Here is a 461,373-nt window from a genome sequence, read left to right on the forward strand (position 1 = left end):
ACCGCTTGTGTTTCTAGATCATTTATCTTACGTTCCAATACATCCTTAAAATGATTTTCAACATGTTGGATAAACTTTTGAACTCTTTTAATAAATGGATAGTATGAGTACCCCTCATATATTTTGACAAGATCCGAAACCTGTAAAAATTCATCAAAAATAGTAAGATTTCTAAAGCGAGCTTCAAACTGTGTTTGAAGCTGATCAAGAAAAATATCAATAATTCTAAGAAAATCTTCCGACCCTTTAAATTCCGTGATCTTCTTTTCCTTTTTAGTAACACTTGAAAATAAAACATCTTCAAAATAATCCTTAATAGATAATTTTTGTTTACTTGGAAGGAAAGGCTTTAGATGCTCATACACAAGATTATGAAAAGTTGATTGTCGTATACCTTCTAAATTCAAGTCAGGTAAAAGCCCTTCAAATGAACTAATAAATAACTCTGAAGGTCCAAGAATTAATAGATCGCTAGGTTTCAAATGCTTATTATTAAATAAAAGATAGGAAAGTCGATGAAGAGCAATGGATGATTTTCCAGAACCAGCCACTCCTTGAATGACAACATTATAATCGAGTGGTTGGCGAATTGCTTGGTCTTGTTCTTTTTGAATTGTTGCAATAATTTCTTTTAGATACCCAGTAGTTTCACTATTTTCAATAATATCTCTTAAAAAATCATCTGTAACTGTAAGTTCTTCCCCTTTTTCCGTCATTGTAACGTTTAAGTTACTGTTGCTTTCTGCAGCATGTTGCAGAAATTTAATGATCTTTTTATCTCTAATAGTATATTCTCTTTTCATTTGGACATCTACTTCGTAAGAATACTTTGTCCTATTTTTCTCGTCCATGACAGTATATTTTTGTCTGGACTTTCCAGGCATAAAATTGTAGTAAACTGAGGCTATCGGCATTCTCCAGTCAACGACAATAATATCCTCATTTTTATCTCTGACACCTTGTTTTCCAATATAAAAAGTCTCACTTACACCATCTTCAACCATAGTAATACGACCAAAATAGGGCTCAGCTTTTGCTCTTTTTAGTTTTTCTTGGTCACTTTTCCCAAGTTTATAACTTAACGTATCCCCTATTGAATCTGAATGAGATTTAATCAGCTGTTGTTTCTTGTCCAACAACTCCCATATATAATAGGTTTGATCTTCTATTCTTTTTATCGTTTCATCTAAGTTCTTTTGTTCCTTTATCATTTCATTCTTGTTCACTATCAATCACCCCAGCCCATTTGCAGTTTCTTGTGATGTATAAGTCTATTTTACTAGTATATTAAACTCTGTTACATATTGTAAATATTTCTATTTTTCCAGTTTAGTACCAGGCATGTTTTAAAGGTATCTTTTTAATTTTTTCTTAGTCAGCCATTTATGCTATCACAACTAAGTAGAGAGACATAATAAAACTTGATTTTAGACTAGCAGTATGTGCTGTAATCGTATACCTTCTCTTTCTACTAAAGTTCCTTAATATACATTCAATAAAGAAAAAACGAACTCCTCTATTCGGAATCCGTTCTTAAATCATTATGCTAACTGTAACCAGCAACCCGCTTAACAATTAAATAAGTTGATGAATTAGATAACAGGTATGAGGGAACATAAAGAGTTATCTATTTTTGTATTGGTTGGAAGGAACAAATCAACTATTTTTTATCCATGTTTGAATCTTACTTTCTATTAACGTTGCATCCAGACTTCCATCTAATCCATCTTCTGTGATTATCAAATTTCCAAGAGATTCTGAAATTCCTACACTTTCATAATTTGCTCTTTTCTCGTCCCAATGTTTTTTGTAAGATTTATTAATTAGCATTCCAAGATGCTCTAAATAACCAGTTTTACCTTGGTAGCGAAGAGTAAAATCAGGAATATAGGTTTTACCATTAACATCTAATAGTTCTTCATAGGAATACTCAATTTTCATCTTATCTAGTATATTAGCCACAATTACTTCAGACTTTGATCTTACCATTTCACCACGAACCGTTTTATGGATTAATTTTTCTTCAAAGTATCGTTTTTGATTATTAGACTCGATTTCAATGATGTTTGGAATTTCGAATAAGTCCGTATATCGTTGTTTGGTATCCGAATACCAGTCATTCGAATGCTGAACTAACTCTTGAATTGGTAAATCACTTAATATATTTAGTTTTTCTTTTTGACGAGAAAATGCAGTATACAAAAGTTCTTTTGTAACAAGTGAACTTTTACCATCTATGACTACTATGGTTTTACCAAAACCAGAACCCTGTGACTTATGAACAGTAAGAGCATATGCAAGTTCTAATTTAGAGTCACTACTTTCTCCACCAAAATCCGATTTTGTATACGAAAATAATTTTCCTTCAAATGAGCCAAAACGGAATTTATACCAACTAGTATTTTTATCGTTTTTACCATAATGGCTTGGGTAATCCGCCATAATACCAATTTCACCATTTGCAATATACGCTTTCCCTGATGAACCATCCCAGTATTCCTTCTCACCATTTACATTAGATATAACTTTATCTCCATATACGATATTTTGAACAGATTGAGGATTGTTCTTTGACCATGGGTATTTAGTCCATTTTTCAACAGTGTCTTGACGATATTTTTGGTGAAGTTGATTGTTCAAATAATAGCTTCCTGCTCCAATAAATTTAGTAGGAGACAGAACTTGCCAATCTTCTATATGTTTACTAGTTGGATAATTTGTATAGTTGTCTACAGTAGCTCCCAAACTTTTATTGAATCCATCAATATCATCTTCATTTGTCATGCTTGTGACATTTACCAATTCCTCAAAGAACATTTTTTCTAACTCTTCTAAGTCGGTGTATTGAATATATTTAAGACGTTGATCTGTTTGATTGTTTTGAATACGGTAAACTACATCTTTATCGACTGAATCTGAATTAGAGAATATTTGAGCAAATGATAAATCATCACCACCTGAACCCTGTCTCATCTCTGTTTTCAACGTTGCGATCTTATCAGGATAAGCACTCTCTAAATAATTAATCAAATCGACAAATGGACGCCCTGCTCCTATTGGAGGTAATTGATTTGGATCTCCTATAAAGATAATTCTCTCTGCATGAGAATCAACAAGCTTTAGTATGCCAGCAAACATATCTTCAGTCAGCATTGAACTTTCATCGATAATAACTGTTTTGGCAATACTCGAACTAGGTTGGCTTGGCACCTTATAAGTCATTGTGTTCCTATTGAAACCTTTTGAACGAATTAAAAATTGTGCCACAGTCATAAACTCAGCTTCAACATTATTCTTCTTAAATGAATTCTCGAGCTGAACTCTTGCTTTTCCAGTAGGGGTCAATGCTAATACTCCACCAGCTTTAATTTCTTTTGAAGAAGCAAAAATCCCCAATGCTGATGTTTTACCCGTCCCAGCTCTTCCCAATAAGACTGATAATCTAGATGATTCAAGGATTTTTAACGCTGTAGCCTTTTCAACACGAGCGAGTTGATCTTTTTCTTCATTATTTACTTCAAGTTGTCCAAATTGGTCATTAATAATTTCTTTCCAGTCTTGTTCACTCGATAAACTAGTTTCTAAACGGTTATTTACTACATCGACTACCAATTCTTTATAATCTTGATATTCTTTCAGTTTTATGTAAGCATTTTCAACATCAACGTACAATTCACCTTCCTGCAAGAACTCAAGAACACCTTCAATCTTTTCAGTTTGAAAATCCGTTTTTTGATCTAATGGTAATTTATTAATTTCTTCAACAATTTGATCATAGCTGAGTAAAGTATGGCCTTGATTTGCTGCTTGATCTAAAACAAATATCATCATCGCTCTAAATCGACGCTTATCACCTTCCGTTCTCATTTTGGTTGGTTTAGTAAGAAGATACTTATTTTCCACCAACGGATTCACAAACATTGCATTGTCGATTTGAGTAATAGTAACTCGGTGTTCGTCCTTTTCATTTCTTGTAAGTTCGAATAATAGGTATGGGTTTGCAACAATTGCAGCTGCATCATTTTTCAGGTTACCCCAAGCAAAAACAGCTTGTTCAACAGAAAGATTCAATCGAGACAAAAGTTCGAAGTATAGAGTTTTATTTTCATTTCTTAGTAAGCCAGAAAACTCGTCCTCTTTGTCAGCTAAGCTGTCATCCAATTTCTCGTTGCCCGTTTCTTTGTCCCCTGAGAAATATAACTTCAATTCAGAAATCAAGTCGTTTTCAGAAGTATCCACATGATGAGCAACATCGAAACCATATCTAACACCGAAAGCGGATAAGATCGAACCTAATCCTGGGAAAATACCACGTTGGTTCCATACGCTTTTTAATTGATTTTCAATATATTCAAGTTGAACATTAACCCATTCATGATTGGCTACTTTAAGATTGAGTTTAGCTATATTTTTTAATGCCGTTTTCGCTTGATTTAGCACGTCAATAGCCGCATCGTAGCTAACCCATTCAGCTGCATATGAAAATTCCGATCTAAATCCTGCTGGTTCAAATAAAGTCACACTAGACACATCAAAATCAGGATGTTTTTTTACATACTCGGAAATTTCAAGATAAGGCATTAAAAAGCCATCTTTGCCATCAATTCTTATTGAATGAGCTGCATTTGTTTCCCAAATATAATTTTTTTCGTTACTGCTTCCATCAGACTCATACTCATGAATTTCTACATTTGAGACTATATTTCCTATTCCTGCAATTACACGCCGATTATCTTCGACAAATGGAACTTGTTTGTAATATGGAAATATCAATGAGTTATGCGGATTAATTCCGGAAAAGAAGTAATCGAAAATCCCTTTTTGAGATTCTCCATGCGATACCCACGAACTTGACCAGTTCAGCATTTGTTCTGTTTTTTCTAAGTCAAAATGAAAATTGTAATAGTTTTGTTTCTTATTGGCATTATCCTTTAGTGTCCATGAAAAGGGGCGCAATAAGAATGAATAGGGGTCCATCTCAAAAGTTGTTTCTTCGAAATGCTTGAACTTAGCATTTCCCTTTTTATATGGGTGGTTCATTTTAAGTTCCAGCTTGGTATCACTCATGAACGCAGCGTTCTCTGTAATCCAGCTTTGCATTCTTACTGACCCTACTTGTTCGTAACTTTTACCTTTATTCGTTTCCTCAAAATCCAAGTCCCGTGTCGATGCTATGTTAGGGATTACTTGAGCAGCAACATTATACCTTGGGTTATTGTCAATTCGCCCAGTATAATCGTTATCCTTCCACGGAATTCTGGTTGAAAAGTGTTGTACATAGTTTGTTTGTGGTTTAACTTTCTTTTCTTTATCAATCATTTGCCATCTCCTCCTAAACGTCTATCAATAGTACATGCAATTATCGTAAATCGGTCCCCAGAAAAAATCATATGTACCTTTTAAACTCTTTCTCTTTCAGAAAGTGGTGCCTGCCCTCCAGTGCATTTACTATAGTTACTGTCAACACTCTAAAAAAGAAGGAAAGAAAACCGATACTACTACTCTATTTTTAAATTGATGCCATTTTTTAAAATATGTATATGCGCGTTACTTCGAGGTTTTTTATTATGACATGCCAATATCGCTTCAAGTTCCGTCATCAATTTTTTACTTTTTTCCGAATCTTTAGAAAGTTTAACAAACCATATTTTCAACTCTTTTTCAGTGTCTACTCCAGTTTTACTCCTCCCTCTGTTATATCTAGAAGTATTCATATTCTTATAACCGATATATTTGCTTGGTCCGAATAAATTGATTTGAGGAATAAAATACCAGTGCTTAAATTGTGATAATTGCGAAATGACATCGAGTTCTTCACTTAAATCTGTATTGAATTGCTTTATATTAAGGATTACTTCATCTAGAGATGTAACTAATTCATAATCCATATTACTTGCCCCCTAATTTCTAATTGAAATCCCTTTCCTTAATAAACCTTTAAGCTCCTCAATGCTTAAAACATTCTCACGTTTCCTGTGCAACATTCGATGACAGTTTGAACAAACAGGAACTAAGTCTTTTTCCGGGTCAATTTCAATCACCTCGTCTAATGTACTCAAAGGTTTAATATGATGAATTTCAATAAAATTTTTACCATGCTCCCCATAAAATTGCTCAAAATTAAATTCACATACGACACAAGATGTTCCATGAATTTCGATGGCCCGAAGTCTATTTATCGCTTTTCTTTCATAGCGGTTACCAAAGTATTGTTTTACTTCTCCATCTTTATAGAATGAAGCATTTTGCGACCTTTCTGCTTGTAAATCTTGCTTGATAATATATGACAATCTCTTCACGTTTAATTTATCAAAAACGGTCTTTAAACTCTGGCTTGGTTCCTTTTCCCATGAATCAGCCTTTAACCTATCTTCCTTATAATGAACCATGCTTATATCTTCCAACCTCACTAGTGGATTTCTAGAAAATAAAAGCTCCATTCCTTTATGCTTCGTAGGAGTTAATAATTGTTTTGAAGTATCGTCTTTAACCGTTGCTTTATACACTATTTTGTGGTCCTCTAATAATATAACCTCATAAATAAATGGGCCCTTATCATAATGATCAAGGAACTTCTTCACTGTTATAATATAAAATGGAGTCTCTTTTCCTTTCACATACGTTTTATTAGTTAGTTCACGATTGAACTTTTCTTGATCAAAGCCTACACTGCTAGAGTTACTACCCATAAGTTTTTCATTCCACAATTTGTTTAAGATTATCGCTTGTTCCTTACTTATTAAATAGTTTGTCTGATTAGACATTCGAAGGATTAATAAATTGTATAATGTAGAATGTTCTAATAATTCTTGTCGATTAATAAATACATCATCCAATAATCGATTTTCTATTTGTATCGGCACTCTTATTTTCATTTCTTGCCCATCTGTATTATTCCAATATGGGCTTGGATCGTCATTCATAACAGGTGTTCCAGTAACCGCTCCTTTTGCGATAATGCCTCCTGTTCCTCTTTGACCACCATCAGAACGCCATATGTAAACTGTATCACCTATATTAATTACATTTTGAAAATGCTCTTGGTTTAGAGACCACATAATGCTTGTATTGTCTCTCAGATAGTCATTTATTCGAAACTGTCTTGGATTTCCTTGAAAAATCCATGTATTATTCTGTACATCTCTTTTCGTCATTGGTAATTTATTACCTTGATTATGTTGATAATTGGACAAAAATTCATCCCACTGATCAAATTCAAATACTTTTTCTAATTGTTCTTCAAAGAAACTCTCCCATTCAGATCCAGGTAAGTTTGCATACCCCATTTTAGTAGCAACCCAAGTAAAGAAACCTTCCCCTGGTCTTTAAGTATCATGATTAACAACAAGAACAGATAAGGGTGGAAAACCATTTTTAATACACCTCAATGAAATTTCCCCTAATGGTTCATTAAGTTTAATAGGAGAAATAGCACCGCGTAACTCTTTGCTAATTTTACCGTACTCAATTAGACTATTTTTCTTAGCACAATCTACTAAAATTTCCTTTATTCTAAATAATAGTTTTTCGTTCAAATCACCCACACCCTTAATTCGTTTTTGACTTAATTCCAACAGCCCTAAATAAATGTTTCCACTCTAAAAAGGCATAAACGTATCTATTTCCATTTAATTTCCTTTAAGTCTATTCAGTGTATTTAGATTTCGTCCTTTATTTATAGCCTTGATTAATTTTCCATATTATTAAGAATTAAAGTTTCTATTAAATTAACTCCATCCATATTTTCCTATATTTTAATATTACCGCAATTTAGATAATTTTTACTACCTTTAAATTACATCGCACTAGTTAATTGGTCTGGTCTTAAGACTTTTATCTCTTGATAGAACCCCTCCCTCAATTTGGCTAATAACCTTTCGTCTATTAATCTCAATTTATACAGGTTGAATTACTTTATTGGCCAATAAGTATTCTTATTAACATTACTCCAGCCTGTAATGCATTAAACTGTGAATTCACTTTTTTCTAGAGGAGTAAAAATTTAATAGAGAAAAGAGGAATAGCAATGCCATTAACTACAGAGCAACTAGATGAAATAAGAGCTAAATCGTTTTTAAACCATATTGATAAGCTTTGGATCAAAGAAAACTACAATGTTTCTGTCAGAACTGCCGACCGAATAATAAAACGTCTCGGACTAACACATGCAAAAGAAAGGACGATCAATGTGCTTAAAGGGTATATTTCTGGTGAGCCTACTCGTAACTTGGCTCAGAATTATAATATGAGTGCCCAAAACGTTAGACAGCTTTTGCGGGTGCGTGGAATTAAACGAAGAAATACGAGTAATATGTACCGTGCCAATTTTAATTACTTCTCTGAGATAGATACAGAAGAAAAGGCGTACCTACTTGGTTTCGTTGTCGCCGATGGTTGCCTTACTAAGAAAGGGACTTTAACGATTACACTTGCCAAAAAAGACAAAGATATAATTTTAAAATTTAAGGAAGCTATGGAGGCAGAGCATCCAATTCGTGAACATATTGCCAAAACACATCACGGAGATTTCGAGGTGGTTTCTCTAGATATTACTTCTCCTAAATTAGCACTAGATTTAATGAAATTTGGTGTTGTTCCTAGAAAAACTCATAAAATTATATTTCCGGAAAATCTAGATAGAAAGTTTTATAGAGATTTTATCAGGGGCTACGTTGACGGAGACGGGACCTTCTGCCTTGCTAGGAATGACCAATATGCGATGGATATCGAAGGCACACAAGAATTTCTAGAAAGCATTCGTAAAATACTACAATCCGAATTAGCTGTACCGGCAAGTGCGAAACTTTATGCACAAAACAAAAGCAACAACATTAGAAGACTCCAATTAAGAGGAAAAAAACAAGTTATGACGGTATTAAATTGGCTATATGAAGATTCAAAGATCCATTCAGATAGAAAATATACTAAAGAAGCACAGGGACGGTTCTTGAGCTTCCTTCGCTTAGTGAAACGAAAGAAGCAAGAGATCCGTCCCCCTTGCTCCAATCACCATACGGTCCTAAATTAACTTGTTCCTTTTATATTTATGGTTCGATAACTCAGCTTGTTGTACTGGTAAACCTTAGACGGAGAACAATATATCTACATAATCTCCGCCTTAATATCAGTAATTTGATAGCCACATAATGGCGTCATATCCTGAGGACAAGCTGATATCCCAATAATTAAATCAGTTAAAGATTTAAAAACAACATAATCCCCCGCCTTTGATTCGGGTTCTGTAAAATTGGCAAATGTTCCATCTGCATTCAGAGGGGAATTTTGAAATAAATTAAGTGGGTCTGGTATGAAACCATAGTCTAAGTTATATTCCTCTAGGGCTTGAGCAAAATTGTCACGGCAGTTTCGGTGATTTTCTACGCCAAAATCTAGTTTATACCGCATTGGATCACAGCATGGATACAGCGTATCGTGAACACCAACCGTATCTTCAAGAATTTCTAACAGGGGATGGCGATAATTGCTGTATAACTGGTCCCCTTTCATCACGGTCAATCGACTGTTCATTGTACGCGTATGGGCCGTTGATAAATATTCATCTTTTTTATGAAAGGAAATGGCAATAAAATCAGCAACCTGTTTCCCCTCAACATCAGTCACTTTTAATAATTCACCCGATTTCAGCAGAAAACTCCGGGCTTCTCCTCCAGGTATATGAATGATATTTGGCAAACTGTATCCCTCCTTTAACCTTTTACACCTTCACCTACACCTGCAACTTCTGCAATTTGTTCTCGTTTTTTTGTAATAAAGCCCATGAAATCAAGGATTAGTCTGGAGGCAGTTTGACCTGTCATACCAGTTGGGTCATATTGAGGAGCAACTTCAACGAAATCAAAGGCAACGACATCACCGTGATTGGCTATGGCTTCTAGCAAATCATTTGCTTCATCATAAGAGAATCCCCCTGGAGATGGAGTACCTGTTCCCGGTGCGATAGAAGGATCAAGACCATCGACGTCAAATGTTACGAAATAACGTGCTCCTTTTGGTATGTGTTTTAAAACCCCGTCGATACCAATTTTCCGAGTTTGTTTTGGACTTAGGATCACGCTGCCGTAATCTCTCGCAGCATCGAAATCACCTTTCATGCTGCTGCCAATTCCACGAATCCCAACCTGAGCCATTTCGTTAAAATGATCCATTTCTGCTATACGGCGCATCGGGCTTCCATGACCAAATCTCTGGCCGGATCTCTCATCAGCCCAGTCAAGATGAGCGTCAATTTGAATGGCAACTAAAGGTCCAAGTGTATCCAATGCTTGTGCAACTGGAATCGTAATTGAATGATCTCCACCTAACACAACTGGCATGGCTCCTTTGGATATAATTTTACGAACAGCATCCTCAATATTTTCAAAGCTTTGCTGTAGATCTCCGTGAACCATATCGACATCGCCACAGTCAACAATTTTTAGTGGGGGAGCAAGAAACATCGTGTCACGCTCTGGATCATATGAGCCATTTAAGCCGAAGCTATATAATGTAGAACCATCGCGAATACTGCGTGGACCAAATCGTGTTCCGGAACGCCATTGTGTTCCCATGTCATATGGTACTCCTATGATGGCAATGTCAGCATCTAACTCATCTAAATTAGTACATATAGGATATTTCCCAAAGCTACAGATTCCTGTGAATGGTAAATTTAATGTTTGCTTTTCAAAAGATTGTTTTGGTTTATACATCTCTAATTCCTCCCTAATTTTTAAAAATTACTTTAGAACAGTATTTAAAAATTGACGTAGCCGCTTACTCTTTGGTGTCGTAAAAATTTCAGCAGGCGGTCCTTCCTCTACGACGATTCCTTGGTCCATAAAAATAATTTGGTCAGCGACTTCACGTGCAAAGCCCATTTCATGTGTGACGACGACCATTGTCATTCCCTCAGACGCGAGGTCCTTCATGACTTTTAACACCTCATTTACAAGCTCGGGATCAAGTGCTGACGTTGGTTCATCAAATAGCATTATTTTCGGATCCATTGTTAAGGCTCTCGCAATCGCAACACGCTGCTGCTGGCCACCGGATAAACTAGACGGATAGGCATCCTTTTTTTCGGTTAAGCCCACTTTCGACAACAATTCTAATGCTTTAGAAGTAGCTAGTTTTTTCTCCAACTTTTGAACAAGTAAAGGTGCTTCGATAAGGTTGTTGAGTACAGTTTTATGTGGCCAAAGATTGTATTGCTGAAAGACCATTCCCAGACTAGAGCGCATACGGCGTAGATGTGCCTCATTCTTTTTGTTCTGTGGGAATAGTACCTCATTATCAATCGTTATGGTTCCACCGGAAGGAGTTTCGAGCAGGTTCAGACATCGTAATAATGTACTTTTTCCTGAGCCACTTGGACCAATGATACAAACGACTTCCCCATTCTTAATCTTTAGATCAATACCAGTTAAGATTTCATTCTCGTCAAAGGATTTTTGCAAGCCTTCCACCTGAATTACTTCTGTTTTGACAGCTATTTGGGTCATTTTACCCCTCCTCCTTTAAAACTCTTGTTTTTTAAAAAATATGAATCTCTTTGGAGGAGATTCTTTTTTTCTTAAGTGGCTTGTTGCGGAAACTTCCAATCTACCAAACAGGAATGATAGTGAGCTGACAAACGCCCAGTATAATATCGCAACCATCGTATAAACTTCGACGTAATTATAGGTTTCGCTTATCGCCCTTTGGCCAACAAAGGTTAACTCTGTCACTGTGATGACAGACAATATCGCGGATTCTTTTACTATTGTAATTATCTGGTTTGCTAATGGTGCAATAATAAGACCAAGCATTTGGGGGATCACAATTCGAAATAAAATCGCAGTTTCGCTAATTCCCAATGCTTGGGCTGCTTCAATCTGCCCTTTTGGAATCGATAGAATACCAGATCGATAGATTTCTGCAAAATACGCTCCACCGTATAGACTGAGGCCAATAATTCCAGCGGCCATCGCACTCAGTTCAAGGCCAAACACTGGACCAACATAATAGAGAAGAAAGACTTGGATTAAAAAGGGAGTTCCACGGAAAAATTCAATATACATATTGGCGATGATCGAACACCAGCCTGGGAACTTCATTTTAATCCAACATGTAATAGCACCTATTATGAGTCCAAGAACAAGACCAATGAAACAAATAAACATTGTATTCAAAAGGCCTTCAAACAATACCCCGCCATATCGGGTGAACATACTAAAATCAAATGACATTCGAGCACCTCCTTTTAACGGTAAATGGCCGTTTTGCGCTCTAATAATTTAGATCCCTGTGAAATGGTTAGATTCATAAGAAGATAGAGGAGCGCGACTGCTAAATAAATTTCAGCTGGGCTATAGGTTGTACTGACAATTTGCTGTCCAACCCGAGTCAAGTCAACAACAGCAATGACTGAAACAAGTGATGAATTTTTCAATAATGTAATCAACTCGTTTGTAATAGATGGCAAGATCTTCACAAACACTTGTGGAATGATGATGCGCGTCATTGATTGTAACTTTGAAATCCCTAGTGCTGTCGCAGCTTCATTTTGTCCTTTTGGTATTGACTCAATTCCAGCACGAATAATTTCTGCTTGGAAGGCCGCCGTATTAAGAGACATTGCAAGCACTCCACTCGCAAACGCTGGAATCTCAAAACCAAAACTCGAAAAGCTATAATAGACAATTAAAATCTGAATGATAAAAGGAATACCACGAATAAGATTAATAAACACACGCGTCGGGATCACAAGGATTTTCTTGCGGCTTAAAAGGAAGATTGCTAGAATTAAGCCGCATAGTGTTCCAAAGACAATTCCTAATACAGACATTTGTAGGGTAACCCATGCACCTTTTAACAAAACAGGCAAACTACTGATCAATAAATCAAACTTAAAATCCATCGCTACCCTCTCCTATCCCTTATTTTGGCAGGTAGCCGGAATCTGGTGTGTCCATCGTAAAGCCGAACCATTCCTCCTGCATTTTTGCTAATTCTCCTAAATTACGAAGTTCTAAAATCTGTTTGTTTAAATAGTCAAGCAAGTCTTGATCACCTTTGCGAACCGCCCACGAGATCCAAACTGGGTCACCAAATGTATCAACAATTTCAAACGTATCTGGATTTTGTTTTAATATTCCTGATAGGTTGGCTTTTGTATTAATAACAGCATCTATTCGTCCTGTTGCTAACTCTTGATACGCTTCTGGAAAGCCTACGTATTCTTTAATTTCCTTAACTCCTCCTCCGTTTGCCGTTAACTCTTCATTATACTTTTCCAGAGATTGTAATTGCCCAGAGCCAAGCTGTGTCCCTACGACTTTTCCAGCAATATCTTCAGGATTTTTGATAGAGGAATCGTCTTTTCGTTTCAGGACAGCCATCGTTCCATCGGCAATTGGTATTGTAAAGTCATACTTTTCTGCACGTTCAGGCGTAATCGTTACAGATGTTGCAACAAAATCAAATTTCTTCGCGTCAAGCCCTGGTAAAATTCCTTGCCATGGAAGATCCAGTTGCTCTAACTCGACATCAAGGTCTTCAACGACGACATCTAAAATATCTTTTCCATAGCCAACGATTTTGCCATCCTTAACAAATTCAAACGGTTCAAACGCTGCTTCCGTCCCAACTGTTAACTTCCCACTGCTTTTGATTTGTTCAAACGTCGTACCTGTTCCATCACTCTCAGCAGGTGCTTCACTAATAGTTGACCCACTTTCAGATGAACCACAAGCACTTAATAATAAAGTACTGAGAACTCCTATCGTTCCAACGCGGATTAATTTTTTAAACATTTATACCCCTCCTATTATTATAAAATTACGATTATTCTGACTTTTTAAAGCGTACCTTACACGCTTTTTATAAAAATAATTCATATCATCTGATGAATTAACTAAAAATTTATCTTATCATCTGATGTTTTTGAGTTGAAAAATCCAGACATCTGATCTTTTTATATTAAGGCGTGTTTCTTAGTTTAATATTGACCTCTGCCCACATTTTCGCTTCTTCCGGATTTTGTTTGATAATCGCTTGATAAAGATTTTTATGAACATCATTATTTTCTTTGTAATAATCCTTTTCATCTTGGATCAACACATCAAGCATTTGATTAAATAGCTGATGAATAGACGTATACATGTCAATTAGCACCGAATTATGACTTGCTTCACAAATCGCATAATGAAAATCTAAATCCGATTGAAGATATTTGGGTATATTGCCTTCGGTTAAATACTGATTCCGTTTTTCCAAGTGACGAGAAATTTTTTCTAGATCTTCTTCTGTTCTTCGCTGGGCTGCTAAGCCGGAAATTTGAATATCTAGAATTTGTATCACTTCATTCATTTCTTGCCCATCTGCTTTTAATAGTTTCGCCTCAAAGGGATCGCCGGTTAACTGATATGAGCGGATATACGTACCATCTCCTTGCCGGACCTCTACTAATCCCATATAGACGAGCGTCTTAATTGCCTCTCGAATCGTCGATCTTCCAACATCTAACAATTTCATCAACTCAGTTTCCGATGGTAGCTTATCACCTAGACTGTATGTTTCAGATTGAATCATATTTTGTAATTGTACGAGAACTTGATCCACCAGATTTTGTTTACTGACTTTGTTCATACTCCATCAATCACCTCCTTCTTTATCTAAATCAATTAACTTGAGTTTAAATTATCAAATGCTTTGGAGGAGTACTACTAAACTGTTAGGAAATATAACATAGAAATTTTAATTATTAATAAGAATGCTTTTAAAACTAAAGACTAATGTTTTACCTAATTAGCTCAAGAGATAAAAACAAGAGGACAGTTCTCATGTTACTTCGTTTTGAGAAACGAAAGAAACATGAGAATCGTCCCGATGATTGCTAATAACGCTATTGCCGAAAGAGTTTGGACGTCATAATAGGAGGTATGGGTATAGGGATTTAGGAGCCTAACAAGATGAACCGTGGTGGACTTACACAAAAAAGATAACCGGAAAAGGAATAGGTTATCTTAAGGTAAGGATTTTTCATATTATATTTTAGTTAAAAATTTATAAAAAATAAATTAGTTTCCCTCTACTAATCAATCTACTTTAATATCAATACTTGAAACATCCATTTGAATTGAGCTAACATTACTATCAATTGTCTGTACATCCAATTTAATTGAGTGTACATATGAATCAATGGAATTCACATTATTATCAATTGTCGCAACATCTAGTTTTATTGAGTGAACATTGTTATCGATCATATTTACATTTGTATCTATTGAATTTAGACTGCTTTCTAGAGAATCCACCCTACTATTGAGTTCCCTAATTTCTAATAAAATATCACCTAATACATCTACAACATCTTGTAAATCAGCCAAAATTAATCCCTCCTAATTTTACTTCTTCCTCATTTTAAACTAATTGATAAAATACTGGAATATTAATCCATTATTTTTCAATAAATATTTTTATTCTATATCCTACTTACAATTGTTCAAATCTCTTCAATTTTGTACTTGTATTCATCCACCAATCACGACTCCACACATGATTAATTTCCCACCCTTTTGTTATGGTAATCTTTGTCGATAGCCTTCTCTTTCTATTACTGCCGGTGCAATCCAATTGATTCTTGACTGCTTTTGAATTTAAACTTCAGTTCCTTGCCTAGACCATTCAGATCAAATGTGCAAAAACATCTTTTCCTTATCATTTCATATATGTTTAAACACGCAAAAATTAGACACTAAATTTTTCATCAATATATGCTAGTTCATTTTCGTGACCTTCTTCAAAATAAAATTTCAGAAACAAAGAGCAGCATCTGCTACTCTTTGTTTCTTTTGGCTTGCGGGGACTCGCCTCGGTAATCTACCCAGGAGCTTGCTCCGCCGTTTTGGTGTCCGCAAATAAAGCGGTTTGCTTGGGAGATGTTGTTAAATTCGGTGTCCTCATTGAAGATGTATACATCTCCATTTTTTTTGAGCACTTTTTCCCTCAGCAGTTTTTCCTTTAGTTCTTGCATTTCTGGCTCACTTGAAATGATTTGAGCCTGGGACCCAGCCAGCACCAAGAAATTTTTGCAGCCATTGGAATACCTTGCTTTTGCTTCATAGTTACGATGGGTAAATTCGTAAATCATATCGAATTCTTCTATGCCTAAAATATCTTTTTGAGCAATGTGCAGTAGTGAACGAAATTCACTCATTTGGTCGAAAATAGACTTTTTATCTCTTTTTTCAATAGGATTCAAGGAAATTGTATTGTTATTCATAGATTCGCACGTTTCTGCTTGTTGTATCGCTTTATTCGTTAAATATTCGTAAGCTTTGAGAAAATTTAAATCCATGTCATTGTATTTGGAAGTCCAGAAGATGACTTCGGTGAAGAAGTCTTTTGAAAAGTCATTTTCGTGGCTGTATGACCGCGTCTTCCCATTTAATGAATGCCCTGTATAAGCCCCCATAATTTCTTTATTAATTAATTCACCTAACAGAACATAAACCCCTGATTTGTTTAAAAACAGCTTTGTATCGTGATGGGTTAGAAAATTTCGGTCAAAGCAATACAATTCGCTGCTGCGGGTATGAAAGTAATATTTACGTATAAAACCATCACCCAAAAGTTCAATGTTTGCCGATAAGTTTAACCTTTCCGTGGACTCTATTACGTGAATGTCCTTAATATATTCAGTAGATCGTCCGCTCATGAAATTTCCTCCTTTTTATTTTGTTTGTTTATTTAACTCTTGCTCGTAAAGTTTGATTTGCCGATGAATATCCATTTTGTCGCGTTCCAGCTGCCAATGCTTCGAGAACCTTTGGGCACCAGACTTTCCTGTCGGTTCGTCTAGTTGGTCCCAAAACCAAATTCGTTCAATGTTTTGATTGTCTTTCCAACCTTTCATACTTGCTTACCCCCTTTTCAGACAACAAAAAAGAGCATGACATAGTTCAGCCGCTGTACGGATCAGCCGCTAAAAACTTATATCATGCTCCTATCTAATAAAAACCTACTAGCCATCCTAAATGATAGCCTATTATCATCTTTGCTTTCGCTTATTTATTAAAATGCTCACTTTTGAGCTTATTTTTCCCTGTCTATTATTCAGTTTTTTCGTTACAAATGGTTCTATATCACCTCCTCTTAATGATACTTTATGACTTATTCAAAACTTTAGAACTATTTCTTTCATTTTATTTCAATAAATTGTCTAATATTTTATCAATTATTTTTTATAGCTGCTTCCTCCGTGCAATCTACAGCTGTACTTGTTAAACAATTCGTTGATTTCAAAGACTTGGAATTAGATAAGTCACTTCCGATATTTGTTTCACTGTTAACTTTACGTTACCAGCGTCTGTCGTGCTGATTAAGTATGTTAGGTAAAACGAAATATAATGACCATCCTTCAAGTTGATTTGTTTCTGACAATATCGGGGACATGACAGTCAGGATGGTTCTAAAAAAGATTCTAAAAGAAGTGACTCTTAATATAAATTTACTAATGTAATTTTATATTAGGGGTGATTAGATGACGTTAGCACTTAATTTTAAAGGTAAGGATTTTATTGTTATGGCGATAGATGGAAGGGAAACACATTATATTGGTGGGGAATTTGCATTCTATGAGGATAATAATAATAAAATTTTTATTCTTCCTAATAATTATGTGATTTCTTTTAGTGGGAGATTAGCAACTTCTTGTTCATTAGATAAAAACAAGAATGTTATATATAGAGGAAAAGATGTTCGAGACCTTGTTTATAGTTTAATGCATAATGACTATTGTAAAAAAATGAATAGACATAACTTAGAGGAATATATAATTAGCAAGTTTGGATTCTACTTTTCAGATTTTGATATAAATACATTTGTACATATTGGCGGTATTGATAAGGAAGGTTTATTCCTAAAACAGCTCATTTTTTGTAACGGAAAGCTTATCGAAATAAGAAATCCTGTGTATAGTTATTTGTTTGACGGTCCTGATTATGGTCAGATTGAAGATAACATGACTAGAACAGCAGAATACGGAGATGAGATAACCCCTCAAGATTTTGAAGGCAATTTTATTCTCAAAAAAAGTAAGGGGGAATTGATTCGATATGCTGAAAGAGTGATGCATAATGTTATTCGGGAAAACACAAACAAGAGTATCGAGCAACAAAGCATCGGAGCACATATAGATATTGCGTTAATCACAAGTCAGAAAACTGACTGGATAAGTAAAAATGGAAAACAGTTTTATTTTCGCAATAATCACAATGTAATTTACGGACTACGCAAAAAAATATCAAGTATTGTTAAGCAGCCTCCACAAAACAAAACTCAAAATAAATAACTATCACTCTTTATAGAGTCTCACCTCCTAGGACTGAGGCTTTTTTATTTTAATTTGTTCAACCTCTCCGATTGATGAGCCATGATATTCCGCTAACGCATGGACAATTTCTAAAAGATCTGCTAATTCTTCAAGAGAGCTGGCCTTGTCGTTTGCTTCCACATACTCCTGTAATTCTTCAAACCCTTTTTCCTGTAGCTTTTTTATGTATTCTTCATGAGATAAGATAGAAGTTTTATAAGCTTTTCCAGTTTTCTCAATAATTTCTGGAATTCTGTCTCTAACAAGCTTGTTATACACTGGCATATTGCTTTTCTCCCTTTTAGTAAATTCTTTTATCTGGAATAACTCCCCTTACTCCACCACGTGGCTCTTCCATGTCTCCTTTATATCTCGGAATAAGATGAACATGGACATGAAAAATGGTTTGCCCTGCTACTTCACCATTGTTGATTCCGATGTTGTATCCTTCTGGGTTGTGTTCTTTATCTAATAATGCTTTTCCTTCAAATAATAAGGAATCGATTGCTCTTCTTTCTTCTATTGTTAAATCAAAATATTGCTCCACATGTCGTTTAGGTATGACTAGTAAGTGTCCTTTGTTTACTGGGTATATATCGTAAAAGGCAATGGATAAGTCATTTTCTAATACGGGCTCTACATTTGAACAAAATGGACAGTTCAGATTTATCCCCCCTTGTCTATTCATTTCAGGTTCTTGTGCAATAACTTAATTTTACCTCATTCGACAATAATTGTTAATTTTACTTCATCATACGTTTTTAATTATTTGTTTATAAAGCTAGGCTTTTTCCTTAAATATCGACTAAAACTCATTAATTTGAGTTTATTATTCAAAAGACTAATAAAATAAGATGACCCCTGTTTAAAACAGAGATCATCTTATTAAAACTTAATAATTAAACTAAATAGTCTGTTACATCCCTTCTTCTTACTGTATAAAGAAATGTTACTTTTCACTTTATTTTCCAATCACATCAACTAACTCACTCTGAATAATATACCTATGTGGGGCTTTTCCTATAAATTCAAACGGGTAGCAGGTTGAGATGGTGAGGAGTGGCTTTTCTTTTTTTACAATGACGGTTCGATCTTCTTTGTTTGTGATAAAGATTTTTCTGATTTGATAAACGTAAGTACTACCTTCAAACTCAATGGATAATGCATCCCCGATTTTGAGTTCACCCATTTCTTCAAATACAGTATCTCGATGCCCAGATAATAGGATGTGCCCATTTTCATTTGGGAGTACTGTCCATTTGCTTTTATGCATTCCTACACCTGACTTTAGGGTTTCGCTATCCGTTCCTAAGAAGATTGGATACTTATTCTTAATCGTTGGTATATGTAATTCGCCAATTTCTTCACCCATTTGTAAGTGAGGCTTCCCATTACTTTCACTAGTTTTATTAATTTGTATTCCTTCATGATATGTATCCTTGTATCCAAGGTATTGATTCAATTCTTCATCGCTCATTTGATGTATTGCTTGTCTTTGCTGCCACCAATCAACTCCAAAATAAACAAATTGAGCGAATCCTAGAAAGATCATGACTAAACCAATTTTTCTTTGCATGTTATCACCTTCAGTCAAGTAAAGGTAGGCGTTTAGCCTACCTTTCAAACATTTAAGTCGTTATTTATTAGTCGAACTGTTTTTTTCGTAAAAGAAACAATGCACCAATAGCAACAGTCATGATACCTAGTGCCATCATGATTGGATTATTTGTTGCTGTTTCTGGAAGTGTTCCTCCTCCTTGCAGTCCCTCGCCAATTTGAGCTTCACCTTCATTTGTTTCAGTGGCACCTTCATTAGCTTGTTGATCTGCTACGTATTCGTCGTAATCAGCTTGTGATACTTCACATGGTAAACCATCATTGTCTCTGTCAAGATCATGTGGGTCATTTGTTGCACTATAACCGTTACCATACCAAAATTCTATTACCTCTTGCGAATTTGCAAAATCTCCACAGTTCATATCCTGTGCATGTGTTACTTGGAATCCACTAAAAAGAATACCGAAAGATAGAACAGTTAGTGTAATAAATTTTTTAAGCAATTTTTCTTCCTCCTAAACTTTATAATATATGTATTGTCTAGAGACAACCAAAAATAGCTTTTGTAAAAATCTGTATTATATGCACTGTTTTTTCAAACAGAATTTGAAGGCATTACTTGCTTACTTAAAAGGAAAGAATCAAAACATGAGAACGTTCCGATGATTTCCATGAGAGTCAGGCGTACTGAAGCTACTCCTTCTGCTTTTTTCTAGTTTTTAATAGTAATAACAGGAATATGAATTCAAAGGGAGAATGATATAAATGTAATAGGTGAATTTAATCTAGGTGCAACGATTGATGCAATAGAATCGGCAACTGGAATACAAGAGCAAATATTGAAGGCCCCTGCTATATAAGACATAAGTACATTGATTATCAAAGGAATAAATTGAATTGGTAAGGAGGATAAAAAACGTTGGTAAAAATAGTAGCACTACTAGGAGACTATTGGCACGATGCTGATGAGGCCAAGGCTGGTCTAGAAGCAGCAATAGAATGCTTAGGAAACAAGAACGTAACTCTTTACTACATTACGCATGAAGAAGTATCTAAGGTCCTCGATGAAAAGCCAGACTTATTCATCAACGCTAAAATGGATCAATTAAACCCTAAAGATGAACGCGTGTACACTTGGCTAACGGATGAATTGGATAAAAAGATTGTCCATTATGTGGAAGATGGCGGGAATGTTTTAGCATGGCATGCTGGTTCAGCAGGATATGATCCTAATAGCAACTACATACAAATGCTACGCGGATATTTTGACTATCACCCACCAGGACTTCAGGATGTTACATACATGCTAAAGGAAAATGAAAAAAGTGGGGAAAATACTTTTTCCTTTTCCGATGAGCAGTATTTTGTAAAGTGTGATACAGCAAATACAGAAGTTGACCTGTGGAGTACAGGTGTAGATGGCGATTCGATCGCAGGCTGGAAGCATTTCTATGGAAAAGGAAGGGTATGCAGTTTTACTCCAGCTCATACGAAAGATGGGATGTTGAATGAAAACGTCTCAAGATTACTAGCAGAAAAAATTCATTGGATGATATCTAAGATTGATAGGTAAAATTGCGTATCTTAACTTGAACTTGAAGTGCTTTATACTCTTACACAGGAATACAAATGTAATAGATATAGGATTTTTTAAAGATAATAATCTTTGTAGAATGAGTATGATTGTATCTAAAGAAACAGAGGAGCTGCTAAATAATTGCAGCTCCTCTATTAATAGTCTGTTATATTGTAGCTTCTTTATGTATAACTGATTTAATACTCCACTCCAATGGTGAATAGTTCCCATTTGGACGGTTTATGTTGATTCTTTCAGTTAGTGGAGTAGTCCGATTACACATGAAACGAGGAACGCCTGAATGGTTCTGTGAGGCAGCATGATATAAAAACGGGTGGCATAAAATCACATCTCCAGGGTTTCCGGTGGTTTCAATCACCTTAAGCTTGATCCCATTTTCATCAACATACGGATTTTCCATAAATTCCTCGATCCGATTTTTTTCATCATTCGTTGTGTTGTCCTTTTTATTAGAGGCAGTTAGTTCGGAAAACCACGGGTGCTGTTTATTCAGAGTACGGATGCCGTCTTCAAGCTCAATTCCGTCAGGTTGCTTGGAAAGAAATTTGGCTATTACTTTATGTGAACCTTCTGCAACAAGTGTGCCTCCGCCTTGTTTTCCTATTTCAGAGAATAAATTTAAGCAAAGTAGGCCTTGTTCGGGACTGTCAAGATAATGGCGAAAATGAATACCATCCCAATGCCATCCTGTAGTCGGTACATTCCATGGTTTGAGAGCACCTTGAGAAAAATTAACTGGCCACCATCCATAGCCAACCTTCTTATCACTCTCTCCATATACTGTCCTGTCCGCCCAACGCCCCTCCCCGACAAGATCCTCAATGGCATCTGCTAATCTTTTTGTATTACATTTCTGGAATTCATCATGTTCATAGGTTTCATTTAATTGGACCATTTCTTCCGTCCAGGTTGAACGATCATTCCTTTTAATTCCTCGTTTTTCAACATTCTCCCATACAATTTTTTGAGCCTCTAACGCCACTTCTTTAGGAAATGCTTGTTCAACCTTTACCCAACCTAACTCAATGAATTGATTGACTTGCTCTTGATTTAACACCTTATAATTCGTCATAGTACTTCCTCCTTTAAATATGGACAGACCATAAAGAATATATGAAATAACAATAATAAGTTTATCTTTTCTGGCTATTACTTATCTTCCTCCCACTAGTGCGAGGCTTTGACTTTAACAGCTTTACATGGTTGAAGAGCAATCACTAAGGTGTTTCATCCCTCCTTTCAAAATAGATATCGTAAGAAAGGGCTTTCATTCCTTGATGCTAAGATCATGCTGCTTGTTTACTATTTATATATTATAATAGATTTCACTTAGTTTGTCTGTCAAATAAAGTAAGTGTTTTTTTATGATTTTACTCGGTCCGTCCACTAGCTTATTTATTTTTTCAAGAGTGTATAAAACAATCTGATCAGTTATTAACTTAACTTTACTCCTCTTCAACCTCAATCAGGTAGTTTTTTCTCTAAAACCACCGCGTTCTACTTCTTTCTTAGCTCTAATTGATCATAAAATATTTCTTTAACTCTACGTTCGAATATCCACATCCATTTTGAACACAAAATTCAACAATTTCTTTGATATCTTTTTTTATCATTTTGTATCTGAATTTCTGCTTAAGGATAATACTTTATACTTTAAGATCTTTTTGGAGTTTTTTTTCTTTATTGTCCCCCTATCCTAGAACGGGTCGTCAACTAAGTAGATATACTCTCCTTCAGTTCCTCCACTTCCTTTCCATTATATAAATGGTTTGTAAATCACTAATAATCATCTTCCACAATTTGATTTTCCACATATGAGATCAGATGTATCCTCCTCATCCTGTGGCTGAGACAAAGTTATAATAATAATAGGGAAATCATAAACTAAAAAAGACTGTTCGGTGCTCGAACACCAAACAGTCCATACAATAGTTAGGTTCCCATCAAGGGGATCAGCGAATAACTCATCTATCGCCGGGAAAGCTCAAGGGTTGGTTATTTTTTGTCTCTAAAAGATATGATCGACAACACCAAACTTACAAATGCTATCATTAGCATTAACGTTTGAAATACTGTCAACATAAGCATCACCATTAATTATTCGTTGTTAACTCTCTTTTTTAATTCTTCTATTTCTTCAAGTAATGCACAAATCATTTTATCACTTTTTTCAAGTTCCGCATGAAGTGCATTAATTGTTTCTTCTTCCCATTCAAAAGGATTTCCGTTTTTGGGAGTAATGGGTAAATCTTTATATTCATCCCCATCTTCCGTTTCATTTGGCTCGAAATAAATTGCGACTTCGCAACCAGAATGACCTAAAGCTATTCTCTTTCGCAAGCTAACTTTTCCGTACCCAAACCTTCTAGCAGCTATTCCCCCAAAGACACTTGATGTCATATTGCAAAGGTGTGGTGCATCCTGTACAACCTCACCAAATGGACATCCAGTAGCTTTTACAACAACATGGTCAGGGTGTACTTCTGAAATAGTAAAATGACCTCCGATAGAGTTTTTAAGATCAACAATTATCTCAGCATACTGATCGGGAGACCAGCTTAATCCGTTGTTCTCATCATAAAAAGTTTCTATCCATTCCCCTGTACGAATTCCAATTTGACGAATGTATTCTTGCGCAGACTTTCCTATTGTTCTTGAATGTAATTGAGCATATTGTGTAATCAATTTAGATAAAAAAATCACGCCCGTTAATTTAGTTTCCTTGGTCATTTGTACCCCCGGTAAAATAAAATATTGATGTCATAGCAAAGTCAGTTTTACTACTTTTCTTAATCTACATGTAAGGAATGCTTAGTAATTTTTGCTAGGTTGATAATTGCTATTTTATCATATCCTAGCTAACTATTGTTTTGATTCCAAGACAAATGCAACTGTGAATGCTGAAAAAGTAGTATATGCAGCTATCATTGTTTCAGGAAGTACTGGAGGGCAATGGGAATATTTGTATTTTAAACGGTCTATACATCCGGTTTACCTTAATTCTATGAACATATTTTAATTATACATTGTTTCCTTTTTCTGTATTTTAAGGCGAATCAATACAACAGTCTCACTATTTATAATTGCAATGACTTGAATTCCTTTTCAAACATTCATTCATTGGTTATAATAATACTAGATTAATCATAAACTAAAAAAGACTATTCGGTGCTGTAACACCGAACAGTCATACAATAGCAGGTTCCCTTCAAGGGAGTCAGCGCTATAAGGTAAATGACTCACCCTATTGCACTCCAACGCTCAAGGGTGGGTTATTTTTTGTCTCTAAAAGATATGATCGACAACACCAAACTTGCAAATGTAATCATTAGCATTAACGTTTGAAATACTGTCAACATAAGCATCACCCCCTTCCTACCGGGGTAACGCTGACCACCCTTGAGTTGCCTTTCTATTGCCATTATATTATACTATAAAAGGAACATTCGTTCGATAGTGGTGGCTGATTTTTTAAAGTGTGTAATCCTCCTCCCTTTTTTAAGTGTCCTCTACCTAAAACTCCATTATTTCAGCCACAAGTTGGTGGGAGTAGAGTCGGGCGTTGTGGTCATAGATCATTGTGCTGACCATTATCTCATCTGCCTTCGTCTCATCTAAGAAAGATTGCAGCTTTTTCTTTACGTTGTTAGGACTCCCAATGATCGTGGAGCTTAATTGTTTTTCTAGAATTGCCTTTTCATATGGGCTCATGAGCTCATCCAAATTCTCTACTGGTGGTTGTAACTGTGATGGTGTGTTCCTTATCATGTTTAGGAAGCTCTGTTTGATGGAAGTGGCTAGCAATTCGGCTTCCTCATCCGTATCTGCCGCTATCACGTTTACTGCTACCATTGCGTAAGGCTCTTTATAATCCTCCGACGGTTGGAAGTTCTCGTAATACAAATCTAAGGCTGGTAGTGTGTTTTCAGGTGAAAAATGACTGGCGAAAGCGAACGGCATCCCGAGTTGTGCTGATAGTCTTGCACTAAACCCACTAGAGCCTAACAACCAAATAGGAATTTTTGCTCCTTCACCAGGGATTGCTCGTACAGGTCCAGAGCCTTGAAAATAGGCTTGTAGTTGTTCTAATTGTTCTGGGAAATCATCTCCATTGGTGTAGTTTGCTCCACGAAGGGCATGGGCTGTTATTTGGTCCGTTCCCGGCGCACGCCCTAATCCTAAATCAATTCGGCCTGGAAACATCGCTTCGAGGGTTCCAAATTGCTCCGCTACTACCAGTGGCGAATGGTTGGGAAGCATGATTCCACCGGATCCTACCCGTATAGTAGAAGTATGTGCTGCTACATGGCCGATCACCACAGATGTTGCAGAACTTGCTATGCCAGGCATATTATGGTGCTCCGCTAACCAGTACCGTTTATAGCCTAGCTTTTCTGCTAACTGTGCTAACTCTACCGAATGTTGAAAGGATTGGCCAGGCGTCCCCCCTTGCACAATGGATGCAAGATCAAGGACGGAAAAGGATATGTCGTTGATCGATCTTGTCGGTCTCTTTATTGGCATGGAATAACATCTTCTTTCTTTTTAATATACTAGTTGGAATGGCTTGGATGTGTTTTTCTAGTGTAGTATTTATTTATGCGCTTTTGATATAGTAATTCACACCAGGAGTAAAAAGCAACTTATAAGTAACTCAACATAAAAATGCTTACCAAAATCAGTTCCCTTTTATACGATTGGAATCGACAGAAAATAGGCTACTAATATAAGCGGAGAAATTCCTCTTAATAAGGAAATATCACGAAAAATAGATGAAATAGAAGGAAAGATTCCGCTTATTTCATCGAAAAAGAAGAAAATGGTCCATCTTACTTTGCTTAACCGGAAATACTCCGCTTATATCCCAAAAATTGAGTTCCTTTCTACGGTTAACCGGAAAAAATCCGATTATTTAAACGATCGGTTACTACTCAATTAATGGAATTATTTATCCACATCTTAGACATCAACTCTCACCCTCTGGTAGTTTAATATCGTATTAGCACACCAATTGGAATAAAAATGAGCAAGTCAATTTTTCATGCTGTCAAAACTTTTGTCACCATATTAAAAGGGGTTTAATAGACGTTTAGTTACTTCCTTTTTTAAATCATAAAGAAGTTAAACCATTACATGTTAAACTATATAAAAATTGCTAGAATAAAACCAATTCTTTCTATTCATTTCTTTTCAAACATTTATACCTTGGTTATAATAGTAGTAGAGAAAACATAAAATAAAAAAGACTGTTCGGTGCTGTAACACCAAACAGTCCATACAATAGCTAGGTTCCCATCAAGGGGATCAGCGATGTTTGGAAAATAACTCACCTATCGCCTGGAAAGCTCAAGGGTGGGTTATTTTTTGTCTCTAAAAGATATGATCGACAACACCAAACCTGCAAATGCAATCATTAGCATTAATGTTTGAAATACTGTCAACATAAGCATCACCCCCTTTCCATACGGGGTAACGCTGACCACCCTTGAGTTACCTATCTATTGCCATTCTATTATACTATAAAAAAGAACGCGTGTTCGATGTGTATCTTATATTTAAAGCAATGGCTTAGTTTTTTTAGTATGTAGGCCTCATAGTAATCTGCACTCCTTTATCAAATTTGGTTTATACTTTAATTCGAAACTAAGACTAAAAGGAATTTTACAAGTAAGACAGCAAAGAAAATTACATAGACACATGTACCACAATCAGTTGCCGTATAAGCGATTTCCAAATCTTCAAGAATCGCCAGAAATAAGCTACTAAAATAACCGGAAGAATTCCTTTTAATAAGAAAATATTACAAAAAATAGATGAAATAGAAGGAAAGATTCCGCTTATTTCACCGAAAAAGAAGAAAATGGACCATTTTACACTGCTTAACCGGAAAAAATCCGCTTATATCCCCCAAATCGAATTCAATTCTTCGTTTAAACGGAAAAACTCCGTTTAAACGATCCGTTACTCAATTAATTGGTAAGGAATCAAATTCCCCATAAAAAAAGAAGCATGAAATAAAATTCACACGCCTCTTTCTTATAAAACATATACAGACATACTTAACAACGCTTTCAAACAACGATAAATTGTTCAATCTATTAAACTAAACCTTCCAATCACTTAATTTCCCAACAAGCTCCACCAACGCACAATCCGTCATCGAAGATAGCCGATAATCAACCTCAGGAAATGTTAAATGCATCGTGGTGTCATTTGGAACAATGACACATGTTAAGCCTGCTCGTTTTGCGGCGAGAGAGCCGTTAGCGGAATCTTCGAAAGCAATGCAAACTTCAGGTTCAACACCCAGCTTTTTAGCTGCTAACAAGTAAAGCTCTGGATGGGGCTTCACTTCAGCCACATCGTCAGACGTCATGATACATTCAAAATAATGTAGTAAGCCTAACCGATCTAAATGGCTCGAAACCCATTTATAATCAGAGCTGGATGCAAGACCGATTTTTAAGTTCATGGCTTGTGCTTCCTTCAGGAAATCCTCAACACCCGGTCGTACCTTTAATGTATTCAACCTTGCTTCCAGCTTTTCTTTATTCATTTTTTTAAGTTGTTCTCGATCAATTTGTTCGATTTTCTTTTCTAAAAGATCGTATATCGAGACATTAGATTTTGTTCCAATATTTTGTATCCATGTCATAAATGGAAATTCTACGTTATGTGACTCAAACATTTCTTTATAAATCGTTGTATGAACTGATTCGGTATCAAAAATCAACCCATCAAAGTCAAAAACAACTGCTTTATACATGGAATCATTTCCTCTACGTATATTTTTACCCCATTTAGTAATCTGTTTCTAGTCGTAGCTTCACCCGATCTGCGATTAAATGGTAGTTTGAGTAATGAACAGGGATTGATTTTTCATTATAAATGATTTTATCTACTAAAATGATGGGGGTCATTCTATTAACCTCTAAATGCTTTTGAACCTCTTCTGTTGGATGAACAAATTCAAGATCCTTACAAACCTTACTAAAATTTATTCCATACTCATCGTTTATAATCCTAAAAGTTGAACTTTCTGCTGTAATTTTGGTTTCTATTTCAGGATAAAGTTCTGTTGGAAAGTAGGCATAATCCAAGCTTAATATTTGATTATTTCGATAAACTTTTCTTACTAGTTCAATGTACTCGTCAAACTGATTATTAAATTTATTATTTATATGGGGTGTACCCTTTATTTTCTCCATTGAAAGTATATCTTTTGTAATAAATTCACTTTTTGTTGTCAAGCCTTCGGTGTATCCTTGAAAATGTAAAAGGTGAATTTCTTTACGAAATGTATTCACAAATGTACCTTTTCCTCGAATAATCTGAAGAACACCTTCGTCTACTAATTCTTTTATGGCACGACGGATCGATATTCTACTAGCTTGAAAAATTTCACATAATTCAGCTTCAGTAGGAATTTGGTCTCCCTGATTTAGTCGATTATTTTCTATAAATTGTTTAATTCCCGTCATGATTTCTTCATATAAATAATTCTGAATTGAATCGCGGTTACTCATTAAGCTCGCTCCTATATGTTTAACGTTACCATTCATTATACAATAACCTTTAAGTACGTTAAACTTTTTGCATTTCTTTCGGGTAACCGAATCCACCGTATTCCTGACAAGTTCTTTCTGCGGATCTTGTTCCTTTCTCGATGGCAGCTTCTATGTGATCACCATTCATATAAGCAGTTAAAAAGCCTGCGATCAAGCTATCACCTGCACCCATTGTGTCCACCACATCAATTTTCTTCAACTTTTGCTCATACATCTCGCCGTTTTTAATAAAAATTGCTGGTTTACCCCCTCTCGTCAAACCAATGATCTCAAACTGAAAAGAACGTAAATCGCTTATAAAGCGCTCAAAATTTTCTTCTGAGAGCTCAGCAGCTGAGAAAAAAGCATACGAAATATACGGAGCAATCGATTCAATATATGGTAGGTCCTTTCTATTAGAAAAATCATACGACACTTTTGATACTTGCGATAATTTAGCTAATTCACTTTCCATGGAGGAATAGCAGCTCACATGGCTTAAATCAAAGGTTTTGATATAATCCAGCTCTTCTTGAATGAGCTGAATTTTAAATTTATGCTGTACGGTATTTTTAGGTCCTCCTACAAATACACGGTCATTGTCTTCTGTTAATGTCACTTGCGGCTGTCCAGTTATACCAATGACGTCGCGTGAATATAGATAATCAATCCCTTCTTGACTAAGTACATTCTTGATATGACAAGCTTGTTCATCGTTCCCAAAGATCCCAATATACGAAACTTCATTCGCTCCATTACGCTTGGCATTTACTGCTACATTGACACAATTACCTCCAGGATAATAGTTCTTTTGATCCAAATAGCAGTCCACTACGTTATCACCAATTGTGATTAATTTCATCAAGCATCATCCTTTCACAGAGCCTTCTGCAAGACCTCTAACCAAGTATTTTTGTAAAAATATAAGTAAAATAATCATTGGTACTGTTGCGATGACCATTCCTGATAGCAATACTCCCCAGTCTGTCCGAAGAGCATCTCGAAAGACCATTAAACCTGATGGAATCGTTTTTAATTCACTTGAATTAATGAAAACGGTTGCAAATAAGAATTCATTCCAAGCGAAATAGGCGGTTAAAATAACAGATGTAACGACTATAGGTAGTGAAATCGGCAAATAAATACGCCAAAAAATGCCGAATTCCGTACAGCCATCCATCAACGCAGATTCCGATAACTCTTTAGGTACAGTTAAAAAGAAAGCACGAATTAAGATAATCGTTAAAGGTAATCGATAAGCTACATAGGTCAAAATAAGTGCCCAATGTGTATCAATCAAGTTTGTGATTGTTAAAATTTCAAATAAAGGAATTAAAGCAACCTGTGGATTCATCATTAACCCACCAATTGTAAAAAGGAGTGCTGCGTCAATCCAGCGATTTTTATACCGTGATAAGACGAACGCAGCCATTGCTCCTACTAGGACGGTAAGAATAATCGTAGATGCTGTGACATATACACTATTGAAAAAATAGCTTGAAATGCCTTTGGACCAGGCAAGGGAATAGTTTTCAAATTTCCATTCCGTTGGCAAAGCCCAAACATTACTGTAAATTTCCTGATAGCTTTTAAATGATGAAATAAACATCCAAAATAGTGGATATAGAATGATAATAGCAAAGCTTAACAAACCGAGAAAGACGATATTTTTGGTGATGAGTGTTTGAACTGGAATTTTTGTTTTATTTGTAGGAACGGCACTAGGGATTGTGGACTTCTTCATATTCGTTTTGATCATGTGTTTCAATCCTCCTTCCCTGTTTTCGATACTTTGATTTGAATAAGCGCAAATATTGCTGATAATAAGAAGATTAGTGATGCTAATGCTGATGCATAGCCCATGTCATCTTTAAAGAAGCCTGTTTGATACATGTGAACGGCTAATGTCATGGAACTGTTTCCTGGACCACCATTTGTGAGAATATAAGGTTCGTTAAATACTAGAATAGAACCAGTCACAGTAACTAATAAGTTAACAAAAGTAGCTTCCTTCACCTGTGGAACTGTTACACTAAAGAATCTTCGTATTTTTCCAGCACCATCGATCTCTGCAGCTTCATATAGATCCTTGGGAATTTTCTGAATGGAAACGATAAACAACATCGTAATGAGCCCAATACTTTGCCATTGAGACATAGCGATCACACTATAGATGGCCGTTGTTGAATTACCTAACCAAGGCTTGGCCAACTGCTCTAATCCTATAAGCTCAAGGAAACTATTTAATAATCCAATTTGCGGATTATAGACAAATCCAAATAATAAGGCAATAACTGAGATTGAAATCATAACTGGCATAAAATAAATCACTCGGAAGACGTGCGCAAATCGTCTAAACAACTTATCCTCTAAAATAGCGGCTAGCACCAATGCAAAGAACACTTGAAGTAACACGGAAATGATGGCATATTTAACATTATTGACCAATGCAATGATAGCTACTTCATCAACAAATAATTGTTTGAATTTAGTCAAACCAACAAACTCTTTTGATTGAGAAAAGACACTAAACTCAAAAAAACTATTATAGAAGTTTTGAATAAGTGGTATGTAAATAAACAGTCCTAAAAATAAAAGTGTTGGTAACATGAATAAGATTGGAGTTATTTTTACCTTTTTTACCTTCATTACAATCCCCCACCTTTCTTTTGAAGAATTGCCCTAACTTTTGCTTTCTTAGTTAGGGCAATTCTACTTTTTATTGGTTACGTAATGTAGCGGCTGCTTCCTGTACTTTTGTCATAATCTCTTCTGGTGTTGTTTGATTCGTTGCTAATTCTTGACCACCTCGCATGAAAATATCAGCAATTGTGATATCAACCGCATTATCAAACCAAGGAGTCGCATCTGATGCGTCTAGTATAACTTGATAGGCTTCTAGACTTGTTGGGTTTGATGTTTCTTCTGTAACGCCACCTTTAATAGCGTTCAACTGACCATCTGCTTTCGTAAATTCCTTAGCCGTTTCCTCTGATGTTAGGAATTTCAAGAACTCTACGGCTTCAGGTGGAGCATTTTTACTTAACATCCAGCCTTCTGGTGCACCTGTAAGTGATTTTGGTCTTCCATCTCCATCTTCAATTTCCGGAAAATTAAAGAACCCAAACTCCACATCACCAGCATCTTGTACATATCCAACCTCGGCAAATTGCATATATAATACTGGGACCTCACCAGCAGCAAACATATTTCGAGCTGCTTCATGATCAATAGCCGTTGACACATCACCCATGTAAGTGGTTAACTCTTTAAAGATTTCTAGACCACGAATATATCCTGGATCTGTATATTCACCAGTCTCCACATTATAATCTTTAAGAAGAACATCATTAGCTATGACTCTATCAAAAATAGTGCCCATGTAATGAGAAATGGCCCAACCATTTGTTAACCCTTCTACTAATGGAGTTTCATAGCCAGCTTCCTTCAGTTGATCTAACGCATTGATCAGTTCATCATATGACCCTGGTACCTCTATATTATTTTCTTCAAAAATTTGTTTGTTATAAAAGAAAGCTTTACCGTCAACTGTAAACGGTATTCCATACGTCACATCATCAAACGTAAATCCAGCATATTGAGACTCGATAATATTACCTGACCATTCTGTATCCTCCGCGATCATATCATTTAGCTCCATAATACGTCCGGAGCTTACTAGATTTGCAGCAAACGTGTCTGACCATGAGGTGAAAACATCGGGAAGATCATCATTTGAGACTAGGACTTTAATTTTTTCTTTATAAGAATCATTTAAAACAGAATCAACATTAATTTTTACATTAGGATGCTGCTTTTCAAATTCTGCAATTTTTTCATCATAAAATGATTTTCTAGGTTCATTTGGCCATCTATGAAAGAAATCAATTACTACTGAATCACCATCAGATGTTTCGCCATTGCTTTCATTGGAGGAAGAACATGCTGCTAAAAACATAGAACTGGCTAAAATAATAACTAAAAAGCATAGGTACTTTTTCATTACATTATTTCCCCCTTGTAACCAATTTTCAGACTATTAATATTCCATTTTCCACATATATCTTCTTACTGATAAAGGATGTCCAGTATGTTCAGCTAATCCATCAGCGTATAAGCGTAAAACAGGACCCGCTAGTGCTGAACCAAAATACTCTTTCAGGTCTTCGTCCACTCCACTATAATCAAACTCTTTCACATTCACGACTTCAACTTTTTCGCTATATTTCGTTACAAAATCAAGAGCACGTTGATCAAGCGGTGTGCTTGGTCCCTCTCCAACTACGACTAAAAATGGGACATCAAAATCAGTTACTTCAAATGGTCCATGGAAATATTCTCCTGAATGAATAGCATTTGAATGAATCCACAGCATTTCCATTAACAAGCAGCTTGTGAAGGAATAAGCATGATGGATATATGCTCCACTTGCCATTGTGTAAATCACCTTATCACGCTTATATTTCTTGCCAAATGCATCTGCTACATCCTTATATTTTGCTTGGTTGCTTTCGATTAACTCTCCTAGCTTAGATAATTGTTCCTCACCACGGAGAAACTTCTCTTCCCCAGTAAATTGATTTAGTAATTTAAAGAGTAATGTGTAGTATACTCCAATCTCACCATCAATCGCATCAGAGCCATCTTTATAATTGTAATGAACTGTATATTCTGCTTCTTGACAAAGAGGAGATTCAACATCCATTGAAATCGCAACAGTTAAGGCACCCTTTTCTCTTGCATATGTAGCAGCTTTGACTGTTTCAGGAGTTGTACCGGAATGAGATCTTACTATCACAAGACTGTTTTCACCCAATGCTTTCGGTGCACGATGAATAAATTCATTTGAAGTATAAACAAAGCTTGGCATGTCAGTATCCTTGGTCACAAAATAATCCCCTAGAGAAAGCGCTGCCATTGAACCGCCACATGCAACAAAGAAAATGTTTTTAATATCCTTTCCTTTTACAGCCTCGATCACGTTTTGAATTTGTACCACATGTTCTTGTTTCATAAATTTACCTCTCCCCTCAAATTTTAACTTAGGTAGGTAGTGAATGAATTACTTATCATTTAACCTCTAAGTTTTTGTTATGATGTCATATAACATCATCTATAAGGTTATAGTACATCATATGATGTCATAGGTCAACACTCTATTTTAAATTTTCTAATAATTAATAGAGAAAACCCTTCCTTAACCATTTAGGTGCTTTGCCCACAACTCTTCACCACCAGATTTAAATGTAAATAATCCAGATTTAACCTAAATTTAAACTATGTCATGTAACATTGAATTTAATAACTTATGTTTTATTTAGACAAAACAAGAAAGTTGAGGAGAAAAAATGACATTATTAAAAAACGGCATTTCGCTTATAGCAGTCATTTCTTTTACTGTTTTCATTTCAGGATGTGGAAAAGGTGAGCCTATAGATAACGCGGAAGAATATATTTCAACAGTAGATACAATGGACATTCCAGATGACGTGGAAGTCATTGGATTAGGAGAAGCAACACATGGGAATGTTGAATTTCAGGAGTTAAAGCAACAGGTTTTTGAAACTGTGGTGAAAAGGGAAAATGTTCGCGTCTTTGTTCTAGAAGGTGATTTCGGAGGAGGTCAGCAGATTAACAATTATATTTTAAATGGAGAAGGTTCTGCAGAAGCTGCTGTTAACAGCCTTGATTATAGTATTTATAAAACAGAACAAATGGTTGATCTTGTTGAGTGGATGCATGAATATAACAAATCGGTTAATGACGATGAGAAAATTCGTTTTTATGGAAATGATATGCAGCGCTATGACTTAAGTAAAAAGGGACTTCTAGATTATTTTGCTGTTGTAGATAAGGAAGCTGCTAATCAATATAGTGATCAACTGAAACATGTATCAAACGAAACGATGCGCGATTTAACAACAGAACAGTTAGAAAAAGTAGATGAAACGATTGATGACATTCTTCAGGATTTACAATCGAATGAAGCTAAATACTTGGAACATTCGTCTTCTGACGAGTTTGCGTTTGCTACTGCATATGCACAAAATATGAAGCAACGTACACAGCTGTTTTTAACTGAAGAAAACTACACACACCTTCGCGATCAATATTTAGCTGAAAATTTACAATGGATTATGGGATATGAAAAGGAACGAGGAAATGAAAAAGTATTCTTCTCAGGACATAATGGCCATGTTGAGAAAACGTCTGCCTCACCTGCTGGCTATAAATCTATGGGGAATTATCTAGATGAGGTATTTGGAACAAAGTATTTTGCAATAGGCACTGACTTTATCAACAGCAAATTTCAGGCAAAGAACGGTGGTTCTGGCAACCGTAAAATGTTCACCGTAAAAAATCATAATGATTTAGTTGACGCATTTAGTGAAATTGAGCAAAATAATTTTTACGTTGATTTTGATAAGAGTCTAGAATCGGATGAATTGTCGGAGATTATTTCAAGTGAGCAAAAAATGGCCAATATTGGTGATGACTTTCAGACATGGTATAAGGTTTTAAAGATGTTTTATACGATTGAAATGGTGCCGGATCAGGCTTACGATGGTGTGATCATTGTAAAGGACGCATCACCAACTGAAGTGATGGAATGAAACTGAAAAACAGAGGGACGGTTCTTATGTATTAAACATAAAATCGTCCCCTGTCTTTATATCTTGCGTATCCGCCAAAAAGTTACTTTACTATTTGCATAAAATCTACGTCCAACAAACTAGAACTTTCTGACAGTCCTATTGTGTGTACCCCTTTTTCAAGCTTTACTGTTGTAAAGGCGGTACCCCAGGAATTTTTACTTGTTGGCGAATAGGTTAACTCTGAAACTTGTTTGCCATCCATTACTATCTTTTGAGTAGCTGCTACGTTTGCTTGATGTTGATAGATTACCTTTAATTGATATGTTCCTGCTTCTTTAATATCGATTCGGTACTCAATTGCGCTATTTTCGCGATCAAATGTAACTTTTTGCTTATTAGCAGCATCTAATGTGTTTTTTACTGTTACGTTACGAAGCGCTGCAAGCTCTGCCTCATATCGATATTCTGGCTGTTTCGGTACGAGTTCTATGAAATCTAATTCAGTGAATGAAATGCCTTTTGACATTCTTATTTTATTTTGTTGTTGAGTTAGCTTTATTTCTTTTTCAGTAAAATACCAAGTATCCCACCCATAACTGTTGTAAACAACTTCACCAGCATTTTCCCCATTCACGGACACATAGTGTGAGGTCTGCTGGCCCATGCCATTTGCATATCTTATTTTTAATGTATAGTCTCCAGTTGGAACATCTACGTCAAATTCTACAAAGCTATCTTGAAAATCAATATAACCAACCTTTTTACCATTAGAGGCTGATGTATTATTTACGATTCTTGCACGGTTAACCGTTGCATCCTCTGCTTCAAACTTATAAGCTACTGGAAGCGCAGGTGTTAATGTTCCTGCTTGTTCACCAGCTGGCACCGCTTGCCATGCTCCGGTTGCGACAGGAGTTCCAAAATTTGGTGTTCCGTCCTTATTCCATGAAAATTTTTGCATTCTTACATTTCGATTCCAACCAGAACCCTCGAATTTCGCTGCATGATAGATGATCCAATCTTCTGTACCATCTGGTGATGTAAAGAAGCCATTATGTCCTGGTCCAAACACACCTACATGAGGATCTTTTACAAATATTGGTTCAGGATTCTTTTCCCATGCATCGGGGTCAAGTGGGTCTGAACCTGTTAGAGTCAACAATCCTAGCTTATAATCGTCTGTCCAGCTACCACTGGCAGAATAAATCAAAAATAGCTGTCCAGTAGGATTTCTTATAAATTGTGGTCCTTCGTTCACGTGTGGTTCTCCAATTTTTTCCCATTTATATTCAGGGCGTGAGAGTTCGACTCTTTCTCCACTTACGGTCCAAGGATTTGTCATTGGGGCAATATAAAGATCTTGACGAACATTTACATCTCCTTCCCATCCTGACCATGAAAAATAGTACTGTCCATTATGCTGTAGGATTGTTCCATCAATTGCCCACTTGTCTGACGGTGTCGTGATTTTCCCATAAGTTTTACCTTCAGGATAGGAATATTCACTTAAGGGATCAGCCGTTTCTGATTGAATCACATGCATGCGTTGTTTTCCCATGTCTCCATCAGATGCTGCAAAGTAGATATACCATTTGCCTTCTATGAAATGCATCTCAGGTGCCCAGATGTGTGAATCATTCGGTGTATCAGGCTCTGGGATCCAAACGACCTTACTTTCTGCGTTTTGCAAACCAGAAACTGTCTTTGATTTCCAAACCGTAATGTTATTTCCAGTTGTATGTGTGTAGTAATAATACCCGTCTGTATGCCTTACAATCCATGGATCTGCCCCATTTCCTATTACAGGGTTTTCAAAAACTTGTGTTGCTACTTCTTCATAGTAGAACGTAATATGACCAATGTCTGGTTGTTTTCCACCGCCATTTTTTGGTGCATGCAAGCCGTTATCCATTGTATCCTCCTGATTATACTGATAGAGATTTCCATTTTTTCCACCTTTAACAAATACATATTTAATGCCAAGATTAGATTGCCAGTTGAATGTTTTAGAATCACTAAAATTGATTGTTATTTTTCCATTATGATAGGAACCGCTTTTCGCTTTGTTATTATCTAACTCAAGCTTAAAATGCTTTAGTTGCTTTATATTCTCTGGAAGGGCTTTGTCATTCCCCTCCATAGTGATAGGTTCTGAGGAAGCGAGAACGCTAGGTTCTTTCACAGGATTTACAAAGGTAATAACTAGTAAGCCAATAATGAACCAAGAGCATATTTTCTTCAAGGGCATATTCCTCCTTGGATTTTGGTCAATAGTGACGAAGAGATTGATCGTTTTCTTAGAAAATACTTCATTCTTTGTTTTTTCTGCGTTAACATCTAGAAACTAGAGTTCATTACCAGTCCATGACGTAACATTCTGGTTGTAGGTTTTCTTTAAATGACTTTGGGAACTCTCTATTTGTTTAACTGTTATGATTTTAATAAAGTAAGTAATGATAATTAATAGAGTTATTGTAAAAAGTAGTCCCTTCCACGGACCAATGATCACCATTTCGAGCACATTGGCTAATGAGAAAATAAAAATGTTGCTTATTAAGAGATAGAAAAGGACATTTTCACCCATTATTCTGAGGATACCTACCCCACTTCCCCATTTGACCAACAATTTCGTCATTACATAATAGACATAGAGAAAGAAGCTTGGACCCATAATCCAAAATACACTTGGTGGAAATCTTCCGGGTAGCGCTCCTCCGTTAACAACTAAATAATAGACAAATAAACATGTTCCTAGTGTTGCGATAAAGAAATGTTTCCACTTAAACCTGATCTGATACCTAGCGAAATACATTCCGATTAAGTAATATGGCAAATATTGAATGACTGGAAATACTGGAAAACGATCCGTACCAATTAACAACCCTAAATAAGGTGAAGACACTTGATGATAATCAATCCAGGTTGTTGCTAGAAGCAAGATCGAAGTGCCCCAAATGATGATTGGCTGATTCGCTATCCACGAGAAGAAAGGAAATAAAACAAGCCCGATGATGATGATAAGTGTAAAGGATACTAAAAACTCCGACCAGCCTGGTATCACTTTTAACAAGATAATTGGCATGATCGTTTCTGTGCTTAGCGGTAGATTTCCAACATATAGTTGAAAAGCCACACCAGATACATAAAACGCAATAAGCGTTTTTAATCCTGTTATCAGCATTTTTTTATACGACATGCTAAACGATTTGCTGTAATAAGCAAGTTGATTAACGTATCCAAAACATAAAACAAATCCTGAAAAGGTGATTAAATTAAAAAACTGGGTTATGAAATGGATAGATGGAAAAATGGAAGCATCGCTAAAAAACTGTAAAACATGTGTATAGATCATGCCAATAACTAGTAACCCCTTAAAATAGTCAATTGAGTGGTCCCTGATCTTCCTTATTTCCATCACTTCCCTATTCTAAATGATACTTTTCTAGCTTAGATATTGATTTATTTTTTGCTAATGCCAAAAATCCTGCTGATAAGAACATGATTGATCCTAAAATATCCATTACAAAATAAGAGGCTAACCCTAGAAGAATAAACCAAATAGGCTTTTTCATTTCAATTTGATCATCTCTTAATGTTTTTGATAACCAGATATTAAGAATTCCTAAAACAACAAACATCATTCCAAACGTAACAGAGAACATATATAAGCTACCAAAAACTGATTCTAATGCTTCTAGCTTTGCAACTGAATTATATGAAGCTTTTAGGCCCTCACTTTTTATATAAGATGCATAAAGAAAAATGGTAAGAAGACCTGAAATGATTTGCCATATCGCACCGATCAAGATCAACCTTCTTTCTAGCTTTCTATTCATCATATAACCTCCAAAAAAGAAAAACTTCTTTCATTACCCTTTGACCCCAGATGATAAGGAGAGTGATTCCATAAAGTATTTTTGTGTAAATAAATAAAGGATAAATGTAGGTACGATTGCAATAAGTGCGCCAGTTAAAGAATGAGCAACCTCAAGTGCGTACATTCCCTGAAGCAATTGTAATCCAGGGGTAATTGGCATCATTTCCACATCATTAAACACAATAGAGGGCCATAGGAAGTCATTCCATGCTCCTGTAAATGTAAACAGAGCAACAACCGTTAATACTGGTCTAATAAGGGGTAATATTAGCTTAATGAAAATTTGAAAATCAGACGCACCATCAACGCGTGCGGATTCATCAAAGTCTATTGGAATTCCTAACATGAACTGTCTTACAAGGAAGATATTAAATACCCCTGCTGCACCTGGAACAATTGCAGCAAAATAGGTATTTACCCAGCCTAGTGTATCAACTATTTTATATAGGGGGATTAAATTCACAACCGCCGGAAACATCATCGTCGCCATTAAAAAGAGAAAGATCGCATCTCTTCCCTTGAATTTCATTCTTGCATATCCATAACCTGCTAATGAAACGAGCACTAATACTAAAATCGTTTGTGAAATGGAGATAATGAGTGAATTCATAAACCACTTAGCTACAGGAGCACTTGTATTGGCAAAAAGAACATCCTGATAGTTACCAATAACCCAATTAATAGGCAATATCGTAAATGCGTTTGATTGGATATCAGCTTCACTTTTGAATGTAGAGAAAAGTGTGTACCCTAGAGGTACAATCCATATAAAAGCCATAACAAACAAAAAGAGTAATGAGATAGATTTAGAAAGCTTTTTTTTCTCCATCGAAAAGCACCTCCTAGTCACGTTGTCTTAAAAAGAAAAATTGAATGGCCGAAACAATCATAATACAAATTCCTAATATAACAGCCATTGCTGACCCAATACCTGCTATTGAGATTCCAGATCCAAATGCGTTTTCTTGAATATACATTAATAGAACGGTTGTGGAGCTTGTTGGTCCACCTTTTGTAAGCATGAGTGGCTGTCCATATACATTAAATTGTGCAATCGTCGTAATAACAACTGTATATAATAACTGGGCCCTAATACTAGGAAGTGTGATTCTAAAAAACTTTTGAACACTATTTGCCCCATCAATTGACGCAGCTTCATATAAATCCTTTGAGATACCATTTAGTGCAGCTTGATAGATAATCATATTTGCCCCAATTGTCCACCAAACAGTTACCGTTACTAAAGTCATCCAGGCATAAGGCTGTGTTGCGAGTAAGTTTGTATCTATTTTTAGATAATGATTGATTGGTCCAAATGAAGCACTATACAACATAGAAAAAATGATCATAACTGCCGAAACTGAAAATAATGTTGGCATGTAAAATAATGCTTGAAAGAACTTTAATCCTTTAGGTTTGGTATTAAGACCCGCAGCTAAAAGCAACGGAACAATAATACAAGCTGGTACTGTAAAGAGAACAAATTTAAATGTATTTCCTAAGCCTATGCGTAGCTGTTCATAAAAGGTTGATTCCGTATTAAGTAAGATTTCCTGATAGTTTGCCAAGCCAATAAATTCTGGCTCACCGATGAGATCCCAATTGGTAAAGGAAATGTAGATACCGTATATGGTTGGAAATAAGAAAAAAACGGCGAATAATAGAAGATGTGGGCCAATATACAGAAATGGAGATAAATTTACTCTTCTTTTATTCGATTTACTCCCTATATTAGGAGACAGATTTACATCATTGTTTGTACCTGTTTTTATCATAGTATTAACTCCTATTCTTTCGTTATCGAATAGAGTGAGAATTCCTTAAAGCTTCTTAAGGAATTCTCATTGGTTTATTGGAAAAACATGAAAGAGAGTTATTTTTTATTATTGGCTGATATTTTATCCTCCACTGCCTTTTGCGCTTTTTGTAGTCCTTCTTCAATCTCTAATTTACCAAATATAGCATCACCAACTAATTTATCAACCTCTTCGGCTACAAAACCGTTATATTTGTAATCAAAGATTTTAAGAGACTCTTGTAGCTCAGGATCCTGTACAAGGAAGGAATGTGGTAATTCCTTGAACTCTGGATTTTCTAGAGTCGATAGTGCAGCTGGATTTTGCCCTGCCTTAGCCCAAGGAAGTGAATTTTCTCTAATATAATTAAGGAAATCGATCATACCTTTTGTCTTTTCTTCAGGTCGTTTTTCGTCCTGGAACATGACAAATTGGTGGGAAGACGTCCAGTTCACAATTTTGTCAGGTGATATTTGAGGGAAGCTTGTTAATCCCCAATCTAATGTTGTTACTTCATTTAAACTATTTTGCATCCATATACCCTCTGGATAGAAAATAGCTTTATTTGATTTAAATAATTGACCAGGATCTTCTCCATCTTTGTTTGTGATCTTATCATCAACTAAGCCTTTTAATAAATCTAGTGCTTCTTTAGCTTCTGGAGTATTTAAAGTCGGTGCTTCACCATCACTAGTAATATCTCCTCCAAGCTGATTGTAAATGGATAAGAACATAGGTCGAGTCCATGTAATTCCCATCCCTACAACGCCGTCTTTCGAAGAAACCTTTGCCGCTTCTCTAATTTCATCAAATGTAACAACACCATCATCAAGTACATTTGGTGCATACTTTTCAAGTAACTCTTTGTTATAGTACATAACAAAGCTATGAACATCTAAAGGAATACTATATCGACTACCATCAATATTCCCAATATCCCAGCCCGCAGGTACATAATTCGCTTCACTTATATCTGGATAATCAGCTAATAGATCATCATAGGTTGCTAGCATATCATTATCAACAAATTGCTTAATTCTCTCGGCATGCACGATTGTTAGATCAGGAATACCTTTACCAGAGTTTACAACAGTTGGGATTTTTGCATACATATCATCCGCAGTGATGGACACATTCTTAACCTTAAAATCTGGATTTGTTTTGTTATATTCGTTCACAATTTTTTGCATATCTTCACCGTCTGGACCAGTAAATGGATTCCAAAAAACAATTTCATTTTTCGCTGAACCAGAGCTTGAGGAACTACTACAACCAGATAATGCCATAACAAATACTAAAAGTATTGAAAACATTAACGCTGCTTTTTTCTTCATTTTTTCTCCCCCTGAACATATAGTTTAAATTACTATAAACAAAACGATTTCGTTGCCTCCTTTCCAGATAAAGCGTTTACATTTCTGTTTTCACGACCATTCTTAGAAGGGTATATATAAATCCCTTAACTGAAATCAAGTAAGTTTCAATCAAAAGAGATTTAACAAATTGTTACTTTACAACATGTACATGCCACTTCTCATTGATTCTACGAATCTCTTTTAAATCACATTTTGGCTTTCGATCGTATGTTAGAATTCCATTAATCTCCTGCTCCACATCTGTTAACTGTGTGTAGCAATATCCGTGTAAGGATTCAGATTCATAGACTGCTTTCATGACTCGTTCATAATCTGCGACATAATCTTCCACATTATTGACAGAGGTATAACCCCAACCATTATCTTCTCCAACTTTAAACCCAATTCCCCCAAATTCGGTTAACAGAATGGGCTCACCACTATGTTTATATCCTTGAGTGTAAATACTTTTTCCATTTGGTTTTGAATGAAGCAAATTTTCGGTATTAAGGATGGAATGACGAAATTCATTATATTTTTCCTTTTCGTCTTTTTGACCATGATTGTAGTTGTGAATCGCACATATGTCTGTTTTGGTCATTTCCCATCCATCATTTGAAATGACTAATCTTGTTTTATCAAGTGAATGGATCAGATGGTACATGGCTATCGAATGATGTTTTTCCTGATCATTATGATCGATAAAAGGAACGCCCCAGCTTTCATTAATTGGGACCCAAGTAACAATACACGGATGATTGTAGTCTCGGTCAATAATCTCAATCCATTCCTTTGTTAACCGAGCAACAGCATTCTCGCTGAAAGTTGGTGAGGCGGCACATTCTCCCCATACTAAAAAGCCTAATTGATCGGCCCAATATAGAAAACGAGGGTCTTCTACCTTTTGGTGCTTTCTACAACCGTTAAATCCCATTTCTTTTGCTAGTTCGATATCTTTCTTTAAATCTAGGTCTGTTGGCGCCGTTAATAAGCCTTCTGGCCAATATCCTTGGTCAAGAACAAGCTTTTGATAATAAGGTCGATTATTAAGAAAGACCATCCCATTTTCAGTATGTATTTTTCTCATACCGAAATAGGAGGAAATTTCATCAAATACGGTATCTCTTTCTTTTAATCGAACGGTTATATCAAATAAATTTGGATTTTCCGGTGACCAATTCCACCCAACATGATGGAAGCCTGTTCGTAATATCTTCCGATTATATAGATTAATAGATGTTCTAACTAAACCCTCGTGAACTCTTACCAACTCACTTGCTACCGATTCATTCTTAAAGCTAATATCAATTTCAAGCTGTTTTTTTACAAAGTCACCTAAAAGCTCAAAATCGATGATAACCTCGCCATTGTCTATATCAGGTGTAAATCTCACATTATGAATCCGCGTTTTATTCACTGCCTCTAACCACACTGTTTGCCAAATTCCTGTTGTCCTTGTGTACCAAATTCCAGCTGATTTCTCAACCCAATATTGTTTACCACGAGGAATCGTTTCATCCTCTGATGGATCTTCTACTCTAACAACAATTGATTGCTTCCCTTCAACTAAATCGTTTGTAATATCGAAGGAAAAGGGAGTATTTCCTCCTTCGTGTGTACCTACTAAATTCCCGTTTATGAAAACCATTGCTCGATAATCTACAGCACCAAAATGTAGAAGGATCTGCTTATGAAGCATCGATTCTGGGATATCAAATTCTTGTTGGTACCACACCCAATCATGGAAGCTAGGATCATTTATACCACTTCGTTTTGTTTGATAAGCAAATGGAACATTGATCTTTTTAGTAAATTCGGAGTGTTTGAGATACCATTTTTCTTCTAAACCTATATTTTCATCATCAAACTCAAAATTCCATTCTCCATTTAAATTAAGCCAATTATTTCTTACAAATTGCGGTCTCGGGTATTCATTTCGACTCATGGTTAGATTCCCCTTTAAAAACGGTTATTATTTACTATTAATCTCTTGGATTTTACGTAAATCCACCTTTGGATTTCTCTCTTCATCTAATAGACCATTCACCTCTTGTTGAACATCGGTGATTTGTGTATAGCAAAATCCACTAATGTATGGAGTATCTTTAATTGCCTGTGTAATCGATTCATAACGCGATAAAAACTCCTCATCACTTTTCACCTGATTTCCATAGCCCCAACCTTTTTCCGTATCAAATGCAATTCCACCATACTCACTGATAATAATTGGCTGTCCTTGATAGTGATATCCTTTTGCCATCGCATGTTTATGCTTATTAAACGCGATTTTGTTCGTAACAACCTTTTCTTTATCATGGTAGCGACTCTCGAATTCTTCGCCATATTCTACATAATCATGTAATGTAATGATGTCTGATACAGTATGCTCCCAACCATCATTCACAATAACAGGTCTCATACTGTCAATTGCTTTTGTAAGATGATAGATTCCCTCTGTAAATTTTTGTTGTTTCTGATTTGTGAAGATATTTTTCACACCCCACGATTCATTGAATGGTGTCCATGTGATGATACTTGGGTGGTTATATTGCTGCTTTACAACTTCGATCCATTCCTCTGTGAAGTTTTGAATCGCCTCATCTGAAAATTCATAGGTTGCTGCCATTTCCGACCATACTAGTAGGCCTTTCTTATCCGCCCAATAAAGGAAACGTTGATCTTCTACCTTCATATGTTTTCTTACACCGTTAAAGCCCATTTCTAGGGTTTTATCAATATCTTCTATAATCGCTTCCTCAGAAGGTGGAGTTAAATGGGATTCTTTCCAATATCCCTGATCTAGGATGAGTTTTTGATAGAGTGGGGTATGATTAAGCAATATATTTCCATTTTCTATTGAAATTTTCCTCATCCCAAAATACGATGTTACTTTGTCTATGAGTTCACCATTTTTATATAAAGTGAACTCTACATCATATAGATGAGGAGATTGTGGTGTCCAATGAAAAACACGCCATTGATGAAATTCACTTGAAATGTTTGTGAGGATCGTTAGACTTGATCGGCTTACTGTTTGGTCAAATGACTTGATTGGCTGCCCATCATAAGAAATAGATGTTCTTAGTATTAATTCTGAATCCATGTTTCCTGAAACTTCATAAACAAACTCAACAGATTCTCGATCAATATCAGGAGTCATCTTAACTGATTGAATATGTGTTTCATTTAGAAACTCCAGCCACACTGTTTGCCAAATTCCTGTTGTCTGAACATACCAGCAACCAAAATTTTCATCGATCCATCGCTGTTTTCCTCTTGGCTGAAAACAGCTTTGACTATCCTCATTTTTAACGACAATATCCAGTTCATTATTTTCATTTAAGTAGTTTGAGATGTTAAAAGAAAATGCGATTTGTCCACCTTTTCTTTCTCCTACAAAACGACCATTTACCCATAATTTTGTTAGATAGTCAGCAGCCTGAAAATGCAAGGCTATCTTTTTTTCTTGGAACTCATTTGGTATTGTGATCGTTTTTTGATACCAAATATTTGGACAGAATTCTTCTTTACCAATTCCGCTTGCTTTTGTTTCATATGTAAAAGGAACAATGATTTTTTCGTCAAAAACTCCTTTATTTTTATACCATTTTTCTTTCTCTCCTATATTCTTTTGGTCGAATTTAAAATTCCATTCACCATTTAAGTTGATCCATTCTGTTCTTTCATATTGTGGTCGTGGATATTCCTTTCTTGGTATATTTATATTTTGTATATTTATATTTTGCATATTTAGTTAACCCCTTTTACTTAGAATTTTTAAAACAGAAACGAAAATAGATTCATTACTTCGTTTTCTTTTGTTACAGATTTTCTGTTTAATTACAAAATATCTGTAATTAAGTATAGAATACGCTTACATTACTCGAGAGTCAACTGTTTTTAACAAAAATTTCAGAAAACTTTTTTGAATACAAACAAAAAAATCCACCAAAAAATAAATTGGTGGATGTACAATTCATTACTATTTTTGATTACAAGTTATTTTTAATTTAATATCTTGCGGATGATCCCCAAATTCTCTGCCAAATAGATTGAAGCCACCTTTATGAACGGAATCGTCCTTGATGCCTATCCGAAACGTTAAAAATTGATGATCTAATAAATTTAAATCGTTTATCTTAATATCAGATAAATGAATATCATCTATCGTTGTTTTATGATGTGTTACCTTCCACGTTTTTAATACCCCATACTGTGTACTAGTCGTTTCACTCCAAGCCAACGAATTGAGTTTACCAGGTCGATCACCATAATCTCCTGGACTTGTCCAAGTACCAATATCAACGCCATTCAACCACACAGTTATATCTGAAGGCCAATTATGGTCATAATTAGGTGCTTCCGAGCAAATTTCTAATGATATTTGCAATTCATTAATCTTTGTTTCTTCTGGAATCGCAATTGGAAATTTGTACTCAAAGTAACCCTTTCTCGTCCAGATTAATTGAGCATTTGCACGGACAGGACTATAGAAATGAACGGGTTCATCCTCTGGAATGATCAGTCCATCATGATTAGCTATTCCACAAGTAGGAGCCACAAAAAAGTCAACATATTGTCCAATCGGCATCTCTAGTTCATAATATTTATTATCCTTTGCTTGATCCTTTATGGCATTTAACTGAATATGAATATCATCAAAATTACGGGCACAAACCTTCATTGCACCTCTGGTTGCAGGTCTCAACTCTGTTAGGATTAACCCAGAATCCTCTAACACCTTTACATGAGCAGCTATTGTTGAAACAGGCTTATCTAAGTTTTCTGATAGCTCATGAATATTCATGGTTCCTTTATTTAGTAAGTAGATAATTTTCAAGCGAACTTCTGATGATAATGCATGTGCAACCTTCTGTAGATTACTAGGATTATTAATCGATAATTCTAAAATAGCGGTTCACCCCAAACCTAATTAACATGATTTTAGTTACTTACATTAAATATAAACGATTTTTCTGTATAAATACAGTTTTTATATTTTTTATATTCATTTCATTAGGTTTTTCTAAGAAAAAAGAGGGGTTGATCTTTAAAACAGAGGTAAAAGAAAAAGGTGGTTCTTATGTTTTTTCAAGAACGTGAAAAACGTCCCTTTTTTTCTAGTAAACACCGAGTTCATCTCTACTAAAAGACCCAGCTATCGCAGGAAATCTTGAAAATTCCTTTTTCATATCTCGGAATGAAATGATATCATTTCCAATATAAAAATGATGATCTAGCGTGGATTCAATACAGTTTAAGGGAGCATGAAAATATGTTTCCTTATAGTGTTGAATGGCATCTTTCTTGCTCCGGGCAAAAATGAAGACAAAATCATTCTTGTTCTGCTTCAATGAATAAATTCGAACCTTTCGAAAACTTAAAAGATTTTTTTGTATCATTTCCGCTACGATCTGATGATTTGCCTGGTTTAAATCTATTTTTGATACGTCGTCATTTGAAGAAATTTTCTTCTCTTTTACTAAATGAAAAAGATAATGGGCCAATGTAGATTCTTCTAATCTTACAACTTCCTCGAAATATTCTTTTACTTTCATGTGATCACACCTCAATTTTTATATTTAAGAACGAAATCCTATTCTTATTGCTCCACAATTTTTACTATGTATTCGTTATTGTTCGCGACAATGATGTCTAAGGGGCTTTTCTATTTAGAGAAAATAATTTCAAGGGGTTGGATCTTTATCTTCAGTCCTCCCCCATCAATCATTCTTATTAAGACTAATATTTTAAAGTTATATGAAGTTCCTCTAATTCAGCTTGATCGAACCCTCTTATCAGCTGCTTAGTCTTCATCATGAAAATATTCTCCCTCGTTTTTAACATGAATTTCACATGTTTCAGGGTTGTAGTTAATCAATTTATAATGCTCAGTGAAACTGCGGATCAATGCTTGAACATTGTCGATCGAAAGACGAGTTTTCTCTGCTAATTGTTCTATTGAAATTTCATAGATTCCGTCTTGAGTTGCTTGCGGATTCGTGAGTAAGTAAAGATAAAAATACTTTTCCTCCCATGTCATCTCCTTTATAACCGGGTCTCTCCAAAAATCTGTATTAACCTTTTTACATTCTGCCATTTTTCAACACTTTCCTTTCTCCTATTAATTTCCTTTTCACACTATATATATAGAAAAACTGACGAAGAGTAGCGTGTGTTTTTTAAAAAATCTATTTTTTTACAGGGTTTAGATTCTTTATCAAGTATGACAATGTTTAGAGTCTCTTCAATCCTCACCCGCTGTAAGATCAAGCACGAACTCACCCGGAATCGGTCTTCCAGCTCCAATAGAAGTTGACTGCTTGGATTTTTGTTTAGAAGACTGGTTGTCATGATAAGAATCAATTTCTTCAATGGTTAATAAAGACTCATTTTTCCAGTTTTTAAGAATTCCAACAATATAGTTTAGCCTTCGCTTGTTATTAGCACAGGCAATACCCATTGCTTTTAGTACGACATCTTTAGGGTGTAAAAAGCAGGAATTCTCTAACCAGGATAACAGCTGGTGTTTGGCATTTATGTTTGATAAGCCAAATCCATTGCTGTCCCAGAACTCTACGATTTCGTTTATATCTTTTGATTTTTGACTTTGTTGGTCATCATCACTATTTGAATTCTCTTCAGAGGATTGTTTTTCTTCCCCAGTTTCCGTAACACAAGGGCGAGAGATTTCTTCAATTTGATCATGTTCAGTTGCATTGATTGTATGTTCTTCACCCTTATGGCTCATTTCTTTCTCTACTTCTTTATTACAATAAGAATCATATAAGCGAACGATTTCCTCTCTTTCAATTCCTTCGCAAACATACGAAATAAGCGAGGTATCCTTGACCTCTTTTAATTCTTTTGTCATACAATCCATGATTGGTTTTCCGCCCCTATGAAGGTTATTTTTCCCCCAGTTTTTTATGGCGATTTCACATGTTTCTGGATTGTACCGAATTAATTTGTGATGTGTACAAAAACGTTCTATTAATGATTCCACCTGTTCAATCGTATAATCTAATTCGAGTGCCATTTCTTTTGTTGTTATTTCATAGATTCCAATTTGCGTCGTTTTTTCATTTGTCAGTAAATACATGTAAAATAATTTATCATCCGAAGACATCTTCTCTAAATTAAATGAAGATCGCCAAAATCCAGTTAACACCATACGAAATTTTGCCATCTTTTCATCACTACCCTTTTATAAATTAAATGTTCTTTCACCTCTTATATAGAAAAAAAGAAGATTACAGTAGCGGTTTGAAATGTAAATTTTTTGTGAAGATAAAACTGGTGTGATGATTACGATTTTGATAAGGGTTTAAATTTTGTGTTAGAAAATAAAAAACGCTCCTTTACGGCTTGTAAGGAACGTTGATCTTTTCTATTGAGTTTGTTTTAGAAGATAAACTACCACTACAACAAAGTTTTCAATTTTGAGAATGGCAGCTCTTTCTAGATTATCCTCTATACTAGGGTTGTAAGCTTTTTTGTTGTTGTTTTTCTTTTTATTATTCTTCTTTTTCTTTTTTGGCCACGTATCGTAAAAAAAGATTTCTCACCTAAATTTTATATCTACTATTTAAAGCATCTACGGAAATAAATATGTTCAAATTTAAGATGTTGAAATACAGATTAACTCAATGACTTACATATAGATAAATGGTTTAACATATTTTTAAACATTTGGTTCTGTTAAAATTTAATGTTGATAATTCCATACTATTAAGGGGAACCCATTATTTATGGATTCCCCTTTAGTTCAATAGGTGAAACTACTGTTGAGTATTGCCTTATAATATTTATTACAAGATCTCTTTGGAGTGAAAGATTTTTTTAGTTATCATTCCAATGATATATTATTTGCACAACGCCAGAGGAAAATGTTCTTGTATTAACCATTTTTAAATTTATCCTCTGTTTTAAATCAATAAACAACGGTTTTCCTTCTCCCAAAACAACAGGGTGAATAGATAATCTAAATTCATCAACAAGCCCCAAATTTATAAAAGTTGTAATGAGACTCGCTCCACCATAAAGCCAGATGTCTTTACCAGACTTTTTCTTCAATTTATTTACTTCTTCAAGAAGATTATCATTTATAAATATTGCTTGATTATGTATCTCATTTTGTGTTCTGGAAAAAACATATTTCTTTTTACTATGAACCAATTTCCAAATTTCCTTTTCGGTATCAGGGTCTTCATTTTTTGGAATATATTGTCCCCATAAATCATAGCTTTTTCTACCATATAAAATAGTATCAATTTGATTTAAGAAATCAGTAAACCCCATATCAGGGTCCATAATGCACCAATCAACTTCTCCATTTTTCCCTTCAATAAAACCATCTAAAGTAACTGCTAAATCTAAAATTATTCTTCTCTGTTTTACGTTATTTGTCATAACTATTCATCCTTTTACCATTCAGATTTGATCCTTCTGTCCCGTTGACCTTGTCAACCTTAACGAACATTTGTTCTAATGTTAATTATATCAAGAATTCGGATAGGTATCAAATATCAACCTTTACCTTTAACAGAGCCAATCATTTATAAACGTGCAGTAAATCGTAGAAAAGTACTACTAATTATGTTCATAAAAAACTCTTCTTCTTAGTAAGTTTACCTGTAAGCGTTTTATTTTATAGAGAGAGGATGTATATCTTGGTTTTATTATAAATGAAGGAGGTAATATTTATGTTAAAAAGCTTAAGAATTTTCATGCTTGTTATTTTAACATCTGTACTATTATGTTCCTTTAGTCTTGGTGCATTTGCAAAGGGAGAAAAAGCAGACACATCCTATCGAAGTGTAATTGAGATACATGATTGGGGTGCAGCTATTACTAAACTGATTTTGAAAATTGGTAAACCTGTGCCTAAAGAATCTATTACAACTGATACATTTAAGGTACATGTTACAAGAAGCGATGATAGACTAGCATCACCACAATTAGAGGAAGGTTTTAGAGAGGTAACAAATGCCTATGTTGCTGATCAAAATGGAAACCCTGCAGTAAGAGGTAAATATGTGGTTTTAGAAATGAAGATTGGACCTACTGTTTCACTAGGTTCCCCTCTCAACTATTATGCTGGGTTTAATGATTGGATACAATCAGATTATACTATTACTCAAGAAAAAGACATAAAAATGAATGCTGGTAAATTCGGCACAATTTCTGGATTAGTGATTGATACCTTTGCAGGAGAAACGAGAGAAATAGTTGATGAATTCTCAGCTGGTCAGGCAACATACAAGGACATTACATTAACGTATGCAGATTATGCACCAGCAAAAGATAAGAGGAAAAATCCTTTAATCATCTGGTTGCATGGCGGTGGTGAAGGTGGTACCGATCCAACTATTCCATTATCCGCTAATAAAGCTACTTCCTTTGCAACGGCAAACATTCAATCTTATTTTAACGGTGCTTATGTATTAGTTCCACAAACACCTACGAGATGGATGGAGGGCATTTCAGGAGGAGCTGATGGAACTTCTATTTACCAAGAAGCTCTTATTTCATTAATTAAGGATTATGTCGCTACTAATCCTGATATCGATCCTAATAGAATCTACATTGGCGGTGCCTCAAACGGTGGATACATGACAATGTTAATGGTTCGGGACTATCCAGGATATTTTGCAGCAGCATTTCCAGTTTGTGAAGGTTTAAATAATCCTTTAGTTTCTGATGGAGATATTTTAAATATGTCTCAAACACCAATTTGGTTTGTTCATGCAAAAAATGATCGAACTTTACCTCCAGAAAGCAATGCAATTCCAACCTATAATCGTTTACTAGAAGCTGGAGCTAAGAATGTTCATTTAACACTTTTTGATAATGTTCAAGATACTTCAGGTTTATATAAAAATGCTGACGGTACACCATATGAATACAATGGTCACTGGTCGTGGATTTATGTTTATAATAACGAAGTAAAAACAACCATTAATGGTGAAACAACTACTCTAATGGAGTGGATGGCTGCACAGTCTCGTTAAGATTTTGTAATGTGTAATTGATAGCATTACATCAAATCGTAAAGCATCTTCTATATTCCTAAATAGTGTTTGTTTTAAGGAATGTATGCAAAAAAATTACATTTTAGCAAAAAACCAAAGGTATAAAAAAATAAGCGTTTTCTCCTTCACCCGAGAAACCGCTTATTTTCGTTTATTTGTCTTCGAAACTATCAAATGGATTCCTACTTTTTTAAAGACTGCTCCGCTAGCCATTCCATTAAGGTTGTTGTTTTTCCATTAATGGTGTTTGTTACCTCATTGTTGTATACATAAATCCATGACCAATGTCCATCATATTCGTACGGAGTACCGTCACTGTTTTTATAGAGACCTGAAGTGTCAATTACATGATCGAATAGAGATAGATGAACATCTTTTGCACCCGCTTCAATTAATCTGTTATAGGTTGGAACTGTATATAGATTCGGATCAACTACCGTGTCGGTTTTGGCAGCAATAAACCAGATAGGAAGATTCTTCATTTTTTGTATTTCTTCATTCTTAATCAATGAATCTTTTAGCGCTTCACAGGTTGGGAAGGCAGCTGCGAAATACTCCGGATAGTCCCGTATCATCAGCATGGTCATATAGCCACCATTAGAATCTCCACCAATATAAATTCTACTCTGATCAATATTCTTATTCTGTGAAACATAATCTTCAATTAATGCCATTAGTGCTTTTTGATATTTCGAGGTACCATCTCCAAATTCAGTGTAACCATCCATCCAAAAACTAGGTGTTTGAGGAGCTAATATATAGGCACCATCAAAATAGGCTTGGATTTCTTCAGATGCAAAGTTTGCGGCTTTGTTCCCGGCGATGGCTATGGTTGGGTCTGTACCTCCTTCTCCAGCTCCATGTAACCAAATGACTAGTGGATTTTCCCCATTATTTTTTGCTGGAGAATAATCAGCATAGGTTAAAGTAACATTGTCATATGTTGCTTTGCCGGTTCTGAAATCATCGACAAGCTCTCTCGTTCCACCTATGTATGTATCTATAACTAACCCTGAAATCGTTCCATCACTGGTTTGGATATTCTTTTGTTGTGTAATCGTGTATTTATTATCGGTCCAATCGTTAAAACCAGTCCCCGCCCAATCGTAGTTGATTGCAGAAGAAAGTGATAAGGTTGGGGAAATCTCCATTTCTAAAACAGCATATTGCCCCATCTTCACGGCTGGTTTCCCAAGCTTATCTGATACATAAGCATTCTTTACTATTCGATTACCTTCTTGTAAGAATGGATGTGCTAATCTATGATCATATCTTTCTACATGAACATGAAAGGTCTCTTTCGTAACCGAATCTGCTGGAACAGGTTTTCCTAAATAAACGATTACTTTTGTCATGGCTGCTCCCCAATCCTCAATTTTTGTAACCGTTTGATAAGAAGGTTGTGTTTTTACTTCTGGTTTAAAAGTATGATTCGTTACGTCTGCTGAACCTAATTGCGTTAGAGATTTCTCCGATCTATTCTTCTTATTCTCCATTATGATTTACCTCCCTTTTTTGAATGCGTTTGCATTGGATTCTTGATTTTAGACAAACGTACTACTAAATGTACAATTTTGTTATTTAACTCGCCTTAATAGATCCTCTAACTAGTCAACACTTTTGACAATATAGGTAGGAATTGAATTACTTGATTCTTCAAATGAAGCATTTCCATAAGTTACTCCTAAAGAGTCAATACCAGTATTACTTGCCTTGCCCCAATAATATCATGGTTTCTGTTACCAATCATAATAAAATTATCTAGTGTTTGTTCACTGTACTTTCTAAAGCTTTAGTAGCAATATAGCCTCTTATTTCCCCCGACTCTCCAATTATAGGTATCTTATATAGTTCATAATTCAGTCTTCATACAGAAGATGATGACTAAACTTTGTATAAAGATAGAGAGCAATGGTCTTCATTCAGGGGATGAAGACCAAAATTCTATTATAACACAATAAAGAACAAACGTTCCTACAAAATCCCCAAATACTCCTCCAACACCCGAATCATCTCCACCTGATGTTCCTTCGCCAATTCATCATTCCAACTCTCATTTTCATAAATTAAAGCCATCTTCAATGAATCTAGCTTTTCTCGATTATTATTAATAAACCGTTGACGTTTTTCGTTAAACGGTAAATTACTATATTCTGAATTAACACTTCTGGAAACTAAGGCAAGGTTTCCGAATTTGTTTAATTGCTCTTGAGATACTGTGTTTGTATCGGTCATTTTCTGATTTTGTGGGGAAATATGTTCCACAGAGTTTTTGGCTGTTACTTTAAATTCTCTCCACTTGTTTCCCTTGTTTGCGTATTTCTCCCAAAGAACATACTCCAGCTTGTAAAACCAGTAATGAGGAAATTCTGTTCCAAGCTCCTCGTGTAAAATCTTTGTACTTAGTGTTGTTTTATAATCATGTTTTTCTAGAAAATGTCTAGTTCGCTCGATTAAGGTTTCGTCATCTTTAACCGCACATAGCAAGTGATTGTCTAGGTGCTTTAAATATGTATAGCTATCCTTCCCGTTGTTCTCTATTAAATAATGTAAATAAGGAGTTAACCAATAGTGTGTAGTAATTTGTTGGGAGTGATATAACACGCTTTGCAAAAGAGCCTCTCCCCGAGCTGTTGGTTCTCCTCTTTGCAATGAGTAATAAATATTTCTTCCATTTTTATTAGCATTTTTATATGTTCTTCGAATTGAATGGATTTCATGATCCTTAGGGCCAACCCATTTAATCACATGTTTATCAAAATAATAGCGAACTTTCCACAATAGCTCGATAAATTCCTTAATATCTTCATCTTTAACTGATTTTGTTAAAAAGTTCTCCGAAAAGATTATCAATATTTCTTTATCCGAAATTTTCGGGATATCATTTTGCTTTTTCTTTGCTAAATATATTCGTAATGTATGCTGCAGAAGCATGGGAAACGTCATAATGCTCCTTACGTCTTCACTATCATATTCGTCTTCATCATGTTTCTCCTCATCATTAAAGCTAGCACGAACATCCTCAGACTCTAATATATCTAACAAAGTCATAGACTCGTTGTTTTCTTCCTCATTCTCGTCGATTGCTGCTAACACTTTGGTCGCATCAGCCAATTGTTCCTCGCCAACCTTGGCAGCTTCCTGGTCAAATAAAGGAGTCGTTTTGATATGAGTTAGATCTTTAATATTTTTCTCAATATATTGATTCATATTTGCGCAAGCATCCCATAAGTTGCTGTACTTCATGCGGTCTTTTGCCTGAAGTTTATCTAGAAATCTAGCTTTCAAAATTTCATGATGCTGCAATTGAATGCCACGGTTGTTAATCACTTCAAACAATTTATTTAAATCGGTTTGCTCTGGTACCTCGGTAAAAACCAATTGAACCTTCTCATATATAAACTTAGCTATCTTGGCTGCATTCCCAGGTTTAACCCCCTCAAATTCAGAGTGAAATCGTCTAATTAATGCTAGTGCGTCATCAATATTGGCCGTTATATCTACGTTTTTAGTTCCGTTAATTAATAACTGAAATTTCTCATTGATTACCTCACGAATCGCAAAGTTTATTCGATTCTCTTCCTCATTTTCAATAAACGATTTTAGAGCACCAGCAAATACGATCGAAATCATCCAAAGTGTTGTAAATCGTTGCTGCCCATCGATTAAATCATATACCTTTCTTTGTTGGGTAGAAACGCATGAATTTTCAACAACGAGAACACCACCTAAGTAAAATAGCTCTTTTTCGTCATTAAAAGCAGCTTCTATATCTTCTAATAACGTCTTCACTTGTCCTTCTTGCCAAACATATAATCTCTGATAAATCGGGATATTAAAAAGAAATTGTTTTTCTACTAAACTCTTTAATGTGACTAAATTAGACTGTATTTCCATTTTCAATCTCCTTAACAAATGTATCCATCCAGCTTACTTTAAAATCGAAATTGTTTTTACCGTAAAAGGTCAAAATCCTCTCTATATAATAACCTCGCACACCCTTAACATGTTCAATACTTACTTTCGTGTAAGTATCGACTTTTTCTGAACAACGTAATAAAAACGTAAACACTTCTTCTGGTGTAAACGCATGACTAATCACATCAAGCAGGTTATTTTCGCTATCCTTTAAAAAATTCATCGGTGCTTGCTTCACTACATTTTGTTTTTCTAATCGAATTGCTCCAAGCAAATGATCTAGCCATAGCGAAAAACGAAACAACTGCTGTTCACCGAATTTGTCATAATACATCAGATTCGCCAGAATGAACAATTCCTTCAAGTAAACTAAACGGATAAATGTTTCCAGACATTATCATAAAAATCTCTAAACCTCTTTATTTCCTTACTAGTAACATTTTGATCTGTAAAAAGTAAGGTAATCACTTCTGCGTATCTTTTCGAAAAAAGAAAATAACCCAGTCCCTTACTAATCGGTTGTCTTAATGTAAAAGGAAGAGAGCTAGCATCGTGGCTATTTTCATTCACTTGTACTTCATAGTCTCCGTTATCTTTTACATAAAGTTTAGCTCCATAGGTATTGTGAAAATTAGGAAACAATTCGATTGTTGTGTCATCATCATTTTGTTTCGTGTTTCGCATAAATTCGGTTAACATGTCCTCATCATTTACTAGACTGATTTGTTTTTGTCCACGCCAAGTACGAGCACGAGAAAGATATTTTGTAAATAATTCTAACGTAAAATCTCCTTTTTTATGAAGAATCGGCTTGATGTTTTGGATGTTTTCCCAATCCTTCGCACAACGCTCCTGGATGGTTATATTATTTATTGCTCTAAGATGATAAGCCTTTAGTAAATCAGTAGGCTCCAGCTTTACTCCTCGATCATTTTGCGTATCAAAAAAGGTAAAAGCCAAATCCTCTGAAGGAGTTGTGATAAATGTGAATTGGATATTAGGAAACAATAAAGAAACCTTTTCTTTCCATGCTTTATTCTCATCATGGTGAAAGAACCTTTGAATGTTTTTAATATTTTTGATGGATTCTGGTGAGTTAAATTCCATCGCAATTTTGCCTTCTATTAATCTTCTATGTAATAGATAATACAGAATACTTAACGTAGTCATACGCTGCTGACCATCGATAATGAACAGCTTTTCTTTTTCATCATTTTTATGTAACAAGATGCTTCCCATATAATAAGGAACATTAGGCTGTGTTTCGAGGTGTTCTAGTAAGTCATTCAACAGCTCTTTTACCTTATTCACATTCCATACATATGGTCGTTGATAGGTATCGATTGCGATTGGATAAACTGCCTTTTCTTTAAAAAATTGCTCGAACGTACCAACCTCTACTTTTACATCATTCATTTTACTGGTTGTGGCGTATGTCATCCTTGCTCAGCTCCGTTTGTGTAGGTTTGATTCTGTTTTTTTGTAGTCTACTACTACTCTGCTAATTCCTTAGTACTAGAGTAGTTAATAGCTTAATTTTACCTCATTCGACATTTTTTGTTAATTTAACTATTAAGAATGAATGAAAAAAGCCTTCTAGAGTTAAGAAGACTAGTTCTTTCATTAAATATTTAGGTAGAAATATTAATTTCTTGATCTTTTATGATAATCACGTTCAATATCTTCTTTCCAGCTTCGATCAATTTTCTTCCCACTTCGCAGCTTTACTACGGCCTCGCTGACAGATTCATAATTTAATTGTGTTCCAATGTTGTCTGCGTGATAGTCAACGGCAAAGTCCTCTTCTATACCAAATTTTGCAGCAGTTGAAATGGCATCAATATTCGCACCTAGGAAGATGAAGTCCCATCCATATTTCTCTTTTTGGAGTGATATCATGTTCTTTATTTTGTCAGGAGTATATTCACGACTGCTATTTTCCATTCCATCTGTTGTGATGACGAATAGCACCTTGTCCGCTCGTTCTTCTTCACTTGTGTGTTTTTGTACATTTACGATTTTTTGGATAGACATCCCGATTGCATCTAATAATGCAGTAGTTCCTCCTACCTCATAATCCTCTTCAGATAATGGAGATATACCTTTTACATTGATTCGATCGTGTAAAAGTTCATATTGATGGTTGAATAGAGCTGTTGTGACGAAAGCTTCTCCTTCAGCTTTTTTTTGCTTGCTTAGCATTGAATTAAAGCCACCAATTGTGTCTGATTCAAGTCCTGCCATTGAACCACTTTTGTCTAAGATAAATACGATTTCTGTTATATTCTTTTTCATTTCTTGTCATCCTCCGTCATTAATTTATTTATAAATCAAGGATAACAAGATTTGAAAAAGTATCGGTCGCTTTCAAAGCGACATTTTATTAACCTTTGCTTTTTGTCTAGTTCTTTATTATTTATCATTAAACTTTCTTTTTGAACCTATCTCCGGTATTGGAATAAACCAATGCAAAAATAATAAGTGATAAAAATAAAATAAGACCAATCATAAATATAGCTTGGTTTTCTAACAGCTCACTCAATCCAAATAATAAGATGCTAAAGCTAATTCCATACATAATATTCCCCATAAACTTACACAAAGCTACTTCATCGTATTGAGCTTTTTCACTGTCAGGCATTGTATTGTAACCTGCAAGTAATGATGCTCCTTTTCCTTTTGAAAGCATAATACCAAAAATGAAGAACGGGATTGAAATAATAAGGCTGGCTACTCCCAAACAAGTTACCTCCTTTCCTTTTCCTATCAATTATCTGTTGATTAAACAATCGAGCGTTTAAAATTAATACGTTCTTAATAAGTCATATGTTTCATTAATTGAATATAGTCAGCAACCTATATTCGTTCAAACGCCTTCATTACTATCTTTTTTAACAAATAGAGAAATTTTAGACTTTTTTCATAGGTGTTAATCATTAATTAATAGTTCATTTATCCTATAAAATCTATTATTTTTTATAAAAATATTATAGAATAGTAAAAACAAATAAGCTTTAAATAAAGGAGAGCATATGGACCTCATTAAATACCTATCAACCCTTACAACATATGAACCGCAGCTTCGATTACTGATAGACTTAATTCCTGAGTTTATTGTGCTAAAAGATGGTAAAGGCAGATGGCTTGTCACGAATAAACTAGTGCTTAATTCCTATGGATTTAAAGAGGATTTTCCCTACCATGGAAAAACAGATTTGGAGTTAGCAGAGATTTTACCAAGTCAACGACATAACTTTATGTATAATATGGAAACAGATGAAATGGCATGGGGAAATGGAAAAGAGATCCAAATTGAAAAATCTTTCCAAACTCCTGATGGTATAGCTAGAACTTGGGAAGTAATTAAAACACCAATATTTGATAAAAACGGTAATAGAAGTCACTTAGTAATTGTTAGTAGAGAAATAACAAAACGAAAAAACGCGGAAGATGCATTGAAAATAAGTGAAACTAACTTTCGTTTTATCGCTGAAAATATGAGAGATATTCTTATAACAATTGATTGTAAAGGAATGATTACGTATTTATCCCCATCCTTTGAAAAAGTAACAGGCTACTCAATCATAGAATATATAAATCGTGAAGCCTTTGAATTAATGAATTACATCCATCCAAACAAATACAACGCTTTTAGACAGGTTTACCGAGAGTTACTAACTAACAGAACTAATTTTAATAAAAATTTTGAATTCCAATTTCTTAAAAAAGATGGCCAATATATTTGGCTTGAGGCAAATGTAAATACCACTTATAACGAAAATGGGGGCTTTGATAAATTAGTTTTAGTCGCTCGAGATATTATTGAACGTAAACATTACCAAACTCAATTAGAAACATATGCATATTATGACCATTTAACAAATATTCCAAATCGCCGTTTTTTCATGGACAAGCTATCAGAAGAAATTTCGAGAGCAAAAAACTCTGTTCATTTCTTAGCATTAATGTATTTAGATATTGATCACTTTAAAAGAATAAATGATACAATGGGTCATGAAATTGGTGATCAGTTGCTTGTCATGCTTACAAGGAGAATTCAGAACATTCTTCGAAACACAGATGTACTGGCTCGATTAGGAGGAGATGAATTTGCTATTATATTACCAGATTTATCAAGTACAGATGAAGCAAAAATAATTGGGGAGCGAATTGTCAATAAATTAAAGGAACCCTGGCATATTAAGGGGCATACTTTCCAGACAACTTCATCAATTGGAATAGCGTTCTATTTAAATGATGGAACTAGTCCTCAATCATTGGTTTGTAACGCTGATAAAGCCTTATATAAAGCAAAGGTAAATGGACGAGCGCATGTAAGTTTTTATAGTAATTGATATTTTACAATTCTGTAGGAAACCACATATAATTAGGTTTCCTATTTTTTTATCTTATCTTTTAAATGTCATTTTTATAAGCCTTTTATTTAGCATTTTTGCTTGCTTAGCATTGAAGTAAAGCTATCAATTCTCATTTAAGCACCTAATAAAGGCTGATCAAAAGCAAATAAGGCTTCATTAATTTCGTGAATATCATAGTTGTTTTGCTGGATAAAGAATTCAACAATCACATCAAATTTACTACTGCGTGACAATGTATATCCTGCTGCTGACAGCAGATCGTTTGTTTCGACTTCATTAAGTTGTAATGCTATAGCAAAGGCTATCGCTGTTTTCTTTTTAGGTAAATATTCCGATGCATTACGTATTTTTGAAAACAAGCGACGATCAATATTTGCTCTTTTATAAGTCTCAACATCAGTCATTCCTCTTTCATCAATTAAGCGCAGCAGACGTTCTGAAAATGACTCATCAAGATCTTCTATTAGATCTGCTAAACTATTTTCTAAGATGGGCTCGCTTTGTTTTTCATAAAGCTCTTCTGGTATAGCCTCCATATTAAATCGGCGGCTAAACGTGCTCTCTATTTCCTCAACATAATGCTCATCAATATATTCATTGATCGATTTAAACAGCTTCTGACTTAAACCAAATGATGCTTTATCAAAGACTACTAGATATACCAGCATGTCATGATACAGTAAAAAGGTACTAATGGTAGAAACGGCAATTTGTAATGCATCTTCTTTTGGGTAGCCGTAAATCCCAGTTGAGATGAGTGGAAAAGCAACTGACTCACATTCGTATTTTTTTGCTAGCTCTAAAGAATGTTCATACGAGCTTTTCAACAGAGCTGCTTCTTGATGGGAGCCACCCTTCCAAATAGGTCCTGGTGTATGAATAATATATTTAGCAGGTAACTGAAATCCATCAGTGATGACAGCTTCTCCAACAGAACAGGCTCCTATTTCATTACATGCATGCCTCAACTCATGAACACCAGCAGCTTGAAAAATAGCTCCACAAACACCTCCACCCATTTTCAAATCTGTATTTGCAGCATTTACAATCGCATCTACCTTCATATTGGTAAGGTTATTACGTACAATTTCTAATGGCATGAAGATCGTCTCCCTTTTTTCATTCCTTTTCTATGAAAAATTCGAACGTTTATTAAATGAGCTAGCTACTTTATTCCATACTTTCATTCTACCACGGGCTTTATTTTATGTTTTAATCGCTACGAAAAAATAAGAAATTAATTATATTTGTTGCTAACCTTGAATTACTTTTCAATTTTCTAGTCTTTGGTTATAATAATACTAGAGAAATCATAAACTAAAAAAGACTGTTCGGTGCTAGAACACCAAACAGTCATACAATAGCTAGGTTCCCACTAAGGGGATCAGCGATTTTGTAAGATAACTCACCTGTCGCCGGCTAAGCTCAAGGGTGGGTTATTTTTTGTCTCTAAAAGATATGATGGACAACACCAAACCTGCAAATGCCATCATAAGCATTAACGTTTGAAATACTGTCAACATACGCATCACCCCCTTTCCATACGGGGTAATGCTGACCACCCATGAGTTTACCTAGCTATTGCATTTCTATTATATCACAATCCAGAACATTCGTTCCGATAATCTGCTATTAATTATCTATCTACACATAGAATAACTAAACTAACTTCTACCCCAACGATTCACTAATCTAACTCTTCTACACTATGTACTTCTTTATCTAAAATATAAACACCATAAAAAATGAAACCTTCCATTATACTTAACCGTATTAAGTATATAACCAATCAAATAACTCACATCGAAAGGAGAACATCATGGTAAACATTCTTATCTTTTCTCTTATTATTGGATTATTAGCAGCCGTTATCATAATTCCTTTTACGAAACAAAAGCAGTCAAATAAAGATAACAAAACACCTAAAAATAAGCCAAGTATAAGAGTACTTAGCATTTTTTCGGTCATCATTATGATCACAATGTTTGCAGTTTACTATTTTACAAATTTAGATCGTAATATCTCTTCATTATGGATCTTTATCATCATTGTTTCAGCATTAGGTATGATCATTGCCACAGGAAAGGAAAAACTGGTAAAGGGGCTACTCTTCTTAGGAAGTCTTGTATTTGGAATTTATCTACTTGTAGCACCGGTTTTTAATGCTGACGAAAAATTTAAACTTGTAGAGATGGAAGAATTAGTTGAAATTAAAGCGTTTGATGAAAACAAAACCCCTGCAAGTGTTCCACCTCAGTTTGCTAGAAATAAAATGAAAAAGTCGTTCGGTCAAGTTCCTAATACAAGTTATTATGAACTTGGAAATCTGCAGGTTCAAAAAGTAAATGGAGAATACGTTTATATTGCACCAGTTGAGTTCTCTGGATTTTTCAAATGGTTGAATGGCGATGAAACACCAGGCTACTTCACTTTAAGTGCCACAGATTCTTCTGATAATCCAAAATTTATAAAATCGGAAATGATCTTTACACCATCCTCTTATCTTAATAAAAATGTTGAACGTCATATAAGAATGAATTATCCTAAGCATATTTTTTATGGTGATGTTCAATTAGAGATTGACGAAGATGGTAAGCCATATTATATCCGTACCTATGGTCAATTTGTTTCAGCTCGTAATGGATTTGAGGCTATAGGAATTGTTATGGTTGATCCTAAGAGTGGGAATACAAAGGATTATAAGCTAGCAGAAGTACCTTCATTTATTGATGGAGCTGTTTCGCCTGAAGCTGTGAGCTTACAGAACAGCTATTATGGAAATTATATACATGGATTTTGGAACAGTATTTTTGGTAAATCTGATGTGAAGCTACCTTCTGATGAAGGAACCGAAGCAAACGTAAGTCCAATCTTTAATGAAGATGGTGACATGTATTATTTCACTGATTTTACTAGTCCTAAAGAAGGCGTAGATTCTATGCTAGGATATTCGCTTACGAATTCTAGAACAGGAAAGGCAACCTATTATACAGGAAATTTAGAAGAATCGTACATGGATTCCCAAGGCGCTCTTCAAATTATCGAAAAGAAATTTATTGAGAAAAAATGGCATGGTGAAATGCCAGTTTTATATAATTTTTATGGAGAAGCTAGCTGGTTAACACCTGTTTTGGACTCAAACGGTTTCTTACAAAACTACTTTATTGTTTCTGCCGCCAATCCAGAAATATCCGTATATGCCGCTTCACCTAATCAAGCACTTAAACAATACAAAATAGCCCTGCAAAAAGGTGGAAGTTCAGTAGATGGTACTTCTAAAGCTGAAGAAAAAACATTATCAGGCAAAGTCGTACGTGTTTACAAAGAAAAATCTGGGGATTTCACGATGGTGTCATTTTTGTTAGATAGTGGAAATAATTTCGTGATATCATCAGAAAATTCTCCATTGGCTATTTATTTACAAGAGAATGATCAAGTGAAGATTACCTATCTTGATACAGGAGAAAGCTTCTTGCCAGTTAAGGAGATGAGAATTGAAGGGTTGGAATAATGAATAAAAGCTTTTTAATACTATAAAATTGTCAACTTTCATTTCTTTTTAAAACCTTATCCTTTGATAATATAAAAAAGACTGTTCGGTGCGCGAAAACCAAACAGTCATCCAATAGCTAGGTTCCTGTCAAGAGGATCAGCGAGGTTTGAAGATAACTCACCTTTCCCGGTTAAGGTTCAGGTGGGTTATTTCTTGTCTCTAAAAGAGATACAACGGACTACACCAAACTTGCAAATACAATCATTAATATTTTTTCACAAAGAAATCTAATAGCTCCTTGGCACTATGTACTTCTTCATCCGGTTTATAGGCAGCATTAGCAGGTATATCTTTCTTACGATGATTCATCCAGATTGCCTGCCAGCCTGCTTGCTTTGCTCCAATTATATCCTTTTCATAATTGTCCCCGATATAAACCGTTTTGGCTTGATCAAGATCCATTTTCTGTTCAATAAATTCAAACACTTCTCTTTTCGGTTTTGCATGGCCAATACTTCCAGAAATAAACGTCTTTTCTGCAGGAATCCAACGGTCAAGACCGAGCTGCTCTATTTTCATGGCTTGATGTTTTTCTTCACCATTTGTAAGAATCCCAAGTTGATTCTCATCTTTGTAAAGAAGATTCAGTAGCTCCTCCACTTCCGGAAACAATGTAATATTGTTTTGTTCAGCTACGTATGTTTCATGAAAAATAGCCGCCTTTTCCGTATCAATCGGAATATTAAAGTCATTACAAGCAGAAATTATTCGGCCGGTTTGCCATTCAAATTGAGATATTTCACCAGCTTCACTTTTATCAAATAAGATCTCACTATACTTTCGACTAGCTTTATATAATTGGTCAATTTCCTCATCTGATAAAGCTACTTGAAACAGCTGCCTTACCGTTTTATGAAAAGATTGTGCTTGGTCGTAAAGTGTATCATCGACGTCAAAAATATATGTATTCATATTTACAGCGCTCCTCTTGATATGACAATCATACTGATTATGAGAAATAAAAAACGAAGGGCAATATTTCCCATCGTTTTTATGTTCTATTTAAATTATTTATTATTTTTAGTTTTTAGAAAATAAATTTCCTTCTCTAGTTTATTAACTTTGTCAGCAATAAATTCAAATTCATTTATCCTTTGCTCGTTTGTTAATTCGACTGACTACCAACACCATCAAGTTTTGCATCAATCTTGTCAAAACGATCGTGCATTTCATCTTTAAATTCTGTCATATCTATTTTTAAGCTCTTTAAATCTTTGTTCACTTCAGTTTTAAGTTCTGTCATTTCTAATTTCATATTCTTTAAATCTTTGTTCATTTCAGTGAGTAGGTTAAGAATTTTTTCATCCATTATATCACCTCTACCTGATATTATAATATAAATTTGTCAGCTTTTGTTTACTACTTCAGATTAAATAGATCATTACATAAGCATCATACTCCTTTTATGCTGGGTAATGATTACCACCCCTGATTATATCTATATTTTACCACAAAACAGGAACACCTGTTCTTATTTGTGTAAAAATTTATCAAAAATTCATTTTCAAAACCTTTTTAAATAAAATTTGAAATGCTATGATACTCTAGTAAATCCATTATTTGGAGGCCATCATGAAAAAAACGGTTAAAGTAGTTGCTGCCATTATAGAAAATGATCTAAACGAAATACTTTGTGCTTTAAGATCACCGGAAATGGCTATGCCTAATATGTGGGAATTCCCTGGAGGAAAAGTTGAAAAAGACGAAGACATTTATTCTGCTTTAGTGAGAGAGATTAAAGAAGAGCTAAATTGTAAGATTGAAACAGTAGAATTGTTTCATAACAATATACATGAGTATGAGACCTTTATAATAAATTTAATTGCAGTTAAATGTAAAATAGTTGATGGAACACCAACACCTAGTGAGCATTCTACTCTCATATGGTTGAAAAGAGAAAATCTTGAGTCTTTGAAATGGGCGCCGGCTGATGTTCCGGCAGTTGAGGAACTGATGAGTGAAATCTAACTTCATTCTTAACTTTATGTATGGAATAGTCATTCTCTACTCGGAACAATACAGATCTTTAATTAATATAAAATAATAAATAAAAAACTGTTCGGTGCTGAGACACCAAACAGTTTTACAAATTAACCTCTAAGCTCTTTCATTAAGTTCAGTATCATGTCTGCCAGTTTTTGAGATTAAATAGTCAATGTCAACTTTCATACCCTTCATCTCATCAGAAACATCTTGTTTTAAATCTGTCATATCTACTCTTATGTCTTTAATCTCTGAAAGAATTTGCACTTCTTCCATTAAAATCAACTCCATCAGTATTTATTCTATCATATCAAACTGATTGTAGTTATCCTGTTAATATTTGGTAATTCATAAGCCGATTTTAAGTAAATCGATCGTTCAACATGCAACTAAAAATCTCAGGTGGGCTCATAATTACATCAAACACCACAATCACAGACCTATATTCCGCCATATCGTCTTTTTCTTTGTCCGTATTCTTTTAAAGCATGTAAAAAGTCAGTCTCAGAGAAATCCGGCCAAAGGACATCGGTAAACCAGAACTCTGTGTAGGCTAGCTGCCAAAGAAGAAAATTACTTAGGCGCATTTCCCCTCCTGTACGAATAAGAAGATCGGGGTCTTTCATACCAGTTGTATAAAGGTATCCTGAAAACTGCTGTTCATCTAGTTCATTAAGTGACAATTTTTCATCATTTAGATCCTTGAACATCTTTTTCATCGCTTTTAGAATCTCATGTCTACTACCATAATTGAGTGCAATATTCAGCTGAAGCCCATCATTTCCCTTGGTACGGTCAATCGCATACTGAACGGCTTCACGTGTATGTGCTGGAAGATTATCCATATCACCGATTGCCTCAATGCGTACATTATTAGCTATAAGCTCTGGTAAATATATAGACAGAAACTCCTTTGGAAGCCTCAAAATAGAGTCTACCTCTGACTTCGGACGTTTCCAGTTTTCCGTGGAAAAGGTATAAAGCGTTAGAACCTTAACCCTGGATTTGACTGCTATCTTGACAATTTTAACGACAGTTGATACCCCTTCTTTATGACCAGCAACTCTTGGCATACCACGATTTCTAGCCCACCGTCCGTTTCCGTCCATAATGATCGCAACATGGTCTGGTGTATGAAAATCTGATGTATCTTCTTCTGGATTATGAAAGGGTTCTTCTAATTGTTTACTATTAAGAAAAGGAATTTTCATTGAAATTTTCCGCCTCCTGTTATATTCCTAATTATCCTCGCCACTTTTGTATTCTAAAATATCACCAGGCTGACATTCTAATGCCTTACAAATGGCATCTAAAGTTGATAATCGAATCGCTTTTGCCTTTCCGTTTTTCAATATAGAAAGATTCGCCATTGTCATTCCTACCCTCTCCGATAGTTCCGTGACACTCATCTTTCTTTTCGCTAACATCACATCGATATTTATAATAATTGCCATTGTTTTCACCACCTCAGACCGTTAAATCATTTTCTGATTTTATATGAATAGCCTCTTGTAAAAGTCTTTGGAGTACGGCAGCAAAGACTGCAATAACCATTGATGCACCAATAATGACCATACCGATTAAGATGAGGCCTGGTGCGTCGTCCCACTCGGCTATGATATAGACAAATGGTAGGTTTACCACATAAAAACCACTTATGGCAATGGCACATTTTTTTATCTTCTTAAGAGCTATTACAGATAAATCTGAGAAAGCTTGGTTTTGATCAATATAACTCAATAGCCTTAAAGCTTGATACAACGCAAAGTAAAACGGGATCGCTGATATATACATTAAAAATAAAATACTAAATACAATATAAGCCAACTCAGAACCCATTTTTACTTGCTCAATTGCTTCAGTTGCTATCTGAGGTAATAAAAAGATACACAATGCAAGAACAGGAATCCCCCTAAAAATAACAGCCGTTTTTAAGAGGAATGTTGATCCGCGTTTCATAAAAAGCACCTCACTGTTTTGTTATCATTTTGAAATTTAACACACTTTTTATCGTTTTACAATAAATATTTATCAGAATGTATGTAATTTTTACTGATAAACCTTATGTAATAGCAGAAAGCATTATTTATAAAGGGTAATGCCTGGATTTAGATACAATTACTATTCAAGGGGTCTTAAAAGATGTGAAAGGGAAACTTTTATGAGGGATATCATGAAAAAAGCGGTTAAAGTTGTTGCTGCAATTAGTGGAAATGACCAAAACAAAATTCTTTGTGGTTTAAGATCGCCGCAAATGGCCATGCCAAATATGTGGGTTAGGTACTACTTTCAATTATTAAAGTAGTAATTTGTTGGTAATTATTAATTGATTAGATTGATAATTTTTCCTCGATCAGCATTTTCCCCTTTATTTTACATATTTCTATAGAAGGCTTGTCTCGTGGTAAATGTTCTATCCATACATAATATGTGCTAATTATGTCAGTGCAAAATAGTAATCAATCAGGTTATTGGTTGGTAGATAAGAAAAGGTAAAAATATTAATCTTCACAGTCATCTCCTCTACAACTAGATCAATCTAATATCAAAAACCCCCACAAACGTTGATTTAACAACATTCATGAGGGCTTAACATAGTTTAAAACGGAACCTTCTTATAATACCTTCTCGTTGTAAGTGGATGATTTCGCTCTTTCTCAAGGTGGCAGCTTACTCGTTCCAGTAGAGTGGCGAGTATAATTGGAGAAAGTAGTCGTCTTAGTTCAGGAGAGATTCCTTTTAGTTCGTAGTCCTTTGTATCAAATACAGTGAGTTCCTTAGAATAATGCTCCGCAAAGCGTTGAACTCGTTCGGTAAGCGTTCGAGATTTGTCTTCTCCTTTTAAAAGGATGATACTTGTATCTTGTTCTACTAATTCTAGTGTGCCATGGAAAAAATCAGATGCATGAACTGGTCGTGTTTTAATCCATTGCATTTCTTCTAAAATACACATGCCATAATAATAGGCTTGACCCCAATCTACTCCGGTTCCGGAAAGTATGTGGTAAGGTGTTTCTCTATGTTTACTCGCAAAAACTTCAGCACGGTTTTCAGTAGCTTCCTTTACCTTCAATAAAGCAGCTGGTAGTTGCATCATCTCTTCAACAAATTGATGATACTCAGGTAATTCATTACGTTTATACATTAACCTGAAGGCTAGGAGATAGGATTGAATATAAAAAGATTCACAGGATGTATCGTCTTCGGCAAAATTAACAAAAGTGTAATCGGTCATTGTAGCTAACGGAGTATTTGCATGACCAACTAAGCTAATGCTTGTTGCGCCCTTTTCCTTACAAAAGCTTGCCGCTTCAATTGTTTCTTTTGTTGTACCAGATAACGAAGGTAGAATGACTAATGATTTTTCACTCAAATGCTTGTGATCCATATACATTAATTCTGAAGAAATTTCTGTATAAACGGGCAAAGTTGAGTTATTTTTCAGGTTATATTCGGCAGCGAACATTAAAATAGCTGCTCCACCTGTACCAACGAAAAAAACATTTTCAATTCCTTGCTCGACAATTTCGTCAATGGCTTGATTCATCTCATCCTTTAACGACAGTGCACCGTTTTGTATGTTCAAAAATCTTTCTACATCAAAATTGAACATCCATGCTCCTCCTTAATAGTCCATTTTACGGTAGTATCTTCTGATATCTAACGAATGATCTCTTTCTCGCTCAAGATATACACTAATTCGACCTGTTAGAGCCCAGTTTACATTGATTGCTACATGCTTTCGGAATTCTTCACTAATTCCTGGTAGTGCATAATCCTTCGTATCAAGAATGAAGAGTTCCTTCGTAATTTTTTCTGCAAAACGTTCGACTCTTTCAGCTAATGGCCGTGTTTCATCTTCTCCTTTAAAAATGATCATACTTGTATCTTCTTCTACCAGCTCAAGTGTGCCATGGAAAAATTCAGCCGCATGAATAGATTTTGATTTAATCCACTGCATTTCTTCTAATATGCACATGGCATAAGAATACGTATTACCCCAAAGATTCCCTGCTCCTACTAGCATATGATATTTAGTATTTTTGTGGCGGATCGCAAATTGCTCAGCTCTTGAATCAAATTCCTCCATTGCCTGAGCCATCGCTTCTGGTAAGGCAGCCAATTCATTTGCAAACTTATCATATTGTGGAAACTCATTTTGATTGTGAATAAAACGGAATGTTACTAGCTGTAGGTGAAGAAAGAATGTGTCAAACGAATGTTTTTCATGACCAGTAGAAATGCGATAATCTACGACTTCCCCTAGTGGTGTATCTGGTAAGGCAACTAACCCAATTGTTGTAGCTCCTTTTTCTTTACAAAACTCTGCCGCAGCTACTGTTTCCTTTGTTGTGCCTGTTACAGAAGCGAAGATACAGACAGAATCTTTTGTAAGATGACGATTATTCATAACAAGAAGCTCAGCCGCGATTTCTGCATGCACATCAATGGTTGAATTTGATTTAAAAATATATTCATAAGGAAGCATCATCGCAATCGTACCGCCAGAGCCAATTAAAAAGATGTTTTTAAACCCTTTATTTGAGATCTCATCTACAATATTCTCAATCTCTTCTCTTTTAGAAAGTCCAACTTTACCTACTAATTCGACAAACTGTTCTTTATCAAATTTCAACATTATGATTCCTCCATATCTATTTGTTTTTTAATGATATTGCCTTTTATATAATGAAGCCTTTGATATGTTACAAAACATATCAATGCAAATCCACCTATACCTACGCATGATAAGAGAAAGACAGTTGGACCAAAGGAATCAAATACGATTCCACCAAACAAGGGGCCAATGGTACGCCCAACATTTGCTGATCCGTTCACAATACCTTGATACATCCCTTTTTTACCCTGCGGAGCTAAATAATCGGCAATCGCAGGAACCAATGGAAAAATGAGAATTTCTCCTATAGTCATAATCACCATCGAGATAAGAAAGATATGATAAGCACTGCTTTGTGAAAGTAGCGTGAAGGCGATCATGTAGAAAATCACACCAACAACTAATTGCCACATCCACGCAATGTTTTTACGTAACATATACCATTGAATAACCGGCTGAAGCGAGATAATGACTATGCCATTTATTGTCCAAATCAAACTATAGGATGCTAAGTTAAAGCCGATTTGAAGCATATAACTGGATATCGTCGTTTGCCATTGATTATAGATAATCCAGCAGAACATAAATCCTAAGCACAAGAGAATTAGTGATGAAAGATTATTATGTTTATAAAATTTGATGGGCTGTTGGTATCCGGATTGCTTTTCATTAGTAGATTGGCTGTCACGATTTGGTTCATCAAGCAGAGTCAAGACAATCAAAAGAAAAATGATATAGGTGAAAGCATTTACCCAAAAAACATAACGAAAGGCAAACCCTGCTACAATTCCCCCTAATGCGGTACCTACTGCAACACCAATATTTAAAATTAGGTAGATAAGATGAAAACTTTTACTTCCCCCTTCTTCCCAGACATTGCCTGCAAGTGCATAAATAGGGGGAAAGATCGAACCTATGCTAACTCCTAAGAAAATCATTGAGATGATATACCATGGCCACGATAAACCTATCGAAATAAACAGTAGTAGAATGACGGAAGATATCCCTCCGTAAAGAAGAGTTCTCTTGCCGCGGATACGATCATATAAATAGCCACCTAGAAAACTACCAACAATTTCAGCTGCAGAATGGAGCATTAAGACAAATCCTGCTTCAGATAATGTCCGATTCATACCGTGTGTGATATAAATCGTGTGTAAGGGCCAAAGAAATGCCATACCTGTTGAATTAATCAACATGGCAACTAATAAAACCTTCAGATTTCTTGGATAAGACCTCCAAAATGCCATAAAATGAACCCTCTTTTTTAGGTAGCAGGCTAGCCTATTTAAGGTATGGATCTAGTAAATTCTCAATGGCAGTATTTGCGTACTGTAAACAATGTGGTGCAGCTCCCAAAAGCTCAATTTTTTGAAACTGGTATTTTTCCATTGCATCTAAAAAATACTCAAACGGATAGTGTAAATAGTGAAAGTTCATCCCGGTAATTTGCGATCTTTTGATTTTCGTCATAACATCCCTCCTTCTAATGCACATAGTTTAGAGTATTAACCCCCAATTTGGTATATACCATTTGATGTGATACTTTTTCAGCTATTTTCTAACAAATAGAAGAGGAGTAATAAATACTCCCTTTCTATCATCCCTTGACCCCACCTGCTGAAATACCTCTTACAAATTGCTTTTGAAACAAAATATAAGCAATAATCATTGGCAACGCAGATATTGCCAAGCCAGCTAACTGTATACCAAAGTTTGTATTTAATTGACTTCGCAAATTCATCAATCCTACAGGAATTGTACGAAGACTTGAATCCTCGATAAAAACAAGTGCAAACATAAATTCATTCCAGACGAACATCCCTGTTAAAAGAGCAGCTGATGCGATGATGGGCTTCCCCATTGGAAGAATAATATGCCAGAATACCTTCCAGCTATTGCAGCCATCAATGATCGCTGATTCCTCCAACTCATTTGGGATTGAGAGGAAATAGGACCTCATGAGAAAAATCGCAAATGGTAGCTGAAACGCTACATATGGGAGAATTAATGCTCCATACGTATTATATAGACCAATTGCTTGGAGTAACTTATAAAGTGGTAGTAAGCTTACCTGTGGAGCAAGCATTAATCCACTAAGAATCATAACAAGTAAAATGTTTTGGCCTTTAAAATGAAAACGGCTTAATCCATAAGCAGCCATCGCTCCCAAAAGTAAGATGATAAGAACTGATACAACTGTCACAAAAACACTATTAAAGAAAAAATCCCCTACCCCTGCATCCCAAGCAGCTTTGTAGTTTCCCCAAAGCCATTCCTCTGGAAGTGACCATGTATTTAAAAAGAAATCTCTATTTGATTTTAGACCACTTAAGCAAAGCCAGATAAGGGGAAAGATAATAACTAATGAGAAAATCCCAAACCATACGATAACAGCTAGTTGAAAGATTCGATTTTTAATTGTCATTATTGTTATTACACCTCCTTGCCTGTTTTCCCAAGTTTCATTTGTATCAGTGATAAGGTTAACGTAATAACAAATATAACTGTACCAATCGTAGAGGCATAACCCATCTCGTCATTTCGAAAAGCCGATCTGTAAAGCATTGTTCCTAGCACCTCAGTTGAACGCCCTGGTCCACCGGAGGTCATAACATATACTTCATCAAACACCTTAAATGCTCCAATGACGGTAATCACACTACCAACAAGGATCATTTCTTTTATTTGAGGCAAGGTGATGTGAAAGAATGATTTCATTCTCGAGGCCCCATCGATCATCGCTGCTTCATAATACTCATCTGGAATTTTTTGCATCGCAATTAAGAAAAGCATGGTGATATAACCGATATATTGCCATTGAGAAACAGCAACAACTGCATAGATGGCGGTTTTACTATCTCCTAACCATGAGTGAGTCCATTCTGAAAGACCAATTGCCTCTAGTGTTCCATTTACAAGCCCAACCTCTGGATTGTAGATAAGCTGCCATAGCAATCCTACTACTGCTATCGAGATAACAGAAGGGATAAAAAAGACGGTTCGGAAAAATGGTTGAAATCTACGAATTAACTTGTCTTCTAAAATAGCGGCAATGATAACCCCTAAGCCTACTTGAAAAATGAGAGATATAATCGCATATAGAGCATTATTTTTTAAAGCCGTATAAAACACAGGATCTTTAAAAAGTCTGATATAGTAATCAAAACCAACAAAAATCTTTTCTGTACCAAATGAATTCCATCGAAAAAAGCTATTGTATAGATTCAAAACAATCGGTAAAAACACCATACATACGACGATCAGCAAGGCAGGTAAAATGTATAATAACGCTGTTCGACTACTTCGATAATTTTTCATCACGTCCCCTCCAGGAGGGGGTAAACAGTAGGTGATACTGCCTACCCTTTTTAGCTTTTATTCCACTTCACTTTGAACTTCTTTCGCGACAGCCTGAACTTCTTTAATAATTTCTTCAGGTGATTTGGATCCATCCAATAACAATTGGATATTGGCTAAGTACACATCTGCAACCTTCGCGTGGACATCTGTATCAAGCCATTCAGCCATTCCTTCTGCCTGTTTCATCGTATCAACACCCTCTACTACTTGTTGTAGGGCAGTATCAGGGTTGGTTGCTCCATCAATTGGACTAGGCCAACCAATTTGTTCTGCTAGCTTAACCGCATTTTCTTTACTAGTTAAAAATTTTAAGAACTTAATAGCTTCCTCTGGATGTTCCGTTTTAGACGAAACAATAAATCCATCTGGTGCGCCCGTTATATAGTTTTGATTACCTTTTCCGTCTGAAATGGAAGGCATTTGGAAGAATCCCCAATTACCAGACAAGTTATCTTCAACATTCTGAAATTCTTCTAACTCCATATACATCATGGCTCCTTCTCCTGTAAAGAAAACCTGTTTTGCCATATCATGTGAGCTAGAGTTCACATTGTCCATTAGATAACCATTTTGATTAAGTTCTGCAAACATTTCCATCGCTTTTACATAACCTAGATCCGTAAATTCTCCTGAGCGAGGATTGTAATCATTCATTCTTACATCCTGGGGAACCATTTTCTGATTAAGACCAGTTAAATAGTGAATGGCTGCCCAAGGACTTTCATTACCTAAAATAATTGGAGTTTCTCCACCTTGTTTGAGTGTTTCAAGGACATTCATAAATTCATCCCATGTCTGAGGTGTTTGTAGATTGTATTTATCGAAGATTTCCTTGTTGTATACAAAGAACTTTCCGTTGAATCGAAGAGGTATACCATAATTTTTGTCGTCAGATGAAAATGGTTGAAGTGAAGCTGGAATAAAGCTATCTTTCCATTCAGTGTCTTCCTCTAAATAAGGAGTTAAGTCTAAGGCTGCTCCGGCACGTACAAATTTTCTAGCAAACTCGCCTGACCATGAAAACATAATATCAGGTACTTCATTACCACCTAAAACAACCCTTAGTTTATCTTTAATAGGTTCGTCTGCGATCGCTTCCATTTCAATTTTAATATCAGGATTTTGCGCCTCAAATTCCTTGACTACTTCTTCAAAGTATGGAGCATATTCAGGTTGTGGCCATTTGTGTAAAAACTTCAAGACTGTTTTCCCTTCTGCATCACTCGAGGAAGAATTAGAACACCCCGTAAGCAAAAGGACAAAAATTAGCATTGCCATTCCTAACGTCTTTGTCATTTTTCTCATATATTGACCCTCCTTATTATTGTGCTTTATCGACCGACAACTACATCATTTCAACAACCACCTCCTATAGAATGAAACTTTTTATTTTTCCTCTCAAAAGGAGAGGTTTTAATAAGAAAGTCCATGTCCAAATGCTCCATCTACTAAACATGTTTTTGCTGCAAATTCTGCACCTTTTTCAAGACTTCTTATGATAAGTTCAGCTTGAGAATCACTCTCTTTTTTACCTTTTAAATAATGCAAGATAAATGCCGTAAAAAACGAATCTCCAGCACCTAACGTATCTACTGGTTTGACAAAATGAGGCTTCTGCTTATAAAAGTTTTCCCCATCATATACCATTGAGCCTCGCGAACCCATCGTACCTATACTTAAAGTACTTCCGTAAGAATGGGTCCTTTTCAGAAGCGCTTCAATCTCTTCATCGGGTAATTGTCCACATGACAACAAACTAATATCAACATCTTTACAGACCGTTATTAATGTCTGATCCGTATATTCATTGGAAAAATCATAGGATAATAGAACACCAGCTTCTTTAATTTTATGTAATTCGGCATCCATATCGCTATATACACTACTATGTGCAATGTCAAACGTTTTGATATATTCAATGTCGTCTTTCATAAGAACTAAAGGATGATCTTTTTGAATTCCACCTTCATTACCACCGATAAAAACTCGATCACCGTCTACTAAATCAACTGCCGCATAACCATTCTCTCCTATATGCTGTCGACAATGAGATAGATCAATCTCTAAGCTGTTAAGAGTTTTAATAATATGATCTGCTGCAGGATCATCACCAAACACGCCAAGATAAGCTGCATCAACTCCTAATTGCTTTGCATAAACACTAAAGTTCAATGCATTACCACCAGGATACATGGTTCGCTTGTAAACATATTTATCTACTACATTATCACCAACACCGATCACTCGCATTGTATAGCCCCCCTGACACATTAAATGGTATATACCATTTAATGTAAGATAATACCTAAAATGGGATCATTTTAGGTTTAATTCTGAGTAAAATTTAACGATATCACTTCTTGTTAATGATGTGGAGAATTCAATTTCCTTGTCGTTTCGATCAAAGGCAACAGCTTCTCGGAAAATACATGGACTTTCAGAACGAATTTTCAAGAGCTTACTCCCATTTTCATCTGAAAACGTAACTCTCATAAATTCTTTTGCCTTTACGAGTTTAATTCCAAATTCATTCTCTAACACATTATATAAAGAAATATCATTAGTAATAAAGTCTTTAATATTTTGACAGTACTTTTCTGGAATAAATGATTCCTCTATCGCAATTGGCCGGTCGTTTACTAAGCGAAGGCGTTTTACAGTAAACAACTCTTCTCCTTCTGATAGCTGCAGCTTCTCAGCTAAAAATGGTGTTGCTTTCATATGTCCTATTGATAGCACTTGTGTACTAGGGGTTAACCCTTTTCCTAGCATATCGTTTGTAAAACTATTGAACGTAATAAAATCCATTTGAATTTTATTATTTGAAACAAAGCTACCTGCCCCAACTCGACGCTCAACAAGTCCTTCTCTTTCTAATGCCGACAATGTATGTCTCGCGGTCATTCTACTTATTCCGTATTGAGCAGCCAGATCACGCTCTGAAGGTAACTTATCACCATGTTTTAACTTCCCTATTTCTATATCTTCGATGATCTTTTCTTTAAGTTGTTTATAGAATGGGACAGATTCCTCGTTTCCTATAAATTTTTTCATAAGACATTTCCTACTTCCTCCAAGTAATAATCAATAACATTATATATGATATTGAATTACTTCATGCAAATAAAGACTTGAGTCATAATGGTATATACCATTTGTTGTAAATTTTTAAGTACATCGAGATTTATCCTATGGTGAAGTTAGTAGGATATAACACTACTCTTATTTAAGCGCTTACAAAACACATAAAAAATTATTTTTATTTTGCTTTTGTTATTATTAGAATAGTCTAAATCTTTTCACCTGTCAATTATATCAAAGGTAAAACAATTCCTCTTTTTACGACATCATTCTCTTTTTTTCAGAATTAAGAGAGTTCTCATTCCTCATCTTCTATCTCCATCTTTTTAAGGCAATTGTTAATTATACTTTCATTAATGCCATTTACTAGCTGGTACTTTTCTTTATAAATGGTTGTGATGGCTTTTTTTATTTCATCCTTACTTAGTTTATTAATGTCTAGATTTTTAATAAAAAGATCTAGTGGTATATCTCCCACTTCATCATGTAAGGCTGGTTGTAGATATAGTATTTCATCACATTTTTCATAGCCATTTCTAGAAAAAAATTGATATCTTTTAAAACAATCTTGTTTTTCTTCTTCGGTATGGACCATTTCTGGTGTTTCGGTTTCTAAGAAAATCGCTTTAATTGTTGAGTTTCCTGCTTCAATGGCATCTTTATTTAATAATTCCTCTATTTTCAATAAAGTTTTTGAACCTAGTCCTTTATTTCGGATGGCAGGATTCGTCACAATATACACAATGAATCCTCCATTTATTTCAGAAAAATAATGTCCTGTTGCAAAAGAAACCAATTGATTACCTTCTAGCCCTACTAAGAAATGATAATTACTTGGTCTTTTTGTATATTGTAAACTTCTAAAAAAGGTTTGATGTGGTTCTCGCACTTCAATTGGAAACGACTGATCGTATAACTTCATAGCAGATTCATAGTGATCTAAATTTTCTTCTGTTATTTCAACCCATTTTATTGTCATAATGTAAAGTACTCCTCTCCATACGTTTATTTAGAATAATCCATTTTTCCCCTAAAGTTTAGATATTTATTTCAATAGAAGTAACCTAAATTCCTTCATAAAGTTTTATCCATTTCATGATAAGAAGCGATTGGGATCTATTGTTCAAAAAATATGAAAAAGACCGCAGTAGCGATGCTATCGTTATCTGCAATTAACAGATACAAGTTTTTCGTTTCACCCCAATTTTATTACGCTCTTCTACTTTATTAATATAGGTAACAGCGACTGGTACTTTACACGCTGTATTGCCCATATTAACATGAACTTTACCGATTGCTTCAGCAACCCTAATAGCATCATCATGTAAAGCTTTTACATAGGCACCTGCACTAATCACAAAGCCGTTCATACAATAGCGAACCCGGTTTTTTTCTTGATGAATTGATTCTTCAACTCTATGAAGTAGAGTAAGGATTTCATCTGTATCCAGCTTTTCATCAGGAGAAATCGATAAATAGTTGGCATAAGTACTCCATCCGGCAACTGCTATCATTTCTTCATCTGACTCGATCCATTCACGTGCAAGTTCTAAAGCATACGGACTTTCAGCAGCCACACCTGCAACTGTATATTCCGCAAGCATATACCAGTCTGCTTTTTCTACCCAATTTTGAAGAGTTCCCTTTGACATAAATTTCGGATTAACAGACAGTCCCGCTAAATACATCGCATCAAAATTCTCAGTTTCATATAATGCCAAGGCCAACTCCTGATCCTTTTTCACATGTTTAACAAGCTTTTTTAAATCACCAATTTTAACTCCAAAAAGGTTTCCACTCGCTCCATGATTCATAAATGTCTTTTTTGTTTGCTCTGAACCCAGTTCTTCAAGCTTCCCCATTATTTCTACAACGTTCATTTATTACCTCCATATAATGGTATTATTTTCACTTTAACATAATCTTTAATCCTTGTTGCTGATCATCCTGGCCCAAAAAATTAGAATCCTTGGTTTTCATAGGTTTTACATTGCCTTAGGATTTTCCAAGATGCAGAAGTTACCAACTATTATTACCATATTTATACTTTACAATAAAGAACGTGCGTTCGTCAACAAATACAAAATTGAAAACCAATAATTTTAGATTTTATATAATCTCTTTATCATGATAAGGAGTTGAGCTATTATAAAAACAGATGGGAAGAAAAACCAAAGATATATGACATTGGGGACTTTGCCTTTGGACATGTTTTTAGTTATTGTCTCATTTGTATTTGTAGAATAATATCTAAGTATATGATTAGTTAAAAGGAGTTTATCCATGAACAAAAATAATAAGACATTCCGAATGGTTATATTAGGAATGCTTTCTGCCATTATCATTATTCAAACTTCTATCCCGTTTTTAGGATATATCCCTATAGGTCCGCTTAGTTTGACGATTATTCAAGTAACGGTCATTATCGCAGCGATCATCCTCGGTACGAAGGAAGCAGCCATTGTAGGCGGCATATGGGGAATGATCACGTTCATCAGGGCATTTGTTGCTCCGACAAGCGTAATTGCACCAATTGTTTTTACGAATCCGCTTGTGTCCGTTTTGCCAAGGATTTTAATTGGTGTAGTTGCTGGATATGTTTTCCACAGAATGCTCAGCGAGAAGCTCAATGAAACAGTAAGAATGAGTGTTGCAGGTGTGTTGGGATCATTAACAAATACTTTTTTAGTGCTTGGATTCATTTATTTACTTTATCGGGAACCATACGCGAACTTTTTGAAGTTGGACATGGAGCAGCTCTTGCCTGCACTGATGACAATTGTCGCCACTAATGGAATTACTGAAGCGATTCTATCAGGTGTATTGACGCCGATTATTTCAAAACCTTTATTAAAATTGATGAAAAAATAGCTCCCTTAACGGCTAAAGACATCCGGCAAACTTATGTGTTTTAAGTTTGTCGGATGTCTTTTATTTTGGTTGGTTCAGGATGAAAATGGGACAGTTAACCTGTCCCTATCTACGGAACGTTTGTTGTCACTGTTCATATAAATCTCTAAGATGAAAATAGAGCAGGAGGAGAAAATGATGGATAATAGTAAAGTTGGTAAGTTAATTTTTCATTTACGGAAGGAAAAAGGACTAACACAGAAGCAATTAGCAGATTCAATGAACATTTCTGATCGAACGATTTCTAAATGGGAGCGTGGATATGGGTGTCCAGATGTCACTCTTTTACCAAGTTTGTCTTCCGTATTAGGAGTAAATATTGAAAATATTTTAGAAGGTGAATTATCGCCGAATGATTTTGTGGGAGGAAATATGAAAAAATCGAATTATTTTGTTTGTCCCTTATGTCATAATATTGTATTAGCAACTGGGGATATAGCCATATCTTGCTGTGGGAGGAAGGTAGAACAATTAGAAGCAAAAAAAGCAACAGACGAAGAAAAATTATCAATAACAGAAATTGATTCAGAGTGGTATATTTCAAGTGATCATCCAATGACAAAGGATCATTATATATCATTTCTTGCTTTTGCTACTGGTGATTCAGTACAGATTATGAAACAATATCCTGAATGGAGTTTGCAAACACGCATACCAAAACATAAACATGGTAAACTGCTATGGTTTGATACACAGTTTGGTTTATATTATCAACATATCTAAGTTAGTATTTTAATTATTCTTTCATAATTATATTTTTATCTTCACCTTTTGACTGATGTTCCATAAAGAAGTCCACACGGCCAACGACTTTACTTCATATACTTGGCATATTTGCATGCGTAGTTCCAAGTTTTTAAAATGACAGTCGTTGGTCAAACTTTTAGTATCCTTGTTCAAGAAAGGCACTACATTTTTCTATTTTATTTTAATACTTCACACCAGAATGTGTAGTTCATTAATGAAACATCTTTTTTAAATTTGTGTATACTTTTTAACGTAGTTAATGTTTTTACTACTTCTCTTAAAATTTCCTCGGATGTTTGAGACTTACAATCTTTCATCTGTTTTCTTGCAAATAAAATTAAATGTTTTGTATCGATTCTATTTATTTTTCTAATATTCGTGTAAATAGTTAAATAGATTAGAAAACTCTCAATTCTCTTTAATGCTTGTTTTTTATTAGGGTAATCGCTTGAGTCAAGTAGAAATATGTATTGATTATATAATGATTTATAACGTATTGAATCTTTTGTAATAATAAAAAGGTCATTTTGTTGAATATCCATTTAATCCTCCCTTCTTTATGTTTGAGATAAATTTGCTGCGAAGTTTATTAGGAAAAAGTGCATCTTAAACAAATATTTTAAATATTACTTTAATCTATCCATTTGTTTTATGCAACACTTTTGTGGAAGAAATTGGTCGTTGATTTTTCATTATTAAAAAACAGGCACGAACTCGTTAAGCTTGTGCCTGTCATATTCATTTTCGGATTTCTAAGTCTCTACTTCTTATTTAGCATCTTCTAAGATGAGTAAGGAGTAATTTTTTTTATATAATTTACACTCGTCTGTTCATATGCTTTGATTAATTTCGCTCTGAGACAAATCACCGCATGACACTACCACCTGATATTTTAATTGATTCCCCCACGATATTTCGCGCTGCATCTGTTAATAAGAATGCAATGGTATTTCCAACTTCATCAGGCTGCGTAATTCGTTCAGAGGGGATACTTGTTTCAATCTGTTTATATTGGTCTTCGTATGACAAGCCATTTTGTTTAGCTTTCCGCATAATGACATCTCTTCCCATGCTTGTATCGACAAACCCAGGGCAAACAGCGTTAACTCTTATATTGGACTTGATTGCTTCAACAGCCATACATTGGGTAAATCCAATTAATGCAAACTTACTTGAAGAATACGCTGTGTTACCATAAGTTCCTCTTAGTCCAGAGAGTGATGAAACATTGACGATCACACCGCTAGCCTCCTCCTGCATCCTTTTATAAACTATTTGAGTAAGCATAACAGTAGAGATGTAATTAATATTCATCATTCTTATAAGGAAATCTTCTTTCAGATTTTCCACAGTTTCACCTCCAGCGATGGCTGCTGCGTTGACTAATCCAGAGATAAACCCCATTTGTCTCTCTGATTCTTGGACTAGTGATTTTCTATCTTCTTCTTCAGCTATATCTGCCACTTTAAGAAAAATTTTCTCTTTATTTGTAGTTTCTAGTAACTCAACTTGTAATTGTGAAAGTACCTCTTCGTTTCTTCCAGTGATTGTAACTGAAGCACCCATATTTGCCACTATTTTGGCTGTTACATAGCCAATCCCACCAGATGCTCCAGTTATAAGAATATGCTTGCCGTTTAAACTTGTATGAAAGTAAGACATAGCTTCTCCCCTATTTTTATTATTGATAAAAAGGCTATAGCTACAATATTTAGTAGCTATAACCTTAGTTAACTTTTAAAATTCTGTTTTTAATGATGGTGAAAATCGATCTGGACTTAACGATTTCAAATCAAAAGGTGTTGAATCATGAATTAGAATGTCACTTGCTATTTTTCCCAATGCAGGGGCCATTTTAAATCCATGTCCAGAGAAGCCTCCCATTACTACAACATTAGGGTAGCCAGGTACTCTACCAATCATGGAATGTCCGTCATCTGTGTAAGCATCCATATAGGCATTCACTCGAACCGGGTCTGTGTACAGTCCATTGAAAAATTTAGATACCACTTCCATGCTTTCTTTAAATTCGCTTAATTCTACCGTTCGATTCAGATAATTAACATCTTCTACTACATCACCAGGGGTGCTCACACCAACCTTCACCATACTCCCCTCCACAGTTGGAGCCCCAAATAAGCGGTGACCGCTGCTTCTTCTCGTAAAGATAGGAAAGCGGCTAGGTTGATAATCTTCTACATTTTTTGCAGGAAACCATGATAGAATGATTTTTTTTACATTTACAACGGGTTTAAACTGTGGAAGCATTTCCCCAATCCAAGGCCCTGCAGTAATTAATAGCTGCTTCACTTTATACTCATGACCATCTGATTTAATTACTATTCCATCATCATTTGCTTCAAACGATTCAACTTTAGCATGACTTCGTATTTCTGCTCCAAGTTGTTCAGCACGTTTAACGGCAGACACAACAGCTAATTCTGGACGAAGAAATCCAGCATCTTTATCTAAAACCATGATCTCATCTGGTCCTAAGATATGTTGTGGATATCGGCGTTTTGCATCCATATAATCAAGAATCTCGTGATCTAGATTAAAATCCTTCACACTTTTTAAGACATTTTGCATAAACTCATCTTCAATTGGACCAATATTTAATCCACCATTAAGATGTAGTAACTTATTACCTGACTGATCCTCTAGTTGCTTCCATAAATGCTTTGACTCCTTTAAGAGCGGTACATATTCAGCACCTTCTTTATAGGCTGTTCGAAATAATCTTGTCTCTCCACCAACTGCTGACCGATCGTGTCCGATGCCAAATTGTTCAAAGCCTATTACTGAAGTCCCTCGTTGTGCTAGCTGCCAAGCAGCCATACTTCCCATCGCACCTAAACCAATAATACCGACATCCCATGCCATTTTATAACCCTCCTGAATATCTAATAAACTTTAACATCCTTAAGCACTTATATTCGATTTTTTCTCGACTAAGGTGGTTTTAACCCATTTATTTGCTCTTGCAAAAAGATATAAAACAACCGCCCCACCTAGGGTAAGCAAGATAAATAACCATGATTGGCCTGACACAATCATGAATGGAGCAAATGTCACGACGGCAATTTCAACCGGGGCCATTGGAATATAAGCTAAGCCAAAGTCCTCTAATGTTGTGCTCTCTGTATCTGGATCAGCAATTCTTAGAAGGGCAATTCCCATTGCCATTGTTCCTGTTGCCCATCCCCAAGTAAATAAACCTTTTTCAAACCATGTATCTTTAAAGAAGTGCTTAGCAAGTAATCTGCAACTGAAAAATGCATATAATAATCCAAAAATAAATAAAATACTAAGCGGCAAGAAATAGTCGATGACGACAGGTAAACTTATAGATGAGATACCGAATGCCACAAGAAAGTCTGTTGCTCCACCGCTAATTCGATTTAACATATCTTTACTTACGTATTGGTCTGTTTTTGTTTTCGTTAAAATCAGTTTAAGAACTAAACCTATTAGAAATGCCAATGAAAATGTCGGAATGGCCACACTTGGAAAAAGACCTCCGATGAATTGACTGAGATAATACCCAGCAAGTGCTATAATGGACACTAGTGCTAAATGAAAAACTAACGGATCAATGGATATTGGAGATACTGTATCAATATAACTCGGCTTTCTAGATGATGTTGGAATCAAACCATTTCTCAGCTCAGGTGAAAGGTCCTTAAAAGATGTAAGATGATTTGTTTCTCCTTTCATCGTTGCTAATTTGATAAAAATTAATCCCCCAATAATTGAGCTGATAATCCCTACAGTTGCAGAGGTCATAGCTAATGAAGTTGCATTTTCCCACCCGTGTGATTGAAATGCCGCCCCAATTGCCGCGGCTGTTCCATGTCCTCCGCTAAAGCCGGCTGCTAACAAAAGTCCGAATCCTGAGTGAAGATCTCCCCAAATATTATTTAATACAAGTAATGAAAATAAGAGTCCACCGCCCCACATACAAATCATCACAATTTGAGAATAAGACCACATACTACCAACTCGTTTGGAAATGACCTTCCAATTAACGGCAGGAGAGATGAGTGGTAAGGCACCAAATATGACGGCAATAAGAATACCCGGGTAGCTTCCTATTTGTGAAGAAAAAGGTATGAAGCCTACACCATTTGGTCCTAACAAAAGACCTAGCAAACCAGCTATAATACCTGCTGGCAGGAAAAGCTTCTGTATGAACTTTACTTTTGACCTTAGAATGACCCCAATTAAAAACAGTATTGAAACAAAACCAAGATCAACAAAAATACTCCAAGCGTTAAACTCCATATTATTCCTCCTTTTTGATTATTCACTTATTTAAATGCAATCTTTATGCCAAGTTCCAATGTTTAAATTTTCTGTCATTTTTAGCCTTATGGGATTGAAAATTTCTCGAATTGAGAAAAAACTTTCTCAAAATGATAAAAATTATCAAAACGAGAAAGTTTATACGTTATATTGCTTTAATTTTCTATAAAGAGTAGCTTGACTAATGTTCATTTTTTTCGCTACTTGCTGTTTTCCAGTTGTAGATTTTCCGTATATTTCTAATAAATGCCTGATTATTTCTTCTTCATAGTTATTAAGATTTATTTTTATAATATCTTGATGAGAACTTGGAGGTGTTGAAGCATTCGTAAAATAAAAGGATTGTAAGTATGCTGGTAAGTGGTTTACACCAATATATTCGGTGTTTGCTGGTATGCTGTTCATAGCATACTCCATCACATTTTCTAATTCCCGGATATTTCCTGGCCAGTTATGAGACATTAGTATTTCCATTGCTTCGGCAGTTAGATCTCCTGCACTTTTTGAGAGTAATTCGTTAAATTTCATAATAAAACCATTAGTAAGCAAAGATAGATCATCTTTTCGTTCTCTTAAAGGAGGGAGGTGTAGAGGAATAACATGTAACCGATAATATAAGTCTCTTCTAAATTTCCCCTGCTCAACTAAACTAAAAAGGTTCTCATTCGTTGCCGCAATAATTCTCACGTCAAGCTTCGTTGATTCTGAGCCTCCGATTCGATCGATTTCCCGATTTTGTATGACCCGTAAAAGTCTTGTTTGCAAATGTAATGGCATCGTTCCAATCTCATCCAAGAAAATAGTTCCGTTATTTGCAAGTTCAAATTTGCCTTTTTTGCCGATTGTACTTGCACCGGTAAATGCACCTTTTTCATAACCAAAAAGTTCACTTTCAATTAAGTTTTCTGGTAAAGCACCACAGTTAATAATGACAAAAGGGCTTTTATTCCTCAAACTTTCTTGATGAATCGCTTCAGCAAACAAATCTTTACCTGTTCCATTTTCTCCTGTAATTAAAATAGTCGAGTCAGTCTTGGCAAATTTTATAGCATTTAACTTAAGTTCTTGTATGACGGCACTTTGACCTTTTATGTCATTTATCCTGATTCTCTGGCTATCTTTGTTTCGTGAATTTGTTTCAGATAAAAAACATTTGAATGTGATAATAACACCTAAAAAATAACCTTCTTTAATAATCCGCTTATATTCAGCTAATATTGTTTTGTCATTCGCTTTATTTTTTAGGACGATTTCACTCTCATCTAAATCATGATGAGAGTAATAGATTTCCTTTGGCAAATCAATAAATAACTCGAACAAATTCATCCCTGTTAAGTCGAGTTCCTTTTCGTTTAGCATTGAAAAAGCTAAGTTGTTTCCATATTTGATAGAACCAACTTCATCAGTTATTAACACTCCGTATGGATTAATGTTTGCAATAACCTTTAGCTCTTCTAAAAATGTTAATTTTTGTTCCAAATACTCTTCTTCTTTAAGCTTTGCTTCTATTAAAGATGACATTTTCTCACTAAAATTAATAATGCCATTGCGGGCATTATTAATAGTATCCATTTTCTCTTGATCGTAGGCAACCAAATTAATTGTTCCGATTACAACGCCCTCATAAAAGATTGGCGATACAATACCACCAACATATGTACACTCACCTAGACCAGGACAAACTTGGCATACCTCATGTTTCATTGATTGAATGACAATTGGCTGACCTTTAGCAATGACCTCTGTGCTAGCTGTTCCGTACAACATTTTCTGACCAACTCGATTTCTTGCAAAACCTGTTGCTGCGACCCTATTTATCCTTCGGTCAACAATCTCAACATCAATCTCAAATGCTGCCTTAATGGCTTCTGCAATATCTTGGGTTAACTTGCTTATCTTTGCTAAGTCCATTGCTGTCCTCCCACCTGATTAATTAGTAGAAAATTTAGTCCATTATAACATCTAATTAATCTTTGTGAGAAATGTGTTGTTAGGTGAGGTTTTATTTAATTTCAACAGGTATCTCTCTTCTATTGCATCCAAAGAACTCAAGTAAATTCTGTCATGTTTTTATTTGTGTTATGCCTTAGTCCATTTGCTACTCTTAAGAAAATCTTCAGACGATTTCTTTTAAAAAAGGGACAGATTACCTGTCCCTTTCAGGTTGTAGACAAAAGGGGTTTGGAATGGTCACATTCCAAACCCTTTTTGTCTTTGATTCGGCTTTTTTATTAAAAAAGGCACCCGGGCTAGACTGTTTTTATGCTTTAACCGGCCCCCCCCAGATTAAGTCCGTATAATTGTGTAAAAAGAAAAAGGGTTCATTTTATTCACTCTTGGCTACAATGTTTTCAGCTACGATAAACATGAAAAGAGGAATAAGATGACCCAGTTACAGTTTAACCTAGATTTGGAAGTTTTAAAAGATTCTGTATTAAATTCTGATATTGATGCAGTAGTTAAATCAGCAATTGTTTTGGTCTTAAATGAGTTTATGGAAAAAGAGAGAGATGATTATCTACATGCTGCTTCTTATGAACGCTCTGCAGCCCGTCGTGACTATCGCAACGGCTACTATGAACGTGAATTAATTATGAGTATCGGCAAGATACAACTCAAGGTGCCGAGAACTCGTGATGGTGAGTTTTCGACTACAGTTTTTGAAAAATATGCTAGATGTGATCAAGCTTTAGTGATCTCCATGTTGGAAATGGTTATTAATGGGGTCTCAACACGCAAGGTAACACAAATAGTTGAACAGCTATGTGGTAAATCTGTCTCAAAATCGTTTGTTTCTTCATTGACCTTGAAATTAGATCCAATCGTAAATGATTGGGCAAAGCGTCCTTTAAACGTCAAATATTATCCCTATCTTTTTGTAGATGCCATGTATATCAAAGTGAGAGAACACCATAAGGTGGTCTCAAAGGCTGTTTATATTGCCACAGCTATTACAGATAAGGGCCAGCGTGAAATACTTGGTCTAAGTATTGATCATGCAGAGAATTACGAGAGTTGGAGTCGCTTCCTTCAACAGCTAAAATCACGAGGACTTCAGTCTCCGAAACTAGTGATATCAGATGCTCACCAAGGCTTACAAAAAGCCATACAACGTGAATTTTTAGGTACTAGCTGGCAAAGGTGTAATGTTCATTTTAAAAGGAACATTATTGAAAAGTTGCCCAAAAAGGATTCAGCTGATATTCGTATGATGATCAAGCGTGTGTTTGAGGCAATCACTGTTGAAAATATCAGAACCTTTAAGAATGAACTGATGACTCAATTTGGAAATAATTCAAAGTACGAAAAGGCTCTTACTATTTTCGATGAAGGGTTCGAAGATACCATTCAATATATGAATTATCCAGTGAATATGCGCCCTCATATACGAAGTACGAACTCTCTTGAACGATTAAATCAAGAAGTACGAAGAAGAGAAAGAGTTATTCGTATCTTCCCAAACACACAATCTGCTTTTCGTTTAGTAGGAGCTGTTTTAATGGAATACCAAGAATCTGTTTACTCTACAAAATCTATAAGAAGATGCTAATTTTTTCGTAGCTTCCATTATGGAATGATCACATATCCAGGGAAGGCCCATGGAATTTACGCAAAAAAAAATGTAGGGGATAATACACATATCCAAATGTAGTAGTTGAAAACATTGTATTAAATTTACACAATATTCTGGACTTGACTCCCCCCCATGTCCAGTTGGCTATCTTTTTAAGATTTAAGGCAGCGAAAGTAAGCATCGCCTGCATGGACAATTTTTTAAGCCCTCGGAGGGTTGTCCAGCGCATGCCATGCTTTTCTTTTGCATCTGCGAATACTCGCTCGATGGTTTCCTTTCGCTTTGAATAAATCTCTTTGACCTCTGGTGTATGCCTGAGGTGGTCTGCTTCTTCGAGGTACTCTTGCCAGACATGACGAGTGACCACCTTTTGATGATCCTTGCTTTCCGTACATTGAGATAAAAACGGGCAGTTTGCGCAAACCTGCTTTGATGATTTATATTCGCGGTATCCTTCTTTGTTGGTGGTCGAATACTTCAGGACCTCTCCAGCAGGACATAGGTAACAGTCGTAATACTCATCATAAACATATTCATGTTTTCGGAAGAATCCTTCCTTGGTCCGTGGTCTTGTATATGGCAAGACAGGTGTTATCTCGTTTTCAAACAAATATTTTGTAATGGCAGGGGTCTTATAGGCGGCATCAGCTGCGACGGCTTTAGGTTTTCCTACGGTCTTGGACACTTGCTTTACCAAAGGTTCCAGAATGAGGCTGTCATGGGTATTGCCAGGAGTCACAATGGTTCCTAGGACAAACCCTTTTCGGTCCGATGCCGCATGAAAGGAATAAGCAAACTGTTTCGTCCGTTCGTCCTTCACATAGTAACCACTCTCCGGATCCGTGGTACTTTCCTTGATTTCCTTCATTTCTTTCTTTTCGAACTTCTCTTCTATAATCAGCTTTTTCCCATGATACTCCCGATCCTGGTTGATTTCTTTCTGAAGTTGATTCTGGTAAGCGCGTGTTTCCTTCACAACCATTTTCTTTTCAAATTTATGTTTATTAGCACTAGCTTTTACGTGTGTAGAATCAATGAAGATGTGGTCGGCACTGATCAACTTCTTTTTAATCGCTGTTTCCAAAATTTCGATGAAGATCTCCTCGAACAATTCACTCTCTGCAAAACGACGTTCGTAATTCTTCCCGAAGGTGGAGAAGTGAGGAACAGATTCATGGAAGCCCAATCCCAAGAACCAACGATATGCCATATTGGTCTGGGTTTCCTTAATTGTCTGACGCATAGAGCGAATACCAAAGATATATTGGATGAATGGGAGCTTGATTAACAGAACTACATCAATGCTTGGGCGACCCACTTCCGAATAGAGATCCTTAACTCGATCATAGATGAAAGAGAAGTCTATGGCAGCTTCCAGCTTACGGACCAAATGATCTTGAGGAACAAGCTGATCTACGGTAACCATCTCTAATTGATCTCGTGCGTTTGAACTCTTCTTTGATAACATCTTCATCACCTCATGCGCTATATAAGTCCATTTTATATTATGTTTTATTACTGCTGCACGTAAAGTTTAAAGTTTCTGTTGATTGTAGTGGAAGGCGCGCAGACTCCTGCGGGAGCAGCTGGACAGGTGAGACCCCGCAGACGCTTGCGTCGAGGAGGCTCACCGCCAGCCCCGCGGAAAGCGAAGCGCCTGCAACGGAAATCAACAGCCCTCTTTCACCTCAAGCCAAAATAAAAAGACTGTAGGCAAGCCCGATTTTTATCGAGTTTGTCTACAGTCTGAAAGGGACAGATTACCTGTCCCTTTGTCCCATTTTAAAGAACTTTATTTTATCTCTCATTTCATTTGTCATCTCACCTAAGTTAACTGCTGAGGCACTGACTTCTTCTATTGAAGCAGACATTTCCTCTGCTGATGCTGAAATTTCCTCTGCAGATGCAGCTACATCTTCTGCTATTGCCCCGGTTTGATCTAGTTCTTCTAGTATGATGTCTTTTTCTTTTTGAATCTTGACTGATAATTCTTTCGTTTCTTTTATTTTAGGTGAAATACTTTCAACTGCTTTTATAATTTCCTCAAAGGATTGTATCGTCGCATTCAACTGCTCTCTTTGTAATAAAAGTTCATTATTTACATCTTCTGTCGATAAAACCATTTTACCTGTGTCTTTAGAAACTCCTTTAATGATCGAATCAATTTTTCCAGAGGACTCTCTACTTTTTTCTGCTAAGTTTCTTATTTCATTTGCAACAACAGCAAAACCTTTGCCTGATTCACCAGCTCTAGCTGCTTCAATGGCTGCATTTAATGCTAATAAGTTCGTTTGATCTGAAATGGAATTAATAATTTCTGTCATCTCATTCACATTGCGAATATTTACTTCAACTGATTTTACTCGTTCAATCAATTCCATAAATGTATTATTGAGTGACTCAAAAGATTTAGTCATCATTGTCATTTCTTGATTACTCTCATTGGCCATCATTAAGATGGAAGTAGTTGAGGAATCTACATCGTTAACGGAGTGATTCATAAAATCCAAGCTTGTTCCAAATTGATTAATTCTTGTATTTATCCTTTTTAATTTTTCATGTTGCTCAGTTGCTCCTTCAGCAACTGTAGTTATAGCTGTTGCAACGTTCTCAGAAGTAGCACTCATTTGTTGAGAAAATGAAGAAAGGTTCTGAGCATGATCATCAATACTTAAAGCGTTGACCTGAAAGTTTTTAATCACATCTGTTAAATTATTTTGCATAGTGTAAAGAGATCTTCCAATATCACCAAGCTCGTCTTTTCTTTTTAATTCCTTTTCCTCAAATTCGTTAACTAATCCACCTTCAGCTACAATTTCTGCAATACCACTATATTTTTTAGCTGTTTTCCCCATTCTTCTGGAATAAACAACGATAACTGTTGTGACAATTACAATCGAAACGAAACTAGATACCACAAAAATACTTAACAAATCATTTAAGCTTGTAAATGTCAAGCTAACGATGTACAACTTTGATCGTTTAAGAATGTACAAAATTAATCATCATCTTCTTTTGCTAAGTGATCTTTAATTCTGTAAGAAGGACCAACAATATTTACGACTGTTGCGTGGTGTAAAACACGATCTAATATTGCATTTGCTAATTTAGTATCCTGGAACACCGCATCCCATTCTTTAAAGCCTATATTTGTTGTTAAAATTGTACTTTTCTTTTCGTATCTTAAATCAATCAGCTGAAAAAATAGTTTGGCATCTTCTTTGTCAATTGGAAGGTAACCAATTTCATCAATAATTAATAATTTATACTTCCCATAGTGCTTTAATCGAGATTCTAATCGGTTTTCTAGCTTTGCCTTTTTTAAGTTCAAGATAAGTTCATTACATTTAATAAAATAGGTACTTGTTCGTTTTTTAGCTGCAGCGATTCCTATGGAAGTAGCTAAGTGGGTTTTACCGACACCACTCGTTCCCATGAAGATAATATTTTGTTTATCTTCGATAAACCGCAGAGAAATAAAATCAAGAATCTGTTGTTTATTTATTGCTGGTTGAAAATTAAAATTAAACTCATTTATCTCTTTGCGGTGGGGAAAAGCCCCCACCTTAACCATCGAATTAATCATTGTCTTCTCACGCACATCAATTTCATAGTTCGTTAACTTCATCAATGTATCAACGAAAGATAATTCATTCTTGGTACTAAAATCAATGGTATCGTGAAGATGATTTATCATCTGTTTTAAGTTTAAATATTCCAAATTACTTACTAATTGTTGATAACTACTATTCAATTTTATACACCTCATCCATAGTCAGTAGATTATTTTTAGCTAGCTCGTCAATATCAGGATAATCTGGCATCCCCCGTGACAACACGTCTAGATAATGTTCTTCCTTGTAATTTAATACCTTTTTACTGACTCGATGTTGTGCGATCAAATCCATGTTATAATAAACATGTATGTGGTCGTCATAGACTTGTAAACCTACGGTTTTCCCTTTGTATTCAGCTGGTACTGAATACTGGTTTGATTTGTATGTAATCATACTTGCAGGGTTTACTTTTACGAGCCTGTGTTTGATTTTATAAGAGTCTCTTATTTCTTTCCTTGGTAAGGGGAGTAAGTGACTCTTTTCTTGTTTTAAGGCAAGTATCGGAATTTTCCTATTACCTTGATTAAAACTTTGATTATGGCGTTCACAAAGCATTTGTACAAATTGATGAAGACCTTCAAAAGTGAACTTCCCCTGATACGCATGAATTTCATCTAAAAGCTTCATAATACTCTCTACTTTCCCTTTTGTCCTTGGTCTTCCTGCAATACAGGGTTTAATTTCAAATCCACTATCATTGGCAAATTGTTCAAAACGTTCATTAACCACTCCTCCTGAATATTCTGTTCTATGTTCATCCATTACTGTTTTCATATTGTCTGTTAATATGGTCTTTGGAACCCCTCCGATTGCTTCAAAGCTCTCCATCAAAAATGACATCAATACACTTTGTGACTTTGACAGGGTCAAACCATAAGACTTGTATCTCGAATTTCCTAACAGAAAGACTCCTACATTGACCTTTAAAATTTCTCCCTCAGACGTTACGTATTTTATGTTCTCCTTCCAGTCGAATTGTGCTTGTTCCCCTGGAGGGGTTTCAAACCGAATAACTGATTGATTGGCTTGAGTCTTCTGGCCATCGGTAAAGTATGCTTGGAACTCAGGTTTGTTCGATATGTATCTTCGGAAAGAAGACTGGGAACAATCCAAACCGTGGTTGTCCTTTAGGTACTCCCAGAGAACCCTCTTGTAGTAAAAAGTTTGTATTGATTCTTTTGAGAGTAATTCAGAGATCACATCATATAACTCATCTATTCTAGACTTTCTATTACGAGTTTTATTTGATCCCATGCCCTTTAAATACCGATCCACTGTCCTCCTATCTACACCCATTTCACGCCCAACCTTACTTTTATTTATTTTCATATTTAAGCTCTCCATAAGAAATTTTAACTGTGGTAAATCTTCTAGGCTTTTAATTTCTATTTCTGTCTGTAAATCTAGCTGTACATGCATTCTCTCCACCTCAAAGTAATTATGCATGCATATTGCAGAACTGTACATTCTTATATGATCATCTTTGTACATTATTAAATTAGCATTTATATAAAAGAATCTTTTCTAAATTTAATTAAATAATCTCTATGTTTTTTTAGGTCGATTGGTAAGAATCTCATTTATTCACCACCTTTTTATAAATAAGATTTCTCCAAGTCTAACCTATTACCTTCAGCAAAAAACAAAAAATACTTCAAGTGGGTATTGATAAAATTTCCAGAATTAAAATACAAAGCGTCATTTTTGATGAAACAAGAATGGCGCTTTGTTCGTAATATAAGTTTAACCAGATTTTACTGGTTGAACTTTTTTTATTTAGTTTTATTATAGCGGTAGTCGGAGTAGAACGAAGCGCTTGTGGGACATGGATCCCGTCAGCAAAACTGTTCACTCCCTACTTGTATAATCATGTTTCAGGCTGGTTGGGACATGGATCCCGTTTAACAAGCGAACCTATGACAGTACAAGCAGCTCTAGGGACAACCGACTAATCTTAAATTCTAAGGAGGAGATGATTGATGAATCCAGTAATAGGTCTGGATGTTTCGAAAGGAGAAAGTCAGGTACAAGCATTCTTGGATAAGGGACAACCTTTTCGTAAAAGCTTTAGTGTAAAACATACAGTGGATGGTTTCGAGGGTCTATTAGTATTCTTAAAAGAGGTTGAAAAAGTAGCTGCTGGTAAACAACCTTCGGTTATCTTAGAATCGACAGGACATTATCAATCTCCAGTCATTCAATTTTTGGAGGAACATCAATATATTTATATTATTGTGAATCCCCTAATCTCTTTTATTCTATAAAGAAGAAATTGAACCGTATAAGAAAAGAGGTATCCAACTCTTAAACCTTCGTAATCTTACAAGGCAACAAGAGACCATTTCAAGTATCTCTTCTCAAACCAAGATACAGCTTCTAACAGTACTAGATCAGGTATTTCCTGAGTATAGAGGGGTCTTTGGTGATTTATATTCGAAAGTATCTTTACAGACTCTTTCCTTGTTCCCTACTTCTGAACATGTACTAAAAACTACAGAATCTGTTTTAACCGAAAAGATTGTATCGTTATGTACAAGACGTTCTGAAAAGTGGGCAAAAGAAAAAGCACAAAAGCTTATTGAGGCAGCATTACGAAATCCATTTCAAAGCAACTTGTATGAAAGCCTTATTTTTAACTTAAAGATGTTAATTACCATTGTTCTTCAATACCAAGAGCACCTATCACAACTTGAAGCAGAAATAGATGCCCTCGCTAAAGAAATGGAAGAATATAAGATTATCCAGTCTATCCCTGGTATCGGAGGAAAGATTGCGGCAACAATCATATCCGAAATTGGAGAAATAGATCGGTTTAATCACCCTAAAAAATTAGTTGCCTTTGCAGGAGTTGATCCAAGCGTTTACTCTTCTGGACGATTTACGGCAACCCAAAATCGGATAACGAAAAGAGGATCCAGAAGGCTAAGGCAAGCATTATTTATGGCTGTATACTGTGGAATTCGAGATGCCCGAAAGCAAAAGACGAGTGACACTGTTATTCCTAGGAATAGAAAATTAAGAGAGTTTTACGATAAAAAACGCAATGAAGGTAAACCCTATAGAGTAGCAATTATCGCTTGTGTTAATAAGCTTTTACACTTGATTTACGCACTTTTAAAGAACAAAACTACTTTCCAAGAATTAGCTTAGAGACTATATTTATCAAAATAAAACAAAACCTTCCAAATACTAAGATAAGGAAGGCTATTTAGCATACTCATTTTTAGTATATCATCATTATTTTAATTTTTTTATTGAAAAATGTTGACAACTATTAGCTGGTTTTGATGAAGATTACTTCTACACTATTTCGTTGTACTGCGAAGCAAAACTCTGTAGTTTATCGGCTTGTCTTAAACATACCTCTGTATAACACAATAAATCAGCACTTATAATTCAATTTGCTTAATTATTTTGGCAGGATTTCCACCAACTACAACATTAGCAGGTACATCTTTCGTCACTACTGCACCTGATGCAATCACAACATTATCACCTATTGTAATCCCAGGGTTTATGATAGCACCACCACCAATCCATACATTGTCACCAAAAGTAATTGGTTTTGCATATTCTCTTCCAGAATTACGCTCCGTAGGATGAAGTGGATGTGTTGCCGTGTAGATTTGCACACCAGGAGCAAGCATACAATTATCACCAAATCGCACTTCACACACGTCTAAAATTGTACAGTCGAAGTTTGCAAAAAAGTTTTCGCCTACATGCGTGTTATAGCCATAATCAAAACGGATATTTGGCTCCATATATACATTTTCACCTGTGGAACCTAGTAAATCTTTTAATAATTCCGTCCGTTTTTCTACTTCTGTTTCGAGTGACTGGTTATAAATCCTAACTTTTCGTCTTGCTTCTTCTCGATCCTTTAATAATTCCCGATCAGCAGGGTTGTACATTTCTCCAGCTAACATGATTTCCTTTTCTGTTCTCATAAAATAAACAATCTCCTTTATCCTTTTTCTTTAATAATCTTGACTTTCACCGGCTACAACAAAACGGATTCCCTGCTTTTTCATTTTTTATATTGTTAGAAAACCTTTAACGGTCATTAACCAACAGTAGAGCTCGTACTATCCTTTTATTTGTAGTAAAAAAAGGGGCTGTTCGATGTACTCTGAACAACCCCTATTTTTTACTCTTGTTAAATTTGCTGTAGTCGACAAACTAGCAAAGATATTCAGTTTTCTAAGAAGGATGTAATATTCTCTGTAGAAATTGCTTTGTTCTTTCTTCTTTTGGAGCTTTAAGCACTTCATTTGGTGTTCCTTGTTCAACGATGTAACCGCCATCCATAAATAAAACTTTATTTGAAACTTCACTTGCAAATTGGATCTCATGGGTTACAATGATCATCGTCCAGTTTTCCTTTGCTAAGTCCTTCATAACACTTAACACTTCACCAATTAATTCTGGATCGAGCGCAGATGTTGGCTCATCAAATAGCATTAGTTCAGGCTTAAGCGCTAACGCTCTTGCAATTCCTACCCGTTGTTGTTGACCTCCAGATAATTGATGCGGATAAAAATCCAGCTTATCTTTTAACCCAACCTTTTCCAACAGGATCTTTGCTTCTTCTATGACCTCAGCCTTTTTTCGTTTTTGAACAATTATTGGACCTTCTATTACGTTTTCAAGTGCAGTTTTGTGTGGAAAAAGGTTATATGATTGAAAGACCATTCCTGATTTTCTACTAAGGTTGACCATATCTTTTTTATCTAATTTTTTTTCAAAATCGAGTGTTAGACCATCATTAAAAGTATATTTCCCTTTATCAGGTTGCTCAAGACCATTAAAACAGCGAAGCAATGTTGTTTTACCTGAACCAGAAGGTCCAATAATCGATACCACTTCTCCCTTTTGCACATCAACATCAACATTTTTTAATACATGGTTTTCGCCAAATGATTTTGCCAAACCCTTTATTGATAAATACATGGTTTTCCCCCTTTCTATCTAGCGACATATCGATCAAGACGTTTTTCTATCACAACTTGAACTAAAGATAATACAAAACAGATCACCCAATAGATAAGGGCCGCTTCTACATATAAAAGTAAAAAGTCATACGTTCTGGCAGCGATTTCTTGGGCTTTTCGAAATAATTCTGCCACTAATACTAGGGATGCTAAAGAAGTGTCCTTTACCAAACTTATGAATGAATTTGATAATGGTGGAACTGAGACTCTTGCTGCCTGAGGAAGAATAATTCTCCTTAGTGCTGTCCATCTTGGCATACCAATTGTATGAGCAGCCTCCCATTGACCTTTTGGGATTGACAGAATAGAAGCACGAATTATTTCTGAACCATATGCACCAACGTTTAAAATAAATGCGATAACAGCGCTTATAAAAGGATCAAGATTTACTCCAATGTTTGGTAGTCCATAAAAAATGATGAATAATTGCACGAGTAAGGGTGTGCCTCTAATGGCTGACACAAAGATAATCGAAGGAAGTTGTATAGCGCGCGATTTGGATAAGCGCATCATGGCCAAAAGCAAAGCTAAAATTAATCCCCCTACAAATGAAATTAAGGTAAGCGGAATTGTATATTGGATCGCCCCAGAAAGCATTGGGAGAAGAGAGTTCATAAATAACTCCCATCCTCCCATTTCTGCTGTTATGGTATTATTTTGTAGAAACATCTTCACCAAACCATTCTTGTGATATTTTCGCTAATGTTCCGTCTTCTTTCATTGCAGCTAGCTGTTCATTCACTGCCTTAACTAATTCTTCGTTTCCTTTATTAAACGTAAAAGCCATCTCGGACACATCGTCTGATTCAGCAACAATTTTTACATCTTTATCATTTTGATTTTTCATATAATCAAGTACAGCCAATTTATCATTTACTGTTACATCGGCTCTTCCTTGCTTAATTAGTTGAATCGATTGTGCAAGGCCTTCAACCCCGATAAGCTCTGCTCCATTTTCTTCAGCAATCGCACCATAATTACTTGTTAATGATTGAGCAGATTTTTTCCCTTCTAAATCTTCAAATGAAGTAATATCATCTGTTTTGGTAGGTGTAACAATAACGGAAGATGAATAGGTGTATGGTGTTGAAAAATCATAGTTTGCTAAACGATCTTCATTAATCCCGACTTGGTTCGCAATAAGATCAAATCGGTTTGAATTTAGTCCTGCAAACATCGAATCCCATTGTGTTTCCATAAATTCTACTTCTACTCCCATACGTTTCGCAACTTCTTTCATCACTTCAACATCGTAACCAGTTAGTTCTCCTTCTTCATTATGGAAAGTAAATGGAGCATATGTACCTTCTGTTCCAACAGTTAGTTTTTCAATTTTTGCGCTATCTTGTTCTTGTTCTGTTGCATTTTCATTGCTTTCTTCTTGATTTGCACCGCAAGCAGTGATCATCAAAACGAATATAAACATCATTAAACTTTGTGCTAGTTTCTTCATAAGAAACCCTCCTAATAATCTATTTGCTGTTTGGTTGTTGTTTAAGGTATATTCTTTCCATTTATTCATCTTACCAACATATAAAGAGAAATTATTTCTTGTCCTAAGCATTTATTTACAATGCCACAACATTTTTCGCAAATCAAGACAGGGGGACAAGACAGGGGGACAGGTTCTTTGTCCCAATGGTACAAAGAACCTGTCCCCCTGTCTTTCTTTCAATCATTCACAGCCATGCGACCAAGTGGTCCGCTTTCATCGATAAGATCTTGGATGTCGTATACAGAAATCGGAAACATTGGAAAGCCGTAAACATATGGAGTTATTTCATATAATTGAAAATAAATGACTAGAGCTTTATCAGCTATATAGAAGTCTTGAGTAGGTTTGATCGTAGTGAAGTCGTTCAATAAAGGAAGGTCACGTTGTTTGATTTGCAGACTAATGATGTCTGAGAGCCTTTTGACATAATCTGCACCTGGTTTGAATAAGTCTTTGAGCTGGCACTGTTTCCCTTTTTCTAAGTCAAAGGTCAAAGATTTTAAATAGGTCATACCGTGAGCAGCATGGTAGTGATACGTATAATTAGAAAGTGATAAACTCAGAACTTGTCGTTGATTATTCTTTATTTCATAGTAACCTAGCATTTCTTCTACTGTTGTTGGCATATTCCCAACTTGCTTGTTAATGAGCTTTTGCGTTTCAGCAACAATCGTGTGATTAATTTGCCTTTGTAGTTGTTGATTTGTCATATTGAACACTCTTGGATAATAAACGGTTTGTTTCGGTCCTGTACTGGCTGTTAACGTTTTAATACTAACAGGTAACGTAAAAGGCATTGTTATCCATCCTCCTTTACTCAATGAGACGGGGGGACAGGTTCGTTGTCCCAATGGGACAACGAACCTGTCCCCCAAAAGCTCCTATTCTAATTAAAAGGAGTCTGAGTCTATATAAATATATTCGGTGCTTCTAGGTTATATAACGATACAATTGTTTACTCAGTAATGGCTGTTTGGATGGTTTTTATTTCTGAACCGAAGACTAATGTTAAGTTCAACATTCCATTCCCTTGATAGCGGCGACTGTAGTTTAATGAACGTGTTCTTTTTATAAGTTGAGCGTAAATTTCAGCCTCAGTTAGAGGACGGTCAAACTCTTTTTCACATTGCTCAATAATGAGGGCAACAGCACCTGACACATGTGGGGTCGCCATAGAAGTTCCTGATAAGACGGCGAATTCGTTATTAAGATAGGTTGATAGAATTTCTTCACCAGGGGCAACAAGATCGATCGCCTTATTCGTATTACTAAATTCGGAAATTTCCTTTTGCAAATTCACCGAACCAACTTGTACAACTTCAGGATAAGCTCCTGGATAGGCAAACTCATCTGTTTCATAACTTCCATCCCCTTCATTTCCAGCAGCACAAACGACTAGAATTTCTTGGTTAATTGCCTCCTGAATAGCTTTATAAAGCTCCTGATCATCGTCTCTTCCTCCCAATGACATGCTAATGACTCTTACACGCTCTCCATTAGGTCCACGCCATTTTGTCGCATAACGAATGCCTTCGGTCACCCATTTTGTTTCTCCATAACCTTGACCGGAGAGCACCTTCAATACAAGGAGCTTTGCTTTTGGTGCTACACCAACAACACCTCTATCATTTTCTTCAGCACAAATTGTTCCACACACATGGGTACCATGTCCGTTATAATCTTTTATGTTTTTCGGGTCTCCCTGATCATCAGTTGTAAAATTATAACCATCAATAATTTGATTTTGAAGCTCGAAATGACTGGAATCACATCCTGTATCAAGAACAGCTATTACATTTCCATGACCAAAATAACCTTGCTCCCAAGCAGTAGGAGCACCGACTAATTCAATACCAGGTGGAATAATTTTTGTATCTTTTAATACAGTTTGTATGGTGAAAGGGATTAATCCAACTTTACTCATTGTGATTCCTCCTTTATATTAAGGTGACATCATTCCATACTTCCTTTCATCTCCAAGGAAACATCTGTTTCTATTTATTTTTTCCGTACCTTTTGTTATGATTTGTATTATAATTTAGTTGTAAGCAGTTTTTATTGACGTCTTCCTTACAGGAAGCGTCTTTTCTTTTTTGATTTCTTTTTTAAGTCATCTAAATTTTTCAACCCTAGTGTGATGGAAGAGAAAAGTGTGGCAGCAGCAACTAACAATTTGAGAAGCAGCTCTAACCACTCCAACACGATTACCACCTCCTTTTTACAAAAATAGCCCTACACAGTAACAAGATGACTGGTAAGGCTGGTTTTCAAAACGGAAGAAACTCCCCCTTGGAAAATTAGGATAAATATGGAATGTATGTCAATTCTCATTGTATCATGACCAAGCTTATCGAGCATCAATATTATGAATTTTCATACAATTATACTGCATACTTGTCAGATCCCCTCTTACTTAATACCTACAATCAAAATAAAGTGATGAGAAAATATAACGAGTTCCGTTTACTACTTTGAGTTTACACTGTAAAGTGCAAAGCTTATTGAATCGATTTATACTGTTCAATTTTATGAATTGGACCATTACTTGTATGAAACATAGATACTAGTAAAAACATACGTAAAAAAGATTGCGTATGCTTTTAAACAATCAGCCACTATCATACCATTCGCAAAATCCAATAAGTGGTAAAAACAATATAGAGATCAACAAAATTTACTATAACGTCACTCATCTGTATCGTTTATAAGTTAAAAAGCATAAAAATTGAGTGTAAAACCCTCCATATAAACAAAAAAACCATCAAAACATAGTGCACTTTGATGGTCATTTCGTGTTACATTTTAAAGGATCTAATAGGTTTAAGAGTATTTCATCATCTTAATAAAATAAACTAACCAAATCCGCCTTTTCTATATTTCCAAAGTATTTTTTAACATCAATATTCTCAAACACTGTTTCAATGGCTTCTTTTTCATAACGTGCACCAACAAGAGCATTCTCTACTTCTTCAACATCTCCTGCGCCGAAAAAGTCTCCATAGATTTTACAATTCTTCACGATGCCCTTTTGTACTTCAAGGCGTAAGTCGATTTGACCGACTGGAAATCTGTGTGAGTGCTGGTAGTTAAATTTCGGCGATTTTCCATAATTCCAATCCCAGTTTTGATAACGCTCTTTTGAGATTTCATTGATCTTTTTCCAGTCATTTTCATTGAGATCATAGGTTGGTATTGAATCAGTACCGTCAAATATATAGCGAAGCAAGAGCTCTCTAAATTGTTCAATTGTAATTGGTTCGTTTAGATATTCGCTAATATTTACTACTCGACTTCTAATTGATTTAATTCCCTTTGACTCGATTTTATCTTTCCTAACTTTTAATGCAGCAACGACGCTATCGATTTCTGAGTCAAATAACAATGTACCATGTGAAAACATTCTTCCTTTTGTTGAAAATTGAGCATTTCCGGAAATTTTACGCCCATCACTAGCAATGATATCGTTTCTTCCGCTCAATTCTGCTTTTACTCCTAATTTTTCAAGGGCTTGTACTACAGGCTCGGTGAATTTTTTGAAGTTGTGGAAACTTTCTCCATCATCCTTCGTAATAAAGCTAAAATTCAAGTTCCCTTCGTCATGGTAAACAGCTCCACCACCTGACAGTCTTCTTACTACATGAATATTATTTTCTTCAACATAAGAAGTATTAATTTCCTCGATTGTATTTTGATTTTTACCGATAATGATCGATGGTTCATTTATGTAAAATAATAAATAAGTTTCGTTTGGATTTAAATGTTTTACTGCATACTCCTCAATGGCTAAATTAATTCTTGGATCCGTCATTCCTTTGTTATCAATAAAAAGCATGTTAGTTCCTCCCTAGCTTCGTTTCCTTTTCCTAATAGTATCGTATATTTTGACATTAGGATGCAAATCTGAAAACATCATAAAACCTCTTCGATAATAGACTCTCCCTCACTCTGGTCAGAATCAGTCCACTTCCACTTCTCATGTAACCTAATTCTACCATCAGGCAAAACCTCTGGCGTTGACTTACATTGACCGCCTCTTAGTTCATGATTAATGTTTACGTGGTTGTACCTAAATTCTAAGCTCCCGTCCTCATTTACTATACCAATAAGTGTTCCTTTGACAATTTCTCCTCCTTGATAGGAAGCTGAAATGATCTTTCCGTCTTGTTTATAGTCAAAAAAAGTATTTGAAGACACCTCACCATTTGCAGAATTATTAACGGAAACAAATGTTCTACCATGATAATTGATCAATTTATTCCACTCCTTGCCATTTTATTTTCTATGATTATACTAGCACATTTAAACTGGAGTTTTTTTGATACTTGAAAAATATAATAAAATCTAGTAAACTCTTCAAAGTAGTTTATGAACTAAATATTTATGACTGTATAACCTCAAGGATATGGCTTGAGGGTCTCTACCAGGAACCTTAAAATCCTGATTACAGAAAAATGAATTTTTTCGTTTTCTGTAATCAGGATTTTTTTATTTTTCTGAAACTAACTCAAATTAGGAAAGGACGGTCTATAAACTATGAATTTCAGAGTTTTCATCCTTGCTTTATCAACGATTGCAGTAGGTTTAGTTGAATTGATTGTAGGTGGAATTTTACCAACAATCGCAAACGATTTTAACATTTCGTTAAGTAGTGCCGGGCAACTAATAACCGTTTTTGCCCTCATTTATGCTGTTTCGGGTCCGGTTTTACTTGTGATAACGAGTAAAATGGAGCGAAAAAAGCTATATATCATCTCTCTATTTGTTTTCTTCATAGGTAATATTATGACCTATTTTAGCTACAGTTTTACTTTTATGATGGTAGCACGAGTCCTGACTGCCATGAGTACAGCGCTGATTGTTGTGCTTTCCTTAACAATTGCTGCTAAAATTGTAGCACCAACACACCGTGCAAAAGCTCTAGGACTGATTTATATGGGGATTAGTTCATCACTTGTCATGGGTGTGCCACTGGGAATTATGATATCCAATTCATTGGGATGGCGTTTTATTTTCCTAGCTATCGCTGTTTTATCGATTGGATCGATACTTCTTATTTCAATCTTTTTAGAGCGCGTTCCTGGCGAAAACAGCATTCCATTATCACAACAATTAAAAGCAGTAGCTAGCATGAAAATAGGTAGTGCACATCTTGCCACCATGTTTATGTTAGCAGGACACTATACTCTTTATGCCTATTTCACACCATTTTTAGAAACAGAGCTTCATCTGAATTATGGTTGGATTAGTATTTGTTATTTATTATTTGGTATTGCAGCTGTAAGTGGTGGAGCATTCGGAGGAATTCTTTCGGATTCAATTGGAGCTAGCAAAAGCATCATCGTTGTGATTAGCTCATTTGCCATTATTTTATTTGTACTACCTTTTACTACATTTTCACTTATCCTTTTCATACCAGTTATGATGATATGGGCAGCTTTAAGCTGGAGTTTAGCACCACCACAACAAAGCTACTTGATTCAAACAGACCCTGCGACATCTGACATACAGCAAAGCTTTAATAATTCTGCATTGCAGGTCGGTATTTCACTTGGTTCAGCATTTGGTGGAGCTGTGTTAAGTCATTCTGGAACTGTCGCTCATACTGCATGGTTTGGTGGCGGTATAGTGTTGATTTCCTTACTTTGTGCGGTCTTTTCTTTAACAAGAATCACGATAAAAAGAGAGCATTCTATGGCTATGTCTACTGCTCAAAAGTAATTTTATTATCAGCATGGGTGCATAATTCTTTCTGAAGAAATGCACCCATGCTTTAAAAAAACTAAACTCCCACTCCCATAATCCTCCTAGATTCTTCTTCCTTCGAAATGTTGCACCATTCACATCTATGGTCTGATCCTTGCACTAGGATTAATGTTCATTCCTCTACCAATCACAATCAAACACTGAACCTCTTCCCTATAAGTGGTAGCCATTTGTTGAGCAAGATATTTTGCATGCCTTGTATATACTGTTACATAACTCTTACATTTTGCTCCATTATATAGAGGGTGTTTTTTTAATACGGTCAAAAATTTGTGCAGCTATTCTGCCACCGGCTTTTTGTTTTTGGTTGATGATGAAGAAATACATTTATGCACCCCTCGTTAAAGGTGAATTTTTTCGTCCTCACAATTATGTTATTCTAAATTTCTGACCAAAGTTTACCTCTTCCTTACATGAAATAAAGGAAAAAAGTAGATACTACAATATGTCGTTAACACATGTGGGAGGGTATTTTGATGAAACAGCGTTACATAGTGTTTTACATTTCACTAATCATTCTTTCTTTGGTTGTTATTGCAGGCGTTATTATTCCTAATCAATTAGAAGAGATAACGGCAAATATTCAAGCATTTTTTTCTGATGCATTTGGATGGTATTATCTAATACTAGTCACGATCGTTCTTGTTATCTGTCTATATTTTCTTATTTCACCAGTGGGAAGAATTAAGCTTGGTAACCAAGATGAAAAACCTGAATTCTCTACTCCCACTTGGATTGCCATGTTGTTTAGTGCCGGTATGGGGATCGGGCTTGTGTTTTATGGAACATCAGAACCGATTAGCCATTATGCGATAAGTTCTCCTACGGGTGAAATTGGGACTAATCAAGCAATCAAAGATGCTCTTCGTTTTACTTTTTTTCATTGGGGAATTCATGCCTGGAGCATTTATGCCATAGTTGCTCTATCCATTGCTTATTTTCATTTTAGACACAAGAAATTAAGTTTAATAAGTGCTACTTTAGAGCCCATTTTTGGTAATAAGGTAAACGGTAAAAAGGAAAAGCTATTGACATCTTTGCTGTCTTGGCAACTGTTCTTGGTGTTGCGGCCTCACTAGGATTTGGAGCGGTACAAATTAATGGTGGATTGGCTTATCTTTTTCAAGTACCTAAAACGATTGGGGTACAATTTTTAATTATTGCTATTGTGACTGTTCTCTTTTTAATATCTGCAATGACTGGTTTAGGAAAAGGAATCAAAATATTAAGTAATACAAATATGGTTTTAGCTGCTGCTCTTTTGCTACTAATGTTTATCTTCGGTCCAACGTTATTTATTTTGAATTTGCTTACCGATACGATTGGGACATATATACAAACATTACCACAAATGAGCTTTAGAATTGCCCCACTAAACGAAGATATTCGTGGGTGGATTAATGGGTGGACCATTTTTTATTGGGCCTGGTGGATTGCATGGTCACCTTTTGTAGGAGTCTTTATTGCGCGAGTTTCAAGAGGACGAAGTATTAGGGAATTTATTTTCTATGTACTACTAGTCCCTACAATTATTGTTTTTGTTTGGTTCTCTGCATTTGGAGGATCAGCTATTGCCCTTGAACATAATGGAATGGCACAAATATCGAATTTATCTGCCGAAGAATCGTTATTTGGTGTTTTTGCTAATTATCCATTTTCACTCGTTACATCCATTACAGCTATGGTGCTTATTGCGTCATTTTTCATAACTTCTGCCGATTCCGGAACTTATGTACTCGGGATGATGACAACAAATGGATCACACTCACCTGGGAATAAGGTAAAATTCACATGGGGAATATTACTTTCTGCCATTGCACTCGCACTATTATATACCGGGGGTCTTCAAGCATTACAAAATATGATGATTATCGCTGCTTTACCATTTTCAATTATTATCGCTTTGATGGCCATCAGCTTATTGAAGGCTTTAAGTGAAGAAGCGAAACAACTTGGTATAGGTAAGATAAAAAAGAGAAAAACATAAATAATAAACGACATAGTATCCGCTACTATGTCGTTTATTTTTTTGATTCGATAGGTATATTTGGTTCTTCTAATAAATTAATTCCTTTTTATTAATAACATTGAATTAGCGTTTGACATAAATTCATATGAAACGTTCACTTCTTCAACACGACAACCACTGTTCATTAGATATTCTTTTATCTGTTCTAAATGCTCATACCTTTTCCCTTCTAAATCAACTAAAGGAAAAATACGAACTTCCTCTTTTGATACTCTTAATAACTCATTTAGTGTTTCGATGTGAAACTGGTACTCTAAGCGATCTCCATACATAAATAAAAAATGTGCAGAAAGAGTCATATCAAATTCATCAGAATGAAACGGTAACGTTGGCAATGCTGCAGGAATATATCTACCCTCAGATTCACTCATATGAGAAGCGCAATCTTGTAGAGCTCTTATACGATGGTTTCTAAGGTGATCGATATTCTTAAAATAATTCCATTTAAACTTGTTTTTGGCTTTTTCAATATTTTCCATAGCGTGTTCGATATCTTGTAGGCCTTTATTTTTTAGTTTTTCAAACGAATGATCATAAGCAATATCACAGGCTGTTACGTCTACACCAGATTTGTTACCTACTGCAGTAAATGAACAAGCCCCCGCTGGACAATCAAGTAGCTTCTTCCCCCTTACCTCTTCTATTGAAAGGGAGAACATATCCAGATACTCTTCAAAGGTTCTTCCAATAAAAATAATACGGTCTAAATCTAACTTTGTACTCTGCTCAACTCTACTCAACTACACTCACCTCTTGTCAAAGATTAGTGTTATATTAACATGATCAATTGGAAATGTTAACCTTTTTTTAAAATTTCAAAAGTACTCGCATTTGTTTGCCACAGTTTTCTATTCATTTACATATTTTTAAAAATTCAATTGTATATCATTTTAAATCATACTACTGTAAAAATGTACCAAAAAATACAAATAACGAGGGGAAGAAATAATTTATGAAATGCAAAATCGAAACAATTCCAGCATATCGTGTGGCTTATATTCGACGAGTTGGACCATATGGATCTATTATGAAATGCATATTTTTTTTCTTGATTCTAAATTATTTTGTGTATATCCGCTTTTGAAAATGCAAAATATGAAAATAGTAATCTACTAATCTTCTTCGTCCTTTTAAGACATCTTTATTCATAAAGAACTTTTATTATCTTTAGGATATTTTTTACTTCCCATCGTTTGAAAGCACTATTTACCATACCCGTATAGTCTGATCTTGAGAAGATTTCTACATGAATTATGTTTAGAAGTTAAAATTCAGGGTATTTATACCATATATCGTAAATTGACAAAGGATCCATCTTTTGGATGTGCCTTAAAACTACCAAGTTATATACGTAGAAAAACATGAACTTTTCATCAAATCAATAATCTATGTCACATTTTTATAGGAAGATACAATTGAAATTAGGATCTAAAGTAATTTATAAAAGTGAAATTTATTACTTTTTTTATGATCATGGTAACGGACTTTGTGAAGTTCAGCATTCAAAAACTTATGAAATAACTTTAGCAAAAATGGAGGATTTAATATTTGTTATTTAGTAAGTGTAGAAAGTAGAATTAGCGAATTTGCCAGATTGTAAATGAAAAAACAAGCACTGAACTCCTTAATAGCTATTGGGCAGATACTTAGGACTAGCCCATATTTGCTTATATGTTGGGTTTTAGGTGAACAGCTACTTTGTCGTTCATACACCTTATGAGCGACACTACTCTCTGTTTCTCGGTTACTTTTGTCGCTTATCCCAACATGCATCAACAAAAAATGGAATGTATATACAGTGTGGGATAAAGCATTTTTCCTTAAGGTTTATACATTAAACTTTTTTTAGACCCATTCCGATCCATATTGACGGATAAATTCAATATCCTTTTCATAATGATCAAGATGCCCTTCATCGATCATCTTTTGAAAAACGGAGTCACCTTCACTCGCTTTTCTTTTCATGTAGATGCATAATCCTTCTAATCGTAGTAAAACCATTTCTAAATACCCTTCTTCGATAGCATCACCGTAGGATTCAAAAAACACTTTAACTCTTTGTTTAATACGATCTGCATGCTGTGACGAGTTATAATGAACGATCTCAGCTGTTTCGGTTTGATAAACTCTACTTAATGGTACACAAGTGTAAAGCGTATAAGCTATATCCCAAAGTCTTGGGCCTGGTGCAGCAACATCAAAATCAATGATACCCACTGGTTTTCTATCATTAAAAACAAGATTGTACATGGCAAAATCATTATGACATATAACCTCAAATGGTTCAGGTGTATTATCAATCGGCTGACAGCTTTCTTCTAGAGGAAAATCAGATACAGAATCATGATAAAAGCGGAGCATCTTCGCAATTTCACTTAAAACATCATCAGACCACATATATTGTTTTAATGGGTAATTGCCAGCTTCACCTTCAATAAATGATAAAATCTCTCTATTTTTTTCATCAATGCCCAAAAACTTAGGTGCAAAGTGGAAACCTTTTCTTTCTAAGTGCTTTAATAGTTTATGAATTTTCGTGCTCTCTGGCTTTACCTCTCGTAGAACAGTATTTCCAGAACGATATACGTTTGAAACATTTCCTCCGGTTAGCCTTTTTTCATGATCATATTGACTCATTATAAATTCCCCCATCACTCGAGACATTGCGCTCAATTTTACTTACCTAGAACACTTACACTCTAATTATTTGAGTATCATGTGCAAACTCAACATTTATACCAGAATCTTGTAACTGCTCTTCTAATTCTTTAAAATCACTAAAACTTAATCCATTAGGCTCTTCAATATGTGTTAATAACACCTTTTTAGCATTAAGGATCTTGATTACTTCTAACGTCTCTGTAAAAGTTGCTTCTTCCTTAAAAACAGGATGTTCCTCAGTCATTAGCCTTTCACCGGTTAATGGATGAAATTCGAATATCCCCACTGGCAATATGGCAAGATCAGCATCTAATACCTCTTTTTCTGGTTTCCAATTATTTAACTCATCCATAGCAATAAGGACTTTCTTATCTTCACTTTCAAGTATAAAAGCATATACATAATCCTCTGCCAAGCGAAACGGAGAAATTTTTGTACCATTTAACGTAAAGCTTTCACCATCTCTCAATTTCTTTAAATCAGCAAATCCTTGAAATGCAAAGAAATTTAAATGGTCTCCACTACCAAGAAATGTTTTGAAATCTTTTTCTACCTGATCGGGAAGATAAATATCAATTTTGTTGTGTTGCGGAGGATAATTCGTCCAATCTGCACTTAAGGATTCGATAATTCTCCTTCCCATTACGTGATCTGGGTGCCAATGCGAATAAATAATTCCACTAACCTCATTAATTGTTGAGCGATTTATTTGATGATAAATATCTTCTGGTGTATCAATTAACAGATTAGGGCCATGAATAAAAATACTCGGCCCCATTCTACTATAAGGTACTCCTTTTTCTCTAGCTTCTGAACAAACATGACAATTGCATAATGGTCTTGGTATTGTGATTGCACCACCAGTTCCAAGAAATTCAATTTTCATTTTGCAATCCCCCTTTATTAAATGTCAGCGGACGTTTTATCCAACCTAATGTTTTCTAATGATTTTTCAGAAATTCATTCATAATAGAATAAGCTTTTCTTGAGGATTCCAAATGATAATTTACTGAAAACGGATCGCAAAACCCATGTAATCCATTAAATTTATAAGTATTTATACTCTTTTCATCTAGTTTTCTTATCAATGAATCAACATCAAATGATTTTTCTTCTTGAGGGAAGAATAATATTGTCGGGCAAGTCGGCACAAGGTCTAAGTAGTCTCTAATACGGGAACCATAATATCCAACAACTCCGTTAATAGATTCATGATTACTGCACAACCAGGCAATAGTTGCTCCAACGCTAAAACCGACAATGAAAACTTTTGAATAACTGTTTTTAACTTCCAAGATTAAAGAATTAATAATTTCTGTAGCTTTATCAAAGCCAATCTTGTTTATATAATGACGATAAGCAATATCTTCTTCTAAATATGTAAATGGCTCCTCTTGCTCTATTAAATTAGGACAAATCACATGATATCCATATTGAAATAAGGATTCACACACTCCCTTTATATGGTCATTTATCCCATAAATTTCATGAATAACGATAATAACTGTTTTCGAATTTTTGTGCTTTACAATCACGTTTAACCTCACAGATCCTTTTTGTATATTTTACAGGATACACCAAAGAAGCACACCTCTTTTAATAAAATGTGCTTAAGAAATTCTGTGTGATAAATAATATTTCATCATTACTTCTTGCAATTATTAGATGAATATTATCTACCATTATGTAAAACCTAATCACAATAAATGTTTCTTGGAGTGATTATATTGATTACCAATATTTTCAGGATAGCCACCCCAATTGTCATGTGGGGTATAGTCTTACTCTTTCTACCTAAACAATCTTTAAAAAGATATCTGCCTGTTTCACTTTTTTGCTCTTGCCTATTGTTAATAGAAACCCTCTTAAGCATTATTTTTGAATGGTGGAAAGTAAAAGGAGGCACCAAAAATTTAGTTTTTGATGCATTAACTTTTATTTTTGGTCTTTTTTTCACAACTAATTTGTGGATATTTCATTTTACATATGGAAAATTCCTTTTATATGCTCTATGTAATTTATTAATGGATCTTATTTTTGCTTATCCTTTGAATATACTTTTTCAAAAAATTGGACATTACAAGCTAAAAAAGTTCAATTCAACCACTCTTTTTATTACTTCCTATGCACTAGCTCTTTTAAATTATGGTTTTCAAACATTCATGGAAAAGCAAAACACTCAGAAGACGAATTACAATACTCCTACAAAAGACCTTACATAGGTCTTTTGTAGCTTGAAACGAAAATTTTCTATCATCAATAAGTAAGACTATCTTACCTCATTTGCATATTTCTTTTGCAAGTCTACATAAGCACCTACGATACGGTTAGCTATTTTTTTATTAACAGGATATTTCTCGGTTCCTGCCCATGGAACAACGACACTAAATGCAATTTCTGGCTTATTAGCTGGATAGTAACCAACAAAGTTTAGATTATTCGTTTTTCGTCCCCAATAAGTTCGCTTAGGACCATAGTAAAGAGTTTGAGATGTTCCTGTTTTTCCAGCAACATCATAATCAAACATATTCTTAGCTGTACCTGAAGTTACCACTAGTTTAAATCCTCTTTGAACTCGATTAATGTCTTCCTCAGAGTTATTTACTTTATTTAGAATTTCAGGATTTTTATCGATTGCCACCGGTCCTATCCTTTTTCTTCTATAGGGCTATGAATACTTGTAACAACTCTTGGCTGTACACGGTAACCACCATTAGCGATAGCAGAAACATATTGTGCTAATTGCAGTGGTGTATATGTGTCAAATTGTCCTATGGCAATATCAAGTAATTTACCTGCATTATCTGGATTATTTATAAGACCCGACGACTCTTGTGGTAAATCAATTTCTGTTGAGACACCTAAGCCGAATTGAGCAAAATAATTTCTTAGTTTTTGAAAATCTTCACTAGAAGCATTAAATGGTCCATTTTCTACATATGTAATATCCGCTATTCTCATTGCAACATAAAACATGTAGACATTTGAAGAGCGTCGTAAGGCATCTAAATCATTTACATAGTTTAGTTGACTATATGATCCTTTAGGTGGGGTTCCTTTAAAGTATAAAGTTTTATCAAAATACCCTTTTCCATGAGACATTCCATCTTGATATCCGGCTAAAACTGTTGCTCCTTTTACTGTTGAGCCAGCTTCATATTGTGTAGAGAATGTTCCGTATGCAAAGTCCAACATCTCTCCAGTATTTTCAGGATCAATTTGTTTTCCAGCCATTGCTAAAACATCTCCCTGATAAGGATCCATCATAACCACAAAGGCTCTATCCATTAAGAAATTTGCAGATGATCTTCTAGCAACACGTAACTCTTCTTCTACTATTTCTTCTACCTTCTGCTGAAGTTCAATATCAAAAGATAGCTTTAAATCATAACCACCGCTTCCTTCTTGAACAACTTCTTCTGTAATAACGTTTCCATTTTTATCTGATATGTACTCAATTTTGGCTTTTTTAGAATTTAGATAATCTTCATACTGATATTCAAGATAACTTTTTCCAACACGTTCATTTTTAGCATAATCTCGTGCATTATAGTAATCTTCACGAGATTGTAAAATGCCTTCTTCTGGTGATGATACTTTACCAAAGATTGTTTTTAAAGATTCATAAGGGTACTCTCGGGCCCAATCTGTAATTACATCTACACCAGGTAATTCTTCCAGGTGCTCAGCAACTCTAGCTAATTCTTTTTCTGTTAAATTCAAAGACTTAACGACCTGTGGTTCATATTGATATCCAGACGAGAAACGAGTGTATATATATGCGAGTTCTTTTTCTTCCAAGTTTTCTTCGATTGCTCTTATTTCCTCTATAGGTACTCGGTCAATTTGTAGTTTGTAAGTTTGGGATGGTTCTAATTCTAACTCTTCTTTTTTTAGCAGTTTCTTTGCCTCTTTAGGATGAGAAGCTAACCAGTAATCACGTATATCACGCTCTTTAAGCTCTTTCTTTAAGTAATCAGGGTCATAATGAATATATGTTGATAATTTAAGAGCAGTTGAGATTTTGTCAGAAGTTTTGGTTGTTTTGTCCACTGTATATGTAATCGCTGGTACACTTTTATTATCTACAACAATACGATTATGCCGATCATACATTTTTCCACGAGGAGCTGGCAAACTTGCATAATCAGATTCAGTACGAGATACCTCTTTTGAAAAAGTCTCTCCTTGTACAATTTGCACCACTCCAAGACGTACAATTAATGCGACAAACATCATAAAAATAACAAAAAAGAAAACGTTCGTTCTTATGTATCTCGACCTTTTTAGCTTTCTATTATCTTCAGAAATCGTTTTTTCCTTTTTCAATATTAACCCAACCTTTTATTTCTAGTATTCAAGATTCACAGAAGAGTCACCCAATTATTTACAATGTTAAATTATACCATAATTTCAACAGTAGATATTAAAAAATTTAGATGTACTCTCATAAATTAATCTAGTCAGTTAAAGGTTAAAAACACACTCTAGTACATTGATGTTTTTTAGTTGAATTGTTAAGGTAGATTTTCTGAAACAAATGAAGCCTGAAAATGAACTTGTATTTATGTTAATCGGTGTCATCCTCAGATATAGTAACTAAGAACAATAAATTTGTAGAATTTTGTTGAGGATGAAAGTTTATAGAATCCTATATATAGTTGTTAAAGGCAAACTTATTGAAAAGTAAGGACGTAAAGCTACGAGTCTAAAGTCTTAGACTATGACAGTCGAGTTGCCAAATGTGATCCAAATATTCTTGAAGTGTAACTTGTTGCAAAATAAGCGGAGAAATTCCTCTTATTGAAGAAATAGCGCAAAAAATAGATGATATAGACGGAAAGATTCCGCCTATTTCATCAAAAAAGAAGATAATGGACCATTTTACTTTGTTTAACCGGAAAAACTCCGCTTATATACCCCAAACCAAGTTCCATTCTTCAGTTTAACCGGAAATAATCCGCTTATTTTAACTATTGGTTTCTCAATTAATGATAAGCAAGAAGGTCTTCTTTATTTATCCACCCTCTAATCTTGGTATACTTTTTGAACTCCATATTTAAATCCACAATACTGATAATTTTGTTTTTTGTACATTTCTCTCGGAGTGTCTTCTCCATCAGCAATTAAGATTACCGTTTTTTGAGGAAATGTTTCCATTACATAGTTTTGAAGTTTACTTCCTATTCCTTTGTTTCGGTATTTCTCTTCAACACTCAAATTATCAATTTCTGCCGTTTCATTGGAGATAATAATATCAACATAGCCTGCTGGATTCCCTTTATAATAAGCCAAAATCTGAAGAATATTTGGATCTTCGAATTGACGTTTTATGAGGTCTTTTTTCTGGTTTGCAAACTCACTACCATACTCTAAATCATGCTGATACTGTAGATGAAGACATGTTTCTACATTTTCTTCTGTCACTTCTTTTATTTCTATATCAGGGTTATTGACCAACTTTGGAAAGTGTTTTGGTTGAATAGCATATAATTCTATAAATCCTATCTCATATCCCCTATCTTCTAGGTAAGCATTAAGTTCTGTTGTTGGTTTTTTATTAGCAGGAAAATAAAACTTCACATGTTTTTGACCATTTTTCTGATGATATTCTCTTAAGTACTTTTCAACTGGTTTAAATTCAGGTAATGACGGTAGTTCCTTAAACTCTATAAAATTACTATCATACCTAACTAACATCTCAGGATAGTGAAATTGTTTATATACGTTATTTTCAGCCACTACTTTTCCAAGTGTATAAATATCTTCAAATGATATTTGCTTCATTGTCATACTCCTAATTTTAAAGTCTTTCCTCTATTTTATCATCAAACGTCCCATACCATTTCACTTTTCGAAAAGCACGGTTATTAGCTACATTCTAAGTACTTATGACCATATTTTTACGACGATAGACACTTAATACAATTCCTATTAAAACAGCATTGAATAGAGTCGGCATTAATCCATAGCTTATAAACGGCAGTGACATTGTAGTCAAAGGGAAGATTCCTATTACCATTCCGATATTACTGAACAATTGAACTGCATAAAGTGTTACTGCACCTACAAGAAGAAGCTTGCCATATGAATCATTTATTTGATGAAAAACAACAATAATTCTAGCTACAAATAGCGAGAGAATGACAACAAGAATCATGGCAAAAACCCAGCCGTAATAATAGGTAAAGGTGACAAAAACGAAATTAGTATGAGCCTGAGGAATAAATTCATTTCCTATTGAGTTTCCAAACCAACCTGCATTATAAATGAACTCTTTTGAATATAAGTATGGATACCCTGCACCAGTTGCATATTTTTCAGGGTTTAAAAATCCCAATAATCTATCCTTTTGATATAGTGGCATATAATACCATGCTAATACTCCTATAATCATAAATAAACTAATCATACTTCCCCAAATACTGAAGAGCGTTTTCCGATTAAATTTGCTCCATCCTAGCATTGAGATGACCATGACAACATATATGTAGGTTGTAGCTATGCTATTTGCGATAAAGAATAAATTTGTAGAAATAAAAAATAATAGAACAAAATGCCACACCTTTAACTTTCCACTATGAAAAAAACTAGCCCAAGCAAAGAAAAACAAAGGTACTGCCATCAAGCTTTCTATTGTAATTGGTCCCACTCTCAAAACAGGAAGACCACCAATTGTTGTGTTTGAGAAAACACAAATTGATAAAAGCAGCAATATACCTAGTGTGTAAAAGAACCACCCTAGATTAATAAACTTTTTATAATCCAGTAACATAAGCCCTATAGCTATTACACTTCCGAGAAAAGTAAAAATAATCTTATATGTCATAAAATGAGTTTCATCCATATAACCTAGCGGCAATAATGGCAGAAAACCTAAACATAAAATCGCTACTAGCAAAATAATACTAAACCAATCTACTCTTGGTCGATGAATTTTATCAAAATGTCTACCAAGATCGATCGGACTTCCCATCTGCTCAATTGCCTTTTCTTCAGCATTTGATTCATCAAAGCCCTTTTCTATCCATTCTTTCTTTCCATGTGTTAAATGAAAATCAAGTTCTTTGGAAACATATTCCCTTGCTTCTTTTGACTTAATATGAGTGGTGACTTCATTTAGGAAGATGCTTCGTTTATTCTTCATATTTCCTCACCCCTCTAATAATTCTCTTAACACAACATGTTTTTTCACATTGTTTTTTTCTGCCTTATGTAATAGTTTTCTGCCTCTATTATTTAGTTGATAATGCTTTCCTTCCGATTCATCCCATCTTGCTAGTAAACAATTATTCTGCTCTAATCGATGAAGAAGAGTATAGATAAAGCCTTCATTGTCCTCAAATTTAAGAATACCTCGCCCTCGTAAATGCTTCGTTAAATCATACCCTGTTTTTTCATGAACAAGTAGCTGCATGACAGCTAAGAATACTTCTTCATCACTAATAGTAAGTTTGTTGATTTTATTTTGAACATTTTGTTGATGTTGATCAGTAAAATTCAACTGTTTAAACGTTGTTTTCTCCATCGACTTTCGAAGACGCTTTAAACGATCTTCCATTTCTATTCCTCCAAACTGTCTTTTAAAAGTTCTTTAGCTCTTTTAAGACGTGTTTTAACAGTGCTTTCCTTTTTCTCTATTAATAAAGCAATTTCTTTAATCAATAACTCTTCATAATAATAGAGATAAATCACTTCTCGATATTTTATTGGGAGGTTCATTACAGCAGATACAAGTCTATGATCCTCGTCTTTTTGTATAAGTGTCTGCTCAATAGTTTCCCCATTGGTCGAAGTATTGGTTGATTCCTCTTCTGTAACAATTACATTTTTGTTGTACCAACTTTTTAGATAATCTTTACAATGATTAATGGCGATTCTCCAAACCCATGTTCTTAGCTTTGATTTTTTATTAAATGTTGGATAAGCCTTATAACACTTAATAAAGATCTCCTGAGTTAGATCCTCTGCTACTGCTTTATTTTTTACATAGGAATAAACGAGGTGTAATATTTCCTGGCCGTACCTTTTCATAATCTCATCCATTACTTCTTCAATATTCTCGTTTCCAATTATATCTATTGTTATTTCCTGCACATCTGTCCCCCCTACTTACTTCTTAGACGAAGATCATCTAAATAAAGTTTGTTTTTATTAAGAATTTATTAAATTTATTCGCCACATAATAGCTATACAATAATTTTAGTATGAAAAAAAGATTCCTCACAACCCTATCATGTATATTTTATAAGGATTACGGAGAAATTAAGAATATGAAATCAAATAAAGTAAATGACTATAAAGCAAGTACACAAGGAATTATGAAATTTATGTTAGGGATTTATTTTCTTACATTTTCGGTAGGAATTATGACCTTTTATTTAAGAGGTGAATTAACGCAAGGGAACTTCTATTTTTTTACGAAGACAAGTTTAATCTATCTTGTAATTTGTTTTATTTTATACTGTGCAATTAAAAGTCAAAGGTTAATACTTAAAGAAGAATATTTAATTCTTACCATTTTTGGATGGAATCGATATAAGATATCTATTTATGATATCGAGAAGTGTGAATTTGGAAAAGTTAATGGTGAAAGAGTAATTCATATCACGTTAAACAAAAAAATAAAATGCGCTTTTCCATATTATCCATTTCAAAATGCTTGGGAAGAAATAAGTTATACAATAAAAGAAAAAAACAAAAGCATTCAATTACATCTATAATTAAAGCCTTTGAATAAGCTTGTTTTCCATCGAGCAGCTAATTTTCAGCAATCTGGCGCCATTCTTACAATAAGAATTGGCGCTTTTTATCATTTTAAAGGAAACAATAAGGGTAAATAATCAGAATAGATATTTTTTTCTGAATCCCTTATAATATGTAAAGGCTTATTGTAATATTTCATCTTAAAAGGAGGTAGATAAGAATGGCCATATTTAAGGAAATTACAGTAGAAACATCCGTTCAAGCACCAGTTGAAAAGGTGTGGGAATTTTGGACAGAACCAACGCATATTACAAAATGGAACTTCGCTTCAGACGATTGGCACTCTCCTTTTGCTGAGAATGATTTAAGAGAGGGTGGAAAATTCACATCAAGAATGGAAGCAAAAGATGGTAGCTTTGGCTTTGATTTTGGCGGAGTTTATGATGAAATAAAATTACATGAGGTCATAGCTTATACTATGGAGGATGGCAGAAAAGTAAGAATTTCTTTTAACGACAGAGCAGGAGAAACTGAAATTATTGAAACTTTTGATGCAGAAACTAGTAATTCCATTGACCTACAACAACAAGGATGGCAAGCGATTTTAAATAATTTTAAAAAATACATTGATTCAACAAACAATTAAAATTATCTCTATTCAATCCTTTTAATATGCTTCAAAATTAAGGTGGGGTATCTGTTATTAAGTATAGATCTACAGACACCTCCATTTTCTCACTTACCTTATCCTTGATATGCAGGATAATCTCAAGTAATCTTACTTCTAAGATAACCCTCGAATGTAATTCTGCCCATTTTTCGAGAAAAATTGGTATTCTCTCCATTAGAAAAAGCCTTAAAAAGTTTTCCTGGTAGAGATATGCTTAAAACTTTATTATTCTCGTTATTTATTTTGATTTTTAAGTCAGCCATTTCTTTTAATGTTCCAATATCAGGACCACCAAAATCCTCTATTTTACCTTGAGGCCCTTTATCCACAATACCTAATAGATGATTTGCAAATTCATTTACATCCACGCTTTGACATTTAAAGTTTCCAGGAACAAAGTATCTGTTAAGAACGGCTCTTGATAGAAATAAGTCATCGATGAAATGGTGAAACTGAGTAGAACGTACAATTGTATGTGGGATTGAACTATTTTTCAACAGAATTTCTGCTTCAAGTTTATGCTTATAATATTTAATTGGTATTTTATCTATTCCAACAATTGAAGGATAAATAAAATGTTTTATGTGTTGCGCTCTTTTTAAGAAAACGTTAAAACCTGTAACCTCAACAACTTTTGAATGTTTATTTGGACTTGTAGCTGAGTGAATAATAACATCCACATCTTTTGCTGCTTCTTCTAAACCTTCACCAGAAAATAAATCGCTATAAATCCACTCAAAATGCTCAATTCCTTTAGGCTTTTTTCTAGAAGTTATTTTAACTTCATTTTTAGAACCTTTTAGTTGATTAAGCAAAGCAGAACCGAGATGACCTGTTGAACCAGTAACAAGTATCCTCAACTACAACACTCCTACTCTCATAGTGTTTCACTCATATAAGTATAGTTATTCCCTCTCTCTTGCTCGTTGTGTATCTCTAATATTTTTTTGTACTGTAATCGCAGCAAACAAAGAAAGTGCAAAGGCCATAGCATAAAAACCCTTTTCACTAAGTGTAATACTACTTGCATTGTATAGTCCAATAGCAATTAACGATATTGCAATAACCAATGCTAACCAACTAATACCATAATAAATATTTGTAACAGGTATTCCTTCATCTTTATCTCTTACTGCCTTTTGCAAGGATATAGCAGCATATAATCCAAATACTAAAATGGCAAAATAATAACCTTTTTCGTTCAATTGCATGGTTGCATTGAATAGGCCAATTAAATAGGCGGTTACTCCAATTAATAACGCTGACCAAGATGCCCCTTTGAAGGCAGCTGTTGGCTCTCCCTCCACTCTTTTCATTTCAATTTTAAGTTCTTCCTGTTCATTTTTTTCTAACGAGCCTTCATTATTGTTTGACAATGTAATCCCTCCCTTATACGATTATAAAAACCAAAACACTCTTAAATAAATATATTTTAAAGTTATATATTCTGAACCTAAATTGACATAAGAATTTGTAAACAATCCATATCATAGTCGTATCCAGCGACAAATAACCTTTCGAAAATCCCCCTCATTAAATCACTCTTTTTTACATACAAAGACCATTATTATGTTAAAAAATGTTTAAGCTTATTTTTTATAAGTTCTAAATATAAAGCAGCTAACCATCAAACTGACTTCAACATATTAATTATCGAAATTATAAAATATCACAAAAAACACACCACTATCTTTATCGGTGTGTTTATTTTATATAAAAAATCTAGAATATTCTGATATATTTATTTCGTTTTCAAATGAAGTATTATACATATTTCTTTATTTGTGACTACTTGCAATGACGATGTTTTTATTAGTTAATGAGCCTCGATGTGTAAAGACAAAAGATAAAAAATCGTTTTTCATTTCCTCTTACCTTTAAACTTTAAAAGAATATAATATATAATAAGCCCAACTGATAGACCTGGAACTAAAAAAAGAATGGGGAGAATCACGGGCCCAAATAGCACTCCCATTATTTTTAGTTTTGTGGAATAAATTAAACCAATTGTTACAAAAAAAGCACCAAATACAAAGGGTAGATACGAATATGAATTAGTTTCTCCTTCCGCTTCTCTATACGCATCCCACATGGCAAACATATATAAACAAGGATAGAACATAAGCCATTGAAAATTTGTAACATCAATGGCTTTCTGTATTTCTCCTGTAAATGAATAGATAAATGCTAAGTTAAAGTTAGCGAATACATTCACAAGAAATTCTAAAAGAATAAATATACTTCCCTTATAATATCTTCTATTTAAGAACTGACCAAACCCTGGTAATGCAATACTCCATAATAAAGCCTCATGTTTTTTAGGTTTCTTATAATTGCTCACCATTATCACTCAATTCATCTTTTGTTTCCGATCCTCCATTTGAGGTGGCTCTTCCATCCAACCATTTTTGATCATGATTTTTGCACCATTGTGAGCATATTCAAAAATATCTTTTATAAATATTGCATTTTTTGCAGACAAATCATTTCGTAAGCTAAAAGCAGTTCCAAGAGAATTGCTTCCCATGGAAAAACTACAAAATAGACTTGTGCAATACATCATGAGCTTATCCGAAAATGGTGCTACTGTTGAACGGGTAGCATTCCCACCTGGACTTTGAGGAATTGGAAGGTTTGTTTGAATAAAGACTTCGCTCAATTCTTTTATAATACCTTTAGCAAGTTCTGCCCCTTCATTAAAAAATTGCCTAACCTCTCGATCATCTGCACATTGTGCAAATCCTAAAATCAATTGTAAGCCTGTAAGATTTGATTCAATAGCTTTATGTATGTGAGAAATTTCTACTGTATTCAATGGTCTTTTTTTGCTCAATGGATTAAGAGCTATTCCACCTAAATATTTATTATCTTTTACAAATTCAACTGATTTTGGCATCGAAACATATGGTGATCTAACTAGTAACCCCTTTTCAAGCAAATATTGTGTGCAGATTCTGAAATACTTTTGGGTAAGAGCGGTGAGGCCTTCAAACAAGAAATTTATATCTTCTCTAAACGTCATTGTTAAATTTAATGAATGTAATCCCATGCTTATCTCTTTTAAAAGCCGCACCAACATAATGTCAAAACCATTATCATAGAGCTTTGGGACATCTTTATTTACATCCTGTGCTGTATAGCCAACGGGTATAACTGCCCCTTCCTCTTCATATATCTTAACTATTTTTCCAACATATATCTCAAGGTCTTCATGCAAATTAGTCATAATATCCTTGGCTTTGTCGTCATCTGCTTTTTCTATAAAATATTCTAACATTCGCAGAATCATTGTCTTTTCCTGATATGTAAGCCATAACGTTCCTAATTCCGATGATGTAATAGCTGCTTTATCTGGCATACAACTTCCCTCCCTATATGATTCATTTTAGGTTGCCTAAATTATGGTAATTTCATTCCAATTTCTTTGTGATTGCTTAATAATTTAATGTTTAAATCATCTACACCTTTAAATAAAAAGAGCGCCTATTCTTGTTTAAGAACGACGCTACGTACGTTATATTATAATATTTACCTTTATTTAAAAATGAATGATGAAACAAAATTATGTTAGAATAGGAAATATTTCACTCCTGGCACATCGATTGTCATTCCTATTAGTTATCAAATGTACTCCAAAACTCTTTAACTCGAATCCTTATTCGTTCTATTTTATGCTCTTCATTTAAGTTAGCTTGCCCATTTAAGAAACCAGATTCTGTTTTTTCAATCTTAAGATAGGCTAGCAACGCTTTAATTCATAAAAAAAAGTGCTTCAAAGATCTGTACCTTTGAAACACCTTCTCAACTACAATCATTCTATATTACAAATCCACTTATAATAGTTTAGCAAAATGAGGATAAGAATTGGGACTACAATCAGATCATACCATATGTGCCACCAACCTAAATGGAAAAATCCCCAAGGTTCAGGGAGTAAGCTAACTGATTCGTAAACAATAATCCCTAATGTGCAAGCAATAATATAAATAGACTGCTTATAGTGATTAGTGTTGAATGGGTAAAAGCTCAATAGCATTACATTGACTGGTGGGATTAAAACAGTATGAGCAAGTAGTCCTAACCAATCAACTCCTTTATTAAAATACCAATAGCCATTCAACTTAAACTCAATTATTAAGTCAAATAATAACTGAAATGAAATAGTAAAAGTCCATATACTTACAACTCGGCTTTTAACTGGAATTTTGTTAAGTTTTAATGCAATTAAATTAAAGATGATAATTGAAAGAAATAGTAATATCATAAATAATTCCTTTTTACTTTCATTATGTCCTATGCTATATGGATAATTCGTGATTTACCTACATATTTAAATACAAAAACCTAGTTAATCAAGGAACACATAGTATGCTTAAAACTGAAAATAATACCTGTGAGGCGGTCTTATTTCGTTCTAACTAACACAAAATACTTGTAGAACTTTTATGCAATTTCCTATTAGAGCTTGAAGTTAGTCTCCTATTCCAACATTTAAATGACAAGTACGTGTAAGTCTGTTGTTGAGAACATGAAGGATCTCTAACTGTATAAGGAGATGAAATAATGAAAGATGTTGCCAACACTGTTCATATAGGTGAATTAATAGCTGTCTCTAAAGTTTTCCATCTTAATCCTTTCAAAATGGTCACATTACTAGAAAAAGATTTAATGGAAGTATTTGAAAATAAGGAAGATTTTTTGGATAAATACGGAAATAAGAAATCTTATGACGAATTAGAAGATTGGTGTGAGTTAAATAATGGAAAAATTTTTACGAAGCCAAAATAGAAAGGAAATAGAAAACTTTCCAATAGTGGTTAATTTTAAATTAATCTGATTATTACCAATTAGAAGACAAAGAGACGCTGCGTCACTTTGAACGTAGCGTCTCTTGCTGAAATATTAATGTAGGATAGATCCCGTTACTTCACGTATTTGTTTTGCAGCCTTAACCATATTTTTTAATGCGGCAACTGTTTCAGACTCTTGACGAGTTTTCAACCCACAATCCGGATTAATCCAAAATTGTTCAATTGATATAACCTGTAAGCTTTCTTCTAAAATCCCCATAATTTCGGATACTACAGGTACACGTGGACTGTGAATATCATAAACTCCTAGCCCAATCCCCAATTCATAAGCATTCTTTTTAAGTGAGGAGATTAGTTCACCATGACTTCTTGATGTTTCTAATGAAATCACATCAGCATCTAATTCACGGATTGGATCAATAAAATCATTAAATTCGCAATAACACATATGTGTATGAATTTGTGTCTCAATTTTCACACTTGATGTCGCTAATTTAAATGCCTTAACTGCCCAATTTACATATTCGGACCAATTTTCTTGACGGAGTGGTAACCCTTCACGAAGTGCTGGTTCATCCACTTGAATGATCGCGATACCTGCCTCTTCTAGCGCTCTAATCTCTTGACGTAAAGCTATAGCAATTTGATTTGCAACGACTTCTCTAGGAATATCATTTCTAACGAATGACCAATTCAAGATCGTTACCGGTCCTGTTAACATCCCTTTTACATACTTATTTGTTAACTTTTGGGCATCTATTACTTCTTTTACCGTCATTGGATTTGTCCATTCTACATCTCCATATATAATAGGAGGTTTCACACATCTAGAACCGTATGAGACAACCCAAGCATTTGTTGTGAAAGCAAACCCTGATAGTTTTTCTCCAAAAAACTCTACCATATCGGTACGCTCAAATTCCCCATGTACGAATACATCAAGCCCAATGTCTTCCTGAATCTCCACCCAACGCGCGGTTTCTTTTTTAATAAATGCTGCATATTCGTTATCAGTCATTTGATTTTTACGCCAGGCAGCGCGTGTTTTTTTCACTTCTGCCGACTGAGGAAAACTACCAATTGTTGTTGTTGGGAAATCAGGTAATTGCAGCACCTGTTTTTGAATCGTTCTGCGCTCTTCATAAGGAAGGGCTCTTGAAAAATCTGTTTCCGTTATCGATTGTAACGAAGCATGAATGTTTTTGTTATGTCTTGCTGAATGTGTTGAAAGTGCTTCAATTGCTAACATACTTTTAGAAACGACTTTTTCCTCTAACCAATGTTGGCTGCTAATATAGGTACTAACATGAACGATCTCTTTAATTTTTTCATCTGCAAATGCTAGAGCGTTTAATAGAACTGGATCTAACTGTTTCTCACTAATAGTTGTAACAGGTACATGTTGTAAGCTACAAGATGATTCTATCCATACAGACTGAGCACCACTTAATGATAGAACACTTTGTATATCAGACACGACTTCTGCTAAATTGGCAGACCAAATATCCCGGCCATTTATACAGCCTATCCCAATAAATTTTTCACTTGGAAAACCGTATTTACGTATAGAATCCATGTTTTCTTTTTTACCATGAACAAAATCTAACCCAATTCCCGCTACTGGTAATTGCGATAATCTTTCATAAGAAGTTAAAGCTTCAAAATAGGTTTGCAGCATAATTTTAGCTGCTGGAACACTCTCAGACAATTGCTTATACATTTCCTCAACAAGTCGAACCTCATCTTCTGGCAAAGATTTAGTTAATGAAGGCTCCTCTAGCTGTATCCATTCAGCACCAGCATCCACTAATTGTTGAATAACATCTGCATAAAGTGGTAGCAATTGAAAAATGAAGGTAGCACGTGATTTTTGATCATAGCCTTTTGTTAAATCTATAAACGTATAGGGACCAATTAATGTTGGTTTGGTGATAATATTAAGTTCGTTTTTTGCTTCTAAAAAATAGTCTACTATTTTATTATGAGTTAGCTTTAATCTAGTTCCTTCATACTCTGGGACAATGTAGTGGTAGTTGGTATTAAACCATTTAGTCATTTCACATGCTACAACATTTTTTGCACCACGTGCCATAGCATAATAACGGGTAAATTCCGTTTCATTTACCAATGATTGATATCGTTCAGGAACAAGACCGAACATAAACGCTAAATCTAACATGCGATCATATAAGGTAAAATCACCAACAGTTATGTAGTCAATCCCTAACTCATGTTGACGTTGAATATTTTTTAATCGCTGTTCTTTTAGATCTTTCTGAAACTGTTCCTCTGAAAGATTGCCTTTCCAAAATTTTTCTACAGTTCTTTTCCATTGACGGTTCTCACCAATATAGGGATAACCAATGACAGTACTAATTACTTCCATCTCGATAAGCCTCCTTTTTTTACATAACCCAAATAAAAAAGCTATTTCTGAATTCAGAAATAGCTTTGGACTTATCTATGCATATTTAATAAGCGTAAAAAATTTACTTTTTACGTTCTTTTCGCACAGAGCACCACCTATTTCCACGTAGGTATTTGGTGTGTACTAGAATTAGGCAGGTCTCCTGACTTTTCATCAACGCTCATCAATGCCTTCCCATTATTACAGTGGCCAATTTTGACTTGCTCCGAGTTTACAGTTGCGGGACAGTGTTGGATTCTCACCAAGCTTCCCTTTTAAGCTTATTCTCATAAGCACCTATTCATACACGTTATGTAATTAAGTTTATTATAACCTTATTATCAAGAGATTTAAATATTCAAAATATAAATATTTATTTTATTTTTCTAAAAAACTGATATTTTCCTTTTTCAGGATACTTTCTTCCTATGAATAAGACCTCTATTGCATACAATATGCAAATAGAGGCCTTATTCATAGTTAGTTATATATGTACGTTAATTTTGTCCTTTAGTATAGATCTGAAAGTTTACACCAAATTTATCTGTGACACTTCCGTAAGCTGGACTAAAGAAGGTTTCTTGCAATGGCATTGTTACAACACCATCGTTGCTTAATTCTTCAAACATCTCTCTAGAATTCTGTGGATTATCAGTTGAGATACAAATCGTCACTTGATTTCCACTTTGATGAGGTTGACCTGGAAATGTGTCTGAAAGCATAACTTCAGTTTCGCCAACCTGCATTGTTGCGTGTGAAATTCGTTTTTTAGCTTCTTCTGGTAGAGGAAACTCTGGATTTTCGGGCATTTCATCAAAAGATTGAGAAAAAAGTAGCTGTGCATTCAAAGCCTTTTGATAAAACTCAATAGCTTCAGCTGCATTTCCATTCATCACTAAATACGGAATTAACCTAACTGACATAAAAATCGCTCCCTTATTCATTATTTTCTTTCATAATTTCAATTTCTAAAATAATTATATCGAAACGAACAAGTGTTCGCAACTCTTTTTTAGATCTTTTGGTGATAATTACTATAAAAGAAATCAGCTTGGATTATTACAATATTATTGCTTTTCATACTCACCACGTTTACTCGTCTTCACTTTCTTCTCTTCTTCCTTCTGTATATCAGCTATTTTTTTAATCGTTGTTCCTGGATAATAATGATCGATGATCTCTCTGTAAGTGTATCCCTTATCGCCCATTATACTTGCGCCCCATTGACTCATTCCAACACCATGACCAAAACCTCTACCTCTTATAACATAGTAACGATCGTGTTCTTCGAATGTATCAATTAGGTAGCTTTTAAAGGAAGATCCTCCAATAAGAGGTCTTATTTTATCTATGTCGGTATCGTTGAGCTCAACAACTTCATACAGAATGGTTCCTTCTATTAATTGTCTTAAGAATTCTATTTTGATTGACCCTTTTTTTGCACGATTTGATTCATTTTGTTCTGGTGATATATCTAGCTGTGATATGGATAAGATTTTTATATCCCCATCATATCCTTGTTTTTTTAACCTTTGTTTCATAGGTTCTGTTATTGAAGCCTCTTTTTCTTTTAACTTGTCCCACCAACCTAACCTAGAAGCGTCTATCTTTTCTAAAAAAAGCTGTTCCTTCTGTAAAGTGAGTGTCCATGGCTGAATAGGATCGTAAGGGTCTTTCTTTACCGGAAAGTATGCTTTTGCTGTTTCCCCCCAAACATTCTTATTGTTTTCAGTTACTCCCCCGTTACTTGCCGAATAATAAGCATTGATGGGCTTATTTTCAAATGTAATGATTTTTCACCTTTTGTTTCATCAACCGCTTTTGAAGCTTGTTCAAACCATTCATATCCACCATAAACTTGAAATTGAATGGTATCATCCATTTCCTTGTCCATATGTGTCATCGTGTAGGTCCTAGCAGCAAGTGCTTGTGCCTTTAAGGTTTCTAGTTTCCACGAAGGATATACTTCAAAAGGAACAACACCTTTTAAATAATCCTCAATAGGGATTTGATTGACAGGTCTGATGTATTTACCATCCTCTATGATAAATTCCATTGCGCCAAGGTACTTTTTGTCATTCACAGTGATCACATGCTCTTCATCATATACATCTGGTATTAAGACTAAGGAATCATTAAACATCGTTTTGTCGTTTTGATTCGTAAGTAAAATCGAACCTTTTTTGACGGTTAAAATGTGTTCAACTCCCTCACTTATCACTTCAATTCCATTTATTGTTGTAAATCTACCTTTAACCTGTATGGTGAGCTCCTCTTTATCTCCTATGTAATTTTTTAACTTTACCTTTAATATTTCACTCGCATTGACATTTACATGATTTGAAAATATAGATACAAATAGTAACAGTAAGATTAAACGTTTCATAGGTTTTAGTATTCTTAAATTTAGCTATTCGTATTCTTTTTATCATTTCGTAGTGGAATATATATAACCTACATTTAATACCCTCTTTATTTAGTAAGTTCTTTTTATAACTAGAGAAGGTCGATCAATTTATAGTAAGTTAAATGTATTGTATGTGAAAAATAAAATAAATAATATGACTTATTGAGCAAAGCCTTTTAAATAAAAAACGCAAATGTTATTACACATTCGCGTTTTTTAAATATAGAGGTTACATTGGGATTAATAATTTAAAAAGTTAAAAAACAACTTACTCTCGGCAATATTCAGCTATTTGATTTGTACATAAATTGTAAATATCACAATTTTTATAGGTTTTATACCACTGAACTGTTTTTTCAACGGTTTCATTAATACTCCATTTTGGAGACCAGTTTAATTGATGTTTCGCTTTACTTATATCTAAACTTAAAAGTTTTGCTTCATGAACATCTGCTTGTTGATTTATATCCCACGTTCCTTCTCCCCAAATATCCACTAATAGGGGTAGCGTCAGGGAAATGCGGATTTACAACGGTAAGCATTTGATACAAGTCTTATGAGACAGTCAGAAGTCATTTAAAACGCTAATTTCATTATGTCTCAATAAACTCTACTCTATTGGAATTGTGAAGTGATACACTTAAACTAACGTACGCAGGTTTGTTGAATAAGGACTTCAAAAAATACCCTTAATTAAGCTAAAAAGTCCTTCTCTTTATTAAGAAGGACTTTTTTATGTGTTATTCCATTGTCTCATTCATTGTAATAGTTTCGCTTGCTTCATGACCAGATTCTCCATGTCCTGGTCCAAACAAATTCAATATTACAACTCCTACAAGAATCAGTGTTATTCCTGCAATGCTAGCCATGTTAAGTTTTTCCTTCCAAACTAAAACTGAAATTACTGTAGTCAAAACAAGTCCTAAACCTGCCCATAATGCATATGCAGTGTTTAAGGGGATTGTTTTTAGCGACAAGGATAAAAAGAAAAAACAACCAACGAAAGCTATTATTACCCCTATTGTAGGATAGAGTTTTGAAAAGCCTTCAGATGCTTTTAATAGGGAAGAGCCAATAATCTCCCCCACTATTGCAAGTGCTAAATATAGATATGACATTATTCGTCCTCCTGAATCATGTTTATTAGTTCATCAAAAACTTGTGTTTTTAGTTCTTCATTTAATGGTGCCATTCCAAATATTTCTGAAAACCAAAGACCATCTATGGATAATCTTGTAATTGTTATTTTGACAGGATCAATTCCATCAGTTATTAACTTTGTATGCAAAATATCGTATCTCTGCCGGAATTCATCTAATAAATCTGGATTAATAAACATAGCAGCCATTAGTGCGGAATTTAGATTATTGTTTTCTAAATCGGAAAATGTAGATTTAAGATAAGCCCTATTCCATTTTCCTATTGCGTTATCATCGTCGTTATTAACTAACGTATTAATGCATTCGAAATAATTATTTGTCCAATCTTCCACCATTCCTTTAATTAATGCTTCCTTGCTAGGAAAATGGTATAATAATCCACCTTTACTCACGCCAGCTCTTTGGGCGACTGCCTCTAATGTGAGTTTGACAACTCCTTCTTCTTTTACAATTTCAGATGCAGCAATCAATATATTTTTTTTCTTATTAGCATGCTTTGAAATAGACATAATAACCTCCATAACTTAGATACATATAATATACCGTCTGGACGGTTTTTTTGTCAATCGAATTAAAGCTCTTATTTAATATCACTCTTTCACATAAAAATAATCCAATAAATTAATCTAAAGATTGTGAAGAAATGTACTTAAAGTAAAGGGAGCTTTAGTTCAACAGTCGATTTCTTAAAATCGGCTTTATTTATGGGTGAAAATTACATTACCGTTGTAAATCCGCATTTTCAGGACTCTACCCCTAATAAGCTTACAAGATTTTCTACCGAAACATTTCCTTCTTCTCCTGGACCAAAGTTCCAAGCTCCAGAAAAAGCCGGGCCATGTGTAAGAATTTGTGATGTTAATAAAAGATATCCGCTCAATGGTTCTAACACATGCTGCCAAGGACGAATTGATTTTGGTGATCGAATGGAAATCGGTTTCCCTTTTTCTATTGCACGTACACTGTCTGGTATAATTCGATCTTCTGCCCAATCTCCTCCTCCAATTACATTGCCTGCCCTAACTGTTGAAATGACCTTTCCATGCTCACTAAATTGATTCTCATTAAAATAAGAGTTTCGATAGGAAGCTACTAATAGTTCACAACAAGCTTTACTGGAACTATACGGATCGTACCCACCTGCTGGATCAATTTCTCGATAGCCCCAAACCCATTCTTTATTTTCATAACATTTGTCTGTTGTAATAAAGATACCTATTTTTGTTTCTTCCGTTTTTCTTATTGCCTCTAAGATATTCATAGTCCCCATTACATTTACGTCGTACGTTTCTTTAGGGTGACTATAAGAATATTTCACTAAAGGCTGCGCCGCTAAATGGAAAACAATTTCTGGTCGATATTGCTGAAAGACATTATCTATTGCATTTTGATCTCTTATGTCACCTCTTATATCAATTATCTTATTTTCTATACCCGATAGAACAAATAAGTCATTATTTGTTATTGGATCTAAAGAATAACCAATTACTTTAGCACCTAACATGTTTAACCATATCGTTAGCCATGTGCCCTTAAAGCCTGTGTGACCTGTCACAAGAACTGTCCTATCCTTAAATGAGTCCGCAAAATTAATTGTCATTGATCAATCCCCCTCCTTTTCCATTTTCATTTTGTTTATACCAATTTATTGTGCGGATAATTCCTTCTTCTAACGAAATGTTAGGTTGCCAATTAAGGAGATCTTTAACTTTAGAGATATTAGGTTGTGGTGTCATTCGTTCATTTTCTCTATATTTCAATGCCCCATACTGTGGTTGTAAGTCTGTATTCATATGAGAAAAAATGGCATCAACGAAATATTTAATTGGATATACTTCACCACTTCCAATATTAAAAATCTCATTCTTAATTTTGGATTTACTACAGCCAGCAAAAATGCATCAATTACATTTTGAATATAACAATAATCCCTTAGTTGTTCACATGGTGTTAACAAGACTTCATTGTTCTGTAAGATTTGTTGGATGACATAACTAAATAACTTATGTGATTCCTCTGATTCTCCAAACAAATTAAATGGCCTAAATGTAATAAGATTTATTCCTAACTGAGACGCTAACTGATGGGCAATTAAAGTGGCTGATGCTTTTGTACTACCATATAAATCTAATGGTTTTAACATCATTTCCTCATGAATAGCTTCATTAGATTCACCATACTCTGAGCTAGAACCAATATTTATAACTTTTTCAAGATTTTTACTGTATTGTGCTGAAAAAATGAGATTGGCAGTTCCTTGTATATTTACTTGAATAGCTTCTAGATAATTGTCTTTCCTACTGTTAACCCCATATGCAGCGAAATGAAAAATAACATGTGGTTGAAATTGTTTCATTGTATTCTCTATATCAGAATAATTAGATATATCACCTGTAAATTGATGAATTTGAGATAAACCATTTTTTAGTCGCCATGGATTGGAGTTTTTTCTCGTGAAAACGGCAACCTCACAATCTTTATAAAGTCTAGTTATAAGGTGAGAACCAATAAAACCGTATCCTCCTGTTACAAGAATTTTTTTATTGGTAAGTGTGTTTTGATTCATAACTAGACCTCATGATAATGACTAACATGTAATGGGTTCTTTGCAGAATAGTTTGAAGAAACTGGAGTGCAGAAAGGTGAGATATCATAAATTCCTATTATATCTCTAAAATTTCTCGTAATATTTATTAAATGGTGAATATAAGGTATATAGATATAATTTAAGACTTCTTCAGAAAAGGATAACTTCTCAAGCTTCCAAAGATCATAATGTTCCTCATTTATCATGATCATACTGCCAAAATGATAGGAAACTAATAGATTTCCGTCTATTGTTAATGTACTATTCTCTTTAGAAACAGTATGTTCATTTTTCATGACTAAGTTCCATGGAGCAACATTAATGCCCATATGATCAATGATTTTAATATTGGAAAAAAGCTTAGGTATTGACTCTAAATATTTCTGATCCCCCCAACTATCATACTGGGGATTATATTCATTCGAACAATGATCCATACACTTCTCTTTCCACCAATCGAGAATTGTAAGAGACATATCATCGCGTTTAAATCCAATCAATCCGGCTTGATACTGTCCATGAATATTCTCTAATTCCGTTGTACCATTTTGTTTACTTAAGAAAATGGAGTAACTTCCCCATTCATTCATTAATTCTAAAGGGTTATTAAAAAAGTAGTTATCACTATCACAATAGATAATGTGATCTATTTCTTTCACTTTATTTAAGACATACTGACATAACGGGGCCTTTAAAGTCCAACAATATTCATTTATCGCACGTTCTTTTTTCACTTTCAGTAGTCTTTCATCTTCTATCTCTTCTAGTCGAATGAGAGATACATGCTGTAGGTTCATTTCAGTTAATATTTGGTGTGTTGTTTTGTCTATTGTTAATATCCACATGTGAAAATTTCGCATCTTTTGATGAATTGAACCATATAATGCCAACCCTTTTATTAAATATTCCTCACTCATAATCACTGTGAAATTCATAAAGTTATCCCACTGATCTATTTCGCGACTTAATTTAGAATATTTATAGTAAGTCTTTGCATTAGATGGGTTTTCTTTCTGTAATCCCTGTTCTAAAATATGCTTATCGATTTGTGAAATTTTATTGATACTTTTACGAATCGCTTCTAGATAAGGAACATACACGTTATTAATAATCTTACGGTCTATTTTTAAAGTATTTAATGACCATAAATCAAATTCTGAAAAATTGTAAATGGAAAGACAGGCAAAATGAAAAACAATTAATGGGTCGTTCTCAATATAAAGTCTGTTTTCATTTGTAGTTAATTTATAATTATTATTGTAGATTGTATTCCAAGGAGCTGCATCAATCCCTAAATGTGATGATATTTTAACTCTAGGAAAAAATCTTGTTAGATCATCTAAATACTTTTGATCACCGAATCTATTATTAGAAGATTCTTTATAGCACCACTCTATACATTTTTCCTTCCACCACTTAAGTGCCTCACGACCGTAGTGATCATTTTTAAACCCTACTAGACCTGCTTGAAATTTACCGTACTTTTCCTCAACCCAATCTAAATCTCTTTGTGGACATAAATAGATTGATTTTTCTTCCCACTCATTGAAAATAGGTTTAGGATTTGAGAAAAAATATAAATCTCCATCTACATATACGATTGAAGCTAAATTGTAGTTTTCTAGTAAATATTCCATTAGCGGTGCCTTTAAAGTCCAACAATATTCATTCGTTTGTCTTGTTTTTTTAACTTTTCTTAGTCTGTTGTCTTCCAAATCTTCAACTTTAACTAAAATCATATTTTCTAAAGTTAGTTTTGAAAAAATTGAATAGGTCAGCTCATCGATACAACAAACAAATAAATGAAATTCATCCGTATATTTCTTGATTGATTCGTATAAGGCAAGCACTTTAAAAATATATTCTTTTCCAGATATAACACAGAAGTTATATGGTTTATTTACTATAGTTGGTTCTTCTACAATCTCTTGTGTTTTAGATAGTTGATCATACCTGTTTTCATTTACTGGTTCTAAAGAATCCTTTACATGGTGACTAGTTAGAATCATAGGTTCTTCTAGTTCATCATAATTATTGATACTGTTACTTGAAACAACGTCGATTACCTTTTCTTCACTTTCGTTGTTCCACCATAACTTAAAATTATTTACTAATTTTCCAATATAATCACTCATTTTGAATATTTTCCCTCCTTTCTATGATTTCCATATTTTATTTGCTTCAACTAGATCTTTCGGTGTATCAATCGACATCCATAATCCATCATGCTCGTAGATTGCTAGTTCTTCATCTTTGATCAAATTCTTTAATGGATTCTCTTCAAGAACACATTGTGGATCATCACTTAAATAACGAAAAAAGTCTCGATTACATACGAAGAATCCTCCATTAATGATTGAGTTCATCTCAGGTTTTTCTACAAATTTTGTTGCAATCCCGTTTTCTAATTCTAGAATACCGTATTGACTTTGTTTTCTTATTCCTGTAAGAGTAACTGTTTTCCCTTTTTCCTTATGAAACTGAATCAATTTATCAATATTAATATCTGATAGTCCATCCCCATAAGTGAGTAAAAAGATATCATCATCTACATATTTCTCAATATTTTTTATTCTAGCGCCAGTCATAGTTTCTAAACCGGTATCTGCAAATGTGATGGACCAATCTTCTATGTTATTTAGTGGAATAGGGTTGTTCTCGTTCAATACTAGCTCTAAATCACTTTCCTTCCACTTGTATTCAATGAAGTATTCTTTAATTTTTTCTCCTTGATATCCAAGTGGCAAAATAAATTCATTATATCCATATTGACTATATAATTTCATAATATGCCAAATAATAGGTTTACCATTTACCCGTGCTAGTGCCTTTGGTATATTTTCTTCCAATCCTCTCATTCTAAGTCCCTTTCCACCGCACAAAATAACAACTTTCACTGTCATCTTCCTTTCTATCAATTTATTGGATATGTTATTCCATTTTTTGCTTATTGTATGAGGTATATATACTGCAAGGGAGAAAAACCATACTAAAAAACTAGTATTTATAGGTGATTGATATATAATGTTATTTACAAATAGGAAATATTACCCTTTTTTATTATTGATACCATACTTAATTTCTAAGACTTATAGAATACACCATTACTTTTGTGTCATTCGGATATCCCAACCTAATGCAGTGAGAAGCATCTGCTTTAGAAATAAAAAGAAAATTTTTAACTTTTTCACTTTATAGCGTTTCGTGCTCATACCTTTAACAAGACTGAGGCCTTCTTTAAGACGGTTCGTTTTTATAAGTCGATCAGCATAGTCCAGTTCTAATTTAGCCAAATATTCCCTCAATTCATTTGAGGCCTCTACCTCTTTACTTCTTAAACTATTTTTTATCGTTTCAATTATTGGATAGGGTTGTGATGTATGGAGGATTGTACACATACTATTTGGAAGTCCACGATAGTAAGTAACTTGATTTGTATGACTATATGCAATTTGATCATGAACACTAATTCTAAACCACATATCTTGGTCTTCCCCATGGTGATGATTAATCGCAAAAAGGCCTACTTTTTCAAACGTCTTCTTTGGAATAACGACTGCTGAAGAGATAATGGGAAGATCCCTAAGAACACTCTTACAATATTGATCGATTAGACCCTCCCATGGTATTGGAGGAATAGATTCAATTTTTGGTGTAATTTTTCGACCGTTTTGTAAAATGATTTGATATGCCGTAGCATATGCTCCTGCTTCTGGATATTTCTCGATTAAATGAAAGACAGTCTCAAGAAATGTAGGTTTCCATTCATCATCCGCATCTAAAAATGCGATTAGACTAGTTTTTGCTTCCTCTATCCCTCTGTTTCTAGCCGCAGAAGCTCCTGCATTGTTTTGTTGAATTACTCGAATACGCGGATCTCTAATTTCCGCCACAATATTATAGCTGTTATCTGTTGATCCATCATCAATAATCACAATTTCAAATGTTTGAACAGTCTGGCTCAAAACAGATTGTACTGCTCTTTTTATATAGTTTTCCTTGTTGTAAAGTGGTATGACTACTGTGACACCGAGCATAGTGCTCCCTCCCAATTTTTCATTGCAAGTTTTTGGGCATTTGGAAGGGGTAAAATTGGTGGAATGTACTTATCGTGCAAAATATTCATAATAGATGAATACAACTGCTCCTCTTCAAACTGAGTTGAATCAATTGTAAAACCGGTGTTTGCCTGAATTTCCTTTGCCCAACCCATGCATTTTGGATGGTAGGATAAGATCACTGTAGGAGTTTCCGTCATATAACCAAAAATACAACTATGAAGTCTCATCCCCACAATCCCTCTACATCTTGAAATTAGGTTTAATACTACAGCTGGATTATGCTGATAGGGAATTCGTGTGACTGGAATTTCTGTGTTAAGCTTTTTTATGATTTCGCTGTGAATATCAAAATCTCCTAATACTCGGTGACCGTTAAAGTCAATAAAAATTAGTTCTTCAACATCTTCTAATGTTAGACGATTTAACACATTTAAGATTTTTTCGAATCTTCTTTTCTCGACATCAGTATTTAAGCCAATATATCTTTCATAATGACATAATGAAATAGCTAGTCCTCTTCTTTTTGATGAACTATTATTTAGGTTGTTACCTTGTTGTGAAAATGGAAAAAGTGGAGCTAGATCAAACGTTTTCTCAATGTTTAGATCTGGTGCTAAACTTTTTACAATATTGAAGCTATCTTCATCACGTACGCCAATATAGGAAAGCTTATTTATAAATTTCTTACATGCTTGTTCTGCTCCACTATCTCTAAATGGACCAAAGGAAACACCTAATGCAATCGCAGCTTCTCCTCTACTTAAATCAATTAAGTCTGCGTCTCGCGTCAATTTATCCGTTGAATGAAAGACAGATCCTCCCCCAAAAACAATCATATTAGATGTTAATGCATGGTAATATAATCTCACTAAATTTTCACTCTTACTTTTTTCTCTCTCCACATACAAGGGTAATACAGGTAGTTCTTTTTCAAAGCTAGGGATACGAACTGAAGTTGCCAGTATTTTATTAGATTGAAGAAATTGGTTGCATCCCCAAGATGCTGATGCTAATAGCACATCATCACCAGTGTTGTACTCACCGTAATAACCAGATAATAGAATTTTCCTCATATTATCTCTCCCTATTTTTTAAATTAATGTACGTAAACAAATATACTAGTGTTCTGGACTTAGAAGTAATTAATGAATCTGTCTCGTTCCGATAAATATACAAATTCATATGTTATTAATGTATGTTTCTTCTATTTATTAGTAAAAGGAGGGATAAGTTCTGTTATTTAAAAAGTTAAAGCTACTATTTATTACGAAGGATTGGTCAAGTGGAATCGAACGAAATAATTACTATCTCTCCCAATCGTTAAGAAAGCTGACGAAATTAACTATTTGGGAAGAACCAGGTAATATTCATGAAATACTATCTACTCTTGATTTTATTCCTGATTTTATTTTATTAAACGATTTACGCCCATCAAGATGTCCCGAGATAAAAGGATTGGATACATGTGATATTCCTATAGGGATGATTATGCATGATTTGCAGTACAAAACGAGCTATCGAAGGCAATTTATTGAAGAAAACAATATACTGTATCTATTTACACATTATCGGGATAGGTTTTTAGAGTGGTTTCCAGAATATGAGGATAGAATGATTTGGTTCCCTCATTTTGTTCATACAGATGTTTTCAAAGATTATAAACAAGAAAAAGAAATGGACTTTCTATTAATGGGCTCAACGTACCCCCCAATCTATCCACTACGAGCAGCTATTCTAGATGGGATGAAGGATCTTCCAAATTTCACTCTTCACGAACACCCAGGATATGATAAAGGAAACTATCACGAAGAGGATTATTTTGTAGGCCGCAGGTATGCAAAAGAAATCAATAGAGCCAAAATTTTTTTTACCTGTGATTCCATATATCAATACCCCGTTATGAAATATTATGAAGTACTTGCTAGTAATACTCTTCTATTAGCATCCCATTCAAAAGAACTGGAAGACCTTGGGTTTATACCTGACATTCACTTTGTGGAGGTCAATAAAGAAAACTATTATGAAAAAGCTATGTATTACCTAGAAAACTACGAAAGTATTGGAAAAGATATCGCTAAAAATGGGTACAATATGGTTCGCAAAAAACATTCTGTCCGCACAAGAGCGAAATTTTTAGTTAAAACAATAAAAAAAATCGTAAAAGATAAAAAGTATAGGAAGGAAGGGAGATGAATTTCAAGTTGAAGTTGTTATATATCGGTTATTTAGGTTTTAATAATGTCGGAGACGAAGTATGCTATGAATCTTTTATCCAATCGATCAACAGATGGTCAAACTCTGTAGAGAAAGTTATTGCGTATGATATTAAGGAAAATAAAGGCATAAAGGATATACAAAGCAAAGAATCGATTGACGCTGTAATCTTAGGTGGAGGTTCACTTTTTCAAGGTGATATCTTTTTAACACTTGCTGAAGAAGCAATCGAGTTGGAATTACCCTTGTATAGCTATGGTACTGGAATCGATTATTTAACCGAGGAAACTTTATCTAAATATATAAATGGAGAGTCTTTTGAACCACCATCTTTTTTTGATAATCGAAAAATTAATGCACATCGGATTAAAAAAGTAATTGAGTCTATAACATATACTGGAATAAGAGGTCCTTTAACCCTTCATTTTATAAAAAGCTTAACACCAATTAAATCATCTATTGAGATAATCGGGGATTCGGGCTTTATTTATAGTCCAGATTCTGATCACTATATAATGAATCATTATTTATTTCCTATTCAAGGTCCACTAATTGCCATTAACTGGGGGACAACATTTAATAAACTTTTCGGATATAATGAAGCTTTAGTAGAGGATCAGTTGGTTGAAAGCTGTTACTACTTGATATCTAAAGGGTATCATATCGTAATTTATCCAATGTGGGACCAAGATATTGAATCATGTAGAAATCTTTACCACCGTCTTAATAACAAAGATCGAGTTACATTCATTCCTGAGGTATGTAGCTCATCACAAATATTCTCATTTCTAGGCAAATGTCACTTTTCAATTAATTTAAAACTGCACGCAAATATTTTATCTGCTGCGGCCTTTACTCCATTCATTCAGTTAGCTTACCGTTCAAAAGGTTTTGATTTTGCTTTATCTGTAAATCAAGTAGAAACCACATTATATACCCATTCCTCAAACTTACTTGAATCGATTAAAGAGAAAGAGGAAAATTTTACCCATTATCGTGAAAATTACATTGATACATTAAAAGCGGAAAAACAAAAATACACTGAAAAGCATAAAAGGTTTATAGAAAGCTATTTTTAGTTGCGATAAATTCTGCACCTTCTGATAACTAACTGCATAAATCATTTACTAAGTGAATTTTTTAATTTGGAGGTAACTATGAACGAATCTCAACATATCTCCCCCTTTTTAGAACCAACCATGAACAAGTACCTGCTGGTAAGTCGTATTTTAGGTGAAAACTCTGCTAAAGCCCAAAGACTCATGGCAATAAGTATTGAATTAGTTTTTCTATATTTTGATTCTTAGATCAGCATATTAAGTATAGAAATATTTTCACATATCCTCTCTTTTCAATTAAACTAATAAAAAAGCGCAATTGTCATTATATTAAACAAGGCGCTTCTTTATTAGTTGTCTTCTTTTGGACTTCAATTGCTACCAATCAATATTACATTTCCGAATGCATTTGGTACAAAGAAATTACTTGAATTGTTTACTCTATTCCTTCATCATGTTAACATAAGTGGTAAGTCAAAAAATGGGAAGGTACATATGGAATTAGGTACCAAAGTAATCTTTAATAGTGGAATTCATTTCATTTTTTTCGACCACGGAAACGGACTTTGTGAAATTCAAAGCAGGAAATCTAACGCAATATCACTAGCAAGAACAAGCGATTTAATTTATGTGATTAAATAAGCCAACATATCGTTGGCTTTTTTTGTTTTACATTAGTCAAAAATTTCAAAATTTCATCTCAGTTTGTTATATAATATTGAAATAAGTTTATTTGAAGGATGGTAACAATATGGTAGATTCCACACAGAATATAATAAAGCCTAGTTCTGAAGAAGAAAGATTTCGTATTTTAGTAGAACAGGTTAGTGATTGGATATGGGAAGTCGATCAATATGGTATATACACATATGCAAGTCCAAAAATATATGATATTTTAGGTTATTTACCTTCTGAAGTAATTGGTAAGACTCCTTTTGATTTAATGGAACCAGAGGAAGCGAATCGTATAGCACCGATATTTGAATATCATGTTGCAAATAAGCTTCCCATTTCAAGCTTAGAAAATATTAATCTACATCGCGATGGACATGAAGTTGTATTAGAAACTAGCGGTTCCCCTATTATTGATGATAATGGAAATTGCGTAGGTTATAGAGGAATGGATCGTGATATTACATTAAGAAAACAAAATGAACGCAAACAACAGCAGCTTTTAGAAATTATAGAAGCGAGCCCCGACTTCATTGCCACTTTTGATGTGAATGGTAAAAGTTTGTACTATAATCCAGCAGCACGTAAAATGCTTGGTATTAATGAAGAAGATCATAATAGTCATACCGTAACGGACAGATGGCTTACTAACTTACCAAAGACAGAAGGTATTCCTACCGCAATTAAAATGGGTCATTGGAAAGGTGAAACATCGATTAGTAAAGAGGATGGATCAGAAATACCCGTTTCACAAATTATTGTGGCACATAAATCGGAAAATGGGACTGTTGAGTTTTTATCAACCATCGCACACGATATTACGGAAAGAAAAGAGCTTGAAAAGGTTGTTTAAACACAAGCACATTATGATGCTCTAACTAATTTACCTAATAGACGATATTTGCATAAAAAATTGACAGAATTAATGGAACCTATCTGTAAAAAAAGATTTGCTATTATCTTTATGGACTTGGATAACTTTAAAGATATAAATGATAGCCTCGGACATGATGGTGGAGATCACTTATTAAAAATGATCGCAATTAAATTAGAGGCTTCTGTTGAGGAAAATGATTTTGTTTGCCGTTATGGAGGAGATGAATTTATAATACTGCTAGAAAATACTCATCATAATTTTAAGATCAAAAAAATAGAAGAACAGATCATAAAGTTGTTTCAGCAACCATTTTTAATCGGAGGAAATACAATAAAGGTAACTGGAAGTATGGGGATTAGCATCTTTCCAGATGACGGAACAGATTTGGATCTACTCCTAAAAAAGGCAGATACTGCTATGTATAACATAAAAAATGATGGGAAGAAAAAGCATTATTAAATGATGTTTATATTAAAGTAATCTACTTCTAAAAAAAAATGAACCTATTTAAATAGGCTCATTTTTTTTGAAATGTTGCCAGATTCATATCTAGCAGCATAAATAAAATTAATCATCATCATGTTCATCTGTTTCAATTTCCATAACAATTACCTTACCGGTATAAGCATCTATCTCAATATTCGCTTTTCTATTTGTGTTTACAACTTCTATTTCATAGATATGGTGACTGTCTTCATTATCTAATTCCAATTCTACAATGGTTCCCTCAAAATTATTTAAAGCAAACTTTTTCGCCTTTGCACTGCTTATGACAGTTTGATTGGGAGTTACACTCTTATTGGGATCAACATCTTCTGCTGCATTCTCATCCTGATCATCGTCACTATTGTTTACCTCTGTTTCTTCCGTTTTCTGGTCAGTTGCGACATTTTTATTTTCTTCTATTACCTTTTGGGAAACAGCCTTTTCTTCAAGGTTTAGTACTTCACCTGTGTCTACATGAATCTTTTGTTCATTCATATCATTTTGGTGTGTGACATTAGAATCTGTTCACATTCCTAAAGTTTCTCTTATAATATTTTCCAGATATAGAGAGTTTGTTATTTTTTTATTACATTCACCACTGTCTTTACAAATAAGATTGCCGATAGACCTAAAATAATCCGGATTGTTAGACTTTTTCGCTTTTGTTACAGCAGAAAAATAGGAAACCTCTCCAGTACATTTGCATAAGGAACAAATATTTTTTTTAGGGGTCGAAGAGACTTTACATTCAATGCCCACCAATTCTCCATCAAGATCATATATAATATACTTTCTATTAGATCTTAGATCGTTCCAACTTAAATAGGTCAACTGGCTATGGTCAACTTTTAATAAATCCGGTAGCTTTAACTTTTTATTCTTTGGAAACATCTTTTTCAGTTTTTGTTCGGTGATTTCTGGAAATGGTAACAAAAACTCGTTAAGATGTTGAATATATTGTTGGTATTCCTCATCAGTTTTCAGTACGGATAGATCCAATATTTTTTGCTGTTCTAATGAAACATTAGGAATTAAGTCTAAGATTTTGGCGTTACTTAAGTCTTTTAATGAAGTTAAAACTGAAGTAGGTAAATTCTTCTTAGAACTATCCTTTATGAAAAGCACCTGCTTTTTAATAAAATTATAGTGTTCATTTTTTAAAAATTTGTCAGCCATCACATGACACTCCTATCAATTCGCTTATATCCTTAAGAAATATTTTAAGAAGTGCAAGTAACTAATAAAAGGTGGAAAATGATTTAGAAATGTTTTTTACATAAGAAATCACTGATGAAAATGATTCACCAGTGACTTTTTTACTTTCTATGTGAATAAACAATTTTTTTAATTGATTCAACTGAAAGATAATATTCCTCAGAAAGTTGTTGAATGCTATTGCCACTATTAAAAGAATTTCTAATAGCTGAATTACGCAAATCAAGCAGCTGTCGCCCACCACTTGAAGTTCCCCATTTCTGATATTCCGTTTCAGGCTTAGGAATATAAATGGTTTCCCCTTGGACATATTTCTGGATTTCCACAATTAGCTTTTCAGGTAAAACTTTAATTGCATTCAAATATTTCACTTTTGCTCGCTCCTTATTTATATTTTCGAAAAATAAGGTGCAAAGCCAATTTAGTAGAAAAGCTTATTCAGCGATTTTTAAATCATTCGCCCCATGCAAAGTATCGCCTTTCCAATTATAGGCTTTGCATGAGTGGAAGAAGTACCAGACAATCTTATGTGATTCTCCATAATGTAAGCACCCCCTTTAATTTAACATTATATCTAAAATTTTTATTAAGTGAACTTAAGCACTCGTTTATTAAATTAGTCCCCTAAACACTATATTTAAATCATTTATTCTAGTTTAAAATTCAACATACTTCTTCCTAATAGTTTATTTTCTTCTTTCCATAGAAACTCTACCGCATACTGGGAGCCAATCTTTTTTTCATCAATTTTAATATCTAACGGAGTATTGTCAATGTTTAAACTTTCCTTTTTGATCACTTCAAAATTCTCTGTATCTATTTGAAGTAAGTTTATGTCAGTAGGCTGTGGTTTCATATTATACCAATCAATATGTATTTCATCACCGATTTCAACGTCACCAGAGTGAATGTCAGGGTAATTATATTTGTTATTTTCACTACAATTATTCCAACATACTTCCTCATAACTATAATCAAATAACATACTATCTGTTTCTGCTGAGTTGATCTTTTTAATCGAAGGTATTTCCATAAGTGTAAACACTGGAAGTTTTCCATCAGTTATTTTAGTTTGCTCGTTTGTTTCTTCAATTACAATATTGCCTACATATTGAGCCTTGTTATCTGGATCAATAAATTCAACTACTAATACATAATGACCTTCGTTGGTTGGAAATTGAAATTCTCTATTATCCTTCAAATCCAGATTGATTTGTTCTTCTCCATCTTTCCAAAGTTCAGCTGTTATCTTTGGGTTTCTCCAAATATCTCCACCGTTATCTTCGTTCTCTTTAAATTCTAAAAAAGCTTTTTGGTTTGGAGAAACACTAATTAAATCTTGTGATAACCCAAATTCTTCGATATTATCTATTGTTTCTTCTACATCTACACTGGATGAACTCCAACTAATATTTGCTTCTTTCAATTGTGTTTCTACATCTTGCATACCAATTTCGACGTGTAAATGAGCCGTAGGTACACCAACATCATAATCCTCACCAAAGCACCCTGTTAGAGCAAAAATAAAAAGCATTCCTACGAGTAATTTCAAGAGTTTTTCCATAATAAGTCACCCCCTGGTTATTGCTTACACCTAACAAACATAAGTCCGTACAAGGATCTTCAAGAAGTAAGTAAGCAACCAAACCGCTTTAAGTTATGTGTCATTAATTACTCCAAAGAAACTTTCTATTTATTCACATTTATAGCCATCAATATTTTAACATATAGATTCAAAATATGTTTTTACTTATCGATATCAACTGCATTATTAGTTAATTGGAACCTTTATAAGTTTTTATTCTGGAATATCCAAATTTTGTAATGCATCTAACAATCTATTTTGTATCTTTTCATCATCACTTACATAAAAGACCAATATATTACTTAATTCATATGCTTTGTGTTCTACCAATTCTGCTGCTGCTGTTGTCTCTTCAAACACTTGAACTCCCTTTTCTCGATCATTTGACGAAGGAAAAACATAAACAGATAAAGTATTATTTTCTAAAATATATACTTCAGGAGTGATATCATTTAATTCTTGAATAAAGAAGTTCTCACTTGATAAATCTTCTTTTTGTAATTCAAAACCTTGTTCTGTTATGACAGTTTTTACATCTTCTAAAGTAAGATTGATTGTGTTAGAAGACTTTTCTTCTACTTCTCGTTGGCTGCAAGCACCTAAAATTAATATAGTTAGTATGTAAATTAATAATTTATTAATCATCTAATTAACTCCTATGGTTTGATGAAGTTACTACTATTGACTTCAAAATATATACATTATTAAAATAAGCGTTTCCGGCTTTTGTGGAAACGCTGTTTTATTTGAATGAATCTACTTTTTCTTAATAGTTAAAATGACTATAAGGTTTATCAAGACACCAAACATTAGAGAAATAGAGAAATAAACACTTATAATCCCAATACTAAAGCCCCCTTTAATTACATTAAAAGATGCAAAAAGTAAAGGTATTAAAAAAACGGAGATTGCCAAAATTATAAGCGTAATAGTTGGTAGAAACTTTTTTGAGTAAGAAACTTTCATCGTCCAATAGGCAGACATTAAAATTATGTCTCTTCACCATTTTCTGTGATAAACACCTATCCCAGAAATAAGTTAGCTTGATTGTGTCGCAATCAAACTATCTCCTTCTTCAGCTTGTAGACTACTTAGTTAGTAACTTGGATGCGGTCAAGTGCTTTCCTTGACGGCATCCAAGTTACTAACTACCATACTGATAGCTGAAGAATAAAAGAGAGTTATGCTACTTGTTTTTTATAAGTGTTTCCTGTACATTCCAGAAATACACGTAATCTAAACCGTTCTAAATTTCTATAACCATAGGCTCTTCTTTTAATGTTTTTAACCTTATGGTTAGTACCTTCGGTCCTTCCGTTTGTATATCTTGACAAGAAATATTGAAGAATTTCAGCTTTCCAATTTTCAAGGGTTTTAGCTACCTCATGAAAAGAAGGATATGGACTACTCCATGCAAGTTGAATCCATTCTTCAAACGATTCTTCTGCATCATTATAATTATCAAGTTTATACATTTCTCTGAAGGTTTCCTTAAGGTAATAAGCTGAAGCAAGTAAAGGATATTCTTCTAATAACTCATCTAATCGGACTTTTTGTTGTTCAGATAACTTTTCATACCCTTTTAACAATAGGAATCTGGCTTTCTTTAACTTAGGGTATTTCTTTCTGACTTTATCTAGAGCTTGTGTAACTTTTTGAACAACATGATACTTATCAATCACTATCGAAGCCAAAGGAAATAAAGATTTAATTGCTTTGTGAAACGGATCCCACATATCAACTACAACCGTTTTTACAGCTTGAGATGATGAAATGTAATTTGTTAACAACTGAGAGGTAGACTCATAACTACGTTGATGAATCATACCTAGAATGCATCCTAGCTTTGCATCAAGAAGTACCGTTTCATATCGATGACCCTTTCTAACGGCTACCTCATCTAGGCTTAAGACAAGGTCATCTTTGTCAGTAGCGTGTGTAATTGCCTCTTTGTGAATAAGTGCTTTTTCATGAGCCACTGAGTAATAGATCCTTTCTAAAGTGGTATATGGAATATGGTATTTCTCACTAACATGTTTAATGGTTGTATCTTGGCAAAGTTGATACAGGTGTTCACGGAGACGATTAGTTTGATGTTTACCAGGTTCTATTGAATCGTAACACTCTGAAAATACTTCAGAGCAATTTAAACATCTATACCGTTTTACCTTAATAAGCAGATATACTTGCTTATTTAATATATCAAGATCTCTTACTTTTCTTGTCCTTCTATCATGGACAAAAGAAGAAAGAAAACCACAAAAAGAACAACGTTCTTTTACTGAATTCTTTTGAACAACAACAACATAACTGGAAGTCAAATCTTCCTGTTTAACAACTTCAAATTCTGGCAAATCTAGTGATACGGAAAGCACTTTTGGATCCTCCTAATGTGTAGTTTGGTCGCTAACATTATTGCCAGGATTTCAAAAGTGTTTTCTTATTTTTTTCTTATCACAAAATTTGGTGATGAATCAAAATTATTAATAAAGGTAATAAGAATGCGATAAGAATATTTTCCATTGATGTATCCAATAACATCACTCCATTGTGCACTTTCATGCATTTCTTTTCCACCAGTACCTTTAAAGGATTTCAAAAACACCTATTACTTTCTTCTAATACTAATATTAGGAGTATAAATTTACTGAGAACCTGCATTATCCTCCGTTGCTAGATTACTTAATGTTTCAGCCAAATAGGCAAACGTAAAGTTCTCACCACAGATACGCTTTACCCTTTCTTTCCAGGAGAAACGTTGATTCGGTTTAATGTATTTTTCAATTAGTTCATGAAAAACCTCTTGATTTTTATATAGACTTTTTATTTTAAAATTCCTCCGAATCATATCTCTAATTGCTAACGCGAAGATGTAATCCTGAAAAAAAGCTGGATTCTCAATATAAAACATCTCACTAGCAGGGTGAAAGGTTTCACCTTCATATCCAAATACAACTTTATAGCATCCGTCTGCTATGTCCTGGTAGCTTCTTTCTTGATTTTTATATAACTCATATTCAACTAGGCTATAATAGTAATTAATTTGAACCATTTTAAAATCAGTTAACATATTCACTTCTTTTATTTGTGCTAATACCTCATCTGTTAGTTTAAAGTTCCTTTTTAAAAACTCTTCATCCGTAATAATTGTTTGAAATAACTCAGCTACAGATTCTGCAGCGATGCTTGAATAAAAACGGTAGAGTTCTGGATACTCAAAGGAACTATAGTGGCCGTCTAATGTGTGACCCATTTCATGAACACCAGACAAAAACGCAGAAAAAGTGTTACGTTTATTTACTACTAATTTAAGATCATCTGGGTTTATGTTGATGGCAAAACCACCATAAGGAATTTCCAAACAATCAATTGAAACAGGAATGTTCTGTATTTGTACTCCCAGACTACTTACAGCATCGCTTAGCACTTCTTTTAGTCGCTCAGACGAAAAGATACTACCTCTTATACTATGAAAATTAAAAGTTGTAAAATAATGATCATAAAAATGTATTTTCTCCCAACCAAACTTTTTATTGATCTGATTAGTCCAGTAGGTTGAAGACTTCTCTACATTCTCTAGTAAGGCATTCATCTCCTCTATATATCTGTCTATATCAATTTCTTTTAAGCTGCATCTAAATTTATAATAGTTGTCATATCCGTAATCCTGAGCAAGTTTATTTCTTTTTCGGATAAGTTTTCTGTATAATTCTTCGTTTTCTCGACCTATTCTTTTAGATTCAAGAAAAAGCTCTTTTCGAAGGTTTCGATCTGGATTGTCCATTATATTTGAGTGAACAGTGCCCAAGTTATACTCTTCACCTTCAACTTTAAACGTACTTTCCAACAGTTTTTTTTGCAATGCTTGTTGTATTGCTACCACTTCTGGATGACTATCAAGTGATTCTTGCTTCATCTTTGATAAAAATACTTCAATTCTCCTTAACCAAATCGGATCTTCACTTAATATTTCTTTCCATTTTGTAAAGGTATGTATAAGCTCTTTATTTGTCATTAATTCGTGTTTAATCTTTTGAATTTCCTTGATTCTTTTACTATTATGTTCTTTTGAATACATAAGATAATAAATATACTCTTCTTCTTGGTATAATTTATCCAGGTTTTCAATTGCAGTTTTGTAAGTTGATTTCCATTCGTTAACGTCTGTAATATGAGTTAATCGTTCAAAACCTAAACCCATTACTTAACCTCCTTTATAATGGGGAGAATTCGTAAATGCTGAAATATGTACAAAACGTACAACCCTATAGTTTAAATTCCTTAATACTTGTTCTCATTCCTTCCGCCGCATTAGCACAAGAAGAAAATACTCTTTTTAAGAATCGAGAAATTTACTATACTAGTAAAATAAAGTTCACTCTTTATCAAGTACTATATCAATTACTGAATCCCATGCTGTTGAGGAAGGATCAATAATTTTGAAATGTTCAACATCAGGAAGAACAGCTAAGTTTACATGACATCCTTTTTCTATTGCTTTTAAATAGTAATCTTTACTCAATTCTACTGGTACATGTCGATCAAGCTCACCATGAACTAGGACGTGGTTTATTTCGATTGGTATCAGCTCTATTGGAGAAGCGACTTTATATCGTTCACTAACCTCTTTTGGTGTTCCATCCATAAGTGCAGCTACAAGACTATTAATGCCTTTTTCTTCATGATGCTCCCACATTTTATTTAAGTCTGTTACTCCTGCCAAGCTAATCACTTTTTTAATAGGTACATTTAATTTGTTAAAGGTAAGCTCTGAATTAAAAGGGGTTGTCCTAGAAGCAGCCCAAAGTGCTAAATGTCCTCCTGCCGAATGTCCAACAATAACTAGATTAGTTAAATCTAAATTGTATGCTTCCTTCAACTGATTCAGATAATTAATGGCGTCGATAACATCATTAAAAGTACCTGTCCAACCTCCACCTTCTTCCCCTACTCTTCTATACTCGATATTCCAAGTGGCATATCCCCTACTTGTTAAGTCCTCTGCAATAGGGTTATTTTCTTCGAGATCATATTTAGACTGCCAAAACCCTCCATGAATGAGGACAATTACTCGAGATGGTTTATTGTTTTCAGGCATTCTTAATACACCGAATTGTGAACAATGTTCTCCATAAGATAGTTTAATAGTACGTGTCATTGTTTCCTCCTAAAAAAATCAAAAAAAGAAATTGGTGATCCCTATAAATTTACGAATAAAGTAGTTTTATAGAATTATTTCTAAGCTCTTCCACTCAATAGAAATTTAGCCCAGTCTTTCCGATTATTTTGATTTGCCATTTCAGCTGCTCTTTCCCAATCATATGGCACATTAATTTGTTCAATAAACCAATGATTTGCTTCTTTTTGCATAATAGTATAATTTGCATATGGTGATCCAGATTCCATTTTATGAGGGATGGGAAAATCATCATTATAGGCTGGAAGACCTACACTCCCTGGGTTAACGACCAACTTTCCATTAGGTAAATATACAGTTCTAGGAATATGACTATGCCCACATAATATCACGCTTTGTTCAACGTTATGTAGACTTTTCATTATGTCTGATGAACTCCTTAAGATTCCTCCCGCTTCCGTCATTTCTTCTAAAAGATAAACTTCGTCAGAATCAGGTGTACCATGGCATAAGAGAATATCATCGATTACTACCGTAGAAGGAAGTTGCTTAATCCAATCAAGATGTTCTTCATTCAAAATTTGATTCATTTCATGTAAGGTGGAATGAGATGAATCGTTTACAGGTTCAAGTAACATACGATCGCAATTCCCCATGATATGAAGCATTTTATGTTCAATTAATTGTGTAAACGTCCCTAAAGGATCTAAAGGACCAAATAAACTATCTCCTAGGTTAATGATGTTATCAATACCACGACGTGTAATATCTTGTAGTACAGCCTTTAATGCTAAACTATTGCCATGTATATCTGAAATAACTGCTATTTTTTGTTCCAAAAGATACACCCTCGATTCACCAGAAATTGAGATATAGCTAATATGAATAAACTAGTCTATCAGTATCATTCACCATAAATCACTGTTATCCTTCATTTAGCATTATAATTAATAAATAGGGCTATTTTATTTTAGAGCGGCCCATTGATTACTACAAATTGTTATAACACAAAAGCTATCCATTCATATGATTGTTAGATTTTCTTACACTATTATTGAAAGGCAAGCGGAATAAAATTTATATTTAATTTGGAGGTTGTTTTTATGAAAATTTTAAAAGATGATTTAACTGGAGACAAAGTAGCTGAATTGATTAGAGAGCATCTTCATGCCATGACTTTGAATTCACCACCTGAAAGCATCCATGCTTTAAATTTAGAGAAGCTAAGACAATCAAACATTACCTTTTGGACTGCATGGGAAGACAATGAATTAGCCGGAATGGGAGCCTTAAAAGAACTCGACAACTCTCATGGTGAAATAAAATCAATGAGAACTTCATCATCACACCTAAGAAAGGGTGTTGCTAGAAGAATGCTCCAGCACATCCTTGACGAAGCCATAAAGCGAGGTTATAAGCAACTAAGTTTAGAGACGGGATCAATGATTGAATTTGATCCAGCAAGAAAGCTATATGAAAAATTTGGCTTTGAATATTGTGAGCCCTTTGCAGACTATACTGAAGACCCAAATAGTGTTTTTATGACAAAGAAACTTGGATAAGTTCTGTGAACTTATCCTTTTTCTTCAAATGATAGAATAGTAACTTTTAGTGAGATATTGGGTTCAAAATAAGATCGATAGCCATTCCTAAACTATATACAAATAAAAGAATTAGAGTAACATAGAATACCTTACTCCACATTTTCCCTTTTGCATATATATTCACTAAAAAGAAAAAGAACAAAGCACTTGCAAAAATAAATTGTAGGAATTCCTTTACCTTATATGTTTCTAAGATTAACTCTTTATTATAATACAGTTGCAACTTCTCATTTATTGAAATTGGGATCGTGAAAATAGATAATATCAATGCAATTACAGTAAAAAGTCCATATATATTTAGCACTCTTCTTGTACTAAATTTCTTTTTAATAACTATTTCAATTTTTTTGGATGTTTGCGGTTGTATTTGCATCATTATGCCCTCCCAAATATTTCTCTCTCTATATACGAACAGATCTAAAGAAAGGTTTCACCTGCGTACTCCACCATGTTGTGATTCAGATAATCCACGGTTAACAAAGCTCATTTTTCATAAAAGGAAACAAATCCCTGTTTAGATGGTAAAGTAATTCCTTTAATAAAACTTCGTATTTATGGTAATTACCAATGAATTACTGCCCTTTTCGAAAAGCAGTATTGAATATAATACTTTAAATTTGTTTAGTACATGGATATTAGGTAAAAATATTTAGTATGAAACTTTTTGTGAGGTATTAACATCTTATGGTTTTCTTACTCTTCTCTGTTGTTGTTTTTATATTAGTTGCTTTATTAGTCCGAAAGAAGTTACCTAGACATGAGTTATACCCCATTGCACTTTTTTCTATTGTGTTAGGTTTAGTTACAGATGTAACATTAGACCTAAAATATAATCTTTATGGATACTTTGCACCAGGTGTAGATTACGGCGGTTTTTTACCAATTTTGTTCATATTCCCTTCATCAGGTGTATTATTTATGAACTTTTTCCCTTTCGAAAAATCAATTTGGAATAAAATCACCTATATATTCGGTTGGACTATATTCAGCCTAACCTATGAGTATTTATCCATTTTTTCTGGATATTTTTATCATAATGGTTGGAACTATTGGTTATCTGCTTTGACTTATCCTTTTTTATTATTACTTCATCTACTTCATCTCAAAATATTTAGGTTATATAACAAATGATTAGCGAAATAAATAAATCATTAATTGTCTGACTCCTACTTAATTTTGTCTTCTTGTAAATAAGGAAATTATCTGAAACTCAAGCAAAGACGCCATATTCATATACGGCGTCTTTGTTTGCAGATCCAGTAGATTTATTTCGGAAGATTAAGTTGCCATGAAACACCGTACCGGTCATTTAGCCATCCAAACTTCTTACTGAAACCATAGTCACCTAAAGTCATAAGTTCTTGCCCATCTGTTTTTAGTTTTTCATATAGATAGTCAAGCTCCTCTTCACTATCACATGTAACAAAAATCGAGAATGAAGGTGTAAAGGAAAACTGATGTTTCACATTACTATCAATACACATAAATTCTTGGCCTTTTAAGGAAAAGGTAGCCTGCATTACAGTTCCTTCGTCTCCAGATTCATTCGCACCATAGCGAATAATACTTGTTATTTCTGAATCGTGAATGATTGATATGTAATAATTCATCGCTTCTTCTGCCTTACCATCTTGAAACATTAAAAATGGTGTAACCTTTTCCATAAAATCGTCTCCTATCCTACTTTTCTTAAGTTTATCACACACATAAAAGATACAAAGAAAGTTTCTTAAGGTTCGAGAAGTTGATATATAATATTGTCTAAAACATATTTAAAAACCACTGAAAAAGATCATTCACCTTCATCAGTGGTTATTTTCTTGCTCTGAACTAAATGATTTCATCAATGATGCCATACTCTTTTGCAGCTTCGGCACTCATAAAATAATCACGGTCCGTATCTTGTGCAACTTTTTCAATCGGTTGGCCTGTTCGTTCTGCGATAATTTGATTTATGTGCTCGCGCAAACTGATGATTCGTTTGGCGGATATTTCAATATCTGTTGCCTGCCCTCTCGCTCCACCTAACGGCTGGTGAATCATAATCTCACTGTTTGGCAGGGCATACCGTTTACCTTTTGTACCAGCAAGCAACAGGTTTGCCCCAAAGGAAGCCGCCATCCCCATGCAAATCGTCCTAATATCTGGTTTGATATATTGCATCGTATCAAATATCGCAAAGCCAGCAGTTACTGACCCACCAGGACTATTGATATACATTGAAATATCCTTGACAGGGTCTTCTGCTGCTAGGAACAACAGCTGCGCCACAACACTATTAGCAAGCCCGTCATTAATTTCATCCCCGACCATAATAATTCGATCTTTTAACAACCGAGAGTAAATATCATACGATCTTTCCCCTCGACTGGATTGCTCAATCACATATGGTGTTACATTCATTTCGCTTCCTCCTTCTTTTAGGCGAAAAACAATTATGCCGCCATTAAGACAGTGCGTGAAGGACGAGAGTGAGCGAGTGTGCGCTGCATAGATTTTGCAGGATGGTAATCTTTCACCAGTGAACGCAGCAACGGTATGGACTTGATCAGAATATATGGATCCTGTCTTTTAAATGAGATGTGAAGGAGATGTTCCACTTGCTCACGTTCTTCTTGCACCCAATAAAGGTCAATGAGCGGATTGCCTTCTTGATCCATCTGCTTCGTTAAGCGTTGTTTGGCTCGATGAATAGTTGATTTTACTGATGTCTCAGTTGTCGAAAAGATGTCCGCAATTTCAGTGAGTTGATAGCGAAACCCTTCTTTTAATACAAGCATAACCACTTGCTTTGGAGTTAATTGATTCATCAATCGTTGTATGACCTCAAAGCGAGTCGCAATTTTGCTAGTCGTATCGTCCGAATCCAGTGCTTCAAGATCTGCTTCTAAGCTCTCTTTATTATGCTTACGAATCGTATCAACCCATTGATTGTGTGCCATCTTTTTTACCAAAGCTGCTGGAATAGAAGACTGGTCCCCGTAATGGAGCCAAAGCTTCATTAAAGCATTCTGCACTAGTTCCTCGCCATCCCATTGATTCTTCGCTAATCCCTGACAATATCGTCGCAGCTTTGGATAAATCTCTTGTAAGCCTTCCTCTGATAATAAATCCTTTGCACCGCGCGCACGGTTTCTCTGCATTACAATCACTCCTTCAGCACGTCTCTACTTTATAAACGGATTACTTAAACGAAAAGATACGGGGGGAGAAACTTTTTTGTGAGTTTTAAATGACACCTTGATCCTTTTTAATAAATATTAGCGAAGCATCAATAAATAGCATTCCTTTTATAATATTTCTTTAAAATAGATAACTAGTTAATAAACCTACTGATATTAGAATACTAAAGTATGTATTTGTCATCGCAGTTGATTTCATGGCTATACGCATAAATTGGGGTTCCTTAGCTCCTTTTTTGAATCCACGAATGGCTGCAATTGGCTTATTCAATCCTAAGAACATTACTAGTGTCCATGCACTAACATATCCCATACAAACTATTGCAACAATCCATAAGTATGAAATGAGAAAGGCCGATGCTAAAACGATTACTGCCCTTTCTCTTCCTAAGAGTATAGCCAGCGTTTTTCTTCCACCTTTAACATCTTCATCTATATCTCTAATGTTATTGGACATGTTGATTGCACCTACTAAAATTCCAATAGGAACAGAGATTAATATGCTTTCAACACTTAAAGAATTGCTTTGGATAAAGAAAGAAATAAGGACGAAAAAATTCCCCATCAACAAACCAGAAACTAACTCTCCAAACGGCGTATAGGCTATCGGTTTAGGTCCACCTGTGTATAGGTAGCCTGCCATCATCCCAATTAATCCAATAGGAGCCAGCCACCAACTGCTATACATACATATATACACGCCAATCAATGCTGCTACGATATACAATATAATTGCTGCTGTTAACACATTTTTTGGCTTCAATCCATGTCGGACAATACCCCCGCCAATCCCTACAGAGTCAACAGTGTCTAATCCTCGTTTAAAATCATAGTACTCATTAAATAGGTTTGTTGCAATTTGCAAAGCTAAACAAGCAATCATCATAGCAACAAACATGAGCCAGTTAATTTCTGTTTCATAAAGCGAAGCGACTGTCCCTAATATTACAGGTGCAAACGTCGCTGTTAAAGTATGTGGGCGAGTCATCTTCCACATAAGTCTTGTTGAACTTACTTCTTCTTGATTTTTCATAATAAAAGACCCCCGATGTTCACTACTTATTACCTTCTATAGAGTTGTTAATCATTTTTGATATCAAATTTTGCATATCAACTAATTTTTCTTCAGGTATTCCATTAATAACCGTATTATTGGTTTTTCTAAGAACTGGTACAACTAAACTCTCAAGGTGCTTCCCCTCTTTTGTTAAATAAACTTTAAAGGTTCTTTTGTCTGAAGGATCATCTTCTCTTATGATGTATCCTTTCTTTTCTAAACTAACAATCATTCGTGCAATGTTAGCTTTGTCTTTATTAAGTTCTGTAGATAATTCGTTTGGATAAATTCCATTTTTCTTCCACAGCATCATCATGATTAAAGTTTGTTCTGGTGCGAGATTAAATGGTTCTAACTGTTTCTTTACATAACTTGAAATGCTTAAATGTGCATTGCGCACAAAAATCCCAATATGGTCATCTAAATTCAAAAAGCTTTTTCCTCCTTCAAATAAGTTGATAATACAACGTTGATATATCAACGTTAGAATAATTCATTAGCCTTGTCAAATAGAAAATTGAAGTGATTTTAATTTTCCCCTCAAACAATCACACTATAGCGAGTGCTATTCATCAATTTGGCCTTTTTCTTAAAAAGTACTCATATGTAAAAAGGGGCTGACCCAAAAGTCTAGATTTTAGACCTTTGGGTTAGCCTTTTTTAAAAAGTGTTTTTTAAATAAAGTTAACTATAAAAACTGGTTCGTTCCATTGCGCTCCAGACACTTGCTTTCCGCGGGGAGGAAGCTGAGCCTCCTCGCCTTCGCCTGCGGGGTCTCAGCCTTTCCTCTACCTCCCGCAGGAGTCAAGTGTCTTCCGCTCCATTCCACTATCCTTTTAAAATAATATTTATTTGCAACAATCTACGAAAACAACCTTTTAAAAGACAAAATTAAAAACAAAAAAATCGCCCGATTCTGTATAATGAAGTTACCACACCACTTTATACAAGAAAGGAACGATTTTTTTATGAAATATGATCATATTTCTTTCGTTAATTATAACATGAATCAGTTAGTTCTTCCATTAGACCTTGAAATTCTCATCCCTCAAAATCATTTATCTATCATTGTTCATGAAGCTGTAGAAAAGCTAGACGATACTTTGTTGGTTCAACCTTACAAAGGTGGTGGACGCCCATCATATCATCCAAAAATGTTACTTAAAGTCATCATTTATGCTTATACACAAAAAGTTTACTCAGGAAGACAAATAGAGAAATTACTAACCGAAAATATCTACTTTATGTGGTTAAGTGGTAGTCAAACTCCTGATTTTCGTACGATTAATCGTTTTCGATCGGAGCGAATGAAAGACATAATCTATCAAGTTTTCTTTTCAATTGTAGAGTTACTACGTGAAAAAGGATTAGTCAAGCTGGAGCACTATTTTGTAGATGGGACTAAGATCGAAGCAAATGCAAATCAGTATACTTTTGTTTGGAGAAAAGCGACAGAGAAATATGAAAAAAGTTTAGATGATAAATATCGTCAACTCGCTTTACAAATTGAGCATATCCTTGAAAAAGAGGAAAAGACCGCCACTTCCATGGGGCTAGAAGAAAAGTTAAAAGAAACTCCGATTACCTCGGAACAGATTGAACAAAGTATTAAAAAGTTAGAAAAGCATTTAGAGACAGAACCCAAAAATAAAGAGGCGAAAAAAGCTGTTCGATTATTAAAGAAAGACTACCTTCCTCGAAAAGTGAAATATGAAGAACAAAATCAACTTTTCAATGGAAGAAACAGTTTCTCGAAAACAGATAATGATGCGACCTTTATGAGAATGAAGGAAGATCATATGCGAAATGGGCAGTTAAAACCAGGATATAATGTACAAACAGGAACAGAAGGTCAATTTATTACAGGTTTCTCTCTACATCAAAGAGCAGGTGATCCAGGCTGCTTAATCCCTCATCTTCAACACCTGGAGGAGCACGGAGTGAAACCAGAAAAAATAGTTGCCGATTCTGGTTATGGTAGTGAGGAAAACTATGACTTTTTAGAAAGAGAAGGACGAACAGCGTACATAAAATATAATACATTTGATCAGGAACAAAAAAGAAACTGGAAAAATAAAATCGAACGTGTAGAAAATATGGAGTACGATGAGGAACTAGATGAGTTTATATGTGCAAACAAGCAACGCCTTGTATTCCAGTATGAAACCTCAAAAACTTCTGATAATGAATATGTTTCAATTAAAAGAAAGTATTCATGTTTTGAATGTGCCGGCTGCCCTTTCCAAAAAACTTGTGCCAAAGGAAAAGAACAAAAAACAATTACAATATCACTAGAAAATCAAAGGCAACGAAAAGAGATTCGTGAACGTCTTCAGAGTGAAGAAGGACGAAAATTATATAGCCAACGAAAATGTGATGTGGAAAGTGTATTTGGACAAATAAAACATAATCAGCAGTTCAGACGCTTTTCAATGCGTGGCCTCCAAAAAAATACGATTGAATGGGGGCCTCTTTGCGTTGCACATAACTGTAAAAAAATGCAGAAGGCAATAAAAAGAAATAAAGCAAAAGAGGATATTGGATGCCAATAAGGGGGAGGAATACCCCTTTTTCATTAAAAAAATCCTACTTATTTGGTTTCTATACCAAAAATAAAGAAAGGGTGCTCAAAAGGTCGTTATTTAACAACCTTTTGAGTCACCCTCTAATTCATATCTCAACTTTTGCATACATTTGTTAACGTAGTAACTTTTCGTTTACTCTCAATTTTTCATAATATATTGCTGATATTGTCTGTGTTACTAAAAACACAGGGAAAGAATATGAAAGTTGATAACCTTTTTGAAATGTTATTATTTCTGTTTTCATAAACATCCATTGAAAAATAATTCCTAGTATAGCCCACCCTAGTATGTATATGATTACGGTTCTCTTATTTATTTTTAAACCTTCATAGAAATAAAAAAACAAATATCCAAATGGAGCATAAAGTAGATAATAAATTACATCAAATACTTCGTATCTATTTGAATCACTTACTCTATAGTAGTCAAACAAGCCCCCACCAATGCTAAAGTCAAACATCATACCTAAGGTTAAACCCCAGAAAAGGCTTAATAACGTTGCCGTTTTAGTAAATTTTTTAGGTAATAAAAGGACAACTAGAATAGCAAGTAGATTGAATATAAGTAAAAAGATTTCATTTTTACCAAAACTTTCCCACAATATCATTAATTTATCACCTCTTTGTGTTCCATTGCGTTCACACCTATTAAAATTAAATATCCAAAGATGTTTAATAAGAGGAAATAAATGATATCAAAAGCAAAATTCCAATTCATATATTTTGTCACATTAAAGTACATCCCACCTAAAGCTAATAAAGATAAAAATGAAGTGGATAATACTAAAACGACTATAGACCTTCTAAAAGACTTGGATATCTTAAGTAAATTCATCGTAATGACTATAGTTAATGGGATAACAATACTTCTATTGATTATAAATGCAGTATAGTCCATCACCTCTGTTGAAAGCTTAATAAATTTTAATTCCTCATATATAATCCAAGACCAATTGATACTAATCATTAAAATAAGGAGAAAAACAAAAGAGTTTTGCATGAATGAAAGCTTTTTAGGCATAATCACGAAAATGAACGTTATTAACCATGAAACAAAAAAATAGAAAGCAAAAGCCATATTTATCATCCTTTAACTTATATTGTTACGCTCAAAACTTACTAAGAAATTAGCATCTTAGGATTAGATTCTCCTATTTATTTGTGTACTATTGTTAACAAACTATACTTACTGCCATGATTAAAATTAAAAGTAAAAATTAGTTTTCGCATAATAGTGTGGGAAATATGTCTAACTTTTTGCAGGTGGTTTTATTGGAGAATCATAAATAAAAATTATGAGAATGAGTAGTAACTTTTATATTAAGGTGGATGAATTTACTCATAATTTCACATAATAAATTAGAGGTGGTTTTATTTGACTTTTGATTATTTTATTTTGATCTTTTTATGGATTATATTTCCCTTTATCCTTTATAGGATGATCCCAAAAAATCGTCTACGAGAAGCCATCGCTACCTTTTTGTTTTTTCATATGTTAACTTGGTTGTTTAGTATTGGGCTATCGTATACTAATACAATTGAATCTCCAATTAGATTCTTTAATTATGCTACAAAAATAAGCTTCACCATGGAATATTTAGTATATCCTACATTAGCTGTAGGGTTTCAATTAAAGTTTCCTAATACATCAAATTACCCGAGAAGATTACTTCACTATTTGATATGGGTTGGGATTATTGTGTCTTTTATGTTTTTAATAGGGATGTTCACAGACATAATGAATATGAAGAAAAGTCATCTATTAATGAGCTTCTTTAATTTTATTATTGAGCTTTGGTTGTGCCGCCAATTTGTCTTATGGATACTAAATAAAAACAATATGAAGAGTGAACAAATAATATGAAGATTGAGCACACTATCTTATATGTGATTTATGCCTGTGCATTTATTTCGTTCGCTTTTATACCAAAAAACAAATGGAGACAAGCAAGTATTATTTTTTTGTTTCAACAGTTTATTACCTGGTTTTTAGGACTACTTGTAGTCGAATTGCACCTAATTGAATATCCAATTAGGGAACTTTCAAGTGTAAGTAAATCAAGCTTTCTTTTTGAGTTCTTAATATTCCCTATAATTAGTATTTTCTTTTGTTTATACTATCCAGACACAAGGAGCTTATGGATAAAGTTTTTATATTCTAGTGCCTATTGTACAGGAATAACCATCCCTGAAACCATATTTGAGAGGTATACGCAGCTCATTAATTATTTAAAATGGGATTGGTATTTCACATGGTTATCCATTTACGCTACTTTATTATTATCTTGGTATTTTTATAAATGGTATTTTAAACTTAACAAGTAATAATCCTAAAGCACTGACAAAATATGAAATTCTATGTTTACCTTTTTAATTTTAGGTGAAAACTGATGAAAAAATTAAAGAGGTTATACTTAAATGTATTTATTATTAGTTGTTTGTTTTTGTCAATATTAATTTGAGCCAGAGTGATCACTTCAAAAGTGAGCCACTTTATCATTTCTAGCCCCCATTACTGGGAGGGATTGGGTGTTTGGAGGTCTTGCCCCGAGGAGGGGCAAGACCTCCAAACACCTCGCGTTCACTCCTGGTTATGCTTTAGTTTCTCCATTTTGTTTCATACTTTGTCTAAATCGATAGGATTCTCCGTTCAGTAAGTGGATGTGTGATCGATGGGTGAGTCGATCGAGAAGGGCAGCTGTCATTTTTTCATCTCCGAAAAGACTAGTCCACTCCGTAAATTCAAGATTGGTAGTAATAATAACGCTTGCACGTTCATACCTACTTGAGAAAAATTGAAATAGGAGCTCTGATCCAATTTTTGAAAAAGGTACATACCCTAGCTCATCTACGATGATCACATCAAATTTGAGCCACTTCTTTTCTAAAGCACCGAGTTTATGCTCGTCATTCGCCATCAGTAATTCTTCTACTAATTTAGACGCTGTAATGAACTTGGTTTTATAACCATTCTTTATCATCTCAATACCGAGTCCTGTAGCTAGATGGGTCTTTCCAGTACCACTATTTCCGAGAAAGAGAATGTTTTCCTTTTTCTCAACGAATTCACCTTTAGCTAGTGTTAAAAAACGATTTCGATTTAGACTAGGCATTAAACTGAAATCATAGGTATCCAAGGTTTTCTGGACTGGAAAGTTTGCTTGTTTTAGTCGCCTCTGTTTTTGATTTTCATCTCTCATTTCTATCTCTACTTCAAGTAAGGCTAACAAATACTCTTCATAGCTAAGGTTACGTTCTTCAGCTTCTCTTGCGAGAGAGCGATACTGTTTGTGAATGGTAGGCATTCTAAGCTGCTTGGTTAAATGATCCACTAGTAATTCTGTTGTCATCTTACTGACCTCCTGTTAATTGTCCATATTGAGCTACATTCGATTTTTTAACTTTATAATCTACTAGATTAGTAGGCGTTTTCTCTTTCGAAAGGTCATGGATTTTGACGTTTGCGTTTGTCAGTTTTTGAATTATTTCATGAACCACTTCATACCTAAATATCTGCGTTTGTTCCGCCTGTTGTAAAGCTTGCGTGAGTTTCTCCATTCCTATCTCCCGATGGAGAAGGAGTAGACGAATAAACTTTCGATCTCCTGCAGCACCTTCTTGTTCACGCATCTTTTGATGGAAACGCCTGAACACTTCTGGTACTTTAGAAGATTGAAAGGCACGGGCATCTCTGACAGCACGTGGTTTCTTTAATAGAGCTTCTAGATAATGATCTAAAACGGTAACCATTTGATTTCTCTCATAGGAACGAGAATGTTCCGCGATCACTTGATTTTGAGCCACAACGATCACACGATCCACAAAAATTTTTGCCCACACAGCTTGACCGACATAGCTACATGGAACAGAGTATTGGTTGGTATCAACGGTTATTAAAGATGTTTTATTTACTTGGCATGAAACAAGCCTACACGCCTCAAAACGGTTCTCTGGCAATGGGTGAAGCTGTTGTTTCTCCTTTTCCCACATAGCTAAAACTGTTTCTTTTGAGTAAGGTACCATTCGTCTATCAGCCTCTTGTAGGCACCATTCTGAAAGGTATTCATTTAATTCCTCTAACGATTGGACTTCTGGTTTAGGTACAAGGGCATTTCTTCTTATATAACCTACTGTCCCTTCAATGCGTCCTTTTTCGTTTCCAGATCGTACATTACAAAATTCTGCTTTGAATAAATAATGAGCCTGGAGAGCGATAAAAGATTCTTGTTCGAGGCGATCACGCCCCTGAAGAATTTTAAGTACAGCTGTTTTTAAATTATCGAAGAGTCCTTCAGTTGGAACGCCTCCAAAAAACTCAAACGCATGAACAAAACCATCTAAGAAAGCTTCTTGTTTTTCATTTAGATAAGCTCTTACAAATCGTAGGCGGCTTGCCGAAAGCTGAATGCAAAAGAGGTAAACACGTTGCGTTCGACCCTGTAGAATAATGTCCGCCTCTCCCCAGTCGAATTGGAATTGGTGGCCGAGTTGAAAATCAAGTGGAATGAAGACTTCCTGTAGTTTCTTTTTACGTTTGGCAACGATTTTTCGAATATTGGATGCGGAACCTTTGAAATCATACTCGTCTTCTAGTCGATTGAAGATTCTCGCAGCTGTATGTTTTTGTTTTCCCCAGCTCTTTAGATCTTCCTCAAGCCATTGATCGATAATCGGCAATACTCGCTTTGTTTCATCAGAATACTGCTTTGTACCATAGACCTTTTGGCGTTGAATGGTTGTAGGAGCTACATTTTGTTTTAAGTATTTACTAACGGTGTTTCTTGAAATACCAAGTTTTTCTGCAATTTGTCTTTGTGATAATCCTTCAACCTCTTTTAAAAATTTGATACGATGAAATTGAGCCATATTGATCATCCTTTTGTTCCTCTTCTCTGATTGATAGTTTGGTCACTTACAATCATAAAAGAGGTTAATTAAATTGGAAATCGTGTGGCTCATTTTTTATGTGATCAAACTATTGAAAAGTGGCTCAAATCTAATTTATCAAATACATTGTTGTTGTATATATCATATTTGCTTATTTCTTTGTTGATTGGAAGAACTGGAGAAAGTATTATTCAACAATTCAATTCTTTATTATTTGTAATTTGTTATATAATTTCATTTTTTATAACCATACCCTATGGAGATACCATGCCGTAACTGTTGACTGGTTAAATCACACTCTTATCGATATTACTTTTTCTTTTTTTATCGTACCAGTCGTTATTATTATTTACTTAAGATATTACCCTAAAGGAAAAAAGCAATACTTATATATAGGGATATGGATCGCTTACTTTACAATCATAGAATTTCTTTTCTATAAAAAAGGACTTTTTATTTACGAAAATAATTGGAACCTTTTCTGGTCCGGTGTTTTTAATTTAATACTTTTTACGATGGTCAGAATGCATTATAAACGCCCTCTTACAGCTTTAATCGTATCAATACCTATAATTGCAATCCTATTAATTTTATTCCATCCTTCTCTAAATGATTTGAAATAATTGATGGTGATTTTATGGCAATTGACCAAATATCAACACCTATTTTTTTACTTTTATTGTCCACAATATATATTTTGATGTGGATTTATCTTTTTAGAAATAAAGATTGATTTTCGGTTAATATTTTCTAAGTGGTTTACGAACTAATTACATATTTTTCTCACTTATGTATAACCTAAAATTATTCTTGTAAAAAAGTAGGATTGAGATTCATCTATCAATTGCTTCGATACAAACAAGTGACTAAAAAATGTCACAGAGCTAGTTTAATTTGGGCTTACATTACTTCTGTACATAAAAGTGAGGCTAGAATAATGAAACAGCGGTTTGAAAAAAACACTCTGAGGTTTTTAATGGTCTTGGGTTTGATTATGTTCGTAAATTTAATAAGAAAGCCTCCTACTAAGGATTGGATGTTAATTTTTCTGTTCAAAGGCTATATCTCTTCTATCCTCGATAAGTTAGCGGTGACTAAAAATAAAATAGTGTATCCAGTAAACTTATTTAAATGGTTTGATATTAGCTTTATTTTTGACTATTTACTTTTTCCTGTTGTATGTGTTTACTATAACCAAATTACAAAGTCGTCGAATCTTTTTTGGACAATCGCTAAAACCTTCTATTTCAGTATTCCAATGACATTAATAGAGCACTTTTTTGAAAAGCGTACAAGTCTTATTAAATTTAAAAATGGTTGGAATATTTATTGGAGTTTAATAACACTTTCTTTGACTTTTCTCATATCTCGTACTTATATTGCGTTAGTTAGAAAAGCTGATAATACTCCTGTTCCAAAGAACAGCTAAGGGGTTTATCAGTATTTATTTGTCATTTTACAGATCAATCAATAAGGGTGGAAACAAGTATTTTCCTGTCTACTTGTTAGTTGAATATATTTTCTTAATTAAGATCGATGTCTCCTTTTAAGAGTGAGTACATAAATAAATCATCAAATTTACCACAAGTATATTCATAATGCCTTAGCAAACCCTCTCTTGTAAATCCTTGCTTTTCTACTAATTTTTGTGACGAGAGATTTGCTGGTTCAATTAAAGCTTCAATTCTTTCTAATTGATAGTGATGGTATCCGAATTTAACAACTGCTTCTAATGCTTCACTAGCTATTCCTGTCCCCCAGTAATCTTTACTTAATTCAAATCCAACTTCAGCTCGATGATGTTTGGTAACCATATTAAGAAAGCCACAACTTCCAATAATTTTCCCAACATCTTTTAGTGTAATTCCCCATCTAATGCCAGTGCCATCTTTAACAATAGATTTATACCAATTAATCTCATCCCAAACAGCTTTAACTGTTTGGAAAGGCGCTAACCCCATATGCTTCACAACATCTTTATCAGATAAATATTTAAACATATCACTTGCATCATCGATTGTTACCTCTCTTAAAATTAATCTTTCAGTTTCAATTATCGGAAATTCTTTATTCATTCATTTTCCTTCTTTCGTTTCACTGTTATTAAATAAGTTTGTTTGCTTGCTATCTACTGCAGTTGAGCCAGCTTGGAGGATCGTCTGTTATCCACATTGTCCCATTTTTCTTAATAAACACTTGCAGAGGCTATTACTGCAATGCTCCACATAATAAGTGAAAAAGAAATTGTAAGCCATACAGTATTAACCGTTGTTTTTTCTTCATTCTTTACCTTTTTTAATATCGTTACTAAATTCAAACAAAATATAATACAAAATAAAGGCATTAAAAACCATCCCATATATAGAAATGCAACAATCATTCCCTTCCCTCCCTTTAGTTTAACAACCCTTCTATGTCAGATAAATATCACAATAAATAACTTCACCAAAAAGCACGTAAATCCCTTTTTGGATTCACGCGCTTTGAAGTAATCGTTATCATTTATGGAAATAACTTTAGATGGACTAAGGTAATTCATCTTGATTTTTCACTACAATTTCGTCCTTATTTTCCATAAGTTCTTTTAATGTTTCTTTCTTTTTCTCTCTTTTGTCTGAAAGATGAGACATCAGAATAGCGAAAAGAGCATAACCTCCAATGATAAGCGCAATGATAAAAACAATCGGAGTAGCCCCACTTAAATCAAGTTGTTGCATATTTCCACATCCAATCGATTATAGAAGTATATTTTGAATTAATGAATTATTTTATTCATAAAGATGAATATTTTAAAAGAAATGCATCTAATTATCACCATTGTCCAGTTCAAACATGAACATATCGAATATAATACTAATGCAGGAGCAACTCCTGCTATCATCTTCAGTACATGTGATTAGTAACCTTGGATAAGTTGCTCATCACACAAGCATTTTCTCCTTCAGGCTATTACCCGTTCGTTGGGTAATAGTTTTTTATGTTATATCTAGGTAATAAAGCCGCCTGGCGGTATTTGGACTTGTTATATGAGAAAAATACAATACATTTGCCACAGGTGGTCAATTATAGAAGTTCCTTCTACATTTTCTTCATTATAAAATTAAACTTTAACCAATGAACAATGAGTGTGATTTTCTCCAATGTAGCATTATTAATAAAGTCGCAACAATTCATAAGAAATCACTACTTTACCTATACTACGTCAAACTTATATCATTTTGACTTATATGATATAGAACATGTTTTTTTAATAAACTCTTCTCATTAACTCTCGGGTGAACAAAAGCTTTTACAAAGTTCATACCGATTTTTCTCATAACGTTTTTTGATTGCTTATTAACATCTGCTGTAAAGCTATAAATATCACTAAAATCCAATTCGGTAAATCCATATTGTAAACAGGCTGTCGCTCCCTCAGTAGCATATCCTTTTCCCCATGCCTCTTTTTTAAGTCGCCAACCAATTTCAATACACGGTGTAAAATCAGACTCGAATATTGCCCTATGAAATCCTATAAACCCAATAAACTCTTTATTTACCTTTTCTTCCACCGCATAAAGTCCAAATCCACATTCTTTAATCTCGGATATAATTGATTTATAGAATGTAATTGTTTCTTCAGAAGATAAAGGTTTAGGAAAATACATCATAACTTTTTCATCCGAATTTAATCGAATAAATGGATCTAAGTCTGTTTCTCTCCAATCTCGTAATTGCAATCTCGATGTTTCTAAATATATCATTTCACACCTTGCGAAAATGTATGATTGGAAATTCACTAATTAATATGCAACTTTTTTGGTTTGAAAATATATCAACAACAAGGGATTCATGCCCAAAAGATATAGTATTAAATAAATATAGGAGCTACTACGTGGATCATTACATCCGCAATAAAATGGGCAATCATTGCAAACTCTAATCCTCGAAATAAAAATAGTACTCCAAAAGTAATTCCGCCAATTCCGTTTATCAGAAGCATTCCTAAAAATAGCCCCAGTGTCATCTCATAGGTAGATGCAGCAACACCATAATGTAAAAGCCCAAAAATTAAAGAAGCAATTATAATTGCTGTCCAATTTGCAGAATTAGTTAGGTTCTTCCTCTTACGAAACCTGGAAAATAACCACAATACAAAGGTAACTAAAAAGAGTCTAAATATCGTTTCTTCTGTAATACCTGCTCCTAAGGAACCTAATATCCCTAACCACCAAACTGGTTCATTTATTGAAGAATTATCAATTCCAAGTGCATTTGATATATTATAGCTTACAATCATTATAAAAATTGAAGTAATCACTCCATAAATTATGGCGAATCCTGAATTCTTTACATCTTGTTCTTGGATCTTTTCCTTACAAATAAACGAAGTTATAATAGGTAATTTCACTCCGATTTTCTTACCCATTAATAATGAAAGAAAGATTAAGACAGCACCTTCTACCAACATCTGGCCTGAGAAAATCAGAGTAAAAAGCCATTGTGAAACTCCCATTTCTTCATGAAATCCCTCTCTAGCTATAGCGTAGGGAGCCATCGCTATAGCTCCTATAACATTTAAAATTAATAAGACAAAATAAATTTTCCAATTAATAATGGATTGCTTTTCTTTTGCTAATATTTTCTTGTTGTCTTGTTTACTCTCGTTACTACATTCATAATCATTCATTTTTTCTTCAAGAGTAGCTGCTAGTCTATCAGAATCTTGAATATAAACCAACACTTTGTTCACCTGTTTTTTAAGTCCAAAATATCCAGTATAGGAAATCGGTTTATTGAAGATAATCTCATGCCTCAATTCATCAGTTATTCCAAATATTCTAGTTAGTAATCTAGGAAAAGAAGTGGCATGAAAAACTCCTTTTTCGTGAATGATTCCACCTTTATCGGTATATGTAAGTTGTGCCTTTTGAACTGAGTCAATGTCAGATATATGAAATGATAGCTCTCTTCTTGCTCCTATTTTTATTTCGACTTTATTATTGATTATTCGTATTGGCGTATTTCGTACCCAATTGTAATCCCCAATCATGTAAATAATGCTATAAATATGAAGAGCTGACATTATATTTGCATATGATGGATCTACTTTTTTTAAGTATATATGAAATACAATCATTTCTATTACTTGTTCATGCAAAAGTGCAATGAACAGCCAAAAATAATTAGAATTCTTATGTAGCGAATACTCTTTATTATTGTCCTTTATTCTCCAACGAAAAAAAGCATAGAATAATATTTTCCACTCTTTTAAAAAAATTGTGATGAACGGATTTTTTTCAATCTTACCTTGCTTATATCTTATAAATAAATAAACAATAAATATTTCTAATGTAGTAAGTAATAGTATGAGGGATATCATCATTTGTATATCCACTATTCGTTATTCCTCCCTTCTATTTATGTTTTTTATGCTCAAGCCAAAACAATACATATTGTACAATCGCCATACCTGTTAAAAGAATAACAGGAAAATATGGTATGTGATTAAGATATGCTGTAAGCGCTATTGCAATCGGGAGAAAAGATGCAAAGAAAATATAAACCTTACGAGTTGCCTTATATGTAATCCACTGAAGTCCCTCATCTTCTTCTTTAAACTCCATAGGAATTAAAGAAGGCTTTACCTTATTTTTAGGATTTTTCATATTATTTATGGGGATAGCTAAAATAAGTATTAAAATTGGAACACCCAGTACTAGAGGATCAATTTTCAACAAACTTGGAACATCGTCTGAATAGTGATTACCCAGCATAATAATCCCCAAGCCAAGTACAAGTAAAGCATTAAATATCGGGGACTGAAAAATTCGTTTTAACATGGATCATTCTCCTTCTAGATAAAATATTTGTTCAACAGGGACTTGGAATATTTTTGCCATTTTTAATGCAAGAGTAATAGATGGAGCATAGTCTCCTTTTTCAATTAACCCAATTGTTTGCCTTGATACTTCGATCCTTTCAGCTAATTCAGTTTGAGTTAATCGATATCTTGCCCGCAATTCGCGCACAGAATTATTCAACATGGTTTCACTCAGTCTCCTTTTATATTCTCATTATCATCGTAAAGTATCTATGACATAATGTAAACTATAGTTGTCATTTTGTCATAAATAATTAACATTCTTTTTTGTAAAAAAACTTAAGTTTCTCCTATAGAATATGATCTGAAGAAAATAAAAAAAGTCAATTTGGTCATCTTAAATAATGACCAAATTGACTTTTTTTCATATTATAATTTTAGACCTCTTACTTTTTAGTTTGATAGATTAGCCACACTAGTTTTTACTTCGTTTGAAGAATTGCTACCTTGCTTCCTCCAGAACAATGTCATTACTATTCCTAGAAATAGAATCACAGTCGCAAAGTAGTATGGATAGTTAATATTTACATCAAATAATATCCCCCCAATAATTGGACCACTAATGTTCGCCAGACTCGTAAACATGGAGTTCATTCCACCAACGAAACCCTGTTCTTCCCCTGCAATATTTGAAAGGTAGGAAGTAACTGCTGGTCTGAATAAATCGAATCCTACAAAAACAATAAATGTAACAAGTAAAATAGAAAAATACGAAGATACAACAGTCATTAAAAAGACTAGTAATCCCGACAATATTAAACTATAACGAATCAGTTTAATTTCTCCCCAAACTCGTGTAAGCCGATCGAACAATAAGACTTGTGAAATAGCACCAAAAATGGCCCCACCGGTAATAACAATCGCTATATCAGATGGTGTAAATTGAAATTTATGATCCACAAATAAACTAAAGAATGATTCAAATGCAGCTAGACCAAATGAGGCAATAAAAATTAACATAAAAGCGAAGAAATATTTTGGCTCAATCATACGACTGAACCCATTCTTTCCCCCTTGGGTTTGTTCGTTTATTTTCATTGCACGATTAGGCTCAGATATAAACATAATAGTTAGTATTGCAGCGATTGTACCTAGAGCACCTGCAAAGAAGAATGGAATACGTGTACCGAATTCCGCTAAAAATCCACCGATACCAGGTCCAATAATGAACCCTGTACTAATCGCAGCCGACATATATCCCAGTGCTTTAGGACGAGTTTCTAAGTTTGTGATATCAGCAATAAAAGCTGTAACACCTGGCATAATAAATGCTGCGCTGACTCCACCTAAAATCCGGGAAATAAATAACACTTCTATTTCTTTTCCTAGTCCAAATAATAACTCTGATAAGCCGAAAATAAATAAGCCAAGTACAATCATAATTTTTCTTCCAAATTTATCTACTGCTTTCCCTGCAAATGGCGAAACAATCAATTGTGCAATTGCGAAAGCAGCTGTTAGATAGCCAACTATCTTACCATTTATCCCTAATTCATTCATCAGTGTAGGTAAAACGGGAATAACAAGACCGATTCCCATAAAGGCTATAAATAAATTCAATAATAATAACCCTAAAGTAATTTTATCATTCTTCATTTCGTATTTTCTCCTTCACGATTGACCTAAAACCAAACGAATTCACTTGATTTCTTTACTGTTTTTATCCTAATCTATATAGTAACTATATAGTCAAGGGTGTTGATGAGAAAGTGAATAAAAAAAATACGAAATACTTAACTACTGGTGAATTTGCAAAGCTTTGCAAAGTTAATAAACAAACACTTTTTTACTACGATCAAATTGGTCTTCTCTCTCCCATATTTAAAAATGAAAAAGGTTATCGTTTTTATTCAATGAACCAAATTGAGTTATTCTTTGTTATCGATTTATTAAAAGAGCTTGGTATGTCGCTAAATGATATTCAACAATATACGCAGCATAAATCTCCTGAAAGTTTTTTAACTTTAATGTATCAAAAGAGAGAAGAGATTGTGAAAAAGCGGCAGGAAATTGAAATGAAGGAAAAACTAATTGAAACTAAAATCGCATTGATGGAAGAAGCCTCTCAACTTGACTTTCATCAAATTAAACTTGAACATTTGCCAGAAGCAACACTTTATTTAAGTAGAAAAATCAAAAATAATACCGATGAGGAATTTGTAGAGGTTATTTCTGATTTTATTGATGAATTAAATGAGCTACAGCTTGATACAGGATATCCTATAGGTGTTATAACAAATCGGGAGCAAGTTTTACAGGGAGAATTCTCAAAATATAGCTATCTATACATCGAGCAACCACAACCTAAAGAAGGATATTCATATTTCCAGGCTGTAAAGGGTCATTTTCTCGTTGGCTATCATATTGGAGATGAACAAACAATTCATAAAACCTATAAAAGGCTTTTTGAAGAAATGGAACGTTTAGAATTAACATTAGGAGATTATGTATTTGAAGAGTATGTTTATGATACAGTAGTAAAAAACCAAAAGGAACATTACGTCACCAAAATCATGGTTCAGGTAATTACCGATCATGTGTAAGAGAATATGAATAAATGTAAAACTGCTTAAAAAATCAACAATAAATTATCTGTTATTCATCTCTTGTACGACTGAGTTTATTCCTCTACTCTTTATTAAAACCTCTAATTTAACTTTACACCTGTTATTTCTGTAATTGCTGCTTTAATACTTATTGGGATATTGATAATCAGCGGAATATTTTGACGGACCTTTTAGAATAAATCACCTATACTTATAATGATGCCGATCATTGAGAAGGAGAGTATGATTAATACTAAAAACAATATTGTAGGTGCTACCTTCTTCAGAAATCCATCTTCTTTATTTTTAAAACTTAGTGAAGTAAAAAATAAACTTAAGATTCCCGACAAAATAGAAGTGAAGAACAATGCTCTTAATATAATGATCATTATACCTTTAGGCTGGTCAGGAGCAATTGTATAAGATGCGAATAAAGTTATTGCACAAACCACACCCAACAGTGCAGCACCTTTACTATATTTCTTATTCAAAGGATTATAACTCCTTCCTACAAAAAGCTACATATAAATATGGCAAGAGAAAACACTTTAGACCGCATGACTTTTTAAAGACCATTTTCTTGATCTGTCTATTAGAAATGAAAGTTAATCGATAAACTACCACCATTTCATTTTGTCGATCTTCGTTACATTGGCATTTATTTTGATCATTGTAATTTTTAACAAATACATATCTTGGTGTCGTATGCTTTAATAAGCCTCTCCATTGCTTCTATACAAAAAACATCCAAGAAATTTGTCGGTTAGAACGACGACTACAATTCTAAAAATCTCACATAGGTATATATCCTTTTGTTAAGTAAACATAAATCATCACTGGGATAAAACTAAATAACATAGCTAAATTTATTAATGCTAGAAGTCTATTCTTTGCTATGTAACCTAAATAAAAACCTAATGGATTAAGGATGAATGTTAGCATTCCATACGGTTTTTGTATGTTAAGAACTAGATAAGGAACCCATGAAATAACACCCAAAAGAAAAAGAGTTAAAGAAAGATAATAAAATATTTTTATTCGTAGAGTTAATTTATTCATTCATTTAAATCTCCAATATTAAATTAATAGTTCTTGAATTAATCAATTCATTTAAGTGGTTAGTTTCACAATCTTTTTACATTTTAACATATATATCCAATTCAAAGAAGATGTTAAATTCCTGATTTCATGATTTCTGAAATAAGCACATTGCCTTGTTCAGAAAATCCTTTGTTCGAAGTTACACCAATTTCAATAATTTCTAAAAGGTGAACTACACTTGTATCCAATATAAAAGAATATCTCTCTAATTAAAAATGGAGTTTTACTTTTAAAAGACTTATACATTGTGGTTGTGGTAGGTGAAGAATATGCTACCATCCCAATATCATTTGCTATCATGATTGCTCGTTTCATATGTAATGGGTCGCTTACAATAGTAAATGTTTTCAAGTTGTTCATTGTTGCAATTTCAAATGCGTTAATCAGGTTTTCTTCTGTGATTTTTGACTTTGTTTCTATCAAAATATCTTCTTCATCTACACCATTATCCATTGCATAATCCCTAGCAACTTCTGATTCAGTATAATCATCTTCATTTCCTTTACCACCAGTAAATATAACTTTTTTAACGTATCCATTCTTATAAAGCCATATAGAATGATTGATTCTCTCTCTTAATACAGGTGATGGTTGATCTCCCCACACAGCTGCACCAAGTACAATAGCTGCATCTGACTGAACCAATTGATCCTTTTGACTAAAAGACCATATACTATATGTTGAATAAGTAATGAGCATGAAAAACAATAATATTACTAGTAAACAGAATATACGTAACTTTTTTATTCTCATTCAACACACCTAGTCCCTTTCTTCATTTTTTATCGCTATACGTTGGTATTCCTCGTGATGATAAAGGATAATCCCACCCCGATTCAGTCTATTCAAAATAACTATAAATTCAACATTCCTTCCTAATTTTAACATGATTTGCATAATTGTTTTTCAACAATATCGCGCTTGGAAAATGATAAAGAGCTCAAATGCTTCCTCTCTAAGTTGTGTTCGTCTCGATTTTCTTTCTCAATATTGCACCTAACATAACAATAGTTTATTGTTGTATTCAGCAATATGGTTTATCAACTTAAACCATTAATCCAATTGCTGGAGGTATATTACTGATGAATAAACAGGACCAACTTAATTTGATCAAGGAGGATTTCACTAATTGTCAAAAAGTATTATTGGCAATTGGTGATGAAACACGTCAATCGATCTTATTAGTTCTAATGGGGACGGATTGTCAAACAGGATTAAGAGTAGGTGAAATTACTGAACAAACACATCTTTCTCGACCTGCTGTGTCCCATCATCTTAAGGTTTTACGTGATGCAGGTGTTATTTTAATGCGTAAAGAAGGGACAAAAAACTTTTATTATATTAATGTCAGTACAGAATTAGGTTTATTAAGAAGGCTTATGCTGGATATTGATCAGTTCATGCAGAACTTTTATTAGAATAATGGAAGATGAAACACAAATTATTTGGAGGTAAAGACTATGAAAGCAATGGTTATAGATAGGTATGGGAAAGTTCCAATGCGTTTGGCAGAATTGACCATACCCGAAATTGGTGAATATGAGGTACTAGCAGAAATTCATGCAGCTAGTATTAATCCTATTGATTTTAAGATACGTGATGGGAAAGTGAAATTGTTAGTTAAATATAAAATGCCTCTTACCTTAGGGAATGACTTTTCTGGTGTCGTTGCAAAGGTTGGCTCAAAGGTAACTCGTTTTAAAGTTGGTGACGAAATATATGCACGTCCGCGTAAGAGTAAAATAGGTACTTTTGCTGAATATATCGCTATTCATGAAGATGATATTGCCTTAAAACCTAAAAATTTGAGCTTTGAAGAAGCGGCCTCGATTCCACTGGTTGGGCTAACCACCTATCAAGCCCTAATAGACATTTTGCAATTACAAAAGGGACAAAAGATTTTAATTCAAGCTGGGGCTGGTGGTGTTGGTACATTTGCTATTCAGCTGGCTAAATTAATGGGTGCCACTGTTGCAACAACTGCCAGTGATGCTGGTGAGAATTTAGTGAAATCTCTTGGTGCAGATAAAATGATAAATTACAAGACAGAAAAATTTGAAGTGGTACTAAAAAACTATGATGCCGTTTTTGATACACTTGGGGGTGAGATACTCGAAAAGTCATTCGAAGTGTTAAAAAGCGGAGGAAAAATTGTTTCCGTTTCGGGATTACCGAATGCTCGTTTTGGTAAAGAATATGGCTCAGGATTTTTTAAAACGTTGTTGTTTTCAGCAGCAAGTCATAAACTTAGTGCGCTTGAAAAGAAACATAATGTTCAATACACCTTTCTGTTTATGAAACCAAGTGGAGAGCAATTACGTATAATCGCAAACTTTATTGAGTCTGGAAACATCAAACCTATTATTGATAGAGTTTTTCCATTTGAAGATGCTCAAAAAGCGATGGAATATGCGGAGTCAGGAAGAGCAAAAGGAAAGATAATACTAAAAATCAGATAAATTTGTCAAACAAAGCAACTTAATCCCTCTTTCCTTTTACTTTTTTAAATGGTGTGACATTTGTATTGATTTTATATATGGTGTAAAGATAACTTTTTTCAATAATTACTTATCCTAATATCAAACAAATTCACCGTTTTTATAATTAATAAACAAAATGTTACACATAAATATTTGCATTTAGGCAAAAATTATAGAAACAAGCAAATTGGAGACCAACATATATGATTTTTCTTGCTCTTTTGTTAATGCTAGGTGGATTAGTTACAATTAATGCCATATATGCTTATCACACGAAGCACATTGATACTCATTTTCTATCTACTTTATGGTATTACATAAAACTTTTCCCTTTTTTTCTATCTTCGAGTATGATGATTGGTTACGGTGTAAAATTTCTAGCAAAAGTTGTAGATAACTTAACCTTCTCTCTTATTGTTTCTAAGGGATTGGAGATCCTGGTAAGTGTGGCAATTGGTTTTATATTTCTAAAGGAAGTTCCTAGTTGGCGTACTGCAATTGGTATCATAATTATATTAATAGGTTTCTGGATATTAAAGGGTGAATAATCCTTAATTAATCGTCTCAAGTATTTAACATACGAATTTATCTATTACATAATTCTTATGCTTCTTTTCTATTTATTTTAGTTTGTTTTTTGCCAATCTCTTTCCATCTTCATCCAACCGAATAAAGTGAATACCATACTTAGCGACAAACAAATAATCCAAACGATCAATAACTCAATAATTGTTACCTCAAGTCTAAATGAGTTAAGTAGGAATTTAAGAATAAGATAGTCAAATACAAATGGTATTGATAAGATTAGACTATACAACAAGACAAATCTTTGCTTTCCTCTTTTTCTAATAAGTCCCCAGTCTATACTGATAGACCTCCAATCAAGATCCGTTTTTGGTTTAAACGTTTATTGATCTGTATACAACACTTGTGACACATTAAAGAATTAAAAGTCATGTTACCTATATTTCAAAGAATATGTTAGAGCTATACAAATATATAATGTTGTATGATCCAAAACACTTTAAAACTGCAATGCTTTTTAAAAGGTACAATAGAACTAACAAAATTTTGGATCTCATTATAGACAATTTGGTAATATCTAGGAAGTTTTTTGTCTGGAAAAGATGGCTCTCCATTCTTACTAGTTTCACTTAATCTTTACCATACTGTTAAGTTTGCTCTCGAATCATTCTTGTCAGTAATGTATTGGAGATGATCAAAACCTTTATTTTTTGCATTTTCATACAATCTTTTTAGGCTTTCATTGTCTTTACAATAGATTGTGACATAAGCAGAATCAACAATTAATAATACAAGTTGACATTCACTTTTCAAGTAATCCTCATAGGTTTTAATATTATCAAGTTGTTTATTTTTTGGGTAAGCTTTTAAATCCGTAAAAATTAGGTAATAGTTGTTTTCTTCTATAAGTTTTTTAAAGTGCCTACCTTCCAGCCAATTTATCTCATCTTTAAAAAGTAGCTCCCCTAATTCATCACCTTTTAGCAAATATGACTCCTCGCCCCCAGTTCTCCAGATGAATTTAGCCGTTTCAAAAGGCATTAAAATCTCTCCAAGTAAACTTCCATATTTGTTTGGGATTTCAAAGCTGATTCCACGTTCCAATTTTATCTCCTACCTTTAACATGCCGTTTACTAGAATTTTAAAAATTATAGAAGAAATTATATTCCCCATTAATTTTTTTCTCTTTTGGAATTCAAAAATCGTTTCCAAATATCTCCTTTATTTATAGGAAGCCTACCATTTTCATCTATCATGGGACCGAATTGTAACCCTTCACAGTCTAATTTTTTGAATATCTCAATTTATAAAATGTCTTGCAAGGTCTTATCAAGAGTTCCAAAGGTAAACGTGTAACCTTCACGTTCTAACCGTTCTGGTAGAACCCAGCGACTTTTTAATACCAATTCTGTTTCGGTTTTGATTAGAAAAGAGCCAATCTCCAACATCCATTTGGGAGATGGTATTCCGAATGGTACATTCATAGTTTTTCTTAGTTCTTGCATCAATTTACGATTACTTACAGGTTGTGGGGAAGAGCAATTAAAAACACCACTTAAACTTTCTTTATCTTTCAAAAAAAGAACGATTTGAAATAAATCCTCTACATGTATCCAACTAAACTTTTGGTTTCCCGTTCCCTGATTTCCTCCAAGTCCAAATTTCACTAAATTTCGATAAGGTATAATGACTCCGCCGTTCTTACCTAATACAATAGCAATGCGTAATGCGATTTGTCTCGTTTTAGGTAGATCAAAGGAAAAGAATGTTTTCTCCCAAGTTGTTGCAACATTAACGGAGAATCCAGAACCAATCTCTCCATTTTCCTCTGTCATCGGACGATCTTCTGCATGTCGATAAATGGTTGCCGTACTGGAATTCATCCAAATCTTAGGTGGATTATTACAGGCCTGTATAGACTCTCCAAGAATAGTAGTGGTCCTAATCCTTGAATTCATTATTTCATTCTTATTAGCTTCATTGTATCTACAATTGACTGATTTTCCAGCAAGATTAATAAGAAGTTCACTATCCTCTAATGCCTCTATAATCCCTTTTTGATCTTCCCAAGAAATATGTTGTATTTGCCTTGATATGATATATACCTCATATCCTAATTCCTTAAATTTTTCATAAAAAAATTCACCGATGAAGCCTGTACCCCCTGCTAAAACTACTTTTTTCATAAAAAAACTCCAATCTACTTATTCTTATAATCCCTACTTGAATAAACGCGCTTTGTTTTCCTGAAAATAAAACTAAAAGATTTCCTATTTAGTGATCACCATTCAGTTTATATGCACTGTTAAATAGGTAAATAAGTTCCGCTTCTCCTTTTTTATGACATTTAATTTTACCATATCACAATTCCATAAAACTGGATATAACTTACCTAGTTAAGAACTTACTCACACTAAAAAAAGGGCTAATCTTCTATACTTGATTAGCCCTTTCATATTATTGATTTCCTTTTTTCACCCATTCAGCTACTGTAACAGTACGCTTTGCTTGATGTTTAACTGCAGCTTGAACGTCTTCAATCATTTTTCCATCTTGACCAACTGTTACACTAGTTCCGTACGGGTTGCCACCAGCAGCGAATGTAACTGGATCAGTATAACCAGGAGAAGCAACAAGAGCCCCCCAATGATGCATTGTTGTATAGAGTGATAGAAGTGTTGCTTCTTGGCCACCATGTGGATTTTGTGCTGAAGTCATTGCACTAACAACCTTATTAACAAGTTTTCCATTAAACCAAAGGCCACCAGTTGTATCTAAGAATTGCTTCATTTGCGCTGGCATATTTCCAAAGCGAGTAGGTATGCTGAAAATTATAGCATCAGCCCATTCTAAATCTTCTAATTTTACCTCTGGTACGTCTTTTGTTGCTTCTACATGTGCTTTCCATGCTGGATTAGAATCAATTGCTGCTTGTGGAGCTGTTTCAGGAACTTTTAATACTTTTACTTCAGCCCCATTTTCTTTTGCACCTTGCTCTGCCCATTGAGCTAACTCGTAATTTGTACCTGTTGAACTGTAATAAATAACTGCTAATTTTACATTTGACATATTATTCGTCTCCTTTACTGTAGAACTTCCGAATAATTTACTTAAAATACCCATTGTCAAAACACCACCTATTCATTTTTACCTTTTTTCCTCAGCTATAAAACCACCCCTTCCAAGAATCCTTACAGATCTTTTCCAAAAATAGAATGGAAGATAGGTAAAGGCTCTAAATGGAAATTAAGTTAATTTAATCTTACTGAGTTTTCTTCAATTGATAAATCTCAATTTAAAATATTTTTAATTCGAGATAAATTATATAACAATTAGTTTTCAAAGTCCACCAATCAAGTTTTCATGATCTTAATTTTAAAATATTAAATAGATTGTCCATATTCGCTACCACTGTTCCACAGCTGTTAGAGATAGCTCACAATCTCTAACGCCGATTCCACTAGTCATTTCACTATTTGAATTTCTAAATGACAATAGTGGATTCATGAGAGCGGTGTTAGGTCCAAAAGGAGATTTATCTTTCCAGAAAAAACTAAAGGATTTTATGAGTGAACATGTACTTGAAAATAATCAAAACAAATTAGTTAAAGAAGAAAATCTACTTGTTCCAATAGAATATTTATCTTCCTATGTTGCATCTGCACATATAGGAGTCATTCAACAGTGGTTGAATAGCGGTAGGAAGGAATCACCTCATGAAATGGCACGAATCCTTTCAACCATTACAGTTAATGGTCCCCTTTTTGCAGCTGGTATTAAAAAATAAATCTTAAATAAAGAGAGGGATTGCTTGATAAAAGTAGATTCCATCCCTCTTTTCTATTAACTAGTTTCACATTTCTAGAACGTTAGCCTTAGTAGATTCTCTGTGATATTTCTAAACACAGTATATTGTTTAGTAACCCATTAATTAACTCACCAGTTTAATGAATAACTAAAGATAATTCATTTGATGTTTGCGAACAACTTCTAAGCGCGAGGTTCCCCTTACAATAGAACAAGCGAACAGCCTTAGCCGGTCGCTCTTTTACAAACATGATAAAGAGCGCACATCCTTATTCAAGAATGGCGCTTAGATTGCTAAGATCTTTATTTTTTTGTTCACTTCACGCTAACCTAGTTCAATAAAAACATTTCATTTTGAGGTCATCTTTCTGTTGGAAAATGCCGGTTCTTTTTTTGTTTCTTGGACCTTTTGGGTACTAAGGACAAAACTAATGATTGCTGTAATGCTGCAAACATACGGAAGATAAGGGTATCCCCAATTAGATATAACATAACCACCAATCATGGAACCAATGGTAATACCAATATACAGAGCCGTATTATTCCACGCCATAACAATTCCTCGTTGCTTTGGATATTCAACTGCTAATCTTGCTTGGTATGATGTAAATCCTGCATAACCGACCAAAGCCCATATGAACAGAAAGAAATAAATCCAATCGCCAGATGAAAAGAATATACCTAAACAAACGAGTATTACAGTCAAAAATATTAGCGTAGCTTTCGAAATCTTCTTTACTCCAAACCTATCTGTAAATTGTCCACTTATAAGACTTCCTAATACCGCTCCAATACCATAAAAACTAACAGCTAATGCAATTTCTGATGAAGAGAATCTATTTTCGGAATAAAGAGCGGCACCTAAGTAAACATATAGTGCATACATTGAAATCGCCCAAATGGTGGTAACACTTACCGAACCAAGTATTCTTAGTAGATTTCCTTCTAATTGATTCCTTGTAAAATCACTTTTAGAAATATGTTTCCACGTTTTGAAATTTATTACTGCCAATATAGTCCCTATAATAGCCATGATAACAAATACTGAACGCCAACTAAGAAAATGCTCTAGTAACGTACCGACTGGTGCCCCTGCCCAAAGAGCTGTTAAATGTCCTGAAACAACAATTGATAGCCATGTTCCCCTCCGATTTGATGGTGCAATATCCCCGATAATGGCATAAATCAATGGGGTAATCGCTGCAACCGACAAACCAGCTAAAATACGACTAATAATTAACCAGGTAAAAGAAGGTGAAAAAGCAGTTAAGATATTAGAGAAGGAAAATAACAATAACCCCAGCGTAATAAAAATCCCTCTTCCATTCTTATCTGAAGCCCAACCAAAGAAAGGTGCTGCAAGAGCATATGTTAAAGCAAAAACAGTTACCATCCATCCTGTCATCGATGAACTAACATTATACACTTCCGAAATGAACGGTAGTAACGGAGACACTACAAATAAATCAGTACCCATTAGAAACAAGGTTATCCAACCAACACTTAAACTTACACTCCCATGCGAGTTCATTACATCCCCCATTTACACTTATTGTATATGTATATTCTTTAGAGTCAAAAAAGACCTTCTTGGTCAGTAAACTCCGTTAGTGGAACAACAAATAGGGCTGCCGTAGCAACCCCTGAATCTTCAACTCAAGCGTCCAGTTAGTTGATGAGGGTATGCCTTGTTTTTTTTGACAATTAGTTTGAGATGGTTCAATCCATATTAAAAAATGTCCTACTCAATTGGTTTGGTTTGCTAATTTTCTTTCCAATATCACATTTATTGAAATGACTTTATTGAGATAATGCTTAAATTCATTTTAAAGCTTGGAGAGGAACACTTTCTTAATGACTTCGTGCATAAAGAAAGTGCCATTTATGGGAAGAATAGATATATTTATTAAAAGACAAGGAGACTATAAATGGATTTCTTAATTCGACAAGAACTCACTACAGAATATAAGACGACTGAAGATATAATTAAAAAAGCCTTTTTAAATGAAGAATTTAGCGACAAGAGAGAACATTTACTTGTAAATAGGATTAGAAAATCAGAAGCATTCATTCCTGAACTTTCATTAGTTGCATTAAATCAAACCAAAGATGTGATAGGTCATATTCTTCTCTCTAAAGTAGAAATTGTAGATGGTAATAATGCAGTAGATTCTTTGGCACTTGCTCCAGTTTCTGTTACTCCTGAGCACCAGAAAAAAGGAATTGGGAGTCAATTAATTTACGCTGCATTAAAAAACGCAAAAGAACTTGGTTATCATTCCGTCATTGTTTTATGACATAAAGACTATTATCCTAAGTTTGGATTTAAACCCGCTAGCTTATGGAACATACAAGCACCATTTGAAGTGCCTGATGAAGTGTTTATGGCTCTTGAGCTTACACATAATTCTCTTAAAAATGTGCAAGGTGTCGTTCATTATTCAAAAGCCTTTTCAGAGTAAAAGCTAGATAAATGATAAATTTTTCAAAATAGAGGCTGTTACGAAATTTGTTTTAAAACATGTTCTATGGACTGCCTCTTTTTTATGTCTGTATTACCTGTTCCGTCATCAGATTCTTTATTGCGAACTTCGCAACACTTCCATGATCAACTAGTGAATCATTCTTTTATAAAAAAGTTTGCTTACTTTCTACTTGTGCTCTCCTTCAATCAGGCCCAAAACATGAAAAAGCACTTACCTTTCATTCAAGATAAGCACCTAGTTTAAACGAACAAGAACGTAATTAGCATTAACCTGTAAATTAGGAAATTGGAACATGAAAATAAATAACAAAAAAGAAAACAATCGGAATTGAGGCTAGTAATGCAATAATTGGGTATCTATAATGTAGCCATAGCATAGGAAAAATAATAGTATTAAATAAGACTGACCATCCTATTATCCAACCATTATGATGTGTAATTAATTCTAAATATCGCAAATTTATATATTCTATTATCGAAAATAAAAATACCCAAAATAATACCCATAAAACAATTTTAATTTTCCCCATTGGGAATCTTCCAAGATACAATAAGACACTTGATGGATAAGCAACAAACATGATTAACAATGAAATAACAGTATGATTTGGTAGCAAATCAACCCCGAATATATTTTCCTTATATTCCCACATTTTGTAGTCATGACAAAGAAAATTATAAAGCAAATCACCAAACCATAAGAACAATATCGTGGAATGATATTTCCTCCAATTTCTCCAGTCACCCCATATTATTCCTGCAATAAAAAATAAACCGTTAAAAATTAAATGCATGTTATCAGCTCCGAATTTTTCTGTTACACATTATTCCCTAAATATGTAAGTTGTATTAAACGGACTGACACTTTAAATCCTCTCTTTCACTAAAGCGCTTTTTTTACTGAAGAATACAATTATCTATTCTTTAACTGATCCTACGACAATACGAGTGATAAAATACTTCTGTAAAAGTGGATAAATTAATAATAATGGAATAGTTGAGATTACAATTTTAGAATTTGCTTGATCCATTTTTCTGACGATACAATAAGTAATTATTTTTTATTTTTTAGGTCTAAAAGTATAGGTGCTATATTTAGTAAGATCGAAACAATTGTTAAAAACCATAATGCCTTTTCCATAGTAGGTACAACATCCAATAATGCAGCCCAATCTTCAGCTTTTACCCAATTAGATACAAGGCTTTGCTCTCCACAGAGTGTCAATGCTGTAAATGATAATCCCATTGCCATCGCAAATTTATAATCTTTTCCTGTTTTATACATATAAAGATTTATAAAAGTTGCTACTATGGCAATAAGCCCTAAAATTAACCACATAATTATCCTCCAATCTCATACTTAAACACTTCACTTCCTAATTTTAGCATTTTTCTCATTCTAGTTGTTGAACAATCTGATGTTCTCTTTTATATTATGGTAAGATATAACAATCGTTATAATATCATTTGACCTATTAATCATTAGATAATTTCAAAAGTTCCTAATTACCGGGGCGGAAATAGTTAAAGGAAGTTTTGCTAGAAAGGGATGTTTATGAATGAAAAAACTTAATAGAATTCTTTTTTTCAATACTACTCTGCTATTGGCAGGTCTCCTACTCAGTGGTTGTTCTGATGAGAAGGACACAGTATCAAATACAGATCCTACAGACAAGGAATCTACTGTAGAAACAAACTCCTTATCAGAGTCGGAAAACTCTCATACTGAAGTAAAATATAATGAAACATCATCTGAAATTACGAAAAATGAAAACTCTAAAGCCGATTCTGTAAATGAAGAAGATGAATTAAACAAAGAAAATGAGAGTACTGTTTCTGATGTAAAAGAAAGTCATGAAGAAACAAAGCCTAACGAAAATGGAGATCAAGAAAAAGAAAACAACACAAGTACACAAAGTGAAAATCAGCAAATTCATGATTCTGCAACAGCTGACGAGAAACAAAAGGCTGTTTCTTTAGTAAAAAGTTATTTACGTGATAGAGGTGAATTAGAGGAAGATGAAAATCACTTTGTAGAATATGATGGAATGATTAACGAATACATAATTGTAAGGTATTCTACCTTATTATCAGGTCATTCTTCAACTAACGGACGCTATGCAGTAGATTTAACTAAGGGTGAAGTTGAATCGGCTACACTTAACTAGACAGAAAAATTAAGGTCAAGTAGACTACAGATAATATTATCGAGGAGAATCTACAATGACTAAAAGAGAACGCCGAACATTTACTGAGGAATTTAAACAACAGATTGTGCAGCTTTACAACAGCGGCAAACCTAGAAAAGAGATTATTCAAGAATATGATCTTACTCCTTCGTCTTTAGATAAATGGGTGAGTCAGAATCAAACTTCTGGTTCTTTCAAGGAAAAAGACAATTTAACACCGGAACAAAAGGAACTAGCTGAGCTTAGAAAGCGAAATAAGCAATTAGAAATGGAGAATGACATTTTAAAGCAAGCCGCGCTGATACTAGGACGAAAGTAAATGTGATTAAGAATAACCAGCACAAATACTCGATATCAGCAATGTGCAAGGTCCTACAAATACCTAGAAGTACTTATTATTATGAAGCAAAAGAACGTCAGGCTGAAGACGACATCACTTCAGATATTATTGAGATTTTTCATGAGAGTTTCCAAAATTACGGGACTCGTAAAATCAAAAAGGAACTAGCTAAGCGTGGAAAGGTTGTGTCTAGACGTCGAATCGGACGAATAATGAAAGAACAAGGCCTGGTGTCTTCATATACTCTAGCGCAATTCAAGCCACATGCCAGTGGGACAAACGAATCGGAACAGAAAAATGAGCTTGATCGTCAGTTTACACAAGACGAAGCATTATCAGTCGTAGTAAGTGATTTAACATATGTGAGAGTCAATAAAAAATGGCAATACATATGTATATTTGTTGATCTTTTTAACCGTGAAATTATTGGATATAGTATCGGTCGTCATAAAAATGCTTTATTAGTTTATCGTGCGTTAGCGTCAATCAAAACAGATTTACGTAAGATTAAGCTGTTTCATACAGATCGAGGAAGTGAGTTTAAGAATAAGCTCATTGACGAGGCATTAGCGACTTTTAATATCCAGCGATCGCTAAGCATGAAAGGATGCCCATATGATAATGCAGTAGCAGAAGCTACATTTAAAATCATTAAAACTGAGTTTGTCAAGGGACGTCATTTTGATAGTCTTGAAGAATTAGAGAACGAACTACAACAGTATATCCATTGGTTTAATCACAAGCGAATCCATGGAACATTAGGCTATCTTAGCCCAATTGAATTTAAACTTGGACACCTTAAAAATGTTGTCTAGTTTAGTGTTGACTATCCAATTGTTCTTTATATAACACTTCCCCCCTTTAAGTTGAAAAAGATTTTTAATACTTTTTGTTTTTAGTAGTCATATTAATAAGTAATCATCTCTTACCTTTTAATTCTAAAATTATAGGTGCTATATTAAGTATGATAGAAACAATTGTCAAAAACCATAATGCCCTTTCCATACCAGGTACTACATCCCCTAAAGCTGACCAATCTTCCACTCTTACCCACCGAGATACAAGGCTATATTCTGAACAAAGTGTTAATGCAGTAAATGATAGTCCTATTCCCATAGCAAGTTTATAATCCTTTCCTACTTTATACATATAAAGATTTATAAAAGTTGCTATTATTGCAATAACCCCAAATATCATAAATAACATCACTAACCTCCATATATTTTTGTCGTGTAAGAATACCAACGTGCGTCATCTAAGTTTTTTGTATTACTTATTAGACATTAATACTTCAAATCTTATCTTATAGTAGATGCTCTGAACAAACCTGCCTGGTGTTTAAGTGTAAATCTTCGATATGAATTTCATTCTAATTGATCTTCTCCAATCTGACCTAAACTGAAAATAAGCGCCTTTCATTGTTCAAGAAAAGCGCTTCGTTTTTGAAGATCTTATGGTCCTAAAATCAATGTTCCCCAAATCATATAAAATGGTGGAAAAAATATTATAACCATAAATAAACTTCCAATAAAACCCATTTTATTCATAAATATTACTAGAGTGCTTTCACTTTCAAATCTCAGCCGACGACCAATAAGATTCGAAAGTAAACTCAAAACACTTAGTGAATAAAAAGCTATATATTCTGAGCCAAATATATTAATCTCAACAAAGTAGACAATAATTGAGAGGACTAAAAATAGAACAGAAATCCATATACAACTATTCCGGAACATTGAACCCCTTTCTAAATAAATTCGATCAACTTTAGCCAAAATCATCCTCTAGTATCAATTAATCAAACCCTTTACATAAAGAGAGACTACCGTTATTACGTATTTGCGCTTTGTTCGTAATATAAGTTTAACCAGATTTTACTGGTTGAACTTTTTTTATTTAGTTTTATTATAGCGGTAGTCGGAGTAGAACGAAGCGCTTGTGGGACATGGATCCCGTCAGCAAAACTGTTCACTCCCTACTTGTATAATCATGTTTCAGGCTGGTTGGGACATGGATCCCGTTTAACAAGCGAACCTATGACAGTACAAGCAGCTCTAGGGACAACCGACTAATCTTAAATTCTAAGGAGGAGATGATTGATGAATCCAGTAATAGGTCTGGATGTTTCGAAAGGAGAAAGTCAGGTACAAGCATTCTTGGATAAGGGACAACCTTTTCGTAAAAGCTTTAGTGTAAAACATACAGTGGATGGTTTCGAGGGTCTATTAGTATTCTTAAAAGAGGTTGAAAAAGTAGCTGCTGGTAAACAACCTTCGGTTATCTTAGAATCGACAGGACATTATCAATCTCCAGTCATTCAATTTTTGGAGGAACATCAATATATTTATATTATTGTGAATCCCCTAATCTCTTATCGAGCAAGGAGTGCAAGTTTAAGAAAGGTTAAAACAGACGCTGTCGATGCCTATCTTTTATGTGAATTATTCTATAAAGAAGAAATTGAACCGTATAAGAAAAGAGGTATCCAACTCTTAAACCTTCGTAATCTTACAAGGCAACAAGAGACCATTTCAAGTATCTCTTCTCAAACCAAGATACAGCTTCTAACAGTACTAGATCAGGTATTTCCTGAGTATAGAGGGGTCTTTGGTGATTTATATTCGAAAGTATCTTTACAGACTCTTTCCTTGTTCCCTACTTCTGAACATGTACTAAAAACTACAGAATCTGTTTTAACCGAAAAGATTGTATCGTTATGTACAAGACGTTCTGAAAAGTGGGCAAAAGAAAAAGCACAAAAGCTTATTGAGGCAGCATTACGAAATCCATTTCAAAGCAACTTGTATGAAAGCCTTATTTTTAACTTAAAGATGTTAATTACCATTGTTCTTCAATACCAAGAGCACCTATCACAACTTGAAGCAGAAATAGATGCCCTCGCTAAAGAAATGGAAGAATATAAGATTATCCAGTCTATCCCTGGTATCGGAGGAAAGATTGCGGCAACAATCATATCCGAAATTGGAGAAATAGATCGGTTTAATCACCCTAAAAAATTAGTTGCCTTTGCAGGAGTTGATCCAAGCGTTTACTCTTCTGGACGATTTACGGCAACCCAAAATCGGATAACGAAAAGAGGATCCAGAAGGCTAAGGCAAGCATTATTTATGGCTGTATACTGTGGAATTCGAGATGCCCGAAAGCAAAAGACGAGTGACACTGTTATTCCTAGGAATAGAAAATTAAGAGAGTTTTACGATAAAAAACGCAATGAAGGTAAACCCTATAGAGTAGCAATTATCGCTTGTGTTAATAAGCTTTTACACTTGATTTACGCACTTTTAAAGAACAAAACTACTTTCCAAGAATTAGCTTAGAGACTATATTTATCAAAATAAAACAAAACCTTCCAAATACTAAGATAAGGAAGGCTATTTAGCATACTCATTTTTAGTATATCATCATTATTTTAATTTTTTTATTGAAAAATGTTGACAACTATTAGCTGGTTTTGTAAAAAATGATTATCGAAATATGGCACCCCTTGGTTAAATTATTTATTACACGAAGAAAATATTTTTTGAGACAGAAAGTAAGCCAATGTTGCGACTAATAAAGTTCCCAAAAATGGAATTATTGTAGTCTGTCCAAACACCACCTCTTGAACTGCTGGATCCTCAACTATTACACCCATTAGTTGATTTAGAAATGGTATTTATTTAGCTATAGTCACTATTTTTCGGTGGTATCATCATTATTATTGCTAGTTGTCTTTGTACCATCGCGAATTTTAACACCTTTACTTTTGTAGGGTTTGGCACTCTTTGCCTTTTTTGCACTAGCTTGCCAACGGTTCCAACCTTTCTTACCTGTTCCTCTGCCTGTTCCGCCTTTACCCTTAGCTTTACTCATAGAATCAACTCCATTATTCTTGTACGATAAGGTAGCTTTAGTCATTGTTCCTTAACTACTTCCGATAGACCTTTAAACATACTTTTTAATTACACAAATAAAAAGAAAACTTCATTAATTAAACAAAGTCGCTCGATTGTTGAAGTTCATTCCAATACTTTTTTCTTAAAGTAAGCATCCTTTTTTTAAAATAATTGTTTTCTTATTAGATCTTCTATTTCTTCAGTAGGTAATGGTTTACTAAAAAAGTACCCTTGCCCTAAGTGACAATTATTTTCTTGTAAAAAGTTTATTTGATGTTCATATTCTACACCTTCAGCTATCACCTTAAAACCTAAACTATTTCCTAGTTCAATTATTGTTCTCACGATTACTTCTCCATTGAAATGTTTATTAATTTCATCTATAAAAGACTTATCTATTTTTAATTTATCTATAGGAAAATGTCTTAAATAATTTAATGAAGAGTAACCCGTACCAAAATCATCAATTGAAAGTTGAACACCCAGTGCCTTTAATTCCTGCATGATTTGGATTGATTCCTCTACTTGATGCGTGACACTTTCTGTAATTTCAAGATCCAAGTAATATGAATCTAGATTTGTATCCTGTAAGATTTGATTAACTGTCTTCACAAATTTCTTGTCTCGAAACTGTAATGATGAAACATTAACTGAAATACTAGGTATTGTTAAACCTATATCGATCCAATGTTTACACTGCTTACAAGCTGTTTCAAGGACCCAATTACCAATTAAGATGATAAGTCCAGTTTCTTCTGCAACAGAGATAAATTCAGCAGGAGAAATAAATCCATATTCCGGGTGTTCCCAACGAATCAACGCTTCTAATCCAATGATTTTCTTTGTTTCTAGGTCAATTTGTGGTTGATAATATAATGTGAATTCATTGTTTTTTATCGCTTTTCTTATGCCTATTTCTATTTCCATTTTACGATTATTAATAACATTTAATGAATTTGTATAATATTGATAATTATTTTTACCATTTTCTTTGGCATAGTACATTGCTATATCCGCGTTTTGGATTAGATTCTCAACACAATCTCCATCTTTTGGATATAGACTTATCCCTATGCTTGTTGAAATAAAAGTCTGTCTCTCCTGAATAAAAAATGGAGTAGACAATGTATCTCTAAGGTTTTCTGCAATCTGTGATACTTTACTAGGTTCAGGATAGGCCAATACAATAACATATTCATCTCCCCCATAACGGAAGAGTCTTCCATCTTCTCCTAAGCATTCACTAAGCCTGGTGGATACTTGTTGCAATAATTGATCACCAAAACTATGCCCATACGTATCATTTATCATTTTAAATCGATCTAAATCTAAAAACATAACAGCAATCATTTGAGCTTTTTCTTGGTTATTTGCAACAACTTCATCAAGGTATTCATATAATAGATTACGGTTTGGTATACCTGTTAAAGAATCATAATACGCCAAAAAATTGACTTGCTCCTCAGCTCTTTTCCTTTCAGTAACGTCTCTAACAACAACTTGTACTGCATCTTTTCCTTGGTAAGTTGTTAAAAATCCCAAGAGTTCACCATATATTTGTGTCCCATCCAACCGTAAGATTTTATACTCGCTTATTTCAGAGATTCCTACTTGTACTTTTTGCATTCGTTTTTTTGCATACTCCCAGTAGTCTGGTGAAACAAAATCAAATATATTTTTACCAATTATTTGACTAATATGATCAGCACCAACTAACTTTAATCCTGCATTATAAACATATACAATTTTCCCATCTACATGAATAAGTATCGTTTCGGGTGAGAACTCTACAAGCTTTCGATAACGCTCTTCACTTTCCTTAAGCTGTTTTTCTGCATTTTTCTGTTCTGTTATATCGCGAGAAAAGAAGATGATATGTTCAACTTCCCCGGTTTCACTTATTGTAGGTACTCCTCTACCTTCTACTAAAACAAAATGACCATCTCTATGCATTAAATTAAATTCAGCTGGAATTCTTTTTTTTGAGTTTTTACATTCTGTAAGCTTTCTTTTAATTTAGAGATTTCTTCTTCTTTTACATATTCGAAAACAGATTTTCCTATTAATTCCTCTTGAGTAAAACCAAAAATTGTTTGATGAGAAGGAGATATGTACTCAAACTTTCCATTCAAGTTAATTATAGAGATTAAATCTGATACATTCTCAACAATAAGACGATATTTGGCTTCAGATTTTAAAGTCGCTTTAACCCCTTTCTGAATCAATTGATAAAAAATTAAACCACTAATCAGTATAAACACACAACCTTTTGTAATATCTATCCATTCTGATCTAAAGAAAAAGTAATTTTTCATTAGATAGTCAGAAATAACAATCCATATAATACTACTAAAAATATAAATAAGTACTATTCTTGATGCAGTTTTTTGAGCAACATTTCTCCGCATTCTTTGCTACCAATTCCTTTCATTCAATCATATGTCTCCGAATTATTTTTACTATTATTTGTAACTTTTCATTAAACATACTTGTTCGGTTTTCCTTGAAAGTTTAGATTTACCATAAAAAATCCATTTTTCATGAAATACACCTCACTTTTAAATTCATAGAAAAATAATAAAAAACCACAAAGTTTAGAAGATAATTCGCTAGAGAAAACCTCTTAATACTTCGCTTTTTTCATCTGGGTTATATGACCTTATAAATAAAAAGCAGCTGTCCTTTAATTCAAGAACAGCGCTTTTATTGTGGAAGATTGCACCCACTAGTGAATTCTTTTAATTAAAGGTCTCATTGTAAATCTTTATCCATTTCTTTCGTTTTAAAAATAAAGTTGTAATTAAGACAGCTTCACCTACAACTAATAAACCGATTCCTAATAGTAATCCTCCAAAGAATAGAAATTCATTTACGCCCCAAGTAAAGGTAAATGTGACCGTCAAGTAGAATGACACAATTTTTGCTCATTAATTTGAAACACTTTGTTCCCCAAATATGGTAGAACGATGCTTCATACGATAACTATCTTCATTTAAATGAATAATCTCTACTCGATGCAGAATTCTATCTAGAATAGCTGTTGTTATAGCTTGATCTCCTAATAATTCTCCCCATTCTTTTGGAGCCTTGTTAGAAGTTAGAATAATGGACGATTGGTTATATAAATCGTTTATTAAATGGAAAAACATATTTGCTTCTTGTTGATCCATTGCCATGAACATCAAGTCATCTATGATAACTAAATCTGCTTCTCTAATTCTCTTCATTCTTGCTTTAGATTTGCGCGTGAATTCTTCCGTTTTCAGATTATGAACTAGGTCTCCCATTGAAGTAAAAATAGCTTTGTATCCTTGGTTTATTGCCTCTATACCTAGCCCGACCGCCAGGTGCGTTTTGCCTACACCAGGCGGTCCTAGTAATATTAAATTGTATAACTGTTCAACCCAAGTTAAGTCTCTTAATCTATTTAATTGTTTATTACTTAAAGACTTCTGTTCTTTCAAATTGAATTCCTCGAGTGTTTTACTAAAAGGAAAGGTAGCCCACTTTAAGCGATTATTTAATTGCTTTTCCTCTCTTCGAGCTTGCTCATAGGTTGTTACATCTAATAAAAATTGAGTGAATGATTGGTCCTTTTGCTCAGCTTCTCTGATCAAATGGGGTAGGTGTTTGGCAGTTTCAACGAGTCTTAATGCTTTCATTATGTCTTGTATTTGTTGAAGTTGACTCATCTTATTTTACCTCCATTAACACCGTGTAAGAATCTACTTTTCTTTTGTGTGCATCTGTTTCTAAAACCCATTCAGACAGCTTGTTCAAAGGTTTGATTTCTATTTTGTTTTCTATAACTGTTTCATTTATCTGGCGTTGACGTTTCACATATGCAACGATATCGCTAAAATCTGTTGCACTAAATAGTTTCCTTTTTACGCACTCTGCTAACGCCTTGGTTAGTACTTCGCTATTGCTTTCTTTTGCTTCACGCAAGATAATTTGCAGTTGGTCTTTAATGTAACGAGGATTTTTCTCTCTAACCTTCTCTAAATATTGATAGGCTCGTTCTTTATCTTCAAATTCCTCGGCCACTGTGCTAATATATGCTTCGACTCCTTTTGTACGGTCTCTACTATGTTTTCTATCTTTTACTAATTGGCCTTTGCCATTTGGAATCATATGTTTTGCAATGATTTCGCCAGTATCAGGGATATAAATAATCAGTTCTTTATTCTCCGTTTCCTTGATACATACTTTATCCAATTTGTTGTATGTGCCAAGTGGAAGAGAGTACCGATTTGAACCGAAACGAATTGTATTGTCCTTATGGACACACCTTGCTATACTTGTATCATAGTTATTTTGAATATCTATTTTTTTGGAGACCGGCTTTAAGTGTTGCTTTTCGAGGAGAAACACTTCAAACGGTCTTTTTTTTGTTGTGTTGTGTACCTTAAAGTTCCCAGTTCTGTTTAGCCATTCCCAACCTTGTTCGTTCCAGGAATCAATGTTATGGAATACTCTATGTTTGGCAAAGTTTTGTTTTATGAATCCTACAACATTTTCTATTCTTCCTTTACTTTCTGGGTCAGCTTTGCGACAAACACGAAGGTTCAAACCCCTAGATTCCCTATAATTTTGAAACTCTTTTGTTAAAATTAAATCTCCACCATTTTCACTAACTACAATTAAACTATCTTGATCATACACAATCTCATTGGTCATTCCACCGTACCACTTGAATGCATTCTCATGCGCTCTAATTACATCCTGTGTTGTAAAAGGTCTATCCAACCACTCTTTATATTTTTGTCTAGAGTGGGAGAGGACAAAGGCTATAAAGGTTAGCTTAATCTCCTTATTATCAGCTGTCTGTTGCCTTGTATGTCCGAAGTCTACCTGCATTTGTTCGCCCATCGGGGGATCGGGGATTGCCTCATACATTCGAGGAGACGTTTCTTTTTTTATCTGGTATTCTTCTCTAAGATCCTTTACATAACTTCTAACTGTACTCTCCCCAATATTTATATCTTCATATTTCTCCAGAAGCCAATCATACACTTGTGCAGCTGACATATCCGGATGCATCCTCAACCAAGATAGTATCAGCTCTTTATTGGGATCTAGTATTCTCTTTTTATTCTTAAGAGATTCTACCCAATCAGCCATCTCCGAAGGTGATTTCTTCAAATGTCTGTAAACTGTTGACCTTGAAATCCCTAACTTTTCAGCTATTTTAGTTTGACTAAATCCTTGTTTTAATAATTGTCTTATTTCCATGTACATTTCCCACTTATCCACCTTTTCTGACCCCCACTGTAAGTAATGAAACTATTATTCATTTTACAGGGGAGGAGTAATATTCATTGCTGGTATATTTGGGTAAATAAGTGTTTCATCAAATCAAGCAAAACTTGTATACTTTATTCTAGCAGTCACAGTAAACCATCCCATTATTGCAAGTACACCTAATGCCAGGTTGATTGTTCCTGAAATTAAGGCCTGCGGTATAAACAATCCCGTTTTCCTAATCATAAACGATCCATATTTAAAACTTACAAAAGTCGCTACTATCATAAAAATAATATATAGAGTCATCACAATATCTATCTTACTCATAATCCCACCCCTTTATATAAAGTCGTATTGTCAAAACTTCTATAAGAAATAGGTTATAAAATATCTCCATAGAGGGCTTTATAGGCAAAAAAATTGCCACCCCCTAAATTCTTTGGATAATTGAGGTTACCACACACCCAACAACCAAGAATGGAAGTGACAATTTGTACCCTCAAATTATAACCTATTTATTAACTTTTATAAACTATCAAGAACAACTCATTCGAACATTGCTTACTTTATTGATTGGTAAAAGCATGTTCGATAAACCTACTGAACAGCCCGTAAATAAACCTTATCGAAAACTTCAAGTGGATGACCTTCCGGTCATTGAAGTTCTAGAACAGCTTGATTATCGAGTTCTTCTTAGTGAATATCTAGAGAAGAACGGGAAAGCTCTCAAACCTGTTCAAAGGCGTAAGAATGCAAAAGTTTCCGTACCTAAAGCCATGAACTGTCCAAAGTGTGGTGCTCCATCGGATTATCTTTATGCCAACAATGGAGATAAAGGTCAGTATCAATGCAAGGTGTGTACAGAACTTTTCAGTGAAAAGAACCGTTACTCTAAGGAGGCCATCCTGAAGTGTCCTCATTGTTCCAAGACTCTCGAGAAAATAAAAGAAAGAAAAGATTTTCACGTGTTTAAGTGCAAGAACAATGACTGTTCTTATTATCAAAAGAAGCTCAATGGGATGACTTCAAAAGAAAAGAAAAGGTTCAAAAAGGACCCTCAAGCATTTAAATTGAGATACATTTTCCGTCAGTTTTATATCGATTTCCAGCCGTTATCTAAGGAATCACCAGAACTGCCGGCCGTGGACTTATCAAAGATTTATGCATCCCCACATACATTAGGATTGATCCTAACCTATCATGTAAACTATGGCCTTTCGGCCCGTAAAACAGCTGCGATTATGCAGGACGTACACGGAGTGATGATTTCACATCAGACTGTATTGAACTACGAAAATAGCGTAGCTTTATTACTTAAACCTTATGTGGATCACTATCCCTATGAACTTTCAGACCAATTCTGCGGTGATGAAACGTATATCAGAGTAAACGGTCGATGGCATTATTTATTTTTCTTTTTTGACGCCGTGAAAAAGATTATTCTTTCGTATCCGGTGTCGCCTAATCGAGACACAGCAACAGCCATTCGAGCAATTGATGAGGTCTTAATCAAGATGAAAGAGATTCCAGAAAATCTGACCTTTGTGGTAGACGGGAATCCAATCTATCTTTTAGCCCAACATTTCTTCGCTCAACATGAGATTTTATTCGATGTGAAGCAGGTCATTGGATTAACCAATGAGGACCCTGTTTCAACCGAATATAGACCAATGAAACAAATAATTGAGAGACTTAACCGCACCTTTAAGGGCAATTATCGCTCCACTCATGGATTCGGCTCTGAACATGGTTCCATTTCATACGTCACCTTATTTACGGCCTACTTTAACTTTTTGCGTCCGCATGCCGCCTTAGAAGGAAAAGTGCCCGTAGTGAATCCAGAACTCAAGGGGCTTCCAACAATGCCAGCACGTTGGACAAAGCTCATTGGATTAGCACAACAATGGATAGTAGAACAAAGACAAGCCTAACTTTTTGTTTAGCTGAGCCCTTAAGCTAATTCAGCAATCGGCGGAGCGAACTCTTGACAAACCGAACTTGCCAATGGTTTAAAATGGAAACAACCAAGGGCTTATTTGGTATGCCTTCTTTTGTTCCCTTCGCCCTTGTTAAACAATCCACAAACCATTGGCGTGTTTGTCAAGAGAGATTGCGGCGCATCTCCATCCAGTAAATAGGAGAGAAGCTAACCCTTTAGGTAGTTTTCATAAATCTTTTGACACTACCTATAAAGTTTAAAATATATATCCATAATCCCTATTAAAGATTACTACGGGGCAACTTAAATAAAATACATAAATATAGCTCAATCCATCCACTATCAAAGCCCTCATATAAATACAAACCTTCACATACTTATAATCAATAAGTAAACCTTCAAACATATCAACTTTAGCTTTTGGATTACCTTTAACAACCATATCAAGTTTAACCCTAACAATCTCATTTTCATTTTAATTGCTCTTCTCAATCTTTCCTTAGACTGAAATAAACACTTTCCTTGTCTCTGAAAGGCACTTCTTTAATTGAAGATCGTTCTGGTACATCCATTTTCCAGAAAAGCCCCAATTAATAACATCTATAATATGAGTGTTGATATATAAAGTGCCATAAATGCAAGAGGTACTTGTATAATAAAACCTAACACTAAATAGTTTAAAAGTCTCTTTTTAGTTATTACTCTTTCAGTTATAAGAAATTTAGCAGTAAAAAATGAATAAGGATACAATATAATAAATGATGTAACTATGCCTGGAACATAATCTTTAAAGAAAATGAATTGCAAGAGATGACCGATTCCATTTGCCAAAAGAATTCCAGGTACTAAAAATGCGAGGAAACTAGTTGGTTTCATGCCAATAAACCTTTTACCAATAAATGCTCTAAAACAACCTATTGAAGCTAAAATCCATAGTAAAGTAAAAGCAAATGAAAACTCTAAAGCTGTTACGTTAAATGGTATAATATTTGAATTTTCTTCAAGAAACTTCTCAACTGTTATGATTTCTTCAATATCATGAATTAAATATAACGGAGGAAAAAGTAATAAAATCCTTTTAAACTTTGATTCATCATATTCTTTAACTGTTTCCATGCTTTCCCCCTTTTGAAGAACCCTTCTAATTTACTTTTTATTCCACTAAACTGCCCCTTTAACTTAATAACAATTATTTCAAATTTCAAACATTTCCACAATACATTACTCCAGAATATGGCCTTCAAGCTTAGGCTATAGAATAAGATTTCTCAAATCCCTGATATTAATGAGAAAGAGCACAGTAATTTGTGCTCTTTTTCATTAAGGTTTTTAATGTCTTCCTTTTTCAACCAGATACTCTTTCAATATTTCCGTATCACCAAAACATCTCATCAGCACATCTTTTTAATAACACTAAATGTTGCAGCTACTAAAGTTATTAATAAAAATAAATAGTATACTGCCCAAAACCATGAAGGCTTCTATAGACCATGCTTTCATTGAATTCTTTTTCCTAATTTTAACATATCATTGCTAATGTTGGTCTTATTGTTTTATTTATTTTCAGCAATGATTCTCTTACAAATCTTTGTGATAATATAATTAAACAAATGTATATTTTAAAAGGATGTGTAAGAGCAATGGTTGTACCAATTTTTCGTATTTTTGACTTAGAAAAAGCAAAGGAATTTTATATTAATTTTTTAGGCTTTAAACTTGATTGGACACATCAATATGAAGAAGACATGCCTATCTATTGCCAAGTATCTTTAAACAATATAGTTTTACATCTTTCCGAGCATCATGGAGACTCATCTCCAGGTAGTACTATAAGAATTAAAATAACCAATATAAAAAAATATCACTCTAAATTACAAGAAATGAAGTATCATTATTCAAACCCTTGTTTAGAGAAATCACCCTGGAATACGGTTGAATTAACAGTTATTGATCCTTTTTTTAACAGAATTACTTTTTATGAGGAAATTCTGTGATCAAAGCCCTTTTTCGGACCTTTTACTTCACTACATACGTTAATACCAAAACAAAAACGCCTCTCTTTATTAGGCTCTGTTAAAGTTTAATGTTGATATTACTTATAAAAACGGAACTCCTAAATTTGTGGAAGTTCCGTTACTATAATATTTGCTTGTTAAACTAACGCACCCGTTCGTAGAACGTATCTGCTTTCAACTCGTCTGTTCTAACCCAACGTTCATTGAAGTATCTTTATTTTTGTTCCACTTCCTTCTTGCAGTGATTCTCTATTTTCTGCATCCAAAATTACATATTTATATTTAAGTGTTTTTTTACTATCCCATATTGAACAATATCTTTTGAAATTTCCTGTTGTTTTTGCCAATATCAGTTGAACTTCTATTTCATCTTCAACCATTTTAATTTTCTCTAAAATTTTTTCAGCATCTTTCTCTCTTTTAATATTTTTACTTGTTTTCCATTAAATTTGATAAGAACAGTATTATTTTTGGTAACTTGGTAGCTAAATGGAAGTTCGTTTAATCGATTTCTTTTATCGATATTGTCCACTTATAACCCCCCAATCAGGATTTCTATCTATATTTTATTTAATTCTATTTCCCTCCCGAAAACCCCTGCTTTAACTCAACAATCCGGCTTCGATTGTAGAAGATAAATATTCTATAGAATAGTATCCTTGTACTGTGAAATAGACATTTATAATTTCACATAAAAGTTTAGATTTTTGCCAACCTATACTCATGGAGGTAAAATACTTATGAAAAATAAATTAGATAAAACAATTGAATTATCAGCATGGATCATAACGTCGATATTATTAATTAAATATGTTCCTAAAAACAGAATACGGGAAGCCCATATATCCTTTTTGTTTAAACAAGTCATTACATGGCTTTTCGGTTTACTTGTAGTTGTGTAAACGAGCACATTAGTTCAGCACTCCGTTTTCAAATTACTTCGGGAGTTTATCTGAAATAATGTGCTTATTTTTTCACTTTAATCCTGAGTTTGAAAAAATTTGATCAAATAACTTCAGTTCTTAAACAAAAAAGAAGACCCTAAATCGGGTCTGAAACCTTTATAAAGTTCTCTAGTTCAACTCTAACTTTATAGACTTCATTTATATGCAACACAAGTTTGACCTCATCCACTAACGTAATAAACCAATCTAAGTCTTTCTCAAGAAAGGCTTGAAAATATTGATTTCTTATCAATAGTTCAAAAGAATATCCTTGTTGTATCCAGTAGTCACAGTGACCCACCCACAATTTCCACTCTTTTTCTTCTCGATCGAATATAATAATACCTTCTGTTTTCATATCCCACTATCTTCGATAGCTAAGCGCACAACTTCATCATCAATTTGTTCTTTTTTTAATTGTGCTCCAAATAGTAAACTATTGGTTGTCAGTCTGTTGATTACACGGGGCCAGCCTTGAGAACGCAGGGCAATGGCTTCAATTGCGGTTTCCGTAAAAATTGGTATTTTTGAACCGGCTAGTTTCATGTGATGGTCGATATACTCTGTAACTTCTTCTTTATCCAAGGGCTGAATTTCATATTTCATAATTAAACGCTGGGAGAGTGGCCGGTGATGGTTAATAGATAATCGTGTCTTTAAATGCGGTAATCCAGCTAATATCAAGATAAAAGGATTACTTGAATCCATTTGAAAGTTAAATAAAATGGCTAAATCCTGCAGAAATGCATCTTTTGCCATATGCATTTCATCTAGAATAAAAACAGGAGTAACCTTTCGCTCGTTTGCCATTCGTTCGATCCCTTCTTGTATTTGTCGGAATAAATCAACCTTACGGAATTTTGGTTCTTCTCCAAGTCCATAGACTAATCCACGATAAAAATCCATTACTCCTCCTGTAGAAAGAGGAAAATAAACAACGTGGTAAAGGGAAGGATTCAATGATTCTTTAAATGATCGTAACGTAAATGTTTTTCCAGCGCCTGGATCTCCAATAAGAAGCCCCATTCCTCTTGACTTCTTTAGGTAATCAAGTGCTCCAAGAGCCCCTTGATAATCGCTCGACCGAAAAGCATCGGTTGATCGCAAATCTTTTGAAAATGGAGTTTGAGCCAAGGAATAGAATGTCTTATACATGGTTTATTCCCTCCGTATCTTCCGATAAGTTAAATGGAGAACGCACTCTCTTTGAATGTGCATTATCTGTCATAGATACAGGAACAGCCTCAGCGACCTTTTGGTCGTTTTCAAACACAAAAATACCTGTCTCATCAAATCGAACATCAATCGAGTGACCTATAAAACGTGGAGGTACTTCATAGAGTTGTTTATTTAACGTAATCGTACTATCGGCCTTCACTTTACGATATTCTCTCTTCAAAAAGATTGTATCTAGGATTTTCGTATTCTCTAAGAAGGTTACACTCTCTACTTGAGATTGATAGACTTCATGTGGAGTCTTCCCATCTAAAGAGGCGTGAATACGACGATGATAGTCTTCTTCAAGCCACCTCCAAAAACGCTCGTTTAGCTCCTCCAACGAATCAACTGGTTTTGCTTGTAGTAAAGGATAAAACCTTGTTTGAATGGTTTTAAAAAGTCTTTCGATTTTTCCTTTCGCACGTGGATCATATGGTTGAGTGTGAGCCAGTGTTATACCTAACTGAGCACATGCATATTGGAGCGTCTCAGAACGATAAATCTTGCCGTTATCTGCATAGATCACGGTTGGTTTTCCTCTCCGAAGGAGTGCTTCCTTCGTCACAACTCTTACACCTTCAAACTTCTCTGACGAGAAAAACTGGCCGAACGGAACAAGCCGAGAACAATCGTCAATGTAAGCAATTAAAAACGTCTTTCTCTTCTTACCATCAATCGGAATGTAAGGCCCATGAGACAAATCCCCCTGCCATAGATGATTTATTCGATCATGGGCAAATCTTTTCCTTTCAGGTATTGCGATTATTTTCTTACCTACAAGGTTGTGTTTTTTTAATAAACGATTTATAGTTGAATAAGATATTTTGTTTTTTTGTATTTCTCCTAGGTCAATGAGATGTTCGTAGAAAACACTCACTGGCATATGGAGAAATTTTTTTCTTATATGAAGAATTTGATCCTGATCTTCTGCAGTGAGTCTCCTAGAATTCCCCTTATCAGTCCGTTTCTTCGGCTTTAATGCATCAAATCCACTTCGGCGATAATGAAGCAGCCATTCCTTGATTGTTTTCTCTGCCACTGTTCGCTCCCCATAATAAGGAATAGAGTGAACCTTTCCTGCCAACTCTCCAAAGTACTCTTTGACATCTACCTGTTCATTTAATAGTGGGGCAATTAGACCATACCGAAATAAGGCCACTTGTTCACGTTCTTTTTCATTCATGGAATCTTCCTCCTTTTTAGTAGAAGGACGACCGGTCATCCATGATTATTATTCTACTTTTTTCAATTTTTTCTGACTATGAAAAAAGTATGTGGGACGAATAATATTTTTATCTTTCTAAAAATATGGTAGAATTAATGTGCCATAAAGTAGGATGAACTATGCCCCCATGACCTTCGTAAGAAGGTGGATTCGCCAAAATCTTGGAGCTTTTTCATATATTTTATGGCTTCTTTTTTTATATCTTTTGAAAATCCACTTGCTTGTCCCAAAGCGACAAAAAAAGAATGAATCCATTTGATACTCTTGTAGTACCTCGTAAGATGGAACCTTAATAATTGTCGACTTCCATTAGCCTTCTTATCCTCTAGAATCCGATATAGCCTATGCAGAATGGTTTCAATTGTGTGTTGAAAGTAAGGGATAAAGAAATCCGGAAGGATAGAAAAGCTAACCTTGCATTGTAAACATTTCATCCTGCAAATAGGCACTCTCAATGACACTTCCTCAGTCAGTCCAAAACGCCAGTAATAACCATTTCTATGTAAGTTTCCCGAAGAATGACATTTACAGTTTGGACATTGATCAAATAATGGAAACTCATTATTAATTCCCTTTTTGGCATATTCTACTAAACTTAAACCAAAATCATAAGAAATGATCATAATAAAAAACTCCCCCCTAATAATATGCAAAAAATTTAGCACATTGTCATGGAGAAGTATAGATAGTGAACTGTGAGTATTTGAAAATAATGAATGGTTTTTGGATGAGATATAGTGCTCGTTTACAGTAGTTGAAAAAAATCTAATTTCTTATCCTAATCGTCTATTCTTTAAAAAAGCAATCAGATCTAGCTTTACATTTGAATACTTTGTTTATCCTGCGTTATGCTCATTATTCAATTTATATTATCCAGAAAAGAGTAATAAAGTTGTAAAATTAACTTATTACTTTATCCATACATCCATAATTTCATTTTTTGAAATAATTGCTGTTAAATACACTAACCTAATTAAGTATAACAATTGGACATGGTATTGGAGCTTTATTACAATTTGGTTAACTTATTACGTATCACGCATTTACCACAGATGGTTTTATAAAAGTAGATCTATTAACAATAGAATTTTCTAAAATATTTTTAAATAATCGAAAGAGTAGGCATAAATTTCACAAAACATCCTACTCTTTTTTGTTGCACAATATCAGTCTACTACGTAATAAAAGAGTCATTGCAAAAATCTGTCCTTAAACTGATATAAGCACCTTCCTTGTTTCAGAAAAGCCTTTTATTGTTGAAGATTACTCCTACACTATTTCCTTGTACTGTGCAGCAATCTAATTCACACCTCCTTATCTTATGGGAATAATCTCATTCTATTTTGTAAACGATATATACATTAATAGTAATAGTGAGGTTATAATATGAATAACACTCAAAATGTAATAAATATAATTGATGAGAATATTAACCAAATAGAAAAGCTTATACAGCAAAAGGTTGATATATGGATTGAATATGTTATCTTCTCACCACTTTGGTGGTTTGGAGTTGGTTTATCAATCATTCCATGGATTATTTGGTATTTTTTTCATAAGAAGGAAAGTAGAGATCGTCTTCTATACTCAGGTTTCATAGTCATGGTTATAGCAATAGTCCTTGACGTTCTAGGTGATCAATTGGCTTTGTGGCATTATAGGTTTAATGTCATACCAGTACTACCAACTTATATACCATGGGACTTAACTTTAATGCCTATAACAATAATGGTTTTATTACAAATCAAACCTAATACTAGACCAATAATAAAAGCTATCCTTTTTGCTCTAATTACTTCTTATATAGCTGAGCCTTTCTTTCAATGGTTAAAGCTTTACCAACCTACAAACTGACGATATACATATTCAGTACCAATTCAGATAATTATTTTCTTAATTGCGCATTACATGAGCAATAGAAAAAATTTTTCAGATTTAAACTAAGCTTAATTTCGAAAAACTAAATCCTTATTTTTCAATTCAAACGGAAATATTGATCTTTGAAAATAAGATTGCTTTAATACGCTAAATCAGTCTACTACGTAACAAAAGAGTCATTGCAAAAATCTGTCCTTAAACTGAAATAAGCACCTTCCTTGTTTCAGAAAGGCACCACATAACTTAATTAGAAGTTGTTTAATACCCTTCCCACCCCTTGTTCTTAGGGTACTTATTCTCTCCATTCCAGTAATGATTGGTTTTGCACGCTTTATTAAAGTTTGTGTAGCTTCAAGAGCTAGAGATGCTTGATGGGCATTTTCATTACTCCACACCTCATAAACATAAACAGAATTTTGTTCTTCTTCCGAAATATTTACAAGATATATCTCGCATTCATCAAGATTCTTCATTGATTCTGCTGCTTCCAATAAAATATCTACCATTGTGTCACGTTCACCTTCTTGTACCACAAACTTACCAAACAAACTGAATTTACTCATTTATAATCCTCCCTAATTTTGTGACCTGTGTTAATTGTTTCTACATCTCACCTCCGTTTTCCTGTTATTTCCATTTAAAAACCAATAGAGGTTCTAGCTTTCCTGCTATTAGCTTAAAAACATTACAAAAAAGGCAGTTAATCCTTCTTGAACCAACGCACCCATTAAAAAACAATTATATTTTCACCATAAAATTTAGTGATATAACCACTAACTTCAGTTGTTCCTGTACAGATACCCATTCGTAAATTTTGACAAATTGTTCAATATGAATGGGGGTTTACTCACCTACTACATCGTTATTATCATTATCGAGCATATAGGTGTATAACTAATGGTCACTCTCTGTATAGTCCTTAAAATATAGGTGAAATAGTTTTAAACCTTTTGATTATTGGATTGTAGTTTTGCCCATTTAAACTAGGGCAAAACTAATTCATTATTAGTGTATAAAGATAATAAAATTATATAATTTTAAGTTAAAAAGATAATAGCCTTACTACAACTACAAATAGGTTGTGGTAAGGCTTATTAAAGGGTGTTTTAAATTCTATTCATCTGCTTAAATAATCCTTGAATAATGACTAATAAAGTTGTTTGCTTCTTGTTTAACTAACGCACCCTTTAGTTAAAATAAGAAAAGGGACCCTTAATGTAAAATGTACCCTATAGAGTAGACACTTAAAAAAAGTGCTCTCTCTATAGGGTGCTTTTTTGTATAATGTAAGCATCACAACTACAGACATAACTTGGAGACGGAGAATCATGAGTAAAAAGCTATTTACAGAAAAAGAAATCAAACTATTATCTAAAAACCCATATGTGAAATCGGTCAGTTCAAAGGGAATTACTTACTCGGATGAGTTTAAACAACATTTTGTATCTGAATTCAGTAAGGGGAAGCTTTCAAGACAAATCTTTGAAGAAGCTGGATTTGATGTTGAAATTATTGGCATGCAAAGAATTAAATCTTCTTCAGAGCGTTGGAGAAACACTTATAAAACTGAAGGCTTGTTGGGGCTTAAAGACACTAGGAAAAATAATTCTGGAAGACCGCGAGTAAAAGAACTGTCCCTTGAGGAGAAGTATGCAAGATTAGAAGCTAAGATGAATCTTGTAAAGGCAGAAAATGAACTCCTAAAAAAGATTCGTATGTTAGAAAGGGGGCTGAAGAAGTAAGGCTTCCTTCTAGTCAGAGGTACATTCTTATTCGTGAGGTTATTGAAAAATACAACCTAAAACACATGGTGAAATTCCTTTGTGACGTTGCCGGGGTGTCACGAAGTGGTTACTATAATTATTTCTCAGCTAAGTCCGAAGAACAAAGGAAACGTCAGGAAGTGAGGGATGAAGAAGCTAAAGCATTAATTTTAAAAGCCTTCCACTTTAAAGGTCGAAAGAAAGGGGCACGCCAAATTAAGATGACATTGGCGGGTCAATTTCAGTGTGTCTTTAATTTGAAACGTGTTCGCAGAATTATGAAGAAATACAATATTTTCTGTCCTATTAGAAAAGCTAACCCATATAAAAGAATGATGAAGGCAACCCAAGAACATCGCGTTGTGCCAAACATATTAAACCGCCAATTTAAGCAAGGGATTCCATATAACGTACTTCTTACTGACATCACTTATATGCATTACCATAATGGCCAAAGAGCTTATTTATCAGTAATTAAAGATGGATCAACAGGTGAAATTCTAGCTTATCATCTATCGGATCGTATCACCATGGAGTTAGCTACAAACACCTTGCACAAGTTAAAGAAGAACCGAAACTATAAGAAAGCTAAAGACGCTCTCATTCATTCAGATCAAGGAACTCACTACACCCATCCAGGATTCCAAAAGCTTGTGAAGAAAATGGGATTACGGCAATCTATGTCTAGACGGGGAAACTGTTGGGATAACGCACCAATAGAATCATTCTTTGGCCACCTTAAAGACGAAGCAAATATTAAGCCATGTAAAACTTTGGACGAACTAAAACGCGAAATAGACAAATACATCACTTACTATAACCATCATAGATATCAATGGAACCTAAAAAAGATGACCCCTGTAAAATACAGAGATCATCTTCTTCAGGCTGCTTAATGCCTTTTTTTAAAACTGTCCTTTACAAAGGGTACATTTTAATGAACAATCGCGCTTTTTAATATGGAATAACTACAGGCTATATTGTGGCATATATTTACCTTGTACCTAGAACAGGTGCAAGATTTAATCAAAAAGGAAAAATGCTCTAATTATCATCCCTAATAATTGAATGTTAATATTTCCTTGCGTAATAAACCATATTTAAAAATACCACTGATATATAAAGTGATCCAATCAAACTTAACAGATGATATGCAGAAATATTTAATACACCTAAATATGGATTTATAATTAATAATAAGAAGAATAGTATTCCTAACATCCAAAAATAACTTACGTAAACTCCACGTTCTCTTATTTTTTGAGCACGTTCATCTTTTGCAGCAAAATGATCTGATAAGTATGCTAAACAAAAGCTCATAATTGTAATTGATATCAACATTAGACTTTCTGGAAATTTCCCACTTGAAATGTAAGCCCAGTTAACAAATAGAGCGTTCAAAAGCATAATGACACCTAAAATTTCCAGCTCCGATGATAAGAATACTTTTTTTCAGCATATCTCCTCATTCCCTATACTTAGCATATACTCTGTTCATTGCTTATAGAAAAGTTCTCATTAAAATAACCATGAAGTCATAAATATTAATGCTAAGAATAAGCACAGAGGAGTGTAAAGTTTCGTATCGTACTTTGAGAAATTAGTATTTTTAATTCTCTTAGTGAAACCAATATACTTGAAGTCTCCAATTGCTCTAAGGAAAAAAATGAAGGTAAGTATGATACTTGACCATTTCGTAAAGGAATTCGGTGTAAAAAATGAAATTAAGTTATTCTGTGCTAATAATATAAAAGCCACACCAATCAATCCAACTGCAACAATTAAAGTTTCAATCAATCTCGGAGTAAATACAGATCCACCCTCAACTTTTTCTGGTATGGAGGCTCGGATTCCGCATGTGCCACCAAATACCCAATAAAAATGTAACACGCTTACTAAACTTAGGATTATAACCGACAAGTAAATTAATAGTTGTTCCATCTCAATCCCTCCCATTTAATTTAGGTCTTGTTCAATACCTTCCCAAACCACTTATATTGCTTTTCGAAAATAGAGACAATATGCACACTCTCATCTTGACTTACAGACCAACTAATTAGGGAGTTAAAATAGATTCCTACAAGAACAGAGGCAATCGTATTGGAATCAAAACGAGTATTTATTTTTTTATTTGTTTTTGCTTCTTCAATCAGTGCAGTCATGGTTTCATTAAATAAATTTATGTTTCTTGATTCTTCCTTTAGAGCAGAGCGAATGGTTTCTGACAATGTAAGCTTTAAGAGATCAGAATTTTCCAAGTATATAGTTAAGAGTTCCTTAAAAATGAGTAAAATTCTTTGTTTAATTTTTACATCCTTATATTTTTGTGCGACCTCTTGAAGGTATTCATTTTGTGAACTCCCTAAATACAGTAATACGTGTTCCTTCTTTGGAAAATAATTAAAGAAGGTTCCTTTAGCAATTCCACAAGATGATGCAATTTTTTCAACAGTAACATTGTCATACCCATACTCCTTAAATAGCTCGATTGATTTGAAAAATATTTGTTTTTTTAATTCTTTTTTCCTTTCTTCACGTAACATCGAATTTCTACTCCCCCCAATCAATATGACCTTGGTCATATTATGACTAATGTCACATTAACACCAAAACCATATTTTAACAATTAGTATTATGAAATGTTTTTTCTAAGCAAAAAAAGCATTCCCTAATAAAGAGTTGTTCGCATTCTAAGCCTCTGTATAAGTTAGCCAGCATACCTTTTTTTAAAAATGTTTTACTTCAAAAAGCTGGCTGCTGATACGATCTATACAGCGCAGTAGGTGTCAAATATAAAAAAAGATCACTTCAAAAGTGATCGGGTTAACATACATATTTATTGACTAATATTCTTGTACTGTGCAGCAAAATAACCTTTAGTCCATATACTTTCTTCAAACTAAAAACGAGTTATCAATAAAAAAGAAAGTAATCCTTTCGAATTCAAAGTTAAAAGAGATAAGGAGATCACCTACAATTCTTATAAGTTAAACTATTTGCTGTAGCAATCTATTATTGAAGACGCCACCCGTTCGTAAAACAAAAATGAAGTATTAAACTATCCTCTTAACAAACAACACCCTATCTTGATTAGGTCCATCATAATCAGAAAATACTGGTACTCCATCCACTTCTTTGTCACTATTTTGAATAGCAAATCCCATCTTGAGATGATAAGCGATTGAAACCTTATTTACCGGAGAAGTTACAGCTCGAACAACATTTCTATTATTCTTTTTCACCACCTTGAAGAATTCATTATAAAGTTGTTTTCCAATATGTTTTTTACGATAATCAGGATTAACACCAACAAAATGGATATATGCAGTATCTGTATTAGATTGAGATAAAAAACCGATTAAAAAGCCAATAATTTGACCATCATTTTCAGCGATAAAACTAGTATTATTAAAATGGTCAAAGAACATTTTAGGCAACATATCGGACATTTGCCTACCACCCCACCATTCATTAATCAAAGGTGAGATTATGTAATAATCAGAACTTTTCACATTTCGTATTTCCATGACAGACATCCTTTCTTATGTGTATAAGCCAATATTAACATAAGTAAAACATCGTTCTTCATGTTTATTGCATTAACCTGAATCGTATTTTAAAAGTATTTATTCGCAATCTTCAAGAATCATAAGACTAAAATTCACAAATGTTATAACACAATATGGCTTTTAACAAAAATAAGCACCTTTCCTTGTTTAAGAAAGGCGCCTTGATTGCTGAATATCGAAATCGACCTTTAAGTGAAAGACTCCTTTGTTACTTTGGGCTGTTCTGAATCGGCTACACTTAACTAGACAGAAAAATTAAGGTCAAGTAGACTACAGATAATATTATCGAGGAGAATCTACAATGACTAAAAGAGAACGCCGAACATTTACTGAGGAATTTAAACAACAGATTGTGCAGCTTTACAACAGCGGCAAACCTAGAAAAGAGATTATTCAAGAATATGATCTTACTCCTTCGTCTTTAGATAAATGGGTGAGTCAGAATCAAACTTCTGGTTCTTTCAAGGAAAAAGACAATTTAACACCGGAACAAAAGGAACTAGCTGAGCTTAGAAAGCGAAATAAGCAATTAGAAATGGAGAATGACATTTTAAAGCAAGCCGCGCTGATACTAGGACGAAAGTAAATGTGATTAAGAATAACCAGCACAAATACTCGATATCAGCAATGTGCAAGGTCCTACAAATACCTAGAAGTACTTATTATTATGAAGCAAAAGAACGTCAGGCTGAAGACGACATCACTTCAGATATTATTGAGATTTTTCATGAGAGTTTCCAAAATTACGGGACTCGTAAAATCAAAAAGGAACTAGCTAAGCGTGGAAAGGTTGTGTCTAGACGTCGAATCGGACGAATAATGAAAGAACAAGGCCTGGTGTCTTCATATACTCTAGCGCAATTCAAGCCACATGCCAGTGGGACAAACGAATCGGAACAGAAAAATGAGCTTGATCGTCAGTTTACACAAGACGAAGCATTATCAGTCGTAGTAAGTGATTTAACATATGTGAGAGTCAATAAAAAATGGCAATACATATGTATATTTGTTGATCTTTTTAACCGTGAAATTATTGGATATAGTATCGGTCGTCATAAAAATGCTTTATTAGTTTATCGTGCGTTAGCGTCAATCAAAACAGATTTACGTAAGATTAAGCTGTTTCATACAGATCGAGGAAGTGAGTTTAAGAATAAGCTCATTGACGAGGCATTAGCGACTTTTAATATCCAGCGATCGCTAAGCATGAAAGGATGCCCATATGATAATGCAGTAGCAGAAGCTACATTTAAAATCATTAAAACTGAGTTTGTCAAGGGACGTCATTTTGATAGTCTTGAAGAATTAGAGAACGAACTACAACAGTATATCCATTGGTTTAATCACAAACGAATCCATGGAACATTAGGCTATCTTAGCCCAATTGAATTTAAACTTGGACACCTTAAAAATGTTGTCTAGTTTAGTGTTGACTATCCATTCCCACTCTTCTCTTAATAGTCCCATTCTGATAGAGTCATAATATTCTCCATTATAGTAACGACATTTTCTAAGTCTAGCTTCCAATTTCATTCCTAGCTTTTCTCCTACTTTCACCATTCTATAATTGCCCGACCATGTGGTGAATCCTACTCTTACTAAAGGTAAAGTGTAAAATAAATGATTAATCCATAACTTAAAGGCTCTAGTTCCATATCCTCCACTCCAATATTTTGGAGCATATATGCCTATACCCATTTCAAGCCAATTTGAAGGTTTATGTTCCCAATAATAACTAACTGTCCCGATAATGTTACCCTTAACTTCTATAATCCAGTAATCATCTTGATTAACAAGGTTATCTTGATTAGTTAAATACTTCTCATAGGTTATTGCCTTATGTTCAAAATAAGGAGCATCCCACTTCTTCCATTCAGGTGACTCTTCTTTATAGGTTAACTCCCAAAGAACATATAAATCATTTGTCGTTACAGGTCTTATCATTAAATCTAAATCACTATACATATAAACATACCTCTCTTTCACTATACACTAAAACACATTCTCTCATTACCAGGAAAGCACTTCTTTATATATATCCCTTCTTCTACTATCCTGCTTCATTAGTTTAAGTGTAACATTTCACAAATAGGTTTTAATCAGGATGTTTACTCTTACTTATTCCTAGAAAATCTGGCCTTATAAAATGATAAAGAGCGACATCCTTATTCAAGAATAGCGCTTCTTTTGTGGAAGATAGTTATTTTTCTCATCATTCTTTAAAATTCTTATAAAAGTCTTGCAGAATAGGTTCAATATTTGGCTCTGTAAAGTAATATGTATCATTAATTTGATTAGATGAAAATGAATAAGTTTCATTTCCTTGAAAGAGAGAGACATTATATAAATAACCTGTCCTATCCTCTTGGTTCTCATCTGGAATGAACTTTATTTCTTTTATTTGATATAAAAGATCATCTATAATCTGTTTATCATTTACAACTTTTTTATCTCCAGTGCTTCCATCAATAATTTCTATTTTTGTAACATCTTCAATATCTCTCTGGTAAAAATCATATAAAGTTAATGGTTCTGACTCACATGCTGCTATAAAACAAACAGAGGTAATAATATATATAAACCTTTTCAAAGTATCCTCCCCTTTCATATATTAATTTTACCATAATAATCCATACCCACCTGTTACACTATATTTTTTTCAGCACAAAAAATAAGATCACCTAGATGATCTTATTTTTAACTATTGCACTTATATTGTGGAAGATCACTCCTTCACTATTTAAGGGAACTGCGAATTAAAGCTTTTTTAAATGATATGAATAATAAAGCTATTCCTTTTTCATAATAGACAAGAGTATTATTTTAGGGATTGGTGAAAATTGTGAGTAAAAAACCAATGATGTCCATAATTTCATTAGTTTTATCCCCTTTTTCTTTATTAATTTTAGGGTTGATTATTCCATGGGAACCGTTAATGGATGTTCATACTTATTTTGGTGATATTTCAATGTTTGCAGCCTTAATTGGTACGATATTGGGAATATGGGCAATGTTTAAAAAGGAACAGAAAAGCCTTGCACTATTAGGTTTAATTTTGAATGGTGTTCCCTTAGCTCTTTTTATCTTAATTATGATAATGATGTTTCTCTCTTTTGTTGTAGGAATTTAAACTTTTCTTTATTTCGCTTTTTAGGTCAATACCACAACAAAAAGACGCCGTATATTTATATTAAACAAAGGCGTTTTGTTTGTTGAAGATCACTTTATTGTCTAAATTTATTTATCACCAATAACTAACATATCATTCTCATCAAATTCCCAATTATCTCCATAAGCAACTTCCCAATAGTATCCATTTGGGTCTTGAAAATAGCCACTATAACCACCCCAAAATACAGTTTCTGGCTCCTTCATAACTTTAGCTCCAGCTTTTTTTGCTAAAGTAAATATCTCATCAACTTCTTCTTTTGACTTTCCGTTATAAGCAAGCGTGATTCCTCCAAATCCCCTCCCTAATTCTAGTGGCCTTTCTGTACTAATATCTTTTACTAACCTATCGATTGGAAACAATGAGATTTTTGTTCCTGAATTCTTAAAGAAAATAACGTCAGGATTTGATTCATCTCCATATACTAAGACTTCAAATCCTAGTCCTTCACGGTAAAAATGAAGTGATTCTATCATATCCTTTACACCCAATGTAATTAAATTTAAACGATTCATCTCTTTTACTCCTTTAGTTAATTATTATCAATTTCTAATCTTAAAATTCTTAATAATGATTTCTACATTTCTAAAGAAATACCTTCCATTTATTTTTTTGATTTTCCATTAAAAGTAAATAAGCACCTTGCTTTGTTCCAGAAAAGCACTTCTATTGTAGAAGATCATTCTTATCAATTATGTGAAGTGTTCACTACCTAAACATTTTCATTTTGTACACATCTAATTGAGCTACAAAGCTTTTTTCTGTAGCATAGGTCCAGCCGTCTTCTTTTTGGAATACTACTTCTTAAAAGGTTGAGATAAATGGTTCTATCCCTTTTCAAGAACAACGCATTGATTGTTGAAGATAATTATTAAACTTAATAGCAAATGAAAACACCGCCAGAATAATGGTTGTGTTTATAAAATTGTTAACCGATTTTCTTTGCAAAACAAACACTATTTTCACAATCTACATACTCCCCAAAAGTAGTAATCTCATTATAGCCATTCTTCCTATAGGGGTAGCGTCATGAAAATGCGGATTTACAACGATAAGAAAATTCCAAATTTAAAAGCCCAACTTCTCCGCAAAACAAAATAGAGAAAGTGAGCTTTTAAGTTACTTCGTTATTTTTATTTGAACTAATATAAAACTGCTAAGTTGGTTTTTTAGCTCAGCTATTTATTGAATTCATTAACTGGTAGAAGTATTCAGGTTTATGAGTCTTATTTAGGTTATACCATGAATGTAATGTATCTGGTGCAAATACATCTAATTTTTTCAGTACTTCCATCGTAAATTCCAGAGGAGCTATTCCTGATGCAGTAACTAAATTCGCATCAGTTACCGCAGATCCCACCTCATAGAACTTTTCTCCTTTATAGTTAGGACATACCATTTTAGTGTATTCTAAATTATTACTTGTATGCTTTCTAGTATCTAAGTATCCCATATTCGCAAGAGCCTCAGTTGCACCACAAATTGCAGCAACAATAGTGCCAAGCTTTAAAGCTTGGCCAATTCTTTCCAAGATAGGTTGATGAATTTCTTCATTCCAAGTAGTCCCTCCTGGTAAAATTAAAAGATCTTTACTCTCAAGAGTACACTCATCAAGGGAAATATCTGGTTTTATGCTCAGTCCCCCCATCGTAGTAATCATTTCCTTATTAGCTCCTACTGTAACTACTTTTAAAGGTTCTATATCTTTTTTAAAATATCTTCCTGTGTCTAGTTCAGCAATTAAATATCCATATTCCCAGTCCGACATTGTATTAAATACATATAGAAAAACTTTTTTTGTTTGCATCCAATAGCACTCCAATCACAATTGATATAGCTATTATAATAAAACTTCCCTGACAGTTAACGTCAGGGAAGTTATCATACTTGATGAAATTTTATTAATTCCGACAGAACTTCAATAAGTCTTTTCTTTAGACTTATTGGCTCAATAACTTTAATAGATTTATTGTACGGTAAAAGTAAATAAGGAACATATGTATGTATCATATCTTTTTCAAGAAGAAAAACTGCTTGATTTGAAGTCCGTTCTTGTAAATAATGTCCTAAAAACCAATGTTGGCAAACATCATTCAGCGTACTTTCATTTCCATTAATAATTAATGAAGTAATCCCTTCCTTATCTTCTAAAGTTGGAAGGAGGTTTTTCATAAAAAAGTCACGTGCTGAAAAATTTTCTGGCCGGTTAAACTTATTTTCGGTTAACATTAGACTTTCAATTCGATCTACTCTAAAACTACGGATATCATTCCTAAGATGACAAAATCCAATCACATACCACTTATTATTCCAATAGATAATTCTGTACGGATCGACCAATCTATAATTTAATTGCTTTTCTCCAGTTTTATGGTAAAAAATTTTTACTGAGTACCCGTCAGCTACGGCCTGCTCCAACTCTTTCAAAAAAGGTTCCACAGAGAGTGAACTTAATCGACTTATTACTTCAAGACTAGTTAAATGTTTGTTTATCTTTGTTTCCTGCTCTTGATTTGAGTATTTACTTAGTTTTGAAATGGCCCTATTTAGTGCTTCACCTCCATAATATCCGGCTTCTTCTGCAAAAACAGCAGCGTGAAATAGTGAAGTTTGCTCCTCAAAATCAAAAAAAAGAGGAGCCTCAATAAAATTGTTCAATAAAGTATATCCACCGTTATGTCCTGGTTCAGAAATTATAGGTACACCACTTGTTGAAATTGTATCAATATAACGATACACAGTCCTTATATTCATCTCTAACTTTTCTGAAATTTGTTTTGCAGTAATTTTTTCACCTGAACGAAGCATCCATAGAATTGCTAACATATTGTCAATTTTAGGCATATAACTCCACCTCTATATGAAATTTATTTTCTAGTGACTTAATCCAACTATTCCAAGCACAACCTTTTTACCTTTTGCAACTCTTGGAATTTTTTTCAACAATGTTGTTATTTTATCTTCAAATGCCAATCCCATCCTACTTTTAATATACATAATTACATTAACCTGTTCCATTCGTTAAAGTTAACTCTTTACAATATCATTTTCATATTAGTTGTCCTGCACGAGTTTGTTCTTAAAGTAAAATAAGCACCTTCCTTGTTCCAGAAAGGTGCTATTATTGTTGAATTACATAGATGAATTTACTTTGTAAGAAACATAGCTAAGCTATCTTCGCAATATCATTTGATCAGTTTCAGTAAACCCTAGTGTTTTGTATAGTTTTCTTGCATTATCACTTGCTAATAATCGGATTGTATGAATTTCTCTTTTTGAAAACCATTCTAACACTTCATTTGTTAACTTACGTGCATAACCTTGATTTCTAAATTTTGGATCTACATAAACATCTCCAATAAATCCGTACTGGTTTTCTTTATAAAAACAATATGGAATATCTTCTTTTATGAACGCGCCAGCACATGCAATTATTTCATTGTTGCGTTCTACTACAAAGTGAATTGCTTTCTCTAAAACATATAATTCTTCATATATCTTATCAACTACCTGAACAAAATCATCTCTGAGAAGGTCTTCCATACCCACTTCTTTAAACATTTTTTGTTTTAGGTTTGTTATTGAAGAAATATCTGTAAAAGTTGCAATTCTTATCATTTTAAACACCTACATTATTAGAATTTGAATCAGTTCATTTCCTCTTTGAATTATGTTCGATTTGTAATACTGAATATCCTTTTCTTTCAACATTTAAAAAGCACATTTCAGCATGAAATGCACCTCTACTTTTAGAAATCATTGATAATCTAATTTATTATCTTCTTTCAAAGACGTGCTTCTATTGTTGAAGATCTTGAACTAAAGTCCCCGTTTGTTTATGTACATTTTTTCACAAATCTATTTAAAATAAACCTCTTGGTTGGGTCACTTAAAATTATCGAGTTCTATTAATAAGGTCTATATATTGTATATCCCCATAACCTACTGTTGGGAAAAGAACAAATAACCTCTTGATTAATTCTGATGTTGGTAAATCTTTGTTCTTTTTAATATACTTTACCACTTCATTATCTTCTTTTAACATATGTAAATAGATGCCAATCGCCTGGTACATAAGTGGAAACAGTTCCTTTGAAGGTTTAACTTAATTAACCATCACTTCTCTATATACAAAATCATAATGACCCAATTTAAGTTCAGTTTGATTAACTTTAAATTCATCCTCTCTAAAACTATTTAAAAACACTTTCCCCTTATAGTCTGATTGTTCGAGATAGGAAAGTATGGTAAGTAGGTTCATTTGACAAAACATATCTTCCCCAAACCATAAAACGATACAGTTATAATCTTTATTGAAGAAATTAGCTAATGGTACAATAACCTTGTCAATATAACCTTCTACTGAAACCCGATGACCTAAAGATCGTATCTTAATAAACTCTGTATCAAAAATTTGTTCAGTAGTTGGGTTCACACACATCGCTTCATTAAACGGAGAATAATCGGAATCTCCCATTAGTCTGTTTTGTTTAAACTCCTGATACATAACTTGACCATTTAAAATATGAAGTACGTCTTTGTCAAACAACTCACTCTTTTTATGTTGTAAATTTTCGACCTCAATCTTTCTAGAAATGTCCAAATCACACCATTCCCTATCTTTATTATAGTAAGTTTAACAACTGATTGAACAGGCAACTTGTTAAATTTGATATTCTTTAGGATTTATAACAAAAATGTTTTTAAAAGCTCTACTATAAGCTTCTTGTAATGAATAATCGTAATTAAACACATTAATAATTTTCTTATTATTCGCCAAATCTTCTGTAGATAAATACAATCTTTCTTATTGAACACTCCGCGCTTCAATTGTTGAAGATCAATATTCTATTGCATAGTATCCTTGAGCTCCGTAATATTTTTTTCCTTTATCAATAACACAAACAATTATTACTCTTGATTACTAAGTTCATAATACCTATAATTTAATTAGTTCTTTTACACTATTTAATTTAGGATGATTATTATGATTTCTAGCAATGAAATGGTAACTTTTATTAGAGAAATATATTTGTTGATCAACGAATACAACAGATGTACCGATAACGAAATAAAAGAATACATCATGTTGGAGATAACAACGCTTAGCAATATCATTAAGAATTGATTATTGGAGGAGGATTTTTTATTTATATTTAGTAAATTCCGATTTACAAATATGGAATATATTTGGTAAAATCAAAACTAATAAATTTAGTTCTTTTGAATCAAAGGAGTTTAATAAATGAAACTTCCACTAATATACAAACAAATACCACCTTCTAATGACCTACTAATTAAGATTAACTCCCTCAGAAGTGAACTCATAGAAATTGGACTACTTATTGGCTTGAACCACCCTATAACGATTTCTCTTAGTCAAAAATTAGACAATTTAATCACTGAGTACCAGAAAAACCAAATTTCCAGAGAATAAGTTTTTTAAAATCATCAATAGAAAAAAATTATTATATCACTAAATAGGTCTAATATGCATTATAAGAGTTATTCCACAAGCAGGTTTATAGTGTAACTACATTAATTCTTTTATGAAAATTTACAGAGCTCTTTATTGTATAAATAGATAAAATGGATCATATCCAGCCTTTGCTCTCAATCTTTTTAATAAAGTTCTTCTGTCCCTCTCCTTTATTAAAAATAGTAATATACCATTCCTTACCTTCAGCTTCTCCTACCGAGACTATATCAGTTTCAGATTGCTTTAATTTGTCTATTGCATCTGAAGCATTAATTTCTTTTGTAAGGAAATCTGGTGTCCTATTCAAAACAACAATAACTAAAACTATAGAACTATTATCGCTATAACTAGTATTTTCCTCACATTTTTATCTTAGCTTCACTTGTTCTTTCATCTGGTTTAACAGCAAACGCAGCAACAAATCACGGCGAAATTGCCTCTGCTTCTGCTTCAATTTCAGATCCTTTCCCAATTACTATCTAGAGTTCACAAAAGGACCAATACAAGGTTCCGAATGTAAAAAAAGTGACGCAAAAATTCAAGGTTTACATAAATACAAAAAAGCAATGACATTATTCAATGAGTATTTTACAAATAAAGGATTAGATATCTTCTAGGATATTGATACTAATGAATACCAACAGAACTTTTAAAGCTCTCGGTACAGTAATGGACGAATTCTCAGAAAAAGGTTTCAAAGTAGTCTTAGAATTCGTGAAATTTATTGACTCATATGAGAATTACGGCAAAAATGGAAGGATTAATAAATTAAAAGTTAAAAAAGAGAAGAACACACTTACTAGTAATGAGGAATACGAATTAAATGAATTACTCCCTATTAATTTAGAAACGCTCGACACAAATGGGTAATTATTCTTCTCCAATATAGCCTTATAAATGAAACCTTTACAATTTCTTAATAAATTTTTTCGATTATTATCCGATATTAAATACATAAGAAAAATGTCGAACTATGTCGTTATTAAGTAAAGGTGGGATTTATATGATGAAAAAGTTTAAAAACAGATTTTCTAGTCTAAGGATAAAGATGCTTTTAGTTTTTGTACCGATTATTTTACTATCAACTATTTCTATTACTACTTTAAGCTTTATGGATACAAAAAAAGAAGTATCAGACGTAACAAGGTTAAGTGTTAACAACGAATTAAATGCCATTTCAGAGAAAATGAAAAATGAAATTGCCTCTCATGAAAAAGTAGCTGAGGGTATTATCGCTCTTTATCAATCAAAAGGAACTTCATTATCAAAAGAGGATTATCGCATATTCTTAGAAGAAATGATTCCACTAAATGCAAACACTTTAGGAGCAGGTATATGGATAGAACCATATCTATATGATGAAAAAGAAAAGTTTTTCGGTCCCTACGTTTATAAAGATGGAAAAAACGTTGTCTACACTGAAGACTATGAAGACCCAGCATATGATTATCATAATACTGATTGGTATCTTGCAGGTAAAAATGCTGAAAAAGGAAAAGTCACTTGGACAGAACCCTATTTTGATGAAACAATGGGAATTACTATGATTACAGCTGCCTTGCCTATAGTTGATAATGAAAAAGTCATTGGTGTTGTAACAGCTGATTATGATTTATCAACCATTCAACATATGATAGCTGAACAAAAGTTTGAAAAAACAGGATTTTTCTATATGTTAGATTCAACTGGTATGATCATCTCCCATCCTGATGGTCAAAAAGTGATGAATGAATCAATTTTAGATGACCAAGGCCTAAAGACATTTGGAGAAAAGGTAATAAGCACAGAATCAGGTACTGAACTTATTCAACGAAACGATCATGAATGGGAAGCATATTATAAAACGTTTCCTTCAACAGGTTGGAAGCTAGTAGCAAACGCTCCAACTAGCGAACTATATGAGGCAGTTCAAAAGCTATTATACAAGTCTATGATGATATCTTTTATTATATTAGTTTTTGCTGTTCTTGTTATTTTTATTTTTACAGATCGTTTTTCAAATCGTATCAAAGAATTTGTTCATCAAATAGGATTTTTAGCTGAAGGTGATCTTAAACACCCCATAAATGTTAAATCTAATGATGAAATTGGGGAAATGGGCACTCACTATAACAATGCCCTGGAAAAACTAAAAGAAATGATTTATAAAATGAATGACACAAGCCAATTAGTTGCATCCAGTTCTGAAGAATTATCTGCAAGTGCGGAAGAAACTAGTAAGTCCATTACAGAGGTAGCAAATTCAATACAATTTGTAGCAACTAACAATACAGAACAAACAAAATTTGTAAATACGATGAATAAAAATACCACTGACATTATTGAAAAAATGAATAACATTGCAGAAACAATCGAGAGTGTAAAAGAGCATTCATCAGCAACTTCAAGATTAGCACATGATGGAAACGATAATGTCCAAGATGTAAAAAAACAAATGAATGAGATCAATCTAACTGTTACTAAATCTTCAGATGCTATAAATGAATTAAGTGAAAAATCTAAAAAGATAGAAGAAATTGTGTCTATGATTACATCAATTGCAGCACAAACAAATCTACTAGCATTAAATGCAGCCATTGAAGCAGCAAGAGCAGGAGAGCATGGAAAAGGTTTTGCCGTAGTAGCTGATGAGGTCCGAAAGCTTGCAGAACAATCGAGTAATGCTTCTTGCGAAATTACTAGTTTAATTCTAGAAATTCAGGAAGGAATTCATGGTTCAGTTCAGATGATGGATTCTAGTACAGAATCAACAAAATCTGGTATACAAGTAGTAGAGGCAACTGGAGATGCATTCCATAATATATCTTCATCTATTAACGATGTTAGTAACCGAATCGATCATACTTATCAATTGCTTATGGAAATTGTTAAAGAAACAAACTCGCTAAAAGAAGTAGCAAATGCAATTAATGACATTTCAATCTCAAATGATGAAAGTGCACAAAGTGTTTCAGCCGCGACTGAACAGCAATCTGCTATTATGGAACAGGTAGCAGCAGCAACAGAAGAATTATCAAGAATGTCGAGTGAGCTACAGAATGAAATCAATCAATTTAAAATTTAAATGATTAGGTATAGTCGCCTCTTAGATGGACAAATGGTTAAACGATATATTTAATATCTTCTCATTGTACTGATAACCATTCATGAAACAGGTAAAAAAGAACGTTACATTCTGAGTAACGTTCTTTTTTATCTTGATTACTTCCACATATTTAGATTAACGCGCTTAGATCGTTGAACATCTAACATCACATTAGTCTATTAAATAGTATGTCGTTTGTTAACTTCAATCTTAATGAACTCCGGCAAATAGCTGGGAGTACATCCTTTTGCTACTACTTCATCTTTGTAAAGACCCGTTTTCTCACCAAGTTTAATACAACGTGCACGATTCTTTTCATCATAGACGCCTATCCAGCCTGCGGTGAAATTCATAGCCCATTGAACTTCCGGTTCTTCCTGCGTAATATTAGCTTCTAATGCAGATAGCAAGTCTGCGGTGTTATCAGGCGGTGTTTGTCCAGTCCATCTCAATCGTCCTTGATAATACCAGAAAGCTCGCCTTTGAAGAGCTGAAGGACTATTTTCCCATGACTCCATCAATGCAATTTTCTTCTTGTCTTTGGTGAGCTGATTAGCCATTAACCAATCCATTAAGTTATTTCTCTCATCAAAAGAGTGAGTCTGCATATCCTTATCAAGCTTATTTAGCACATCTTGTGAAAGAAGTTTTTTATCCATAATTAAGATTGCGAATAGTCTAGGCAAAAACTCTTCGGTAGACCAAAGTTCCATAGCTAGTTCGTGATCTTTTTTAATATCCTTCGCGATTTTTCGTAAGTCACCTAGCTTAGTTTTACTATTGATCTGAAGTATAATGTTTTCTGCTTTTGAAGATCGCTTTATTTCTGTATCATTTTTTTCATCCATTTTAAACAGCTCCTTTATTTGCCCTTGTCGGGATATACCAAGAACTTAATTTCGTTATAAGTCTAGCAGTGGTGTGCTGCCTCCAAAGTTTACCTTTTTTAATATTGTAGCATGTATCGTATTAAAGCTTTCTCCACTTGTAATAGAAGAGCAACCATCTTTAATATATTAATAATTTATTCCTTTTAATTGGTACGAAAAGAGCATTCCTTTTTAATATGTCAGCAATGGTTATTTTATAGAATATTTTTCTGATTTCATCAAAAGCTTCAATTGTAACTAGGGAACTCCAGAAAAACGGAGCTCCCTTTCTTTATAAAAACACAAAATTTTTGCTTTATTAACAAAAAAATTTAATTAACTATCTAGTATAAATAGAAAATACTTTATAAAATAAAATTAAACCTTTTGGGAGGATACTGTATGTATCAATTAATTAATAGTCTTCTGATTGATCTTCTTTTAATTTTAACAGTGATTCTTATTGTTAATATTATTAATTGGAATTCAAGTTCGATGATAGGTAAAAAGCATTATGCCCTTCTTATGGTCGGTTCAATTTTAATAATATTGAATATTTCCCTATCCGTTCATATGAGTAATGGTTTCTATTACGACTTACGATTTATCCCTTTCTTATTAGCTGGATTTTATGGTGGCAGACGCGTTTTATTTCCTTTAGCTGCACTACTTATTTCATACCGTTTGTTTCTATATGGTGGCGACGAAGGTTTTATAGGAACACTCATTTGTACTTGTATTTCAACGATAGCCATACAGTATATCTCTCCAAAATTGTATAAAAAACGAATACTGAGAAAAGTTTTTATGCTTACTTTACTATCATTCTTTTATTCGATTTTAGCATTTCTTGTTCCATCAATTTTATTTGGGTTTAATAATGTTCCAATTTATATTGCTTATTCAATAATTCTTTCTGGATCTACATTTTTTGTTACCTATCTTTGCGAATTACTTATAAATAACTATATCTACCAACAACAGCATGTTAAGTATGCTAAATTAGAAACAGTAAGTCATCTAGCAGCAAGTATCAGCCACGAGGTTAAAAACCCCCTTACATCCGTAAAAGGATTTTTACAGTTAGCTCTGGAAGAAAAGAACCTGCCAATACATGTTAACAAATATATATCAACAGCACTTTCAGAGGCAGAACGTGCGTCTGATATTATTACTCAATATCTAACTTTTGCTAAACCACAACAAGAAATCCTAATAATTCTCGATATTGAAACAGAGATTAGAAATACTATAGAACTAATTCTTCCCTTAGCTAATAGTAACTGTGTTGAAACATTCCTTGATTTCCGCCATAAACATAATATTATTGGAGATCCAAGCAAGTTTAAACAAGTCCTTCTTAACGTCTTTAAAAATGCTATTGAAGCAATGGAAGACGGTGGTACTCTTTCAATCATGACTTCAGAAAAAACAATATGATTGAAATTTATGTTATAGATACTGGTTGCGGAATGACAGACGAGGCTATAACTAGATTAGGTGAACCTTACTTTTCTCTAAAAGAGATAAAAGGTACAGGATTAGGTATGATGGTAGTTTATCAAATAGTTGAAGCAATGAGCGGAGTTGTCTCTGTTCAAAGCCGATTGAAAAATGGTACTACTGTTACCTTATCTTTTCCGTTTACAGAAAAAGCTATGTTTATTAATTAAATGGAGGAGCTAAAGCTTACACTTATTAATCTTGACCTGGTCATCGAATCTAATTAATCTTAAAATAAAGCCTCACACCTCCAATTTAGACAGAAATCAACAAATTAAGTTCAGCAGGTCATTGATAGCAATTTATTTTATTGTTATAGATTTGAAATTGGTTTAAAAACTTAAGTTAAACGTGAAATGAGTAGATTAAGTATTAAGTGATCTACTCATTATTTGGTTTATTCTGTTTATAGCCACCGCTCATTTTGATTGCTAGATGATCTTTTATTTCTTTAGTGCTTAATTGATCTTCACTAATCTGGCCTTTACATAAAAAAGACACGAATGTTATTACACATTCGCGCTTTGATTGAGGAATAAGAAAATTCAGCAATATAGGGTTTTAAATCAAACTTTATCATACCATCAACCTATTATAGTAAAGCCCCAATTAGAGTTAATAATTTGATCATATTCTACAAATTAATATTTTCCTCTCATATTAAGTGAATGTTCAATGATTAAGTCAAGTAGCTTATGATAAGGAATACCCGCTCCCTGTGCACTTTTTGGAAACAAACTATTTTTCGTCATCCCAGGTAATGTATTTACCTCCATCACATAGGGTATACCATCTTTCATCATTATGTCGACTCGGGCATAAACACTACATTTCAATGATTTATAGCAAGTCATTGCTGCTAAAGCAACACGGCTCTGTATTTCGGGAGAGAACTGGACTACCTCTTCAATGGTAGCCACATCATCATATTTGGACGTATAATCAAAAAACTCACCCTGATGACGAATCGAAATCACCGGTAAAAGCTTCCCATTTAAAATGGAGCAAGTAATTTCCTCTCCCGTAATTAGCTTTTCGATGATTACTTCGGAATCCCATTTGAACACTTCCTCAATAGCAGGCTTTAGCGTTTCTTTGTCATAAACAATCTTTACCCCTACACTCGAACCACCTGAATTAGGTTTCACAACTAGCGGGAAACCAATCTTCTCTAGTTCTTCTAGTTTAAAATCCTCCATATTTGTAAGGTGAATCCAATCTGGCGTTTGTACACCTTCAAAGCGGATGATTTTTTTTGAGATATTTTTATCCATGCATAAGCTGCTAGACAGGAGGCTGCTCCCTGTAAACGGAATGCCCATTGTTTCTAATGCACCTTGAATCGTGCCGTCCTCACCGAATTTTCCATGCAAGGCCAGTAGTGCGATGTCAATATCCTTTACCTTTTCCACTAGGCCTTCCGTGTTCTCTAAGTAGATTGGTACAATTACATATTTATTTTTATCTAAATGCTCGATAAATTCTTCACCTGTCATAATCGATACTTGCTTTTCGGAAGAAACTCCTCCCATAATTATGCCAATTCTCATTTTTCTAACCCCCATAATAATCATTTTTTAAAGTATCCCCTATGATTTTAATGCCTTGCATAATCTCTCTTTCTGTCAGTCTAGAAAATCCTAAGCGTAAAGTATGATGTCCACTGTTGTCTGTGTGGAAAATATTACCTGGCACAAAAACAACGCCCCTTTGATAACATTTTTCTAAAAGCTTTCGTGCATCGATGTGGTCTTCTAGTTCTATAAAAAGATGCAGTCCACCGTCACCAGTTAATCGTTTGAATGGAATAAATTGCTTACAACAATGAACCGCTAATTCATGCTTTCTCTTATAAACGGATTTAGCTTTTTTTAAATACTTCTCAAAGTATCCATCATTCAAATATTGATATAACACCGCTTGATCTAATGTAGACGTATGAATTGTTCGCGCTCTTTTCATGCTTTCTAGGTAATTAATTAACTCTTTATCTGCCAAAATCCAGCCGACACGTAAACCAGGAAAAAGAATTTTAGAGAAGCTGCTAATATAAATAACATTATTTCCCTGTCCGGCGAAGGATGCCAATGATGCAAGATGTGACCCTGAATAACGTAATTCTTCATTAAATCCATTTTCAATGATCGGTAGCTGATATGCGGAAAACAAATCCATAATTTCTTTCCTTTTTTGTGAGGACGTTACGATACCCGTTGGATTATGATAAGACGGAATTAAGTATGCAAAATCATATTCTTTTTTTGATAGTAATGTTTCTAACTGACGTATATTGACACCGTCATTATCCATTTGAATTCCATCGATTTCGAAACCATGTAATCGAAAGAGCTTAAGTGCAGAATCATTGGTTGGATTTTCACAAAGAACACGCCCGCTCTTTTTAGTTAAAGAGGATAAAACGAGATCCAGACCTTCCGTGAATCCATTAGTAATTAAAATATCTTTATTTCTAGTGTCTACCCCTTTAATTTCCATGTAGTGAAGCAGATATTCGATAAGTGGTTGATAGCCCTTTGCATACCCATAGTTGAGAACGATGTCTCCTTCCATAGACATCCGATTTAAAAAAGCCCTTTTAAAATTTTCTACATCAAAAAGCTTTTCATCTGGTGCGATGCTATTAAATGAAATAAATTCCTTATTCCAGCGAACACCATGCTTTTTAAGGTCCAACTCATCTACCAACAAGGTTTGTTCATTGACTTTATTAGGCCAACTTAACTGGATGGATAGCGATTTGAATGTCTCAACCCAACTTACAAAGTTTCCCTTCCCCTTTACAGCATAGATCAGTCCTTCTTGTTCCAAATCCGCATAAGCAGTTAGAACAGTGTTTCGGCTAATTGATAATAAAGAGCTAAGTTCACGAGTGGATGGAAGCTTTTGGTTCTCAAGTAAATACCCATTCGTTATCATTCTTTTTAAATATTCCTTAAGTTGAATATATACAGGTCGGCCTTCCTTAATCTCAAAATCGTTAAACACGTCATTCATCCCCTTGCTAACATTTTTACATTCCTGGACTAATTTCAAAAGGTCCACCCAATATGTATTTTTAAGGTTTTGTGGTCGGTTGTGGAACTACATATGTATATGATTATTTTATTTTAATGTAATATTAAGGAAATATATTGGATCAAGCGGAGGAGAAGGAATAATAGATCAGCCAATTGAACTGTATAAAGGGTTTAAACAGTCTGTAATTACACTTAATCATTGAAAAAAGGGCTAATCAACATTATTTGATTAGCCCTTTTTTAGTTATTTATTTCCTTTTTTCACCCATTCAGCTACTGTAACAGTACGCTTTGCTTGATGTTTAACTGCAGCTTGAACGTCTTCAATCATTTTACCATCTTGACCAACTGTTACACTAGTTCCGTACGGGTTACCACCAGCACTAAATGTAACTGGATCTGTATAACCTGGCGAAGCAACAAGTGCACCCCAATGATGCATTGTTGTATATAGTGATAAAAGCGTCGCTTCTTGACCACCATGTGGATTTTGTGCTGAGGTCATTGCACTAACGACCTTATTAACAAGTTTTCCATTAAACCAAAGGCCGCCAGTTGAATCTAAGAATTGCTTCAATTGTGATGGCATATTTCCAAATCGAGTAGGTATGCTGAAAATAATTGCATCTGCCCATTCTAGATCTTCTAGTTTTACTTCTGGTACATCTTTTGTTGCTTCTACGTGTGCTTTCCATGCTGGATTAGAATCAATTGCTGCCTGTGGAGCTGTTTCAGGGACTTTTAATACTTTTACTTCAGCACCATTTTCTTTTGCACCTTGTTCTGCCCATTGAGCTAACTCGTAATTTGTACCTGTTGAACTGTAATAAATAACTGCTAATTTTACATTTGACATAATTTCCGACTCCTTTACCGTAGAATTTCCAAATAATTTACTTAAAATACCCATTTTCAAAACACCACCTAATTCATATTTTTCTTTAATCCTAAGTCTATAAAACCACCCCTTCCAAAATCCCATTCATCTTTCCCTAAAAAGGGATGGAAGATAAGTAAAGATTCAAGTGGAATTAAGTTTATAGAGTTAATTATTTTATCATTTCTAAGATTGCCTTAATTCGTAAATCTCAATTTAATATATTATTAATTCGAGATAAATTATATAACAATCTTTTTTTATAATCAACCAATTCGCTAGCATAATTAAAATATTAAATAGATTTTGAGATAGAATTGTCCTTATTGAAAATTAATTGATTAATTGAAAACATTTTGCTTCCATTGATAACAAGATAAGCTGCGATAGCCAAAAATGCTAAATCTAGTTCATATCCTGCCATTTGTCCATTACCGAATAATCCAACTAAGAGTTTGACTTTTAAAGTTGCAACAATCATTAATAAACCGAATAGGGCAGATATTAGTTTTGTTGCCAAACCAATGATTAAAGCAACACCACCAACCATCTCAAGCAATGCAACCCCATATACAAGAAAACCTGGTCAACCAATGCTATCAAACCATCCTACAATACTTTCAATTCCTCCTTGGAAAGAGGTAGCAGGTCTAATTCATTTCCACCAGTACCATGAAGTAATAGTAATTTCATCATTTATCCCCGTTTAGAATACGAACTTCTACACTAGGCAAGATATCTTCTAATTCTTGTCGTTTTGACTCTAGCCACGAAGGTAACATGAGCTTATTACCAAGTTCGTCTATAGGTTCGTCAACTGAAAATCCTGGTGGGTCAGTCGCTATCTCGAAGAGTATCCCACCTTGTTCATGAAAATACACAGCTTTAAAATAGTTTCGGTCACGGATTTCTGTCGGATAATATTCCTTTTCTTTAAGGAGAGATTCCCATCTAAGAAGATCTTCTTCATCCTTTGATCGCCATGCTATATGATGGACAGTTCCTGCTCCCATTAGCCCACGAACAGAAGGAGTTAACTTGATGTCAATGATATTACCTACATTCGCATCAGCTCTAAAGCGAAGAAATCCCTCTTCATCACCGACACATTCAAGTCCCAATATACTTTCTAAAACTTCTGCAGTTTTATTAGGTTGGGTCGAAAATAATGTAGCTCCAGCAAACCCTTTAATCGCGTTATCTGCCTGAATTCCCCCAAAGGACCAACTGTTTATATGCTCCTCTTGTCGTTCTACAAGCTCAAGCTGAAGCCCATCAGGGTCATTAAAGATGATATTTATCTCACCAAACCGTTTAGAAGTCTGGAATTCAACACCGAATTGCTGTAAACGATGTTTCCAAAACGGTAGGGATCCAATTGGTATTACAAAACTAATAACTCCAACTTGACCAGTTCCAATGCGCCCTTTTAACTGTTTAGCCCATGGAAAAAAAGTAATAACAGTTCCAGGTTCTCCATTTTCGTTACCAAAATAGAGGTGATACACTTCTGGGCGATCAAAATTTATCGTCTTTTTTACAAGTCTTAATCCAAGGACACCCGCGTAAAAGTCGATATTCCTTTGAGCATCGTTCACCATTGCTGTAATATGATGGATACCAGTTGTTTTTTGCATTCTCAATCCCTCCTTTCTTAAATTTGTTTTAATTTGGTCGTTCTATGGAAAATATCTCACCTATCTTTGCGTAATTTACACCTGCTAATCGACTAACAGCCCCTAAGCCCTTTGGATCAATTCTTCCTTTTTCATAAATACTATCTTCAATATGAAACTGAACAACTTTTCCTATTATAAAATCACATCCTGGTGTATCCACACCACCAAGTTCTAAAGAATGTTCTAGCACACATTCCATTCGAATTTTAGATTCTTTCACTCCAGGAACTGAAACTCTCTCACTTTCAATTGGAGTTAATTTAGCTACCATTACTTCACTCTGATTAGATGGAAGGTTAGCAGCTGTTTCATTCACCTTTTCAATGTTGTCCTCATCAACGATATGAACAACAAATTCTTTTGATTCAATGATGTTTCTCGCTGTATCCTTTTGTCTCTCCTTTGATCGTTGAATCGATAATGAAATCATTGGCGGATTTGAAGATACGATATTAAAATAACTGAATGGTGCGCCGTTTAGAACGCCCTCCTTTGAGCTTGTCGTGACAAAGGCAATAGGTCTCGGTATAATGCTACCTATTAAAAATTTGTAGTTCTCTCTTTCGCTATTGTTTGTAGGGTCAATTGATAGCAAAGAAATCATTCCTTTTCAAAAAATTAGTCAATCTAGCTCTCTTACTTTAATCGGTATTAACTCGTGTTCGATTCGTTCTCTAAATTGTTCATACTGATGAGGCAACATCAATTTTTCTCCCATTGTCTCCAATGATTCATCATGTGCAAATCCTGGAGGATCAGTTGCAATTTCAAAAAGAATCTCTCCATGTTCTCTAAAGTAAATAGCATTAAAGTAGTTTCTGTCTTGGACAGGAGTAACCTGATAGCCATTCTCTGAAATATATTTTTGCCAATCTAATTGATCCTGGTCATCAACTGCTCGCCATGCGATGTGATGTACTGTTCCAGCGCCCATTTGTCCTCGCCCAATAGGAGTTTGTTTTAAATCAATGATATTTCCAATCTCTGCTGTAGAACGGAATCGACTAAAATCGCCTTCTTTTGCAACAAGTTCAAGTCCCATTACACTTTCTAATAATTCCGCAGTTTTATCTGGTTGGGTTGATAATAAGGTCGCTCCTCCAAACCCTTTAATCGAAACTTCAGGGGTTAATCCCCCAAAGTTCCAAGTGTTAGCCTCACCCTCTTCTCTCTCAACTATTTCCAAGTGAAGCCCATGCGGATCATCAAATTCCAAGTATTTCTCACCAAATCTATCCATTTCAGTAAATTTTACTTTGAATGTTTCTAATCTTGTTTTCCAAAAACCCAAAGCACCTTTTGGAACAACGAAAGATGTAACTCCTACTTGCCCGTCTCCTATCACACCTTGTCGAACTCCTGCCCATGGAAAGAATGTCATAATTGTTCCTGGTTTACCAACTTCATCACCAAAATAAAGATGGTAAGTCCCTGGATCATCGAAATTGACCGTTTGTTTTACTAGACGCAGACCTAACACACCTGCATAAAAATCAACATTCTCTTGAGGATGACCCACGATTGCCGTTATATGGTGTATACCCATTGTTTTTCTACTCATTTTATTCACACTCCAATTTATTAAGAATTTAACTAAGTTTCTATCTTATTTGTTATAGATAGGTAACAAATTCACTTATTGGTTTACGATAACCTCGTGCTCTTGTACTCTCTACCTTTTCTTTTCCTAATGCCATCATTAAAACGATTTCGTCTTGATCATCTATATTTAATATATTCTTGATTGCGTCAGAGTCAAAACCAATCATAGGACATGTATCCCATCCTTTTTCCTTTGCTGCCATCATAAATAGCATTGCTGATAAGGAGGCATTTCTAATTGCTTCATCTCTCTGAAAATCTTGACCTCTAGATTCATAAAATGTAACTGTATCATTGACCATTTGGTCATATTCTTGTTTATTTATAATTCCTAGCATTTTTAACCCAGCATAAATTTCCGATGCTTGTTGAAATGCTTTTTTATCACCGAGAACAATAATAACCGCAGAAGAACTTGATACTTTATATTGTCCATTAGCAGCCGCCCTTATTTTCTCTTTCACAACTGGATCTATTACAGTTACATATTTTGTATGTTGTAGATTAAAAGCTGATGGAGCAAGTTTGACTAATTCAAATATTTCATTTAGTTCTTCTTTTTTTATCGAATGATCAGGAAGAAAGTTATTTGCTGATCGTCTCTCTTTTACTAATTGTATAAAATCCATACTATCCAATCTCCTTAATTAAAGTATCTCTGTTTCGAGATATTTTAGAATAAAAAATAATCAAGACTATAACGGCCAGCACCGATTAAAGCTATTCCGATAGCGACAACTAGTAAGGAAAGATTATATTCATATCCATTTGATGTTGCCCATAAACCATTTTGACCATGTACTTTTACAATAGCCATTAACATAGTTCCCGCAATGATAATTCCTGCAAGTGGTGTTAAAAGTCCTAATGCAAATAAAATTCCTCCGAAGAGTTCTGCTAACCCTGCAAAAAGGGCCATTGTCATCCCTGGCTTCATTCCGATAGATTCAAACCAACCACCAGTACCCTTTAATCCATAACCACCAAACCATCCAAATAGCTTTTGCGCACCATGACCAATAAATAAGAAACCTATAACTACCCTAATAATTAACAAACCTATATCTATCAATGTAATTCCTCCAATTATTACTTAATTTTGATATGAAACTATTTTTCTAACCTTTGTCTTACTTTCCTCAAAAGAAAGGACAAATCCTCGACCTCGTTAGGGTTCAGAGACTCAAATACCTTATCAACGAGTTCTTCATGTTCTGGCATAATAATATCCATTAATTCTAATCCTTTTTTGGTTAATGTAATGTGTACTACTCTCCTATCTTCAGGACAGGCATTCCTTTTAATCAAATCCTTTTGTTCTAATTTATCTATAACATATGTCATCGAACTACTAGCTATTAGAATACTTTTAGCAATTTGCTGTATCGTTTGTTTACCTTTGTGAAAAAGGACTTCTAAAACTGAAAATTCAGTAATACTCAAGTTTTTTTGAGAAATGTCATCCCTTATTTGTTCTTGAAATAATCTTGCTGTTTGCATTAGCAATAAAAACGGATGATTCGAACATTTTCTTTCCATGTCACACCTCCTATTAAAGGTAAGATAAACTTACAACACAATTTATCTCGAATGTAATTATCTTGAATTAAAATATCTTGAATATGAGATAATTTTATTTAATTTATCTCTTGTTGTCAACATATATACTCAATTTAATATATTTTTTCTTGAAAATGAGATTATTTAATATCTACCTTGTACAACAATCTGGCCCTTTAATGAAAAAGCACTTTCCCTATTCAAGGAAAGCGACCGATTGTGGAGTACAGGTTAAACAAACTTTTCAATAACCTACAACCTTTATTCATTTATTAATAGAAATAATGCATAATCCTTCACTAACTCATCTTGTCAATTAGCTTTTTTATCGCACTTACTACCTCTTCAGGTTCGACATTTTGAATATAATGAGTACTGTTTTTAGCTATTACCAATTCTCCATCAGCAGATATTTCAAGAATTTCTCTCTGCATTTCATTCCATAGCTCTTGTGATTCGTTTGAGTAATGATCTTTCTTACCAGCTGAAAGAACAATTACTGGGACATTTAATTTTATTTTAGTATCTTTTAAGTGTTCTAGACTTTCCATAAATTCATCATAGTTGCCTTCATAAATGAATTGTTTGTTGTATGCTCTTTGAAACTCTTTTGACATCATTGGGAGAAATCTTTTTCTATAGTCTTCAGGTGTAGAGTCAATCAGGACAAGCCCGCAAACATCATTTTGATATTCAGTTGCAAATATTCGCATATTATTAACTCCACCGAACGAATGACCTACTAAAATGTATGGAGGTTCTATCTTAGCTTTTACAAGAAGCTGTTTCAATTCTTTTACCATATCACGGCTGGTTCTTGGATTCAAACTTCTTTCGCTTTTCCCGAGTCCAGCTCTATCATAAATTAACACACTACTAAGTTTTGAAATATCCCCAATTACAGAATCCCAAGCCTTTGAGAAATCTCCATATCCTGCGTCCATAATAATAGTTGGTTTTCCGGTAGTTTCACTCAATAATTTAGCATATAGTTTACAATCACTTACTTGCACAAACATCTCTTTACTCATTTATTAGGTTCCTCTCATTTTAACTAATTAATATTTTACAGCCAAATAGTTTCTAAATCTTTTTATAAAAAGTAAGGGTTGCTTTATCGTTTAACTTCTTGGTTATTCCTGTTTTTTTATAACCAATTTTTTCATACAAATAACAATTTCTTTCTTCCTCTAATAATGTGGCTAATTCCCAAGAAGTTGCATGGGGGAACATGTCTTCAATTAGTTTAATTGCCTTCTGTGCAATTCCTTTTCCTTGATAAGTAGGTAGAATGAACATTGGGCTAATCCAAAACTGTGTCTCCTCATTGGTAAAAATGCAAATAGCGCCTACAAGTTTATTATCAGCTAATATCTTATAAAAACCACCGTCAGATCTATTAATTCTTGATACTACTTTTTCAACACTTTCATTTGCTGGATTAGTTTCATAATCTTTATACTTATCCAACAATGGCATAAAGGCCTCAACTTGAATATCAAAAATTTCTTTGGCGTTATTGGCAGTAGCTTTTTCTAATATAACTTTCATTACAACACCAACTCTCTGAATTTTAATTATTATATATTATTCAATGCTTAACTAAAATTCACCTTTTAAGGAATACCTTAACCAATGAAAAAGGGCGACATCCTTATTCAAGGAGTGAGGATGGGTATTGAACTAACACTACACTAGTTTGATAAGGTTTTTAACCTCTTCCACGATTATTCTTTATCACTTTATAAATGAGAAAAAAGCTAAAATACTCAAAACAAAAAATATAATCATTTTAATAATAATTTGTTGTCCATCAAAGAAATCATCAAAAGGACTTCTCATTTCATATTCTGCTTCTCTATTTGCCTTTATATATTGACCATCCTATTCTCCAACTGCTATTGCTTAGTCTGTACTTATCTCTTTAATTGAATAGTATTTAGTGCCTCGCTTATAGGCATTAGAGAAGTTACTGGAATACTGTTCCATATCCGAATGCCTAGTGACATGTCCTATTTCATTATCAATTTCCGTTACATATTCATCACTTATCACATAAATATATCCATCCCAAACTACAAATGGATAAGCCCAAGATGTTGCTAATGTCTTACCTGGATAAAAGGAAATAAATAAAACAAATAAAACAGCAATAGATAATAAATGTTTACTTTTCACACAAGTCCCCTTTCTTAAATTTGACGGTTATATTTAATGTAAGTTTCAATTCAGGTTGAACAAAACTGCTCGATATTTAAGTGTAACGCTTCACAATCTCTTTTCCATTTCTAGCAATTCACATAAAAAAGACACGAATGTTACACATTCGCGCTTTTATTGTTGAAGAATAATATCAATAAAACAAACAATTATAACAAAATTTTAGTAAGAATAAACAAAAGAAAAGAATTTACTTTTTGGGCTGATCAAGTGCTTGGTAAGCTACCTGGTACTTTCCTCCATCAGCAACTTCTGAATGGTACAAGGCCTTAAGGGCATTGTTTTTTTCAAGTCCCATTTCTGCCTTCAGTTCTTTAAAGCGGGTATGCAGTTCTTTATTTTCCTTAATTAGTTGTTGCATTTGCGATTTTATGTACTTCAAAATATTTAGCTCCTTTCTGTATATCTGAGTTTAGCCTAATTTTAACTAGAAATAACCTGTTTAAAAAGATTCCTAAATTGCTCCCCGTCTTCTGCTGTAAATGGCTTTGGTCCCTTTGTTCGCTTTCCGCTTTTTCGAGCCATTGCACTTAAATAACGTGTTTGCAATAACTGGTCAATATTTTCATTTGTATAACTGAATCCTGTATGGTGGAGGACGATAATTCCTTTTGCTAAACCTAGCGAGGCAAGACCATAATCTTGCGTCACAATAATATCTCCTTTTTCTACCAACTTCATAATCCGATAATCTGCAGCATCTGCTCCAGAATCAACATAAATGGTTTCCACTCCTGTTGGCTGTTCTGCATTAGAAAAATGAGAAAAGCTTGTAACAAGGATAACCGGGATTTCTAAATTTCTTGCTTCAGAAATAATAATATCTTTCACCGGACAAGCATCTGCATCCACATAAATTTTCATTTTTCTTCCTCCTGTTAAGAAGTTTGACTTACTCTTTAACTAAATCTTTTTCAACTATGAAAGGGACTGGTGACTTTTATATAATAATATAAAGGATTTCTTCTGCTGTATTTTATCCTTATTATACTTTATAGGATTTTGTTGGCAATTGGTCGTCCCAAAAAAACGTCCAGAAAAAATAGGTCAGGTGGGGAATATGGGTAATAATAATCCGAAGAGAATGAAATCAATATAAAGAAAGCCTAAATAATGCTACTATTAAATAAAAGGGCAGTTATTTCTCTAGTATTAGTATGTATTTCATTAATTTTATCAGTCATAAGCTTGATAGGGATACCTATTCTATTGTAGGTTTTATTGTAAGTTATTTTAGTTTAAAGGAAACATATATAACAAGGCACAGAGGATACGGCTTTGCTATGACGGGTTTAATTTGTAATACATTAGCAATCATTTTACCTTTATTAATAACCCTAGTTTTCTTTCAACATTTTTTACATCATCTTCAGTTAATTTTTGTAATTTGTAATAATTTTGATTTGACCAAAAGTTTATATTATCAATCATGCTATATCATCCATTCAAATTTTTTTCTTTAGGTATATTATAATTATCACCGAATTGCTTTACATTCATTAGGTCCTATAATAAACAAAGCGCAAATGTAATTATAGATTCGCGCTTTTATTGTTGAAGATTGTTTTTTTACTTTATTAGTTAAGTGAACACTAAACAACCTAAAATATTCCAACTAGTGTTATTATAAAAATATATACTTATTTTGGAGGTTAAACATGATGTTCTCATTAGAAGTTCATAATGCAATTTGGCTTTTTTTAGTCATATTTATGTTACATGATTTTGAAGAAATAATCAGTGTTGAAAGTTGGTCTAGGAAAACTTCGAGTCTAATTGAAAGTAATAATAATCGCCTAAAGAAGTTAATTTGGAGCTTCTGGAATATTAATTCACATTCTTTTGCTAAGAGAGATGTGGTAATATTTTTAGTTGCCTCAACTATCGTATTCATTAAGGTACAATTCATTGAAAGTGGATGGACAGCAATCTTATTTATGATTTTTTTGTGTTTTGTAATATTACATAACCTTGTTCATCTCATACAGACCCTTATTTTGAAAACTTATACCCCAGGTCTCTACACGGCAATCGGACTTGTTACACCGTATACAATTTATTTATTTTACAGATTAGTATAGTTTGTCACCTTTTTTCAAGAACAGCGCTTTTATTGTGGATGATCATTACAATGGTTATTGTATTTTCTGCTTAAAGACTAATACTTCTGTTAGATTCAGCATCAGCTTCATAAAATTGTTTTTTTGAAGGTAATAAGCTAAAGGTACACAAAGTAATGGATAATACCAACATTACTAAAACACCCAAGAAAACAACTACCTGAATTGAAGTAATCTGAGCTGCAACTCCCATAATGCTAGTTATAATTATAATTAAAATCGCTTGAATTAAGCTATAAGCACTTCCAATACGTCCCATAACATCAACTGGTATATTGTTCTGATAAAATGTTAGAAAGCCTGTATTAGCACAAGCGATGAAGAAAGCTAGGATAAAAAACCCAAGTGCTGCAATGATAAATGAACTTGAAATAGCATAAATCATATATCCAGTTGATACTAGTACTGATCCTAAACCAATCAAAATTGAGGTTTTTAGTTTTTTAGCTGTTAAAGAGTTAATTAATGCTCCAACTACAATACCTGCCCCAGCAATGGTTACTAAAAATCCATACTCACTGTCTGACAAAAATAAAACCTCTTTGGCAAAAGCTGCTTCAAGAGAATCTATAGCACTTGCCATAATGACCATTACACAACTAAACAAAAAATAAATCATCATAATGTAACTAGATCCGCGACTAAATTCAACTACAGCATACCAATCCCTTTTAATCATTTTTATTGATAGCTTATTATTACTTAATGATATAGCTGTTTGTTTTTCTATATCAGGCATTAGTAATGTAATCATACCTGAAATAAATAACGCAATTGCATTTGTATAGATTGCAAAAATTGAAGTTCCAATAAAGAACAATAACCCTGCAATGGCTGGCCCTATTAAAAATGCTCCAGAAGTAACTAGACTATGAAGGGAATTAAATTGTTTTCTTTGTTTTTGAGGAACTAACTTTGTAATATATGTCATTGAAGTTGGACCAAACATAGAACTCGCCATGTTTATAATAAATACTACTAAATAAATTTGTGCAATGGATAACATAAATGGTAATAAAGCTATAAATAAAGCTCGGAATATATCAAGAAAAACCATTAGTTTTCTTTTGTTTAATCGGTCAATAATACTACCAGCCCAAAAATTCGTTAATAAAGTAGCCAGTGGTTTGATGATATAAAGTCCTGATACCGCAAGGGGTGAACCAGTCAAATCAAAAACGATCAAATTAAGTGATATGAAATAGATCCATTCACCAAAATTCGAGACCCCAATTCCAATTAATAGGATTGAGGGATATTTCCAAGACACAAGTTTTTCCTTCAAAACCATTCCTACCTCTCTCCTTTCTTACAAAAATAATAAATCCACCCTACAAAAAAACTAATATTTACTTTTTCCGTATATTTAAATATAAAGGCACAATACAAAAAAATCCCACCCCAAGATCAATGTCTTGGGGACGAGATTTTATAATCGTGGTGCCACCCCAGTTTATTAATATGTCGCCATACTAATCTTATCAGGTACAAAAAAACTATTACCTTAGCTCTATAACGGGAGCTTCCGTCATACTATCCCCTAAAAGGTTCCAATATGATACTCAGAGGCTTGATTCAATAAATCATCCTTACTCCTTTCCACCAAACGGAGCTCTCTTGAAAGAATGAATCTTATCTACTCTTCTCTTCATCGTATTTTTCATTAAAACTATATTACCATGACGTTAACATAATAAGTAAATATAAAATTGGTGAAATTTTCTTCTCCCACAATATGGCCAATATAAAAAGACACGAATGTTATTACACATTCGCGCTTTGTTGAATATCAAATTCTATTGTATTTCGTATCAAAAGTTCTATCTATAATTACTTCTTTTGTACAACATAAATCCACTTTAGCCTTTAGTTTTAGTTTAAGCCTATCATTCTATATTTTAATTCTGTATAACTAAATCGGCTTGTTCTATTGGCGAAACTGTTTTCATATAATAATCTTCTGCTTTCCAGTATCTTTTTTCAAACTTCTCAATGTTATTTTGTGTATCAACACTTTCACGTTTGAATCTCTCTTCTCGTACACAATTCAGAAAAATCATAAAATCGAAGTAATTTCTCCACTCTTTTCTTTGTAAAAACACTCCTTCGATAATAATTAGACAAGTATCTGGTATCATGACCGAATATAAATTTTGTGAATCTGAATTATAGTCATATGTTAATAATTTTAATTCATTAGATTCTTTAAGTCTTTTGAATAAATTCTCTTTTAGCCATTCTACATCCCATTGCAAATTGTAATACTCATACCACTCTTCATTACCAGTGCTATAACGTCTTTCTCTCTCTACAATGTAATCGTCTATATGTAAAACACAAGAAAAAATACCTTTTTCTTGAATATGCTGTTCGATGTTTCTTACTATTGTTGTTTTACCTGAGCGACTTAATCCATCTATTCCGAGTACAACCTTTTTACCTTTTTCAACTTTTGGAATGTTTTTCAATAATGTTGTTATTTTATCTTCCAAGCCCTAATCCCACCCTATTTTTAATATACATAATTACTTTAACCTGTTCCGTTCGTTAAAGTGTAACTCTCTTAACAAACTCAATTTCATTTTAATTGTTCTTCAAGAGTTTGTCCTTAATAAAATAAGCACCTTCCTTGTTCCAGAAAGGCGCTTTTGATTGCTGAATATTATATTTGTGAAAGAGCGTCATTGCTTTTTCCAAAAAACACTCCTGTTAATTAAGAAGACTCCCTATGTCCATTTCATGAAAAATCCGCCACTGTATGATTTTTTGCAAGCGCCTCTCTGTTATAAGTCAATAACAATAGGATCAAGTTCAATTTCTTTATGACCTTCTCCATAATTATTACTTACAATTTCAATGGGTTGAATTATTAACTTTCTCGCACCTTCTTGGATGGTACCAAATTCAGTTGTTCCCTTAAATGTTTTACCTTTATCGGGTGACATACCTCCACCACCAGTTTCATTTATATACACATGTCCAAGATCGTCTGAAACTCTGAATACGGGTGTCACACTTGGCCACAATTCAAGTAGTTCATCTGTTACCACTTGTTCATATGAAATAACAGTTGATACTGGCGTAAATTCAACAGATTGGAGTGTAAATGACACGTCTTCGTCCTGAACCGTCATATTCACAAGTTCTAGATTTCCTTCTAAACGTTCTAATGAAAAGGCAAAGGACCAATCACCTTTTATTTCTAATCCTTCATGATTGGTAAAAGTTGCAGGCTCCCAAGTTACCTGTACCGTTTCTGGATATACATCATCTTTGAAGTGAGGTGTAAGTGTCGCAATTCCAACATAATGTGTATTGTTAATCTTTGTAATTGTACCCGTACCACCACTTGCTATTGAGTCCTTTACATCAAACCAGTGAGGTGCGAGTGTATCTAGATTTTCACCAAATGGATGCTCGGTTTCAATTGCATAGGATACCGTAATATTCGTCCCATCATATACGGCATTATCAATCATGACCGTAATACCATTACTCGTCTGTGCAAGACCAATATCAGTAGAGAAGGTCTCAAAATTTTTATAGTGTTGCTCTTCGCCATTAAAATAACTAATGACATTATCCATAAACGGAATTTGTGATGCAAGAGACGGGAATGCAAAACCCGTTGCCGTACTTGTTACAAGAATGATAACAGCAGCGACACCAATATTACGCCAGATAGGTACTTTTTTTCGTTTTTTGAGTACATGTTGTTTCACGCGTGCTTTTTCGACCTCTGTTACGTCTACTAAATCAAGTTGATCGATATCCATATCTATCCATTCTTTCATACACATACAAATAGCTCCTTTAACGTGGTATTTGTGGCTAAGATTTTCTTACCTCGATACAACCGATTATCGACCGCAGCTTTCGATAAACCTAGATTGTCAGCAATTTCACTATTTGTAAGCTCCAAATAATATTTCATTATAAAAATATCCCGGTCAATTTCTTTCAATTGACTAATCGCAAATAACAACGCGTTTTTTTCTTCTCGTTTCAAGACAAATATATCTGTTTGTATAGCACTTGCTTTCTGTTCTAGTGGTGCGTCCTCTTGTTCATGTGCGACTTGATTTTTAGTTTGACGGTATTGGTCGATTGCTCTGTACTTCGTAATCATGCCAATCCATTTTTTGAAATCTTGTGTATCACCTTGAAACTGATGAGCATTTTGCCAAACAGTTAGAAAAACATCATTGATACACTCATCAACATCTGTTTGCTTCATATTGTGTAAAATTTTTGTGGCAATAGTTTTAACAAGAGGCATATATGCATCAACGATATACTCGAGTGCATCTTCCTTTTGTTTTTTTAATCTACTGATAAAGTTTGTCGATGAACTTTTCATTTAGTTTGCTCCTTTTGTGATTGAAAAAGCTTTTTCATAAAGTACAACGAATTGTTTATAAGTTTATTCTCAAAATTTTTTTGATATTTTTTTATTTATTGATAAGACTAATTTTCCCTCCATTACTATGCAAGAAAAATTGAAAATTGAAAAGGCGTTCCTGCATTTTGCAGAAACGCCCCTAAAGTGCGAGCACCTATCCTTGTTCAAGAACAGCGCTTTTGATTGTTGAAGATAGTGATTGAACAGAACTCTCAGTTTGTTTGATAGCATTAATAACCATTACTTTTTATGTTTGCTTTCATTAATAAGGCGATCTGTTGCTCATCTGCATTGAAATTTTGTTCAAGTTGATTGATAACTAACTCTTGTCTCTGTAAAGAATGATTTTGACTTAATTTAACTTTTCCTTCTATTTTATTGATCTTTATTTTAAAACCTTGAACTCCTTTGTTCATACCAGCAAGAAACTCAGCAGGTACATCCTGTAATCTATATGAACTTTCAGGAGTTTCATATTTTAATACCATGTCATGTAAGGAATCTATTAACTCATTTTCATCCTCTAAAAGTTCGACTTCCCCATATACATGAACTGTCACGTAATTCCATGTTGGTACTGCCTTATTCGTCTCATACCAAGATGGGGAGATATAACAATGAGGACCATGGAAGATAGCTAGAACAGTTTGATTTTCAATATCTTTCCACTGAGGATTTGGACGAGCAAAATGTCCATATAAGTATGAATTCTCCTTGTTCAAAATTAACGGTAAATGAGTTGCAAATGGAATTCCATTGTGTTGCGAAAAAAGAGTCGCAAAACTATGTTCTTTTATAATGTTGAGAGCTATCTTTTCATCTGTGATCTTAAAATATTTTGGAATATACATTCATAATCACCTTTCAAGAAAAGTTATTTGAGTATTTTTGTCATTATCATGTCCGTTTGCTCTTCATCACCCATAAAAAAAGAGTGGGCTCCTGTTTCAACAAATCCCATTTTCTTATAAAAAGCAATAGCATTTTCATTTTTTTCCCATACACCTAGCCAGATTTTCTGTCTATTTAGCTCCACTGCAATTTCAAGAGCTTTATTTAGCAGATGTTTACCAAGCCCATGTTTCTGAAATTTGTTCTTTATATAAATTCTTTCTATTTCTAGTGAATGTTCCCCCATTTCTTCGGATTGAGCATCATTTGTGTTGATTTTTAAATATCCAGCGACATCATTATTAAAATAAATAAAGAAGAACTGCGAAGAAATATTGGATAACTCTTTTTCTAGTTGTTTTAAGTTAAATGCCTTTTCCAAATAAGTATTCATATTTTGAGGTGTATTCTGATGCCTAAATGTATCATTAAATGTTTCATAACTAACTTCTTGAAGTGTTCTTAGATTTTCAAGCGTGCATATTTTAATATTTATAGTCATTTATGTAACGCTCCTTATATATTAATAATTTCTCTTGTTTCCTTTCTTAACGTACTCCCAATCGACTTCTACATTTCTCCTTACTCTTTGTAAAAGATTAAGTATGGTCTCCACTTCAATTTCAGAAAATCCCTCTAATGCAACATTATTGGAATGTTCATTTTCTCTTTTTATGAATGGATAAACATTTTTTCCTTTCTCTGTTGGAAAAAGCCTTTTAATTTTTTGGTTATGTTCATCATCTTTCTTTTCAATAAAACCATTTATTTCAAGCTTTTTTATAGCTCGAGCTGCTGTCGTTCGATCTACTTTTATCAACTCAGCTAACTTTTCTTGTATAATTCCCGGATTTTCGTATATTCGGATTAGGTACAAATACTGCCCTTTTGTAAGGTCAAATTCTTTAAATTCAATATTGCTTATGGAATCTAAAGCCCTTGCTATCATTCCAATTTCTCGAAGAATTTCCTTCATAATTAACTCCTTTATATAAATTTTGTTGTAAATACAATAAAATCACCATATATTAAATGTATCTTAAATTTATTGCATTTGCAATAAAAAAACAGAAAGGTAGGTGTAGTAAAGTGAAATACGTTTTTTATGTACTAGGAATTTTAATTTTAACCCTTGGTATTTCATTAACTATACATTCAGACCTTGGGACTTCACCCTTTGATGCGCTTTTAGTAGGACTGTCTATAAATGTAGGGCTTACAGTTGGAAGTTGGGAAATAATAATAGCTTTAATATTGATAGGTTGTAATTCATTTTTAAAAAGAGAAAGAGTCGAGGTTTTGGGATTGCTAACAGCATTAATAACAGGTATTGCTATTGATATTTGGCTAATATTATTGGGAGATTTGATAACACCTGAATAATCACAAAAATTTCACATAAAAAGACGCAAATGTTATTACACATGCGCGCTTTGTTTGTTGAATATCACCTTGTTATGAACAATATGGTTGTACTGTTCATAAAGAGTTCCACATAAACACAGGGGCTTCTTCAACTAAAGCCCCCGTTAGTTTAAGTACAATGTTTCACAAACAGACAAAATTACCACTTCATTTATTACAGGAATGCTTACCCTTAAGTCGAATAAGAGAAAGGAAGAATCCCTCCATTTCCTACTGCACAAGGTAAAAAACTCAGAGTTACGTCAAAGTTATGATGACATTTCCCTTTTTGTGTCCCTTTTCTACATATCGGTGAGCCTCGGCAACTTCTTCCAATGAATATCGTCGATCGATGACTGCTTTAATCTTTCCTACCTCATAAAGGTCTTTAAGATAATTCAGATTTGCTTGGTTCTGCATAAGTCCCGCGGTTACAAAAATTGCTTTCTTTTTCCCAAACATCGTTGTCTTTAACATGTCAAATAGAATGGATAATGAAAGTACAGTGGAAAGGTATGTTCCTCTTTTCGAGAGAGAGCCTTTACATTGTGAAAAGGAACGTTTACCCACTACATCAAAAATAACATCATATGTTTGACCGTTCTTCGTAAAATCCTCCTTGGTGTAGTCAACTACCTTATCTGCTCCATGCGACTTTACCATCTCTATATTTGTTGTACTGCATACTCCAGTAACTTCTGCACCCAAGTATTTAGCTATTTGTACCGCATATATCCCTACTGCTCCAGATGCACCATTAATCAAAACATGTTGTCCGTGCTGTAACTTTGCTTTATCACGAAGGAACGTCAGTGCGGTAGGTGCACCATCACAGATGGCAACAGCTTCTTCATAGGTCATATTAGACGATTTGATCGCCAGAGGAGTATCTTCGTGCAGACATTTGTATTCGGCTTGAGCACCAAGCGTCCTTGCACTTAACCCAAAAACTTGGTCGCCTACTTTATATTTCAATACCCCTTTTCCAATAGCTTCAATTTCGCCAGAAAGCTCAGCACCAAGTATTGAATTTTTTGGCCTTTTTAGACCGTAAACAAGCTTAACAATGGGGGAACCTTTTCGAAAGGTACAATCTGCTGGTCCAACTGAAGCCGCGTGAATTTTGATCCGGACTTCATGATTTTTCGGGATTGGCGTATCGATCTCTTGAAGTTTAAAAACATCTGGTGTTCCATATTTGGTGCATACGATTGCTTTCATATGGCCACTCTCTCCTTCTTTTCATCTTCTTACTTATAGAATTTTTAGAGGTAAACTAATACTAAAGGAATGTGGAAATCTATCTTGTTGGATTATTTCAAGATGAGGGTAACGTCTGTTATGGTTTTGATTAGTGGTTTAATTTTTTATATAGTAATTGCCTTACATTGAAGTAAACTCATGTTTAGTAAATTTCCTCTTTTCAGAGATAGAAGCAACCGCTGTTTCATCAAATCCCTTAATGAGGAGCCAAACTGCTAAAATCATTTCATTAGCTGCTACTGGCACAGCTAAAATAGCACCCCAAAAAGATATTTGAGGAAATACGCCGAACATGACGAACAAAGAACAAACAAAAACACAAGTTGCCCCTGTCATTCCAAGAATTGATATGAATCTCGGTACAAGTTTTGTTTTATAAAATATATAACTATACATCATCGTGTTTATACCTAGCATAAAAAGTGGACCAAGCATAAATGTCCAGTCATGTATTGCTTTTAGGATGATTCCTGAAGAATGATAAGATCTGGAATCTAGGGATTCTGTTGCTACAAATTCTTGGCTTAAGGTTAAAAGGGACAATACACTGATTAAACCAATCGTAATAATAATCGCTTCAAGAAATCTAAAACAAACGTGCCATAGTGCAATTGTTTCATTATACTTTCTTAACAATGGAAACAAGGTAGTAGCTGTTCCTATAGCCGAAACTACAAGAATTAACTCCATAAGCGCCCCTAATATTATCTGGTTTGAGTGTTCAAAACCTTTTGTTAGGTAATCTGAATCATTTAAGATAGGGGCGTATAAATTTAGACCTAGCACAGCCGAAACAGCAGCTAGTATAAACAATACACCTACAATTTTTGCAGCTTTTTTGTTTGAATTCATCTATTTATCCCCTCACATTATAAATTCGAAAACAATATGGTTCTTTATTGCTTTGTGTCTTCCCCATAATAAAATATCTCTTCTAACGGTAAGTTAAAGGTGTGTGCAATGCGAAAAGCTAGTTCTAGAGATGGGGAGTAATTCCCCTTTTCGAGAGCCACGATGGTTTGTCTTGTTACGCCCACCTTGTCAGCCAACTGTTGCTGAGTCATTTCATCATGGTTGAAACGTAATTTTCGGATGTGATTGCCGACAAGATTTTTACCCATTTTTTATACTCCTCTCCGATAGTGATAAAGTTTTGTAACGGAGCCCATCACATCTGAAATGAACCCTGAAGTAATCAGAATAATGAACATCATATGTGAGGGCTGAAAAATGACCAGTGATCCCATTGCAATAAGAAAGCCAATGATAAACACGAAAAATGAGTTCCGGTGCGCTTTCAATTCAATTAACTTATCTAATTCATCTGCAAATGTGGGTTCTTTTTCGTTGGTCGTAATTCTAAATATAATGTTGAAAATAATGCTGATTATGATATGTGCAACGATTGAAAACAATGTCAGGAAGAGGACAAAGGAACCCCAATAACGAAAAGCTTCAATTGACTCCAGTCCCCCTCCTGGAAACCGTGGATACATGTAAAAGCAATAAGAAACGAAAATGAGTATTGCACTAATTACTGATACAATGCTTTTCTTTTCTTGGTATGTCATGATTCAAACCTCCTTGTTTGATAAATTTTACAAAATGTAAAATATGTTATACATAATGTAAAATAAACTATACACAAAGTCAAGTATAAGTTACAAAAAAATAGGCAGGAACATTACCTATTGAGTAATGTTCCTGCCATAGCAATGAGTTAAAAGAACACTCCTTGTTGATGCATAGCATTGTCTTCTGGGACATCAACGATTTCTAAAAGATTAGCTCCGATATATTCACAAGTTTTTCTTGAAGCGATGTTATCTGGATTACAGGCAATAAACAGTTTTTCCATTTTATGAGTTTGTACCACTTTCCTCAAAAGCAATACAGATTTTGCAGCATAGTGATTACCTCTATTTTCCTCATCTACTGAATAACCAATATGACCACCATTATATAAGTTTTCATTGTATCCAATCTTATATCTATCTTACCAATAGGTTTGAGCGAACCACTTAAAGAAATGTTGAAATGATAAGCTGGAACCTAGTTCTTTTCCTTGTTTCCTGGTGATGTCTTACAAGATGTAATTCAATTTCCTCTCCTTTAATAATATTAAAATCCAAAAATTCGAATTCCACTATTCTCCCCCCTAATATACCTCTACTTATTCCACCAAACTGTCCGTTAGCCATCCATGAAGCAGAGCTTCACCACAGAAGGTGTAAGATAACTAAGTTCTTACATGGTAGTTTAACAATGAAGTAATATTTATACCTTAAACTTAGTTTTAGAATATAAGGTACATTAAACTTATTTATTTTTTATATATCCTTGGATGGTGTTTTAAGTAGATAAAGATCTTAGTTATTACAATTGCCATTATTAAGATGCCTAGATAATTAAGAAAGAGATAAAAGTAATTCATACCATTTCCTAGTTTGATTAAATCCCAAGCAACCATTACAGGTTTTAATAAAAATGAGAAAAAGGCACTCGTTAATACGCCGTAGAGGAATATATTCTTATTGTTATTAATACACCATTGATATACTAACATGAATGTGACAGGGACAAGTGAAGCATCTAAAGCAAAGTTAACTGGCATAACTGGTATCACCTGAAACGGATAATATACATACAGCAATTATCGCTTGTGTTAATAAGCTTTTACACTTGATTTACGCACTTTTAAAGAACAAAACTACTTTCCAAGAATTAGCTTAGAGACTATATTTATCAAAATAAAACAAAACCTTCCAAATACTAAGATAAGGAAGGCTATTTAGCATACTCATTTTTAGTATATCATCATTATTTTAATTTTTTTATTGAAAAATGTTGACAACTATTAGCTGGTTTTGTGGAAGATTACGATTATACTAAAGCCATTGTTACTTTAAGTGCATAGCACAAATTAAGAATATAAAGTAAAAAATCCAACCTATGTTAAGACTGAATTCTTTTTTCTAGGCTATTTATCTTTGTGTCATGTTTACCTGTCTTCTCGCTTAAATACTCAATATCGTAAATCATACCGTCAACCTTCTTAGATATTAGGTTTAAAGTTCCTTGAACATCTTCCTGTTGACTTCTCTCAATAGTATCAAGTCTATGTAAGACCTCTTTAAATTGCAGATCAACTTTATCAAACCGTTCTAAGATGATTTTTAACAATTGTTCATTATCCATATAATCACCTCGTTAATTCGTATATAGATAATTATATCATAAGTATCACCCTTAACTTTCATTAATTTTAGTAAATTTTATATTTTTAAAGGAAGCGCATCTTCAAAACTCTCTCCAGCTTCTATCCAATACAAATATTGATTACTAGGTATCTCCGAATTTATGTATCATTTCTGTATCCAAAAACGTTTATCAGTACTTATAGTATATCCATCATTGTTTTCCAATGTGTTTGTTCATTCTCTAGCATTACATTTCCCCCATTGTAAAAATAAGTATCTTTATTACAATTATAAATTAATTACTCAACATTTTAGATTTTTCTTTTTAAATGAACTGGTCCTTACAAAAAAGACGTTTTTTATTTAAGAACCCCGCCCAACACGAAAAAACACTTACCTTATATTCAAGATAAGTGCTTCTGATTTCGGAAGAATTCCTTATTATTATTTTGCGAATTCTTTTTCAGGCAACCCCAATATGTCTGTATTTTTAGGTATATGGCCAAGTAAACGTAGCATAGTTACAATTTGCCCTTTATGATGTGATTCATGAGTAATTGAATGGATTAGTAATTGATGTGGCGTCTTTCTTATATACCCACTACCTGCTCTCCAAGAAGGCTCTTTTTCGATAAATTCATCAAATTTGTTTTTGAATTGTTCAAGTACACTCTCTACATATTCATCAGCTTGTTTAAAATACCGTTGAATATCATCTACCTTCATATTATTAATTACTTCCTTCGTTAATAATGGAGATGATGATTCTGATAGCACAAAAGAACCTAACCATGCATGATAGCAACCTGCCACATGAACTAGGGAATCTCTAATGCTATGAAAACCAAATTCAAACTCTTTAGTAAAATCATCTTCATTCAATTCTCTACACTGATCTACTAAAATTTGACGTGTTTGTTTTACCCATTCATATTCTAACTTTTCCATAGCATCCTCCCACCCCTATTAGGAAAATTTCCCTTTTTAATATACACCAATTTACATTATCATTACACTTAATTTGTTTTTTATTGTGCTACCCTAAAGGTTATTAATACACCTTCAAAAATCCCTTCTACTTTAGCAAAAAATTCATCATACGTTAGGCGACAATCGCATAAGCGTATGATGAATATGGTATCAATCTTTTTTATCTGGAGTAGTTAGCTATAAAACAGTGACTCGTTTTCTATTTATTTGTGCATATAAATTATTAATTATCCCTTTTTGATTTTGAGTATATAGGAATTAAAAGTACCCCTATTCCAAATGTAGCATATGAAATCCATCGAACTATATCGTACCCTTCTGATTGTTTGAAAAAAGAAATATTAATAATCATTGCTAATGCAGCCAAAAATTGCAAGTGTTTTTCCTATTACCTGTTTAGACAAAATGAATTTCACTCCTTCCAAAACATTTTAACTAAATATCACCATATTTTTCTAACAAATTTAATCCTTTTGTAATCTGAAACAATTATTAATATTTACACATTAAATTCCTCAACAATATGGCCCTTAAATAAAACAAGAGCGCAATTCATTACTGCAGAATTGCGCTTTGTTCGTAATATAAGTTTAACCAGATTTTACTGGTTGAACTTTTTTTATTTAGTTTTATTATAGCGGTAGTCGGAGTAGAACGAAGCGCTTGTGGGACATGGATCCCGTCAGCAAAACTGTTCACTCCCTACTTGTATAATCATGTTTCAGGCTGGTTGGGACATGGATCCCGTTTAACAAGCGAACCTATGACAGTACAAGCAGCTCTAGGGACAACCGACTAATCTTAAATTCTAAGGAGGAGATGATTGATGAATCCAGTAATAGGTCTGGATGTTTCGAAAGGAGAAAGTCAGGTACAAGCATTCTTGGATAAGGGACAACCTTTTCGTAAAAGCTTTAGTGTAAAACATACAGTGGATGGTTTCGAGGGTCTATTAGTATTCTTAAAAGAGGTTGAAAAAGTAGCTGCTGGTAAACAACCTTCGGTTATCTTAGAATCGACAGGACATTATCAATCTCCAGTCATTCAATTTTTGGAGGAACATCAATATATTTATATTATTGTGAATCCCCTAATCTCTTATCGAGCAAGGAGTGCAAGTTTAAGAAAGGTTAAAACAGACGCTGTCGATGCCTATCTTTTATGTGAATTATTCTATAAAGAAGAAATTGAACCGTATAAGAAAAGAGGTATCCAACTCTTAAACCTTCGTAATCTTACAAGGCAACAAGAGACCATTTCAAGTATCTCTTCTCAAACCAAGATACAGCTTCTAACAGTACTAGATCAGGTATTTCCTGAGTATAGAGGGGTCTTTGGTGATTTATATTCGAAAGTATCTTTACAGACTCTTTCCTTGTTCCCTACTTCTGAACATGTACTAAAAACTACAGAATCTGTTTTAACCGAAAAGATTGTATCGTTATGTACAAGACGTTCTGAAAAGTGGGCAAAAGAAAAAGCACAAAAGCTTATTGAGGCAGCATTACGAAATCCATTTCAAAGCAACTTGTATGAAAGCCTTATTTTTAACTTAAAGATGTTAATTACCATTGTTCTTCAATACCAAGAGCACCTATCACAACTTGAAGCAGAAATAGATGCCCTCGCTAAAGAAATGGAAGAATATAAGATTATCCAGTCTATCCCTGGTATCGGAGGAAAGATTGCGGCAACAATCATATCCGAAATTGGAGAAATAGATCGGTTTAATCACCCTAAAAAATTAGTTGCCTTTGCAGGAGTTGATCCAAGCGTTTACTCTTCTGGACGATTTACGGCAACCCAAAATCGGATAACGAAAAGAGGATCCAGAAGGCTAAGGCAAGCATTATTTATGGCTGTATACTGTGGAATTCGAGATGCCCGAAAGCAAAAGACGAGTGACACTGTTATTCCTAGGAATAGAAAATTAAGAGAGTTTTACGATAAAAAACGCAATGAAGGTAAACCCTATAGAGTAGCAATTATCGCTTGTGTTAATAAGCTTTTACACTTGATTTACGCACTTTTAAAGAACAAAACTACTTTCCAAGAATTAGCTTAGAGACTATATTTATCAAAATAAAACAAAACCTTCCAAATACTAAGATAAGGAAGGCTATTTAGCATACTCATTTTTAGTATATCATCATTATTTTAATTTTTTTATTGAAAAATGTTGACAACTATTAGCTGGTTTTGTGGAAGATGGTGATTGAATTAATTCACCCATAATAAATGGTGCATTGACTCAAAAATTGTATCCTACAAAACACTAATTTACTATTCTCAATAACCAATTGTCTTCCATAGTTGAGAGTTTGTTGAAAATTCCAATTGCCCTAATTGTTATTATCTTTCTATATTTACTATCTGATTCCAATGCTTCTTTCAACTAATGTAAATACACCAGCGCTTATATAATGTTATCAAAATGAGTTAAGCCTTTGGAAATGGATACAATTGAACAAAACAGCTATTTTAATAGCACTAAACATTTTAAGTAACTTTATCATCATGAGAGTTGAATAATAAGATATTAAATGAAAAATCCTTATTAATCTTAATGAATATTTTGGGTTATAATAGAATTATTTTATGAGATATTATTCTAATATTTCTAGTGAAAAAGTTTGAATTTATTAAATATTAATTGTTTTGTATAAAAAATCCTGTTATTGTAATTTTTGCGAGCGAGTTACTAATGGGGGAAGAGAAATTGAAAATTAAGAGTCTGCTATTATTATTAATCTGTACTTTTGTAATTGGAATTACCTTTCCTTCGTACATTAGTGCGGCACCTAGTAAACCAAACTACGTACCAGTTAATGAAGGAGGCAGTTGCCCTAAAATAGACAGTACCATCCTATCCAAGAGTGATATTTACATAACAAGAGGTACTAACTATTTAATAGGAGCGGCAGTTGGTTTGTCATTGCCTACAGCATATCTCTCTATACCAGCAGGTATTACAGCTTCACTTGCAGCACCTATTGATTCAGCACTTATAGGGTGGAAAGTTGATACTTATCAATGTGTTTCACAGGTGGACACCTTTCCTAATGATCGTTGGAGATTCGACTATACATTAGTGTATTATGATGATAAAGGAAGGTACCAGAGCTCTCAAAGCGGTTATTATTATACTCCGCCATATTAAAGGAGTGAGAATATGGAAATAAGTTTTGATCCACAATGGATTATTATGCTTATAATAGTTATAATAATACTTTTTCGAATTAATATTTTAAAAGCAAGACTCAAAGAAAAAAATGAAGAAATAATGAAACTAAAAGAAGCTTTAAACTATTTCCAGAATAAAAAGTAATAGAAGAGAGGTCGATTCAAAAGCTAGTTTAATAACGATCTTTTGAATCGGTTTTTCATCTATTCCTCCACTGTTTTTAAAGGAAGCTACTAATACGGAAGAGTTTTAACCAAACATTTTTAGTGTAATGGTTCTTCATAATTACTTAACCCCATTTCTTTAGATAGTAGATAACAACACAGATAAGTTCTTCTAAATTTTGAGTTCGGTATTGTCACTAACAATAAGACCTTCATACTCCCCGTTAATACCCCAAATCAATATATAATATTCTCCATACAGTGTTTTATCACCTGTTTCTTCCTATTCTTAACTGCTACACTACAATAAAGGAACGTCAAACAGCAATCCTTTTTCTACCATAGCGCTTTTATTGTTGAATAACATTATTATCATCACTAACTAGTCATAATAATATGAGTTAGTCCATCCATATTCTTTACCATTATCTGCACACCATTTAAGAAAACCTTTTTTACCCTCATTTTTAAAAGCAATCCAATCGCTTAACAGATTTTTGTAGTAGTTTACACTTTCAGCTACATGCTTTCTACTATCAAGATTTGTGATTTCTTTAGAAAGGTTTTCGATTTTCAAAACAATGTCTTGATCCTCTGAAATATCGCCAAGGTAGGCATCCTCAGAAATGTGGTGAAAAGAAAAATTAAGGAAATTAAGATAATAGTTAATGATTGCCATTAATACTTTTTGTTCACTCTTTCCACCAATTCTTAGTGCCGTTTCAAGGTACTTTAAATGGTTTTCTGTTTTTAAGAATAAACCGTACCATCTATATGGTTGAGGGTCTATTGGATTTTCATACAACCACTCATCAAGAATTGGTTTTAGTATGTTTTCCTCAAGTGGATGTACTAGTACATCCTGTATATCCACTGATTCCTCAAACAATTTAAAAAGCCAGTGAGCAAATTCCTTTTTCTGTTTAGGCTGCCAGGCCTCTTCCTCATTAATAAAAAGGTTAAGCGATCTAAAGGCATCTTTCCTAAGTCCCTTTTCTTTAAAAAGGCAAAAATCTTTAAAATGCGGATAAATATCCAAAGTTTTATCTTGGATTAAATTCGTTAGTAAATCAATCAAATCAGCTACACCTTCTTTCATTGAGGAATTTTCAGCTTATTATGAATCAGCACCCTTAAATTTTCAAATTTGTTATATAGCTCATTTAAATCAACAATCTTCTTTTTCTATCTCAGGTAACCTGGATTCTCTATAGTTAGGTAATTTCATATCTTATCTGTTCGAGTAATTTTCTAGCTGGATTATAAGTTTTATTTCGTCTTAGGATCTTTTCAATAATATCAATTGCTAATTCTGATTTCCCTTCCAATATAAGTGATTCAGCGTATTGAATAGCTACCTTGTCTTGTTTAGGATTTTGAGTGTATGCCGTTTTAATATATGGCTTTGCCTCCAACTCTTTTCCTAATTTCAATAAACATTCATATATTCTTGCATATGTTCTTGAGTGTTCAGACAACTGATTGGATTTAATAAAACAATTTAGAGCATTTTGAAATTCATTTTTCTCGAATTCTAATAGACCTTTTTGATAGAGAAGATATGACTGTTCATGATTATCCAACATATTCAATCCTTTCATTGCTAAATCAACAAATTTCTTTTGCATAATAAATAAAAAAAGTAGCTATCCATTTACAACAACAGCGCTTTGATTGTTGAAGATCACATTAGTCTGTTGAATAGTATCGTTGTACTGTGCAGCAAAAGACCTTGTTTTTATTTGTTCTTCTAATACATTAGTTACACTATACTTCCCTTTAATAATGTATTTTGCAATCAAAACATGCTGTTTATGGCAGCTTTGAATGGAAAAAGAGCTTGAATATATAAGAAATGCATAAATTCTTGCATATTATGGGCTCTGAAATTTTATTCCTTGTTGTATTAAAGCTCTTCATATATACAGTATGATTTTTGACCGTATTCATCGTAACTAAAGAAACAAAAACAGCCCTTTTCTATCTTTGTTTACTCGTTATATTCTGTAAGTAAATATAGTTCTCAACGTAAACAAAGATAGGACTTTACTTGGAGAGGTGGGTATGATAGGCTAGTATGCCTTATGAAACACCTGCTTCAGCCTTTCAAGACAAATCGTACCCACAGAGGATCCAAGTCAAGTCCTTTAACACTCATTCTACATTTACATATAAACAATGATAAAAGGTGCATCATATCAATATTTCGCTGCTGATACTGTATATATGAACAATTTAGTTTAAGTACAATTCTTCACATGTTGTTGAGGTTCAAACGTTTTCGTATAGATTGTAAGACCCGAACTACAACCAACAGAATTACAAATGAAGACTTCGTATTAAATGTCATTGATTATTAGAGGCTAATTAATTACTGTTTTAGAAAGAACCTATTAATATTTTGATTTATTTAGCCCATAAAATTCAGCTAACTTCTCATATAGTTTTATACGCGTATCAAAACCTCTTTGAGTAGTTGTAATAATTAGTTCTTCCACATTTAACTCACTAGATAGGGCATCCAGCTTTTTTTTCAAATCATCCCATGTTCCAATCACTAACGTGGAAAGATAAGACTCGGACATTAATTGAAGCTGTGGTGGAATTGTTATACTTTCAACATTTGACAAATCTACGTTTCGTAAAGCGCCTGCGTTTTGTAGATGTTTTATCGACATTACTTTCTTTTGGACTGCTACTTCTTCAACTGTTTCACCACTAATTACAGATAGACCCAAAATAACTGGAGGAGCATCCAGCCCGTGATTTCTCCGATAAAGATTGCGATAAAGTGAAATAGCCTCTTTAGCGCCTGTTGGATTAAAATGATAGGCAAAAGAATAACTCAAAGCTTCTGCAGAGGCTAATTGAGCGCTGTATGAACTAGAACCCAAAAGCCATATTGGTGGCAGCGGTACTTCTTCAGGCATTGCAACTATTTCGCTAAATGGGTTTTCCTTTTTTATCTGTTGGTTTGCATCATATCCTACTAACTCATGGAGTAATGCTTGTAAGTCATCTGCATTATAGGGCTGCTTAGAGCGACGGAGCGCAAGTGCTGATAAACTAGATGATCCCGGAGCACGTCCTATACCTAAATCAATTCTTCCTGAATAAAACGCTTCCAGCAATTTGAAATTCTCTGCTACCTTTAAAGGTGAATGGTTAGGAAGCATTACCCCTCCCGAACCTACACGAATGCGATTTGTAACAGCTAATATTTGACCAATTAGCATTTCGGGAGAGGCACTTGCTACAGTTGATATATTATGATGCTCAGTAACCCAAAAACGCTCATAACCGAGTTTATCAGCTTGCTTTGCTAAATGTAGCGTATTTAATAAAGCTTCTTTCCCAGTAGTTCCATAATCAACTGGTGCCATATCTAAAATGGATAATCGTTTAATCATAACTTTACTCCTTTATATTGTTGTTACCGTTTAATCGACCGTATTGATAAGGCACTCCTAAATGTTCACGTAAGGTTGTCCCCTCATAATCTTTATGAAACAATCCACGCTTTTGTAAAACAGGAATAACTTTTTCTACAAATGCTGGCAATCCATCATGAGTTTGGTCTGCACAAATCGTAAAACCATCGCAAGCACCTGCTTCAAAAATTTCTTGCATTTCATCCGCAATTTGTTCTGGTGTTCCAAGAACAGTGTGGTGAAATTCGGTTACGCCATGTGCTAGTACATCATGAACAGTTAACCCTTTTTTAAATAGTTCAACAGCCCGCTTCGAATGCAGCTGGTAATGATCAGTCACTAAACGATTTTGTATTTCTTCCGGCAATGGCTGATGAAGGTTATTGTATGGAATTGATACACCAACTAATGACGATAAATAATACAATTTACCAAGTAGTTCATCAGACATTAAGGAAAGCATCTCTTTTCGACGATTCAGTGCGTCTTCATACGTATCGCCTACAGTAACGAACAACCCCATAAACATTTTTACTTCATTTGCATTTCGCCCAGCAGCTTGAGTTATCTGTTCAAGGTTTCTTCGATGTTCTCGACCTGTATCTATATCTGCTGCAACTGAATAAACTCCGGAAGCATACATACCAGCAAGCTCTAAACCCTCCTCTCCCCCTCCTGCTTGGAAAATAACAGGCTGTCCTTGTGGTGACGGTGGAATCGGTAATGGACCTCGCGAAGAAACATATTTACCTTGTAAATTAACGGGCTTGATTTGGGAACCATCTGCAAATATTCCTTTTTCCGTATCAAGTTTTAAGGCAGCTTCCCCCCAGCTTCCCCATAAGGACTGCACAATTTGGATAAATTCATGTGCACGTTCATATCTATTTTTACGATCAGCAATTCTTTCTCCATAGTTAGCAGCAGTCCGTGGATCGTTTGTGGTAACGGCATTCCAGCCGATACGACCTTTGCTTAAAACATCAAGCGCCTTTAATTGACGTGCAACAGTATATGGGTAATTGAATGTGGTTGATTGGGTAAGGACTACCCCGATTTTTTCAGTTTCTTGAATAATTTGGCTTGTAACAACGATTGGATCAAGCGTCGCAGAAGGTGCATGATTGGTTAAATCTTCACGTAAAGCAGGATGATCAGCTATAAAGACAAATTGAAACTTACCTTTTTCCGACCATTTCGCTACATTTACAAGGGAATCTGAATCCATAAAATGATATGGATTCGACCCTTTTGATCTCCAAGCACTACCCGAGGATCCATAACTTAAATTTTGTGAGGCTAGTAGCATCTTTTTGGATGATTTCAATCGTTATTCCTCCATTATCATTAAAATAATAAATTAAATGTTGGAATGATTATTCCAACTAATTATGTTATTATTAGCGTAATTAAATACTACAATTTTAACAAGTACTGTGTTTTTTAGTATATACTATCAAAAATCATTGTATTGTGTGTTTCCAAGCTTTACAGTTCATACTACATACATTTGGAGGGGAAGATATGAAGAAAACAATGAAGTATTCGCCTGATTGCGCACTATCCAAAGTACAAAAAGTGATTGGGGGAAAGTGGAAATTAATTCTCCTATGGTATATTTCCGAACAACCAAGAAGATTTGGAGAGATGCATCGAAGTTTCCCGGATATGACACAATCCATGTTAACAAAGCAACTCAGAGAGTTAGAAAATGATGGACTATTACATCGTGAAATTTATAAAGAGGTTCCACCTCGTGTAGAGTACTCTTTAACGGATCTGGGGCAGCAGTTTGTACCGATCCTTCAAAATATGTACGCTTGGGGAGAGCGCCATTTAGAAGAATAGCTTGTGTTCAGCTCCCGGTTTCTTAAAAGGCTATTTTGATAAAGTCTTTATTTCAGGATTTGCATACAATAAAGAAGGGGAAGGGCTGCTGAGAGATAAACGCGTTTTCTCTCTATTTACCTTTGGTGCACTCGACCCATATCTTGATTTAACTAATCAGTAAAAGGTACTTGAAATGCTTTGGGATAACATTTTCGGAATGGTAAGCTTTGTAGATGGTGCCTTGAAATATTTTACTCAAGTTCCTTCTACTACAGATGAAAGATGAAAAAAATATTTAGACGAAGCTGAGGAGTTCGTTAATCAGATTTTCGACACTAAATTAGGAGAAATTGGTTCAACTGGAAACCTCCGATTACTAACGAAATTGGCATCAGGAGGGTATCTGAACGGGAAAATTGATATTAAGTAAGCTCCCTAACTATTTTGCTGAATTAGTTTACTTCAAAAGTATTCTTGGTTAAACAGAAGAATCAGGTGATGAATGCTTTCACCTTTATTTGCAAATATCAGTAACAACTCAATAACAAAGGAGTTTGTGAAAAAAGTTCTATACCCGTTAAAACAGCCGACTAGTGACCGGCTGTTTTTTCATTTCATAAGATTTAAAGGCGAGAATCGCTTTCATGATATTATCTTTCCCCTGAAACTCTTTCGAGCGGATACAACAAGGTGGTGTGTAACAATCTATTACGTACAGTTTTTATGACAGGGCTTTCCACAATTAATATCTACGTACTTGCCTGTTCGTAAGTAGTATTAATTATAGTCATATTTTAAATCTTTATTAAACTAACCTGCTCGTTAGTACCTTAATTCGCATATATGAATATTGTATATTTATTCATAATCATTCAGAAATAATTCATACCTTATAGCAAATATTACACCAGCACCCAGAAGAGCTTGTTTCAGTACATTACTTTGCAAAATCACCAAAGCTATTATTGCGTAGTATCGGGTCTACTACGAAATAAGTGTTACTCCACAATATGGCCTTTATCTACAGTATATAAAGAAGTAGTATTTAACGTATTTAAAGTTAAGTATTGCTTCTTTTTTGTTTCTTTAAAATCAACTTATCTACAGTGGGAAAATATAGTATTCATAGTTTTTATAGAAAGAGTTTCATAAATGTATCACTATCTAATCTGGAGGTGATGTTTATGAAAGTTCAAGAGTTTCAAATTGATAATAAAAAACGATATGTACTCATTGATGAAAATAACAAACCTGTGGTTCCTGTTGTCAAATACCTTAAGTATCTAGACAACATAGGTAAAGCGGAAAATACGTTAAAAGCATATTGTCGTCATTTGAAGTTATACTTTCAATTTTTAAGCGAAAAAGAAATAGGATACCAAGAGGTTGACTTAAATTTATTATCGGAGTTTATATCTTGGCTAAGAAGTCCTTATCAATCTACTAAAGTAGTTCATCTTGAGAAAACTCAAGCAAAGAGATCAGAACGAACAGTGAATACTATATTAACATGTGTCCAAGGTTTCTATGATTATTTGATTAGGATTGAGGATTATGAAAAGGACCTATCCGAAAAAACAAAGAAGCAAGTTACTGGTCAGTACCGATCATTCAAACCCTTTTTACATCATATATCAAAGGGTAAACCATTTGAAAAAAGCATATTGAAAATAAAAGAACCTCGAAGGGGAATTTTAACACTCACAAAAACTCAGGTGCAAACTGTTCACGATGCGTGTAGTAACATTCGCGATGCTTTATTGATTAGGATTTTATATGAGGGTGGTCTTAGAATTGGAGAAGCCTTATCTTTATGGATTGAGGATTTTGATATTGGTTCCACTACCATTCAGGTTCGGAAATCAAAAACTGTAAATGGTGAAGGACGAAAGGTGTATGTATCTGCCGATACTATGAATGTATTTCAAGATTATCTTATTGATCTTCACGATGTAGATACAAATTTTGTTTTTATCAATTTATCAGGACCTAATAAGGGTAAACCGTTAAATTATCGAGCAGCTTTCGATGTGATTGAGCGTATAAGGAAGAAAACTGAGATTGATGTTACTCCACATATGTTAAGACACACCTATGCAACTGAACTTCATGAAAAAGGAGTAGAAGCTTCGATTATTCAGAAGTTGTTAGGTCACGCACAAGTTCAAACTACAATACAAACTTATATGCATTCTTCGGATGAAACAATTCGGAAAGAGTGGCAGAAAGCACAGGATAATATGAAGGGTGATCAATTAAAATGAAATTATATAAATTTACTAATTCGACCAAATCTCCACGATATGAGCAACTAGTACAAGAACTAAATGGATATTGGAAAAATGATCTATGGAATGCCATCGATTGCCCTTTCTACACTAAAGACACTAATTTAGGAAAACAAAGGCTTAAATTCGACGAGACTTTAAGTTCAGGAATAAACCATGAATTGAAATATTATTTCTTTAGACAGTTGACTGATTCGATTTTAAAAATGACAACAATATGGAGCAGTGCTAGTGCAATCAATAAATTACAAACTTTTATTTTAAGGTTTTATCCAAATATTTTTTCTTTTATAGAAATTCCTCATGAGAAGTTTTCAATTCACTATAAGACTTATCTTTTAGAACTTGGTATAAGCAATTTAACTATTAAAGGATACCTCCAATTATATAATCGGATTAGTTCTTTTTACTTTGAATGGTATGACGAACGTATCGAAACAGAAAAAGATATTTGGGATGTTAGAAAACTAGGTATTGACTACAACAATAGTAAATGTGGTTATACCTTAAATTTCACTTTTATACCAAGCCCTTATCGAGCTTTGGTAAAAAGATATTTCGAAAAACGTGTCCTAATGCAAGAAAGTTTAAGCTGGGGTACTGCCATACAAAACATAGCAAAACTTCAAGAGTTCTTTAAATATATTTACTGCAAGTACCCAGATTGGAAAGGCTTAACCTCTTTAAGTAGAAGTGATATAGAAGGATTTATATATTATTTAAGAACTTCTCCTATGGGAGGGAATAGTGTTCATAAAGGACAAGCCCCTTCGGATAACCACGTTCATCGGTCATTATCTGTAATAGAATTGTTTATTTTATATATTCAAAGATATGAATGGGCTGAAGCCCCAATTAAATCTGCAGGAAATTTAATCGTTCCTGAAGACAAACCTAAACTACCACCTAAAGCTTCTAATGAAATAAAATATATATCTGATTTCGTTTGGAATCAAATCCTGAACCATATAGGAAAACTACCAAAAGAAATTATCCCGATTGTGATTTTATTAGAGGCAACAGGATTTAGAATTTCAGATGTGTGTACTTTGAAAATAGATTGTTTGATTCAAAGAGAAGATGGTTGGTGGATTATTGGAGACCAACGTAAAGTTAAAAATAAAGACCATAGAGTGCCAATTTCGGAAGAAATAGCAATGGTTGTGATTTCTCAACAAAAATTGACTAGAGAAAAAACAACCATTGAAACAAACCCCTTTAATTATTTGTTTCCTACCTATTATGGGCCGAGAAAAGGTCAGCCTATTTCAAGGGACAATGTAGTAAACAATTTAAACAAACTAGCTATGGAAAATAAAATAATCGACGAAAAGAGAGATACCTATCGATTTAAAGCACATGCGTTTAGACACCGTTATGGAGTCAATCTTATCAATAACGGTATGACCATTTTGCATGTACAAAAACTTATGGCTCATGCGAGCCCTGAAATGACATTGGTATATGCCAAGATTCATGATAAAACTCTTCGAAAAGAATGGGAAAAAGCCACAAGCAGTGGAGCTATAAGATTAAATCAAGGCGGTAAAATAATCGCCACTAGTATAGAGCAACAAGCAGACGAAAACGGATTAGAGTTGGAATGGATACGTCACAACTTAGATTCTATTCGATTAGATCATGGTTTTTGTATTAAAAGCCCTAAGAACAATTGTGATTTTTTAGAACAAACTTTAGAACCACCATGCATTAAAAATAACTGCCGAAGTTTTCATGTAGACCAAACATTTTTGAATTTCTACAACGAACAAATTACTAAAATGGAATCTGATATACAGATATATCAGAAATCTGGAAGAATTCGTTCAATCGAGATAATTCAACCTAAACTAAAAAAGTATAAAGAAATTAGAGACGGAATCATTAAAAACGGTGGAATATATGGACAGCAAAAATTAAGAAGAGAATCCAGAAATTAATATAAAGGTGTGTAAAACAAAGTGGCTAATAAGAATCCTAATACTGGTCCCCTATTAAGAAGCATAGAAGATAAAAAGAATATAACATTTCAAAAGGTAGAAAAAACACTTAAAAAAATGATAAAACAACAGAAAAAGATTAACTTCAACTCTGTAGCAGAAGAATCTGGAGTTTCTAAATCATTTCTTTATAAGTACATTGAAATTAGATCTCGTATTGAAACTTTAAGGAAGCAAGAAGAAGGATTAGAATCACCCATGAAAGTTAAACGGGATATGACAGAAAAATCAAAAGATGTCATAATTGCATCACTTCGGAAGAGAAATAAGAATTTGGAGGAAGAAAACAGGAAATTGAAAGAACAACTTAAAGTTGTATGGGCAACAATTTATAAAGAAATCAAGTAAGATGATAGTCTAACTTTAAAGTCATGTATTCAATGAATGAGGTTCGGTAGAACCTCATTTTTTAACAACTTACTGTAGATAAAAGGCCAGATTGCTGAATAACAACTAATACCCCTATTTTTATAAATCATCATAACGATTCAATTTTTTTAATTTAAATAAACTGGTTTCAAACAATGAAACTTGCTGCACATGTCTGCATGATTTAAGTGAATTAGATTAAGCTGTGTAAAGTGAATTACTAGCATTATTAAAATATCATCAGTTTCAAGATAAGGAATTCAATAGATAACCCGTATTTTCCAATGATATTGACTAGATTATGGAGGTGAACTTTTTTACTATATCGGGTGGAGCAACAAGGAACGTCCTAGTTAATAAAAATGAAACATATTCTTAATTAGGGAGAAATGCAGGGAAGTTAATCCTACTCGTGGGTAGAACGATGATGACTACAGACCATTAAATACAAAGAAATCAACTTTGAAAATAGTTAAAAATTAAAACCTGACTACGATCATCTCGCAACCAGGCTTTTAGAAATCTATATAAGTGATTAACTTCTCAGAACTTACCCCTTACTTATATAAGGAAAATAAGGATATTTAATAAGAGTTTTTTTATCATAATCAGGCTTTATGATGTATGTATTTGACGAAAGTACTGTTGGAGATAAACTTGCATTACCGGAACCGTCATAATAAATTGGCTTCGCTTGCTCTTTGCTCATGTTTATTAACCCCTTTTTTAATGGTATTTATACTTTGCTTTATTAGAAGTATGAGGAAAAAGAACTATTATTACCTCATATCTATAGATCTATTATACCATCAAACCACCGATTTCATATCCTATTTTTTACAAAAAAGGAAGTTTATTATTATTCACTAATTTTCTTCTTATGAATATGTACCGCGTGCATATGAATCTGTCTTTTTCTCCACAATCTCTCCTGTATGTTTGTTGTAATTCACCGAGATGTATCCAACAGATCCATTTCGATTTTTTGAGACGATGATATCAAGAGTATTGTCGTGAGATTCCTTATCGTAATAAGCTTCACGATATAAGAATAAAATTACATCGGCGTCTTGTTCAATGCTTCCTGATTCCCGAATATCTGACATCATTGGTCGTTTATCTGCTCTTGTTTCGACCGATCGGTTTAATTGTGCCAAGCAAATAACAGGGCATTCAAATTCCTTCGCCATCATTTTGAGTGATTTGGAGATTTCGGTTACTTGTTGATGTGAATTACCACCGTGAATTTGTCCTGGTTGGATGAGTGTTAAATAATCGATAAAAAGGATCGGTTTTTTATTTGGAAATATATTCATCATTTTACGCGTTTTGGCTCTCATCTCCGCTACAGTTTGTCCAGTCCATCAAAAATTTGTATATGAGTTTCATTAAGGTGACCGATTACATGTGACCATTTATTCTTCTGATTTTCACTTAGCAATTTTTGGGGATCTCGCATTTTTGAACGGTTGAAACCTCCTGTAGATGCAATTAAGCGTTTCGTAATAAGCTTTTCCGGCATTTCTAGGGAAAAGATAAGTGGTAAATACCCAGCCCATCCTGACATTTTGGCAAAGTGAAGCATTACATCCGTTTTTCCCATTGATGGTCTTGCAGCGATGATTGTTACTTCGCCATCCTGAAATCCTCCCGTCATTTCGTCAAGCTTATTAATACCGGTTGTTGCAGTTTGCATATTATTTTGTTCTTCCCAAGGTGCTTCATAAATCGTTGATAGTGCTTGTTGTAAAGAAGTATGATCGTCAACTTTACTTTGATTGATTTTATCCAATTCAGAAATAACCTTAGCAATTTCCCAATCATTATTGGCTGCTACTGTTAGGATGTTTCTCTTTTCCCGCTCCTTCCAAGAATCGAGAATAAGCTTCTCAATTCCTTCAAATTTCTCAAGTTCAGCAAAACATAACAATTCCGAAAGATAAGACATTCCACCAAAGCTTTCAAGGTCTGGTAAAGTTGTTAGTGAGATTAAGTCAATATTTTTACCTACTCTGTTCCATTCCACCATTGTTCGCATTAATTCTTGATGACGTGTACTTTCTAGTTGTTCAGGTAGAATAATAGTATCCTTAAGCAGGTACTCCGCTTTCATTAAAGTACCTAAAAATGCTTTTTCAGTGATATTCATTTTCTTCACCTGCGGTTAAATCAAGTACAAATTCTCTTGGAGCTGCTTTTCTATCAGGAATATTGTCTGTTTGTTTATTCCTATGAATTTGATTGTGTTTTTGCAAATAAGAATCTATTTCTTCAACGGTTACTAACGATTCATTTTCCCAGTTTCTAAGAATACCAATAACATAGTTAAGCCTTCGCTTGTTATTTGCACAGGCAATTCCTAATGCTTTTAGTAAAACCTCTTTAGGATTTAGAAAGCTAGAATCATCTAACCAAACTACCAGCTGCTCTTTTGCATTTACATTAGAATAGCCAAATCCATTGATATCCCAGAACTCTATTATTTCTTTCTCATCTGCAGTTCTTGAATGATCGTCTTTTATTGCGTTGAAATCATTTTCTTTTTTCTTTGTGTTTTGATCAGGGGACATAACAACTACATCTGCTTCTGTTTCTTGAACGATATTATTTTCAGTTTTTTCATTATCTTGTTGTATATAAGGTTCAAAAAGACGAACAAATTCCTCTTTTTCAATGCCTTCGCAAACATATGAAAGTAGTGAGGTATCCTTCACTTCTTTTAGTTCTTTTTTTATACAATCCAACATAGGTTTGCCACCCTTATGAAGATTATATTTCCCCCAGTTTTTAATGGCGATTTCGCATGTTTCAGGATTGTAACGAATTAATTTGTGAAGCTCTGTGAACCGTTTCATTTATAATTCCACAATCTCAATTGAATAACCTAATTCAAACGCCATTTCTTTCTTTGTTATTTCATAGATTCCAACTTGAGTTGTTTTTTCATTCGTAAGTAGATATAGGTAAAACAACTTATCATCCGTAGTCATCTTCTCTAAAGTAAATGCTTCTCTCCAAAAACCAGTTAACACCATTCGAAATTTTGCCATTTTTCATCACGTCCTTTTCTAGTTATCCTTTCATTAATTATTTATAAAATATAAGGGCTTAGAGTAGCGGTTCTATTGTAAATATTTTGTAAATTATAGATTGATAAGCAAAAGAAAGACGTGATGTACTACTTATATTCAACACTTCAAAACGTTCGTTACAGTCAATAAAAACGTCTTATATAGTTCGAATCACCTCATCTTAAATTATTTGCTTTCTATGCTGTTTAAAATTTTTTTTGTTGTTGTTTTTCTTTTTTTTATTCTTTTTCTTATTGCCCACGTATCGTAAAAAATCTGTTTAAGTGTGGTATTACAGGCTTTTTGTATACATATAATCATTTATTAATTAATAAGTGTTAGATTTAAACGATACACTGCAAAATGGTCTCCGATAGATAAATTCTTTTAGGAGAGACTCCCTATAAAATTGGATATTTTTCTTTCAATAGTGAAAAATAGGCTTTTTTTCTCAATATGAAATCCAACTTATTTAATAAAATAGACTTTATACTAAAAAAATAAATCGATAAAACTATAAAAAAAATGCAAAATACGACAAAATCACACAAGCTTTTCTAGTAAAATTGTAGATAAAGTTTAATATTAGTAAAATAATCGCAAACTTTGTAAAATGGTCATAAGAAAAGTAACATGTAGAGGTATTATTGGGGGAAATGTTATGGGAAACACTGCAGCACAAACTACTAAACAAAGGCACGACTATCACACAGTTACGTGGTACAAAAATTGGAAGTTTATCACAAGTGGTATCGGTATTATTTTGATACTCATAGTGATTGGACTGAGTTATTATCAAGCAAACCACTTTAATGCCGAGATTACGATGAATAACGTAAATGTTGGTCACTTAACCGCTGAAGAGGCATTAAAGAAATTGCATGCATCCGTATTGACCAATGAAGTTTATATTGAAAGTGAACTCATTCTAGACGGCAAAGATACACAGATGGAATTTACAGAAGATGATCTACCAGCAATCAAAAAACATTTAAAAAGCCAGTGGACGTTTTTCCCTTCTTTCAAATCAAAGAACTATTCATTATTGCCAAAAAACAAAGATATATATCGTAGTGAAACGTTGAAAAAAGAGTTTGAACAAAAACTCATCTCAATGAATCAGGCTTTACAAGCACCAAAGGATGCACAAGCCATTCTTGAAAATGGAGAAATTATTATTTCAGAAAGTGTAGATGGCACTCAATACGATGTTACTACTCTATTAAAAAACTATGATAAGCAAGAGTATAGTAGCGATATACAACTCGAGTCTTCATTCATTCTTCCAATTAAGGAAGACAGTGAAATTGTTAAAAATGAAAAGAATAAGCTTCAACAGCTTTTAAAGCAAACTGTTGAGTATAAAGTACAAGATAAATTGTATTCTTTAAAAGCAAGTGACCTGATAAAAAATGCCACTGTCACGAAAGATTTGGAGGTTTCTATTGACCCTGCCAATATTACAAATGAAATATCGGAAATAAATCGGTCTCAATCCACATTAGGTGAAAATTTCACCTTTAAAACTCATTCAGGACGAATTATATCCGTTAAAGGTCAAGGCTATGGCTGGGCATTAGATGTAGAAAAAGAAGCAGCACTTGTGATAGAAGCTTTTGAAACGGGAGGAAAATCATTATCTGCCACTAATATAATCGGAAATGGTTGGAATAATGAAGGATATGGCTATAATACGCTCACAAACAACGGAATTGGCGATACTTATGCTGAAGTGTCAATTAAAGATCAGCGGATTTGGCTTTATAAGGATGGTAAACTTGTCCTAACAACGAATGTGGTGACTGGTAAACATAGTACGCAGCAAGATACTCTTCCTGGAGTATGGTATATTCTCTATAAAAGAAGCCCATACATCCTTACTGGTAGTACTGCGGGTAACCCTAATTACTCTATAGAAGTTGACTATTGGGCACCTTTCACAAACAGTGGACAAGGATTTCACGACGCAGGCTGGCGTAACAACTGGTCAAGCAATGCTTATCTGACTGCAGGATCCGGTGGCTGCGTGAATGTCCCTCCTAACGTTATGAAAGAGGTTTATAATAATCTCGAAACTTATGAACCGGTTGTTGTTTATTAAAAGACTAATGACTATTTTTGTGTGAAATTACTTTCAAGTTCTATTATTTTTTATATGCAGCTTTAGCCACTTCCAAATGTTTCTGGTCAGGTTCAAACGGGACAATCTACCTGTCCCTTTGTCCCATTCTAAAGAAAAATCTCTGCCAATAAATGATATGTTTGTACTTTGTCATTAAAATGAAACGTATTATTAATAATCATAAATTCATCTGTTTGATAGTATTCGCTTAGTCTCAGTATTTCCTCTTTTACCTTATGTGGTGTCCCTACGATCATCCTTTTCCTATTTTCAATGATTTTTTCTTTATCTCTTAGTGAAAGCTTCTTTTGTTTTGGTGATGGAATTCTTGTATCTAGTCCTCTTTCAACAGCTAAAAGCCATAAATCTTGACTCAAGGCGATCTCTTCTGCTTTTTCTTGGGTATCAGAACAGACAACAAAAATACATACATTTGCTTTTGGTACTTTTTGTGTTTTTGATGGCTGAAAGCTCTTTCTATAGGTTTCCATTGCATGTAAACCGTTTGCAGGATGAATGAAATGGCCAAATGTAAACGCTGTACCCATTTCCCCAGCCAATCTAGCTCCACGATGTGTTACACCTAATAACCACATTTCCGGAACTGTTTGGATACTCGGATAGGCTTTGACATTGTGAATTGGTTGAGAACTTGAGCTAGTGTCAAATAAATAGTCTTGAAGGTCTGCAACCTGTCTCGGAAACTCATTCATACTTTTCCTTATCCCATCTGTTAAGGCTAAGCGAGTTGTTGGTGATCCGCCTGGCGATCGACCTATTCCAACATCAATTCGATTTGGAAACAACGTTTCTAACATTTTAAAGTTTTCTGCTACTTTATATGGACTATATTGTGGAAGCAGTACACCTCCTGAACCAATACGTATCTTTTTTGTATTTGCAGCGATTTGTGATATAAGTATTTCTGGAGATGTCCCTACGATCCCATTTGAATTATGGTGTTCGGCTACCCAAAATCGAGTATACCCTAATTTCTCTGTTATTTTTGCCAGTTCAATCGTATTATGAAGTGCATTTCTAGCAGTTTGCCCTTCACTAATAACCGATTGATCAAGAACACTGAGTTTCATTCTTACACCGCTTTTCTTAAATAGTGTTGTGTGATTAGTCTACATGACATTTTAATGGTTCTCAATTATCTTGCTTTTACTAAGAACAATTAAATTTTATTTTTTTACGATATAATTTTACCAATGATTCAATTGCTCTTTTATTTCCATTTTGATATATTAATAGAATAAATATACTAATTAATTTATAAATATTGAAAGAGTGATGTAATTGAAGAAATATTCTGTTTTGCTGTTTCTTGTGTTGGCTAATTTATTTTGGGCAGGAAATTATGTGTTTGGTCAATACTTAGTTGTTGAAATGTCACCGTTGCAAATGACGTTTTTTCGATGGTTAATCGCTGTTTTTCTCCTCGTACCTTTAGCGCATTATATTGAGCGACCAAATTGGAAAAGTGTTTGGAAGGAGTGGAAAACTCTCCTTATGTTAGCAGTACTTGGAATCATAAGTTATAATTTTCTTTTATACGAAGCTTTACAGTATACCACTTCACTAAATGCAGCTTTAGTCAATTCTATTAATCCCGCTGTTATTGTTTTATTTTCCGTGTTATTTCTTAAAGAAAAAATTAAGTTTAAAAATATGATGGGGTTAATTATTTCATTATTAGGTGTTCTCCTAGTATTAACGAAAGGACAGTTACATCTAATCTTCCATAATAACTATAATCAGGGCGATATGCTAATGATCTTTGCAATAATCGTTTGGTCTATTTATTCAATAATTGGTAGAAAAATAAAAACTATTCCCCCTATTGCATCTACCTCTGTTTCAGTCATATTTGCGTTATTACTGTTGCTTCCAGTGATTGCAGTTAATGGAAGTGACTTTAATTTTAATCTTAGTCATCAAGCAATGATTGGAATTGTGTATATGGGAGTCTTTCCTTCTGTTGGCTCTTTTATTTTCTGGAATATCTCATTAAGACATATTGATGCTAGCAAAGCCGGTATTTATTTGAATTTAATAACAGTTTTTACAGCAATCATTAGTTTAATTCTTGGCAAAAGCATTTCAATCGTTCAATTTGTTGGTGGTGTTTTGGTGTTTATTGGGGTTTATTTAACGAATATGAAAGAGAGGGAAAGGAGAAAAACAGTGGAACAGGTACCGGTGGAAACATATAAATAAACCCCTTTCCTATCAACTTAATTTTTTTAAAAATAACAATACACTCACAAATATCTTCTTTCAATCTGTGAGTGTTTTTATTTTTAAATAGGACCATTTAATTGTAAATCACACTCACTATAGATAAACATTTAATATTAGAAATAGCCCATAAACCAAAAGTAAAAACTATGGTTTATGGGCTATTTTTGTTTATCAAATATTAAATAAAATTGATGAAAATGATTCCTTTGTTTTTGGCAGCTTCTTTTATTAGTTCTAATTCAGTATTCATTACTTCTGAAAGCTCTTTATTTTCTATTTTTTGTTTAAACTCAAAATAAAACTCTATGATCATTTCGCTTGATAAACAGTCATATTGTGAACACAATGTCACACCGCCTCTTGTCCTTTTGCTCTCCACTCCCTTAGATACCCTTTACAATTAAAAATAAACCTAAATTCACAATTTTATTTTTACATAAAAAAAAATGTTATGAACTTTCTTCTTTGCGTCGATAGCTAATAAGAAGAAGTGAAAATAAAAAGACCGCTAATCCTTCTGAGATTAACTAGCCGTGAGACAACCTATCTTTATTTCAAATTATTTACACCTAAATAGTTTAATGCATCCTTAACATTAGAAAAAGTAGTTATATTTTTTAAGTTAATGCCAATTTTGACGGCTTCTACAGATAATTGGGGCCTTACCCCAGTTATAATGCATTTTACCCCTATTAAATTTAGTACATTGTTAATGGTCAACAGAGAGTCAATAACTAGATTATCAAATTTATAAACTCCTGAAGAATCAATTATTAGTCGGTTTATCCCATGTTCTTTCACATTTACTGGTACTAATTCTAAGAGTTGTTTTGCCCTATCATGATCTATTACACCTAACAAAGGAAGAATTGCAATACCTTCTAAAAGGGGTACAACTTGGGCCGAAAGCTCATTTATTTGCATATTCATTTCATAATTAACATTTTCTTGTTGTTTTCTCTCCGAAATGTCTTTTACGTAGGTTTGTATAGCTATTGTATCCCCTATCTTAACAGGATGACAATATAATTCAACTTCAACTGAAGTTCCATCCATTCTATAAATCGTTTCCTCAATAACTTCGGCTGGTTTACTATAGGCACCCGATATTCTTTTTGTAATTGCAGGTTTAGATGTATCTTTAAAGATATCTAAAGGACTTGCTCCAATTACTTCCTCTCTCGAAGCTCTAAAGAATTTTTCTGCTGCACCATTTACATAAATTATTTTCAAATGAGAATGAACGATTAGCGGATCCAATGAATACTCAATTACTTCTTTATAATTAATATCTTCAATACTCTCTCTCAATTACCTCACTCCCTAAATAAAGAGTAAACCATTGTCTCCTTGTAAACAAGGGGGATTATAATACTGAGTAATCTAAAAGAAATTCAATCAAGCAGTTGAACTTCATCCCCTACGTATATATCTCCTGTTTTTATCACAGAAGCATACACACCAAAATGATTGTTTCTTTCTTTTATTACCGTTTTGTGTAAACTCGGATCTCGTTCAGCATTTTCAGGATCCACAGTAATAATCATACACCTCTTACAATGTCCTACAAATTCAATTTCTACTTCATTTCCTATTTTAATACGTTTGCCAAGCCACTCTTCTTCAATAAAAGGCACCTTATCTTTTAAAGAAAGTAATAAGTTAGGACGGAAACGTCTCGAATCAACTTCGTCTTTCCCCCATAGCTCCTGCAGCTTATGTAATGAAGAATCTGTTGCAAGGAGAATGTGCTCAACTGCAATTGGTCCAATTGGTACATGTGAAGGGGTATATTTCCTAGTGGAAATTTTTCTTTTCGATTTGGTTTCCATTTCATTCATTAATTCTTGATGATCCCAATCAAAAACCTTCCCTTCAGGCGTCACCACTTCGACTTTAGGATATTCTTCCATCGATTCTTTTCCCACAAATCTTGCCTTATATTTAACCATATCATTGAATTGCGTAATAGTTAAGAAGTCACCATTTTTTGTCTCATCTAAATAAGCATGGCTACGGTCTCCATATAAACCATAATTCATTATTTTAGACTGCTGTATACTCTCACCCCGAAATGATTTTATCGGATGACGAATAATTTCCTTGATATGACCTACTAACATTTTTTTCACTCCTATACTAATTTTACCTTTCTATAGTATAACAGAAGGAATTTTACATGCTTCAACTGTAAGCAATATTGCAGAAATCGACTCTTTGTTCAAGATTAGTGATTTCAATGCCTAAGAAAAAAATCCTACACTCATTACAGGAATGTTAATATAAAACAAATAAAGGTACAATGACTCTACAAGAGTACCATTATACCTTTATCTTTTTACGATTTTATTGATAGTATAAAGGGGAGTGCCATCGAAAATCCCACTTTTACATTTGGCTGGATTTTTTTAATAACCGCCCGTGATTGTTTATGTGCTTCTTTCATAAGCCTGATCGATTCTTCATCAGAAATCATATGAAAGATAAAATATTGACTTGGATCTGCACCACATAATGTTGCTGCAGACTGTCTCCACTGTGGTGAAGAAAAATGATGAAGAGCTACAATTGGAGTTAATCCATGCGCATGGCAAGTTTCTAAAACATCTCGATAATGTTCGAAATCATTTAAAGATCTCCTGCAGCTTCAAAAAATAAGCAAAGCAGGTTTGATGCTCGTAAACTCCAATTTACCAATCCCTGAAATCGCCGATGAAGTAGGCTACTCAAGTGTAACTTTCTTCTATAAGTGAATTTTTTGATTGATTTCTTAAGTTTCTATCACTTCATTTTAAATAATCTGATAAGGTGTTTTTAATAATTGGTAAGGTTGCATGACTGCCGCCCTTCTCTTTTACATCCTCAAAAACAACTGCAAGAGAGATTTTAGCAGTTTCTAAATCTGTTGCGATAAACCAGCCGTTTTCCGTTCCATTTTCATCAACTTGAGATGCTTTTATTTCAGCGGTTCCTGTTTTTCCAGCTAAAGTAACTCCTGATATTTTTGCATCATTAGCTGTTCCCCCCTCTTCATTGATAACAGCAGTAAATGCACGTTGCAAAGTAGATAGATGGGCAGAAGCTATAGCTGATTCTTTCCAAATTTTTATGCTCTGATTGTCTTCTTGAATCAATGATGGAGCCATAATATTTCCATCGTTGGATAATGCACTATAAGCAAGGGCCATATTTAATGTTGTAACCAATACTTCTCCTTGGCCGTATCCTGAATCAGCAAGCAGGATGTCGCTTTTAATGCTTTCACTATTTGATACTAGACTATCTCCTAATGGATAACCCATTTCTAATGGCTCTCCAATACCAAATCTTTTTGCACCAGCAATAAATTCATCGCTACCTAACTCAAGAGCACTCATCGCAAAATAAATATTATCTGAATATTTTACTGCATCTTTTAAGTTTACAGATGATTGATTATTTACTCTCGTTATACTATAGTTCCCCCAGGAAGAATCTTTTTGCCAGGAACGGCCGTTGATCGAAATTTGCTTCTCCGGATCAATTGTTCCTTTTTCAAGTCCAGCAGAAGCAGTCACTAATTTAAAAACAGATCCGGGTGAATAGAGTTTACTAAAACGATTCACTTCATCAGCAAAATCACTTTCTTCACGAGTTTGTTGTTCTTCCTTTGTTACATATGTTGTATAGCGATTTGAGTTATAAGAAGGCGAGCTTACTAAAGCAAGAACTTCCCCGGTTTTTGGATGAACAGCAGCTGCTGAACCTTTTTCTTCATTCATTTCATCATAGATGATACTTTGTAAATTTGAGTCAATTGTTAACTTAATATCCTGCCCATGCTGTGGTTCTTTACTTGCAATTGTTTCTACCTTTTCTTGATCTCTTACTATATAAATCTCTACTCCATCAAGTCCCCTTAAAGTATCTTCATATACTTGCTCAAGGCCGGCTTTTCCGATAAGTGAAGTCGTACTATAACCTTTTTCTTTGTTCTTTTCCAGTTCCTCAGCCGTAATACTTCCAACGTATCCAAGTAGACGTCCAAAGGCTTTATGATTGATATAGGCTCTTGACGTTTTATTGTTTATAAAAATACCATTAGCACCTTTATCTTGTAATTTTGTTAATATTTCATTATCAGGCATCATGTCTACAATTGGAACGAAATATTTTGGATTTTTATTTTGTTCTAATTTTTTTATGATTCTTTCTTCATTTATGTCTAAAATTGTTGCAAGCTCTTTTATTTTCCCTTCTCGATTGCTTTTATCAAAAACCTCTGGATTGATTCCAACTGTTTTGATTTCTCCATCTTTAGCAAGTGGATATCCATTCCGATCAAGAATACTTCCCCTTGTTGATTTAATCGTCCGAACTTTAATCTTATCTCCTGGTTTCATCGTGGGAAAAATCAAGCTTTCATCCCAAGTAATCTTCCATTCCTTCTCTTCTTTTACTAACGGTAACTGATAAGAGGATGAACTTACTTTTCCAGCTGCAGTGATCATGTTTATAGAGAACGGAATCACGTTTTCCTCATGCTCTTTCTCTATTCTATTCACCCTTATATCTTCAGCTTCAATACCAGAATATATATTTGTATATTTTTCAACAAACTCTTCCTTTGTTATTGTTCTTTTTGATTCAGTTGATAATAAATCATATAACTGATCATGTTTTTGATTTGATAATAGATTTGAAAACTGTTCAAACGTTTCTTCTTGTTTTTTACTGTTTGAGCATCCTGATATTATCAATAAACAAAAAGTTATCATTATAAACAACGGAATTAGTAGATTATTCTTGTTCATAATATATCCTCCTAAAAATTAGCAATACGATTATTACTATTACACTCGTAAGTTTTTAATGCATGATTTATGTACGAGTTTTAAGTTAATTCGTCCATAATTATTATCACCACTCCTTCAATTAATTATTACAATTGTAAGTTTTAAGGGTGAATCATCTAGTTTGCTCTTTTGCTAATAGTATTCGCTTTAAAACTTAATCTACCTTTAAATCAAAATATGCTTTTAAAATTTTTTGTCCTATATACTTATTAACCGGGTCAGTATCACTATCTAAATATGGAACAGCAATTGAGAACGCTACTTCTGGATTGTGAAAAGGAGCATAACCGATTAGTGTTAAATTGTAAGTTGCGTATGTTTTTTTCGTGTTTGGGTCTTGATAAAAAGACTGAGCTGTCCCTGTTTTTCCTGCTGCTTGAGATTCATTGTATCTACGATCTCCACCAAAATATTTATAAGCAGTTCCACCGGGACTTTGGTACACTTGTCTAAATCCTTCTTGCACCTGACGTAAATATTTATCTTCCATTGTGATTTTATTCAATACTTCTGGTTGAAATGCTTGAAACACCGGTCCTATCTCATTAGTACTTGAAGGTGTATGAATCGTTTTTACTAATTGCGGCTTCAATCTATAACCACCATTTGCAATAGTTGAAATATACTGTGCTAATTGCATCGTTGTATAGTTATCATACTGTCCGATAGAAAGGTCAAGGAATAAACCGGGTTTTGTATATGCTTCTTTCCCTATTAACCCATTTGATTCATTAGGAAGATCAACTCCGGTTTTCACACCTAAACCGAACTGACTAAAAACATTTCTAAATTCTTGTACTGCCTCAGGTTTTTTAGGTAGTGACATCCCTGATTGGTATTCCTTCCCCATCATTCCAATGACCGTTTTAAACATATATACATTTGATGACTTTTTTAATGCTCCTTCAATTCCATTTGTACCTAATGATGTTGAATGTGATCCTTTCAATGGTGTCCCTTTTAAATTTAATTTTTCATCACTAAAAATTGTATCAGATATAATGGCGCCCGATTCTAAACCAGCTAATATCGTTGCACCTTTTACTACTGAACCCATTTCAAACTGAGAATTAATTGTTCCCAATGCATAGTCCCGAAACATGTTTTTCCCGTTTTCGCGAACAAGCTGCTTACCAGCCATAGACAGTACTTCCCCTGTGTTAGGGTTCATCATGACGACAAAGGCACGATCTAAGAATCTGTTTCTTCCCTTTGCTCTGCTAAGTTCATCTTGAATCACTTGTTCTACTAGCTTCTGCAGCTCAAAATCAATCGATAGGACGAGATCTCTCCCACGTTGGCCTTCTGAGATTTTCTCTGTTTCCAATAGGTTTCCATTTTGATCTGTTATATGTTTTATCTTTGCTTTTTGACCTTTTAGGATTTCTTCATAAAATAATTCGAGCTGACTTTTTCCAACTCGATCATTTCGGTTATATCCTCTAGATAAATAGTATTCTAAGTTAGAGTTTGGTAATCCTTCTGATGATGATGATACATTGCCTAAAACTGAACGAAAAATATGTTCGTGTGGATAAAGGCGGTCCCAATCAGATGAAAGATCAACATTCGGCAAATCGGCTAAATGCTCTCCTATGATTGCAAACTCTTCGTCAGTCACATTTCTTTTAATAACTTGTGGAGTTAGAGCATAGCCACTATTCATGTTAGTAAATATTGCCGCAACTTTAAGCTCTTCCTTGGAAATTCCCTTTAAATCTTGAGAGTTAATTCGTTCAATTTGTCGATTATACCGATCTTTATCAGTTAACGTTTCATCTAGTAATTCATCTTTTTTAATCTTATTTCTTGCCTGATCAGGTCTAGTGACAATCCAATAATCCTTTAAATCTCTCTCTTTCATATTCTCTTCATCTATATCAATCATTTTCGAAAGCACCTTTGCTGTTTCTACCATTTCTTTAGGAGTTGTTCCCTTCATCCTCGTATACGTAATTGCTTTGACTAGCACATTATCTACAATGACCCTTTCATTTCGGTCATATATTTTACCTCTAGGAACCGGAGTACTAACGACCATATCCACCGTTTTATTTACTTCTTTTTTATATTCTTCACCGTAAACAATCTGAACATAACCAAGTCTAATAATTAGAGCCACAAAAAATAAAAATACGATAAAAAAGAGTATGTTAACCCTTAAAAGTCTATTTTTTTGTACCCTGCGTTGTTCAATTTTAACTGTCAAAACATGATCTCCTTTCGAATTTTTTTGAATGAATAAGCTAAATATTACACATGTAATATTTAGTGTCAATCCTTTTTGTTGCTTCATTGACTTCGTCATATAGGCAGAATATAATAAAAATATTACAACTGTAAGTTTAAAAGGTGGTTTGTATGAAAAAAATACCGCAAATTTCAGATGCTGAATTAGAAGTAATGAAAATAATATGGAAATACCCTGCCATTAATACGAATGAAGTGATTGAAAAATTATCAAAAACAAGTGATTGGAGTCCTAAAACAATCCAAACAATGTTGTTAAGGTTGATTAAAAAAGGAGCACTAAAAAATCATAAAGAAGGCCGTATATTTGTTTATACAGCAAATGTAGAGGAAAGTGATTATGTAGAAGTTGAAAGTCATAGTTTCTTAAATCGCTTTTATAATGGTACTTTAAATTCAATGGTATTAAATTTCTTAGAAAAAGATAAGCTGTCTGAGAATGAAATTAATGAATTGCATCGAATATTAGAAGATCGCAAGAACAAAAGGAAACATTAATATGGACAATTCTTTCTTCACTCTCTTCTTTATTAGTAACATCATTTTATCTGTCATTTTTTGTACGATTATTGGTATAAAAAAAGGATTAAAGAAGCAAATAACTGTTAGTACACAATATCATTTAAGTATGATCTCTCTTTTGGTATTGATTGCTCCTTTTATTCCCACTCATTTTCTAGGGATGAATGATTTAATACACTTTGGAATTAGTTCTTCAACATTAACAAACACCCAATCTCCGGCTAACATGACAGAAACCATGTTTCAGAATGGAAATTGGCAACAAGATTTTCCTACTTCAATTGAACAATCACCTTATCGAATTCTGGATTTTATCTTGTTTTACGTGTGGCTAGCAGGAATGATTATTATGCTTTTGGCTACACTAATTAGTAATCTTAGAATCTATAGGGTCAAAAAAAGTCTAAAAGTAGTTGACCACGGTGAATTATCAATCCTTCTTACAACATGTAAAGAAGAAATAGACTATCAAAAAGGAGTCGTTTTAGGATATTCATCTTTGGTAAAGTCCCCTATTACCTTTGGGCTTATGAAACCAATCATTGTTCTACCACAAGATCAACCCATGCTTAGTTATGACGATATGAGGTGTGTTTTGCTTCATGAGTTGGTCCATTGTAAACGTAAAGATATACTAATTAATTATTTCCTGGGTCTGTCTAGAATCGTTTATTGGTTTAATCCACTCGTTTGGTATTTTTTAAGTAACATGAAAACAGAGATGGAGATTACTTGTGATTATGCTGTTTTAAAAAAGCTGGATGAGGAATCTCAACTTAAATATGGAGAGGTTATTTTAAAATTTGCTTCTCAAGCAAAACAAACCCTACCTTTGATTACTACTTCAGAAATTAGTAGCTCGTATAAACAAGTAAAACGGCGTATTGTGACAATTGTAAATTTCCAAGTAGAATCAAAACAGCAAAAAATAAAAAGTTCACTAATCTTTATGGCTGTTCTTGCTATCATCTTAAGCAGTATTCCTTCTATATCGGTATTAGCCTTTAACAAAGATCAACATTCTTTTTCAGAACAAAATGTGGTGTACAAAGATTATCAGACTCTTTTTCATAATCTTACAGGAAGTGCCGTACTATACAACACTAAGATGGATCGGTACATGATTTATAATGAAGATGAAAGCACAACTAGGTATGCTCCCAATTCCACTTATAAAATATTTAGTGCATTGTTTGCATTAGAAAACGAGATTATTACAAAAGAAAGTTCTAGAATGACCTGGGACGGAACTCTCCACAAATATGATAAGTGGAATCAAGACCAAGACTTATTTACCGCAATGAAGAATTCAACAACATGGTATTTTCAACATCTTGATCAGCAGCTTGGTAAAAAGAAGTTGCAAACTTACTACGAACAAATTGGCTATGGAAGCAAAGATATATCAAGTGACATAGCTAATTATTGGATGGATGGTCACTTAAAAATCTCCCCTGTTGAGCAGATCGATATGTTGAAAAGATTTTATAATAATGAATTCTCTTTTGATCAATCGAACATACAGACTGTCAAAGACTCGTTACTTCTAGAAGATTCAAATGAACTTCGATTATCAGGAAAAACGGGAACTGCAGATGTAAACGGAGAAAATGTTAATGGTTGGTTTATTGGATATGTAGAGACAGCGGATAATACATTTTTCTTTGCCGTTCATATAGAAGGAGAAAAAGACGCAGGAGGAAGGGATGCAGCGAAGATCGCCCTTTCTATTTTGGAGAAGGAAGGTATATATAGACCTAGTGTCAAAAAATCATCATGACTTTTCTAAATACTTTGCAACTATTATAAGTTAGTAGATAAAATGATTGTGTTTACCTATATATTAAAAACGTTCCTTATCATGTAAGGAACGTTTCAATTTTAGCTTTCCTATATTCTTCTGTACTCTTATCTGACTTCTATTAAGTGTAAAGTCTTCCCATTAGCCAGGGCCGTTGTCGATAAGGACCTATTGGAATTTGTATTAAGCTTGTTTTTCCAAGTGGGTCTAAGTTGTAAATATGATCTGTTACGTTCACGTTGAAACCGAGGAGCGGATGCCCGCCCATTTCAAGCGCAGATGCTGCCAAAAGCAATTTTTGGACAAGCATCCCCGTTTCCATTTGTTGAATTCGATAGCCTCTGTAACCAAGTGAATCTTTATAGTGATCATTATCACCAACAACATGCAGGGTGATCGGTACTTGTAGTAAATTAACATTATCTAATGACAACCCAGATTGTAGTAGGAGCCTATGATCTCCTGCATTCACCAGGTATAATGAATGCTCAATATTGTCATAAAAATAAGCTCCATCAGGGATTCCTTCAATATTATACAAACAGACGTAAATAGAGACACGTGAATCATCTGAATGTTCTTTCTCTAAGTCATTTCGATAACGGAAAGATGCTGTTGCCTCATATAGAAGAGAAGCAAGTTCTTGTTTACTTATTTTTTTCAATTGAAAATCCATGTCAGGGGAAAATCGCTTTTGACATGTAGACATAAAATCGTACGAAAGCCGATTAACTAGGGGTAAGGAGACCACCTTACCCTCTTCATTTCTTCTCTCCTTTTTCTCGAACCAGCGAAAAGGTGTAGAATGAAGCATAGAAGCTTCATTCATTTTTATTAACATTGGAAATTCTTTTATATTCTTTGTACGAACGTATTGCTTCGTCTGAATTGGCCTTATTTCTCGTATTAAATCATTAGTTAAAACATTCTCGCTATGACGGTTTCCTGACCACATGGCTGGTTCTACTGTTAGTGGGATGACTGAATATATGCTTTCTTCTTGTTCCTTAAAACCAAGCAGATGGTTAATTGCACGATCAAGATATTGATAATAAACACCTGATGCAAATCCAAAACGTTTTGCTACTTCTATTAACTGCCCCATCAGAACACCTGCATCTAACCCCTGTAGCCTGTAAGAAAAATTATTGTACTTAAAAAAGTTTTTCCAAAACATCGTTGATATAAAAACAGTCCCAAAGCAAGATGTAAGATCACATCGACTTCCAAGTGAACGAGTAAGATAATTATCAAAATTACCTTCACGTAGTAATACTAAACGGTGATGTGAGACATCAAAATGGTAAAGGCCATCAGGCACATCGTCAATTTTTAAATATACGTATAATTCGTTTGGATACAATGCTCCACCTGAAGGAGCAAACCTTCTATATGATTGCATGACTTCTAGCTCTTTCTTGGTAGAAATCATCGGTGCAACAGACTGACTAAATTGAGTAATTCCATAAACATACCAAAGAAAATGACCGATTTTCCGAAGATCTGGTTTTACAGGCACTTCCTGAGCTTCAAGAGTTAGGGGTATATCCAAAGATAGTGGGATTTCGGGTAAGTGATAGTAAAGCTTGTAAGCAAGTGGACCATCTTCCCAATCCACTTCCCAGTTCGGAATGCTTGCTTTATCAATGTCAAAATGTAAGTTATGCAGAAACTCATCAAGAATCACCCTTCCAGCCTCCCTTCTTATGGAAACGGGTGTGGAAGTGGATTAAGCTTTTCACGTGTCAGAGGTTCTGTTGTATACCCCAGTTCCATAGGGACACGTAATATTCTCTCTAACCCTGATATGCGCTTTAAATGATGTCCAAATGTCATCGGAAGCATTCCAGGAATCAACACTTTTACACAATGTAAACCGTTTCGCTTAATTTCCGGTGTTGTTTGATCGATTACAATAACGTCCATGTTTGCGCTTTTTATCGCTTGAAGAATATCTTGAAGATCATCGGTAAGGTCAGCATGGCTTGACCTCCACTTGAATTCCTCGTTAAACGTATTAGCTGGTTGGTTATTGTTAAGTAAAAAATGTAGGCGCTCTTCTGCTTCTGCTAAACCATATAACATGCCATGGTCATCCATCTGTTGAACTAAAGAAGAATCGTGTAACATACGCATATATCCCTCTTTGTTTGCCTCGAATTTCTCATCAAGGGTCAACATCATGCCAGCCAACTCATGAACAGCAGTTTTCACAGCCCGCACCGGATCTAAATGAGCCCCTGCTGCACAGATAAGATTCAATCCTTTTTGCTTTCTGCTTTTTGCCAGTGCGACAATGCTTGGGATTCCGTGTTCCATTGTTGAGTTATATAAATACAAATCATATCCACCAACTGCTCTCATTCTGTCAATCATCAACACTAGTTCTTCATCTTCAGTAGAGTAAGGATCTAGACGAGTCAAAGACAATTGTGCATACCAGGTCATAAGAAACGAATCGCGCTCGACCACTTCCATAATGCCGTAAAAAATAGCCTCTTCTAAACTACCTCCTAATGCACATCCGTTGGAGGTTTCATAGACAAATCCTCGTGAACCACACCCCAAACTATAATAGGCAAGTAACTCTGGAACTAGAATCGGTCGCTCTTGTAAAAATGAATAGCCCCATACCCATTTCATTGGACTTTCAGGATCAAATTTTTCAAAGGGAAAGCCCGAACGTTGATACTGATCTTTTTCATGTTCACCCACCAATTGAGGGTTTAAGGCTTGCTCTTTCAAATTTTCATAGCTATCAAATACTACTGTTCGTTTGCCACGGGGCTCAAGCCCACAGTATCGTTCCAATCCTTCTAAGATCGCAGTTAATTCACTTGCTGCGTATGAATTTGTACGACCGGCTGTTCCCTCATCTCCCTCAAACAAAGGTAAATTTACACTTACGTCGGCAAATGGAGGAATAAGATTATACATTTTATCATTAAGAAGTCCTGTTCGAGAATCAAGATAGTCTTTGTCTAACACGCTTTTCAGATCATCTAATGAACGAGTTCGGTAACTTTCCATACTTACTTTCGGACTTTTCTGAAGAGAAATTCGGGCTAAACCCGGTGAATCGTCAGGTATGGAACTACATACCGTACATTGAGGAACAGGCAAGAAGGAATGCCATGAACTCTTCAATGTTTTGAGGTTGACTATACCAAGCCTCTTCTCTGAATAAAGCTGTTTCTCTTTTATGAACCTTTGAATCTCGGATTTAAGGAGATGAATCATCTGTATGAACCCTGTCCGTGAAGTCCAGGATGAGTTTTGTGTTTTGCCAGAACTCTCTAATTCTTTTTGCATGCGCCACATCTCTTGACGATGATTTCCTGTTAAAACACGTCGTAGATCTGCGCACTCTGAGCAACCAGGAATTCCAGGTTGAACCAAAGGTCCTATAATGCCTTCACCAAATGATACAAAGCCTCGAAGCCACGGGGTATTGCTTGCTCGAAAAACGTCTTCTGCGTTTTGATGAATAGATGGGTTCCATTCATCTTGTAAGACCAGAGCCAAATCAATTGATTCTGGTACAACTGTATCAACTTGAGTTTGACGAATTATCAGATATTCTGAAGAAAGTTCTGTACAAAAAATGTCAGCTAACAAGCCCTCTCCAACAACTAACAAATCAGCACACACCTTCATCCCTCCTCTCGAACGACAACTCCAAATAACCCCGCTAAGCCTTCTTTTAAAATTGGTTCTGCTTCAAGTTCATAGATGGTAAGTTGCTTTTTGTTCTGATTCAATCGTTCCTTAGCCGATTGCAATAGCTCAGAATGTTTTTGATTATCAAAATCAGGGATATTTATCTGTTGAGGTGTTTTTTCATCAAATAATACCGATGATGCGACTAAGCCTTTTGATGTTAAAGGATCTTCTTGATTTTGCAGGTTAAAAAGAGCCTGTTGCAATGCTTTTCTTAACGCCAAGGTTATATTGAGATCTACACTTCCATACCATCCATTTTTCGTCCCAATCCATACAATAGGGAATCCAGTTACTTCCTCTCCTACTCCAATAATGGGTTCACCCTGTATTGTTGATAATGATTGTAAATAATACCTACACCTTTCATCTTCAACTTTCTTTAACTTGACTCGAGATAGAGAAATCATATCGTTTGAGTGATTTCTCTTCATCTTCTGTACTAAATAACTTTGTAACCCGCGACATACACTTTCTGTATATGTTTCACCTGCTCCTACAGAAACTTCTTTTGGCAGATCAAGCACGGTAGATAATCGATTCCCATATGCTTCTAGACCAGCTAAACCCGCTTCCCTCCTAGCCTCCTCATGTGTTAGTCCAGAACAAATCATACTTTTTAATACCTCAGCAGGTCCAACAGACAATGGGTCGGTGGGTAAGACTCGGCACTGAGCTAACGGAAGTTGAACCAAATCACCTTCATCCCAAACTTGAAAAATACCAGTTGATTTTGATGTTAACTTATTGAAAAAAAGTAGTAATTTACCCATTTCTTGTCTTTGCATATCTCCTTGAATTCGCGCCTCATCATCGTCTACAAGTTTAGCACCTGTATGTCCAGTCACAAATGGATGAGGAAGAAAAGTATTCCAGTTACCTTCCATCGTTTCTAAATTCAGTAAAAAGATTTGATTATTCTGTTCTCGTTCCGTTACACCGGTAATGTTTTTAAACAATTCAAAGACAATCAAATTAGAAAGCATAGCTCCAGCCGTGTAGGAAAAGTTTGAAATGTGATTTTCTTTGAAAAGCTGAGATCGATGTATCCTTCTCCATGCAGATTCAAAGCAATGATCTGAATTTGGTAAAACAAAAGGCCCCGCAATTCCTACCTGTTGTAAACATAAAGCCGGAATAAACACCTTGTTTTCTTCTCTACAAATGTTATGTAGGAGCTTTAGCTCTTCTACATTTCCCTCTTGTGACACGTACAAAATATAATCAAATGGTTCCACAATTTCCTTCCAAGAACTTAGTGAAATCTCCCCCACGGCTACCTCAGAATCTGAAATTCGGGCATGTGCCACGAGTTCCTGAAGCCGCTGAATATTCGTCTGATTTCGATCTGTGATGAGTGTTCGAAACTTGGGTAACCCGGAATCTAGTAAAGCTGAAACCAATGAAACAAACATTTCTCCCGAGCCAATTGCCAATGCTTTTGCCTGGCGATATCTCTGAAATCGGAACGCGGCAGAATCTACAAAACTGTCGATAAATTCAATTTGTGAAGCATGCTTTTTTAGAACCTGTTCAGACAATGAATACGGCTGGTCCTGACTCACATCTTTTACAAATCCATTTTGATACAATGTTTCCGCGATTTCGTACACTCGATCTCGATACGGTCCTTGTAATCCGTTTGTTAAACTCTCTAATGTGTGTTCACCATTGAACATTGGTAATAGTTTTTCAACCCATTTATCGATCATACTGCCTTCCATACGAAACGAACTTACATTATTCCGAAAATATACACCGCTGTTAGCTTCAGGGAGAAAAAACGTATCCCTTTTCACCTTCAACCGCATAGAAGGGTACAAATTCGTCATACTGTTCCTCCTTAGCCGTAGCTGCCAGTATCTTTCCATTTCATTACTAACATCTTATGTATCAGAAATTGTCCCATATGTTTACTTTCAATGAGAAAAAGCCTCTACATCAAAATATAGAGGCTTACTGTATTCCATTATGGTACTTATCCTATCTGCCTCCGCAGCGACCTCCGCCTCCACAACGGTTACCATCACTACAACGGCCTCCACCGCCGCAACGACCATCACTACAACGGCCACCGCCACCACAACGGCCTCCACCACCACAGCGACCTCCGCAATTATAGCAGCTGAAACAGCTATAACAACTATAACAACTGAAACAGCTATAACAGTTAAAGCAGCTATAACAGCGAAGAATACTACCGACACCAAAGTAAAACCTTTCATCATCATTATAGTATTGGTTCGGGTCATAAGGTACGGCCTGAGTAGCTTGATAGTCTCCTAGATTTAACATCTGAAGATCATGTTGAAAATCATTCATTCAGTAAAACCTCCTCAAAATATTTGCCTTAAAACAGTAACGAGAGACGAACTTGTAAATTCAAGCTGCGTTTCTGGTAGAAACATACTTCTTCAACAAATTATGTAAATTGGGTGGGTGTTGCTACTGGTAAAAAAGCCTAATTTGAATTTTCAGAAAAGAAGTTGGGAAATAAATTGAATTACCACCTTATAATAAATAGTAACAGCAAATATGAAAGGTGATTTTCTAAATGAATACTTCACTTCTTGAAAAACAATTAAAGGATATGAGCAGCTTCGAAAAAAAGTATTCAGGAACACCTTTTCAAACATTGCTGCATCAGAACTAGCTCTTGATCTTGATAGAGGGACAGGTTCCTTGACACATATAAATGAGATACTGTCTGGTTCGGTTCCTAGTTGAGTAAAATTCACCAAAAAAGGGACAGTGTACCTGTCCCTCTATCCCCGCCTCTATCCCCGTAAGCCTTCTGAATTCATTAAAACGATTCTCCAGCCATCTGGATCTTCAATTGTTACTCCATTATTCCTCCAATAAGGATTTTCTGATTCCACTTCATCGTATCCTAGGGAAGATAATCGATCTTTCACGACTCTTATTTCATCTTTTTCTGGTATGTAAAATACAAGCAGATTATCTTTGGTAGGAGCGGGACATGGACTCCCTTCCATATGCCTAGTAAACTCTAAATGATAATCTACATCAGGTAATCCGAACATTACTCCATCATACCCGTCATGATTTTCAAATGAGCCTACTCTTTTTAAACCTAAACCTTCTTCATAAAAGGTAATCACTTCCTCGAATTTATTTGTTGGCCGCGCAATCCGAAATTGGACGAATTTTTTCATTTTACTCTCTCCTCATCTATTTCTATATCATAATGGTAACCCTCAACAATAAGTATCTTCACGACCAAATGCAGGAATTTCCCCTACACCTTTAGTCGGAGATATAAAAGAACATATTGAATTAAGTATTTAAAGCGTGTAAAAATCAAATATCTTCAATCTACATTTTTATCTCTTTATTCAAGATTGGCACTTTATCCCTAAATCGGGACAGTGTGCCTGTCCCCTCGTCCCAACTCAAGTGACTTTTGTCACATCTTTATTCCTGAACTACGAGCTATAATCAGTTTATCATTCTTATTAACTATATATTTTACATCAGAGGAGCTATATAAATGAAAAAGTCATTTCTATCTATTTTATTCTTAATCATTATATTCTTAACACCTAGTTTTGCAGGAGCACATGTGAAGTGGTTTACAAAGTTAGAGCCTGAGAAAATTTCAATTGAACAGATCTTATCACCTTTATTTATAGGTGTTGCTTTACTTAGTGCGATAATTTTAGCATTACTACCACAAATAATGGATAAATTACTAAACATTCCTTTTGCAAAAAAGGTAGACACAAAACTTTCTGATTGGCGAAAATACTCAAGGTATATTTTAAAATACGGTACAGCTCTATGTTTAACGATCCAAGTAGTAAGTGGGACGATGTTTGCACCAGAGTTTCATATTGAGCATACGTGGCAAATGATCTTCATGTGGATTACGATTGGAGCTTTAGTCATACCTTCCCATTACGCTACAAAACTTGGAGCCACAATGATGTTTGTTTTATTTTCTTATATATGGATCAATACAGGTTGGTTTCATATGCTAGATTATGGATTTTATATTGCAATTATTGGGGTACTTTTAATTGGTCATACAAAATTTGAAAACTGGGGATTTCCTTTTTTATATTTAGGAACTGGTTTAAGCTTATGTTGGGTTGCGGTAGAAAAATGGGTTTATCCAACAATGACTTTGGACATTATTCATCACCATGGAGTGCCTACATTTGGCTTTGATCCTGTTTCATTCACAGTGTTGGCTGCATTTATCGAGTTTTTAATAGGATATTTATTAGTAATCGGAATTTTAAATCGATTATTAGGTTTGGTTGTGACAATTGTGTTTGTTCTCACAACTATGTTATTTGGGGTAACCGAAGTAATTGGACATGCGATGATTCACGTAATTCTTGTCATCTTTATTATCGAAGGCGTATCCTTCTACCAACCTCCAATTAAAATTCATAAAACAAGCTGGGATCAAATAATTTTTGTTTTCCTAAATTTTATCTTTGTTCTATCAACTTTCTTATTAATTTACTATCGATTTGCATAAGATGGGACGAGGGGTCAGGTTCATTGTCCCATGTTTACACACCGGGACAGTGAACCTGTCCCGGTGTCCCATTATTTTTTGCGAACATTATCATTTGGCGAGTCACCAGTTCCATTTTTAGCGTCGCTGTTAGGAGTACCAAAGATTTGATTATCTGCTGTTACTTTTGCTCCCACTTGGAACTTTTCTTTTGTTTTTTTCATGCTTTTTCACCTCCTCCTTCTGCTTCTCTTCCTCTTACTTTTTCTATTAAATATTGTACGCCATATAATAAATATGCTTTGTAGTGAATATATAGAAAGAATTTAGGATAGCTTAATCGATTCAAGCGGAAGATTTTTATTTTGTGAAGAAATGGAATAAAGAGATAAGCGAATAATCCGTTGAAAATAGCATTTACTAAAACAAATTTTATAAAGTTTCCATATGTATACTTAAGGATCCACATTGAAGCTGGTATATATGGACCAACATCAAAAGGAAGTTCATCTCTTACAAAATTTTTTGGCTTATCATAAAAGGTCCAATACTTTTTTCTACGTCCATTGATATGACTAAAAATTTCATACATACCTATTAATGCACTCGAAAGAGAATATCGCTTCAAACTTTGCTTACCTATAAATAGTACAGATAACCATGGGATGACGATTATAGATAAATTAAATAGTTTGTGTTTCTTTGAAGTCATACGTATACACCGACCTTACATTTTTCAATATTACTTAGCATATCCAAATAACATTTTGATCATGTAACTTAGTATAAACAGTAAAAAAGACATATCCTTGTTTGGGGGACATGTCATATTGAACAATTCTTATTAATTAAAGCTAGAAGATTGACGGGAATCATGCTTAGTCAAATTCTTCCCCTTCACCTGCTTTAACGTTGCTACGATAAGAAAACTAACAATCACTAATAACAGCCATGAACTTACCTTTCCTAAATGAACGAGACTCCACGCTTCCGTTTGGTTTGGATATTCCCAAGCGCCAAAGAAGGTTGCGATATTTTCTGCTATCCATATAAAAAATCCAATGAGAACAAATGATAGTGCGATTGGCATGCGATAACGAGTTCCATTTATCTCATAAAAAACCCATGATTGCCAAAAGACAATAATAACAAGTCCCGATAACCACCATCGGAGATCAATCCAAAAGTGGTGAGTGAAGAAATTCAAATAAATGGCAGCCGCAAGTGGTACAACCATCTTTAACGGTGGCCACTTCACGAGTTCAACATTAAGTCTCCTCCATGCCTGACAAAGATAACTCGCTACACTTGCGTACATGAATCCACTATACAATGGCACTCCAAGGATTTTTGAATACCCTTCCTCAGGATAAGACCAGGAACCCATATGTACTTTAAAAAGTTCAAGTGCTAGTCCGATAAGGTGGAACACTGTAATTACCTTTAGTTCATCCTTTGTTTCCAGTCCAGAACGTACCATCCACCACTGCATCAAAAGACAAATAATAAGCAGCCAATCATAACGTGGAATAAAAGGGAGTGGAATAACTTGTGTAATAGCCAAAGAGGCAAAAATAACGATAGGAAACAAGCAAGATAATGCCTGCTTCCAACCAAAACGAACAAGCTGTTTTAGTGCTCTCATACTTTCTGCCTCCAATATTCGTTAAGTATCTTCTTATTCGAGATCTTCATCACCTCTGTACTCTAAAATATCTCCAGGCTGACAATCTAATGCCTTACAAATTGCATCTAAAGTTGATAAGCGAATGGCTTTTGCCTTTCCATTTTTCAAGATCGATAGGTTCGCCATTGTAATACCAACCCGCTCCGAAAGCTCTGTTACACTCATTTTCCTTTTAGCCAACATCACATCAACATTGATAATAATTGCCATATTTATCACCTCAAACCGTTAAGTCATTTTCTGATTTTATATCAATCGCTTCTTTTAACAGTTTTTGAAGAACAGCCGCAAAGACTGCGATGACCATCGAAGCAAACGGAACAATTAATCCAACAAAGATAACACCTGGGGCATCATCTATTTCCGCAAAAAGATAGAAAAGCGGTAACACTAGCACATGCAACCCACTGATCGTAATGGCACAATATTTGATTTTTCTTAGGGCTTTTACAGACAAACCAGAAAAAGCTTCATTTTTATCAATATATTGTAAAAGTTTAAAAGCCTGAAACAACGCAAAGAAATAAGGTAATGCAGATGCGTAAAAAATGGTGGAAACGAGATATTTAATAAAAGCAATATCAGGCAGTAGTTCTGCCGAAACATCCCCTAACTCAGGCACCAAAAAAATGCATATAGCAAGTACCGGTAATCCCAATAAAATAACTGCAATTTTCAGAAAAAGTGTTGACATTAGTTTCATAAAACACACCTCACATAATTGTTTTCATATTGAATTTAACATAATATTTATCGATTTACAATAAATTTTTGTTAAAGGGCGTGAAGGGCATGGGAAGGGCATGGGGACAGGTCCGTTGTCCCAAAAAATAGGCGTTCTCGTTCCTGTTAAGTGAGCTAAATTTTCTTTATCATTTTTGTGATTATGGGACAAGGAACCTGTCCCTTTGTCCCCAAAAAAGAAAACTGGTCCACAAAAGGAGGCCACTGAAAAAGTCCAAGTAAAAGGTAGAAAGATTCACTTAGGTGAACTTTTCTACCTTTTTTACTTTATAATTAAAATTATAAATATAAGTGGGTGGTTTCCAATGATACAAAAACAACAAACAATGATGTTTAGTCCATATGTGGCTCTATATGATATCGTCGTTCCTCAGGATAATATGTTACGAAGAATTAAGGATCTAATTGACTTTTCTTTTATTTACGAAGAATTAAAGGATAAATATTGTCTAGATAATGGGCGGAATGCGATAGATCCTATTCGCATGTTTAAATATTTGTTTTTGAAAACCATTCATGATGTTTCAGATGTTGATATTATCGAGCGTTCAAAATATGATATGTCCTTCAAATATTTTTTGGATATGGCTCCGGAGGAAGCCGTTATTGATTCAAGTTCTTTGACAAAGTTTCGTAAGCTTAGGTTAAAAGACATGAACTTATTAGACATGCTTATCAATAAGACAGTGGAGATTGCCATTGAGAAAGAGATTATTAAAAGCAAGTCCATTATTGTAGATGCCACCCATACAAAGGCGAGATATAATCAAATGACTCCAAAAGAAATACTAATGGAGCGCTCCAAAAACCTCAGAAAAGCAATTTATAAAATTAACGAGAGTATGAAGAAGAAATTCCCCGTAAAGCCAAACAATGATCTACTTGAAGATGAGATTACTTATTCCCAAGAGCTCATTGAAGTGATTGAAAAGGAAGAAAGCCTTTTAGAGTATCCAAAAGTCAAGGAACATCTTAATCTCCTGAAAGAAGCCGTTGCAGATGATATCGAACAGCTACAGTCCATGAATGATCTAGATGCCAAAGTCGGACACAAAGCAGCTGACTCATCATTCTTTGGCTATAAAACTCATCTGGCGATGAGTGAAGAGCGAATTATTACAGCCGCAACGATTACAACCGGAGAAAAAAATGATGGAAAAGAGCTACAGACACTTGTTGAGAAAAGTATAGATGCAGGAATGGAAATTGAAACGGTTATTGGGGATACTGCGTATTCTGAGAAAGACAACATTCAATATAGTAAGGAAAATGGAATTAAACTGGTCTCAAAATTAAATCCTTCCATAACTCAGGGTACCCGAAAAAAAGAGGATGAATTTGAATTCAATAAGGATGCGGGCATGTATGTCTGCAAGGCAGGGCATATGGCTGTACGGAAAGCTAGGCAAGGTAAAAAAGGAGTAGGCAAAAACCAAGTTGATACCTACTAATTTAATGTTGAAAAATGCAAGAGATGTCCTTTCAGAGAAGGGTGCTACAAAGAGGGAGCCAAAAGTAAAACATATTCTGTTTCCCTTAAGTCTGAACAACATTCATCCCAAGCACAATTCCAGAAAAGTGTATATTTTAAGGAAAAGTCTAAAGAGCGTTATAAAATTGAAGCGAAAAATAGTGAATTAAAACACAGACACGGGTATAATGTGGCAAAATCCTCGGGTCTAATTAGCATGGAGTTGCAAGGCGCCATGGCTATATTTACGGTAAACATTAAAAGAATTCTAAAGCTACTAGGGGAAAATTAGAGAAAATATGTGGCTAATGCAAAGAAAGAGCCGACTTTAATTCCTAAAAAAGGAAAAAAAGTCGGCTCTTTTTAAACTCACATGAATAATCTTTAAAATCGTCAGATTTTCAGTGGCCTCCACAAAAGTGACCAGTTTTTGATGATTTTTAGCAACCATAGATTGGTATACTAACACCTTACATATTTTCGTTTAAACCCTATTCTTCCTTTATCAATTTCCTTTTGAATAGTATCAAATGCATTCACAACACTGCTTTTTTTATTGTCGCGCTTTATTTCAACTGATCCAACAGACTTTGCGGTTTCAACTGCTTTTTCATGTAGCGGCAAATAAGAAATCCCGACAGTGTAAATAAAATTACTCATGGAAGACTTCGTACGAGTAGGAGAATCATGGATTGTTTTTTCCACTTGATGAAGCATATTTACAATCTTATCTGAGCTAAATTCAGAGTCAGGACGATTTCCTAAGAGCCAGCAGTAACAGCTCCAGCCTGCTGACATTCTAAGTTCTTCCCCGCTTGCAATCCATTTATCAGCAACTTCTTGGGCAAGATCCGTTTCAGCTAGTGTAACGGCAACCACATAATCAGATAGCATATAAAAATAGGCGTCTTTTATCCATCGTTCAAAATCATCCGCAGTCATTGTCATGGGATCGGCAATAACACCTGCAAAATACATGGCATCATAGTTCCCTGTAGCATATAACTGCTTCGCTAAAGGCTGATTTTTCTTTATTTTTTTAGCGAGCGGTTTCATTTTACCTGTAGGCACACCAAAAAGAGGTTCTTTCGCCCCATTACCTATGTAAGTTTTTTTAGTTCGTTCCGTTCCGAGCGCTTCTAGCTCCTGCAAAACCGTTTCTAAATCCATTGTTCCACCCTTCCTATTGTAAAATGAAATAATAATAACTTTAGACGACTCTTAATTCAGTTTCTTTTTTCTAAAAGAAACTCCACCTTTATAGATTCACCAACATTTACTTCTTTTCCTACATAATAAAGCTGACATCTTTAAAGATTATCATCCGTTTTAAAGTTATCAAAACAAAAAATGATTCCTTTCACATTTTTTGGTAATCACGATCCATTGTTCAGTTTCACTAATTTCCTAATCATTATACAACTTTCAATTATTATGAGAAACATAGGGACAGGTTTATTGTCCCACTCAATTTACAAAGAATAACGTAGCTGTTATCACTGGCGCAGGTTCCGGATTGGGGGGTGCAGCTGCGTTTCGTTTAGTAAGTGAAGGTGCAAATGTATGTTTATTAGATGTGAATGTAGAACATGTAAATAAGGTAAAGAAACAAATTGATGAAGCTGGTGGCAAGGCCCTAGCAAAAAAATGTGATATTAACTCATCAGAAGATATAAAAGAAGGAATGATGGCGGCGCACGATCATTGGGGTTATATGGATATTTTATTTGCCAATGCAGGTATAGCTGGAGAACTCGCTCCAATTGAGACGATGAATGAGGATGACTGGGACCGCACAATCAACACTAATCTAAAAGGTACTTTTCTTACCGTGAAACATGCGATTCCTTATATGAAAGAAAATGGTGGTAGCATCATTATTACAAGCTCTGTAAGCGGAAGTCGTGTTTTCTCTCAAGCTGGGTTTACCGCTTATAGAGTACGTCAAAAGCAGGACAACTTGCTTTTATGAAAATGGCTGCCTTAGAGCTTGCATCTTATAAAATACGAGTTAACGCGATTTGTCCAGGTGCAATTGAAACAAACATCCAAAAATCGATTCACCACTTCCCTGATGTAAAAGAAGTGGAAATTCCTATTATTTATCCTGAAGGAAATCAACCACTTGAACATGGTCCAGGGAAATCGGAACAAGTTGCTAACCTAGTGACGTTTTTGGCCTCTGAGTTATCTTCACATATTACAGGAAAGTAACGGGGACAGGTTCAGTATCCCACTCCCCATTTTTCTAGTGAGATTCTGTTTGACTGGGACAGAAAACCTGTCCCTTTGTCCCACTTATGCTTGTGAAGTTAAAGGGTGCTTTAGTTCTTTAGGGAGATTTATTTCTTTTTCGCAACGAATATATAAGACTTCACTTCCGTTAAATGTCTTTGTATTTGTATGTAAACCATCAACAGTGAAATGGTAGTAAACGTTCTCTGTAGATTTCAGTGAGATACATTTTACGATTTTTAATAGGTCAACTACCTTTTGGCTAATCACATCATAAATATGCAGTTCATTTTCTTCTTCTACTATTTTAAAAATAACTATTACCTGTTCTTCTTCTAAATAATAAATATCATTTGGAAATGCATTTAGGCAGTAGAATAATAGCAGTTCTTCCGTGTTCATTGCTGCAAATTCATTTGAAATAGGCAATCGATTTTTAGCAAATTGATAGATAAATTGGAGGTCTTTAAAAGTATTTCCATTTAACTTTGTTAATCCAGTAGCATTAACATCAGTACGATGTGAATCAACGATGTTAGAGATAAATTGTGTTTCCTCTATTCTTTTAAACCCAAATTTCGGATAAAAGTCCAATACTGAATGATTTGCAAATAAATACATGATATCATATGAATATTCATATTTTTCCAATACCTTGTTCATTAATTTTTTCGAAAGTCCTTTATTGCGATAATCAGGATGAGTCATAACCGTCCCTATCTGAATGCCTCGCTTTGTTTCTCCATTTATTAGAATGTTCATGAGATTAACTGAAACATTAGCAATCACCTTATTTCCATCAGTATATGAAAATGGAATATACTTTTCTGTCCAAAACCCATTTGCATACCAACTTTCAAAAGTAATACCGAAAATGCTGTTTGCTAATTCATTGAAGCTGTGTCTCAAGTCATCTTTATCCTTGTAATCACAAATAAATTCTAAAGTATCCATTTACAATTTCTCCCCATCAACCTCTATTTTCCTTCCCCTTTTTGCTCCATAACATTGTAAAGTTTTTTTACAAGATCCCTAAATTGCTTTACTTCCTCTAGGGAAAATTCTGAATAATATTTCTCAATAAGATAGCTGTCTACTCTATTATAGTTTTCAAATAAAAGATCCGCTTCACTATCAAGAGTTACAAAAACCTCTCTCCTATTGTTGATATTTACTTCCCTCTTTAAATAGTTTTCTTTTTCAAGTCTCCCAATAAGTTGACTAACTGAACTTAATGATAATCCGGTTTGTTGACTGATTTCATTAATAGTTATGTTTTCACCATTTCGAACTGTTTGTAAAATTAATAGCTGTTTTTGTGTAATTTCATGATTAAATAAGGAGTTAAATTCCATGACCATTTTTGAATTCACCTTAGAGAGAAATTCAAATGCTTCTCTTACAAACATTTCACGTTCCATTGCAATAAGATACCCCCACAACACTTTATGTATATAAACTATTTATAAACGTAAAATATATTTGTGTCAATATGTATGTATCATGAGGACTTCCACTTACTTACGTTAATAAAAAATAAGAGCTCTGCCTACGTTCAGACAAAGCTCTTTTACAACACATTACCAATAATATGGAACAAAAGGATATGGTGGGTAATATAACGGTCGAGGTGCTAACAAGGCTCCCGCTGCTAAACCAGTCAAGAACGGAAATCCAAACCCAAATCCAAATGGTCCTCCGAAACCGAAACCTGGTCTTCCAAATCCAAATCCAAACGGTCGACCAAACCCAAATCCGGGTCTTCCAAATCCAAAACCAGGTCTTCCAAACCCAAATCCAAATCTCTCATCTGTTCGATATAACTGGTCATTGCCTGCATAGTAATTTGTCATCATGTTCATTATCCTCCATTTCTTCTACCGTCCTTACACGCAAGTAAACGATTGAATTTGCCTTAAGCTTATTCCGAAAAATACCCATCTAAAGCCGGTCCAGCGGTACCCTGAAATGGATTGTTGACCAATAAAGATTGGATAAAACCAAAATTGTTGATTACCGCTTAGCCATACATAAGTAAATCTAAACAAACATCTTCTAATACTACCTGGATCCACCGCAAATGCTTGTGCTTGCTGTGTTTGTTGAGGTACAAAAGATGGCGGTGGTGATGTTGGTGGTCCTGCTTGTGCTCCTTGACCAGGTGGTGATGTTGGTGCTCCTCCTGGTGTTCCTAAACCTGGTGGTGACATTGGTGCCCCTCCGGGTGTTCCTTGCCCCGGAGTTGTGAAAGGAGGAGGTGAACTAGGAAAACCTGGCATAAATTGTCTTGCATCATAAGTAGTATATGGATAATCACTTACTTGATAGAGCCTATTACATGAACAATCATCCTGTTCATACATCCCCTGCCATCATCCTATTCATTGGACATTCGTCTATAAACTTGTACTTGGAAAATTGTGTGAATACCTAGAAACTAGAATCTTTTTTAGAAATAAGCCACACTTACTTCTACCTCGATACATGATGAAGCAGACCCTCACATCGCTAGATTTCATGGGCATATACACAGTCCAATCCATCATTTTTCACATAACAATAAACGAATGACATATCTAACTTTTATACTTTAATGTAAGGAGTGTAACAATGCCTTCTTTTAACCCAGAAAAGCTATTCGTTGATGTAATCCCTCCTGCTACTTCTTTTAAGCCAATCGATGGAAGAAAATATACACTTACTCACTCTGACCTTACTGGTGAATTATTTTTGGATGTTGGTTATATTTTCAACGAAAAGATAATTAACCCGAAGATGCGGGATGAAGTTTTAGCAGAATGGAGAATATCAAAGCAAAACCAACTAAACTTAATAGGAAAAGCTTATGTAGATGGCGGAGAATTCAGTAAAGAAATAGCAGAAGTTCGATTTAACATCTTCAAGAAAGAAATGAATACAGCTTTAAAAGGAATCATTTATGGTGATCTTTCCTTTTTTGTAAACTATCCTACCTTACTTGATGCACCAATATTTATTTACTTTGAATCAAATTACCCGGAATATCGGCAGATTCTTTATTACGGGAATCCCAGAATCTATTTAAATAAAATCCAATCAATTAAACACGATCATAGGTTAAACTTTCAATTTTAAATGACAGGAGGACTGAACGTGATCAATTTTTACTCATTTCACGGAACTATTACAATGATTAGTGACTTTATAACAGGTCAAACTGGTGAAGAAGGTTGTTATAAATTAATTACAATACAAGATGATCTTGGTTCCATCGCAAATTTCGTTGTTTCACCCTCTACTTACATTGTTGATTATGTCATCTTGAATATAGGAGACAGAGTAACCGGTTATTATGATGGAAACGCACCAGTACCTTTTATTTACCCTCCACAATATCGTGCACTTGTTATGGTAAAAGAAACTCCTTATCAGCAAGTGAAAGTAGACTATTTTAATAGTGAGTTTGAAAGTCGTGATGGACAATTAAAACTAAATCTATCTCCGTATACACAAATCCTATTACCGAACGGGCAACCTTTTTCAAAAAACCCTGGAAACCGAAATCTAATTGTAATCTATGGACCTGCTACAAAAAGTATCCCGGCTCAGACATCACCTTATAGGATAGTCGTTTGGTGTTAATCTACTAAAAAAGCAATAAAAAGAACGATGCTCTCCCCGCTCAAATATTAAACATCAATAATTTATTATTTTAACCTTCAATCTCCAATATAAGATGTTAATAATAAAAATGGATAGAATAGAAATAGAATCAACGCTATTTTTTGGCAATAGTATTTTTCTTCGTTATCGGTTTTTGTGGAGTTTGATATGGTATTTAAAACAAAATTGTATGTTGGTTAAAAGTGGGACAGTTCACCTGTCCCTTTTTCACTTTATATGTTGACATGGTGTTGGTGCTACTTATTTTCCATAAAAAGGCTTTTTTGAACTGACCTTTTACAGTAAATAACATTTTTCTCTAAGTGCAGTCATACTATATATCAATTACCTTATCGGAGGATGATCTATGTCCCTTTTGCCTATCGTTGTTTCTTCCATTTGTACAAGCATTGGAGCTCTCCCAGTTTTGTTTATTAAAAACCTTTCACACAAAGGAAAAGATGTGACATTAGCTTTTACGGCTGGGATCATGGTTGCCGCTTCATCATATGGGTTAATTCCATCTGCTATAAAGCTCTCAGATATTACGACTTTAGTGATTGGTATCTTAATAGGTACCTTTGTTCTTACTTTAATAGAAAGTGTAATTCCACACACTGATTTAGATCACTCTAAACATCCCGTAGGACAAGCTCATGTGTTATTATTTATGATCGCTATGTCGATTCATAATTTTCCTGAAGGGCTATCTGTTGGAATATCTAATGTAAGTAGTAATCTTGAGGTAGGATCTTTAGTTGCCTTTGCAATAGGATTACAAAACATTCCTGAAGGTTTTTTAGTGACTTTATTCTTGGTTACACAGGGAATAAATCGGCTGAAGGCTATTTTGTTTTCTGCTGTGACCGGATTAATAGAGTTATTTGCGGGGATGTTCGGCTATTTATTTGGTGAATTCTTTCAACCTGTTGTCCCATATGGATTAGCGTTTGCAGCAGGTTCTATGCTATTTGTAGTTTACAAGGAATTAATTCCGGAAAGTCATGGAGATGGTAATGAAAGAGCGTCAACTATTACCTTTATTCTTGGATTTATTACGATGATTTGTTTGACTGAATTTTTCAGGTAGGTTCAAATAAGTTTTACTATACAAATAGAATTTAAGCAAAAGGAAAGAGCATCCTTAGTACAAGGAATGCTCTTATTTGAATTTATATTATCACAGGTTTCAAATAGCATCCTACTAGATCCAACTTTCTTTAAAATCCTCAATATATGTACGTATATTTGTAGGCTTTTTTCCTGTTACTAAAATTTTAATAGTTGCTCTTTCCCTCACTTTGCTATTTCTTTTTTATCATCATATTATTCAGATACGGAAAACTTACACATTTTATTAGGTTAATTTAGAGAGTTACCTTCTTTTGAGGGGATTTTCTGCATACGTTAATATTAATGACGTGGTGCAAGTAACATCACGGAAACTCCTATTAAACATATCCCCGCACCAACCCAATCATAGACATCTGGTGTTTTTTTATCAATTCCCCACCCCCATAGGACAGATAGAAAAATAAACACACCTCCATATGCTGCATACACTCTTCCGAATGATGGGAAGGATTGAAAGGTTGCAATAACACCGTATAAAGCCAGAGCTAGTCCTCCACCTAATCCCCAGTAAAAGGGCTTACCCTCTCTTAACCACAACCAGATTAAATACCCTCCACCAATTTCAGCAATTCCTGCTAGGATAAACAGCAATATTGCACTAATCATTTTTAACACTCCTTACTAATTCTTAAATTATTTATATAGCTCTTACCTAAAATTCAAAAAATAAAAAGCACCTTCCACAAGAAATGTGCTTTTCTTAGCTTACCACTATTTGACTTTATAACGGCAAACAGCTATAAAATAATAATGTTAGCCGCTCCAATCTGTTTCACATTCGTTTTCTTAATCTCTTGAAAAAAGCTTTAATTAATAAGCACTAATGGAGGTCTACCCTTTCATGCTCATAATAGACAAAAATCAAAAGAGAAGTAGTTTACCAGATCATATTCTAGAAGGTTTGGATCTTAATATGGGGATGTATTCAGTTAAACACTATATTGCCCTTGTCACACTTTTAATGCTTGATGTGCCAATTTGTTTTAATTTACTATTAACAACATTTAAATACCCCGTATTTTTGTATCCAGCTCTTGTAATTCTAGGTGCAATACATATTTGGGCGATTCGACTACTCATAAAAAAATATAAACAGACGCAAATTGAATGTCTTCTCTACTTTGGCTTTTTAGGTTTCATTGGATCTTTTATCAATTTTTTCTTAATGATGGTTTCACATTTTTCCATCGGTATCACATCACCGCTTTATTTTGTTTTTATGATATTTTTCTATTTTTTCTCCATTTATCTATTTAGTATGAGAGAGCATAAAAAATACTCTTCGCTAAAATTTCGTAAAGTTAGATTTCCTTACTGGCAGGATTATGTTTCTATGTTTACCCCAGGTGTTGTTTTCGCTCTTTTTGTTCTTTTATCAGGGCCATATCCGCTTTTCCCACTAGGTATACTGTCTCTGTTTTTTTGCTGGACATTTGCTTACTTTTTTACTTTCTTTATGGCGAAAAGCTTTTATCGATATGTTTTTATTAAACGAAATATCTATCATGTTAGATTTGAAGATAAAGAGTTGAATCGTAAGTATCGAGTGCAGAGGCAAATGGAACTAGAAGAAAAGACAGTTAAATGATGCTCATCCTTTCTATATAATAAAAATGGGACAGTTCACCTGTCCCTACGTCCCACTTACCCATTCAATCGTACTTGCAAGAATTCTAATAAAGTCTTCATGTACCAGCCCTTCTTCGTTATGAGCAGGTGTAAGACAGCATACTCGACCTTCACCATAATGATGAGACCAGCCTCCAATTGAGTTGCCGTCTACTGATTCTGATTTTAAAAAGACATTCGTATGCTCTTCATCAACTTTTACAAAATAGTGTTCATCTAGAATTTCAAATGAAACAGGACCAAACAAATCTTTTCCTTCTAAACTAGTATATTTTACATGAGCATGTTCAACAGGATGGAATTCAAAGTGTCCTCTTAACATTTTCGTATAGCTACTTTCAATTGAATAAGAGGCAAGTCCTGAATGCCAAGCTAACCATCCGCCTCCCTGTTTAACATATTGAGCAATGGCTTCTGCTATATCTTCTGTCATCCATGTTTCAACGTTTTCGTCGGCTGGATTGAGTCGGTCTTCCTTAAATAAAATCACCGCGTCAGGTTTTTTTGATAATTCTTCTTGTATCTTACTCGTTTGAATGATCTTACATTCAATATTTTCTTCTTTATTTAGTAATGTTAACGCCTTATTTAAGGCAGAGATACTCCATTCCTTTGGGTGATAGTAATCACCTAAAAGAGCAACAATTCTTTTCATACGATTCCCTCCCATAAAATCCCTCGTATTGTCAAAACTTCTATAAGAAATAGGTTATAAAATATCTCCATAGAGGGCTTTATAGGCAAAAAAATTGCCACCCCCTAAATTCTTTGGATAATTGAGGTTACCACACACCCAACAACCAAGAATGGAAGTGACAATTTGTACCCTCAAATTATAACCTATTTATTAACTTTTATAAACTATCAAGAACAACTCATTCGAACATTGCTTACTTTATTGATTGGTAAAAGCATGTTCGATAAACCTACTGAACAGCCCGTAAATAAACCTTATCGAAAACTTCAAGTGGATGACCTTCCGGTCATTGAAGTTCTAGAACAGCTTGATTATCGAGTTCTTCTTAGTGAATATCTAGAGAAGAACGGGAAAGCTCTCAAACCTGTTCAAAGGCGTAAGAATGCAAAAGTTTCCGTACCTAAAGCCATGAACTGTCCAAAGTGTGGTGCTCCATCGGATTATCTTTATGCCAACAATGGAGATAAAGGTCAGTATCAATGCAAGGTGTGTACAGAACTTTTCAGTGAAAAGAACCGTTACTCTAAGGAGGCCATCCTGAAGTGTCCTCATTGTTCCAAGACTCTCGAGAAAATAAAAGAAAGAAAAGATTTTCACGTGTTTAAGTGCAAGAACAATGACTGTTCTTATTATCAAAAGAAGCTCAATGGGATGACTTCAAAAGAAAAGAAAAGGTTCAAAAAGGACCCTCAAGCATTTAAATTGAGATACATTTTCCGTCAGTTTTATATCGATTTCCAGCCGTTATCTAAGGAATCACCAGAACTGCCGGCCGTGGACTTATCAAAGATTTATGCATCCCCACATACATTAGGATTGATCCTAACCTATCATGTAAACTATGGCCTTTCGGCCCGTAAAACAGCTGCGATTATGCAGGACGTACACGGAGTGATGATTTCACATCAGACTGTATTGAACTACGAAAATAGCGTAGCTTTATTACTTAAACCTTATGTGGATCACTATCCCTATGAACTTTCAGACCAATTCTGCGGTGATGAAACGTATATCAGAGTAAACGGTCGATGGCATTATTTATTTTTCTTTTTTGACGCCGTGAAAAAGATTATTCTTTCGTATCCGGTGTCGCCTAATCGAGACACAGCAACAGCCATTCGAGCAATTGATGAGGTCTTAATCAAGATGAAAGAGATTCCAGAAAATCTGACCTTTGTGGTAGACGGGAATCCAATCTATCTTTTAGCCCAACATTTCTTCGCTCAACATGAGATTTTATTCGATGTGAAGCAGGTCATTGGATTAACCAATGAGGACCCTGTTTCAACCGAATATAGACCAATGAAACAAATAATTGAGAGACTTAACCGCACCTTTAAGGGCAATTATCGCTCCACTCATGGATTCGGCTCTGAACATGGTTCCATTTCATACGTCACCTTATTTACGGCCTACTTTAACTTTTTGCGTCCGCATGCCGCCTTAGAAGGAAAAGTGCCCGTAGTGAATCCAGAACTCAAGGGGCTTCCAACAATGCCAGCACGTTGGACAAAGCTCATTGGATTAGCACAACAATGGATAGTAGAACAAAGACAAGCCTAACTTTTTGTTTAGCTGAGCCCTTAAGCTAATTCAGCAATCGGCGGAGCGAACTCTTGACAAACCGAACTTGCCAATGGTTTAAAATGGAAACAACCAAGGGCTTATTTGGTATGCCTTCTTTTGTTCCCTTCGCCCTTGTTAAACAATCCACAAACCATTGGCGTGTTTGTCAAGAGAGATTGCGGCGCATCTCCATCCAGTAAATAGGAGAGAAGCTAACCCTTTAGGTAGTTTTCATAAATCTTTTGACACTACCAAATCCCTATCATTTTTTGACCCCCAAACAGTGTTTGAGGGTCAATTTTTTATTGTGGTATTGCCTCCCCCTTAAAGTTAATAAAAGAAGAGTTATGATTAATTTTCGTTTTTCTTTCAATAATATCCATAATACCATGTGCCGATTCTTCCGGTGAACCTGGAGCCTTCTCTCCACCCATATCTGTTTTGATCCAGCCAGGATGAACCGCATACACAGAAACCTCATCTTCTTTTAAATATTTTCTAAGCTGCTCCGAAAACATGTTTAATGCACTTTTTGAAAGTGCATAAGGATAATCCCCACCATAAGCATTTTGAAAACTTCCCGCTTCAGATGAAATGTTAATCACGGTTGAATCTGACCCTTTGTAGAGAAGCGGTAAAAAATGCTTAACCACACGCATTGGTCCAAAAAGGTTAATATTGAAGGTTTGCTCCACCTTCTCAATATCAATTTCTTTGATTGTTTTTGAACGCTCATCTAAAATTCCTGCATTGTTGATGATCACATTAAGCGAGATGTTTTCTGCTCTCAGCTTTTCAGCTGCTTCTTGACAGGTTGATTCATCAGCTACATCAAGTTGAAGAAGCTGAACTTTATTTGGAAAAATTGAACATAGGTGGTTTATGGCATCACTTTGTTTCTGCGGATTTCTTACACCAGCAAAAACAGTGTGTCCCCTCTTTACCGCTTCTGTTGTAAGTGCCAGACCTAACCCACGGTTAGCACCTGTGATGAATAATTTCATAAAAGCCTCCTTATACTGGTTTTCTTCCTAATTCTTGCAGTCCCAACATGACACCAAGCTGTGGAACCGAGTCGAAGAAGCAATAACGACCAACTCCATATTCTCCTTTATGTACTAAAGGAACACCCTTATCTTCTACAAAATTTATGTGTTCTTCAAATCCATTAACCGTAAACGTAATAAATTGAACACCTTGCCCATGTTTTTGCTTAAACTCTGTATAAGGACTTACTTCGTCAAGTGGCTCTAAAAGCTCGACTGTAACAGGACCCATTTGAAGATTTGCCAATTTTACACGTGCTGGAACATGTTCCCCCCGAAACACGGTGTAAGTTTCACCTGTTGGGTCAGGACTATATTCCTCAGGTGGTAGCATAATCTTGGGCATTTCAACACCAAATAATTTGGAAAAGTTTTTTGCAGCAGCATGAATATCATCAACGACTAAGCCAATTTTCATCAGATTGTTGTTTTCTATTTTATTCAAGATCTCTTCCTCCTATTTATCATTTTCAAGAAGCTCGAGCATAATCTTTAAATCCTTGAACGTGTCCATATACGCATAGCGCCCACCTGTATATTCCCCTTTTTGTACAAGAGGCATATTTTTTCCTTCCATTACCGCTACTTTTTCTTTCATTCCATCAATCACAAACGCAATATGATGTGGTCCTTCTCCATGTTCATTCAGGTGATTTCTCCACGTGCTCGGATGATGATCTGGTTCTATTAATTCTAACTGAAGTGATCCCATATCAAAAAATGCCAGCTTTGAACGTGCTTCAGAAGTTGCTCCTTCGAATTCTGTTTGAGCCTTATCAACTGAATCGGTCCAATTCCATTGCGGCTTTTCAACTCCAAAGAAATCCGCATAAGCCTGTGAAACCGTTTCTATATCATGAACTAAAATACCAATTTGAGCGATTACATTTGTACCTAACACACCATTTTGAGATTGAGTTTGATTTGGCATACTTTTTCCTCTCCCTCTATAAATGTTGATTTATCAACGGTTTGACCCGTTGGCGGAGTGTCAAAAAAATATTTATCGACACGCATCCTAATAAATTTTTCATATTTTGTGAAACTATTCCAATGTATGGGTACGCTACGCGGTCACTACTGGATAATGATGGTAAGTAGTGCTCTGGAATTATGCGATGCACAATGGATCTCTGCGTAGCTTATGATGACGTACCCTCCCATGTCTCTGGGCATCTATGTGCCTACATTCCTTCGTTCGGTCTAGTCATAAGGCAGAGGCTAGCGAAGCTCCTTTAGGGACTCGAGGTCGGATGGGAAAAATAGTGCCAGCTTCTCCGTGTCATCCTGTTGTCTAGGTCTATTAGGGGATGTAGAACTTTACATAGCCTCTGCGAGACTAGGAATATCCTTCATCATTCGCTGTGCGTCAAAAGCTTTGTGCTTTGTACTTATTCCATGTAAGACTTTTATTAGTTTTCCGCATAGAACCACAATAGATTGCTTCTTCCGTAACGGGTTAACCTTACGGTTAGTGTAATATTCATGCAGCTTTCGAAAGGCTTCATTATGGCGAACCATTGGCATCATCACTCGGAAAAGGAGGGCACGAAGCTTTCTTCTTCCCCGTTTGGAGATATGTTTTTGCCCTTTGTGCTGGCCGGAAGAGTTTTCACGTAAAGTTAATCCCGCAAGTTTAATGATTTGGCGTGGATCTTCATAGTGTGAAAAGCTACCGATTTCGGCCAACAAATCAACGATTGTGGTATCGCCGAGTCCTTGAACCGTTGAGAGCCATTCGTACTCTACAGACGTTTGTACAAGCGTAACTAATTGCTGTGTAATGCTTTCAATTTCTTGTTCCAACTGGTTGTAACGGCGAACGAGCGTGGCAATTTCAATACGGGCCATCTCACGTCCTTCTGTTACTCCGATGGAGTTAGAACTGACTTCAATAAGTTGTATTGCTTTTGGTCGTTGGGGAGATTTTAGCCCCTCAACCTGTCGGTAAAGCGATAAGACTTCATCTGGCTGCTTTTGAAATAGATCACTTGGAAATGGAGTACATTCAAGTACTGCCAGAGCCATTTTCCCGAATGACGGAAACACCTGAGTGAATTCTGGAAAATATCGATCTAACCAGCGAATCATCATATTTTTGACAGCACCAAATTCCTCTGTCAACTTACCTCTAAATGTTGACCCAACACGAAGTTCCGCCTCAATGTCTTTCAAAATACGTGGATAACTAAAGCGTCCATCTTTTATGAGACGAGCGATCACCAGTGCATCCTTGCGGTCATGTTTGGTTGGTAAATTGTCGTCCAACTCTTTTGAACGCTTGACGTGCAAAGGATTAGCCATTGCGAGGGGAATGCCTCGTTCATCAAGGAAATAGGCTAAATTAAGCCAGTAATGGCCAGTAGGTTCAATCCCTACGATGACTTCTGTTTTTTCGTGTTCTTTCATCGCAGTTAGAATACGATGATAAAAATGCTGGAAACCATCATTAGACTGTAATACAGAAAATGATTTTTGGAGCACTCTCCCACGATCATCTACAAAGCAGGCGAAATGTTTTCGCTTCGCAATGTCGATTCCGACAACGAGTGTTTTTTCAGTGACTTGATTTATTTTATGGTTTTGTTTAAAATCCATTATGGAGTCCTCCTTGGTTAACAAATTAGGGGTCAATTTCTGCAGATTTTGACACCCCGTATCATACCAAGAGGGCTCTTTTTTGTTCAAGTCCCCGAAAATCCTTCTAACAGGAATGCTCCTTTTTAAATCATTTATATTTACAATGGAAAAACCATTGTCGTTCACGAGTATTAATCTTCAAATCCCCATCTTTTTGATAGTTTAAAGAACGTCATTGTCATGAGTAAGGCGATAATTAGTAATATCCAGGCTTGTGCTGAAGCGTATCCCATATTGAAATACTGAAACGCATTTCGATAAAGATAGAGTGAATAGAATAACGTCGAGTTATCAGGTCCTCCATCGGTAATAATGAACGCTTCTGCGAATGATTGAAAGACGGCGATCATACCTGTTATGGAATTAAATAAAATCGCTGGTCTTAAACCTGGTAAGGTAATATGAAAAACTTTTTGAAGAACATTCGCTCCATCTATTGAAGCAGCTTCATATAAAGATTTCGGAATATCACCAAGTGCAGCCAAGTAAATTAAAATCATGTTTCCTGACATCCAAATGGCCATAATAATAAATCCTGGCTTTGCCCAGGTTGGACTTGAAAACCATCCTGGCCCATCGATTCCAACAAGGCCAAGAATCGAATTGACCACACCAGAATCTGGCTGTAATACCCAAATCCACAAAATAGCTAGAACAACAAATGGAACAAGCGTTGGAATGAAAAAGACAACTCTAAAAAATGAAATTCCTTTAATATCCTTTGTGTTTAATAGAATCGCAATAAAGATTGTCACGACAGTTGTAAGTGTTAATCCCACAAAAATCATATACATGGTGTTTCCTAGAACGGTTATAAACAAATCATCTTCAAATAGAAGCTGTTTATAATTGTTGAATCCTACAAATGATGGGTCAGAAATTAAGTTATACTCTGTCATCGAATAGTAGAGAGAACTAAACATGGGATAAGCTGTAAAACAGAGAAAACCGATAATCCATGGAGAAATGAATAGCAAACCATTTCTCATATTTCGTTTTTGTGAGTTCATAAAATAACACCTCCTGTTTTTTGATAGAGTTTACTAATTAAAATTACCTACGGTCACGGGACTGCGCTTGCCTTCGGACGTTTCCCTAGCTTTGTTCATTTAAACAGGAAACTTCCTCTACCCTTTAGACCCTGTAAATGTAATCCCTTCAATAAAATAACGTTGTAGGAAGAAAAAAATAATAATGATTGGTAGTGTCATAGCCACACCGATAGCCATGAGTAAGCCCCATCGTGGATCATTTTGTGACATAATTTGCTGAACACCTAATGATAGGGTGTAGTGGCTATTGTCACTTAAGAAAATTAACGGTCCAAGGAAATCTCGCCACGCTTCAATAAATTGAAAGATCACGACTGTTGCTAGAATCGGCTTTGATAGTGGTAAAATGACTTTCCAGAAGACGATAAACTCATTTGCGCCATCCATTTTAGCAGCTTCAGATAATTCTTTTGGTATGCCTTTGAAAAACTGTCGTAATAGGAAAATAAAGAATGCGTTTCCAAAAAAGTGTGGAACAATTAATGGATAGTAAGTGCCAATCCAACCAATTTCTTTGAATAAGAGGAATAAAGGAATCATGATAACTTGAAAAGGAAGCATCAATGTTGCTAAAACGACGATGAAAATGCCATCACGATATTTCCAATCAATTCTTGAAAAACCATAGGCAATGAGAGAATTAGAAAGAACTGCACCTATACATGTAAAAAAGACAATGATGAGTGTATTCTTTAGATATAAAAAGAATGGAAATGCGGTGAAAGCCTCAGTATAATTTGACCAATTTAGAACCTCAGGAATCCAAATGGGGGGATCGGCAAAAAGTTCCGTACTGCTTTTCAATGAGCCTGATATGAGCCAAACAAATGGTACAATAAACGCTAACGAAAATAGAATCAAAATCAAGTATACTGCTAACTTATTAAGCTTTTTATTCATTTTCCTTAGTGTGGTTGCTTGCTGTTGATTAGGGTGAACGTCACGTTGATGATTTGTTTCAGCCGCTGGAAGTGTCATAATTCAATGTCTCCCTCCTTACCGTTTTTAAAAAAGCACCGGATTTTGAGTTAGTTAGCAAAATCCGGTTGCTCTACTTTACTTTTTCTCTAAAGTTTCTTGTAATTTATCCTGTGCCTTTTGAAGAAGCTGTGCAGGATCATCATGATTATAGATCACACCATCTCGTATACTAGTTAGTTCATCACCCATCTCACTTGCTACAGATGTGAGAGCAGGATGACCTGAATCTGGGGATGCAGCAACCTTTAGAACGGTATCATATACTGGATCATTTTCCCATTCAATCGCATCTGATTTTTCTTTCCATATGGAAATGGATCGCCAAATATTAATGTTATCCGCTAAGACTTTGTCTTGGTTTCCATATAAAGCAAAGTTAATAGCGGCTTGTGGATTTTTTGCTCCTTTTGGTACAAAAAAGACGTTTGTTCCAAACACACTAGAATCTTTTCTTCCATCTGGTGGGCTAGGAATTGGTGCTACTTTATATTTGGTATCTGGAGAATAAATTTTCAACGCATTTGCAAACCAGTTTCCATTCACAGTCATGGCTACTTTTCCTTTCATGAATGGATGGTCTGGAGAAAATGCCCCACCAAATCCAGAAGTGAAAGATTTAATTTTCTCTGGATCATATTTCTTCGCATAAGTGTCCATCCATGTAAATGCCTCAACCATAGGCTGCTCATTCAATGTGACTTTTTTCGCGTCTGTGTCATACATAGTCGCACCAAACGCCCATGGCCATGTGTACGGATCTTCACCTGCATCAATCCAAGGAATAAACCCTAACGTCTCGAAACTTCCATCATCTTTTACTTTCGTCAAAGCTTCAGCAGCCTTATCAAGCTCTTCAATTGTCTGTGGTGGGTTATCAGGATCTAGTCCTGCTGCTTCAAACATGTCAACATTATAGTAGAGTAAGTTTACATTGGAATCTTGTGGAAGAATATATGTTTTTCCATCAGATGATTTCATTAAATCTTTGAATCCATCTAAAACACTATTTTCATCAAAACCTGCTTCCTTTAAATAATCATCCAGTGGTTCTAAAGCACCTTGAGCTGCTAGACTATAAGCAAGTTGATAGTCATTTCCATCTCCTAATACTAAGTCCGGTGGATTTCCTCCAGATATCGCCGATAACAGCTTTCCATTTGTTATACCGTCTGGAACATATACAGCATTCACCTTTGCTCCTTCTTCTGCTTCATATGCTGCAATTCGGTCTTTATCCCATTTTTCAGAATCTCCTCCCCACGGATACCAGTATGTAAATTCTTTGGAGTTTTCGTTAGATGTTGATGAAGAGGAAGAATCTGAACTCGAACAACCTGAAAGGACTAAAATAAAGACAAGTAACGAAATAAAACTCATTGAGACGATTTTCTTCATGACTAAACCCCCTATTTTATGAAAAAATTTCCCCCAGACATTGCAAAAGTGACATTGTTTACAAGAAAATTATGTTTCTCCAGTAAACACCCCCTTTAAAGGTTTTTGTAAACGCGCGTTTATTTTTGTGTGTAGTTACTACTTTATACAAAGATAGAGTCCTCGCTAATCAAAAAGTAAACGCATACATTTATTAGCAAGGAAGAGGATTAAAGAGTAATGCATGACTCTCTTTCAATCAACTCAGAACCCATTACCACTTTAATCCCCTCTTTATTATCTTGTTCAATTGTGGTGATCACATCTTGAGTAAGTCTTTGCATCATTCCAGTAAAATCTGCTTTAAACGTTGTTAATGGGGGATGATATAACTGACTTAACACGTGATCATCAATACCAATAATGGATACATCTGATGGTACTTGGATCTTTTTTTCGTTAAGAGCTCGAATGGCCCCGAATGCAATGCTATCATTTGCTGCAAAAAACGCAGACGGCAATTCAGGGTTTGTGTTTAAGAAATTTTTCATTGTTGTATAGCCACTTGTACTGCTGAAGTCAGATTGTAAAATCCATTCTTTTCTAATCGGTAAACCATGTTTCTTCATCGCTTTAAGATAGCCTTCATGTCGGGCTAATCCGGCGTGCCTTTTAATATCACCATTGATAATGCCTATCATCTGATGATTTAAACTAACTAAGTAGTCAACTGCTTTCATAGCACCACTTTCATTATCAAAACTATAAACAATACGATTTGGTTCATTTCGGCCTGGTAAATCTTGATCAACAATTCCGATAATAAACCCTTCTGCAATCAGTTCCTCAATGAAAGGTTCATGATTATCAGCACCCATAAAAATACCCGCATCAATTCGATTTTGATAAAAAACGGTTTTGATTCGTTCGATATTTTTGGGAGATTTGCAGTCTTGTATTATATTGGTTAATACATAATAATCTTGAGACGATGCTTCTTCTATCATACTAGTAATTAGAGTATTGCTTGTTGGATCACTCGAAACACCGCCTTTATCAATAATAAATAATCCAATATTCCTCATGTTTTTGCCTGCAAGAACTTGCGCAGACATATCTGGGAAGTAATTATATTCTTTAATAACTTTCATTACTTTTTCCTTTGTTTCTGGTGGAACACTTTTGTAATTGTTTATGACTCTACTTACAGTACTTCTGGAAACACCTGCAAGTTGAGCAATTTGTGTGCTGTTAATTTTATTGTTTCTTTTCAATGTCTTTCCCTTCTCTCGTGAACACGCGTTTATTAATTGCTTTTATTCTACCTCCATAAATCATGGGTGTCAACAAACAGTTTTAATTTTCTGAAACTTAATTTGAACGCGCTTTCAGTATCTAATTTTACAATAATAAACTTTTACTCTATATTAAAAATAAACCTCAATAAAAATCTTAGAGTAACAACGTTCTAACAGCCTTTCACTATTTTCCCCCATAATTTTTATCAAAATATATTTTATGAAAATAGTAACTTCAAACTTATTAAATTCAATTTAAGATACATGAAAAGTAATTAAAAGCAAATAAGTATTCGATTGAATGTGCATAGAGGGTATTAGGCTGTGAAATAAGATTTGAATGATTAAAAACGGGACAGTTCACCTGTCCCTATGTCCCTTTTATAAACTTTTCTAGTGTTTGGAGTTCTTCTGTTTGTGCAATTTGTTCGTTTGCTTTTATGTTATCGAGAGAGATTGCGATTAGGTGTTGTCTTGGATGTTTTGCCTCTGTTATTTCTTCTTGTATCAATTCTAGAAGCTCCGTGTATTTTTCATGGTTCTCTACAGCCTGGATTATTTTCTTCAAGTCTGAAATAGTTTGAATTAGTAATTCTTGTGAATATTTACTGTTATTTTTATCTCCTATTAGCCTTTCAACTAGTTCAGGGTTAAATAATTGCTCTTGCCTTTCAGATACTTCATCAACGATTGATTTCATTCTCTGAACACTATATCTTACAACAAAATCATAATCACGGTTTGATTCATAAGCTAATGAGTAATACCTCATGTTTTGCTGTAAAATCCCCAAAAACATAATCGCACAATCTAATAGAAAAGGTTGTTTTTCTTTCCCATATAACTCAATAAACCTCTTGTACGTCCATCGTATCGTTAGCCATTGTCCCTTTTTAATCGCTTGGTTTAATTCCTCATCCTTAATGAACGTAACTTCCTCAAGGAGTTTTAAGAGATTATTTTTTCGGTTTATTTCCATATGAAGCTTTACTTGATCTATAAAGATTTCAAGATCAGCTGGGTCTTTTCCAATTAATAAGGAGCTTCTCTCTTCTTCAATTCTTTTATAAATAGATGAAAAAATAGCAATTAATAATTCATTTTTTGAGGAAAAATAATTATAGAATGTTCCTTTAGAAATATTACTGAATTCTAAAATATCTTGTATGGATGTTGCTTGAAATCCTTTTTCAATAAATAATTGATGCGCTTTTTTAATCACTCGTATTTTTCGTTCATTCATTTTATCACCTTTTAGAAAACAAAAATAATTACATCTTTTTTATCCTATCTTAATTATTGAGATTACACAAACACAGAAAAACATAAAAACATTTTTATAGACAAAAATAGATTAGATGTAATAAGATATAGTCTATGTGAACAAACGGTTCAACTATTTATACTGATTGTATAGGAGAGGAAAGTATGGAACAAACAGGTAATAAACAACAAGAACAACGACCACCATATGGCCTATTAGCTGTATTAATGGTTGCTGCATTCATAGCGTTTTTAAATAATACACTATTGAATATTGCCCTACCATCAATTATGAACGATTTAAAGGTTGAGGCTTCAACCGTTCAATGGCTAACAACTGGATATATGCTAGTGAATGGAATTTTAATTCCAACAACAGCTTTTTTAATTTAAAAATATTCCGTGCGAAAGCTCTTTATCGCTGCGCTAGGCTTATTTTTAACTGGAACAATTTTAGCTGGAGTTGCTCATGAATTTTCAATCCTACTAATAGGAAGAATGACGCAAGCATCAGGCTCAGCAATTTTAATGCCACTATTAATGAATGTGATGCTAGTAAGCTTTCCTGTTGAAAAACGAGGAGCAGCAATGGGAGTATTCGGGCTGATACTAATGGGAGCTCCAGCAATTGGACCAACATTGTCAGGCTGGCTTGTAGAACATTATAATTGGAGAATGTTATTCCACTTTGTTACACCAATCGCAGTAATTGTGTTCTTATTAGGTATTTTCTTAATTAAAGATAAAAAGGAAACCGTAAATATTACTTTGGATTACTTTTCTGTGGTTCTCTCAAGCGTAGGATTTGGGGGGTTACTTTACGGATTTAGTTCTGCAGGAAGCAAAGGCTGGGACAGTCCATATGTTTATGGAACAATCACAGCTGGAGTGATTGGCTTAGCATGGTTTATCTTAAGACAAATTAGACAAGAAAAGCCAATGTTGAACTTTAAAATATTCAAATACCCTATGTATGCACTGTCCGTGTCTATTTCAATGGTTGTAACGATGGCCATGTTTTCTGGGATGCTTTTATTGCCTATTTATACACAAAACTTACGTGGTATCACACCATTTGATGCTGGGTTAATGTTATTGCCAGGTGCCATTATGATGGCAGTCATGTCACCTATTAACGGCAGACTTTTTGATAAATATGGTGGCCGTGTTTTAGCAATTATAGGCTTAACTATTACTGTTATAACAAGCTACTTCTTTAGTCAGCTAACACTAGAAACAACATACACAAATTTAGTCATTCTTTACACAGTTCGTATGTTCGGTATGTCTATGGTTATGATGCCGGTATCAACAAATGGTTTAAATCAATTACCTGCAAAGTATTACCCACATGGAACGGCGATGAACAACACACTTCAACAAGTCTCAGGTGCAATTGGTACCGCACTTCTTGTTACAGCCATGTCTAATCGTGCTGAAACAAGAGGTCAAGAGCTGGCTGAAGAAGCAACAAAAAATGCTAGTAGCATGACAACACAACCAACAGCTGAGCAAATTGCCCAAATGAAACAACAAATCATGATGCAATCAACATTAGACGGTATTAACTTTGCTTTCTATATTTCTGTATTTATTGCTGCACTTGCCCTTTTCTTAGCATTCTTCATTAAGAGAGCGAAGCAAGCAGATGATATTATCGAAAGCAAAGAAGCGATGAAGGCTATGCCGAAGTTGGCAGATAACAATTGATTAGAAGAGAGGATTGTTCCTCTCTTTTTTTGAACAAAAAAGAGGATAGATGCTCTTAGGTGGAACATCAAATCCTCTGATACTGTTTATATTTTATCTAATACAATGATATTAACTGAATTTGCTGCTAACGTAACAACGGTAGAGTGATCATCAATTCTAATGGTTGATTCAAATGGCACAACCTTCTCAGCGTTCTTTTTGTTAACATTTGGTGTGTGAACAAGAGATTCATCTCCTGTCACTGTTACCATTTTTCCTTCAGCCGCTACATGGATGTCCTTAAATGAAATCTTCGTTGTTTTTTCGAACGGATCAGCATTTACTAATTTAACATAAACATGTTGATCATCTTTTGTAACCGAGTTGAAAATATCTCTGTTGTAGGCTTCTAACTTGTAATCTAGCACCTTACTTGTAAACGTTCCATCTGTGTATGAGCATATAAGGCGGTCCCCTGTTTCACCGCCATATTGAACGGAAATAGTGTATGGAGTATGATCTGTCAGCTCTTCATAGCAACTTGATCGCAAATTTCCAGCTGCTGTACTTGATGAGTAGTCACCTAGCATATACCCTTGAACGCCCTCTTTATAAACTTTCACACCAGTAGCATTTCCGTTATAACCTACAGCATATTCTAGAACATTCTTTTTCTCAGGAGAAATATCTGTAAGACCTACCCCAACATAAAAACCGTCGGAACCACCAGCTTTTGTTGCATTCACTTCAACTCTATAGTCACTCCACCTTTCGTTTATGATATATAACCCGTTTAATCCACCATTTTGAGCCTGTAAAACCAGCCCTTTATCGGAGTCAATTTTATAACCAATTGATCCAGGGATGATTTCCCACTCAGCATTCAATTCTTTTGTGAAGTCCTGGTCTAGTAGTATTTTTTCACTCTTATTTTCTATCACTCTTACACTCTTAACATGAACATCAGCATTACCAGCAGCTATTTCAATACCACCACGTGGCGTGAGCTCTGTTAGATTTCCATTTTTGTAAGCTGAAAACGAAGTACAAGCAATTTATTTCCAATATATTTGGCAAACAAATGTTGAACATAGTAGTTCGGCGTGTACCAGACACTTTCAACGTCAAACCAAATCAAATCTGGTGTCCAGCGATATGTTCCATCAGTTAACACTTTGTTAAATAACGGTGCATAAGCAGCTAATCTTACCACATCTGAATTCTTTTCAAACCCTGTCATAATGGCTGCTTCAGCAATCGCTCCTGCTAATGTATTTTTATCTGTTGAAGCAAATTCTCCAACAAATACCTTCGAGGTCTCTCTCTCATCAAGACTTCCGTCCGGCTGATAAGCTCTATAATAATAATTGTATCGATCAGCATTGTTTAACAAATACTCATTAGAACGATAATAATGTTCGTCTGCTATTGTGTCCATATAGTTCGGTTGTTTTTCATACCAAGTAACTGTTTCCTCTGTTACCGTCTTACCGTCTGTAAAATTCACGGTTGCAGATCCAGATCCAGATAGATTCCCACTTAAAAACTCCCATCCTTCTTGATAAGCATCATCATCAGCTTGTGCCCCAACAGTCGAAAGAATGTGCAATTCATAACCTGGATAATGCTTGTCCATATATTCATCAATAGCCGCTTTAAAGTATTCAAAGTTCGTAAAAAACTCCGTACCCCAGTTTTCATTTCCAACACCTAAATAATGAAGATCAAACGGTGCTTCATGACCCATACTTTTACGCAAAGCCGCCCACTCATTCTCTTCAAAATCAGTACTAATTGCAAAATCAATTAAATCTGTAAAACTTTTAACAAATGTATCTCTAAGCTCTCCCCCAGCAGGATGGACATAATCCGAACGAGCCTGACAAAGTACACCACAAGCCATAACAGGTAATGGTGTTGCATTAAGGTCTTCAGCTAACTGGAAATATTCCATATACCCTAACCCCATCGTCATCATATAACCCCATACATTGAAGTTTTCTTTCCGTACCTCTATATCACCTACAGAGTCTTTCCATTCATATACATTATCCCAAATATAGGAGCCTTCAGATATACATCCTCCAGGAAAACGAAGAAATGTAGGATGTAAGTCTACTAGAGCATTCACTAAATCTTTTCTTAATCGATAATTCGGATTTCCCTTATAATTTGAATGGGCCGTAGTTGATCGTTCTTCATCTCCAGCTCCCCAAACATCTCTTGGCATTAAAGAAACCATATCGATAGAAATCTCGCCATTAAAGGTTAAAGCAAGCTGACCTAGAACGGTTTTGCTACCAGTTAAAGCAATTTTGGAATCAACACCGTATTTCTTCCAAGTGTTACCGCTTTCTATTTGGACTGTTATACTATCACTAATCCCCTCACCATCCTGATCTTGTAGCTGCAGTGTAATGGATCCTCCATTTTCAGCTTTAGCCCAAATGGTAAAATCATATAAATTCTCTTTTCTAATAAACATTGCACAATGATTGTTAGAATCAGTAAATCCTCTATTAGTTATCGTGCTACCACTCGGTACGGTTATATAATGAGAGTTCACATCTTGGCTGGTAATCCCAAAGAATTCGTTTAGACCTCCAGTATTGTAAACGATTACGTTTTCAATATCACCAAACCAAGCATGAAGTGGTTCATGGTTTCTACCCGAAGAGCAGCCACATTCACCTGAAGCATGAGAATAGGTATCGAAAACAAATGACTCAAATGAGCGATTTTGAACAAGCTCCGCATAAATACCGCCATCTGCTGCATTGTTAATATCTTCATAAAACAATCCATATAATGTTTTGCTAATATCTAAAACTTCTTGGCTTCCGTCAATGGTAAGATGGTGAGATGGAACCCCTTTAGGAAGTACTGACACAGAAAAATCTTTTTCAGTCGTGTCATCTCCTATGTTTAATATGGCTGTTAATGTCACACCTTTTGGAATGTCAACGTCTCCTACTATACCTTCATTTGATAACACAGCTTCTTCACTTGACTTCCAAGTTACAGAAACTTTCCCACCCATAAGTGATGATGGTAAAGAAACATCCTTTGTAACAACTGTGATTGGAAAAGATAAATATTTGTCCTTAGCGAGTTGAACAATTTCACGACCTGTAAGAGATTCACACATAACCTCATTTACTTCATCTTGCGTTAAACCGGCTTTATAAACGCGAAAATCTGTTAAAGAACCATTAAAATCCGGGTCGACTTCATGCTGTGAACGTCCAATAAAATTATTGCCGTAGCCTGCTGGATTTGAAAACGTTTCAAACCAGTTCCGTAATTTTTTATATGTACCACTCGAAGTTTGGCTAATAGATCCATCTGCAGCTACTTCACCATTTACGTATATAACAGGTCCGGCGCTGCTCAATGTCCCACCTTCTGTTCCTTTTACCGACATTGCAACATGTAACCATTCTCCCGAAGAGTAAGTTCTTCCCGCATCTGCCACAAGATCTCCGTCTGAAAAACACACACCGCGTAAATTTCGTGATAAGAAAAGGTACGGTCCAGATGAATTTTCACCAAAATCAAAAAGCCTCTCCCATACATTTGTACCTTTTCTTAAGTAAACCCAAGTAGAGACAGTAATTCCTGTTAAATCGTTTATATCCTTTAGAAAACCAACTGGAAGTTTCATAAAAGAAGAACCATGTTCTCCTCCTGCAAGCGTTATCGCTAATCTTCCACCTACGGATTCTATTATTGGTTTTGATGTTCCTTCTGGTGTTGCATGATTCCCAAAACCAGAGAGATCTTTTCCGATATTTTCTGCATCATTAAAACCATAATGAGTAATAAGTCTATTTTTAATTTCTGTCATGGATACTCTCCTTTGCTGAACTATTACTTTTTATTTGAAGAAAAACTTAAATAACATGTACTTACAACATTGTTAGATGATACACTAACCTTGTACTTACAACTTTATTATAATAGGTATCAAGGGAAATCCCAACATATTTTTAAAATTATTAAAAAAAGACCAGTATCTCTACTGATCTTTACTCCTCTAGAAGACTTTATAGATTTTATACTCTTAGCGACCCACGAAAACCTCTAGCAGCATAATACGAGTCTGCACCATTGTGGTACACAAACACGTGTCCGTACCGAAAATCACAAAATAGTGCTCCACCTAGTTTTCTAATATCAGCTGGTGTTTGCACCCAACTCGATGTTTTCATATCGAACTTTCCAAGCTTCTGCAACTCTCGATATTGATCTTCAGTTAATAGTTCGATTCCCATAGAAGTCGCCATATTAATAGCGCTATTTTCAGGTTTATGTTTCTTTCTAGACTCTAGCGCTTCTTGGTCATAACAAACACTTCTACGGCCTTTAGGGCTTTCTTGTGAACAATCAATAAAAATGTATTCATTCGTCTCTTCATCAAAACCAACAACATCAGGCTCACCTTCAGTTTTTTCCATTTCATTGAGTGACCATAGTTTTTCGGTATTTTCAGCCAGTTTTGCTTGAATTTTACCCCATTCAAGGCCTTTATGACGATTCATATTTTTCTCAAAACGGTCTTTTAATACTTTGAGTAACAACTCTTCACTTTGTTCTAATAACAACTCTTTTTTTGTCATGGTAGCTCCCACCTTATTATATTATTTTTAATAGTTTGATTAAATACTCTATTGCTCTAAATGAATTATTTGAAAATTTCAAGTAACTTCAGTTTACATTAATTGTTTTTATTAAGTAAATCCATTACTCAAAATCGAAAATAAAAAAGAACTAACCCAACTTGGATTAGTTCTTCGATATGTTTTTTAAAAATATGTAAAATTTAATAGAAAAAAAGACTGAAACTATTCACTCGGCTTTTTCCTATACTATTGATAGCGCTAACTCTTTAGCCACTTGAATAATCTCTCATACAATAAGAATGGCTCCGCAGGTAGGACTCGAACCTACGACCGATCGGTTAACAGCCGATAGCTCTACCACTGAGCTACTGCGGAACAAATAAAAAAGTAATAATGGTGGGCCTAAATGGACTCGAACCATCGACCTCACGCTTATCAGGCGTGCGCTCTAACCAGCTGAGCTATAGGCCCTAGTTTTGGAGCGGGTGAAGGGAATCGAACCCTCATCATCAGCTTGGAAGGCTGAGGTTTTACCACTAAACTACACCCGCGTACTTAATTCTTTACTATGATGGTGGAGGGGGGCAGATTCGAACTGCCGAACCCTAAGGAGCGGATTTACAGTCCGCCGCGTTTAGCCACTTCGCTACCCCTCCATTTTATATGGCGGTCCGGACGGGACTCGAACCCGCGACCTCCTGCGTGACAGGCAGGCATTCTAACCAACTGAACTACCGGACCAAAGTTTTTTCACGTAGTGAAAATAACTTACAATAACAAAATATACCATAATATATATATATTTGTTTTAAGTTTGGTTGCACTTAACAGCACTACTATATTGACTCGCTAAGATGATTACTCGACGTAGCATCGTCAACTGAAATTGGTTGCGGGGACAGGATTTGAACCTGCGACCTTCGGGTTATGAGCCCGACGAGCTACCAGACTGCTCCACCCCGCGATAATAAGAATATAAATAGTTTTTTCTATGGACTTATTTTATTATCTTGTACGGACCGTCCCGATTTCAGAAGGATTATTCAAGATGCTGCTCAATCGGTACGCTGAGGTGACTCAATGAAGCTTATTCACGTGCTCCACCCCGCGATGATAAAAATATAAAAAATTAAATGGAGGAGGAAGGGGGATTCGAACCCCCGCGGGTTTTGACACCCCTGTCGGTTTTCAAGACCGATCCCTTCAGCCGGACTTGGGTATTCCTCCATAATAATTAGAAATTTTAACACTCATCTAATTAAAAAGTCAATTGCTCTAAAATAAAATTAAACCTGGGTTTAGTATGTTATTTTTGTTAATACGAAAATACTATGGTGGAGGATGACGGGATCGAACCGCCGACCCCCTGCTTGTAAGGCAGGTGCTCTCCCAGCTGAGCTAATCCTCCGAATATAAGTTATGCTATTTCTGTTATGGTAAGTTATTTTCGCTGGCGCGAAAAAACTTTGATGACCCATACGGGATTCGAACCCGTGTTACCGCCGTGAAAGGGCGGTGTCTTAACCGCTTGACCAATGGGCCATATAATAAAATTAAACCTATAAAGGTTTGCCTGGCAACGTCCTACTCTCACAGGGGGAAACCCCCAACTACCATCGGCGCTGAAGAGCTTAACTTCCGTGTTCGGCATGGGAACGGGTGTGGCCTCTTCGCCATCATTACCAGACAAAATTAAGTTGAAGGATATTCCTTCAAAACTAGATAACGATACACAATTCAATTCACTAAGTTTACGCTTTAATTAGGTTAAGTCCTCGATCGATTAGTATCAGTCAGCTCCACACGTCACCGCGCTTCCACCTCTGACCTATCAACCTGATCATCTTTCAGGGATCTTACTCACTAATGTGATGGGAAATCTCATCTTGAGGGGGGCTTCATGCTTAGATGCTTTCAGCACTTATCCCTTCCGCACATAGCTACCCAGCTATGCCTTTGGCAAGACAACTGGTACACCAGCGGTGCGTCCATCCCGGTCCTCTCGTACTAAGGACAGCTCCTCTCAAATTTCCTACGCCCACGACGGATAGGGACCGAACTGTCTCACGACGTTCTGAACCCAGCTCGCGTACCGCTTTAATGGGCGAACAGCCCAACCCTTGGGACCGACTACAGCCCCAGGATGCGATGAGCCGACATCGAGGTGCCAAACCTCCCCGTCGATGTGGACTCTTGGGGGAGATAAGCCTGTTATCCCCGGGGTAGCTTTTATCCGTTGAGCGATGGCCCTTCCATGCGGAACCACCGGATCACTAAGCCCGACTTTCGTCCCTGCTCGACTTGTAGGTCTCGCAGTCAAGCTCCCTTGTGCCTTTACACTCTACGAATGATTTCCAACCATTCTGAGGGAACCTTTGGGCGCCTCCGTTACATTTTAGGAGGCGACCGCCCCAGTCAAACTGCCCACCTGACACTGTCTCCCAGCCCGATCAGGGCTGTGGGTTAGAATTTCAATACAGCCAGGGTAGTATCCCACCGACGCCTCCACCGAAGCTAGCGCTCCGGCTTCTCAGGCTCCTACCTATCCTGTACAAGCTGTACCAAAATTCAATATCAGGCTACAGTAAAGCTCCACGGGGTCTTTCCGTCCTGTCGCGGGTAACCTGCATCTTCACAGGTACTATAATTTCACCGAGTCTCTCGTTGAGACAGTGCCCAGATCGTTACGCCTTTCGTGCGGGTCGGAACTTACCCGACAAGGAATTTCGCTACCTTAGGACCGTTATAGTTACGGCCGCCGTTTACTGGGGCTTCGGTTCAAAGCTTCGCTTGCGCTAACCTCTCCCCTTAACCTTCCAGCACCGGGCAGGCGTCAGCCCCTATACTTCGCCTTGCGGCTTCGCAGAGACCTGTGTTTTTGCTAAACAGTCGCCTGGGCCTATTCACTGCGGCTTTTCCGGGCTATTCACCCTAAAAAGCACCCCTTCTCCCGAAGTTACGGGGTCATTTTGCCGAGTTCCTTAACGAGAGTTCTCTCGCTCACCTTAGGATTCTCTCCTCGCCTACCTGTGTCGGTTTGCGGTACGGGCACCTCTCACCTCGCTAGAGGCTTTTCTTGGCAGTGTGGAATCAGGAACTTCGGTACTATAGTTCCCTCGCCATCACAGCTCAGCCTTCGCGACAACGGGATTTGCCTCGTTGTCAGCCTAACTGCTTGGACGCGCATATCCAACAGCGCGCTTACCCTATCCTTCTGCGTCCCCCCATTGCTCAAATGGTGAGGAGGTGGTACAGGAATTTCAACCTGTTGGCCATCGCCTACGCCTTTCGGCCTCGGCTTAGGTCCCGACTTACCCTGAGCGGACGAGCCTTCCTCAGGAAACCTTAGGCATTCGGTGGAGGGGATTCTCACCCCTCTTTCGCTACTCATACCGGCATTCTCACTTCTAAGCGCTCCACCAGTCCTTACGGTCTGGCTTCACAGCCCTTAGAACGCTCTCCTACCACTGTTCTAAAAGAACAGTCCACAGCTTCGGTGATACGTTTAGCCCCGGTACATTTTCGGCGCAGAGTCACTCGACCAGTGAGCTATTACGCACTCTTTAAATGGTGGCTGCTTCTAAGCCAACATCCTGGTTGTCTAAGCAACTCCACATCCTTTTCCACTTAACGTATACTTTGGGACCTTAGCTGGTGGTCTGGGCTGTTTCCCTCTTGACTACGGATCTTATCACTCGCAGTCTGACTCCTGAACATAAGTCTTTGGCATTCGGAGTTTGACTGAATTCGGTAACCCGATGGGGGCCCCTAGTCCAATCAGTGCTCTACCTCCAAGACTCTCATTTCAAGGCTAGCCCTAAAGCTATTTCGGAGAGAACCAGCTATCTCCAAGTTCGATTGGAATTTCTCCGCTACCCACACCTCATCCCCGCACTTTTCAACGTGCGTGGGTTCGGGCCTCCATTCAGTGTTACCTGAACTTCACCCTGGACATGGGTAGATCACCTGGTTTCGGGTCTACGACCACGTACTTATTCGCCCTACTTAAGACTCGCTTTCGCTGCGGCTCCGTCTTATCAACTTAACCTTGCACGGGATCGTAACTCGCCGGTTCATTCTACAAAAGGCACGCCATTACCCGTGATTTTCCGCAAGGAAATATCAACAGGGCTTTGACTACTTGTAGGCACACGGTTTCAGGATCTCTTTCACTCCCCTTCCGGGGTGCTTTTCACCTTTCCCTCACGGTACTGGTTCACTATCGGTCACTAGGGAGTATTTAGCCTTGGGAGATGGTCCTCCCTGCTTCCGACGGGATTTCACGTGTCCCGCCGTACTCAGGATCCACTCTGGAGGGAACGAAGTTTCAACTACAGGGTTGTTACCTTCTTTGACGGGCCTTTCCAGACCTCTTCATTTACTCCGTTCCTTTGTAACTCCGTACATGAGTGTCCTACAACCCCAAGAGGCAAGCCTCTTGGTTTGGGCTTCTTCCGTTTCGCTCGCCGCTACTTAGGAAATCGCGTTTGCTTTCTCTTCCTCCGGGTACTTAGATGTTTCAGTTCCCCGGGTCTGCCTTTAATACCCTATGTATTCAGGTAAAAATACTACTCCATTACGAGCAGTGGGTTTCCCCATTCGGAAATCTCCGGATCAAAGCTTACTTACAGCTCCCCGAAGCATATCGGTGTTAGTACCGTCCTTCATCGGCTCCTAGTGCCAAGGCATCCACCGTGCGCCCTTAACAACTTAACCTTCGACAAACGATAAGCGTCGAATTTCTTCGTTGACTTCCCATCTTCCGGTGCTCATGTACTCTCGTACACTCCGCTCCTCATCAGGTCGTCGCCTCGAACTTCTCGCTTCTCCTTTGTCTCAAGACATAAGATCAAACTTAATATCTTGATTAACATTTATTAAGAGAATCACTAAACTAAGCGTTTAAACTCAGTGAATTACTTGAATTGTTTTCGTTATCTAGTTTTCAAGGAACATATTTGAGAGATAGTTCTCTCAAAACTAAACAAAATCAGAAACGTCTTTTTATGAAGGAGCTTGTCCTTCACTTTTCCTTAGAAAGGAGGTGATCCAGCCGCACCTTCCGATACGGCTACCTTGTTACGACTTCACCCCAATCATCTGTCCCACCTTAGGCGGCTGGCTCCTTGCGGTTACCCCACCGACTTCGGGTGTTACAAACTCTCGTGGTGTGACGGGCGGTGTGTACAAGGCCCGGGAACGTATTCACCGCGGCATGCTGATCCGCGATTACTAGCGATTCCGGCTTCATGCAGGCGAGTTGCAGCCTGCAATCCGAACTGAGAATGGTTTTATGGGATTGGCTTGACCTCGCGGTCTTGCAGCCCTTTGTACCATCCATTGTAGCACGTGTGTAGCCCAGGTCATAAGGGGCATGATGATTTGACGTCATCCTCACCTTCCTCCGGTTTGTCACCGGCAGTCACCTTAGAGTGCCCAACTTAATGCTGGCAACTAAGATCAAGGGTTGCGCTCGTTGCGGGACTTAACCCAACATCTCACGACACGAGCTGACGACAACCATGCACCACCTGTCACTTCGTCCCCCGAAGGGGAACCTTCTATCTCTAGAAGTAGCGAAGGATGTCAAGACCTGGTAAGGTTCTTCGCGTTGCTTCGAATTAAACCACATGCTCCACCGCTTGTGCGGGCCCCCGTCAATTCCTTTGAGTTTCAGTCTTGCGACCGTACTCCCCAGGCGGAGTGCTTAATGCGTTTGCTGCAGCACTAAAGGGCGGAAACCCTCTAACACTTAGCACTCATCGTTTACGGCGTGGACTACCAGGGTATCTAATCCTGTTCGCTCCCCACGCTTTCGCTCCTCAGCGTCAGTTACAGACCAGAGAGTCGCCTTCGCCACTGGTGTTCCTCCACATCTCTACGCATTTCACCGCTACACGTGGAATTCCACTCTCCTCTTCTGCACTCAAGTTCCCCAGTTTCCAATGACCCTCCACGGTTGAGCCGTGGGCTTTCACATCAGACTTAAGAAACCGCCTGCGAGCGCTTTACGCCCAATAATTCCGGACAACGCTTGCCACCTACGTATTACCGCGGCTGCTGGCACGTAGTTAGCCGTGGCTTTCTGGTTAGGTACCGTCAAGGTACCAGCAGTTACTCTGGTACTTATTCTTCCCTAACAACAGAACTTTACGACCCGAAGGCCTTCATCGTTCACGCGGCGTTGCTCCGTCAGACTTTCGTCCATTGCGGAAGATTCCCTACTGCTGCCTCCCGTAGGAGTCTGGGCCGTGTCTCAGTCCCAGTGTGGCCGATCACCCTCTCAGGTCGGCTACGCATCGTCGCCTTGGTGAGCCGTTACCTCACCAACTAGCTAATGCGCCGCGGGTCCATCTGTAAGTGACAGCCGAAGCCGTCTTTCAATTTTGAACCATGCGGTTCAAAATGTTATCCGGTATTAGCTCCGGTTTCCCGGAGTTATCCCAATCTTACAGGCAGGTTACCCACGTGTTACTCACCCGTCCGCCGCTAACCTCAGGGAGCAAGCTCCCATTGATTCGCTCGACTTGCATGTATTAGGCACGCCGCCAGCGTTCGTCCTGAGCCAGGATCAAACTCTCCAATAAAGAGTTGATAAAGCTCATAATTAAATCTTTTTAAAACGTTGACGTTTCTGTTTTGTTTAGTTTTCAAAGAACCATTTTCAACTGATAGATGATCAGCAATAGAAATTATTTTATCAAACAACTTCTCGTTTGTCAACTTCTGTGAATTTGATGTAAATGCAACATTCCGCAGAGACAAGATATATCTTATCATCTTATTTCGTAGAAGTCAACAACTTTTAAAATCTTTTTTATTATTTATTATTAGAACTTTGTCTCTTCTCTCTTAAAGGGACGAGGAATATCATAACACCTTCTTAAAGGTAAATCAATAGTTAGTTAGATAATCTTCTTTTAAAATGGAAAAAAGCTTAGTATCACGAAATTGTCCCTTGATGTATTCATTTTTTCTAAGAGTCCCTTCATACTTAAATCCTGCCTTCAACAGTACTTTTTCAGATCCAATATTATCTGTATCACACCCACCCTCAATTCGATTTAACTCAAGAGTCTCAAATCCATATTTAATGACTTCCTTAATTGCCTCAGATGCTAAACCCTGCCCCCAGTACTTTCTATTTAAAACATATCCTATTTCAGCTTTTTGATTGTCATTAGACCAATCAACAAAAGAACAAGTACCAATGACTTTATTACTTTCTTTGTGTACAAGCGCCCAATCTGCTGATTGACCCGTTTTGTAGCTATTCATCACAACACTTATAAAATTATTTAATGTCTCCTCTTTTGATTTATTTACTTCCCATGTCATATGATGGGCAACCTCTGGATCAGATGAAAACTCAAATATATCATCTAAGTCATTAAGGTTTATTTTTCTTAATAGTAGTCGATTCGTTTCAAATGATGGTAATGCTATTAATGAAGCTTCTATATTCATAACTCTTTCCTTTCATAATACAGGCTTATATCTATCATCAAATTATTCATTAAATATCCATGATCTATTTATAAGAAATTTCTCATGTACCAGATACACCATTTTGTTTCATTACTTGACCTCTTTGTTCAGCTTGCACATTCTCATCAGGTGTAGTCATTCCGGATTTCTTTTCAAAATAAATAGCGATTGCACCAAATACAATAAGTGGTAGCAAAACATATAACTAAATCATAAGAAATCAATAACCTCCATTAACTCATAGTCTTGTGCCCTTAGTAAAAAAAACTACTATGCTTGTGAGTACACCTCCAATTAATAAAATAAAGTTCATAACCATCAAACTTGCCACTCCATTTAGAGCCATAGTTTCACCAAAAACTGGGACTAATATAGGAAAACTTATAATAGAATACATGATTAATCCTATTCCTATTAATATCCTCTTCTTTCTTTTTTGTTTCGTTAAAGATAAACTCAGCACAATCATTATTAAAGATAATAGGATCAAAAAAAATACTAGCATATTTTCCCCCAGTCATATGATAAATGATACTAAGTTTTAAGTTAGATTTTTATACTATAGTAATTTTCCGCTCTTGTATTAGGTTTAAACTTTACAACAATCTCTCTTTATGATGTTTGAGTAATATATTTAGTTTACCATATATACCCTTTTACCATTAATTATTTGAATTGAAATTCTGATTACAATAAATTATTGAAAATCCCACATAAGAAAAGACAGCATAACGCTGCCTTTTTATCGTTGAGCTTGCAAGGTATTACTTAGGATCTGTTAACGGAATTTTCATATCTAATTCTTCAAATTCCTCAAAGCTTATCTTTTCCGTTACAATATATAGGTTTTCTGAGAAGTTAACATCAAATTTTGCGATATTTTCTTGATTTGGCTTATATTCAGGAAATGAAATAGGTTGAAAGTATTGTTCTTCCCCATCTTTTTCCAACTTTAAACTTAGCCAATTTCTTGCTTGCTTTAGATTTCCATCAATCGAATAATGTAACCAGACCTGCCCTTCTTTCTTTTTAATTTTTGATATAACTAGTTTATTAGTAGCATCTTGATTTAAAACAATCGGCAATGATTCATTAATTGATTTTTTTATTGAGATTGATTGGGACTCCTGTTTTGGAATATATGCTTTTAACACAAGATACTCAGGCAATTCTTTTGGAGCATGATACCATGTTGTTGTTGCATGTTTTCCAGTACCATATGAAACCCAATCTAAACTTATTCCACGGGAAGATATAGGTACAATTTCATTCCCCTTTGGATCAAGTATTTCGTATATGACAGATTTATTGTATAAAGGTGAGCTTCTATCAATTTTACCATTTTCACTTTCTTCATATCTAATTTTAATGGCGCTTTGAGAAGCAATCACTTCGTTAATTGATAATTGTAAATGATCTTTTTTGACAACACTTTTTGGCTCAAACCTTTTAATCTTTCCAGGAACTTGCTGTATAGGAATATTGAAATTCCATGTACCATTTTGCTCCTCAATCTTGTTTATATTAAAACCTAGCTCGAATTGTTCTGGAAATTCCTTGTACAATTCAATAGCGACAACGGCAGTATCTTTTTCATCACCTTCCTGGGGACTTAGAGTTAAATCCTTTCCTTTTTCACCATTAACCGTTAGTCGATAATTACCTGTAACTCTTTCAAGTTCCTCACCAGTGCTAGACTCTGCTTCATACTCTACTAATATTCGTGATCCATCATACATAACTTTTTGCAGAGTTACTTTAATGCCATTATTCTCAACTGTCTGATTTAGTTCTGTAAATAAATTTGTTTGATCAACAAATTCTATTTGTTCTTCACGACCTGTATTTTTACGTTCAGTTGGTGTTGAGCTCATGACAAGTAAAAAGATTAATGCAAATGATAATGATGAAGCAATGACAACTGGGGCGTTTATCCTTCTATTTTGTTTTATTGGCTGGTGTATGCTATTTAGCACTTTCTCTCTATCTTTCGAGGTGAATTCTAAGTCTTTTCTTACTTCCTCTTCTATAAGAATTTCCTTTAACTCAATTAATTTATTCGTCATAAAACATATCCTCCTCATTTAAGAGTGGTAGGAGTTTTTCTTTTGCCCTTCTTAACCTCGTTTTTACAGTATCTATTGGGACACCTAAAATATCAGCAGATTCCTTTAAACTTAGCTCCTGTACATAGTATAAATAAATGGAGTCTTTATATTTTGTTGGTAATTTATTTATACATTGCTGGATTTGTTTTTTCATATTTTTTCGTAAAACTATTTTTTCCGTACTATTTCTTTCTTCTATTTCTTCTCTAGGCTTCATCCCAATTGGAATCACTCTCCGAAAATATGAAGATCTTAAATAGTCTTTACATTGATTAATAGTAATCCGAAAAAGCCATGTTTTAATGGCAGACTGTCCTTTAAATGTATGTAATTTTTTATAGCATTTAATATATACATTTTGTACGATATCCTTAGCTGCCTCTGTATTGTTTGTGTAAGTATAAGCTAGTGTAGTGAGATCCGTTCCATACTGTACCATTAACTCAGTTAAGATTAGATCTAAATCGTCAGCACTAGCATACTTCAACTCCTTATTAAGCATTTCCCCATTAGATTTCACATCTCATAACCTCCTTTCCAACTATTAGACGTTTTAAAAAAGAAGAACAGGTTCATAATTTTAAATTTCTATGTTAGGCTCATATAAAATAAAAAATAGTGCTGATTCTATGTTAATCAGCACTACGTTTGTTTACCTCGATGGTTTTGGCGGTTGACATACTTCACATTTACGTTGGTTATTATTTTTAAATTTTGTAAATGTTTTTTCAAAATTGTTACCACATGAACATTTAAAAAGTAACTTTTGAGAAAAACCGTGATATTCGGTCGTTAACAGGTTACTATCAGAGTTCTTTTCAACAAATTCTTTAATTTTACCGATTGTCCAGCGTTTATTCATTACATACACCTCCATATTTTATCACTAGGCGGAGGCTTTTCTCCGTTCCATTATGAACAAGGTTATTATTCCCTTAAGTTTTTAATTATAGCATAACTGATCGATTGTACAGGATAAATAGAAAGTAGAAAACAAAGTTCATCAGTCATTGTGAAAACAAAAAGCTGGAATGCTGTCAATGAACGACTTTCCTCTCAAGTTTTCACAACGTTTGTCGTTCATAAGGATAACCCTAGATATATTTATCAAAAAGTTCAATTGAGTGTATGTTCTCACTTAATAAGTTTTGTACCATTTGATTAAATACACCCGCTTCCCGCAATTCTTCTTCTTTTAATTCAGATAGCTTATTAACTTTGAACCACTTTGCATCTACTATTTCATCCTCTTCAAGAGATAGAGCACCACCAGTAACCTCGGCAATAAAATGAAAAAGAAATACTTGATTGTTCGTACTGCTCATGAACTGATAAACACCCGTTGTACCTGTTAATTTTATCTCAAGCCCAGTTTCCTCCTTTACTTCCCTATGAGCTGCTTCAAGAATGTCTTCATTGTATTCAATACGTCCACTTGGAAAATTCCATTTATTATTTGCAGTAGGCTTGTTTTCTTTTATTAGTAACACATGCTCATTACAAAGAATTGATACACTAACCACTAATACAAATTTATTATGTAGCATTACGACCTCCTGCATCTATTTTTTTACAATCACTTGTCCAAAACTGTGTTAGCTGGTACTAAGAAATGTAAAAAGTCTCTCCATAATTGTTTCATTTACGTTAGAATTCAAAAAACAAATTAAGATCCTTCTTTCTTCTATAGAAATTGTTTTTATCCTTCTTTATTTAATAAACTCTTGATTAGTGGGCTAAATAAAAAGATAATCCTCTGTCTTTATCTTGATATCATTACAGTTTTATCTATAATGGGTAATGAAATAGTTTATATAAATTATCCTATTATCTATCGAGTATTGTTTACTTCGGGACAGTGAACCTGTCCCCCTGTCCCATTTTATTTCAGTTTGGAGGGTTTACCATTACGTTTGGTCCACGCATATTAAAAACAGGTTTAGCTGTTGCTTTATCGATATACATTTGTTCGTTGATGCATCTTGAACATGCTGTTTTTGCTGGAGTTGCGGCCATCTTAGCTATTCAGCCTTCTGTTTATCGTACTTGGAAGCAAATGGTTGATCAAATTTTGGCCAATACGATAGGAGCTACGATTTCCCTGTTTTTTATTTATTTCTTTGGAGAAAATCCAGTAATTATTGGCTTTGTTATTATCTTAGTTATCGCAATTAGTTTAAAGTTAAAGCTGCAAAGTACCATTTCCCTAACGCTAGTAACAGTCCTTGCTGTAATGAGTGCCGCTGGAAGTGAAGATCTATATTTTGCTTTAGAAAGATTTTATATTATTTTAATTGGGACATGCACAGCCATTTTAATTAACCTTCTTATTTTTCCACCAAAATATAAGAAGTCCTTTGTACAGCTTGTTGAAACAACATTTCAAAATATGTCATTGCTCATTAGAACTGCAATTTCCAATGAGTTAACAGAAACCTCATATCAGGAATATAGTAAGAATTTTAAAAAGGATATAAAAAAATTAGAAGAACTATTTCAATTGTTTGATGAAGAAAGAGTAAAGCTTGGAAGAAAATCAAATCAGCTGCAAGTAAGAGAACTTCTTGTTTTCAGGCAGTTATTTAAAACTTTGCAAGAAGGTGAACAGCTATTAGAAAATATCGAGGAACACTTTTTTCAAAGCAAAAAATCTGAAGAGGAAAGTCAGTTTTTTGATGAACAACTTGAGTACTTAATGAAGTATCATGAGTATTTACTATTAAAATATCAGGGGAAAATAAAGGAAAATCATTCGAGCTTTGAGCATGAAGCGTTAAAAGAAAGTTATGAACTTAAATTAAAATTATATATGCAAAATGCTGATCAAAATGTCCGCTTATTGATTGTCATATCTTCTATTATTGATTATTCCTTTCATTTAAGAAGATTAGATAAACTAATTAGTCAATTAAATACTCAGTAATCATGGATATACCACCTGTTTTTTTGTAAATAATAAGCAATGTTAAATAACACAGCAGGAGGCCTATGATGAAAAACCAACAAGCTAATAAGAACTCAGGTTCAGCAATGAGTCCTGGGTTTGCCGGCACTGATCCACAAAAGGTGAAACAAGAAATTCAAAAAGATGTAAGTCAAGGACAAGGTGCAATGACTTCCCGAGAAGCAGGAGCAATGAACGATTAATAAACGCCCTGACATGTCGGAAAGTTTCTTCGTTTGCAGAAGATAGATTAAGCTCAGAGTTTATATTCATGGCTCTGAGCTCTTTGAACTTATTTATCAGGCTCAATCGTTTCTTAATCAACTTGTACTTCCTGCACAATTTTTTCTACTTCAGCACGACTGATTTTTTCACGACCGTCTTTTAATGCCTTTAATGTTTTATGAGCAATTGCCAGCGGTAAACGACAGAATAATAAAATCGTTCTTTTATCAATACATTTGATATATTCATTTGCCTTTGCTAGGTTCTCGCTAGCATAAGAAAATAGCTCATTTTGATTCCAGCCATCAGGAACAAAGCTTACTCCACGTTCATCCATATCTTCATGCTGATTACGTAAAATATTAACAGCCTGTAACCCTCTTCCATAGCCAATTGCTAAATCACGGTCTGTTTCGATCCCGTCATGCCAATGCCATAAATCTGATAGCATAACCCCAACTAATCCAGCAACATAATAGGTATAGTCATCCAAATCTTCACGCGTTTTAATGTCCCAGCCTGCTTTTGACCATTTCGCCATTCCCATTGCCATTTCACTTGTTGCAGCTTGTACACGACTTTTTGCACCTGTAGGAGTTAATGATAGCCAATCTGCTAATCGTAATGTCACTTCAGGTAATACATCTTTATATGGCGAAACTACTTCATTATACTTTTGATTATTAAAATTTTCTTCAAGTAATAACTGACTTACTTCCATAAGCAAATCATGCTTTACATCATTTGAGAGTTCTTGGTGGTCTTCAATTTCATCTATAGCCCGCATTGCTAAGTAAGCTACTGCCACCGCATCTTTTAAATCCTTTTTCAAAAAAGTAATCGGTATATAAAATGTTCGACTTGTTGCCTTTAATACTTCCATCGCCTCTTTTTGCAATACCTTTAGTTCTTTCATTATTATTTCCTCCATTTAGGTCAAACCAATTCTATATAATTCTAACGCAATTCTGGAAAAATATAAAACATAAACCTCAAAAATAAAATAAGCGCTGCCTATTTTTTTAAGTAGTTCAGATAATGTGGAGAAAAATTAAAATAACAACCCAAAGAAACATACGTTTTCGCAACGTAAATAGCAAGTGGGTTAACAATACAATTAACGCAACAAAAAAAGCTTGGATATTCCAAGCTTTTTGTTATTGAATGTATTGTTTCTATTTAATTAATTAAAAGCCCTTTAATTTAAGTACATTTATTCAAAAACTTCTTTTTTGGAATGACAATGTTAAACAAATTGATGTTATTTCAATCAAAAAGAACCAAATTAGGTGCTTACTTGTTAAATTGTTCAATTGCTCGTTCTTAAAATATCAGTCAATCCATTGTCATTTCCGTATTGAAATCTCCCGATTTTCCCTTCTTCTTTTGTAGAGAAGTGAACTTCACCTTCTACATTTGCAGTTTTTTCTTTGTCTCCATTTTTCTGATAACCGACCTTAGCTATGAACGTATAACGATATGGATTTTTCTCACTTTGCTCAATCGTGACTCCCATAAAATTTAACTTGTAACCACTGTTGTAAGCAAAAGTCAGATATTGAGTACCACCAAAGGCAGCTATAAAGGAATCGAGTCCAGTATCTGTAAAATAAGTCCCATAAATCTCTTCTAGAGACTTATCAAGTTCTTTGTTTTCTTCTTTATTATTAACAACAGTCCTATATTTAGGATCCCACATGATCTCCATAAACTTCTCATCAGGACCAGAAAACTCATGCTCAAGAACTTTTTTAATTGCTTCTTTATTTGTGTCTTCTGCATCAGCATTTGAGCAAGCAGCTAGTAAAAACCCTGACATTAACAACATTAAACTTAAAAAAAGGATGGATTTTGTCTTGTTGTTATTTGACATTACAACTCTCTCCCTTATAGGTAACACGTTTACAATACATTTAAGATTCATATTAAAACGTTTTTTTCTTTAACTAACCCGTTAGTTGAAAAATTGAATTTTCATAATCCTTAAGTGTATTTTACCACGTAATGTTATTAATCCTTGATTTTTCTCGAAAACAGACTGATAATCACATAGCAATTTACAAGTAAAATAGTACCCTTATTCGCACAATGACAATAGCCATTGTCAAGTTGTTATTTTGGGTGCTATTTGTTATTTACCTAAGACCAATAATTCACTAGAAATCGTTTCAATTCGATCAATTTCCGAATCAATAATCGAATAAATATCTAATTGTACGGAGCCTTCTTTTGCCAATTTCATAAAATCCTTGATTGCAGTTAAAGGATTTCTAATTTCATGAGCAATACTTGCAGCAAGTTGACCTACAATTGATATCTTTTCAGAATTAATAAGAACTCTTTCCGCTTCTTTCTTATGTAAGATATCTTTTATGTTACCACCATCATATGATTTAGCAAATGTTGTTAGCAAAACATCCAACATCGTTCCGTCTCTAGCTTTTCTAACCGTTCATATCCCTGAATACCTTTGTGTAATGTCTCCTACTTCTAAAATATGAGTTTTGTTCTCAACAGGTAAAAGTGTTCCATCTTTACATACATGTGTTGTTTCAAATGTATATGTCTCGTTTATATATATCTTATTATAAATCTCTTGTAGTTGATCTCCTCTATGACTATCTATATGCTGGGCTGACATTTGAAGCATTTCTTCTTGTGTATAACCAAGCCTAGTAAAAGCAACTTCATTTACTTCAATGAATTTACTTGCACTCTTGTCTTCATAGATTTTAAAATAGTATGCCGCATCTGACATTTTATATAAAAACTGTTCATAATATCGAGAAACTTCATCTCATTTTTTATATGTAGAAAGTTCCACTCTTAGCTTTTTGAGCTCTTCTTTTAAGCTAGTCATTTCATCATTGTGCTGATTGACATTTTACACTATGGGCACCTTCTCATTTTATGTATCTAGTAACAATAGTAAAGGCTGTTCTTATCTTTTTAAAATAGAAATTTTATTGCACACAAAAAACGGGACAGTAAACCTGTCCCCTTGTCCCGTCACTTCATGTAACGGTATTCCATCAAGCTATTCAACATTGAAACTTCTTGTAATAAGTCCTCCCCAATGTTTGTTTCTAGCACTTTTTTTCTTTCTAACTCTTTATCTACTATCCGTCTTACGGATAAAACATCAGTTCCGTTTAGGAGAACATCTTCTTTTGAATTAAAATGTTGATGAGCAACAAGCTGCATGCCGAAGGAATTGTATAATAATGTATATCCTGCAATACCAGTTGTAGATTGATAGGCTTTCGAGAAGCCGCCATCGATAACAATCATTTTTCCATTCGCTTTAACAGGATTTTCTCCATTAATTTCTTTTACAGGTGTATGACCGTTAATGATATGCCCCTGATCTGGATCTAGATCAAACTCTTTTAGCAAGCGGCGGCATGTTTCCTCATCCTCGCGCAGGTGATAGTATGGGTTCTTTTTCTCTTTATGTGTTGTTTTGTCCCCAATAAAATATCTTTCAAAGGTTGTCATTGCTCTTTTTCCAAATAATGAAGAATATTCGCCAGTCCATAAATACCACACCATATCTGTCGCAAGATCGTCTGTTTCTTCAGGATGTGCAAATGAATAGCGTAAATAATGTTCGAACACATCAAGTAATTCACGTCCACCATAGGTTTTATCTTTGATGATCATTTTTTCCATATTTCCTTCTTCATCTAAAGGTATGCAGCCGTGTATTAATAAGTTTCCGTTATATTTTAAATAAAGACTGCCTTTTTTCATGAGAAAATTCATATGTCTTGCAAGCTTTTCCGAGTGCTGAACAGAAAACAACAGCTTGTCTATTACTTGCTGCTCTTCTTTTAACAGTTGATCAGGTTGAGCTGGATTTATCGTTGCAAAGCAAGGATTTTCAAGTGGATATTTTTGTCCATAAATCGTAATCTCATTGTTCTCATAATCTACCTTTTCAAGCAAAAGTCTTTCTGACATATTAAAGTTCGGACGTCTTTTGATAATCGGACTTTCAAGCTTAAACTGAATAATTGCGATGGCTTGATGTATTTTAGTAATTTGCAATTTTTCTTCTTCCGTTATCGGTTCATCTCCTTGTACCTTTGGCCTAAAGGCAGGATTATCACCATAATATTTCTCCGCTAGGTTAAGAAGCGGTCTGAGGTTGATTCCATATACATCTTCAATGATATCCAGGTTGTTGTAACGAGCACAAATTCGAATAATGTTTGCCAGACATACCTTTGATCCGGCAAAAGCACCAATCCAGAGAACATCATGATTTCCCCACTGAATATCAACAGAGTGATAATTGATGAGAGCTTCCATAATTTTATCTGGTTCAGGTCCACGATCATAAATATCCCCTACAACGTGAAGATGATCAACAACTAGTCTCTGAGTCGTATAGGCAAGACCAATGATGAGCTTATCTGCTTGTCCAAGGGTAATAATTTGCTGAACGATTTTTGTATAATAAGGTTCTTTAAAATTTGTGAACTCATCTGTTTTGTATAGTAATTCCTCAACAATATAAACAAACTGACTAGGTAATGCTTTACGCAATTTCGAGCGTGTATATTTAGAGGACGCATAACAAATAAGCTTAATCATGCGTTCAATAATGACGGTATACCAATGGTGTAATTCTTGTTCATTATCAAAATCATTTTTGATTAACTGTAATTTTTCTTCAGGATAATAAACCAATGTGGCAAATTCTTTAATCTCTTTTTCAGTTAAAACCTTTTTAAAAATGTCTTCAATTTTTTCCTTGACCTTCCCAGACCCATTTCTTAACACATGTTGAAAGGCTTGATACTCCCCGTGCAAATCACTTACAAAATGTTCTGTCCCTTTTGGTAGATTTAAGATAGCTTCTAGATTAATAATTTCAGTGACCACTTTTTCTTCGCTATCATATTTTTGGGCCAGTAAATCTAAGAATTTTGTATTCAAGATATGTATCCCCTTTCACGACTTATGTTATGTATATTATAAGAAAAAGCATTGAGGGTTTTTATAACGGATTTGATCTTTTTATTGTCTTTATTTGCCATTATAATGTTTTTAATTCTATTATTCTATTAGAAGACATTTTCATTTTATCATTTTTCAGAATATTTTGGGGGCATTTTTAGAGAGTGAAAAGATAACATACTTCATTTTTAAGTACCACTTAACCAAAAAACATGCGCTACCCTATTGGACAGCACATGTTTTTCATGTATTTTTCTATAAAAAGTGAAATAGTGAAATTGTCTATTCTTCATCCTCAGCTATGGCCTCTTTCTCAACACTAACCTCTTCCATGCTTTCTAAAATACGCTTTGCCATAAGCTTGTAACCAGTTGTATTAGGATGGAAATAATCTTCTGATAATAATTCTACATCTGAGTTACTAAAAAGATCAGCGATTGGGATATAATTTACATTTTCGAAATCCTCTGTTATCGATTGACCAATGTCATTCCAGTCATTAACAATCATTTTCAATTCACTAATTTCAGGAAAATAACGATCAAAAGGATTATAAAAACCAATATAATAAATTTTAGTGTTTGGATTTAGTTCATTAATTTTAGTGAAAATGGCTGTTAATCTCTCAATATATTGTTGTTCCTCTTTTTTAAAATGCTCCAGCTGAAGATTTGTAAAATTGCTTCTAACAATCTTCATAATATCGTTGGCACCTATTGTTACTAATACAATATCAGCTTTTTGAATAGAAGCTGCAATTTCTTTTTTCTCAAGACGTTTTAGTAATTGATCTGTACGGTTTCCTCTTTTCCCGTAGTTTTCAATCGTAACTTTTATGTTATTATTTTCAAACGTGGTATTTAAAATCCCGACATATCCGCCATTTTTTGTTTCATCACCAACACCTTGAGTGAGAGAATCACCAATTGCTACGACCTGTAGGTCCTTTTCAAAAAGTTTTATAACACCTTCTACAGCTTCTTTTACCTTCTCCTTAATACCTTCTGTTATTGTATTTTTATTATTCTCATCTTCTAGTATTTCTTCCTTATTTCCATCTGCTAATTCAATCGAAACATCCTCAATCTTCACGTCTTTTTCAGGTGCTGCTGCTTCAGAAACACCCTTTTCTTCAGTGTTAGATTTTTCTGTAGTTTCATCAGATTCTGTCGCTTCATTCATAACTGATGTTTCGACATTACTTTTTTTTGTTGAATTAGAATGAGAAAGATAGAAGTATAAGCTAAAGCACACTATTAGTAAACTCGCAATAGTGACTATTACTTTTAGTCTTTGCATCTATAACCACACCATTCTAGTTGTAAGTATTTAATCGCTCATAATCATTGTGCAATGCCTCATAATTGTACTATAAAAATTCCGGAATACTCATGGGATTTTATTCCACCACCTACTATTTCCATGTTTATGAATATTTCTTCACAAACATTAATAATTTTATTGTATTTACCCGGAACATCTATGCATTAATCATCTCATTTTTCCCTTGAAAATAAAATAAGCACGTATCCTTTTGGATAGTGCCTGAATGCTCATAAGGTATAAGCACCTTATTTATCACTCAACTTGCCCTCCAATTGATTCATAACGAATCATAGTCCAAAATCCAATATCAGAAAATCCTAGTCTTTTATAGATCTTCCCTGCAGCAGGATTATCATAAAATAAACAAAGTGATTTTCCCTCAGAAAGTAATTCACTGCAAAGTTTTTCCATACATAATGTTGCATACCCTCTCCGTTCAAATCCTGGTCTTGTTCCAACTCCAACGATCATAGCAGATTGAGAATTTTCGGCTGTTGTGGATGCTGATGCAACCATTTCGCCTTTTTCATTCCGAACAAAATAAGTTCTCCCAGTTTTATCCTTTTCAGCACGTTCTCTCGCTTCAACACTAAAATTCCCAAAAGCAAACTCAGGTATTGAACGTAACATCTCTACATTTTCATGATAGTCTGACGGCTGTAAATAGCTTGCAAGTTTTATTTTCTCTTTATCTACCTCATAACTTAAACCTGTGCATTTCGCATAATATGTTTCACTATGCTTTCTTACATCTCTATGAATAAATGTTTGCAAAGGCTCAATTAAATGCTTTAATCCACTGATTTCAATTTGTGATGGATTATTATATATAATGTCCGCAAAACCTTTTACATCATATTGACCCTCACTAAATGGAATGTAATTTTGATCATACCGTAATAAAACAGCCATTAAGTGACCATTTTCAAATTGTCCCCAAAGATCTTGAATGTCAGAATCATATCCATAAGCTTCAATATCGCCTATGATGAATAAATTTTCAGCTGGTTTATGACCGATTAACTTCATTACTGATTCATGATCATCTTTATTTAATTTACGAATCATCAATCTGCCCCCTATTTAGCAATACCTTTTTATCATTTAATTTTTCTTCTTTTAAGTACCTCTCATTTACAATTGCTAAAGACAATTAACTTATATCCAACTGGCAAACCAAGCAACATAGTATGCGGCCGGAATAAATAATAACTGTGCAAGAATCGTACCCACTAATTTTGAACTAACCATTGTTAAAGAATAGCTTTTTAAATAAATATAATCACATTCTTTTTTCATGACTCGATCCGCCAAAACTGAAGCTTTAGGATCAATAAACAAAGTTAGTAATATTGTCGCAATGCCGTTAATAATACCTGATGACATTAAAGCAGCTTGAGCATAATCTTCTGGAACTAACATGGATGCATATATAGAAGAAAGTACCCCAATCGTAAAAACTGCAGAAACGATTATATTGGTAACAAAAAGCCTTTTTGGTATGGTTTTATATGTAATTCCCTTAAGATATGATCGATTAGGCACTCTAATACATTTTATAATTTTCTTAAAACCTTTTATATTAAATTGACTAAGAAATAATCCCACCATAGATCCCCGTTGTTTTGATAGCTGAACAATGGCTTTTGAAAAAATATTGATAAATGTTGGGAAAAGTAGAATTCCTAGCAATACTCCAATTGTGGTAACTCCAATTAAAATTCTATATTGTTCCTCTATAAAATGTAGTTTGTTCAAATCTGGTGCTTCTGCGATTAGTTTTGCAGTTAGGGGTTGTTGAATCATTGTTGAAAATCTTGAAACAATGACAAGAGTACTAAATAAAGAAATTGCCGTCGCAATAAGCTTGACCCGTGTACCGGAAATCCTTGTCGAGTAAGCTAAAGTCTCTACCATTGTAATGACCATTATAAACAATGATATAATGATCAACTTACTTGTTATCAATTCCATAGATAAACTCCTTACAAATTATCTTTTGCTATATTATAAAGTAAAACATTTTATAATGAGATTATAAAGAGCTCAATTATCCATAATTTTTCATTAAGGTCATGTAAAAAACGAGAGTTTAGTGTGTGTTTTTGGCTAATCTATGTCAAACCTTTTCCACTAAACGAATTCAATTGAAACAATTGTTGAGGAGCAAATATTCTCATTCATAATCATATAAAATAAAAAAGCCATTTCCTATAGTGAAAGCATGTAGGGATTGGCTTTTATATCATAAATCAAACTTTTGAAAAGAATAGTTTATTTATTTCAAGGCTGCCATATTTCTAACAGGTTTCTATCTAAATCATAAAATTTAAAATGATCTCCAACAGATCTATCATCGGACATTTCTTCTACAATCTCTACTCCATTTTCTATAAAACGAATGTACATTTCTTGGATACGAGGAGTAATGAAGCAAGCTAAAGGGTGTAGATTTTTACTCTCATCAGTATGATCCACTCTCTCTTCTCGTGTCTTGTCGGTCACAAGGAATATAGCTGGGGTCGTTTGCCTGAGACCTGGCCCTGGAATGGTACCATTTTGATCTGGAAATCTTAGGATAGATCTTTGCATTCCAGGACTTACAGGGTTATGACTTGTAGGTGCACAACCTAAGTTTTTTTGATACCATTTTATAGACTCGTAAACGTCTTTTACTAGAATATAAATGCAAGTCACACCTGTAATGTCTTCTTCTAGTCCCCCTAAGTCTTTTTTCATTTGCTTATTTCACCACTTTCATTCGATTTGATCTTGCAAATTTTTCAGGTTCAACCTTTCTCTTACTTTTCTAGTTTCATAATTAAATCCTCAATTAATATTCCATTAATCTTAAGCCCTGAAATGTCACAATCAATAATTTCCATATTAGATAAATTACAGTTTTTTATTTGCCCTTTTGCGAGATCACAATGATGAAAGCTTATCCGTTTGTATTCTCCGTTTTCATTAAAATATGGATCCCCTTCTCCTGGAAGAACAGCATTACGAAACTCAGTTCCAAACAAGTGAATGTGTTCTATAATGGCATGACTAATATTAGCATGTTTAATTTGTGCCCAAGATAAATTAGTATTAGATATTTCAACTTTTTCTAAATTAACATCATTTAGTAACATATTTGCATTATTAACCTTTGATTTTGCTAAGCTTACATTATCTATCTCTAGCTCTTCAGCATTCACTTCTTGCCACTTTGACCCAGAAATATCAGCTTTTTGTAAATCTAATTTTTGAACATTTAATGACATGAAAAAACAACTCCTTTATTTTTATAGGGATTAAAACCACAATCCTTTTGAACATTCTCCATTTAACAAAAAATTCCTTTTTAAGAAAATAACTAATTACCTTAAGTTAAATAATGTTTCATTTTATAAGACAAATTTAAAAAGGTGCCACTCCTTTTTAAATTAGAGGATGACACCTTTGCTATTAAAACAAGTCCATTAATTTTGCCCAAAATCCTTTTTCTTCTTCAACTTTTTCAGTTTTCACTTCTTCTTTTTCTTCTTTTTTTATGCTTTCGGTTTTAAGAACAAATTGAACGGAGTTTATTTTTTTATTTTCTGGTGAAACAAATGATACAGCTTCAAAATCTGATTTATCAAAGTCATCAATCATTTGATCGACTTCTTTTTTCATTTGCTCTGGTAAATCAGCTGTAGATTCATAAAGTTCATTCGTACCATCATGAAGTCTGCTAAGTCCATTTTCTATTTCATTTGTTCCTTGAGACACCCCTACAATTCCATTGTGAATTTGCGTATATGAATGAGAGAGTTCGTTCACCCCACCAGTATATGTCACTAACCCAGAATGAAATGCTTGATAATTAGTAGACAGCTGACTTATCCCATTCTGCAATTGAGCAAAAGACTCAGCAAAGTCCATGTCCTCCAAAGAAGTAGAAAGCCCGCCTGACATTTTATCTAGATTATCGGCCATCAAAGTAAGCGATCCGCTAACCTCATCAAGTGTTCCATTTACTGCATCAAAGGCTTGTTTTACAGCTTCGTAAGTGCCCTTTGCAGATCGTGCGGCTGAATATGTTTCAAGCAATTGATTCAATACTGCTTGGTCCCCACCACTATTATAAAGCTGTGTTGTTTGTTCTTTTGTAATTTCATATTCAGGAATGGCTTCCATTGCTTTGTTTAAAGTGCTGTATGCTGTTGCATAATTCTCTTTTAAGGTATTTAACCCATCAGATGTGTCTCTTAAACCCTTTGCTATTTCCGACAGTCCTGCAGTCAGCTGTTCAAAATCGTCCAAATTCATATCGTCTGAACCGTTAGCTATAGATGCATTTAATGTTTGTAGTGCTTGAGAAATAGATATTGAAGCACTAACTATTTCTGGGGAAGAAGAGCTTATTGAAGTCATTCCGTCTTTATATTTTAGTGAACCCTCTCCAAGCTTTTTTGCTCCATCGTTTATTTGTGCTAATCCATTTTGAAGGTCGCCCACGCCATTATTTATTTTATTGATAGCTTTCGTTAACTGAGATAAGTCGCCTGTCATATCATCTATATCCGGTGCATCAATTGGCATAGACGACGGAATACCTGTGATGTCTATGCCTTCTAGTTCAAAATCAACAACATCAGCTTCCACAACTAACTCTTCTTCTTTTTCAGGCATAACAGTAAATGTTACTTGCTTATTTTTCCCCGCATTAGCAAGCATTCCATCAGGAGCCTCGATGTTTGAGAAGAGATCTGTATTTAGAGCAAGAGAAACTTGTAATAAATAGTTGTTATAAAAGACAGAATCTACCTGATCATTATAAGATGTAGCAATCTTCACTTGTACACGCCCATCTTTACCGGCAAGCTGTTCAGGGGAGATTTCTTTTCCGTCTAACAAATATGAAATGGAAATATTCCAAGGTAATGGTTCTTCATTCATATTACCTTGATAATAAAATTTTCCTTCTGAAGCCGAAAGCTCAACAGCATTGTCGACTTGATTCATTTCATCTAAATTCGTTAAATTCTTCAAACTAGAATACGAACCATAATCAACAATCTTTCCCGCTTTTTCTACTTCTAAAATGTTCACTACATATAATTCTTGTTCCTCACCAATTGCGCTTAGTTTTGCATAAACTACTTCATCCTTTGAGGAGATTTCTCCACTTTCTTGTGCGGTAGCTGGAAGTGAAGGTACAACTAAACCAATAGCGGCGAAAATAACCAAAAACTTCTTAACTCCCCTCATCATCAGTCCTCCTCCTTATAAAAATTAGCTTTCCATGTTGTTTTTGTAATAAGTTTATCGAAGACCAACATACATGCCGGCAAAAAGAGCACGACCATAATAAACGCAAGTAATGCACCTCTTCCTAACAATAAACCGATCGATGTGACAATTGGGTTTGACGAGGTAATCCAAAGGATAAACCCAACACTGGATAAAATCGAAGCAGAAATGCCAATGGCAAACATTTTTTCATCAATCGTTTTCTTAATTGCTTGTAACGCAGTCATTTCTTTTCGATACTCTTTATAGGCATCTGTTAATAAAATGGCATAATCTACTGTTGCCGCAAGCTGGATAATGCTGATTAACAAATAGCCAACATACACTAATGAAGAATCAGTAAAGTACGGTACAGATAGATTAATCCAAACAGCTGTTTGAATAGTAAGAAGTAGGATTAAAGGAATTGACAGTGATTTAAATGTTACAAACAAAACGAATGCAACCGTAATAATGGTTAATAGATTTACCAATTGGTTATCTTTTTGAACTGTTTTTTTAATATCATACAATGTTACACTTTCTCCAACAGAATAGACTTTATCATAGTATTGATCCGCTGTACTGTGGACTTTCTCAATTAACTGAAACGCCTCTTCTCCTTCGGTCTTCGTATTAGTTTGCAGAATCATTCGGCTATAATTTTCAGAATAAAATGGCTCTGTAATTGATTGGTCCAAATACTCTGGTGGAATGGCAGCACCAACTGTATTCACATAAGCCAACACACTAGACACATGCTCGATATTCTCTAACTCTTGTACCAGCTCATCCTCTTTGGTGACATCCCCTTTAGGAACAAGCAAGACGATCGGCGTGCTTTCTCCGAACTGATCTTTTATTTCTTGAAAATCACTTCCAGCTCTTGTTGTCTCTGGCTGGTCTCCTATACCATAAATAAAGTTCGTCTGACTTTGTGCTAGAAACGCAGGAACAATGACTAGTAAAACTAAAATCAAACTCGGTATTCTTAGTTTTAGCACAGCATTTCCCTTGTTTTTAAAGCTTGGTAGTAATGGTTTGTGCTGAGTTTTATCAATCCATTTATAAAACAATAGTGTTAGTGCAGGAAGGAAAACCATCACACTAATAAAGCTTAATAAAATTCCTTTTACTAGATTAATTCCTAGATCCGAACCAATTTCAAAATTCATAAACGATAACGCGATAAAACCAAAAAATGTGGTTGACGCACTTGCCGTAATCGCTGAAAATGATTTTTTCATCGCGAGCCCCATTGCTTCGTGAGGATCTGTGACCTTTTTCCGATAGTCTGCAAAACTATGAAGGAGGAAAATTGCATAATCTAGTGATACTGCAAGCTGTAAAATTGGTGCGACTGATTGAGTAACAAAGGAAACTTCTCCAAAGAAAATGTTTGATCCCATATTAATTAATACAGAAACACCAATAGCTGTTAAGAAAAATAATGGCTCTATCCAAGAATTGGTGGATAAAACTAAAATTAAGATGATTATCGGCACTAGTAATGCACCTGCGTACATTGATTCGGTTCCAGCCATTTTTTGTTGTGTTGCTGTATTAAGTGATTCCCCCGCCATCGCATTATCTTCACCGATGAGCTTATAAATCTCATCTGTGATTGCTACTTCATCACCTTCACGAATGCTAAATGAAAATAATGCTTTATTTTCTTTATAGTAGGTTTCTACTGTTTCTTCGTCAGCCATTTCAAGTGGAGATTTTAAGTCAACAGCATCATCTAACCAGGTAACGTCTGATACACCGTCAATTGCTGCAAGCTCTTCTTTAAAATCTAAAGCTTCCTGAATAGTCACATCATGTATCATGACTCGATTCGTCGGAACACTTCCCTCAAATTCCTGCTCCATTATGTTCATTGCGATTGTTGATTGAGCATCATCCGGTAAGTAATCCTTCATATCGTAATTGACTGACACTTTTAAAGTAGCTAGTGCGCAAATGACTGTAACAATCATAAATGTTATCGCAACGGTTTTTTTATGTTTAATAATCCATGATGCAATGTTTATCGTTTTTCACCCTCTCTTGCGACTTTTTCCTATACACTCTATCATTATATGGACACGGTGTTGCCTATTCAACAAACAGTTATTTTACATCTGTGATTTTTCCAACATATTCATCATTTGTGTTGGAAAACGAGTAAAAAAGGAGAATGCAATGACAACTTCAAAATTAGATCGCCGTAAAAAATATACGCGTATGGTTCTAAAAGAAAGTTTAATCCAATTATTAAAGGAAAAACAGATTTCTTCCATTACTGTTAAAGAAATCTGTGACTTAGCAGATATTAATCGCTCTACATTTTATGCTCACTATTCCGATCAATTTGACCTTCTTGATAAAACGGAAGAAGAATTGATAGAAGAGATGAAAAGGTATTTGAGTCAATACAGCTATGAAGAAGATGACCTAAAGATGATTGAAAAATTGCTGGAATACTTCGCTTCTAAGCAAGAAATTTGCAAAATACTTCTTAATGAAAAAGTGGACACAACATTTCAAAAAAAGGTAATGAAGGTAGCACATCATTTTTTTATAGAAAACTGGAAAGCCAATCATCAATTTAATGGATATCCATCAGAATATGTAAGTACATTTATCATAAGTGGAAGTATTTATGTTACCAAAGAATGGCTAAACAGAGGAATGGACAAAACACCAAAAGAAATGGCTGAAATGATTAATAATCTAATCAAAAATGGTCTTTTCGGGACATAGGTTCTTTGTCTCTTTATAAGGAAGTAATCCTTTTCCGTCTCTTCTATTTATTATTAATAAAATTAAAGCTTTATCCACAATTGTCCAGTTCAAATTATCATTTTATGAATAAAATATATTAATCCTAAAGCACCCATGTAAGATCTCTAAAAGACACTCAAAACAGAGTGTCTTTTTACGTTTATAATGAAAAATCTTTTTAAAGAAATTTAAAATGAACTTCTCCTCCTTTTAGGCTCCCAAGCGGAGGTTTTCGATATTTTATCCGAAAAAATAATGACTACGTCCAAACCAATCATAAAAGTATTCATACTATAAATTAACCTCAGATAAAGGAGGTGAAAAATATGTCAGGTGGATATGGTTCTGGTGCAGGTTTTGCGCTAATCGTAGTACTATTTATTCTTTTAATTATCGTTGGTGCTGCTTATGTTGGCGGTGGTTACTAATTTAAAAAAGTAATTCAAAATTAAAGCAGACTACAGCGTAGTCTGCTTTTTGAAAAGTAAGGGTTCTGATCATCACATTGCTTATCTCCACAAAAAAGCGAACAACCATCTATTGTTGTTCGCTTAATAACTTATCCCCAAATCTCTTTTGAAATATCTACAATGTACTTTAACTTCGCCCATTGCTCTTCTTCGGTTAAGATATTTCCATGATGCGTTGATGCAAATCCACATTGTGGACTAATACATAATTGCTCTAATGGCACATACTTTGTTGCTTCTTCTAACGAGCTTTAATATTTTCCTTATCTTCTAATTGTCCATGTTTTGATGTGAAAACACCAAGAACAACTCTTGGACCATCGTTTGGTATATAATCTAATGGTCCGAAATCACCAGAGCGATCATCATCATATTCTAAGAAAAAGCCATTCACTTTTTCTTTTGCGAACAATGTTGGTGCAATTTTAGCATAGCTACCTTCAAATGCCCATTTAGAACGGTAGTTACCACGGCAAAGGTGAGTAGTAATCGTTAAATCTTCTGGCTTATCTTCAAGAACACCATTTACAACACGCAAAGCTAAGTCAATTAATTGTTCACGCGAAAAACCACTATCATTAAACGGAATTTCAGGTGCATTAAGTCCAGCAATATATACATCGTCTAGTTGTAAGTAGCGGCAACCAACATCATAAAATGCTTTAATGGCATCCTTATATGTTTGGATAACATCATTCGTATATTCTTCAATATCTGGATAAATTTCCAGGTTACGGATCCCTGCATTAAATAATTGGTTCGGGCTAGGAATCGTTTGTTTAGCAACCGCACGATCCCCGACAATTTCTTTAAACTCGATAAATTCTTTTATATGAGGATGCTCAGGGTTAAATGAAATTTTTCCGATAACACGAACATCGTATCTTTCTGTTTCCTCACCCTTGAATGCAAACCCGCTTTCTGGAACATATCCCTCTACACCGTTTAAATGCTCTAGAAAATCTGTGTGCCAAAATCTACGACGAAACTCACCATCGGTCACAGCTTGCAAACCAACTTCGATTTGCTTATCAACAATTTTTTTAATTTCTTCCGTTTCAATTTTATGTAGTTGTTCAGACGTTAAATTCCCCTCTTGGAAATCTTTTCTTGCTTGATGAATTCTTTCTGGACGTAATAGACTTCCAACGTGATCGGCTCTAAAAGGCGCTTTTACTAGTGTTTTTGTCATGTAAATCTCTCCTAACTTTGGATGGTTTAAATTAAAGGCTATAGATGTAATCCCTAGTGATGAAAATGATCAGGTCAGCAATAGGTAATAAAACATTCACCAGGATAAAAATATGTAGACTTAGTTTTTACTACAGACCTAGTATACTTTTAAAACAAAAACCCCTCTTCCAAAAGAAAGAGGGGGCTAGTTTTTCATAAATATGACCTGATCCTCTTATCTCAAGCATGATTGCTCTGGAATTGGCACAGTACTATAAAAGTCCGCTGCCGAGGCTTCAAAGGGCCAGTCCCTCCACCTCTCTTGATAAGAAATTTTTGAATATATTAAATTGTTTTATTACTATACAATTAAACAATCAAAGCTGTCAACACTTATAGAGAATTTTTCCAACCAGAGGGACAGGTTACTTGTCCCAAATAAAAAATGGGACAGTGTACCTGTCCCTCTGTTTGTTAAGTTTTTGTCACTTCAGTTGTTTTTCTGTCGAAACACTTTCAATTACAGACAAATTTTTGCATAATATTCCTTGTGTCTATTTTATTTTCGGAGGATATGAACGATGGCTAAGGAAACCAAGAAACTTATGATGTGCATTAATGGTCTTAAATCTGATTTATTTCAAATTGCGGAAAATACTGGTCTAGATAGTCGGTATACGTTGGAATGTATTATTCAATTGGACGAACTAATTAAGCGATATCATCAGGAAAATGAAAAAAACAACACGATTGAATGATGTGAAAATTCATTTAACCAAACCTCTTAGAAGGATTTACTAAAATCCAACTTACATAAACTAAAACTCTTATAAAAAAAAGAACCACCTGATAGGTAGCTTTAAAGTCTAATAATTTCTTTTTCATACACTAATTCAACTAAATACTTTTCATCGATTTTCATGATTTCAAGTTGTCCATTTTGATAATCATGCAATACTGTGTAAAGACAGCCCTTATACATTACTTTATCATTTACAAACATTAGTAATTACCTCTCACTTTAAAGATCATTTTCTAACATATGATAACGAATGAATATTAATTAATGATAGTAATCCTATTACAAATCGGTAAATTTAATGTAAATTTCGTATCTTTAGTTTATCTAATACAAATACATTTATGGTCATATTTTTGACGTAAAATAAAAAATTGGGACAGTTTACTGTCCCTCTAGAACCCACCTTCTCCTCCTCCTCCGCCATTTAGATGGTTATATTGATTTCCCATCACTTCGGACTCTACATTATGATTCCCTTTATTAACATCTGGAGGAACAGCTCCTGTTTTTTTATCAAAGTATATAGCGAATGTTATCACAATGCTTAATGGGATCAAAAAAATCAACCAAATCACAAAATCTCCCCTTTAGAAATCGCCATATCAGAAAATAAAATATTCAGATTATTTATATTTTACCATAATTTTTCCATCAACTACAGATTTTCTCCTGATTTAACTAGTTAACCTATCCTTAAATAATCAATAAATAACAATTCTATATTGTTTTTAAAATAATAATCTCAAATTGATATTTGTTTAATATCAATTTGAGATATATAATAAAAACAAGAACAACACAGAAAACGTTTACAACATTAACACAACAACGTTTTTCCCATATTTAAGGAGGATTTACCATGAGCCAATTAGCTAGACAATCTAAAGTAAAGGATTTATTAGCGAAGAAAAAATTCAATGAAAAAGAAATCGCAGAAATGACAGATCCGCAAATTGAATACTATCACTGGCTCTATTTTGAAGATTCTGTTTACGACTATATGTAATTTACTATATTAATAGAGAAAAAGCTTTTGTACTTTGTACAAAAGCTTTTTTGTTTTAAATTACCTTATGAACCTCCTTTAAATAAGTAGCCACCTCAAATGTGTTCACCTTCAATTCTACGATTACCAAAAATACGAAACATCGCCAATAATTTGATTATTTTGTGCCAAAAATTTGGCCTGTTTTCAATCTAAATCATTTTAAAACTAGCTAACAAGCCTTATAAATTCATATATTTTATAAAAAGTGTAAGTTTTAGAAACTTGGCACACCTCTTGCATATATGTTTATCGAAAAACTAAGGGAGGGCTTTAATATGAAAACAAGTGTTGACAAACAAGTAACAAATCAAGTGATTCCTACAACAATGAAAGCTGCAGTTGTAAACGAATTCAAACAAAAACTAGAGGTAAAAGAAATTCCAGTCCCAACTCTTGAGTATGGCGAAATTTTAGTAAAAATTAAAGCGTGTGGAGTTTGTCACACTGACCTTCACGCTGCACACGGTGACTGGCCGGTAAAACCAAAGCTTCCATTAGTACCTGGACATGAAGGTGTTGGAGAAGTCGTAAAGGTGGCAGAAGGTGTTACTTCCATTAAAATTGGAGATATCGTTGGCATTCCTTGGTTATACTCTGCTTGTGGTGAATGTGAATACTGCTTAACAGGGAGAGAAACACTTTGTCATGATCAGTTAAATGCCGGCTATTCAGTTGATGGTGGTTATGCAGAATATTGCAAAGCACCTGCAAACTATGTTGTAAAAGTACCAGCTGGTGTTGATCTTGCTGAAATTTCTCCAATTTTTTGTGCTGGGGTTACAACATACAAGGCATTAAAAGTAAGTGAAGCTAAGCCTGGTGACTGGGTAGCGATTTATGGTATCGGTGGCCTTGGACATGTTGCTTTACAATATGCAAAAGCAATGGGTTTCAACGTTATTGCTGTAGATATTCAAGATGACAAGCTTGATTTAGCATCCGAATTAGGAGCAGATTTAACAATTAATGGCTTAAAATGTGATCCTATTCAAGAAATTAAAGATAAAGTAGGCGGAGTTCAAGCAGCTGTTAGTGTTGCGGTAACGAAAAAAGCATTTGAACAAGCTTACGGATCTGTTAAGCGTGGTGGAACTCTAGTTGTTGTTGGTCTTCCAAATGATGAGCTTCCAATTCCAATTTTTGATACTGTTCTTAACGGTGTTTCTGTTAAAGGTTCAATTGTTGGAACAAGAAAAGACCTCCAGGAAGCCGTACAGTTTGCTGCAGAAGGAAAAGTTAAAACAAATATATCAACAGAGCCACTTGATAACATTAATGATGTATTCGAAAGAATGGAAAAAGGTCAAATTAACGGACGTGTTGTATTAACACTTGAATAATCATAAAATCTTAAAGTAAGTGAAACACAAAAAGCGTTCAGATGACTTGAAACAAGATGCAACTGGACGCTTTTGGAATATATATAAAATCAAATGTTACTGTACAAACAGGTAAATCAGTTATGAAAAAAACCACCTATAAATCCATCTGACAGTTCATAGCCAAAAATAAATGATCCAATAATATAAGCTAATATGAAGGCAATAATAATTCCAACAAAGTTATTTTCAATTTGCTTCATTTTTTCATTTTTCATGGCTGTCCTCCTGCATTTACCTAGCAATCGATTATTCTTAATATTCCTACTTAAAAATAAGTTATACCAATTATATAAACAGGTAAATTCAGTTGTGTTTACAAAAGGCCTTTATGTTTACTATTTATTTCTTCATGTAACTTTTCCCCTTTTCATAGTTCTCCTTCTTCATCTCTTCCGGTAACATGCTTCCTCCTGTTGCCCACACCAAATGGGTTGCATGAGGATACTGAAATTCGGGGTGATTAATGATATGTATTACACCTGGAAATCCAGCTAAAGCTGAAGGTTCTAAATTTATATTTTCTGTGTCAACTAACATAGTAAGCAATTGAAAAAGATGTTCATCTTCAACAGTATAAACTCCACTGATAAGTTCTTCTAGTAGCTTTCCGACAAAACCTGAAGGTCTGCCTACAGCTAATCCGTCAGCTTCTGTGACATTGTCAATATCAAAGTCTTGGACAGAAACTTTTTCATGTAGTCCAGTTAATAAACCTAAAAGCATTGCTGGAGAATGAGTTGGCTCTGCAAAGAAGCAATGCACTGAATCCTTAAAAATCAATTTTAATCCGAAGGCAACTCCGCCTGGACCTCCACCCACACCACATGGTAAATAGACGAATAGCGGATTTTCTTCATTTACTACTATCCCTAACTCTTCTAATTGCTTTTGTAATCGCAGCGCTGCCACTGCGTATCCTAAAAACAGATCTTTCGAATTCTCATCATCTATAAAATGCATATTCTCATTTGCTTGAGCTTGCCTTCTTCCTTCAGTAACAGCTTTACTATAGTCGGAATTATACTCAATAACAGTAACACCTTTTTCTTTTAATAAGTCTTTTTTCCATTTTTTCGCATCAGCTGACATGTGCACATATACGTTGAACCCTAATTTAGCACTTATGATTCCAATACTAAGTCCGAGATTACCTGTCGAACCTACAGCGATTGAATAGTGTGAAAATAATTCTCTAAACGATTTGTTAGTTAAAATGGAGTAATCATCATCATATGATAACATTCCTTTGTCTATAGCAATGCGTTCAGCAAATTTTAATACTTCATAAATTCCACCTCTAGCTTTAATGGAACCTGAAATAGGTAAAAAGTTGTCAGTTTTCAGAAAAACTTCTTGATTTACATGCATCTTATAGTGATTTTCCATCGCCTTTTTCATTTTAGGAATACGAATAGTTCGTGAATCAATCATTCCATTAGTCTCTTTTGTTTCTGGGAAAGCCTTAATAAGATATGGTGCAAATCTTATTAGCCTTTCTTCCGCTTCCTTCACATCATCCAGCGTAATGGAAAGTTTGGATTCAGCTTTTTCAAAATTTTTATATTTAGGATTTTGCCAAAATGTTTCCTCTGTTTCCATTATTGTATGTAGATTAGGATTGTCCCTCTTCCATTCTTCTAATGTTTTACCATGAATTAATTTCATTAAAATTACCCTCTTTTTTTTACTTCTTTTTCATTCCTACAAAATAACCAAAATAAAAAATAACGATTGAATAACCAATTAACATAAGAATAGGTGTTGTGATGGATAGACTAAAGTTTACAAGTGCAGAGTATGCTTTAAGGATTTGTGGTACCAATTGGTCCTTTGTAGATAGATAATATATGTTCACAATGAATAAACAAAGAATAATAAAAAATAAAGCGCGGAAAATTTGTGTTATGTTCGTTTGCTTCTTTGCTTTCGATCCTGTTTTTTTTGCCGTTTCCATATTCTGCCCCCTTCCCATTTCTTCTTAAGTAATAAAATTATATTTAACTTAGATAGTTCCTGCTTTTTAAAGAAAGTTCTTTTTAAAATCTCTAAAAAAGAATTCATAATAAAATTTTATGAAGTGGACAATCCATATTTATAAAAATTATCTAAACCTTACATTTTTGTTGGCGTTTTTTAATACAATTCTTATAGAGGTGATAAAAATGCCAAGAGTAAAATACACCGATAGTGACATCGATTTAATGGCAAGGATGATGCGAGCAGAAGCAGAAGGTGAAGCAAACTAGGAATGCTAATGGTTGGCAATGTTATTGTTAATCGACTAAAGGCTAATTGTTTAGATTTTAAAGACTTACGATCAGTACGAGATGTTATTTACCAGGTTCAGGGTGGAAATTATTCTTTTGAAGCTGTTCAAAAAGGGAATGTTTTTTACCAAAGAGCAAGAGGTATAGAAAAAAAACTAGCTAAACAAAATCTTGATTATTGGAGAGAACATCCTTCAAAGTTTGCACTTTGGTACTTTAATCCTTATGCTGCATGTCCACCTACATGGTACGATCAACCTATCACAGGACAATACAAACAACATTGCTATTATGAACCAAAGCCTGATACTTGCGAAGGTGCTTACGTTTGGTAAAGGTAAATCCCCACAATTGTGGGGATTTTTGATATTAATCTCTTATTTTAGAATCACTTATATTACTATCATCAAAACATTGAAAACAAAATAGCTCTGATTGATCGTTTAGCTTTCCATTTAAAAATCCGTCAATACAATATATTGTCTTGCTACATTCAATACAAATCCCTACTTTTTCGACCATAATAATATCCTCACACTAAAATGATTCGTAATGAACAAGTTCATTTTTTGGAGTACTATCCTTTTTACTTGGGGCTTCTTTTTGATACCCCAATCCTAAGACCGCAATAACCCTTCGATCAGAAGGAATGTGAAGGGTTTTTCTTACATATTCTTCTCCTTGTTCTGATTTCACTTCATCCTCCATATTAAAAACAGCTCCAAAAGCACAACCAAGTCCTTCGTTAACTGCTGATAACCAAATATAACTACATGCAATCGATGCATCCTGCAGCCAATACTTGCTAATTTCAGGACGCCCTGTCACAATAACGGCACCTTGTGCTTCTTTCAACCACTTCATATATGGTGTTGTATGGTAAAGAAGATCTAATGTCTCTCGATTTGTTACAACAACAAATTCTCTAGAAGGCAAGTTGTTACCAGTCGGGGCTAGACATGCTTGATTAAGAATTTCCTCCATCACTTCTTTTGGAATTTTTTCTTCTAAAAAACTTGTAATTTCTCTACGTTTTTTAAGTACCTGATTAAATTCCATTCTTTCCCCTCCACAATAAAGAACGTATTGTCAAAACTTCTATAAGAAATAGGTTATAAAATATCTCCATAGAGGGCTTTATAGGCAAAAAAATTGCCACCCCCTAAATTCTTTGGATAATTGAGGTTACCACACACCCAACAACCAAGAATGGAAGTGACAATTTGTACCCTCAAATTATAACCTATTTATTAACTTTTATAAACTATCAAGAACAACTCATTCGAACATTGCTTACTTTATTGATTGGTAAAAGCATGTTCGATAAACCTACTGAACAGCCCGTAAATAAACCTTATCGAAAACTTCAAGTGGATGACCTTCCGGTCATTGAAGTTCTAGAACAGCTTGATTATCGAGTTCTTCTTAGTGAATATCTAGAGATGAACGGGAAAGCTCTCAAACCTGTTCAAAGGCGTAAGAATGCAAAAGTTTCCGTACCTAAAGCCATGAACTGTCCAAAGTGTGGTGCTCCATCGGATTATCTTTATGCCAACAATGGAGATAAAGGTCAGTATCAATGCAAGGTGTGTACAGAACTTTTCAGTGAAAAGAACCGTTACTCTAAGGAGGCCATCCTGAAGTGTCCTCATTGTTCCAAGACTCTCGAGAAAATAAAAGAAAGAATATAAATGCTAATTTAATAATGTACAAAGATGATCATATAAGAATGTACAGTTCTGCAATATGCATGCATAATTACTTTGAGGTGGAGAGAATGCATGTACAGCTAGATTTACAGACAGAAATAGAAATTAAAAGCCTAGAAGTGTAAACGAGCACATTAGTTCAGCACTCCGTTTTCAAATTACTTCGGGAGTTTATCTGAAATAATGTGCTTATTTTTTCACTTTAATCCTGAGTTTGAAAAAATTTGATCAAATAACTTCAGTTCTTAAACAAAAAAGAAGACCCTAAATCGGGTCTGAAACCTTTATAAAGTTCTCTAGTTCAACTCTAACTTTATAGACTTCATTTATATGCAACACAAGTTTGACCTCATCCACTAACGTAATAAACCAATCTAAGTCTTTCTCAAGAAAGGCTTGAAAATATTGATTTCTTATCAATAGTTCAAAAGAATATCCTTGTTGTATCCAGTAGTCACAGTGACCCACCCACAATTTCCACTCTTTTTCTTCTCGATCGAATATAATAATACCTTCTGTTTTCATATCCCACTATCTTCGATAGCTAAGCGCACAACTTCATCATCAATTTGTTCTTTTTTTAATTGTGCTCCAAATAGTAAACTATTGGTTGTCAGTCTGTTGATTACACGGGGCCAGCCTTGAGAACGCAGGGCAATGGCTTCAATTGCGGTTTCCGTAAAAATTGGTATTTTTGAACCGGCTAGTTTCATGTGATGGTCGATATACTCTGTAACTTCTTCTTTATCCAAGGGCTGAATTTCATATTTCATAATTAAACGCTGGGAGAGTGGCCGGTGATGGTTAATAGATAATCGTGTCTTTAAATGCGGTAATCCAGCTAATATCAAGATAAAAGGATTACTTGAATCCATTTGAAAGTTAAATAAAATGGCTAAATCCTGCAGAAATGCATCTTTTGCCATATGCATTTCATCTAGAATAAAAACAGGAGTAACCTTTCGCTCGTTTGCCATTCGTTCGATCCCTTCTTGTATTTGTCGGAATAAATCAACCTTACGGAATTTTGGTTCTTCTCCAAGTCCATAGACTAATCCACGATAAAAATCCATTACTCCTCCTGTAGAAAGAGGAAAATAAACAACGTGGTAAAGGGAAGGATTCAATGATTCTTTAAATGATCGTAACGTAAATGTTTTTCCAGCGCCTGGATCTCCAATAAGAAGCCCCATTCCTCTTGACTTCTTTAGGTAATCAAGTGCTCCAAGAGCCCCTTGATAATCGCTCGACCGAAAAGCATCGGTTGATCGCAAATCTTTTGAAAATGGAGTTTGAGCCAAGGAATAGAATGTCTTATACATGGTTTATTCCCTCCGTATCTTCCGATAAGTTAAATGGAGAACGCACTCTCTTTGAATGTGCATTATCTGTCATAGATACAGGAACAGCCTCAGCGACCTTTTGGTCGTTTTCAAACACAAAAATACCTGTCTCATCAAATCGAACATCAATCGAGTGACCTATAAAACGTGGAGGTACTTCATAGAGTTGTTTATTTAACGTAATCGTACTATCGGCCTTCACTTTACGATATTCTCTCTTCAAAAAGATTGTATCTAGGATTTTCGTATTCTCTAAGAAGGTTACACTCTCTACTTGAGATTGATAGACTTCATGTGGAGTCTTCCCATCTAAAGAGGCGTGAATACGACGATGATAGTCTTCTTCAAGCCACCTCCAAAAACGCTCGTTTAGCTCCTCCAACGAATCAACTGGTTTTGCTTGTAGTAAAGGATAAAACCTTGTTTGAATGGTTTTAAAAAGTCTTTCGATTTTTCCTTTCGCACGTGGATCATATGGTTGAGTGTGAGCCAGTGTTATACCTAACTGAGCACATGCATATTGGAGCGTCTCAGAACGATAAATCTTGCCGTTATCTGCATAGATCACGGTTGGTTTTCCTCTCCGAAGGAGTGCTTCCTTCGTCACAACTCTTACACCTTCAAACTTCTCTGACGAGAAAAACTGGCCGAACGGAACAAGCCGAGAACAATCGTCAATGTAAGCAATTAAAAACGTCTTTCTCTTCTTACCATCAATCGGAATGTAAGGCCCATGAGACAAATCCCCCTGCCATAGATGATTTATTCGATCATGGGCAAATCTTTTCCTTTCAGGTATTGCGATTATTTTCTTACCTACAAGGTTGTGTTTTTTTAATAAACGATTTATAGTTGAATAAGATATTTTGTTTTTTTGTATTTCTCCTAGGTCAATGAGATGTTCGTAGAAAACACTCACTGGCATATGGAGAAATTTTTTTCTTATATGAAGAATTTGATCCTGATCTTCTGCAGTGAGTCTCCTAGAATTCCCCTTATCAGTCCGTTTCTTCGGCTTTAATGCATCAAATCCACTTCGGCGATAATGAAGCAGCCATTCCTTGATTGTTTTCTCTGCCACTGTTCGCTCCCCATAATAAGGAATAGAGTGAACCTTTCCTGCCAACTCTCCAAAGTACTCTTTGACATCTACCTGTTCATTTAATAGTGGGGCAATTAGACCATACCGAAATAAGGCCACTTGTTCACGTTCTTTTTCATTCATGGAATCTTCCTCCTTTTTAGTAGAAGGACGACCGGTCATCCATGATTATTATTCTACTTTTTTCAATTTTTTCTGACTATGAAAAAAGTATGTGGGACGAATAATATTTTTATCTTTCTAAAAATATGGTAGAATTAATGTGCCATAAAGTAGGATGAACTATGCCCCCATGACCTTCGTAAGAAGGTGGATTCGCCAAAATCTTGGAGCTTTTTCATATATTTTATGGCTTCTTTTTTTATATCTTTTGAAAATCCACTTGCTTGTCCCAAAGCGACAAAAAAAGAATGAATCCATTTGATACTCTTGTAGTACCTCGTAAGATGGAACCTTAATAATTGTCGACTTCCATTAGCCTTCTTATCCTCTAGAATCCGATATAGCCTATGCAGAATGGTTTCAATTGTGTGTTGAAAGTAAGGGATAAAGAAATCCGGAAGGATAGAAAAGCTAACCTTGCATTGTAAACATTTCATCCTGCAAATAGGCACTCTCAATGACACTTCCTCAGTCAGTCCAAAACGCCAGTAATAACCATTTCTATGTAAGTTTCCCGAAGAATGACATTTACAGTTTGGACATTGATCAAATAATGGAAACTCATTATTAATTCCCTTTTTGGCATATTCTACTAAACTTAAACCAAAATCATAAGAAATGATCATAATAAAAAACTCCCCCCTAATAATATGCAAAAAATTTAGCACATTGTCATGGAGAAGTATAGATAGTGAACTGTGAGTATTTGAAAATAATGAATGGTTTTTGGATGAGATATAGTGCTCGTTTACACTAGAAGATTTACCACAGTTAAAATTTCTTATGGAGAGCTTAAATATGAAAATAAATAAAAGTAAGGTTGGGCGTGAAATGGGTGTAGATAGGAGGACAGTGGATCGGTATTTAAAGGGCATGGGATCAAATAAAACTCGTAATAGAAAGTCTAGAATAGATGAGTTATATGATGTGATCTCTGAATTACTCTCAAAAGAATCAATACAAACTTTTTACTACAAGAGGGTTCTCTGGGAGTACCTAAAGGACAACCACGGTTTGGATTGTTCCCAGTCTTCTTTCCGAAGATACATATCGAACAAACCTGAGTTCCAAGCATACTTTACCGATGGCCAGAAGACTCAAGCCAATCAATCAGTTATTCGGTTTGAAACCCCTCCAGGGGAACAAGCACAATTCGACTGGAAGGAGAACATAAAATACGTAACGTCTGAGGGAGAAATTTTAAAGGTCAATGTAGGAGTCTTTCTGTTAGGAAATTCGAGATACAAGTCTTATGGTTTGACCCTGTCAAAGTCACAAAGTGTATTGATGTCATTTTTGATGGAGAGCTTTGAAGCAATCGGAGGGGTTCCAAAGACCATATTAACAGACAATATGAATACAGTAATGGATGAACATAGAACAGAATATTCAGGAGGAGTGGTTAATGAACGTTTTGAACAATTTGCCAATGATAGTGGATTTGAAATTAAACCCTGTATTGCAGGAAGACCAAGGACAAAAGGGAAAGTAGAGAGTATTATGAAGCTTTTAGATGAAATTCATGCGTATCAGGGGAAGTTCACTTTTGAAGGTCTTCATCAATTTGTACAAATGCTTTGTGAACGCCATAATCAAAGTTTTAATCAAGGTAATAGGAAAATTCCGATACTTGCCTTAAAACAAGAAAAGAGTCACTTACTCCCCTTACCAAGGAAAGAAATAAGAGACTCTTATAAAATCAAACACAGGCTCGTAAAAGTAAACCCTGCAAGTATGATTACATACAAATCAAACCAGTATTCAGTACCAGCTGAATACAAAGGGAAAACCGTAGGTTTACAAGTCTATGACGACCACATACATGTTTATTATAACATGGATTTGATCGCACAACATCGAGTCAGTAAAAAGGTATTAAATTACAAGGAAGAACATTATCTAGACGTGTTGTCACGGGGGATGCCAGATTATCCTGATATTGACGAGCTAGCTAAAAATAATCTACTGACTATGGATGAGGTGTATAAAATTGAATAGTAGTTATCAACAATTAGTAAGTAATTTGGAATATTTAAACTTAAAACAGATGATAAATCATCTTCACGATACCATTGATTTTAGTACCAAGAATGAATTATCTTTCGTTGATACATTGATGAAGTTAACGAACTATGAAATTGATGTGCGTGAGAAGACAATGATTAATTCGATGGTTAAGGTGGGGGCTTTTCCCCACCGCAAAGAGATAAATGAGTTTAATTTTAATTTTCAACCAGCAATAAATAAACAACAGATTCTTGATTTTATTTCTCTGCGGTTTATCGAAGATAAACAAAATATTATCTTCATGGGAACGAGTGGTGTCGGTAAAACCCACTTAGCTACTTCCATAGGAATCGCTGCAGCTAAAAAACGAACAAGTACCTATTTTATTAAATGTAATGAACTTATCTTGAACTTAAAAAAGGCAAAGCTAGAAAACCGATTAGAATCTCGATTAAAGCACTATGGGAAGTATAAATTATTAATTATTGATGAAATTGGTTACCTTCCAATTGACAAAGAAGATGCCAAACTATTTTTTCAGCTGATTGATTTAAGATACGAAAAGAAAAGTACAATTTTAACAACAAATATAGGCTTTAAAGAATGGGATGCGGTGTTCCAGGATACTAAATTAGCAAATGCAATATTAGATCGTGTTTTACACCACGCAACAGTCGTAAATATTGTTGGTCCTTCTTACAGAATTAAAGATCACTTAGCAAAAGAAGATGATGATTAATTTTGTACATTCTTAAACGATCAAAGTTGTACATCGTTAGCTTGACATTTACAAAAGAAAAGATTTTCACGTGTTTAAGTGCAAGAACAATGACTGTTCTTATTATCAAAAGAAGCTCAATGGGATGACTTCAAAAGAAAAGAAAAGGTTCAAAAAGGACCCTCAAGCATTTAAATTGAGATACATTTTCCGTCAGTTTTATATCGATTTCCAGCCGTTATCTAAGGAATCACCAGAACTGCCGGCCGTGGACTTATCAAAGATTTATGCATCCCCACATACATTAGGATTGATCCTAACCTATCATGTAAACTATGGCCTTTCGGCCCGTAAAACAGCTGCGATTATGCAGGACGTACACGGAGTGATGATTTCACATCAGACTGTATTGAACTACGAAAATAGCGTAGCTTTATTACTTAAACCTTATGTGGATCACTATCCCTATGAACTTTCAGACCAATTCTGCGGTGATGAAACGTATATCAGAGTAAACGGTCGATGGCATTATTTATTTTTCTTTTTTGACGCCGTGAAAAAGATTATTCTTTCGTATCCGGTGTCGCCTAATCGAGACACAGCAACAGCCATTCGAGCAATTGATGAGGTCTTAATCAAGATGAAAGAGATTCCAGAAAATCTGACCTTTGTGGTAGACGGGAATCCAATCTATCTTTTAGCCCAACATTTCTTCGCTCAACATGAGATTTTATTCGATGTGAAGCAGGTCATTGGATTAACCAATGAGGACCCTGTTTCAACCGAATATAGACCAATGAAACAAATAATTGAGAGACTTAACCGCACCTTTAAGGGCAATTATCGCTCCACTCATGGATTCGGCTCTGAACATGGTTCCATTTCATACGTCACCTTATTTACGGCCTACTTTAACTTTTTGCGTCCGCATGCCGCCTTAGAAGGAAAAGTGCCCGTAGTGAATCCAGAACTCAAGGGGCTTCCAACAATGCCAGCACGTTGGACAAAGCTCATTGGATTAGCACAACAATGGATAGTAGAACAAAGACAAGCCTAACTTTTTGTTTAGCTGAGCCCTTAAGCTAATTCAGCAATCGGCGGAGCGAACTCTTGACAAACCGAACTTGCCAATGGTTTAAAATGGAAACAACCAAGGGCTTATTTGGTATGCCTTCTTTTGTTCCCTTCGCCCTTGTTAAACAATCCACAAACCATTGGCGTGTTTGTCAAGAGAGATTGCGGCGCATCTCCATCCAGTAAATAGGAGAGAAGCTAACCCTTTAGGTAGTTTTCATAAATCTTTTGACACTACCATAAAGAAATATTTTATATACATCTTTATTTCACCAAATATAGGAAAAGAAATCAATCATTTCATCTTATGTAAAGAGATTACCTATCAATAGCTAACCGGCACCCTTCGTTAGTGGTTATATTAACAACATCAACTACTCTTTTCCAGCAACGTTTTCCATACGATTATATGTATTTAATACATTTTGAAAAAGTTCAGGATCATTCGTAAATACACCGGTAACTCCCCATAACAATGCGTTTTCCATTTCTTCCTTATCATTTATTGTGTAAGGATGAATGTCAAGACCACTTTTTCTAGCCTTTTCTACGTATGCTTGATTGATAGATGGAAAGTTTGGAGCAATTCCGATCGCGTATTTTTTAATTGCAGCTAGTTGTTTGTCTGAAATAGAGGCTTTACCTGTATAAGCTAAAAGCTGAACTAAAGGGATATTAGGGTTTAGCTCGTGAATTTTTTCTAGACTTTCTGAACTGAATGATTGAATAATCACATGGTTAGTATCATCATTATGGCTTGTAAGTTGATAGATATCTAGAAGTTCTAGTAGCTTTTCCTCCATATTTCGGTATTTTATTGGTGATTTTGTTTCAATATAATAATTAGCATCATTTCCAAACGTTTGAAAAATTTCCTCTAGTGTAGGTACTTCCAATTCTTTAAAAGCTTCGTTCGCATACTCCGGGTACATGTCATTAAACCACGAACCAGCATCTAATTTCTTAATTTCATCCAATGTTATATCTTTAACGAATCCAGTTCCATTTGTTGTACGATCCACCGTTTCATCATGCATGGCAACAAGATGACCATCCTTTGTCATTTGAAGATCTATTTCAATATAACTCCCATTAACCTTCTCCCCCAGTTCATAAGAAGCAATTGTATGTTCAGGTGCATATCCAGAAGCACCACGGTGCGCAACAATTAAATGGTTTGTATTAGAATTTGAGGAATTCACTTGTTGTGATAATGGAATTTGCAATTTATAAATCATAAGAACAACGATCGTAATAAATAATAATACCGGCCCTAATCTTTTCATATTTATACAACAAACTCCCTTAAGTAATGTATACCTCTCACTTTAAAGGGAGTTTGTAAATTTCAAGCTACTTTTTTGTAAATTCTTTCATCTTATAGTTACCACCGATTTTTCACTAGTTCAATCAGTCCATCGGAAAAACTTCATTCCAATGATTGAGCAAGAAACAAAAATCATAACTAAAACCCCAATATCACCCAAGGCTTGTGCTGTAAAAAGTGTTCCATTCCAACCATCTCTTAACACATTTACAACATAAGTTAAAGGAACAAGAATAGCTATTTTTTGTAAAATTTCTGGTAAAGCTTCAAGTGGAAGTGTTGCACCTGATAAAAACATCATAGGATACATGGCAACCATGGCAATTCCCAGCGCTGTTTGCATCCGTTTCACTAAGCTCGAAACGAGAAATCCTAATGAAAAAAATGTGATTGAGCAAAAGGTTAAAGCTATTATAAATTCGATAGGATTTTTTGTTAAATTCGTTTGAAATCCAAATTTTGATATAAGTAAAATTTCTATTACTCCAACATAAATCGCGAAAAACCCTTTGATAATTGTTGCCGTAAAGATGGCTCTTTGGTTAATCGGGGTACCTTTAAGCCGCTTGTAAACTCCTTTTTCACGGTCAATAACAATTTGAAGCCCCATTGAGAAAAAAGCAGTTGTAAAAATAATAATCGCAATCATACTTGGAATATAAGCCTGAAAATAATCCAACCCATCATAGGAATTTGTTTTAAACATTAACCCAAATACAACAAAACTAACTCCTGGTACAATAAACGTAAAAAGTAACGCTAATGTTTCTCGAAAAAATAAGGTTAATTCCATTTTTGTATGTGTAACAACTGATTGCATTCTAACTCCTCCTTTATTGCCCTACCGCGTATTGTAAGTAAACATCTTCCATTGAGCCTTTACAAGTTAATGATTGAATTAATTGAATAGGCTCATCACATGCAACAAGTTTCCCTTGTTTGATGATCGCAATTCGATCGCAATGTCTTTGTGCTTCATCCATATAATGAGTCGACAGAATAATTGTTTTACCTTCCCCTCTAAACTTATTAATAGCTTTCCATAATTCAAGACGTGCCTGTGGATCTAATCCTGTAGTTGGTTCATCTAAGAAAATAATCTCAGGATCATTTACCAGCGCTAGTGCGAGCGATGTTCGCTGCTGCCAGCCACCTGATAAGTTTTTAATATATTTATTGAGATATGGCTCAAGATCAAGTGTTGAAATGATTTCATTTAAATCTCTTCTTTTTTCATAATAAGAACTAAAGAGATTTAATGCCTCTTTTACTTTAATCCGATCATAAAGAGCTGTTTGCTGAAGCTGAATCCCAATTTTTTGTTTCAATTCATTTGAAGCAGTAATCATATCCTTTCCCAATACTTTCACTGACCCAGAATCCGGTTTTCTAAGGCCCATCATCATTTCTAGTGTTGTTGATTTCCCAGCTCCATTTGCCCCGATAATTCCAAGTACCTCTCCTTTTCTAACCTGTAATGTCATTCCATCAACCGCTTTAACATCACCATAGCTTTTCACAATATGTTCAAGTTCAATTACATTTACCATCTTCACAACTCCTTTTGTCTTGGCTCTATTTATAACCTTATCTTACAAACGGAGTCTTAATTTAATCTTAACTGAACCATATTTTACTATTAAACTTACATGTAATTGATCAAAGGGTAATGCAAAATAAAGAGGTATAGCACGAATGTGCTATACCTCTTTAACAGGAAGTTCTATGATAAAATTCGTTTTTCCACGCACGGGCTTTGTATCGAGTATGATCTTCCCTTCGTGCTTTTCGATAATTTTTTTTGTAATAGCTAATCCTAAACCAGAGCCACCGTCATTCTTTCTACTTTTATCTCCTCTTACAAAAGGATCAAATAATGTATTGGTCAGGTCGTCTTTAATACCAGTTCCATCATCTCCAATTTCTAAGGTGATACAATTCGCTCTTTTTGTTAACGAGATAAACACTGTTGTTTGTTCGGGATTGTACTTAGCAGCATTTTCTAATAAGTTTGAAATAGCACGATATAGAAGCTTCGAGTCAAATTCATATATCAATTTAGTAATTGGGATGTCAATGTTTAGCTCCATTTTCTTTTCTGAGAACAACTGATAATATTCTACAATAACTTCTCTGAAAAACTCACAAAGATCTTTTTTCTCTTTATTCAATTGGGAGTCCGGTGTTTCCAATTTTGAAAACATAAAAAGCTCATCAATTAATGTTGTTACTCTTACAGACTTGTCATGAATATACTTTAAATAACGTTGTTTTTGTTCTTCATCTTCCACAAATTCTTCATATAATGCTTTTGAATATCCTTGAATGGTTGTCATTGGTGTTTTTAAATCATGAGAAAGATCTGCCAGCATTCTTTTTTTACTTTCTTCAAGTTGTTCTTTTTCTTCCATCAGTCGCTTCAAATCTTCATTTAGTTCTTTGTATCTAAGCGATGCTCTCATTATAAATGGTAATATTCCTCCACCAAATAACGGAGGAAGAAAGCTAATAAGTAAATGCAGTTTATCAGGAAAAATTTCTTGATAGATAAGGGTAATACTAGATAATGTAAAAAGTCCACATAAAACGTACATCCACTTTATTGGCAATCGTACAAACAGGTACACAAACACAAAAACAATATATAAATACATCGGGTTGTAAAAATAAGCAAAAATAAGAGTAATGATGATCTCACTTGTTACTAAATATTTTACTAATTTTTCACTCCAAAATATCTGCCTGTAGATGATCATAAATGCAAGCATCAACAATAAACCAGGATACTGCTTATTTGAAGGTTCTTGCAACAAAAAGTAAAAAGGAATACACATATTCGCAATATACATATATGGAAGAAATCCTTCTTCCTTTGGAAACAGCTTAAAAATCAAATTTATCCCTACCTCAAAAAAATAGACCTAATAAAGGCCTATTAAGTCATTTTTCAAACTTGTATCCCAATCCTCTCACTGTTTTTATATAGGTTGGTTTTTTCGGATTTTCTTCAATCTTTTCCCTTAGCTTCGAGATATGGACATTAATGGTATTATCCTCTTCACCACCAATGTAATAATCATTCCATGCTCTTTCAAAAATTTGCTGCTTTGTAAAAACTCTTCCAGGATAATCCATTAACATCTCAAGAATTCTATATTCAATTTTCGTTAACTGAATGACCAATTCTTGTTTTATAATGGAAAACGAATTTTCATCTAGTGTGAGATTTCCAACAACTTTTTTTCGTGATTCATGATCTTCTGGTTGTGTTATTGCTTCTAAGGAATAGTTATAGCTCCTTCTTAAAAGAGCATGAACTCTTGCTACAACTTCCAAAGGATTGAATGGCTTTTGAATAAAATCATCCGCTCCTAAACTAAGACCTTCTATTTTGTCTTGATCTTCTTGTTTTGCCGATATAATAATAATTGGAATTTGTAACGTTTCTCTCACTTTTTTAATAAGTTGATAGCCATCAATGATCGGCATCATAATGTCCACAAGCATTAAATCGATTTGTTCTTTTGCAATTAGTTGAAATGCATCCATTCCATCATGTGCCTCAATAATATGAAAGCCTTCTTTTTTTAGATAAAGGCTGAGCAATTCGGTAATCTCTGGTTGATCATCAACGATTAAAATGGTTCTACTCACTGGCGGTCCTTCTCTCTCTAAATAATAGAACTTTTGTCATCTACCTTTAGTATAGCAAGCTATGAAAAAAGTGAAAGAAGAAGTTGTCATTTTTAACCAAAAAAAGCTTACCTCATTGTAAATTAAGAGGTAAACTTCCTGATAAACAGATCATTAAATAAACAAGATAGTATATTTAATATCAAAGCATTTCCTTAAATGTTCTAGCTTGTTCATCTAATTGCTGTGCTGACATGCATATGTTTTTAAACTCTTGCATTGCTTGCTCAATCAATGTTTGACTGCTTGTTATTCCTGTTTGTGAACGCTGTGTTACATCACTGATTTTAACAATTTCACTTGTAATTCCTTCGATATGTGCATTTACTTCTTGAACAGAATCTTGTACACGATTTGCTAGTTTTCGAACTTCATCTGCTACAACGTTAAATCCTCTTCCATGTTCCCCGGCACGAGCTGCTTCTATCGCTGCATTTAAAGCTAAAAGATTGGTTTGTGAAGCAATTTCACGAATTGTTTTCGTGATGTTTTCAATAGAAGAAGCTTTTTGTTTTAACATTGTTAAAATTTCTAAGTTTTCACCTGATTGTGAGACAAGCTCCGCATTCGCATCTGCAACGTCTTCACTGGTAGAGATTCCTTCTTCTGCCCGATCTAAAAGATCAGCGGACATTTGCTTTAATCGCGAGGCAACTTCTACTGTATGTTTTTCTCGTATTGTAATATCTGTAGCAATTTTGACAACACCTTGTACTACCCCATATTCATCTAAAACTGGTGAATAAGTTGCTTCAAGCCAAATATGTCGACCTGTTTTCGTTACACGCTGTATTTTTTCTTGAAAACTTTTCCCTTTCCGTAAATTTCTCCAAAATTCCAGGTACTCTCTTCCTCTAGAAAATTCTTCTGTGCAAAACTGTTTATGCAACAGATTAGGCATTTCTGACATTTGATATTCCATTGTTTTCGCGAAGTTTTCATTTGCCCATAATACTTTTCCATGCGGATCAAATGTAATCATTGCAACTGATTTCTCGATTGCACTTAGAACTGAAACTTCGTCTAAAACATGGGATGATTTGGAAACGCTTGCTAATTTAGATACCAGCATAATAATTATCCTCAATTCTGTCCTATTATTTTAGTAAAAAATGATTGCTCACTCATTTATCATAGTCTAAAAATACTACGATTGTAAAACTTGAACACTCTAAATCTAGTCATATTTACACACTCTTAACAATTGGTCGTTTTTCTCCTATAAATATAGTGTTGTCGAAAACACGATTGATGACCTCTACAATATTCAACAAAATTACTCGTAAGCTCGAAATTTGTATTAAACTTTAAAAAAGAACGCTATATCTATATACTAATATTGTTTTAGAGATAACAACTTCTGTTTTCCTTTTATTTTACGAAAGAAATGATACCTAGGAATATAATCCTATATCAATGCGACAAAAAACAACAGTTTCCTCTCATTTCTTCTATAAGATTTTCATTATGAAATTCCAGTGATTAACATATGCTTTTTCATTATTTTTCCTTCCTTTACACGATAATTTATTAAGCAGATTTTTCTAACTGCTCTTTATATTTCTGATTTTATTGAAAAAAAGTCATACTCAACTATTATCTGATCGTCACTAATTTAGTCAGTAAAGGTACACAAATAGTCACTTTATTTGGTAACTCCTTCTTTTCAGGTGGTGTGTTTCTGTATTATAATTTTGTATAAATCACACTAGGGGGCTAAAAGATGTAGGCTGTTTTTCTACCCAAAACTAAAATTGAATATAAGTGAGGTAGAAAAATGGGAACAACATCTTTTAGACACCTTTGGCTCGGACAGTTACTAGCAAACAGTGGTGATGTGTTTTACATTGTTGGGCTTATGGCCATTATTCATGAGCAAACAGGTTCGGCTATGTATTTAGCGGTTGTACCGTTTATCATCACTGTTGCAAAATTCAGTAGTGGCTTTATTGCACCGCTGCTTTTGGATCAATATCGATTAAAATCGCTATTGGTTTTTTCACAGTTAGGAAAGACGTTGATACTCTTTACTATGCAATTAGGAACGATCTTCTTCTCATGGAATCTCATCATTATCTTTTTTCTTGTATTTTGCATTTCTTTTTTTGATGGATGGGCAACACCTGCCAGAAATGCAATGCTGCCTCGACTTGTCCAAAAAGAGGAATTAGTAAAAGCGAACAGTTTTGTTTCTACTTTAGATCAAACGGTTCAACTCGGTGGTTGGGCATCAGGAGGAATATTAGTTACCCTAATTGGTGGAAATCATGTGATTTGGCTCACTCTATGTTTATTTGTTCTATCAACATTTTATATGCAATTGCTTAGAGATGACGCTGAACAAATCGTAAATAAAGACTCGGTGCTATCTAAATGGGAATCACTAAAAGAAGGTTGGCGTTATATTTGGAAAGTGCCGTCAATAAGATCGATTTCTTTCATTTATGTTTTGGAATATTTTGCGAGTGCAGTGTGGATTGCAGCAATTCTCTATGTTTATGTGGACGAAATATTAGGGAAAGATCAAGCATGGTGGGGTTATATCAATGCAACCTTTTTTCTTGGCCTTGTTATTGGAGGACTTTTTGCCGTGAAGTTTGCAAGGGTTGTTGATTCACATCTTCCTTATGTGATTATTATTTCTTCATTTGGAATTTGTATTGGTACATTTACCGTTGGTTTAAATTCATCACCAATAGCAGCCCTCTTTCTTTCAGCATTATGTGGATTTTTAGAGCAGGTAAAAAGCATTTCCTTACAAACGTCTTTACAAAGAGCTGCTTCAATTCATCAATTACCTAAAATTTATGCGGCACAAGGTGCATTGCTTTCTCTAGTTTTTGCTGTTTCTTCTGTTACATTTGGATTTTTAACAGAGTTGTACTCTGTTAGTTTTTCATTCATCGTAGCAGCATTATTATTGTTTAGTTCAGGAATATATTCAACTATTAAAAAGAAACTACTATCATCGTAGTTATAGATTACTAAAAAGATTTAGTAAAATGGAACGAGTTAGGTTTTCGAATAGCACACCAATGTCCGAGAGGCGGATAAATATAAGCGGATCTTTTCCGTTTAAATGAAGAATGGAACTTGGTTTGGACGATATAAGCGGAATTTTTCCGTTTAAGCAAAGAAAAATGGTCCATTTTCATCTTATTCGATTAAATAGGTGGAATTTTTCCGTCTATTTAATCTATTTTTCATGCTTTTAACACATTAAGAGAAATTTCTCCGCTTATTTTAGCAGCTGATTTCCTTGTATTTCTTGTAAATTAGGATATTTGTTAAACCGGATGCCTATCCTGATACACTTGTCACCAAGCACTTTCCTTTGCTGATTTCCTTGCTAAATCGTTTTTTAAGCCTGGTGAGAATTACTATTTGAAAAACAATGTTAATTCGTATTTTGTACTTCAAAACTGATCCTTTTAGTAAAAATGACGTATCCTTTTTTGTTTCAAAGTAAACGCAAAACCAAGTAAATTTTCCCTAATCTTCAAAATAAAACAAACCTCATGAATGAATAGAGGTTTGCTTTATTTTGAGTACAGATATTTCTCGGACAATAGAGTAGTCCAACCTATTCTCCGCTTTCTTGTTTCTCCCACTTTGCAACTTCCGAGCGCACCAAAGGAGCTACTTCTTTACCTAATAGTTCAATCGCTCTCATCACATCATCATGAGGCATGCTGCCAACAGGTACATGTAACATAAAACGAGTGATTCCTACATTTTTTCGTAGGTAAATGATTTTCTCAGCAACAGTTTTTGGATTCCCTACATACAGAGCACCCTCAAGTGTTCGAGCCATATCAAAGCTTCCTCTTGTATACGGACTCCAGCCACGTTCTTTCCCTAATTTGTTCATTACATATTGTGTAGAAGGGAAGAATTTATCTGCTGCTTCTTCTGTTGTATCTGCAATGAACCCATGAGAATGTGAGGCAACGGTTAACTTAGAAATGTCGTGGCCAGCATGAGCAACAGCCTTTTTATATAATTGTACGAGTGGCTCAAATTGTACAGGCATTCCCCCTATAATGGCCAATACGAGCGGTAACCCAAGAACACCTGCTCGAATAACTGATTCAGAATTTCCCCCACTTCCAATCCATACTGGTAAAGGATCTTGCACTGGTCGTGGGTAAACACCTCGGTTATGTATAGCTGGGCGATGTCCACCTTTCCATGATACCTTTTCAGATTCACGAATTTTTAATAATAATGCAAGATTCTCTTCGAACAATTCATCATAATCTTTTAAATCAAAACCGAATAAAGGGAACGATTCAATAAATGAACCTCTTCCAGCCATAATTTCTGCTCGTCCATTTGAAATGGCATCAAGTGTCGCAAAGTCTTGAAAAACCCGAACTGGATCAGCTGATGATAACACCGTAACCGCACTTGTTAGACGAATGTTTCTTGTTTGCGAGGCAGCAGCTGATAGAATGACTGCTGGACTGGAAGATGCAAAATCTTCACGATGATGTTCACCTACACCAAATACATCTAGTCCAACTGAATCTGCGAGGACAATTTCCTCTACTACTTCTCGTATTCTCTCAGCATGACTTATCACCTTGCCTGTTTTCAAATCTGGTGTTGTTTCCACAAAGGTACTTACTCCTATTTCCATTGTTGTTCCTCCTACTTTTATGGATAATTAGAATTATAGCAAAAAGAATGATATTTCTCCTTTTATAAGTACTTTTACTTAAAAGTAAATAGTAAATTAACCTTCCCTCTTTTACCATAGCATGTATAAACTTAAATATCTTGTCAACAACATAAGAAATAGGAATGGCCAAGGACCATCCCTATTTCTTATCATTCTAGTTTATTGTTTTGCAGTTTTGCACATTTCTTACTTACCATCTACCACTTCTTTTAAAATCTCATACGAACGTTTTTGTTTGTCTTGATCATAGATATAGGAAACAGCCATGATTTCATCAACATTATATTTTTCTTGGAAGTTTGTTAGTTGTTGACGAATTGAATCCTTACTACCAAGCAATGTAACACTGGACATAGATGTAGCCATTTCTCTTTCATGAGGCTGCCATAAGTCTTCCATACTTTCTACTGGTGGTTGTAATGGATTCTGCGTTCCGCGGACAACATTTAAGAAAAATTGCTGCATGGAAGTTTGTTCTCGTCTTGCCTCTTCGTCACTTTCATCTGCAATCACATTTAGACATACCGTCATATAAGGTTTATCTAAATATTCAGATGGCTGGAATCTTGCTCGATATATGGAAATGGCTTCCTCCATGTAACGTGGAGCAAAATGTGAAGCAAATACATATGGTAAGCCTAGTTTAGCTGCTAAGTATGCTGAATCAGTTGAAGAACCAAGAATATAAATAGGAATGTTTGTCCCAACGCCTGGATGTGCCTTCACATAGTCTTGTCGCTCCATCGGACCAAAATAAGTAAGTAATGAGTTAACATCTTCCGGAAATGTATAAACGGAATCATTTTGTGATCGTCTTAGTGCACTTGCTGTCATCATATCTGTGCCTGGTGCACGACCTAAACCTAAATCGAGACGATTTGGATAAATGGTAGCCATTGTTCCAAATTGTTCAGCAACAACTAGTGGAGAATGGTTCGGTAGCATAATTCCTCCAGATCCTACACGAATTCTTTCCGTGTTTTCTAGAGTATGTTTAATTAAAATGGATGTAGCAGAACTTACTAGTGTTGATGTATTATGGTGCTCTGCAATCCAATATCGTGAGTAACCCATTTTTTCTGTTGCCTGCGCTAAATCAACCATCGAATCAATTGCATCTTTCGCTTCCTGTCCTTTGCGAATAGGCACCAAATTCAAAACAGAAACAGGTATTTGTATATTTGACATAGTAATTGTCCTTTCTTCATCAAGTTCTTTACTATCGTACCAATTTAAATCGAAGAAAAAAAATTTTATGCTTACTACTTTTCAATTTGAAATTCGAAGTCTATTTCCTTGACCTGACCCCCAATATATGTCCTTTCAACAAATTTAACTTCCTCATTCTTCATGAAAAGTACTGTCGAAGATCTTGTACCATAATCCGGTGTTCTTATAAATAATGGAGATAGCTTTCTTTCCCATTCGATAGATACACCAGTACTTGGTAATTCTGAATCTGCAACTGGATCTGCATATTGTAGGCTTGAAAACAAACACTCTGTCAATTTTTCACCTGCTTGATTTAAGCAGTTTTGTAAACCTTCCTTCCCTTTACGAACTTTCGGCCATGGTGTATCAAGTAAAGAATTACTTAATCCATACAAACCCGGTTGAAGTAATTTTATTTCATTTTCTACGTTTGAATAATAGTAAAGTGCATCTTGATTTCCAACAAGTAAATTAAATCCTGGATAATGTTCACGATTTTCTTGAATGTTATCCAAGTAGTCCTTGGGATTTTCATTGAATTGCAGAAATTTGCTCACTAGTTCCCCCCGAGATCGTACCTGTTTATTTTCTTTTGCCGGTTCTCTGTAATTCGTAAGTGCTGCAAAACGACCGTTTTTTGTAACTCCCATCCATGTTCCCATTTTTTCTAAGTCTCTTCCTGCTAATATATTTGGGACATCTTTCCAAAACCCAGCTTGAGCTGTAGATCGTTTATAGTATTCATCTCGATTTGCAGAAAGTATTAGACGATAAACAGGATCTATTTTGTACGCAAAATTAATTAAGCACATTTCTATCACTTCCTTACAACCAATTGTGGTCTTATTGTTTATATTTTACAAAAAAACAAACATTACTTCCTCTAAAGTAACTTTTTCAAACACAAAAAGGCTGCTGTTTAACAGCAACCTTTAATAAGAATAGCTTTTATTAGATTAAACGAGTTGTGACAATACCTTCAATTTGAGTGATTTTCTCTTCAAGTTGAGGGATAATGTCACCATTTACTTCGTTGTCAATATCAATCATTGTGTACGCATACTCACCACGGCTTCTGTTTACCATGTCTGCAATGTTCAGGTTATAGCTTGAAATAGCTTGAGTTATTTGGCCAACCATATTTGGCACGTTTTTGTGGAAAGTTGCTACACGACGTTTTCCTGTATATGGAAGAGACGCATTCGGGAAGTTAACTGAATTACGAATGTTTCCTGTTTCTAAGAATTCCTTCACTTGACGTGCTGCCATAATCGCACAATTTTCCTCAGATTCTTTTGTAGATGCCCCTAGATGTGGAATTGGTACAACGTTTGTCATTTTTAATATGTTTTGATTAGGGAAGTCTGTTACATATTTACCTACTTTTCCACTTTCTAATGCGATCTTCATATCATCTTCATTCACTAACTCACCACGTGAGAAGTTCATAATATGAACACCTTGTTTCATGATGCTGAATGTTTCTTGATTAAACATACCTCTTGTGTCGTTAGTTAGTGGAACGTGTACTGTAATATAGTCAGAGTTAGCATAAAGTTGCTCAAGGCTCATTGCACGTTGAACTTTACGAGATAAATTCCAAGCAGTATCTACAGAAATGAATGGGTCAAATCCGATAACATCCATATCTAGTCCAAGAGCGTCATTAGCTACAAGCGCACCAATCGCACCTAAACCGATAACTCCTAGTGTTTTACCTTTAATCTCTTTCCCAACAAATTGTTTTTTGCCTGCCTCAACTAGCTTAGGAATTTGATCTCCTTCACCGTCTAATGTTTTCGTCCATTCAACACCTGCAAAAAGATTGCGTGAAGAAGCCATTAACGTTGTTAAAACCATTTCTTTTACTGCATTTGCATTTGCTCCAGGAGTATTGAATACAACAATACCTTGCTCTGTGCATTTTTCAACTGGAATATTGTTTACGCCCGCACCTGCACGTGCAATAGCTTTTAAGTTTTTTTCAAATTCCATTGAATGCATGTTAAAGCTGCGAAGAACAATTGCATCAGGATTTTCACTATTATTGTCGATAGTGTAATTACCTTTGTTAAATACATTTAAACCAACTTCTGCAATGTTATTTAACGTTTTAATTGTCTTTACTTTTTCTAATGTTGTTGTACTCATCTTTCGATCTCCTCTTTTCATCAGGTAAGTTTTCAAATTTTATGAATATTTTCATTTTAATAGAATAATGGAATTATAACATAGTTTACTCGAATTATCCTCTCCTATTAAACAGAAAAAGGCAAGGGAAGATTTCCCTTACCTTTGCCCAGGCGAACGGCTTCGACACTATGTGCTCCCTCACGGTTATCCGCGTTTCGCCAGTTACACATAGCCTTTTGAATTAAATACATTTTAACACAGTTGGCGTGAACTTCAACAGTTATTTCAAGAATTTTCTTGTTTAAACTTTTGAGTACTATTTTCTGTTATTTCATACTAAATAATTAAACGTTTCCATAATAATGCCGTTATTTTCTACCCTTGTACAATTTTATAGATTAAATCATTTCCTGGGTAAGCGCATATACTGACTTATTTCTCCAAATATTTTAACATGCTACAGCAAATAATCTTCTAGTAAAAATGATCAAGATTTTGAGTCAGTAAAAATGTACTTTGCCGTTAGTTCCATCAATTTCTCAATCTGATGTTTATCTTTGCTGAACGTTGATGAAGTTACTAGTCTATTTTTTTCGTCAAAGTATTTTCCGGTAACTGATTGTAACTCAGGAGATGTTGCTAAATATAAGTAAGTTTGGGCCATTTCATCTGGAGAGATGGAAAACTTACTTTTTACTGAATACATAAGTTTCATCAGTTGAGATAAATTTGGATACCGTTCAATATCTATTTTCACATTGGTAACTCTTATACAATTCACTGTAATTTTTGTGTTCTTCAACTTATCGGAAAGCCAATATGTGTACATCACTTGAGCAAGTTTTGATTGATAATACGCTGTTTCAACTCGGAATTTCTCATTGGTAAATTCAGGATTAGAATAATTGATTTTTAAAAACGGGTGTAAAACTAATCCTTGTGAAGCAATTGTAATAATTCGACCTTGTTCACTTTGTTTTAGTTTATCTAGTAATAATTCTGTCAACAAAACAGGTCCAATGTGGTTTGTTGCCCAAACAGTTTCGATGTTTTCATCTGAATATTGAGGTGCTTTTCTACTAATATCAAAGTCAGCTGCATTATGAATAAGAACATCGATTTGGCTGTGATTAGATATTAATTCATTAACTGCAGATCTAATACAACATTGAGAACTCATATCTAGTAGTAATAATTCCACAGAATCGCTATTACTTTTCTCCTTGATTTCTTCTAATGCAACCAAACCCCTTTTTTCATCTCTGCAACCGATAATAATTTTCAACCCATGTTTTGCTAGTTGAATGGCTGCAGCTTTTCCAATCCCCGAATTCCCACCAGTTATTAAGCATGTTTTGCTTGGCCATACGTTCACTCCTTTTACTTGGCAAAACGTCTTTCATAAAACTACATCTTAATTATCATAAAATAACAAAATTGAATTTTAGTTAACATAACAATATTATTATCATCTAATTGTGGATCGTGATTATTTTACTATTTCACCATCCAATGAACTGGTGTTTTTAAACCAAGTGGTAACCTCGTATCACGATTTCCATTAGCGGAATTTACTTGAGCTTGCGTTAGAAAAATACATCCCATTAAATTTGCTCCACTTAAGTTAGCATCGCGTAAATCTGCACCAAGAAGGTCAGTTACTCTCATATCAGCTTCTCTTAAATCAGCTGCAATTAGCAGTGCTCCTCTTAAATTTGCTCCTTTTAGGTTTGCTTTTCTTAACTTTGCACCTATAAAATCGCTTCTTTTTTCATGTCTTTTTTGAGCTTTGTTTGCTTGTGAACGAACTAGCTCACTTACCTTTTGTAGTAACTCACTCACACCAGCTCTATGAACATGGAGATTCAACTCAAGTATAGACTTAGGATTTTGAGCAGTGAGAGCCTCTGTTTTCTCAAGCATATTACTTAGGTCTTTATATATAGGTTTAGCTTCTGCTCGCTGCAATGCTTCTGTTAAGTAACAAAGCATTTCATGCAGTTGCTGCATAATTGGAAAAACATTGTACATTTCGTTCGCTATTGCTGGGTGTTCTCGCCAATCTTTCCCTTTATATGTTATTTGGGAAACCTTCTGTCCTGCCCCAAAGCATTCATAAACTGTACACCCGCGATATCCTGTATTTCTTAAGTTTTTATGAATTTTACAGCGATAATCTTCTTGAAGATTTTCACATGGAGATCCACTAGCTTTATCTTTTGCAAAGTCTGCTGATTTCGCATAAGGTAAGGCCACACAACAAAGCCCAAAACACTTTACACAATCAGCACTATATTTTTCACTATTTAGTAGATTCGTAGACAAGAATTACACTTCCTTTAAAAAACCTCGTTATATCTAAAATTACCTTGCAATAATACCATATAATAACAATCGGAGGTATAGATTATCACTATCTTGTATCACTTTTCCTCCTTAACTTAAAAAAGAAAGCTATCAAATTGAGAGCTTTCTTTACATATAATTCAAGCTTAAGCCAATATAAATACATGCAGTTACGGCAATAAATCCTGAGAAAAATAAACCCTTATGTAGCCTGGACCAGTTTTTCATCCAGCCCCATCTTTTTTGTTCAACATCAAGCCAAAAGAAATCAAAAACAATGGCTGCGATTAATATAAGATAAACAGTAAATGCCCCCATCTGGATTGGAACCCCTCCTAGCATTTAGACCTTAACCTATTAACTGTTTAAAACCAGCTTCATCTATATATGCTTCACCGGGTTCTCTGTCTAGATTTTCCGTTTCACCATCAATCCTAACTCTCAGTTCTGATAAGACTAATGCATCGTTTTCTTCTGCAGATCTAATCATATACTGCAATTGATTTTGTTCAAATTCTTGTTGCTGTATCTTCATTTTTATTTCCTCCGATTGCTGTTAACTCATAATATTTAAACTTGACCATAGATACGATTCCAAGAATTGGTCCAATCGCTAATAGTGTGAAAACCCACTCCCACCCCATAATTTTTTGTGAAACTGGAATAAGATTAATTGAAAATATGGTAATTAGAAATCCAATACACATTTGAAAAGTTAATGCTGTTCCTACATAACTACTATCTGATACCTCTGAAACAGCTGCTGAAAATTGTGCTGAATCTGATATAACAGTCATCCCCCAAATAAATGATACTGCAAGAGTCAGCCAAATAACCTGACCATATGTAAAACCTATCAAAATAGAACAAATTGCACTTATCATCATCGAGATCATTGTAAGATTAGCTCTTCCAATTTTATCAGAAATAATGCCCCCTAACACACATCCAATCCCTCCTGCAATTCCAATAGATAGAAATGAGGAAAATGCGATAATCCAAGGTGAAACTCCAGGTGAATTGTTGTAAAAACTAGCAGCTAAGAATGTAGGCAGCCACGTCCACATCGCATACAATTCCCACATATGCCCGAAATACCCATAGTTCGCTAACATTACTGGTTTATTTTTTACAACTTGATGAATTAATGTAATGGAAAAAGGAGTTTTTGTCGGAGTTATCGTTGGATCTTTTACAATAAAGTAGATGATAATTGCTGAAAGAATGGATAGTACAGAGCTCGTGATGAGTACGAACTGCCATTGAAATGATGAAAAAAACATTAACACAAAATGTGGTAAAGAAGAACCTAGTGTTAATGCAGCTATTAATATACCTATAGCAAGTCCACGCTTTCTAGGGAACCATTGAGATAGTATTTTAACAGCTATAGGATATACACCAGCGAGGCATACACCTGTTAAAACTCTTAAGAGAATTCCGAGTAAAGCCTGGTCAACAAAGATGAGAATTCCATTAAAAAATGAACCACTTAGTGCAGAGATAGCAAAAACTTTACGAGAATGAAAGCGATCTGCCATACCAAAATAAGCACTACAAAATGCTCCTACTACAAAGCCAAGAGGTACTGAAGCTGATAGCCATGCTTCTAATTGCGAGGTAATATCCCAAAAGCGAATAAGCTCTGGTGCTATAACTGATGCACTAAACCATAAGCTCAAGGCGAATAAGACAGAAAGTCCAACCCAAAACAATGTCCTCCATTCTTGTGATATCATAGGGACCTCCCTTTCGTTGTTGAAAACGATTTCAAAAAGTGTGAGTGTGTTGACTTTTAGGTGCTATCTCTAGAATGGATTAAAGAGTATCTTTTATATAGTACTTGTAACTCGATTGAAAGACATGTTTTTTTCCTAATTTTAGCATATGTTGGTGAAGCAGATGTTATTTTTCTTATTTTATTTAGGAAAAAATCCATTGTTGAGTTAATTAAAGCGAATTTATTTAGCCGAAATAAGGTAGTGGTGTTTTTGGAGACACATTCTGTTTTAATGGCCGGTTTACTGTCCCGATTATCCTTTTATCGAGACACACCATGATTGCCTCAACTGTTTTCTGTCCCCATTCCTCATGTATCAAGACACATCTTGCTTGCTTCTCATGTTTTCTGTCCCAATTCCTCATGTATCGAGACACATCTTACCTGTTTTTCACAGTTTCTGTCCCGATTCCTCATGTATCGAGACACATCTTGCTTGCTTCTCATGTTTTCTGTCCCGATTCCCGATGTATCGAGACACATCTTGCTTGTTTCTCACAGTTTCTGTCCCGATTCCCGTTGTATCGAGACACATCTTGCTTGTTTCTCACAGTTTCTGTCCCGATTCCCGTTGTATCGAGACACATCTTGCTTGCTTCTCATGTTTTCTGTCCCGATTCCTCATGTATCGAGACACATCTTGCTTGCTTCTCACAGTTTCTGTCCCGATTCCTCATGTATCGAGACACATCTTGCTTGTTTCTCACAGTTTCTGTCCCAATTCCTCATGTATCGAGACACATCTTGCTTGTTTCTCACAGTTTCTGTCCCGATTCCTCATGTATCGAGACACATCATTCTTGCTTCAACCAGTTCCTGTCCCGATTCCCCTTTTATCGAGACTCGTCTTGCACTTCACCCTAATTCCTGTCCCGATGTGAAAACACCGCTCTTCACAAAAATAACCCAGCACCAATTCAAGTGCATGGGTCATCTACTCTATAAATTATAACAACGCATCAGCTTCTACGATTTCTAGCGTAAGGTTTCCTGAAGATGATAAGTCAATTTCATATGGTGCTACTTCCTGGTCTTCTTCGTCACGAATGATCCGTATTTCCGGACGTCCTACTGAATGGAAATTGTATTTAGTGACAATTCCTGTTCTTCCGTCATTTAATTTAACAGTTAGTCCTTGTGGATAGATCGCAATGCAGTTTTTAAATAACTTCAATTGATCTGTATCAAACTGCGTGCCACTTCCCGAATACAAAAGCTCCATTCCCTGGTGAGGAAGCATAGCTGGGCGATAGACTCTGTGACTTGTTACCGCGTCGAACACATCAGCCACACTTAAAATTTTTGCATAGGGATGAATTTCGTTTCCTTTCAGTCCCCTTGGATAACCCGCTCCATCAAGTCTTTCATGATGTTGAAGAGCACAATGCGCAACAACAAATGGTACTTCATGTACTTTTCTTAGAATATCAAAACCTAGTTGTGAATGTGATTTCATTTGTTCAAACTCTTCTTTTGTTAATCGACCAGGTTTGTTTAGCACTTCAGGTTTTACAAAGATTTTTCCAAGATCATGTAGTAATGCTCCTAGACCAATTTCTTCGATTTCTTTTGTTTGAAGACCGTTTTTAATTGCAAGCTGACACGAATAAATTGTTACGTTCAAGCTATGGGTATACACATGACTTTCATGTATTTTTGTGGTAGCAAGCAGATTTAGCACTGTTGGGTTTTCAGTTAAGATCGTCAAAATATCCTTGAATATTCGTTGAAAATTTCTAACAGTTTTTTCTGTTTCCATCATACCCTTAACAGTGGGTTTTGTAATATTTATATCTGCAATTGTATTTAATCCATCAGTAATGACATTCGTTGCTTCATTTAATAGTTCAACTGGTATAGATTCTATAATATCGATACCTTCTGATGCTGTATCTTCTATGTAAACTGTATTAATATTAAGATTTTTAAGTCTGTTAATAAAGCTATCAGTAAGTTCCGTTCCCTTTGTTAGTAGAATTTTGCCGTTTTCACTATAAATAGATTTCCCTAGCTTTATTCCTGATGAGCATCGCTCTAATCTAACTAAACGCATTCTTTCTTGCTCCTGTCTCACATGTATTCCTTGAAAAAGTTAGGATTAATGCGTCTTCACTATGTGTAAGGTCAACCAGCACATTAATTCTTTTCTAGATGTCTTTTTCTTGTCATACTAAATGTCTCTTACTGTCGATTATAGTCAATTTTTCTTTATATTTCAATGAAAGTTCGTGATCATCTTACTTAGGAAATAAAATAAAAAAGTTCACAAATTCTAATTACTATATCAAAATAGCAATATGTTATTCCTGCTTTAAAGTCAATAGTTTATTTTCCAACTTACGATAATAGCCACTACTCACAAATCCCTTAGCACCTCGTAGTATTTCATTTGAATAATGTTCAGGTGGTGCAGCTTCTTCCTTCTTATTCACAACAAGAAATGTAAGGACATTTTTATGTAATACACCATTTATCTCTACATTAATAAATGCAGGGCGGTAAATGTTAGCCATAACACCTTCTCGTTCATACAAATAATGTAAGGCTTCTTGATTAATTTCATATACTTTTCCTTCAACAATATCATCTGCTTCAATCATATCCGCGCGGCTTCCATCTTGAAAATGAACGGTATAGGCTAAAGAAAAATTTGTGGCATGACCACAGCCGACGATGTTTTTAAACAAGTGATCTACTTTTCCCAGCTTGAATCTTTCATTATCCATACATGAACCATAAGCAAAATATAGTAATTTAGATGTATTTGTATGTAAGTGACGTTTCCAGTCACCACAATTAATTATAGGCAGATTTTCTACTTTCTTATGTAAGTAACTATATACAATGGCTTGTTCTGAGTGATGATCAGTAAAAATGGTTTGGGTTATTCGTTCGTATTCGTTATCGACACCTTCTGCTTCGAAGCCCTCTAACCAATCTAGCTTTTTTAATATCATTTCATTTATTTCATATAACTCCCCGTATATTACTTTTACTTTATCTGTAATCATCGCTGGATAACCTAAACCTGTATCGAAAAGAATCCCATGTGTCCAGCATTGCTTTGCAAGACACACTGCTCCATTTAGAAAATGATGATTGGATTCATGTTCACGGAGTGTACCATACACAAAAACCTTATATGTATTTTTCATAAGAAAATGTCCTCCTCTGCATATCATCGTTACTTACAATGGTATCATGAAAAATTGATCTAAGGAGGACCTTTCTTATGTTCATAAGATTAACCTGTTATTATAATCCTCCACAAGTTGACTGTTTCGTTTCCTCTGACTTAGTTGGATCAGATGAAGTTACAGATTCTAATCCATAACCTGTAGAGCTTATTTCTAAGTGCTCCTCTTTTCTTTTACCGTCTAGACTTAAGTTTTTACCAAAATGATCTTTTTCCAAAGTTTTCATTCCTTTCAAACTCCAAAGCACCTACCAACATGGTAGATGCTTTGGGTTCATTATGTTAGAAGTTTTGGTTTTGTGGTTGCTGTGATTTTGAAAAGAAATTGTTATTTGCTGACTGAGTTGGTTCTAATTTTCCCATTCCTTGCTGAATACGCATGTCTTTAGGATTTGTTCCATGCATATAAGCAGGTCCTGGTTGTAATTGTGGCTTTTGTCCCATTGGCTCTGGGTGTTGGATATATTCGAAATTCGCTTGTCCATCTAATGTTGGTCCATGTGCCCAGTTACCAGTGCTGCTGTCTTCTCCTTCAGAGAAGTTCATAAATGAGTATGATACCTCTTGTTTCTCATACTCTTGGTTAAAGTTACTTGGTACAATTGCACCTTGTGTTTGTTCAATTTCTTCAATGGCTGCCATCCACTGGTTTTGGTGCATCGTATCACGTGCAATTAAAAACGACAGCATATCTCTTACCCCAGGGTCTGTTGTCATTTCATATAAACGACAAACCTGAAGTCTACCTTGTGATTCTGCATTTAAATTTGCACGAAAGTCTGCTAATAAGTTACCACTTGCAATTGTGTAACGAGCTGTCCAAGGGAAGCCTACACTGTCATTTGGTTGTGCCCCAAGCCCATTTACGATAGCGTGTTGAGGATTCATTCCACCCAGGACAGCTTCAACTGCAGGATCTTTTGCCCCCTGTTCCTGATCTTGTACTGGTGCACCGTCAAGTAGCTGGGCTATCATTGTTGCGATCATTTCTACATGGGCAATTTCTTCTGTTGCAATATCCAAAATCATATCACGATATTTTCCTTCAGCACGACAGTTCCAGCCTTGGAAAAGGTACTGCATCATAACTGACATTTCCCCATATTGTCCACCAAGGATTTCTTGTAATTTTTTTGCATATACTGGGTCTGGTTGACTTGGCTTTGCGTTATATTGTAATTCCTTTACATGATAAAACATGAAATCTCTCCCTCAAAGAAAGTATTGTTAAAACAACTTACACTACTAGTGTGGGGATAGTAAGAAAAGATATAACGACCAATTGTAACCAATACTTCATTAACTTAATCAATTGTAATCTTCTCTATGTAAAGATTGTTAATTTTTATCGAAATAAGAGGATTTTGTATTTAACTAGCCGAATACAAACATTGCTTAGGTTTGAAATTTAAGATGAAAGCAAGGTCGTAATATGTTAAATGAATTTTTATTGAATTTACTTTTTATTTTGGTCGGAATCTTCCTTCAGCATCTTTGGTCAGAAAAAACAGGTCATCACCAAAATAAAGTTGTCATTGGTATTGCTTCTGCCATAACAATTACCCTTTGTATTCCTTTCCCCCTAGAAAGCTCATTTGTTGAGGATTTAAAGCTTATTCCTTATATAATTGGAGGGCTTTATGGCGGAATTGTTACTTCGACCATTTTATTTATTGTCATTGTTGTCGTATTTACCTTCTTTTATGGGGTAACTGACACATACATTTCCTTTTTAATTATGTATGGGGTATTAGGGTTAGTGTGCGGTTTCATGTCTCCCACTTTCTTAATTTCAAACATTTCAAAGAAACTTGAGACAATGGTTTATGTTACGATCGTTTTTACCATTTTCTTATTTGTGTTCACAAATAGAGAAGAAATAATCACAATTCATACAATTATGATGTTATTCTCACCAACAGTCGCCATATTTGTTGTTGGTTATATATTTGAAAGCATTCGAGAAACAATCTCTCTAAGGCAAAAAATTATTAAAACTGAAAAATCAGAAGTAGTTAGTCAACTTGCTGCTAGTGTTTCTCATGAAGTACGTAATCCCTTGACTGTTACAAGAGGATTTTTACAACTCGTGTTAGAAAGTGACACCATTGAAAAAGAGAAAAGAGATGAATATATTAAGCTCGCGATTGATGAGCTTGATACTGCTTCAAACATTATTAATGATTATTTAACATTTGCAAAACCTGCTCCTGCATATTGGGAGTTGCTTGATATAGGCATTCATCTTAAACATATTGAAGACATTATCTCCTCTTATGCGAATATGAACTCTGTCGTAATTGAATCAGATCTTGTAACATGTGTTATACAGGGTAACAAGCAACAATTTCAACAATGTTTTTTAAACATCACGAAAAACTGTATAGAAGCTATGCCAGAGGGTGGGACTTTAAATATCTATACGTCGATTTTAAATAAACACGTTTTAATTGAAATATCTGATACAGGAATTGGCATGTCACAGGAGCAAATCAATCGGATTGGGGAGCCCTATTTTTCTACAAAGGAAAAAGGAACAGGACTTGGAATGATGGTGGTGTTTAGTATTATAAAGGGGATGAAAGGAAGCATTTCAATTGAAAGCAGGCAAGGAGTTGGAACAAAGTTTACAATAAAATTTCCGATTGCTGTTCCTAGATAGACAGTGGCGTAGTCATGTTAATTTTAGATACTACGCCTAACCTGTCTTTTATCTGCATACGTTAATACTCACATATGTAAACGACTCTTAGCCTCATTTATAGCTTTTTCTATAAATGCATCTTTTCCTTTTAAGTCATTTAAACTCATATTACCTGAGCGTAAACTTCCACTAATTTCATGGATATCTTCTGTAATAGATAAAGGAATTTGATCTTCTTCAATCATTTTACTTAATTCATCTGCAAGTAATTTTTCCTGATTCATTTTGCACCACTCCTATTTTAAAGTCATTCGCCATTTTCTTTCTGCTTCTCTTTGGTTGCGGTTATAAATATAATCAATTTTATCGATTACTTGGGCCCCTTTTGTCATAACCACAATGGTATAAACAACACTAAATAAAAAGCCAATAATTGAAAACCAATAGATTGTATTAATTTGTTTTTCATTTCTGCGACTAGCTCGCAAAGCTTGTCCCCTCTTTCTATGAAATTTCATCTTGTCATAGTTTATCTAACAAGAGGGTTTCTATTCGTCATTAATTAGGCATGAAACCTTCTTGGCTAATTAATATTTGATCTGAAGAAAGTGATTGTTTTAACTTTTCTACTGCAACTTGATAGGTGTTTTTTCCATACCATGTATCTAATTCTTCTGTTTTGTACAATTCCCTTACATTCAATCTCTCACTTCTTTTGCCTTGGCTTCCATCACCTGAGTAATCATCAACAACAATTCGACTTACTAAGTTTGAGAGAATTTTTGGAAATTCATTTGAAAATGGCAGTACAGGTGCAACTGCTACTTGAATAGGTAAATTAGCCTCTTTAAGCTGAGAAATAGCTTTTAATCTTGCTTGTATTGGTGGTGCTTGCGGAGTGAATCGTTTGCGAACATCATCATCGTCTGTTTCCACTGTTATACTAATCCTTAGCTTCTCCTTCAGCTTGTGAAACAAATCTATATCTCTAGTTACTAAAGGACTTCTTGTTTGAACAAATAAAAAATCTGGTGGAGTTTCAGCCATTGCCTCAAGTAAAGCCCTCGTAATTTGTTCTTTATATTCAACAGGCTGATAGGGATCAGTACTTGAAGCCATGAATATTGTTACAGGTTTGTCTCTTTTTCTTAAGTTTTTGATTTCACGAGAGAGTTTATCATGAGATTCTTGTTTTACATCAACCCATGTTCCCCATTCTTGTTTTCTAAACAACCCAACAGGACTTTGTCTTACATAACAATATGAGCATGCAAAGGCACAACCAGAATAAGGGTTTAATGAATGTGTATAGCCATATAAAAATCCACTTGTAGATGTTAATATTTTTTTAGGTATTTTATAATTTATGGAAGGTTTCATTGTTTCACCACGATTTTACTATTGAAATTATGAAAATTTTATAACTTTTGCCTTTAAACTTACGTTTAGGAATAACAAAAAAGAAGCCAGGGGCCCCTTCTTTTGCTATCTTATCTTCTCAAACCATTTTTGATTAGGGAAATAAGAACACCTCACACCTGACTATTTCATCAATTCATTCCGATCAACTGCATGTGGTGGACGCTCCATCCACTTATGTTTAATGAGCATGCTTGCCCCATTTTCAGCAAATAAACCAACTTCTCCTAGTAACTTTGAATATTCTGCAGCAATATCTCGTCTCGGACTCGCAGCTATAGCTGTTCCATAATTCCCCATCCCCGCAGCAGACATCATAGATACTTGAAACATCATCAATTTATCTGAAAAAGGAGGTTCTTTTGTCACTAGCACATAAGCATCCCATGGAGTTGGAGCAGGAAGATCATCATGTTTTAAATATTTACTCATAATTTCTGTATGTTTTTTTGCTAATTTTTTTCCTTCTCTCATATAGCTTCGAACATCTTCAGTTCGAGCAACCTGTCCAAATGCTGTAACTAAAGTTCCTCCAAGGAAGTTTGTTTGTAAATTTGCATAAAAATTTGTAATCTCCATCGCTGTTAAAGGTCTTTGCTCACCAATCCAACCTGCTAAAAAGCGTTGCTTTTCAACCATGTCTACTTCCTTTAAGTAAGGTATGTAAGGTGTTCTCACTTGCAGCCCTTTAGACAACATAATGTTTGTTGTATCATTGAATAATTCCATTGTCGAGGAGATGCATGACATAAAGTGTTCTCTTATATCATTTCGAAAAGTATGTGGAAGTAAGGCACTATAAGTAACAAGAGCTCCCTTTGCCATTTGTTTTGTATAAAAAAGGAAAAATTCATCTGTAAACAATTTTGGTGCTTTTATATCAACATCTTTTTCAGTAAATCCTTCAGGAATAGCATGTTTCTCTTCTGTAAAAATCTTTGTCACGACTGAAACATGTTGTTGAGCCAAATCTAAAGCATGCTCTAAAACAGATTTAATTTCCTTGTCTTCAACATGTGCTAAAAAATATTTATACACACAGATAAACATGCTATCTGATACATAATTAGTCCAAAGCCCACCAATCTCAGAAGCTGTTAAACGAACATGATGTGACTCCATTCTAATAACCTCCGTTTTTAATAACTATTTGTATTTTAACCAGCAATGTAAAAAGTATTTACTTTACGGAAAAACTGAATATGTAAAAAGGTAAGCCGTAAAAAATGGCTCACCTTTGTTCTTATCGTGATTCTTTTTCGTAACCTTCTTTTTTCACTTCAACATCTTTACCATTTACATCATCAATAACAGGGTGTATCTCACCTTCCATATATGCATCAGATGCTTGTTCATGTGTTGTCGCTATTCCAGCAGATAAAGTATCAGTTGCTTGATAGTCTTTCACATCATAAATCTTTCCTGCAAGATCTTTAGTGTTTTCGTTTGCTTTATTAACCGCCATTCCTATACACTCCTTTATTATAAATCTTTATGAACGATTTTCTTTTTTTGATATATCATGATTTGGATTTGTTTGATTTCCTGTTGATGCCTCGTACCCTACATTATAGGTAACGTCTTGTTGTTCTTGTAATGCTTGAGGCATTTTGTATTGATCTGCATCTTGTTGAAACTGTTTATTATTTTCTTTCATGATGATCTCCTTTTCATCTTAACTCTATTAACATACACTTTAAGGACCTTCTGAATTCATTATGTCCAATGAAATAAAATCAATGTACAAAATTAAATTACCTAGTGTTCAGATTCATATCAATGTTAAAATTGATGGCTTAAACAACAAAAAAAGAGCAGAAATGCTCTTTTTTCGTATATGTAAAGAAAACTTACTATGATTGAAACTGATCATCAGGATGTAAATTATTTTGCATATATTCCTGAACATTCTTAATTTGATCTACAGTAGCAAGTTCTGTTTTATACCACCCTTTTTCATCCATTAACTGATATAATTTATAATGATTTTTTGAAGCATTATCAAAGCACTGAGTATAGATGTCCCGAAGTTCCTTATGAGTGGTTTCCAACATCGTGCTGCCTAAGCTTCGACATCTTCCTTTTTCTAGCTCCAAACAAAGTTGTACCATTTCACGATCTGTTAATCCTCGTCCTTCTATATTGTTAGGCATTGTAAAATCTCCTTTATTGCATCATTTTTGATTGATTAAAGTATTGTGATAAGTCTGCAACTTTTAGCTGATGCTGCTCTGCCATTTGCTCTAATGACTTTTTTAAGCTCTCATCTTCACAAAGAGAAGCACACCAGTTCATTGTTTTTGCTGTAATTTCTTCCGCTCTAATTTCATCTTCAATAAAAGATAATTCCTTCATTGTTAGCTGTTTCATTTTTAAGTCACTCCTACTTTAAAATCCTTCTCTTACGTTAGTATTTATCTTTATTTTATTATTATCCATAATGATGTGAATTTGGATGCAATTTCTAACATAAGGGATATCAATAAAGAAGATATTAAGAGTGCAAAGATTGGAGGAAGAAAAAACGTGAACCATTTAAAAGCTCTGGCGATAAAATTTATTGTTTCTTTTCTTTTACTTTTTGTTGTACTTGGTCTGCTATTTCAATATTCTTTTTCAGTTATATTAGGGCTTACTCTAATTTTAGGCTTAGTTTCTTATATACTTGGAGATTTAATGCTTTTACCAAGAACTTCAAACTTTACTGCAACAATTTCTGATTTTGCCATTGCAATGTTACTTACATGGTTTTACCTAGCGACGATCACAACCTATGCCACGAATGTATTTATCGCATCACTTATCACAGCAATTGGTGTTGCGTTATTTGAGAGCGTCTTCCATCGATATATGAGAAAAAACGTTTTACACGAAAAAGAAAGCCATGTGAATATAGGAAATTTACGTTACACTACTGAAGTATCGGAAGAAATTTCTCCAGATTATCATAAAATAAAGGAAGATTAAACCTAATCAAAATGATTAGGTTTTTACTTATTTTACAGGCAACACAAATTTCAGTTCTGCATATAATAAAATGAAGGATGATTTAAGGGGATTTATTAAAAATCTGGTACCTACTTTAATTATTACCAAGTAAATTTTGATCTAAAACTTCAGGATCAACACCATTTGTTATGCTCTGACCATTCATAACTAATTGATAGTCCCCAACTCCCCCACCACCTGATCCTGTTATGGCTTTGTCGATGCTTTTGGGAGAAATGCTATATGAATCACCAAAATTAATCACTCCACCACTAACACTATCAATTTTTAAATTTTTAATAAAACACGGCATTTAGCTAGCCCCCCTTTCGTTAGAGCTTTTACGCTATTGTATGGAATTTATGTATATTGTTGTGGACACGTCCCTACTCAATGAAAAGATAGACAAAGTTTTTCATACATGAAATGGGTACTTTATACAAAGCATAAGATGAAGCAAATTTCTTCGTAATAATGGAGGGTATATCATTGAGAAATGTACGTTACTTAATACAAGATGAATTTCAAGCAAACCAAGTTGCAGATGATCTCAAAGTACAACTTAACATAAACAGGATGGAAACGATTTCAATCACAAGTGTAGAAAGTCGCAATGAGGTAATTGTCCAAATTCCTGAAGCAAATGAATCAGTAGAAGAGGTTTTATCAGGCTTTATGAGGGGTTATCAAAAAGGAATGATTCTTGAATAAGAGAAAACTTGGCTTATTGACAAGCCCCTTTGAAGAAAACCTAATTTTCCTTATACTTAGCAAAATAATAAAAAAGGTTGCCAGGGCAACCTTTTTCTACTTCTTAGCACCAAGCTGCTCCTACAATGATAAGAAGAATAAATAAAACAACAATCAACACAAAAGGATTTACTCCTGCTGAAGCAACTGGAGCATATCCATATCCACATCCGTAATTACAACCATAGCCCATGTTATTTCCTCCTTTTCATATGCTAAAACATATCTTTTGTGATAATGTTTTATTTATAAATATGTTAGGAGGCTTACTTTTGTAATAGATATATACCTATATAAGGGATATTTGTTTAACTTTAGAATTCCGGTAAAGAATCTAAGTTATTACTTTTATCACCATCCGGCTCACTACGAAGAATGTCACGCCCATATTTATGAAATACATCAACATGTGCTAACCTACCATCTCTTGCCTCAGAAAGTACTTGCATATAGTCTAACTGTCTACCAGATTCTGTTTGAAATGCGATTAAATCTCCATCATCGTTTTTTCTTACAGCAATGATTTTCTCTTGATTCGTCTTCATATCAGTTGATATTTCAGCATTAATTTCATCTTGATCTGCTTTATTTTTGTATTGATTAAACACTTCTTCAAAACGATCCATCACATAATCACCTCATGTTTCTTATTTCCAGTTGAAGTGATTTTATTCTTTCTTCTACATCTTTTCTACTTTCACACGACCTGAAAAGAACACAGCCCCTCCCCCCATATCAGCAATACGATCTGGAGTTAACGCATTTACTAAATGATTTTTACCATTCAAATCAGACCATAACCCCTGGCTTACAACAACACCCGGTAAAACTTGTTCACCAACTGAAGCAGTTAATTCACACTCACCTCGCTGATTCCAAATTCGGACAGTATCACCATCATTTATACCAAGTCTTGTTGCATCAAGAGAATTGATGAAAAGCTTTGGTGTTTTCTCAAGCTTCATATGCTTATCTTGATGAGAAAATGTAGAGTTTAAGAAATTATGATTTGGTCCTGGTACGAATAAAAATGGAAAATCACTTTCCTGTAAAATCGGGATATAAGTAGGTAAAGGTGGATAACCTTCTTCCTTCATTTGCTGAGAAAATAATTCGATTTTTCCTGAAGGTGTTTTTAAGTTATCTAACAATTGACTATTTCTATTTGCTTTTAAATACCTTTTTTTCTTTAGCTTTTCATAGGTTACATGCTTTAAAGAGGGATTGTTTGTTTGAATTAACGATTGCTTAATTAATTCCTCATCATTGTCCTTAAATTCCGGTTCATCAAATTCCATCGCTTTCGCAAGCATTCGAAAAACATCTGTATTCGATTTACTTTCACCAAAAGGATGGATGACTGGTTCATGTAGATGTATGTAATGATGCCAATAGGACGTATAAAAATCAATGTTCTCAAAGGCAGAAGTTGCTGGTAAAACAATATCAGCATACATTGCAGTTTCTGTTATAAACAACTCATGAACTACCGTAAACAAATCTTCTCTTTCTAAGCCCTTCCGTACCTTATTCGCATCTGGTGCAACCACCGCTGGATTAGTGCCGTATACAAACAAAGATTGAATAGGAGTATTCAATTCTAAAAGTTCTTTTCCTAATGAATTCATATTAATCGTTCTCGTATTTTGCTTTAATAAATCAGGTCGTTGTAATGCATCTGTGTTAAAAGCTAGAAATGCTGAATTTCCTTTAAGTGCACCTCCACCTTTTACATTCCATTGACCTGTTAAAGCAGGTAAGCACGAAATCGTACGAACAATCATTCCACCATTATCATGATGCTGCAGGCCATTTCCAATTCGGATCATCGACGGAGAGGTTTTCCCATACATTTGGGCTAATGAATAAATATCTTCTTCAGGAACTCCTGTAATACTTGAAACAAGTTGTGGTTCATATTGTTGGACATGTTCCTCTAGTTCATTAGAACCAATCGTATATTGTTCTAAAAAAGGACGATCCACTAAATTTTCTTTATAAAGAATATGCATAATTCCTAGTGCAAGTGCTCCATCAGTTCCTGGTAATATAGGAATAAACCAATCTGCCATTTTCCCCGTTTGATTTTTATGTACATCAATCACAACGATTTTAGCACCATTTTTTCTTGCTTTTTGGGCAATCATCATTTGGTGCATGTTCGTACTAACTGCATTGATTCCCCACATAATAAATAACTTAGTAGCTGTCATGTCTTCAGGATCAGTTCCATAGCTGCCACCCATTGTATAACGATATCCATTTGAACCAGCTACTGAACATATCGTTCTGTCAAGCTGACTTGCACCAAGATGATTGAAAAAACGTCGATCCATTCCTTCTGAATTGATTCTTCCCATATTCCCGTAAAAACTGTATGGTAGAATGGATTCAGCTCCTGTGTCAGAAATGATTTCTTTCCACTTAGTCGCAATCGTATCAATAGCTTCCTTCCAAGTTATTGGTTCGAATTGACCTTCTCCTTTTCTCCCTACCCGTTTAAGAGGAGATTGAAGTCTTTTCACATCATAAATTCTCTCTCCCATATGGCGAACTTTATTACAAATAGCTCCTTTTGTTACCGGATGTTCAGGATCTCCTTCAATTTTCGTGATTTTACCGTTTTTCTTATGAAGAAGCAATCCGCACTGATCAGGGCAATCAAGTGAACAAACAGAAGGCACGATCCCATTTTCTATGTTTTTATAAGACTCCATATCTTCTATCCTTTCAGTTTTAAAAATTGTTATTTTGAGTATAACAGAATTATCTGAAAGTATTAGATAGATTAAACATCATTTGTAAAAGTGGAAGCACCCCAATGCTTAGAGGTTATCTTTGTTTTTGGTTTCCAGCCTTTGTTTTGAAGCTCTTTGGCAATTAATCGATTAAAAAAGCCATGTCCTACTAAAACAACATTTTTATGTTCAGATGTAAGTTTCATAATTTTATTTGCTGCTAATTCAGCTCGTTTCTTAGCATCCTTATATGATTCACAGTTAGTAGAAAAACCACTAAACCACAAAATCCTTAATAAAACTGCCCATGTGTCTGAAGATAATTTTATTCTTGGAAAAGGTTTGGATGTTAAAGGTAATTCTATTTCACGAAACAGACTACTTGAAATGATTTTTACATTTGTTCGTAACAAGTGTGCTGAATGTATAGATCTTTTTAAATCACTTGTGATAACAAGACTTGCTTCGTTCATTTTCTTTACTGCTTCTTTTGGATAAAAAGATTCTTCAACTACACCAACTGAATTATATTGAGAGACCCAATCAGTAAATTCGTAGCATGTAATACTTCTCTCTACATCTAATTGAGAACGTCCATGCCTGATTAATGTTATCTCCATTACTTACCAAATGCAAAAATTAATTCTGTTTCACATGCGACTTTCCCATCCACTGATGCAAGCCCTCTTCCTTTTCCAATCGAACCTTTTACACGCGTAATTTCCACTTCTAGCTTCAATTGATCTCCTGGTTTTACTTGATGTTTGAAGCGGCAGTTATCAATTCCTGCTAATAGCCCCAACCGTCCTTCGTTTCCTTCTTTCGTTAACATGGCAACCGCACTCATTTGCGCTAATGCTTCTACTATTAATACACCCGGCATTACTGGATATTCAGGGAAATGCCCCATGAAAAACGGTTCATTTCCTGTAACATTTTTCATTCCAACGGCACTCTTACCTTCTTCAATCTTTATCACTTTATCTATCAATAAAAAAGGATAACGATGTTGTATGATCTCTTTTATTTTAGTATTATCTACCATTTTATTCCTCCTTGGATTTTCTTGTAAACATTTTAACACTTGTTATTAGAACTTGGTACTAATACTTTATAAAAAAAACTCAGTGTTTACTTTATACACTGAGTTTTCTATATTATAAGTGACATTCCAGGAGCATCTAGTTCTCTTTCTTCAAATCCTAATTTTTCGTAAAACTGCTGCTTTCCTTTTGCAGAAAAAAGCTGAACAGATTGTATACCAGAGTCTTTACATTTTTGTAAAAGTGCTTCAATTATTTTTTTACCTAAACCTTGTTTTTGATAAGAAGGATCAACCATAACATCACAAATTAATGCTTGATAAACACCATCAGAGATCATTCTTCCAAATGCAATTAGTTGGTCTTGGTCATAAATGGATATGTGATACCAGCTATTTTCAGCTGCTTGATATAATTGTTCCCTTGTATACGTACCTTTTTTACTTTTTATTAATCCACTCGCTTCATGCAAAGAAACGAATTGTTCAAAGGAAGGAAGTTGATCGGAAAATTGATGGCTCATTCTATTCACCTTCTATATTCATTGTATCGTTATGTAACTATACATATATTTATACAATAACTTGAATAAAAATTCAACTAAAAACAAAAAAATTTTATTTACAAAAAAAGACGAGTTTCCCCGTCTATTTGATGTTTTTTATTTATCGTCTTCTTTGTAATCATCTCGGTCTTCTTCAACATCTACAACTGGTCTTCTTCCCCAGAACATTCCCCAAGGATCTCTTCTTCTTTCATAACGATCATCATCTCTGTAGTCATCATGTTTGTCACGATCTTCTACCACTTTTACTTCCTTCGCGTGGATAACTAATGTATCAACCTTAATCACTTGTTCTTTTCTTTTAGACATTTTCCCCACTCCTTTACCCCTATAGTCGTTATATTTTATTCAATAAAGGAGTAAGCGTTATAGGCATTTATTTCATTTTCCTTACATAGTTGAATATAGTAGTCATTAACTTATCATTCCTACAACATGAACGTTTTTCTTATTATTGATTGCTTTTATAATACCGTTGCAAATTTCTTCATGTGTCAACCATCGTTTTTCATCGCCTTGCTCCATATACCCCAATTTCACTTGACTATAAGAACAGTGATTAGGAATCGTCAGTTCTGTTTTTATTTTATCTAAGTTCGAGCGACTGCCAAGTACATGGACAAATCTAGATGATTCAGATGTACTCGGTATTCCGTTTATAATTGATTGAATGGCATGCTCAGCATATGAATGAATCCAAGCTACAATTAAATGAATGGTCTTGTTTTCTTGGATGATTTCATCTATTTTCTTATTCAAGCTTTGCTCATTTGAATAGTCAATAAATACAGGTATAAGATTTTTGTTGTTATTTGATTTTTTTAATAAATTGTTCATTTTCTCAGTACTTCTTCCAACTACATATACAAGATAGCCAGTTTCAGCTAACAAAATTGAAACGTCTGTTAACATTCCAGAACCACCTATTACCAAAGCACACTTCAAGCTAATCCCTCCGGCACTAAAAAACATTTAGTCACAATATTTTTCAGCTATCATCCTGACTTCATTTATTCCATCCCATAAGTTACCCGGACCATCATATACTAACGTAATCGGACCATTGTAATCACTGTTTGCTACTATTTGTAATGACTTTTCAAATTCTCCTTTATCTATTAAACCATTATGATCATAATACGCTTTTGCATGTATAGACCCTGCAAAAGGAACTAAAGCTTGAATTGAGTCAAATTTAACTCCTTGTTCAAAGTTTCCAAAATCAACCGTTAATCCTAATTTCTTATCGAATGAGCTAATGAGTTTTTCACAATTTTCTTTAGTTGATGTAAGCGATTTAAAATTTTCCGTTACAACACGAACACCTTTTGGCTCAGCATATTCAATTAATTGTTGAAAACTATCCATTGACCGTTCTAATGCTGCCGTATCACTCGGGTTTGCTTCTCCACCAATTACCCGAATACTTTTTGCTTCTACCTTCTCAGCGATATCAATCCATTTTTTTATAAATTTTATGTCTGATTTTCTTCGTTCATCATCTGGAGAACTAATATCACCATAATCCAATAATAAGCAATGAAAGGTTATTCCTGATTTTTTAAAAGCATTTCTCATTTCTACGAGGTATCCATTTTCGGTATTTTGAAAGTGAAAGTGGCAAACTTCTAGTGATTTAAAGCCCTGTTTTTCCAATATAGATGGTAATCCCACTAATTTAGTATTTTCCGGTTGTTGCTCTATACGTGTTTTTTGTGTTTTCTCCACATCATCCCAGTATGTCCAGCGCAATGGACCAAGCTCTCGATGAAGACTCCATGTTGTTAGAGATAAATGAGACATAAAAAAACCTCCTACTTGTTTTTTATTGATATTCCACACAGCTTTCATTTTTTCCTCTATTAAATATACTAAAAGGCGTGTAAAGGTCATTCATTGTTTACACGCCTTGCAGTTTTATTAAAATTTATTTTGATACTCACTAATTGCGTTATATTCCTTTTCAAGTAATCTCGGCAAGCGAATGAAGATTGGCATGAGTTCACGATAAGCAGCAGTTGCTTCTTTATTCGGCTGATGTGAATGAAGTGATCCCACCATCTTTTCCACTTCACTTAAGGACTCAATTTCTCCAAGACCATATTTTCCTAACACAATTGCACCTAAACATGAGCTCTCAAAACTTTCTGGAATTGTAACTTCCTGGTCAAAAACATCGGCTAGCATTTGTCGCCAAAACACCGACCGAGCAAACCCTCCTGTTGCTTGTACACGAGTCGGAGTTCCGATTAATTCCTCAAGAGCAAGCAGAACACTGTATAAATTCATCATAATACCTTCTAGGACTGCTCGAATCATATGTTCTTTTTTATGATGCAAGCCTAAACCAAAGAATGAACCACGTGCATTTGCATTCCAAAGAGGAGCTCGCTCTCCTGCCATATATGGATGGAAAATTAATCCGTTTGATCCAGGAGCAACTGTAGCCGCAATTTCAGTTAACACATCATAAGGATCCTTCCCTAGCCTTTTAGCTGTTTCAACCTCTGCATTTGCTAATTCATCTCTCACCCATCGAAAAATCATGCCACCATTATTCACAGGTCCACCAATTACCCAGTGCTTATCTGTTAGCGCATAGCAGAAGATCCTTCCTTTTGGATCTGTTACAGGGCGATCTGTTACAGCACGAATAGCCCCACTTGTTCCAATTGTTACTGCTACAACACCAGGCTCAATGGCATTCACTCCAAGGTTGGAAAGCACCCCATCACTTGCTCCCACAATAAATGGTGTATCATTAGGTATACCAATGAATTTTGCAAATTCCGGATTTAAGCCTTTCATACTTCCTGTTGTACTTATTGGCTTTGATAACTGTTCTCTTTTTACACCAACAATCTCAAGTGCTTCATCATCCCAATCCAGCTTTTCAAGGTTAAACATCCCGGTTGCAGAAGCAATTGAATAATCTATCACATATTCACCAAATAAACGATAAAAAACATACTCTTTAATTGAAATGAATTTGTTACCTTGATTAAAATACTCTTTATGTTCAGTATTTAACCAAAACAGTTTAACTAAGGGTGACATTGGGTGAATCGGTGTACCTGTACGTAAGTATATTTCATGTCCATTATGTTCTTGTTTTAATTTATCAGCATATTCTGCACTGCGGTTATCAGCCCATGTAATTGACTTTGTTATCGGTTGTCCTTCTCCATCAACAACAATTAAACTATGCATGGCAGAACTAAAGGATACAAAGCGAACTTGCTCACCTGAAACATTTGCTTCTACCAAACTGTTTTTCATAACGGTAAGAACTGCTTGAAAAATCTCTTCTGGATCTTGTTCAGCTGTTGCTGGTGTTGGTGTGTGAAGTGGATACTCAACACCAAATCGACTAACAGCCTTTCCTTCTTCATTAAAAAGTACAGCTTTTGTACTTGTTGTTCCAATATCAACGCCCATCATAAATTTACCCATAACAATATCCTCCTAAATGAGAGAAAAGGGAAAACCTGTATGGTTATCTCTTATCCTTTATTATCCAATAAATACTCCTAAAATTAACGCTACTGTTACACCAACTAAACCAATTAACGTTTCCATAACAGTCCAAGATTTTAAAGTATCTTTTACACTTAATCCGAAATAACGTCCTACTAACCAGAACCCTGAATCGTTTACATGTGATAGTACAGTTGCACCCGATGCAATTGCGATAACAAGTAATCCAAGTACAGGTCCTTGTAATCCTAAGATTTCGATAAGTGGAGCCATTAATCCTGCTGCTGTAACCATTGAAACGGTTGCAGAACCTTGTGCAACACGAACAGCTGCTGCAATTAAAAACGCTAACAAAATTGGTGGTAAAGCAGACCCTGCCATCATATCACCAAGCACTTGACCTACACCTGAATCAATTAAGATTTGCTTAAATACCCCACCAGCACCTGTTACTAAGATGATGATACCCGCTGGTTCTAATGCCTTTGTCGCAATATCTTGTACTTCTTGACGAGAATATCCACGTTTTGTTCCTAAGAAGACAAAAGTTAGGATCGTTGCAATTGTTAATGCTACGAAAGGATGTCCCAGGAATGTAAGAATCGAACGTACAATATTTCCTTCTTCTAATAATACTCCTGAAACCGTATTCAGTAAAATCAAAACTAGTGGAATCATAATTAATGAAGCAATTAATTTAAAGCTAGGTAACTCTTTGTCATACTCAATTTCTTCTAAGTTCATATAATCTGGAACAACAACATGTAATTTTTTCGAAATATATTTTGCGAAAAGTGGTCCAGCAATGATCATCGCAGGAATACCTGCAATCGTACCGAATAAGATAACCCAGCCAAGATCAGCACCGATTAAATCAGCAACAGCAATAGGACCTGGTGTTGGAGGAATAAAGCTATGTGTTACAGCTAATCCTGCTAACAATGGTATACCATAGTATAATAAAGATTTTCCTGTTTTCTTTGCTAAACCATAAACGATTGGTACTAAGATGATAAAACCAACATCAAAAAATACTGGGATCGCTACAAGGAAACCTGTAACACCTAACGCCCATTGTGATTTATCTTCACCAAATTTTTTAACAAGCGTTTGTGCTAAACGCTCTGCACCACCTGAAACTTCAAGCATTTGACCAAACATTGCACCTAAACCAACAACGACTGCAACGAATCCAAGGGTTCCACCCATACCGTTTTGCATCGAGGTCACAACTTCATTTAGTGGCATTCCTGCTAAAATACCAACGATTAAACTGACTAATAATAACGCAACGAATGCGTGTAATTTGGTACGAATAACTAAAAATAACAAAAGAAAAATTCCGGCTAATGCCACTAAAATTAACATTTGATCTGACATCTAGAACACTACCTTCCTTACTTGATTTGGGGTAAGAAGAAAGCGCTGTTTTTAAAACGCTATCTTCTTAGTCTTCCTAATTTTTGAAAAAAATTTATTTTTTCTCTACAGCATGTCCGCCAAATTCGTTACGAAGTGCTGCGACAACTTTACCTGTAAACGTATCATCTTCAAGCGAACGATATCTCATCATCAATGCCATCGTAATAACAGGTGCAGCAGTTTGAAGATCAAGTGCTGTTTCAACCGTCCACTTTCCTTCACCAGATGAATGCATGATTCCTTTGATTCCATCAAGCTTTTCATCTTTAGAGAATGCATTTTCCGTTAACTCCATTAACCAAGAACGGATAACAGATCCATTGTTCCAAACTCTTGCGACTTTTTCGTAATCATAGTCAAATGGACTTTTATCAAGAAGATCAAATCCTTCCGCAATCGCTTGCATCATCCCGTATTCAATTCCGTTATGAACCATTTTTAGAAAATGACCACTACCTGCTTTTCCAGAATAAAGGTAACCGTTCTCAACCGTTATGTCTTTGAAAACCGGTTCAATTTCTTTGAAAACCTCTTCATTTCCACCTATCATTGTGCAAGCTCCATTACGAGCACCATCTACGCCACCACTTGTTCCACAATCAAAGAAATAAATTCCGTTCGTTTCACACTCTTCATTTCTTCTTAATGAATCTTTGTAGTGGGCATTACCACCATCTATAATTCGATCTCCCTCTTCTAAATATGGAAGCAATTGTTCAAAAACAGATTGTGTTGCCTCTCCAGCTGGGACCATCATCCAAACAGTTCTTGGTTTTGATAGTTTACTAACCAACTCTTGAATTGAATTGGCTGTTTGTACTCCCATTGAGGAAATTTTTTTCATGGATTCTTCATTAACATCAAAGGCTACAACATCATACTCTTTATCTACTAAATTAAGAGATAACTGATATCCCATCTTTCCTAAGCCTATCATTCCTATTTGCATGTGTATTTCTCCTAACTGTTTACGGAATAAATTTTCTTGATATCTTTATTATATGAAAAAAAATTCTTTTTGCAAGCGATTCCAGAAAAATATTTTTTCTTTTTGTGAAATTTAGTATAATAAAAGAAAGCCCTATCAGGAGGGAAGATTATGAAAAAAGCTCAGGAGCCTTGTTTAGTCACGATTCGCAAGCTCTATCCAAAGTTCAGTGTTACAGAAAGAAAGATTGCCGATTATATTTTAAAAAACCCAAATAAAATTATTCATTCTTCCATTAATCAATTAGCAGAAGATTTAGAGGTTGCCGATTCAACTGTATTCCGTTTTTGTAAACGACTTGGATATAAAGGGTATCAAGCAATGAAAATTGCCCTTGCATCCGAAGTTGTCTCGCCTATTCAGGATATTCATGAAAAAGTTACGGAGGGTGACACGGTTGATACAGTGGCTTCAAAAGTTTTTCGATCAAATATAAAGACGATTGAAGATTCATTATCTGTGTTAAATGAGGAACATTTACAAGCAGCTGTTGATTGCATGATTAATGCAAATTCAATTGAATTTTTTGGGAGCGGCGGATCAAGCATTATCGCCCTTGATGCCTATCACAAACTGGTGCGAACAGGCTTAAAGGTTCACTCTGTTATTGATACACACTTCCAGCTAATGGCAGCATCGCAAATGACGGAAAAAGACTGCGCCGTTTTTATTTCTCATTCAGGTTCTTCGAAAGATATTCTTCATATCTTGAATGTTGTAAAATCCACGGGAGCGAAAATGATCGCAATTACCAATTATGCGAAGTCTCCGTTAAGTGCAGCCGTTGATATTCCTCTCTATACAGTGTCTGAGGAAACCGAATATCGATCAGAAGCTTTATCATCACGAATCGCACAACTAACGCTAATTGATGTTCTTTATGTGAATATTTTATTAAAACGTGGCAATGAAGGAAAAGAAGCATTAAAGAAAATGCGTGAGGCTATTCTTGTGAAGAGAATTTAGCTTTGATAGTATGTAAAAATAAAAAACAGAGAAAGACGCACCGACGTCTTCTCTGTTTTTTATTATAAATCTGAAAATTCATTTACAAGTGCCTTAAATTTCTTTAATGAGTTTTCAATCGGGTACGGAGCAGTTAAATCTACACCGGTATTCTTTAACAATTCCAATGGATAATCCGCACTTCCACTTTTTAAAAATTCCAAGTAAGAATGTAATGTTTTTTCATCACCTTCTAAAATTTTTGTAGCAAGATGAATCGCAGACGCAAAGCCTGTTGCGTACTTATACACATAAAACGGGCGGTAGAAATGTGGAATTCTTGACCAGCCGTATTTTACCTCTTCATCAAACACAACATCATCTCCGTAATATTCACGGAACAAACCCTCATATGTTTTATTAAAAACTTCTACATTAAGTGGCATTCCCTTCTCTGCCATTTCATGTGTTTTCATTTCAAATTCTGCAAACATAACTTGTGTAAAAAATGTTCCTTTAAATTGATCAATAAAATGATTAACCAAATGCTTTCGTACGTCTGCATTTTCTTCTTTATCTAAAAGGTAGTTAATTAAAAGCACTTCGTTAACAGTAGAAGCAACTTCTGCAACAAATATACTGTAGCGCGCTGTGATTTGTGGTTGATGTAACGAGCTTAACTTGCTGTGAACACCATGACCGCATTCATGAACCAAAGTAAACAAACTGTCCAAATTGTCTTGATGGTTTAAAAGAATATACGGATGAACGCCATAAACTCCAAGGTTATATGCACCTGATCGCTTACCTGGTGTTTCCCTCACATCAAGATATAGGTTTTCCTTAAATTCCCTTAGTGTTTTAATGTAATCTTCCCCTAATGGTGAAAGAGCTTCACACATGATTTCATATGCCTTTTCATATGAAATTTCTTGCTTTACACCACTTACTAATGGAACACTTAAATCATATTGTCTAAGTTCATCAAGTTGTAATTTTTGCTTACGTAGCCTAGAGTATTGATGCAAAGAAGAGATATTTTGCTTCGTTGTTTCTATTAGATTTTCATATACTTCTCTAGGAACATTATCACCAAATAACGCTTTCTCTAAGGCAGAAGGGTAGTTTCGTAACTTTGCCATTGTGACATTGTTTTTTATAGCTGATGACAGAGTTGAAGCGATCGAATTTTTGAGTTGCAGATATGGTTTATAATATGCTTTGTATGCTTCTTTACGTTTTTCTCGATTTTCATCCTCGATTATTTTTGCATACATGCCTCTTGTTAATTCAACTTTTTCACCATCATCGCTTGTTACTTCTCCAAACTTGATATCAGCATTGTTCATCATGCCAAATGTGTGACTTGGTGAAGATAGAGCTTCACCAAGCTTTGAAATCACTTCTTCTTGCTCTTTACTTAATACATGCTTTTTGTAACGGAATGATTCCCATAAGTCTTTCTCGAAATACTCAAGCTTTTGTTCTGATGTTATGTATTCTTTTAATGTTTCTTCCTTTAAGCTCAAAAGAAATGGCATAAAAAAAGAAGTTGATGAGCCAGCTTTTATACTTAGTTGTTTAGCACGTTCTAAAAGCGATTGTGAACTTGTTTCTCGTGTATCTTCATCCACATTTAACATTGCATACGCATAAAGCTTGTTAAAGGTAAAAGACATTTCTTCCTTTTTCTTTAAAAATGAGTAAAGTGATGGGCCGTCATGAATATTTCCGTCAAAACTCTTTAATTCTTCTACTTTTTCATTAATTGTATTATAGTCTTTCTCCCAATCTTTCAGGTCTGAATAAAGGTCATCTAAATTCCATTTTTCCTCAATCGGAACATCTTTTCTGGAAGTGTATGTTGTCATGAAATCTCCCCTTTCTGAAAGGTGCCTTTACTACTATATTCTACGTCTGTTGTTTTTACCCTTTTCATTATTAATTTTGCTCAGTACGCTGCTTTCCTTCGTCAGTTACAGCAAATTTACGCGACATCTTTTTTATCTTTTCAACTTTACGGAACCGTAAAGCTGACCAATCCTCATCTATGGCTATTTGCCGAACCGGTTCATATCCCTCGGCAGCTAATAAGCCACCAACTGTTTCACGGCTGCAGTCAGAACCCTTATATGTTTTTGATGATTTTTTAGGGTAACAAATCCAAAATAAACCATCTTCCTTAATAGCTTGTACTGCTACTTGAGCAAGAGACTTCAATTGATCATTTGCTGTACCGAAAATCTGTACAAAATCATACTCATCGCTTTTAGCTTCGTTATGAACGTCTCCTGTAAAGGATGAAATAACTTCATTGTAGGAATTAGGATGATTCATTATCAGAACTGGTTGTCCACTATCTTTAAATTGTAGTTTCTTCAGTATTGGATTACTTTCTACCATGTGGTGTCACTCCATTCTAAATTTACATCATCCTATATATATCACTTTCCTCAAATGAAACGCAATGCGAAAATAAACTGACTATTAACAAAATTTATAGAAGTTCCATTTCACCAACTGTTACGTTAAAAAACTGTATAGTTTACATAATAATATTATCTACTTAATTAAAAAACAGGACATCAAACATTGTCCTGTTTTCCTCTTATTCTCCTATATAATGCGGTTTTCGCTTTTCTTTAAATGCCTTTAACCCTTCTAATCGATCCTTTGTTGGGATGGTCATTTCATATGCTGCTCTCTCAATACTTAGCCCTGTTGTTAGGTTAACATGATACCCTTCATTAATCGCTTTTTTCGCTTGCGTAATAGCAATTGGAGCGTTCTGAGCAATTTCCCTGGCAATCTCAATTGCCTTACTTCCTACATTCTCAGGCTCTTCAACATATTCTACTAAGCCTATTTGGAGCGCTTCTTCTGCGTCTATTTTTCTAGCAGTGAAAATTAATTCCTTTACTTTTCCTTTTCCTATTAACTGAGGCAATCTTTGCGTTCCCCCTGCACCAGGAATGATTCCAAGTGATGTTTCCGTTAATCCAAGTTTAGCAGTTCGGGAAGCAACTCGAATATCACATGCTAAAGCAAGCTCCAACCCTCCACCAAATGCAGCTCCATTAATTGCCGCAATCACGGGCTGAGGCAAAGTTTCTAGTTCATTTATTGTCTCTCTAATCAAAGATACTGTTTTTTTTACTGTAATAGCATCCATTTCTGAACGTTCCTTTAAATCAGCTCCTGCACAGAACACTTTTCCCCCAGATCCTGTTATCACAATACATCTAATGCTTTGTTCATATTTAGCAAGCTCAAAAGCTTCTTGAAGTTCTTTTAACATAGTAATAGACAATGCATTTGCTGCTTTAGGCCGATTTAATTCAATCTTTAAAATACCTTCATTTACATCTGTTATGATTGCTATGTTATTCATCGATATATCTTCTCCTATCGACCGAAGTATTTTGCCAGAAAATTAGTTGTTGAATCGCCAGATTGAAATGCACTATGTTCAACAATCTCTCTAAGAATAGGAATATTTGTTTTAATACCCTCAACTTGGTAATCAGATAATGCAAGTTGAAGTTTTTTGATCGCATCCTCACGATCTTTTCCCTTAACTATTAATTTTGCAATCATCGGATCGTAGTAAGGAGTAACGATTGATTGCTCATGTACCCCAAGCTCATGCCTAATTTTATCTCCTTCTGGTAAAGAAAGAGAAGTAATAGTCCCAGGTGAAGGATAAAAGGTTTTCGGATCTTCCGCATAGATTCGAACTTCAATGGAATGTCCATTTAGAGGTATTTGTTCTTGAGAAATACGCAACAATTCTCCTGCTGCCAACCGCAGCTGTTCTTCGACTAGATCAATTCCGGTAATTTCTTCTGTTACAGGATGCTCGACCTGTAACCTTGTATTCATTTCAAGAAAATAGAAGCTTTTGTTTTCATCTACTAAAAACTCAATTGTTCCTGCATTTTGATAGCCTATTGCCTTTGCTGCTTGAACAGCTGTTTCCCCTATATTTTTTCTTAAGTCATAATCTACAAAAGCTGATGGAGCTTCTTCTACGATTTTTTGATGTCTTCTTTGTATCGAACATTCCCTTTCCCATAGATACACAGTATTTCCTTTGCTATCTGCTAAAAGTTGTATTTCAATATGTCTCGGGTTTTCGATGTACTTTTCTAAATACATCTCTCCGTTGCCGAAAAATGCAATGGCTCTTTTTTGATTTCCTTCAAAAGCCTTTACCATTTCTTCATCATTTCTAACAATCTGCATTCCAATTCCACCGCCACCAGAAGAGGCCTTTAACATGATTGGATAACCAATTTCTTTTGCAACCTTAACTGCTTGTTCTGAATTTGATAAAGAAGTTAAAATACCAGGAACAACAGGTACTCCGGCTTGCTTCATTATTTTACGAGCTTCAATTTTACTTCCCATGCTAGCAATTACCTGTGGAGACGGTCCAACAAAAATAAGTCCCACTTCTTCACATTTTCTAGCAAACTCTGGATTTTCTGATAATAGTCCGTAGCCGGGATGAACGGCTTCAGCACCTACCTCTTTTGCAATTTCAATAATAGTATCGATCTTTAAATAACTGTCTGCCACACGTGGCCCACCTACCAGATATGCTTCATCAGCAAATCGTCTGTGTGGAGCGTCCTGATCTGCCTCAGAATAGATAGCAACTGTTCTAATACCTAATGATTTGCATGTTCTCATAATTCGAACAGCAATTTCTCCTCGATTTGCAACAAGTATCTTTTTGAACAAATGAAGTACACCTCCATTTTTATCATTAGCATCCAATTTGCTTTGCGATAACCATTCGTTGAACCTCTGATGTCCCTTCACCAATTTCTAATAATTTTGCATCACGGAAAAACCGCTCTACTTGGTATTCCTTCATGTAGCCATAACCACCATGAATTTGAATCGCCTGATCACATACTTTCATACAAATTTCGGAAGAAAATAACTTTGCCATGGCCGCTTCGGTTTTAAATCCTCTTCCTTTGTCTTTAAGCCATGCAGCTTTGTACACCATATTACGAGCAACCTCGATATTCATTGCCATATCAGCCAATTTAAATTGTATTGCCTGAAATTTTGATAAGTTTTTTCCAAACTGAGTACGATTTTTTGCATATTGAAGGGCTTTTTCATAGGCACCCTGTGCAATACCAACTGCCATTGCACCAATTCCGATTCTTCCTCCATCAAGTGTAGCCAAAAATTGTTTATATCCGTTTCCTTCCACACCAAGAAGATTTTCCTTTGGAATCGTAACTTCTTCTAGTATTAATTCTGTTGTGTTTGATGCATGTAACCCCATTTTTTCGTAATTAGCTATTACCGTAAATCCTTCAGAATCTGTTGGGACAAGAAAGGCACTAATACCATTTATCCCTTTTGTTCGATCTGTTACAGCTGTGATGGCCAAATTTTTTGCATAGCTTGCATTTGTAATAAAGCATTTTGAACCAGAAAGCTGCCACTCATTTTCCTTTAATAAGGCTGTTGTCTGAGTGCCTGCTGCATCAGAGCCTGCGTTTGGCTCCGTTAAGCCAAAGGCACCTAAGTACTCACCTTTACATAATGGTGTGAGATAGTCTTCTTTCTGCTGTTCTGTTCCAAACATAAATATTGGGGCAGCACCTAACGAAATATGCGCAGAATACGTTATACCTGTTGAAGCACATACTCTACTCAACTCCTCAACAACAATGGCAAAGCTAATTGTGTCAGCATCACCACCACCATATTGCTCAGGAAACGGTAAACCCATCATCCCTAATTTTGCTAACTGTTGAAAAATCTTCTCCGGAAATTCCCCCGAACGATCTCTTTCATCTGCTTCCGGGGCTACTTGTTCTTCAGCAAACTCATGAATCATGTGACGAATCATCTCTTGCTCTTTCGATAAGTCAAAATTCATTTTTTCTTCAATCCCCTCTATTCTTGTGTTTTGAGCGATCCGATGCTTATACGGGATAAACAGGATGCTTACGTGTTGAGAAAGTAACATACTTTGAACGATAAAGATCAAATCGTGTAATTAACTCATTTCTTAGTGAGTTGGCAGGAATAACTCCATCAATAATCATTTCAGAAGCCAACCGGTAAATATCAATGTTTTCACGATATTCATCTCGCTTTTCCTGAATAAATTGTGACCTTTCTTCCTCAGGAAGCTCGGCAATTTTATTTGCATAAACAGCATTTACTGCCGCTTCAGGCCCCATAACAGCAATTGATGCAGTCGGAAGCGCTAGGCAACAATCTGGATCAAAAGCAGGACCTGCCATTGCATACAAACCTGCACCATATGCTTTACGAACGATAATCGATATTTTTGGAACTGTTGCCTCTGCCATAGCTGAAATCATTTTCGCTCCATGACGGATAATTCCGGCTCGTTCAACCTTTGTTCCAATCATAAAGCCAGGAATATCAGCTAAGAAAAGTAATGGAATATGAAAGGCATCACATAATGTAATAAATTTAGCCGCTTTATCAGCTGAATCATGAAATAAAACTCCGCCCTTTACACGCGGCTGATTGGCGATTATCCCAACCGGGTGACCATTCAATCGACAAAAGCCTGTAATAAGTTCTGGAGCAAACTTTTTCTTTATTTCAAAAAATGAATCAGCATCAATGATTCGTTCAATAAGATCGTACATATTAAAAGGTGCATTTTGGTTAGTAGGTATGATTTCTTCTAATGTTTTTTCAAAGGATTTTGGAGGTATCAAATCTAATTGTGGTGGTTTTTCTGTATAATTTGCTGGAAAAAATGAGAGATAATTGCGGGCTAATTCGATGGCTTCTTCTTCAGATTTTGCTAGTATATCTCCACAGCCTGATGTTGTGCAATGCATTTTTGCTCCACCCATTTCCTCGAGGGAGACTTTTTCACCAATCACCATTTCTGCCATTCGTGGAGAGCCTAAGTACATGGAGGCATTTCCGTCCACCATAATTACAACATCACAAAAAGCTGGTATATAAGCTCCACCTGCTGCAGATGGTCCAAACAGAAGGCAAACTTGAGGAATTTTTCCGGACAGCTTTACTTGGTTATAAAAAATTCTTCCTGCTCCCCTTCGTCCAGGGAACATTTCCACTTGATCTGTAATCCTTGCTCCAGCTGAATCAACAAGATAAATCATCGGTACTTTTAATTTTTCAGCCGTTTCTTGAATTCTAATCATTTTCTCTACTGTTCTTGCTCCCCAAGAACCAGCTTTAATTGTGGAGTCATTTGCCAATACACAAACAGTCTGACCGTTTACTTTTCCCATTCCTGTTACAACACCATCTGCTGGTAATGTTTCATCTAAACAATTAGCAAACAGTCCGTCTTCTGTATCTAAACCTTGATCAAATAATAATGCTAGTCTGTCCCTAACAAACAATTTACCTTTTTCTTTATTTTTTTCATGATATTTATCTGGTCCACCCTTTTTTATTTTTTCAAGTCTTTCTTGTAAGGATTTTTCAAGTGTCACAGTTGCTCCCTCCATTTTCAGATTCATAGAGTTATGATTGCATTGCTTGATATACTTGTAGGCTATGACTGGCTAATGACCGTCCGATTTTTTCTTGAATAAATAAAGCAGCATTGTGGATTTTATCCTTAGATATACCTGTTTCTATTTCCATTCCTTCTAACATATATAGTAAATCATCTGTTGCTACATTTCCCGATGCACCCGGTGCATAGGGACACCCTCCAAGGCCTCCTATAGAACTGTCAAATCGAGTAATCCCTAAATTCAAGGAAGCGGTTACATTCGCGAGCGCAGTTCCTCTTGTATCATGAAAATGCATCGCTAGTTTATCCGAATGAAACCTTTTTAACATCTCGGTGGTAATCTCTTGTACTTGTTTGGGAGTAGTAACACCAATTGTATCACCTAAAGATACTTCATAAACTCCCATTTCAAATAACTCTTCACAAATGCGCATTGTTTTTTGTACAGAAACATGACCCTCATATGGACATCCAAAAACAGTTGATATATAGCCTCTAACTGATTTTCCGGAAGATAGAGACTCTTGTACAACATCAGTAAGAATAGTTAAAGTCTCATTTATTGATTTGTTAATGTTTTTTCGATTATGTGTTTCACTTGCAGAAAGAAAGATAGATACTTCATCTATGTTTGCATCAAGTGCCTTTTCAAGACCCTTTTGATTTGGAACAAGTGCAGCATAAGTTACACCTTCAACTCGTTCGATTCCTTTTGCAACAGAGTACGCATCAGCTAAAGCTGGAATCCACTTTGGGTGAACAAATGATGTAATTTCAATATAAGATAATCCTGTATGTGAAAGTTGATTAATCCATTGTATTTTATCTTCAGTTGAAATAAATTTCTTCTCATTTTGTAAGCCATCACGAGGGCCAACTTCCTTAATTGAAACTGATAGTGGCCACTTCACCAAATTTCCTCCTTTCTATTCATATTCAACCAATACATCACCCTCGTTGACAAAATCACCTTCGTTTACATTAATTCTTTTTATCAGTCCACTTTCTTCAGCGCTTATCGGAATTTCCATTTTCATGGATTCTAAAATCACCACATCTTGACCTTCTGCAACGTCTTCCCCAACCTTGACTAGTATTTTCCAAACGCTTCCGGCCATATTTGCTTGTATGTGACTCAAAAGTAATCCCTCCCACCTACTTAATGGCATATTAATGCCTATTACTATCCTATTCGCATAAAAATTCACTTATAATCGGATATTTGAATTTCAATTATTTAGAAAAATCAGTTTTTGTCTACAGTGATGAAAAAAGCCAACACATCATGTATTGGCTTAAAATAATTTCTTAAAAAACTGAACAAGGTGATTTTCATCAGTATCTTGTTCAGGGGTTTGTGAATTCTCTTTTTTTGTTATGTATATATTCTCCTTATCAATAGCATAATCAAAGGCTAAAACAAGTCCTAAATCAGTATCATGCTCTTTATCTGTTGATATAAGATACTTATTCCCAACATTATTTGCAAGCTTAATATAGTCAGACAAATACGTATAATTCATCTTTCCATTGAGAAATAATGTTGCTTCTTTATTTTGTTTCATTAACTCTTCCACTTCAGAATAGGTGCCTTTTTCTCTAACTTGAGATTGTGTTAAGGCAACAACGACTCTTTCTCTTAAGGTGCCAAGAAATTTCCTTCGTTCATCTGGATTGATTTCACGAGGACCAGTGATTCCTTGTTGAATGTATTCGTCTATACGATCCAAACGTTTCCCTCCCTCTATAAATGTTGATTTATCAACGGTTTGACCCGTTGGCGGAGTGTCAAAAAAATATTTATCGACACGCATCCTAATAAATTTTTCATATTTTGTGAAACTATTCCAATGTATGGGTACGCTACGCGGTCACTACTGGATAATGATGGTAAGTAGTGCTCTGGAATTATGCGATGCACAATGGATCTCTGCGTAGCTTATGATGACGTACCCTCCCATGTCTCTGGGCATCTATGTGCCTACATTCCTTCGTTCGGTCTAGTCATAAGGCAGAGGCTAGCGAAGCTCCTTTAGGGACTCGAGGTCGGATGGGAAAAATAGTGCCAGCTTCTCCGTGTCATCCTGTTGTCTAGGTCTATTAGGGGATGTAGAACTTTACATAGCCTCTGCGAGACTAGGAATATCCTTCATCATTCGCTGTGCGTCAAAAGCTTTGTGCTTTGTACTTATTCCATGTAAGACTTTTATTAGTTTTCCGCATAGAACCACAATAGATTGCTTCTTCCGTAACGGGTTAACCTTACGGTTAGTGTAATATTCATGCAGCTTTCGAAAGGCTTCATTATGGCGAACCATTGGCATCATCACTCGGAAAAGGAGGGCACGAAGCTTTCTTCTTCCCCGTTTGGAGATATGTTTTTGCCCTTTGTGCTGGCCGGAAGAGTTTTCACGTAAAGTTAATCCCGCAAGTTTAATGATTTGGCGTGGATCTTCATAGTGTGAAAAGCTACCGATTTCGGCCAACAAATCAACGATTGTGGTATCGCCGAGTCCTTGAACCGTTGAGAGCCATTCGTACTCTACAGACGTTTGTACAAGCGTAACTAATTGCTGTGTAATGCTTTCAATTTCTTGTTCCAACTGGTTGTAACGGCGAACGAGCGTGGCAATTTCAATACGGGCCATCTCACGTCCTTCTGTTACTCCGATGGAGTTAGAACTGACTTCAATAAGTTGTATTGCTTTTGGTCGTTGGGGAGATTTTAGCCCCTCAACCTGTCGGTAAAGCGATAAGACTTCATCTGGCTGCTTTTGAAATAGATCACTTGGAAATGGAGTACATTCAAGTACTGCCAGAGCCATTTTCCCGAATGACGGAAACACCTGAGTGAATTCTGGAAAATATCGATCTAACCAGCGAATCATCATATTTTTGACAGCACCAAATTCCTCTGTCAACTTACCTCTAAATGTTGACCCAACACGAAGTTCCGCCTCAATGTCTTTCAAAATACGTGGATAACTAAAGCGTCCATCTTTTATGAGACGAGCGATCACCAGTGCATCCTTGCGGTCATGTTTGGTTGGTAAATTGTCGTCCAACTCTTTTGAACGCTTGACGTGCAAAGGATTAGCCATTGCGAGGGGAATGCCTCGTTCATCAAGGAAATAGGCTAAATTAAGCCAGTAATGGCCAGTAGGTTCAATCCCTACGATGACTTCTGTTTTTTCGTGTTCTTTCATCGCAGTTAGAATACGATGATAAAAATGCTGGAAACCATCATTAGACTGTAATACAGAAAATGATTTTTGGAGCACTCTCCCACGATCATCTACAAAGCAGGCGAAATGTTTTCGCTTCGCAATGTCGATTCCGACAACGAGTGTTTTTTCAGTGACTTGATTTATTTTATGGTTTTGTTTAAAATCCATTATGGAGTCCTCCTTGGTTAACAAATTAGGGGTCAATTTCTGCAGATTTTGACACCCCGTATCATACCAAGAGGGCTCTTTTTTGTTCAAGTCCCCGAAAATCCTTCTAACAGGAATGCTCCTTTTTTTCTTTTTATTTAGTGTATCCTATTTTTCTATATAAAAAAAAGATGTGGTTTGGATGATCGATTATTTAGTTTACCATAATATTTTTACGTTAAACTCGTTTGCTGTGTGAAAGACGTTTTATTTGCTACTCAAGATTTTTATAAATTTGGGTGATGAGAGACATTGCACAGGTGTATTACTTTACTTTTGTCGTTCATACCGGCTATGAACGACACTACCCCAGAGCTCCCCTTTTCTTTTGTCGTTCATATCGCTTATGAACGACACCATCCTCGCTCTTCCAGTACTTTTGTCGCTCATCAATCAATCATTCCACTTTATGTTGTTTTTAAATGGTTGTTCAAGTATGTTGCAAAGCTTTTTAAAAGTTCCAAAGAATTAATATCTGTTTCAAACAAAGGGATATAATGCTTATCCTGCTGGGCAAACTCTTTTTCAATCCAAGTAAGATAATCTTGTTCATTTTTCTTTCTTTTTTGCCAAAAATCTCCCTCAACGTCTTGTGATAGAATTTTATTGATAAAAAGAGTGCTAACATGTAAATCATGATCAGCTAGCGTTTTGACGGCTTTAGACGTTTCTATGATTGATAATCGTTCTGGGTTTAAAATAAAGATAAAGCCTGTCTTATTCTTGTTTAGAAGAATTTTTCTCACATTCATAAAACGTGTTTTACGCTGTTGAAGAACTTGAAAAACAGGATCTTCGACTGGCTCACCATCATTCAAGAGCTGTGTATAGGTATCATTTCGCTTTTTTCTCCGCTCAAGCATTCCATCAATCCACACGCTCATAAGCTCAGGAAGTGTTAATAATCTTAACGTATGCCCGGTTGGAGCTGTATCAAAGATTATTCGATCATATGCTTTTCCCTCATCAAGGATAATGGAAACAATACGGTCAAATAATGATGCCTCCTCAGCACCTGGCGCCGAACTTGCAGCATCAATCTGCCGGTATACCTCTTGTTGCATATGTGACTTTACAACACCACGTATGTTTTCCTTAACCTTTTTAATATAGTTGCTTGTTTCAATAGATGGGTCAATTTCAAGCGCATCCAAACCCGGATACACTTGAATTGGATCATTTTTAAGAGTTTTGTGAAAAATATCACCAACATTATGTGCTGGATCAGTTGACACTAATAAGGTTTTTTCCCCAAGATTTGCAAGCATTAAGGCGATTGCTGCCGCACTTGTTGATTTTCCAACACCGCCTTTGCCACCAACAAACAAGATTTTTTCTTCCTTAATCATTAGCTTCCCCCTAGCAACATCGTATTCCATCTAATGGAGACTTCTCCATTCCCATTCGCAAGTGCCAATCATGAAATTTTTCAATTATATAAGGATAAAGCTCAAGCGTGTAGTAAAACGCTGGATTTGGAAGACCTAATGTTTCCGATAAACAAAGAAATAAAAACAAATCATCTTCATCTCTAAGTTCTCTTGCTATTTCCGTTCGATGTTGAACAGAGAGAATATCGTCATATAGCTGAAGTATTTTCTTAATGGAGGAAAGTCCTATCACATGTACTCACCTGCTTTTTTCTAATCTAATATTTTCATCTAATAATCTATAACCAACTAGGGAACCCTCAGAAAAGGTTCCCCTATCAACATACTAGTCCTGAATTATTTTATGATCTTTTTTCGTTAATTCTTTTAAAGCTGTTAGCACAATCCAAATCGCAAACACGAGGATAATACTACCGAAGATAAATAATAAAAGATTCATGTCAGTCGATCCTAAGCCTGACCATTCAAACACAACCTGCTGAATCATTGCCCATATTGTCATAAACAGAATAAACACCATTGGAATAAAGGACACAAGATAGTTTCGACCAAGTCGTTTTAACCAGATGGAAATAAGCAGCAAGCTGATTCCTGCTAAAAGCTGGTTGGATGTTCCAAATAAAGGCCAAAGTAGATAGCCACCTGATCCAAATCCGTTTGGTCCCTTTGGTAATAAAACTAAAGCAGCACTTGCAACTACAGCAATTGATGTTGCCACATGTGGTTTTGTTAAAGTATCCAATTTATACTCTGTTCCAAGTTCAGCGATAATGTACCTCATTAATCGAACAGAAGAATCAAGTGTTGTCGCTGCAAAGCTAACAACAATAACAGAAATAATGGTAGCCGCAATATCAGCCGGTATGCCGATTCCAGTAGCCAACTGTGCTCCGCCTGCAATAAAATTACCAAGTCCTCCACCATTTGCAGCTGCAAATGAACTGTAAGCTTCTTTAAATTCTCCTGCACTTGAAAATACGGTTACGCAGGCAATAATTGAAATTAAAGCTAAAAACCCTTCTCCAACCGCTCCTAAGTAACCAACAAATCGTGCATCTGTTTCTTTATTCAATTGTTTAGATGAAGTTCCAGAGAAACAAGACCGTGAAAACCTGAAATCGCTCCACATGCTATCGTTATAAATAAAAGTGGAAACCAAGACTTATCTGCAGCATCCGGATTTGTGATCGGTGCTGTAATTTCAGGATTTAAGAATAATAACCCTGCGTACATAATCACTAAACCAACAACTAATTGATGAGAATTAATATAATCCCTTGGCTGTAGCAGTTTCCACACCGGAAGAGTTGAAGCGAAATAGCAATAAATCATTAATATAATAATCCAAATAAAGAAAGCCATTGATACACCATTTAACCCGAAAGCAACACTAGCTTCAGCCCCGCCGAAATATTTTACTAAATCAATTTGTAAGGCAGGTATTTTACTTGTTAAAACTGCTGAACCATACATAACGGCTAAAGCAATAATTGATGGTAAAAGCATACTGCCTTTCTTTTTGTAAACAGCGTAGCCAATCCAGATCGCTAGCGGAATTTCGATAAAGACCGGAATGACACTTGCCGGAAACTTAATAAAGAGATTTGAAATAACCCAAGCAAAAACGGCATTTACCATAAGTACTAAGATGAGAATAATAAAGAGGAATAATAACTTTGCTTTTTTCCCAATTAACTTGTTTGCTAGTGTTCCAACTGACTGCCCTTTGTTACGGACAGATAATACTAGTGTTCCAAAATCATGAACACCTGCAGCAAAAACAGTTCCTAATAGCACCCAAAGCAGTGCAGGAAGCCAGCCCCAATAAACTGCGATCGCAGGACCTACAATTGGTGCTGCCCCAGCAACAGAAGTAAAATGATGGCCCCATAAAACAGATTTCTTCGTTGGAACAAAATCAACTCCATCCTGAAATTCATGTGCAGGTGTAACATAGTTAGGATCAAGGCGGTAAATTTTTTCTGCAACAAACTTAGAATAATAACGATAACCTAACCAGAATACAACTGTCCCAATTACAGCTAACCAAACAGCATGCATTTCTTTCCCCTCCCACTTTGATAATGAATAAATTACTTCAAAGAAAGTATATGTAAGCGTTACCAATTAAGTCTCAGTTTCTGAAATTTATTTTTATATAGAAAACAAAAGGCAAACTATTAAAAAAATAGTTTGCCCTATCTTATTACTTAACTTTTGATAATCGTTCGATAATGGTTGCCAAAAGAAGAGTTCTTTCTACTAAGCTCGGTATTTCCAAATATTCTTTATCACTATGAGCATTTCCACCAACAGGGCCTAAACCATCTATCGTTGCAACTCCAAGTGAGGAGGTAAAGGATGCGTCAGAGCCACCGCCTGTTGCCGTATCTTCTATTTCAATGCCAATTTCATCTCCAACATCTTGTATAATTCGAAGCAATGCTCTTGTTTTTTTATTTTTCTCCATTGGAGGTCGATTCATTTCACCTTCTAAAACAATTTTCGTTCCAGACACTTCAGTAGTTGAACAAATTTCCTCGAGTCGTTCTTCAATGATTTCAACCTGCTCGATTTCTTTCATTCGCACATCAATTTGAGCTTCCGCATGGTCAGAAACTGTGTTAGCACTTGAGCCGCCTTCAATTAAACCTACATTAACGCTAATGCCATTTTCATGATCAGAAAGTTCATGTAGTTGAATAATTTTATGTGCCAGCTCTTCAATTGCACTTCGACCTTTTTCAGGCTCAATCCCCGAATGTGCCGCTTTTCCTTCAACAATAAGCGTGTAATTACCTTTCCCTCTGCGCGCTGTTACCAATGAGCCATCCTTTCGTGCAGGTTCCATGACGAGAGCATATCTCATACCTTTTGCTTCACTTTCAATGAGAGATCGTGATGTTGGTGAACCAATTTCTTCATCACTATTAAGGATAATTTTAATGTTTTTATAGCCTTTATGTCCTTCGTTTAGTAATGCTTTTATAGCATATAAAACAGCGGCTTGACTAGATTTCATATCAATAACACCCGGTCCATATGCTCGATTGCCTTCAATTTTAAAAGGTCTTTCTATTGCCGTTCCTTTCGGAAAAACTGTATCCATATGAGCTATAATAACGATGTTTGGATTTTTTGCTTCTTTATGCTGAATAACCAAATGATTTCCGTAATTTTCTTGTGGAATGACCTTTACATGAAAACCTAGTGCCGTGTAGTTATCCTGTAGTATGCGACCAATTTGATCGACACCTTCTTTATCATATGAGCTGCTATCTATATTTACTAATTTTTCAATAAAAGTCAGCATTTCTTTTTTTTGCTGATATATAAATGATTCCATGGAGCCGTTTCCTTCTTTCCTCTACCTGTTAATATCCAGTTATAAAGATTTTACCAGAATAAAGGCAGAAAGGTAAGTAGTGTTTCCTAGGATGATATGAGAAGATTTGCTAAGACCCAAAGTATAATAAAGCTCAAGATGATCGTTATATTAGATAATGTTCCTACAAATTTTTGATCATACTCAAATTCGACAGAATAAGGTAACACTGAAACAGATGTTGGTAACAAGAACCCCATTAATAACGTATATTTAAACATGTCATCAAATGGTAGCAGAAAAAAACAAGAAACCCCTATTAATAAACCAATCCCATATCTTACCCCTAGAAATTGCACCATTAGTTTTATATAGCTTTTATCAAATGTAAAATTCAGATAGATTCCTAGCAATAATAAAGATAATGGCATATTTGCTGCAGAAATAATCTCAGCAACATTTAATATGGTTGAAGGAATTTGTAACCCAATTAAATTAACAATCACTACGATAATATAAGTCATAAGAGGGATCGATTTTGATAACTTAATAATCACTGTTTTGGGATCCAGCTTCACATCTTCTTTTGAATAAAAACTCCCAATTAAATAGCTTAAGCCAAAAACAATAAATGCATTTCCAACATCAAACATCCCAAAATAGGTAAGTCCTTCTTTCCCAAAAATAACTTCTACTAATGGATAAGCAAAAAGACCAATATTAAAGCCTGGTACCATCATCCCAAGCATACCCTTTATGTTTCTTTGTTTTTTCCTAAATAAAAAAAGGGCAAAAAATCCGATGAAGATCCCATATAGAAAGCCCATTAAGATAAGTAAAAACAACGATGTTTCTATTTTAATATCATGAAAGGTCACGATGATTAAAGTTGGCAGAGTGATATTAAAAATAATTCTTGATAATCCCTCACCGTCTTTTTCCTTAATGATACCCCCTCTTTTTAAAAGATAACCTAATGCAATAATGATGACGCAATACAAAAACTGCAAATTAAAACTACCCAAAATGACATAACTCCTTACTTGTATTAAATTCCTTTAGTTGACTACTGTATACAATATTGCTCATTTTACCGGACATCTAGCACATTATCAATCTAATCAACTCAATCCTACCATTCTATTTCATTATTCATAATTTTATGATAAATTAAATAAGACTACTTTGAGAGGATGTTGCAGGAAATGACAAAATTTGAAAACATTACGATAGAAAAGAAGGCAAATGTTTATTTTGAGGGCAAGGTGACTAGTCGTACCATCTTATTTGAAGACGGAACGAAAAAAACTCTTGGTGTCATGCAGCCTGGTGAGTATGAATTTTCTACAAGCTTCAAAGAAGAGATGGATATCACAGCAGGTCATTTAGAGTATAAATTACAAGGTGAAGATTGGAAAACAATTGACGGCCAAGGTGTTTTTTATGTACCGGCAAATGAAACATTTCAAGTAAAAGCAATCTCTGTTGTTGATTATTGTTGTTCATACATAAGTGAATAAACATTAAAAGTCGTCCCTAACAGGACGACTTTTATCTTACTTTAGTTTATCTCTTGCTTCCACTTTATTATGTTTTTTCAACTTCTACTAGCAAATGAAAAATAAATTGATAAAGAGATCCAATTACTTCGCCAACAGTATTCGTTTCTTCAAAACCCTCTACCGCATCAAGTGTAATATTTAAGTCCCATAATCCGTCTTGTTGATTAAACATTAAATTATATTTCTTTTCTCCTTCTAGTAACTCACGATCTAGAAAGGATTTAATTGTTTTTTCTTGATTCTTTTTGAGCTTTAATCCAAGCATAGCCTCATATGTTCCAAAAACATCATCAACCTCTAATGAAACTGCATCAATTGCTATGATATGAAACCATTTTGATTCAACATAAAGGAATTCAGCTTTCTGTTTTTTAAAATATGATATAGATTCAGATAAGAAGGAATCTGATTCGGTTGCAATCAATTCATCTGTTTCTTTATTACTCCGCTCAATATAAGCACCTAAAAACCTATTTTCTATTTTCTCATTACCACCATTTTCTTCAAAAGAAATATTATTTTCTTTCATATACTCTTTTTCTACTAGATATAATGGCATCTCTTTATCTAACTGCTGAACCTGATTCTTTAACAATATATGTCCTCCATTCTTTCCAATACTCTATTTACATAGTATAACCTTTTCTTTCGATTTATAAATCCATTTCAATAAGAACCGGGCAGTGGTCACTACCCAAAATATCACAATGGATTTGAGAATCTATTAAACGATTTGTTAATGTTTTTGACACAATAAAGTAATCAATACGCCAACCAATATTTCGTTCACGTACCTTACTCATATAAGACCACCAAGAATAAACATCTTTTCGTTCCGGGTACAAGTAACGGAAACTATCAACAAATCCTTCATTCAGTAATAAAGACATTTTTTCACGCTCTTCATCTGTAAAGCCTGAATTACCTTTATTTGATTTTGGATTTTTTAAATCTATTTCCTGGTGTGCTACGTTTAAATCTCCACATAAAATAACAGGCTTGTTTTTCTCCAAGGTTGTGATATATGCACGAATTTCTTCTTCCCATTGAAGTCTTTCATCAAGCCTTGCTAAATCTCTTTTTGAATTAGGTGTGTACATTGTAATGAGAAAGTAATGTTCAAATTCTAACGTTATGATTCGACCTTCTGGTTCTTCGTTCATATCACCAATACCGTAAGAAACAGACAATGGCTTTTGTTTAGTAAAGATGGCAGTACCTGAATATCCTTTTCTTTCTGCGAAGTTCCAGTATTGGTGATATCCCTCAAGCTCTAAAGAAAGCTGTCCTTCTTGCATTTTTGTTTCCTGAATACAAAATATATCTGCGTTAACTTCTTTAAAATAGTCTAAAAATCCCTTTTTCACACATGCTCTTATTCCGTTTACATTCCATGATACTAATTTCATCTATTTTTCTCCCTGATTTCATAAATTGACTGTTGAACTTATATAGTAAACGATTTTCCTAAAATACTAAACACATATGTTCTCTAGGTAATAAAATAAGCGGTAAAAGCTTTTTGCTTTTAACCGCTTAATAACTAATTTTTCTCCAATTGAATTTCTTTCACTTTTTGTCTTTGCTCCTCAGGCCACCATGCTCCACAATCGTCAGATACAATACATGCTGCACATTTATTTAAATCATACACCTTCATTCCAGTAATTGGTGGTGAATATAAATGAAGAGTAACCAACTTCGACTTATCTAAAACAGACATTTTATGCACACCCTTTTCGGGGGCAAAAAACATTTTTCCATTTTCCTGAAATTCAGTAAAGAGTTCTATAGGCAATTTTGTTCCATCTACTTTATATACCGTATTTTTTGCCGTTCCATTTATCACTTGAATCCATCCAAAGGAGCTGCCATGATCGTGTGGCGCACATTCTAATTGAGACCAGTTCATCACTAACAATTCAACTCTTTCGTTCTTAAAAAGCAACTTTCGGTAGTACGGTTTATCATCTTCTGTCTTTAATATAGGCTCTAATTCTTCAGGCTGAATAGCAAGTTCTTCCATCGCCAGTTTTAAAGCATCACTAGATGTATTTTCTAAATTTCCAAGAATCTCATGAATTCGGTCTTTATAATCCATACAAATGTACCTCCTGATGTTGCTTTTCTAGTTGTCTTTTATGCAGCAGGCTGTTCATATGTATTGGTATGTTCTTGCTGTTTAGCAAGTAAAAAAATATTTTTTTAGTAATGATGAAGCCTTTGTAAAAGACTTAACCTATTTGTACTTTCTTGAAAAAAAGAAACCATACAACCTTTCAAATTGACCGTTAACAAAAATCACTCCTATTATAATTATGATTCCTCCTACTACACTTATGAGAATAATTTTTTCGTTTAGTAAAAGAACAGCTGCGATTAATGTTGCAACTGGTTCTAAATATAGAAAAACAGATACCTGTGATGCTTCTAGAACATGTAATGCTTTTGCCCAGTACCAATAAGCAACTCCTGATACAAATACACCTAAAAAAAGTAAATGAGCCCACTCTCCAGCCTGTAAATGAGATACGGCCTCCCACCCTTTATTACGAATCAAAAAAGGAATTGTTAAAACAAATCCTAGTAAGCTCATATAAAATGTAATAACTAGCGGTGACAACGGAATGTTTAATTTTTTTAATAAAACGGAATAGACTGCCCAGTTAAGTGTGCTTAGCAACATTAGTAAGTAACCTATGTTTAACGCTGGTTCAAACGTTTTTTCACTACCACCTGTGGTAATCATTAACACACCAAAAAGTGCTAGTATCATTCCAATAGCTTTTAATACCGTCATTCTTTCATTTAGAAAAATCATCGACAAGATTACTGTGAAAATCGGTGATAAAGATATCATCCAACCTGCTGAAGATGCATCGATCGTTAGCAATGCACTAGCTTGGATAACCTGATGAATAAAAACACCTAATATACCTAAAACAATTAAATGTGGGATATATGCAGGATTAATTTTAAGTTTTTCCTTTAATATAAGTAAAAGACAGAGAAGAAAGAGCGCACCAATTCCAAATCGAATAACAAGTAATGTAAAAGGATCTAGCTTGTCTAATACCGCTTTTGTCGAAACGAAAGATACTCCCCAAAATGTGATGGACATTGTGGCATATAGTGAAGCGGCTAATTTATGGTTTGATGACAACATAATAAATACCTCTCTATTTTAGTCTCTCCTTATCATATGCTTGTCCTTTTGACGAATGTATAAAAAATTCGAAAGTTCACCCTCATCTCACGTATTATTTGAATTATAGTCTGGTTATGGTACAATGAATGAGTATTCATTCATAAAGACTTTTTTAATAAATTAGAAATACAAGAGGTGATATCGTGCAACAAATTGGTCCGATTCAAATTATCGAAGGTCCACATAAAAGTAAAGTTCCTTATTCCAGAAGTCTATATATTGAAGGTTCACATGAAAAGGTGTTAATTGATACAGGTGCTGATCCACACTCGCTCCAACAATTAAACAAACAATCCGGTGTTGACTTAGTTATTAATACACACTACCATCCCGATCATACTTGTCATAATTACTTATTTCCGAAAGCAGAAAAGTGGATAAATAAAATTGAATACCAGATGTCATTAACAGTTGAGGGAATTGCAAAAGCAAATGGAGTTTATCAAGAATGGGGTTCTGCAGGCGTAAAGGAATGGGCAGAGAACATTCCGCAAACATGGATTCAAAGCCTTTCTGAAATTAACGGGTATTACGAATACGAGAAAGAATATCGTCTTGGAGGCGTTAACGTTATTTTTTTGCATACACCAGGTCATACAAAAGGCTTTACTTGCCCTTATTTTCCTGACTTTGGCGTTGTTTTTACAGGAGATTATGATATGACAACGTTTGGTCCATGGTATAACGGTACAGATGGTAACATTGATGAGTTTATTTCTTCAGCCCAACGCCTTCTCTCATTAGACGCTAACACGTTTATTACAGGTCATCAAAAAGGAACATTTCAGAAAGACGAATTTCACGAAGCAATGAAAAAATACCTTTCAATCATCGATCAACGTGATAACGTGATTGAAAAATATGTGCAACAAGGTTTAGATTTTGAAGAATTAACAAGTATCGGTATTTTTTATCCCAAAAACACTTTAGAGCATTCTATCCTTAAAACGTGGGAACGAAGTGGAATAAGAAAACATCTTCACCGTTTAGGCTATAAGGTTGAGAATGGAGCGATCAAACATTTGGTCTATTCTAATAAAGAATGAACTTGAATCGATCTAAGGGAGTTCCTCACCACCGTTGTGCTGTGGCTCTCCTTTATATTAATAATGGATAGAAAGCTACAGTCAACTCCCTATCCATACTCTTTATTCATCTTCGTCCATCATATCCTCAAAAACAGCCGACACTTTTTCAAATTCATCATCACTTTCAATCGGGGACAAATCTCCTTCATCATCAATCTTTAAAAAGAAAATATCAATATCTTCTTCAGATTCCTCTTGAATATCATCAACAAATCCTACTGCTACATAATCAGTTCCTTCTAAAGTAATCGCCGCAAGAACCTCTACTTCATTATCCTGATCATTTTCGTCCGTAATTGTAAAAATTTCTCCTACTTCTACTTTATCCATGAATAATAGCTCCCTTCACACGTACATATAAATGATGATTACTTCTTTATCATGCCAAATTTATGTAATTTCATTCAATACATTTTATAAAAAAAATACAATTTCTTTCATTTTTAGGTTATAAATTTGATAAAAGGAAGGATGTTTATTTATGTCCTATTTTTCTTATCCGCCTTTCTACCGTTCAACTCCCCCTTCACAATTAAGCACACCTCAACAAAGAACAGTTACCGTAGAAGGTAGAGGAAAAGTCAACGCCGTACCAGATCAAGCAATTATTACGATTGGTTTTGTTACTGAAAATGAGGATGTTAACAAAGCACAAGCACAAAATGCGAGGATAACAACTCAGGGTTTAGCTGCTCTGAAAGAAATAAATATCCAACAAGAAGATATTCAAACAGTTTCATATATCATTCAGCCTATTTACGAATTCACCGAAGGATCTTCTATCTTAAAGGGATATAAAGTACAACATACTTTTGAAATAACAGTTAAAGATTTAAATCAAGTTGGTAAAGTGTACGAAGCGGTAGTAGCAGCAGGGGCAAATATCGCAGATAATATCGAGTTTGTTGTTTCAAATAAAGATTTATACTACCAGCAAGCTTTACAACTTGCTATCAAAAATGCAACTGAAAAAGCGTCAAGCATTGGACAACAGCTGGGTGTTAGCATGAATACCGTTCCGATTAAAGTTACAGAGAATTCTACAGCCATTTCACCAAGGGACTATACACTTTCTTTCTCTGCTGAAGCTACTTTACAAGCAGCACCTCCTATACAAAGAAGTAAGCTTGAAATTGAGGCAATCGTAACAGTCGTTTATCCATATTAAAAAGAGGACGAATTCTTCGCCCTCTTTTTACTATTAGTTTTGTTTTAAAAACGACTCAATTTCTTTCGTTAATTCTTCTTTAATAGCATCAATTTTCTTAAAATCCATTGCTTCTATATAATAGGATTCTAACTGGTCTCTTAGTTGCTTTGCTTCAGCTAGATAGGATATTGCTTCTTTCATTTTATCTTTATATGCCTTTGTTGTTCTAGCAATGTCTTCTGCGTATTTTTCATCTGTTCCAGGTGTGATGCAGCGTTCATACATATCAATTATTTCATCAGAATTTCTTTCAGGAAAATATTCATGTGGTGCAGTACTGTCAAAAATAGCAATTCCCTTTTCACGTAAAATCACCATATCAAGGCTGTTAGGATCAAAACCGCAATGATACACTTCTACATCAAAACCTCTTTGCTCACCTGCAGCCACAATTTTCTTTAACATTGTTGACTTGCCTGAACCGGCTCTCCCTTTTATAAAATAACGTTTTTCGATATCTTCTGTTAAATTTTGAATAAAATCAACAGCTCCATCTGGAGTTGCTGCTCCTAGAAAACGATGCTGAACTCTAGGCTTTTTGTCTAATGTTTCCTCTTTATAAAACAAGGAAATGATTTCGTCTGTTAACTGGTTAGCCTTAGCAAAATCCATGTTAGAAACATAAATGTCTTCAATATCATCATGCGCTCTTAATGAGGCAGCAAATGTTTCATATGCTTGATTAAATTTCTTTGAAATCTCCTCATTAAGAGTAAGTATTTCTTCTTTATGCTGCGATAATTTATTAGAATCCCAAGCAACACCCAGATTTACATACTCTTCAATAACACCTGGAGCTTTAGGCTCAATTACATGTGGTGCTGTTCCATCAACAATTCCTATTTTTTCATTTGGAAGAATGACTCCATCAATGGACTTGTTATCAGAAGCACAATGTAAATACTCTACATCGAATCCCTTTTCTTCCATCATTTGACCAACATGCTTCATAAGAGAAGATTTCCCCGTACCTGGGCCTCCCTTTAATATATATAAACGCTCTAGATCCTCTAATACTGAGTCATATAAACTATAAAAACCTTTGGCAGTGTTTCCTCCTGCATAATAATGATGAACTTTTCCTGTCATCTAATCACCCCTTAACACCTTTGCCTTTAACATATGTAGATTATCTCACAAGGGTGAATGCCTAATTTTTAAAATCGCGTATTGCGCAAAACTTTTGTATAATGGTTCCTATATTTAATAAAGGAGATCGTTTCAATTGAACTCAAAAGAACTTGAACAAAAAATCATACAAAACTATCAAAAAGATGAAGGAATGATGATTTTAATTTTTGCACAATGGTGTGTGAATCATGATCTTAATCCAACTGAACTTTATTTAAGAGCCTATCCTGGGCAATCAGAAAATTATGCCCTTAAACAAACAATTGATTTAACCGTTTCTAAAGAAGAATCAGAACACATCCCAGATCAAACCCTCCTTAATGTTTTATCATTGTTTGGCAATGAAGACCTAGCTTTTGTTGTAACAGAAGAAATAAATAAAAGAAAAAAATAAGAGGGATGGAAATTAAAATGGTGGTCAAGGTAGTTTTGTGCTTTGGCTTTTTGTCTAAGTCCGCGAAAATTTTCAAATGATCATTTGATAAGTAAGTTGGTAGATTTTCATCTGGAAAAAAGCACGCCAATAATCGGCGTGCTTTCCTTATTTATCATATCTTTTAAACACTAACGTGGCATTATGTCCACCAAAGCCAAATGAATTTGATAAAACAACAGAAACATCTGATTGCTTTGCTTCATTCGGTACATAATCTAAATCTAGTTCCTCATCGGATGTTTCATAGTTAATGGTTGGAGGAATGACACCATCTTTTATTGAAAGCAAAGAGAAAATGGCTTCCACCGCACCTGCTGCACCCAACAAGTGTCCTGTCATCGACTTTGTTGAGCTTACAGCAAGTTTGTAAGCATGTTGACCAAATACTTCTTTTATTGCTTTTGTTTCATTTAAATCATTATAATAAGTACTTGTGCCGTGGGCATTAATGTAATCAACATTCTCTGCCTGCAAATTAGCATCTGATAATGCTAGTTTCATAGCACGTTGTCCGCCTTCTCCTTCTGGTGCAGGTGTTGTAATATGATATGCGTCCCCAGTCGCACCATAACCAACAAGTTCTCCGTAAATTTTAGCACCGCGAGCTAAGGCATGATCTAATTCTTCTAAAACAACAACACCCGACCCTTCAGCGATAACAAATCCGTCACGATTTTTATCAAAAGGTCGACTAGCTGTGTTTGGGTCCTGATTTGTTGATAAAGCCGTCATATTAGTGAACCCTGCGACTGTCATCTCGGTAATCGATGCTTCAGATCCACCAGCAATCATCATATCTGCTACACCATTTTGAATAACTCGAAAAGCATCTCCAATAGAGTTAGCACCCGAAGCACATGCAGTTACTGAGCAATTGTTAATCCCTTTTGCTCCAATCTCAATTGAAACCCTGCCAGAAGCCATATCTGGAATGAACATAGGAATAATAAATGGACTAACACGCTTTGGACCTTTATTTAAATAACGTTTATGTTGTTCCTCAAATTCATCAAGTCCACCGATTCCCGAACCTATCCATACTCCAACACGTTCAGGGTCAATTGTTTCTCCTATTTTAATTCCCGAATCATTCACTGCCATTTTACTTGCAGCTATTGCAAAATGAGTAAATCTTGCCATTCTTCTCGCTTCTTTAAAGTCAATATACTCATCTGTTGAAAAATTCTTTACTTCTCCAGCTACTTTCACTTGAAACTGTTCTGAATTAATACGTGTTAAAGGTGCAATGCCCGATACTCCACTTTTAATATTTTCCCAGGTTGTTCGTGCATCATTACCTAGTGGTGTTACAGCTCCAATACCTGTAATCACAACTCGCTTCTTCATGTTAGGCTCTCTCCTTTATAACAAATATATGATATAAACTAATTCTATTTAATATGATAGATAAACAGATAACTTATGACTTGGTCTTAGTAGCACATACATATATCTTATACCAGATCATGAAAAATGAAAAGTTACCGGTACTAAAAGAAACTTTTTATAAATGTAAAAAGACCCCCATGTCTGGAGGTCATTTCTATTATAATTCCAATTTTTCAACAGCATCAATAAATGATGTGATATCCTCTACAGTTTGAAATATTTCACTATTTTGTATTTCTTCCACCATTACTTCTCCATCTTGTTGAACTTGTTCAAACTGATTTAGTAATTCTTCATTTTTTGAAACAAGATCCTGATGTAGGTCTTCAGCAACTGCTGGAGCATCTATGTTATTAAATTCTTCAATATTTTCGGTTAATGTGTTTACCTGATTTTCAAGTTCAGTTCTCATTTCTGGATCACTTGCAGCATTTTCAATTAGACCTGGTGCATTTTCAGCAAAATCACTCATTGAGTTTAACAAGCTATTTGCTTCATTAACATAGTCCAGCGATTGATTTACTTCATCTACTACAGAGCACGCAGTGGTTAGCATAAAAGCCGCAATAATTACAAGAAAAGAAAGCTTTTTCATTTTATCACTCCTATGAGTTTATAGGTTATAAGTTATAAGTTATAAGTTATAAGTTATAAGTTTTATACGGATAAGTGGTGAAGAAAGTTTCAAAGACTTTGTTCTGACTAATAACGCTAAAAACAATTAAAAGGCTAACATCATGGTTGTTAACCTTTTATTGTTTAAGATTCATTTGTCACTAACCATTTGAGAAATTCTTGTTCGGGTTCTGTAAGAAATCGACCTAAGTCTCTTGAAAAATATAAATATAACTCTATGTATCTTTTTGCCATTTCGTCCATGAATATCCCCCTAGTATGTATAAGAACTTCTTTATTTTATCACGTTCATATGGTAAGTGGTAAAAAATCTTTTAAAACATCAAAATCAACGAACATTATTCTTCATCCACAATGTCATTTGAATCAATATCGTCATTTTCATTTTTCTCTTTGGTATCAAAGAACTCATTAATTTTTTCAACGATTGACTCATCATTTTTTTCTAGATGATGAGTAGCATGTTCTGTATCAATAAAGTTCTGAAAGGTATAAGTTTGGATTAGTTTCTTTTTATTTTTGATGTGTTTACCTACAATTAGTAACAAAAATAACAATATTAGAAAGAGTATTAAGTATAAGATAATTACACCTCACCCTCTTACACTGTTTAGTTATCATTCCTAAAAGAAAAAGCTACTTGCGTAACTTTTTCTTTTTAGGTTCTTTAGGTGCTAAGGCATCAAAAATAGAGATTCTAATGGAGGATTTCCACCTGCAAGACCAACCGCAACTGCTGTATAGGTCTTTCCAGCTTTAAGCTGTACTTGCGGAATCGTTAACACGACATTATTAGTTCCAGCAACTCTAACTTCTAAATTAACAGTTAATGGAGATAATGTCAGGTAATCTGTAGCTTTTTCGTACGGAACATTGGGAAAGAGCACCTTACCACCTTGAACTGCAATATCAACATTTGGAGCACCTGGGGAGAGGTGAATAAACCGGACTTTTGCTTGGTTCGGGCTTACATACGGTTTATCTACAAAAACATTTAATTTAAGGTTTGCTACCCTTCCAGTTGCTGCAACAGTGTAGTAAGTATTTCTTGTTAAAGAAAGTTGTTCTCTTAAAACAGGCTGAGTTGTTTCCCCAGTTGGGTACACTTCAATCGTGTAGCGACCATATGGTAATTGTAAGTAATCAGTTGTTTCTTGAAAAACAAGATTCGTAATGGCTTTATTTCCGTTTACATAAACATCAACACCCGGTGCGTCTGGAGAGGCATGAAAAACACGTATAAAGGAATTCTGCTGTCCAGCTCTGTCTGCCATTCCGTAAGTATGTCCGTGAAAATCTGCAGCTGCAAGTTGTTGTACACACATTAAGTGTTTTTGATAATACATGATGTGCAGCTGAGGATTTGAGTATTTATAGTAGTCCGCCAGCATTTGATATTTTGCCGCTTCAAGTACCAACATTGATTCATTTTGGTGCATGCTATTCACTCCTAAAATAGTATTAACACCATACAATATGTAAAACGCCTATATAGTTTCCTATTTTTTGTCATTTTCACAATAATTTTTTTGCAGTTGTAAATAGTCACACATAAAACAGAGTAGATTTCTCCACTCTGTTTTTATATTTCAATTCATTTTTCTACCAAGGAAAGCCCCTTCTTCTTCTTCTGCGATCTTCAGCACCTAGTACATCATCATCTCGGTCATATCTTCTATCTCTTCTATCTTCTACACCTGCAACATCATTATCAAAACGACGACGACGCCTTTTATCATCTGCTTCAACGATAATCACTTCATCTGCATTAATGATTACACGATCTGCATTAATCACTAGCCTTTTTCTATTTTCTGACATTTATCCCACCTCCATTCTCTTTTACTACATGTTATGAAACGAACATAAAAACGAGTGGACGAGTATATTGGGACAACTCACTAATTTTTTAGTCTTCAAAAAAGGTTACATAATCAATTCTAGGTCAGGAAAAAATAAACAGATACGGTGGGAATGTGGGATGAAAAGAAAATGAAAAAGTTACTGGCAATTTTACTAGCAGCACTTCTTGCTACTTCTGTGGTGGCATGTGATGATGCTCCTGGTGAAGATGAAATCGGTGATGGTGAAATCAACGATGAGGAATAAGCAAAAGACACACGGTTTATCCGTGTGTCGTATTTGTTCTTGCTTTGATATAAAAATGAAACAACATAATAGCGAGTGTAACGAGAAAGGCCAATCCACCAAAAATATTACGATAAATGAGGTCTACAGCCAAGCCATCTTGAAGAGTAATCAAGATCCCCGTTAATGTTACACCAAAGGCTCCTCCGAAAAATTGAATCAGCTGGGTCATCCCCATCCCTATCCCAATCTCTTCAGTTGGGAGAATCCTTGAAACTTCATTAGCTACACTTGATGTAAGGGCTGAGAAACCGGTGCTCATAAACATATAAGTTAGTAAGATAAAATATGGTGACTTCGTTGACAACAATGTAAATAAAACCGTTGCAATAAATAAGAATAGTTGCCCAAAAAGAATAAGCGGACCATTGCCAAACCGATCAATTAACCTCCCAATAAACTGTGCAGCCACAGCAGACAAAATAGCTCCAGGGAAAATCATCATCCCTACTTCCGCAGGATCTTTTCCAAAAACATCTGTTAATATGATCGGCATAAGAAAGAGGGTAGAAAAATGGGTGACAAACGCGACAAATCCGATAAAAAGCAATTTAAGATATTGCTTCTCTTTTAGCAATTTTGGCTGGATAAACGGCATCTTTACTTTGTTAATATGCCTCCACATCAGCCAAAGAATAATCATGCTTGAAAATAAGATGATATAAGAAAAGGTTGAGAGAAATAACAACACACCAGTTACACCTGCTGCTGTTAAGCATCCACCTAACGTATCAAATTTCACCTTCTTAATCTCTTCTTTCGGCAACAGTCTTTGTAAAAGTGGAATAAATAAAACAACTAATCCTGTTACTACAAACAAGTAATTCCATCCTAAATATTGAGTAATAGCTCCCCCAATAACAGGTCCCAGTCCAAATCCAAGTGAAGAGGCTGATGCAATGAGGGCCATGGCTTTTCCTCTTCTACTTATTGGAATATATCTTCCTGCTAGCACCATCGCAAGACCTGGTACAGCTCCTGCTCCCGCCGCTTGAAGAACCCTAGTAGTTAATAAAAGTGGAAATGAGTTGGCAAAAAAGCCGATAACTGAAGCAACTCCTAATATGGATAGTCCGATAAGAAGCAATCTCGAAATTGGAATATAATCAGAAAGACGACTAAATGTTAAAGTAGCAATGGCAAAAACAATTGAATATCCCGATACAATCCAAGATGCTGTTGAAGAGGTAAGAGATAAATCTGTTAACACACTTGGTAAAGCCACATTAAACATCGTTGTATTCATGACAACAAGCCAAACAATAAAACTCCAAATGAAGACAATTTTGTTTTCCTGTATGGATTCTGCCCCTGTACTTTTAGGAGCAGCAATGGAAACCGAAGACATTTGATACCACCTGTTTCTTTCAATTTATTAAACAATGATCTTATCATAATACGTTTTTTCTTCCTATAAAAGAAAAGTGCTTCGATTATCGAAAAATGTACTTTATGAAGAATTGTCCCAAATAAGCAAAAAAGGATGAACATAGTATAGGTTCACCCTTACAAAACAGTTACATTATGTCACCTGTTGTTTTTGATATTGATTTTTAAGGTATTCAGCTGCTTCATATATGGCTTTTCTTCCATCCTCTAACGGAAGGGTCATACACATAAAACCATGGATCATTCCTGGATAACAAGCATACGTTGTTTGAACTCCTGCTTGTGAAAGCTTCCTGGAATATGCTTCTCCTCCATCACATAACGGATCATACTCAGCCGTAACAATATATGCCGGTGGAAGCTTAGCAGTATCGTTTTCAGGGATGAGCATAGGCGCTGCTAATGGACTTTGAGTATCAGATATGCTCGAAAGATATTGTTCCCTAAACCAGTTCATCGTAGATTTTGTTAAGTAATATCCTTCTCCATATTTTTCATAAGATTCTGTTGGTTCAAAACCTGTTGAAGGATAAAATAATAGCTGATGACCAATATTCAAATCTTTCCTTTGAACTGCTAAATAACAAGTAACTGCAGCCAAATTTCCACCAGCACTGTCACCACCTACTGCAATGAACTTTTGATCAATACCTAGATCGTCAGCATGATCATACACCCATTTCGTTGCAAGATACGCATCTTCCACAGGGACTGGAAACTTGTATTCAGGAGCCAAGCCGTATTCTACAGATATCACTTTACATTGAGCATGGTTAGCTAATAGTCGGCATAATGAATCATGTGTTTCAATATTGCCAATTACCCAGCCACCTCCGTGAAAATAGACTAGAGCAGGTAGTGAAGTTTTTTCACTAGGGCTGTATATTCTGATCAATATTTCATGTTCATATCCTGGTATCTCTCTGTCTTCAACATGATGAATTTCTTCTGTAATATTTAAGGAAGAACTAGACTCAACATAAAGAGCCCTTGCTTCTTGCAGATTTTGCTGCTCAACTGAAGGTACATTTCGTTTTTCAAAATGTTGTAAAAGTGCAATAACTTGCGGATGTAATGTCATGATGATACCTCTTTATTTTTATATTTTGCAAATTTAACAATTCCTTTAATAACATCCACTCCATTTTGATTAACTGCGTTTACTTGGAATGTAGAGTATTTTTCATTCTCTTCTGTTAATCTTGCTTTTAATGAAATGATGTCACCAAGAAAAACCATTCCCCTAAAGCGAATCTGATACTCCTGAATAAAACCTTCTTCATGATATGGGGTAAATAACTTTGCCAAATTCCCCATCGTCCACATTCCATGAGCGATGATAGCTGGTAAGCCAGCTTTTTTAGCTTCATCATCAATTGTGTGAATTGGGTTGTAATCTCCTGAAGCACCAGCATACTTTATAAGGTCTAATCTTGAAACAGGAGGTAATGTAACAATTGGCAAAATATCACCTATCTGACATTTTAATAAACTGCTCATATACTCATCACCTTCCTTACAGCTTCATTAATAATGACAACCTGCTCAGCAGTGAAAATGAGCTCTTCGTTAAGATCTTCACCATACTGTTTTAACACTAAGAATCCCATATTCCCGAGTTTTCCCTGCTTCTCATAGTAATCTTTTACTTCTTGATAGCAGATAATCTCTTCACCCACAAGCAACGGTCTTTTGTAATGATATTTTTGCTCACCATGAATTAATCCCTTAGCTGGTAAATCAAGCTCATCTATCACACCATAATCAAAAATCCTTGGAAATGTAGGTGGAGCAATATTTTTCTTATATCTAGATGTTTTAGCAAACTCTTCATCTACAAAAATAGGGTGAAGATCACCAATCGATTCGGCGAACTTTTTTACGGCACCTCGTTCAACAACATTTTTGACACCTGGAGATCTTTTTCCAATTGCTTCATTAATCATATTGTTGCCTCCTTTTTTGCATGATTTCCCACTTCATTTACGTCACAAATAAAGTTTAATTTTTTGGACCACCTGCAACATAAATAACCTGACCGTTTATAAAGGATGACTTTTCGTCAGCAAAAAAAGCTACTGCATTTGCGATATCACTTGGTTTCCCACTGCGACCAACAGGAATCTTTGAGACACTCGCCTGGATTAGATCTTCAAAAGAAATGCCAAGACGCCTAGCCGTTTCTTTAGTCATATCTGTTTCAATAAAACCTGGTGCTACTGAATTAGCAGTAATCCCGTATTTTCCTAGTTCAATCGCTAATGTTTTTGTAAAGCCTTGTAAACCTGCTTTAGCCGTTGCATAATTGGCTTGACCTCTGTTACCTAAGGCGGATGTTGAAGAAATATTGATGATTCTTCCATATCGGTTTTCAACCATATATTTTTGTACAGCTCGAGCCGCATTGAACGAGCCTTTTAAATGAACATCCATAACGAGCTGCCAATCATCGTCGGTCATTTTAAAAAGTAGATTGTCACGAATTACACCCGCGTTGTTAACAAGGATATCAAGTGACCCAGAATTGTTATATGTTTCCTCCATTGCTGCCTCCAGTTGATCTGCTTCTACCACACTAGCAACCTTTGAAAACACGTTATACCCTTTTTCACGTAATTCCTTAGTTGTTTCGTGGACTGCCTCTTCATTCACATCAATAAGAGCAACTTTAGCTCCCTCACTTGCAAAAAGTTCAACAATTCCTTTCCCAATCCCTCGACTTCCACCCGTTACAAAAGCTACTTTTCCATCAAATCTTCCTGACATAAACATCCTCCTTATTAGTTCGTCTGTATTTCAATCTTATCATGTTACCCTTTTATATAAATTGTCCTACCTTCACATGGCCTTTTAATAGATTACGAGAAATGATTAAGCGTTGAATTTCATCTGTTCCATCATAAATTCTCCACAATCTTGCTTCACGATACCAACGTTCAATTGGCAGCTCTCTTGTATAACCCATTCCTCCATGAATCTGCAGTACCCGATCAACTACTCGATTTCCCATGTTTGCTCCATAAAGCTTTGCCATAGATGCTAAATGGCGATTATCTTCACCTTGATCAAGTGTGAAAGCAGCGTTTAAGACGAGCCATTTCGCTGCATCAATTTCTACAGCAGAGTCAGCAATCTGCCATTGAATTGCTTGTCTTTCAGATATCGGTTTTCCAAATGTTTCACGCTCTTTTGAATAATCTAAAGCCATTTGTAGGAGTCTTTCAGCGGCACCTACAGCTCTGGCTCCTACAATCCACCTTGCAAAACCAATCCATTCAAGGCCTAAGTTATATCCGCCATCCACTTCTCCTAGAATATTTTCTTCTGGAACTCGGACGTTTTCAAAAACAAGGCCGGCTGGTCCCCACTCACCCATCGTGTGAATGTATTCTGATTTCCAGCCCATATCTCGGTCAACGATAAAGCATGTTACACCATCACGACCTGTGGCCTGATGCTTTTCTTTATCTGTGATCGCAATAACCATTACAAAATCAGCTTCATTGCCACCAGTAATGAATGTTTTTTCCCCATTTAATATCCATTCATTTCCGTCCTTAACAGCTGTCATTTTAATATTTCTTGTATCTGAACCAGCTCCAGGCTCTGTCATCGCGAAACAAGATTTTTTATCACCATTAATTGTTGGCAATAAATACTTATTTTTTTGCTCTTCATTGCCGTAATAAAGAATATTGTCTGCCGACCCACCAAATTGAAACGGGACAAATGTTTTCGAAACCTCCATCATTACAATTGCTAACATCATTTGACCTAAGTCAGCTCCACCGTATTCTTCTGGAGTATTAATCCCCCAGAAACCAGCTTCTTTTGCTTTTAGTTGCAATTCCTTTAATTTTCCCGGTGGCAAACTCGGCTTTCCTTCACGTTCGTTTCGTAATACTTCATTCTCGAGGGGCATTAATTCTTTTTCCACAAATTTTCTAATTGTTTTTTGAACCATTTTTTGCTCTTCTGTTAAACGTAAATGCATCCCTTTCACCTCATTAACAAATATTTTTTTATAGTAATTCAAGCATTACAGCCATTCCCTGGCCTCCACCTACACATAAAGTTGCCATCCCATATTGCTCTTGTCTTCTTTTCATCTCATATAAAAGCGTAATCATGATTTTACAGCCAGTTGCCCCAAGCGGGTGACCAAGAGCAATTGCTCCACCATTTACATTTACTTTGTCTGTATCTAGTCTAGCCTCTCGAATAACCGCTAATGCTTGTGCAGCAAATGCTTCATTTAATTCAATTAGGCCGACTTCAGGAAGGGTCAGATTGGTTCGTGCAAGTAGCTTTTGTATCGCGGGTACAGGACCAATTCCCATCTCTTTAGGAGAAACACCAGCAGTCGCCCAATCTACTATTCTAGCTAATGGTTTTAAACCTAATTCTTTTGCTTTACTTCCTTTCATCATAACCATCGCGGCAGCACCGTCATTTCTGCCACAGGAGTTACCGGCTGTAACTGAGCCATGTTCTTTGAAAACTGCCTTTAACTTAGCTAAACCTTCTAAACTAGTATTAGGTCGAGGATGTTCATCTTTAGTCACTTGAAAAATATTTTTTCTTTCTTTTATTTCCACAGGTGTTATTTCTTCTTTAAAGCTTCCTCTTTCAGTTGCTTTTGCCGCTTTTTGTTGACTGTTATAAGCAAATTCATCTTGATCTTCACGTGAAACACTGTATCTTTCTGCGACATTTTCAGCTGTCATGCCCATCCCTAGATCTTTTCCATATAATTCAATTGGCTGCTGACCATTTTCAAGATTAGAATCTACTAAGGTAGGAGCACCTTCTCCAAATCTGGAATTTCTTAAATAAATTGGTGCTCGACTTAAGCATTCCGTTCCACCAGCAACAACAATTTCTGCCTGCCCAAACGAAATTTGTTGAACAGCTGAGGTTACAGCTTGCATACCTGAAGCGCAAAGTCTATTAACCGTAAAAGCAGGTGTTTTCTCAGGAATTCCTGCTCTTAATGCCGCTACTCTAGCAACATTTGAGGATTCTGTTGTTTGCCTGACTTCTCCTAGAATTACTTCATCAATTAATTCTGAAGAAAGGTTGATCCTCCTTATGGCTTCCTCGATTACAATTGCACCTAAATATCCTGAGTTTACATTTTTTAATGATCCACCGAATCGACCAACCGGTGTGCGGATAGCGCTTACAATTACAATATCATCAATCATTCTTTGCCTCCTTTCTTATCTTATTGCAGGAATCTAGCAATATTCTTTTCTTAATTGTCCAGCAATAATATTTTTCTGAATCTCGGATGTTCCTTCATAGATTCTTGTAATTCTTGCATCTCGATAATATCTTTCAACTGGAAAATCTCTTATATAACCTAAACCACCGTGAATTTGGACAGCTTTATCTGCAACGCGATGATAAACTTCAGAGCCGTAAAGTTTTAGCATGGCCGCTTCTTTAATCACCTTTTCATTTTGATCAACCATCCATGCAACTCTGTACGTAAATGATCTAAGTGCTTCAATCTCCATTGCCATCTCGGCTAACATATGGGCAACTGCTTGGTGCTCAATGATAGGTACAGAAAATTGCTCTCTCTCCTCGGCATGGATCATGCACATATCCAAAAGCTTTTGGGAAGATCCTAAGTTTCTAGCTGCTAGACCCGCTCTGCCATTTGCTAGAATTTTAAGGGCATTAACATAGCCTTGACCAACTTCGCCTAACACGTTTTCTTCGGGAACCTCACAATCTTCAAAAATCAGTTCTGCTGATTGTGAACCATGAAGTCCCATTTTTCGTTCAATTGCTCCGATCTTAAAGCCTGGAGAATTTCTTTCAACAAGAAAAGACGTTATCCCCTTAGCACCTTTTTCCGGATCAGTTACAGCCATAACCGTAAAAACATCGGCTACAGTTGCATTTGTTATATAATGTTTCGTCCCATTTAAAATATATTTATTTCCCTTCTTAATTGCAGTTGTTCTCAAGTTTGTAGCATGTGAACCAGCTTGAGGTTCTGTTAAAGCAAAAGCTCCAATTTTGTCTCCTCTAGCCATATCAGGTAAAAATCTTTTCTTTTGTTGGTCATTGCCCATTTCAACAATGCCTACAGTTCCGATACCTGTATGAGCCCCGATCAATGTTGTATAACCATTATGTGTTTTTCCGATTTCTTCATAAAGCGCACATTTTCCAACCATTCCGATCCCAAGTCCACCGTATTGCTCTGGAATACTAAGGCTAAACAATCCGAGTTCCTTTGACTTTTCGATGATTTCTTTAGGAATCTCGTCATCATCTTCAATTTGCATGGCATGTGGCTCTACTTCATTTTTAATAAAATCTCTTATATTATTCCTTAAATAAAGAATTTCTTCATCAAACTGAAAATTCATTTCTACACTCCTTTCATCCTGAAGTCTTTATTTTCTTTCTAATGACAAGGCAATGCCTTGGCCTCCTCCAATGCATGCAGTAACTAAGCCTTTTTTTGCATCTCGGCGTTTCATCTCATAAACAAGCTTTGTGATTAACATTCCTCCTGTTGCGGCAATTGGATGTCCATGTGCAATCGCGCCACCATTTACGTTTACTTTATCCATGTTAAAGGAGAGTTCACGGTCACATGCTAACACCTGTGCAGCAAAGGCTTCATTAATTTCAATTAAATCATACTCATCTAAATCTTCTTCTCTTTGAGATAAAAGCTTTTGAACAGCTGGGACCGGGCCAATACCCATGATGTTCGGATCCACTCCTGCGATTGACCAGCCTGTGATCCAGGCTAAAGGTTGTAGTCCTCTTTTCTTTGCTTCATCTTCAGACATCACTACAAGCGCTGAAGCCCCATCATTCACACCAGAAGAGTTACCAGCTGTAACACTCCCTCCTTGCCTAAAGGCCGGTGATAGCTTTGCGAGCTGCTCCATTGTTACATTTGGTCTTGGGTGTTCATCTGTTGTAAAAAGAATCTCACCTTTTTTTGTTCTAATTGGAATTGAAACAATTTGTTCATTGAAATAATCATTTTCCATCGCCGCAGCCATGCGTTGTTGACTTCGTAGTGAAAATTCATCTTGCTCTTCTCTTGTAATGCTGTATTTTTCTACTAAATTTTCAGCTGTAATGCCCATTGGCGGGTCACCGATATGGTTAGGTGAAAGGTTTCGAGAAACAAATTTGGGTGGCATGCGATCAAATGGTTTATCTTGTGGTGCTAATAAATATGGTGTTCGTGACATGCTCTCGGTTCCGCCTGAAATGATTATTTTTGCTTGACCTGCTATGATTGCTTCTGCTGCTAAGGCAACGCTATTAATGCCTGAGCCACATTGTCTATCAATTGTTAATCCAGGTACCGAAAAAGGTAGTCCTGCTTCTAGTAACGTAAGTCGGGCGATATTGCCTCCACCGGATAAGCAGTTTCCTAAAATGACATCATCAACTTCTGCTCCCTCTAAATTGATCCGTTTTAATGCTTCTTTTATAGTAATCGCCCCATAAATGTAAGGATCTAATGCTGATAGGGCTCCACCTTTTTTTGCAATTGGTGTTCGGACAGCAGAAACAATTACTGCTTGTGTCATACTAACATCTCCTCTATGTTTCATTTATCCTTTATGTAGCAAGTTTCATGCCAATAATCTTATGACTATCTATAAGAACTTGAGAAATAAGCAATTCATTTTTGGATTATTTTTCAGTGATGTTAATTCATTTTTGTAAGCTATCTTTCATTATTGCATTAAAAATTCTCTTGCTTGCTCTGAAAATGAACCTCTGTCAACAAGGGATCCTGACTTTTCACCTGTTTCCTAAGAAAAATCGGGTGGTGCCAGGCACCACCCTCTAACACCTTTTACTGAACTGATTTATCAACGATTTTCCCACCTTCTACAACACCCATTCGAAGCTCTGTTGTTAAGCCGCCGTTTTCTTCTATTTCAGTAATTTCATAGATTCGTTTATCAGCAGGGAGATTATTTAATCCAGCTTCTACTTGTGCCATAATTGCATCTGGATCATCAACAGACCCTGCAGCTTTCATCGCCTCTACAAACAGGTACATAGCCATGTAATGATAACCAGCCTCTGAGCCCGGATTTTTACCTTTTGCTGCTGCATAGTCTTCAATGAATTTCTCATTGCTATCATTTTTAGAGTTAATAAGTGGTAATACCCCAACAGATCCTTCTATTAAGTCTGGACCACCCAACACAGCTTCAATTTCATCCAGTTTTGCTTGGTCCATTATGAGGAATCCTCCTTTAAAACCAAGTTCTCTAGCTTGTTTAATAACAAGGGCAGTCGGCTCTGATGGACCCCCAACGAATAAAACATCTGGCTTTTCTTTCAATGCATTCGTAACGATTGTGAAAAAGTCTGTATCTTTACTAAAGTCAATGGATCCTTTATAAACCACTTCTCCACCCAAATCCTTCCAACCTGGTTCAAGTAATGCAGCCCAGTCTTTTCCATATTGACTAGCAGTTGGAAGCATGGCAATCTTTTTACCGAATCGTTCCATTTGATATTTTGAAAACGGCTCAATATATGAGCTATACTTTGGAGGAATACGTAATGTTAGCGGATTTCCTTGTTCTGTTATCTTCGGTTCACTTGAATAAGCTCCAATTATAAATTTTTCCTGAAGATTAAAAACTTGTGTAGCAAAAATACCACCACTATGTGGAACAAAAATGATTGGTGTTTTGTCTTCTTGAACTAACCGTTTTGCATTTGCCCCTGTTTCATTCGGTAAGTATTTATCATCTAAAGAAACTAGGTTTAAAGAATAGTTTTTACCGTCCACTTCAAATCCACCATTGTTGTTAATTTCATCTACAGCCATAGATAAGCCACTTAATGTGTTCTCACCATAATAGGCAGCAGGACCACTTAAAGGGCCACTATACCCAATATTAACAACTTCACCTGCGGGTTTCTCTTCTGTATTTGATGTTGTTTCTTCTGTGTTCCCTTCACTTTGGTTTGCTGGTTCTGTTGATGTGTTCCCACTACATGCTGCAAGCATAAAAATTAGTACAAAAGCAAAGAAATAAACAAGCTTTTTCATCCTTTTTCCCCCTTAAATCTTTTTTCAAAGAAATAAACCTGTAAAAAGAAGTAGACACCTCCTTTCAATTAAGGCTCAAGACCTAAGCACCTATATACGCTTTCCTCACTTCGTCATTTTCAAATAAGTCCTTGCTGCTACCTTCTAGTACAATTTTTCCTGTTTCAATTACATAGCCTCGATCGGCAATTTTTAGTGCAGCATTTGCATTTTGTTCAGCTAAAAGAACTGTTGTTCCATTTTTGTTTATTTGTTGGATAACACTAAACACTTGTTCTACAATTAAAGGAGCGAGACCAATAGATGGCTCATCAAGTAAAATAACCTTAGGAGATGCCATAAGGGCTCTCCCAATGGCGAGCATTTGTTGCTGTCCACCACTTAGCGATCCAGCTGGGTCATCTTTTTTGTCGTTTAAAATAGGAAAAAGCTCAAAAACTTCATGAAGTGATTTTTTTCGTTTTCCTTTATCTCTTCGATGAACAAAGCCACCTAAAATGAGATTTTCATAAACAGTCATTTGCGGAAATAGCTTTCTCCCTTCTGCACATTGAACAATTCCAAGTGACACAAGTCGATCTGCCGATAGTCCACTTATACTTTGGTTGTTAAATTCAATGCTGCCTGAAGACGGTTTACTTAAACCGCTAATCGTTCGAAAGATTGTGCTTTTCCCAGCACCATTGGCACCCAATAAAACAACAAATTCTCCTTGTTTCACACTAAGATTGATATGTTCTAATGCCTGATATCCACCATAAGAAACAGAAACATCAGTAAGCTTGAGCAACAGCTTCACCTCCTAAGTAAGCTTCAATTACAGCTGGATTTTTTTTGATCTCTTCTGGAGTTCCTTCGGCAATTTTTTGTCCATAATTTAAAACCATAATCTTATCTGCTAGATTCATAATCATTTGCATTTTGTGTTCAATGAGACAAACTGATATTCCTTTTGAAACCATCTTCTTAATCAACTCTGCTAAACCGTCTGTTTCTTCAGGATTTACACCTGCAGCTGGTTCGTCTAAAAACACAATTACCGGATCTGTTGCTAGAGCTAATGCAAATGCTGTGCGCTTCATTTCTTCTTGCGAAATCTCTGACACATGCTTATTGGCAAGGTTTGTTAACCCAACAAACTCTAATACTTCATGTGCTTTTTCTAATGATTCCTTTTCTTCTCTTTTCATCCGAGATGTTCGAAAAATCGCATCAAATAACCCTGATGAGGTTCGTAATCTATGTCCAATTAGTACATTATCCAATACCGTTGATTGCTCGAATAAATTTGTGGTTTGAAATGTTCTAGCAATACCAAGCTTTGCAATTTGATGTGCCTTTAATGATGTGATATCTGTGCTATCAAACATTACCGAGCCTGACGAGGGTTGATGAAAGCCACTAATTAAGTTAAAAAATGTAGATTTCCCTGCACCATTAGGACCAATAATTGCCGTTACCTTTCCTTTTTCAATCTCAAAGTCTACTGAATTAACGGCAGTCAGCCCACCAAATGTTTTCGTCAGTCCCTTTACTTGGATAAGCATTATTTCTCCTCCTTTACAACAACAGATTGCAGATTTTGAGAAAGATCTTTCTGAGACTTTTTAGTTCTCTGCTTGATTAGCCATGTTTGCACTCCTCCGACAATCCCCCTTGGATAAAAAATAATCAAGAGAACAAGAATCGGACCAAAAATGAGCATTCGATAGTCTTGTAAAAATTGTAGATATTGAGAAATCCAGACAACAAGAAGAGTTCCAACAAGCGGTCCGGAGAGTGTGCCAATACCTCCAACTAATAAATACATCAACATATCAAAAGTAACGTTTATATAAGAAATATCAGGTCCAATAAATCGAACAAATGACGCATACAAACCGCCTGCTAACCCCGCAAAGAATGTGGACAAAACAAATGAAACTAGTTTTTGTTTCATTGTCTCGATCCCAATCGTTTGAGCTAACTCTTCACTATTTCTAATGGCCATATATGTTCTGCCGATAAGAGAATTAATAATCCTCGTAAAAATAAAAATAGTTAAAACGAGAAAAAATAATAAAAGATAGTATTGGGATATAGGTGTTTGAAAGGTTATCGGTCCAATTGGTGCCGGTGGTGGGATCCCAATTAAACCACGGACTCCTTCTGTTAGTGCCTCCCATTTGTAAATAACAAGATAAATGATGTACCCAACACAAAGTGTATAGATGGCAAAAAAATGTTCTTTCGTTCGGAGGGCGATTATGCCTATTAAAAAGCCGATAATGGTCGTAATGATAATTCCAAGCAGTAGAGTCAACCAAAAATTAAGCCCAACTTTTACTGTTAGTATTCCTACCGAATAGGCACCGATGGCGAAAAAACCAGCATGTGCTAATGAAAGCTGACCAGTAAACCCGCCAATCAAATTTAATCCATAAACTCCAATCGTCCATATAAAAGCAGTTGAAAATATGTGTAATAAGTATGGGTTATCTGTTAACAAAGGCATCAAAATAGCCACTACGATTAACAAAATGGTGGTATTTCTTTTATTTAAGAAACTCATCATGAACGAGCCCCCTTTACAAACAAGCCTTTCGGTTTAATAGTCAGAATTGCCACTAATAATAAAAATGCAATTAAATCTTTATAATCATTTGAAATAAATGTCGCACTGAGACTTTCGGAAAATCCTAAGATATAACCACCAATAATTGCTCCGGGAATACTACCCATTCCACCAATAATGATGATGACAAATGCTTTTAAAATAACAAGATGACCCATACCAGGAAAAACTAGATTAATAGGTGATGCTATTGAAGAAGCGAATGCTGCTAGAGCCCCCGAAATAAAAAACGTAATCATGGCCACTTTGTTTGCATTAATACCTACTAAAAATGCGCCCTCTCGGTTTTGCGACATTGCAATGATCGCTGAACCTGTTATCGTTTTTTTCAAAAATAAATGCAAAAGAATCATGGCAAGAATAGCTGTACCGATTATAAGAAGTCTTTGTGCAGTAACAGTTAGGCCAAGAAAATCTACAACAATATCATAAGGAGATAACATTCTGCGATATTCAGCACCCCATACTAACTGAACTAAAGCTTCTAAAAATAAGAGAACACCAATTGCTGCGATTTTGTCATGTATTGGCGGAGCATTCCGCAATGGATGGAAAACTAACCGTTCCATAACAACGCCTAATAATCCAACGACAATAATGGAAATAAATATTGCAAGCCAATAGTGTAAACCCATGCTCTCCATAAATAAAAGGGTGATATAACCACCAACCATATATAAAGCTCCATGCGCAAAATTTGGAATATGCAAAATCCCATACACTAAAGTCAGGCCAAGTGCAACTAAACTATAAACGCTTCCAATTGTGAGTGCATTAAATAATTGCTGCAATAAAATATCCATGTGTTCCCTCCTCTATTTGGATACAGAATACATTTCTTTTAAAGTCCGTTTTAGAATCTTTCCAACCGCTGTTTTCGGAAGTTCCTCTACAAAGGCTATTTCTTTAGGCACTTTATAGGCTGCAAGTCTTTCTCGACAAAATTGAATTAATTCATCCTCCGTTATACGTTCATTTTCTTTGGTAACAACAATTGCTTTAACTGTTTCACCGCGGTATTCATCTGGAACACCGATAACAGCTGCTTCAAGCACTTTTGAATGACTGTAAATAACATCCTCCACTTCAATTGGATATACATTAAATCCACTTGCTAATATCATTTCTTTTTTACGTCCAACAATATAGAAAAATCCATCAGCATCCATCATCGCCAAATCTCCAGTATATAACCAGCCATCACGTATTGTATTAACTGTTTCTTCAGGCATATTCCAATACCCTTTCATAATTTGAGGTCCTTTTATAATTAACTCGCCTACCTCTCCAATTGGCAAATCCTGCTCGCCGCAAGCTATATCAACAACCTTAGCATCTGTATTAGGTATTGGTATTCCGATACTTCCCCGCTTTTGAAGTCCCGAAATAGGATTGCGGTGTGTGACAGGAGATGCCTCAGATAATCCATACCCTTCAGCAACATTCGTTCCGCTTACCTCATTAAAACGGTTTATCACTTCAACAGGAAGTGGTGCAGAACCACTTGTACAGGTTTTAAGGCAGCTTAAGTCAAACTTATAGGTATTATAGTAATTAAGTAGTGCAATATACATTGTTGGAACACCTGGAAATGAGGTTGGCTTTGTTTTTTCTATTATTTTCACGACCTCTTCCACTTCAAATCGAGGTACGAGAATTAAGTTTCCACCATTATAAAAAGTAAGATTCATCGCACTTGTCATCCCATAGACGTGAAACAAAGGAGAAATGGTTAGAACGCGCTCTTCCCCAGTATTTGTTTTAACATGTGCAGTAGCAGCACTTTGGAGTGTATTTGCAACTAAATTATAATGTGTTAACATTGCCCCTTTTGAACGACCTGTTGTTCCTCCTGTATATTGAAGAACAGCAATATCTTCTTTAGGATCAATCTTTTCATTAGGGATTGTATCACCAGGATCTTTTAGTAATTGATGAAACAAGCTTTCTTTTTCGAAAGAAACAGGAATGATCGTAGTTACCGATGTTTCATGTAAGATTTTTTCTACGACGGGTAGGAGTTGATCTAAAACAATGATGACCTTTGCCTGTGAATCGTTGAGGACGTATAGAAGTTCAGATGATTTATACATTGGATTAATTTGTACGATGGTTGCTCCACATCGTAAACTTGCATAATAGCTAATGGGATATTGAGGACAATTCGGAAGCATGATTGCGACTCGATCACCTTTTTTTACTTGACGTTTTACTAGTGCGCTCGCCATTCTATTTATTGAATCATTTAAAAGTGAATAAGAATATGAGTTATCATAAAATGTGACCGCAATCTTATTTTCATACATTTCAACAGAGCGTTGAAACAAATCAGGTAACGATATTTCTGGTATTTCAATTTCAACCGGATTTCCTTCAACTACATGCTTTAACCAAGGTCTATTCAAATTCCATTCCCCCTATTTCCTTTTTCATAAAGGTCAAAACCTCACTGCTTTACATCAAGCAATTTTCATGCCAAAACAAAAAATAAGTGACAACTAAGCGAAATGTTCACCATTTTGTCACTTAATTCAGAAATGATTTACCCGATTACGTTAACTACTTGTTAAACAAGGGACTTGTATAATTTAAAAATGAATTGATCATTCACTTTTGAATTTATGATAAATTATATTTTTGTAGCTTTCGAAAAACTGTTGCTTGGCTTGTTTGAAGCTTTTCAGCAATTTGATACGTTGTTTTATATTTTAATAGAGCTTTTTTAAGAGCTGTTTTCTCAGCTTGTTCTACGATCTCTCTTAATGACACCTCTTCAAGAACAACTTCTTCATCTGATGTCGATTTTTGGTATTCATCTGGCAGGTCATTGATGGATACGTATTCGTTTGGTACGGTCAAAATAAGTCTTTCTAATAAATTGGATAGTTCCCTTACATTGCCTGGCCAATCAAACTGATAAAAAAAGTTACTAATCTTTTGATCTAACACTTTTTCAACTGAATATTTCTTCTTGTACAGCTCTAAAAAATAGTGAACAAGTGGAAGGATATCAGCACGCCTTTCTCTAAGAGGAGGCACGAAAATTGGGACAACATTTAACCGGTAATAAAGATCTTCACGAAATGTTCCTCTTTTGACCATTTCTTTTAAATCTCTATTTGTGGCTGCCACTAATCGAACATCCACTCTTTTCGTTTTTGTGCCGCCTACTCTCATAATTTCTTTTTCCTGAATTGCACGAAGCAGCTTTACTTGAAGATCCATTGGCATTTCGCCGACTTCATCTAAAAAAAGCATGCCATTATGAGCTAATTCAAACATCCCCACTTTTCCCGTCCTATTAGCACCTGAAAATGCGCCACCTTCATAACCAAACAACTCTGATTCAAGAAGCTCATTTGGGATTGCCCCACAATTGACTTTTATAAGCTGCCCCTCCTTAAATCTGTCACTTGAGCGATATAAGTATCGAACCAACACATCCTTTCCTACTCCTGTTTCACCAAGAACAAGAATTGTTGTATCAAAGTTGGCAAGCCTGCCGATCATTTGATAAATCTCAATCATCTTATCACTTTTGAGGATAATATCAGGGTCTTGAATGGCAAAAGATTTTAATCTATCAAGCTCTTCTTTATATTTCTCATTAAGCTGTTGCACTTTTTTCAGCTCTTTATTTAATTGATTTAATTCAGAAAGATCACGAATATTCGTGACAATCTTTTCGATTTCACCTTCTTCATTAAAAATAGGATTTCCCGTCATTAGTGTTTCTTTTTGATTGAAATTTTGCTGAACAACTGAAACTGAACGTTTTTGCTCCATAACTTTCAATGTTACAGATTGTTCTAATATCCCTCTTTTTATTAAATGATTAATATTTTTCCCAATATAATAATGCTTAGGAATTCCTGTGATCCGTTCTATGGCAGAATTTGTTTTTAATGTATTGCCAAACTTATCAGTAATATAAATGCCGTCAAATGAACTTTCAATAATTGCGTCTAATTCACGGTTTGATTTATCAAGCTCCTTAATTCGTTCCTCAAGTTGAAACCATTGCTGACCGTTTGCTAATATGTACATTCTTCTCTGCTGGTTTTCTGTTGTAAAATCTTTAAAAAGAAGTAAGTATTGAAGGGTATTTTTAGAGGCAATGATCATATTTGATTTCTTCTCGTCCCAAAAATCAAATAAATCTTTTATTTTCATTTGTAAGCATACTAATTTCTCTAACTCATCTGACCCACCAAAACGGAAATCTATAATGCTACCATCTATTGATGTAATGATTGTATTAAAAAGCATTAAACTATTTTCAGTTTTAATCATTTCCTCACCCTTTGTTTAAATAATATTATTTAAAACGCTTACACAATTAAATTTTAAAGGTTTTAAATGAAAAAAACCATAGAAAAAAGACAGAACATGTTGCTCTGTCTTTATATGAAAATATTAAATTGGTGCATCTACTTCTAAGTCTTCTATTGGTTTCTCCACATATTGTACATCTTTACGAGCGTTATAGCGATCCGCTTTTTCTACCGTAACTGTAATATTGTAGTCAGGGATTCCGGCGAATTTTTCATATCTTCCTCGTGGTAACAAGAAATTACCCTCAGGGAAGTGAACTTCTAGGTTTCCTTTTGCAATGTCTACGAACTTCGCTCTTCCTTGGAAAACACCAAAGCCATTATATACAACAATGCCTTCTCCCTCTGCAATACTTAAACGTTTAGCATCCTCTGCATTCATAAGAACATCATAACGTTCTGCGCCGTTAAATGGATCTGTTTCTTTATAAACCATTGAGTTAAATTGCTTTCCACGTCGAGACGTGACAACAAATTGCCCTTCTTTTTTACCAAGATCCGGTATTTCAACTGAAATCAAGTTTCCTTTTCCATCTGGTGTCGGACAAACTCCACCTTCACATAACCAAGCACCACCCCATTGGAAAACATCACCTGCATTTTTCAAATGCTGAATGCCATCGTAGTCACGGTTTGCAATAGCAATTTCATCACGAATTTCCTGGCCTGTTTTAAAATCAACAAGATGAGCAGTTTCAGGTTTCACACGTTTGGCAAGATCAACGTAAATCTTCCATTCTGCACGTGCCTCTTTAATTTCATTTTTATTTCCATCAATTTCAGGTGAAAAATAGACCATTCTTTCAGTTGACGTAGAAGTTCCGCCACCTTCTTGTTCATAGCGTGTTTTAGCAGGTAAAACGATGACAGCCTCTTTCGCATCGACAAGTGTTGACGTGTTGAAAATGATATCTTGGTGAACGCGAATGTCTAGTTCTGATAAAGCTTTTTCAACAAAATCAGGATCTGGCATCGTTTCTAGGAAGTTACCACCAGATAAATAATAAAGTTTAATTTTTCTTTCGTGATCTTCAGGGAGAACGATGTTTTCAAGCGTAACACCCACAATATCACCTTGCCATTTTGGTAATTCAAAATCCCATATATTCTCAATATGTTTCACGTTTTCTTCTTCAAATCCACCACCAGGTAAAACAAATGGATCAGCCCCCATTTCACCTGAACCTTGTACTGAAGAGTGACCGCGGAAAGGCATTAATCCGCTATTTTTACGTCCCAAGAAGCCACGCAATAACGCAAGGTTTGCAACTTGTGAAATATTGTCTGTGGCAAATGAATGCATCGTCAATCCTAGTGCCCAAGCAAAGATAGCATTTTTACTTTTTGCTAAAAGGCTAGATAGCTCAATGATTCTATCTTTTGAAATACCAGATGACTTAATGATTTCATCCCATGATTGTTGCTTAACATGTGCTTTTAATTCTTCATAATCGTTTACATGTTTTTGTACAAACTCATGGTTAATTGCGGAACCATGTTGTTTTTCTTCCATCTCGAACCAGTGCTTCATAATTCCATGCATGAAGGCAATATCTCCACCAATGTTTACTTGATAGAAATCATCAGCAATTTTTGTTCCAAATAAAGCTGATTCCATGTTAGATGGAATCCAATATTTATCCATTGCAGGCTCACTATATGGATTAACAACAATTATTTTGGTACCTCTCTTTTTCGCTTCCAACATATATTTTGTGGAAACGGGTGATGCGTTTGAAGCAACACTACCCCAGAATAATAATACATCTGTTCCAAACCAATCTTGATAATTAACAGTTGATGCTCCAACACCGATAGAACGCTTTAATGCTGTTTTACTTGGCGAATGGCAAATACGTGATGCATTATCAATATTATTTGTACCTAGAAAACGAGATACTTTTGCAGCTACATAGTACGACTCATTTGTAATTCCTCTCGAAGTTAAGTAAAAAGCATATTGTTTCGGATCTAATTGTTTCATTTTATTTGCAATCATGTCCATTGCTTCATCCCATGAAATACGGGAAAATTTTCTCTCCCCATTACGGCGAATAAGCGGATATGGAATTCGACCTAATTTCCTTAACTCAGTACTGCTATACTTTCTCAATTCATCGATATCTGCATGTACAATTTCTTCTTTTAATGCCGGCATCGTGTTTAAACGAAGTACATTTAATCTTGTTGTACACATATGAGGGCCCTTTAGTGTTTGGTCATGCAAACCGGACACACCTAATGCACAGCCATCACAAACTCCTTTTGTTAAAATTCGTGATGCATACCCTAGATTATCTTTATTATCCCATGCGATTTTCATCGTATCGCGGAAATGTTGTGGTTTAACCTTCCCTAGACCAAACGGAATTGGACTCACCCAGTGCTTAGGCTGCGGTGCTTTTGTTGCTTTTATAGGTCCTTGATGTTTTGTCTCTCCCATTTGAATTTCACTCCTTGTTCTGCCTGAAAATTTTTCGTCTTCTTTATTTATAAAATTGTTAGTTAGAAAAACTAGCCTATCATTAATTCAATCTGATTTATTGATAGGCTAATTTTTCTTTAATCCATTTACCAATCTTATTCAATGATTGGTAAATGGACTAATATAACCTAAGTAACAAAAAACCACCGTAAACTCATAATAAAAATACTGTGTTGAGTCAAACGGTGGTTAGTCTTTCGCAGGGTCGCTACTAAGTGCCATACCAATTTATTTAATTGAATGAATAAATATGTTTATTATTACTTTTTATTTTTATTTAGAGAATTTTTGTTGTAAGTCTTCATTGAAAACAAAGATCGACATACCAAAATCTCTGTCAATATCTATATCTACGAACAAATCAACGAATTTACAGTTTAGAAACTCTTCCATTTCAATAGGTGGGTTTTTCTTGTAAATTTGTTTAACCATTTCAGTTCTAGCAGATCGTAGCGCTTGCTTTCCTTCATCTGCACTGGCAATGAATTTTTCCACCGGTGATAAATTCCCTTCCATCTCACAAATAGCCCAGTTTTTACAAAAGGTTGTTGTGATTTTACTCGGACCTTTTCCCATATGCTTTTTTCGGAAAGAACGAACGATATTACTAAACTCTGCCTCATACTTATTCATAATATCCTCCTACCTGTACACAGGTTTTAGCATGAGGTATTTTACCATACCCTCAGTGCATTGTGGAAGTATTATTTATCCAGCTATTTTTGATCCTGACACTTGTTGTTGACGTAACTTATTAATATCACGGCGAATAACAATAGAAACGATTAATGCAAGTACAAACATGCCCGAGAAGAAAGTTAAACTAGTTGCATAGCTTCCAGTAGTATCTTTCATCCACGCTGCAAACATTGGACCCGCTAATCCTGCAGCAGCCCATGCTGTAAGAATGTATCCATGAATTGCACCTAATTGTTTTGTACCGAATAAATCGCCAATATAAGCAGGAATTGCTGCAAAACCTCCACCATAACAAGTGTATACGACTGCTAACATAACTTGAAATAAAAATGCTTCTGTAGTATGTGGTAAAACGGCAAATAAGACAATTTGTAAGACGAAGAAAGTTGTATACGTATTTGGTCGACCAATAAAATCTGAGATTGACGCCCAACCGATACGTCCTAATCCATTAAATATTCCCAGGATACCTACTAATGCTGCAGCTTCTACTGTTGTAAGTCCAATACTTTCTTCAGCTAAAGGTTTTGCAGCCGAGAGAATGGCAATACCACATGTTACGTTGATGAATAACATAATCCATAGATAATAAAATCTTGATGTTTTAATTGCTTCGTTTGCCGTTAATTGTGATAAATCTTCTTTAATTCTTGATTTTCCAGATTGTCCTTTTTCATTAAATCCTTTTGGTGCCCAACCAACTGGTGGCTTTTCTAAATATAATGAAGATAATGACATTATGACTAAATATGAAATCCCTAGAATAAAGAATGTGTTTGCTGTACCAACCGAATTAATGAGTGACTCCATCACTGGACTTGCAATGGCAGCAGCAAATCCGAATCCCATAATAGCTAGTCCTGTTGCAAGGCCACGACGGTCCGGGAACCATTTTACTAACGTTGAAACAGGTGCAATATATCCAACTCCAAGTCCAATTCCTCCAAGAACACCATATGTAACATAGAGGAAAGGTAATGATCCTAGATTAACCGCTAAACCGGAACCGATAATCCCAGCACCAAAGAATCCAGCTGCAAGTAAACCAGCTGCTCTTGGGCCGTATTTTTCAACAAAGTGTCCTAAAAACGCTGCGGACAATCCAAGAAATAAAATGGCAATACTAAATGTTAATTGTACTTGTTGAGCCGTCCATCCAAACTCTTCCATTAATGGATTGGTAAAGTTACTCCAAGCATACACGGATCCAATTGAAATATGAATCCCTACTGCAGAAGCAGCAATTAGCCAACGATTTTTTGTCTTTTTCATGTGGTCATCCCCTTAAGGTAAGCTTTTAAAAATTTTTCTACGATGTAAAATCAAATCTTAACAAAATGAATAGTATAATATCTTGTTAAACAAAGAAAACCGCCAATCCCATTAAAATATGACAAATAAATGCCTATCTTAAAGGTGATTGACGGTTAGTTTCAAGCAGGAATCGCTACTATCGGACCAACAGTTAATCGCTTTCAAATTCGTAACATTTTGAATCGATGACAGGTTCGCTATCTCGGAAGCAATTTGTTACAAAATCATGAACTTTGTAACGAAATATTACCATGTTCTTTTTTATTGTGCAAGAATAAATTTTCACTTTTAGGCACACCTAACTTTTCATTAGGAAATCTTTAATACTTGTTTAAAAAATCAATCTATGTTTATATTTTTAGTAATCTTAGAATTCGGGTGTGAGATGATATGGATATGAAAATGAGTATAAATCAACAAATAACAAAATATAAAAATGGGAAATTAGTTGAAACAACCGATGATATTGTTACTGAATTCCCCTTAACAATTTTTGTGAATAATGAAGAGTTTGCTACAATGGTATGTACACCTACTCATTTTGAAGAAATGGTTATTGGGTTTTTGGCTTCAGAAGGTGTAATCCGTTTTTATAATGAAATTGAGTCAATTTCTATTGATGAAAGTGCCGGATATGCATACGTGAGCTTACAATCAAATGTAACAACGAATCAACAGTATTATTCGAAACGTTTTATTGGCTCTTGCTGTGGGAAAAGCAGACAATTTTATTTTCAAAATGATGTAAAAACGTCAAAAACCTCTACAACCAAACAAACACTTACACCTGAACAATGTATTTCACTTATGAAAACCATGCAGGAAAGCAGTGTTGTTTTTCAAGAAACTGGCGGTGTTCACAATGCAGCACTCTGTACTCCAGATGAAATGCTTGTTAGTCGAACGGATATTGGTCGTCATAACGCTTTAGATAAATTATATGGATATAGTATTCTGAACCAAATTCCTGTGCGTGATAAAATTATCGTATTTAGTGGGAGAATTTCTTCTGAAGTTTTAGTAAAAGCATCAAAAATTGGTGTTGGTATTGTTTTATCTAAATCTGCTCCAACTGATCTTGCTATTAAACTAGCAAATGATTTAAATATAACAGCTGTTGGTTTTATCAGAGGAAATTCCTTTAATGTTTATTCCCACCCAGAACGAATTGTTGATGAAAAATAGAGGGAGGTATCGTATTGAAGAATAATAAATCTGTTTATGATTATTTTGATCGTCCTCTACGAGATTTGCGAATTTCTGTAACAGATAAATGTAATTTTCGTTGTACTTATTGTATGCCTGCTGAAATATTTGGTCCGGACTATCCTTTTTTAAAAAGAAATGAACTTCTTTCTTATGAAGAAATTGAACGATTAACTAAAGTTTTTGTTCAAACACTAGGCGTTAAGAAAATTCGACTTACAGGTGGAGAGCCGTTAATGAGAAAAGACTTAGCTTTTCTTATTGATCGCATCAATTCTATAGACGGTGTAGAAGATATAGCGATGACTACGAACGGATATTTCTTACCTAAATATGCTAAAGAGCTTAAAGCTGCTGGATTACAACGTGTGTCCATTAGTCTTGACTCCCTGAATGATGATGTGTTCGGTAAAATTAATGGACGAGGTGTATCTGTAAAAGCTGTTTTAGACGGTATAGATGCTGCTTCTAAAGCTGGTTTAAAAGTGAAAATTAACATGGTTGTCAAACGTGGAATGAATGAACATGAAATTATTCCTATGGCAAAGTATTTCCGTGAAAAAGGCCATATTTTACGGTTTATTGAATTTATGGATGTTGGCAATTCAAATAAGTGGAACTTACAAGATGTTTATCCAAAAAAACAAATTGTGGAAGATATCCATGAGGTAATGCCATTAGAACCTGTGGATCCAAACTATACAGGTGAAGTTGCAAGCCGTTACCGTTACGTAGGTTCTCAAGATGAAATCGGGGTTATTTCATCTGTATCAGATGCATTCTGTTCAACATGTAATCGTGCTCGTCTGTCAGCAAGCGGTTCTCTTTATACATGTTTGTTTGCTTCAAAAGGTCACGATTTACGCGAAGTAATTAGATCGGAGAAAACGGATGAAGAGCTTGCAAAACATGTAACATCTATTTGGAATGGACGAAAAGATCAATACTCTGTTGAACGAAGTGAACTAACGACTAAGCGGGAAAAAATTGAGATGTCACATATTGGAGGATAAAATAGATGAGCTCATGTAAAATTGACCATACAATTGATGATGTTACTAAAAAGTTAAAGGAACAGACTCCTTATATGAATTATAGTTTAGGTGAAAAATGTTTCAATTTCTTATCTACCTCAGTTTCTCAAGCTGATCTCAATGAACTGTTTCACTTATTGAAAAAATTTGACTTAGCAAGTGAAGATGAAAAGAAAATTCGGATCGATAAGCTGGAAAAATTAGTACAATAATTAGTATATAAATATAGTAAAAAGGATGGTAATGAACCATCCTTTTTGTGTTCGACAAAATGCGGGAAGTGACAGGCACGCCCCCCTCAGTGTAGCAACTGCTCAATATCTTCCCAAGCAGGAAGTGTCTTGTTGAGAGGCTTGTCTTCACGGTAACCAAGTACATATTCGGCTTGCATGATTGTGTGAATTTCTCTTGTGCCTTCGTAAATAACCGGAGCCTTAGAATTTCGCAAATGTCTTTCAACTGGATATTCATCTGAGTAGCCATATGCTCCATGAATTTGGACAGCATCGTTTGCTGCTTCGTTAGCAAAATCGCAAGCCTGCCATTTTGCAAGCGAGGTTTCCCTTGTGTTTCGTTTTCCTTCATTTTTGAGACAGCCTGCACGATAAACGAGTAAACGAGACATTTGTAAACCTGCTTCCATCTTAGCAAGCATTTGTTGTACAAGCTGATGTTTACCGATTTCTTTTCCGAAGGTACTCCGCTCATGGCAATACTTAACACTTGCTTCAAGACAGGCTGAAATAATCCCACATGCTCCTGCTGCAACAGTAAACCTTCCATTATCTAATGCAGACATGGCAATTTTAAAGCCCTCCCCTTCTTCTCCTAGCAAGTTCTCTTTTGGAACTTTTACATTGTCAAAAAATAGTTCACCTGTATTACCAGCTCGAATGCCCAACTTACCTTTAATGGCTTTTGATGAAAAACCAGGCATTGTTCGTTCAACAATGAAAGCAGAGATTCCATGATGTTTTTTACTTGTATCTGTATAGGCAAAAACGAGGAAATGATCTGCTACATCACATAATGAAATCCATGTCTTCTGACCGTTTAGTATGTAGTGATCACCTTGCTTGATAGCTGATGTTTTCATCGAGGCTACATCAGATCCTGCATTAGGCTCCGTTAAACCAAATGCCCCAATTTTCTCACCTTTAGCTTGAGGAACAAGATAATTTCGCTTTTGCCATTCATTTCCCCACTGCAAAAGTGTCATGCTATTAAGTCCCGTATGAACTGATACTGCTGTACGAAATGATGTGTCACCTCTTTCTAGCTCTTCACAAACAATTGCCAATGCATTATAATCCATGCCGCTTCCACCATATTCTTCAGGAATACAAACTCCCATTAGGTTCAAGTCAGCAAGTCGATTCAAAATACTTGTTTCAAAATGACCTTTACGATCCCATTCACTAATATATGGAGATATTTCTCTATCAACAAATGATCTTACAAGTTTTTTCACCATTTCTTGTTCTTGAGATAGATTAAAGTTCATCATGTTTCATCCTCCTTTAAACTTACTTTTTCAAGCGTTTTCATACACTTATCCTATTCTATTAAATTAAATAAAGTCCTCCTAAATAAAAAGATTCATCTAACATTATATTAATCAAAATATATGAGCAATTTTCTCAAAATATAAGTTTCACTTAAGATACTGAATTTCTCCGTACTTTTTAATTGACATTCACTTTTTTAGATAATATAATTTATCTCGAAGTTATAAATCTTTAAACTGAGATATTTTAATTTAAAATAATATACTATTACTGGAGGAAAAAAGAAATGACAAAATCAAAATGGAATCTTGACCCAACACACAGCGGAGTAGACTTCTCTGTAAAACACATGATGTTTGCAACAGTTAAAGGTGGTTTTCAAAGCTTTAATGCTGAAATCGAGGCTGATCCAACTGACTTAACAACTGCTGATATTACATTTTCAATAGATTTAGCAAGTGTTGACACTCGTAACGAAGACCGTGACAACCACTTACGCTCTGCAGACTTTTTTGATGTTGAAAATCACCCAACTTTGACTTTTAAAGCTACAAACATTGAAAAAACTGATGAAAACGAGTATAACGTAACTGGAGATTTATCTTTACACGGTGTTACAAAATCCGAATCATTCGCAGTTTCTTTTGAAGGAACTGGTGTTGATCCATGGGGTAATGAAAAAGCTGGTTTTGCTGTAGAGGGCAAATTAAAGCGCAGTGATTATGGTCTAACTTGGAATGCACCATTAGAAGCTGGTGGAGTGTTAGTAGGCGATCAAATTAAAATTTCTCTTCAACTTCAAGCTGCAAAAGCTTAATGATAAAAGGGGCGAATCAATTCGCCCCTTATTTTATATTCTTTCCGTAGAAAATTTCATCCATTTCCTTCGTTAGTTTATCAGTAATTTGCTCTTGTTCTTCTTTACTTATTTTATCTTTGGTGTATCCAAATAAATAGTTGTTCAAATCGAATTTCTTCAGCTTACACTTCGTATGGAAAATATTCTCTTGATAAATATTCACATCAATCATGTCAAAATCTTCTTTTACTTCATCAGGAATATAATTTTGAATAGAACTGATATCATGATCAATAAATAATTTATCTCCATTAATGTCTCTTGTAAATCCCCTAACTCTATAATCCATTGTCATAATATCTGTGTCAAAGGAATGAATTAAGTAATTTAGTGCTTTAAGGGGTGAAATCTCTCCGCATGTGGAAACATCAATATCAGCACGAAACGTACTTATTCCCTCATTTGGATGATATTCAGGGTATGTATGAACCGTAATATGACTTTTATCTAGTCCCATTGTAACTGCTTCAGGGAGTGGACCTGGTGATTCATCATAGGATTCTGTTGGTACCTCAACAACTGGACCTTCAGAAACTAAGATTGTTACACTTGATCCTTGTGGAACATAGTCTTGCTTTGCAATATTTAAGACGTGAGCACCGATTATATCCGTAACATTTTTTAAAATTTTTGTTAAACGATCTGCATTGTATTGCTCATCAATATACTCAATATATGCTTCTCTCTCTTCCCTCGTCTTTGTATAACAGACATCATACATATTAAAACTTAGTGACTTTGTTAAATTATTAAAACCATGTAACTGGATTCTTTGTTCTGGAGTAAGCACCATAACTTCTTCCCCCTTTTAGTTGTGTTAGTTCCGAGACAAGCTTACATAGTTATATTACCCACTTTTTGAGATGACAATCATATTTCTCAAGCTTGAGAAATGATTACACGAAAAAGACAGCAACCTTAGGGATTGCTGTCTTTGTCTTAATATAGCTTATAAATTATTTAATGCAGTAGATATTGGATCTTCGCCTGACACAATATCAAAGGACTTGTGATAAGTATTTGGATTTTCAAGAGCTTCAATTATTGTTGTTGCGACATCTTCTCGTGGAATTGTTGCTCTTGGCACTTCATTACCTGCTGTGATTTTTCCAATTCCCTTTTCATTAAGTAAACCGCCCGGGCGAATAATTGTATAATTTAAGTTTGATTGTACTAGCATTTTATCTGCATAGTGTTTAGCTACATAATATGGTTTAAGATTTTCGTTCCAATTTTCCCGATTATTTGCTTGAAGAGCACTTACCATAATAAATCGGTCAATACCTGCTTTTTCAGCAGCCTCCATCGTTTTTACTGCTCCATCAAGATCAATTAGGAGTGTTTTATCAGATCCTGTGCTTCCTCCGGATCCAGCAGTAAATACGATTGCATCACAGCCATTTAATGCTTCTTGTAGTTCTTCAACTGTTCCTTCCAAATCAGCAATAACTGTTTCAATTCCTTTATTTTCAAATTCTCTCTGTTGCTCTTCCTTCCTTACCATTGCAAGTACAGTGTAGTTTTCACTCTCATTTAAACGCTCAGATAAATGTTTACCTATTTTTCCATTTGCTCCAACGACAAATACTTTCATTGTTTTATCCCCTCCTTTTATTACTCCTTTTCATTATTTCAAAGAAAAAACAAAAGTTCAAAAGGTTTGCTTTACAATGTAGTTTGAGCGATTACTGATAAAATTTTTTCTTCAAGTAATTTACCTTGCTCTTCATCTTTTAAATGATTCATCAAAATGGAAAAAATAAGTTTATTTCCGTCAGACAACGTTAAATAACCCGATATAGAGCTTACATTAGTAAGTGTACCGGTTTTCGCAACTACGTTTTCTTTTAGTGGTTCTTCTTTCATCCGATTACGCAGTGTACCACCTATTTTTTTTTCTTTTACACCTGCAACTGGTAAAGAGTTATAGAAAGACGAAAACCATGCCTGTGATTGAGATTTATATAAAAGATCTGTAACAGAGTTTGCCTGAATAGCGTTTACATGAGAAATACCCGATCCGTCTCTTAAGTACATATTCTCAACATCAATTCCGAGCGATGTTAATGTTTGTTTTTCAACCTCTAAACCTGCTTCCCAGCTTCCAGATTGCTTGTGAGCCTTCCCCATTTCTTTGACAAGCATTTCCGCATGTGTATTGTTACTATTTTTCATGAAAGGAATAAGTATTTCTTTTAGAGGAATTGATTGATGTGTAAGAAGCATTTTCGAATGATTTGGTTTTACCCCTTTACGTTCCCTACCTTTCACCTTAATTCCTTGTTGTTTTAATGCTTTTTTTAGGACTGAAAGAGAATAGCTTGTTGGATCCCATACTGCCACCCACTCTTTTATGGGCAATGCTTTATATGAAATGGTCCCTTCAACAATGACCTCATTTTTACCATGAGTACGTGAGATTGTAAGCTCACTTTCTTCATCTGTGGAAACTGTGTTAGTTTTATTTATAAGTGTAACAAAATCAGTATTAGGAAAAATTGAAATTTCCGCCTTTTGATTTTTTTGACCAGGAGAAACCTCAATGGTAACCGTTCCTGCATCAAAATCTTTATCAGGAGAAACTGTTAAGGCTGAAATTTGCGCACCATAATAAGCTGTTTCATCACTCCAAGGAAGATCCACTGAATACCGTACATCATCATACCAACTATCATCAGCAATTAAATCTCCTGTAATAGATTGTATTCCTTGTTTTTTAAGAGTTTTAGCCATTCTTTCAATATCATTTACACGGAGTGTGGGATCACCATGTCCAACAAAATAAACATTTCCCTTTATTTCATTACGTCTAACTTTTCCATCTGTGAATAGTTCCGTTTGGAAAGAATAATCTGGCCCTAAGGAAGCTAAAGCTGATGCTGCCGTGAATAATTTTAAATTGGATGCTGGGGTTAACGATAAATCTCCATTATACGAATATAATAGATCACCGTTAGAAGCCGAACGAATACTAACACCTGCAATCGCTCCTTCTAGTATAGGATCTTCTGTTATTAGAGTATGTAATGGAGAAAAGACGTCCACTTGTTTTGCTTGTGTAAGAGACGGGGCTTGAAAAGTGCTTATCATTGTAAATGATAAGATCACCATGCAGAGAATTAATTTTGCCATAAAAGCTTCTCCTTTCAATCTTCTATCTTTAAGGTCTTCATCTATTTTCTTTTTATCCATTTAAAAACAGCTGATCAACATTGACCAGCTGTTTTTGTTTACTATTTTTTACACTACATTAAATTCATCAGGATCTGGACCAACACGCTTGTCTTGGTTCAACGCACTAATTTTTTTCATATCTTCTTCACTTAGTGTGAAATCAAAAATATTTGCATTTTCTTCAATACGATGAGGCTTAATTGATTTAGGAATTGTAACAACCTTATTTTGTAGATCCCATCGCAAGATAATTTGTGCTGTTGATTTATTATATTTTTGAGCAATTTCCACTAGTGTTGGCTCGTCTAGTAACTGACCTTGCATTAATGGTGACCATGCTTCTAGTTGAATTTGATGCTTTTTACAATATTCGTGTAGACTTTCTTGTGTTAACCGTGGATGATATTCAACCTGATTGACCATTGGTTTAACATCAGCTTGATCAATAAGATCTTGTAAATGGTGTTCCTTAAAGTTACTTACGCCAATTGCACGAATTTTCCCATCATGATAAAGCTTTTCTAATGCTTTCCAAGTATCAACGTATTTCCCTTGTTCAGGTACAGGCCAATGAATGAGATATAAATCCAGGTAGTCTAACTGCAGCTTTCTTAAGCTTTCTTCAAATGCAGCGATTGTTTCAACATATCCTTGATCTGCATTCCACACCTTTGATGTGATAAACAATTCATCACGTGACACACCACACTCCGCAATTGCCTTACCAACACCCTCTTCATTCCCATAAACCGCAGCAGTATCAATACTTCTATAGCCAGCTTTAATAGCAGCTAAAACCGAATTTACTACCTCTGACCCATCTTCTACCTTAAACACTCCTAAACCAAACCAAGGCATTTTAACGCCATTATGTAATGTTGTAGTACTTTGTAAGCTTTCCATCAGTTCAGCTCCTTTCATTTTCACCTTATTATTTTCCTATAACATCTTAATAATGAAAAGAAATTTGCTTACGTTTACAAAACTAGTAAAAGTTACTTAAAAAGAGCCCATTATCTCTTTTGAAAGATAAATGGACTCTTTTCTTAATTAATTAGTATCCGTAACCAACGTAAGAAGCTCCAATGATAATTAAAAGAATAAACAAAACAACGATTAGAGCAAAACCAGCTCCATAACCGTATCCACCTGTAGCGCCCATGATGTCACCTCCAAATCCATTTGTTTTACTATATGTTTATAGCACTAACTTCGTTATGGGTAAAAGTCCAGATATGAAAATCTATTTTTTGTCACAATGTATTAGGATTATAAAAGAAAAATTGTTACGATAGAAGAAAGTAATAGTTTGAGGTGAATTTTATGTGTGGTCGGTTTACACTTGCAACAAATCAAGATGTAATTGAAGATCAGTTTCAGCTAATTATCAATGAAGAACTTACATACAGATATAACATTGCTCCATCTCAGGATGTTTTCGTTATAGGATCAAACGGACAGCAACGTGTAGCTACAAACATGCGATGGGGATTAATTCCACCTTGGTCAAAAGATGTGAAAATCGGACATAAAATGATCAATGCACGTTCTGAAACAATTGAACAAAAAGTAAGTTTTAAAAATCCGTTTCGACAAAAAAGATGCTTAATTATTAGTGATGGTTTTTATGAATGGAAAAAAACAGAGAGTGGTAAACAACCCTACCGATTTGTGATGAAGGATAGACGACCGTTTGCTTTTGCCGGTTTATGGGAATGTTGGAATAAGGGCTCCGAACCATTGTTCACGTGTACGATATTAACAACTACCTCAAATGAGGTAACAAAAGATGTTCATGATCGAATGCCTGTGATCTTGCCACCCAATTCATATGATACATGGTTGGATCGGGAAGAAGATAATATTGAACACTTAAAGTCATTGTTAGTACCCTATGATGCTAAACTCATGGATCTATACCCAGTTTCTGCTCTTGTAAATACTCCTAAAAATGACCAAAAAGAATGTTTAGAGCCTCTTAATAGTGAATAAAAAGATCAAACCTTCTAAAAAGGGTTTGATCTTTTTATTCATTACTTATAAATTTGTTCATACCACGTTTTAGCTTCCATTATCTCTTCCCTTGTTAACTGGTGTCCAGCTTGCCCCCAGTGTTCTGTTACTTGTGCATTTGCATTTCTTAACACTTCAGCAAGTTCTTTTGTTTCTGCCTGCGGAATTAATGGATCGTTAACTCCAGCCCCTATGAATACAGGTGTATTATTTAAATCAGGTACTTCTACCCCTCTTCTAGGTACCATGGCATGAAGTAAAACAGCACCATTCAATGCTTGTTTATAATGATACATTAAGCTTGCTGCGATATTTGCTCCATTTGAATAGCCTATTGCTAAAACGCGATTGCGGTCAAATTTGTATTTTTCAGCTGCTTCTCCAATAAATTGATGCAGTTCATCTGTACGAAAAACCAAGTCCTCTTCATCAAAAACACCTTCTGATAAACGACGAAAAAAGCGAGGCATTCCATTTTCCAAAACATTTCCTTTTACACCAAGTATGGAAGCAGTAGGAGCGATCATTTCCGCAATCGGAAGTAAATCACGTTCATTTCCGCCAGTGCCATGGAGTAGTAATAGAGTTGGTTCGTTTTGATCTTTTCCTTCTATAAATATATGTTGCAATGTATCCATCTCCTAAATCCTTAAGATTCCATTGTATATAATGGTTTTAATTTTGCTTCTATTTCATTTCTTTGTGATTCAAAATATGGAGGCAGTGCAAGGTGTTCTCCCAGATGTTCAAAGTCCTCGTCACCTTCAAAGCCAGGTCCGTCTGTTGCAAGCTCAAACAAAATTCCATTAGGTTCTCTAAAGTATAAAGAACGGAAATAATATCGTTCTACGAAACCAGAATTCGGCAAGTGACTTTCTTTTAACAATTTCACCCACTTGTTTAGCTCTTCTTCATCTTCAACACGGAAGGCAACATGGTGGACGCTTCCTCGCCCTGGTCTTTCACGACTGCTCTCGTTGTCCTCAATTAAATGAATTTCTGCACCAGTACCACCTTCACCAGTTTCAAATACCCGAACTTTTTTCTGATCATTTTGTCTAACATATCCTGTTAATTCTCGAAATCCCATTAAATCTGTTAAAATATTAGCTGTTCGTTCTGGCCTTGAAACAGTTAACTCAACAGGGCCAAGCCCAATAATTCCCTTTTCAACGGGAACCGGGCTCTTATCCCAAGGCTTTCCTCCAGCAACGCCTCTATTGTTTTCATCCGAAATCAGAATTAAACGTTGGCCTTCCTTATCTCTAAAAGAAAGACTAGAGCGACCATTAACAACTTGTATTTCATCATGATCTACATCAAATTGCTCGAGACGGTCCTTCCAGTATTGGAGTGCCTGATCATCAATCACTCGTAAGGAAGTAGCAGTGATGCTATTCGTACCAGGATAAGTTCGACCTGCACGAGGAATTTCAAAAAAGGTCAAATCTGTCCCTGGATTCCCCCGTTCATCAGCATAAAATAAATGATATACAGAGGTATCATCTTGGTTAACTGTTTTCTTAACCAGCCTTAAACCTAATACTTTTGTATAAAAAGTATAATTATCCTTTGCATTAGCTGTTATAGCAGAAACATGATGAATTCCTTTTAAAGGTTTTATCGTCATGAGAGAACTTCCTTTCTAAATCTAACATAATATCTCGAATTCAAGATAATTATAATAAAAATAAATAAGATCGTCAAATAATCTACATATATGTAAAAGCGCGTAAAATACAAATCAACAGCCCTCAATTCACCACAAGCCAAAATAAAAAACTGTAGGCAAGCACGATTAATATCGAGTTTGTCTACAGTCTTAAAAGTTAACGACCAATCGTTAACCTCTTGTTTCTTATTGCTGGATATATTGTCTGTTTTGTTGTTGCTGCTGATAACTTCTGTAGTTAGGAATGTGACGCTGTTCTGCTTGATTGTAAGAATGTACAGTTTGGTTTGGAACTTGTTGATAAGAAGTTGTTTGGTTATATGCAACACCATTAGATAATTCTTGTTGCATTTGATTGCAAACATTTAAAATTTGCTGACATTGTTGTAATGCTTGGTTATGTCCTTGTAAGCTTTGTTGAATCATTTGAGTTGCTTGTTGTTCTCTTTGTAATAATTGTTGCAGCATTTGTACATTTTGTTGTTCTTGTTGAAGCATTTGTTTATATTGTTGGCTACCTTGTTGTGTTTGCTGAATAAGCTGTTGAACTACTTGACGACACTCATTTATTTGTTGCATTGCATGTTGTTGTGTATGCATAAATAATCCCTCCAGTTTTAATAAGTTTGTTGTTGATTACTATATAGAGCATTTGGTTGATAGCTGTTAAGTAATGCTTTTGTTGTTGTTTGGTCAAACGTTGGTACTTGGTAATAACCTCTTTGATTCATATAATTCCATGTCTCGTATGCTTGATCCGCACAATTTTTTGACCCCTGAATCATTATTTCTCTTAGTTTGGAATCTGTAAATTCTAATGCAGCATGCATTTTTGATACTGCAGACGCCTTGTGAGTTCCAAGCATAGCAGACGAAATATCTTTATCGTTTAATTGATTAATCGATGCGTTTGGTGATTCTGGTACACTATTTCTGTTCATTCCGTATGTTGGTGTTGCACCAATGTTTGATTTTACACTAGGTAATGATCCAACATTTGCTTTTTGTTGGAGTGCATTTACAACAGCATTGTATTCATTAGTCATAAATGAAAGCTGATTTTGTAAAATGTTCTGTAAGTATTGATCTTGACAATGTGGTTGTAAAAGCTGAAATTGATTGATTGCATTCACCATACAACTTAGTATCTCATGACATTCCATTAATTCATGAGCACCAATATTTACTGAATTCGATTGTCTTGGCAAGATGTTATCCTCCTTAAAACATTTTTTGAAGCCAAATTTAAACTACCACTATTGATCGTAAATTATTCAGCTGAATTTTC

The 461,373-nt window shown here is 34.8% G+C and carries 456 protein-coding genes, 9 tRNA genes, 3 rRNA genes, 25 pseudogenes, 5 riboswitches and 1 other annotated feature (1 of these 499 only partly in view); of the genes and pseudogenes, 102 read left to right on the forward strand and 391 right to left on the reverse strand.

Features of this window, described 5'->3' with window-relative positions:
* The 5 genes from LPC09_RS12365 to LPC09_RS12385 all read right to left on the reverse strand — a co-directional run.
* Nucleotides 1-1,226, reverse strand: the 5' portion of a protein-coding gene (locus LPC09_RS12365; RefSeq protein WP_231309617.1) for a HelD family protein. It extends 1,084 nt beyond the left edge of the window; only the first 1,226 of its 2,310 coding nucleotides appear in the window; it begins with the start codon at nucleotides 1,224-1,226; its stop codon lies off the left edge, out of view.
* Nucleotides 1,227-1,656: 430 nt separating this feature from the next.
* Complete coding sequence (locus LPC09_RS12370; protein WP_231309618.1) at nucleotides 1,657-5,319, reverse strand: AAA family ATPase; 3,663 nt, start codon at nucleotides 5,317-5,319, stop codon at nucleotides 1,657-1,659.
* A 179-nt stretch (nucleotides 5,320-5,498) separates the two neighbouring features.
* Entirely contained in the window at nucleotides 5,499-5,888 is a 390-nt protein-coding gene (locus tag LPC09_RS12375) for a hypothetical protein (RefSeq protein ID WP_231309619.1), read from the reverse strand.
* A 12-nt stretch (nucleotides 5,889-5,900) separates the two neighbouring features.
* Nucleotides 5,901-7,286, reverse strand: coding sequence for an HNH endonuclease (locus LPC09_RS12380; RefSeq protein ID WP_231309620.1), 1,386 nt, complete (start codon nucleotides 7,284-7,286; stop codon nucleotides 5,901-5,903).
* A gap of 39 nt (nucleotides 7,287-7,325) precedes the next feature.
* Nucleotides 7,326-7,535, reverse strand: coding sequence for a hypothetical protein (locus tag LPC09_RS12385; RefSeq protein ID WP_231309621.1), 210 nt, complete (start codon nucleotides 7,533-7,535; stop codon nucleotides 7,326-7,328).
* A 491-nt stretch (nucleotides 7,536-8,026) separates the two neighbouring features.
* On the opposite strand from LPC09_RS12385, the gene LPC09_RS12390 reads away from it, so the two are divergent.
* The gene (locus tag LPC09_RS12390) at nucleotides 8,027-9,028 is read left to right on the forward strand and encodes a hypothetical protein (protein WP_231309622.1); all 1,002 of its coding nucleotides are present in this window, start codon (nucleotides 8,027-8,029) and stop codon (nucleotides 9,026-9,028) included.
* A 74-nt stretch (nucleotides 9,029-9,102) separates the two neighbouring features.
* On the opposite strand, the gene LPC09_RS12395 is transcribed toward LPC09_RS12390, so the two are convergent.
* From LPC09_RS12395 to LPC09_RS12440, 10 genes are all read right to left on the reverse strand, one after another.
* Nucleotides 9,103-9,693, reverse strand: coding sequence for a DUF1989 domain-containing protein (locus LPC09_RS12395; protein ID WP_231309623.1), 591 nt, complete (start codon nucleotides 9,691-9,693; stop codon nucleotides 9,103-9,105).
* A gap of 14 nt (nucleotides 9,694-9,707) precedes the next feature.
* Nucleotides 9,708-10,709, reverse strand: a complete 1,002-nt coding sequence (gene speB, locus LPC09_RS12400; RefSeq protein WP_231309624.1) for an agmatinase — start codon at nucleotides 10,707-10,709, stop codon at nucleotides 9,708-9,710.
* A 27-nt stretch (nucleotides 10,710-10,736) separates the two neighbouring features.
* On the reverse strand, nucleotides 10,737-11,501 hold the full coding sequence (locus LPC09_RS12405) for an amino acid ABC transporter ATP-binding protein (RefSeq protein ID WP_231309625.1): 765 nt from the start codon (nucleotides 11,499-11,501) through the stop codon (nucleotides 10,737-10,739).
* 15 nt (nucleotides 11,502-11,516) lie between these two features.
* The gene (locus tag LPC09_RS12410) at nucleotides 11,517-12,227 is read right to left on the reverse strand and encodes an amino acid ABC transporter permease (protein WP_231309626.1); all 711 of its coding nucleotides are present in this window, start codon (nucleotides 12,225-12,227) and stop codon (nucleotides 11,517-11,519) included.
* 14 nt (nucleotides 12,228-12,241) lie between these two features.
* Nucleotides 12,242-12,898, reverse strand: a complete 657-nt coding sequence (locus LPC09_RS12415) for an amino acid ABC transporter permease (RefSeq protein WP_231309627.1) — start codon at nucleotides 12,896-12,898, stop codon at nucleotides 12,242-12,244.
* Between the two features lie 19 nt (nucleotides 12,899-12,917).
* Nucleotides 12,918-13,793, reverse strand: coding sequence for a transporter substrate-binding domain-containing protein (locus LPC09_RS12420; protein ID WP_231309628.1), 876 nt, complete (start codon nucleotides 13,791-13,793; stop codon nucleotides 12,918-12,920).
* 166 nt (nucleotides 13,794-13,959) lie between these two features.
* Nucleotides 13,960-14,628 carry a FadR/GntR family transcriptional regulator gene (locus tag LPC09_RS12425; RefSeq protein WP_231309629.1) on the reverse strand — a complete coding sequence of 223 codons (669 nt, stop codon included), beginning with the start codon at nucleotides 14,626-14,628 and terminating at the stop codon, nucleotides 13,960-13,962.
* A 449-nt stretch (nucleotides 14,629-15,077) separates the two neighbouring features.
* Nucleotides 15,078-15,368 carry a hypothetical protein gene (locus LPC09_RS12430; RefSeq protein WP_231309630.1) on the reverse strand — a complete coding sequence of 97 codons (291 nt, stop codon included), beginning with the start codon at nucleotides 15,366-15,368 and terminating at the stop codon, nucleotides 15,078-15,080.
* 449 nt (nucleotides 15,369-15,817) lie between these two features.
* A complete protein-coding gene (locus tag LPC09_RS12435) occupies nucleotides 15,818-16,699 on the reverse strand; it encodes a DUF4357 domain-containing protein (RefSeq protein ID WP_231309631.1) in 882 nt (293 codons plus the stop codon).
* Between the two features lie 15 nt (nucleotides 16,700-16,714).
* The gene (locus tag LPC09_RS12440) at nucleotides 16,715-16,897 is read right to left on the reverse strand and encodes a hypothetical protein (protein WP_231309632.1); all 183 of its coding nucleotides are present in this window, start codon (nucleotides 16,895-16,897) and stop codon (nucleotides 16,715-16,717) included.
* Between the two features lie 627 nt (nucleotides 16,898-17,524).
* On the opposite strand from LPC09_RS12440, the gene LPC09_RS12445 reads away from it, so the two are divergent.
* On the forward strand, nucleotides 17,525-18,334 hold the full coding sequence (locus tag LPC09_RS12445; protein ID WP_231309633.1) for an Ntn hydrolase family protein: 810 nt from the start codon (nucleotides 17,525-17,527) through the stop codon (nucleotides 18,332-18,334).
* A gap of 27 nt (nucleotides 18,335-18,361) precedes the next feature.
* On the opposite strand, the gene LPC09_RS12450 is transcribed toward LPC09_RS12445, so the two are convergent.
* The 4 genes from LPC09_RS12450 to LPC09_RS12465 all read right to left on the reverse strand — a co-directional run bounded on the left by LPC09_RS12450 (nucleotide 18,362) and on the right by LPC09_RS12465 (nucleotide 20,415).
* Nucleotides 18,362-18,640 (reverse strand): nucleoside triphosphate pyrophosphohydrolase, encoded by a 279-nt coding sequence (locus LPC09_RS12450; RefSeq protein ID WP_231309634.1) that lies wholly within the window; start codon nucleotides 18,638-18,640, stop codon nucleotides 18,362-18,364.
* Nucleotides 18,641-18,656: 16 nt separating this feature from the next.
* Complete coding sequence (locus LPC09_RS12455; protein WP_231309635.1) at nucleotides 18,657-19,043, reverse strand: HIT family protein; 387 nt, start codon at nucleotides 19,041-19,043, stop codon at nucleotides 18,657-18,659.
* Between the two features lie 273 nt (nucleotides 19,044-19,316).
* The gene (locus tag LPC09_RS12460; RefSeq protein ID WP_231309636.1) at nucleotides 19,317-19,931 is read right to left on the reverse strand and encodes a class D sortase; all 615 of its coding nucleotides are present in this window, start codon (nucleotides 19,929-19,931) and stop codon (nucleotides 19,317-19,319) included.
* Nucleotides 19,932-19,998: 67 nt separating this feature from the next.
* Nucleotides 19,999-20,415 carry an LPXTG cell wall anchor domain-containing protein gene (locus LPC09_RS12465; protein WP_231309637.1) on the reverse strand — a complete coding sequence of 139 codons (417 nt, stop codon included), beginning with the start codon at nucleotides 20,413-20,415 and terminating at the stop codon, nucleotides 19,999-20,001.
* Between the two features lie 416 nt (nucleotides 20,416-20,831).
* Here LPC09_RS12465 and LPC09_RS12470 point away from each other — a divergent pair, with 416 nt between their 5' ends.
* Entirely contained in the window at nucleotides 20,832-21,485 is a 654-nt protein-coding gene (locus LPC09_RS12470) for a ThuA domain-containing protein (protein ID WP_231309638.1), read from the forward strand.
* Between the two features lie 169 nt (nucleotides 21,486-21,654).
* On the opposite strand, the gene LPC09_RS12475 is transcribed toward LPC09_RS12470, so the two are convergent.
* The 13 genes from LPC09_RS12475 to LPC09_RS12520 form a co-directional block, all read right to left on the reverse strand.
* The gene (locus LPC09_RS12475; protein ID WP_231309639.1) at nucleotides 21,655-22,581 is read right to left on the reverse strand and encodes a phytanoyl-CoA dioxygenase family protein; all 927 of its coding nucleotides are present in this window, start codon (nucleotides 22,579-22,581) and stop codon (nucleotides 21,655-21,657) included.
* Between the two features lie 923 nt (nucleotides 22,582-23,504).
* Entirely contained in the window at nucleotides 23,505-23,603 is a 99-nt protein-coding gene (locus LPC09_RS27615) for a putative holin-like toxin (protein ID WP_442920024.1), read from the reverse strand.
* A 3-nt stretch (nucleotides 23,604-23,606) separates the two neighbouring features.
* Nucleotides 23,607-24,239 carry a methanogen output domain 1-containing protein gene (locus tag LPC09_RS12480; RefSeq protein ID WP_231309640.1) on the reverse strand — a complete coding sequence of 211 codons (633 nt, stop codon included), beginning with the start codon at nucleotides 24,237-24,239 and terminating at the stop codon, nucleotides 23,607-23,609.
* 542 nt (nucleotides 24,240-24,781) lie between these two features.
* A complete protein-coding gene (locus LPC09_RS27620) occupies nucleotides 24,782-24,931 on the reverse strand; it encodes a putative holin-like toxin (RefSeq protein ID WP_442920025.1) in 150 nt (49 codons plus the stop codon).
* Nucleotides 24,932-25,022: 91 nt separating this feature from the next.
* Nucleotides 25,023-26,033 (reverse strand): LLM class flavin-dependent oxidoreductase, encoded by a 1,011-nt coding sequence (locus tag LPC09_RS12485; protein ID WP_231309641.1) that lies wholly within the window; start codon nucleotides 26,031-26,033, stop codon nucleotides 25,023-25,025.
* Nucleotides 26,034-26,866: 833 nt separating this feature from the next.
* Complete coding sequence (locus tag LPC09_RS27625; RefSeq protein ID WP_442920026.1) at nucleotides 26,867-26,959, reverse strand: putative holin-like toxin; 93 nt, start codon at nucleotides 26,957-26,959, stop codon at nucleotides 26,867-26,869.
* A 653-nt stretch (nucleotides 26,960-27,612) separates the two neighbouring features.
* Nucleotides 27,613-28,275 (reverse strand): HAD family hydrolase, encoded by a 663-nt coding sequence (locus LPC09_RS12490; protein ID WP_231309642.1) that lies wholly within the window; start codon nucleotides 28,273-28,275, stop codon nucleotides 27,613-27,615.
* 34 nt (nucleotides 28,276-28,309) lie between these two features.
* Entirely contained in the window at nucleotides 28,310-29,035 is a 726-nt protein-coding gene (locus LPC09_RS12495) for a GntR family transcriptional regulator (protein ID WP_231309643.1), read from the reverse strand.
* A gap of 58 nt (nucleotides 29,036-29,093) precedes the next feature.
* Complete coding sequence (locus LPC09_RS12500; protein WP_231309644.1) at nucleotides 29,094-29,918, reverse strand: PfkB family carbohydrate kinase; 825 nt, start codon at nucleotides 29,916-29,918, stop codon at nucleotides 29,094-29,096.
* Between the two features lie 6 nt (nucleotides 29,919-29,924).
* Nucleotides 29,925-30,815 (reverse strand): carbohydrate ABC transporter permease, encoded by an 891-nt coding sequence (locus LPC09_RS12505; protein WP_231309645.1) that lies wholly within the window; start codon nucleotides 30,813-30,815, stop codon nucleotides 29,925-29,927.
* Nucleotides 30,816-30,820: 5 nt separating this feature from the next.
* The gene (locus LPC09_RS12510) at nucleotides 30,821-31,705 is read right to left on the reverse strand and encodes a carbohydrate ABC transporter permease (protein ID WP_231309646.1); all 885 of its coding nucleotides are present in this window, start codon (nucleotides 31,703-31,705) and stop codon (nucleotides 30,821-30,823) included.
* A 70-nt stretch (nucleotides 31,706-31,775) separates the two neighbouring features.
* On the reverse strand, nucleotides 31,776-33,059 hold the full coding sequence (locus tag LPC09_RS12515; protein WP_231309647.1) for an ABC transporter substrate-binding protein: 1,284 nt from the start codon (nucleotides 33,057-33,059) through the stop codon (nucleotides 31,776-31,778).
* 36 nt (nucleotides 33,060-33,095) lie between these two features.
* The gene (locus LPC09_RS12520) at nucleotides 33,096-34,070 is read right to left on the reverse strand and encodes an SIS domain-containing protein (protein ID WP_231309648.1); all 975 of its coding nucleotides are present in this window, start codon (nucleotides 34,068-34,070) and stop codon (nucleotides 33,096-33,098) included.
* A 334-nt stretch (nucleotides 34,071-34,404) separates the two neighbouring features.
* On the opposite strand from LPC09_RS12520, the gene LPC09_RS12525 reads away from it, so the two are divergent.
* Nucleotides 34,405-35,670: an erythromycin esterase family protein gene (locus tag LPC09_RS12525; RefSeq protein WP_231309649.1), complete on the forward strand. Its 1,266-nt coding sequence runs from the start codon at nucleotides 34,405-34,407 to the stop codon at nucleotides 35,668-35,670.
* An 82-nt stretch (nucleotides 35,671-35,752) separates the two neighbouring features.
* On the opposite strand, the gene LPC09_RS12530 is transcribed toward LPC09_RS12525, so the two are convergent.
* From LPC09_RS12530 to LPC09_RS12590, 13 genes are all read right to left on the reverse strand, one after another.
* Nucleotides 35,753-37,894, reverse strand: coding sequence for a family 43 glycosylhydrolase (locus tag LPC09_RS12530; RefSeq protein WP_231309650.1), 2,142 nt, complete (start codon nucleotides 37,892-37,894; stop codon nucleotides 35,753-35,755).
* Nucleotides 37,895-37,996: 102 nt separating this feature from the next.
* Nucleotides 37,997-39,067 (reverse strand): acyltransferase, encoded by a 1,071-nt coding sequence (locus LPC09_RS12535; RefSeq protein WP_231309651.1) that lies wholly within the window; start codon nucleotides 39,065-39,067, stop codon nucleotides 37,997-37,999.
* 7 nt (nucleotides 39,068-39,074) lie between these two features.
* Complete coding sequence (locus tag LPC09_RS12540) at nucleotides 39,075-39,488, reverse strand: DUF4064 domain-containing protein (RefSeq protein ID WP_231309652.1); 414 nt, start codon at nucleotides 39,486-39,488, stop codon at nucleotides 39,075-39,077.
* Nucleotides 39,489-39,521: 33 nt separating this feature from the next.
* On the reverse strand, nucleotides 39,522-40,358 hold the full coding sequence (locus tag LPC09_RS12545; protein WP_231309653.1) for a carbohydrate ABC transporter permease: 837 nt from the start codon (nucleotides 40,356-40,358) through the stop codon (nucleotides 39,522-39,524).
* 13 nt (nucleotides 40,359-40,371) lie between these two features.
* Nucleotides 40,372-41,304 carry a carbohydrate ABC transporter permease gene (locus LPC09_RS12550; RefSeq protein ID WP_231309654.1) on the reverse strand — a complete coding sequence of 311 codons (933 nt, stop codon included), beginning with the start codon at nucleotides 41,302-41,304 and terminating at the stop codon, nucleotides 40,372-40,374.
* Between the two features lie 98 nt (nucleotides 41,305-41,402).
* The gene (locus LPC09_RS12555) at nucleotides 41,403-42,659 is read right to left on the reverse strand and encodes an extracellular solute-binding protein (protein ID WP_231309655.1); all 1,257 of its coding nucleotides are present in this window, start codon (nucleotides 42,657-42,659) and stop codon (nucleotides 41,403-41,405) included.
* A gap of 172 nt (nucleotides 42,660-42,831) precedes the next feature.
* Nucleotides 42,832-44,625, reverse strand: coding sequence for a glycoside hydrolase family 2 protein (locus LPC09_RS12560; protein WP_231309656.1), 1,794 nt, complete (start codon nucleotides 44,623-44,625; stop codon nucleotides 42,832-42,834).
* A gap of 27 nt (nucleotides 44,626-44,652) precedes the next feature.
* Nucleotides 44,653-46,428, reverse strand: coding sequence for a glycoside hydrolase family 2 protein (locus LPC09_RS12565; protein ID WP_231309657.1), 1,776 nt, complete (start codon nucleotides 46,426-46,428; stop codon nucleotides 44,653-44,655).
* Between the two features lie 234 nt (nucleotides 46,429-46,662).
* The gene (locus LPC09_RS12570; RefSeq protein ID WP_331275802.1) at nucleotides 46,663-47,520 is read right to left on the reverse strand and encodes an ArsR/SmtB family transcription factor; all 858 of its coding nucleotides are present in this window, start codon (nucleotides 47,518-47,520) and stop codon (nucleotides 46,663-46,665) included.
* Nucleotides 47,521-47,800: 280 nt separating this feature from the next.
* Entirely contained in the window at nucleotides 47,801-48,238 is a 438-nt protein-coding gene (locus tag LPC09_RS12575) for a hypothetical protein (RefSeq protein ID WP_231309658.1), read from the reverse strand.
* A 248-nt stretch (nucleotides 48,239-48,486) separates the two neighbouring features.
* On the reverse strand, nucleotides 48,487-48,780 hold the full coding sequence (locus tag LPC09_RS12580) for a replication protein (RefSeq protein ID WP_231309659.1): 294 nt from the start codon (nucleotides 48,778-48,780) through the stop codon (nucleotides 48,487-48,489).
* 147 nt (nucleotides 48,781-48,927) lie between these two features.
* A complete protein-coding gene (locus tag LPC09_RS12585) occupies nucleotides 48,928-49,869 on the reverse strand; it encodes a DnaD domain protein (protein WP_231309660.1) in 942 nt (313 codons plus the stop codon).
* A 653-nt stretch (nucleotides 49,870-50,522) separates the two neighbouring features.
* A complete protein-coding gene (locus tag LPC09_RS12590) occupies nucleotides 50,523-51,092 on the reverse strand; it encodes a dihydrofolate reductase family protein (protein ID WP_231309661.1) in 570 nt (189 codons plus the stop codon).
* A 293-nt stretch (nucleotides 51,093-51,385) separates the two neighbouring features.
* Here LPC09_RS12590 and LPC09_RS12595 point away from each other — a divergent pair, with 293 nt between their 5' ends.
* Nucleotides 51,386-52,693 carry a prolyl oligopeptidase family serine peptidase gene (locus LPC09_RS12595; RefSeq protein ID WP_231309662.1) on the forward strand — a complete coding sequence of 436 codons (1,308 nt, stop codon included), beginning with the start codon at nucleotides 51,386-51,388 and terminating at the stop codon, nucleotides 52,691-52,693.
* Nucleotides 52,694-52,896: 203 nt separating this feature from the next.
* Here the strand turns inward: LPC09_RS12595 and LPC09_RS12600 are convergent, their stop codons facing one another.
* The 6 genes from LPC09_RS12600 to LPC09_RS12625 form a co-directional block, all read right to left on the reverse strand.
* Nucleotides 52,897-54,210: a prolyl oligopeptidase family serine peptidase gene (locus LPC09_RS12600; protein ID WP_231309663.1), complete on the reverse strand. Its 1,314-nt coding sequence runs from the start codon at nucleotides 54,208-54,210 to the stop codon at nucleotides 52,897-52,899.
* A 478-nt stretch (nucleotides 54,211-54,688) separates the two neighbouring features.
* Complete coding sequence (locus LPC09_RS12605; RefSeq protein ID WP_231309664.1) at nucleotides 54,689-56,611, reverse strand: DUF262 domain-containing protein; 1,923 nt, start codon at nucleotides 56,609-56,611, stop codon at nucleotides 54,689-54,691.
* Complete coding sequence (locus LPC09_RS12610; protein WP_442920027.1) at nucleotides 56,595-56,996, reverse strand: DUF7834 domain-containing protein; 402 nt, start codon at nucleotides 56,994-56,996, stop codon at nucleotides 56,595-56,597. Before LPC09_RS12610 ends, LPC09_RS12605 begins: the two co-directional genes overlap by 17 nt.
* 5 nt (nucleotides 56,997-57,001) lie before the next feature.
* The gene (locus tag LPC09_RS12615) at nucleotides 57,002-58,072 is read right to left on the reverse strand and encodes a DUF262 domain-containing protein (protein WP_231309666.1); all 1,071 of its coding nucleotides are present in this window, start codon (nucleotides 58,070-58,072) and stop codon (nucleotides 57,002-57,004) included.
* A 204-nt stretch (nucleotides 58,073-58,276) separates the two neighbouring features.
* Nucleotides 58,277-58,927: a vWA domain-containing protein gene (locus tag LPC09_RS12620; RefSeq protein ID WP_231309667.1), complete on the reverse strand. Its 651-nt coding sequence runs from the start codon at nucleotides 58,925-58,927 to the stop codon at nucleotides 58,277-58,279.
* 127 nt (nucleotides 58,928-59,054) lie between these two features.
* A complete protein-coding gene (locus LPC09_RS12625) occupies nucleotides 59,055-59,372 on the reverse strand; it encodes a DUF3784 domain-containing protein (RefSeq protein WP_231309668.1) in 318 nt (105 codons plus the stop codon).
* Between the two features lie 292 nt (nucleotides 59,373-59,664).
* Here LPC09_RS12625 and LPC09_RS12630 point away from each other — a divergent pair, with 292 nt between their 5' ends.
* Nucleotides 59,665-60,987, forward strand: coding sequence for a sensor domain-containing protein (locus LPC09_RS12630; protein WP_231309669.1), 1,323 nt, complete (start codon nucleotides 59,665-59,667; stop codon nucleotides 60,985-60,987).
* A 137-nt stretch (nucleotides 60,988-61,124) separates the two neighbouring features.
* On the opposite strand, the gene LPC09_RS12635 is transcribed toward LPC09_RS12630, so the two are convergent.
* Together LPC09_RS12635 and LPC09_RS27630 are read right to left on the reverse strand one after the other, a co-directional pair.
* Nucleotides 61,125-62,111, reverse strand: coding sequence for a macro domain-containing protein (locus LPC09_RS12635; protein WP_231309670.1), 987 nt, complete (start codon nucleotides 62,109-62,111; stop codon nucleotides 61,125-61,127).
* 336 nt (nucleotides 62,112-62,447) lie between these two features.
* Complete coding sequence (locus LPC09_RS27630; protein WP_373995096.1) at nucleotides 62,448-62,540, reverse strand: putative holin-like toxin; 93 nt, start codon at nucleotides 62,538-62,540, stop codon at nucleotides 62,448-62,450.
* Nucleotides 62,541-62,830: 290 nt separating this feature from the next.
* Here LPC09_RS27630 and LPC09_RS12640 point away from each other — a divergent pair, with 290 nt between their 5' ends.
* Nucleotides 62,831-64,522: an MFS transporter gene (locus LPC09_RS12640; protein WP_231309671.1), complete on the forward strand. Its 1,692-nt coding sequence runs from the start codon at nucleotides 62,831-62,833 to the stop codon at nucleotides 64,520-64,522.
* A 246-nt stretch (nucleotides 64,523-64,768) separates the two neighbouring features.
* On the opposite strand, the gene LPC09_RS12645 is transcribed toward LPC09_RS12640, so the two are convergent.
* Together LPC09_RS12645 and LPC09_RS12650 are read right to left on the reverse strand one after the other, a co-directional pair.
* Nucleotides 64,769-65,476 carry an HAD family hydrolase gene (locus tag LPC09_RS12645; protein WP_231309672.1) on the reverse strand — a complete coding sequence of 236 codons (708 nt, stop codon included), beginning with the start codon at nucleotides 65,474-65,476 and terminating at the stop codon, nucleotides 64,769-64,771.
* 193 nt (nucleotides 65,477-65,669) lie between these two features.
* The gene (locus tag LPC09_RS12650; RefSeq protein WP_231309673.1) at nucleotides 65,670-65,873 is read right to left on the reverse strand and encodes a hypothetical protein; all 204 of its coding nucleotides are present in this window, start codon (nucleotides 65,871-65,873) and stop codon (nucleotides 65,670-65,672) included.
* Between the two features lie 263 nt (nucleotides 65,874-66,136).
* On the opposite strand from LPC09_RS12650, the gene LPC09_RS12655 reads away from it, so the two are divergent.
* Entirely contained in the window at nucleotides 66,137-66,532 is a 396-nt protein-coding gene (locus LPC09_RS12655) for a (deoxy)nucleoside triphosphate pyrophosphohydrolase (RefSeq protein WP_231309674.1), read from the forward strand.
* Between the two features lie 129 nt (nucleotides 66,533-66,661).
* On the opposite strand, the gene LPC09_RS12660 is transcribed toward LPC09_RS12655, so the two are convergent.
* From LPC09_RS12660 to LPC09_RS12675, 4 genes are all read right to left on the reverse strand, one after another.
* Nucleotides 66,662-66,823, reverse strand: a complete 162-nt coding sequence (locus LPC09_RS12660) for a hypothetical protein (RefSeq protein WP_231309675.1) — start codon at nucleotides 66,821-66,823, stop codon at nucleotides 66,662-66,664.
* A gap of 164 nt (nucleotides 66,824-66,987) precedes the next feature.
* Complete coding sequence (locus LPC09_RS12665; RefSeq protein ID WP_231309752.1) at nucleotides 66,988-67,764, reverse strand: undecaprenyl pyrophosphate synthase; 777 nt, start codon at nucleotides 67,762-67,764, stop codon at nucleotides 66,988-66,990.
* A 21-nt stretch (nucleotides 67,765-67,785) separates the two neighbouring features.
* Nucleotides 67,786-68,001, reverse strand: coding sequence for a helix-turn-helix domain-containing protein (locus LPC09_RS12670; protein ID WP_231309676.1), 216 nt, complete (start codon nucleotides 67,999-68,001; stop codon nucleotides 67,786-67,788).
* A 13-nt stretch (nucleotides 68,002-68,014) separates the two neighbouring features.
* Nucleotides 68,015-68,506, reverse strand: coding sequence for a DUF2975 domain-containing protein (locus tag LPC09_RS12675; RefSeq protein ID WP_231309677.1), 492 nt, complete (start codon nucleotides 68,504-68,506; stop codon nucleotides 68,015-68,017).
* 214 nt (nucleotides 68,507-68,720) lie between these two features.
* Between LPC09_RS12675 and LPC09_RS12680 the strand changes: the two genes are divergently transcribed.
* On the forward strand, nucleotides 68,721-68,852 hold the full coding sequence (locus tag LPC09_RS12680) for an NUDIX hydrolase (protein WP_331275803.1): 132 nt from the start codon (nucleotides 68,721-68,723) through the stop codon (nucleotides 68,850-68,852).
* 294 nt (nucleotides 68,853-69,146) lie between these two features.
* On the opposite strand, the gene LPC09_RS12685 is transcribed toward LPC09_RS12680, so the two are convergent.
* The 11 genes from LPC09_RS12685 to LPC09_RS12735 all read right to left on the reverse strand — a co-directional run bounded on the left by LPC09_RS12685 (nucleotide 69,147) and on the right by LPC09_RS12735 (nucleotide 79,489).
* Entirely contained in the window at nucleotides 69,147-70,160 is a 1,014-nt protein-coding gene (locus tag LPC09_RS12685; protein ID WP_231309678.1) for an SIS domain-containing protein, read from the reverse strand.
* Between the two features lie 12 nt (nucleotides 70,161-70,172).
* Entirely contained in the window at nucleotides 70,173-71,186 is a 1,014-nt protein-coding gene (locus tag LPC09_RS12690; protein WP_231309679.1) for an SIS domain-containing protein, read from the reverse strand.
* The gene (locus LPC09_RS12695) at nucleotides 71,186-72,415 is read right to left on the reverse strand and encodes an MDR family MFS transporter (RefSeq protein ID WP_231309680.1); all 1,230 of its coding nucleotides are present in this window, start codon (nucleotides 72,413-72,415) and stop codon (nucleotides 71,186-71,188) included. The genes LPC09_RS12690 and LPC09_RS12695 overlap by 1 nt, the downstream gene beginning before the upstream one ends.
* 34 nt (nucleotides 72,416-72,449) lie before the next feature.
* Nucleotides 72,450-72,638 (reverse strand): hypothetical protein, encoded by a 189-nt coding sequence (locus LPC09_RS12700; RefSeq protein ID WP_231309681.1) that lies wholly within the window; start codon nucleotides 72,636-72,638, stop codon nucleotides 72,450-72,452.
* A 127-nt stretch (nucleotides 72,639-72,765) separates the two neighbouring features.
* Nucleotides 72,766-73,593, reverse strand: coding sequence for a carbohydrate ABC transporter permease (locus LPC09_RS12705; RefSeq protein WP_231309682.1), 828 nt, complete (start codon nucleotides 73,591-73,593; stop codon nucleotides 72,766-72,768).
* Nucleotides 73,594-73,601: 8 nt separating this feature from the next.
* Entirely contained in the window at nucleotides 73,602-74,486 is an 885-nt protein-coding gene (locus LPC09_RS12710) for a carbohydrate ABC transporter permease (protein WP_231309683.1), read from the reverse strand.
* 57 nt (nucleotides 74,487-74,543) lie between these two features.
* Nucleotides 74,544-75,833, reverse strand: a complete 1,290-nt coding sequence (locus LPC09_RS12715) for an ABC transporter substrate-binding protein (RefSeq protein WP_231309684.1) — start codon at nucleotides 75,831-75,833, stop codon at nucleotides 74,544-74,546.
* A gap of 108 nt (nucleotides 75,834-75,941) precedes the next feature.
* Nucleotides 75,942-76,799, reverse strand: coding sequence for a fructoselysine 6-kinase (locus tag LPC09_RS12720; RefSeq protein ID WP_269217432.1), 858 nt, complete (start codon nucleotides 76,797-76,799; stop codon nucleotides 75,942-75,944).
* A 45-nt stretch (nucleotides 76,800-76,844) separates the two neighbouring features.
* The gene (locus LPC09_RS12725; RefSeq protein WP_231309686.1) at nucleotides 76,845-77,582 is read right to left on the reverse strand and encodes a GntR family transcriptional regulator; all 738 of its coding nucleotides are present in this window, start codon (nucleotides 77,580-77,582) and stop codon (nucleotides 76,845-76,847) included.
* 325 nt (nucleotides 77,583-77,907) lie between these two features.
* Nucleotides 77,908-78,588, reverse strand: coding sequence for a GNAT family N-acetyltransferase (locus LPC09_RS12730; protein WP_231309687.1), 681 nt, complete (start codon nucleotides 78,586-78,588; stop codon nucleotides 77,908-77,910).
* Between the two features lie 193 nt (nucleotides 78,589-78,781).
* Nucleotides 78,782-79,489, reverse strand: coding sequence for a DNA alkylation repair protein (locus LPC09_RS12735; protein ID WP_231309688.1), 708 nt, complete (start codon nucleotides 79,487-79,489; stop codon nucleotides 78,782-78,784).
* Between the two features lie 403 nt (nucleotides 79,490-79,892).
* Here LPC09_RS12735 and LPC09_RS12740 point away from each other — a divergent pair, with 403 nt between their 5' ends.
* On the forward strand, nucleotides 79,893-80,480 hold the full coding sequence (locus tag LPC09_RS12740) for an ECF transporter S component (RefSeq protein ID WP_231309689.1): 588 nt from the start codon (nucleotides 79,893-79,895) through the stop codon (nucleotides 80,478-80,480).
* A 177-nt stretch (nucleotides 80,481-80,657) separates the two neighbouring features.
* A complete protein-coding gene (locus LPC09_RS12745) occupies nucleotides 80,658-81,242 on the forward strand; it encodes a helix-turn-helix domain-containing protein (RefSeq protein WP_231309690.1) in 585 nt (194 codons plus the stop codon).
* Nucleotides 81,243-81,442: 200 nt separating this feature from the next.
* On the opposite strand, the gene LPC09_RS12750 is transcribed toward LPC09_RS12745, so the two are convergent.
* From LPC09_RS12750 to LPC09_RS12770, 5 genes are all read right to left on the reverse strand, one after another.
* Nucleotides 81,443-81,808 carry a hypothetical protein gene (locus LPC09_RS12750; protein ID WP_231309691.1) on the reverse strand — a complete coding sequence of 122 codons (366 nt, stop codon included), beginning with the start codon at nucleotides 81,806-81,808 and terminating at the stop codon, nucleotides 81,443-81,445.
* 322 nt (nucleotides 81,809-82,130) lie between these two features.
* Entirely contained in the window at nucleotides 82,131-82,928 is a 798-nt protein-coding gene (locus tag LPC09_RS12755) for an SDR family NAD(P)-dependent oxidoreductase (protein ID WP_231309692.1), read from the reverse strand.
* A 75-nt stretch (nucleotides 82,929-83,003) separates the two neighbouring features.
* Nucleotides 83,004-84,149, reverse strand: coding sequence for an N-methyl-L-tryptophan oxidase (solA, locus tag LPC09_RS12760; RefSeq protein ID WP_231309693.1), 1,146 nt, complete (start codon nucleotides 84,147-84,149; stop codon nucleotides 83,004-83,006).
* Between the two features lie 39 nt (nucleotides 84,150-84,188).
* A complete protein-coding gene (locus LPC09_RS12765) occupies nucleotides 84,189-85,550 on the reverse strand; it encodes a sodium/glutamate symporter (protein WP_231309694.1) in 1,362 nt (453 codons plus the stop codon).
* Nucleotides 85,551-85,709: 159 nt separating this feature from the next.
* Nucleotides 85,710-87,482: a sigma-54 interaction domain-containing protein gene (locus LPC09_RS12770; RefSeq protein ID WP_231309695.1), complete on the reverse strand. Its 1,773-nt coding sequence runs from the start codon at nucleotides 87,480-87,482 to the stop codon at nucleotides 85,710-85,712.
* A 472-nt stretch (nucleotides 87,483-87,954) separates the two neighbouring features.
* Here LPC09_RS12770 and LPC09_RS12775 point away from each other — a divergent pair, with 472 nt between their 5' ends.
* Nucleotides 87,955-89,121: an IS256 family transposase gene (locus tag LPC09_RS12775; RefSeq protein WP_231309696.1), complete on the forward strand. Its 1,167-nt coding sequence runs from the start codon at nucleotides 87,955-87,957 to the stop codon at nucleotides 89,119-89,121.
* Nucleotides 89,122-89,149: 28 nt separating this feature from the next.
* Here LPC09_RS12775 and LPC09_RS12780 read toward each other — a convergent pair whose 3' ends face one another.
* From LPC09_RS12780 to istA (LPC09_RS12795), 4 genes are all read right to left on the reverse strand, one after another.
* Nucleotides 89,150-90,613 (reverse strand): IS1182 family transposase, encoded by a 1,464-nt coding sequence (locus LPC09_RS12780; protein WP_231309697.1) that lies wholly within the window; start codon nucleotides 90,611-90,613, stop codon nucleotides 89,150-89,152.
* A 292-nt stretch (nucleotides 90,614-90,905) separates the two neighbouring features.
* Entirely contained in the window at nucleotides 90,906-92,141 is a 1,236-nt protein-coding gene (locus LPC09_RS12785; protein WP_231309698.1) for a methyl-accepting chemotaxis protein, read from the reverse strand.
* A 2-nt stretch (nucleotides 92,142-92,143) separates the two neighbouring features.
* Nucleotides 92,144-92,899 (reverse strand): IS21-like element helper ATPase IstB, encoded by a 756-nt coding sequence (gene istB, locus LPC09_RS12790; protein WP_098794820.1) that lies wholly within the window; start codon nucleotides 92,897-92,899, stop codon nucleotides 92,144-92,146.
* A complete protein-coding gene (gene istA, locus LPC09_RS12795) occupies nucleotides 92,892-94,181 on the reverse strand; it encodes an IS21 family transposase (RefSeq protein ID WP_098794821.1) in 1,290 nt (429 codons plus the stop codon). Before istA (LPC09_RS12795) ends, istB (LPC09_RS12790) begins: the two co-directional genes overlap by 8 nt.
* A 560-nt stretch (nucleotides 94,182-94,741) precedes the next feature.
* On the opposite strand from istA (LPC09_RS12795), the pseudogene LPC09_RS12800 reads away from it, so the two are divergent.
* Nucleotides 94,742-95,912 (forward strand): annotated as a pseudogene (locus tag LPC09_RS12800) (IS110 family transposase).
* Between the two features lie 239 nt (nucleotides 95,913-96,151).
* Here LPC09_RS12800 and LPC09_RS12805 read toward each other — a convergent pair.
* The 9 genes from LPC09_RS12805 to LPC09_RS12840 all read right to left on the reverse strand — a co-directional run bounded on the left by LPC09_RS12805 (nucleotide 96,152) and on the right by LPC09_RS12840 (nucleotide 103,502).
* Nucleotides 96,152-96,712 carry a sugar O-acetyltransferase gene (locus LPC09_RS12805; protein WP_231309699.1) on the reverse strand — a complete coding sequence of 187 codons (561 nt, stop codon included), beginning with the start codon at nucleotides 96,710-96,712 and terminating at the stop codon, nucleotides 96,152-96,154.
* A 253-nt stretch (nucleotides 96,713-96,965) separates the two neighbouring features.
* The gene (locus tag LPC09_RS12810; protein ID WP_231309700.1) at nucleotides 96,966-97,715 is read right to left on the reverse strand and encodes an amino acid ABC transporter ATP-binding protein; all 750 of its coding nucleotides are present in this window, start codon (nucleotides 97,713-97,715) and stop codon (nucleotides 96,966-96,968) included.
* Between the two features lie 14 nt (nucleotides 97,716-97,729).
* A complete protein-coding gene (locus LPC09_RS12815; RefSeq protein WP_269217433.1) occupies nucleotides 97,730-98,425 on the reverse strand; it encodes an amino acid ABC transporter permease in 696 nt (231 codons plus the stop codon).
* Nucleotides 98,409-99,209 carry an amino acid ABC transporter substrate-binding protein gene (locus LPC09_RS12820; protein WP_231309701.1) on the reverse strand — a complete coding sequence of 267 codons (801 nt, stop codon included), beginning with the start codon at nucleotides 99,207-99,209 and terminating at the stop codon, nucleotides 98,409-98,411. The genes LPC09_RS12815 and LPC09_RS12820 overlap by 17 nt, the downstream gene beginning before the upstream one ends.
* Before the next feature lie 218 nt (nucleotides 99,210-99,427).
* Nucleotides 99,428-100,048, reverse strand: coding sequence for a DUF3298 and DUF4163 domain-containing protein (locus LPC09_RS12825; RefSeq protein ID WP_231309702.1), 621 nt, complete (start codon nucleotides 100,046-100,048; stop codon nucleotides 99,428-99,430).
* Between the two features lie 158 nt (nucleotides 100,049-100,206).
* A complete protein-coding gene (locus tag LPC09_RS12830) occupies nucleotides 100,207-101,175 on the reverse strand; it encodes a S8 family peptidase (protein WP_231309703.1) in 969 nt (322 codons plus the stop codon).
* A gap of 146 nt (nucleotides 101,176-101,321) precedes the next feature.
* Nucleotides 101,322-101,453, reverse strand: a complete 132-nt coding sequence (locus LPC09_RS27360) for a hypothetical protein (RefSeq protein ID WP_269217434.1) — start codon at nucleotides 101,451-101,453, stop codon at nucleotides 101,322-101,324.
* A gap of 637 nt (nucleotides 101,454-102,090) precedes the next feature.
* Nucleotides 102,091-103,083, reverse strand: coding sequence for a lipoate--protein ligase (locus LPC09_RS12835; protein ID WP_231309704.1), 993 nt, complete (start codon nucleotides 103,081-103,083; stop codon nucleotides 102,091-102,093).
* Between the two features lie 77 nt (nucleotides 103,084-103,160).
* Nucleotides 103,161-103,502 (reverse strand): avidin-fold protein, encoded by a 342-nt coding sequence (locus LPC09_RS12840; protein WP_231309705.1) that lies wholly within the window; start codon nucleotides 103,500-103,502, stop codon nucleotides 103,161-103,163.
* Nucleotides 103,503-103,615: 113 nt separating this feature from the next.
* Nucleotides 103,616-103,715, forward strand: a riboswitch (purine riboswitch).
* Nucleotides 103,716-103,784: 69 nt separating this feature from the next.
* Between LPC09_RS12840 and LPC09_RS12845 the strand changes: the two genes are divergently transcribed.
* On the forward strand, nucleotides 103,785-104,969 hold the full coding sequence (locus tag LPC09_RS12845; RefSeq protein ID WP_231309706.1) for an MFS transporter: 1,185 nt from the start codon (nucleotides 103,785-103,787) through the stop codon (nucleotides 104,967-104,969).
* A gap of 521 nt (nucleotides 104,970-105,490) precedes the next feature.
* Nucleotides 105,491-107,001, forward strand: a pseudogene (locus LPC09_RS12850) (glycine betaine uptake BCCT transporter).
* A 77-nt stretch (nucleotides 107,002-107,078) separates the two neighbouring features.
* Here the strand turns inward: LPC09_RS12850 and LPC09_RS12855 are convergent.
* From LPC09_RS12855 to LPC09_RS12870, 4 genes are all read right to left on the reverse strand, one after another.
* Nucleotides 107,079-107,783, reverse strand: a complete 705-nt coding sequence (locus LPC09_RS12855; protein ID WP_231309707.1) for an SAM-dependent methyltransferase — start codon at nucleotides 107,781-107,783, stop codon at nucleotides 107,079-107,081.
* A gap of 1,105 nt (nucleotides 107,784-108,888) precedes the next feature.
* Nucleotides 108,889-109,680, reverse strand: coding sequence for a phosphotransferase (locus LPC09_RS12860; protein WP_231309708.1), 792 nt, complete (start codon nucleotides 109,678-109,680; stop codon nucleotides 108,889-108,891).
* Nucleotides 109,681-109,735: 55 nt separating this feature from the next.
* Complete coding sequence (locus LPC09_RS12865) at nucleotides 109,736-110,590, reverse strand: MBL fold metallo-hydrolase (protein ID WP_231307448.1); 855 nt, start codon at nucleotides 110,588-110,590, stop codon at nucleotides 109,736-109,738.
* A 55-nt stretch (nucleotides 110,591-110,645) separates the two neighbouring features.
* A complete protein-coding gene (locus tag LPC09_RS12870; RefSeq protein WP_231307449.1) occupies nucleotides 110,646-111,239 on the reverse strand; it encodes a dienelactone hydrolase family protein in 594 nt (197 codons plus the stop codon).
* A 192-nt stretch (nucleotides 111,240-111,431) separates the two neighbouring features.
* Between LPC09_RS12870 and LPC09_RS12875 the strand changes: the two genes are divergently transcribed.
* Nucleotides 111,432-111,926: a hypothetical protein gene (locus LPC09_RS12875; protein WP_231307450.1), complete on the forward strand. Its 495-nt coding sequence runs from the start codon at nucleotides 111,432-111,434 to the stop codon at nucleotides 111,924-111,926.
* A 47-nt stretch (nucleotides 111,927-111,973) separates the two neighbouring features.
* Here LPC09_RS12875 and LPC09_RS12880 read toward each other — a convergent pair.
* The 5 genes and pseudogenes from LPC09_RS12880 to LPC09_RS12900 form a co-directional block, all read right to left on the reverse strand.
* Nucleotides 111,974-113,943, reverse strand: a pseudogene (locus LPC09_RS12880) (peptidoglycan D,D-transpeptidase FtsI family protein).
* Nucleotides 113,944-114,363: 420 nt separating this feature from the next.
* A riboswitch (cyclic di-GMP riboswitch) is annotated at nucleotides 114,364-114,447 on the forward strand.
* A gap of 285 nt (nucleotides 114,448-114,732) precedes the next feature.
* Nucleotides 114,733-115,491 carry a GNAT family N-acetyltransferase gene (locus LPC09_RS12885; RefSeq protein WP_231307451.1) on the reverse strand — a complete coding sequence of 253 codons (759 nt, stop codon included), beginning with the start codon at nucleotides 115,489-115,491 and terminating at the stop codon, nucleotides 114,733-114,735.
* A 94-nt stretch (nucleotides 115,492-115,585) separates the two neighbouring features.
* The gene (locus tag LPC09_RS12890) at nucleotides 115,586-116,851 is read right to left on the reverse strand and encodes an FtsW/RodA/SpoVE family cell cycle protein (protein WP_231307452.1); all 1,266 of its coding nucleotides are present in this window, start codon (nucleotides 116,849-116,851) and stop codon (nucleotides 115,586-115,588) included.
* A 6-nt stretch (nucleotides 116,852-116,857) separates the two neighbouring features.
* A complete protein-coding gene (locus LPC09_RS12895; protein ID WP_231307453.1) occupies nucleotides 116,858-117,265 on the reverse strand; it encodes a PadR family transcriptional regulator in 408 nt (135 codons plus the stop codon).
* Between the two features lie 2 nt (nucleotides 117,266-117,267).
* Nucleotides 117,268-117,801, reverse strand: coding sequence for a sigma-70 family RNA polymerase sigma factor (locus tag LPC09_RS12900; RefSeq protein WP_231307454.1), 534 nt, complete (start codon nucleotides 117,799-117,801; stop codon nucleotides 117,268-117,270).
* Between the two features lie 176 nt (nucleotides 117,802-117,977).
* Here LPC09_RS12900 and LPC09_RS12905 point away from each other — a divergent pair, with 176 nt between their 5' ends.
* Nucleotides 117,978-118,427 carry a hypothetical protein gene (locus LPC09_RS12905; RefSeq protein ID WP_231307455.1) on the forward strand — a complete coding sequence of 150 codons (450 nt, stop codon included), beginning with the start codon at nucleotides 117,978-117,980 and terminating at the stop codon, nucleotides 118,425-118,427.
* A 203-nt stretch (nucleotides 118,428-118,630) separates the two neighbouring features.
* Nucleotides 118,631-119,056: an SRPBCC family protein gene (locus LPC09_RS12910; RefSeq protein WP_231307456.1), complete on the forward strand. Its 426-nt coding sequence runs from the start codon at nucleotides 118,631-118,633 to the stop codon at nucleotides 119,054-119,056.
* Between the two features lie 122 nt (nucleotides 119,057-119,178).
* On the opposite strand, the gene LPC09_RS12915 is transcribed toward LPC09_RS12910, so the two are convergent.
* The 5 genes from LPC09_RS12915 to LPC09_RS12935 form a co-directional block, all read right to left on the reverse strand.
* A complete protein-coding gene (locus LPC09_RS12915) occupies nucleotides 119,179-119,940 on the reverse strand; it encodes an SDR family oxidoreductase (protein WP_231307457.1) in 762 nt (253 codons plus the stop codon).
* A 45-nt stretch (nucleotides 119,941-119,985) separates the two neighbouring features.
* Complete coding sequence (yiaA, locus tag LPC09_RS12920) at nucleotides 119,986-120,456, reverse strand: inner membrane protein YiaA (RefSeq protein ID WP_231307458.1); 471 nt, start codon at nucleotides 120,454-120,456, stop codon at nucleotides 119,986-119,988.
* Between the two features lie 485 nt (nucleotides 120,457-120,941).
* On the reverse strand, nucleotides 120,942-121,421 hold the full coding sequence (locus tag LPC09_RS12925) for a hypothetical protein (protein WP_442919982.1): 480 nt from the start codon (nucleotides 121,419-121,421) through the stop codon (nucleotides 120,942-120,944).
* A gap of 9 nt (nucleotides 121,422-121,430) precedes the next feature.
* The gene (locus tag LPC09_RS12930; RefSeq protein WP_231307460.1) at nucleotides 121,431-122,438 is read right to left on the reverse strand and encodes a DUF3231 family protein; all 1,008 of its coding nucleotides are present in this window, start codon (nucleotides 122,436-122,438) and stop codon (nucleotides 121,431-121,433) included.
* A gap of 453 nt (nucleotides 122,439-122,891) precedes the next feature.
* Nucleotides 122,892-123,344, reverse strand: a complete 453-nt coding sequence (locus LPC09_RS12935; protein ID WP_231307461.1) for a hypothetical protein — start codon at nucleotides 123,342-123,344, stop codon at nucleotides 122,892-122,894.
* Between the two features lie 299 nt (nucleotides 123,345-123,643).
* On the opposite strand from LPC09_RS12935, the gene LPC09_RS12940 reads away from it, so the two are divergent.
* On the forward strand, nucleotides 123,644-123,868 hold the full coding sequence (locus LPC09_RS12940) for a hypothetical protein (protein ID WP_231307462.1): 225 nt from the start codon (nucleotides 123,644-123,646) through the stop codon (nucleotides 123,866-123,868).
* Nucleotides 123,869-123,982: 114 nt separating this feature from the next.
* On the opposite strand, the gene metE is transcribed toward LPC09_RS12940, so the two are convergent.
* From metE to LPC09_RS13000, 12 genes and pseudogenes are all read right to left on the reverse strand, one after another.
* Nucleotides 123,983-126,277: a 5-methyltetrahydropteroyltriglutamate--homocysteine S-methyltransferase gene (metE, locus tag LPC09_RS12945; RefSeq protein ID WP_231307463.1), complete on the reverse strand. Its 2,295-nt coding sequence runs from the start codon at nucleotides 126,275-126,277 to the stop codon at nucleotides 123,983-123,985.
* Nucleotides 126,278-126,434: 157 nt separating this feature from the next.
* Nucleotides 126,435-126,614: riboswitch (cobalamin riboswitch) on the reverse strand.
* Nucleotides 126,615-126,795: 181 nt separating this feature from the next.
* Nucleotides 126,796-127,221 (reverse strand): VOC family protein, encoded by a 426-nt coding sequence (locus tag LPC09_RS12950; RefSeq protein WP_231307464.1) that lies wholly within the window; start codon nucleotides 127,219-127,221, stop codon nucleotides 126,796-126,798.
* 144 nt (nucleotides 127,222-127,365) lie between these two features.
* Entirely contained in the window at nucleotides 127,366-128,091 is a 726-nt protein-coding gene (locus LPC09_RS12955) for a SpoIID/LytB domain-containing protein (RefSeq protein WP_331275811.1), read from the reverse strand.
* Nucleotides 128,031-128,684: a SpoIID/LytB domain-containing protein gene (locus LPC09_RS12960; protein WP_231307465.1), complete on the reverse strand. Its 654-nt coding sequence runs from the start codon at nucleotides 128,682-128,684 to the stop codon at nucleotides 128,031-128,033. The genes LPC09_RS12955 and LPC09_RS12960 overlap by 61 nt, the downstream gene beginning before the upstream one ends.
* Before the next feature lie 761 nt (nucleotides 128,685-129,445).
* Complete coding sequence (gene qacH, locus LPC09_RS12965; protein ID WP_000121134.1) at nucleotides 129,446-129,823, reverse strand: quaternary ammonium compound efflux SMR transporter QacH; 378 nt, start codon at nucleotides 129,821-129,823, stop codon at nucleotides 129,446-129,448.
* Complete coding sequence (locus LPC09_RS12970) at nucleotides 129,823-130,374, reverse strand: TetR/AcrR family transcriptional regulator (RefSeq protein WP_000028029.1); 552 nt, start codon at nucleotides 130,372-130,374, stop codon at nucleotides 129,823-129,825. The genes qacH and LPC09_RS12970 overlap by 1 nt, the downstream gene beginning before the upstream one ends.
* Nucleotides 130,375-130,622: 248 nt before the next feature.
* Nucleotides 130,623-131,465: pseudogene (gene rfbG, locus LPC09_RS12975) on the reverse strand (CDP-glucose 4,6-dehydratase); the annotation flags it as partial.
* Nucleotides 131,455-132,431, reverse strand: a pseudogene (locus tag LPC09_RS12980) (NAD-dependent epimerase/dehydratase family protein). The pseudogenes LPC09_RS12980 and rfbG, both read right to left, overlap by 11 nt.
* 2 nt (nucleotides 132,432-132,433) lie before the next feature.
* A complete protein-coding gene (locus LPC09_RS12985) occupies nucleotides 132,434-134,587 on the reverse strand; it encodes a glycosyl transferase (protein ID WP_231307466.1) in 2,154 nt (717 codons plus the stop codon).
* 21 nt (nucleotides 134,588-134,608) lie between these two features.
* On the reverse strand, nucleotides 134,609-135,349 hold the full coding sequence (locus tag LPC09_RS12990; RefSeq protein ID WP_231307467.1) for a sugar phosphate nucleotidyltransferase: 741 nt from the start codon (nucleotides 135,347-135,349) through the stop codon (nucleotides 134,609-134,611).
* Nucleotides 135,350-135,556: 207 nt separating this feature from the next.
* Nucleotides 135,557-136,489 carry a glycosyltransferase family 2 protein gene (locus tag LPC09_RS12995; RefSeq protein WP_231307468.1) on the reverse strand — a complete coding sequence of 311 codons (933 nt, stop codon included), beginning with the start codon at nucleotides 136,487-136,489 and terminating at the stop codon, nucleotides 135,557-135,559.
* Nucleotides 136,471-137,586 (reverse strand): polysaccharide pyruvyl transferase family protein, encoded by a 1,116-nt coding sequence (locus LPC09_RS13000; protein ID WP_231307469.1) that lies wholly within the window; start codon nucleotides 137,584-137,586, stop codon nucleotides 136,471-136,473. The genes LPC09_RS12995 and LPC09_RS13000 overlap by 19 nt, the downstream gene beginning before the upstream one ends.
* A gap of 382 nt (nucleotides 137,587-137,968) precedes the next feature.
* On the opposite strand from LPC09_RS13000, the gene LPC09_RS13005 reads away from it, so the two are divergent.
* The 5 genes and pseudogenes from LPC09_RS13005 to LPC09_RS13025 all read left to right on the forward strand — a co-directional run.
* Nucleotides 137,969-138,706, forward strand: a complete 738-nt coding sequence (locus LPC09_RS13005; RefSeq protein ID WP_231307470.1) for a glycosyltransferase — start codon at nucleotides 137,969-137,971, stop codon at nucleotides 138,704-138,706.
* Nucleotides 138,703-139,806, forward strand: a complete 1,104-nt coding sequence (locus LPC09_RS13010) for a polysaccharide pyruvyl transferase family protein (protein WP_231307471.1) — start codon at nucleotides 138,703-138,705, stop codon at nucleotides 139,804-139,806. The genes LPC09_RS13005 and LPC09_RS13010 overlap by 4 nt, the downstream gene beginning before the upstream one ends.
* A 78-nt stretch (nucleotides 139,807-139,884) precedes the next feature.
* Entirely contained in the window at nucleotides 139,885-140,034 is a 150-nt protein-coding gene (locus LPC09_RS13015) for a hypothetical protein (RefSeq protein WP_231307472.1), read from the forward strand.
* Nucleotides 140,035-140,536: 502 nt separating this feature from the next.
* Complete coding sequence (locus LPC09_RS13020) at nucleotides 140,537-141,310, forward strand: PAS domain-containing protein (RefSeq protein ID WP_231307473.1); 774 nt, start codon at nucleotides 140,537-140,539, stop codon at nucleotides 141,308-141,310.
* 15 nt (nucleotides 141,311-141,325) lie between these two features.
* A pseudogene (locus LPC09_RS13025) lies at nucleotides 141,326-141,793 on the forward strand (diguanylate cyclase domain-containing protein); the annotation flags it as partial.
* Nucleotides 141,794-141,901: 108 nt separating this feature from the next.
* On the opposite strand, the gene LPC09_RS13030 reads toward LPC09_RS13025, so the two are convergent.
* The 10 genes from LPC09_RS13030 to LPC09_RS13070 form a co-directional block, all read right to left on the reverse strand.
* On the reverse strand, nucleotides 141,902-142,315 hold the full coding sequence (locus LPC09_RS13030) for a PepSY domain-containing protein (RefSeq protein ID WP_231307475.1): 414 nt from the start codon (nucleotides 142,313-142,315) through the stop codon (nucleotides 141,902-141,904).
* A gap of 30 nt (nucleotides 142,316-142,345) precedes the next feature.
* Nucleotides 142,346-142,996, reverse strand: a complete 651-nt coding sequence (locus LPC09_RS13035) for a FusB/FusC family EF-G-binding protein (protein WP_231307476.1) — start codon at nucleotides 142,994-142,996, stop codon at nucleotides 142,346-142,348.
* 140 nt (nucleotides 142,997-143,136) lie between these two features.
* The gene (locus tag LPC09_RS13040) at nucleotides 143,137-143,406 is read right to left on the reverse strand and encodes a CD3324 family protein (protein ID WP_231307477.1); all 270 of its coding nucleotides are present in this window, start codon (nucleotides 143,404-143,406) and stop codon (nucleotides 143,137-143,139) included.
* Between the two features lie 275 nt (nucleotides 143,407-143,681).
* On the reverse strand, nucleotides 143,682-144,599 hold the full coding sequence (locus tag LPC09_RS13045; RefSeq protein WP_231307478.1) for a hypothetical protein: 918 nt from the start codon (nucleotides 144,597-144,599) through the stop codon (nucleotides 143,682-143,684).
* 234 nt (nucleotides 144,600-144,833) lie between these two features.
* Nucleotides 144,834-145,265, reverse strand: a complete 432-nt coding sequence (locus tag LPC09_RS13050) for a hypothetical protein (RefSeq protein WP_231307479.1) — start codon at nucleotides 145,263-145,265, stop codon at nucleotides 144,834-144,836.
* 536 nt (nucleotides 145,266-145,801) lie between these two features.
* A complete protein-coding gene (locus LPC09_RS13055; RefSeq protein WP_231307480.1) occupies nucleotides 145,802-146,995 on the reverse strand; it encodes an ISL3 family transposase in 1,194 nt (397 codons plus the stop codon).
* Nucleotides 146,996-147,060: 65 nt separating this feature from the next.
* Nucleotides 147,061-147,186 carry a hypothetical protein gene (locus LPC09_RS27365; protein WP_269217391.1) on the reverse strand — a complete coding sequence of 42 codons (126 nt, stop codon included), beginning with the start codon at nucleotides 147,184-147,186 and terminating at the stop codon, nucleotides 147,061-147,063.
* A 78-nt stretch (nucleotides 147,187-147,264) separates the two neighbouring features.
* Nucleotides 147,265-148,821 (reverse strand): gluzincin family metallopeptidase, encoded by a 1,557-nt coding sequence (locus tag LPC09_RS13060; protein ID WP_231307481.1) that lies wholly within the window; start codon nucleotides 148,819-148,821, stop codon nucleotides 147,265-147,267.
* Nucleotides 148,822-148,995: 174 nt separating this feature from the next.
* Nucleotides 148,996-149,778, reverse strand: coding sequence for an alpha/beta hydrolase family protein (locus tag LPC09_RS13065; protein WP_231307482.1), 783 nt, complete (start codon nucleotides 149,776-149,778; stop codon nucleotides 148,996-148,998).
* Between the two features lie 80 nt (nucleotides 149,779-149,858).
* Nucleotides 149,859-150,596, reverse strand: coding sequence for a metallophosphoesterase family protein (locus tag LPC09_RS13070; RefSeq protein WP_231307483.1), 738 nt, complete (start codon nucleotides 150,594-150,596; stop codon nucleotides 149,859-149,861).
* Between the two features lie 264 nt (nucleotides 150,597-150,860).
* On the opposite strand from LPC09_RS13070, the gene LPC09_RS13075 reads away from it, so the two are divergent.
* Complete coding sequence (locus LPC09_RS13075) at nucleotides 150,861-151,319, forward strand: GNAT family N-acetyltransferase (RefSeq protein ID WP_231307484.1); 459 nt, start codon at nucleotides 150,861-150,863, stop codon at nucleotides 151,317-151,319.
* A 46-nt stretch (nucleotides 151,320-151,365) separates the two neighbouring features.
* On the opposite strand, the gene LPC09_RS13080 is transcribed toward LPC09_RS13075, so the two are convergent.
* Nucleotides 151,366-151,737: a hypothetical protein gene (locus tag LPC09_RS13080; RefSeq protein WP_231307485.1), complete on the reverse strand. Its 372-nt coding sequence runs from the start codon at nucleotides 151,735-151,737 to the stop codon at nucleotides 151,366-151,368.
* A gap of 308 nt (nucleotides 151,738-152,045) precedes the next feature.
* Between LPC09_RS13080 and LPC09_RS13085 the strand changes: the two genes are divergently transcribed.
* Complete coding sequence (locus LPC09_RS13085; protein ID WP_231307486.1) at nucleotides 152,046-152,492, forward strand: CBO0543 family protein; 447 nt, start codon at nucleotides 152,046-152,048, stop codon at nucleotides 152,490-152,492.
* Between the two features lie 134 nt (nucleotides 152,493-152,626).
* On the opposite strand, the gene LPC09_RS13090 is transcribed toward LPC09_RS13085, so the two are convergent.
* The 5 genes from LPC09_RS13090 to LPC09_RS13110 all read right to left on the reverse strand — a co-directional run bounded on the left by LPC09_RS13090 (nucleotide 152,627) and on the right by LPC09_RS13110 (nucleotide 156,030).
* Complete coding sequence (locus LPC09_RS13090) at nucleotides 152,627-153,025, reverse strand: VOC family protein (protein WP_231307487.1); 399 nt, start codon at nucleotides 153,023-153,025, stop codon at nucleotides 152,627-152,629.
* Between the two features lie 166 nt (nucleotides 153,026-153,191).
* On the reverse strand, nucleotides 153,192-153,764 hold the full coding sequence (gene clpP, locus LPC09_RS13095) for an ATP-dependent Clp endopeptidase proteolytic subunit ClpP (protein ID WP_231307488.1): 573 nt from the start codon (nucleotides 153,762-153,764) through the stop codon (nucleotides 153,192-153,194).
* A gap of 32 nt (nucleotides 153,765-153,796) precedes the next feature.
* Nucleotides 153,797-154,504, reverse strand: coding sequence for a sigma-70 family RNA polymerase sigma factor (locus LPC09_RS13100; protein WP_231307489.1), 708 nt, complete (start codon nucleotides 154,502-154,504; stop codon nucleotides 153,797-153,799).
* A 160-nt stretch (nucleotides 154,505-154,664) separates the two neighbouring features.
* A complete protein-coding gene (locus tag LPC09_RS13105) occupies nucleotides 154,665-155,576 on the reverse strand; it encodes a 1,4-dihydroxy-2-naphthoate polyprenyltransferase (RefSeq protein WP_231307490.1) in 912 nt (303 codons plus the stop codon).
* 22 nt (nucleotides 155,577-155,598) lie between these two features.
* Nucleotides 155,599-156,030, reverse strand: a complete 432-nt coding sequence (locus LPC09_RS13110; protein WP_231307491.1) for a MarR family winged helix-turn-helix transcriptional regulator — start codon at nucleotides 156,028-156,030, stop codon at nucleotides 155,599-155,601.
* Nucleotides 156,031-156,568: 538 nt separating this feature from the next.
* On the opposite strand from LPC09_RS13110, the gene LPC09_RS13115 reads away from it, so the two are divergent.
* Entirely contained in the window at nucleotides 156,569-158,152 is a 1,584-nt protein-coding gene (locus tag LPC09_RS13115; RefSeq protein ID WP_231307492.1) for an IS1182 family transposase, read from the forward strand.
* A gap of 145 nt (nucleotides 158,153-158,297) precedes the next feature.
* Here LPC09_RS13115 and LPC09_RS13120 read toward each other — a convergent pair whose 3' ends face one another.
* Together LPC09_RS13120 and LPC09_RS13125 are read right to left on the reverse strand one after the other, a co-directional pair.
* A complete protein-coding gene (locus LPC09_RS13120) occupies nucleotides 158,298-158,792 on the reverse strand; it encodes a hypothetical protein (RefSeq protein WP_231307493.1) in 495 nt (164 codons plus the stop codon).
* Complete coding sequence (locus LPC09_RS13125) at nucleotides 158,792-159,262, reverse strand: hypothetical protein (protein WP_231307494.1); 471 nt, start codon at nucleotides 159,260-159,262, stop codon at nucleotides 158,792-158,794. Before LPC09_RS13125 ends, LPC09_RS13120 begins: the two co-directional genes overlap by 1 nt.
* Nucleotides 159,263-159,622: 360 nt before the next feature.
* Between LPC09_RS13125 and LPC09_RS27635 the strand changes: the two genes are divergently transcribed.
* Together LPC09_RS27635 and LPC09_RS27640 are read left to right on the forward strand one after the other, a co-directional pair.
* On the forward strand, nucleotides 159,623-160,048 hold the full coding sequence (locus tag LPC09_RS27635; protein WP_442920039.1) for a CBO0543 family protein: 426 nt from the start codon (nucleotides 159,623-159,625) through the stop codon (nucleotides 160,046-160,048).
* Nucleotides 160,045-160,509 carry a CBO0543 family protein gene (locus tag LPC09_RS27640; RefSeq protein ID WP_442919983.1) on the forward strand — a complete coding sequence of 155 codons (465 nt, stop codon included), beginning with the start codon at nucleotides 160,045-160,047 and terminating at the stop codon, nucleotides 160,507-160,509. Before LPC09_RS27635 ends, LPC09_RS27640 begins: the two co-directional genes overlap by 4 nt.
* Nucleotides 160,510-160,775: 266 nt before the next feature.
* On the opposite strand, the gene istB (LPC09_RS13130) is transcribed toward LPC09_RS27640, so the two are convergent.
* Nucleotides 160,776-161,534, reverse strand: coding sequence for an IS21-like element helper ATPase IstB (gene istB, locus LPC09_RS13130; RefSeq protein ID WP_231307495.1), 759 nt, complete (start codon nucleotides 161,532-161,534; stop codon nucleotides 160,776-160,778).
* 1 nt (nucleotide 161,535) lies between these two features.
* Nucleotides 161,536-163,050 carry an IS21 family transposase gene (gene istA, locus LPC09_RS13135; protein WP_231307496.1) on the reverse strand — a complete coding sequence of 505 codons (1,515 nt, stop codon included), beginning with the start codon at nucleotides 163,048-163,050 and terminating at the stop codon, nucleotides 161,536-161,538.
* A gap of 164 nt (nucleotides 163,051-163,214) precedes the next feature.
* On the opposite strand from istA (LPC09_RS13135), the gene LPC09_RS27495 reads away from it, so the two are divergent.
* Nucleotides 163,215-163,694, forward strand: a complete 480-nt coding sequence (locus tag LPC09_RS27495; protein ID WP_331275812.1) for a CBO0543 family protein — start codon at nucleotides 163,215-163,217, stop codon at nucleotides 163,692-163,694.
* Nucleotides 163,695-164,008: 314 nt separating this feature from the next.
* The gene (locus LPC09_RS13140; RefSeq protein ID WP_231307497.1) at nucleotides 164,009-164,500 is read left to right on the forward strand and encodes a CBO0543 family protein; all 492 of its coding nucleotides are present in this window, start codon (nucleotides 164,009-164,011) and stop codon (nucleotides 164,498-164,500) included.
* A gap of 94 nt (nucleotides 164,501-164,594) precedes the next feature.
* Here the strand turns inward: LPC09_RS13140 and LPC09_RS13145 are convergent, their stop codons facing one another.
* The 8 genes from LPC09_RS13145 to norA form a co-directional block, all read right to left on the reverse strand.
* Nucleotides 164,595-165,146 carry a GNAT family N-acetyltransferase gene (locus LPC09_RS13145; protein WP_231307498.1) on the reverse strand — a complete coding sequence of 184 codons (552 nt, stop codon included), beginning with the start codon at nucleotides 165,144-165,146 and terminating at the stop codon, nucleotides 164,595-164,597.
* Between the two features lie 110 nt (nucleotides 165,147-165,256).
* Nucleotides 165,257-165,451: a hypothetical protein gene (locus tag LPC09_RS13150; RefSeq protein WP_231307499.1), complete on the reverse strand. Its 195-nt coding sequence runs from the start codon at nucleotides 165,449-165,451 to the stop codon at nucleotides 165,257-165,259.
* Nucleotides 165,452-165,596: 145 nt separating this feature from the next.
* Nucleotides 165,597-165,788, reverse strand: a complete 192-nt coding sequence (locus LPC09_RS13155; RefSeq protein ID WP_231307500.1) for a hypothetical protein — start codon at nucleotides 165,786-165,788, stop codon at nucleotides 165,597-165,599.
* Between the two features lie 480 nt (nucleotides 165,789-166,268).
* Nucleotides 166,269-166,814: a GNAT family N-acetyltransferase gene (locus LPC09_RS13160; protein ID WP_231307501.1), complete on the reverse strand. Its 546-nt coding sequence runs from the start codon at nucleotides 166,812-166,814 to the stop codon at nucleotides 166,269-166,271.
* Nucleotides 166,815-166,921: 107 nt separating this feature from the next.
* On the reverse strand, nucleotides 166,922-168,448 hold the full coding sequence (locus LPC09_RS13165; RefSeq protein ID WP_231307502.1) for a CPBP family intramembrane glutamic endopeptidase: 1,527 nt from the start codon (nucleotides 168,446-168,448) through the stop codon (nucleotides 166,922-166,924).
* A gap of 19 nt (nucleotides 168,449-168,467) precedes the next feature.
* Complete coding sequence (locus LPC09_RS13170) at nucleotides 168,468-168,893, reverse strand: hypothetical protein (RefSeq protein WP_231307503.1); 426 nt, start codon at nucleotides 168,891-168,893, stop codon at nucleotides 168,468-168,470.
* A gap of 3 nt (nucleotides 168,894-168,896) precedes the next feature.
* On the reverse strand, nucleotides 168,897-169,097 hold the full coding sequence (locus LPC09_RS13175; protein ID WP_231307504.1) for a helix-turn-helix transcriptional regulator: 201 nt from the start codon (nucleotides 169,095-169,097) through the stop codon (nucleotides 168,897-168,899).
* Between the two features lie 230 nt (nucleotides 169,098-169,327).
* On the reverse strand, nucleotides 169,328-170,530 hold the full coding sequence (gene norA, locus LPC09_RS13180; protein WP_231307505.1) for a multidrug efflux MFS transporter NorA: 1,203 nt from the start codon (nucleotides 170,528-170,530) through the stop codon (nucleotides 169,328-169,330).
* A gap of 113 nt (nucleotides 170,531-170,643) precedes the next feature.
* Between norA and LPC09_RS13185 the strand changes: the two genes are divergently transcribed.
* Nucleotides 170,644-171,477, forward strand: a complete 834-nt coding sequence (locus tag LPC09_RS13185) for a MerR family transcriptional regulator (RefSeq protein ID WP_231307506.1) — start codon at nucleotides 170,644-170,646, stop codon at nucleotides 171,475-171,477.
* 194 nt (nucleotides 171,478-171,671) lie between these two features.
* Here the strand turns inward: LPC09_RS13185 and LPC09_RS13190 are convergent, their stop codons facing one another.
* The 3 genes from LPC09_RS13190 to LPC09_RS13200 all read right to left on the reverse strand — a co-directional run bounded on the left by LPC09_RS13190 (nucleotide 171,672) and on the right by LPC09_RS13200 (nucleotide 173,334).
* Nucleotides 171,672-171,971: a hypothetical protein gene (locus LPC09_RS13190; protein ID WP_231307509.1), complete on the reverse strand. Its 300-nt coding sequence runs from the start codon at nucleotides 171,969-171,971 to the stop codon at nucleotides 171,672-171,674.
* A 301-nt stretch (nucleotides 171,972-172,272) separates the two neighbouring features.
* A complete protein-coding gene (locus LPC09_RS13195) occupies nucleotides 172,273-172,539 on the reverse strand; it encodes a hypothetical protein (RefSeq protein WP_231307510.1) in 267 nt (88 codons plus the stop codon).
* A 192-nt stretch (nucleotides 172,540-172,731) separates the two neighbouring features.
* Nucleotides 172,732-173,334: a YdcF family protein gene (locus LPC09_RS13200; RefSeq protein WP_231307511.1), complete on the reverse strand. Its 603-nt coding sequence runs from the start codon at nucleotides 173,332-173,334 to the stop codon at nucleotides 172,732-172,734.
* Between the two features lie 320 nt (nucleotides 173,335-173,654).
* Between LPC09_RS13200 and LPC09_RS13205 the strand changes: the two genes are divergently transcribed.
* The 3 genes from LPC09_RS13205 (at nucleotide 173,655) to LPC09_RS13215 (ending at nucleotide 175,609) form a co-directional block, all read left to right on the forward strand.
* The gene (locus LPC09_RS13205; protein WP_231309755.1) at nucleotides 173,655-173,999 is read left to right on the forward strand and encodes an ArsR/SmtB family transcription factor; all 345 of its coding nucleotides are present in this window, start codon (nucleotides 173,655-173,657) and stop codon (nucleotides 173,997-173,999) included.
* Nucleotides 174,000-174,041: 42 nt separating this feature from the next.
* Nucleotides 174,042-175,040, forward strand: coding sequence for an NADP-dependent oxidoreductase (locus LPC09_RS13210; RefSeq protein ID WP_231307512.1), 999 nt, complete (start codon nucleotides 174,042-174,044; stop codon nucleotides 175,038-175,040).
* Between the two features lie 224 nt (nucleotides 175,041-175,264).
* Nucleotides 175,265-175,609 carry a hypothetical protein gene (locus LPC09_RS13215; RefSeq protein WP_231307513.1) on the forward strand — a complete coding sequence of 115 codons (345 nt, stop codon included), beginning with the start codon at nucleotides 175,265-175,267 and terminating at the stop codon, nucleotides 175,607-175,609.
* A gap of 613 nt (nucleotides 175,610-176,222) precedes the next feature.
* On the opposite strand, the gene LPC09_RS13220 is transcribed toward LPC09_RS13215, so the two are convergent.
* The 3 genes from LPC09_RS13220 to wrbA (LPC09_RS13230) form a co-directional block, all read right to left on the reverse strand.
* Nucleotides 176,223-176,690, reverse strand: coding sequence for a DUF2691 family protein (locus LPC09_RS13220; protein ID WP_231307514.1), 468 nt, complete (start codon nucleotides 176,688-176,690; stop codon nucleotides 176,223-176,225).
* Between the two features lie 201 nt (nucleotides 176,691-176,891).
* On the reverse strand, nucleotides 176,892-177,773 hold the full coding sequence (locus LPC09_RS13225; RefSeq protein WP_231307515.1) for a TIGR01777 family oxidoreductase: 882 nt from the start codon (nucleotides 177,771-177,773) through the stop codon (nucleotides 176,892-176,894).
* A 271-nt stretch (nucleotides 177,774-178,044) separates the two neighbouring features.
* Nucleotides 178,045-178,710 carry an NAD(P)H:quinone oxidoreductase gene (wrbA, locus tag LPC09_RS13230; RefSeq protein WP_231307516.1) on the reverse strand — a complete coding sequence of 222 codons (666 nt, stop codon included), beginning with the start codon at nucleotides 178,708-178,710 and terminating at the stop codon, nucleotides 178,045-178,047.
* Nucleotides 178,711-179,020: 310 nt separating this feature from the next.
* On the opposite strand from wrbA (LPC09_RS13230), the pseudogene LPC09_RS13235 reads away from it, so the two are divergent.
* Nucleotides 179,021-179,374, forward strand: a pseudogene (locus LPC09_RS13235) (TetR-like C-terminal domain-containing protein); the annotation flags it as partial.
* Nucleotides 179,375-179,743: 369 nt separating this feature from the next.
* On the opposite strand, the gene LPC09_RS13240 reads toward LPC09_RS13235, so the two are convergent.
* Nucleotides 179,744-180,925, reverse strand: coding sequence for an MFS transporter (locus LPC09_RS13240; protein ID WP_231307517.1), 1,182 nt, complete (start codon nucleotides 180,923-180,925; stop codon nucleotides 179,744-179,746).
* Nucleotides 180,926-181,322: 397 nt separating this feature from the next.
* Here LPC09_RS13240 and LPC09_RS13245 point away from each other — a divergent pair.
* A pseudogene (locus tag LPC09_RS13245) lies at nucleotides 181,323-181,856 on the forward strand (GNAT family N-acetyltransferase).
* Nucleotides 181,857-182,157: 301 nt separating this feature from the next.
* Here the strand turns inward: LPC09_RS13245 and LPC09_RS13250 are convergent.
* The 3 genes and pseudogenes from LPC09_RS13250 to LPC09_RS13260 form a co-directional block, all read right to left on the reverse strand.
* Nucleotides 182,158-182,673, reverse strand: coding sequence for a CBO0543 family protein (locus LPC09_RS13250; RefSeq protein WP_231307518.1), 516 nt, complete (start codon nucleotides 182,671-182,673; stop codon nucleotides 182,158-182,160).
* 123 nt (nucleotides 182,674-182,796) lie between these two features.
* Nucleotides 182,797-182,895, reverse strand: a pseudogene (locus tag LPC09_RS13255) (carbohydrate ABC transporter permease); the annotation flags it as partial.
* A gap of 38 nt (nucleotides 182,896-182,933) precedes the next feature.
* A complete protein-coding gene (locus tag LPC09_RS13260) occupies nucleotides 182,934-183,218 on the reverse strand; it encodes a hypothetical protein (protein WP_231307519.1) in 285 nt (94 codons plus the stop codon).
* Between the two features lie 220 nt (nucleotides 183,219-183,438).
* Between LPC09_RS13260 and LPC09_RS13265 the strand changes: the two genes are divergently transcribed.
* On the forward strand, nucleotides 183,439-184,047 hold the full coding sequence (locus LPC09_RS13265) for a hypothetical protein (protein ID WP_231307520.1): 609 nt from the start codon (nucleotides 183,439-183,441) through the stop codon (nucleotides 184,045-184,047).
* A gap of 55 nt (nucleotides 184,048-184,102) precedes the next feature.
* A protein-coding gene (locus LPC09_RS13270) for an IS3 family transposase (RefSeq protein ID WP_231307522.1) occupies nucleotides 184,103-185,223 on the forward strand; the annotation gives its coding sequence in 2 pieces (ribosomal slippage) (nucleotides 184,103-184,385 and nucleotides 184,385-185,223; 1,122 coding nt in all).
* 103 nt (nucleotides 185,224-185,326) lie between these two features.
* Here the strand turns inward: LPC09_RS13270 and LPC09_RS13275 are convergent.
* Nucleotides 185,327-185,614: a hypothetical protein gene (locus LPC09_RS13275; RefSeq protein ID WP_231307523.1), complete on the reverse strand. Its 288-nt coding sequence runs from the start codon at nucleotides 185,612-185,614 to the stop codon at nucleotides 185,327-185,329.
* An 893-nt stretch (nucleotides 185,615-186,507) separates the two neighbouring features.
* On the opposite strand from LPC09_RS13275, the gene LPC09_RS13280 reads away from it, so the two are divergent.
* The gene (locus LPC09_RS13280; RefSeq protein WP_231307524.1) at nucleotides 186,508-187,746 is read left to right on the forward strand and encodes an IS110 family RNA-guided transposase; all 1,239 of its coding nucleotides are present in this window, start codon (nucleotides 186,508-186,510) and stop codon (nucleotides 187,744-187,746) included.
* Between the two features lie 355 nt (nucleotides 187,747-188,101).
* Here LPC09_RS13280 and LPC09_RS13285 read toward each other — a convergent pair whose 3' ends face one another.
* The 7 genes from LPC09_RS13285 to LPC09_RS13315 form a co-directional block, all read right to left on the reverse strand.
* Nucleotides 188,102-188,281, reverse strand: coding sequence for a DUF3934 family protein (locus LPC09_RS13285; RefSeq protein WP_231307525.1), 180 nt, complete (start codon nucleotides 188,279-188,281; stop codon nucleotides 188,102-188,104).
* Nucleotides 188,282-188,466: 185 nt separating this feature from the next.
* Nucleotides 188,467-190,257, reverse strand: a complete 1,791-nt coding sequence (locus tag LPC09_RS13290; RefSeq protein WP_231307526.1) for a sensor domain-containing protein — start codon at nucleotides 190,255-190,257, stop codon at nucleotides 188,467-188,469.
* Nucleotides 190,257-190,712 (reverse strand): PAS domain S-box protein, encoded by a 456-nt coding sequence (locus tag LPC09_RS13295; protein ID WP_231307527.1) that lies wholly within the window; start codon nucleotides 190,710-190,712, stop codon nucleotides 190,257-190,259. The genes LPC09_RS13290 and LPC09_RS13295 overlap by 1 nt, the downstream gene beginning before the upstream one ends.
* Nucleotides 190,713-191,042: 330 nt before the next feature.
* A complete protein-coding gene (locus LPC09_RS13300; protein ID WP_231307528.1) occupies nucleotides 191,043-191,219 on the reverse strand; it encodes a hypothetical protein in 177 nt (58 codons plus the stop codon).
* A gap of 12 nt (nucleotides 191,220-191,231) precedes the next feature.
* Nucleotides 191,232-191,996: an IS21-like element helper ATPase IstB gene (gene istB, locus LPC09_RS13305; protein WP_098799614.1), complete on the reverse strand. Its 765-nt coding sequence runs from the start codon at nucleotides 191,994-191,996 to the stop codon at nucleotides 191,232-191,234.
* Nucleotide 191,997: 1 nt separating this feature from the next.
* A complete protein-coding gene (istA, locus tag LPC09_RS13310; RefSeq protein ID WP_098799615.1) occupies nucleotides 191,998-193,560 on the reverse strand; it encodes an IS21 family transposase in 1,563 nt (520 codons plus the stop codon).
* A gap of 102 nt (nucleotides 193,561-193,662) precedes the next feature.
* Nucleotides 193,663-193,878 (reverse strand): hypothetical protein, encoded by a 216-nt coding sequence (locus LPC09_RS13315; RefSeq protein ID WP_231307529.1) that lies wholly within the window; start codon nucleotides 193,876-193,878, stop codon nucleotides 193,663-193,665.
* A 164-nt stretch (nucleotides 193,879-194,042) separates the two neighbouring features.
* On the opposite strand from LPC09_RS13315, the gene LPC09_RS13320 reads away from it, so the two are divergent.
* Complete coding sequence (locus LPC09_RS13320; RefSeq protein ID WP_098795475.1) at nucleotides 194,043-195,482, forward strand: DDE-type integrase/transposase/recombinase; 1,440 nt, start codon at nucleotides 194,043-194,045, stop codon at nucleotides 195,480-195,482.
* A 608-nt stretch (nucleotides 195,483-196,090) separates the two neighbouring features.
* Here LPC09_RS13320 and LPC09_RS13325 read toward each other — a convergent pair.
* Entirely contained in the window at nucleotides 196,091-196,606 is a 516-nt protein-coding gene (locus LPC09_RS13325) for an HXXEE domain-containing protein (protein ID WP_231307530.1), read from the reverse strand.
* A 524-nt stretch (nucleotides 196,607-197,130) separates the two neighbouring features.
* Here LPC09_RS13325 and LPC09_RS13330 point away from each other — a divergent pair.
* Nucleotides 197,131-197,484 (forward strand): glyoxalase superfamily protein, encoded by a 354-nt coding sequence (locus tag LPC09_RS13330; protein WP_231307531.1) that lies wholly within the window; start codon nucleotides 197,131-197,133, stop codon nucleotides 197,482-197,484.
* 338 nt (nucleotides 197,485-197,822) lie between these two features.
* Here the strand turns inward: LPC09_RS13330 and LPC09_RS13335 are convergent.
* Nucleotides 197,823-198,037, reverse strand: a pseudogene (locus tag LPC09_RS13335) (hypothetical protein); the annotation flags it as partial.
* A gap of 208 nt (nucleotides 198,038-198,245) precedes the next feature.
* Between LPC09_RS13335 and LPC09_RS13340 the strand changes: the two are divergent.
* Nucleotides 198,246-198,407 carry a hypothetical protein gene (locus LPC09_RS13340; RefSeq protein ID WP_231307532.1) on the forward strand — a complete coding sequence of 54 codons (162 nt, stop codon included), beginning with the start codon at nucleotides 198,246-198,248 and terminating at the stop codon, nucleotides 198,405-198,407.
* Nucleotides 198,408-198,546: 139 nt separating this feature from the next.
* On the opposite strand, the gene LPC09_RS13345 is transcribed toward LPC09_RS13340, so the two are convergent.
* From LPC09_RS13345 to LPC09_RS13360, 4 genes are all read right to left on the reverse strand, one after another.
* Complete coding sequence (locus LPC09_RS13345; RefSeq protein WP_231307533.1) at nucleotides 198,547-198,807, reverse strand: hypothetical protein; 261 nt, start codon at nucleotides 198,805-198,807, stop codon at nucleotides 198,547-198,549.
* The gene (locus tag LPC09_RS13350; protein WP_231307535.1) at nucleotides 198,804-199,604 is read right to left on the reverse strand and encodes an ExeA family protein; all 801 of its coding nucleotides are present in this window, start codon (nucleotides 199,602-199,604) and stop codon (nucleotides 198,804-198,806) included. The genes LPC09_RS13345 and LPC09_RS13350 overlap by 4 nt, the downstream gene beginning before the upstream one ends.
* A complete protein-coding gene (locus LPC09_RS13355) occupies nucleotides 199,597-200,850 on the reverse strand; it encodes a DDE-type integrase/transposase/recombinase (RefSeq protein ID WP_231307536.1) in 1,254 nt (417 codons plus the stop codon). Before LPC09_RS13355 ends, LPC09_RS13350 begins: the two co-directional genes overlap by 8 nt.
* A 134-nt stretch (nucleotides 200,851-200,984) precedes the next feature.
* Nucleotides 200,985-201,515 carry a DUF6431 domain-containing protein gene (locus LPC09_RS13360; RefSeq protein ID WP_231307537.1) on the reverse strand — a complete coding sequence of 177 codons (531 nt, stop codon included), beginning with the start codon at nucleotides 201,513-201,515 and terminating at the stop codon, nucleotides 200,985-200,987.
* Between the two features lie 181 nt (nucleotides 201,516-201,696).
* Between LPC09_RS13360 and LPC09_RS27500 the strand changes: the two genes are divergently transcribed.
* Both LPC09_RS27500 and LPC09_RS13365 read left to right on the forward strand, forming a co-directional pair.
* A complete protein-coding gene (locus LPC09_RS27500) occupies nucleotides 201,697-201,987 on the forward strand; it encodes a CBO0543 family protein (protein ID WP_442920040.1) in 291 nt (96 codons plus the stop codon).
* A gap of 291 nt (nucleotides 201,988-202,278) precedes the next feature.
* Nucleotides 202,279-202,746 (forward strand): CBO0543 family protein, encoded by a 468-nt coding sequence (locus LPC09_RS13365; protein ID WP_231307538.1) that lies wholly within the window; start codon nucleotides 202,279-202,281, stop codon nucleotides 202,744-202,746.
* Nucleotides 202,747-202,946: 200 nt separating this feature from the next.
* Here the strand turns inward: LPC09_RS13365 and LPC09_RS13370 are convergent, their stop codons facing one another.
* Nucleotides 202,947-203,333 carry a putative quinol monooxygenase gene (locus LPC09_RS13370; RefSeq protein WP_331275774.1) on the reverse strand — a complete coding sequence of 129 codons (387 nt, stop codon included), beginning with the start codon at nucleotides 203,331-203,333 and terminating at the stop codon, nucleotides 202,947-202,949.
* Nucleotides 203,334-204,098: 765 nt separating this feature from the next.
* On the opposite strand from LPC09_RS13370, the gene LPC09_RS13375 reads away from it, so the two are divergent.
* Nucleotides 204,099-205,429 (forward strand): IS3 family transposase gene (locus tag LPC09_RS13375; RefSeq protein WP_231307539.1). Its coding sequence is split into 2 segments (ribosomal slippage): nucleotides 204,099-204,471 and nucleotides 204,471-205,429, totalling 1,332 coding nucleotides; the frame shifts between segments, so codons are not numbered across the junction.
* A gap of 175 nt (nucleotides 205,430-205,604) precedes the next feature.
* Here the strand turns inward: LPC09_RS13375 and LPC09_RS13380 are convergent.
* The 4 genes from LPC09_RS13380 to LPC09_RS13395 form a co-directional block, all read right to left on the reverse strand.
* The gene (locus LPC09_RS13380) at nucleotides 205,605-205,934 is read right to left on the reverse strand and encodes a hypothetical protein (RefSeq protein ID WP_231307540.1); all 330 of its coding nucleotides are present in this window, start codon (nucleotides 205,932-205,934) and stop codon (nucleotides 205,605-205,607) included.
* A 117-nt stretch (nucleotides 205,935-206,051) separates the two neighbouring features.
* Nucleotides 206,052-206,474, reverse strand: a complete 423-nt coding sequence (locus LPC09_RS13385) for a DUF3995 domain-containing protein (RefSeq protein ID WP_231307541.1) — start codon at nucleotides 206,472-206,474, stop codon at nucleotides 206,052-206,054.
* Between the two features lie 20 nt (nucleotides 206,475-206,494).
* Nucleotides 206,495-207,076, reverse strand: coding sequence for a TetR/AcrR family transcriptional regulator (locus tag LPC09_RS13390; protein WP_231307542.1), 582 nt, complete (start codon nucleotides 207,074-207,076; stop codon nucleotides 206,495-206,497).
* Nucleotides 207,077-207,586: 510 nt separating this feature from the next.
* On the reverse strand, nucleotides 207,587-208,060 hold the full coding sequence (locus LPC09_RS13395) for a GNAT family N-acetyltransferase (protein WP_231307543.1): 474 nt from the start codon (nucleotides 208,058-208,060) through the stop codon (nucleotides 207,587-207,589).
* A 343-nt stretch (nucleotides 208,061-208,403) separates the two neighbouring features.
* On the opposite strand from LPC09_RS13395, the gene LPC09_RS13400 reads away from it, so the two are divergent.
* A protein-coding gene (locus LPC09_RS13400; RefSeq protein WP_231307522.1) for an IS3 family transposase occupies nucleotides 208,404-209,524 on the forward strand; the annotation gives its coding sequence in 2 pieces (ribosomal slippage) (nucleotides 208,404-208,686 and nucleotides 208,686-209,524; 1,122 coding nt in all).
* Here the strand turns inward: LPC09_RS13400 and LPC09_RS13405 are convergent.
* Nucleotides 209,468-210,067 (reverse strand): GNAT family N-acetyltransferase, encoded by a 600-nt coding sequence (locus tag LPC09_RS13405; protein ID WP_231307544.1) that lies wholly within the window; start codon nucleotides 210,065-210,067, stop codon nucleotides 209,468-209,470. The two genes, LPC09_RS13400 and LPC09_RS13405, sit on opposite strands and share 57 nt — an antisense overlap.
* Nucleotides 210,068-210,314: 247 nt before the next feature.
* Nucleotides 210,315-210,692 carry a hypothetical protein gene (locus LPC09_RS13410; protein WP_231307545.1) on the reverse strand — a complete coding sequence of 126 codons (378 nt, stop codon included), beginning with the start codon at nucleotides 210,690-210,692 and terminating at the stop codon, nucleotides 210,315-210,317.
* A 267-nt stretch (nucleotides 210,693-210,959) separates the two neighbouring features.
* Here LPC09_RS13410 and LPC09_RS13415 point away from each other — a divergent pair, with 267 nt between their 5' ends.
* Nucleotides 210,960-211,232 carry a hypothetical protein gene (locus LPC09_RS13415; protein ID WP_231307546.1) on the forward strand — a complete coding sequence of 91 codons (273 nt, stop codon included), beginning with the start codon at nucleotides 210,960-210,962 and terminating at the stop codon, nucleotides 211,230-211,232.
* A gap of 107 nt (nucleotides 211,233-211,339) precedes the next feature.
* Here the strand turns inward: LPC09_RS13415 and LPC09_RS13420 are convergent, their stop codons facing one another.
* The 5 genes and pseudogenes from LPC09_RS13420 to LPC09_RS13440 all read right to left on the reverse strand — a co-directional run.
* Nucleotides 211,340-211,786 carry a VOC family protein gene (locus LPC09_RS13420; RefSeq protein WP_231307547.1) on the reverse strand — a complete coding sequence of 149 codons (447 nt, stop codon included), beginning with the start codon at nucleotides 211,784-211,786 and terminating at the stop codon, nucleotides 211,340-211,342.
* Nucleotides 211,787-212,445: 659 nt separating this feature from the next.
* Nucleotides 212,446-213,078: a type 1 glutamine amidotransferase family protein gene (locus LPC09_RS13425; RefSeq protein WP_231307549.1), complete on the reverse strand. Its 633-nt coding sequence runs from the start codon at nucleotides 213,076-213,078 to the stop codon at nucleotides 212,446-212,448.
* 74 nt (nucleotides 213,079-213,152) lie between these two features.
* A complete protein-coding gene (locus LPC09_RS13430; RefSeq protein WP_231307550.1) occupies nucleotides 213,153-214,115 on the reverse strand; it encodes a helix-turn-helix transcriptional regulator in 963 nt (320 codons plus the stop codon).
* A 327-nt stretch (nucleotides 214,116-214,442) separates the two neighbouring features.
* Nucleotides 214,443-214,889, reverse strand: coding sequence for a GNAT family N-acetyltransferase (locus LPC09_RS13435; RefSeq protein WP_231307551.1), 447 nt, complete (start codon nucleotides 214,887-214,889; stop codon nucleotides 214,443-214,445).
* A 277-nt stretch (nucleotides 214,890-215,166) separates the two neighbouring features.
* Nucleotides 215,167-216,075: pseudogene (locus LPC09_RS13440) on the reverse strand (AraC family transcriptional regulator); the annotation flags it as partial.
* Between the two features lie 441 nt (nucleotides 216,076-216,516).
* Between LPC09_RS13440 and LPC09_RS13445 the strand changes: the two are divergent.
* Nucleotides 216,517-216,708 carry an aspartyl-phosphate phosphatase Spo0E family protein gene (locus tag LPC09_RS13445; protein ID WP_231307552.1) on the forward strand — a complete coding sequence of 64 codons (192 nt, stop codon included), beginning with the start codon at nucleotides 216,517-216,519 and terminating at the stop codon, nucleotides 216,706-216,708.
* Between the two features lie 157 nt (nucleotides 216,709-216,865).
* Here the strand turns inward: LPC09_RS13445 and LPC09_RS13450 are convergent, their stop codons facing one another.
* Nucleotides 216,866-217,057: a hypothetical protein gene (locus LPC09_RS13450; protein ID WP_231307553.1), complete on the reverse strand. Its 192-nt coding sequence runs from the start codon at nucleotides 217,055-217,057 to the stop codon at nucleotides 216,866-216,868.
* A gap of 323 nt (nucleotides 217,058-217,380) precedes the next feature.
* Here LPC09_RS13450 and LPC09_RS13455 point away from each other — a divergent pair, with 323 nt between their 5' ends.
* Nucleotides 217,381-217,620, forward strand: a complete 240-nt coding sequence (locus LPC09_RS13455; protein WP_231307554.1) for a hypothetical protein — start codon at nucleotides 217,381-217,383, stop codon at nucleotides 217,618-217,620.
* Between the two features lie 133 nt (nucleotides 217,621-217,753).
* Nucleotides 217,754-219,814 carry a methyl-accepting chemotaxis protein gene (locus LPC09_RS13460; protein WP_231307555.1) on the forward strand — a complete coding sequence of 687 codons (2,061 nt, stop codon included), beginning with the start codon at nucleotides 217,754-217,756 and terminating at the stop codon, nucleotides 219,812-219,814.
* A gap of 200 nt (nucleotides 219,815-220,014) precedes the next feature.
* Here the strand turns inward: LPC09_RS13460 and LPC09_RS13465 are convergent, their stop codons facing one another.
* Nucleotides 220,015-220,683, reverse strand: a complete 669-nt coding sequence (locus tag LPC09_RS13465; protein WP_231307556.1) for a DNA alkylation repair protein — start codon at nucleotides 220,681-220,683, stop codon at nucleotides 220,015-220,017.
* 423 nt (nucleotides 220,684-221,106) lie between these two features.
* Here LPC09_RS13465 and LPC09_RS13470 point away from each other — a divergent pair, with 423 nt between their 5' ends.
* Nucleotides 221,107-222,144, forward strand: a complete 1,038-nt coding sequence (locus tag LPC09_RS13470; protein WP_231307557.1) for a histidine kinase dimerization/phospho-acceptor domain-containing protein — start codon at nucleotides 221,107-221,109, stop codon at nucleotides 222,142-222,144.
* Nucleotides 222,141-222,377: an ATP-binding protein gene (locus LPC09_RS13475; RefSeq protein ID WP_231307558.1), complete on the forward strand. Its 237-nt coding sequence runs from the start codon at nucleotides 222,141-222,143 to the stop codon at nucleotides 222,375-222,377. Before LPC09_RS13470 ends, LPC09_RS13475 begins: the two co-directional genes overlap by 4 nt.
* 471 nt (nucleotides 222,378-222,848) lie before the next feature.
* Here the strand turns inward: LPC09_RS13475 and LPC09_RS13480 are convergent, their stop codons facing one another.
* From LPC09_RS13480 to LPC09_RS13550, 15 genes and pseudogenes are all read right to left on the reverse strand, one after another.
* Entirely contained in the window at nucleotides 222,849-223,757 is a 909-nt protein-coding gene (locus LPC09_RS13480; RefSeq protein ID WP_231307559.1) for a D-alanine--D-alanine ligase, read from the reverse strand.
* Between the two features lie 4 nt (nucleotides 223,758-223,761).
* Entirely contained in the window at nucleotides 223,762-225,213 is a 1,452-nt protein-coding gene (pdxR, locus tag LPC09_RS13485; RefSeq protein ID WP_269217441.1) for a MocR-like pyridoxine biosynthesis transcription factor PdxR, read from the reverse strand.
* Between the two features lie 276 nt (nucleotides 225,214-225,489).
* Nucleotides 225,490-226,155: an NAD(P)H:quinone oxidoreductase gene (gene wrbA, locus LPC09_RS13490; RefSeq protein WP_231309757.1), complete on the reverse strand. Its 666-nt coding sequence runs from the start codon at nucleotides 226,153-226,155 to the stop codon at nucleotides 225,490-225,492.
* A gap of 262 nt (nucleotides 226,156-226,417) precedes the next feature.
* Nucleotides 226,418-226,696: pseudogene (locus tag LPC09_RS13495) on the reverse strand (DoxX family protein); the annotation flags it as partial.
* 118 nt (nucleotides 226,697-226,814) lie between these two features.
* Complete coding sequence (locus LPC09_RS13500; RefSeq protein WP_231307560.1) at nucleotides 226,815-227,759, reverse strand: ring-cleaving dioxygenase; 945 nt, start codon at nucleotides 227,757-227,759, stop codon at nucleotides 226,815-226,817.
* Between the two features lie 28 nt (nucleotides 227,760-227,787).
* Nucleotides 227,788-228,396, reverse strand: coding sequence for a flavin reductase family protein (locus LPC09_RS13505; RefSeq protein ID WP_231307561.1), 609 nt, complete (start codon nucleotides 228,394-228,396; stop codon nucleotides 227,788-227,790).
* A gap of 27 nt (nucleotides 228,397-228,423) precedes the next feature.
* Nucleotides 228,424-229,362: a ring-cleaving dioxygenase gene (locus LPC09_RS13510; protein WP_231307562.1), complete on the reverse strand. Its 939-nt coding sequence runs from the start codon at nucleotides 229,360-229,362 to the stop codon at nucleotides 228,424-228,426.
* A 52-nt stretch (nucleotides 229,363-229,414) separates the two neighbouring features.
* Entirely contained in the window at nucleotides 229,415-230,032 is a 618-nt protein-coding gene (locus LPC09_RS13515; RefSeq protein ID WP_231307564.1) for a nitroreductase family protein, read from the reverse strand.
* A 44-nt stretch (nucleotides 230,033-230,076) separates the two neighbouring features.
* The gene (locus tag LPC09_RS13520; protein ID WP_231307565.1) at nucleotides 230,077-230,475 is read right to left on the reverse strand and encodes a DoxX family protein; all 399 of its coding nucleotides are present in this window, start codon (nucleotides 230,473-230,475) and stop codon (nucleotides 230,077-230,079) included.
* 38 nt (nucleotides 230,476-230,513) lie between these two features.
* Nucleotides 230,514-230,942, reverse strand: a complete 429-nt coding sequence (locus LPC09_RS13525) for a MarR family winged helix-turn-helix transcriptional regulator (protein WP_231307566.1) — start codon at nucleotides 230,940-230,942, stop codon at nucleotides 230,514-230,516.
* Between the two features lie 320 nt (nucleotides 230,943-231,262).
* A complete protein-coding gene (locus LPC09_RS13530; RefSeq protein WP_098798517.1) occupies nucleotides 231,263-231,994 on the reverse strand; it encodes an alpha/beta fold hydrolase in 732 nt (243 codons plus the stop codon).
* Nucleotides 231,995-232,046: 52 nt separating this feature from the next.
* On the reverse strand, nucleotides 232,047-232,514 hold the full coding sequence (locus LPC09_RS13535; RefSeq protein ID WP_098798518.1) for a GNAT family N-acetyltransferase: 468 nt from the start codon (nucleotides 232,512-232,514) through the stop codon (nucleotides 232,047-232,049).
* 354 nt (nucleotides 232,515-232,868) lie between these two features.
* Nucleotides 232,869-233,141, reverse strand: coding sequence for a hypothetical protein (locus LPC09_RS13540; RefSeq protein WP_231307567.1), 273 nt, complete (start codon nucleotides 233,139-233,141; stop codon nucleotides 232,869-232,871).
* A 232-nt stretch (nucleotides 233,142-233,373) separates the two neighbouring features.
* Nucleotides 233,374-233,565: a hypothetical protein gene (locus tag LPC09_RS13545; protein WP_098798519.1), complete on the reverse strand. Its 192-nt coding sequence runs from the start codon at nucleotides 233,563-233,565 to the stop codon at nucleotides 233,374-233,376.
* 41 nt (nucleotides 233,566-233,606) lie between these two features.
* Nucleotides 233,607-234,047: a YaiI/YqxD family protein gene (locus LPC09_RS13550; RefSeq protein WP_098798520.1), complete on the reverse strand. Its 441-nt coding sequence runs from the start codon at nucleotides 234,045-234,047 to the stop codon at nucleotides 233,607-233,609.
* A gap of 797 nt (nucleotides 234,048-234,844) precedes the next feature.
* Between LPC09_RS13550 and LPC09_RS13555 the strand changes: the two genes are divergently transcribed.
* A complete protein-coding gene (locus LPC09_RS13555) occupies nucleotides 234,845-235,264 on the forward strand; it encodes an HXXEE domain-containing protein (protein WP_098799071.1) in 420 nt (139 codons plus the stop codon).
* 70 nt (nucleotides 235,265-235,334) lie between these two features.
* Here LPC09_RS13555 and LPC09_RS13560 read toward each other — a convergent pair whose 3' ends face one another.
* From LPC09_RS13560 to LPC09_RS13590, 7 genes are all read right to left on the reverse strand, one after another.
* Nucleotides 235,335-236,588 carry an MFS transporter gene (locus LPC09_RS13560; protein ID WP_098799070.1) on the reverse strand — a complete coding sequence of 418 codons (1,254 nt, stop codon included), beginning with the start codon at nucleotides 236,586-236,588 and terminating at the stop codon, nucleotides 235,335-235,337.
* A 129-nt stretch (nucleotides 236,589-236,717) separates the two neighbouring features.
* Nucleotides 236,718-236,964 (reverse strand) — a binding site (T-box leader).
* Between the two features lie 237 nt (nucleotides 236,965-237,201).
* Nucleotides 237,202-237,795, reverse strand: a complete 594-nt coding sequence (locus tag LPC09_RS13565) for a kinase (protein WP_098799068.1) — start codon at nucleotides 237,793-237,795, stop codon at nucleotides 237,202-237,204.
* A gap of 291 nt (nucleotides 237,796-238,086) precedes the next feature.
* Entirely contained in the window at nucleotides 238,087-239,103 is a 1,017-nt protein-coding gene (locus LPC09_RS13570; RefSeq protein ID WP_098799067.1) for a DUF4179 domain-containing protein, read from the reverse strand.
* On the reverse strand, nucleotides 239,094-239,663 hold the full coding sequence (locus LPC09_RS13575) for a sigma-70 family RNA polymerase sigma factor (RefSeq protein WP_098799066.1): 570 nt from the start codon (nucleotides 239,661-239,663) through the stop codon (nucleotides 239,094-239,096). The genes LPC09_RS13570 and LPC09_RS13575 overlap by 10 nt, the downstream gene beginning before the upstream one ends.
* Before the next feature lie 272 nt (nucleotides 239,664-239,935).
* Nucleotides 239,936-240,556 (reverse strand): FMN-binding negative transcriptional regulator, encoded by a 621-nt coding sequence (locus LPC09_RS13580; protein ID WP_098799065.1) that lies wholly within the window; start codon nucleotides 240,554-240,556, stop codon nucleotides 239,936-239,938.
* Between the two features lie 23 nt (nucleotides 240,557-240,579).
* Nucleotides 240,580-241,098 carry a spermidine/spermine N(1)-acetyltransferase gene (locus LPC09_RS13585; RefSeq protein ID WP_098799064.1) on the reverse strand — a complete coding sequence of 173 codons (519 nt, stop codon included), beginning with the start codon at nucleotides 241,096-241,098 and terminating at the stop codon, nucleotides 240,580-240,582.
* A 21-nt stretch (nucleotides 241,099-241,119) separates the two neighbouring features.
* Entirely contained in the window at nucleotides 241,120-241,572 is a 453-nt protein-coding gene (locus LPC09_RS13590) for a MarR family winged helix-turn-helix transcriptional regulator (RefSeq protein WP_098799063.1), read from the reverse strand.
* 113 nt (nucleotides 241,573-241,685) lie between these two features.
* Here LPC09_RS13590 and LPC09_RS13595 point away from each other — a divergent pair.
* Nucleotides 241,686-241,976: pseudogene (locus LPC09_RS13595) on the forward strand (YitT family protein); the annotation flags it as partial.
* Nucleotides 241,977-242,258: 282 nt separating this feature from the next.
* Here LPC09_RS13595 and LPC09_RS13600 read toward each other — a convergent pair.
* The 9 genes from LPC09_RS13600 to LPC09_RS13630 all read right to left on the reverse strand — a co-directional run bounded on the left by LPC09_RS13600 (nucleotide 242,259) and on the right by LPC09_RS13630 (nucleotide 247,411).
* Nucleotides 242,259-243,221, reverse strand: a complete 963-nt coding sequence (locus LPC09_RS13600) for an NAD(P)-dependent alcohol dehydrogenase (protein WP_098799062.1) — start codon at nucleotides 243,219-243,221, stop codon at nucleotides 242,259-242,261.
* A gap of 162 nt (nucleotides 243,222-243,383) precedes the next feature.
* The gene (locus LPC09_RS13605; RefSeq protein WP_098799061.1) at nucleotides 243,384-244,115 is read right to left on the reverse strand and encodes a DUF4386 domain-containing protein; all 732 of its coding nucleotides are present in this window, start codon (nucleotides 244,113-244,115) and stop codon (nucleotides 243,384-243,386) included.
* A 44-nt stretch (nucleotides 244,116-244,159) separates the two neighbouring features.
* Nucleotides 244,160-244,384 carry a helix-turn-helix transcriptional regulator gene (locus tag LPC09_RS13610; RefSeq protein WP_098799060.1) on the reverse strand — a complete coding sequence of 75 codons (225 nt, stop codon included), beginning with the start codon at nucleotides 244,382-244,384 and terminating at the stop codon, nucleotides 244,160-244,162.
* A gap of 3 nt (nucleotides 244,385-244,387) precedes the next feature.
* The gene (locus tag LPC09_RS13615; protein ID WP_098799059.1) at nucleotides 244,388-244,834 is read right to left on the reverse strand and encodes a hypothetical protein; all 447 of its coding nucleotides are present in this window, start codon (nucleotides 244,832-244,834) and stop codon (nucleotides 244,388-244,390) included.
* Nucleotides 244,835-244,983: 149 nt separating this feature from the next.
* Entirely contained in the window at nucleotides 244,984-245,247 is a 264-nt protein-coding gene (locus LPC09_RS27645) for a GNAT family N-acetyltransferase (protein ID WP_218012752.1), read from the reverse strand.
* A 37-nt stretch (nucleotides 245,248-245,284) separates the two neighbouring features.
* The gene (locus LPC09_RS27370; protein ID WP_255301675.1) at nucleotides 245,285-245,410 is read right to left on the reverse strand and encodes a hypothetical protein; all 126 of its coding nucleotides are present in this window, start codon (nucleotides 245,408-245,410) and stop codon (nucleotides 245,285-245,287) included.
* A 176-nt stretch (nucleotides 245,411-245,586) separates the two neighbouring features.
* Nucleotides 245,587-245,877 carry a hypothetical protein gene (locus LPC09_RS13620; RefSeq protein WP_231307568.1) on the reverse strand — a complete coding sequence of 97 codons (291 nt, stop codon included), beginning with the start codon at nucleotides 245,875-245,877 and terminating at the stop codon, nucleotides 245,587-245,589.
* A gap of 341 nt (nucleotides 245,878-246,218) precedes the next feature.
* Nucleotides 246,219-246,461, reverse strand: coding sequence for a hypothetical protein (locus tag LPC09_RS13625; protein WP_098799058.1), 243 nt, complete (start codon nucleotides 246,459-246,461; stop codon nucleotides 246,219-246,221).
* A 446-nt stretch (nucleotides 246,462-246,907) separates the two neighbouring features.
* Nucleotides 246,908-247,411, reverse strand: coding sequence for a DinB family protein (locus LPC09_RS13630; RefSeq protein ID WP_098799057.1), 504 nt, complete (start codon nucleotides 247,409-247,411; stop codon nucleotides 246,908-246,910).
* Between the two features lie 868 nt (nucleotides 247,412-248,279).
* On the opposite strand from LPC09_RS13630, the gene LPC09_RS13635 reads away from it, so the two are divergent.
* The 3 genes from LPC09_RS13635 (at nucleotide 248,280) to LPC09_RS13645 (ending at nucleotide 250,781) form a co-directional block, all read left to right on the forward strand.
* A complete protein-coding gene (locus tag LPC09_RS13635; protein WP_231307524.1) occupies nucleotides 248,280-249,518 on the forward strand; it encodes an IS110 family RNA-guided transposase in 1,239 nt (412 codons plus the stop codon).
* A 654-nt stretch (nucleotides 249,519-250,172) separates the two neighbouring features.
* Entirely contained in the window at nucleotides 250,173-250,613 is a 441-nt protein-coding gene (locus LPC09_RS13640; protein WP_231307569.1) for a hypothetical protein, read from the forward strand.
* 12 nt (nucleotides 250,614-250,625) lie between these two features.
* Nucleotides 250,626-250,781, forward strand: coding sequence for a hypothetical protein (locus tag LPC09_RS13645; RefSeq protein ID WP_176551255.1), 156 nt, complete (start codon nucleotides 250,626-250,628; stop codon nucleotides 250,779-250,781).
* 402 nt (nucleotides 250,782-251,183) lie between these two features.
* On the opposite strand, the gene LPC09_RS13650 is transcribed toward LPC09_RS13645, so the two are convergent.
* The 4 genes from LPC09_RS13650 to LPC09_RS13665 all read right to left on the reverse strand — a co-directional run bounded on the left by LPC09_RS13650 (nucleotide 251,184) and on the right by LPC09_RS13665 (nucleotide 255,559).
* A complete protein-coding gene (locus LPC09_RS13650) occupies nucleotides 251,184-251,900 on the reverse strand; it encodes a hypothetical protein (RefSeq protein ID WP_231307570.1) in 717 nt (238 codons plus the stop codon).
* Nucleotides 251,901-252,015: 115 nt separating this feature from the next.
* Complete coding sequence (locus tag LPC09_RS13655; RefSeq protein WP_176551256.1) at nucleotides 252,016-252,384, reverse strand: tetratricopeptide repeat protein; 369 nt, start codon at nucleotides 252,382-252,384, stop codon at nucleotides 252,016-252,018.
* A gap of 810 nt (nucleotides 252,385-253,194) precedes the next feature.
* The gene (locus LPC09_RS13660; RefSeq protein ID WP_098799753.1) at nucleotides 253,195-254,211 is read right to left on the reverse strand and encodes an LLM class flavin-dependent oxidoreductase; all 1,017 of its coding nucleotides are present in this window, start codon (nucleotides 254,209-254,211) and stop codon (nucleotides 253,195-253,197) included.
* A 4-nt stretch (nucleotides 254,212-254,215) separates the two neighbouring features.
* Nucleotides 254,216-255,559: an NtaA/DmoA family FMN-dependent monooxygenase gene (locus LPC09_RS13665; RefSeq protein WP_218012766.1), complete on the reverse strand. Its 1,344-nt coding sequence runs from the start codon at nucleotides 255,557-255,559 to the stop codon at nucleotides 254,216-254,218.
* Nucleotides 255,560-255,756: 197 nt separating this feature from the next.
* On the opposite strand from LPC09_RS13665, the gene LPC09_RS13670 reads away from it, so the two are divergent.
* From LPC09_RS13670 to LPC09_RS13685, 5 genes are all read left to right on the forward strand, one after another.
* Nucleotides 255,757-256,080, forward strand: coding sequence for a winged helix-turn-helix transcriptional regulator (locus LPC09_RS13670; protein WP_098799754.1), 324 nt, complete (start codon nucleotides 255,757-255,759; stop codon nucleotides 256,078-256,080).
* A 1-nt stretch (nucleotide 256,081) separates the two neighbouring features.
* Complete coding sequence (locus LPC09_RS27650) at nucleotides 256,082-256,243, forward strand: NAD(P)H-dependent oxidoreductase (RefSeq protein WP_098799755.1); 162 nt, start codon at nucleotides 256,082-256,084, stop codon at nucleotides 256,241-256,243.
* A gap of 1,003 nt (nucleotides 256,244-257,246) precedes the next feature.
* Nucleotides 257,247-258,326, forward strand: a complete 1,080-nt coding sequence (locus LPC09_RS13675) for a tyrosine-type recombinase/integrase (protein ID WP_098799054.1) — start codon at nucleotides 257,247-257,249, stop codon at nucleotides 258,324-258,326.
* A complete protein-coding gene (locus tag LPC09_RS13680; protein WP_098799055.1) occupies nucleotides 258,323-260,290 on the forward strand; it encodes a tyrosine-type recombinase/integrase in 1,968 nt (655 codons plus the stop codon). Before LPC09_RS13675 ends, LPC09_RS13680 begins: the two co-directional genes overlap by 4 nt.
* A gap of 21 nt (nucleotides 260,291-260,311) precedes the next feature.
* On the forward strand, nucleotides 260,312-260,698 hold the full coding sequence (locus tag LPC09_RS13685) for a DUF6262 family protein (RefSeq protein ID WP_098799056.1): 387 nt from the start codon (nucleotides 260,312-260,314) through the stop codon (nucleotides 260,696-260,698).
* 571 nt (nucleotides 260,699-261,269) lie between these two features.
* Here LPC09_RS13685 and LPC09_RS13690 read toward each other — a convergent pair.
* The 5 genes from LPC09_RS13690 to LPC09_RS27655 form a co-directional block, all read right to left on the reverse strand.
* A complete protein-coding gene (locus LPC09_RS13690) occupies nucleotides 261,270-261,428 on the reverse strand; it encodes a hypothetical protein (RefSeq protein WP_176551242.1) in 159 nt (52 codons plus the stop codon).
* Nucleotides 261,429-261,597: 169 nt separating this feature from the next.
* The gene (locus LPC09_RS27375; RefSeq protein ID WP_269217392.1) at nucleotides 261,598-262,059 is read right to left on the reverse strand and encodes a DnaB-like helicase C-terminal domain-containing protein; all 462 of its coding nucleotides are present in this window, start codon (nucleotides 262,057-262,059) and stop codon (nucleotides 261,598-261,600) included.
* Between the two features lie 5 nt (nucleotides 262,060-262,064).
* Nucleotides 262,065-262,868 carry a DnaB-like helicase C-terminal domain-containing protein gene (locus tag LPC09_RS27380; RefSeq protein WP_269217393.1) on the reverse strand — a complete coding sequence of 268 codons (804 nt, stop codon included), beginning with the start codon at nucleotides 262,866-262,868 and terminating at the stop codon, nucleotides 262,065-262,067.
* A complete protein-coding gene (locus tag LPC09_RS13700; protein WP_442919984.1) occupies nucleotides 262,855-263,574 on the reverse strand; it encodes a DnaD domain protein in 720 nt (239 codons plus the stop codon). Before LPC09_RS13700 ends, LPC09_RS27380 begins: the two co-directional genes overlap by 14 nt.
* The gene (locus tag LPC09_RS27655; RefSeq protein WP_442919985.1) at nucleotides 263,575-263,769 is read right to left on the reverse strand and encodes a hypothetical protein; all 195 of its coding nucleotides are present in this window, start codon (nucleotides 263,767-263,769) and stop codon (nucleotides 263,575-263,577) included. It lies immediately after the preceding gene.
* Nucleotides 263,770-264,451: 682 nt separating this feature from the next.
* On the opposite strand from LPC09_RS27655, the gene LPC09_RS13705 reads away from it, so the two are divergent.
* Nucleotides 264,452-265,891, forward strand: coding sequence for a L,D-transpeptidase family protein (locus tag LPC09_RS13705; protein WP_442919986.1), 1,440 nt, complete (start codon nucleotides 264,452-264,454; stop codon nucleotides 265,889-265,891).
* A 128-nt stretch (nucleotides 265,892-266,019) separates the two neighbouring features.
* Here the strand turns inward: LPC09_RS13705 and LPC09_RS13710 are convergent, their stop codons facing one another.
* The gene (locus tag LPC09_RS13710) at nucleotides 266,020-267,003 is read right to left on the reverse strand and encodes an LLM class flavin-dependent oxidoreductase (RefSeq protein ID WP_231307571.1); all 984 of its coding nucleotides are present in this window, start codon (nucleotides 267,001-267,003) and stop codon (nucleotides 266,020-266,022) included.
* Nucleotides 267,004-267,214: 211 nt separating this feature from the next.
* On the opposite strand from LPC09_RS13710, the gene LPC09_RS13715 reads away from it, so the two are divergent.
* Nucleotides 267,215-268,135 carry a DMT family transporter gene (locus tag LPC09_RS13715; RefSeq protein ID WP_098799606.1) on the forward strand — a complete coding sequence of 307 codons (921 nt, stop codon included), beginning with the start codon at nucleotides 267,215-267,217 and terminating at the stop codon, nucleotides 268,133-268,135.
* A 202-nt stretch (nucleotides 268,136-268,337) separates the two neighbouring features.
* Here LPC09_RS13715 and LPC09_RS13720 read toward each other — a convergent pair whose 3' ends face one another.
* The 5 genes from LPC09_RS13720 to LPC09_RS13740 all read right to left on the reverse strand — a co-directional run bounded on the left by LPC09_RS13720 (nucleotide 268,338) and on the right by LPC09_RS13740 (nucleotide 275,203).
* Complete coding sequence (locus LPC09_RS13720; RefSeq protein WP_141549746.1) at nucleotides 268,338-268,538, reverse strand: hypothetical protein; 201 nt, start codon at nucleotides 268,536-268,538, stop codon at nucleotides 268,338-268,340.
* A 170-nt stretch (nucleotides 268,539-268,708) separates the two neighbouring features.
* Nucleotides 268,709-269,470, reverse strand: coding sequence for a PAS domain S-box protein (locus LPC09_RS13725; protein WP_231307572.1), 762 nt, complete (start codon nucleotides 269,468-269,470; stop codon nucleotides 268,709-268,711).
* A gap of 83 nt (nucleotides 269,471-269,553) precedes the next feature.
* On the reverse strand, nucleotides 269,554-270,282 hold the full coding sequence (locus tag LPC09_RS13730; RefSeq protein ID WP_231307573.1) for an MOSC domain-containing protein: 729 nt from the start codon (nucleotides 270,280-270,282) through the stop codon (nucleotides 269,554-269,556).
* Between the two features lie 663 nt (nucleotides 270,283-270,945).
* Complete coding sequence (locus LPC09_RS13735; protein WP_231307574.1) at nucleotides 270,946-272,952, reverse strand: penicillin-binding transpeptidase domain-containing protein; 2,007 nt, start codon at nucleotides 272,950-272,952, stop codon at nucleotides 270,946-270,948.
* Nucleotides 272,953-273,148: 196 nt separating this feature from the next.
* The gene (locus tag LPC09_RS13740) at nucleotides 273,149-275,203 is read right to left on the reverse strand and encodes a peptidoglycan D,D-transpeptidase FtsI family protein (protein ID WP_231307575.1); all 2,055 of its coding nucleotides are present in this window, start codon (nucleotides 275,201-275,203) and stop codon (nucleotides 273,149-273,151) included.
* A 152-nt stretch (nucleotides 275,204-275,355) separates the two neighbouring features.
* Here LPC09_RS13740 and LPC09_RS13745 point away from each other — a divergent pair, with 152 nt between their 5' ends.
* Nucleotides 275,356-275,742: a BlaI/MecI/CopY family transcriptional regulator gene (locus LPC09_RS13745; RefSeq protein ID WP_098799601.1), complete on the forward strand. Its 387-nt coding sequence runs from the start codon at nucleotides 275,356-275,358 to the stop codon at nucleotides 275,740-275,742.
* 1 nt (nucleotide 275,743) lies between these two features.
* Nucleotides 275,744-277,546 (forward strand): BlaR1 family beta-lactam sensor/signal transducer, encoded by a 1,803-nt coding sequence (locus LPC09_RS13750; protein ID WP_231307576.1) that lies wholly within the window; start codon nucleotides 275,744-275,746, stop codon nucleotides 277,544-277,546.
* Nucleotides 277,547-277,688: 142 nt separating this feature from the next.
* Here LPC09_RS13750 and LPC09_RS13755 read toward each other — a convergent pair whose 3' ends face one another.
* From LPC09_RS13755 to LPC09_RS13775, 5 genes are all read right to left on the reverse strand, one after another.
* The gene (locus LPC09_RS13755; protein ID WP_231307577.1) at nucleotides 277,689-279,254 is read right to left on the reverse strand and encodes a SagB family peptide dehydrogenase; all 1,566 of its coding nucleotides are present in this window, start codon (nucleotides 279,252-279,254) and stop codon (nucleotides 277,689-277,691) included.
* 17 nt (nucleotides 279,255-279,271) lie between these two features.
* The gene (locus tag LPC09_RS13760) at nucleotides 279,272-281,218 is read right to left on the reverse strand and encodes a TOMM precursor leader peptide-binding protein (protein WP_442919987.1); all 1,947 of its coding nucleotides are present in this window, start codon (nucleotides 281,216-281,218) and stop codon (nucleotides 279,272-279,274) included.
* 2 nt (nucleotides 281,219-281,220) lie between these two features.
* Nucleotides 281,221-283,119 (reverse strand): putative thiazole-containing bacteriocin maturation protein, encoded by a 1,899-nt coding sequence (locus LPC09_RS13765; protein WP_098799597.1) that lies wholly within the window; start codon nucleotides 283,117-283,119, stop codon nucleotides 281,221-281,223.
* A gap of 151 nt (nucleotides 283,120-283,270) precedes the next feature.
* Nucleotides 283,271-283,609, reverse strand: a complete 339-nt coding sequence (locus LPC09_RS13770) for a heterocycloanthracin/sonorensin family bacteriocin (RefSeq protein WP_098799596.1) — start codon at nucleotides 283,607-283,609, stop codon at nucleotides 283,271-283,273.
* Between the two features lie 455 nt (nucleotides 283,610-284,064).
* A complete protein-coding gene (locus tag LPC09_RS13775; protein ID WP_231307578.1) occupies nucleotides 284,065-284,463 on the reverse strand; it encodes a VOC family protein in 399 nt (132 codons plus the stop codon).
* 335 nt (nucleotides 284,464-284,798) lie between these two features.
* Here LPC09_RS13775 and LPC09_RS13780 point away from each other — a divergent pair, with 335 nt between their 5' ends.
* Entirely contained in the window at nucleotides 284,799-285,797 is a 999-nt protein-coding gene (locus LPC09_RS13780; protein WP_098799594.1) for a hypothetical protein, read from the forward strand.
* Nucleotides 285,798-285,868: 71 nt separating this feature from the next.
* Here the strand turns inward: LPC09_RS13780 and LPC09_RS27385 are convergent, their stop codons facing one another.
* The 5 genes from LPC09_RS27385 to LPC09_RS13800 form a co-directional block, all read right to left on the reverse strand.
* Complete coding sequence (locus LPC09_RS27385; RefSeq protein WP_255301706.1) at nucleotides 285,869-286,000, reverse strand: hypothetical protein; 132 nt, start codon at nucleotides 285,998-286,000, stop codon at nucleotides 285,869-285,871.
* Entirely contained in the window at nucleotides 285,997-286,488 is a 492-nt protein-coding gene (locus LPC09_RS13785; protein WP_098799593.1) for a hypothetical protein, read from the reverse strand. Before LPC09_RS13785 ends, LPC09_RS27385 begins: the two co-directional genes overlap by 4 nt.
* Before the next feature lie 132 nt (nucleotides 286,489-286,620).
* Nucleotides 286,621-287,421 carry a DUF817 domain-containing protein gene (locus LPC09_RS13790; protein ID WP_098799592.1) on the reverse strand — a complete coding sequence of 267 codons (801 nt, stop codon included), beginning with the start codon at nucleotides 287,419-287,421 and terminating at the stop codon, nucleotides 286,621-286,623.
* 33 nt (nucleotides 287,422-287,454) lie between these two features.
* On the reverse strand, nucleotides 287,455-287,673 hold the full coding sequence (locus LPC09_RS13795; RefSeq protein WP_098799591.1) for a helix-turn-helix domain-containing protein: 219 nt from the start codon (nucleotides 287,671-287,673) through the stop codon (nucleotides 287,455-287,457).
* A 10-nt stretch (nucleotides 287,674-287,683) separates the two neighbouring features.
* Nucleotides 287,684-288,166, reverse strand: a complete 483-nt coding sequence (locus LPC09_RS13800; RefSeq protein WP_098799590.1) for a DUF2975 domain-containing protein — start codon at nucleotides 288,164-288,166, stop codon at nucleotides 287,684-287,686.
* 346 nt (nucleotides 288,167-288,512) lie between these two features.
* On the opposite strand from LPC09_RS13800, the pseudogene LPC09_RS13805 reads away from it, so the two are divergent.
* A pseudogene (locus LPC09_RS13805) lies at nucleotides 288,513-289,970 on the forward strand (IS1182 family transposase).
* Nucleotides 289,971-290,140: 170 nt separating this feature from the next.
* Here the strand turns inward: LPC09_RS13805 and LPC09_RS13810 are convergent.
* A complete protein-coding gene (locus LPC09_RS13810) occupies nucleotides 290,141-290,848 on the reverse strand; it encodes a DNA alkylation repair protein (RefSeq protein ID WP_231307579.1) in 708 nt (235 codons plus the stop codon).
* 325 nt (nucleotides 290,849-291,173) lie between these two features.
* On the opposite strand from LPC09_RS13810, the pseudogene LPC09_RS13815 reads away from it, so the two are divergent.
* A pseudogene (locus LPC09_RS13815) lies at nucleotides 291,174-291,892 on the forward strand (SDR family oxidoreductase).
* Nucleotides 291,893-291,976: 84 nt separating this feature from the next.
* Here LPC09_RS13815 and LPC09_RS13820 read toward each other — a convergent pair.
* The 4 genes from LPC09_RS13820 to LPC09_RS13835 all read right to left on the reverse strand — a co-directional run bounded on the left by LPC09_RS13820 (nucleotide 291,977) and on the right by LPC09_RS13835 (nucleotide 294,276).
* Nucleotides 291,977-292,867: a GNAT family N-acetyltransferase gene (locus LPC09_RS13820; RefSeq protein WP_098798789.1), complete on the reverse strand. Its 891-nt coding sequence runs from the start codon at nucleotides 292,865-292,867 to the stop codon at nucleotides 291,977-291,979.
* Nucleotides 292,868-292,890: 23 nt separating this feature from the next.
* Nucleotides 292,891-293,334, reverse strand: a complete 444-nt coding sequence (locus tag LPC09_RS13825) for a MarR family winged helix-turn-helix transcriptional regulator (RefSeq protein WP_098798790.1) — start codon at nucleotides 293,332-293,334, stop codon at nucleotides 292,891-292,893.
* 159 nt (nucleotides 293,335-293,493) lie between these two features.
* A complete protein-coding gene (locus tag LPC09_RS13830; RefSeq protein WP_098798807.1) occupies nucleotides 293,494-293,766 on the reverse strand; it encodes a hypothetical protein in 273 nt (90 codons plus the stop codon).
* Nucleotides 293,767-293,799: 33 nt separating this feature from the next.
* Nucleotides 293,800-294,276 (reverse strand): hypothetical protein, encoded by a 477-nt coding sequence (locus tag LPC09_RS13835; protein ID WP_231307580.1) that lies wholly within the window; start codon nucleotides 294,274-294,276, stop codon nucleotides 293,800-293,802.
* 247 nt (nucleotides 294,277-294,523) lie between these two features.
* Between LPC09_RS13835 and LPC09_RS13840 the strand changes: the two genes are divergently transcribed.
* The 3 genes from LPC09_RS13840 to LPC09_RS13850 all read left to right on the forward strand — a co-directional run bounded on the left by LPC09_RS13840 (nucleotide 294,524) and on the right by LPC09_RS13850 (nucleotide 296,645).
* Nucleotides 294,524-295,027 (forward strand): staygreen family protein, encoded by a 504-nt coding sequence (locus LPC09_RS13840; RefSeq protein ID WP_098798792.1) that lies wholly within the window; start codon nucleotides 294,524-294,526, stop codon nucleotides 295,025-295,027.
* Nucleotides 295,028-295,045: 18 nt separating this feature from the next.
* Nucleotides 295,046-295,534, forward strand: a complete 489-nt coding sequence (locus LPC09_RS13845) for a hypothetical protein (RefSeq protein ID WP_098798793.1) — start codon at nucleotides 295,046-295,048, stop codon at nucleotides 295,532-295,534.
* Between the two features lie 388 nt (nucleotides 295,535-295,922).
* Complete coding sequence (locus LPC09_RS13850; protein WP_098798795.1) at nucleotides 295,923-296,645, forward strand: ZIP family metal transporter; 723 nt, start codon at nucleotides 295,923-295,925, stop codon at nucleotides 296,643-296,645.
* Nucleotides 296,646-296,968: 323 nt separating this feature from the next.
* On the opposite strand, the gene LPC09_RS13855 is transcribed toward LPC09_RS13850, so the two are convergent.
* On the reverse strand, nucleotides 296,969-297,295 hold the full coding sequence (locus LPC09_RS13855) for a YnfA family protein (RefSeq protein ID WP_098798796.1): 327 nt from the start codon (nucleotides 297,293-297,295) through the stop codon (nucleotides 296,969-296,971).
* A gap of 235 nt (nucleotides 297,296-297,530) precedes the next feature.
* Here LPC09_RS13855 and LPC09_RS13860 point away from each other — a divergent pair, with 235 nt between their 5' ends.
* A complete protein-coding gene (locus LPC09_RS13860; protein WP_098798798.1) occupies nucleotides 297,531-298,277 on the forward strand; it encodes a hypothetical protein in 747 nt (248 codons plus the stop codon).
* Nucleotides 298,278-298,322: 45 nt separating this feature from the next.
* On the opposite strand, the gene LPC09_RS13865 is transcribed toward LPC09_RS13860, so the two are convergent.
* Nucleotides 298,323-298,973 carry a ThuA domain-containing protein gene (locus LPC09_RS13865; RefSeq protein ID WP_231307581.1) on the reverse strand — a complete coding sequence of 217 codons (651 nt, stop codon included), beginning with the start codon at nucleotides 298,971-298,973 and terminating at the stop codon, nucleotides 298,323-298,325.
* Nucleotides 298,974-299,138: 165 nt separating this feature from the next.
* Between LPC09_RS13865 and LPC09_RS13870 the strand changes: the two genes are divergently transcribed.
* The gene (locus LPC09_RS13870; RefSeq protein WP_098795475.1) at nucleotides 299,139-300,578 is read left to right on the forward strand and encodes a DDE-type integrase/transposase/recombinase; all 1,440 of its coding nucleotides are present in this window, start codon (nucleotides 299,139-299,141) and stop codon (nucleotides 300,576-300,578) included.
* A 305-nt stretch (nucleotides 300,579-300,883) separates the two neighbouring features.
* Here LPC09_RS13870 and LPC09_RS13875 read toward each other — a convergent pair whose 3' ends face one another.
* From LPC09_RS13875 to LPC09_RS13915, 9 genes are all read right to left on the reverse strand, one after another.
* Complete coding sequence (locus tag LPC09_RS13875; RefSeq protein ID WP_231307582.1) at nucleotides 300,884-301,585, reverse strand: SDR family oxidoreductase; 702 nt, start codon at nucleotides 301,583-301,585, stop codon at nucleotides 300,884-300,886.
* Between the two features lie 10 nt (nucleotides 301,586-301,595).
* A complete protein-coding gene (locus LPC09_RS13880; RefSeq protein WP_098798804.1) occupies nucleotides 301,596-302,072 on the reverse strand; it encodes a VOC family protein in 477 nt (158 codons plus the stop codon).
* 12 nt (nucleotides 302,073-302,084) lie between these two features.
* A complete protein-coding gene (locus LPC09_RS13885; RefSeq protein WP_098798805.1) occupies nucleotides 302,085-302,558 on the reverse strand; it encodes a VOC family protein in 474 nt (157 codons plus the stop codon).
* A gap of 389 nt (nucleotides 302,559-302,947) precedes the next feature.
* Complete coding sequence (locus LPC09_RS13890) at nucleotides 302,948-304,225, reverse strand: IS110 family RNA-guided transposase (protein ID WP_098799709.1); 1,278 nt, start codon at nucleotides 304,223-304,225, stop codon at nucleotides 302,948-302,950.
* A 173-nt stretch (nucleotides 304,226-304,398) separates the two neighbouring features.
* The gene (locus tag LPC09_RS13895; RefSeq protein WP_098799817.1) at nucleotides 304,399-305,277 is read right to left on the reverse strand and encodes a carbohydrate ABC transporter permease; all 879 of its coding nucleotides are present in this window, start codon (nucleotides 305,275-305,277) and stop codon (nucleotides 304,399-304,401) included.
* 117 nt (nucleotides 305,278-305,394) lie between these two features.
* The gene (locus tag LPC09_RS13900) at nucleotides 305,395-306,297 is read right to left on the reverse strand and encodes a carbohydrate ABC transporter permease (RefSeq protein WP_231307583.1); all 903 of its coding nucleotides are present in this window, start codon (nucleotides 306,295-306,297) and stop codon (nucleotides 305,395-305,397) included.
* A 78-nt stretch (nucleotides 306,298-306,375) separates the two neighbouring features.
* Nucleotides 306,376-307,695 (reverse strand): ABC transporter substrate-binding protein, encoded by a 1,320-nt coding sequence (locus LPC09_RS13905; protein WP_098797310.1) that lies wholly within the window; start codon nucleotides 307,693-307,695, stop codon nucleotides 306,376-306,378.
* 209 nt (nucleotides 307,696-307,904) lie between these two features.
* On the reverse strand, nucleotides 307,905-308,948 hold the full coding sequence (locus LPC09_RS13910) for a LacI family DNA-binding transcriptional regulator (protein ID WP_231307584.1): 1,044 nt from the start codon (nucleotides 308,946-308,948) through the stop codon (nucleotides 307,905-307,907).
* A 394-nt stretch (nucleotides 308,949-309,342) separates the two neighbouring features.
* Entirely contained in the window at nucleotides 309,343-310,215 is an 873-nt protein-coding gene (locus tag LPC09_RS13915) for a TetR/AcrR family transcriptional regulator (protein WP_231307585.1), read from the reverse strand.
* Nucleotides 310,216-310,400: 185 nt separating this feature from the next.
* Here LPC09_RS13915 and LPC09_RS13920 point away from each other — a divergent pair.
* Nucleotides 310,401-311,945, forward strand: a pseudogene (locus tag LPC09_RS13920) (DHA2 family efflux MFS transporter permease subunit).
* An 86-nt stretch (nucleotides 311,946-312,031) separates the two neighbouring features.
* Here the strand turns inward: LPC09_RS13920 and LPC09_RS13925 are convergent.
* The 20 genes and pseudogenes from LPC09_RS13925 to LPC09_RS14015 all read right to left on the reverse strand — a co-directional run bounded on the left by LPC09_RS13925 (nucleotide 312,032) and on the right by LPC09_RS14015 (nucleotide 327,692).
* Nucleotides 312,032-315,774 (reverse strand): annotated as a pseudogene (locus tag LPC09_RS13925) (alpha-L-arabinofuranosidase C-terminal domain-containing protein).
* A 208-nt stretch (nucleotides 315,775-315,982) separates the two neighbouring features.
* Complete coding sequence (locus LPC09_RS13930; RefSeq protein ID WP_098797307.1) at nucleotides 315,983-316,546, reverse strand: DUF4256 domain-containing protein; 564 nt, start codon at nucleotides 316,544-316,546, stop codon at nucleotides 315,983-315,985.
* 303 nt (nucleotides 316,547-316,849) lie between these two features.
* A tRNA-Asn gene (locus LPC09_RS13935) sits at nucleotides 316,850-316,924 on the reverse strand.
* A 19-nt stretch (nucleotides 316,925-316,943) separates the two neighbouring features.
* Nucleotides 316,944-317,020 (reverse strand) — tRNA-Ile (locus tag LPC09_RS13940).
* A 6-nt stretch (nucleotides 317,021-317,026) separates the two neighbouring features.
* Nucleotides 317,027-317,100 (reverse strand) — tRNA-Gly (locus LPC09_RS13945).
* 21 nt (nucleotides 317,101-317,121) lie between these two features.
* A tRNA-Tyr gene (locus LPC09_RS13950) sits at nucleotides 317,122-317,205 on the reverse strand.
* 8 nt (nucleotides 317,206-317,213) lie between these two features.
* A tRNA-Asp gene (locus LPC09_RS13955) sits at nucleotides 317,214-317,290 on the reverse strand.
* 146 nt (nucleotides 317,291-317,436) lie between these two features.
* Nucleotides 317,437-317,513, reverse strand: a tRNA-Met gene (locus LPC09_RS13960).
* Between the two features lie 170 nt (nucleotides 317,514-317,683).
* A tRNA-Ser gene (locus LPC09_RS13965) sits at nucleotides 317,684-317,776 on the reverse strand.
* A gap of 105 nt (nucleotides 317,777-317,881) precedes the next feature.
* Nucleotides 317,882-317,957, reverse strand: a tRNA-Val gene (locus LPC09_RS13970).
* Between the two features lie 62 nt (nucleotides 317,958-318,019).
* A tRNA-Glu gene (locus LPC09_RS13975) sits at nucleotides 318,020-318,091 on the reverse strand.
* Nucleotides 318,092-318,120: 29 nt separating this feature from the next.
* Nucleotides 318,121-318,236 (reverse strand): 5S ribosomal RNA (gene rrf, locus LPC09_RS13980).
* Nucleotides 318,237-318,312: 76 nt separating this feature from the next.
* Nucleotides 318,313-321,265: ribosomal RNA gene (locus LPC09_RS13985) — 23S ribosomal RNA — on the reverse strand.
* A gap of 321 nt (nucleotides 321,266-321,586) precedes the next feature.
* Nucleotides 321,587-323,136, reverse strand: a 16S ribosomal RNA gene (locus tag LPC09_RS13990).
* The 16S, 23S and 5S rRNA genes sit together here with 9 tRNA genes alongside, the layout of an rRNA operon.
* 307 nt (nucleotides 323,137-323,443) lie before the next feature.
* Nucleotides 323,444-324,016, reverse strand: a complete 573-nt coding sequence (locus LPC09_RS13995; protein WP_098799763.1) for a GNAT family N-acetyltransferase — start codon at nucleotides 324,014-324,016, stop codon at nucleotides 323,444-323,446.
* Nucleotides 324,017-324,098: 82 nt separating this feature from the next.
* Complete coding sequence (locus tag LPC09_RS27390; protein ID WP_255301716.1) at nucleotides 324,099-324,233, reverse strand: hypothetical protein; 135 nt, start codon at nucleotides 324,231-324,233, stop codon at nucleotides 324,099-324,101.
* Nucleotides 324,234-324,801: 568 nt separating this feature from the next.
* Nucleotides 324,802-326,103 carry a DUF4179 domain-containing protein gene (locus LPC09_RS14000; protein WP_231307586.1) on the reverse strand — a complete coding sequence of 434 codons (1,302 nt, stop codon included), beginning with the start codon at nucleotides 326,101-326,103 and terminating at the stop codon, nucleotides 324,802-324,804.
* Nucleotides 326,093-326,665, reverse strand: coding sequence for a sigma-70 family RNA polymerase sigma factor (locus LPC09_RS14005; RefSeq protein ID WP_098799766.1), 573 nt, complete (start codon nucleotides 326,663-326,665; stop codon nucleotides 326,093-326,095). Before LPC09_RS14005 ends, LPC09_RS14000 begins: the two co-directional genes overlap by 11 nt.
* Before the next feature lie 132 nt (nucleotides 326,666-326,797).
* Nucleotides 326,798-327,007: a hypothetical protein gene (locus LPC09_RS14010; protein ID WP_098799767.1), complete on the reverse strand. Its 210-nt coding sequence runs from the start codon at nucleotides 327,005-327,007 to the stop codon at nucleotides 326,798-326,800.
* A gap of 232 nt (nucleotides 327,008-327,239) precedes the next feature.
* Nucleotides 327,240-327,692 carry an NUDIX hydrolase gene (locus tag LPC09_RS14015; RefSeq protein ID WP_098799768.1) on the reverse strand — a complete coding sequence of 151 codons (453 nt, stop codon included), beginning with the start codon at nucleotides 327,690-327,692 and terminating at the stop codon, nucleotides 327,240-327,242.
* A gap of 311 nt (nucleotides 327,693-328,003) precedes the next feature.
* Here LPC09_RS14015 and LPC09_RS14020 point away from each other — a divergent pair, with 311 nt between their 5' ends.
* Together LPC09_RS14020 and LPC09_RS14025 are read left to right on the forward strand one after the other, a co-directional pair.
* The gene (locus LPC09_RS14020) at nucleotides 328,004-329,068 is read left to right on the forward strand and encodes an aromatic acid exporter family protein (RefSeq protein ID WP_231307587.1); all 1,065 of its coding nucleotides are present in this window, start codon (nucleotides 328,004-328,006) and stop codon (nucleotides 329,066-329,068) included.
* A 68-nt stretch (nucleotides 329,069-329,136) separates the two neighbouring features.
* On the forward strand, nucleotides 329,137-329,292 hold the full coding sequence (locus tag LPC09_RS14025; RefSeq protein WP_176551257.1) for a hypothetical protein: 156 nt from the start codon (nucleotides 329,137-329,139) through the stop codon (nucleotides 329,290-329,292).
* Nucleotides 329,293-329,405: 113 nt separating this feature from the next.
* On the opposite strand, the gene LPC09_RS14030 is transcribed toward LPC09_RS14025, so the two are convergent.
* The 12 genes from LPC09_RS14030 to LPC09_RS14085 all read right to left on the reverse strand — a co-directional run bounded on the left by LPC09_RS14030 (nucleotide 329,406) and on the right by LPC09_RS14085 (nucleotide 342,849).
* Nucleotides 329,406-330,230: a squalene/phytoene synthase family protein gene (locus LPC09_RS14030; protein ID WP_231307588.1), complete on the reverse strand. Its 825-nt coding sequence runs from the start codon at nucleotides 330,228-330,230 to the stop codon at nucleotides 329,406-329,408.
* Nucleotides 330,231-330,623: 393 nt separating this feature from the next.
* Nucleotides 330,624-331,187 (reverse strand): hypothetical protein, encoded by a 564-nt coding sequence (locus LPC09_RS14035; protein ID WP_098799673.1) that lies wholly within the window; start codon nucleotides 331,185-331,187, stop codon nucleotides 330,624-330,626.
* Nucleotides 331,188-331,445: 258 nt separating this feature from the next.
* Nucleotides 331,446-331,739, reverse strand: a complete 294-nt coding sequence (locus LPC09_RS14040; protein WP_098799672.1) for a histidine kinase dimerization/phospho-acceptor domain-containing protein — start codon at nucleotides 331,737-331,739, stop codon at nucleotides 331,446-331,448.
* A gap of 27 nt (nucleotides 331,740-331,766) precedes the next feature.
* Nucleotides 331,767-332,072 carry a PAS domain S-box protein gene (locus tag LPC09_RS14045; RefSeq protein ID WP_098799671.1) on the reverse strand — a complete coding sequence of 102 codons (306 nt, stop codon included), beginning with the start codon at nucleotides 332,070-332,072 and terminating at the stop codon, nucleotides 331,767-331,769.
* Between the two features lie 251 nt (nucleotides 332,073-332,323).
* Nucleotides 332,324-334,258, reverse strand: coding sequence for a fructose-1,6-bisphosphatase (fbp, locus tag LPC09_RS14050; protein ID WP_231307589.1), 1,935 nt, complete (start codon nucleotides 334,256-334,258; stop codon nucleotides 332,324-332,326).
* A 303-nt stretch (nucleotides 334,259-334,561) separates the two neighbouring features.
* Nucleotides 334,562-335,578 (reverse strand): SGNH/GDSL hydrolase family protein, encoded by a 1,017-nt coding sequence (locus LPC09_RS14055; protein WP_231307590.1) that lies wholly within the window; start codon nucleotides 335,576-335,578, stop codon nucleotides 334,562-334,564.
* Nucleotides 335,579-335,857: 279 nt separating this feature from the next.
* Nucleotides 335,858-336,673 carry a GNAT family N-acetyltransferase gene (locus LPC09_RS14060; RefSeq protein ID WP_231307591.1) on the reverse strand — a complete coding sequence of 272 codons (816 nt, stop codon included), beginning with the start codon at nucleotides 336,671-336,673 and terminating at the stop codon, nucleotides 335,858-335,860.
* Between the two features lie 90 nt (nucleotides 336,674-336,763).
* Nucleotides 336,764-337,579 (reverse strand): lipid II flippase Amj family protein, encoded by an 816-nt coding sequence (locus LPC09_RS14065; protein ID WP_231307592.1) that lies wholly within the window; start codon nucleotides 337,577-337,579, stop codon nucleotides 336,764-336,766.
* 309 nt (nucleotides 337,580-337,888) lie between these two features.
* Nucleotides 337,889-338,344: a VOC family protein gene (locus tag LPC09_RS14070; RefSeq protein ID WP_231307593.1), complete on the reverse strand. Its 456-nt coding sequence runs from the start codon at nucleotides 338,342-338,344 to the stop codon at nucleotides 337,889-337,891.
* A 62-nt stretch (nucleotides 338,345-338,406) separates the two neighbouring features.
* On the reverse strand, nucleotides 338,407-338,874 hold the full coding sequence (locus LPC09_RS14075; RefSeq protein WP_231307594.1) for a pentapeptide repeat-containing protein: 468 nt from the start codon (nucleotides 338,872-338,874) through the stop codon (nucleotides 338,407-338,409).
* A 184-nt stretch (nucleotides 338,875-339,058) separates the two neighbouring features.
* Complete coding sequence (locus LPC09_RS14080) at nucleotides 339,059-340,849, reverse strand: YhgE/Pip domain-containing protein (RefSeq protein ID WP_231307595.1); 1,791 nt, start codon at nucleotides 340,847-340,849, stop codon at nucleotides 339,059-339,061.
* Nucleotides 340,849-342,849 carry an efflux RND transporter permease subunit gene (locus LPC09_RS14085; protein ID WP_231307596.1) on the reverse strand — a complete coding sequence of 667 codons (2,001 nt, stop codon included), beginning with the start codon at nucleotides 342,847-342,849 and terminating at the stop codon, nucleotides 340,849-340,851. Before LPC09_RS14085 ends, LPC09_RS14080 begins: the two co-directional genes overlap by 1 nt.
* Nucleotides 342,850-343,054: 205 nt before the next feature.
* On the opposite strand from LPC09_RS14085, the gene LPC09_RS14090 reads away from it, so the two are divergent.
* Both LPC09_RS14090 and LPC09_RS14095 read left to right on the forward strand, forming a co-directional pair.
* Complete coding sequence (locus LPC09_RS14090; protein WP_231307597.1) at nucleotides 343,055-343,615, forward strand: TetR/AcrR family transcriptional regulator; 561 nt, start codon at nucleotides 343,055-343,057, stop codon at nucleotides 343,613-343,615.
* Nucleotides 343,616-343,962: 347 nt separating this feature from the next.
* Nucleotides 343,963-344,064: a YjcZ family sporulation protein gene (locus tag LPC09_RS14095; RefSeq protein WP_098799660.1), complete on the forward strand. Its 102-nt coding sequence runs from the start codon at nucleotides 343,963-343,965 to the stop codon at nucleotides 344,062-344,064.
* Nucleotides 344,065-344,195: 131 nt separating this feature from the next.
* On the opposite strand, the pseudogene LPC09_RS14100 reads toward LPC09_RS14095, so the two are convergent.
* Nucleotides 344,196-345,298: pseudogene (locus LPC09_RS14100) on the reverse strand (5-methyltetrahydropteroyltriglutamate--homocysteine S-methyltransferase).
* Between the two features lie 213 nt (nucleotides 345,299-345,511).
* Nucleotides 345,512-345,611: riboswitch (SAM riboswitch) on the reverse strand.
* 249 nt (nucleotides 345,612-345,860) lie between these two features.
* On the opposite strand from LPC09_RS14100, the gene LPC09_RS14105 reads away from it, so the two are divergent.
* Complete coding sequence (locus tag LPC09_RS14105) at nucleotides 345,861-346,037, forward strand: hypothetical protein (RefSeq protein ID WP_231307598.1); 177 nt, start codon at nucleotides 345,861-345,863, stop codon at nucleotides 346,035-346,037.
* 101 nt (nucleotides 346,038-346,138) lie between these two features.
* On the opposite strand, the gene LPC09_RS14110 is transcribed toward LPC09_RS14105, so the two are convergent.
* A complete protein-coding gene (locus LPC09_RS14110) occupies nucleotides 346,139-346,282 on the reverse strand; it encodes a hypothetical protein (RefSeq protein WP_231307599.1) in 144 nt (47 codons plus the stop codon).
* A 191-nt stretch (nucleotides 346,283-346,473) separates the two neighbouring features.
* Entirely contained in the window at nucleotides 346,474-346,656 is a 183-nt protein-coding gene (locus LPC09_RS14115) for a hypothetical protein (protein ID WP_231307600.1), read from the reverse strand.
* Between the two features lie 284 nt (nucleotides 346,657-346,940).
* Between LPC09_RS14115 and LPC09_RS14120 the strand changes: the two genes are divergently transcribed.
* Complete coding sequence (locus tag LPC09_RS14120) at nucleotides 346,941-347,087, forward strand: BH0509 family protein (protein WP_141549749.1); 147 nt, start codon at nucleotides 346,941-346,943, stop codon at nucleotides 347,085-347,087.
* A 368-nt stretch (nucleotides 347,088-347,455) separates the two neighbouring features.
* A complete protein-coding gene (gene adhP, locus LPC09_RS14125; protein ID WP_231309761.1) occupies nucleotides 347,456-348,469 on the forward strand; it encodes an alcohol dehydrogenase AdhP in 1,014 nt (337 codons plus the stop codon).
* A gap of 116 nt (nucleotides 348,470-348,585) precedes the next feature.
* Here adhP and LPC09_RS14130 read toward each other — a convergent pair whose 3' ends face one another.
* From LPC09_RS14130 to LPC09_RS14140, 3 genes are all read right to left on the reverse strand, one after another.
* Nucleotides 348,586-348,726: a hypothetical protein gene (locus LPC09_RS14130; RefSeq protein ID WP_231307601.1), complete on the reverse strand. Its 141-nt coding sequence runs from the start codon at nucleotides 348,724-348,726 to the stop codon at nucleotides 348,586-348,588.
* A 124-nt stretch (nucleotides 348,727-348,850) separates the two neighbouring features.
* A complete protein-coding gene (locus tag LPC09_RS14135; protein WP_231307602.1) occupies nucleotides 348,851-350,176 on the reverse strand; it encodes a D-serine ammonia-lyase in 1,326 nt (441 codons plus the stop codon).
* Between the two features lie 19 nt (nucleotides 350,177-350,195).
* Entirely contained in the window at nucleotides 350,196-350,465 is a 270-nt protein-coding gene (locus LPC09_RS14140) for a hypothetical protein (RefSeq protein WP_231307603.1), read from the reverse strand.
* A 208-nt stretch (nucleotides 350,466-350,673) separates the two neighbouring features.
* Here LPC09_RS14140 and LPC09_RS14145 point away from each other — a divergent pair.
* A pseudogene (locus LPC09_RS14145) lies at nucleotides 350,674-351,113 on the forward strand (cell wall hydrolase).
* Between the two features lie 202 nt (nucleotides 351,114-351,315).
* Here LPC09_RS14145 and LPC09_RS14150 read toward each other — a convergent pair.
* A complete protein-coding gene (locus LPC09_RS14150; protein WP_231307604.1) occupies nucleotides 351,316-351,837 on the reverse strand; it encodes a nitroreductase family protein in 522 nt (173 codons plus the stop codon).
* A gap of 164 nt (nucleotides 351,838-352,001) precedes the next feature.
* On the opposite strand from LPC09_RS14150, the pseudogene LPC09_RS14155 reads away from it, so the two are divergent.
* Nucleotides 352,002-352,463, forward strand: a pseudogene (locus LPC09_RS14155) (DDE-type integrase/transposase/recombinase); the annotation flags it as partial.
* A gap of 288 nt (nucleotides 352,464-352,751) precedes the next feature.
* Here LPC09_RS14155 and LPC09_RS14160 read toward each other — a convergent pair.
* From LPC09_RS14160 to LPC09_RS14175, 4 genes are all read right to left on the reverse strand, one after another.
* Complete coding sequence (locus LPC09_RS14160; RefSeq protein ID WP_231307533.1) at nucleotides 352,752-353,012, reverse strand: hypothetical protein; 261 nt, start codon at nucleotides 353,010-353,012, stop codon at nucleotides 352,752-352,754.
* Complete coding sequence (locus LPC09_RS14165; RefSeq protein WP_231307535.1) at nucleotides 353,009-353,809, reverse strand: ExeA family protein; 801 nt, start codon at nucleotides 353,807-353,809, stop codon at nucleotides 353,009-353,011. The genes LPC09_RS14160 and LPC09_RS14165 overlap by 4 nt, the downstream gene beginning before the upstream one ends.
* Nucleotides 353,802-355,055, reverse strand: a complete 1,254-nt coding sequence (locus LPC09_RS14170; protein ID WP_231307536.1) for a DDE-type integrase/transposase/recombinase — start codon at nucleotides 355,053-355,055, stop codon at nucleotides 353,802-353,804. Before LPC09_RS14170 ends, LPC09_RS14165 begins: the two co-directional genes overlap by 8 nt.
* A 134-nt stretch (nucleotides 355,056-355,189) precedes the next feature.
* The gene (locus tag LPC09_RS14175; protein ID WP_231307537.1) at nucleotides 355,190-355,720 is read right to left on the reverse strand and encodes a DUF6431 domain-containing protein; all 531 of its coding nucleotides are present in this window, start codon (nucleotides 355,718-355,720) and stop codon (nucleotides 355,190-355,192) included.
* A 124-nt stretch (nucleotides 355,721-355,844) separates the two neighbouring features.
* Between LPC09_RS14175 and istA (LPC09_RS14180) the strand changes: the two are divergent.
* The 3 genes and pseudogenes from istA (LPC09_RS14180) to LPC09_RS14190 form a co-directional block, all read left to right on the forward strand.
* Nucleotides 355,845-357,092, forward strand: a pseudogene (gene istA, locus LPC09_RS14180) (IS21 family transposase); the annotation flags it as partial.
* On the forward strand, nucleotides 357,085-357,840 hold the full coding sequence (istB, locus tag LPC09_RS14185) for an IS21-like element helper ATPase IstB (protein WP_098794820.1): 756 nt from the start codon (nucleotides 357,085-357,087) through the stop codon (nucleotides 357,838-357,840). The pseudogene istA (LPC09_RS14180) and the gene istB (LPC09_RS14185), both read left to right, overlap by 8 nt.
* 46 nt (nucleotides 357,841-357,886) lie before the next feature.
* Nucleotides 357,887-358,876 (forward strand): annotated as a pseudogene (locus tag LPC09_RS14190) (IS6 family transposase); the annotation flags it as partial.
* 391 nt (nucleotides 358,877-359,267) lie between these two features.
* On the opposite strand, the gene LPC09_RS14195 reads toward LPC09_RS14190, so the two are convergent.
* From LPC09_RS14195 to LPC09_RS27665, 7 genes and pseudogenes are all read right to left on the reverse strand, one after another.
* Nucleotides 359,268-360,179 carry a glycerophosphodiester phosphodiesterase gene (locus tag LPC09_RS14195; protein WP_231307607.1) on the reverse strand — a complete coding sequence of 304 codons (912 nt, stop codon included), beginning with the start codon at nucleotides 360,177-360,179 and terminating at the stop codon, nucleotides 359,268-359,270.
* 120 nt (nucleotides 360,180-360,299) lie between these two features.
* Nucleotides 360,300-361,040: an ABC transporter permease gene (locus LPC09_RS14200; protein WP_231307608.1), complete on the reverse strand. Its 741-nt coding sequence runs from the start codon at nucleotides 361,038-361,040 to the stop codon at nucleotides 360,300-360,302.
* A 13-nt stretch (nucleotides 361,041-361,053) separates the two neighbouring features.
* Nucleotides 361,054-361,770: an ABC transporter ATP-binding protein gene (locus LPC09_RS14205; protein ID WP_231307609.1), complete on the reverse strand. Its 717-nt coding sequence runs from the start codon at nucleotides 361,768-361,770 to the stop codon at nucleotides 361,054-361,056.
* A 150-nt stretch (nucleotides 361,771-361,920) separates the two neighbouring features.
* Entirely contained in the window at nucleotides 361,921-363,114 is a 1,194-nt protein-coding gene (locus LPC09_RS14210; protein ID WP_231307610.1) for a sensor histidine kinase, read from the reverse strand.
* A gap of 46 nt (nucleotides 363,115-363,160) precedes the next feature.
* Complete coding sequence (locus tag LPC09_RS14215) at nucleotides 363,161-363,874, reverse strand: response regulator transcription factor (RefSeq protein ID WP_231307611.1); 714 nt, start codon at nucleotides 363,872-363,874, stop codon at nucleotides 363,161-363,163.
* Between the two features lie 181 nt (nucleotides 363,875-364,055).
* A complete protein-coding gene (locus tag LPC09_RS27660) occupies nucleotides 364,056-364,547 on the reverse strand; it encodes a methyl-accepting chemotaxis protein (protein WP_442920041.1) in 492 nt (163 codons plus the stop codon).
* A gap of 45 nt (nucleotides 364,548-364,592) precedes the next feature.
* Nucleotides 364,593-364,985: pseudogene (locus LPC09_RS27665) on the reverse strand (PAS domain-containing protein); the annotation flags it as partial.
* A 705-nt stretch (nucleotides 364,986-365,690) separates the two neighbouring features.
* Between LPC09_RS27665 and LPC09_RS14230 the strand changes: the two are divergent.
* The gene (locus tag LPC09_RS14230; protein WP_231307612.1) at nucleotides 365,691-366,887 is read left to right on the forward strand and encodes an MFS transporter; all 1,197 of its coding nucleotides are present in this window, start codon (nucleotides 365,691-365,693) and stop codon (nucleotides 366,885-366,887) included.
* A 609-nt stretch (nucleotides 366,888-367,496) separates the two neighbouring features.
* Here the strand turns inward: LPC09_RS14230 and LPC09_RS14235 are convergent.
* From LPC09_RS14235 to LPC09_RS14295, 13 genes and pseudogenes are all read right to left on the reverse strand, one after another.
* Nucleotides 367,497-368,555 (reverse strand): LLM class flavin-dependent oxidoreductase, encoded by a 1,059-nt coding sequence (locus tag LPC09_RS14235; protein ID WP_231307613.1) that lies wholly within the window; start codon nucleotides 368,553-368,555, stop codon nucleotides 367,497-367,499.
* A gap of 228 nt (nucleotides 368,556-368,783) precedes the next feature.
* On the reverse strand, nucleotides 368,784-369,785 hold the full coding sequence (locus tag LPC09_RS14240; RefSeq protein WP_231307614.1) for an LLM class flavin-dependent oxidoreductase: 1,002 nt from the start codon (nucleotides 369,783-369,785) through the stop codon (nucleotides 368,784-368,786).
* 74 nt (nucleotides 369,786-369,859) lie between these two features.
* The gene (locus LPC09_RS14245; protein ID WP_231307615.1) at nucleotides 369,860-370,621 is read right to left on the reverse strand and encodes an NRDE family protein; all 762 of its coding nucleotides are present in this window, start codon (nucleotides 370,619-370,621) and stop codon (nucleotides 369,860-369,862) included.
* A gap of 139 nt (nucleotides 370,622-370,760) precedes the next feature.
* Nucleotides 370,761-371,960, reverse strand: coding sequence for a phosphoglycerate dehydrogenase (locus LPC09_RS14250; RefSeq protein ID WP_231307616.1), 1,200 nt, complete (start codon nucleotides 371,958-371,960; stop codon nucleotides 370,761-370,763).
* Between the two features lie 139 nt (nucleotides 371,961-372,099).
* Nucleotides 372,100-372,178, reverse strand: a riboswitch (ZMP/ZTP riboswitch).
* Nucleotides 372,179-372,429: 251 nt separating this feature from the next.
* Nucleotides 372,430-373,317, reverse strand: coding sequence for an SDR family NAD(P)-dependent oxidoreductase (locus LPC09_RS14255; protein WP_231307617.1), 888 nt, complete (start codon nucleotides 373,315-373,317; stop codon nucleotides 372,430-372,432).
* Between the two features lie 122 nt (nucleotides 373,318-373,439).
* Nucleotides 373,440-374,267, reverse strand: coding sequence for a pentapeptide repeat-containing protein (locus LPC09_RS14260; RefSeq protein ID WP_231307618.1), 828 nt, complete (start codon nucleotides 374,265-374,267; stop codon nucleotides 373,440-373,442).
* Between the two features lie 150 nt (nucleotides 374,268-374,417).
* Entirely contained in the window at nucleotides 374,418-374,606 is a 189-nt protein-coding gene (locus LPC09_RS14265) for a hypothetical protein (protein WP_231307619.1), read from the reverse strand.
* Nucleotides 374,607-374,643: 37 nt separating this feature from the next.
* Nucleotides 374,644-374,823, reverse strand: a pseudogene (locus tag LPC09_RS14270) (GNAT family N-acetyltransferase); the annotation flags it as partial.
* Nucleotides 374,798-376,027, reverse strand: coding sequence for an MFS transporter (locus tag LPC09_RS14275; RefSeq protein ID WP_231307620.1), 1,230 nt, complete (start codon nucleotides 376,025-376,027; stop codon nucleotides 374,798-374,800). The gene LPC09_RS14275 and the pseudogene LPC09_RS14270, both read right to left, overlap by 26 nt.
* Nucleotides 376,028-377,014: 987 nt before the next feature.
* Nucleotides 377,015-378,121 carry an HD-GYP domain-containing protein gene (locus LPC09_RS14280; RefSeq protein ID WP_231307621.1) on the reverse strand — a complete coding sequence of 369 codons (1,107 nt, stop codon included), beginning with the start codon at nucleotides 378,119-378,121 and terminating at the stop codon, nucleotides 377,015-377,017.
* A 247-nt stretch (nucleotides 378,122-378,368) separates the two neighbouring features.
* Nucleotides 378,369-379,223 (reverse strand): gamma-glutamylcyclotransferase family protein, encoded by an 855-nt coding sequence (locus LPC09_RS14285; protein WP_231307622.1) that lies wholly within the window; start codon nucleotides 379,221-379,223, stop codon nucleotides 378,369-378,371.
* 100 nt (nucleotides 379,224-379,323) lie between these two features.
* Nucleotides 379,324-379,491: a hypothetical protein gene (locus LPC09_RS14290; protein WP_231307623.1), complete on the reverse strand. Its 168-nt coding sequence runs from the start codon at nucleotides 379,489-379,491 to the stop codon at nucleotides 379,324-379,326.
* 55 nt (nucleotides 379,492-379,546) lie between these two features.
* Entirely contained in the window at nucleotides 379,547-380,464 is a 918-nt protein-coding gene (locus LPC09_RS14295) for a manganese catalase (RefSeq protein ID WP_231307624.1), read from the reverse strand.
* Between the two features lie 232 nt (nucleotides 380,465-380,696).
* Here LPC09_RS14295 and LPC09_RS14300 point away from each other — a divergent pair, with 232 nt between their 5' ends.
* A complete protein-coding gene (locus LPC09_RS14300) occupies nucleotides 380,697-381,926 on the forward strand; it encodes a sensor histidine kinase (protein ID WP_231307625.1) in 1,230 nt (409 codons plus the stop codon).
* Nucleotides 381,927-381,994: 68 nt separating this feature from the next.
* Here the strand turns inward: LPC09_RS14300 and LPC09_RS14305 are convergent, their stop codons facing one another.
* From LPC09_RS14305 to LPC09_RS14340, 8 genes are all read right to left on the reverse strand, one after another.
* Nucleotides 381,995-382,192: a hypothetical protein gene (locus LPC09_RS14305; protein ID WP_231307626.1), complete on the reverse strand. Its 198-nt coding sequence runs from the start codon at nucleotides 382,190-382,192 to the stop codon at nucleotides 381,995-381,997.
* 12 nt (nucleotides 382,193-382,204) lie between these two features.
* Nucleotides 382,205-382,396, reverse strand: coding sequence for a hypothetical protein (locus LPC09_RS14310; RefSeq protein WP_231307627.1), 192 nt, complete (start codon nucleotides 382,394-382,396; stop codon nucleotides 382,205-382,207).
* A 70-nt stretch (nucleotides 382,397-382,466) separates the two neighbouring features.
* Nucleotides 382,467-383,288: an SPL family radical SAM protein gene (locus LPC09_RS14315; protein ID WP_231307628.1), complete on the reverse strand. Its 822-nt coding sequence runs from the start codon at nucleotides 383,286-383,288 to the stop codon at nucleotides 382,467-382,469.
* A gap of 162 nt (nucleotides 383,289-383,450) precedes the next feature.
* Entirely contained in the window at nucleotides 383,451-384,449 is a 999-nt protein-coding gene (locus LPC09_RS14320; RefSeq protein WP_231307629.1) for a DUF3231 family protein, read from the reverse strand.
* A 121-nt stretch (nucleotides 384,450-384,570) separates the two neighbouring features.
* Nucleotides 384,571-384,792 carry a YozQ family protein gene (locus LPC09_RS14325; RefSeq protein WP_098799626.1) on the reverse strand — a complete coding sequence of 74 codons (222 nt, stop codon included), beginning with the start codon at nucleotides 384,790-384,792 and terminating at the stop codon, nucleotides 384,571-384,573.
* Nucleotides 384,793-384,819: 27 nt separating this feature from the next.
* Nucleotides 384,820-384,984: a hypothetical protein gene (locus tag LPC09_RS14330; RefSeq protein WP_162987381.1), complete on the reverse strand. Its 165-nt coding sequence runs from the start codon at nucleotides 384,982-384,984 to the stop codon at nucleotides 384,820-384,822.
* Nucleotides 384,985-385,180: 196 nt separating this feature from the next.
* Nucleotides 385,181-385,480 (reverse strand): spore coat protein, encoded by a 300-nt coding sequence (locus LPC09_RS14335; RefSeq protein WP_231307630.1) that lies wholly within the window; start codon nucleotides 385,478-385,480, stop codon nucleotides 385,181-385,183.
* 13 nt (nucleotides 385,481-385,493) lie between these two features.
* Nucleotides 385,494-385,697 carry a hypothetical protein gene (locus LPC09_RS14340; RefSeq protein ID WP_231307631.1) on the reverse strand — a complete coding sequence of 68 codons (204 nt, stop codon included), beginning with the start codon at nucleotides 385,695-385,697 and terminating at the stop codon, nucleotides 385,494-385,496.
* Between the two features lie 156 nt (nucleotides 385,698-385,853).
* Here LPC09_RS14340 and LPC09_RS14345 point away from each other — a divergent pair, with 156 nt between their 5' ends.
* Nucleotides 385,854-386,294, forward strand: coding sequence for a DUF2512 family protein (locus LPC09_RS14345; RefSeq protein WP_231307632.1), 441 nt, complete (start codon nucleotides 385,854-385,856; stop codon nucleotides 386,292-386,294).
* A 115-nt stretch (nucleotides 386,295-386,409) separates the two neighbouring features.
* Here LPC09_RS14345 and LPC09_RS14350 read toward each other — a convergent pair whose 3' ends face one another.
* Nucleotides 386,410-386,628, reverse strand: coding sequence for a spore germination protein (locus LPC09_RS14350; RefSeq protein ID WP_098799622.1), 219 nt, complete (start codon nucleotides 386,626-386,628; stop codon nucleotides 386,410-386,412).
* A gap of 176 nt (nucleotides 386,629-386,804) precedes the next feature.
* Between LPC09_RS14350 and LPC09_RS14355 the strand changes: the two genes are divergently transcribed.
* A complete protein-coding gene (locus LPC09_RS14355) occupies nucleotides 386,805-387,026 on the forward strand; it encodes a hypothetical protein (protein ID WP_231307633.1) in 222 nt (73 codons plus the stop codon).
* 103 nt (nucleotides 387,027-387,129) lie between these two features.
* Here the strand turns inward: LPC09_RS14355 and LPC09_RS14360 are convergent, their stop codons facing one another.
* The 12 genes from LPC09_RS14360 to gnd all read right to left on the reverse strand — a co-directional run bounded on the left by LPC09_RS14360 (nucleotide 387,130) and on the right by gnd (nucleotide 397,259).
* Complete coding sequence (locus tag LPC09_RS14360; RefSeq protein WP_141549747.1) at nucleotides 387,130-387,258, reverse strand: YjcZ family sporulation protein; 129 nt, start codon at nucleotides 387,256-387,258, stop codon at nucleotides 387,130-387,132.
* A 121-nt stretch (nucleotides 387,259-387,379) separates the two neighbouring features.
* Nucleotides 387,380-387,691 (reverse strand): DUF3892 domain-containing protein, encoded by a 312-nt coding sequence (locus LPC09_RS14365; RefSeq protein WP_231307634.1) that lies wholly within the window; start codon nucleotides 387,689-387,691, stop codon nucleotides 387,380-387,382.
* Nucleotides 387,692-387,745: 54 nt separating this feature from the next.
* Nucleotides 387,746-389,782, reverse strand: a complete 2,037-nt coding sequence (locus tag LPC09_RS14370) for a molybdopterin-containing oxidoreductase family protein (protein WP_231307635.1) — start codon at nucleotides 389,780-389,782, stop codon at nucleotides 387,746-387,748.
* 71 nt (nucleotides 389,783-389,853) lie between these two features.
* On the reverse strand, nucleotides 389,854-390,423 hold the full coding sequence (locus tag LPC09_RS14375; RefSeq protein WP_231307636.1) for a histidine phosphatase family protein: 570 nt from the start codon (nucleotides 390,421-390,423) through the stop codon (nucleotides 389,854-389,856).
* Entirely contained in the window at nucleotides 390,423-390,848 is a 426-nt protein-coding gene (gene fabZ / locus LPC09_RS14380; RefSeq protein ID WP_231307637.1) for a 3-hydroxyacyl-ACP dehydratase FabZ, read from the reverse strand. Before fabZ ends, LPC09_RS14375 begins: the two co-directional genes overlap by 1 nt.
* A gap of 107 nt (nucleotides 390,849-390,955) precedes the next feature.
* Nucleotides 390,956-391,369, reverse strand: coding sequence for a GNAT family N-acetyltransferase (locus tag LPC09_RS14385; RefSeq protein WP_231307638.1), 414 nt, complete (start codon nucleotides 391,367-391,369; stop codon nucleotides 390,956-390,958).
* 138 nt (nucleotides 391,370-391,507) lie between these two features.
* Entirely contained in the window at nucleotides 391,508-391,720 is a 213-nt protein-coding gene (locus LPC09_RS14390) for a hypothetical protein (protein ID WP_098799582.1), read from the reverse strand.
* 105 nt (nucleotides 391,721-391,825) lie between these two features.
* Nucleotides 391,826-392,356, reverse strand: coding sequence for an SDR family NAD(P)-dependent oxidoreductase (locus LPC09_RS14395; RefSeq protein WP_231307639.1), 531 nt, complete (start codon nucleotides 392,354-392,356; stop codon nucleotides 391,826-391,828).
* A 27-nt stretch (nucleotides 392,357-392,383) separates the two neighbouring features.
* The gene (locus LPC09_RS14400) at nucleotides 392,384-393,214 is read right to left on the reverse strand and encodes a sugar phosphate isomerase/epimerase family protein (protein ID WP_231307640.1); all 831 of its coding nucleotides are present in this window, start codon (nucleotides 393,212-393,214) and stop codon (nucleotides 392,384-392,386) included.
* A gap of 117 nt (nucleotides 393,215-393,331) precedes the next feature.
* A complete protein-coding gene (gene gntK, locus LPC09_RS14405) occupies nucleotides 393,332-394,870 on the reverse strand; it encodes a gluconokinase (RefSeq protein ID WP_231309762.1) in 1,539 nt (512 codons plus the stop codon).
* 54 nt (nucleotides 394,871-394,924) lie between these two features.
* Nucleotides 394,925-396,268 carry a GntP family permease gene (locus LPC09_RS14410; RefSeq protein ID WP_231307641.1) on the reverse strand — a complete coding sequence of 448 codons (1,344 nt, stop codon included), beginning with the start codon at nucleotides 396,266-396,268 and terminating at the stop codon, nucleotides 394,925-394,927.
* Nucleotides 396,269-396,362: 94 nt separating this feature from the next.
* On the reverse strand, nucleotides 396,363-397,259 hold the full coding sequence (gnd, locus tag LPC09_RS14415; protein ID WP_231307642.1) for a phosphogluconate dehydrogenase (NAD(+)-dependent, decarboxylating): 897 nt from the start codon (nucleotides 397,257-397,259) through the stop codon (nucleotides 396,363-396,365).
* Nucleotides 397,260-397,409: 150 nt separating this feature from the next.
* Here gnd and LPC09_RS14420 point away from each other — a divergent pair, with 150 nt between their 5' ends.
* On the forward strand, nucleotides 397,410-398,264 hold the full coding sequence (locus LPC09_RS14420) for a MurR/RpiR family transcriptional regulator (RefSeq protein ID WP_231307643.1): 855 nt from the start codon (nucleotides 397,410-397,412) through the stop codon (nucleotides 398,262-398,264).
* 62 nt (nucleotides 398,265-398,326) lie between these two features.
* On the opposite strand, the gene pepF is transcribed toward LPC09_RS14420, so the two are convergent.
* The 15 genes and pseudogenes from pepF to LPC09_RS14495 form a co-directional block, all read right to left on the reverse strand.
* Nucleotides 398,327-400,114 (reverse strand): oligoendopeptidase F, encoded by a 1,788-nt coding sequence (gene pepF / locus LPC09_RS14425; protein WP_231307644.1) that lies wholly within the window; start codon nucleotides 400,112-400,114, stop codon nucleotides 398,327-398,329.
* Nucleotides 400,115-400,184: 70 nt separating this feature from the next.
* Nucleotides 400,185-400,646, reverse strand: a complete 462-nt coding sequence (locus LPC09_RS14430; RefSeq protein ID WP_231307645.1) for a DUF3052 domain-containing protein — start codon at nucleotides 400,644-400,646, stop codon at nucleotides 400,185-400,187.
* 205 nt (nucleotides 400,647-400,851) lie between these two features.
* Nucleotides 400,852-401,634 (reverse strand): enoyl-CoA hydratase, encoded by a 783-nt coding sequence (locus LPC09_RS14435; RefSeq protein ID WP_231307646.1) that lies wholly within the window; start codon nucleotides 401,632-401,634, stop codon nucleotides 400,852-400,854.
* A 14-nt stretch (nucleotides 401,635-401,648) separates the two neighbouring features.
* Nucleotides 401,649-402,989: an acetyl-CoA carboxylase biotin carboxylase subunit gene (locus LPC09_RS14440; protein WP_231307647.1), complete on the reverse strand. Its 1,341-nt coding sequence runs from the start codon at nucleotides 402,987-402,989 to the stop codon at nucleotides 401,649-401,651.
* A gap of 25 nt (nucleotides 402,990-403,014) precedes the next feature.
* Nucleotides 403,015-404,154, reverse strand: coding sequence for an acyl-CoA dehydrogenase family protein (locus LPC09_RS14445; protein WP_231307648.1), 1,140 nt, complete (start codon nucleotides 404,152-404,154; stop codon nucleotides 403,015-403,017).
* 46 nt (nucleotides 404,155-404,200) lie between these two features.
* On the reverse strand, nucleotides 404,201-405,730 hold the full coding sequence (locus LPC09_RS14450; protein WP_442919988.1) for an acyl-CoA carboxylase subunit beta: 1,530 nt from the start codon (nucleotides 405,728-405,730) through the stop codon (nucleotides 404,201-404,203).
* A 31-nt stretch (nucleotides 405,731-405,761) separates the two neighbouring features.
* Nucleotides 405,762-406,667 (reverse strand): hydroxymethylglutaryl-CoA lyase, encoded by a 906-nt coding sequence (locus tag LPC09_RS14455; protein ID WP_231307650.1) that lies wholly within the window; start codon nucleotides 406,665-406,667, stop codon nucleotides 405,762-405,764.
* Between the two features lie 15 nt (nucleotides 406,668-406,682).
* Nucleotides 406,683-406,895 (reverse strand): acetyl-CoA carboxylase biotin carboxyl carrier protein subunit, encoded by a 213-nt coding sequence (locus LPC09_RS14460; RefSeq protein WP_231307651.1) that lies wholly within the window; start codon nucleotides 406,893-406,895, stop codon nucleotides 406,683-406,685.
* A gap of 156 nt (nucleotides 406,896-407,051) precedes the next feature.
* Complete coding sequence (locus LPC09_RS14465) at nucleotides 407,052-407,486, reverse strand: YueI family protein (protein ID WP_231307652.1); 435 nt, start codon at nucleotides 407,484-407,486, stop codon at nucleotides 407,052-407,054.
* A gap of 387 nt (nucleotides 407,487-407,873) precedes the next feature.
* Complete coding sequence (locus LPC09_RS14470; RefSeq protein WP_098799709.1) at nucleotides 407,874-409,151, reverse strand: IS110 family RNA-guided transposase; 1,278 nt, start codon at nucleotides 409,149-409,151, stop codon at nucleotides 407,874-407,876.
* A gap of 446 nt (nucleotides 409,152-409,597) precedes the next feature.
* Complete coding sequence (locus tag LPC09_RS14475) at nucleotides 409,598-410,539, reverse strand: ArsA family ATPase (protein ID WP_231307653.1); 942 nt, start codon at nucleotides 410,537-410,539, stop codon at nucleotides 409,598-409,600.
* A 10-nt stretch (nucleotides 410,540-410,549) separates the two neighbouring features.
* The gene (locus LPC09_RS14480; RefSeq protein WP_379051989.1) at nucleotides 410,550-410,810 is read right to left on the reverse strand and encodes a cory-CC-star protein; all 261 of its coding nucleotides are present in this window, start codon (nucleotides 410,808-410,810) and stop codon (nucleotides 410,550-410,552) included.
* A gap of 96 nt (nucleotides 410,811-410,906) precedes the next feature.
* Nucleotides 410,907-412,642: pseudogene (locus LPC09_RS14485) on the reverse strand (carbon starvation CstA family protein).
* Between the two features lie 145 nt (nucleotides 412,643-412,787).
* The gene (locus LPC09_RS14490; protein WP_231307654.1) at nucleotides 412,788-413,927 is read right to left on the reverse strand and encodes a M20 family metallopeptidase; all 1,140 of its coding nucleotides are present in this window, start codon (nucleotides 413,925-413,927) and stop codon (nucleotides 412,788-412,790) included.
* An 86-nt stretch (nucleotides 413,928-414,013) separates the two neighbouring features.
* Nucleotides 414,014-414,931, reverse strand: a complete 918-nt coding sequence (locus tag LPC09_RS14495) for an AEC family transporter (RefSeq protein WP_098794804.1) — start codon at nucleotides 414,929-414,931, stop codon at nucleotides 414,014-414,016.
* A gap of 180 nt (nucleotides 414,932-415,111) precedes the next feature.
* On the opposite strand from LPC09_RS14495, the gene ppnP reads away from it, so the two are divergent.
* The gene (ppnP, locus tag LPC09_RS14500) at nucleotides 415,112-415,426 is read left to right on the forward strand and encodes a pyrimidine/purine nucleoside phosphorylase (protein WP_098794803.1); all 315 of its coding nucleotides are present in this window, start codon (nucleotides 415,112-415,114) and stop codon (nucleotides 415,424-415,426) included.
* Nucleotides 415,427-415,493: 67 nt separating this feature from the next.
* Here the strand turns inward: ppnP and LPC09_RS14505 are convergent, their stop codons facing one another.
* The 4 genes from LPC09_RS14505 to LPC09_RS14520 form a co-directional block, all read right to left on the reverse strand.
* Nucleotides 415,494-416,063 carry a branched-chain amino acid aminotransferase gene (locus LPC09_RS14505; RefSeq protein ID WP_098794802.1) on the reverse strand — a complete coding sequence of 190 codons (570 nt, stop codon included), beginning with the start codon at nucleotides 416,061-416,063 and terminating at the stop codon, nucleotides 415,494-415,496.
* A 58-nt stretch (nucleotides 416,064-416,121) separates the two neighbouring features.
* Nucleotides 416,122-416,877, reverse strand: coding sequence for an exodeoxyribonuclease III (locus LPC09_RS14510; protein WP_098794801.1), 756 nt, complete (start codon nucleotides 416,875-416,877; stop codon nucleotides 416,122-416,124).
* A 134-nt stretch (nucleotides 416,878-417,011) separates the two neighbouring features.
* The gene (locus tag LPC09_RS14515; protein WP_098794800.1) at nucleotides 417,012-417,569 is read right to left on the reverse strand and encodes a cysteine dioxygenase; all 558 of its coding nucleotides are present in this window, start codon (nucleotides 417,567-417,569) and stop codon (nucleotides 417,012-417,014) included.
* Between the two features lie 138 nt (nucleotides 417,570-417,707).
* Complete coding sequence (locus tag LPC09_RS14520; RefSeq protein WP_098794799.1) at nucleotides 417,708-418,634, reverse strand: DMT family transporter; 927 nt, start codon at nucleotides 418,632-418,634, stop codon at nucleotides 417,708-417,710.
* A gap of 185 nt (nucleotides 418,635-418,819) precedes the next feature.
* Here LPC09_RS14520 and LPC09_RS14525 point away from each other — a divergent pair, with 185 nt between their 5' ends.
* Nucleotides 418,820-419,722: an MBL fold metallo-hydrolase gene (locus tag LPC09_RS14525; protein ID WP_231307655.1), complete on the forward strand. Its 903-nt coding sequence runs from the start codon at nucleotides 418,820-418,822 to the stop codon at nucleotides 419,720-419,722.
* Nucleotides 419,723-419,824: 102 nt separating this feature from the next.
* Here LPC09_RS14525 and LPC09_RS14530 read toward each other — a convergent pair whose 3' ends face one another.
* A complete protein-coding gene (locus LPC09_RS14530; RefSeq protein ID WP_098794797.1) occupies nucleotides 419,825-420,094 on the reverse strand; it encodes a DUF1292 domain-containing protein in 270 nt (89 codons plus the stop codon).
* A gap of 151 nt (nucleotides 420,095-420,245) precedes the next feature.
* Between LPC09_RS14530 and LPC09_RS14535 the strand changes: the two genes are divergently transcribed.
* Nucleotides 420,246-420,932 carry an SIMPL domain-containing protein gene (locus LPC09_RS14535; RefSeq protein WP_098794796.1) on the forward strand — a complete coding sequence of 229 codons (687 nt, stop codon included), beginning with the start codon at nucleotides 420,246-420,248 and terminating at the stop codon, nucleotides 420,930-420,932.
* 33 nt (nucleotides 420,933-420,965) lie between these two features.
* On the opposite strand, the gene LPC09_RS14540 is transcribed toward LPC09_RS14535, so the two are convergent.
* On the reverse strand, nucleotides 420,966-422,063 hold the full coding sequence (locus LPC09_RS14540) for a PRK06851 family protein (RefSeq protein WP_098794795.1): 1,098 nt from the start codon (nucleotides 422,061-422,063) through the stop codon (nucleotides 420,966-420,968).
* Nucleotides 422,064-422,199: 136 nt separating this feature from the next.
* Here LPC09_RS14540 and LPC09_RS14545 point away from each other — a divergent pair, with 136 nt between their 5' ends.
* Complete coding sequence (locus LPC09_RS14545) at nucleotides 422,200-422,499, forward strand: hypothetical protein (RefSeq protein WP_098794794.1); 300 nt, start codon at nucleotides 422,200-422,202, stop codon at nucleotides 422,497-422,499.
* A 147-nt stretch (nucleotides 422,500-422,646) separates the two neighbouring features.
* On the opposite strand, the gene fabF is transcribed toward LPC09_RS14545, so the two are convergent.
* From fabF to LPC09_RS14665, 24 genes are all read right to left on the reverse strand, one after another.
* Nucleotides 422,647-423,888, reverse strand: a complete 1,242-nt coding sequence (gene fabF, locus LPC09_RS14550; protein ID WP_098794793.1) for a beta-ketoacyl-ACP synthase II — start codon at nucleotides 423,886-423,888, stop codon at nucleotides 422,647-422,649.
* A 199-nt stretch (nucleotides 423,889-424,087) separates the two neighbouring features.
* Nucleotides 424,088-424,525, reverse strand: coding sequence for a DUF6376 family protein (locus LPC09_RS14555; RefSeq protein WP_098794792.1), 438 nt, complete (start codon nucleotides 424,523-424,525; stop codon nucleotides 424,088-424,090).
* Nucleotides 424,526-424,904: 379 nt separating this feature from the next.
* Entirely contained in the window at nucleotides 424,905-425,114 is a 210-nt protein-coding gene (locus LPC09_RS14560; protein WP_141549635.1) for a hypothetical protein, read from the reverse strand.
* Nucleotides 425,115-425,240: 126 nt separating this feature from the next.
* Nucleotides 425,241-426,005, reverse strand: coding sequence for a DUF4397 domain-containing protein (locus LPC09_RS14565; RefSeq protein ID WP_098794790.1), 765 nt, complete (start codon nucleotides 426,003-426,005; stop codon nucleotides 425,241-425,243).
* A gap of 163 nt (nucleotides 426,006-426,168) precedes the next feature.
* Nucleotides 426,169-426,387: a hypothetical protein gene (locus tag LPC09_RS14570; RefSeq protein WP_098794789.1), complete on the reverse strand. Its 219-nt coding sequence runs from the start codon at nucleotides 426,385-426,387 to the stop codon at nucleotides 426,169-426,171.
* A 304-nt stretch (nucleotides 426,388-426,691) separates the two neighbouring features.
* Nucleotides 426,692-428,062 (reverse strand): MFS transporter, encoded by a 1,371-nt coding sequence (locus tag LPC09_RS14575; protein WP_098794788.1) that lies wholly within the window; start codon nucleotides 428,060-428,062, stop codon nucleotides 426,692-426,694.
* 174 nt (nucleotides 428,063-428,236) lie between these two features.
* Nucleotides 428,237-429,184 (reverse strand): alpha/beta hydrolase, encoded by a 948-nt coding sequence (locus tag LPC09_RS14580; protein ID WP_231307656.1) that lies wholly within the window; start codon nucleotides 429,182-429,184, stop codon nucleotides 428,237-428,239.
* Nucleotides 429,181-429,603 (reverse strand): MaoC/PaaZ C-terminal domain-containing protein, encoded by a 423-nt coding sequence (locus LPC09_RS14585; RefSeq protein ID WP_098794786.1) that lies wholly within the window; start codon nucleotides 429,601-429,603, stop codon nucleotides 429,181-429,183. The genes LPC09_RS14580 and LPC09_RS14585 overlap by 4 nt, the downstream gene beginning before the upstream one ends.
* Complete coding sequence (locus tag LPC09_RS14590; protein ID WP_098794785.1) at nucleotides 429,600-430,049, reverse strand: MaoC family dehydratase N-terminal domain-containing protein; 450 nt, start codon at nucleotides 430,047-430,049, stop codon at nucleotides 429,600-429,602. The genes LPC09_RS14585 and LPC09_RS14590 overlap by 4 nt, the downstream gene beginning before the upstream one ends.
* A gap of 55 nt (nucleotides 430,050-430,104) precedes the next feature.
* Nucleotides 430,105-430,869, reverse strand: a complete 765-nt coding sequence (gene fabG, locus LPC09_RS14595) for a 3-oxoacyl-ACP reductase FabG (RefSeq protein ID WP_098794784.1) — start codon at nucleotides 430,867-430,869, stop codon at nucleotides 430,105-430,107.
* Between the two features lie 52 nt (nucleotides 430,870-430,921).
* Nucleotides 430,922-432,097 (reverse strand): acyl-CoA dehydrogenase family protein, encoded by a 1,176-nt coding sequence (locus LPC09_RS14600; protein ID WP_098794826.1) that lies wholly within the window; start codon nucleotides 432,095-432,097, stop codon nucleotides 430,922-430,924.
* 28 nt (nucleotides 432,098-432,125) lie between these two features.
* Nucleotides 432,126-433,310 (reverse strand): thiolase family protein, encoded by a 1,185-nt coding sequence (locus tag LPC09_RS14605; protein WP_098794783.1) that lies wholly within the window; start codon nucleotides 433,308-433,310, stop codon nucleotides 432,126-432,128.
* A gap of 33 nt (nucleotides 433,311-433,343) precedes the next feature.
* Nucleotides 433,344-434,492 carry an acyl-CoA dehydrogenase family protein gene (locus tag LPC09_RS14610; protein ID WP_098794782.1) on the reverse strand — a complete coding sequence of 383 codons (1,149 nt, stop codon included), beginning with the start codon at nucleotides 434,490-434,492 and terminating at the stop codon, nucleotides 433,344-433,346.
* A gap of 27 nt (nucleotides 434,493-434,519) precedes the next feature.
* Nucleotides 434,520-435,683: a thiolase family protein gene (locus tag LPC09_RS14615; protein WP_098794781.1), complete on the reverse strand. Its 1,164-nt coding sequence runs from the start codon at nucleotides 435,681-435,683 to the stop codon at nucleotides 434,520-434,522.
* 272 nt (nucleotides 435,684-435,955) lie between these two features.
* A complete protein-coding gene (locus LPC09_RS14620; RefSeq protein WP_098794780.1) occupies nucleotides 435,956-437,173 on the reverse strand; it encodes an ABC transporter substrate-binding protein in 1,218 nt (405 codons plus the stop codon).
* Between the two features lie 82 nt (nucleotides 437,174-437,255).
* Complete coding sequence (locus LPC09_RS14625; protein ID WP_098794779.1) at nucleotides 437,256-437,963, reverse strand: ABC transporter ATP-binding protein; 708 nt, start codon at nucleotides 437,961-437,963, stop codon at nucleotides 437,256-437,258.
* The gene (locus LPC09_RS14630; RefSeq protein ID WP_098794778.1) at nucleotides 437,947-438,720 is read right to left on the reverse strand and encodes an ABC transporter ATP-binding protein; all 774 of its coding nucleotides are present in this window, start codon (nucleotides 438,718-438,720) and stop codon (nucleotides 437,947-437,949) included. Before LPC09_RS14630 ends, LPC09_RS14625 begins: the two co-directional genes overlap by 17 nt.
* Nucleotides 438,720-439,727: a branched-chain amino acid ABC transporter permease gene (locus tag LPC09_RS14635; RefSeq protein WP_098794777.1), complete on the reverse strand. Its 1,008-nt coding sequence runs from the start codon at nucleotides 439,725-439,727 to the stop codon at nucleotides 438,720-438,722. Before LPC09_RS14635 ends, LPC09_RS14630 begins: the two co-directional genes overlap by 1 nt.
* On the reverse strand, nucleotides 439,724-440,590 hold the full coding sequence (locus LPC09_RS14640) for a branched-chain amino acid ABC transporter permease (protein ID WP_098794776.1): 867 nt from the start codon (nucleotides 440,588-440,590) through the stop codon (nucleotides 439,724-439,726). The genes LPC09_RS14635 and LPC09_RS14640 overlap by 4 nt, the downstream gene beginning before the upstream one ends.
* A 12-nt stretch (nucleotides 440,591-440,602) precedes the next feature.
* Complete coding sequence (locus tag LPC09_RS14645; RefSeq protein WP_098794775.1) at nucleotides 440,603-442,192, reverse strand: long-chain-fatty-acid--CoA ligase; 1,590 nt, start codon at nucleotides 442,190-442,192, stop codon at nucleotides 440,603-440,605.
* Between the two features lie 214 nt (nucleotides 442,193-442,406).
* Entirely contained in the window at nucleotides 442,407-444,080 is a 1,674-nt protein-coding gene (locus LPC09_RS14650) for a sigma-54 interaction domain-containing protein (RefSeq protein ID WP_231307657.1), read from the reverse strand.
* A gap of 123 nt (nucleotides 444,081-444,203) precedes the next feature.
* A complete protein-coding gene (locus LPC09_RS14655; protein WP_231307658.1) occupies nucleotides 444,204-446,564 on the reverse strand; it encodes an FdhF/YdeP family oxidoreductase in 2,361 nt (786 codons plus the stop codon).
* A gap of 315 nt (nucleotides 446,565-446,879) precedes the next feature.
* Nucleotides 446,880-447,239 (reverse strand): Na-translocating system protein MpsC family protein, encoded by a 360-nt coding sequence (locus tag LPC09_RS14660; protein ID WP_231307659.1) that lies wholly within the window; start codon nucleotides 447,237-447,239, stop codon nucleotides 446,880-446,882.
* A gap of 75 nt (nucleotides 447,240-447,314) precedes the next feature.
* Entirely contained in the window at nucleotides 447,315-448,577 is a 1,263-nt protein-coding gene (locus LPC09_RS14665) for an L-lactate MFS transporter (RefSeq protein WP_231307660.1), read from the reverse strand.
* Nucleotides 448,578-449,009: 432 nt separating this feature from the next.
* Between LPC09_RS14665 and fdhD the strand changes: the two genes are divergently transcribed.
* The 3 genes from fdhD to LPC09_RS14680 are packed head-to-tail and all read left to right on the forward strand — an operon-like array spanning nucleotide 449,010 to nucleotide 451,071.
* Nucleotides 449,010-449,804 (forward strand): formate dehydrogenase accessory sulfurtransferase FdhD, encoded by a 795-nt coding sequence (fdhD, locus tag LPC09_RS14670; RefSeq protein WP_231307661.1) that lies wholly within the window; start codon nucleotides 449,010-449,012, stop codon nucleotides 449,802-449,804.
* Between the two features lie 8 nt (nucleotides 449,805-449,812).
* Nucleotides 449,813-450,838, forward strand: a complete 1,026-nt coding sequence (gene moaA, locus LPC09_RS14675) for a GTP 3',8-cyclase MoaA (RefSeq protein ID WP_442920042.1) — start codon at nucleotides 449,813-449,815, stop codon at nucleotides 450,836-450,838.
* 5 nt (nucleotides 450,839-450,843) lie between these two features.
* Nucleotides 450,844-451,071: a group-specific protein gene (locus LPC09_RS14680; protein ID WP_231307663.1), complete on the forward strand. Its 228-nt coding sequence runs from the start codon at nucleotides 450,844-450,846 to the stop codon at nucleotides 451,069-451,071.
* An 86-nt stretch (nucleotides 451,072-451,157) separates the two neighbouring features.
* Here LPC09_RS14680 and LPC09_RS14685 read toward each other — a convergent pair whose 3' ends face one another.
* Complete coding sequence (locus LPC09_RS14685; RefSeq protein WP_231309763.1) at nucleotides 451,158-452,363, reverse strand: acyl-CoA dehydrogenase family protein; 1,206 nt, start codon at nucleotides 452,361-452,363, stop codon at nucleotides 451,158-451,160.
* 290 nt (nucleotides 452,364-452,653) lie between these two features.
* Here LPC09_RS14685 and LPC09_RS14690 point away from each other — a divergent pair, with 290 nt between their 5' ends.
* Complete coding sequence (locus LPC09_RS14690) at nucleotides 452,654-453,184, forward strand: YceI family protein (protein WP_231307664.1); 531 nt, start codon at nucleotides 452,654-452,656, stop codon at nucleotides 453,182-453,184.
* A gap of 28 nt (nucleotides 453,185-453,212) precedes the next feature.
* Here LPC09_RS14690 and speD read toward each other — a convergent pair whose 3' ends face one another.
* From speD to LPC09_RS14715, 5 genes are all read right to left on the reverse strand, one after another.
* Nucleotides 453,213-454,019 (reverse strand): adenosylmethionine decarboxylase, encoded by an 807-nt coding sequence (gene speD / locus LPC09_RS14695; RefSeq protein ID WP_231307665.1) that lies wholly within the window; start codon nucleotides 454,017-454,019, stop codon nucleotides 453,213-453,215.
* A 156-nt stretch (nucleotides 454,020-454,175) separates the two neighbouring features.
* Nucleotides 454,176-454,820, reverse strand: a complete 645-nt coding sequence (locus LPC09_RS14700; RefSeq protein ID WP_231307666.1) for an SDR family oxidoreductase — start codon at nucleotides 454,818-454,820, stop codon at nucleotides 454,176-454,178.
* A 71-nt stretch (nucleotides 454,821-454,891) separates the two neighbouring features.
* Nucleotides 454,892-456,358 carry a D-alanyl-D-alanine carboxypeptidase/D-alanyl-D-alanine endopeptidase gene (gene dacB / locus LPC09_RS14705; RefSeq protein WP_098794765.1) on the reverse strand — a complete coding sequence of 489 codons (1,467 nt, stop codon included), beginning with the start codon at nucleotides 456,356-456,358 and terminating at the stop codon, nucleotides 454,892-454,894.
* Nucleotides 456,359-456,466: 108 nt separating this feature from the next.
* Nucleotides 456,467-457,303 (reverse strand): aldo/keto reductase, encoded by an 837-nt coding sequence (locus LPC09_RS14710; protein ID WP_141549634.1) that lies wholly within the window; start codon nucleotides 457,301-457,303, stop codon nucleotides 456,467-456,469.
* Between the two features lie 151 nt (nucleotides 457,304-457,454).
* The gene (locus LPC09_RS14715; protein ID WP_098794764.1) at nucleotides 457,455-457,562 is read right to left on the reverse strand and encodes a YjcZ family sporulation protein; all 108 of its coding nucleotides are present in this window, start codon (nucleotides 457,560-457,562) and stop codon (nucleotides 457,455-457,457) included.
* A 161-nt stretch (nucleotides 457,563-457,723) separates the two neighbouring features.
* Here LPC09_RS14715 and LPC09_RS14720 point away from each other — a divergent pair, with 161 nt between their 5' ends.
* Nucleotides 457,724-458,392: an SOS response-associated peptidase gene (locus LPC09_RS14720; RefSeq protein ID WP_098794763.1), complete on the forward strand. Its 669-nt coding sequence runs from the start codon at nucleotides 457,724-457,726 to the stop codon at nucleotides 458,390-458,392.
* Nucleotides 458,393-458,433: 41 nt separating this feature from the next.
* Here the strand turns inward: LPC09_RS14720 and LPC09_RS14725 are convergent, their stop codons facing one another.
* The 4 genes from LPC09_RS14725 to LPC09_RS14740 form a co-directional block, all read right to left on the reverse strand.
* Entirely contained in the window at nucleotides 458,434-459,042 is a 609-nt protein-coding gene (locus LPC09_RS14725) for an alpha/beta hydrolase (RefSeq protein WP_098794762.1), read from the reverse strand.
* A gap of 20 nt (nucleotides 459,043-459,062) precedes the next feature.
* A complete protein-coding gene (locus LPC09_RS14730) occupies nucleotides 459,063-460,043 on the reverse strand; it encodes a ring-cleaving dioxygenase (RefSeq protein ID WP_098794761.1) in 981 nt (326 codons plus the stop codon).
* Between the two features lie 228 nt (nucleotides 460,044-460,271).
* A complete protein-coding gene (locus tag LPC09_RS27505) occupies nucleotides 460,272-460,685 on the reverse strand; it encodes a hypothetical protein (protein ID WP_098794760.1) in 414 nt (137 codons plus the stop codon).
* 17 nt (nucleotides 460,686-460,702) lie between these two features.
* On the reverse strand, nucleotides 460,703-461,293 hold the full coding sequence (locus tag LPC09_RS14740; RefSeq protein WP_231307667.1) for a spore coat protein: 591 nt from the start codon (nucleotides 461,291-461,293) through the stop codon (nucleotides 460,703-460,705).
* Nucleotides 461,294-461,373: the final 80 nt, after the last annotated feature.

Origin of the sequence: Metabacillus sp. B2-18, assembly GCF_021117275.1 — a bacterium.
GTDB lineage: Bacteria > Bacillota > Bacilli > Bacillales > Bacillaceae > Metabacillus.

Excerpts from the sequence above, each read along its gene's own strand:
- fabF (WP_098794793.1), bottom strand. The coding sequence starts at position 423,888 with ATGAAGAAGCGAGTTGTGATTACAGGTATTGGAGCTGTAACACCACTA.
- LPC09_RS14340 (WP_231307631.1), bottom strand. The coding sequence starts at position 385,697 with ATGAAACAGCTAACAATGAAGGAATTATCTTTTATTGAAGATGAAATT.
- LPC09_RS12560 (WP_231309656.1), bottom strand. The coding sequence starts at position 44,625 with ATGAGTCGAAATGAATACCCGAGACCGCAATTTGTAAGAAATAATTGG.
- LPC09_RS27380 (WP_269217393.1), bottom strand. The coding sequence starts at position 262,868 with ATGAATATCACTGAAAAAGCATTTTTAGGTACTTTAATGAAAGCGGAG.
- LPC09_RS13285 (WP_231307525.1), bottom strand. The coding sequence starts at position 188,281 with ATGAGTAAAGCTAAGGGTAAAGGCGGAACAGGCAGAGGAACAGGTAAG.
- LPC09_RS14400 (WP_231307640.1), bottom strand. The coding sequence starts at position 393,214 with ATGTCTCATTTATCTCTAACAACATGGAGTCTTCATCGAGAGCTTGGT.
- LPC09_RS12700 (WP_231309681.1), bottom strand. The coding sequence starts at position 72,638 with ATGACGAAAATCAAAAGATCGCAAATTACCGGGATGAACTTTCACTAT.
- LPC09_RS12555 (WP_231309655.1), bottom strand. The coding sequence starts at position 42,659 with ATGAAGAAAAAAGCAGCGTTAATGTTTTCAATACTTTTAGTATTTGTT.
- LPC09_RS12910 (WP_231307456.1), top strand. The coding sequence starts at position 118,631 with ATGGCCATATTTAAGGAAATTACAGTAGAAACATCCGTTCAAGCACCA.
- LPC09_RS12995 (WP_231307468.1), bottom strand. The coding sequence starts at position 136,489 with ATGCTCGGTGTCACAGTAGTCATACCACTTTACAACAAGGAAAACTAT.
- LPC09_RS12520 (WP_231309648.1), bottom strand. The coding sequence starts at position 34,070 with ATGAAACAAGAACATGTGGTACAAATTCAAAACGTGATCGAGGCTGTA.
- LPC09_RS13885 (WP_098798805.1), bottom strand. The coding sequence starts at position 302,558 with ATGCCAAATCAAACTCAATCTCAAAATGGTGTGTTAGGTACAAATGTA.
- LPC09_RS14195 (WP_231307607.1), bottom strand. The coding sequence starts at position 360,179 with ATGAAAAGATTAGGGCCGGTATTATTATTTATTACGATCGTTGTTCTT.
- LPC09_RS14025 (WP_176551257.1), top strand. The coding sequence starts at position 329,137 with ATGAAAAACCAACAAGCTAATAAGAACTCAGGTTCAGCAATGAGTCCT.
- LPC09_RS13280 (WP_231307524.1), top strand. The coding sequence starts at position 186,508 with ATGAATCCAGTAATAGGTCTGGATGTTTCGAAAGGAGAAAGTCAGGTA.
- LPC09_RS13590 (WP_098799063.1), bottom strand. The coding sequence starts at position 241,572 with ATGAAGGAAATTCTTCGAGAAATTGGAATGATAGCAAGGGCTTTAGAT.
- LPC09_RS12645 (WP_231309672.1), bottom strand. The coding sequence starts at position 65,476 with ATGAATACATATATTTTTGACGTCGATGATACACTTTACGACCAAGCA.
- LPC09_RS13535 (WP_098798518.1), bottom strand. The coding sequence starts at position 232,514 with ATGAAAGTTATATTAGAAAAAGCTACTGCCAATAACGCCAAAGAAATT.
- LPC09_RS13645 (WP_176551255.1), top strand. The coding sequence starts at position 250,626 with ATGGAAATAAGTTTTGATCCACAATGGATTATTATGCTTATAATAGTT.
- LPC09_RS14095 (WP_098799660.1), top strand. The coding sequence starts at position 343,963 with ATGTCAGGTGGATATGGTTCTGGTGCAGGTTTTGCGCTAATCGTAGTA.
- LPC09_RS14175 (WP_231307537.1), bottom strand. The coding sequence starts at position 355,720 with ATGATCATTTCTTATGATTTTGGTTTAAGTTTAGTAGAATATGCCAAA.
- LPC09_RS12895 (WP_231307453.1), bottom strand. The coding sequence starts at position 117,265 with ATGGAAGATCGTTTAAAGCGTCTTCGAAAGTCGATGGAGAAAACAACG.
- LPC09_RS13420 (WP_231307547.1), bottom strand. The coding sequence starts at position 211,786 with ATGAATCGTTTAAATTTAATTACATTGGGTGTAAAGGATATGATAGAA.
- speD (WP_231307665.1), bottom strand. The coding sequence starts at position 454,019 with ATGGTGCTTACTCCAGAACAAAGAATCCAGTTACATGGTTTTAATAAT.
- LPC09_RS13875 (WP_231307582.1), bottom strand. The coding sequence starts at position 301,585 with ATGAAATTATTCATCACAGGTGCTAACCGTGGGTTAGGTCTGGCACTT.
- LPC09_RS12420 (WP_231309628.1), bottom strand. The coding sequence starts at position 13,793 with ATGTTTAAAAAATTAATCCGCGTTGGAACGATAGGAGTTCTCAGTACT.
- LPC09_RS12590 (WP_231309661.1), bottom strand. The coding sequence starts at position 51,092 with ATGACAAATAACGTAAAACAGAGAAGAATAATTTTAGATTTAGCAGTT.
- LPC09_RS14685 (WP_231309763.1), bottom strand. The coding sequence starts at position 452,363 with ATGAACTTTAATCTATCTCAAGAACAAGAAATGGTGAAAAAACTTGTA.
- LPC09_RS12675 (WP_231309677.1), bottom strand. The coding sequence starts at position 68,506 with ATGAAACGCGGATCAACATTCCTCTTAAAAACGGCTGTTATTTTTAGG.
- LPC09_RS13065 (WP_231307482.1), bottom strand. The coding sequence starts at position 149,778 with ATGACACGTACTATTAAACTATCTTATGGAGAACATTGTTCACAATTC.
- LPC09_RS13810 (WP_231307579.1), bottom strand. The coding sequence starts at position 290,848 with ATGGATTTAGAAACGGTTTTGCAGGAGCTAGAAGCGCTCGGAACGGAA.
- LPC09_RS13265 (WP_231307520.1), top strand. The coding sequence starts at position 183,439 with ATGAAAAAACTTAATAGAATTCTTTTTTTCAATACTACTCTGCTATTG.
- LPC09_RS13820 (WP_098798789.1), bottom strand. The coding sequence starts at position 292,867 with ATGGATACTTTAGAATTTATTTGTGATTACAAGGATAAAGATGACTTG.
- LPC09_RS27615 (WP_442920024.1), bottom strand. The coding sequence starts at position 23,603 with ATGGTGATGCTTATGTTGACAGTATTTCAAACGTTAATGCTAATGATA.
- LPC09_RS13460 (WP_231307555.1), top strand. The coding sequence starts at position 217,754 with ATGATGAAAAAGTTTAAAAACAGATTTTCTAGTCTAAGGATAAAGATG.
- LPC09_RS13585 (WP_098799064.1), bottom strand. The coding sequence starts at position 241,098 with ATGACTATAAATATTAAAATATGCACGCTTGAAAATCTAAGAACACTT.
- LPC09_RS14200 (WP_231307608.1), bottom strand. The coding sequence starts at position 361,040 with ATGCAATCAGTTGTTACACATACAAAAATGGAATTAACCTTATTTTTT.
- LPC09_RS12425 (WP_231309629.1), bottom strand. The coding sequence starts at position 14,628 with ATGAACAAAGTCAGTAAACAAAATCTGGTGGATCAAGTTCTCGTACAA.
- LPC09_RS13455 (WP_231307554.1), top strand. The coding sequence starts at position 217,381 with ATGAATACCAACAGAACTTTTAAAGCTCTCGGTACAGTAATGGACGAA.
- LPC09_RS13200 (WP_231307511.1), bottom strand. The coding sequence starts at position 173,334 with ATGAGAATAAAAAAGTTACGTATATTCTGTTTACTAGTAATATTATTG.
- LPC09_RS14375 (WP_231307636.1), bottom strand. The coding sequence starts at position 390,423 with ATGGAGATAACATTAATCAGGCATGGACGTTCTCAATTAGATGTAGAG.
- LPC09_RS12780 (WP_231309697.1), bottom strand. The coding sequence starts at position 90,613 with ATGTTATCAAAGAAGAGTTCAAACGCACGAGATCAATTAGAGATGGTT.
- LPC09_RS14540 (WP_098794795.1), bottom strand. The coding sequence starts at position 422,063 with ATGACAGGAAAAGTTCATCATTATTATGCAGGAGGAAACACTGCCAAA.
- LPC09_RS14035 (WP_098799673.1), bottom strand. The coding sequence starts at position 331,187 with ATGTCAAATAACAACAAGACAAAATCCATCCTTTTTTTAAGTTTAATG.
- LPC09_RS13090 (WP_231307487.1), bottom strand. The coding sequence starts at position 153,025 with ATGGAAAAGGTTACACCATTTTTAATGTTTCAAGATGGTAAGGCAGAA.
- solA (WP_231309693.1), bottom strand. The coding sequence starts at position 84,149 with ATGGCATGGGATGTCGGTATTATTGGTTTAGGTGCGATGGGAAGTATG.
- LPC09_RS13315 (WP_231307529.1), bottom strand. The coding sequence starts at position 193,878 with ATGAGTAAGATAGATATTGTGATGACTCTATATATTATTTTTATGATA.
- LPC09_RS14610 (WP_098794782.1), bottom strand. The coding sequence starts at position 434,492 with ATGAATTTTCAGTTTGATGAAGAAATTCTTTATTTAAGGAATAATATA.
- LPC09_RS14370 (WP_231307635.1), bottom strand. The coding sequence starts at position 389,782 with ATGGAGTCTTATAAAAACATAGAAAATGGGATCGTGCCTTCTGTTTGT.
- LPC09_RS13530 (WP_098798517.1), bottom strand. The coding sequence starts at position 231,994 with ATGAGTAAAGAGATGTTTGTGCAAGTAAGTGATTGTAAACTATATGCT.
- LPC09_RS14690 (WP_231307664.1), top strand. The coding sequence starts at position 452,654 with ATGACAAAATCAAAATGGAATCTTGACCCAACACACAGCGGAGTAGAC.
- LPC09_RS14710 (WP_141549634.1), bottom strand. The coding sequence starts at position 457,303 with ATGGAAAGCTTACAAAGTACTACAACATTACATAATGGCGTTAAAATG.
- LPC09_RS13555 (WP_098799071.1), top strand. The coding sequence starts at position 234,845 with ATGTTCTCATTAGAAGTTCATAATGCAATTTGGCTTTTTTTAGTCATA.
- LPC09_RS13575 (WP_098799066.1), bottom strand. The coding sequence starts at position 239,663 with ATGAAAAGTTCATCGACAAACTTTATCAGTAGATTAAAAAAACAAAAG.
- LPC09_RS12705 (WP_231309682.1), bottom strand. The coding sequence starts at position 73,593 with ATGACAATTAAAAATCGAATCTTTCAACTAGCTGTTATCGTATGGTTT.
- LPC09_RS13365 (WP_231307538.1), top strand. The coding sequence starts at position 202,279 with ATGAATAACACTCAAAATGTAATAAATATAATTGATGAGAATATTAAC.
- LPC09_RS12605 (WP_231309664.1), bottom strand. The coding sequence starts at position 56,611 with ATGGAAATACAGTCTAATTTAGTCACATTAAAGAGTTTAGTAGAAAAA.
- LPC09_RS27655 (WP_442919985.1), bottom strand. The coding sequence starts at position 263,769 with ATGGCAAAATTTCGAATGGTGTTAACTGGTTTTTGGAGAGAAGCATTT.
- LPC09_RS14660 (WP_231307659.1), bottom strand. The coding sequence starts at position 447,239 with ATGAATAAGTATGAGGCAGAGTTTAGTAATATCGTTCGTTCTTTCCGA.
- adhP (WP_231309761.1), top strand. The coding sequence starts at position 347,456 with ATGAAAGCTGCAGTTGTAAACGAATTCAAACAAAAACTAGAGGTAAAA.
- LPC09_RS12885 (WP_231307451.1), bottom strand. The coding sequence starts at position 115,491 with ATGAAGCAAATATCATTTGAAGATATTTATACACTTGGAAAAGTAGTG.
- LPC09_RS12375 (WP_231309619.1), bottom strand. The coding sequence starts at position 5,888 with ATGGATTATGAATTAGTTACATCTCTAGATGAAGTAATCCTTAATATA.
- LPC09_RS14170 (WP_231307536.1), bottom strand. The coding sequence starts at position 355,055 with ATGAATGAAAAAGAACGTGAACAAGTGGCCTTATTTCGGTATGGTCTA.
- LPC09_RS14285 (WP_231307622.1), bottom strand. The coding sequence starts at position 379,223 with ATGAAAAATACATATAAGGTTTTTGTGTATGGTACACTCCGTGAACAT.
- LPC09_RS12515 (WP_231309647.1), bottom strand. The coding sequence starts at position 33,059 with ATGAAAAAGTACCTATGCTTTTTAGTTATTATTTTAGCCAGTTCTATG.
- LPC09_RS12585 (WP_231309660.1), bottom strand. The coding sequence starts at position 49,869 with ATGGCAAAATTTCGTATGGTGTTAACTGGATTTTGGCGATCTTCATTT.
- LPC09_RS12720 (WP_269217432.1), bottom strand. The coding sequence starts at position 76,799 with ATGTGTCAGGGGGGCTATACAATGCGAGTGATCGGTGTTGGTGATAAT.
- metE (WP_231307463.1), bottom strand. The coding sequence starts at position 126,277 with ATGGAAGTAATTAGTACTGTCATTGGTTATCCCTATATTGGTGAGAAC.
- LPC09_RS14365 (WP_231307634.1), bottom strand. The coding sequence starts at position 387,691 with ATGGATCGTTTTGAAGAAGTGTTTAATCAATACAAAAATAAAGCAGAT.
- LPC09_RS14130 (WP_231307601.1), bottom strand. The coding sequence starts at position 348,726 with ATGAAAAATGAAAAAATGAAGCAAATTGAAAATAACTTTGTTGGAATT.
- LPC09_RS12485 (WP_231309641.1), bottom strand. The coding sequence starts at position 26,033 with ATGCCAATAAAGAGACCGACAAGATCGATCAACGACATATCCTTTTCC.
- LPC09_RS13705 (WP_442919986.1), top strand. The coding sequence starts at position 264,452 with ATGGGAAACACTGCAGCACAAACTACTAAACAAAGGCACGACTATCAC.
- LPC09_RS13475 (WP_231307558.1), top strand. The coding sequence starts at position 222,141 with ATGATTGAAATTTATGTTATAGATACTGGTTGCGGAATGACAGACGAG.
- LPC09_RS13350 (WP_231307535.1), bottom strand. The coding sequence starts at position 199,604 with ATGTATAAGACATTCTATTCCTTGGCTCAAACTCCATTTTCAAAAGAT.
- LPC09_RS14065 (WP_231307592.1), bottom strand. The coding sequence starts at position 337,579 with ATGGAATTGATAACAAGTAAGTTGATCATTATATCATTGTTTATAATG.
- LPC09_RS13605 (WP_098799061.1), bottom strand. The coding sequence starts at position 244,115 with ATGAATTCAAACAAAAAAGCTGCAAAAATTGTAGGTGTATTGTTTATA.
- LPC09_RS14680 (WP_231307663.1), top strand. The coding sequence starts at position 450,844 with ATGAGCTCATGTAAAATTGACCATACAATTGATGATGTTACTAAAAAG.
- LPC09_RS13735 (WP_231307574.1), bottom strand. The coding sequence starts at position 272,952 with ATGAACAAGAATAATCTACTAATTCCGTTGTTTATAATGATAACTTTT.
- LPC09_RS14280 (WP_231307621.1), bottom strand. The coding sequence starts at position 378,121 with ATGCGTTTAGTTAGATTAGAGCGATGCTCATCAGGAATAAAGCTAGGG.
- LPC09_RS12600 (WP_231309663.1), bottom strand. The coding sequence starts at position 54,210 with ATGGAGAATAAGAAGAATAGATCGGAGAAATCTCTAACGCAATTAGGT.
- LPC09_RS14630 (WP_098794778.1), bottom strand. The coding sequence starts at position 438,720 with ATGCTTATCCAAGTAAAGGGACTGACGAAAACATTTGGTGGGCTGACT.
- LPC09_RS14655 (WP_231307658.1), bottom strand. The coding sequence starts at position 446,564 with ATGGGAGAGACAAAACATCAAGGACCTATAAAAGCAACAAAAGCACCG.
- LPC09_RS14410 (WP_231307641.1), bottom strand. The coding sequence starts at position 396,268 with ATGTCAGATCAAATGTTAATTTTAGTGGCATTAGCCGGAATTTTTCTT.
- LPC09_RS12565 (WP_231309657.1), bottom strand. The coding sequence starts at position 46,428 with ATGCAAAATATAAATATACAAAATATAAATATACCAAGAAAGGAATAT.
- LPC09_RS12640 (WP_231309671.1), top strand. The coding sequence starts at position 62,831 with ATGGTAAACATTCTTATCTTTTCTCTTATTATTGGATTATTAGCAGCC.
- LPC09_RS13550 (WP_098798520.1), bottom strand. The coding sequence starts at position 234,047 with ATGAAAATTTATGTGGATGCAGATGCTTGTCCGGTGAAAGATATTATT.
- LPC09_RS13850 (WP_098798795.1), top strand. The coding sequence starts at position 295,923 with ATGTCCCTTTTGCCTATCGTTGTTTCTTCCATTTGTACAAGCATTGGA.
- LPC09_RS13670 (WP_098799754.1), top strand. The coding sequence starts at position 255,757 with ATGAAGAAAACAATGAAGTATTCGCCTGATTGCGCACTATCCAAAGTA.
- LPC09_RS14475 (WP_231307653.1), bottom strand. The coding sequence starts at position 410,539 with ATGATTAAGGAAGAAAAAATCTTGTTTGTTGGTGGCAAAGGCGGTGTT.
- LPC09_RS13355 (WP_231307536.1), bottom strand. The coding sequence starts at position 200,850 with ATGAATGAAAAAGAACGTGAACAAGTGGCCTTATTTCGGTATGGTCTA.
- LPC09_RS12735 (WP_231309688.1), bottom strand. The coding sequence starts at position 79,489 with ATGAACGTTGTAGAAATAATGGGGAAGCTTGAAGAACTGGGTTCAGAG.
- LPC09_RS14160 (WP_231307533.1), bottom strand. The coding sequence starts at position 353,012 with ATGAAAACAGAAGGTATTATTATATTCGATCGAGAAGAAAAAGAGTGG.
- LPC09_RS13905 (WP_098797310.1), bottom strand. The coding sequence starts at position 307,695 with ATGAAGAAAATCGTCTCAATGAGTTTTATTTCGTTACTTGTCTTTATT.
- LPC09_RS27640 (WP_442919983.1), top strand. The coding sequence starts at position 160,045 with ATGAAGATTGAGCACACTATCTTATATGTGATTTATGCCTGTGCATTT.
- LPC09_RS14635 (WP_098794777.1), bottom strand. The coding sequence starts at position 439,727 with ATGATGAGTTTCTTAAATAAAAGAAATACCACCATTTTGTTAATCGTA.
- LPC09_RS13660 (WP_098799753.1), bottom strand. The coding sequence starts at position 254,211 with ATGATTAAACGATTATCCATTTTAGATATGGCACCAGTTGATTATGGA.
- LPC09_RS12750 (WP_231309691.1), bottom strand. The coding sequence starts at position 81,808 with ATGGATATTCAACAAAATGACCTTTTTATTATTACAAAAGATTCAATA.
- LPC09_RS12405 (WP_231309625.1), bottom strand. The coding sequence starts at position 11,501 with ATGACCCAAATAGCTGTCAAAACAGAAGTAATTCAGGTGGAAGGCTTG.
- LPC09_RS14060 (WP_231307591.1), bottom strand. The coding sequence starts at position 336,673 with ATGATTCGTAAATTAAATAAAGATGATCATGAATCAGTAATGAAGTTA.
- LPC09_RS13470 (WP_231307557.1), top strand. The coding sequence starts at position 221,107 with ATGTATCAATTAATTAATAGTCTTCTGATTGATCTTCTTTTAATTTTA.
- LPC09_RS13635 (WP_231307524.1), top strand. The coding sequence starts at position 248,280 with ATGAATCCAGTAATAGGTCTGGATGTTTCGAAAGGAGAAAGTCAGGTA.
- LPC09_RS14040 (WP_098799672.1), bottom strand. The coding sequence starts at position 331,739 with ATGTTGGATGTTTTGCTAACAACATTTGCTAAATCATATGATGGTGGT.
- LPC09_RS12500 (WP_231309644.1), bottom strand. The coding sequence starts at position 29,918 with ATGAAATTAATCACAATTGGTGATAACGTAGTGGACTGCTATTTGGAT.
- LPC09_RS14445 (WP_231307648.1), bottom strand. The coding sequence starts at position 404,154 with ATGAATTTTGACTTATCGAAAGAGCAAGAGATGATTCGTCACATGATT.
- LPC09_RS13035 (WP_231307476.1), bottom strand. The coding sequence starts at position 142,996 with ATGGCTGACAAATTTTTAAAAAATGAACACTATAATTTTATTAAAAAG.
- LPC09_RS12550 (WP_231309654.1), bottom strand. The coding sequence starts at position 41,304 with ATGATAAAAACAGGTACAAACAATGATGTAAATCTGTCTCCTAATATA.
- LPC09_RS12685 (WP_231309678.1), bottom strand. The coding sequence starts at position 70,160 with ATGTTCAATTTTGATGTAGAAAGATTTTTGAACATACAAAACGGTGCA.
- LPC09_RS13020 (WP_231307473.1), top strand. The coding sequence starts at position 140,537 with ATGGTAGATTCCACACAGAATATAATAAAGCCTAGTTCTGAAGAAGAA.
- LPC09_RS14510 (WP_098794801.1), bottom strand. The coding sequence starts at position 416,877 with ATGAAATTAGTATCATGGAATGTAAACGGAATAAGAGCATGTGTGAAA.
- LPC09_RS13330 (WP_231307531.1), top strand. The coding sequence starts at position 197,131 with ATGGTTGTACCAATTTTTCGTATTTTTGACTTAGAAAAAGCAAAGGAA.
- LPC09_RS12495 (WP_231309643.1), bottom strand. The coding sequence starts at position 29,035 with ATGAGTAACCGCGATTCAATTCAGAATTATTTATATGAAGAAATCATG.
- LPC09_RS13890 (WP_098799709.1), bottom strand. The coding sequence starts at position 304,225 with ATGGATTTTAAACAAAACCATAAAATAAATCAAGTCACTGAAAAAACA.
- LPC09_RS13515 (WP_231307564.1), bottom strand. The coding sequence starts at position 230,032 with ATGGATTTTATACAATTAGTAAAAGAGAGACGATCAGCAAATAACTTT.
- LPC09_RS14590 (WP_098794785.1), bottom strand. The coding sequence starts at position 430,049 with ATGATTAATGAAGCAATTGGAAAAAGATCTCCAGGTGTCAAAAATGTT.
- LPC09_RS12410 (WP_231309626.1), bottom strand. The coding sequence starts at position 12,227 with ATGTCATTTGATTTTAGTATGTTCACCCGATATGGCGGGGTATTGTTT.
- LPC09_RS13630 (WP_098799057.1), bottom strand. The coding sequence starts at position 247,411 with ATGGAAAAGTTAGAATATGAATGGGTAAAACAAACACGTCAAATTTTA.
- LPC09_RS12580 (WP_231309659.1), bottom strand. The coding sequence starts at position 48,780 with ATGGCAGAATGTAAAAAGGTTAATACAGATTTTTGGAGAGACCCGGTT.
- LPC09_RS14620 (WP_098794780.1), bottom strand. The coding sequence starts at position 437,173 with ATGAAAAAGCTTGTTTATTTCTTTGCTTTTGTACTAATTTTTATGCTT.
- LPC09_RS14390 (WP_098799582.1), bottom strand. The coding sequence starts at position 391,720 with ATGTCTAAAAGAAAAGAACAAGTGATTAAGGTTGATACATTAGTTATC.
- LPC09_RS12680 (WP_331275803.1), top strand. The coding sequence starts at position 68,721 with ATGAAAAAAGCGGTTAAAGTTGTTGCTGCAATTAGTGGAAATGACCAA.
- LPC09_RS14700 (WP_231307666.1), bottom strand. The coding sequence starts at position 454,820 with ATGAAAGTATTTGTCGTTGGAGCAAATGGAAAAATAGGTAAACATTTA.
- LPC09_RS14730 (WP_098794761.1), bottom strand. The coding sequence starts at position 460,043 with ATGACGATAAAACCTTTAAAAGGAATTCATCATGTTTCTGCTATAACA.
- istA (WP_231307496.1), bottom strand. The coding sequence starts at position 163,050 with ATGGCTCAATTTCATCGTATCAAATTTTTAAAAGAGGTTGAAGGATTA.
- norA (WP_231307505.1), bottom strand. The coding sequence starts at position 170,530 with ATGAAGAATGATAAAATTACTTTAGGGTTATTATTATTGAATTTATTT.
- LPC09_RS12825 (WP_231309702.1), bottom strand. The coding sequence starts at position 100,048 with ATGCCTTTTACGTTACCTGTTAGTATTAAAACGTTAACAGCCAGTACA.
- LPC09_RS13395 (WP_231307543.1), bottom strand. The coding sequence starts at position 208,060 with ATGGAAATACGAAATGTGAAAAGTTCTGATTATTACATAATCTCACCT.
- LPC09_RS13795 (WP_098799591.1), bottom strand. The coding sequence starts at position 287,673 with ATGGCAATTATTATCAATGTTGATGTGATGTTGGCTAAAAGGAAAATG.
- pepF (WP_231307644.1), bottom strand. The coding sequence starts at position 400,114 with ATGACAACATACACTTCCAGAAAAGATGTTCCGATTGAGGAAAAATGG.
- LPC09_RS14030 (WP_231307588.1), bottom strand. The coding sequence starts at position 330,230 with ATGAAAGAACTAAAGGTATTGCAAAAAGAGGCGATGGAAGTATTAAAG.
- LPC09_RS13785 (WP_098799593.1), bottom strand. The coding sequence starts at position 286,488 with ATGACTTCAAAGAAACACAAACTATTTAATTTATCTATAATCGTCATC.
- LPC09_RS12620 (WP_231309667.1), bottom strand. The coding sequence starts at position 58,927 with ATGAAAAAGAATATAACAGAAATCGTATTTATCTTAGACAAAAGTGGT.
- LPC09_RS13510 (WP_231307562.1), bottom strand. The coding sequence starts at position 229,362 with ATGAGTAGAAAAACAATGGGTATACACCATATAACGGCAATCGTGGGT.
- LPC09_RS13915 (WP_231307585.1), bottom strand. The coding sequence starts at position 310,215 with ATGAATGAACGAAAAATACGAGTGATTAAAAAAGCGCATCAATTATTT.
- LPC09_RS12595 (WP_231309662.1), top strand. The coding sequence starts at position 51,386 with ATGTTAAAAAGCTTAAGAATTTTCATGCTTGTTATTTTAACATCTGTA.
- LPC09_RS14305 (WP_231307626.1), bottom strand. The coding sequence starts at position 382,192 with ATGAATCAGGAAAAATTACTTGCAGATGAATTAAGTAAAATGATTGAA.
- LPC09_RS14085 (WP_231307596.1), bottom strand. The coding sequence starts at position 342,849 with ATGATTGTTACAGTCATTTGCGCACTAGCTACTTTAAAAGTGTCAGTC.
- LPC09_RS14420 (WP_231307643.1), top strand. The coding sequence starts at position 397,410 with ATGAAAAAAGCTCAGGAGCCTTGTTTAGTCACGATTCGCAAGCTCTAT.
- LPC09_RS13085 (WP_231307486.1), top strand. The coding sequence starts at position 152,046 with ATGGTTTTCTTACTCTTCTCTGTTGTTGTTTTTATATTAGTTGCTTTA.
- qacH (WP_000121134.1), bottom strand. The coding sequence starts at position 129,823 with ATGTCATATCTATATTTAGCACTTGCAATAGTGGGGGAGATTATTGGC.
- LPC09_RS12490 (WP_231309642.1), bottom strand. The coding sequence starts at position 28,275 with ATGTATAAAGCAGTTGTTTTTGACTTTGATGGGTTGATTTTTGATACC.
- LPC09_RS13425 (WP_231307549.1), bottom strand. The coding sequence starts at position 213,078 with ATGCAAACAAAAAAAGTTTTTCTATATGTATTTAATACAATGTCGGAC.
- LPC09_RS14075 (WP_231307594.1), bottom strand. The coding sequence starts at position 338,874 with ATGTCATTAAATGTTCAAAAATTAGATTTACAAAAAGCTGATATTTCT.
- LPC09_RS12540 (WP_231309652.1), bottom strand. The coding sequence starts at position 39,488 with ATGAATAGAAAGCTAGAAAGAAGGTTGATCTTGATCGGTGCGATATGG.
- LPC09_RS14000 (WP_231307586.1), bottom strand. The coding sequence starts at position 326,103 with ATGACGAATAAATTAATTGAGTTAAAGGAAATTCTTATAGAAGAGGAA.
- LPC09_RS12695 (WP_231309680.1), bottom strand. The coding sequence starts at position 72,415 with ATGGCATTTTGGAGGTCTTATCCAAGAAATCTGAAGGTTTTATTAGTT.
- LPC09_RS12890 (WP_231307452.1), bottom strand. The coding sequence starts at position 116,851 with ATGAAGAATAAACGAAGCATCTTCCTAAATGAAGTCACCACTCATATT.
- LPC09_RS13900 (WP_231307583.1), bottom strand. The coding sequence starts at position 306,297 with ATGACACTTCCAGCGGCTGAAACAAATCATCAACGTGACGTTCACCCT.
- LPC09_RS13120 (WP_231307493.1), bottom strand. The coding sequence starts at position 158,792 with ATGATATTGTGGGAAAGTTTTGGTAAAAATGAAATCTTTTTACTTATA.
- LPC09_RS13105 (WP_231307490.1), bottom strand. The coding sequence starts at position 155,576 with ATGAAAAATCAAGAAGAAGTAAGTTCAACAAGACTTATGTGGAAGATG.
- LPC09_RS13015 (WP_231307472.1), top strand. The coding sequence starts at position 139,885 with ATGAACGAATCTCAACATATCTCCCCCTTTTTAGAACCAACCATGAAC.
- LPC09_RS13080 (WP_231307485.1), bottom strand. The coding sequence starts at position 151,737 with ATGATGCAAATACAACCGCAAACATCCAAAAAAATTGAAATAGTTATT.
- LPC09_RS12615 (WP_231309666.1), bottom strand. The coding sequence starts at position 58,072 with ATGACATACGCCACAACCAGTAAAATGAATGATGTAAAAGTAGAGGTT.
- LPC09_RS13840 (WP_098798792.1), top strand. The coding sequence starts at position 294,524 with ATGCCTTCTTTTAACCCAGAAAAGCTATTCGTTGATGTAATCCCTCCT.
- LPC09_RS12435 (WP_231309631.1), bottom strand. The coding sequence starts at position 16,699 with ATGAGCGGACGATCTACTGAATATATTAAGGACATTCACGTAATAGAG.
- istB (WP_098799614.1), bottom strand. The coding sequence starts at position 191,996 with ATGAGTCAACTTCAACAAATACAAGACATAATGAAAGCATTAAGACTC.
- LPC09_RS13275 (WP_231307523.1), bottom strand. The coding sequence starts at position 185,614 with ATGTTATTTATGATATTTGGGGTTATTGCAATAATAGCAACTTTTATA.
- LPC09_RS14055 (WP_231307590.1), bottom strand. The coding sequence starts at position 335,578 with ATGCAAAGACTAAAAGTAATAGTCACTATTGCGAGTTTACTAATAGTG.
- LPC09_RS12740 (WP_231309689.1), top strand. The coding sequence starts at position 79,893 with ATGAACAAAAATAATAAGACATTCCGAATGGTTATATTAGGAATGCTT.
- LPC09_RS13835 (WP_231307580.1), bottom strand. The coding sequence starts at position 294,276 with ATGTATGAACAGGATGATTGTTCATGTAATAGGCTCTATCAAGTAAGT.
- LPC09_RS12690 (WP_231309679.1), bottom strand. The coding sequence starts at position 71,186 with ATGTTGAAATTTGATAAAGAACAGTTTGTCGAATTAGTAGGTAAAGTT.
- LPC09_RS13050 (WP_231307479.1), bottom strand. The coding sequence starts at position 145,265 with ATGATTAATAAATTATTAATTTACATACTAACTATATTAATTTTAGGT.
- LPC09_RS12820 (WP_231309701.1), bottom strand. The coding sequence starts at position 99,209 with ATGAAGAAACTAGCACAAAGTTTAATGATGTTTATATTCGTTTTGATG.
- LPC09_RS12510 (WP_231309646.1), bottom strand. The coding sequence starts at position 31,705 with ATGAAGGTAAAAAAGGTAAAAATAACTCCAATCTTATTCATGTTACCA.
- LPC09_RS14490 (WP_231307654.1), bottom strand. The coding sequence starts at position 413,927 with ATGGAATCATTTATATATCAGCAAAAAAAAGAAATGCTGACTTTTATT.
- LPC09_RS14315 (WP_231307628.1), bottom strand. The coding sequence starts at position 383,288 with ATGAAACCTTCCATAAATTATAAAATACCTAAAAAAATATTAACATCT.
- LPC09_RS14205 (WP_231307609.1), bottom strand. The coding sequence starts at position 361,770 with ATGGTAAATGTAATTGAACTTGAACATATTGTGAAAAGCTATGGTGAT.
- LPC09_RS12535 (WP_231309651.1), bottom strand. The coding sequence starts at position 39,067 with ATGGAAATAAGGAAGATCAGGGACCACTCAATTGACTATTTTAAGGGG.
- LPC09_RS13620 (WP_231307568.1), bottom strand. The coding sequence starts at position 245,877 with ATGCCAGTTAACTTTGCTTTAGATGCTTCACTTGTCCCTGTCACATTC.
- LPC09_RS12960 (WP_231307465.1), bottom strand. The coding sequence starts at position 128,684 with ATGAAACGTTTAATCTTACTGTTACTATTTGTATCTATATTTTCAAAT.
- LPC09_RS13100 (WP_231307489.1), bottom strand. The coding sequence starts at position 154,504 with ATGCAGAGAAACCGTGCGCGCGGTGCAAAGGATTTATTATCAGAGGAA.
- LPC09_RS12715 (WP_231309684.1), bottom strand. The coding sequence starts at position 75,833 with ATGAGAAAAATGACAAAGACGTTAGGAATGGCAATGCTAATTTTTGTC.
- LPC09_RS12370 (WP_231309618.1), bottom strand. The coding sequence starts at position 5,319 with ATGATTGATAAAGAAAAGAAAGTTAAACCACAAACAAACTATGTACAA.
- LPC09_RS14585 (WP_098794786.1), bottom strand. The coding sequence starts at position 429,603 with ATGAGCAGTTTATTAAAATGTCAGATAGGTGATATTTTGCCAATTGTT.
- LPC09_RS13680 (WP_098799055.1), top strand. The coding sequence starts at position 258,323 with ATGAAATTATATAAATTTACTAATTCGACCAAATCTCCACGATATGAG.
- LPC09_RS13210 (WP_231307512.1), top strand. The coding sequence starts at position 174,042 with ATGAAAGCAATGGTTATAGATAGGTATGGGAAAGTTCCAATGCGTTTG.
- LPC09_RS13360 (WP_231307537.1), bottom strand. The coding sequence starts at position 201,515 with ATGATCATTTCTTATGATTTTGGTTTAAGTTTAGTAGAATATGCCAAA.
- LPC09_RS14555 (WP_098794792.1), bottom strand. The coding sequence starts at position 424,525 with ATGAAAAAGCTTTCTTTTCTTGTAATTATTGCGGCTTTTATGCTAACC.
- LPC09_RS12575 (WP_231309658.1), bottom strand. The coding sequence starts at position 48,238 with ATGAAAGTAAAAGAATATTTCGAGGAAGTTGTAAGATTAGAAGAATCT.
- LPC09_RS27505 (WP_098794760.1), bottom strand. The coding sequence starts at position 460,685 with ATGCATACACAACAACATGCAATGCAACAAATAAATGAGTGTCGTCAA.
- LPC09_RS13855 (WP_098798796.1), bottom strand. The coding sequence starts at position 297,295 with ATGATTAGTGCAATATTGCTGTTTATCCTAGCAGGAATTGCTGAAATT.
- LPC09_RS13060 (WP_231307481.1), bottom strand. The coding sequence starts at position 148,821 with ATGGGTTTAGGTTTTGAACGATTAACTCATATTACAGACGTTAACGAA.
- LPC09_RS14275 (WP_231307620.1), bottom strand. The coding sequence starts at position 376,027 with ATGATATCACAAGAATGGAGGACATTGTTTTGGGTTGGACTTTCTGTC.
- LPC09_RS12930 (WP_231307460.1), bottom strand. The coding sequence starts at position 122,438 with ATGCCAGATAAAGCAGCTATTACATCATCGGAATTAGGAACGTTATGG.
- LPC09_RS27365 (WP_269217391.1), bottom strand. The coding sequence starts at position 147,186 with ATGCATGAAAGTGCACAATGGAGTGATGTTATTGGATACATCAATGGA.
- LPC09_RS13155 (WP_231307500.1), bottom strand. The coding sequence starts at position 165,788 with ATGCAACAACTTGATTTAAGTGGGGCTACTCCGATTGTTTTTATCATT.
- LPC09_RS12770 (WP_231309695.1), bottom strand. The coding sequence starts at position 87,482 with ATGGACTTAGCAAAGATAAGCAAGTTAACCCAAGATATTGCAGAAGCC.
- LPC09_RS13780 (WP_098799594.1), top strand. The coding sequence starts at position 284,799 with ATGAAAAAGTCATTTCTATCTATTTTATTCTTAATCATTATATTCTTA.
- LPC09_RS14045 (WP_098799671.1), bottom strand. The coding sequence starts at position 332,072 with ATGTCAGATGCGGCATACTATTTTAAAATCTATGAAGACAAGAGTGCA.
- LPC09_RS12710 (WP_231309683.1), bottom strand. The coding sequence starts at position 74,486 with ATGAAAAATTATCGAAGTAGTCGAACAGCGTTATTATACATTTTACCT.
- LPC09_RS14250 (WP_231307616.1), bottom strand. The coding sequence starts at position 371,960 with ATGAGTACAACAACATTAGAAAAAGTAAAGACAATTAAAACGTTAAAT.
- LPC09_RS13500 (WP_231307560.1), bottom strand. The coding sequence starts at position 227,759 with ATGCAAAAAACAACTGGTATCCATCATATTACAGCAATGGTGAACGAT.
- LPC09_RS14325 (WP_098799626.1), bottom strand. The coding sequence starts at position 384,792 with ATGGCGGTTAATAAAGCAAACGAAAACACTAAAGATCTTGCAGGAAAG.
- LPC09_RS13790 (WP_098799592.1), bottom strand. The coding sequence starts at position 287,421 with ATGAGAGCACTAAAACAGCTTGTTCGTTTTGGTTGGAAGCAGGCATTA.
- LPC09_RS14120 (WP_141549749.1), top strand. The coding sequence starts at position 346,941 with ATGAGCCAATTAGCTAGACAATCTAAAGTAAAGGATTTATTAGCGAAG.
- LPC09_RS13570 (WP_098799067.1), bottom strand. The coding sequence starts at position 239,103 with ATGTGTATGAAAGAATGGATAGATATGGATATCGATCAACTTGATTTA.
- LPC09_RS14570 (WP_098794789.1), bottom strand. The coding sequence starts at position 426,387 with ATGTCAGAAAATAGAAAAAGGCTAGTGATTAATGCAGATCGTGTAATC.
- LPC09_RS13525 (WP_231307566.1), bottom strand. The coding sequence starts at position 230,942 with ATGGAAAGAAAATGTTCGAATCATCCGTTTTTATTGCTAATGCAAACA.
- LPC09_RS13160 (WP_231307501.1), bottom strand. The coding sequence starts at position 166,814 with ATGATATATTTAGAAACATCGAGATTGCAATTACGAGATTGGAGAGAA.
- LPC09_RS14265 (WP_231307619.1), bottom strand. The coding sequence starts at position 374,606 with ATGGGGGCATTTACTGTTTATCTTATATTAATCGCAGCCATTGTTTTT.
- LPC09_RS13775 (WP_231307578.1), bottom strand. The coding sequence starts at position 284,463 with ATGAAAAAATTCGTCCAATTTCGGATTGCGCGGCCAACAAATAAATTC.
- LPC09_RS27660 (WP_442920041.1), bottom strand. The coding sequence starts at position 364,547 with ATGTCCGCTGATCTTTTAGATCGGGCAGAAGAAGGAATCTCTACCAGT.
- gnd (WP_231307642.1), bottom strand. The coding sequence starts at position 397,259 with ATGCAAATAGGAATGATAGGCTTAGGAAAGATGGGATATCAGTTATCT.
- LPC09_RS13445 (WP_231307552.1), top strand. The coding sequence starts at position 216,517 with ATGAAACTTCCACTAATATACAAACAAATACCACCTTCTAATGACCTA.
- LPC09_RS12830 (WP_231309703.1), bottom strand. The coding sequence starts at position 101,175 with ATGAGTAAAGTTGGATTAATCCCTTTCACCATACAAACTGTATTAAAA.
- LPC09_RS13860 (WP_098798798.1), top strand. The coding sequence starts at position 297,531 with ATGCTCATAATAGACAAAAATCAAAAGAGAAGTAGTTTACCAGATCAT.
- LPC09_RS12380 (WP_231309620.1), bottom strand. The coding sequence starts at position 7,286 with ATGGGGTATGCAAACTTACCTGGATCTGAATGGGAGAGTTTCTTTGAA.
- LPC09_RS14360 (WP_141549747.1), bottom strand. The coding sequence starts at position 387,258 with ATGGGCTATGGTTGTAATTACGGATGTGGATATGGATATGCTCCAGTT.
- LPC09_RS14715 (WP_098794764.1), bottom strand. The coding sequence starts at position 457,562 with ATGGGCGCTACAGGTGGATACGGTTATGGAGCTGGTTTTGCTCTAATC.
- LPC09_RS12755 (WP_231309692.1), bottom strand. The coding sequence starts at position 82,928 with ATGTCTTACTTTCATACAAGTTTAAACGGCAAGCATATTCTTATAACT.
- LPC09_RS13625 (WP_098799058.1), bottom strand. The coding sequence starts at position 246,461 with ATGGATAATGAACAATTGTTAAAAATCATCTTAGAACGGTTTGATAAA.
- LPC09_RS13345 (WP_231307533.1), bottom strand. The coding sequence starts at position 198,807 with ATGAAAACAGAAGGTATTATTATATTCGATCGAGAAGAAAAAGAGTGG.
- LPC09_RS14615 (WP_098794781.1), bottom strand. The coding sequence starts at position 435,683 with ATGACACAAGCAGTAATTGTTTCTGCTGTCCGAACACCAATTGCAAAA.
- LPC09_RS14245 (WP_231307615.1), bottom strand. The coding sequence starts at position 370,621 with ATGTGCTTAATTAATTTTGCGTACAAAATAGATCCTGTTTATCGTCTA.
- LPC09_RS13045 (WP_231307478.1), bottom strand. The coding sequence starts at position 144,599 with ATGGAAAAACTCTTGAAATTACTCGTAGGAATGCTTTTTATTTTTGCT.
- LPC09_RS13340 (WP_231307532.1), top strand. The coding sequence starts at position 198,246 with ATGAAAAATAAATTAGATAAAACAATTGAATTATCAGCATGGATCATA.
- LPC09_RS13615 (WP_098799059.1), bottom strand. The coding sequence starts at position 244,834 with ATGACATACCAAGAAAAGAAAAGCATTGTATCAGTAATTAGTGCAATA.
- LPC09_RS12765 (WP_231309694.1), bottom strand. The coding sequence starts at position 85,550 with ATGGAGTTTAACGCTTGGAGTATTTTTGTTGATCTTGGTTTTGTTTCA.
- LPC09_RS14165 (WP_231307535.1), bottom strand. The coding sequence starts at position 353,809 with ATGTATAAGACATTCTATTCCTTGGCTCAAACTCCATTTTCAAAAGAT.
- LPC09_RS14140 (WP_231307603.1), bottom strand. The coding sequence starts at position 350,465 with ATGGAAACGGCAAAAAAAACAGGATCGAAAGCAAAGAAGCAAACGAAC.
- LPC09_RS12480 (WP_231309640.1), bottom strand. The coding sequence starts at position 24,239 with ATGACCAAGGAAACTAAATTAACGGGCGTGATTTTTTTATCTAAATTG.
- LPC09_RS13710 (WP_231307571.1), bottom strand. The coding sequence starts at position 267,003 with ATGAAACTCAGTGTTCTTGATCAATCGGTTATTAGTGAAGGGCAAACT.
- LPC09_RS14665 (WP_231307660.1), bottom strand. The coding sequence starts at position 448,577 with ATGAAAAAGACAAAAAATCGTTGGCTAATTGCTGCTTCTGCAGTAGGG.
- LPC09_RS13250 (WP_231307518.1), bottom strand. The coding sequence starts at position 182,673 with ATGCATTTAATTTTTAACGGTTTATTTTTTATTGCAGGAATAATATGG.
- LPC09_RS12670 (WP_231309676.1), bottom strand. The coding sequence starts at position 68,001 with ATGGCAATTATTATAAATATCGATGTGATGTTAGCGAAAAGAAAGATG.
- LPC09_RS12545 (WP_231309653.1), bottom strand. The coding sequence starts at position 40,358 with ATGGAGAAAAAAAAGCTTTCTAAATCTATCTCATTACTCTTTTTGTTT.
- LPC09_RS13895 (WP_098799817.1), bottom strand. The coding sequence starts at position 305,277 with ATGAACTCACAAAAACGAAATATGAGAAATGGTTTGCTATTCATTTCT.
- LPC09_RS12865 (WP_231307448.1), bottom strand. The coding sequence starts at position 110,590 with ATGAAAATTGAATTTCTTGGAACTGGTGGTGCAATCACAATACCAAGA.
- LPC09_RS14605 (WP_098794783.1), bottom strand. The coding sequence starts at position 433,310 with ATGATTGATGATATTGTAATTGTAAGCGCTATCCGCACACCGGTTGGT.
- LPC09_RS13435 (WP_231307551.1), bottom strand. The coding sequence starts at position 214,889 with ATGATAAGAATTGCAACTTTTACAGATATTTCTTCAATAACAAACCTA.
- LPC09_RS14430 (WP_231307645.1), bottom strand. The coding sequence starts at position 400,646 with ATGGTAGAAAGTAATCCAATACTGAAGAAACTACAATTTAAAGATAGT.
- LPC09_RS13765 (WP_098799597.1), bottom strand. The coding sequence starts at position 283,119 with ATGACGAATTTGTACCCTTCTATGCGGTTGAAGGTGAAAAGGGATACG.
- LPC09_RS12455 (WP_231309635.1), bottom strand. The coding sequence starts at position 19,043 with ATGAATAGACAAGGGGGGATAAATCTGAACTGTCCATTTTGTTCAAAT.
- LPC09_RS13800 (WP_098799590.1), bottom strand. The coding sequence starts at position 288,166 with ATGAAACTAATGTCAACACTTTTTCTGAAAATTGCAGTTATTTTATTG.
- LPC09_RS12935 (WP_231307461.1), bottom strand. The coding sequence starts at position 123,344 with ATGATATTACTATTTCTTTCAATTATCATCTTTAATTTAATTGCATTA.
- LPC09_RS13240 (WP_231307517.1), bottom strand. The coding sequence starts at position 180,925 with ATGAACTCGCATGGGAGTGTAAGTTTAAGTGTTGGTTGGATAACCTTG.
- fabG (WP_098794784.1), bottom strand. The coding sequence starts at position 430,869 with ATGTCAGGAAGATTTGATGGAAAAGTAGCTTTTGTAACGGGTGGAAGT.
- LPC09_RS14720 (WP_098794763.1), top strand. The coding sequence starts at position 457,724 with ATGTGTGGTCGGTTTACACTTGCAACAAATCAAGATGTAATTGAAGAT.
- LPC09_RS12655 (WP_231309674.1), top strand. The coding sequence starts at position 66,137 with ATGAAAAAAACGGTTAAAGTAGTTGCTGCCATTATAGAAAATGATCTA.
- LPC09_RS12450 (WP_231309634.1), bottom strand. The coding sequence starts at position 18,640 with ATGCCAGTGTATAACAAGCTTGTTAGAGACAGAATTCCAGAAATTATT.
- LPC09_RS14335 (WP_231307630.1), bottom strand. The coding sequence starts at position 385,480 with ATGCCTAACAATATAGAAGGACGAGGATTAACAGATCGTGAAATGGTA.
- LPC09_RS13415 (WP_231307546.1), top strand. The coding sequence starts at position 210,960 with ATGATGTCCATAATTTCATTAGTTTTATCCCCTTTTTCTTTATTAATT.
- LPC09_RS27625 (WP_442920026.1), bottom strand. The coding sequence starts at position 26,959 with ATGCTTATGTTGACAGTATTTCAAACATTAATGCTAATGATTGCATTT.
- LPC09_RS14435 (WP_231307646.1), bottom strand. The coding sequence starts at position 401,634 with ATGAATAACATAGCAATCATAACAGATGTAAATGAAGGTATTTTAAAG.
- LPC09_RS14320 (WP_231307629.1), bottom strand. The coding sequence starts at position 384,449 with ATGGAGTCACATCATGTTCGTTTAACAGCTTCTGAGATTGGTGGGCTT.
- istB (WP_231307495.1), bottom strand. The coding sequence starts at position 161,534 with ATGACAACAGAATTACTAGTGGATCATTTAACCAAGCAGCTTAGAATG.
- LPC09_RS14470 (WP_098799709.1), bottom strand. The coding sequence starts at position 409,151 with ATGGATTTTAAACAAAACCATAAAATAAATCAAGTCACTGAAAAAACA.
- LPC09_RS12630 (WP_231309669.1), top strand. The coding sequence starts at position 59,665 with ATGGACCTCATTAAATACCTATCAACCCTTACAACATATGAACCGCAG.
- LPC09_RS12650 (WP_231309673.1), bottom strand. The coding sequence starts at position 65,873 with ATGGATGAAAAAATTCTTAACCTACTCACTGAAATGAACAAAGATTTA.
- LPC09_RS13225 (WP_231307515.1), bottom strand. The coding sequence starts at position 177,773 with ATGAAAAAAGTAGTTTTAGCAGGGGGTACAGGCTTCATCGGTGAATTT.
- LPC09_RS12985 (WP_231307466.1), bottom strand. The coding sequence starts at position 134,587 with ATGAGTGATTATATTGGAAAATTAGTAAATAATTTTAAGTTATGGTGG.
- LPC09_RS13745 (WP_098799601.1), top strand. The coding sequence starts at position 275,356 with ATGAAAAAAATACCGCAAATTTCAGATGCTGAATTAGAAGTAATGAAA.
- LPC09_RS13610 (WP_098799060.1), bottom strand. The coding sequence starts at position 244,384 with ATGGGTAAAAATCTTGTCGGCAATCACATCCGAAAATTACGTTTCAAC.
- LPC09_RS12460 (WP_231309636.1), bottom strand. The coding sequence starts at position 19,931 with ATGCAAAGAAAAATTGGTTTAGTCATGATCTTTCTAGGATTCGCTCAA.
- LPC09_RS14010 (WP_098799767.1), bottom strand. The coding sequence starts at position 327,007 with ATGAATAAACGCTGGACAATCGGTAAAATTAAAGAATTTGTTGAAAAG.
- LPC09_RS14300 (WP_231307625.1), top strand. The coding sequence starts at position 380,697 with ATGTTAAATGAATTTTTATTGAATTTACTTTTTATTTTGGTCGGAATC.
- LPC09_RS14600 (WP_098794826.1), bottom strand. The coding sequence starts at position 432,097 with ATGCATTTACGTTTAACAGAAGAGCAAAAAATGGTTCAAAAAACAATT.
- LPC09_RS12815 (WP_269217433.1), bottom strand. The coding sequence starts at position 98,425 with ATGTTTCTACAAAATAATACCATAACAGCAGAAATGGGAGGATGGGAG.
- LPC09_RS12440 (WP_231309632.1), bottom strand. The coding sequence starts at position 16,897 with ATGAAAGGTTGGAAAGACAATCAAAACATTGAACGAATTTGGTTTTGG.
- LPC09_RS12525 (WP_231309649.1), top strand. The coding sequence starts at position 34,405 with ATGACATTATTAAAAAACGGCATTTCGCTTATAGCAGTCATTTCTTTT.
- LPC09_RS12660 (WP_231309675.1), bottom strand. The coding sequence starts at position 66,823 with ATGGAAGAAGTGCAAATTCTTTCAGAGATTAAAGACATAAGAGTAGAT.
- istA (WP_098794821.1), bottom strand. The coding sequence starts at position 94,181 with ATGCATGTACAGCTAGATTTACAGACAGAAATAGAAATTAAAAGCCTA.
- LPC09_RS12635 (WP_231309670.1), bottom strand. The coding sequence starts at position 62,111 with ATGCCATTAGAAATTGTACGTAATAACCTTACCAATATGAAGGTAGAT.
- LPC09_RS14090 (WP_231307597.1), top strand. The coding sequence starts at position 343,055 with ATGACAACTTCAAAATTAGATCGCCGTAAAAAATATACGCGTATGGTT.
- fdhD (WP_231307661.1), top strand. The coding sequence starts at position 449,010 with ATGGATATGAAAATGAGTATAAATCAACAAATAACAAAATATAAAAAT.
- LPC09_RS14350 (WP_098799622.1), bottom strand. The coding sequence starts at position 386,628 with ATGCCGTGTTTTATTAAAAATTTAAAAATTGATAGTGTTAGTGGTGGA.
- clpP (WP_231307488.1), bottom strand. The coding sequence starts at position 153,764 with ATGAATGTAACACCATATGTGATTGAGCAATCCAGTCGAGGGGAAAGA.
- LPC09_RS27620 (WP_442920025.1), bottom strand. The coding sequence starts at position 24,931 with ATGGCAATAGAAAGGCAACTCAAGGGTGGTCAGCGTTACCCCGGTAGG.
- LPC09_RS14290 (WP_231307623.1), bottom strand. The coding sequence starts at position 379,491 with ATGAAAACTTTGGAAAAAGATCATTTTGGTAAAAACTTAAGTCTAGAC.
- LPC09_RS13170 (WP_231307503.1), bottom strand. The coding sequence starts at position 168,893 with ATGTTAAAACGAATTTTTCAGTCCCCGATATTTAATGCTTTACTTGTA.
- LPC09_RS13600 (WP_098799062.1), bottom strand. The coding sequence starts at position 243,221 with ATGAAAGCAATCGTATGCACCAAATATGGAACACCAGATGTTTTTAAA.
- LPC09_RS13325 (WP_231307530.1), bottom strand. The coding sequence starts at position 196,606 with ATGGAAACAGTTAAAGAATATGATGAATCAAAGTTTAAAAGGATTTTA.
- wrbA (WP_231307516.1), bottom strand. The coding sequence starts at position 178,710 with ATGGGTATTTTAAGTAAATTATTCGGAAGTTCTACAGTAAAGGAGACG.
- LPC09_RS12970 (WP_000028029.1), bottom strand. The coding sequence starts at position 130,374 with ATGTCTATTTCAAAGCATGCTAATAAGAAAAAAAATATATTGATTGCT.
- LPC09_RS14080 (WP_231307595.1), bottom strand. The coding sequence starts at position 340,849 with ATGATGAGGGGAGTTAAGAAGTTTTTGGTTATTTTCGCCGCTATTGGT.
- LPC09_RS27630 (WP_373995096.1), bottom strand. The coding sequence starts at position 62,540 with ATGCGTATGTTGACAGTATTTCAAACGTTAATGCTTATGATGGCATTT.
- LPC09_RS13700 (WP_442919984.1), bottom strand. The coding sequence starts at position 263,574 with ATGAAACGGTTCACAGAGCTTCACAAATTAATTCGTTACAATCCTGAA.
- LPC09_RS13465 (WP_231307556.1), bottom strand. The coding sequence starts at position 220,683 with ATGGATGAAAAAAATGATACAGAAATAAAGCGATCTTCAAAAGCAGAA.
- LPC09_RS13290 (WP_231307526.1), bottom strand. The coding sequence starts at position 190,257 with ATGCATAGAGATGGTCATTTTGTTTTAGTAGAAGGTAGAGGAGTACCT.
- LPC09_RS12805 (WP_231309699.1), bottom strand. The coding sequence starts at position 96,712 with ATGAGAACAGAAAAGGAAATCATGTTAGCTGGAGAAATGTACAACCCT.
- LPC09_RS14235 (WP_231307613.1), bottom strand. The coding sequence starts at position 368,555 with ATGGAAATAGGAGTAAGTACCTTTGTGGAAACAACACCAGATTTGAAA.
- LPC09_RS13650 (WP_231307570.1), bottom strand. The coding sequence starts at position 251,900 with ATGAAAGAAGGTGTAGCTGATTTGATTGATTTACTAACGAATTTAATC.
- LPC09_RS14530 (WP_098794797.1), bottom strand. The coding sequence starts at position 420,094 with ATGGATAAAGTAGAAGTAGGAGAAATTTTTACAATTACGGACGAAAAT.
- LPC09_RS12810 (WP_231309700.1), bottom strand. The coding sequence starts at position 97,715 with ATGTATTTATCAATAAAGGGTTTGGCAAAATCATTTGGCGAAAACCAT.
- LPC09_RS14230 (WP_231307612.1), top strand. The coding sequence starts at position 365,691 with ATGGGAACAACATCTTTTAGACACCTTTGGCTCGGACAGTTACTAGCA.
- LPC09_RS13075 (WP_231307484.1), top strand. The coding sequence starts at position 150,861 with ATGAAAATTTTAAAAGATGATTTAACTGGAGACAAAGTAGCTGAATTG.
- LPC09_RS13145 (WP_231307498.1), bottom strand. The coding sequence starts at position 165,146 with ATGAATAAAGAATTTCCGATAATTGAAACTGAAAGATTAATTTTAAGA.
- LPC09_RS13150 (WP_231307499.1), bottom strand. The coding sequence starts at position 165,451 with ATGATTGTTGCATTTCTATATATGGGATGGTTTTTAATGCCTTTATTT.
- LPC09_RS14070 (WP_231307593.1), bottom strand. The coding sequence starts at position 338,344 with ATGAAAAAAGACTTAGGGGGACTAGAAGAAGACATTACAGGTGTGACT.
- dacB (WP_098794765.1), bottom strand. The coding sequence starts at position 456,358 with ATGGCAAAATTAATTCTCTGCATGGTGATCTTATCATTTACAATGATA.
- LPC09_RS14515 (WP_098794800.1), bottom strand. The coding sequence starts at position 417,569 with ATGGATTATAAAGACCGAATTCATGAGATTCTTGGAAATTTAGAAAAT.
- LPC09_RS13690 (WP_176551242.1), bottom strand. The coding sequence starts at position 261,428 with ATGAGCAAAGAGCAAGCGAAGCCAATTTATTATGACGGTTCCGGTAAT.
- LPC09_RS13175 (WP_231307504.1), bottom strand. The coding sequence starts at position 169,097 with ATGTTGAATAATTCTGTGCGCGAATTGCGGGCAAGATATCGATTAACT.
- LPC09_RS27375 (WP_269217392.1), bottom strand. The coding sequence starts at position 262,059 with ATGAGAGCCAAAACGCGTAAAATGATGAATATATTTCCAAATAAAAAA.
- LPC09_RS13195 (WP_231307510.1), bottom strand. The coding sequence starts at position 172,539 with ATGAATAAATTAACTCTACGAATAAAAATATTTTATTATCTTTCTTTA.
- LPC09_RS14135 (WP_231307602.1), bottom strand. The coding sequence starts at position 350,176 with ATGAAATTAATTCATGGTAAAACATTAGAAGAATGGAAGAGGGACAAT.
- LPC09_RS13825 (WP_098798790.1), bottom strand. The coding sequence starts at position 293,334 with ATGGAACGTGAAATGTTTGTAAGAGAAGCATTTGAATTTCTCTCTAAG.
- LPC09_RS13385 (WP_231307541.1), bottom strand. The coding sequence starts at position 206,474 with ATGGAACAACTATTAATTTACTTGTCGGTTATAATCCTAAGTTTAGTA.
- fabZ (WP_231307637.1), bottom strand. The coding sequence starts at position 390,848 with ATGGTAGATAATACTAAAATAAAAGAGATCATACAACATCGTTATCCT.
- LPC09_RS14110 (WP_231307599.1), bottom strand. The coding sequence starts at position 346,282 with ATGTTTGTAAATGATAAAGTAATGTATAAGGGCTGTCTTTACACAGTA.
- LPC09_RS12725 (WP_231309686.1), bottom strand. The coding sequence starts at position 77,582 with ATGAAAAAATTTATAGGAAACGAGGAATCTGTCCCATTCTATAAACAA.
- LPC09_RS13865 (WP_231307581.1), bottom strand. The coding sequence starts at position 298,973 with ATGAAAAGAATTGTTGCTCTTTTAGGTGATTACTATCACCCAAAGGAA.
- LPC09_RS14565 (WP_098794790.1), bottom strand. The coding sequence starts at position 426,005 with ATGCACCAAAATGAATCAATGTTGGTACTTGAAGCGGCAAAATATCAA.
- LPC09_RS13580 (WP_098799065.1), bottom strand. The coding sequence starts at position 240,556 with ATGTATATTCCAAAATATTTTAAGATCACAGATGAAAAGATAGCTCTC.
- LPC09_RS12415 (WP_231309627.1), bottom strand. The coding sequence starts at position 12,898 with ATGGATTTTAAGTTTGATTTATTGATCAGTAGTTTGCCTGTTTTGTTA.
- LPC09_RS13140 (WP_231307497.1), top strand. The coding sequence starts at position 164,009 with ATGAAACAGCGGTTTGAAAAAAACACTCTGAGGTTTTTAATGGTCTTG.
- ppnP (WP_098794803.1), top strand. The coding sequence starts at position 415,112 with ATGACAAAATTTGAAAACATTACGATAGAAAAGAAGGCAAATGTTTAT.
- LPC09_RS12775 (WP_231309696.1), top strand. The coding sequence starts at position 87,955 with ATGACCCAGTTACAGTTTAACCTAGATTTGGAAGTTTTAAAAGATTCT.
- LPC09_RS12845 (WP_231309706.1), top strand. The coding sequence starts at position 103,785 with ATGAATTTCAGAGTTTTCATCCTTGCTTTATCAACGATTGCAGTAGGT.
- LPC09_RS13405 (WP_231307544.1), bottom strand. The coding sequence starts at position 210,067 with ATGTATAGTGATTTAGATTTAATGATAAGACCTGTAACGACAAATGAT.
- LPC09_RS12505 (WP_231309645.1), bottom strand. The coding sequence starts at position 30,815 with ATGATCAAAACGAATATGAAGAAGTCCACAATCCCTAGTGCCGTTCCT.
- LPC09_RS13260 (WP_231307519.1), bottom strand. The coding sequence starts at position 183,218 with ATGTGGTTAATTTTAGGGCTTATTGCCATAGTAGCAACTTTTATAAAT.
- LPC09_RS13770 (WP_098799596.1), bottom strand. The coding sequence starts at position 283,609 with ATGAATGATTTTCAACATGATCTTCAGATGTTAAATCTAGGAGACTAT.
- LPC09_RS13390 (WP_231307542.1), bottom strand. The coding sequence starts at position 207,076 with ATGTTACGTGAAGAAAGGAAAAAAGAATTAAAAAAACAAATATTTTTC.
- LPC09_RS14580 (WP_231307656.1), bottom strand. The coding sequence starts at position 429,184 with ATGACATTACATCCGCAAGTTATTGCACTTTTACAACATTTTGAAAAA.
- LPC09_RS14330 (WP_162987381.1), bottom strand. The coding sequence starts at position 384,984 with ATGAAAGAAAATAATAAACAGTTTCAACAAGATGCAGATCAATACAAA.
- LPC09_RS13115 (WP_231307492.1), top strand. The coding sequence starts at position 156,569 with ATGAAATATGATCATATTTCTTTCGTTAATTATAACATGAATCAGTTA.
- LPC09_RS13215 (WP_231307513.1), top strand. The coding sequence starts at position 175,265 with ATGATTTTTCTTGCTCTTTTGTTAATGCTAGGTGGATTAGTTACAATT.
- LPC09_RS12445 (WP_231309633.1), top strand. The coding sequence starts at position 17,525 with ATGACGTTAGCACTTAATTTTAAAGGTAAGGATTTTATTGTTATGGCG.
- LPC09_RS13430 (WP_231307550.1), bottom strand. The coding sequence starts at position 214,115 with ATGCCTAAAATTGACAATATGTTAGCAATTCTATGGATGCTTCGTTCA.
- wrbA (WP_231309757.1), bottom strand. The coding sequence starts at position 226,155 with ATGGGTATTTTAAGTAAATTATTTGGAAATTCTACGGTAAAGGAGTCG.
- LPC09_RS14575 (WP_098794788.1), bottom strand. The coding sequence starts at position 428,062 with ATGTCTTCGGTTTCCATTGCTGCTCCTAAAAGTACAGGGGCAGAATCC.
- LPC09_RS14240 (WP_231307614.1), bottom strand. The coding sequence starts at position 369,785 with ATGTCAAATATACAAATACCTGTTTCTGTTTTGAATTTGGTGCCTATT.
- LPC09_RS27385 (WP_255301706.1), bottom strand. The coding sequence starts at position 286,000 with ATGAAAAAAACAAAAGAAAAGTTCCAAGTGGGAGCAAAAGTAACAGCA.
- LPC09_RS14105 (WP_231307598.1), top strand. The coding sequence starts at position 345,861 with ATGGCTAAGGAAACCAAGAAACTTATGATGTGCATTAATGGTCTTAAA.
- LPC09_RS12905 (WP_231307455.1), top strand. The coding sequence starts at position 117,978 with ATGAAATCAAATAAAGTAAATGACTATAAAGCAAGTACACAAGGAATT.
- LPC09_RS12835 (WP_231309704.1), bottom strand. The coding sequence starts at position 103,083 with ATGCTTTTTATTGATAACAAAGGAATGACGGATCCAAGAATTAATTTA.
- LPC09_RS13010 (WP_231307471.1), top strand. The coding sequence starts at position 138,703 with ATGAATTTCAAGTTGAAGTTGTTATATATCGGTTATTTAGGTTTTAAT.
- LPC09_RS14520 (WP_098794799.1), bottom strand. The coding sequence starts at position 418,634 with ATGTTGTCATCAAACCATAAATTAGCCGCTTCACTATATGCCACAATG.
- LPC09_RS12940 (WP_231307462.1), top strand. The coding sequence starts at position 123,644 with ATGAAAGATGTTGCCAACACTGTTCATATAGGTGAATTAATAGCTGTC.
- speB (WP_231309624.1), bottom strand. The coding sequence starts at position 10,709 with ATGTATAAACCAAAACAATCTTTTGAAAAGCAAACATTAAATTTACCA.
- LPC09_RS14015 (WP_098799768.1), bottom strand. The coding sequence starts at position 327,692 with ATGCTACATAATAAATTTGTATTAGTGGTTAGTGTATCAATTCTTTGT.
- LPC09_RS12730 (WP_231309687.1), bottom strand. The coding sequence starts at position 78,588 with ATGACAATAAAATGGGTTGAAATAACAGAAGAAAATTTAGATCACTAT.
- LPC09_RS13930 (WP_098797307.1), bottom strand. The coding sequence starts at position 316,546 with ATGACAAAAAAAGAGTTGTTATTAGAACAAAGTGAAGAGTTGTTACTC.
- LPC09_RS13370 (WP_331275774.1), bottom strand. The coding sequence starts at position 203,333 with ATGAGTAAATTCAGTTTGTTTGGTAAGTTTGTGGTACAAGAAGGTGAA.
- LPC09_RS14640 (WP_098794776.1), bottom strand. The coding sequence starts at position 440,590 with ATGGATATTTTATTGCAGCAATTATTTAATGCACTCACAATTGGAAGC.
- LPC09_RS12860 (WP_231309708.1), bottom strand. The coding sequence starts at position 109,680 with ATGAGTCAATATGATCATGAAAAAAGGCTAACCGGAGGAAATGTTTCA.
- LPC09_RS12390 (WP_231309622.1), top strand. The coding sequence starts at position 8,027 with ATGCCATTAACTACAGAGCAACTAGATGAAATAAGAGCTAAATCGTTT.
- LPC09_RS14535 (WP_098794796.1), top strand. The coding sequence starts at position 420,246 with ATGTCCTATTTTTCTTATCCGCCTTTCTACCGTTCAACTCCCCCTTCA.
- LPC09_RS14385 (WP_231307638.1), bottom strand. The coding sequence starts at position 391,369 with ATGAGCCATCAATTTTCCGATCAACTTCCTTCCTTTGAACAATTCGTT.
- LPC09_RS13000 (WP_231307469.1), bottom strand. The coding sequence starts at position 137,586 with ATGAGGAAAATTCTATTATCTGGTTATTACGGTGAGTACAACACTGGT.
- LPC09_RS13295 (WP_231307527.1), bottom strand. The coding sequence starts at position 190,712 with ATGCGGAGAAATGTTGCTCAAAAAACTGCATCAAGAATAGTACTTATT.
- LPC09_RS14150 (WP_231307604.1), bottom strand. The coding sequence starts at position 351,837 with ATGGAATTTAATCAGGTACTTAAAAAACGTAGAGAAATTACAAGTTTT.
- LPC09_RS14295 (WP_231307624.1), bottom strand. The coding sequence starts at position 380,464 with ATGTTTTATCATGTAAAGGAATTACAATATAACGCAAAGCCAAGTCAA.
- LPC09_RS13480 (WP_231307559.1), bottom strand. The coding sequence starts at position 223,757 with ATGAGAATTGGCATAATTATGGGAGGAGTTTCTTCCGAAAAGCAAGTA.
- LPC09_RS13730 (WP_231307573.1), bottom strand. The coding sequence starts at position 270,282 with ATGTTAGTAGGTCATATCAAGGAAATTATTCGTCATCCGATAAAATCA.
- LPC09_RS27635 (WP_442920039.1), top strand. The coding sequence starts at position 159,623 with ATGATCCCAAAAAATCGTCTACGAGAAGCCATCGCTACCTTTTTGTTT.
- LPC09_RS13675 (WP_098799054.1), top strand. The coding sequence starts at position 257,247 with ATGAAAGTTCAAGAGTTTCAAATTGATAATAAAAAACGATATGTACTC.
- LPC09_RS12745 (WP_231309690.1), top strand. The coding sequence starts at position 80,658 with ATGGATAATAGTAAAGTTGGTAAGTTAATTTTTCATTTACGGAAGGAA.
- LPC09_RS13830 (WP_098798807.1), bottom strand. The coding sequence starts at position 293,766 with ATGACAAATTACTATGCAGGCAATGACCAGTTATATCGAACAGATGAG.
- LPC09_RS12475 (WP_231309639.1), bottom strand. The coding sequence starts at position 22,581 with ATGACGAATTATAAGGTGTTAAATCAAGAGCAAGTCAATCAATTCATT.
- LPC09_RS14650 (WP_231307657.1), bottom strand. The coding sequence starts at position 444,080 with ATGATTAAAACTGAAAATAGTTTAATGCTTTTTAATACAATCATTACA.
- LPC09_RS13995 (WP_098799763.1), bottom strand. The coding sequence starts at position 324,016 with ATGAATATAGAAGCTTCATTAATAGCATTACCATCATTTGAAACGAAT.
- LPC09_RS13125 (WP_231307494.1), bottom strand. The coding sequence starts at position 159,262 with ATGGCTTTTGCTTTCTATTTTTTTGTTTCATGGTTAATAACGTTCATT.
- LPC09_RS13750 (WP_231307576.1), top strand. The coding sequence starts at position 275,744 with ATGGACAATTCTTTCTTCACTCTCTTCTTTATTAGTAACATCATTTTA.
- LPC09_RS13030 (WP_231307475.1), bottom strand. The coding sequence starts at position 142,315 with ATGAATGAACAAAAGATTCATGTAGACACAGGTGAAGTACTAAACCTT.
- LPC09_RS12950 (WP_231307464.1), bottom strand. The coding sequence starts at position 127,221 with ATGTCAGTTAGGTTAATTCCGTATTTAGTGATGAATGGAAATGCAGCT.